Below are 450,702 nucleotides of genomic sequence, written 5' to 3' on the forward strand. Positions count from 1 at the left end.
CGGCAAGCGCGGCGGCCGCGGGGTCAGAACGCGGCCGGCTCGATGGCCGCGAAGCTGGCCACCGTGCGGTGCCCGGCCAGTTCGCCGCCCTCGCGGGCCAGGCCGCAGGTGGCCATGCCGGCCTCGTGCGCGGCGTCCAGCTCCTGCACCACGTCGGAGAGGAACAGGATCTCGCCGGCCGGTCGGCCGATGGCGGCGGCGATGCGCGCGTAACTCTCGGCCTCGCGCTTGCCGCCGCTGGTGGTGTCGAAGTAGCCGGAGAACAGCGGGGTCAGATCGCCGGCCTCGGAGCAGCCGAAGATCAGCTGCTGCGCCTGGATCGAGCCGGAGGAGTACACGTACAGTGCGTAGCCGGCGGCGTGCCACTGGCGCAGCGCCTCCACCGCATCCGGGTAGACGTGGCCCTTGAGCTGGCCGGCGCGGTAGCCCTGCTCCCAGACCATGCCCTGCAGCGCCTTGAGCGGGGTGGCCTTGCGGTCGGCGGCGATCCACTCGAGGAGGATGGCGATGACCCGCTCGACGTCGGCATCAGGCTCGCCGCTCTCGGCGCGCACCGCCTCCAGCTGCGCGGCCACCGCCGGTGCCTCGGCCTGTGCGCGGACGAAGTCCGGCAGGTGCTCGACGGCGAAGGGAAACAGCACGTCGAAGACGAAACTGACCGCGCTGGTGGTGCCCTCGATGTCGGTGAGGATGACTTTGATCGGCACCGTCAGTCCTCCAGCGGCGGGAAGGACTGGGCGATGGGATCGCCGGTGAACTTCGCCACCCAGCCTTCGGGGTTGTTGAACAGGCGGATGGCGACGAAGTGCGGCTCCTCGCCCATGTCGAACCAGTGCTTGGTACCGGCCGGCACCGAGATCAGGTCGTTCTTCTCGCACAGCACCGCGTAGACGTGATCACCGATATGCAGAGTGAACAGGCCGCGACCGGCGACGAAGAAGCGCACCTCGTCCTCGCCGTGGGTGTGCTCGTCGAGGAACTTGGCGCGCAGCTCGGCCTTCTGCGGGTGCGTGCGATCCAGGCTGACCACGTCGACGGTGACGTAGCCCTGCTCGCTCATCAGCTTGTCGATCTCGTGGCGGTAGGCGGCGATCACCTCCTCCTGGCTGGCGCCGGGAGCGATGGGCGCGCTGGCCTGCCAGCGCTCGAAGCGCACGCCGACCTCGGCCAGAGTGGCGGCGATGTCCTCGACATGGGTCAGCACCTTCAGCGGCTGCTGGGGATTGGATTCTTGGTAGACGCTCAGCCAGCTCATGGCAGCTCCTTGTTCGGCGGTTCGCTCAGCGACCCAGCACCTGGCGGGTCTTCAGTTCGCATTCGAAGAGGAATTCGAAGGCCTCGATCTGACGCAATGCATCGCTCATCTGCGGGCCCCAAGTGTAAAGGCCGTGGCCGCGGATCAGGTAGCCCACGCAGTCCGGATGCGTATCCAGCCATTGCTGCACCTGCCCGGCCAGGCGGGCGATGTCCTGGTCGTTGGCGAAGATCGGCACCACGACCTGGCCCTCGTGGGTGGTCACCCCGGCGAAGGCCTTCTGCAGCTCGTAGTCCTCGAGCAGCAGCTGGTCGCCGGGGGTGAGGCGCGACAGCACGGTGGCGTTGACCGAGTGGGTGTGCAGCACCGCGCCGATGTCGGCGCGCCAGGCGTACAGCTGGGTGTGCAGCAGGGTCTCGGCCGAGGGTTTCTTGCCCGGCTCCAGGCTGTTGCCGGCGAGGTCGGTGGCCAGCACGTCCTGCTCGGTGAGCTGGCCCTTGTGCTTGCCGGACACGGTGAGCAGCGCCTGGTCGGCGGCCAGGCGCGCCGAGTAGTTGCTGCTGGTGGCCGGCGACCAGCCGCGAGCGTAGAGGAAGCGGCCGGCCTCGATGATCTGCCGGGTGAGGAGTTCGCGCTTGTCGGTCATCGGGAAATCTCGAAGATCGGTGATTCAGGAAGCCGCCGCCGGCTCACGCAGGCGGAGGGCAATGATAGCGGCTGCCGCCAGCGCCGCCAGGCTGGCGAGGGCGAAGGTCCAGGCCGGGCCCAGGCTGGTCCAGCTGTAGCCGGCGTACAGGGCGCCGAGGGCGCCGCCGACGCCGGACAACGCGGCGTACAGCGCCTGGCCCTGGCCCTGCTGGCGGGCGGCGAAGCTGTGGCGGACGAAGTGGATGGCCGCGGCGTGGAAGCTGCCGAAGGTGGCGGCGTGCATGCACTGGGCGAGCAGCAGCACCGGCCAGTGCTCGGCCAGGTTGCCGAGCAGCAGCCAGCGCAGCACCGCCAGCAGCAGGCTGGCGAGCAGCACCTGGCGCACGGAAAAGCGCGCCAGCAGGCGCGCCATCACCAGGAACACGAGGATCTCGGCGACCACCCCGAGCGCCCACAGCCAGCCGATCAGGGTGCGGCTGTAGCCGAGGTGCTCCAGATGCAGGGTGATGAAGGTGTAGTACGGGCCGTGGCTGAGCAGCATCAGCGCCACCGCGCCGTAGAACGCCGGCACGCCGGGGCGGCGCAGCTGCTGCAGGAAGCCGCCGCGCTCGGCCTCGCCGGCGTGGCCCTGCGGCTGGGCGTTGGGAATCCACAGGCTGCTCGCCGCGATGGCCAGCATGATGGCGGTCACCGCCCAGGGATAGGCGTCCAGGCTGACCCGCTCGAACAGAGCGCCGAGGCCGACCACGGTGCAGATGAAGCCGATCGAGCCCCACAGGCGCAGCTGGCTGTAGCGCGCCGCCTGCTCGCGCAGGTGGGCCAGGGTGATGACCTCGAACTGCGGCAGCACGGCATGCCAGAAGAACGCGTGCATGGCCATCACCAGCGCCAGCCAGGCGTAATCCTGGCGGTAGAAGATGCTGGCGAAGCTGAGCAGGGTAAGCAGCGCGCCGAGGCGCACGATCAGCAGGCGCCGGCCGCTGACGTCGCCCAGCCAGCCCCACAGGTTGGGCGCCACGCAGCGCATCAGCATGGGGATGGCCACCAGCTCGCCGATGCGCGCCGCGGAAAAGCCGAGGTGGTGGAAATACAGGGCGAGGAACGGCGCCGTCGCTCCGAGCAGGGCGAAGTAGCAGAAGTAGAAACCGGACAGGCGCCAGTAGGGCAAACCGTGCTGCATCGACGGATACGGAGCGGGGAGACGGGCCGGCCCGCCTCCCTTGGCGCGTCAGAGCTGGCCGAGCACCGGGGTGCCGACCCGCACCTCGGCGTTCTGCGCGCGCTGGCGCAGCAGGTGGTCCATCAGCACGATGGCCATCATCGCCTCGGCGATCGGCGTGGCGCGGATGCCGACGCAGGGATCGTGGCGACCCTTGGTGATCACCTCCACCGGATTGCCGTCGATGTCGATGGAGCGGCCGGGGGTGGTGATGCTGGAAGTGGGTTTGAGCGCCAGGTGGGCGACGATCGGCTGGCCGCTGGAGATGCCGCCGAGGATGCCGCCAGCGTGGTTGGACAGGAAGCCGTCCGGGGTCAGCTCGTCGCGGTGCTCGGTGCCGCGCTGGGCGACGCTGGCGAAACCGGCGCCGATCTCCACGCCCTTCACCGCGTTGATGCTCATCAGCGCGTGGGCCAGCTCGGCGTCGAGGCGGTCGAAGATCGGCTCGCCGAGGCCCGGCGGCACGCCTTCGGCGACCACGGTGATCTTGGCGCCGACCGAGTCCTGGTCGCGGCGCAGCTGGTCCATGTAGGCCTCGAGCTCCGGCACCTTGTCCGGGTCGGGGCTGAAGAAGGCGTTCTCTTCCACCGAATCCCAGGTCTTGAACGGAATCTCGATCGGGCCGAGCTGGCTCATGTAGCCGCGTACCCGGATGCCGAGGCCGGCCAGGTACTTCTTGGCGATGGCGCCGGCGGCCACGCGCATGGCGGTCTCGCGCGCCGAGCTGCGGCCGCCGCCGCGGTAGTCGCGGATGCCGTACTTGTGGTGGTAGGTGTAGTCGGCGTGGGCCGGGCGGAACAGGTCCTTGATCGCCGAGTAGTCCTTGGACTTCTGGTCGGTGTTGCGGATCAGCAGGCCGATCGGGCAGCCGGTGGTCTTGCCCTCGAACACGCCGGAGAGGATCTCCACCTCGTCGGCTTCCTGGCGCTGGGTGGTGTGGCGGCTGGTGCCGGGCTTGCGGCGGTCGAGGTCGCGCTGCAGGTCGTCCAGCGACAGCTCCAGCCCGGGCGGGCAACCGTCGACGATGGCGACCAGCGCCGGACCATGGCTTTCACCGGCGGTGGTGACGGTGAACAGCTTGCCGTAAGTATTGCCAGACATGCAGGATGCTCCGCGGCGGGACTATTGAGGGCCGCAAAGTATACCCAAGCGCCCCGCCGCTGGGGAAACGCCGGTGCCCCGCCCTGCCCCGCGCCTGGAGTTCGCATGTCCCGCCTGTTCCTGCTGCTGATGTTCCTGCTGTACGCCGGCATGGCCCGCGCGGCACCGACCCACATGGTGCAGTGGCCGATGACCCTGCTGGTGCCCGGCGGCAGCCTGCACGGCACCCTGACCCTGCCCGACCGCGACGGCCCGCTGCCGGTGGTGCTGATGATCGCCGGCTCGGGGCCGACCGACCGCGACGGCAACAACCCGGAGGGGGCCCACAACGACAGCCTGCGCCTGCTGGCCCGCGAGCTGGCCGAGCGCGGCATCGCCAGCCTGCGCTACGACAAGCGCGGCGTGGCGGCCAGCCGGGCGGTGGCGCCGCGCGAGGAGGAGCTGAGCGTGGCGGCCTACGTGGCCGACGCGGCGGCCTGGGGCCAGTTGCTCAAGGCCGACCCGCGCTTCTCCCGACTGATCCTGCTCGGCCACAGCGAGGGCGCGCTGATCGCCAGCCTGGCCGCCGCGGAATCCGGCGCCGATGCGCTGGTCAGCCTGGCCGGCATCGCTCACCCGCTGGGCCAGGTGTTGCGCGAACAGTTGCAGGGCCGTCTGCCCCCCGCGCTGGCGGCGGAAACCGAGACGATCCTGCAGGCGCTGGAGCGGGGACGCACGGTGGCGCAGGTGTCGCCCAGGCTGCAGGTGCTGCTGCGCCCCAGCGTGCAACCCTACCTGATCTCGCTGCTGCGCCAGCGCCCGGCCGAGGCCTTCGCCCGCGTGCCGATCCCGGCGCTGATCGTGCAGGGCACCCGCGACTTCCAGGTCGACACCGAGGAAGCCCTGCTGCTCCAGGAGGCACGGCCGGAGGCGCAGCTGCTGCTGATCGAGGGCATGAACCACGTGCTGCGCATCGTCCCCGCCGGCGCGCCGCCGCTGGCCTCCTACAACGATCCGCGCCTGCCGCTGGCCGGCGAGCTGGTCGACGGCCTGACGCGCTTCATCAGTCCGTAGGCTGCGCCGTGCGCACCACACGACCACTTCCGATACTGCGCAGACGCACCCTAGGCTCAGGACACTGCCCGCTCGTCAGGGTGCGCCGTGCACACCATGGGTGCTTGCCGGCGGAGTGCGCGGCTTACTCGCCCTGCAGGCACGACTGGAACAGCGCCTGGTGCTGGCGGCACTGCTCGGCGCTGAGCACGAACACGCCGTGCCCGCCGCGCGCGAACTCGACCCAGGTGAACTCCACCTCGGGATAGGCCGCCTCGACGTGCACCTGGCTGTTGCCCACCTCGACCACCAGCAGGCCGTCATCGCTCAGGTGGTCGGCGGCCTCGGCGAGCATGCGCCGTACCAGGTCGAGACCGTCCTCGCCGCAGGCCAGGCCCATGGCCGGCTCGTGGTGGAATTCGGCCGGCATGTCGGCGAAATCCTCGGCGTCGACGTAGGGCGGATTGGAGACGATCAGATCGAAGCGCTGCCCCGGCAGGCCGTCGAAACCGTCGCCCTGCACGGTGTAGACGCGCTCCTCCACACCATGGCGCTCGATGTTGAGGTTGGCCACTTCCAGGGCCTCGAACGACAGGTCGGCGAGCACCACCTCGGCCTCGGGGAAGGCGTGGGCGCAGGCGATGCCGATGCAGCCGGAGCCGGTGCACAGGTCGAGGATGCGCGCCGGGGTACCCGCGAGCCAGGGCGCGAACCGGCGCTCGATCAGTTCGGCGATCGGCGAGCGCGGCACCAACACGCGCTCGTCGACGCAGTACGGCTGGCCGCAGAACCAGGCCTCGCCGAGCAGATAGGCGGCCGGCACGCGCTCGTCGATGCGGCGCTGCAACAGGGCGCGCACGGCGGTCTGCTCGTCATCCTCCAGGCGGCAGTCGAACCAGTTCTCCGGGGTATCCCACGGCAAGTGCAGGCCGCCGAGCACCAGCAGGCGCGCCTCGTCCCAGGCGTTGTCGGTGCCGTGACCGAAGAACAGCTCGGCCTCGTGGAAACGGCTGACGCCCCAGCGGATCAGGTCGCGGATGCTGTGCAGACGGCTAGGGATGGCGCTCATGGCTGGGAGTCCTCGGAGATGGGGCGGGCATTCTAGCCGAAAGCCCCATGCCATCGCTCAGCCGCAGCGCTCGCCCGCCGCTGCCGCCGTGCCGTCCAGCCGCGCCGCCTCAACCGCCGCGCGCTCCGCCAGCCAGTCGGCCACGGCGCGAAAGCGCAGGGTCTGACGCAGGTCGCGATGGCACAGCAGCCACAGTTCGCGACGCAGTTCGACTCCGGACAGCCGGTGCAGGACGGCTGCCTCGCCGACCAGACAGGGCAACAGCGCCAGCCCCAGGCCGGCCTGGCAGGCGCGCTGCAGCGAAGTCACCGCAGTGACGCGCAAGCGCACCCCGCCCGCTGGCTCCAGCTGGCGCAGCCAGCGCGCCTCGGGCAGCTGACCGAGGGCATCGTCGTAGCCCAGCCACGGCAGGCGGCGCCAGTCGTCCGGTCGAGTCGCGGCGAAGCGCTCGGCGCCGTACACCGCGTAACCGAGCTCGCCGACCTTGCGCATCACCAGCGCGGCATCCTGCTGCGGACGGGCCAGGCGCAGGGCGAGGTCGGCCTCGTGGCGGGTGAAGGACAGGTCGCGGTTGTCGCCCAGCAGTTGCAGATCGAGCTGCGGATGGCGCTCGAGCAGCGCGGGCAGCTGCGGGACCAGCCAGTGGGCGATGAGAAACTCCACCGAGGTCAGGCGCACGCTGCCGGCCACGCTCTGCGCCTCCTCGCGGGCGGCCAGCAGCATGCCCTGCACGTCGCCCTGCAGGGCCGCGGCGCGCTGCAGCAGCACCGCGCCGGCCGGGGTCGGCCGGTAGCCGCCGCTGTCGCGCAGGAACAGGCGCACCTGCAGCGCCCGTTCGGCGGCCTGCAGGCGCCGACTCACGGTGGTCGGGTTGACCGCCAGCGCCCGCGCCGCCGCGGCCAGGGTGCCGTGGCGCTCCAGCGCCAGCAGCACGGGAATGTCGTTCCAGTCGAAGGCCATCGCCGGCTCCCTGCAAAAATGCATTGTCGGACGGCAAGCCTGTCGCTTCAGCGCCGCCGCCGTCATGCCCACAATGGTCGCGTCCATCCCCTACCGGAGTACAGCATGAGCGACGCCAAGACCCTGTTCGAACTGACTGGCAGCAGCCACCCGGCCGCCGACCTGAAGCAGGCCACCCTGCTGATCATCGACGCGCAGAACGAGTACCGCAGCGGCGACCTGCGCCTGCCCGGCGTCGAGGCCGCGGCCGCACAGATCCACCGTCTGCTGCAAGCGGCGCGCGCCGCCGGCGCGCCGGTGGTGCACGTGCAGCACATCGGCGTGCCCGGCTACCTGTTCGATCCCGAAGGCCCGCGCGGCGACATCTTCGAGGAACTGACGCCGCTGCCCGGCGAGGCGGTGGTGCGCAAGCCGCTGCCCAACTCCTTCGCCCGCAGCGAGCTGGACCGCGTGCTGCGCGAGCTGGGCCGCGAGGAGCTGGTGGTGGTCGGCTTCATGACCCACATGTGCGTCAGCGCCACGGTGCGCGCCGCCAAGGATCTCGGCTACCGCAGCACGGTGGTCGCCGCCGCCTGCGCCACCCGCGACCTGCCGGGCGTCGACGGGGTGACGGTGGATGCCGCCACCCTGCACCGCGTCGAACTGGCCGCGCTGGCCGACCTGTTCGCCACCGTGGTGGATGACGCCGCGGCGCTCGGCGCCTGAGGCGCGGCAGGCTCTCCGCGCAGGCGCCGGTTCCGTTAGAATCACGCGTCTGTCGCGGAGAACCAGCATGCAAGACGACGATTTTTCCCTGTTCCACAGCGAGATGCGTGGGGTCAAGCGCATCAAGGTCGAGGAACGCGCCGACACCGGCAAACCCAAGGCCGACCGCCAGCAGGTCGCCCAGCGCCAGCAGAGCGCCATCCTCACCCAGCAGACCACCACGATCGACGGCCTGTCCGACCTGTTCGTCATCGACGTCGGCGCCGAGGACGAGCTGTACTGGGCGCGCGACGGCGTGCAGGAGGGCCAGATGCGCAAGCTCAAGGCCGGGCAGATCCCCTTCGAGGGCAGCATCGACCTGCACGGCATGAGCGTGGAGAAGGCACGCGCCACCCTGTGGGAATTCTTCGCCGAGGCCGCGCGTCTCGAGGTGCGCTGCGTGCGCGTCACCCACGGCAAGGCGGCGCGCACCGACGGCCGCCGGCCGATGGTCAAGAGCCACGTCAACACTTGGTTGCGCCAGCATCCACAGGTGCTCGGCTTCACCTCCTGCCTGGCCAAGCACGGCGGCACCGGTGCGGTCTACGTGCTGCTCAAGCGCACCATGCTCGACGGGCGCGACGAAGAATAGGCCCCGGCGCGGGCGGCGCGCCGCCCGCCGGCTTACCCGACTTCGCCGGTAGGACTTGCCAGCCGCTCTCCGGCCCCCTACGCTGCGCGCCTTGCCCCCTACACAGGAACCCCATGTCCGTGGAACAGCACTACACCGCGATCCTCAGCCTGCTCGGCGAAGACGTCGAGCGCGAAGGCCTGCGCGACACCCCCAAGCGCGCCGCCAAGGCCATGCAGTATCTCTGCCGCGGCTACCAGCAGAGCCTCGAGGAAGTCACCAACGGCGCCCTGTTCAGCTCGGACAACAGCGAAATGGTGCTGGTGAAGGACATCGAGCTGTACTCGCTGTGCGAGCACCACCTGCTGCCGTTCATCGGCAAGGCCCACGTGGCCTACATTCCCAACGGCAAGGTGCTCGGCCTGTCCAAGGTGGCGCGCATCGTCGACATGTACGCCCGCCGCCTGCAGATCCAGGAGAACCTCACCCGGCAGATCGCCGAGGCGGTCGAACAGGTGACCGGCGCCCTCGGCGTGGCGGTGGTGATCGAGGCCAAGCACATGTGCATGATGATGCGCGGGGTGGAGAAGCAGAACTCGGCGATGATCACCTCGGTGATGCTCGGCGAATTCCGCGCCAATACGGCGACCCGCGGCGAATTCCTCAGTCTGATCCGCTGAAGCGAAAACCGGCCCCTGAGGCCGGTTTTTTCGTTCAGGCCCGCCGTTCCGCCGCCGCGGCGAAGAACACCCAGGCCAGGGCGACGCTGGCAGCCAGACACAGCAGCAGGGCCGGCACCAGCAGCAGCACACTGGCGCAGGCCACACCGGCCAGCAGCAGCAACCAGGCGAACAGCCGCAGCGCCGGGTAGGGACGGCGAATGCGCCACAGCGCCAGGGCGAAGCGCAGGACGCTCAGTCCCAGGGCGACGAACAGGGCGAAACTGGCCAGCTCCAGCGCGGCGGGATAGGCCGCCGCGTATTCCTCCTGCAGGGCGGCAAAGCCGGTGGCCAGGAAGGCCAAGGCGACCTGCAGCCACAGCGCCCAATCCAGGCCGCCCTGCAGACCGAAGCGACTGGCCAGCAGAGCGCGCAGACGCAGCAGCAGGTAGGTCCACAAGGGCACCAGCAGCAGGCGCAGCAGATGGGTGAAGACCAGCGGCTGGAGCTCGGGATACAGCGCCTGCCAGAAACCGAGGACCAGCAGGACGAACAGGCCGAAGGCGAAACCGAGGGCGAGGCCGCCCAGCACCAGCAACTGGTCACGCGCCCAGTGTTCGACGAAGGACGCCGGCAGGCGCTCGTCGAGCAGCGGCGCCTGCGGCGGGCGGTAGGGATCGAACTCGCGCATCACCCTGCCCTCCCTGGTCGTCGGTGCGCGGCGCGAAGTCAGCCGCGCAGTTCGGTCACGACTGCCGCCAGTGCCGCGGCGGGGTCGGCCGCCTGGCTGATCGGCCGGCCGATCACCAGGTAGTCGGAGCCGGCTTCCAGCGCCTGGCGCGGGGTGAGGATCCGGCGCTGGTCATCCTGGGCGCTGCCGGCAGGACGGATGCCCGGGGTCACCAGTTGCAACTGCGGCTGGGCGGCCTTGAGCGCCGGCGCCTCCTGGGCGGAGCAGACCAGGCCATCGAGGCCGGCCTGCGCGGCCAAGCCGGCCAGGCGCAGCACCTGCTCCTGCGGTTCGACGTCCAGGCCGATACCGGCCAGGTCGCTGCGCTCCATGCTGGTCAGCACGGTCACGCCGATCAGCAGCGGCTTCGGTCCGCTCAGGGCGTCCAGGGTTTCACGACAGGCCGTCATCATGCGCAGGCCGCCGGAGCAGTGCACGTTGACCATCCACACGCCCAGCTCGGCGGCGGCCTTGACCGCCATCGCCGTGGTGTTGGGAATGTCGTGGAATTTCAGGTCGAGGAACACCTCGAAACCCTTGCCGGCCAGGGTCTCGACGATCTGCGGGCCACAACGGGTGAACAGCTCCTTGCCGACCTTGACCCGGCACAGTTGCGGATCGAGCTGGTCAGCCAGGGCCAGGGCGGCCTCGCGATTGGGGAAATCCAGGGCGACGATGATCGGGGTCTGGCAGGACATGGGGTTCTCTCGGTGAATCGAATCGGTGCGCATTGTAGCGCATGTGGCCCGCGAAATCGGACGAGACAGCCACCGCCGCCGGCGCTATGGTGGAGACATCGCCCCCTCTGGAGAGTGTCATGCCCTGGTTTGCCTGGTTGTTTCTGGCTCTGGCTTTCGGCCTGGTGATCGGCAGCCTGCTGCTGTTGCGCGACAGCGCGGACAAGATGCCGCTCAGCGAGGAAGAACTGCAGCGCATGCGCAAACGCGAAGCCGAACTGCAGGCCAAGGCGCGCGAAGAGGATGGCGAGGACGAATGAGCCCCGCCCTCAGCGCCGGAAGTGCAGCTGCAGCTCCGCGCCCTCGACGCTATCCCAGTAGCCCTCCCCGTCCTCTTCCGGGTGCTCGGTGGTGATCAGCCGCCCACCCAGCTCGAACGAAGACTGCTTGTCCTCCTCGGCCTTGAACAGCGGCGGCAGCAAGCCGCCCGGCGTTTCTTCGCCGGCAGCCGGCACGGCAAGCGCGGCGTCAGGCAGGGGGAAGACCTCATCGAGCGCGCCGGGCAGGCTGAGATCCAGCGGGCGCTCGACAGCCACCGGCACAGGCTCCGGCTGCGGCGTCACTGGCGCGACAGGCTGACTCGGTACCGCCGGCTTCGGCGCCGCAGGCGGACTGGCGGGCGCCGCCGGCCTGGGCTGCGCTGGCGGCTGCGCGATGACCTGCGGCGTGGATTGCGGCTCGGGCGCGGCTGGCGGTGGCGCTACCGCAGGCTCGGATGGGGCCGGAGGTGCGGCGGACTCCGGCTCCGCCGCCGGCTGCACGGCCGGCGCGGCCGGCGGCTTGCTTTCGGGCGCAGGGCGATCCGAGTCACAGGCAACCAGCGCCAGCAACGCCCCGAGACAGAGCACAGTGCGCACGCCTCTCATCACCAACCTCACAGCAGCGGCTGCCGGCAGCCGGACACACACTTCAGCCAACGACAGGCCCTACTCGCGCGGCGGGCTGAGCTGGCCCTGGTCGTCGGAAAACACGATCTCGACCCGACGATTCTCCGCCCGTCCCTGCGCCGAAGCGTTGGCCGCCAGCGGGTAGGCCTCGCCATAGCCCTGCACCTCGATGCGCGCGGCGTCGACGCCCAGCTCTACAAGCACGTCGGCCACCGTCTGCGCCCGGGCGCGCGACAGCTCGAGGTTCTCGGCAGCCGGACCGCGACTGTCGGTGTAGCCCTCGATGCGCACCTTGCGCTGCGGATTGAGGGTGAGAAACTGGTAGAGCTTGAGCACCGTGCGGTTGGCCGAACTCTTCAGCTCCGCCCGCCCGGTGTCGAACAGCACATCGCCCAGGGTCATCACCAGGCCGCGTTCGGTCGGCATGGTGGCCAGACTGTCCATCTGCTCCTCCAGCCAGCTGCTCTGCTGCTGCACGCTGAGCAGCCTGGCCTCGCGCAGGGCCGACTGCAGCCCCTCGCGCTCCTGGCGGAGCTTCTCCAGCTGGCGCTGCTGCGCGGCGAGCAGGCTGTGCTCGCGGGCGATGGCGCTGTAGCGCTGGCTCAGGTAGGCGTAATGGGCGACATCCTCGCCGCTGCCCCAGTAGCTGCTCAGACGCTCGGCGCGCGCCAGCGACTCGCCGGCGCGGACCACGTCCTTGGGCGCACTGGCCAGCACGGCATCGTCGCCCGCCACCTGCTCGTAGCTGCCACGCGCCTTGTCCAGCTCGTGCTGGGACGCTCCGTGCCCGGCACAGCCGGCCAGCGCCAGCACGCCACAAAGGCCCAACAGCGGGCGCAGGTTCGACAGATTCATGGCTGACCTCCCAGCTCGGTACGCAGCTGCTTGATGCCGCCCTTCACCTCGGCGATCTGCGCGCCGCTCTTGGCGGTCAGGGTCCGCGCCTCGGCGAGACGAGCATCCAGCTCGGCTCGCTCGGCGAGCATGCGCGCCCTGCGGTACTCCTCCCGGGTGGCGGCTTCGCGGGCAGCGGCAAGGGCCTCTTCGGCCGCGCGCAGTTCCTCCAGGGAAGCATCGGCACCGACCGCGCGAGCCTGCTGGAGGGCCTCTTCGGAAAGCTGCAACTGGGCCTGCGGGGCCGGATCGCTGGCGCAGCCGGCCAGCAGCGAAAGTGCCAGCACGGCACAGATGCGTGGAGTCATCGAATCAACATCCTGCTTCAGAGCTTGGCCGGGGGCTGCTGCGCCTTCCAGCGCTCCAGATTGAGCTGGAGCAGGGACTGCGGCAGGCCGGCGTTGCGAAATTCTGTCATCTTTTTCGCCAGCTGTCCGCGCAGCCACGGGTGGTTGCACGCCGAGTTGTGCGACAGCGCGAGGTACAGCGGCTCCGCGCTGAGCGGCGGCTGCAGGGCGACCAGTTCGATGGCCAGCCCCCGGCGCTCGACCTCCGCCAGCCCGGCGTAGCGCTCGAGCAGCAGGAAGTCCAGCTTGCCCTGCTGCAGCTGCTGCAGGGCCTGGCCGGTCTTGGCGCTGCGCTTGAGCTTGAGCGCATCGACCTGCGCCAGCAGCGGCTCGGCATAGCTGCCGGTTCCCACCGCCAGCCCGCGGTGGCTGGCCAGGTCGGCCAGCCGGGCGAACAGCGGTGCATGGTCGCGCTGCGCCCAGACATGCACCGGCACCTCGAGATAGGCCGGGTGGATGAAGTCGAACTGCTCCAGCCCGGCCGGCGTCAGGTAGCTGCCCGCCAGCAGGTCAACCCGGCCATTGAGCGCATCGTCGAGAGCCTCGGCACGCTTGCCGGTGTGGATCACCTCGACCTGTACGCCCAGCTCCTGCCCCAGCGCCTTGAGCAGGTCGGCGCTGGCGCCCATCAGCTGCTCGGGGTGCTGCGGGTCCTGCCACAGGTAGGGCGGCTGGTCCGGTGCGCCGGTGGCGACCAGGCGCTCGCACTTGCCGGCGGCCAGGGCCTGGGTCGAGACGGCAAGCAGGGTGGCCAGGGTCACGCGCGACAGGAAGGAGCGAACAGACATGGAAATCCTCGAAATCGGTTGCCGGCAGCGCCGGGGCGCAGTGCAGGCAGGGTAACTGATCCAGGGGCGGAAAAAGGCGACAAAAAACCCGCTCCGGGGAGCGGGTTTTCGGGAGCGGAGCGTCCTTACAGGGACTGTTCCAGCTCAGGCACGGCTTCGAACAGGTCGGCGACCAGGCCGTAGTCGGCGACCTGGAAGATCGGCGCCTCCTCGTCCTTGTTGATCGCCACGATCACCTTGGAGTCCTTCATGCCGGCCAGGTGCTGGATGGCACCGGAGATGCCCACGGCGATGTACAGCTCGGGGGCGACGATCTTGCCGGTCTGGCCGACCTGCAGGTCGTTGGGCACGAAGCCGGCATCGACGGCGGCGCGCGAGGCACCGACGGCGGCGCCGAGCTTGTCGGCCAGCTTGTAGAGCAGCTGGAAGTTGTCGCCGTTCTGCATGCCGCGGCCACCGGAGACCACCACGCGCGCCGAGCTCAGCTCCGGACGGTCGGACTTGGCCAGCTCCTCGCCGACGAAGGCGGAGATACCGGCGTCACCGCCAACGGCAACCGCTTCGATGGCGGCGCTGCCACCCTCGGCGGCCACGGCGTCGAAGCCGGTGCCGCGCACGGTGATCACCTTGACGGCAGCCGAGGACTGCACGGTGGCGATGGCGTTGCCGGCGTAGATCGGACGCTGGAAGGTGTCGGCGGAAACCACCTTGATGATCTCGGAGATCTGGTCGACGTCGAGCAGCGCGGCGACGCGCGGCAGCACGTTCTTGCCGGTGGTGGTGGCAGCGGCCAGCACGTGGCTGTAACCCTTGCCGAGCTCGGCTACCAGCGGGGCGACGTTTTCCGGCAGCTGGTGGGCGAAGGCGGCGTTGTCGGCGACCAGCACCTTGGCCACGCCGGCAACCTTGGCAGCGGCTTCGGCCACGGCGGCGCACCCCTGGCCGGCGACCAGCACGTGGATGTCGCCACCGATCTGTGCGGCGGCGGCCACGGTATTCAGGGTCGCGGCAGCCAGGGCGGCGTTGTTGTGTTCGGCAATGACGAGAATGGTCATCAGATCACCTTCGCTTCGTTCTTCAGTTTCTCGACCAGTTCGGCCACCGACTTTACCTTGATGCCGGCGCTGCGCGCGGCCGGCGCTTCGACCTTGAGGGTCTTCACGGTGGAGGCGGTGGACACGCCGAGAGCATCCGGAGTCAGCACGTCGAGCGGCTTCTTCTTGGCCTTCATGATGTTGGGCAGCGAGGCGTAGCGCGGCTCGTTGAGACGCAGGTCGGTGGTGACGATGGCCGGGAGCTTGAGGGCCACGGTCTGCAGGCCACCGTCGATCTCGCGGGTGACGTTGACCTTGTCGCCGGCCACCTCGACCTTGGAGGCGAAGGTGCCCTGGGCGAAGCCGGTCAGCGCGGCGAGCATCTGGCCGGTCTGGTTGTTGTCGCTGTCGATGGCCTGCTTGCCGGTGATGATCAGCTGCGGCTGCTCCTTGTCGACCACGGCCTTGAGCAACTTGGCCACGGCCAGGGAATTCAGCTCGTCATTGGACTCGACCAGGATGGCGCGATCGGCGCCGAGGGCCAGGGCGGTACGCAGTTGCTCCTGGGCAGCGGTCGGGCCGACGGAGACCGCGACGATCTCGGTGGCTACCCCCTTCTCCTTCAGACGCACCGCTTCTTCCACGGCGATCTCGCAGAACGGGTTCATCGACATCTTGACGTTGGCGAGATCGACGCCGGAATTGTCCGCCTTGACGCGGACCTTGACGTTGTAATCGACCACGCGTTTGACAGCTACCAGAATCTTCATGGATTCCTCATGTTCTCCGGTGAGTTGTTGTGGCGGCGCAGGGTGCCGCCAGGCCGGGCTGCCCGCCGGGTCGAACCGACTCTCGGCTATACCGCGACCGACATAAACGCAGTATCTTGACCGCATCCCCAAACCCGGTCAATACGACAAAACTTCCACTCCGCTGGCGCCGCCCTTTAAAATGCGCGCCTTTCAGCCAGTACCCAACAGACGCTTGTATCAGAGTTGCTGTCCAGCGTAAAAATACTGCGCTGCACAAAAACCGCCTTGCGGATTCCAACAAGCAGATTGCCAGCCTTGAGTTAGGAGATAGAGAGTGGAACGCGAATACATGGAATTCGACGTCGTCATCGTCGGAGCGGGCCCTGCCGGCCTGTCCGCCGCCTGCCGTCTGAAGCAGAAGGCCGCCGAAGCCGGCCAGGAGCTCAGCGTCTGCGTGGTGGAGAAAGGCTCCGAAGTCGGCGCCCACATCCTCTCCGGCGCGGTGTTCGAGCCACGCGCGCTCGATGAACTGTTCCCCGACTGGCAGGCCCTCGGCGCGCCGCTCAACACCCCGGTCAAGCGCGACGACATCTATCTGCTCAAGAACGACTCCGCCGCCAGCAAGATCCCCGACTTCGCCGTGCCCAGGACCATGCACAACGAAGGCAACTACATCATCTCCCTCGGCAACCTGTGCCGCTGGCTGGCCCAACAGGCCGAGAACCTCGGCGTGGAGATCTACCCGGGCTTCGCCGCCCAAGAAGCGCTGATCGACGACAAGGGCGTGGTGCGCGGCATCGTCACCGGCGATCTCGGCGTCGATCACGCAGGCAACCCCAAGGACGGCCTGTACACCCCGGGCATGGAGCTGCGCGCCAAGTACACCCTGTTCGCCGAGGGCTGCCGCGGCCATATCGGCAAGCAGCTGATCGCGAAGTACCAGTTGGACGCCAAGGCCGACGCCCAGCACTACGGCATCGGCATCAAGGAGCTGTGGGAGATCGATCCGGCCAAACACGAGCCGGGCCTGGTGGTGCACACCGCCGGCTGGCCGCTGAACGACGACAACCCGGGCGGCTCCTTCCTCTACCACCTGGAGAACAACCAGGTGGTGGTCGGCCTGATCGTCGACCTGTCCTACAGCAACCCCTACCTGTCGCCGTTCGACGAGTTCCAGCGCTACAAGCACCACCCGGTGATCAGGCAGTACCTGGAGGGCGGCAAGCGCATCGCCTACGGCGCCCGCGCCATCTGCAAGGGCGGCCTGAACTCGCTGCCCAAGATGGTCTTCCCCGGCGGCGCGCTGATCGGCTGCGACGCCGGCACCCTCAACTTCGCCAAGATCAAGGGCAGCCACACCGCGATGAAGTCCGGCATGCTGGCCGCCGAGGCGATCGTCGAGGCGCTGGCCGCCGGTCGCGAGGGCGGCGACGAGCTGAACAACTACGTCAAGGCCTTCGAGGACAGCTGGCTGTACGACGAGCTGTTCCGCAGCCGCAACTTCGGCGCGGCGATCCACAAGTTCGGCGCCATCCTCGGCGGCGCATTCAACTTCGTCGACCAGAACCTGTTCGGCGGCAAGATCCCGCTCACCCTGCACGACAATAAGCCGGACCATGCCTGCCTGAAGCCGGCCGCCCAGTCCCAGCGCATCGACTATCCCAAGCCGGACGGCAAGCTCAGCTTCGACAAGCTGTCCTCGGTGTTCCTCTCCAATACCAACCACGAGGAAGACCAGCCCTGCCACCTGAGGCTGGCCGACGCCTCGATCCCGCTGGCGAAGAACCTGCCGCTCTTTGATGAGCCGGCGCAGCGCTACTGCCCGGCCGGGGTGTACGAGATCGTCACCCAGGAAAACGGCGAGAAGAAGTTCCAGATCAACGCGCAGAACTGCGTGCACTGCAAGACCTGCGACATCAAGGACCCGGCGCAGAACATCACCTGGGTCGCTCCAGAAGGCACTGGCGGGCCGAACTACCCCAACATGTAAGCACTGACGAAAAGGCCCTGCGGGGCCTTTTCCGTTTCTGCCGCCCTACTCCGGCTGCGGCGCGATGGGGAAGTACTCGCCGCCGCTCCACACGCCGAGCCAGACCTGTCCGTCGATCTCCCGCGGCACCGCCAGCTCGACCAGCTGGTAGAACACGTTGCGATGGATCAGCGCCTCCAGGTTAGCGCGCACGTGCACGTAGGGCGACGGCTCGCCGCTCTGTGCATCCAGCACGACGCGCAGCGGGTGCTCTGCCCCGGCCACCAGCTCGTCGTCGACATTGGTGCGAAAACGCAGCGCCTGGCCCTCCCCCGCCCCCTCGACCTCCATCTCCACCGCCACGAAGGGCGCATCGTCGACGCGGATGCCCACCTTCTCGACCGGCGTGACCAGGAAGTAGTCGTCGCCATCGCGGCGCAGGATGGTCGAGAACAGCCGCACCATCGCCGGACGGCCGATCGGCGTACCGAGGTAGTGCCAGCTGCCGTCGCGGGCGATGCGCATGTCGATGTCGCCGCAGAACGGCGGATTCCATAGATGCACCGGCGGCAGACCGCCCTTGCTGGCGGGAATCTGCTGCAGCAGATCGCCGGCCTTGTCCGTATCGCTCATCGCCCCTCCTCTACGGAAAACGCCCGGTTCGTCCGGACCGAACGGTATGATGCCGCAAACCAGCATATTGCAGGAGCACGAGCATGCGCGATTGGCAAGACGAATTCCCCCAGGAGCCGGGCCTGCGCTACCTCAACCACGCGGCCGTAGCCCCCTGGCCACGGCGCGCCAGCGAAGCGGTGTGCGCCTTCGCCGAACAGAACCTGCGCATCGGCGCGCGCGACTACCCGCAGTGGCTGCAGGTGGAACAGCGCCTGCGCCAGCGCCTGACCCGGCTGCTCAACGCGCCGTCCAGCGCCGACGTGGCGCTGGTGAAGAACACCTCGGAAGCGCTGTCGTTCGTCGCCTTCGGCCTCGACTGGCGCGCCGGCGACCAAGTGGTGATCAGCGACCAGGAGTTCCCCTCCAACCGGGTGGTGTGGGAGGCGTTGCGCCCGCAGGGCGTCGAGGTCATCGAGGTGGACATCGCCGGGGCCGATCCGGAGGGCGCCCTGCTCGCCGCCTGCACGCCGCGCACCCGCCTGCTGGCGATCAGCGCGGTGCAGTACGCCAGCGGCCTGCGTCTGGACATGCAGCGTATCGGCGCCGGCTGCACGCAACGCGGCGTGCTGCTGTGCATCGACGCCATCCAGCAGCTCGGCGCCCAGCCGTTCGACGTGCAGGCCAGCGGCTGCGCCTTCGCCATGGCCGACGGCCACAAGTGGCTGCTCGGCCCGGAAGGCCTCGGGGTGTTCTACTGCCGCCGAGACCTGCGCGAGCAGCTCAGGCTGCACGAGTACGGCTGGCACATGCTGGAAGATATCGGCAACTACGACCGCCGCGACTGGCAGCCGGCGCGCAGCGCGCGGCGCTTCGAGTGCGGCAGCCCGAACATGCTCGGCGCCACGGCGCTGGAGGCCAGCCTGGCGCTGCTCGATGAGGTCGGCATGGCCCGGGTGGCGACGCTGATCGAGGCGCGCATCGCCCAGCTGCAGGCCGGCATCGTCACCCTGCCCGGCGCCCGACTGCTGAGCCCACGGGAGCCGGAGCGACGGGGCGGCATCCTGACCTTTACCCTGAACGACCGGGACAATGCCGCACTGTTCGAGAGCCTCAGGCAGAACCAGGTCGTCTGCGCCCTGCGCGGCGGCGGCATCCGCCTGTCGCCGCATTTCTATACGGCGGAAACGGTGATCGAGGAAACGCTTGAATTGCTTGCACAACTGGCCTGAAGGCCGCGCCAGACAGCCATTGATGCGGTGACGCAATCAGCAGACACGAAACTATTTCAAATCCGTTTTAAAACAGCGTGACTCGAACCTATCAGACGCGGATGGCTGGTCAATACTGTTAATCACTGATGTGCGGCACTCTCCCCCAAGTGCCCGTCAGGCGGAGCAGCGTGGAGCGCCTGTTCCGGTTTCACTCCTAATGGTCTTGACCCGGATTCATCCCCCAGAATCCGGGTTTTTTTTTGCGCGGTTCAGATTCTGGGCGGTACGGCGAGCGGAAACAGGCGATGGAAGTTGGCCGTGGTCTGCTCCGCCAGGGCCTCAATCGACACCCCGCGCAGTCCGGCGAGGAACTCCGCGACGTCGCGCACGTACTCCGGCAGGTTGGACTTGCCGCGATGCGGTACCGGCGCCAGGTAAGGCGCGTCGGTCTCCACCAGCAGGCGGTCGGCCGGCACCCGGCGGGCCACCTCGCGCAGCGCCTCGGCGTTGCGGAAGGTGACGATGCCGGACAGGGAGATGTAGTAGCCCATGTCCAGGGCCGCCTCGGCCATCGCCCAGTCTTCGGTGAAGCAGTGCAGCACGCCGGCCTGCGGCAGGTCGGCCTCGCGCAGCATGGCCAGGGTATCGGCGCGCGCCTCGCGGGTGTGCACGATGACCGGCTTGCCGGTCTGCCGGGCGGCTTCCAGGTGCAGCCGGAAACCGGCCTGTTGCAGGCTGGCGGCTTCCGGCTGGTAGTGATAGTCGAGGCCGGTTTCGCCGATGGCGACCACACGCGGATCGCCCAACTCGCCCAGCAGCCAGTCGAGCACCGGCTCGCGGCCGGGCTCGAGATCCAGCGGATGGACTCCAACCGAGCAGTACACGTCGCGGTAGCTGGCCGCCAGACGACGCACCGCCGCAGCGTTGTCGGCGCTGACGCCGATGCACAGGAACAGGCCGACACCGCGGCCACGGGCTGCCGCCAGGGCGGCATCGAGGGAACCGCCGTGGGCCTTGAGGTCCAGGCGGTCGAGATGGCAATGGGAGTCTACGAGGATCATTACATGGTCAGGGTCGGGCGTTCGGACTTGAGCGCGCCGGCCAGATAGGTCTCGATCTTGTTGCGGGTGACGCGGTCGCCGTCGTTGAACTGCACGCCGATGCCGGCCTGACGGTTGCCCTGGGCTCCCTTGGGGGTGACCCAGACCACCTTGCCGGCGACCGGAAGCTTTTCCGGCTCGTCCATCAGGCTCAGCAGCATGAACACCTCGTCGCCGAGACGATAGGTCTTGCTGGTGGGCACGAACAGGCCGCCATTGCGTACGAAGGGCATGTAGGCCGCGTACAGCTGGGCCTTGTCCTTGAGGGCGACGGTCAGGATGGCGTTACGACCGCCAAGGTTCGGGGGCATGCTCATGGAAGTACTTCCGAGGCTGAAGCAGTCATCGATTCTAGCCTGCCAGCGGCAGGCTTGCCCATCGTACCAGCAGGGCTTCGAGAAGCAGTGCGCGATTGAGATTGGCCTTGCTCAGCACTTTCTGCCGCTCGGCGAGCAGCCAGTCCTGCAGCGCCAGCAACTGTGGCAGCGGCGTGCGCTCGGCCAGGTAGCGCATCACCCGACTCATCTGCGCCGGCCCCAGGTGCGCCTCATCGCCACTCATCTGGAAGCGCAGCACCAGCAGCAGCCACTCGCAGAACCAGTCGAGGAGCAGCGGCAGCGGAATGTTCTTCCAGGCCTCGGCCAGCTCGCTGGGCCCGGCCTGCTGCTTGAGCAGCTTCTTGACGCCCTCCTCGACCAGGCTGCGCTGTTCCAGTACACCGCCCTCATGCAGGGCCAGGGCCCGCAGCGGCGAGCCGGCCGCCAGTTCGAGCAGGCGCCGGTGCAACTCGGCATCCAGGCCGGGCAGACGCGCAGCCAGCCAGGCGAGCGCCGTGGCGGGGTCGGGTTGCGGGCAGGCCTGCTGCAGGCAGCGGCTCTTGATGGTCGGCAACAGGCGACTGGGCTGGTGGCTGACCAGCAGCATCACGGTGTCGCCCGAGGGCTCTTCCAGGCTCTTCAGCAGGGCATTGGCGGCATTGAGGTTCATCGCCTCGGCCGGCTCCAGGAGGACCAGCTTGCGCCCGCCGAGCTGGGCGGTCTGCGCCACAAAATCCACCAGTTCGCGCACCTGATCGACGCGGATCGGCTTGTCGGCCTCCTCCGGCTGCAGGTCGAAATAGTCCGGATGACTGCCGGCACGCAGCAGCAGGCAGGACTTGCACTGCCCGCAGGCCCCGCCACCGTCCGGCCGGCCGCACAGCAGCAGCGCCACCAGACGTTCGGCCAGGGTGCGCTTGCCGATGCCCGCCGGGCCGTGCAGCAGATAGGCATGGGCATGCCGCTCGCGGCGACTGAGGCGCTGCCACAGATCTTCCTGCCAGGGGAAGATCTCAGCCACGGGCACGCTCCAGCAGCTCGGGCAACAGACCGTCGATCTGCGTCTGGACGGCCGCCAGCGGCTGCGCGGCATCCAGCACACGGTAACGCGCCGGCGCCTGGCGGGCACGCTCGAGATAGGTCTGCCGCACCGCCTCGAAGAAGGAGCGGGCCTCCTGCTCGAAGCGATCCAGGCGGCCGCGGGCCTGAGCGCGGGCCAGACCGACCTCCACCGGCAGGTCGAACACCAGGGTCAGGTCGGGCCGCAGCCCGCCCTGGACGAACTCCTCGAGCAGGGCAATGCGTTCGAGCGGCAGCCCGCGGCCGCCGCCCTGATAGGCGTAGGTGGCATCGGTGAAGCGGTCGCAGAGCACCACCTTGCCGGCCTCGAGCGCCGGGCGAATGACCTGGGCCAGATGCTGGGCACGCGCGGCGAATACCAGCAGCAGCTCGGTATCGGCGGACATCGGTTCATCGCTGGGCGCCAGCAGAAGCTCGCGGATCCGCTCGGCCAACGGCGTGCCGCCCGGCTCGCGGGTGAGCAGCACCTGGCAGCCGGCGCTGCGCAGGCATTCGGCCAGGTATTCGCGGTTGGTGCTCTTGCCGGCGCCTTCCGGGCCTTCGAGGGTGATGAACAGACCACTCACTGGGCATTTCCTTGTGATGCGGCAGCCGGGCTGGAACGGTAGTCCTCGCGGCGCTTGAGCTGGTATTCGCGCACGGCGCGGTTGTGTTCGTCGAGACTGCGGGTGAACACGTGCGAGCCATCGCCACGCGCCACGAAGTAGAGGCTGTCGCCGCCGGCCGGATGCAGGGCGGCGCGGATCGCCTCGCGACCGACCATGGCGATCGGCGTCGGCGGCAGGCCGGCGTTGACGTAGGTGTTGTACGGCGTCGGCTCGCGCAGGTGGGCACGCGTCAGGTTACCGTCATAGCGCTCGCCGAGGCCGTAGATCACCGTCGGGTCGGTCTGCAGCAGCATGCCGAGACGCAGACGGCGGACGAACACCCCGGCGATCTGCTCGCGCTCGCTGGCCACGCCGGTCTCCTTCTCCACCAGGGAGGCCATGACCAGAGCCTGATAGGCATCCCGGTACGGGAGGTCGGCGGCGCGCTGCTGCCATTCGCTGTCCAGTACCTCGGTCAGACGCTGGTGGGCCTGACGCAGCAGGTCGATATCGCGCATGCCGCGCACGTAGCGATAGGTGTCGGGGAAGAAGCGCCCTTCCGGGTGCTGACCGGCCAGACCGAGACGCTGCATCACCGCCGCGTCATCCAGACCGGCGAGGGTCTGCTCCAGGCGCTCCTGAGCGGACAACGCGGCACGCAGCTGGCGGAAGGTCCACCCCTCCACCAGAGTCAGGTTGTACTGCACCACCTCGCCGCTGCGCCACTGACGAAGCAGATCGAGCGCGGTCTGCCCCGGGGTCAGGCGGTATTCGCCGCTGTGCAGGCCCTTGCCGTGGTAATTGAAGCGCCAGTACAGACGCAGCCACAGCGCACCGTCGAGGACGCCATCGTCCTCCAGACGGGTCAGCAGGCCACTGGGCGTCGCCCCCGAAGGCACTTCGAGCAGACGCTCCTCGGCCAGTTCAAGGGGCTGGTTGAGGGCGACGTGCTGTTGCCAGCCGATGATGGCCAGCAACAGGCCGGCCAACATCAGCCCGCCTTCGAGGAAATACAGCAACAGGCGCTTCACGAATCAGACATCCACCAGGTCGGTGAGCATTAGCTGGAGTTTACGGGTCAGCCCGCCGACCGGCCAGACATGGGTCTCAAAGGCCACCACCGGCCAGATGCCATACTGGCTGTTGCAGAGAAATACCTCGTCCGCCGCCAGCAAGTCGGCATAATCGAGATCGACGACGCGGCAAGCGACTCCGGCAGCGACTGCCCGCTCGAGGATTTCCGCGCGCATCACCCCGGCCACCCCGCAGCGGGTCAGCGCAGGCGTCAGCAACTCGCCGTCCCTGACCAGGAACAGGTTGCTGAACACACCCTCGATCGGCCGCCCATTGTGGTCGCGCATCAGGCCCTCGGCACAGGCCGGATCCTGCCACTCGCTGCGGGCGAGCACCTGCTCCAGACGATTGAGATGCTTGAGCCCGGCCAACAGCGGTTGTTCCGCCAGGCGGGTCGCGCAGGGGAACAGACGAATGCCGTCGAGGCGATGCCGCGGCGGATAGGCAGGCACCGGGCCGCCACTGAGGATGCGCCGGCAACGGGCGTCGACTGGCGGTGCGTAACCGCGCTGACCATCGCCGCGGGTGACGATCAGCTTGGCCACCCCCTGACGGAGTTCGCCGGCGAACGCGAGCAACTCGCTGCGCACCAGGGCGAGATCGAGAGGCAGAACCAGACGGCGAGCACCCTCGGCCAGCCGCTGCATGTGCCGCTCGAGCAGGGCGATCCGGCCTTGGCGCACGGCGATGGTCTCGAACAGACCATCGCCGTAGGCCAATCCACGGTCGGAGACCGGCAGCGTGTCTGCCGGACGACCGTCGATCCACACCGGCATCAGTCGACCAGTCGGCGGAACACCAGGGTACCGTTGGTGCCACCGAAGCCGAAGGAGTTGGACACCGCCACGTCGATCGGCATGGCCTGCGCCTCGTGGGCGACGAAGTTGAGGTCGCAGCCCTCATCCGGATCGTCGAGGTTGATGGTCGGCGGCGCAACCTGATCGCGCAGGGCGAGAATGCTGAAGATCGCCTCCACCGCACCGGCGGCGCCCAGCAGGTGGCCGGTCATCGACTTGGTGGAGCTGACCGCCAGACGGTAGGCGTGCTCGCCGAACACACGCTTGACCGCCGCGGCCTCGGCCAGGTCGCCAGCCGGGGTCGAGGTGCCGTGAGCGTTGATGTACTGCACCTGCTCCGGATTGAGACCGGCATCGCGCAGCGCATTCTGCATGCAGCGCGCGGCGCCATCGCCGTTCTCCGGCGGTGCGGTCATGTGGTAGGCGTCGCCGCTCATGCCGAAGCCGACCAGCTCGGCATAGATGCGCGCGCCGCGAGCCTTGGCATGCTCGAGTTCTTCCAGCACCAGGGCGCCGGCGCCGTCGGCCAGCACGAAGCCGTCGCGACCGCGATCCCACGGACGGCTGGCGCGCGTCGGCTCGTCGTTGCGGGTGGACAGCGCGCGGGCCGCGCCGAAGCCACCGAGCCCCAGGCCGCAGGTGGCCATCTCGGCGCCGCCGGCGATCATCACGTCGGCCTCGCCGTAGGCGATGTTGCGCGCGGCCATACCGATGCTGTGGGTGCCGGTGGTGCAGGCGGTGGTGATGGCGTAGTTGGGACCCTGCGCGCCCAGATGGATCGACAGGAACCCGGAAATCATGTTGATGATCGAGCTCGGCACGAAGAACGGCGAGATGCGCCGCGGCCCCTGCTCGTGCAGCGACTTGGCGTTGTTCTCGATGTTGGTCAGGCCGCCGATGCCCGACCCCATGGCGACGCCGACACGCTCGCGGTTGGCATCGGTGACCTCCAGGCCGGCATCGCGCACCGCCTGCAGACTGGCAGCCATGCCGTACTGGATGAAGAGGTCCATCTTGCGAGCTTCCTTGGCCGGCAGGTAGTCCTCGACGTTGAAGCCCTTGACCGATCCACCGAAGCGGGTAGCGAAAGCCGAGACATCCATATGCCCGATCGGACCGATGCCACTCTGTCCGGCCAGCACACCCTGCCAACTGCTGGCCACATCCGGGCCGAGGGGTGACAGCATGCCAAGACCGGTGACCACGACGCGTCTACGCGACACAGCGCTCTCCTCTTGTTGATCCACTACAGCAGCGAAGCGTAGCCAACTGACTGCTACGTCTTCCTTTCACACAAAGAAAAACCGCACGTCTTTGCGGACGTGCGGCTTCTTCCGGCCGGAACCGACGATTACTTACTGCTGACCGTGAGCATTGATGTAATCGATGGCTTCCTGAACGGTGGTGATCTTCTCGGCCTGCTCGTCCGGAATTTCGGTCTCGAATTCTTCTTCGAGAGCCATGACCAGCTCAACGGTGTCCAGGGAGTCGGCGCCCAGGTCTTCAACGAAGGAAGCGCTGTTGGTCACTTCTTCTTCTTTGACGCCAAGCTGCTCGGCAACGATCTTCTTGACGCGTTCTTCGATGGTGCTCATATCTAATTCTCACTCCTATGGAGAGTTCCATGTAGCTGGTGGCCGGTAGTGTATAGAAAGGGTTTTCGGTTTTTCAAGCAAAACCCTTGCCGCGCTACCGGCCTACGCCATTTTTCTGTTCAAAAAACAGGTGCTAAAACAACCACATACGCCTGCAAAATGGAAGCGGCGAACATCCGAAAGATGCGCCGCCACGCCACTCTTTACATGTACATGCCGCCATTGACCGGGATGGTCGCACCGGTCACGTAGGCTCCGCCCTCACCGGCGAGGAAACCAACCACGCTGGCGATCTCCTCGGCCTGCCCCAGACGACCCAGCGGGATCTGGGTCAGCAGGTTCTGGCGATGCGCTTCCGGCAGCTCGCGGGTCATGTCGGTGTCGATGAAGCCCGGCGCCACGGCGTTGACGGTGATGTTGCGCGAGCCGACTTCACGAGCCAGGGCGCGGCTGAAGCCTTCGACGCCGGCCTTGGCCGCAGCGTAGTTGGCCTGACCGGCATTGCCCATCGAGCCGACCACCGAGCTGATGTTGATGATCCGACCCCAGCGCGCCTTGGTCATGCCCTTGAGCACGGCCTTGGACAGGCGATAGATGCTGGTCAGGTTGGTATTGATGACGTCATGCCACTCCTCGTCCTTCATCCGCAGCATCAGGTTGTCGCGGGTGATGCCGGCGTTGTTGACCAGGATGGTCGGCTGGCCGAGGTGCTGCTGGATGTGCTCCAGGGTCTGGGCCACCGACTCGTCGCTGGCGACGTCGAGGACCAGTCCGGCACCTTCGATGCCGGCCGCCTTCAGGTATTCGGCGATGCGCTCGGCGCCGGCCGCACTGGTGGCGGTGCCGATGACGATGGCGCCCTGACGGCCCAGTTCCAGGGCGATGGCCTGGCCGATACCACGGGTGGCGCCGGTGACCAGAGCCACCTTACCTTGCAGACTCATGGGTGATTCTCCTGATGATCAGGCCAGGGCCGCGCGGGCGGCGGCGAAGGCCTCGGGGGTATCCAGATTGTGGGTGTTGACGCCCTTGGCGCAGCGCTTGTTGAGACCGGACAGCACCTTGCCGGGACCGCACTCGACCAGCTCGGTCACACCCTGCTCGGCCAGGGTCACGATGCTTTCGACCCAGCGCACCGGACTGTACAGCTGCTCGAGCAGGTCGCGCTTGAGCACCGCCAGGTCGGCGGGCACCTGGGCACTGGTGTTCTGCACGATGGCGATCTGCGGAGTCTGCCAATCGATGGCCTCCACCGCCGCGGCGAATTTCTCAGCCGCCGGACGCATCAGCGCACAGTGCGACGGCACGCTGACCGGCAACGCCATGGCACGCTTGGCGCCCTTGGCCTTGCACGCCTCGATGGCGCGCTCGACTGCCGCTGCGGCGCCGGCGATCACCACCTGCCCCGGCGCGTTGAAGTTGACCGCACTGACCACCTCGCCCTGCGCCGCCTCGGCACAGGCGGCACGCACGGTGTCGTCGTCCAGACCGAGGATGGCCGCCATGCCACCCTGCCCGGCCGGCACCGCCTGCTGCATCAGTTGACCGCGCAGCTCGACCAGCTTGACTGCATCAGCAAAGGGCAGGCAGCCCGCAGCCACCAGAGCGGAGTACTCGCCCAGACTGTGACCGGCGACGAAGGCCGGCTGCGTGCCACCCTCGGCCTGCCACAGGCGCCACAGGGCGATCGAGGCAGTGAGGATGGCCGGCTGGGTCTTGTCGGTCTGATTGAGCTGCTCGGCTGGGCCTTCCTGGGTCAGCGCCCAGAGGTCATAGCCCAGAGCGGCGGAGGCTGCGGCGAAGGTCTCGCCGATCACGGCGTGCTGCGTCCCCAGCTCGGCGAGCATGCCGACAGCCTGGGAGCCCTGACCGGGGAAAACGAAAGCGAGGGAAGAAGACATGGAGCAAGTCCCTTGTGTACTTGTTCGTCAGGAGGCCGCAGCGCATTCGGCGCCGCAGCGGATTGACTGTTGGATGACAGGCGCCCTGCACGGGTCACACCCAGTCACCGGAGCAGCTGACCGAGGCGCCCATGCAGGCGCTGAGGCAGATTCTCGCCGACTTCGGCCAGTGCCCGCCCGATGGCCGCCCGAAAACCTTCGGGGCCAGCGCCGCCGTGGCTTTTTACCACAATCCCCTGCAACCCGATAAAACTCGCGCCATTGTGCCGCGCCGGCCGCAGCTCGCCACTCAGGCGCCTCAGCAGGGGCAGCGCAAGCAGGCCGACCAGGCGCGCCCGCACACCGGAGCGGAACAGCGCCTCCAGGCGCGCCGCGATCATCGACGCCAGCCCTTCGCTGGCCTTGAGCACGACATTGCCGACGAAGCCGTCGCAGACCACGACATCCGCCTCGCCGCGATAGAGGCCATCGCCCTCGACGAAGCCGATGTAGTTGAGCGCCTCCGCCTGCTGCAGCAGACTGGCCGCCAGACGCACCTGCTGGTTGCCCTTGATGTCTTCGGTACCGACATTCAGCAGCGCCACCCGCGGCCTGGGCACCCCCTGGGCTTCGGCGACCACCGCCCCCATCACGGCGAACTGGTAGAGATGCTCGGCCGTGCAATCGACATTGGCGCCGAGGTCAAGCAGGTGGCAGCGCCCGCGCGCGGTCGGCACAGCACTGATCATCGCCGGCCGGTCGATGCCCGGCAGGGTCTTCAGCACATAACGGGAGAGCGCCATCAGGGCACCGGTATTGCCGGCGCTGACGCAGGCCTGGGCCGCGCCGGAGCGCACCAGCTCGAGCGCCTGACGCATGGAGGAATCGACCTTGCAGCGCAGGGCCTGCGCTGGACGTTCGTCCATCGCGATCACTTCGCTGGCGGGGTGCACAAGCAAACGGGAACGATCGGCAGCGGGATGCTCTGCGATCAATTGCTCGATGATCTGAGCCTGGCCGACGAGAATCAGCCGCAGGGAGGGGAATTCAGCCAGACTGTCAATGCAGGCTGGAACAATGCAGCGGGGACCGAAGTCCCCACCCATTGCGTCGATCGCGATGATCGGAGCGGACAAGGATTACTCGTCAGCGCCCTTGTCGACCACCTTGCGACCACGGTAGAAGCCATCCGGGCTCACGTGGTGGCGCAGGTGGACTTCACCGGTGCTCTTCTCGACGGACAGTGCGTTGGCCTCGAGCGCATCGTGGGAACGACGCATGTCGCGAGCGGAACGAGACTTTTTGTTCTGTTGAACAGCCATTCTGATTAACTCCTAAACGTTTGGGTCACGTTTCAACTGCGCCAGTACATCGAACGGGTTGGACCGCGAAACCTCGTTGACGCTCGGTTCTGGTGCTGCTGCAAAGCCGCCCGGAGGCTGGCATGCATCGGGTTCGTGGGCCGGTACAATGGGAAGCGCAAGCAGCAACTCGTCTTCGACCAGTTCGATCAGGTCGAGCGGCTCCTCACCCACTTCCAGCGCGTCGTAGCTTTTCGGCAGGGAATCCGCCGAGGCGCCTTCCCGTAGCACGGCATAGACGAACCTGCTGTGCACCGGAAGGGTCGCCGGCTCCAGACAACGCTGGCACACCATCTGCACCTCGACCTCGAGTTCGCCGCGCATGACGATCACCCCCTGCTCGTCACGACCGAACTCGAGACGAGCATGGACGGTGCCGGCATCGCTGACCAACTGCTCGCACAGCCGCGAAAACTGGGCCATGGGCCACTCACCCTCGAGGGTGGCGCCACGATCGGCCAGTTTTCGCGGATCGACGTGAGGTGGAATCGGCCCTTTCAACATAAGCGCGCCATTCTAGGGATACCCCTTTTAACTGTCAAAGAAAATTCCGCGCGTGCAGAGGCCACGGGCGGCGCCTAGAATCGCTGGAATATCAAGGAGATCCCTTATGCTTCCCCTGCTTCTCGCCTCCAGCTCAGCCTATCGCCGCGCCCTGCTCGAACGCCTGCAACTGCCCTTTGCCTGCCAGTCGCCGGACGTCGATGAAACCGCGCTACCCGGGGAGAGCGCCGAACGCCTGGTCTGCCGCCTGGCCGAAGCCAAGGCCCGCATCCTCGCCGCACACCACCCCAACCATCTGATCATCGGCTCCGACCAGGTCGCCGCACTCGGCCCGCACATCCTCGGCAAACCGCACACCTTCGAGCGCGCCCGCGAGCAACTGCGCGCCGCCAGCGGCAACAGCGTGACCTTCCATACCGGCCTGTGCCTGCACAACTCGCAAAGCGGTCACACACAAACCGCCTGCGTGCCGTTCACCGTGCACTTCCGCCCGCTCGACGATGCGCGCATCGAACGCTACCTGCACCGCGAACAACCCTACGACTGCGCCGGCAGCTTCAAGTCGGAAGGCCTCGGCATCAGCCTGTTCCGCAGCACCTCCGGCGAGGACGCCACCAGCCTGATCGGCCTGCCCCTGATCCGCCTTGTGGACATGCTGCTCGCCGAGGGCGTGCAGATCCCCTGAATCCTCAGCGCAAGGCCGGGCCGCGCAAGCCCATCCACAGCGACAGCTGCTCGGCCACGCCGACACCGAACTTCTTGGCGAAGCGATCGATCGGCGATTCCCTCTCGGTGAAATCGACCAGATTCTCCTCACCAACCACCTCGCGCGCCACATGACTGGTGCTACCCAGACCATCGATCAAGCCGAGTTCGAGCGCCTGCTCGCCCGACCAGACCAGCCCGGAAAACAGCTCCGGATGCTCCTTGTCCTTCAGGCGGTCGCCACGACCCTGCTTGACGCTGGCGATGAACTGCTTGTGGGTGGTCTCCAGCACCGTACCCCAGAAGCGCGTTTCATCCTCCTTCTGCGGCATGAACGGATCCAGGAAGGTCTTGTGCTCGCCGGCGGTATACACGCGCCGCTCCACACCCACCTTGCCCATCACGTCGACGAAGCCGAAGCCCGAAGCGGTCACACCGATCGAACCAACCAGACTGGCCTTGTCGGCGTAGATGGCATCAGCCGCACTGGCGATGTAGTAGGCACCGGAGGCACCGAGATCGGTGATCACGGCGTACAGCTTGATCTCCGGATACTTGCTGCGCAGGCGGCGGATCTCGTCATAGATGTAGCCGGACTGCACCGGACTGCCGCCCGGACTGTTGATGCGCAGCACCACCGCACGCGTGTTCTTGTCCTCGAACGCCGAGCGCAGGCTGCCGATGATACTGTCGGCACTGGCACGCTCCTCGTCGGCGATCACGCCGCGCACCTCGATCACTGCGGTGTGCGGCTTCAGGGCCGCCGCCTTGTCCAGCTTGGCCCAGGGAGAAAACAGGAACAGCGCGACGAAGACATAGAGAAAGGCCAGACTCTTGAAGAAGATCCCCCAGCGCCGCGCACGACGCTGCTCGACCACACCGGCGAGCACCGCCTTCTCCAGCAGCTTCCAGGTCTTCTCATCCGAAGGCGCGGCAGCCTTCCACTCATCCTGTTGCATGTCGCCTCACTCCTCTCCCAACCGATTACGCACCACCATCCAGCCAGCGGACAAGCCCATCAAAACTGTCGATGGCCAGATGCGGACGATACTCCCGCAGCACCGCCAGTGGCTGCGCACCATATCCCACCGCCACCGCGGTCATGCCGGCATTGTGCGCCATCTGCAGATCGAAGGGCGAATCCCCCACCATCAGCGCGCGCTGCGCCGCCACCCCACAATGCTCGAGGATCTCGCGCAGCATGCGCGGATCGGGCTTGCTGGCGGTTTCATCGGCGCAGCGGGTGATATCGAAGAAATCCTGCCAGCCATGCCCGGCCAGCACGCGCTCCAGGCCGCGCCGACTCTTGCCAGTAGCCACCGCCAGGCGGTAGCCCTGCGCACGAAACGCCAGCAGCGACTCGCGCACGCCGTCGAACAGCGGCGACGGCGTACGCTCCAGCAGCAGATAATGATCACTGTAGACCCGCCGAAAGGTGGCGACCCGCGCTTCGTCCTCGAGATCGGGATAGAGACTGCGGATCGCCTCCGGCAAGCCAAGACCGATGATCCCGCGAATGGTGATCTCGTCCAGCTGCGGCAGCACGCACTCGTCGGCAGCCACACGCATCGACTCGACGATGCGCGCGATCGAGTCGACCAGAGTGCCATCCCAATCGAATACCAGCAGCCCGTAATCAGGCATCGAGGCGTTCCAGAGTCTGCGCCCACACTTCGTCCACCGGCGCCTCCAGCGCCAGCTGCTGGCCATCGGGCAGGGTCACGCGCAGCGCATGAGCATGCAGGAACAGACGCTTGCCGCCCAGCTCGCGGATCTCGCGAGTGAAATCGTCGTCGCCGTACTTGCTGTCGCCGGCGATCGGATGGCCGGCATGCTTGGCGTGCACACGGATCTGATGGGTACGCCCGGTGATCGGACTGGCCTCGACCAGGGTGGCGAACTCGCCGAAGCGGCGCACCACGCGAAACTCGGTCAGCGCGTCCTTGCCCTCGGCATTGACCTCGACCATCCGCTCGCCGGAGCGCAGGTTGTTCTTCAGCAGCGGCGCACTGACCTTCTTCTTCGAGGTCGGCCAGCTGCCGCGCACCAGCGCCAGGTAGCGCTTGTCGACCCCGTCGCCGCGCAGCGCCTCGTGCAGGTGACGCAGCATGCTGCGCTTCTTGGCGATCATCAGCAGACCCGAGGTATCGCGATCGAGGCGGTGCACCAGCTCGATATCCTTGGCCTCCGGGCGCAACTGACGAAACGCCTCGATGACGCCATAACTGAGGCCGCTGCCGCCATGCACGGCGATACCGGCCGGCTTGTTGAGCACGATCAGCGCCTTGTCCTCGTAGACGATGGCCGCCTCCAGACGCTGCAGCAGCCCCTGGGCCAGCGGCTCGGGCTCGTCGCGCTCGGCGACGCGCAACGGCGGCACGCGCACCACATCGCCGGCCTGCAGCTTGTATTCGGGCTTGATCCGCCCCTTGTTCACCCGCACCTCGCCCTTGCGCAGGATGCGGTAGATCAGGGTCTTGGGCACACCTTTCAACTGCGTCCGGAGGAAGTTGTCGATGCGTTGTCCGGCGAGTTCCGGCTGCACTTCGAGCAGCTGGACGCCAGTGGAGATTTGCGAGGGAGTTGTCATCCGCGAATCATAGCAATTTTTCCCAGAATTGAAGCACTTAATGATTGCTGCTATATTCCGGGCGCCGCCAAAAGCGGCTTTTACCGCATGCCAGAGCCGACAACCTGGCCGCGGACAGACGATCAATGGACGTCGAGCCGTCCGACGGGGCATGCGCCAGTGCAAGCGCATGCCTCGGAAAATCAAGCCTCGAGACATCACGTACGGATCGCCAGGCGCTCCGTGCAAATGCCAACCCGCTGCGGATTCTGCGCGCGGCACCCGATTCTCAGGAATACGTGCAGGGTGGAGATGCACAAACGACGGACTGCGTAGCACTCGACTTTCCAGACGCCCCGAGCGTCCGCAGCGTTGTTTGATTCCTCCTTCTGTTTGAGTGCTTCTGTAGCTGACAGTTTGCAGGAGACGCCAGTCGCGCCAGGCCCGAGGGCCTGCGCCGCTTGACAAGGGCAACGGCCAGACCGTTCCCGGCGCACCTGACACCGACCACGAGAGTCGTGTGTGCCAACCGTCGTTTCCGGCAGCCCGGAAACCATTGGTACTACATGAAAAGAATGCTGATCAACGCAACTCAGCCCGAAGAGTTGCGTGTTGCTCTGGTCGACGGCCAACGCCTGTTCGACCTCGACATCGAATCGGGTGCTCGCCAGCAGAAGAAGGCCAACATCTACAAGGGGCGCATCACCCGCGTCGAGCCCAGCCTCGAGGCCGCCTTCGTCGACTTCGGCGCCGAACGCCACGGCTTCCTGCCGCTCAAGGAAATCTCCCGCGAATACTTCACCAAGAGCCCCGAAGGCCGCGTCAACATCAAGGACGTGCTGCGCGAAGGCCAGGAAGTCATCGTCCAGGTCGAGAAGGAAGAGCGCGGCAACAAGGGCGCAGCCCTGACCACCTTCATCAGCCTGGCCGGCCGCTACCTGGTGCTGATGCCCAACAACCCGCGCGCCGGCGGCATCTCTCGCCGCATCGAGGGCGAGGAGCGCAACGAGCTGCGCGAAGCCCTCAACGGCCTCAACGCGCCGGCCGACATGGGCCTGATCGTGCGCACCGCCGGCCTCGGCCGCTCCAGCGAGGAGCTGCAGTGGGACCTGGACTACCTGATCCAGCTGTGGACCGCGATCAAGGAAGCTTCACAGGATCGCGCCGCACCCTTCCTGATCTACCAGGAAAGCAACGTCATCATCCGCGCCATCCGCGACTACCTGCGCCAGGACATCGGCGAGGTGCTGATCGACAGCATCGAGGCCCAGGAGGAAGCGCTAAGCTTCATCCAGCAGGTGATGCCGCAGTACGCCAGCAAGGTCAAGCTGTACCAGGACAGCGTGCCGCTGTTCAACCGCTTCCAGATCGAGAGCCAGATCGAGACCGCCTTCCAGCGTGAAGTGAAGCTGCCGTCCGGTGGCTCGATCGTCATCGACCCGACCGAGGCGCTGGTGTCCATCGACATCAACTCGGCGCGCGCCACCAAGGGCGGCGACATCGAGGAAACCGCCCTGCAGACCAACCTGGAAGCGGCCGAGGAAATCGCCCGCCAGCTGCGCCTGCGCGACATCGGCGGCCTGATCGTCATCGACTTCATCGACATGACCCCGGCGAAGAACCAGCGCGCCGTCGAGGACCGCGTCCGCGAGTGCCTGGAAGCCGACCGCGCCCGCGTCCAGGTCGGTCGCATCTCGCGCTTTGGCCTGCTGGAGATGTCCCGCCAGCGCCTGCGCCCGTCGCTGGGCGAAACCAGCGGCGTGGTCTGCCCGCGCTGCAATGGCCAGGGCATCATCCGCGATGTCGAGTCGCTGTCGCTGGCCATCCTGCGCCTGATCGAGGAAGAAGCCCTCAAGGACCGTACCGCCGAAGTGCGCGCCCAGGTACCGATCCCGGTGGCCGCCTTCCTGCTCAACGAGAAGCGCAACGCCATCACCAAGATCGAGCTGCGCACCCGTGCGCGCATCGTCATCCTGCCGAACGATCACCTCGAGACTCCGCACTTCGAAGTGCAGCGCCTGCGTGACGACAGCCCGGAAACCCTGGTCGGTCAGTCCAGCTACGAGATGACCCCGAGCGAAGTCGAGGAAGTCCAGCCGGTGGCAGCCACCCGCACCCTGGTGCGTCAGGAAGCCGCAGTGAAGACCGTGACCCACGAGCGTCCGGCTCCGCAGGTGGTAGAAGCTCCCGCCGCCCCGGCACCGATCGCCCACCCCACCCCCGAGCCGAGCCTGTTCAAGGGCCTGATCCGCTCCCTGGTGGGCCTGTTTGCCGGCAAGCAGGAAGCCAAACCTGCCACCGCCGAGCAGCCGGCCGCCAGCGAGCAGACCGAGCGCGGCGAGGAGCGCCGCAACGGTCGCCAGCAGAATCGCCGCCGCGAGGGCGAGCGCGCCGAACGCGGCGAGCGCAAGCCGCGCGAGGAGCGCAAGCCCCGCGAGGAACGCCAACCGCGCGAGGAGCGTCAGCCCCGCGAGGAGCGCAAACCGCGTGAAGAGCGTCAGCCCCGCGAGGAGCGCCAGCCGCGTGAAGAGCGTCAGCCCCGCGAGGAACGCCAGCCACGTGAAGAGCGTCAGCCCCGCGAGGAACGCCAGCCGCGTGAAGAGCGTCAGCCCCGCGAGGAACGCCAGCCGCGTGAAGAGCGTCAGCCCCGCGAGGAACGCCAGCCGCGTGAAGAGCGTCAGCCCCGCGAGGAACGCCAGCCGCGTGAAGAGCGTCAGCCCCGCGAGGAGCGCCAGCCGCGTGAAGAGCGTCAGCCCCGCGAGGAGCGCCAGCCGCAGGAAGAGCGCCCGGTCGCCGAGGCCGAGGAAAATCGCAGCGTAGAAGCCATCGAACCGGCTGAAGAGCGTCGCGAGGAACGCGCCGAGCGCAAGCCGCGCAGCGAGCGTCCGCCGCGCGAGCCCCGCACCGAGATTGCCGAGGAGCTGCCGGCAGCCGGCGAGGAAAGCGAAGGTAGCGACGAAGAAGAGCAACTGGAAGGCGCCGAGGGTGAACGCCCCCGCCGTCGTTCGCGCGGCCAACGCCGCCGCAGCAACCGCCGCGAGCGCCAGCGTGAAGCCGGCGTGGAGGAAACCTTTGCCGAGGAAGGCGCAAGCACCGAAGGCCAGACCGCGGAGCACGCGATCGTAGCCGCCGGCGCAGCAGCCGCCGCCGCCATTGCCGTCGAAGTGCAGGCCGAACAGCCCGCCGACGCAGCAGCTGCAGCCGAGGCAGGCGAAGCTGTTGCTGCAGCGGCCGTGGCCGAGCCCCAACCCGAACAGGGCGCCCTCCAGGCACCTGAAGCGGTTGAGGTCGCGGCTGTAGCCGAGAGCACCGGCGCAACCGAAGCACCGGCAACCGAGCCGACCGCACCGGCCGGCGCGCGCGCCGCCAACGACCCACGCGAGCGTCGCCGCCGCCAGGAAGCCGAGCGCCGCGCTCGTGAAGCAGCAGCCGCCGCGGCTGCCGCCGGCGAAATCACTGTCAGCGAGGAGCAGGCCAGCCCCGCCGCCAGCGAAGCGGTGGTCGCCGACGAGCCGCAGAACAGCGAGGCTCCGGCCGTCGAGGCTCAGCAAGCCGAGATCCCGAGCGAGAGCGGCGCCAGCAGCGAGGAAGCTCCCGCCGAGGCCATGACCCAGCCTGAAGCGACCACCAGCGAGGCCGAACAGGCAACCGGCGAAGCCATCAGCGAAGCCCAGCCGCGCCAGGCCGAGGAAGAGCGCAAGCCCCAGGCCTGACGGCCTGGGCTGCGCCCAGCAAAAAGGGGGAATGCCCATGGCATTCCCCCTTTTTGTTTGCCCGCGAACGGCCGCGCCGCCGCAGGCCTGGGACCGCGCAGTCAGCGAATGACCGGCTCGATCTCCAGCTCGACACCGAAGCGCGCCCGGATGTCGGCCTGGATGCGCCGGGCCAGCGCCAGCAACTCGCCACCACTGGCCTTGCCGTGATTGACCAGCACCAACGCCTGCAGCGCATGGACCCCGGCATCGCCATCGCGATGACCCTTCCACCCCGCACGCTCGATCAGCCAGCCCGCCGCCAGCTTGACCTCGCCCTCCCCCGCAGGGTAACTGACCAGGTCCGGCCATTGCCGGCGCAAGCGCTCGGCACAAGCACCACTCACCACGGGATTCTTGAAGAAACTGCCGGCATTGCCCAGCACCGCGGGATCCGGCAACCTCTCGGCACGGATGGCACAGATGATCCTGCTCACGTCCCGCGGGGTCGGCCGCTCTATCCCCTCATCCAGCAGACGCTGGCGCACCGGACCATAGCCAAGGTGCAGCTCTGCCTCGTGCGCGAGGGCGAAGCGTACCCGCAGGATCACCCAGCGGCCGCTCTCGCGCTTGAAACGGCTGTCGCGATAGGCGAAGCCGCACTCGTCGGCACGGAACTCCCGCAACTCGCCAGTCTGCCGGTCGAGGGCCAGCAGACTGTGTAGCGCATCCTTCACCTCCACGCCGTAGGCGCCGATGTTCTGCATCGGTGCAGCTCCCACGGTGCCGGGGATCAGGCTGAGGTTTTCCAGCCCGGCCAGCCCCTGCTCCAGGGTCCACTGCACGAAGGGATGCCAGGGCTCGCCGGCCTCGGCCTCGACCAGCGCCTGCCCATCCTTCTCGCCCAGCAGACGCCGCCCCTGGCTGACCATGCGCAGGACGAAGGCATCCTGGTCGGCGGTGAGCAGCAGGTTGCTGCCACCACCGATGACCAGCAGCTCGACCTGGCGCTCCTGCGCCAGGCGCAGGGCCTCGCGCACCTCGTCGACGTTGCTGGCCTCGGCATACCAGCGGGCATTAACCGCCACCCCGAAGGTGTTGTAGGGCTGCAGCGACTGCTGCTCACGGACGAACAGGGTCACAGTGCCTCCCGGATCTGCTCGATCAGCCGATCGCAGGCCAGCTCGACCATGTCGAGTACCCGCTCGAAACCGTCGGCGCCGCCATAGTAGGGGTCGGGCACTTCGTGCTCGGCCAGGCCGCCACGGCGCAGGAACAGGTCAAGCTCCGCTACGCCATCGGCGGGGCGCAAGCGCCGCAGCTCGCGCAGGTTGTCGTGATCCATGGCCAGGATCAGATCGAAACGCGCGAAGTCTTCGCCGCATACCTGACGTGCGCGCAGGTCGTGGAGCAGGTAACCGCGCTGCTCGGCGACCGCACGCGTGCGGGGATCGGGCGCCTTCCCGACGTGCCAGGCACCGGTACCGGCAGAGTCCACCAGCACACGACCGGCGAGGCCGGCCAGCTGGAGCTTGTGGCGCATCACGCCTTCGGCGGTGGGCGAACGACAGATGTTGCCCAGGCAGACGAACAGCACGCGCACGTCAGGCTCCGAGCAGCTGGCGAACGCGCTGCAGGTCGTCAGGGGTATCGACCCCGGTCGGCGGCGCCTCGAGGGCGTCGGCTACATGGATGCGCACGCCATGCCAGAGCGCGCGCAGCTGCTCGAGAGACTCGGTATCCTCCAGCCAGCACGGACCCCAGGCGACGAAGTCGTGGAGGAAACCGGCGCGGTAGGCGTAGATGCCGATGTGGCGACGGAACGGCACGCCTGCGGGCAACGTGTCGCGCTGCACGGCGAAGGCGTCGCGCGCCCAGGGCAGTGGCGCCCGGCTGAAGGTCAGCGCCAGGCCGGTGGCATCGGCGACCACCTTGACCACGTTGGGATTGAACAGCTGGGCGGGATCGCTGATCGGCTCGGCCAGGGTGGCGATTCCGGCCTCGGGATGGCCAGCCAGGTTGGCGGCCACCTGGTCGATGATCGCCGGCGGGATCAGCGGCTCGTCGCCCTGCACGTTGACCACGATGGCATCGCCGGCCAGGCCGAGCTGCCCGGCCACCTCGGCCAGGCGATCGGTACCCGAGTTGTGGGAGGCCGCAGTCAGTACCACCTCGGCACCGAACGCCTGGCAGGCCTCGACGATGCGGACATCGTCGGTGGCGACCACCACGCGGCTGGCGGCACTCTTGCGGGCCTGCTGCCAGACGTGCTGGATCATCGGCTTGCCGGCGATGTCCTGCAGCGGCTTGCCGGGCAGCCGGGTGGAAGCAAAACGGGCCGGGATGACGACGACGAAGTCCATGCTCATTTGTCCAGGCGCTCGTCGACGGTCAGGGTACGGGCCTCGCCCTCCAGCATCACCGGAATGCCGTCGCGCACCGGGAAGGCCAGAGCATCGTTCTTGCAGATCAGCTCGGCCTTGTCGTCGCTGAGCTTGAGGGGCCCCTTGCACAGCGGGCAGGCGAGAATATCGAGGAGTTTCGGGTCCATGGTCCAATCCTGGGGAGACACGTCAGGGGACCGCCGGACTCAGCGCGGTAGCAGGCGCTCGAGCTGGGCGTCGAACCAGGCCACGAAGGCCGGTGACGGCACACCATCGACCGCCAGATACCACCAGTCGTCGGCGGCAAATGCCCGGCATTTCACCGCATCCTTCTCGGTCATCAGCAGCGGCAAGGCCGGAGTGAAGCGCAGATCATCGGGACTGTAGGCCGCGTGATCGGCAAAGGCATGCGGAACCGGCCGCCAGTGTAGCGCCTCGAGGGTTGCGAAGAAACGCTGCGGATTGCCGATGCCGGCCACGGCATGCACTGCCTGACCGGGCGGGAAGGCATCCAGAGGCAGGCGCTCGCCACTGACCAGATTGACCAGCGCCGCCGGGCGCAGGTTGAAGGCGTAGCCCTGGGCGCCGTCGGCACTCGCCCCGTTCACCAGGCAAGCGTCCACCGCGGCCAGGCGCTCCAGCGGCTCGCGCAGCGGTCCGGCGGGCAGGCAGCGGCGATTGCCGAGGCCACGCGCGCCATCGATCAGCACCAGCTCCAGATCGCGGGCCAGACGATAGTGCTGCAGACCATCATCGCTGAGAATCAGATCCAGCGTTTCCTCGGCGAGCAGGGCGCGTACCGCGCGAGCGCGATCGGGATCGATCATCAGCGGCACGCCGCTGCGCTCGACGATCATCAGCGGCTCGTCGCCAGCCTCGCCGGGCGACTGCCCCGGCCTGACCCGCCACGGCAGGCTGGGAGGCGCCGCGCCATAGCCACGGCTGACCACGCCAACGCGCAGGCCACGGCGGCGGCAATGCTCGATCAGCCAGAGGATCATCGGGGTCTTGCCGGTGCCGCCGACGGTGATGTTGCCGACCACGATCACCGGCAGCGGCGCACGCCAGGCCGGCGTGCTACCGGAAAGATAGGCAGCCCGCCGACGGCCGGCGATCCGCCGGTACAGAATCTCCAGCGGACGCAACAGGGCGAGAGCCGGATGCCCCTGATACCAGGCCGTCGCGAGACGCTCGGCGAAACGCATCAGCGCTTGGCCGCCTCGGCCTCGACGGTGCTGATGCGCAGACGGGTGAAGCCCAGTTTGCCGGCTGCATCCATGGCGGTGATCACCGCCTGGTGCGGGGTTCGCGCATCGGCGCTGATCACCACCGGCAGGCTGCTGTCACCTTCGGACTCCTTCTGCAGCGCGCTGGTCAGGGTGGCCAGATCGCTCTTCACCAGGCTCTGCCCGTTGAGCGAATAACTGCCGTCGGCCGCGATCAGGATCTCCAGCTGCTTGGCCTGGGTCTCCTGCAGCGGCGTTGCACTGTCGGCCTCGGGCAGGTCGATCTTCAACTGCGTTTCGCGCGTGAAGGTGGTGGTCACCACGAAGAACAGCAGCAGGATGAACACCACGTCGATCAGCGGCGCCAGACCGATCTCGACGTTCTCCCGCGGTTTGCGTCGGAATTTCACCGCTTGCCGCCCTCGCCCAGATCGACGTCACGGTCGCCCTGCACCACTTCCACCAGACGGATGGCCTCCTGCTCCATGCCAACCACCAGCTCGTCGACGCGGCGCTGCAGATAGCGATGGAAGAACAGCGCCGGGATGCCGACGAACAGGCCGGCGGCAGTGGTGATCAGCGCCTTGGAGATGCCACCGGCGAGCGCCGGAGCATTGGCCATACCGCTCCCCATGAAGCCGCTGAAGATTTCGATCATGCCCAGCACGGTGCCGAGCAGGCCGAGCAGCGGCGCGATGGCGGCGATGGTGCCGAGGGCGTTGAGGTAGCGCTCCAGGTCGTGGATGACCCGGGCGGCGGCTTCCTCGATGCACTCCTTCATGATGTCGCGGCCGTGCTTGGAGTTGGCCAGACCGGCCGCCAGCACCTCGCCCAGCGGCGAGGACGCACGCAGCTCCTTGAGTTTCTGGCCATCCAGCTGCTTGTCCTGAATCCAGCGCCAGACCTGGCCCAGCAGGTTGGGCGGCGTGACGCGCGACGGACGCAGGGTCCACAGCCGCTCGGCACTGATCCCCAGCGCCGCGATCGAACAGAGAATGATCGGCAGCATCAGCCAGCCGCCAGCTTTGACCAGTTCCCACACAGTAACCAACCCCCAGCAAAAAAGTGGCGCAACTCTAGCACAGAGCGATGCGCCTGCCGCCCGCCGCGGTTCTCATTTTTCCCGCCAGAAACGCCTTTGCCCCCGTGCGGACTCCGCCGGCTGGCGACTGCCCAGCAGCAGGCGCAAGGCCCCCTCCTCCGCGGTGTCATGAATGCGCGCGCCGGCGGCGCGATAGCGCGCCAGCACCTGCGGATGAGGGTGACCGAAAGCGTTGTTCCAGCCGCGCGAGAACACCACCGCCCGCGGCTGAACCGCCGCGATGAAGGCCGCCGAGGACGAGCCGCGACTGCCATGGTGTGGCGCCATCAGCCACTCGGCGCGCAGATCGCCGCCACGCTGCAGCAGGTGGCGCTCAGCCGCCACACCGATGTCGCCGGTCAGCAGCAGACGCTCGCCGGCGGCCTCGACCAGGAGCATGCAGGAGGCGTCGTTGGCATCCCCCGCCTGCGACCACAGCATGGTACGAAAAGCCACGCCGTCCCAACTCCAGCGCTCGCCATTGCGGCAGGATTCGGCGCGGCGCGGCAGGCGCAGGGCCTGCGCTTCCCCGGAGAGCAGACGCACCACCGACAGGCCGGCGAGCAAGGTCGACGCGCCACCGGCATGGTCCTGATCGGCATGACTGAGCAGCAAGGTGTCCAGGCGGCGCACTCCCAGAGCCTGCAAGGCCGGCAACACCACCCTGACACCAGCGTCGAAACCACGGCTGGCGGGGCCGGCGTCATACAGCAGGGCATGCTCCCGGGTACGCACCAGTACGGCGAGCCCCTGGCCGACATCCAGCACGCGTACTTCAGCCTGCCCTTGCGCGACCGGCGGCGCGCCCGGAAACAGCAGTGGCAACAGCATCAGCAGACCTGGCAGGCGTAGCGGCAGGCCGGCCGGCGCAAGCACAAGCAGCACGCCGAGCATGCCCAGCAATACCGCCCAGCCGGACACCCCGGCCAGGGGCGCGGGCGGCGCCCAGCTGGCCATGCCAGCCAGCAGGCGGAACAACAACTCCAGCTGGCCACCCGCCAGCCACAACAGGGTTTCGCCCACGCCGGGCAGCGGCAGCAGCAGCGTCCCGAGCAAGGCCATCGGCACCACCAGCCCACCCACCCAGGGCACCGCCAGCAGATTGGCCAGCGGCCCGCTCGCGCTCACCGGCAAGCCGAGCGCGAGTAGCAGCGGCAGCAACCCCAGGGTCATCGCCCACTGCGCCTGCAGCAAGGTTCGCCAGCCAGGCGCAGTGCCCAGGCGCCCACTCAAGCACCAGGCCAGCAGCGCCACCGCGCCGAACGACAACCAGAACCCCGGCTGCAGGCTGGCCAGCGGCTCGCTCAACAGCACCAGCGTCAGGGCGACCAGCAGCGGCAGCCAGACCCCCAGCTGGCTGAAGCGCAGACGCCACAGCAGGACCACCGCCAGCATGGCGCAGGCACGCTGCACCGGCACCTCGAACCCGGCCAACAGCCCATAACCGACGGCGCCGGACAGCGCCAAGCCGCAGGCACAGGGCAACCAGGGCCAGCGCCTTGGCCACCAGCCACGGCGAAACAGCTGGAGTACCAGTGCATAGAGCAGCCCACCCAGCAGCATCACGTGCTGCCCGGAGATCACCAGCAGATGGACGGTGCCGGTAGCCTGCAGGACCTGCCAGTCGCTATCGCTGAGCCCCGAGGCATCGCCTAGCACCAGTGCGGCCAGCGCCCCCTGCCGCCCCCAGGCGTCCGTGGCGCGCAACTGGCGGCGCAGGCTGTCGCGCCAGGCCGCGGCCCCCTCGGCCGCCTGCAGACGCTCGCCGCTCTTCACCGAGCCGGTCGCACCGACCCGCCGCGCCGTGAGCCAGGCCTCGTAATCGAACAGCTGAGGGTTGACCAGTCCGCGCGGGCGCTTGAGCCGCACCGCGAGTCGCCAGAGCTCGCCAGCCGCCAAGGGTGGTGCGGCATACCAGGACAGCCGCAGGCGTTGCGGCAACGATCCGCGCCGCGACCGGACATCCTCGAGATAGAAACGGGTGGCGCCCGTCTCCGGCTCGGGCAGACCGACGACCCGCCCCTCGAGCCACAGGGTGCGCCCGTCCAGTTCGGGCGCCAGGCGATCATCCAGCGCTCCCTGCGCCGACCAGCATGCCCAGGCCAGGCCGAGCAGAAAACAGCCAAGCGGCCAGCCTCGGGTCGGCAGCGCCCCCAGTCCCAGGACCGCAAGCAGCAGCACGGCAGCAGGGGCCGGCAAGGCCGGCAGAAAGCGCAGCGCCAGCAATCCGGCGCAAAGAGCGATGAGTCCCCAGCGCATGCGTTCATCCTTGAACCCGCGGGTGTTGAAATCCTGTTACAGCTCGCGCGACAGCCTATCCGGAAAATTGTTCCGGCGGGTCCCCGCCGCAGCGAATCCGTGCATAATACGTGGGCTTACCAGCCGTCGAGTGCCCCATGCCGCGCCGAATTTTCAAGCGTTACATGCCAGACCCGGAGCGCATCAGGGGCGACAAGTCCCTTCGCTTTCTCGGCAAACTGATCCACGATCCCAACCTGTGGCATCTCAATCGCCACTCGGTTGCGCGGGCCATGGCCGTCGGCCTGTTCGCCGCCTTCATCCCACTGCCGATGCAGATGCTGCTGGCTGCCTCACTGGCCATTCCGATACGCGGCAACCTGCCGATCTCCATCGGCCTGGTCTGGCTGACCAATCCGATCACCATGCCGCCGGTGTTCTACTGCACCTACAAGCTGGGCGCCTGGCTGATGCATGTACCACCGATCACCCTGCCCGAGCACCTGAGCATGGCGTGGATCACCGACGAGCTGAGTACCCTGTGGCAACCCTTCCTGCTCGGCTCGGTCCTCACCGGCCTGGTGTGTGCCGCCCTCGGCTACAGCATGACCATGCTGTACTGGCGCTGGTGGGTTCGTCGCAGCTGGCATAAGCGCCAGCTACTGCGCCGCCAGCAGAATCCGTCCTGACCCCGCCTTTCCCTGACGGCCGGCGCAAGACGCGCCGGCCGTTCAGCGTTTACTCCGCCGCCACCAGACGACCATCCTGCAGACGCAGCACGCGATCCATCTGCCGGGCCAGGCCGATATCGTGGGTCACCACCAGGAAGGCGGTGTGCAGCGACGTGCTCAGCTCGTGCATCAGCTCCTGGATGCCACGAGCAGTGTGCTGGTCGAGGTTGCCGGTCGGCTCATCGAGCAGCACCAGCGCCGGCCGGTTGACCAGCGCGCGAGCGATGGCCACACGCTGGCGCTCGCCACCGGACAGTTCAGCCGGCTTGTGACCCAGGCGATGGCCGAGGCCGACCCGTTCGAGCAGCGCGGTGGCGCGCTGACGCGCTTCGGCGATCGGCGTGGCACCGATCAGCAGCGGCATGCACACGTTCTCCAGCGCGCTGAACTCCGGCAGCAGGTGGTGGAACTGGTAGACGAAGCCCATGGCACGGTTGCGCAGCAGGCCGCGCGCCTTTTCGCTGAGCGCCGACAGCTGCTCGCCGGCCAGCCAGACGCTGCCCTCGCTCGGCGTATCGAGACCGCCCAGCAGGTTGAGCAGCGTGGTCTTGCCCGAGCCCGAGCTGCCGACGATGGCCACCCGCTCGCCGGGCTGGAGGGCCAGCTCCACGCCGGACAGCACCTCCACCGACTGCGGCCCCTCCTCGTAGCGCTTGCCCAGGTTCTGGCACAGCAGTACGGCCTTTTCCTTACTCATAGCGCAGGGCCTCCGCAGGCTGGGTGCGCGCCGCGCGCCAGGCCGGGTACAGGGTGGCCAGGAAGCTCATCGACAGGGCTGCCGAACAGATCAGCACCACATCCTCGACGCGCAGCTGCGACGGCAGATAATTGATGAAGTAGACATCGGAGCTGAGGAACTTGTGCCCCAGCAGGCGTTCCAGCGCAGCCACCCATTCGGTGACATTGAGCGCCGCGACCACGCCGAGCACGCCACCGATCAGGGTACCGACCACGCCGATCACCGAGCCCTGAACCATGAACACCAGCATGATCTGTTGCGGGGTCATGCCCAGGGTACGCAGGATGGCGATATCGGCCTTCTTGTCGGTCACCACCATCACCAGGGTGGAAATGATGTTGAACGCGGCCACCGCGACGATCAGCAGCAGCAGCAGGGCGATCATGGTCTTCTCCATCTGGATCGCCTGGAACAGGCTGCCGTGGCTGCGCGTCCAGTCGCGTGCCGTGTAGTCGTCGCCGAGCTGACCGGCGATGCGCCAGGCCACCTCGGGCGCCTGGAACAGATCCTTCAGCTTCAGGCGCACGCCTTCGACCTGGTTCGGCTGCCAGCGCGACAGACGCGCGGCATCGCCGACATGGATCAGAGCCAGCGAGCTGTCCAGCTCGGCGCCAACCTTGAATACGCCGACCACGGTGAAACGCTTCAGACGCGGGAACACGCCGGCCGGGGTCACCGAGGCCTCGGGGAGAATGAAGGTCAGCTTGTCGCCGATCGCCACGCGGAAGCGCCGCGCGCTGATCTCGCCGATCACGATGCCGAACTCGCCGTCATGGAGGTCATCCAGACTGCCCGCGACCATGTGCTGCTCGATGATCGAGACGTTCTTCTCCGCCTCCGGCAACACGGCGTTGACCAGCACCGGCTGTACCCCGCCACTGTGGGTCAGCATGCCCTGCAGCTGGGTGAACGGCGCCACCGCTGCCACCTCGGGGTGGCTCTGTACCTTGCTCGCCAGCGCGCGCCAATCGTCGATCGGCTGGTAGCTGCTGATGGTGGCGTGCGGCACCATGCCGAGGATGCGCGTACGCAGCTCGCGATCGAAGCCGTTCATCACCGACAGCACCAGGATCATCACCAGCACGCCGAGGGCGAGCCCCACCATCGACGTCAGGGAAATGAACGAGATGAAGTGGTTGCGACGTTTGGCACGCGTGTAGCGCATGCCGATAAATACGGATAAGGGTCTGAACATGCTCGGGCTGCTTTGCAGGCGAAAGGAAGACGTCCGGTTGTCACGCCAGCGGCGTGAGGTCGGAATGAGACCGTGCTGGCGGCCGGCGGTTCGCCGGACCGCGGCAGTCTACCGCAACACCGATGGCTGCGCATCGCCGAGCGCAGCCGGGTACGCGGCATACTCCTCAAATGCCGGGCGGCATGGTAGAAGTCGGAATCCCTACTTGTTGCATGAGGAACAGCCGTGACCCTTATCTACGGCCATCGCGGCGCCCGGGGCGAGGTCCCTGAGAACACCCTGCCGAGCTTCCAGTACTGCCTGGAGCAGGGCGTAAACCGCTGCGAACTGGATCTGCACCTGTCCGCCGACGGCGAGCTGATGGTGATCCACGACCCGACCCTCAAGCGCACGACCGGTCAGCGCGGCAAGGTGGCCGAGCACCGCGCGGCGGATCTGGAGCGACTCGACGCCCGCGTCAGCGGTCCGGAGTGGCCGCAGCCCTGCCCGATCCCGCGACTGCGCACGCTGTTCGAGCACTGTCGCTTCGAGCACTGGCAACTGGAAGTGAAGAGCGCCTCGCGCACGCGCGCGGCGCAGACGGTGACGGCGATTGCCGCCCTCACCCGCGAGTTCGGCCTGACCGGCCAGGTGACGGTGACCAGCAGCTCGCGAACCGTGCTGCACGCCCTGCAGGAGCTGGCGCCCCAGCTGCAGCGCGGCCTGGTCGCCGAGCACGGCTGGCTCGATCCGCTGAAGGTGGCACAGCGTTACCAGTGCCATCTGCTCGCATTGAACTGGCCGCTGTGCAGCCCGGAACGACTGCGCAAGGCCCAACAGCAGGGCCTGCACGTGTCGGTGTGGACGGTCAACGAGCCGGCGCTGATGCGCCGACTCGCCGACCTGGGGGTGGACAGCCTGATCACAGACTTTCCCGGTTTGGCCATTGCCACGCTCGGGAATCGCTGATCGGCCAGTCTCCGACCGGCTCAGGCCACCGGTCGGAGCCGCTCAAAAAAGCCGGTTGAGGCCATCGAACGCCGCCACCCGATAGGCCTCGGCCATGGTCGGGTAGTTGAAGGTGGTGTTGATGAAATACTTGATGGTATTCGCCTCACCCTTCTGGTTCATGATCGCCTGGCCGATGTGCACGATCTCCGAGGCCTGATAACCGAAGCAGTGCACGCCGAGGATCTGCAGGGTCTCGCGGTGGAAGAGGATCTTCAGCATACCCACCGGCTCGTTGGAGATCTGCGCGCGCGCCATCGACTTGAAGAACGCCTTGCCGACCTCGTAGGGGATCTTCTCCTTGGTCAGCTCCTGCTCGTTCTTGCCGATCGAGCTGATCTCCGGGATGGTGTAGATGCCGGTGGGCACGTCGTCGATGAAGTGCCAGCTGCCGTCCTCGACGATGCTGCCGGCGGCCGAGCGCCCCTGGTCGTAGGCGGCACTGGCCAGACTCGGCCAGCCGATCACGTCACCGGCGGCGTAGATGTTCGGCACGCAGGTGCGGTAGTGCTGATCCACGGCGATCTGACCGCGGCTGTTGGCCTCGATGCCGACGTTCTCCAGCGCCAGCTTGTCGGTGTTGCCGGTACGGCCGTTACACCACAGCAGGGCGTCCGCCTTGATCTTCTTGCCGGACTTCAGGTGCAGCACTACACCGTGATCGAGCCCCTCGATGCGCTCGTACTCCTCGTTGTGGCGGATCAGCACGTTGTTGTTGCGCAGGTGGTAGCTCAGCGCATCGGAGATCTCGTCGTCGAGGAAGCTGAGCAGCTGGTCTCGGTTGTCGATCAGGTCGACCAGCACGCCGAGACCGCTGAAGATCGACGCGTACTCGCAACCGATCACCCCGGCTCCATAGATGATCATCCGTCGCGGCGTATGGCTGAGGGTGAGGATGGTGTCGCTGTCGTAGATGCGCGGGTGGCTGAAGTCGACATCGGCCGGACGGTAGGGACGCGAACCGGTGGCGATCACGACCTGCTTGGCGACCAGGCGCTCGACCACACCGTTGTTCGCCAGCACCTCGATGGTGTTGGCATCGGCGAAGCTGGCGGTACCGAAGAACAGGTCGATGCGGTTGCGCGCGTAGTAACCGGTGCGCGAGGCGACCTGCTTGGCGATGACGTTCTCCGCGCTCTTCAGCACGTCGGGGAAGGAAAACCAGCGCGGCTCGCCGATCTGACGGAACATGGGGTTGGTGTTGAACTGCAGGATCTGCCGTACCGAGTGACGCAGGGCCTTGGAGGGGATGGTGCCCAGATGGGTGCAGTTGCCACCGACCAGCTTGCGGCTATCCACCACCGCCACCTTGCGCCCGCTCTTGGCGGCGCTCATCGCCGCACCCTCACCCGCTGGACCGGAGCCCAGCACCACCACGTCATAGTTGTAGACAGCCATCGACTACTCCTTCAGGGACAAACTGCAGCCCGCCTCACGCGGGCCTCACAACCGCCGCCGGACGACGAAGGCGAGCCAACCGGCCTCGTCTACCCGGCCACGGGAAATAAAAAGGGGCAGTGTCGCCACTGCCCCGTCGGGTCATCTGCTGCGGGTCGCGTCGTAAGCCTGATCCGCGCCGGGCTTGCCGCCAGCCTCGCTGTTGGCTTCCTCGCATTTCTGGGTATCGCCCCCGCAGATCGGGCACTCGTCCTTCTCGATGCCCAGGTTGGCGATGCCGCCGCAGGAGCCGGCGATCGGCTTGCGGCCCATGATCACACCGATGGCCATGCCGAATACCACCAGCAGCATGACTGCAAAAGCCAGTAACCAGGTCATGGTCGTTCCCCTTGCGCCTCGCTCAGCGCGGTAAATGCCTTGGTCGCATGGGAGACGAAGCCGTCGCCCTCGCGGGTCACGAAAAACGCCGCAATGCCCTGGCGCTCGGCCCAGGCCTCGCCCTCCTCAGGCCCGAGGACCATCAGCAGGGTGGACAGGCCATCGGCGAGCAGCGCCTGGCGATGCACCACGGTGACCGCCGCCAGACGGTGGGCGATCGGCGCGCCCGTGCGCGGATCCAGGGTATGCGAATACCTGTGGCCATTTTCCTCGAAGTAGTTGCGATAGTCACCCGAGGTCGAAACCCCGTAGCCATCCAGCTGGAGGATCTTCTGCGCCACCCGCTGGTCGTCGCGCGGCGCCTCGATGGCGATGCGCCACGCCGAGCCGTCCGGCTTGCGTCCGCGCGCCTTCAGCTCGCCGGTGGCCTCGACCAGGTAGCTGGCCACGCCCTGCTGCTCCAGCCAGGCGGCGATACGATCCACAGCATGGCCGGCGGCGACGCTGTTGAAGTCGACCTGCACCTTGGCGTCCTTGCACAGCCGCTCGCCGTCGATGCGCAGGTGCTGGTGCCCCACGCGCTGGCGCGCTTCGGCGATCGCCTCGGCACCGGGCACCTGCTCGCCGCGCGACTTGGGACCGAAGCCCCACAGGTTGAGCAGCGGCTCGATGGTCAGGTCGAAGGCGCCGCCGCTCTGCAGCGACAAGCCCTCGCCCAGGCGCACCAGCTCGAGGACCGCTCCGGGCATGGCCATGCAGGTGCCGGCCGGGGCGCGGTTGAAGCGCTCGATCAGCGAGTCGTCACGGTAGGTGGACATCTGCTGGTCGACCTCGGCGAGGATCCCCTCGACGCCGGCCTGCAGGGTCTGGGCATCCGCCACGCCGTCGGCGCGCACATACTTGACCGAATAGGTACTGCCCATGGTCGGCCCGCCGAACGACTCCAGCGGGTCGGAAAACTGGCAGCCCGCCAGCGCTGCCGCACAGGCGACAGCGATGACGGGCCGCAGGAAGGCCGCAAGCGACATCGACTCTAGCCGCCGAAGTCGTCGAGCAGGATGTTCTCCCGCTCCACGCCCAGGTCCAGCAGCATCTTGATCACCGCGGCGTTCATCATCGGCGGGCCGCACATGTAGAACTCGCAGTCCTCGGGCGCCGGATGGTCCTTCAGGTAGTTCTCGTAGAGGACGTTGTGGATGAAGCCGGTGAGGCCGCTCCAGTTGTCCTCGGGCTGCGGATCGGACAGCGCCAGGTGCCACTTGAAGTTCGGGTTCTCGGCCTGCAGCTGGTCGTACTCCTCGACATAGAACGCCTCGCGCATCGAGCGCGCGCCGTACCAGAAGCTCATCTTGCGCGTGGACTTCAGGCGCTTGAGCTGGTCGAAGATGTGCGAACGCATCGGCGCCATGCCGGCGCCACCGCCGATGAACACCATCTCGTTGTCGGTGTCCTTGGCGAAGAACTCGCCGAAGGGTCCGTACACGGTGATCTTGTCGCCCGGCTTGAGGTTGAACACGAACGAGGACATCTTGCCCGGCGGGATGTCATCCTTGCCCGGCGGCGGCGAGGCGATACGGATGTTGAACTTGACGATGCCCTTCTCTTCCGGGTAGTTCGCCATGGAGTAGGCGCGAATGGTGGGCTCGTCCACCTTCGACACGTAACGCCACATGTTGAACTTGTCCCAGTCGCCGCGGTACTCGGGCTGGATGTCGAAGTCCTTGTAGTTGACCACGTGCGGCGGGCACTCCAGCTGCACGTAGCCACCGGCACGGAAGTCCACGCTCTCGCCTTGCGGCAGGCGCAGGGTCAGCTCCTTGATGAAGGTGGCAACGTTGGGGTTGGACTCCACCGTGCATTCCCACTTCTTCACGCCGAAGACCTCTTCCGGCACCTCGATGTGCATGTCCTGCTTGACCGGGGTCTGGCAGGACAGGCGCCAGCCGGCCTTGGCCTCGCGCTTGGTGAAGTGCGACTCCTCGGTCGGCAGCATCTCGCCGCCGCCCGACTCGACGATGCACTTGCACTGCGCGCAGGTGCCGCCGCCGCCACAGGCAGAGGACAGGAAGATGTTGTTGGCCGCCAGAGTCTGCAGCAGCTTGCCGCCGGCCGGTACGGTGATGGTGCGCTCGCCGTTGATGAGGATGTTCACGTCGCCGCTGGACACCAGCTTGGCGCGGGCCATCAGGATGATGACCACCAGCGCCAGCACGATCGCAGTGAACATGCCGATGGCGAGGAAGATTTCGTAGTTCATCTGTTCTTCCCTTCCTTAGAGCTGCACGCCGGAGAACGACATGAAGCCCAGCGACATCAGACCGATGGTGATGAAGGTGATGCCCAGGCCCTGCAGGCCGGCCGGCACGTCGCTGTACTTGAGCTTCTCGCGTACACCGGCGAGCACGGCGATCGCCAGCGCCCAGGAGAAGCCCGAGCCCAGGCCGTAGACCACGCTCTCGGAGAGGTTGTAGTCACGCTCGACCATGAACAGGGTACCGCCCATGATGGCGCAGTTCACCGTGATCAGCGGCAGGAACACGCCCAGCGCGTTGTAGAGCGAGGGCACGTACTTGTCCAGCAGCATCTCGAGGATCTGCACGATGGCGGCGATCACGCCGATGTAGCTGAGCAGGCCGAGGAAGCTGAGATCCACTTCCGGCAGGCCGGCCCAGGCCAGCGCGCCGTCCTTGAGCAGGTAGGTGTAGATCAGGTTGTTGGCCGGCACGGTGATGGTCTGCACCACCACCACGGCGATACCCAGGCCGATCGCCGTTTCCACCTTTTTGGAAATGGCGATGAAGGTGCACATGCCGAGGAAGAAGGCCAGTGCCATGTTCTCCACGAACACGGCCTTCACGAACAGGCTGATGTAGTGTTCCATCAGTAGGCCTCCTTGCTGACGTGCGGAGCCATCTTGTAGCTGGGTTTCTCGACCTGGGCGGTCTTCCAGGTACGCAGGCCCCAGATGATCAGGCCGATCAGGAAGAACGCCGAGGGCGGCAGCAGCAGCAGACCATTGGGCTGATACCAGCCACCGTCATTGACCACCGGCAGGATCTCGAAGCCGAGCAGCTTGCCGGCGCCGAACAGCTCGCGGACGATGCCCAGCACGATCAGCATGGCGCTGTAACCCAGGCCGTTGCCGATACCGTCGAAGAACGACAGCAGCGGCGGATTGGCCATGGCGAAGGCTTCGGCGCGGCCCATCACGATGCAGTTGGTGATGATCAGGCCGACGAACACCGACAGCTGCTTGGACAGGCTGTAGGCATAGGCCTTGAGCACCTGATCGACCACGATCACCAGCGAGGCGATGATCACCATCTGCACGATCATGCGGATCGAACTGGGGATCTGGCTGCGGATCAGCGAGATGAACAGGTTGGAGAAGCCGGTCACCAGGGTCAGGGCGATCGACATCACCAGTGCCGTCTTCAGGTTGGAGGTCACCGCCAGCGCCGAGCAGATGCCGAGGATCTGCAGGCCGATGGGGTTGTTGTTGAAGACCGGGTTGAGCAGGACTTCCTTGATGGTGGGTTTGGACATGATCAGGCCTCCCCGGCACGCAGGTTAGCGATGAAGGGACCGAAACCGTTCCGGCCCAGCCAGAACTGCAGCAGGTTGTGCACGCCGTTGCTGGTCAGGGTCGCGCCGGCGAGGGCGTCGACCTGGTGCACGGCCTGCGGGCTCTGCGGATCGACCCCGCCCTTGACGACGGCCACAGCCAGCTCACCCTGCTCGTTGAACAGGGTCTTGCCCGGCCACAGGCCCTTCCACTTCGGATTGTCCACCTCGCCGCCCAGACCGGGGGTCTCAGCGTGCTGGTAGAAGCCGAAACCGGCCACGGTATTGAGGTCGCCCTTGACCGCCATGAAGCCGTGCAGGGTCGACCACAGGCCATAGCCACGCACCGGTAGGATCAGGGTTTCCAGCTGACCCTCGGCGTTCTCCACCAGGTAAACGGTGGTGAAACGCTCGCGACGCTTGATCGAGGCGATGTCGTCGCTTCCCGGCAGGACATCGGAAAGCTTCGGATCCTTCGCCGCCTTGAGCGGATCGAAGGTCTTGGCGTCATAGGCGTCACTGAACTTGCCAACCTGCAGGTCGACCACGCGCGCACGGATGCGCTCGGCGAACAGCTTCTTCACCTTGGTCCCGGACATCTGGGCGTCGCCCAGGCCGGCGATGGCCAGGATGCTGCGCTGCTTGTCCAGCTGGCGGTTCTCGACCTGGGTCGGCTTCAGTGCCACGGCCGCGCCGGCGACGAACACCGAGCACACCAGGCAGACCACCAGCGCCACCAGCAGGGTGCGGGCGGTGGATTCCTTTTGACTAGACATTGCGTGCCAGCCTCCGCTTGATATTGGCCTGAACGACGAAGTGGTCGATCAGCGGTGCAAACAGGTTGGCGAACAGGACCGCCAGCATCATGCCTTCCGGGAAGGCCGGGTTGACCACGCGGATCAGCACGACCATCAGGCCGATCAGCGCACCGAACAGCCACTTGCCGGTGTTGGTCATCGACGCGGAAACCGGGTCGGTGGCCATGAACACCATGGCGAAGGCGAAACCGCCGACCACCAGGTGCCAGTACCAGGGCATGGCGAACATCGGGTTGGTGTCCGAGCCGATGACGTTGAACAGGGTGCTGGTGGCGACCATGCCGATCATCACGCCGGCGACGATGCGCCAGGCGGCGATCTTGGTCAGCAGCAGCACGCCGCCGCCGATCAGGATGGCCAGGGTGCTGGTTTCGCCGATCGAGCCGTGCATGTTGCCGAGGAAGGCGTCCATCCAGGTGATGCCCTGGCCGACGATCGCCTCGACGCCGCCGGCGGCGGCCAGGCTCAGGCTGGTGGCGCCGGCATAGCCGTCCACCGCGGTCCACACGCCGTCACCGGACATCTGCGCCGGATAGGCGAAGAACAGGAAGGCGCGACCGACCAGTGCCGGGTTGAGGAAGTTCTTGCCGGTGCCACCGAACACTTCCTTGCCGATCACCACGCCGAAGCTGATGCCCAGCGCGACCTGCCACAGCGGGATGCTCGGCGGCAGGATCAGGGCGAACAGCACGGAGGTGACGAAGAAGCCCTCGTTGACCTCGTGACGACGGATGGAAGCGAACAGCACCTCCCAGAAACCGCCGACGATGAAGGTCACCAGATACACCGGCAGGAAGTACGCCGCACCCTGGATGAAGCAGTCCCACAGGCTGGCCGGATCGAAGCCGGCCAGCGCACCGATCAGGCTGAAGCGCCAGCCGTCCTGTGCCGCCAGCAGCTCGGGGCTCTGGGCGAAGATCAGGTTGGCCTGATGGCCGATGTTCCACATGCCGAAGAACATCGCCGGGAAGGTGCACAGCCACACGGTGATCATCATGCGCTTGAGGTCGATGCCGTCGCGCACGTGGGCGGTGGTGCGGGTCACGCTACCGGGGCGATAGAAGAAGGTATCCACCGCCTCGTAGAGGGCGTACCACTTCTCGTACTTGCCGCCCTTCTCGAAGTTGTGCTCGATCTTGTCGAGAAAATCTCGCATTCCCATGGTCAACCCTCCTTCTCGATGCGGGTCAGGTTATCCCGCAGGATCGGGCCGTATTCGTACTTTCCGGCGCAGACGTAGCTGCACAGCGCCAGGTCTTCCTCGTCCAGCTCGAGGCAACCGAGCTTCTGCGCCATCTCGGTGTCACCGACGATGAGGTAGCGCAGCAACTGGGTGGCGAGGATGTCCAGCGGCATCACTTCCTCGTAGTTGCCCACCGGCACCATGGCGCGCGAACTGCCGTTGGTGGTGGTGGTGAACGGAAGCTTCCGGTCGCCCATCAGCTTGGAGACGAACACGTTGAGCACCGAATGCTTGTTCACCCCTGCGCGCAGGTAGTGCAGCATTTCGCGGTCGTCGCCTTCGCGCAGGCAGGACACCTGAAGGTGGTAGCGCCCCAGGTAGGCACAGGCGCCACGCGAAGTGCGACCACCGAACACCGAACCGGAAATCACCCGGTTGTTGCCCGGTTGCAGCTCGCCGGCGGTCAGCTCCTGCAGGCTGGCACCCAGACGGGTGCGCACCAGGCGCGGCTTGTCGACCACCGGACCGGCCAGGGCCACCACGCGTTCGGACCACAGCTGACCGGTGGTGAACAGCTTGCCGACGGCGATGACGTCCTGGTAGTTGAGGGTCCACACGCTCTTGGTCGCGCTGACCGGATCGAGGAAGTGCACGTGGGTGCCGGCCAGGCCGGCCGGATGGGGGCCGGCAAAGCTTGCGGCAGTGACCCCGGTGACGCCTTCGCCCGGCAGGCTGACGCCCTCGGCCTTGCACAGGAACACCTTGGCCAGGCGCGCCAGCACCTTGAGACCATTTTCGAAGTCGGCCGCATATTCACCGACGATCACCGCCGGATCGGCGGCCAGCGGGTTGGTGTCGATGGCGGTGACGAAGATCGAGCTGGGCACGGCGTCGACGGCCGGCACCTTGCTGTACGGGCGGGTACGCAGGGCGCTCCACAGACCGGAAGCCTGCAGGTTGTCGCGCACCTGAGCCGCATCGAGGCTGGCCAGTTGGCTGGCCGGATAGCTGGCAAAGGTGAGCTGCTCGTCGCCGTCCACGTCGATGACCACGGACTGCAGCACGCGCTGCTCACCGCGATGGATGGCGCTGATCACACCGGCAGCTGGCGCCGTATAGTTCACCCCGGGGGTCTTCTTGTCGGAGAACAGGACCTGGCCGAGTTTGACTCGATCACCGACCTGCACCTGCATCGTTGGCTTCATCCCGTGATAGTCGAAGCCTACGACCGCTACGCTGCGCACCGGCCGACCGGCCTCGATGCGCTGCGCAGGTGCGCCGGTGATGGGCAGGTCCAGACCACGTTTGATTTTTATCATACGTATTGCCCAATCACTGTGTATGAAACGGAAAGGGGCACCCGGAACTGTCCGCCCCGCGATGACTGCCCCCTCTGCCAGCCATCATCGGACGTTGTACCGGGCAAACCCCGTGCAAAAATCCGCACGATTATAAGGACCCCCTCTCCGACTGGCCACCTTGACCGCCGAATAATTGGCGGCAAACAGTAACAAGTGGATACAGGGAGCAATCGCAAGCGCTTGTCCGGAAAAGCAAAACGGGAGCCGAAGCTCCCGTTTTGTCTCAGCCCATCACTGGCTGCGGATCAGCGCGGGAAAGCCGGCGGGTTGACCCCGGCCATGTCCTCCAGCACGCGCACCACCTGGCAGCTGTAACCGAACTCGTTGTCGTACCACACGTAGAGAACGACGCGATTGTCGTTGCAGATGGTCGCTTCGGCATCGACCACACCGGCATGGCGGGAGCCGACGAAGTCGGTGGACACCACTTCCGGCGAGTTGGTGAAGTCGATCTGCTTGTGCAGCTCGGAGTGCAGCGCCATGTAGCGCAGGTAGTCGTTGATCTCCTCGCGGCTGGTGGCCTTCTCGAGGGTCAGGTTGAGGATGGCCATGGACACGTTCGGCGTCGGCACGCGGATGGCGTTGCCGGTCAGCTTGCCCTTCAGCACCGGCAGAGCCTTGGCGGCGGCGGTGGCGGCGCCGGTCTCGGTGATCACCATGTTCAGCGGTGCACTGCGGCCACGGCGATCGCCCTTGTGGAAGTTGTCGATCAGGTTCTGGTCGTTGGTATAGGAGTGCACGGTCTCCACGTGACCGTGGGCGATGCCGAACTTGTCGTAGACGGCCTTGAGCACCGGCACGATGGCGTTGGTGGTGCAGGAGGCGGCAGAGAGGATCTTGTCCTCGTCGCTGATCAGACCGTGGTTGATGCCGTGAACGATGTTCTTGATCTCGCCCTTGCCCGGCGCGGTCAGGATCACGCGGGCGGCGCCCGGGCACTTCAGGTGCTGGCCCAGGCCTTCGGCATCGCGCCACTTGCCGGTGTTGTCGACGACGATGGCGTTGTTGATGCCGTAGGCGGTGTAGTCGACGGTGGTCGGATCGTTGGAGTAGATCACCTGGATTAGGTTGCCATTGGCGAGGATGGTGTTGTTCTCCTCGTCGATGGTGATGGTGCCGTTGAACGGACCGTGCACCGAATCGCGACGCAGCAGACTGGCACGCTTGACCAGGTCGTTGGCGGCGCCCTTGCGCACGACGATGGCGCGCAGACGCAGGCCGTCGCCGCCACCGGTCTTCTCGATCAGGATGCGCGCCAGCAGGCGACCGATGCGGCCGAAGCCGTACAGCACCACGTCGGTGCCCTGGCGCTGCTCGTTGCCCTGCTTGCCGACCACTTCGGCCAGCTCCTCGCGCACGAACTGCTCGGCGCTGCGGCCGCTGCCTTCGTGCTTGAACTTGACAGCCAGACGACCGAGGTCGACGGAAGCAGCGCCCAGCTCCAGCTGGCTCAGGGCCTGCAGGATCGGGAAGGTGTCATGCACCGACAGCTCGGCGTCGTCGATCTGGCGAGCGAAGCGATGCGCCTTGAGGATGCCGATCACCGAACGGTTGATCAGGCCGCGGCCATAGATAGAAGTCACCACATTGTTGTTGCGGTAGAGCTGGCCGATCAGCGGAATCATGGCCTCAGCGAGGGCCTCGCGGTCAATCCACTCACCAAGGCACTGGTCGGTCTTCTGGGTCACGGGCGATACCTTCCACATGTAGGGGATAACAAAAAGGGCTACATTATGACGACCCCGAAGCGTTCGGGCAACGTGCCTCACTCATCACTGACAGTCGGTGCGCCGCACCGCTACAATCGCGGCTTTGTCGCCATCCCGAGCCGCCCGTGACCGTACTGCGTCTTCCGAGCCTGCCGGCAGCCGCCGGCAAACAACACTGGGGCAACCTGCCCGGCGCCGCCCAGAGCCTGGCCATCGCCGAGGCCGCCGCCGGCGCCCGCCGCTTCACCCTGCTGCTGACCGCCGACAGCCAGAGCGCCGAGCGCCTCCAGGAGGAGCTGCGCTTCTTCGCCCCGGAGCTGCCGGTGCTGCACTTCCCCGACTGGGAAACCCTGCCCTACGACGTCTTCTCGCCGCACCAGGACATCATTTCCCAGCGCATCGCGGCGCTGTACCGCCTGCCGGAGCTGAAGCACGGCGTGCTGGTGGTGCCTATCGCCACCGCCCTGCAGCGCCTGGCGCCACCGCGCTTCCTGCTCGGCTCCAGCCTGGTGCTGGATGTCGGCCAGCGGCTCGACGTCGACGACATGCGCGCACGCCTGGAGGCCGCCGGCTACCGCTGCGTGGACACCGTCTACGAACACGGCGAGTTCGCCGTGCGCGGCGCGCTGATCGACCTGTTCCCGATGGGCAGCCCCCTGCCCTACCGCATCGACCTGTTCGACGACGAGATCGAGACGCTGCGCACCTTCGACCCGGAGACCCAGCGCTCGGTGGACAAGGTCGACTCGGTGCGCCTGCTGCCGGCCCGCGAGTTCCCGCTGGAGAAGAAGGCGGTCGCCGACTTCCGCGCGCGCTTTCGCGAGCGCTTCGACGTCGACTACCGGCGCTGCCCGCTGTACCAGGACCTGTCCAGCGGTCTCACCCCGGCCGGCATCGAGTACTACCTGCCGTTGTTCTTCGAGCAGACCGCCACGCTGTTCGACTACCTCCCCGGCGAGACCCAGGTGTTCTCCCTGCCCGGCATCGAACATGCCGCCGAGCAGTTCTGGATCGACCTGCGCAGCCGCTACGAGGACCGCCGCTACGATCCCGAGCGCCCGCTGCTGCCGCCGGCCGAACTGTTCCTCGCCGTCGAGGACTGCTTCGCGCGCCTCAAGGACTGGCCTCGGGTGATCGCCGACCAGCGCGACCTGGAGCCCGGTGTCGGTCGCGAACGCTTCGCCGCCCGCGCCCTGCCCGACCTGGCGATCCAGGCCAAGGCCGGCGAGCCGCTGGCCGCGCTGCGCCGCTTCATCGAGGAATACCCGGGCCGGGTGCTGTTCTGCGCCGAGTCGGCGGGGCGCCGCGAGGTGCTGCTGGAACTGCTCGCCCGCCTCAAGCTGAAGCCCCGGGAGGTCGACAGCTGGGCGGCATTCGCCGCCGACCGCGAACGCCTGGCGATCTGCATCGCCCCGCTCGACGAGGGCCTGCTGCTCGACGAGCTGGCGCTGATCCCGGAAAGCCCGCTGTTCGGCCACCGCGTGATGCAGCGCCGGCGCCGCGACAAGACCCGCGACGCCGGCGACAACGTGATCAAGCACCTCACCGAACTGCGCGAGGGCGCGCCGGTGGTGCACATCGACCACGGCGTCGGCCGCTACCACGGCCTGGTCACGCTCGAGGTGGAAGGCCAGCCGGCCGAGTTCCTCATGCTCGAGTACGCCGACGAGGCCAAGCTCTACGTGCCGGTGGCCAGCCTGCACCTGATCGCCCGCTACACCGGCAGCGACGACGCCCTCGCCCCGCTGCACCGCCTCGGCTCCGAACAGTGGCAAAAGGCCAAACGCAAGGCCGCCGAGCAGGTGCGCGACGTCGCCGCCGAGCTGCTCGACGTCTACGCCCGCCGCGCCGCCCGCGAGGGCTTCACCTTCAGCGATCCGCACGCCGACTACGAGACCTTCGCCGCCGGCTTCCCGTTCGAGGAAACCCCGGACCAGCAGGCCGCCATCGAGGCGGTGCGCGCCGACATGCTCAGCAGCAAGCCGATGGACCGCCTGGTGTGCGGCGACGTCGGCTTCGGCAAGACCGAGGTGGCCATGCGCGCCGCCTTCATCGCCGTGCACAGTGGCAAGCAGGTGGCGGTGCTGGTACCCACCACCCTGCTCGCCCAGCAGCACTACAACAGCTTCCGCGACCGTTTCGCCGACTGGCCGGTGAAGGTCGAGGTGATGAGTCGCTTCAAGTCGGCCAAGGAAGTGCGCGACGCCGAACAGCTACTCGCCGAGGGCAAGGTCGACATCGTCATCGGCACCCACAAGCTGCTGCAGGACGACGTCCAGTTCAAGGATCTCGGATTGGTGATCATCGACGAGGAGCATCGCTTCGGCGTGCGCCAGAAGGAACAGCTCAAGGCGCTGCGCAGCGAGGTGGACATCCTCACCCTGACCGCCACGCCGATCCCGCGCACCCTGAACATGGCGGTGTCGGGCATGCGCGACCTGTCGATCATCGCCACCCCGCCGGCGCGTCGGCTGTCGGTGCGCACCTTCGTCATGGAGCAGAACAAGCCGACCATCAAGGAGGCGCTGCTGCGCGAGCTGCTGCGCGGCGGCCAGGTCTACTACCTGCACAACGAGGTGAAGACCATCGACAAGTGCGCCGCCGACCTGGCCGAACTGGTGCCGGAGGCGCGCATCGGCGTCGGCCACGGGCAGATGCGCGAGCGCGAGCTCGAGCAGGTGATGAGCGACTTCTACCACAAGCGCTTCAACGTGCTGGTGGCCTCGACCATCATCGAGACCGGCATCGACGTACCGAGCGCCAACACCATCATCATCGAGCGCGCCGACAAGTTCGGGCTGGCCCAGCTGCACCAGCTGCGCGGCCGGGTCGGACGCAGCCACCACCAGGCCTACGCCTACCTGCTCACCCCGTCGCGCAAGCAGATGACCGAGGACGCGCAGAAGCGCCTGGAGGCCATCGCCAACGCTCAGGATCTGGGCGCCGGCTTCGTGCTGGCCACCCACGACCTGGAGATCCGCGGTGCCGGCGAGCTGCTCGGCGAGGGCCAGAGCGGGCAGATCCAGGCAGTCGGCTTCACCCTGTACATGGAGATGCTCGAACGTGCGGTCAAGGCGATCCGCAAGGGCGAGCAGCCCAATCTCGAACAGCCGCTGGGCGGCGGCCCGGAGGTCAACCTGCGCCTGCCGGCGCTGATCCCTGAGGACTACCTGCCCGACGTCAACGCCCGCCTGATCCTCTACAAGCGCATCGCCTCGGCCAGCGACGAGAACGCGCTCAACGAACTGCAGGTGGAGATGATCGACCGCTTCGGCCTGCTGCCGGAGCCGGCGAAGAACCTGATGCGCCTGACCCTGCTCAAGCTGCAGGCCGAGCGACTCGGTATCAGGAAGGTCGAGGCCGGCCCGCAGGGCGGACGTATCGAGTTCGCCGCGCACACCCCGGTCGAGCCGCTGACCCTGATCAAGCTGATCCAGAGCCAGCCGAACCGCTACAAGTTCGAAGGCGCCACCCTGTTCAAGTTCCAGGTGCCGATGGAGCGCCCGGAACAACGCTTCAACACCCTGGAGGCGCTGTTCGAGCGCCTGACCCCACACGCCGCCTGAAGGAAATGCCCATGCCCCGACTGCTCCGCCCCCTGCTGCTCGCGCTGCTGCTGCTCGCTCCCGCAGCCTTCGCCGAAGCACTCTACCAGGTCGAACTGATCGTCTTCCGCCAGGCGCAACAGCCGCTCAACGCCAGCCAGCCGGCACCGGAGGACTGGGCCGCCAACGCCACCGCCATTCCCGCGCAGAACGAACGCACCCCGGCGCTGACCGACACCGTCGCCAAGCTGGAGAGCAGCCAGGGCTACCAGGTGCTGCTGCACAAGGCCTGGCAGCAGGGCGTGACCAGCAGCCCGCAGCCGGTCCGTTTCAGCACCGGCAAGGAGCGCGACGGCCACTTCCCGGTGGAGGGCACCCTCGACCTGACCCAGGGCAGCCAGCTCGAGCTGAAACTGCAGACCTGGGCCAACCAGTTCAACGCCGACGGCTTTCTCGCTGCCAGCGAGCGCCTGCAGGCCAAACGCCGCCTGCTGCCCGGCCAGCTGACCTATCTCGACCACCCGACCCTGGGCGCGCTGATCCGCGTCACGCCACTCTGAGTCGACGCCACAAACGCAAAGGGCGGCAGATCCTCGATCTGCCGCCCCTATATCCGTAGGGTGCGCCATGCGCACCACCACCAGGCAGGTGCGCATGGCGCACCCTGCTCTCATGCCTGGGCCAAGACCCGGCGCAGCACCGCCTTGACCTTGTCCATGCCCTCGGCCAGCGCCTGCTCGATCTCGGCCATGGTGATGATCCCGGTGGACTTGCCGGCCGCCGGATTGACCACCAGCGCCAGACAGGCGTAAGGCAGTTCCAGCTCGCGAGCCAGCACCGCCTCGGGCATGCCGGTCATGCCGACGATGTCGCCGCCGTCGCGCTCCAGGCGGGCGATCTCCGCCACCGTCTCCAGACGCGGCCCCTGGGTGCAGGCGTACACGCCGCGACCACTGAAATCACAACCCTCGGCGCGCAACGCGGTGGTCAGCAGCTGGCGCAGGTCTTCATCGTAGGGATGGCTGAAGTCGATGTGGGTGACGTGATCGAGCTCGCCCTCGAAGAAGGTCGAACCACGCCCCCAGGTGTAGTCGATCAGTTGGTGCGGCACGCAGAAGTGCCCGGTGCCCATGGCCGCGTGGATGCCGCCCACCGCATTGACCGCGAGGATCGCCTGCGCGCCGGCTTCCTTCAGCGCCCACAGGTTGGCGCGGTAGTTGACCTGGTGCGGCGGGATGCGGTGCGGGTGGCCGTGACGGGCGAGGAACAGCACCTCGCGGCCGCCGAACTCGCCGCGCAGCACGTCGGCCGAGGGCTTGCCCCACGGCGTTTCCAGGGTGACGGCCTCGCGAATGGTCAGCCCTTCAAGCTGGGTCAGTCCGGTACCGCCGATGATGGCTACAACGCTCATCCAGTTCTCCTCAAATCAGATCAGTCCGGCGGCGCGCAGCGCGCCCACCGCTTCGAGCCAGCGCGGCTGACTCCGGTAGTCCTGGCCCGGCCAGGACTGCGCGCGCATCCGCGCCAGACGCGCGGCCGGCTGCACGCCACGGCGCTGCAGATAATCCAGCGCCAGCTCGGCGGCGCCACGATCATTGCACACCAGCGCCATGTCACAGCCGGCATCCAGCGCCGCCGCCACCCGCGCATCGGCAGCACCGGCGACGTGGGCCCCGGCCATGCTCAGGTCGTCGCTGAAGATCACCCCCTGGTAGCCCAGTTCGCCGCGCAGGATGTCCTGCAGCCAGCGTCGCGAGAAACCGGCCGGCTGCGCGTCGACCTGCGGGTAGATGACGTGGGCCGGCATGATGCCGTCGAGCTGCGCCGCCAGGGCAACGAAAGGCTTGAGGTCGCAGGCGCGGATCTCGTCCAGAGTGCGCTCGTCGCGCGGGATGGCGATGTGCGAATCGGCCTCGGGCCAGCCGTGGCCGGGGAAGTGCTTGCCGGTGACGGCCATGCCGGCGGCGCGCATGCCGCGGATGAAGGCGCCGGCCAGCTCACCCACCCGCACCGGATCGCTGCCGAACGAGCGCGAGCCGATCACCGTGCTGCGCCCGTGATCGAGGTCGAGCACCGGCGCGAAGCTGAAGTCGAGACCGGCGGCCAGCACCTCGGTGGCCATCAGCCAGCCACAGTGCTCGGCCAGCGAGCCGGCATCCGGGGCGGCAGCCAGCGCCTGCATCGACGGCAGGCGCACGAAGCCCTGGCGCAGGCGCTGCACCCGTCCGCCCTCCTGGTCGACGGCCAGCAGCAGGTCGGGGCGCAGTGCACGGATCGCCGCGCACAGCTCGCGCACCTGCTGCGGATGCTCGATGTTGCGCGCGAACAGGATCAGGCCACCCACTTCGGGCTGGCGCAGCAGATGGCGGTCCTCGGCGCTCAGCCAGGTGCCGGCGATATCCAGCATCAGGGAACCAGACATGAAAACTCCTCAGGCGAGCGCGGCAGCCTGCCACTGCGGCTGCGGCGCCTCGTCGATGATCACGGAACAGTGCGCCGGCACCCGCTCGAACAGCTCGATCAGATCGGCATTGCGCAGGCGGATGCAGCCATGCGACAGCGCCTCGCCCATCGGCTCGCTGTCCGGGGTACCGTGCAGATAGATGTAGCGGCGGAAGGTGTCGACCGCGCCGAGGCGGTTGCGCCCCGGCTCGCAGCCGCTCAGCCAGAGAATGCGGCTGAGGATCCAGTCGCGCTGCGGGAACTGCGCCGCCAGCGCGGGCGACCAGATCTCGCCGGTCCAGCGCCGGCCGACCAGCACCGCGCCCTCGGGCAGGCCGGCGCCGATCCTGGCACGCACCTGGTGGCGCCCCCGCGGCGTGCAGCCCGACCCCTGACGCTCGCCGGGGCCGTTGCGCGCGGTGGAGACGGGCAGACGCAGACGCAACACCCCGGCGGCGAAGCCGTACAGGCACTGGTCGGCGATGGAGATGTGCAGCAGATCGAGCATGGGGGCGGTGTCAGACATGGGGCGCTAGCTTAGCCGATCGCGCGCCAGCGGTCATTCCAGACGGCTCGGGCTGCGCCCGTCGACCTCCGTGCGGGTAGCCATGCGCGGTGCCCCGGGCAATGCCGCGTCGGCACGCAGACCGGCCGCCATGAAGGGGACCAGCAGATGCAGCACCTGCTCGCTGGAGGTCTGCACCGCGAATTTGCTGTCGGCGATCCGCCCCAGCGGCTTGATGCCCGCCATGGTAAAGGCCGCGGCACCGAGCATGAAGTGCACGCGCCAGAACAGCTCCTCCGGCGGGATGGGTGGAGCCACCGCGTTCAACAGCTGCATGTAGCGACGAAACACCTTGCCGTACTTGTCATCCAGATACTGACGCACGTGGCCTTGCTCCTGGATCAGCGCGAGCCCCAGCAGGCGCATGAATACCGCGAGGTCATTGTCCAGGCGTGACTCGACGCTGCGCGCCTGTACGACCAGCAACTCGAGCAACTCCTCAAGACCGGGATCGTCCTCCCCCACCTGCTGGCGACGGGTCAACTCGGCGTCCAGAGCCTGACAGAAGGGCGTGAGAAACCGCGCGAAGACCTCGTGGATGAGCGCCTTCTTGGAGCCGAAGTGGTAGTTGACCGCGGCCAGGTTGACGCCAGCCTTGCCGGTGATCGAGCGCAGGGACGTCTCGGTGAAACCTCGCTCGGCGAACAGCTGCTCGGCTGCATCGAGAATCCGTTCGACCGTTTCCGACTGGGCCATGGTTACCCCGCTCTGAAAGCATTCATCGAATATATGAAATTCAACTTTCGTATCAAGCGAGTATGTACGCCCAGTGCGCCCCACGCCAGCGACACGGCCGACAGTAAAGAGGTTTGCCCGCCCTTCAACCCTGTATATACTTCCAGCAACTGGATAAAAAGACAGAGCCCGCCCATGCAGAAACTCACTCCCCGCCAAGGCGAGATCCTGGCCTTCATCAAGAACTGGCTGGAGCTGCACGGCTACCCGCCCACCCGCGCCGAGATCGCCCAGGAACTGGGGTTCCGCTCGCCCAACGCGGCCGAGGAGCATCTGCGCGCCCTGGCGCGCAAGGGTGCCATCGAGATGATCCCCGGCGCCTCGCGCGGCATCCGCATCCCCGACACCGAACCGAGCCTGGGAGAGAACGAGCTGCCGATCATCGGCCGGGTGGCCGCCGGCGCGCCCATCCTCGCCCAGCAACATATCGAGGACAGCTGCCGGATCAACCCGGAATTCTTCCACCCGCGCGCCGACTTCCTGCTGCGCGTGCGCGGCATGAGCATGAAGGATGTGGGGATTCTCGATGGCGACCTGCTCGCCGTGCATGCCTGCCGCGAGGCCAGCAACGGACAGATCGTGGTAGCCCGCATCGGTGAAGAAGTGACGGTGAAACGCTTCCAGCGCCGCGGCAAGCAGGTGCAGCTGCTGGCGGAGAACCCTGAGTTCGCGCCGATCGTGATCGACCTGGAGCACCCGGATCAGGAATTCGTCATCGAGGGATTGAGCGTCGGCGTGATCCGCCGTTGATCACCGGGGCTGCGGCCCCACCCCGTCCATTGCAGACGGGGCACGGGCAACACCCGTGCAGAGCAGGAGTCGCGCGGCTCAGTGCAGCACGCGCGGCTCCTCGCCGTATTCCATGTCGTAATCGCCGTCGGCCAGACTGCCGGCCATCTGCACACCCAGATTGAACATGGCCTTGGCCACCTCGATGTGCTGGCCCTGCAGGAAGGCCTTGGCATCCTCGGAAAATTCGAGCGTCACCAAGGCCTCCTCGTCATCGCCACGGCGCAGGACGATGCGGCCATCGGGTAATTCGACGATTTCCAGAAAGGATGTCGGCATGGCGTTGGGGACTCCGCGAAAAAGGCGGGCATTGTAGCAGCGACGCGCGTCACACCCTAGCACCAAGACGCCATCGGCTTACCATGCGTCGCCTGGCTGCCACCCCGCCCTTCACCACTCGCTCATGCCCTGGCGAAAACGCACGGCCAGGCGCTTGATCTGCTGCTGCCAGTCGAGCAGGGTCGCCAGCTCCAGCTCGGCCTCCTCTGCCACCGCGCCGACGTTCACCGCCGTGATCAACTCCAGGGCCGGATCGACCTTGGCCTTCTTCGCCTCCTGCGGCGGCTCGAACAGGCCGTGGTAGGCAGCCAGCAGGCGGCACAGCCAGCTCTGCCGATCCTGCGCCAGCTCGAACAGCTCGGCCAGCTCGGGACTCGGCGCCGCCGCCAGCACCTCGGCCGTCAGCAACTGCTCGACCTCGGGCACCCTGGCCTGGGACAGGCGATAGAAGCCGGCGATCTCGTGGCACAACCCCAGCAGCGCGCCATACAGATGGAACAGCGCGCTCTCGCGTGCGCCTTGCACCTGCGCCTGGGCATTCAGCGCCTGCGCCACCTCGGCAGCGCTCCAGGCATCCAGCGCCAGGGTAGCGAAATAGAGTTTCTGGTTGGTACGGGTATACAGCTCGTTGGCCATGGCGAACTCCTCGACAGAAGCTGCAGTATACCCAGCCGGCGGCAAACCGCGGCGCACCTGCGCAAACGAAACCGGCCGGGCGTCTGCACGCACCGGCCGGTCTGCTCAGCCCACCGCGGACAGGCTCAGCGCTTGTCCTCGACCTGCCACTTGCCGTCGGCATAGAAGGCGCGCCAGCCGCTGGGCTTGCCGTCCACCTCGCTCTGCACGTACTGCTCCTTGGTCTTGCGGCTGAAGCGGATCACCGCCGGGCGCCCCTCCGGGTCCTGCTGCGGGGCATCGAGCAGGTAGTGGTACTTGGCGTCCAGTTCATCCTTGTGCGGGATGAGCTCGCTGACCAACGGCGCGCGGGTCTCGCGGTTCTTGGGGAACTGGCTGGCGGCGAGGAACAGACCCGAGGCGCCATCGCGCAGCACGTAGACGTCGTCGACCTTGGCGCAGCGCAGTTCCGGCATCTTGATCGGATCGATCTTCGGCGGCGCCGCCTCGCCGTTCTTGAGCAGCTTGCGGGTGTTCTTGCAGCTCGCATTGGTGCAACCGAAGAACTTGCCGAAGCGGCCGGTCTTCAGCTGCATCTCGCTGCCGCACTTGTCGCACTCGAGGCTCGGCCCTTCGTAGCCCTTGATGCGGTACTGGCCTTCCTCGATCTCGTAGCCCGAGCAGTCCGGGTTGTTGCCGCAGATGTGCAGCTTGTGCTGCTCGTCGAGCAGGTAGGCATCCATCGCCGTGCCGCACTTGGCGCAGCGATGCTTGCCACGCAGCACGCGGGATTCGGATTCGCCCTCGTCGTCGGCGGCGATCTCGTCGCCCGGCACCAGGTTGACGGTGGACTTGCAGCGCTCCTTGGGCGGCAGGGCGTAGCCGGAGCAGCCGAGGAACACGCCGGTGGAGGCGGTGCGGATCATCATCGGCCGGCCGCACTCCTTGCACGGAATGTCGGTCAGGGTCGGCAGGTTGGCGCGCATGCCGCCTTCGCTTGCCTCGGCCACCTCCAGCTTGCCACGGAAGTCGGCGTAGAACTCGTCGAGCAGGTGCTTCCACTCGCGCTCGCCCTGGGCCACGTCGTCGAGATGCTCCTCCATGCCGGCGGTGAAGCCGTAGTCCATCAGGTTGGCGAAGCTCTCCGACAGTCGCTCGGTGACGATCTCGCCCATCTTCTCGGCATAGAAGCGGCGGTTGTGCACGGTGACGTAGCCGCGCTCCTGAATGGTGGAGATGATCGCCGCGTAGGTGGACGGACGGCCGATGCCGCGCTTCTCCAGCTCCTTGACCAGGCTGGCTTCCGAGAAACGCGCCGGCGGCTTAGTGAAGTGCTGGGTCGGGTCGAGCGCCAAGAGGCTCAACACGTCACCCTGGGCCATGTCCGGCAGCACGTCGTCCTCGCCGGACTTGCTCTGCGGCGGCAGCACGCGGGTGAAGCCGTCGAACTTGAGAATGCGGCCCTTGGCGCGCAGCTCGTAGTCGCCGGACTGCACGCTGACGCTGGTCGACAGGTACTCGGCCGGCGGCATCTGGCAGGCGACGAACTGGCGCCAGATCAGCTCGTACAGGCGCTCGGCGTCGCGCTCCATGCCGGACAGCTGGGTCGGCCGCAGGTTGACGTCGGACGGGCGGATCGCCTCGTGCGCTTCCTGGGCGCCTTCCTTGCTGCTGTAGAAATTCGGCTTGGCCGGCAGGTACTGCTTGCCGAACTCGCTCTCGATGAAGCCGCGCGCCATCTCCAGCGCATCGGCGGAGAGGTTGGTCGAGTCGGTACGCATGTAGGTGATGTAGCCGGCCTCGTAGAGACGCTGGGCCAGCATCATGGTCTTCTTCACGCCGAAGCCCAGACGGTTGCTCGCCGCCTGCTGCAGGGTCGAGGTGATGAAGGGGGCGCCGGGCTTGCTTGAGGTCGGCTTGTCCTCGCGCTTGCTCACCGAGTAGGCCGAGGACTTCAGGGCCGCGACCGCGGCCATGGCCTGCGCCTCGTTGAGCGGCTTGAACGCCTCGCCCTTGTGGCGGGCGACCTCGAACCGCACCTTGTCCTGGCGGGCGGTGGCCAGGTCGGCGTGCACTTCCCAGTATTCTTCCGGCACGAAGGCGCGGATCTCGCGCTCGCGCTCGACCACCAGCCTCACCGCCACCGACTGCACCCGGCCGGCGGACAGACCGCGGGCGATCTTGGCCCACAGCAGCGGCGAGACCATGTAGCCGACCACGCGATCGAGGAAGCGGCGCGCCTGCTGGGCGTTGACGCGGTTGATGTCCAGTTCGCCCGGCTGGGAGAAGGCTTCCTGGATCGCCTTCTTGGTGATCTCGTTGAACACCACGCGCTTGTAGCGGCTCTCGTCGCCGCCGATTGACTCGCGCAGGTGCCAGGCGATGGCCTCTCCCTCTCTATCCAAGTCGGTTGCGAGGTAGATGGTGTCGGCATCCTTGGCCAGCCGGCGCAGCTCCTCGATCACCTTCTCCTTGCCGGGCAGGATCTCGTACTGGGCCTTCCAGCCGTGCTCGGGGTCGACCCCCATGCGTGCGAACAGCTGGCGCTTGGCCTTTTCCTTCGGCGACAGGGCCGGCGCCTCGGCGGCCGCCTTGCCGCGCTTGGCCGGCTCCTTGGCGGCCGAACCGCTGGTGGGCAGGTCGCGGATATGGCCGATGCTCGACTTCACCACGTACTGGTTGCCCAGATACTTGTTGATCGTCTTGGCCTTGGCCGGGGATTCCACGATGACCAGAGATTTGCCCATGAATCGGAAAGTTCCTGAAATAAAGTCGAGATGAACGGCGAGTACGTCGGCGCAATAAATGCAATTAAATGTGACGGCGCCCAGTCAAGGCCACGCTATATATAGTGGCCCGCGCAACGAGGTCAAGCGCGCTGCTCGGCCGGCTTGACCTCAGCGTAGTGGAATTCCACGGTTTCACTGCGCACCAGCGCAAAGCGCGGCAGGATTTCGCCTTCGACCTCGACGGTTTCCACGAACATCGCCAGCGGTCGCACCCAGAGGCCGAAATCGCCATACAGGGCCTGATAGACCACCAGCTCCTCCTCGGTCTCCGAATGCCGAACCAGCCCCAGCACGCGATATTCGCGGCCCTTGTAGTGACGATAGAGTCCGGTTTGCAGCGCCATGTAACCTCCGCGTAGTGCCTGGCCAAAAGGAAAAGCCGGAGCCCGGGGGCCCCGGCTTTTCTGCATAGGCCTATCAGACGCGCTCGAACACCGTCGAGATACCTTGACCGAGGCCGATGCACATGGTCGCCAGGCCGATGCTGCCCTGACGCTGCCTCATGACATTCAGCAAGGTGCCGGATATCCGCGCCCCGGAGCAGCCGAACGGATGCCCGAGGGCGATCGCGCCGCCGTGCAGGTTGACCTTGTCGTCGAGCTTGTCGAGCAGCTTGAGATCCTTGAGCACCGGCAGCGCCTGGGCGGCGAACGCCTCGTTGAGTTCGACGAAATCGACGTCGTCCATGCTCAGCCCGGCGCGCTTGAGCGCCTTGCGGGTCGCCGGCACCGGGCCGTAGCCCATGATCGACGGGTCGACCCCGGCCACCGCCATGGCGCGCACCCGCGCCAGCGGTTGCAGGCCCAGGTCCATGGCGCGCTGGCCGCTCATCACGATCATGCACGAGGCGCCGTCGGTGATCTGCGAGGAAGTGCCGGCAGTGACGGTGCCGTTCTTCGCATCGAACACCGGCTTGAGCTCGGCCAGGCTCTCCAGGGTGGTCTCCGGACGGATGGTCTCGTCATGGTCGAACATCTTCAGAAAGCCCTGCGCATCGTGGCCCTCGCAGGGAATCAGCTCGTCCCTGAAGCGCCCCTCGACGGTCGCCTGATGGGCCAGGCGGTGCGAGCGGCAGCCGAACTCGTCCTGCGCGGCGCGACCGATGCCGTGCATGCGCCCGAGCATCTCGGCGGTCAGCCCCATCATGCCGGCGGCCTTGGCGGCATACAGCGACAGCCGCGGATTGGGATCGACGCCATGGGTCATCGGCAGGTGCCCCATGTGCTCGACACCGCCGACCACGAACAGGTCGCCGTTGCCGGACTGGATCGCCTGGGCCGCCGTGTGCAGGGCGCTCATCGACGAGCCGCACAAGCGGCTGACGGTCTGGGCGCCGCAGGTCGGCGGGATCGGCGTCATCAGCGCGGCCATGCGCGCGATGTTCCAGCCCTGCTCGAGGGTCTGGTTGACGCAGCCCCAGATCACGTCCTCGACCTCGGCCGGATCGATCTTGGGATTGCGCGCCAGCAGCTGGCTGATCAGGGTGGCCGAGAGGTTCTCGGCACGGGTGTGGCGGTGCATGCCGCCCTTGGAACGGCCCATCGGCGTGCGACCGAAGTCGACGATCACCACGTCTCGCGGATTCAGGCTCATAGCATCTCTCGCTGCAAAGGTTGCACACTCAGGCGAAGAACTGGCGGCCGCCGGCGGCCATTTCGCGCAGCCCCTGGGTGGGCTGGTACAACGGTCCGAACTCGGCGTAGCGCTCGGCCAGGGCGACGAACTCGGCCACGCCCAAGCTGTCGATGTAGCGCAGCGCACCGCCGCGGAAGGGCGGGAAGCCGATGCCGTAGACCAGGCCCATGTCCGCCTCGGCGGCGCTCTCGACGACGCCCTCCTCCAGGCAGCGCACCGTCTCCAGGCACAGCGGCAACATCATGATGTGGACGATGTCCTCGTCTGACAGCTCGCGTGGGGCCTGTACCAACGGGGCGAGCAGCGCGGCGACGCCCGGGTCGAAACTCTTCTTCGGCTTGCCGCTCCTGTCGCTCTGGTAGGCGTAGAAGCCCTTGCCGTTCTTCTGCCCCAGGCGCCCGGCCTCGAACAGCGCGTCGAGCGCACTGCGCTGGTCCTGGCGCATGCGTTCGGGGTAACCGGCCGCCATCACCGCACTGGCGTGATGGGCGGTGTCGATGCCGACCACATCGAGCAGATAGGCCGGCCCCATCGGCCAGCCGAACTTCTCCATCACCTTGTCGATGCGCTGGAAGTCGACCCCGGCCGCGACCAGGCGGGTGAAACCGCCGAAGTAGGGAAACAGCACGCGGTTGACCAGGAAACCCGGACAGTCGTTGACCACGATGGGCGTCTTGCCCATCCGGCGCGCGTAGGCCACGGTGCTGGCAACCGCCGCCGCGCTGGTCTTCTCGCCGCGGATCACCTCGACCAGCGGCATCATGTGCACCGGGTTGAAGAAGTGCATGCCGCAGAAGTTCTGCGGGCGCTTGAGCGCCTGGGCGAGCAGGCTGACCGAGATGGTCGAGGTGTTGGTGGCGAGGATGGCGTCGTCGCGCACCTGGCCTTCCACCTCGGCGAGCACCGCCTGCTTGATCTTGGGGTTCTCCACCACCGCCTCGACCACCAGGTCGACCTGGGCGAAGTCGCCGTAGGACAGGGTCGGACGGATGGCGTTGAGCGCTCCGGCCATCTCCAGCGGGGTCAGCCGGCCCTTCTCCACCCGTTTGCCGAGCAGCTTGGCCGCCTCGTCGAGGCCGAGCTGGATGGCCTCCTCGCGGATGTCCTTCATCAGGATCGGCGTGCCCTTGACCGCCGACTGGTAGGCGATGCCGCCGCCCATGATGCCGGCACCGAGCACCGCGGCCAGCCTGACCTCGCGTGCCGCCTTCTCGTGCTCCTTGGCCTTGCGCTTGAGCTCCTGATCGTTGAGGAACAGGCCGACCAGGTTGCGCGCCACCCCACCTTTGGCCAGCTTGACCAGCGCCTGCGACTCGATCTCCAGCGCCTTGTCGCGGCCGTGGGCGGCGCCCTTCTGGATGGTCTTCACCGCCTCGACCGGGGCCGGATAGTGCGGCCCGGCCTGGCCGGCCACGTAGCCCTTGGCGCTCTCGAACACCATCATCTGCTCGATCTGGCCGAGCTTGAGCCTCTCAAGCTTGGGCTGGCGACGGGCGCGGTGATCCAGTTCGCCGGCGACCGCGCGCCGGCACAGGTCGAGAGCCGCCTCGCGCAGCAGGGCGGGGTTGACCACCGCATCGACCACCCCCACCTTGAGCGCGCTGGCCGCATCGTATTCCTTGCCGCCGGCGATCCACTCGATGGCATTGTCCGCGCCGATCAGCCGCGGCAGGCGCACGGTGCCGCCCCAGCCGGGATGGATGCCGAGCTTGACCTCCGGCAGACCGACCCTGGCGCCCTCGGCCATGACCCGGAAATCCGCCGCCAGGCACATTTCCAGGCCACCGCCCAGCGCCACGCCGTTGATCGCCACCACCGTGGCCAGCGGCAGATCCTCGAAGGCGCTGAAGATGCGGTTGCTGTCGAGATTGCCGGCCAGCAGCTGTTCCTCCGGCAGGGCGAACAGGCCGAGGAACTCGCCGACATCAGCGCCGACGATGAAGGCCTCCTTGGCGCTGGTGACGATCACCCCGCGCAGCCCCGCTGCCGCCTGCAGCGCGGCGGTCGCCGCGCGCAGCTCGCCGAGGGTCAGGCGGTTGAACTTGTTGACGGACTCGCCCTCGAGGTCGAAGGTCAACTCGGCGATGCCGTCTTCGACAGCCTGCACCCTGATGGCTTTACCCTGGTAAATCATCGACAGATCTCCATGCGATGGAAGCTCGAAACCGCCCGCGGCGCCTTCCTCAAGGATAGTTGCCGGCGAACCGCCAGCAGCCACGAGCCAAGCGGTACGGGGCGTTTCATACGGGCGTTTGATTCCGTCGCCACACCCTCGGAGAATTCCCCGGCCTTGTCAATCGTCCCACCCCGGCGTTGCCAGGGCCAGCCGCTGCAGGCATAAAGGCCACCGGCAAGCTGACCGATATCAGGTCGGCAGCGAATAACTACTGCATCATTCGGAATAGAGGCCGGTGGTCGACTGGCCCATACTGGACTCATCAACTGCCACGGAGAATCAACATGAACTATCAACACCTGCTGGTGGCGGTCGACATGACCGACGACTGCCACGTCGTGATCCAGCGAGCGGTGGAAATGGCCAACTGCTGTCAGGCGCGCCTGTCGCTGGTGCATGTGGTCGAGCCGATGTCGATGGCCTTCGGTGGCGACGTGCCGATGGACCTGTCGGCCCTGCAGGAGCAGCAGATCGACCAGGCACGCAAGCAGCTGGAAGCCTTCTCCGCCAGTCATCCGGAAATCACCAAGGACAACTCTCACCTGGCCTTCGGCCAGCCGCGCCAGGAGATCCACCGCCTGGCCCAGGAGAACGGCTGCGACCTGATCGTGGTCGGCAGCCACGGCCGCCACGGCCTGGCCCTGCTGCTCGGCTCGACCTCCAACGATGTGCTGCACGCCGCGCCCTGCGACGTGTTGGCGGTACACCTGAAGAAGTCGTGAAAAAGCGCGCGCCGCGACGGGCCTTGCACCCGCGCGGCGTGACAATTGCTGTCAGTAAACGCCCAGCTCGGCGCCGCTGGTCATCACCAGCGGACGGATCTTGCTGAGCTGGGCTTCCAGCGAATAGGACACGCTGGAGGCCATGGAGAAGAAGCTGAGGAAGGCCTTGAGGTTGGAGTCGTTCTCGCAGGCGTCGTGGATACGCTGCCAGAACGCCTGGTTGACCAGTTGCAACTGCTGGTAGTGACGGATCAGCCCCTTGAGCTCCCAGTCGGCATGCCGCCCTTCGCGCATGTTGTAGTACTGGCGCATCAGGTACAGCGAGACGGTGCGCAGGATGAACTCCTGGTTGCTGGCGAACGGCAGGTGCTGCTGGGCCATCGGCCGCAGGCGGCAGAGGATCGGACAGGCGCTGGTGGCCATCAGCACGCCGAGCAGCGAGCGCAGGGCCGCCTCCACGCTGACCTCCTTGAAGTACTCGCGCTCGGGAGTGAGCACGCGCACCTTGGCCTTCTTGAACGCCGGCAGGCCACGGAATGCCTCGATCACCGGATGCAGGTCGACCGCCGCCGGGCACCAGGTGTTGATCTCCTTGTTGAGCGGACAGTTGCTGCACTGCTCGTGACTGAGGCGCGTCCAGCGCGGCACATCGCCGACCCGGGAGGGGTCGTACTGTCGCTCGAGATCGACCCGATAATTGAACTCGTGATTGTCGTCCAGGGTGATCCTGTACTCGATGCTCATTCCCTACTCCGTGTCCGTATCAGCACTTCAACCTTCCAGTTCGGCCCAGCGCTCCAGCAGGCGGTCCAGCTCCTGCTGGAGATATTCCAGACGGGCCAGCGCCGCATGGGTCTGCTCCTGGGGCCGCAGATAGAAATCGGGGTTGGCGGTCTCTTCCTGCAGGGCGGCCTGCTCGCTCTCCAACGCCTCGATCTGCGCGGGCAGCGCGTCCAGTTCGCGCTGCTCCTTGTAACTCAGCTTCCTGCGTGCCGGTGCGGCCGCGGCCACCGCGGCCTTCTCCACCGGCGCCGGCTTCTCCGCCCGCACGGGCTTGTCCACCGGCTCCTTGCCGACGCCCAACAGGCGCGGCGAACCGCCCTGGCGCAGCCAGTCCTGGTAGCCGCCGACGTACTCGCGCACCTGGCCTTCGCCCTCGAACACCAGGGTGCTGGTCACCACGTTGTCGAGGAAGGCGCGATCGTGGCTGACCATCAGCACGGTACCCGGGAAGCCGAGCAGCACCTCCTCGAGCAGTTCGAGGGTTTCCACATCCAGGTCGTTGGTCGGCTCGTCCAGCACCAGCAGGTTGGCCGGCTTGCTGAACAGCTTGGCGAGCAAGAGTCGTGCCCTCTCGCCACCGGACAGCGCCTTCACCGGCGAGCGCGCGCGCTGCGGGCTGAACAGGAAGTCGCCGAGGTAGCTGAGGACGTGGCGGTTCTGGCCGTCGATGGTAATGAACTCGCGCCCCTCGGCAATGTTCTCGATCACTGTTTTCTCAGATTCGAGCTGATTGCGCAGTTGGTCGAAGTAGGCCACTTCCAGCTTGGTACCGACCTTGATGCTGCCTTCGGTCGGCTGCAGCTCGCCGAGCAGCAGCTTGAGCAGGGTGGTCTTGCCGGTGCCGTTGGCGCCGAGCAGGCCGATGCGGTCGCCACGCTGCAGGACCATGGAGAAATCGCGGATCAGCGGCTCGCCGCCGGGATGGGCGAAACTGACGTGCTCGGCGACTATGACCTGCTTGCCCGACTTGTCGGCCGTCTCGATCTGGATGCTGGCCTTGCCCTGGCGCTCGCGACGCTCGGCGCGCTCGGCGCGCATCGCCTTGAGCGCGCGCACGCGGCCCTCGTTGCGGGTGCGGCGCGCCTTGATGCCCTGGCGAATCCACACCTCCTCCTGGGCAAGGCGCTTGTCGAACAGGGCGTTGGCCGCCTCCTCCGCCGCCAGCTGCTGCTCCTTGTGCACCAGGAAGCTGGCGTAGTCGCCGTTCCAGTCGATCAGGTGGCCGCGGTCCAACTCGAGGATGCGGGTCGCCAGGCTCTGCAGGAAGGCGCGGTCGTGGGTGATGAACAGCACCGCGCCGCCGAAGCCGAGCAGCGCCTCTTCCAGCCAGGCGATGGCTCCGATGTCGAGGTGGTTGGTCGGTTCGTCGAGCAGCAGCAGGTCCGGCTCGGCGACCAGCGCCTGGGCCAGCAGCACGCGGCGACGCCAGCCGCCGGACAGCTCGGCGAGAGTCTTGTCCGCCGGCAGCTGCAGGCGGCTCAGGGTGTTCTCCACCAGCTGCTGCAGGCGCCAGCCGTCACGGGCCTCCAGCGCCTGCTGGACGCGCGACAGCTCGGCGAGGTCGTCGTCGCCCTGGATGTGCTGGGACAGGTGGTGGTAGCGGGCGATCAGCTCGCCGACCTCGGCCAGGCCCTCGGCGACCACGTCGTAGACGCTACGCTCGTCGGCCGGCGGCAGCTCCTGCGGCAGCTCGCCGATCTTCAGCGTCGGCGCGCGCCAGATCTCGCCATCGTCCGGGCGCTGCTCGCCCTTGACCAGCTTGAGCAGGCTCGACTTGCCCGTGCCGTTGCGCCCGATGATGCACACCCGCTCGCCCCTGGAGATCTGCCACGACACCTGGTCCAGCAGCGGCGTGACACCAAAGGCGAGCGACACATCGGTGAACTTGAGCAGCGTCATGGGGCGGGGTCTCCAGCGAAAGGGCGGCGCATTCTACTCGCAATCCACCAGTACCGGGGGACAATGCTTTAACCGCGCACGGCGGCAGGCTAAGCTTGTCGGCAACTGCCTTCCCGCCCGTGCCCGCCCCAATGTCCATGCGTTTCCGCTCGCTCCTCCTGTTGGCCTCGCTCGTGGCCAGTCTCGGTCAGCTTCCGCTCGCCAGCGCTGCCTCCCTCGCCCAGCAGCGCAGCCTGTACGACGAGGCCAAGCGCGCGCTCGCCAAGAACGACCCGGCCCCCTACCTGCGCTATCGCCAGGCCCTGCGCGACTACCCGCTGGAGCCGCACCTGGCCTACGACGAACTGACCCTGCGCCTGAAGAGCGCCAGCAACCGCGAGATCGAGACCTTCCTCGCCGAGCACGGCGACCTGCCGCAGATCGGCTGGATGAAGCTGCGCTGGCTGCGTTGGCTGGCCGAGCGCGGCGAATGGCAGACCTTCATCAAGCACTACAGCCCGGAGCTGGAGTTCACCGAGCTGGACTGCCTGCTCGGCGAGTACCACTACCGCCACGGCAAGCCCGGCGACGGCGCCGTGGCCGCGCAGCGCCTGTGGCTGACCGGCAAGTCGCAGCCGGAAACCTGCGACCGCCTGTTCGACCTGTGGCGCGCGCAGGGTGGGCTGACCGAGGAAATGCGCTGGAAACGCCTCAAGCTGGCCGCCGAGGAACGCAACTACGGCCTGGCCGGCTACCTGCAGAAGACCCTGGGCGGGCTCGCCGGCCAGGGCCAGCTGTTGATCGACGTGGCGCAGAAGCCCGAGCTGCTGGTGCAGCGCCAGCGTTTCGCCGGCAGCGACCGCCACACCGCCGATGCGGTCGGCCTCGGCCTGCGCCGCCTGGCGCGGCAGAACCCGGAACAGGCACTCGGCCTGCTCGAGGAGTACAGCGCCCGCCTGCCATTCTCCCACGAGGAGAAGGTGGCCATCGCCCGGCAGATCGGCCTGTCCCTGGCGAAGAACTTCGACCCCCGCGCCCTGCGGGTGATGGCCCAGTACGATCCGGATCTGCGCGACAACACGGTCAGCGAGTGGCGCGCCCGCCTGCTGCTGCGCCTCGGCCGCTGGGCCGACGTCAATCAGCTAACCCGGCAGATGCCCGGCGACCTGGCCACCAGCAACCGCTGGCGCTACTGGCAGGCGCGCAGCCTGCAGCTGGCCCAGCCCAACAGCAAGGACCCGGTGCGCCTGTACCTGCCGGTGGCCGGCGAGCGCGACTTCTACGGTTTCCTCGCCGCCGACCGGATCAACGCCCCCTATCAGCTCAACCACCGGCCGATGGCCATCGACCCGAAGGTGATGCAGAAGGTGCGCAATACCGCCGGCATCCGTCGCGCCCTGGAATTCCATGCCCGCGGCCAGATCGCCGACGGCCGTCGCGAGTGGTACCACGTCAGCCGGCTGTTCAGTCGCGAGGAGCTGGTGGCCCAGGCGCGCCTCGGCTACGAGATGGGCTGGTACTTCCCGGCGATCCGCGCGATCAGCCAGGCGCAGTACTGGGACGACCTCGACGTGCGCTTCCCGATGGCCCACCAGCACACCCTGACCCGCGAGGCGCGCAACCGCGGCCTGCACTCGAGTTGGGTGTTCGCCATCACCCGCCAGGAGAGCGGCTTCATGGCCGACGCCCGCTCCGGAGTGGGCGCCATGGGTCTGATGCAGCTGATGCCGACCACCGCCAAGGAAACCGCGCGGCGTTATGGCATCCCCTTGCGCTCGCCGCAGCAGGCGCTCAACCCCGAGGTCAACATCCAGCTCGGCGCCGCCTACCTGAGCCAGGTCTACGGCCAGTTCGGCGGCAACCGCATCCTCGCCTCGGCCGCCTACAACGCCGGCCCCGGCCGCGTGCGCCAGTGGCTGCGCGGCAACGAGCAGATGCCGTTCGACATCTGGATCGAGACCATCCCCTTCGACGAGACCCGCCAGTACGTGCAGAACGTGCTGTCCTATTCGGTGATCTACGGCGAGAAGCTCGGCTCCCCGCAGAAGCTGGTGGAGTGGCACGAGCGCGAACTGGGGCCGCAGTAAACCCCAAACGTCGTCCGTCGATGCAAAGCCTGTAGGGGCGAATTCATTCGCCTGCGCGGCTCTGTCAGGCGAATGAATTCGCCCCTACAGGGCCACCCTCAATCCAGCAGCACCACCGGCATGCCCACCTCCAGCACGCCGCTGCCGCGCTGGATCAGGTTCTGGCCGAAGTACACGCCGTCGGCGTCGCGCCGGTAGCTGGCCAGGGTCTTGAGCGGCTCGCCGTCGGCACTGCGCTCGCCGCTGTGCGGGTCGAGGGTCGGGATGGCGCAACGCGAGCACGGCTTGACCCGCTCGAACTCCACCGCGCCAATGCGCAGCCGGCCCCAGCCGTCCTCGGCGTAGGGATCGCCGCCCTCGATCACCAGGTTGGGCCGGAAGCGCAGCATCTCCAGCGGCCGGCCGACCCGCGCCGCCAGGTCGTCGAGCGAAGCCTGGCCGATCAGCAGCAGCGGAAAGCCGTCGGCGAAGCCCACCCTGTCGCCGACCTGGGCATAGGCGGTGTCCACCTGGCGCGCACGGCTGGCCGGCACGTGCACCAGCCGGCAAGCGCGGTCGAGCGCCGCGCTCAACCAGGCCGCCGCCGCGTCACCGGCATCCGGCGCCTGCAGGCTGTCGCCCCACACCGTCACCCCACGCAGCGCCTCATCGGCCGGCGGCACCGCCACCTGTAGCTGCGCCCGCCCGGGGGCGTTGAGCTCCAGGGTCTCGGCATCCAGCCAGCGCGCGCCGAGCTGCGTCATGCCGGGGAGCTGGCGCTGGGTGAGGAAGCGCCCGCTCGCGCCATCGACCACCATCCAGCGCCGGTCACCGGCCAGACCGAGCGCGTCGATCTCCGCGCGCTGCAGCAGCTCGCCGCCGAGGGATTTGACCGGGAAACGGTAGAGCGCGGAGAGTCGCAGCATGATCGCCATCCATTCGGGAAAAGGCGCTTTATAAAGCCCCGGCGGCGGCCCCACAAGGCGCCGCCCGGTAGTGGATCAGGTTGTGGAATCGCAGCGGCGTGCTGCCGCCGTTGCGGTAGGCATGTGGCCGGTCGGCGGCGAAGCGCAGGCCCTCGCTGCAGGCGACCGTCTGCCAGTGCCCGTCGATATTGATCTCCAGGCTGCCATCGAGCGGAATCACATGTTCGGTGACGCCGACGGCATGCGGCACCGACTGGTGGCTGGCCCCCGGCTGCAGCTCGACCACCAGAAACTCGATACCCAGCGCCGGATCGTAGGGAAACAGCGTACGCACCCGAATGCCGCCGTCGTCGCTCGGCCAGTCGTCGCCCGCACTGCTGCGCAGCAGCACCCCGCCCGCCTCCGGCGCATCCTCGAGCAGCCCGGAGAAGGAGACCTGAAAGCCGGCGGCGATCTTCCACAGCGTGGCCACCGTCGGGCTCGACTCGCCGCGCTCGATCTGCCCGAGCATCGCCTTGCTCACCCCGGTGGCCTGTGCCGCCCGGTCCAGGCTCCAGCCCTGCGCCTGGCGCAGCGCGCGCAAGCGTGCGGCGATTCTCCCGTTGATATCCGTCATCAGCACTCTCTCGCCCTTGTGCGCTATAGCGTACAAGGGTAACTTGCCAGCCATGTGCGTAATAACGCACAAAGTTACCCATCCCTCAAGCCCGAGGTTCGTCCATGTCCCGTTTTCCGGCTCCCAGCCATGTCAGCGCCGGCCTGATCGCCGTGCTGGTCGGCTTCACCAGCTCGGCGGTGATCGTCTTCCAGGCCGCCGCCGCAGCCGGCGCCGACGCCGCGCAGGTCAGTTCCTGGCTGTGGGCACTGTGCCTGGGCTGCGGGCTGACCAGCATCGGCCTGTCGCTGCGCTACCGCGCGCCGGTGCTCACCGCCTGGTCGACCCCCGGCGCCGCCCTGCTGGCCGGTAGCCTGGGTGGCCTGAGCATGGCCGAAGCGATCGGTGCCTTCGTCTTCAGCGCCGCGCTGATCACCCTCTGCGGCGTCACCGGGCTGTTCGCCCGGCTGATGCAGCGCATCCCCCAGGCGCTGGCGGCGGCCATGCTCGCCGGCGTGCTGCTGCGCTTCGGTCTCGAGCTGTTCGGCGCCTTCGGGCAGCAGGCGCTGCTGGTCGGCAGCCTGTTCCTCGCCTACCTGCTCGGCAAGCGCCTGCTGCCGCGCTACGCGATCCTGTTGGTGCTGCTGCTCGGCGTCGGCCTGGCCTGGCAACTCGAGTTGCTGCACTGGCAGCAGGTCGAACTGGCCGTGGCGGTGCCGCAGTTCGTCCGCCCGGAGTTCTCCTGGGCGGCGCTGGTCGGCGTCGGCGTCCCGCTGTTCGTGGTCACCATGGCCTCGCAGAACCTGCCCGGCGTGGCGGTGCTGCGCACCTCGGGCTACGAGCGGGTGCCGGTGTCGCCGCTGATCACCTGGACCGGCCTGGCCAGCCTGCTGCTCGCGCCGTTCGGCGGCTTCGCGGTGAATCTCGCGGCGATCACCGCGGCGATCTGCGCCGGCCCCGAGGCCGGCCAGGAACCGCAGCGGCGCTACTGGGCGGCGGTGTGCGCCGGCGTCTGCTACCTGCTGATCGGTCTGTTCGGCGCCACCGTGGCCAGCCTGTTCGCCGCTTTCCCGCAGGCGCTGATTCTCGCCATCGCCGGCCTGGCGCTGCTGGTCACCCTGAGCAACAGCCTGGCCGGCGCGCTGCAGGACGTGCGCCAGCGCGAGCCGGCGCTGATCACCTTCCTGGTCACCGCCTCGGGGCTGAGCCTGCTCGGCGTCGGCGCGGCGTTCTGGGGGCTGGTCGCCGGCGGACTGGCCAGCGTGGTGCTGAATGGCAACCTGAGCCGTAGGGTGGGTTAGGCCGCAGGCCGTAACCCACCGATCGGACCATTGCGCGACCTCCCGGTCGCGCTGGTGGGTTACGCCGCTGCGCGACTAACCCACCCTCCCCGGCTGAGCCGGCCTGTTCGGGGCAGCAGACCGTCGGGGTCGCCATGCGCACCACTGCCTGGATGGTACGCACGGCGTACCCTAGCGAACCCTGCGACTGCGCCTCCTACAGCGCCAGCAACCGCTCGCGCAGCTTCTGGATCTCGTCGCGCAGCTGCGCCGCAGCCTCGAACTCGAGGTCGCGGGCCAGCTGGAACATCTTCTCCTCCAGCAGGCGGATGCGCTTGGTGATCTCGCTCGGCGAGTTGAGCGCCGCCTCGTAGCGGGCACTCTCCTCCGCCGCCTTGGCCGCCGCGCCGCGCTTGCGGCTGCGTGCGCCGGGCACCACGGCACCCTCGAGGATGTCCTGCACGTCCTTCTTCACCCCCTGCGGCACGATGCCGTGCGCCTCGTTGAAGGCGATCTGCTTGGCGCGGCGCCGCTCGGTCTCGTCGATGGCGCGCTGCATCGAGCCGGTCACGTGGTCGGCGTAGAGGATCGCCCGGCCGTTGAGGTTGCGCGCGGCGCGGCCGATGGTCTGGATCAGCGAGCGCTCGCTGCGCAGGAAGCCCTCCTTGTCGGCGTCGAGGATCGCCACCAGCGACACCTCGGGCATGTCCAGTCCCTCGCGCAGCAGGTTGATACCGACCAGCACGTCGAAGGCGCCGGTACGCAGGTCGCGGATGATCTCCACCCGCTCCACGGTGTCGATGTCCGAGTGCAGGTAGCGCACCTTGACGTCGTGGTCGCCCAGGTAGTCGGTGAGGTCCTCGGCCATCCGCTTGGTCAGGGTGGTGACCAGCACGCGCTCGCCGGCGGCCACGCACTTGCGGATCTCCGAGAGCAGGTCGTCGACCTGGGTGGTCGCCGGGCGCACCTCCAGCTGTGGGTCGACCAGGCCGGTGGGGCGCACCACCTGCTCGATCACCCGCCCGGCATGCTCGCCCTCGTAGGGGCCGGGAGTCGCGGAGACGAAGATGGTCTGCGGGCTGATCGCCTCCCACTCCTCGAAGCGCAGTGGGCGGTTGTCCAGCGCCGAGGGCAGGCGGAAGCCGTACTCGACCAGGGTTTCCTTGCGCGAGCGGTCGCCCTTGAACATGGCGCCGACCTGCGGCACGGTGACGTGCGACTCGTCGATCACCAGCAGGGCGTTGTCCGGCAGGTAATCGTAGAGGGTCGGCGGCGCCTCGCCCGGCGCGCGGCCGGACAGGTAGCGCGAGTAGTTCTCGATGCCGTTGCAGTAGCCCAGTTCGAGGATCATCTCCAGGTCGAAGCGGGTGCGCTGCTCCAGGCGCTGCGCCTCGACCAGCTTGTCGTGAGTGCGCAGGTACTCCAGACGGTCCTTGAGCTCGACCTTGATCTGCTCCACCGCCTCCAGCAGGGTCTCGCGCGGAGTGACGTAGTGGCTCTTGGGATAGAAGGTGAAGCGCGGCAGCTTGCGGATCACCTCGCCGGTCAGCGGATCGAAGGCGGCGATGCTCTCCACCTCGTCGTCGAACAGCTCGATGCGGATCGCCTCCAGCTCGGATTCGGCGGGGAAGATGTCGATCACGTCGCCGCGCACGCGGAAGGTGGCGCGGGCGAAGTCCATGTCGTTGCGGGTGTACTGCAGCTCGGCGAGGCGGCGCAGCAGCGCGCGCTGGTCGAGGTGGTCGCCACGGTCGACGTGCAGGACCATCTTCAGGTAGCTGGCGGGATCGCCGAGGCCGTAGATCGACGACACGGTGGCGACGATGATCGCGTCCGGCCGCTCGAGCAGCGCCTTGGTCGCCGACAGGCGCATCTGCTCGATGTGATCGTTGATCGAGGCGTCCTTCTCGATGTAGGTGTCCGAGGACGGCACGTAGGCTTCCGGCTGGTAGTAGTCGTAGTAGGAGACGAAGTACTCCACCGCGTTGTCCGGGAAGAAGCTCCTGAACTCGCCGTACAGCTGCGCCGCCAGGGTCTTGTTGGGCGCGAGGATCAGCGTCGGCCGCTGCACCCTGGCGATCACGTTGGCGATGCTGAAGGTCTTGCCCGAACCGGTCACGCCGAGCAGGGTCTGGTGCGACAGGCCGGCCTCCAGGCCCTCGACCATCTGGCGGATCGCCTCCGGCTGATCGCCGGCCGGCTTGAAGCGGGTGACTAGCTTGAACCTGGACATGAGAACCCTCGAAGAAGCGCAACCGTCCTCGCCAGACGGCGTGATGCACCGGACATGGCCACCGACCGCCGGGCCGGATGCCGCCCGGCCGATCCCGTGCGCCAGTTTGTCGCACGAATGGCCATTTTCGCCGCACCAGTATATCGCTCTGCCGGACAGCCCCACCTATAATGTCGCCCCGTCTGCGCAACCCCTGGCCCGGTGATGGCCGGGCGTTGCATCGCCCGTCACCTTCATACTCACAGAGCTGCCGCACATGAGTCTGTTCTCCGCCGTCGAAATGGCGCCCCGCGACCCCATCCTGGGCCTCAACGAAGCCTTCAACGCCGACACCCGCCCGGGCAAGATCAACCTGGGCGTGGGCGTGTACTTCACCGAAGAAGGTCGCATTCCGCTGCTGCGCGCCGTGATCGAGGCCGAGAAGGCCCGCCTGGAGGCCAAGGCGCCGCGCGGCTACCTGCCGATCGAGGGCATCGCCGCCTACGACAGCGCCGTGCAGAAGCTGCTGTTCGGCGAGGACTCGCCGCTGCTGGCCGAAGGCCGCGTGGTCACCACCCAGTCGCTGGGCGGCACCGGCGCGCTGAAGACCGGCGCCGACTTCCTCAAGCGCCTGCTGCCCGACGCCGTGGTGGCGATCAGCAATCCGAGCTGGGAGAACCACCGCGCGCTGTTCGAGTCCGCCGGCTTCCCGGTGCAGAACTACAGCTACTACGACGCCGCCAGCAACGGCCTGAACCTCGCCGGCATGCTCGCCGACCTGCGCGCGCTGCCGGCGCAGTCGATCATCGTGCTGCACGCCTGCTGCCACAACCCGACCGGCGTCGACCTGTCCGCCGACGACTGGAAGCAGGTGCTGGAAGTGGTCCGCGAGCGCAACCACGTGCCCTTCCTCGACATCGCCTACCAGGGCTTCGGCGACGGCATCGCCGAGGACGCCGAGGCGGTGCGCCTGTTCGCCGAATCCGGCCTGCAGTTCTTCGTCTCCAGCTCCTTCTCCAAGTCGTTCTCGCTGTACGGCGAGCGCGTCGGCGCGCTGTCCATCGTCACCGCCTCGAAGGACGAGGCCGGCCGCGTGCTGTCGCAGGTCAAGCGGGTGATCCGCACCAACTACTCCAACCCGCCGACCCACGGCGCCAGCGTGGTCGCCGCGGTGCTCAACAGCCCCGAACTGCGCGCCATGTGGGAAGAGGAACTGGGCGAGATGCGCCAGCGCATCCGCAGCCTGCGCAACGGCATGGTCGAGCAGCTGGCCGCCCTCGGCGCCAAGCGCGACTTCAGCTTCGTCGCCCGCCAGCGCGGCATGTTCTCCTACTCAGGCCTCACCGCCGATCAGGTCGAGCGTCTGAAGAACGAGTTCGGCATCTACGCCGTCAGCACCGGCCGCATCTGCGTCGCCGCGCTGAACAGCAAGAACCTCGAAGTGGTCACCCGCGCCATCGTCGAGGTGCTCTGATCCGGAAGGCGAAGTCGACACCGCAAGGGTGTTGACTTCGCCTTAGAAATCAGTAAGATACGCCTCGTTGTTCCGCGATAGCTCAGTCGGTAGAGCAAATGACTGTTAATCATTGGGTCCCTGGTTCGAGTCCAGGTCGCGGAGCCAGATTTCAAAGCCCCAGGTGAAAGCCTGGGGCTTTTTTATTGCCCGCCCTGCGCCATCCTCCACCCCGCCGCTGCCCCGCGGCAAGTTTCCCCGCCTGCACCAGCACGAATCTGGCCTAAGGTTTTAGCTACGCCCTGCCACCCGGCCAGGCGCCAGAGGGGGGACCGCAAGATGACCATTCGCACGCTCAAGCAATCCCAGGGCTACACCGGCCAGGCGCAGGACGAGCTGGAGGTGATCACCGACGGCGCCATCGTGGTCAGCTACAACACCGTGCGCGCCGACGGCGACGTGTGCTGGCGGCGCTACGATCAGGAAGACGACTGGCACGATCTGCCCTACACCTCGGCCGAGCTGCCGGCCAGCCACGAGCGCATCATCGAGTTCGTGCGCGACTACCTCGACCTCAACGAGGAGGACTGAGCCCCTCGCGCCGATCAGTCGTCCAGCGCCAAGGTACGCCACCAGTCGCGGGGAAAGCGCGCCTGCAATCCCAACTGGTTGACCCGCCACAGCTCGGCGAGCGCCTCGGTGGGCTCCACCAGTACCAGCAGCGTGCGCGCCGCCGAGGCGAACGGCGGCAGCAGCTCCGCCGGCACCCGCGCGGTGTCGTGGACCTGGCGGACCACGCGGGCGGCCTGCCAGGAGCCGTCGGGCAGTCGCAGGGCCAGCTCCTGCCCGGGCTGTGCGTAGGCCGCATGACGGGCCGGCAGATACACCCAGACCTGCTCCTGCTGACGCCGCTCGAGGGTCAGCAGCGGCAGGCCCGCCGCCACGCTCTCGCCGGCACCGACCTGGATGTCCAGCACCCGCCCCGCCTCCGGCGCCCGTACCTCGAGCCCGGCCAGCTGCTGCTCCAGCCAGCGCCGCTCCAGACGACGCTGCACGGCGGATGCCGGCTCCGGCGGATCCTGCCGCTGCTGGAACTGCAGCAACTCCAGACGACGCGCATCGCGCTCGCTCTCCAGGCGGAACAGCTCGCCCCGCGTCGCCGCCCCCAGCGCCAGCAGCCGGCGCGCCTCGCCCAGACGCTGCTCGGCATCCGCCAGGGCCTTGCCCAGCAGCTCGCGCTCGCTCGCCGGCGGGACCGCCGCCAGGCTTGCCCCAGAGTCCGCCAGCAGCGCCAGACGCTGGCGCCACTCGGGATTGTCAAGGCGCATCAGCAGCTGCCCCTCGGCCACCAGCTCGCCGGGCTCGATCAGGATCTCGCGGATCTGCGCCGCCGCGAAGGCCCGCACCTGCAGGCTGGGCACGTACAGCCGCGCCGGCGCCTCGATGCGAGCCAGGCTCAGCAACCAGTGGCCGACCAGCCACAACAGCGGGCTGGCCACCAACAGCAGCAGCAGGTACCAGCGCAGGCGGAAGGCCATGCGCTTGCCCGGCGCATACAGCACCTGCAGGCCCTGCTCTTCGGCGGGACGGGTTTCCTTGGGACTGTCGAAACGGACCTTCATGGGCGAATGCTCAACGGGGATAGTGGGACCAGGCCTGCCAGTCGATGCCGGCCAGCGCCACGGGCTGCAGCTGTGCCCGCCAGCGCTCGGCCAGATCCTGAAGTTCGGCGGCGCGGCGCCCGGCCAGGCTTTCCGTAGCCGGCAGCTGCGGCTCCACGCTCTGCGCCAGACGGAAGCGCAGCGCCGGCCAGCGCCGGGCGATGGTCGTGGCCAGCTCGGCGCTGCGCGCCGGATTGCTGGTGTAGATCATCAGGCTGACCTGGCTCACGCCCAGTTGCGGCAGGGCGCAGGGCACGCAGACCTCGCCGCTGCGCTCGACGAACCAGCGGGAATGGCTGGACAGCTCCAGCGGCCAATCGCTCGCCCGCGCAGCCAGCGCCAGGGTGTCCAGCCAGTCGCGCAGGCGTTGCTCGGGGACCGGCCAGCCCAGTTGCTCGACCTCCAGATCGAGATGCAGGGCGGCGAACGGCAGCCCGGCCAGCTCTTCCAGCAGGCGCTGCAGTGCGCCGCGCCCCACCGGCAGCAGCCAGTGCGGATCGCCGAGCAGCAGCACCGGCTGCATGCCGCGCCCACGGCTGTCCTGCAGCAGCCCGTGCAGCGCCTGGCGCAGGGCCGGCAGGCTGGCGACCTGCTCGGCGCTCAGGCCGATGTACAGACGCTGCATGCCGGCCCGCTGCAGCGCATCCAGTTCGTCACGCCGGCGTCGCGCATCGAGCAGCGCACCGCTGTCCCAGATGTACACACCCTGGCTCCAGCCAGCGGGGGCCGACGCGGCGCCCGACTGGTCCTGCCAGTGCGTCCGGCTCTCGCCCAGCAGGCTTGCCGCGGCGGGATCGTCCTCGACGAACAGCTGCAGCGCCGCCTCGCTCAGCCACAGCGCATGCCAGGCTGCGACCCTTTCCAGCAGCGCCTCGCCGTAGTCGAGATCGGCCACCTGCCGCGACAGGACGCCATCCTCGCCGTCCAGCAGGCTGCGCTGCAGGCGCTCGGCCTGGCGCAGACGCCGGCTGTCCAGACGCTCGCGCTGCCACTGCAGGTTCTCCAGTGCCTCGCGGTGCTCGCGCCAGGCTTGCAGCAGCTCCCGCCCCAGGGCATGGCGTTCGGCTTCCAGCGATGCCTGCGCCGCCCGATAGCGCGCTTCCTGCTCCTGGCGCTGCGCACGGCCGTAGTCCAGCACGTCGAAGGGCGCCGAGACGTCCAGGCTGACCGCCCAGTCACCCCCCTCTTCCGCCAGCCGGCTACGCCGCTCGAAGCCGCGCCCGAGGCTCACCGTGGATTCCAGTGCCGCATACCAGGGCAGCTCGCGCTGCTGCCCGGCCACCGCCAGCCGGCTCTGCCGCTCGGCGACTCGCGGGTGGCGCGCGAGCACCTGCTGCCACTGCGGCCAAGGCTGCGGACGGCTGGCGAGGGCGTCGGCTGTCGGGCGCGCGTCGACCGGCAGCGGCCGTCCGGCCAGCTCGCCGAGCCAGTCGCGGGCCAGGGCGCGATTGTCGTCGGCATCGGCACAGCGCCGCTCGAGGCGTCTCCAGCGCTCGCGCAGCAGCGCGGCCTCGGAGGCCAGCATCCAGCCGCTCGCGGTACGCGCCTCGAGAACCGACAGCGCCTCGCCGGCAGCCGGGCGAATGCCCCGGCACAGGGCGCGCTCCTCCTCGACCCGCCACCAGTCGGCGTAGGCGCTGCGCAGTTGCAGGCGCTGCTCGGCACGCAGCACGGCGAGGCGCAGGCGCTGCGCTTCCTCGCCGTGCAGGGCGGCCTGCACCTGGGCCAGCCGGCGATGCAGGCTGCCCAGCAGCGGGTGACGCACGCCCAGCGCCAGGCGCCGGCCACTGTAGTCGTCGCGCGCCCCCTCCTCGCCCAGCTCGCGATAGCTGCCGGCGCTGGCGCCGCCGAACAGCTGCCAACCGGCCTCGGCGCGCCGCTGCGCGGTCGCCGCCTGCAGGGCCTCCAGCTCAGCATCGCCCTGACGCAGGTCCGGCGCCCCGGCGGCCTGCGCCAGCAGCTCGGCCAGCGGCAACGGCTCGGCCCGCAGGGACAGCGCAGGCAGCAGGGTGACGAACAGCAGCAGAGTCGCGCGGATCATTCAGAACCTTTTGGCCTTCTTCAGCACCCACCAGGGCGCCATGCTGCTTTCCTCGTGGCCACGACGCAGCATCTCGTTGAGGGTGGCCACCGCGCTCCAGCAGCGCATGAGCAGCATGCACAGCGGGAAGATCAGCACCACCGGCAGCAGGCGCAGATCCTGGCGGGGCCGTTCGGAAACGGCCAGCAACAGCACCAGGTACAGCAGCAGGGTGCTGGCGAGATAGATCAGGTAGATCAGCCCGCCCAGCACCAGCAGCACAGGCCAGGGCAGCAGGAGCAGGCCGAACAGGCAGTAGCCGAGAATGATGAAGGGCAGCACCAGCTGGAAGAACAGGCCGCCGAACAGGGTCATCAGGAAGTTCGGCCAGCCCAGCAGGCGCGGCGACAGGCTGTGGCGGTGCTTGCGCACGTAGAGGAAGTACAGGTCGCCATCCCAGCGCAGGCGCTGCCGGAGCAGCTGCAGCAGGGTCACCGGCGCATCGGTGTGCCCGATCGCCCGCGGCTCGAAGGGAATGCGCAGGCCGTCGCGGGCGAAGTAGTTCTTGATGCGCAGGGTGATGTCCAGGTCTTCCGCAGTGTGGGTGTCCCAGCCGCCGATCTTGTCGAGCACGCTGCGGCGGAACGCGCCGAAGGCCCCGGAGATGTTGTTGACCAGGTTCCACTCGCCGAGGCCGACCTTGGCCAGGTGGATGGACAGCAGGTACTCGAGGGCCTGCACCGCGGTGACCCACGAGCTGCCGGCGTTGCGCACGCGCAGGCTGCCGGCCACCGCCGGCACGCGCGGATCGGCGAAGTGGCGGACCATGGCGCCGACCATGTCGTTGTCGAACGAGGTGTCGCCATCCAGGGCCATGACGATTTCCCCGGTGGCGTAGACCAGCCCGGCGTTCAGCGAGGAGACCCGGCCACCGCGCTGCCACTTGGCGATCGGCCGCAGCAGGCGGCGCGGATGGCGCAGGAGATCGACGCGGAATTCGCGGATGGCGCGCAGGGTCTCCTGGTTCACCGCAGCCCCGTCGACCACCGGAATCATCTCGATATCGCCGGGGTAGACCTGCTCGCACAGGCTTTCCAGGGTCTTGCGCACATCCCGGCCTTCGCTGTAGCAGGTGATGATGCAGGAGACCCGCGGGCGATAGCTGCCCGAGTGCGGCTGAAGGAAGCGCTGGCGGGTGAACCAGCGCAGCACCCCGAGCAGGACCAGCAGGTTGAGCGGCACCTCGAGCAGCAAAAAGGCCGGGAACAGGCTGACCAGCAGCGCCGTCGCACCCCCCTCCCTGGCAACTTCCGCATACAGGCCGAAGGCTACGGCCATGACGTCATCCATGACTCAGAGCAGTTCCCCCGCCAGTCGCGCCATCAGCAGCCGCCCGTCTTCCTGATCGAGCAGATCCTGCGGTGCAGTGAAACCCACGGTGCGCGGTTCGATGCCATGCGTGGCCAGCTCGGCGAGCTGCGCGCAGGAGCCGGCCAGGCGCTGCTGCAGGCTGGCCAGCCCTTCCTCGCCGGTGTGCGGCAGCAGCAACCAGAGCTGGTCTTCGCTGCTGCGGGTGCAACGGTCGGTCTCGCGCACCATCTCCACCAGACGCTCGACCAGGCTGTCGACCAGCGCATGCGCCTGGCGCTCGCCGAGCACTTCCAGGGTTCCGGTCAGATTGACCAGACGCAGGCCGAGCAGCGAGAAGGCCGGGCCGCCATAGCGGCGCACCAGCTCGATCTGCCAGCTGAGCAGTTCGGCGAACTCCTTGGTGCCGCGCAGGTTGAGCCGGGAGAAGGCCGCATCCACGTCGCTCTCCTGCAAGCCCTGGCGACAACGCAGACGTCCGGCCTCGGCCAGGCGATGATACCGGACCTCGCGCACCCGCAGCTTTTCCGGGGCGTGCACCTGGCCGCAGTCCAGGCAGCGTGCCTCCACCGCCGCGTCGATGAAGAATGCCTGACAACTGCGGCAGCTGTAGTTCTCCAGCGGACGATCGTAGTCGCTGCCGATGTGACGCAGCCGCGTCAGGCAATTGGGGCAGAGCAACTGGCCGTCCTTGAGGAACTGCTCCTGCGGCCCGACGTTGCCGCAGGTGAAGCAGTGCAGCGACGGCTGCCGCGCGATGTCCAGCGCCCGGCACTCGGGGCAGACATCCACGTAGTTGAGCCGCCCGGAACCGCAGCCGGTGCACAGGCGCAGGCGATCGACCAGCTCGCCGCTCTCCAGCCAGCCGCGTTGCACCATCATCTGCAACCAGACCGCGACGTTGACCTCGTCGTGATCGGCCAGGACCTCGATCAGCGGATAGCGGTAGTGCTGGGGCACCGAGGTGTCACGCAGCACGCGGATCTCCGCCTGCGGGCGCAGCCACAGCCAGGCCAGCACCCGGCTGTCGAAGTGCTCCGGCGCGATGCCACGGTTGAACAGCGCCAGGCGCTCCTGCCACTGCCGCCACGGCAGGATCAACGCCGCGGTGCCCGATGGTGGCAGACCGTCGCCCAGGGCACGGCACCAGTCATCCTGATCGCGGCAGCAGTAGATCGGGATGAAGCGGTAGGCCTCCAGGCGGCGCAGACGGAAAAGCAACGGCCCGGCCTCGGCTGCAGGGCAGTCGAGCAGCAGCACGTCCCAGTGGTCGCAGGCCAGCAGCTCGTCCAGGTCGCTGAAGTACTCGAAGTCCGGATAACGCTGCTCCAGCAGGCCCGGCGCGGCCAGCACGGCACCCCGCGGCGTGTCGCTGCGCTGGCTGGATTGGGACTTCGCTTGAGTGATGAATGTCACGGCTGGCTCGGCTTGAAAGAGTGGTTCGTCGAACGGCGGGTGGAACGGATGTCGGCGCCCGGCCGTCGCGAGTTCCGCGTGGCTTCCGGCGAGTGCGTCAACGAACTGCTCTCGCCATGGAGCGAATTCGCCATATTTTCGTCGAAACACGTCATAAAACCAACAACAATCCTCTTGCGCCAGATTTCCGTCCAGGGCTTGTGCGACGGCAGATCGTTACCGACTGCGGCGAGCCGGCGGGCAACACCCTCGCCGCGCAGTCAGGCCTCAGCGCCAGCCCGCCCGCGCGAGCAACGCCGGCAGCACCGCCCCCGCCGCACCGACCAGGGCGCATTCGCGCGCGGCGGTCGGCGGCATGGCCTGCGGGTTGATGTGGACGACCGTAGCTCCGGCCTGCAGGGCCAGACCGGGAATCCGCGCCGCCGGCCAGACCACGCCCGAGGTGCCGACCGACAGCAGCAGGTCGCACGCCTCGGCAGCGGCACAGGCCTGGCGCAGCGCCTGCTCCGGCAGCTCCTCGCCGAACCACACCACGCCCGGGCGCACCCACCCGCCACAGTGCGGGCAGCGCGGTGGCTCGAGGCGCCGGCCCTCGGCCGGCTCGGCGGGAGCATCGCTCAGCCCGGCGAACGGCCGCGCACAGTCGAAGCAGCGCGGCGCGTGCAGGCTGCCGTGCAGATGGATGACCGCCGTGCTGCCGGCGCGCTCGTGCAGGTCGTCGACGTTCTGGGTCACCAGGGTCAGCTTCGGCACATGGCGGGCCAGCGCGGCGATGGCGACATGCGCCGGATTGGGCTGCGCCGCCAGCACCCGCGCCCGCCGCCACTCGTACCAGCCCCAGACCAGCGCCGGATCGCGGCGGAACGCCTCGGGCGTGACCAGCTCGGCCGGATCGAAGCGCTGCCACAGGCCGGTCAGCGCATCGCGGAAGGTCGGGATGCCGCTTTCCGCCGACACCCCGGCGCCGGTGAAGACCATCAGGTGCCGGGCCCCGCGCAGGGCCTCGGCGACGCTTGGCAGATCGTTCATGGGGACTGGTTCTCCAGGGCGATGGCCGGCGGCCGACGGCTCAGCCGAACAGACGGGCGAAGAAGCCCTTCGGCCGCGGCCGCAGCGTGCCGGCCAGGGCGACCTTGACGGTTTCGGCGTAGTCGGCGTCGTCACGCTTGATGTGGTTGATCAGCCAGGCGCGCAGCGTGGTGAGCAACTGGCGAGAGACATCCTCGCCCAGGTCGAAGCGGTACTGGAAGTCCGCGATCTTGCGATTGAACAGTTCGTGAACCTTCTTGTGCGCATGATGGAAGGGATAGCCGGCCTGCTCCTGCAGATCCTCCTCGAAGGCGAAGTGCGACATGGTGTACTCCACCAGTTGTTCGAGGACTTCGCCGACCTCCGCGCGGTTCTGGTTGTCGATGGCCTGATGCAGGTCGTTGATGTACTCGACGATGCGCAGGTGCTGGTTGTCGATGACCTCGATGCCAAGTTCCAGGTCACTGGTCCATTTCATGTAGCTCATAGGTCCGTCCATGGTGCTAGGTATGCACGACATTCTGACACCCAATGGCGAACAAGACCGGAACCAGTGCCGGAAAGTCAGAAAACCGTCCGACCCGTCCTGCGGGATTCCGCCCCGGCACTCCGGAACGGAACCCCGCCACCGTCAGCGATCGCTCAGTGCCTCGACCAGGCCGCTGCGCCGCTCCACCTGGCGGCTCACCGCCTCGTCGAACACCCCGCCGCGGCTCTCGATCAGGCTGAACCAGTGCCGGGCGCGGGTGATACCGGTGTAGACCAGCTCCTTGGTCAGCACCGGATTGAGCGTGTCGGGCAGGATCAGCGCGGTATGGGCGAACTCCGAGCCCTGCGACTTGTGCACGGTCATGGCGAACACCGTCTCTACCGCGCTGAGGCGGCTGGGCAGGATGTAGCGCAGCCCGCCGCTGCCGTCGTTGCGCGGGAACACCACGCGCAGCACGCTGCGCGCCGCCTCGCCCGGCCGCTCGGCCGGCTCGGGCAGGCGCAGGGCGATGCCGATGTCGCCGTTCATCAGCCCCAGGCTGTAGTCGTTGCGGGTCACCAGCACCGGGCGGCCCTCGTACCAGCCCTGGTCGCCCTCCAGCAGCCCGCGCCGCTGCAGGGCGCCGGCGATGCGCGGGTTGAGCCCCTCCACGCCCCACGGCCCCTTGCGCACGGCGCAGAGCAGCTGGAACTCGTCGAAGGCGACCAGCACGCGCCGGGCCCAATCCGTCCACGCGGCGGAGTCCGGCGCGCACTCGGCCTCCGGGCGGGTGTCGCGCAACACCGTCAGGTAGTGGGCGTAGCCCTGCGGTCGACCGCACGCCGCGGCCGGCAGGCCGTCGAGCAGCAGGCGCTCCAGCGCCGCATCCTGCTCGCCGCGCAGGCGCAGCACGTGCAGATCGGCGCCGCCCTCGGCGAGGATGCTCCGCGCCAGCGCCGGATCGCGGGCGTTGACCGCGCGCGCCAGGCGACCGATGCCCGAACCGCTGCCGAAGCGCCGCGAGTGGCGCAGCATCACGGTGCGCTGGGCCAGCGGCTGGCGTTCGGCATCGCCTTGGCGCAGCGCCGGATCGGCAAGCGTCTCGCCGCCGATCTCCTCCAGCCATGCACGGGTCTCGGCGCTGTAGAAGCCGCCCTCGGCGTCGCGGCACAGGTCACCGAGCAAGGCGCCGGCCTCCACCGAGGCCAGCTGGTCCTTGTCGCCGAGCAGGACCAGCCGGGCATGGCGCGGCAGGGCGGCGAGCAGACAGGCCATCATCTCCAGATCGATCATCGACGCCTCGTCGACCACCAGCACGTCAAGCGGCAGCGGGTTGCCGGCGTGGTGGCGGAAGTGGCGGCTGTCCGGCAGGCTGCCGAGCAGACGGTGCAGCGTGGTGACTTCGCTGGGGATCTGCTCGCGCACCTGGTCCGCCACCGGCAGCGAGGCGACCTGCGCGCCGATCGACTCGGTGAGGCGCGCGGCAGCCTTGCCGGTGGGCGCGGCGAGGCGGATGCGCAGCGGCTGGCCGGCATCCAGCGCCGGCTCCTGCAGCAGCGCCAGCAGGCGCACCACCGTGGTGGTCTTGCCGGTGCCGGGGCCGCCGGTGATCAGGCTGAAGCTGCCGCGCGCGGCCAGCGCGCAGGCCAGCTTCTGCCAGTCGGTGAGGCGCTCGCCGTCCCGCACCAGCGCTTCGGGGAACAGCCGGGCCAGGCGCGCCGGCAGCTCGGCCGGCAACGCCGGCGCGTCCTGCAGGCGCGCGCCTATGGCTGCCGCCACCGCGCGCTCGTAGTTCCAGTAGCGACGCAGGTACAGGCGTTCGCCCTGCAGCACCAGCGGCGCCTCCTCCGCCACACCATCGACCGCCACCAGGCGGCTGCCGCGCAGGGCCGCCAGCCAGTCGGCGAGCGTCACCCCGGCGAGGATGGCGGAAGGCAGCTGGGTGGCGCGGGCGGCGTCCTCGCCCTCGGGCGGCAGGGACAGGGCGAAGTCCGGACTGGCCAGGGTCGCCGCCAGGTCCAGGCAGACGTGACCATGGCCGAGCTGGTGGCTGGCCAGCGCGGCGGCGAGCAGCGCCAGCGGCGGGCTGGCGCCGTCCAGTTCGTGGAAGAAGCCGACCAGCGCACGGTCCAGGGCGCGCAGCCAGCCGCGCTCGACCCAGGCGTCGAGCAGCGCCAGCAGGCCGGCGACGTCGCCCAGCTCGGCGGTCGGGTCAGGCGCGCCCATCGGCAGGCTCAGTTGTTCGCTCATGCCATCTCCTCCACGGATTCACCCTTGAACAGCGCATCCAGCGCCTCGATCAGCGCACGCGGCGGGCGGGCATGGTGGATGCCCTGCCCCGGCGCCTGGCTGCCGCGCAGGAACAGGTAGAGCGCACCGCCGACATGCGTGTCGTAGTCGTAGTCCGGCAGGCGCAGCTGGAGCTGGCGGTGCAGCGCCAGCAGGTAGAGCACGTACTGCAGGTCGTAGCGGTGCTCGGCCACCGCGCTCGCCATCGCCTCGGCGGTGTAGGCGGCGTCGCTCTCGCCCAGCCAGTTGGACTTGTAGTCGACCACGTAGTAGCGGCCAGCGTGTTCGAACACCAGGTCGATGAAGCCCTTGAACATGCCGTTGAGACGATCCCGCGCCAGCGCCGGACGCGCCAGGCCGGGCAGCACGTGGCGCTGCACCAGGGCATCCAGGCGCAGCACATCGACCTTGCGCGCCTCGAACCAGAACTCCAGCTCCGGCTGGTAGGCCTGCAGGTCGGCCAGCGCCGGTGCGCCCTCCTCACCCAGCACCAGCGGCGTGGTCAGCAGCGCCTGCAGCCAGTCGCCGAGCGGGACGATCCACTCGGTCAGGCCGCGCAACTGGCAGCGCCGGGCGATCTGGTCGCGCAGCCGCGCGGAGTCGCCGGCGAATTCGGCGAAGCCCTCGCGACCGGCCAGCTCCAGCAGGCCGTGCAGGAAGGTGCCGGGGTTGGGGCCGCGCGGGAAGCGGTGCAGGCTCGGCACATCGCTCGCGCGCAGCGGCACGACGACATTCTCGCGCTCGTCGTCGGCGGCCTTCTGCGCCGCCGGGCTGTCCGGCGCGGCGTCGTCAAAGCGGTTGACCGCGACCTCCTGGCTGTCGGCAGTGCGCAGCGCGCTGTAGGAGGCGATCCACCAGTGCTCGGCGGCCTTGCGCGCCGGGGTGCGCCACTGCGGCTCGGCCTCGCTGGCGGCCTGGGCGTCGTAGCGGTCATCCGTGGCTTCGGGCGCCGGCAGCACGACGCTGTCCCCGGGACTGGCCAGCGGCTGCAGCCACTGCGCCAGGGTCGCGCTGCCCTCCAGCGGCGCACCGCCGCCGAGCAGGTAGCCCAGTGCCGAGCGGTGCAGCCCGGAACTCTTGCTGCGGCCATCGCGGAGATCGGCGACGCCCAGCCAGCAGGCGTGACGGGCGCGGGTCAGCGCCACGTAGAGCAGGCGCAGCTCCTCGCCCAGACGCTCGCGGTCGGCGCGCTCGGCAACCTCGTCGTCGGCCTTGAGCACCAGCCGGCGCCGCTCGCCGTCGTGAACCGGCAGCGGCCGGGAACGGTCGACCGGGCGGAAGCCGCAGATGAACGGCAGGAACACCAGCGGGTATTCGAGGCCCTTGGACTTGTGGATGGTCACCACCCGCACCAGCGCGGCGTCGCTCTCCAGACGCAGGATCTGCTCGTCGGCGGCCTGGATCTCGCCGGCCTGCAGCTCGGCCAGATAGCGGATCAGCGCCTGCTCGCCGTCCAGCTCGGCGGCGGCCTGCTGCAGCAGCTCGGCCAGGTGCAGCAGGTTGGTCAGCGCGCGTTCGCCGTCGCCGCGGCTCATCAGCCGCTGCGGCAGGTCGAAGTCGTGCAGCAGCTGATGCAGCATCGGCAGCACGCCCTGGCGCTGCCAGCGCTGACGGTAGCCGCGGAACTGCATGACGCGCCGCTCCCAGATGCGCTCGTCCTGGTTGAGCTGCTCCAGCTCGACCAGCGCCAGGCCCAGGGTGCGACTGGCCAGCGCGGCGCGCAGCGGGCGGTCGACATCCGGCTCGGCGCAGGCGCGCAGCCACAACAGCAGGTCCCTGGCCTCCTGGCTGGCGAACACCGAGTCCTTGTCCGACAGGTAGACGCTGCGCACCCCGCGCGCGCCGAGCTGGCGGCGGATCGCCTCGGCCTCGCGACCATTGCGCACCAGCACGGCGATATCGCTGGGCCGCAGCGGCGCGAGCTGGCCGTCTCTGGCGAAACCGGCGCGGTGCTGTTGGCCCAGGCCGAGCAGGCGGGCGATCTCGGTCGCGGCGCGGGCGGCCATCTCGCTCTGGTAGGCGCCGGCGGACAGCGGCTCCTCGCTGGCCAGTTGCCAGAGGCTCAGCGCTGGCGGCGTCTCGCCCGCCACCTGCCAGCGCTCCTGGCGACCGCTGGCGAGCACCTCGACGAACGGCAGTTCGTCCTGGAACAGGAAGGCGCCCTGCCCGCCCGGGCGGCGCTCGGCCAGCGCGAACACCCGGTTGACCGCGGCTACCAGCGCCTGGTTGGAGCGGAAGTTGGTGTCCAGGTTCTCGTGGCGGCCCGCGGTGGCGCGGCGGGCACGCAGGTAGGTGTGGATGTCGGCGCCGCGGAAGGCGTAGATCGCCTGCTTGGGATCGCCGATCAGGAAAAGGCCGCTGTCGGGGCTGTTCGTCTCGATCCGGTAGATGGCGTCGAAGATGCGGTACTGCAGGGGGTCGGTGTCCTGGAATTCGTCGATCAGCGCCACCGGGAACTGGGCGCGGATCACCCCGGCCAGTTGCGCGCCGTTGTCGCCCTGCAGGGCGGCATCCAGGCGGCTGAGCATGTCGTCGAAGCCCATCTCGGCGCGGCGCCGCTTCTCCTGCTCGAAGCGCTGGCGCACCCAGGCCGCGGCATGGCGCAGCGCCGGCTCGGCGGGGCCGGCCAGGGCCTGCAGGCGGCCCGGCAGCAGGAGCATGGCATCCAGCGCCGGATGCTGCGGCGGGCTGCCCTTCTTCCAGACCTCGGCCAGGCCGTCCGGGGTCAGCCGGGTGAAGCCGGTGCCGAGGTCCAGGGCCGCCTCGTCGCCGGCCGCCCACTCGCGCAGCTTGTTGAACCACGGCTGGTAGTAGCGCGCCTGGATCTTGCGTCCATCCACCGCCTTGTCCGCCACGGCGCCATCCAGCAGCGCCTCCAGCGCGTCGGCCCAGGCCGCCCAGGGCGCCTTGAGCGCGGCCAGCTCGCCAGCCTGCTCGGCCAGCACGCGCTCCAGCAGCGCGCCCAGCGGCTCACCCGAGACGGCATCCGCCTCGCCGAGCAACGGGCGCAACTGCTCCCGGAGCAGCCTGTCCGGGTGCTGCCAGTGGCCCATCACCCAGTCCAGCGCCGCGCCGGCCAGCGGGTAGCACTGCTGGCGCCAGTAGTCGCGCACCACCTCGGCCATCAGCTCGCCATGGTCGGTCTCCAGGGTCTGGGTGAACAGGCTGCCGCTGGCGAAGGCATGCTCGCGCAGCATGCGCTGGCACCAGCCGTGGATGGTCGACACCGCCGCCTCGTCCATCCACTGGGCGGCGATGTCCAGCCGATGGGCGCAGGCCGGCCACTGCTCGGGCGCGAAGTCGTCGCGCAGCTGCTGCAGCAGGTCGTCGCCCGCCTCCTCGCCACGGAACACCCGGGCCGCCTCGACCAGGCGCGCGCGGATGCGGTCGCGCAGCTCGCGGGTGGCGGCGTCGGTGAAGGTCACCACGAGGATTTCCGGCGGCAGCAGTTCGCGCCCGAAGCCGTCCGCGCCACCGTGACCGAGCACCAGGCGCAGGTACAGGGCGGAGATGGTGAAGGTCTTGCCGGTGCCGGCGCTGGCCTCGATCAGCCGACTGCCGTGCAACGGAAAACGCAGCGCCAGCGGGCGTTGCGGGTTCATCTGGCTCATGCGCGGGCCTCCTCCCCGAGTACGTCGATCGGCGCCTGGAGCAGCGACTGATAGAGGTCGTGGCTCAACTGGTAGAACTCGCCGTCGGCGACCAGCGCGGCGAAATCCGGGTACTGGCGGGCCAGGCTGGCGCTGCGGCCGACCTCCCCCCGGTGGCTGAAGTCGTCGCCTTCGTAGGCCTTGCGGGCGGCCTCGGCGGCCTTGGTCTCGTCCTCGCCGCTCAGCCAGGCAATCGCGGTCTCCAGCGCCACCGGCAGCGGCGCATTCAGCCCATCCCGCCAGCCCTCCAGCCAGCGGCCGAGGATCTGCCGCGCCGGCTCCTGCCCGAGCGGCGGGAAGCCGAGGCCGACATCCTCGCCGACCAGCAGGGTGGTCAGCGGCAGGCCGCAGGCCGCGGCAGCGACATGCGCCACCCAGGGGCGCAGCAGGCGATGCCACTTCCAGCTCTTGCCCTTGCTCAGATCGCCGGGCTGCAGCTCGATGCGCGCCAGCTCGGCACCGTCGCCGCGCGTGCGCAGGCCGCCCAGCCAGCCGTCCAGCACCACGCCGGCATGGGCGAACTGCAGGGGTCGGGGCGACTCCAGCCGCTCGGGCCACAGCGCGCAGAGCGCCTCGAACTGCTGCATCTGCAGCGGCAGCGGCGCCAGCACCTGCTCGCGCAGGCGCTCGCCGAAGCCGGCCAGCGGCAGGCGGCCGCTACGCTGCAGGCGCAGGGCGGTGGCCTGCAGCGCCGGCTCGACCTGCGCGGCACCCGCCTCCAGCGCCAGACTGGCGGCGCCGAGCAGCTCCTGGCGCAACTGGTGCAGCTGCAGGCCATCGAGGGCGAACGGCTCGTCGTCGAGCTGCGCCTGCGCCTCCTCGTCGAGGTGCACCTTGAGGCGCTGGGTGAAGAAGTGCCTGACCGGATCGCGCAGGAAGCCCTGCAGAGTCTCCAGCGCCAGCGGCGCGTCAGCCTGGAACGGCGGCAGCGCCTGCCCGGCCGGCGTAGCGCCGGCCGCACGGTGCAGCTCGGCCCACTCGCGGGCGTAGCTGAACAGCGCCGGATCGCTCCCGGCGAAGTACACGCGGCTGAACGGCTGCAGCGGGTGCTCGGTGGTCAGGGCGTGCAGCAGGTCGCCGCCGCCAGCCAGGGTCCAGCCGCTGGCCAGGTGGTCGCGCAGCTGGCCGACCAGCACCGAGGCCGGCCGCTCGCTGTTGTCGCGGATGCTGCGCCCCACCCAGCTGATGTACAGCTGTTCGCGGGCGGCGAGCAGCGCCTCGAGCAGCAGATAGCGGTCGTCCTCGCGACGCGAGCGGTCGCCGGGACGGTAGTCGCCGGCCATCAGGTCGAAGTCCAGCGGCGTCACGCTGCGCGGGTATTCGCCGTCGTGCATGCCGAGCAGGCAGACCATGCGGAACGGGATCGCGCGCATCGGCATCAGGGTGCAGAAGTTCACCGCGCCGGCGAGGAAGCGCTGGCTCAGGCGGCCCTGGTCCAGCGCGCCGAGCCAGGCCTCGCGCACCACGGTGAGCGGCAGCGCCTCGACCAGCTCGACCGAGCCGCACAGCTCCAGCCAGCCCTCCAGGGCCTCGACCAGCTGGCCGAGCAGGGTCTCGTCGCGCTCGTTCTGCGCCTGGAAGAAGTCACCGAGCATGCCGTGCAGGGTGGCGCCCCACTCGGCCGGGCAGGCCGGGCGCGACAGGCGCCGGTGCAGAGTGTCCAGCGCATCCAGCAGCCTGACCAGCGGGCCGATCAGCGCGGCATCCAGGCCGCCGATCTCGTCATACGGCTCGATGCCGGCGCAGGCCGCACCGCTGCCCACCGCATAGCCGAGCAGCATGCGACGCAGGCCGAAGCGCCAGGTGTTCTGCTCCAGGCCGTCCGGCAGGCCGAGGGCGGCGCGGCGCTCGGCGTCCAGGCCCCAGCGGATGCCGGCGCCCTCGATCCAGCGGTGCAGGGTCGGCAGCTCGCTCTCGTCGATGCCGAAGCGCGCACGCAGCGTCGGCACGTCGAGCAGGTCGAGCACCTCGCTGACGGTGAGGCGGCCCTCGGGCAGCCTGAGCAGGTGCTCGACGGCGATCAGCAGCGGCTCGCAGCCGCGCTGGCCCTGGTCGGCCAGGGTGAAGGGAACGAAGCGCGGATCGTCCTGGGCGTACTGGCCGAACACCGCCTGGATGTGCGGCGCGTAGGCGTTGACGTCGGGAACCATGACGATGATCTCGCGCGGGCGCAGCGTCAGGTCGGCGGAAAAGCGCGCCAGCAGCTGGTCGTGGAGAATCTCCACTTCGCGCTGGGCGCTGTGGGCGACGTGGAAGCGCAGCGAGCGGTCGCTCGCCGGATCGAGCGGCGGCCAGGTGGCGCGGGTCTCGGCGAGCGGGCGCAGCTCGAGGATGTCGTCCTGCAGCTGGCCGAGCAGGTGCGCGGGCGCAGGGCGCTCCTCGTCGTCGAACAGGTCGATGCGCTGGCCGAAGGCGGCGAAGCGCTGGCGGTAGTGCTCGGGGTCGTCGTGCCGGTCGAGCAGGTTGATGTAGTCGCGGCCCTGCTTGCCCCAGGAAGCCAGCAGCGGATGGGCGTGCTGGTGCAGCGCCTCGACGGACAACTCCGCCGCCATGCCGATCTTGCGCTGCTGGCGGCGGTACTGGTGGCGCAGCAGGTCCTGGTCGGGAACGATGTCGCCCCAGTGGTGCCGGCAGGGGTTGTGCACGCAGAGCAGCACCTGGCTGAAGCGCGCCAGGGCGGCCAGCGCCTCCAGCGTCTGCGCCGGCAGCGAGGAGATGCCGAACACGATGACCCGCCGCGGCAGGCCGCGCGGCCTGGCCTCCACGCCGCGCAGGCGCTCGACGAAGCGCGGGTGCACCCCGGCGCGGCTCTCGGCCAGCTGCTCGCCGCCGACATCCGCCAGCAGCGCGCGCCACAGCGCCGGCTGCCAGCGCGCCGCCTCGTCCAGGGGCCTCGCGCCATGGCGCGAGGTGTTCAGCTGATCGCGCCCGGCGGCCCAGTCGGCCAGCCAGTCGGCGCGGTACACCTGGTACTGGTCGAACAGGTCGGCCAGGCGCTCGGCCAGTTGGTGGCGCTTGCGCAGGTCGCTGTCGTCGGCGAGGAAATGGCGCAGCGGCGCGAAGGCCTCGCCTTCCAGCAGGCCGGGCAGCAGGCGCATCAGCCGCCAGGTCAGCGGCGCCTTGTCCAGCGGCGACTCGCGGGGAATGCTGTCGCCCAGCACCGCCCGGTAGCTCTGCCAGAGGAAGCGCGCCGGCAGCTCGACCTGGATCGCCGCGGCGATGCCGCAGCTGTCCTGGCCGGCCAGCGCCAGCTTCAGCCACTGGGCGATGCCGTTGCTCTGCACCAGCACCACCTCGTTCTCCAGCGGCGCCAGCGGATGGCGCTGCATCCACGCCACCGCCAGCGCGCGCAGCTCCTCCAGGCGGTTGCCGTGCACCACCATCAATCCGGGTGTCAGCTCGTTGTCCCGCATGTCCTGCTCCCTTCACCGACAGAACGCGCATTGTGCCACCCGGGTGCGACAATGGGTGTCGCGGGAGAACGGCCGGCTGCTACCCTGCGGCGATGAAACAGCCGATCTGCGGATATCATCGCGACGAGGAAGACCACTGGGTCGCCGAGCTGGCCTGCGGGCACAACCAGCACGTGCGCCACAACCCGCCGTGGGTCTGCCGGCCGTGGGTGACCAGCATCGCGGGACGCACGCGGATGCTCGGCCACGCGCTGGAGTGCCGCAAGTGCGACGAGGGCGCGCCGCCCGACCGGCCACTGCCCCAGACGCTGTGAGCCAAGCCGCCGTCTAGACTTGCCGGCAGGGTTCCCGCACGGATGGCCGCCCATGCCCAGAGCACACCTGTTCACCGACGCCTTCCAGCCGCGCCAGATCGCCGAGCGCGTGGCGCAGCTGGGCGTGGCCAAGGCGCGCGCCGACGCCCTCACCCTGCTGGTGCTGGCGCTGCTCGCCGGCGCCTACATCTCCCTCGGCGCACTGTTCTTCACCGTGGTGGTGACCGGCAGCAAACTGGGCTTCGGCGTCACCCGCCTGCTCGGCGGGCTGAGTTTCTCGCTCGGTCTGGTGCTGGTGGTGATCGCCGGCGCCGAGCTGTTCACCGGCAACAACCTGCTGGCGATGGCCTGGGCCAGCCGGCTGATCGGCACCCGCGCGCTGCTGCGCAACTGGCTGCTGGTCTATTTGGGCAACGTGCTCGGCTGCCTGGGCACCGTGGCCCTGGTGCTGTGGGCGGATACCGCCAGCCTCGGCGGCGGCGCGCTGGGCGAGACGGCACTGCAGATCGCCCGCGCCAAGGCCGAGCTGTCCTGGGGTGCGGCCTTCGCCCGCGGCATCCTGTGCAACGTCCTGGTGTGCCTGGCGGTATGGCTGGCGATGGGCGGCCACAGCGTGACCGACCGGATCCTCGCCATTCTCCTGCCGATCAGTGCCTTCGTCGCCCTCGGCTTCGAGCACTCGATCGCCAACTGGTTCTTCCTGCCGCTGGGCCTGGCGCTGGACGCACAGGGCACGCTGTCGACCCTGGATGCGGCGCGCAACCTGGCGGCGAGCACCGCCGGCAACCTGCTCGGCGGCAGCCTGCTGGTAGCCGGGGTGTACTGGCTGGCCTACCTGCGCCACGGGCGGCAGGACGCCTGAAGCGCCCCGCCCGGAGACCTCAGCCCTCCGAATCCTTGCGCGCAGCGAGGATCGCCGCGACCCGCTGCGGCTTGCAGTTGAGGTAGGCGGAAGAGCGCATCCACTGGCGGTCGGGATACCAGGAGAACATGAACTGGCCGCCCTTGAGGCTGTCTACCACCATACGGGCCACTTCCGGACGCACCGCCGGGCAGCCGTGGCTGCGGCCGAGGCGGCCGTGGCGCCGGATCCAGGTCGGGTGCACGTACTCGGCCGGATGGATAACGATGGCCCGCTCGCGCGCACGATCGTTGATGCCGGGCTCGAGGCCGTCCATGCGCAGCGAGTAGCCGTGCTGGCCGACGTAGGTTTCCGAGGTGCGGAACAGACCGATGCTCGACTGGTGGCTGCCCTCGCGGTTGGAGAAGCGGGTGGCGAAGTTGTCGCCGGAACCCTGACCGTGGGCGACCAGCTCGCGCAGCAGCAGGGTCTGGCGCTCGAGGTCGAAGATCCACAGGCGACGCTCGGTGGAGGGCAGCGAGAAGTCGATCACCGCCAGGCGGTCGGCCGGCGCGGAGCCGTTGTTGACCGCGCACTGCATGGCCGCCAGGGCATGGCGCAGCACCTCGCGATCGAGGGTGGGCGCGGCCTTGGCCAGGCTGTCGAGCAGCGACGGCGCGCCGGGAGTATTCGCCAGCAGCGGAGAAGAGAAGGCCGCGAGACCTGCGGCCAGCCAGAGCGAGCGGAGCAGTCTGGTCATGGGAAAGGGGTCCTCTGTTGTCCTGGCCAAGCCTGGCAAGCCCGCGCCCACATTCATGTGCGCCGCGTCGCCACGCTGCAGCTGTCCTCGACGCCCTGTCGTTGATTCTGCCGTCCTGCATATGATCGGGCACGCACAACCGGATCCCTGCCATGCCATTGCCCGCAAAGTCGGGCATTCTAGCAAGCATTGGGTGCACGGGAGTTGAGCGCTTGTCTAAAAAACATACACCCTGGTTGGCGATCCTGCTGCTGGCCAGCCCGCTTTCCTTCGCCGCCACGCCGGATGCCGGGGCGAGGACGGCCATCGATCTGCAGCTGGAGCAGGCGCAGCTGACCTGCGCCACACCGGCGCTGCCCCTGTCGCCCGCCGAGCGCGAGACCCTGCGCGGCTTCTACCGGCAGAGCAACTTCGCCCCCATCTGGGACGCGCGCGGACGCCTCGAGCAACTGCAGGAACAGCTCGCGCAGCTGGCCGACGACGGCCTCGACCCGGACAGCTACCGGCTCGCCGACCTGCGCCGCCTGAGCCACTCGCGCGAGCAGCGCCAGACGCCCTGCGCCGACGTGCTGGCCAGTCACATCTACCTGCAGGCGCTGCAGCACCTCGGCTGGGGCCGGCTCGATGCGAGCAGCGTGGAACCGATCTGGCACTCGCCGCACACCCCGCCGCCGGTCCGCCCGCTCGCCCCGCCAGCCTTCGCGCTCGCCGCCGTGGACGACCTGCCGGCCGCCTTCGCCCAGGCCCGTCCGCAGCTCAGGCCCTACCGCGAACTGCGCCACGCCTGGGCAGAAGCCCGCCGCCAGCCGCTGCCGCACTGGGAGACGATCGACGCCGGTCCGCTGCTGCGCCCCGGCAGGCGCGATGTCCGCGTTCCCGCGCTGGCCCGCCGCCTGGCCGCCGAGGGCTACCTGAGCGCAGCCGCCGTCGCGGACCGCGCGCAACTGCAGGAGTCCGACCGTTACGACCCGCTGCTGGAGGAGGCGGTGGTGGCCTTCCAGCGCCTTCATCACATCCAGGACGACGGCATCGTCGGCCCCTCCACCCTGCACGAGCTCAACGTCAGCCCGGCGGCACGCCGCGACCAGCTGCGCGTCAATCTCGAGCGCCTGCGCTGGCTGGCCCGCGAGGCCGAGCCGAGCATGGTGCTGGTGGACGTGGCCGGCGCCACGGTGAGCTACTACCACGACGGCCAGCGCCTGTGGCAGGCACGCACCCAGGTCGGCCGCGCCGAGCGCCCGACGCCGCTGCTCAAGTCGCGCATCACCCACCTGACCCTCAATCCGACCTGGACGGTGCCGCCGACCATCTTCCGCCAGGACAAGCTGCCGGAGATCCGCCGCGACATCGGCTATCTGGCGGAAAACCACATGCGCGTGCTCGACCACTCCGGCCAGGAGCTGGATCCCCGCCAGGTCGACTGGTACAACCCGCATGGCATCCTGCTGCGCCAGGATGCCGGCCCGAAGAGCGCGCTGGGCGTGGTCGCCATCCGCTTCCCCAACCCCTTCGCGGTGTACCTGCACGACACGCCCAACCAGCAGCTGTTCGACAAGCTGCCGCGGGTGTTCAGCTCCGGCTGCGTGCGGGTCGAGCAGGTCCACCAGTTGCTCGACTTCCTGCTCGCCGACGCCACGCCGGCCGAACGCGAGCGCATCGCCGCCATCCAGGCCAGCGGCGAGACCAAAAACGTCAACCTGCCGCGACCGGTGACCGTCCTGGTGGCCTACTGGACGGTGGAGGTCGACGCCGACGGACGTCTGCACTATCGCCCCGACCTCTACCAGCGCGACGCCTCGCTGCTGGCCGCCCTGGAGCGGGCCGAGCGTCTCTGAGCGCCCTGCCCTACGCTGAACACAGACCTCTCAACCGGAGCCGGGAGATCCCCATGGACCTTGAAGACTACCTGCGCGCCCTGCCCAAGGCCGAACTGCACCTGCACATCGAGGGCACCCTGGAGCCGGAGCTGATGTTCGCCCTGGCCGCGCGCAACGGCGTCGCCCTGCCCTGGGCCAGCGTCGAGGAGACCCGCGCGGCCTACGCCTTCAGCGACCTGCAGAGCTTCCTCGACCTCTACTACGCCGGCGCCGCGGCCCTGCTCCACGAGCAGGACTTCTACGATCTGGCGATGGCCTACTTCGCCCGCGCCGCCGCCGACGGCGTGGTGCACGCCGAACTGTTCTTCGACCCGCAGACCCACACCGCGCGCGGCGTGCCCTTCGCCACCGTGCTCGACGGCCTGGAGCGCGCCTGCCGCGAGGCACGGCAGCGCTACGGGATCAGCTCGCGGCTGATCCTCTGCTTCCTGCGCCACCTCAGCGAGGCGGACGGCTTCGCCACCCTCGAGCAGGCCCTGCCGCACCTGTCGCGCATCCACGGCGTCGGCCTCGACTCCTCCGAGCGCGGCCATCCGCCGAGCAAGTTCGCCCGCCTGTTCGAACGCTGCCGCGAGCTGGGTCTGCACCTCGTCGCCCACGCCGGCGAGGAAGGCCCGCCGGCCTACATCGTCGAGGCGTTGGACCTGCTCGGGGTCGAGCGCATCGACCACGGTGTGCGCGCCGCCGAGGATCCGGCACTGCTCGCGCGCCTGGCCCGTGAGCAGGTGCCGCTGACCGTCTGCCCGCTGTCCAACGTCAGGCTGTGCGTGTTCGCCCGCCTCGCCGAGCACAACCTGAAGACGCTGCTCGACGCCGGCCTCAAGGTGACGATCAACTCCGACGACCCGGCCTACTTCGGCGGCTACGTGCTGGAGAACTACCGGCAGACCGCCGAGGCGCTGGGCCTGAGCCGCGCCGAGCTGGCGCGCATCGCCCGCAACAGCCTGGAGGCCGCCTTCGTCGACGACGCCGAGCGGGCCCCCTGGCTGGCGCGCCTGGAGGCGCTGACCGCCTGACCGCGCCCGCCGGCGGATCTATGCTGTAACGGCCCACTCCCCCCGCGAGGTGCCGTCATGCACAGCAAGCCCGCCGGCGAACGCTTCCGCCTGTATTCGCCGCTCCAGCTGGAGGCGGTGATCGAGACCATGGCCCGGCAGGCGGCGGCGCTGTTCGATGCGCGTCAGGAGGTGCTGCTGGTCGGCATCCTGCGCCGTGGCGAGCCGCTGGCGCAGCGCCTGCAGGACGCCCTGGCGGAACGCCATGGCCGGCCGCGCTGGCCGCTCTACCCGCTGCGGCTGAAGCGCTACGCCGACGACCTCAGCCTGCTGCACGCCGAGACCGCGCTGACCGAGAACCCCGAGCTGGCCGCCCGCGACCTGTCGCGCTGCAGCCTGCTGGTGGTCGACGACGTGCTCTACGAGGGGCACTCGCTGCTGCGCGCCTGCGCCTGGCTGGCCGGCCTGGGCGCCGCGGAAGTGCGCTCGGCGGTGCTGGTCGACCGCTGCGTCACCCGACAGCCGGTGCGCGCCGACATCACCGGCGTGCGCCTGCAGGTCGCGCCCACCGACATCATCGAGTGCAACGTGCCGCCCTATGAGGAGGAGTTCTGCGTCGAACTCCTGCGCAGGGCACTGAATTGAGGCAGAACTATTTGCCCTGCACCAGAGCAGACCATCTGCTACTGGCAAGGACGCTTCACGGGCGTATAATGTGTCACTTCGCAGGAGAGTGAGCGCGACGGTGATCCCGGGCGCTCCGCCGAAGGCGCAAACTCCCATAATCGCTCAGGCTCAGGAACTGCGAAGTCACGATTGACGCCATCTGGAGAGAGGCTGCCGCGAGCAGTCCACCGAAGGGGCAAGCAGCCACCGGCTGTGCAAACTCTCAGGTAAGCAGGACAGAGGGAGAGGCGATTCGGACTGAGGAGTCCTCTCTTGCTGATCTACATCTATCTCATCGCAATCACCGCCGAAGCCATGTCCGGAGCCCTCGCGGCCGGCCGTCGCAACATGGACATGTTCGGCGTGGCGATGATCGCCTTCATCACCGCCCTCGGCGGCGGTACCGTCCGCGACATGCTGCTCGGCAACTTCCCGGTCGGCTGGACTCAGCACCCCTCCTACATCTACCTGACCATCGGCGCCGGCCTGTTCACCATGCTGGTCGCGCGCTTCATGCACCATCTCTACAAGGTGTTCCTGATCCTCGACGCCATGGGCCTGATCGCCTTCACCGTGATCGGCTGCAACGTGGCCCTGCAGCTCGACTACTCGCCGCCGGTCATCGTCATGGCCGGCATGATCACCGGCATCTTCGGCGGCATCCTGCGCGACATCCTCTGCCAGCGCGTGCCGGTGGTGCTGCGCCACGAGCTGTACGCCAGCGTGTCGATGCTGGTGGCCATGCTCTACCTGACCCTGCACGACATGGGCGTCGACCAGGACATCACCCTGCTCGCCTCGTTCGGCTTCGGCCTGGCCCTGCGCCTGGCGGCGATCCGCTGGTCGTGGTCGCTGCCGGTGTTCTCCTACCAGCCGGGCCGCTGGGAATAACCCGGACTAGGCCGTCCGCTCCCAGGCCAGACGCAGCAGCTCCTGCACCTCGCGGTCGCTGGTCTGGCCGAAGTCGCGGTACCACTCGCCGATCGACGACAGCCAGTCCGGCACCAGCGGGCAGACGATCTCGTCGACCAGCGGCCTGAGGATGGCGAGGGCCTCGTGGGAGGCCACCGGCGCGATCAGCGCGATGCGCGCCGGCCCCCGCTGGCGCACCGCCTGTACCGCCGCGCGCATGGTCGAGCCGGTGGCCAGGCCGTCGTCGACCAGCAGCACCTGCCGATCGCGCAGCTCCGGCTGCGGCCGCTCGCCGCGATAGAGGCGGTCGCGGCGCTCCAGCTCGCGCTGCTCGCGCGCCGTCACCGCCTCCAGCGCCGCCGGGTCGATCCGGCTGAAGCGCAGCGCTTCCTCGTTGATCACCCGCACCCCGCCACTGGCGATGGCGCCCATGGCGTACTCCTCGTGCCCCGGCATGCCGAGCTTGCGCACCAGCAGCAGGTCGAGCGGCAAGGCCAGCTCGCGGGCGATCTCCCAGGCCACCGGCACGCCGCCGCGCGGCAGGGCCAGGACGATGGCGTCGGGTCGGTTGCGGTATGCCTCGAGCAGTCCGGCCAGGGTCTGGCCGGCCGCCACCCGGTCGGGAATCGGCACCTCGATCTGCGCTTTGTGCTTCATGGCGAACTCCTGCCGAAGGGCATGCACGAAGGGCTCGTCCTGCAAGCCTATACCCGCGGGGCGGACCTGCAAGAGCAGCCGTCGAGGACGAATCGCTATCTGAACCGGCGAACCAACAGCAAATGCGACTAAGGCTGGCGGAACAGGCTTGACCATAATCAACCCGTCCCCCGCAGGGCTTTTCAAGACTGCAAGGGACATGCAACGGCCATGGGAGATCCATGGCCGGCCGAAGAACCTTTCAGCGGGAGTCGGTTATGGACAAGCACCAGCAGGGCCACAAAGAGACGCTGAACCAGCCTCAGCACCATGATCGCGACAAGGCCCACCAACACCTGGCGGGCAGCGCCCACTGCACCGGCTGCGACGCCTACTTCAACGCCGGACGCTGGTCATGGCAGCGCACGGCCGGCAGCCAGCCCGAAGACACCACCTGCCCGGCCTGCCAGCGCATCGCCGCCAACGACGCCGCCGGCAACGTGGTCCTGTCGGGGGCTTTCCTGCAGGCGCACCGCGAGGAAATCCTCAACCTGATCCGCAATACCGAGGAGATGGAGCGCAAGGAGCACGCCCTGGAGCGGTTGATCGGCATCAGCGAGGAAGACGGCAAGGTGATGGTCGGCACCACGGGCATCCACCTGGCCAACCGCATCGGCCACGCCCTGGAAGCGGCCTACGACGGCAGCGTGAAGTACACCTACACCGAGAACGAAACCCACCTGGACGTGACCTGGGAACGCAACTGAAGGAGCGGCCGGGCGGGTGTCAGGGCATGTGCGCCAGACGCTCCCCGGCCAGCACGCGGCGGGCGTCCAGATAGCGCTGTTGCCAGTAGCTGTCGTTGAGGCTGTCGAGCCGCACCGTACCGCCGCTGCTCGGCGCATGGACGAAGCGGTCCTCGCCGACATAGATGCCGGCATGACTGACCTGCCGGCCACCGTTGGTGGCGAAGAACACCAGATCCCCCGAGCGCAGTTGCTGACGCGGCACCTGCGGCGCCGGCAGCGCGCTCATCTCGCGCGTGCTGCGCGGCAGCTGCAGTCCGGCGGCGTCGCGGTAGACGTAGCCGATCAGCCCGCTGCAGTCGAAGCCACTGTCCGGAGTATTGCCGCCCCAGCGATAGGGCGTGCCGACCAGACCGATGGCGCGGAACAGCACATCCTCGGCCTGCGGCGACGGTGCGGGAACGGAAACACTGGGAGGGGGAAGCGGCGCCCGGGAAGAACAGGCGCCAAGAAAGAGTGCAGCGAGGATGCAGGCGAGACGAGCCGGGGCGGTCATGGTGGGCAAATCCCTGCGCTAAATACTCTGACCCTAGCTGCGCTGGTCGCCGTTATGCAAGCTGCATGACGACAAAGCGCCGCTTATAGCGGCGCCCTGCTCAGTCGATGACCCGCTTGGCCATCAGGTAGTGGTTGTTCCAGTAGTCGGTGGACAGCTTGTCCACCCTCACCCCGCCGCTGCGGGTGCTGGACGAGTGGATGAACTCGCCATCGCCGATATAGATGCCGGCGTGGTTCACCCGACCGCGGCTGGCGAAGAAGATCAGATCGCCCGGCTGCAGATCGTGGCGGGCCACCTTGGGCGCCGGCAGCTTGACCATCTCGCGGGTCGAGCGCGGCAGCTTGATGCCGGCCTCCTCGCGGAACAGGTAGCCGATGAAGCCGCTGCAGTCGAAGCCGGTGCTGGTCGAGGTGCCGCCGAAGCGGTAGGGGGTGCCGATCAGCGAGAAGCCGCGCACGAGGATGGCGCTGAGCGCCGGCAGCTCGTAGGGCTTGTCGTCCAGCAGCTGTTCTTCGATGCTGGATTCCTGCGCCTTGGCGGCGGCCTCGGCATCCAGTTCGAAGGACAGGCTTTGCTGCGAGCCATCGTAGGCACTGTGCTGCTGGGAGGTGCTGGCACAGGCGGTCAACAGGAGGGCCAGGGTAATTGGCACGAGGGGTGCGAAGCGTTTGAGCATGGGCACGACCGTGTCGTTGTAAAGTTTTTGAAATTCGATGGTGGGCGACTATGCCGGCTATCAAGTCAATTTGCAAATTTTATCGTGCGGGATGTGACTTTGTAGGCTAGCAGCGCCGTCTGGCCGTTTCCGCTGCTCTCGGCAGCCCTGAAACCCGCGAAATAGAAGGCTTGCGCTCATCGACCGTAGAACACCGTGCGTAGCACGGCACAGCCTACGGGGCGCAGATGACGCTCTGGTTGCAGCCCGCCCGGCTGCGACCGAGCGCCGCAGCGGAGGGCATGCGGCGGCGCCCCGCTCAGTGATTGACGGTAAAGGCCAGCATCGCCGACAGCTGGCACAGCGGGCGACCGCTCTGCGCCTGCCAGGTATTGAAGGCCGCCTGTACGGCGGCGAGATCGCGCTGGCTGCTCGGCGCCTTGTCGACGATGCCCTGGGCCTTGAGCGCGGCGACCACGTCGTCGGTGGGGATGAAGGTGTCCTTGCCGGCCATGCGCAGGAAGCGCGGCGCGGACAGGCCGCCCAGCTGGCAGCCGTGCTTGCCGATCTGACGCCACAGCCCGACGATGTCGTCCACCGGCCAGGCGGCCAGCCAGGCGCCGAAGCTGCCGTGCTCGCGGGCCACGTCGAGGACGAACTGGGCATTGCGCGGCACGCTCTTGAGTTTGGCCAGGTGGCGAATCAGGCGCTCGTCCTGCATCAGCCGCTCGAGGTGTTCGGCGCCCATCAGCACCACCTTGTGCGGATCGAAGGCAAAGAACGCCGCCTCGAAGGCCGGCCACTTGGCGTCCACCAGGCTGTGCTTGAGGCCGGTGCGGAACACCCGCAGGCTGAGCAGCGACAGGTAGCGGTCGTCAGTGATCGCGCGCAGCTCGTCGGCGCTCTTCGGCACCGGCAGGCGCGCCTCCAGCTCGGCGGCCGAGCCGAAACGGTTCAGACAGTATTCGTGGAGCCATTGGTAGTCGCGCATCTGCCCGTCCTGGCATGAGTGGGTGCCGGCCCGCCGCCAACCGGGCCGGCCAATTGAGGGCAACAGGTTGCCCGGCAAGGGCGGCGCAAGGCAAGCGGAGTCGGTTTCACTCTGTAGGGGCGAATTCATTCGCCGGCGCGGCCTCGTCAGGCGAATAAATTCGCCCCTACAGCGAATCGCCCTCGGCTGTCGCCGGACGCCGCGATCTGCAACACTGCCCCGCCCCCTCCCGGACACCCCCCGCTGCCATGACCCCGGCCGTGCAAACCTTTCTCGACTGCTGCCAGCGCATCCTGCACGGCGACGCCGCCCTGATCGAGCAGCTGCGCGCCGCGGGCTTCGCCTGCACGCCGGCGAGCTGGACCTTCAGCCTGCCGGCCCTGCATGCCTTTCTCGCTCCGCGGCTGGCGACCGGCGAAACATTGGAGTACCGCGCCTTCGTCCGCCAGCTGTTCGCCAGCCGGATCAACCTGGAGCTACACGAGCGCGGCGCGGAAATCGCCATCGCCGACAACCGCGGCAAGGTCAGTGCGAGTCTGTACTGCCTGCGTCGCCGGCCCGCCTGAACAGGTGGCGGGTGTCCTGGTGGTAGAGCGCCGAGTCGGCGAAGCCCTCGGCGCCGAGCACCCGGCCGACCAGGATCAGCGCCGTGCGGCGAAAGCCCTTGGCGCGCACCCGCTGCTCGATATCGGCGAGGGTGCCGCTGACCCAGTCCTGATCCGGCCAGCTGGCGCGGTGCACCACGGCGATCGGGCAGTCGCTGCCGTAGTGCGGCAACAGCTCGGCGACGATCCGGCCGAGATGCTGGACACCCAGATGGATGGCCATGGTGGCGCGGTGGCGCGCCAAGTCCCCCAACTGCTCGCCCTCGGGCATGTTCGATTTGCTGGCGTATCGGGTGAGGATCACCGTCTGCGCTACCTCCGGCAGGGTCAGCTCGCTTTCCAGCAGGGCCGCGCAGGCCGAGGTGGCGGTGACGCCGGGCACGATCTCGAAGGCGATGCCCAGCGCGCGCAGCTGACGGATCTGCTCGCCGATGGCGCCGTACAGGGACGGATCGCCGGAGTGCACGCGGGCCACGTCCTGGCCGCGCGCGTCGGCGGCGCTGATCAGCGCGATGATCTCGTCCAGATGCAGTTCGGCGGTGTTGACCACCAGCTCGGCGCTATGCCCCTGCAGCACCGCCTCGGGGACCAGCGAGCCGGCGTAGAGGATCACCGGGCAACTGCGCAGCAGACGCTGACCCTTGACGGTGATCAGCTCGGGGTCGCCGGGGCCGGCGCCGATGAAATAGACAGTCATGGAGACTCCAGGAATCAGACTATGGCGATCGCCAGTGTGGCGCGGGCACTGCTGCTCCTGGCGCAGAGCAGCCTGGCCCGGCCCCCCGTGAGGGCCTCGGCCTGGGCCAGGGCGCTGGCCTCGGCCACCCCGGCGCTGCCGGTGATGCGCAGGGACAGGACGGAGTGCCGGCTCAGGCGCTCGTGGTAGCGGGCGAGCCGTGCAGCCGGCAGCAGCGCCAGCGGCAGGCCCAGGTGCTCGGCCAGCTCGCGCAGGCCGGCTTCGTCGGCCTTGTGCGCGCTGCTGGCCAGGCAGTCCAGGTCAGCCGCCTGCAGGCCCTGCTGGCGCAAGGTCTGCTCCAGCAGCTCCAGCAGCTCGCCCATCGAACAGCCGCGCCGACAGCCGAGGCCGACGACGTGCCGCACGCTCATGCGCTGCGCGCGCGGCTGTGGAACCAGGCCGCGGCCAGGCCCAGGGCGGACCAGAACAGCGCGTTGGTCAGCAGCGAGGCGACGACGAACTCCTGCGCCAGGGCGGCCGGCGCCAGGCTCACGTGCACCTCCGGCTGCGGCGCGCCGACCAGGTGTGGCAGCGCCAGCAAGGGCACGCCGGCGAGGCGCCACGTCCAGTCGCGACCGAAGGCCAGCAGGCCCAGGCCGACGGCGGTCGCCGTGGCGGTACCGAGCCACCAGTACTGGCGCAGCAGCAGATCGGCAGCCTCGGTGCCCGGCAATTCCGGCGGCAGGCCGGCGGACGGCGCCAGCGAGAAGGTGGCGAAACCGCCGAGCCCCCACAGCAGCCCCTGCCAGCTGCGCCCCGGCGCGCGCAGGGTGAACAGGCCCGCCAGCATCAGGGCGAAGCCAACCGCCACCACCAGATTGCTCAGCCCGGTGGACAGCAGGCGCTGCCAGCCGTCCTCGGGCGCCCAGGCCTCTGCCCCGTGCTCGTGGCCGGCGGCATGCGCGTGGTCGTGAGCAGCCTCAGCAGCGGCAGGCTCGTGTCCGGCGCTCGCGCCGGTTTCGTAGGTTTCCGCCTGCAGGATCAGCGGGCTGACCCACAGGCTTTGCAGCAGGGTCAGCACGATGGCGGCGAACAGGCCGGCGAAACCGGCCGTTTGGGCGATGCGTTTGATCATCGACAGAACTTCTCGAGGCTGGGGCGCGATGGCACAGAGCCACCACATGCGCCTGTAGGGGCGAATTCATTCGCCAAAATCCCCCGCGAAGGCGAATGAATTCGCCCCTACCGAGCGGGAGCATGGCTCAGTGGCAGGGAAACGCCGCGCTGTGCCGGGTGTCGTGGGCAGCGTTGTGCACCACTTCGAGGTGCGAGAAGCCGGCGACGAAGATCAGCGCCGCGCCGAGCAGGCAGCTGCCGACGGCGAGGAGCAGGCGTTGCGAGAGAGGGAGGGTGACGGAGGCGGAAGACGATAGTGCGCTGCTGGACATGAGCTGACCTTCTGATGAGGTGAAAAACGGCGCAGAAGGAACGCAGCACGAGCAGGCCCACAGGGCCAGATCCGGCGCGCACCCGCCCGCCGCGGGTTGCCAAACGAGGATTCAGGCCGGTCTCCGGGCTTGCGACGCCTTTGCAGGAACCGGGTCGGCCTTCCCATGCACGAGGCACAGTGGCGTGGATGACCCTTCGATCGCTTACCGTTGCGGGGGCAGCGCCGGACTCGTCTCGTCAGAGACCCACCGGCTTCCCGTTTCACCTCGCGCACGGCGGCGCGAGACACCTGAAACAGCTTTTTCTAGAACAGCACGCAGCCCCCGCCAGCGTCAACCGCGACGGTTGGCCGACCGGGAATACAGGGGAGAATTCACTCGCCTGCGCGCGGCCTTTAGACGAATGAAGCGGTTATGCCTGCGTGAGGCCGTAGGATGGGCTTCAGCCCACCAAAGGGCAGCGTGGGCTAAAGCCCACCCTACGAGGCTGCCCACCCCAGCAAGATGCCTTGGCAAAAGTTTCCGGGCTCATAGCCGATGAATGCGCCTCTACGCGCCGCGAACCGGGCGCCCTACTGTTCATGCGCCTACCCCACCGCCACGGTTGACCTGCCCGCAGCCACTGCGTAGCCTTCGCGCCTTCGAGGTTCTCCGGCCCCCTCTGGCCGGAGCTAAGAGGGAACACGGTGAAGCCGTGGCTGCCCCCGCAACTGTGAACGGTCAACGCCCCTTCGATGGACCACTGCCTGCCGGCGGGAAGGTGAAGGGGATGCGCGATGCGCCAGCCGTGAGCCAGGAGACCTGCCTCGCAAGAACTTCAACTGTCCGGGCGGGGTGATCCGGTGGTGCTTGGCCTGCGCGTGCTCGACTGCGCGGCCCGCCCCTGCCCGTCCGTCACTCCCACCGACGCTCCGGGGCCCTCGATGAAATCCCTCGCCAAACTTCCCGTCACCATCGTCACCGGCTTCCTCGGCGCCGGCAAAACCACCCTGCTGCGCCACATGCTCGGCCATGCCGAAGGCCGGCGCATCGCGGTGATCGTCAACGAGTTCGGCGAACTGGGCATCGACGGCGAAATCCTCAAGCAATGCGCGATCGGCTGCTCGGAAGAGGAAGCCAGCGGTCGGGTCTTCGAGCTGGCCAACGGCTGCCTGTGCTGCACCGTGCAGGAAGAATTCTTCCCGGTGATGCGCGAGCTGGTCGCCCGCCGCGGCGAGCTCGACCACATCCTCATCGAGACCTCCGGCCTGGCCCTGCCCAAGCCGCTGGTGCAGGCCTTCAACTGGCCGGAAATCCGTAACGCCTGCACCGTCGACGCGGTGATCACCGTGGTCGACAGCCCGGCCGTGGCCGCCGGCACCTTCGCCGCCTTCCCCGAGCAGGTCGACGCCCAGCGCAAGCAGGACCCCAACCTCGACCACGAGTCGCCGCTGCACGAGCTGTTCGCCGACCAGCTGGCCAGCGCCGACCTGGTCATCCTCAACAAGGCCGACCTGCTCGACGCCGAGGCGCTGGCCGCGGTGCGCATGGAAGTCGCCGAGGAGCTGCCGCCGGCGGTCAAGGTCGTCGAGGCCCACGGCGGCGAGCTGCCGCTGGACGTGCTGCTCGGCCTCAACTGCGAGACCGAGCTGCACATCGACGGCCGCCGCACCCACCACGACGAGGAGGACGAGGACCACGACCACGAGGAGTTCGACTCCTTCGCCGTGGAGCTGCCCGCGGCCGACGAGACGCGCCTGCTGCAAGCGCTGAAGGACGCGGTCGCCAGCCACGGCATCCTGCGCATCAAGGGCTTCGCCGCCATCCCCGGCAAGCCGATGCGCCTGCTGCTGCAGGGCGTTGGCCAGCGCTTCGACAAGCACTTCGACCGCGCCTGGCAGGCCGACGAGGCGCGCCTCACCCGCCTGGTGGTGATCGGCCAGGCGCTGGACCAGGCGGCCATCGCCGCCGAACTGCAGGCGGCGCTGGCCGGCTGATCTCCCATGCACCTGCTGCGCACCCAGCCCGGCGTCCCGTTGCCGGCCGACAGCATCGCCGACCTCGGCCAGACGCCGGCCGAGCTGGCGATCCTCTGCACCGGCGACTCGCACCTGTCGTTGCTGGCCGCGGTCGCCCGCGAGCTGCCCGAGGACTACCCGAGCCTGCGCCTGGCCAGCCCGGCGCAGCTGCCCAACCACGCCTCGGTGGACTTCTACGTCGAGCAGGTGCTGCAGCACGCCAAGGTCATCCTGATTTCCGTGCATGGCGGCGTCAGCTACTGGCGCTACGGCATCGAGCGGCTGGTCGAGCTGGCCGCGCGCGGCGCCAAGCTGATCCTGGTGCCCGGCGACGACAGCCCCGATCCCGAGCTGAGCGGCCTGGGCAACGTCGCCGCGGCCGAGTCCGAGCGGCTCTGGCAGTACCTGCGCCAGGGCGGTGTCAACAACGCCCGCGCCTTCTTCCACTGCATCGCCAGCCTGTACCTGCAGCGCGACTACCCCTGGCGGGAGCCGCGCGCCCTGCCCCGCGTCGGCATCCATCACCCGCGCCACAGCGACGCCGCGCTCGATCACTGGCGCGCCGACTGGCAGGCGGACCGGCCGGTGGCGGCGCTGCTGTTCTACCGCACCCACGTGCAGGCGGCGAACACCGCCTTCGTCGACGCCTTTTGCGAACGCCTGCAGATGCAGGGCCTCAACCCGCTGCCGATCGCCGTGGCCAGCCTCAAGGAAGCGGCGTGCCTCGCCCGGGTCGAGGACTGGCTGGACCAGGCCGGCGCCAGCGTGATCCTCAACACCACCGGCTTTGCCATGAGCAACCCGGAAGCGCCGGGGCTGCGCCCCTTCCGCCGCGACGTGCCCGTCCTGCAGGCCCTCTGCGCCCTGGATAGCGAACAACAGTGGCAGGCCAGCGCCCAGGGCCTCGGCACGCGCGACCTGGCCATGCACGTCGCCCTGCCCGAGCTGGACGGCCGCCTGATCACCCGGCCGATCAGCTTCAAGGGCCTGGCCTGGCGCAGCGAGCGCAGCCAGAGCGACGTGGTCTGCTACCACGCCCACCTGCCGGGCATGGACTTCATCGCCGAGCTGGCGCGCCGCTGGTGCGAACTGGCGCGCCGGCCCAACGCCGCCAAGCGCGTCGCCCTGGTGCTGGCCAACTACCCGACCCGCGACGGACGCATCGGCAACGGCGTCGGCCTGGACACCCCGGCCGCCGCGCTGAACATCCTGCGCGCCCTCGAGCAGCAGGGTTACCCGGTCGAAGACCTGCCGGACAGCGGGACCGCGCTGATCCACCAGTTGCTCGGCGGGGTGACCAACGACCTGGACAACCTCGACCTGCGTCCCTGCGCGCAGAGCCTGGCGCTGGCCGACTACCAGCAGTTCTTCGATGAACTGCCGGCTGCCAACCGAGAAGCCGTGCTGCAGCGCTGGGGCGGCCCGCAGCAGGATCCGATGTTCCGCAGCGGCCGGCTGATGATCGCCGGCCTGCGCTTCGGCCAGACCTTCGTCGGCATCCAGCCGGCGCGCGGCTATCAACTCGACGCCGCCGCGGTCTACCACGACCCTGACCTGGTGCCGCCGCACGGCTACCTGGCCTTCTACTTCTGGCTACGCCGCACCTTCGCCGCCGACGCGGTGATCCACGTCGGCAAGCATGGCAACCTGGAGTGGCTGCCGGGCAAGAGCGTCGGCCTGTCCGAACAGTGCTGGCCCGGCGCGCTGCTCGGCCCGCTGCCAAACATCTACCCGTTCATCGTCAACGACCCCGGCGAAGGCGCCCAGGCCAAGCGGCGCACCCAGGCGGTGATCGTCGACCACCTGATGCCGCCGCTGACCCGCGCCGAGAGCTACGGCCCGCTGCGCGACCTGGAGCGCCTGGCCGACGAATACTACGAGGCCAGCCAGCTCGACCCGCGCCGCGCCGTGGAACTGCGCGGCGAGATCCTGCGCAAGGTGCGCGAGACCAGCCTCGACCGCGAGCTGGGCCTGCAGCTCAACGACGATGCGGACAGCTGGCTGCCGCAGCTGGACGCCTACCTGTGCGACCTCAAGGAATCGCAGATCCGCGACGGCCTGCACGTATTCGGCGAATCGCCGGCCGGCGCGCTGCGCCGCGACACCCTGCTGGCGCTGCTGCGCCTGCCCCGCGGCGACGGCCAGGGCGCCAACGCCAGCCTGCTGCGCGCGCTGGCCCGTGACCTGGCGTTGGACTTCGACCCGCTCGACTGCGCCATGGCCGAGCCTTGGACCGGCCCGCGCCCCGCCGCCCTGCTCGCGCTGAGCGAGGGTCCCTGGCGCACGGCCGGCGACACCCGCGAGCGCCTGGAACTGCTGGCCCTGCAGCTGATCGGCGGCCGCGAGGGCGCCGCCGTCGGCCCGGCCAGCGCGCTGGTTCTCGACGAGTTGCATGAGCGCATCGCCCCGCTGCTGGACGCCTGCGGTCCGGCGGAGATGGGCGGGCTGCTCGCCGCCCTCGCCGGCCGCTTCGTGCCCGCCGGGCCGAGCGGCGCGCCCAGCCGCGGGCGCCTCGACGTGCTGCCGACCGGGCGCAACTTCTATTCGGTGGACGTGCGCAACCTGCCCACCCCCACCGCCTGGCGCATCGCCGTGCTGGCCAGCGAGCGCCTGCTCGAACGCCACCTGCAGGACCACGGCGACCACCTGCGCCAGCTCGGCCTGTCGGTATGGGGCACGGCGACCATGCGCACCGGCGGCGACGACATCGCCCAGGCGCTCGCCCTGCTCGGCGTGCGCCCGGTGTGGCAGGCCGGCAGCCAGCGCGTCGAGCGCTTCGAGGTGCTGCCTTTGGAGCAGCTCGGCCGCCCGCGGGTGGACGTCACCCTGCGCGTCTCCGGCTTCTTCCGCGACGCCTTCGCCAACCTGATCCGCCTGTTCGACGACGCCGTGCAGGCGGTCGCCGACCTCGACGAGCCGGAGGAGCTGAATCCGCTGTCGGCACGGGTCTGGCGCGAGGCGCTGCGCCTGGAGGATAGCGGCCTGGGCGAGGCCGAGGCACGCCGCCAGGCCGGCTGGCGCGTGTTCGGCGCCAAGCCCGGCGCCTACGGGGCCGGGGTGCAGAACGCCATCGAGGAACGCCTGTGGCAGACCCGCGCCGACCTGGCCGAGGTCTACCTGAACTGGGGCGGCTACGCCTACGGCAAGGGCGCCGAAGGCACCCCGGCACGCGCGCAGTTCGCCGAACGGCTGGAGCAGCTGCAGGCGGTGCTGCACAACCAAGACAACCGCGAGCACGACCTGCTCGACTCCAACGACTACTACCAGTTCCAGGGCGGCATGCTGGCGGCGGTGGAAACCCTGCGCGGCGCCCGGGTCGCCAGCTACCACGGCGACAACAGCCAGCCGGACGCCCCGCGCATCCGCAGCCTGCAGCAGGAGCTGAGCCGCGTGGTGCGCGCCCGCGCCGCCAATCCCAAGTGGATCGAGGGCATGAAGCGCCACGGCTACAAGGGCGCCTTCGAGCTGGCGGCGACCGTCGACTACCTGTTCGCCTTCGACGCCACCAGCGAACTGGTCGAGGATCACCAGTACGCCCTGCTGGCCGACGCCTACCTGCTCGACAGGGACACCCGCGACTTCATCCAGCGGCACAACCCCGGCGCCCTGCAGGACATCCTCGAACGCCTGCTGGAAGCCCAGCAACGCGGCCTCTGGGAGCACCCCGGCGAGTACCGCGCGGCGCTGGAGAACCTGCTGCTGGATGCGGAGGAAGGCTGATGGCCGGCTCAGCCAGCGGCGCGCAAGCGCTGCGCCGCCTCGCGCAAAATTGCCTCGGTGCCGCTCCAGCCCAGGCAGCCGTCGGTGATCGACACGCCGTAGCGCAGCTCGGCGGACAGCGGCTGGCAGCCGTCTTCCAGGTGGCTCTCCAGCATCACCCCGCGCAAGGTGCCGTCGCCGGCCAGGCGCTGGTCGAGCACGCTGGCCAGCACCGCCGGCTGGCGCAGCGGGTCCTTGCCGCTGTTGGCGTGGCTGCAGTCGACCATGATCCGCGCGGCGATGCCCTGCTTGGCCAGCCCCGCGCGTGCCACGGCGACGCTGGCGGCATCGAAGTTCGGCCCGCCGTGACCACCGCGCAGCACCAGATGGGTATCCGGGTTGCCGTCGGTCTGCACCAGCGCCGGCCGGCCCAGGCCGTCCACGCCGAAGTGCTGGTGCGCGTGCGCCGCCGAGCGCATGGCATCGCAGGCGATGCTCAGGCTGCCGTCGGTGCCGTTCTTGAAGCCCACCGGCAGATCCAGGCCGCTGATCAGCTCGCGGTGCACCTGCGATTCGCTGGTGCGCGCGCCGATGGCGGCCCAGCCCAGCAGGTCGTCGAAGTAACCGGCGACCAGCGGCTGCAGCAGTTCGGTGGCCAGCGGCAGGCCGCGTTCGAGCATGGCCAGCATCAGCCGGCGCGACAGCGCCAGGCCCTCCGCCATGTCGCCGCTGCCGTCCAGCTGCGGGTCGTACACCAGGCCCTTCCAGCCGATGGTGGTGCGCGGTTTCTCGACGTAGGCGCGCATCACCAGCAGCAGCTGGTCGCCGACCTGCGGCGCCAGCGCGGCCAGGCGGTCGGCGTATTCGAGGGCGGAAACGGGATCGTGCAGGGAACAGGGGCCGACGACGACCAGCAGGCGCGGATCGCGGCCGTCGAGCACGGCGCGGATGGCCTCGCGCTGGGCCTGCACCTGGGCGGCGAGAGCGGCGGGCAGCGGCAGCTGCTGGCGCAGATCGGTGGGGCTCGGCAGCGGGGTTTCGCGGCGGCGAGTGGTGAGCGGCGGCACGGGCTGTGCGCGCAGAGCGGTAACGGAAGCATTCATGGCGGTGGTCCTCGCCCGGCGTGGCCTCATGCCACGCGCGGCGCGCTATCTGAGTGTTCGACTGGAATCTCGGTGGTGCGCGGCAGCGCTGCTAAATCGCCAGGCGTAGGTGCGGTAATAGGTGCGGTAATGAGCAGTCATGTTGCGATCCTCTGTGTGCAGCGTGCTGGCCTTATGGGCCGGAAAAACAAAAACCCCGGTCGGGTGGCCGACCGGGGTTTCGTGAAACTGGCTGGTGGCGACCCTTTGCTCTGGGGCGCCTGTGGGGTATCAGGCGCGCCGTTGGCTAAACCAATACCCGTAAAAGAAATAACCGGCCGCCGCGACCTGCGCGCGCACGCCGGCCACGCCGACAGCGGCGGAGCGAACGAGGCGGTTCAGGGAAGGACGAGGCGACATGGATATCTCCGAAACTATGGCTGCCACGCTAACCGATCCCCCCGTGCCCTTTCAACCTTTGATCCGAGATAACGCCATGCAGCCCCATTTCCCCCTGGCCGCCGTGGTGGCCGCCGACGACCTCAAACTGGCGCTGTGCCTGGCCGCCATCGATCCGGCCCTGGGCGGCGTGCTGATCGAAGGGCCGCGCGGCATGGCCAAGTCGACCCTGGCGCGCGGCGTGGCCGACCTGCTCGACGGCGGGCGCTTCGTCACCCTGCCGCTGGGCGCCAGCGAGGAACGCATCGTCGGCACCCTCGACCTCGACGCCGCGCTCGGCGAGGGCCGCGCGCGCTTCTCCCCCGGCGTGCTGGCCAACGCCCACGGCGGGGTGCTCTACGTCGACGAGGTCAACCTGCTGCCCGACCACCTGGTCGACCTGCTGCTCGACGTGGCCGCCAGCGGCATCAACCACGTCGAGCGCGATGGCCTGTCGCACAGCCACCCGGCGCGCTTCGTGCTGATCGGCACCATGAACCCCGAGGAAGGCGAGCTGCGCCCGCAGTTGCTCGACCGCTTCGGCCTCAAGGTGCAGCTCGGCGGTACGCCCGAGCCCGCGCAGCGCGCCGAGATCGTCCGGCGCCGCCTGGCCTTCGACGAGGCGCCGCAGGCCTTCCTCGCCCGATGGCAGCGCGAGCAGGACGCCCTGCGCCAGCGCTGCGCCGAGGCGCGCCGACGCCTGAGCGAAATCCCGCTGGACGACGCCAGCCTGGACGCCATCGCCCAGCGCTGCTTCGCCGCCGCCGTGGACGGCCTGCGCGCCGACCTGGTCTGGCTGCGCGGCGCCCGCGCCCACGCCGCCTGGCGCGGCGCGAGCCGGATCGAGGCGCAGGATATCGACGCCCTGGAGCCCTTCGTCCTCGCCCATCGCCGCCGCGGGCAAACGCCACCCGCCGCCAGCCAGCCACCGGCACCGAACCAGTCGGAACAACAGCCCTCCCAACAGGAGCGGGGCGAAGGCCAGTGGGGCGCGCTGCCGCCGCAGGCCGTGGCGGTCGGCGAGCGCCGCGCGCCGCCGGCCTGGCCAAAAAAGCCCTGAGCATCCGCCCGCGCCCGGCCACAGGCGCGGATGCCCTACCCCTCCCCGGCCAGGCCCCAGGCGGACGCAGCGGCGCCCGCGGCAACGGCGCGCCCACGCGCATCGACTGGCCGGCGACCCTCGCCCACGGCCGCCCGCGCCGCCACGCCGATCTGCGCTGGCACGCCCGTCAGCTGCGCCCCGGCGAGCTGTGGCTGGTGATCGTCGACGCCTCGGCCAGCACCCGCCGCCACGGCGCGCTGGCCCAGGCCAAGGGCCTGCTCGCGGAGCTGTTCGCCAGCGCCTACCGCCAGCGCGCGCGCCTGGCCGTGCTCGAAGCCGGCGGCGCCCAGCCGCGCTGGCTGTGGCAGGGACGGAAGGCTTCCAGCGAATTGCACAGCTGGCTGCAGCAACTCGGCGCCGGCGGCGGCACCCCGATCATCGAAGCCCTGCAACTGGCCACGCTCTGGCTGGTGCGCCGCCAGCGCTACAAGCCGGGCGAACGCCAGCGCCTGCTGCTGCTCACCGACGGCCGCCTGCGCGACTGGCCGCGCCTGGCCGCGCTGCCCTGCCCCGGCCTGCTGCTGGACATCGAGCGCGCGCCCATCCGCCTCGGCCGCGCCCGTCAGTTGGCCGCCGAGCTGGGCGCCGACTACCACCATATCGACGAACTGGCGCCGAGTCCCCGCGCGCCCACCTGGAACAGACCATGAAAGAACTGCTGCTGGTCGGCATCGGCGCCGGCGACCCGGACTACATCACCCAACAGGCGATCAACGCCCTGCGCCGCGCCGACGTGATCTTCCTGATGGACAAGGGCCCGGCCAAACACAAGCTCAACGCCCTGCGCCGTGAAATCTGCGCGCGCTTTCTGGATGGCCACAGCCCGCGCTTCGCCGAAGGCCAGCAGCCGGAGCGCGAACGCGACGCCGCCGACTACCGCGCCAGCGTGGACGACCTGAACCGCGACAAGCAGGCGGTGTTCGAGCAACTGATCGACGAGCAGATGAGCGATGGCGAAGTCGCCGCCTTCATGGTCTGGGGCGACCCCTCGCTGTACGACAGCAGCATCCGCATCATCGAGGCCATCGCCGCCGCGCGCAGCGACCTCAGCTTTGATGTGATCCCCGGCATCACCAGCCTGCAGGCCCTCACCGCCCGCCACCGCGTGCCGCTCAACAGCATCGGCCGCGCCGTGGAAATCACCACCGGCCGCCTGCTCGCCGAAGGCTGGCCGCAGGGCGTGGACAGCGTGGCGGTGATGCTCGATGCCAAGGACACCTACCTGCGTTTCGTCGGCCAGCGCCTGCATATCTATTGGGGGGCTTATGTGGGGACGGCGGACGAGATCCTGATCGCCGGGCCGCTGGACGAGGTGGCGGAACGCATCGCCGCGACCCGTGCGCGGGCGCGCGAGCGCAACGGCTGGATCATGGACAGCTACTTGTTGCGCAATAGCGGGACGGCGCGGGAGTGAGGCTGTCCGCCCGGGATTTCTATCAGGCCGCGCAGGCTTGATCGTTCCCTTTGATCGTTCCCACGCTTTGCGTCACAGAAGCGGACGCGGAGCGTCCGGTGATGAGCTCCCACGCAGAGCGTGGGAGCGATCACAACATCGGCCAGGCCTTCCAGGTCACCCCGGCGCGGCGCCTGGCCGAAGTCTTCCCCGCGGGCCTGAACAGCGTGCTGGTGATGCTCGACGCCAAGGACAGCTACCAGCGCTTCGCCGACCAGGACATGCACATCTACTGGGGCGCCTACGTCGGCACTCCCGACGAGGTGCTGGTGGCCGGCAAACTCGGCGAAGTCGCCGACGACATCCAGCGCCTGCGCGCCGAACTGCGCGAGCGGCATGGGTGGATCATGGATAGCTATTTGTTGCGGAGGAATGGGGAGGGGCGGAACTAAGGTGGCGAACCGCTGTGGCAAGATCGCCGTGAAATAGCGCAGCTTACGCCGGCATCACACTGCCACCAGCGGTTTATAAAAATCAAAAAAGTGAACCCATCGGTGCGCTTTCAGAGGTTTTTTCAAACCGCAGCCTGTCCAGACAAATGGCACAGCCCGGACTGCACTCAGTTTTTGCCGTCGCCCATAATCAAATGCACACTATCAGTCGTGACCATAGATCCCCCCGAACTATGAGCCCACCGAGAAACGCAAACAGCATGGACACAAGACCTGCGAGCAGCGCCGAAAAACCAAAGTAACGTGCGGTTGAATCGTCTTGGAAGCGATGCCAATTTGTCGCCAATTTGAGCGCCAACCAAGCAACCATAGTTGTCGCCACATCAGAAACTGCGAAGGCGACCAGAACCGTAAAAAAGAGCCGCTCAGTCATGCCGGTTAGCCATGGAGGAGCACTCAAAAAACCAAACCCATTCGGTGCGCTCGATTTTTCTCCCAGCTTCATTATTTTCCGTAGGAATTCAAGAAAAAGGCGAGTGACAACCCCACCTATAACAAGGGAAAATATTAGACTAACAACCCAATGCCTAGCGTCCATAGCCCTATCCATTCCATTCAAATTTACATATCAAAATAACTGGCGCGCAAAGCGTAGCCTTTATGACTCCAGCGAGCAGTGTTGAGCGCATCTTTATATACCTACAACCGAAGCCGAGAATAAACACCCTCAACCATACATTGATTTCCATCTATGTGCAGGGTTCCATAACCTCCTGCCATTATGGTGAGCACTGCTTCTGTTCCTAGCGCCAAACTGATGCAAGTATTTGTTTTTACATAAAGGCCTTGGCCAAAAATTTCGTACCAGTCATCATCTTCACGACTGACGGTGACCACAAAGTTACCAGGCACTTGCTCTGATTTGCCATACACAGCCTTGACTTGGCATGTAGCGCCAGCCTCAGTGAATATTATTTCACCAACCATACCTTTCATTTTTAAAATAGACGATTCGCCATAAACATATTCGTAACAGTACTTAGTATGAATGAATATGTCCTTGATGTCTATTTTGTATAGATTGCTGCCTTTTCTTGTTACACTAATTTCATAGTTTTCCGCCGTGGCCGCAGATGAAAATGCTAGCAAAGCCATGATTAATCTGTACGAGATGTATTTCACTGCAGGCTGCTCCTTGACATATAGCGTAGAGGTTAGAGGCGACCAGCGCGCGAAGCGCGGAGGGAACCCAAAAGCGCAGCTCTTGGGCCGCCCTCTCAACCGCCTGTTAGGAGTAACAGTCATTATCTAGCTAAGCAACTTATCAATGCTGAGTTTGGCTTCGGCCAAGGCCGCAGCAATCGCCACCTCTCTCGTATCAAAAACACCGGGAAGCGTCCCTTGGGTTATAGCACGGCACGAACTGTTGGGCTCGACTCTCCAAGCCGAAAAGGAAGCAACAAATGGTCCACTGATAACACCTGAAGCATGGCAAAATATGGTGTGTCCGCGGTGATCGTTTACAAGATCATTCATGGCTCGCTCAATTTGACGTGGTTTACTTGAAAACAAGATAAAGAACCATTAAACCAACGACCAGCCAAATCACTTTTTTCATTGATCCATCTTCCCGAGATCTTCCAAGCTGGAACGACAGCTCTTCATCGGTCGGCGGTGCCTTGCTCTTAAAGAAAGGTGTATTCGAGCCGTCAACGTATGCCTCATAGAAAACGTCCTTTGCAGTGCTTTCTGCTGCAAATGTCCTTTTGAACAATTCGTCAGGATCGAAGTCTCCGCAGTCATCAACGGTAGGAGAACCACACTCGTAGACGGTGATCTTTGTGCCAGAAATCTCGGGCATGCTGTAGAGAACTTTTACGGGCTCCATACTAACTCCTAACACTGGCGTTTGGCGGCGCCGAGTGAGCGAGGCGGACGAGGGAAGCCCGAGCGCAACGAGGACCATCCGCTGGAGCGCCTGGTAGGGCTTCATTGTTTCAATCTGGTTGCTTTACCCACGAAGGCGCCGACTAAGTCTGGAGCTCCGGGGATCAGACTGCTGGTTCCAATTCTGCTTTTGGTAAATAAGACTTTGCCGTTTACGCGGTCGATCTGGTAGACCTCAAAGAGCTCGATGTCCTTGTTTGCACCCCAACCCGCTAGAGTCGATTTCCCAAAGCGCGTCAGCTGCGTGTCATCACCAGAAACACTTCCTTTGTCTTCATCAAAGCAGAGCACCATCGGATTGGAGAACCCGTCGGATTGAAAGGCATACCCGTTAGTTGACGGCGCGATTTGACCTTTCAGATCTGTCAAGGCCCAGCACTCTTTTGCATAGATGGCTTGCGGCACAAGCACTCCGCACACGACCAAGGCTGCTATTCGGTAGACCATTGAATTTCTCCCTATGAAGCCCAACGCTTGGCTAAGTGGGGGCTTTAGCCCGTCCCAGTGAGCGAGGCGAACGATTTGAACCGTTTGTCAGGACTTTTTGATTGATGTGCGACATGGGGATTTTTCCTCACCACCGTCAGTCGAGAAGCCACATTCATATTCGAGATATTCGACATCTGTATCAACTTCCCGACCACTAATGTAACCATATATCGTATGAGTGCCGCGCGACACCAAGGGAGCCTTACATTTTGGGCAGACTAGTTCACTATCCTCAATAAGCTCATTCAGCACAGTGAGTTGTTTTTGTAGCCGATGAAGCTGATTTTCTTTTTCACGAACCTCAACCTGGTGACTATCTCAATCCTCTTTGAGTCGCAACATCTCTGCCTTGGCTATTTCAACTCTGGCAGAAAGCGCGGTTATTAATACATCTGGCGACTGGGACTCTGCGTCCTTTAGTTTGCGATTAAGGGGCTCAATCTCTTGCTTGAGAAGATCGACTAAAGAATCTTTCTGAGCAACGAGGACTTTATAAGGAACAAAGAGAGCGATGATGAACGCGATTGCTGAGCCAATTTGCGTATAGAAGATAATGTCGATGCTCATCGTATTTTCCATAGCCCTAACTATTATTAGGCACCAGACGGTGTATAATACCCCAAACCGAGATTGGCGGATAAAACTCCAGGACATCCGCAAAAAAACCGCTTTGCAATGCAGATTTCGCGCAAGCGGCAGAGGTAAAAAGCTGTTATACACCATGACGGAAAGTCCTTTTTTCCAGTATTCGCCATGTTTTGAGGGTAGTCCGGGGTACGAGCAAAGACAAACCAGACAGCAACCATGATCTCGGGGCTTGAAGTGCAAAGGCGAGCTGCTGCTTTCTGGCCGGGCTCCAGCCAATAGCGCGTCAGCCACACTACCACTCCACAACCGGCCAGCCCCCTCGCCGCTCCCTGGCAAGGACAAGGACCGGCCTTTTAGCCCTCCTGCGGATACCACCTCGGCGTATACACCCACTCCCCGTCCCCGGCGCGGGGGAAGCGGCGGGTCTGGCTGGAGCCGATGATCACCAGGGTGCGCATGTCCACTTGCTCCGGTGTGAGTTCGCCCAGGGTCAGCACGCGCAGGCTTTCGGCCGGGCGGCCGATGTCGCGGCCGAGTACCACCAGGGTGTGCGGTGTGCGGTGCTGGCGGACGATGTCCAGGGCGCGGCCAAGTTGCCAGGGGCGCGACTTGGAGATCGGGTTGTAGAAGGCCATGGCGAGGTCGGCGGCGGCGGCGTGGTCGAGGCGTTTTTCGATCACCGTCCAGGGCTTGAGGTTGTCCGACAGCGACAGCAGGCAGAAGTCGTGGCCCAGCGGCGCGCCGGCTTTGGCGGCGGTGGCCAGGGCGGCGGAGATGCCGGGCAGCACTTCCAGCTCCACGCCGTGCCAGCGCGGGTCGCTCGAGGCTTCCAGCGCCTCCAGCACCGCGGCGGCCATGGCGAACACGCCGGGGTCGCCGGAGGAAACCATGACCACCCGCCGTCCCTGCGCGGCCAGTTCGAAGGCATGGGCGGCGCGCTGCAGTTCCTCGCGGTTGTCGCTGCCGTGCAGCACCTGTCCGGCGCGGAAGGGGCCGGCCATGTTGACGTAGGTGTCGTAGCCGAGCACGTCCTCGGCCGTATCCAGCGCGTGGCGCACGGCCGGGGCCATCAGCTCGGCCGCGCCGGGGCCGAGGCCGGCCACGCTGAGCCGGCCGCGCGGCTGGCCGAGGCTCGCCGCCGCCTGCGGGCTGGCCGCCAGGTGCAGGCTGAGGCCGGGCTCTTCGTGCACGGCGACGGGCAGCGCGGCGTCGGCAGCAACGAAGCGCAGCGGCACGCCCAGTTCGGCCGCCGCGGCGGCCAGCTGCGGACTGGCGATGTCGGCCGGGTCGGCCAGTACGGCGGCGAGCGCCGCCTCGGCCAAGTCCGCGTGCTGCAACGCAGCGCGCACGGCTGCAGGCAGGTCGTCTTGCTCTGCGCTACAGCGGGCCAGCACCAGGCGCGGGTGGATCAGCAGCTCGTCGGCGCAGCCCTGACGCTGCGGGCTGACGCGGATGCACCGCTCGGCCTGCTCGTCCAGCGGCAGGCGCGCCGCGTCCAGCCAGGGCGCCTCGCCGTCGACGCGCACCGGCTGGCCGCCGAGCAGGTCGCTGACCAGCCGCTTGCCCTGCTCCAGGTCGGCCAGCACGTAGCCGGGCGGCGGGTTGAGCACGCAGGTGCCGAAGCGCAGTTCGCCGCTGGTGGTGATCGCCGGCGCCACCGCGAGGAGCGCGGCGATCTCGCGGGCCAGCAGGTTCACCCCGGCCAGGCCACCGAGCAGCGGCACCACGGCGCTGCCGTCCTCGGCCACTGCCAGCACCGGCGGTTCGGCGCCCTTCTCGGCCAGCAGCGGCGCCAGGCTGCGGATGACGATGCCGGCGGCGCACAGGGCGATGATCGGCCGGCCGGCCTGGTACAGCGCACGCAGGGTCTCACCGAAGTCGTCATAGGGCTGCTCGACGTCGTCGACCCGCGCGCGCAGGCCGTGGATCGCGGCCTGCGGATAGAGGCCCTGCAAGCGCCGCGCGGTGGCCAGGGCGGAGGGGCCGAGGATGACGATGGCCGGCGGCCGTTGACGGTCGAGTTCAGCCACGCCACTTCTCCCCGGGCACCAGGATCATCGAGAAGTACGGCGAGGACATCGGCTCCACCTCGTCCAGCGGCACGATGCGCTGGTTGTCCATGGTCGCCCGCTCGACGTAGTGGGCACGCTGGTCGAGGCCGAGCTGCTGCAGCACCCGGCGCACCTTGTCGAAGTTGCGGCCGAGCTTCATCACCACGGCGGCCTCGGCGCCCTGCAGGCGGCGCTTCAATTCCTCCTCGGGCAGCACGCCGGAGAGCACCGAGAGGCTCTGGTTGCGGTACACCAGCGGGGTGCCGAGCACCGAGGCGCAGCCGAGCATGGAGCACACGCCGGGGACCACCTCGACCTCGTAGTGCGCGGCCAGGCGGTCGTGCAGGTACATGTAGGAGCCGTAGAAGAACGGGTCGCCCTCGCAGATCACCGCCACGTCGCGGCCGGCGTCCAGGTGCGCGGCGATCTGCACCGCGCAGGTGTCATAGAAGTCGGCGATCACATCCTCGTAGGACAGCGGCGGCGCCAGCTTCTCGGTGGTCACCGGGTAGACCAGCGGCAGGCGCTGCTGGGCGTCGGTGAGGTGCTCCTCGATGATGCCGAAGGCGTTGCCGCCCTGGCCCTTGCTGGCCTTGGCCTTGGCCACGAAGTAGCCGACCACCGGCGCCGACTGCAGCAAGCGCAGGGCCTTGAGGGTGATCAGTTCGGGGTCGCCGGGGCCGACGCCGAGGCCGAGCAAACGTCCCTTGCGCATTATTCCACCTCCGTGGCCAGAGCGTTGACCGCCGCGGCGGCCATGGCGCTGCCGCCACGGCGGCCGCGCACGATGACGTAGGGCACGCCGCGGCTGTCGGCGGCGAGCATCTCCTTCGACTCGGCGGCGCCGATGAAGCCCACCGGCATGCCGAGGATCAGCGCCGGCTTCGGCGCGCCGGCGTCGAGCATTTCCAGCAGGTAGAACAGCGCGGTCGGCGCGTTGCCGATTACCACCACGCTACCCGCCAGCCGCTCGCGCCAGCGCTCCAGCGCCACCGCCGAGCGGGTGTTGCCCAGTTCGCGGGCCAGTTCCGCCACGCCGGCGTCGTGCAGGGTGCAGATCACCTCGTTGCCCGCCGGCAGGCGCGCGCGGGTGATGCCCTCGGCGACCATCCGCGCATCGCAGAGGATCGGCGCACCGGCGGCCAGCGCGGCGCGGCCGGCGGCGCCGGCGCCCGTTGAGAAGCGCAGATCCTGCACCACGTCGACCATGCCGCAGGCGTGGATCAGGCGGACGGCGAGCTTTTCCAGGTCGGCCGGGATGGCCGACAGGTCCGCCTCGGCGCGAATGGTGGCGAACGACTGGCGGTAGATTTCCTGCCCGTCGCGGATGTAGTCGATCATGCGGAGATTCCTGATGCGGACGGCGCGGCGAGCCAGGCGCCGGCCTCGTCGATGCTGAGGGACGGCGCCAGCAGGCGGCCGAAACCGCGCTGGCCGGCGACGCGCCGGTAAAGCTGATACTCCCCGCCGGGCTGGGCCAGCAGGGTGAAGGGGGCGACATGAGCGGCGGCGCAGGAGCGCGGACAGCCGCTGAGGTGCACCTGCGGGCGCACGCCGGCGCTGCGCAGCCGCTCGGCCAGGCGCCGGGCATCGGCCTTGGTGTCGGCCAGGCCCCGGGCGCAGGCCGCGGCGCCGGTGCAGGCCACCAGCTGGCCGAGCGGCTCGGCCGCATCGGTCAGCAGGCCCAGCGCCGCCAGCTCGTGCCGCACGCTGGCGGCGTATTGCGCCGGGATGTCCGGCAGCAGTACGCCCTGCCAGGGGGTCAGGCGCAGGCCGGCGGCGCCGTACCGATCGGCCAGCGCGGCCAGCCCGGCCAGCTGCGCGGCGTCGAGGCGCCCGAGCGGGGCGGCGGCGACGATCATCTGCCGGCCGGCCTGGCGCTGGGCATGGACGCCGAGCGGTACGCCTGCGGCCACAGCGGGACGCCGCCAGCCCAGCACGACCTCGTCGCGGCGCAGGGGGAACGGCAGGCGCGCCTGCAGACGTTGCAGAAACTCGCTGACCGGCAGTGCGGCCAGCAGCTGGCGCATGCGGCTGTGTTCGCCACCGGCCAGGTCGAGGAAGAGGCGCAGCACGGTACTCACCAAGGCTACGGCCTGCGCCGGTTCGACGGCGGCTAGCGGCGCGTCGCCCGGGCAGCCGGCCAGACCGAAGGTCAGCAGCGGCGCGTCGCCGGGCATGGCGCTCAGCCAGAGGTCGTGGGGGTGTTCGAGCATGGCCAGGGCTTCGCCGCCATCGAGTTGCAGGGCGAACTTGGCCGACAGGGCGTGGAATGCGGGAGTGTCCTGCAGCAGGTCGAGCAGTTGCCCGGCCAGCGGCCGCACGTCGAGCAGCGCGGCGGGATCGAGACCGGCGGCGGGGCTGAGCAGCAGGTTGCGCACGTCGTCGGCGGCGGGCGTGCGCGGACCGAGGCCGGCGGCCAGCAGCGCGGCGATCAGCTCGTCCTGGCGCTCGGCACGCACGCCTCGGATCTGCAGGTTGCTACGGTTGGTCAGCTCCAGCACGCCGCTGGCGCAGGCCGCAGCGGCGGCGGCGATGGCGCGCGCCTGGGCGCTGGACAGCTGGCCGCCGGCCAGCTTGACCCGGCAGATGCCGCCGTCCAGCGCGGCGACGATGCGCAGCAGGCCGGGGCACGCGGAAGGGCGTGGCCCGGATGGATCCGGGAAGGGGGAAGGGTCGCGCACGAGGGTCACCTGAAACGAAGACGCGGCGACCGGACCAGACGAATCCCGCCCACGGCAGGACTCTACGGCATCGGTACACCCCGCCCGATGTTGGCACTCGCGACCAGCGTCGTCGGCAGGTCTCCTGGCTGGCAGGTCGGCATCGGTCGCGGCCTTCCCGGTTTCCCAGTGGCATTCGGGCGACAGACTCGCTGCGTACAGTTGCGGGGGCAGCCACGGTGGTCCGTGTTCCCTCTTAGGCCGATGGGCAAGCCCATCAGGCACCGACGAAGGCGCTATTATGCCCGCTTTGCGCGGCGCCGCGACATGCCCCCGTCGGGCCGCATGACAACAGGCAGGACGGATTCATGACGCAGTGGCTGACGGTGGTGGGAATCGGTGAGGACGGCTATGCCGGGCTGGGCGAGGCGGCGCGTCGGGCGCTGCTGGCGGCCGAGCGGATCGTCGGCGCGCGGCGCCAGCTCGAACTGCTGCCGGCGGAGATCCGCGCCACGCGGCACAGCTGGCCGAGCCCGTTCAGCCTGGCGCCGGTGCTGGAGCGGCGCGGCACGCCACTGTGCGTGCTGGCCAGCGGCGATCCCATGCTGTTCGGCGTCGGCGCCAGCCTGGCGCGCCAGGTGGCGGCGGACGAGCTGCGGGTGCTGCCGGCGCCCTCCTCCTGCTCGCTGGCCGCCGCGCGCCTCGGCTGGCCGCTGCAGGAGACCACCGTGCTGTCGGTGGTGGCGCGGCCGCTGGCGGCGCTCAACCTGCACATCCATGCCGGCCAGCGCCTGCTGATCCTGTGCAACGACGGACGCAGCCCGGCGGCCATCGCCGCCCTGCTGCGCGAGCGCGGCTTCGGCCCCAGCCGGCTGAGCGTGCTGGAGCACCTGGGCGGCGCGCAGGAGCGACGCCTCGACGGCCTGGCGGAAAGCTGGGCGGTGGACGAGGTCGCCGACCTCAACCTGCTGGCGGTGGAATGCGTCGCCGGCGTGGACGCCCGGCGCCTGCCGCTGACCTGCGGCCTGCCGGACGACGCCTACCGCCACGACGGCCAACTGACCAAGCGCGACGTGCGCGCCATCACCCTCGCCCGCCTGGCACCGATGCCGGGCGAACTGCTGTGGGACGTCGGCGCCGGTTGCGGCTCGATCGGCATCGAGTGGCTGCGCGCCCACCCCAGCTGTCGGGCCATCGCCATCGAGGCGGACGCCGGACGCCAGCTGCTGATCGCCCACAACCGCGACGCCCTCGGCGTGCCCGGCCTGCAGCTGGTGGCCGGCGCCGCGCCCGAGGCGCTGGACGGACTGGAGGCGCCAGATGCGATCTTCATCGGCGGCGGGGTTACCGTCCCCGGCGTGCTGGAACAGTGCTGGCAGGCGCTCAAGCCCGGCGGCCGGCTGATCGCCAATGCGGTGACCCTGCAGAGCGAGGCGACCCTGGTGGCCTGGCGCGAACGACACGGCGGCGAGCTGACCCGCATCGCCGTGGCCCAAGCGCAGCCGCTCGGCGGCTTCGACACCTGGCGCAGCGCCCTGCCGATCACCCTGCTGCAGGTGCGCAAGCCGTGAGCCGGCGCATCCTGCTGCTCGGCGGCGTCGGCGACGCCCTGGCCATCGCCCGGCGCCTCGGTCCGGAACACGTCTACAGCCTGGCCGGGCTGGGCAAGGTGCCGCAGGACCTAGCCTGCCAGGTGCGGGTCGGCGGCTTCGGCGGTGCCGAGGGCCTGGCGCGTTTCATCGCCGAGGCAGGCATCGACCTGCTGCTCGACGTCACCCATCCCTACGCGGCGCGGATCAGCGCCAACGCGGCCCAGGCCGCGCAGCTCGCCGGCATTCCCTGCTGGGCGCTGCGCCGTCCCGGCTGGCAGGCCGGCGCGGGCGACGACTGGCGCGAGGTGGCCGACTGGCGCGCGCTGAGCGTGGCGCTGGAGTCCTTCCACCGGCCGTTCTTCACCCTCGGCCGCGAACCGCTGGCGCACCTCGACGCCATTCCCGCCGGGCAGTTCTGGACCGTGCGGGTGCTCGACGCGCATCCGGGCAACGCCCGCGCACGGGTGATCGCCACCCGCGGCCCGTTCGACCTGGAGGCCGAGCGCGCGCTGTTCGCGGCGGAAGGTTTCGATGTGCTGGTGAGCAAGAACAGCGGCGGCGCGGCCACCGAGGCCAAGCTGCAGGTGGCCCGCGAACGCGGCCTGCCGGTGCTGATCCTCGCGCGCCCGACGCTGCCGGCGGTGGAGCGCGAGTTCGCCGGCGTCGAGGCGCTATGGCAGGCCTTGCAGCCGCTGCTCGCGTAGAGCTGGCCGGCGGTGCGCAGGGAGCACCCTACGAGAGCGGCACGGCGGCGATCAGGTGCTGACCGCCCGTAGGGTGCGCTGTGCGCACCGATGCATTTGGCGTGCGCGGAGGTGCGCAGGGCGTCGGCTCAGAGGCTCATCACGTCGATGAAGCGCGGCGTGGCGTCGTTGTCGATTCTCAGGCTCTGGAAGTCGAACAGGTTGCGGTCGGCCAGTTGCGAGGGCACCACGTTCTGCAGGGCGCGGAACATGATCTCGGTACGGCCCGGCGACTTGCGCTCCCACTCCTGGAGCATCTCCTTGACCACCTGACGCTGCAGGTTCTCCTGCGAGCCGCACAGGTTGCACGGGATGATCGGGAATTCCTTGAGCTTGGCGTAGGCCTCGATGTCCGCCTCGCTGCAGTAGGCCAGCGGGCGGATCACCACGTTGCGGCCGTCGTCGGAGAGCAGCTTGGGCGGCATGGCCTTGAGGGTGCCGCCGTAGAACATGTTGAGGAAGAAGGTCTCGACGATGTCGTCGCGATGGTGGCCGAGGGCCATCTTGGTCGCGCCGATCTGGTCGGCGAAGGTGTACAGGGTGCCGCGGCGCAGGCGCGAGCACAGCGAGCAGGTGGTCTTGCCCTCGGGGATCTTCTCCTTGACCACCGAGTAGGTGTCCTTCTCGATGATGTGGTACTCGACACCGATCGACTTGAGGTACTCGGGCAGCACGTGCTCGGGGAAGCCCGGCTGCTTCTGGTCCATGTTCACCGCCACGATCTCGAACTTGATCGGCGCGACCTTCTGCAGGTAGAGCAGCACGTCGAGCATGGTGTAGCTGTCCTTGCCGCCGGACAGGCAGACCATGACCTTGTCGCCGTCCTCGATCATGTTGAAGTCGGTGACGGCTTCGCCGGCCAGGCGACGCAGGCGTTTCTGCAGCTTGTTCTGGTTGACCGAAAGGGTGCCCATGGTGGTGTGGAATCCGGGGATCTGCGAAAAGGGAGTACGAAAACCTGCCATTTTACGCGCAAACGCCCGCGCGCCCCAGCCCCATCGTCGCCACGCCGCCCGCCCCGCGCTGAGAGGCGGTTCACGCGCGGAACCGCCGCTACACAGGTGCCGCCGGGGCCCGTGCTAGCCTTGCCGGCATGAACACGCCCTTCGATCCCGCCGCCGACCTCACCGAGCAGCTGCTCGCCCTGCTGCGCCAGGCGCCCGCCGGCCTCGGCGAGCACCAGCTCATCCGCCAGCTCAGGGATGGGCATTGCACCCATATCCCCAACCTGCCGCTGAGCGACAAGCTGGTGCTGTTCCGCACCCACTTCCTGCTGTTCAACGCCCTCTACCGCCTGCGCGACCGCCTCTGGCAGGAGGGCAGCGCGCACCTGGAGATCGCGCCCCTGCTGATCCGCCTGGGCCCCTGGCGGGAGGGCGAGCAGGCGCTGACCGGGCACGATCCGCTGCGCGACTACTATCTGGACGAAACCCGCTTGCGCGACACCAGCGAAGCCGACGTCGCCCAGCTGCTGCAGAGCTTCTGGACGCGCATGCACGGCGGCGAGGAGCGCGCGGCGGCGCTCGAGCTGTTCGGCCTCGACGCGCACGCCGACTACCCGGCGATCCGTCTGCGCTACCGCCAGCTGGTCAGCCAGCACCACCCCGATCGCGGCGGCAGCACCACCCGCCTGCAGTCGATCAACAAGGCCATGGAAATTCTCGATCGCTATTACAAGCCGGCCTGAGGGACCAAATCGCTCTACTGCACAGCGGGCATCCAGGCCTGCGGCGCCTATACTGCGTCATAAGGTCGCAGATAGCGGTCTGGCACCGGAGGGCACTGGGCCACGTGCCTCCGGCGCCTCGTTGGGGTCGATTCGCATATAACGAAGAAGAGGTGTCCTATCATGATTCACCACGTCTGGGGGCTCTTCACCCATCCTGATCAAGAATGGCAAGAGATTCGTGGCGACAAAGAAACCATCAGTCACATGTATCTGAGCCATGTACTCATCCTGGCGGCCATTCCTGTCGTATCCGCCTATATCGGTACCACCCAGGTCGGCTGGTCGATCGCCGGCGGCGAAGCGGTACGCCTGACCCAGGCGAGCGCGCTGCAGATGACCGTGCTGTCCTACCTGGCCATGCTGGCCGGCGTCGCCGTGATGGGCGCGTTCATCCACTGGATGTCGCGCACCTACGATGCCAGCCCCAGCCTGACCGACTCGATCGTGTTTGCCGCCTACTGCGCCACGCCCCTGTTCATCGGCGGCCTGGCGGCGCTCTACCCCAATCTGTGGCTGGCCATGGCGGTGGGGACGGTGGCGGTGTGCTACACGGCTTATCTGCTGTACGTCGGCATCCCCGCCTTCATGAACATTCCCAAGGACGAGGGCTTCATGTTCTCCAGCTCGGTGCTGGCGGTGGGTCTGGTGGTGCTGGTGGCGATGATGGCCATCTCGGTGGTGCTGTGGGGCTTCGGTGTCGGCCCCGTGTACGCCAGCTAGACGAACAGATGGCGTAGGTCCGGTCGAGCGTAAAACAATCTCGGACCAACATAACTGGGCCGCCTGCGGGCGGCCCTGCTGTTTGTGGCGCACGCACTTGGCATAATCGCGCCACACCCCCTGCCCCGTCCGATCATGCCCGAACAGCTGCTCGCCCGCGTCGAGGCCTGCTACCAGCAGGCCGAAGCCTTCTTCGCCCGCCGCTTCCCGCGCCCCGAGGTCAGCCTGCGCCTGCGCGGTCTCAAGGCCGGCGTCGCCCACCTCACGGAGAATCGCCTGCGCTTCAACGCCCAGCTGTATCGGGAGAATCGCGAGCACTTCCTGCGTCAGACGGTGGCCCACGAGGTGGCCCATCTGGTCGCCCACCAGCTGTTCGGCGCCGGCATCCGCCCGCATGGCGAGGAGTGGCAACGGATCATGGGCAAGGTCTACGGCCTGCCGGCCGAGCGCTGCCATACCTATGAAGTGAAACGCCGGCAGCGGCACTATCTGTACCACTGCCGGTGTCCGGATGGAGAATTTCCCTTCACCCCGCAGCGCCATGCGCTGGTGCTGCGGGGGCGCCGTTACCTGTGCCGACGCTGCAGGGCGACGCTGGTGTTCAGCGGCGAGATGCGTCAGCCGTGAGCACCGGCTCGGCCACCAGCGGCAGCTCCACCGCCGTGCGGCTCGGGCTGGCCAGCTCGCGCTGCAGCTGCTCGTTGTCCAGCTGACCGCACCAGCGGGCCACCACCACGCTGGCCACGCCGTTGCCGATAGCCCCGCGCCAATCACCAAAACCCGATAACCCCCTTGTATTTCAGCCATTTGCGGACGAATCGCGGCGTTCGGCGCGGTACGCTCCGGCGGAATCCCGCCGCCCGGGCGGCGGGATTCTCGCCAGTCCTCGCAGCGTCCGCCCGGGACGCCCATTTCACAGGGGATGAGCCAGCGGCTAGGCTTGGACTCTGTTCGCCCACCGGAGACCTGCCATGCGTACCCTCCTGCTCGGCGTGCTGCTGGCCTGCAGCAGCCTCGGCCATGCCGCGATCCAGACCCGGGAAATCTCCTACCAGAGCGCCGACGGCACGCGCCTGCTCGGCTACCACACCTGGGATGACACCGTGCAGGGGCCGCGTCCCGGCGTGGTGGTGGTACACGAGTGGTGGGGGCTGAACGACTACGCCAAGCGTCGCGCCCGCGACCTCGCCGCCCTCGGCTACAGCGCCCTGGCCATCGACATGTACGGCGGGGGCCGCAACACCGAACACCCGGAAGACGCCAAGGCCTTCATGCAGGCGGCCACCGCCAGCGCCGAGGTGTCGCGCCAGCGCTTCCTCGCCGGCCTCGATCTGCTCCGCCAGCAGCCACAGACCGACCCGGCGCGGCTGGCCGCCATCGGCTACTGCTTCGGCGGCCGGGTGGTACTGGACATGGCCCGCCAGGGCGTGCCGCTGGCCGGGGTGATGAGCTTCCACGGCGCGCTCGCCACCACCACCCCGGCCACCCCGGGCTCGGTGAAGGCGCGCGTGGTGGTGGCCCACGGCGAGGCCGACAGTTTCATCAGCGAACAGACGGTCGCCGACTTCAAGCAGGAGATGCAGCGCGCCGGAGCGAACTACCGCTTCATCAGCTATCCGGGCGCCAAGCACAGCTTCACCAACCCGGACGCCGGCAGTCACGCCGCCCACGGCCTGGACGTGGCCTACGACAAGGAGGCCGACCAGCGCTCCTGGGCCGACATGCAGGCGTTCTTCAAGGAGCTGTTCCCTCAGCCCTGAGCAGCCTCGGCACCGCCACAGGGCGCGCCATCCAGCCTGGGCTGGTGGGCGAGGAATTCCTGCGCCGAAGCCTGCCACGACTGGCGCTGCGCCTCGCCCAGGCAGGCGCGGCGGTCCAGCGTCAGCGCGGCCAGACAGGCGCGCTGCAGGTCCTCGTCCATCACCCCGCTGACGCCCTGGCGCAGCACGTCCAGCGGGCCGGCGACCGGAAAGGCCGCCACCGGCGTACCGCAGGCCAGCGCCTCGAGCATCACCAGCCCCAGGGTGTCGGTGCGCGAGGGGAACACCAGCACGCTGGCGCGACGGTAGGCCGCGGCCAGCTGCTCGGCCGGCAGGTAGCCGTGGAAACGCACCTGCGGATAGCGGCGCTGCAGCTCCTCGCGCAGCGGGCCGTCGCCGACCACCTCCCGGGTGCCCGGCAGATCGAGGTCGAGGAACGCCTCGAGGTTCTTCTCCGGCGCCAGCCGCCCGGCATAGAGGAACAGCGGTTCGCCCTCCCCCCTTTGCAGACGCGGCTGGAACTGGCGCAGGTCGACGCCCTTGCGCCACAGCGCCAGATGGGCGAAGCCGCGGCTGCCGAACTCGTCCAGCAGGCGTTCGGTGCTGACCAGCACCGCGCGGCTCGGCCGGTGGAAGGCGCGCAGCCAGGCGTAGCCCCAGTCCAGCGGCAGCCACGGCCAGCGCCCGCTCACGTACTCGGGGAAGCGGGTGTGGATCGCCGTGGAGAACGCCAGCCCCTCGCGCCGCAGCCAGCGCCGCGCCGCCCAGCCGAGCGGTCCCTCGGTGGCCAGGTGCACGGCATCCGGGGCGAAGGCGCGGATCTGCGCCGCCACCTTCCAGACATTCCAGGCCAGCGGAATGGCGGCGTAGCCCGGGCACGGCAGGGTACGGAAGTCCTGCGGCGACAACACGCCGACCGTGTGCCCCAGGCGCTCCAGCTCCTCGATCAGCGCGCGCAGGCTGGTGACCACGCCGTTGACCTGCGGCGCCCAGGCGTCGGTGACGATCAGCAGCCTCATGCGCGCACCTCCGCCTCGGCCGCGGGCAGCCGGTCGCACTGCCGATCGGCGGCCAACCGATACAGCTCGATGCGCCCGTCGACGTGCTCGATCAGCGCCGTGCACGACTCCACCCAGTCGCCGCAGTTGAGGTACTCGATGGCGCCGATGCGACGGATCTCGGCATGGTGGATGTGCCCGCAGACCACGCCATGGAAGCCGCGGCGGGTGCACTCGTGGGCCAGGGCGTCCTCGAACTCGCTGATGTAGCTGACCGCGCCCTTGACCTTGTGCTTGAGCCAGGCCGACAGCGACCAGTAGCCGTAGCCCCAGCGCTGTCGCCAGTGGTTGAGCCAGCGGTTGAGGGTCAGGGTGACCTCGTAGGCCGAGTCGCCGAGGAACGCCAGCCAGCGGTGGTAGCGGGTGATCACGTCGAACTGGTCGCCGTGCAGCACCAGCAGGCGGCGGCCGTCGGCGGTCAGGTGCTCGGCCTCGTCGACCAGGCGGATATTGCCGAGCACCAGCTCGGCGTAGCGGCGCAGGCATTCGTCGTGGTTGCCGGTGACGTAGATCACCTCGGTGCCGCGCCGGCTCATGTCGATCAGCCGGCGGATCACGTTGGTGTGGCTCTGCGGCCAGTACACGCCGCTGCGCAGCTTCCAGCCGTCGATGATGTCGCCGACCAGGTACACCCGGTCGGGCCGGTAGCGCTTGAGGAAGGCATCCAGGCGCTCGGCCTGGCAGTCGCGGGTCCCCAGGTGCACGTCGGAGATCCACAGGGTGCGCACGTACTGCTTGCGCTTGGGAGTAAACGGCTGGGCACTGGTCATCGACGGCCTCCGGCGGATTTGCCTCGATGCTGCGGCCATGGCGTTTAACCGGCATGACAGGACGGCGGCAGGGCGATGACAGGCGATGCCCGGCGGGTAAACTGGCGGCCTGTCCGAGGAACCCGCCATGTCCACCATCCTGACCCTGCGCCACTACCGCGACGAACTGCTGGCGCACAGCCACGCCTACGGGCAGCTGGTGTTCGGCCTGTCCGGCTGCCTGGAACTGGCGGTGGGCGGCCGGACCGCGCGGATCGAGCGGCAGGACCTCACCGTGGTGCCTCCCGAGGAACACCATGCCTGCGCCAGCCACCACGGCAGCCACTGTCTGGTGCTCGACGTGCCGGACGAGGACTGGCTGCGCGACAGCCTCGGCGCGCACTTCGACGCCGGGCGCCGCCTGCTGGAGCGGCCCGGGCGGGTCGAACTGGCCCCGGTGCAGAGCCAGCTGGTCGGCTGGATCGCCAGCGCGCCGCTGACCGATGCGCTGATCGCCGAGCAGTCCGCCCGCCTGCTGCTGGCCAGCCTCGCGGTGCCGGCGACGCCGCTCGCAGCGAGCGAGCTGCCGCTGGCGGCGCTCGACGCGCACATCGACCGCCAGCTCGCCCACCCGCTGCAGGTGGCCGACCTGGCGCGGCTCAGCGGCCTGTCGGTGGCGCACTTCCACAGCCGCTTCCTCGCCGCCACCGGGCAGACGCCGATGGACTACGTGCGCCGCCGGCGTCTGCGCCAGGGCCGCCAGCTGCTGCTGGAGAGCACGCTCGGCGTCGGCGAGATCGCCGCGCGGGTCGGCTACAGCTCGCAGAGCGCCTTCACCGCCGCCCTCGCCCGCGAGTTCGGCGTCACCCCGCGCGAGCTGCGCCGCCGGGGCGAGTAGCGCGACAAAGGCCGCGAGGCGCGCGACAGACACGGGCGCGTGCGCCATCTAGACTGCGCGCAACCTCCAGAAAAGACCTCGCCCATGCGCTTCGCCATCCGCTTCCGGCGCCCGGACCTCGGGACACGCCCGTCATGACTCCGCGCAACGCCCTGCTCGCCGTGCATCTCGGCGCCCTGCTGTTCGGCCTGACCGGCGTGCTCGGCAAACTGGCAGCCGCCACGCCGCTGCTGATCACCGGCGGCCGCGCCGCCTTCGCCGTGCTCGCCCTCGGCCTGTGCGCCGCCCTGCTGCGCAACGGCGGCCATACCCGCCCCGGCCCGCGCCAGCTGGGGCTGCTGATCCTCGGTGGCGTGCTGCTCGGCGCGCACTGGCTGACCTTCTTCCAGGCGGTCAAGGTCGGCGGCGTGGCCATCGCCACCCTCGGCTTCGCCAGCTTCCCGGCCTTCACCCTGCTGCTGGAGGGGCTGCTGTTCCGCGAGCGTCTGCACGCCGGCGAATACGGCGTGGTCGCGCTGGTCTGCCTCGGTCTGCTGCTGGTCACCCCGCAGTTCGAGCTGGCCGGCCAGGCCACCCAGGGCCTGCTGTGGGCGGTGCTGTCCGGCCTGCTGTTCGCCCTGCTGTCGCTGACCAACCGGCTCAGCGCCCGCGGCATCAGCCCGGTGCAGGCGGCGCTGTGGCAGAACCTGACCATCGCCCTGTGCCTGCTGCCGTGGGTCGCGCCGCAGCTGCCCACGCTGGCCGCGCTCGACTGGCTGTGGCTGGCCCTGCTCGGCGTGCTCTGCACCGGCCTGGCCCACAGCCTGTTCGTCTCCAGCCTGCGCGTGCTCAAGGCGCGTACCGCCGCGGTGGTGTTCGCCATGGAGCCGGTCTACGGGATCTGCTTCGCCTGGCTGCTGTTCGCCGAGGTGCCCGGCCTGCGTACCCTCGGCGGCGGCGCGCTGATCGTGCTGGCCACCTTCCTGAGCGCGCGCCTGGGACGCTGAGCGCTCAGTGCGTGGCGCGCTCCGCGCCGAGCGGCCCGGCCGGCAGGCAGGGCGCCCCGTCCAGGCGCGGCTGACGGGCGAGGAACTCCAGCGCCGAATGGCGCCACGACTGGCGCCGCGCCTCGGCCGCGCACAGGCGGCGATCCAGGTGCAGCGCCTGCAGGGCGGCGCTGCGCAGATTCTCGTCCATCACCCCGCTGACGCCCTGACGCAGCACGTCCAGCGGCCCGCTGACCGGAAAGGCCGCCACCGGCGTACCGCAGGCCATGGCCTCGAGCATCACCAGGCCGAGGGTGTCGGTGCGCGAGGGGAACACCAGCACGCTGGCGCCCCGGTAGGCCTCGACCAGCGCCTCGCCGCGCAGGTAGCCGAGAAAGCGCACCTGCCGATAGCCGCGCTCCAGCTCGTCGCGCAGCGGGCCGTCGCCGACCACCTGCTTCTCGCCCGGCAGATCGAGGTCGAGGAACTCCTCGAGGGTCTTCTCCGGCGCCAGGCGGCCGACATACAGGAACACCGGCGCGCCCTGCAGCGGCTCGAGGCGCGGCCGGAAGCGGCGGATGTCGACGCCCTTGCGCCACAGCGCCAGGCGGGCGAACCCCTGCCCGGCGAACTCGGCCTGCATGCGCACGGTGCTGACCAGCACGGCGTCGCTGCTGCGGTGGAAGGCGCGCATCCAGGCATAACCGAGGCCGAGCGGAATCACCGGCCAGCGGGCATGCACGAACTCGGGGAAGCGCGTGTGCATGGCGGTGGAGAAGGCCAGGCCGCGACTGCGCAGCCAGTGCCGCGCCGCCCAGCCGAGCGGCCCCTCGGTGGCCAGGTGCACGGCATCCGGGGCGAATTCGGCGATCTTCTCCGCGACATGCCAGACGTCCCACACCACGGCGATTTCCGGGTAGCCCGGACAGGGCAGCGTGTGGAACTCCAGCGGCGACAGCACGCGCACATCGTGGCCGAGCGCCTCCAGCTCGTCGACCAGCGCGCGCAGGCAGGTGACCACGCCGCTGACCCGCGGCTCCCAGGTGTCGCTGACGATCAGCAGCCGCATGCCGACGGCTCGCAGCGCACGCCGCGGTGCGCCCACACGACAACGGACCATGGCCAGCAGCCGGCAGGCGCCAAGCGCGCCGCCGCGCAACATGGGTGACACATCATCGACAGCCTCCAGCGCGATTGACTCGGACGTCGGCAGTGATGAAGGCGACATGACAATCCATCGGCGGTGACGCGCCGAACCGGTACTACAGCCCTGACCGGCCTCCAATTCGCAGCATAGCAAAGGCCTTGCCGGACGCCGGCCGGAGCAACCGGCGGCTCACGGGGTGGGCGGGCGGTCGCTGTGGCCCAGATCGCGCTGCGGATCGATGCGGTCGCGCACCCGCTGCTTGAGCACCTTGGCCTCGGGGAAGCCGCCGTCGGCCTTGCGCTCCCAGATCTCCACGCCGTCGCAGGTGATGCGGAACACGCCGCCGGTGCCCGGCTCCAGGCTGACCCGACCGAGATCGTCGGCGAAGGTGGACAGCAGCTCCTGGGCCAGCCAGGCGGCACGCAGCAGCCACTGGCACTGGGTGCAGTAGGTGATCACGACTTCGGGTTTGCCTGTGTGCATGGCGGGGTCCTGAACGGCAACGAGCGGGACGCCATGATAGCGCCCCGCCCGCCGCCTCAGCGATTGTCGCGCAGGCGCCAGGCCGGCACGATCGCCAGGGCGAACAGCACGGCCAGCAGCCAGAAGCTCTGCTCGAAGGCCAGTGCATTGCCCAGGGCATCGCCGCCTTCGGCCTCGTGGCGCCACTCGAGGAAGAAGGTCAGCAGGTTGATGCCCAGCGCGCCACCGAGCTGGCGCATGAAGGTGGTGGCGCCGGTGGCGCGCGACAGCTCCTCGGCGGGCAGGTCCTGCACCGCCGCCGTGCTCACGCCGGGCATGATGCCCCCCACGCCGATGCGGCCGAGCGAAGCCCAGGCGCAGATGGCCCAGAACCCGCCGTCGTCGCCCAGCAGCCCCTGGCCGGCGGCGGACAGGGCCAGCAGCGCCAGACCGCCGACCTGCAGCCAGCGCGCCGCCACGCGGTCGCTCAGCCAGCCGCCGAGGAACACCGCCACGCCCAGCACCAGGCCGGTGGGCAGCAGGACCAGGCCGGCATCGGAGGCGCTGTAGTGCTGCACGGTCTGCGCATACAGCGGCACCAGGTAGGTGACGCCGAACAGGCCGAGGCCCAGCGCCATCGCCACCCAGCTGGTGCGCCGGAAGCTGGCGTTGCGCCACAGGCGCAGCGGCAGCAGCGGCGCCTCGTGCCGGCTGCAGCGCCAGAGGAAGGCCGCCAGGCTGGCCAGGCCGATGCCGCCCGGCAGCCAGCTCACCATGGCCAGCCAGCCGAAGCGCTGCGCCTCGGCCAGCCCGCCGAGGATGCCGAACAGCGCCAGGTTGAGCAGGGCGAAGCCCGGCAGGTCGAGACGCGGTGGGGTCAGCGAACGGAAGCTCGGCAGCAGCAGGGCTCCGCCGATCACGCTGACGATGCAGATCGGCGCCGGCAGCCAGAAGATCGAGCTCCAGCCGAAGTGATCGACCAGGTAGCCGGCCAGGCTCGGCCCCAGCGCCGGAGCCATCATCGCGCCGAGACCGAACAGGCCGAGCGCCAGGCCGCGGCCCCGATCGGGGAAGGCACGGAAGATCAGCACGATGGCCAGCGGCTGGACGATGCCGGCGCAGAAGCCCTGGACGATGCGCAGGGCGATCAACTGCCAGATCGACGCCGCCAGCGGCGCGATCAGCGAGGTGGCGAGGAACAGGGCGAAGGTGCCGAGCAGGGTGTGCCGGGCACCGAAGCGCGCCTGCGCCCAGGAGGACAGCAGCAGACCCGAGGTCATGGCGGCGAGGAAGCCGGTGATCAGCCACTGGGCCAGCGGTCGGCCGATGGCGAAGTCGGCCATGATCGCCGGCAGGGCGACGTTGATGCTGGTGGACGCCAGCACCAGGGTCATGGTGGAGAGGATCAGCAGGGCCAGCAGCCAGCCCGGATAGCGGCCGCCGAAGCGCGCGCGCAGAGCGTCGAGGTCATGCCCCATCAGAGCCGCTCCAGATTGGCCAGCATCCGTCCGAGCACCCGCTGGAAGACCTCCAGCTCGCCCTGCTCGATGTCGACGAGGATCTCCATGCGCAACTGCTCGGCGATCGCCTCGATGTCGGCGATGACGCCGGCGGTCTGCGGCAGCAGCTCGATGCGCTTGGCGCGGCGATCCTCCGCCACCGTCACCCGGCGCACCAGCTGCTGGGCCTCGAGGCCGTCGAGCAGACGCGCCAGGGTCGGGCACTCGACGCCGACCAGCTGCGCCAGCTCGCTCTGGGTCGGCGGCTCGGCGCGGCGGGCCAGGTGCAGCAGCACCAGCCAGCGCGCCTGCGACAGCCCCAGGTGGCTGAGCCGGCGATCCAGCTCGGCGCGCCAGGTGCGGGCCAGCTGGGCGACTTCGGCGCCCAGGCGGTGATCGGTATGGGCCATGGCTGGACTCTCCAGAAAAATTAATAAGCTAATTATTAGCGCGCTAATTATTAGCCTGCAATTATTTTCTGCCGCGCATGATGGAAGGTCAGCCAAGGGGGAATGCGCCGCCGGCCCATGCCGGCGCCAGGCGGCGCGCTGGAACTCAGGCGCCCAGCTCGGTCTCCAGCGCCGCACGCACGCAGTGCAGCACGCCGAGCGGCACGCGGCCGTCGAACAGCTCGGCCACCGCTGCCACCGGCGGCAGCTCGCCGTCGCCGTCGAGGAAGGCGTCCTGGATCTCGCCGAACAGCTCCTCCGGCAGGTCGATGGCCTGCTCGAGGCTGAGCTGCTGGCGGGCGATGGCTTCGGCCAGCAGGCTGTAGACGTTCTTCTCGCTGCAGTCGAGCTGGCGGGCGATCTGCGTCGGGGTCATGCCCGAGCGGGCCAGGCTGACCAGCTCGTGGCGCAGGTCGGTGACCACTGGCGGCGCGGCCGGCGCCTCGGGGCTGTCGGTGAGCACGTCGAGGAAGGCCTGGCCGTAGCGCTCCAGCTTGCGCGCGCCGACACCGCTGACCTGCGCCATGTCGGACAGCGACTGCGGCTGGCTGCGCAGCATCTCCAGCAGGGTGGCGTCGGGGAAGATCACGTAGGGCGGCACGCCGTGCTCCTCGGCCAGCTTGCGCCGCAGGGTGCGCAGCGCCTCCCACAGCGGCCGCTCGTCGCCGCGCACCAGCTGGCTGGCCTGACTCGGCCCGCCGCTGGTGCGCTGGGTGCGCTGCGGCTTGAGGTCGCGACGTAGCTCGAGGCTGACCTCGCCGCGCAGCAGCGGCCGGCAGCTGTCGGTCAGACGCAGGCCGCCGAAGCCGTCGAGGTCGACGTCGGCCAGGCCGCGCGCCACCAGCTGGCGGAACAGGGTGCGCCAGTCGGCCTCGGCCAGGTGCTTGCCGACGCCGAACACCGACAGATGCTGGTGGCCGAGCGCGCGGATCTTGTCGGTCTCGCGGCCGAGCAGCAGGTCGACCAGGTGACCGACGCCGTAGCGCTGGCCGCTGCGGTAGATCGCCGACAGCGCCTGGCGCGCCGCCTCGGTGGCGTCCCAGGTTTCCACGCCGTCCACGCAGTTGTCGCAGTGGCCGCAGGGCTGCGGCATGTCCTCGTCGAAATAGGCCAGCAGCGCCTGGCGCCGGCAGCGCGACTCCTCGCACAGGGCGAGCATGGCTTCCAGCTTGTGGCGCTCGACGCGCTTGTGCTGCTCGTCGCCCTCGGAGTTCTGCAGCATCTGGCGCAGGAACAGCACGTCCTGCAGGCCGTAGGCCATCCACACCTCCGACGGCAGGCCATCGCGGCCGGCGCGCCCGGTCTCCTGGTAGTAGGCCTCCAGCGACTTGGGCAGGTCGAGGTGAGCGACGAAGCGCACGTTGGGCTTGTCGATGCCCATGCCGAAGGCGATGGTCGCCACCATGATCAGCCCTTCCTCGTTGATGAAGCGCTTCTGGTTGAACGCCCGCAGCTCGCTGGACAGGCCGGCGTGGTACGGCAGCGCCGGGTAGCCCTGCTCGACCAGGAAGGCGGCCACCTCCTCCACTTTCTTGCGCGACATGCAGTAGACGATGCCGGCGTCGCCCTTGCGCCCGGCGAGGAACTGCTGCAGCTGCTTGCGCGGCTGATCCTTGGGCACGATGCGGTAGAAGATGTTCGGCCGGTCGAAACTGGAGAGGAAGCGCTCGGCGTTCTCCAGGTGCAAGCGCTGGACGATCTCCTCGCGGGTGCGCTTGTCCGCGGTGGCGGTAAGGGCGATGCGCGGCACCCGCGGGAACAGCTCGGCGAGTTGGCCGAGCTGCAGGTATTCGGGGCGGAAGTCGTGGCCCCACTGCGACACGCAGTGCGCCTCGTCGATGGCGAACAGGGCGATCGGCAGGTTCTGCAGGAAGGCCAGCATGCGCGGCTGGACCAGACGCTCGGGGGCGAGATAGAGCAGCTTGATCTCGCCGCGGCGCAGGCGCTCGGCGATCTCGCGCTGCTCGTCCGCGGTCTGCGTCGAGTTCAGCGCCACCGCCGCCACACCCAGCTCGTCGAGGGTGGCGACCTGGTCGTCCATCAGCGCGATCAGCGGCGAGACCACCACGGCCACGCCGTCGCGCAGCAGCGCCGGCACCTGGTAGCACAGCGACTTGCCGCCGCCGGTGGGCATCAGCACCAGGGCGTCGCCGCCCTCGCTCACGCGCTGGATGATCCGCGCCTGATTGCCGCGGAAGGCGTCGTAACCGAACACGTCTTTGAGGGTGCGCAGGGCGGAATCGAGCATGGGGCCTCCGGATGAAGCCGGGCATTATACGCCAGCCGCGGGTGGCCACCGTGCGCTGTTCGCCTAGCGGCACTACCCCGGCTCGTCTACAATCCGGCTCGCATACGTCCTGAGGTAGTATCCCGATGTCCTTCGCCGAGCAACTGTCCCGCCTGCAAGCCTTTCTCGATGCCGATGACCTGCACGAGGAAGCCCTGGACTACGTGGCTGCCCACGGTTACCTGACCGCCCTGTCCATCTGCCCGGTGCAGGTACCCGAGCGCGAGTGGATCGATGCCCTGTTCGCCGAGCCGCCGCACTATCGCAGCGAGGCCGAGAAGGCCGAGATCGAGGAGTCCCTGATCCAGCTCAAGGCGCACATCGGCCACCAGCTGGCCAGCGACGAGGACATGGAGCTGCCCTGCGACCTCGACCTCGGCGACGAGCCGGACGACTCCGACCTGCGCGGCTGGTGCATCGGCTTCATGGAAGGCGTGTTCCTGCGCGAGAGCGTGTGGTTCGAGGATGCCGAGGAAGAGGTCAGCGAGCTGCTGCTGCCGATCATGGTCGGCTCGGGCCTGTTCGACGAGCAGCCGGAGTTCGACGAAATCGCCCGCGACCGCGATCTGGTCGACGACATGGTCGAGCAGATCCCCGAGCTGCTCACCGCGCTGTTCCTGCTCTGCCAGGCGCCCGAAGAGAAGCCCTCGCTGCTCAAGCCGCGCCAGCACTGAGCCCGCGCCTATGGCGCCACGCGAACCCGAAGAGATCCGCCGTCCCTGGCTGCGCCTGTTGCTGGTCGGGGTCGGCTGTCTGAGCGTGGCGCTCGGCGTGCTCGGCATCTTCCTGCCGGTGCTGCCGACCACCCCCTTCCTCCTCCTCGCCGCTGCCTGCTTCCTGCGCAGCTCGCGACGCCTCTATCACTGGCTGGTCGGCCATCCGCGCCTCGGCCCCTGGGTGTGCGACTACCTCGAAGGCCAGGGCATCCCGCTCAAGGGCAAGGTCTGGGCCATCGGCCTGATGTGGGCCAGCATCCTGCTGTCCTGCTACCTGGTGCCGCTGCTCTATGCCCGCCTGTTCATGCTGACCAGCGCGGTATTCGTCACCATCTACATACTCCGCCAGAAAACCCTGTACCGTCAGTGACTTCCGCCGGGCGGCAAGCGCCCGGGTTTGTGCCTAGACTCAACGGGAATGCAGCGAGGCATCGCGATGGAGCAGCGGCAAGGGAATCCCATGCAGGCGCGCAGGGGCCGGCGGCTCATGGTCGTCGCCTGCCTGCTCGCCAGCCTGCTGCTGGGCTTGCAGGTACAGGCACGCTGGGATTTCTCGCGGATCATTCGCCTCGCCGAGCAGCGCTACGGCGACCTCGGCTCCGGCAAGGTGCGCCTGCAGGAGTGGGCCGCGCTGATCGAGCAGGGCGGCAAGATGAGCGAGGAGCAGCAGCTGCGCGCGGTGAACGCCTTCTTCAACCGTTCCCTGCTGTTCATCGACGATGAGCGCAACTGGCGGCAGGTCGACTACTGGGCGACCCCGGTGGAGGCGCTGGTCAAGGGCGCCGGCGACTGCGAGGACTATGCCATCGCCAAGTACCTCACCCTGCGTCGCCTCGGCGTCGACAACGAGCGCCTGCGCATCACCTACGTCAAGGCGCTGGAGCTGAACCAGGCCCACATGGTGCTGACCTGGTACGCCACACCGACCAGCGACCCGCTGGTGCTGGACAACCTGACCATCGATATCCGCCCCGCCTCGCAACGCCGCGACCTGCTGCCGGTGTACGCCTTCAATGCCGAAGGCCTCTGGCTGCCAGGCCCCGGCGGCGGCCGGCGCTCGGGCGACAGCAAGAACCTGTCGCGCTGGCAGGACCTGCTGAAAAAGATGCGTGCCGAAGGCTTCGCCCCGACCGAGGGCTAGGAGGGCTCCATGTCACTGCTCAAGCAACTGTTCCTGGCCATCTGCCTGTTCCTGCTGCTGGCCTTCACCGGCAGCTTCGTCACCAGCCTGGAAGCCTCGCGCACGCAGATGATCGCCCAGCTGCGCTCGCACGCCCAGGATGCCGCCACCGCGCTGGGCCTGTCGCTCACCCCGCACATCGACGATCCGGCGATGGTGGAGCTGATGGTCAGCTCGATCTTCGACAGCGGCTACTTCTCCAGCATCCGCGTGCTACAGGTCGAGGGCGACAAGGTGCTGGCCGAGCGCCGGATGAGCCCGGACAACGGCAAGGTGCCCGGCTGGTTCTCCCGCCTGGTCGACCTCCATCCCGAAGGCGGCGAGGCGCTGGTGATGCGCGGCTGGGAGCAGGCCGCGCGGGTCGAGGTGGTCAGCCACCCGCAGTTCGCCCTCGCCCGCCTGTGGGACAGTGCGCTGGGCAGCCTGACCTGGCTGCTGCTCTGCGGCCTGCTCAGCGCCGCCCTCGGCGGCTGGCTGCTGCGCGTGCAGCTGCGTCCGCTGGACAGCATGGTGCAGCAGGCCGAAGCCATCAGCCGCCGCGAGTTCCACAGCCTGCCGCAGGTGCCGCGCACCCCGGAGCTGCGCCGGGTGGTGCTGGCGATGAACCAGATGGTGGAGAAGCTGCGCAGCCTGTTCGCCGAGGAAGCCAGGCGCAGTGAAACGCTGCGCAGCGAAGCCTATCAGGACAGCCTCACCGGCCTGGCCAACCGCCGCCAGTTCGATATCCGCCTGAACGCCCAGCTGGTCGCCAGCGAACAGCACACTTCGGGCTATCTGCTGCTGCTGCGCATCAACGACCTGATCGGCCTCAACCAGCGCCTCGGCGCCGCACGCAGCGACGAGCTGATCCAGGCCATCGCCGGCCTGCTGCACCGTCAGGTCGCCCAACATGGCCACGCCGACTGGCTGGCCGCACGCATCCGCGGCGGCGACTTCGCCCTGCTCGCCCCCGGACTGTCCGCCGGCGAAGCCGACGCACTCGCCGCCAGCCTCGGCGAGGAATGCGAAAACCTGCGCAGCACCGACGCCAGCGACTGTGTGCCGGTGGCCTGCATCGGCCTGACCCTGTTCCAGCCCGGCGAAAGCGAACAGCAGCTGCTGACACGCGCCGACCAGGCCCTGGCCCAGGCCGAACAGCGGCCGGACAAGCCCTGGGAGCGCCTCGACAGCTACGAAGCCGGCAACGGCCGCGACCATCACGAATGGCATCAGTGGCTGGACCAGGCCCTGCTGCAGGGCAAGCTGCAGCTGTACTTCCAGCCGGTGGCGCGCAGCACCGACCATGCGGCGATCCTCCAGCACAAGGTGCTCGCCCGCCTGCTCGACCCGCAGGGCCAGGCCATCCCCGCCGGGCTGTTCCTGCCCTGGATCGCCCGCCTCGGCTGGTCGGCGCGTCTCGACCAGCTGATGCTCGAGCACGCCCTCGAGCACGTCCGCCAGTATCGCCAGCCGCTGGCCCTCAGCCTGTCCGGCGCCACGCTGCAGGACCAGGTCAGCATGGCGATGATCCTGCACACCCTGCGCGAGCATCCGCTGGCCGCCGAACTGCTCACCTTGGAACTGGACGAGCGCAGCCTGCCGCCCGCCGAGCAACTGCAGCCGCTGTGCCAGTCGATTCGCGAGACGGGTTTCCGCATCGCCCTGCAGCACTTCGGCGGCCGCTTCAGCCTGATCGGCAACCTTACCCACCTCGGTCTGGCCTACTTGAAGATCGACGGCAGCTACATCCGCGGGCTGGACCGGGAAGCCGACAAGCGCGTGTTCATCGAGGCCATCCGCCGCACCACGCACAGCATCGACCTGCCGCTGATCGCCGAGATGGTCGAGCAGGAAGGAGAAGCCCGCGCCCTGCGCGAGCTGGGCATCCACGGCGTGATGGGCCGCCTGATCGGCCCCCCGGCGCCCTGGCAACAGGGCTGAACCCCGACGGCCCACCGGGAGAATGGCGAGCCGGCCTCAGATCAGGTGATGCTCGTCCTCGTCGCCGAGCAGACCGCTCAGCCCGCCGAGCCCGGCGCGCACCTCCGCGCGCTCCTGCAACTTGCGCTGCGCCGCCACCGGCAGGTCGGTGTAGCGGATCACCCCGCGCTCGACCAACACGGATACCAGATCCTCCAGCACGCGGATCAGCTCGAGGTCGGAATCCTTCAGCCTGCTCAGGCGACTGCGCACCTCCTCGCGAGCGAGCCAGGCGTGCAACTCCTCGCTTCCCACGGCCAGCTGCTCGGTCATCCCCTCGAAAGGCTGCTGCTCGACCCGCAACAGGTGGCCCTGGGCATCTCTCTGCACGTAAACCATGATTTCCACTCCATGAAAAAGCCCGCCACCAGTCATGGTGGCGGGCTGGCTGGTTCAGCTCAGATTAGACGGTGTCGACCTTTAGCGTGCCGTCGCCGAGCATGCCGGTGATGACATCAGCCTCGCTGCTGCCGTAGCCACCGGGTGCGGCACTCAGCAGGTTGACGTCCTGGAGGACGATGGTCTGGTCGACAGGGATCGCCCCGACTCCAGCCCCAGCGGCCGGATCAAAGTTCCCACTGGAACTCACCCTGATGACCGTGTCGACAGCCGCGGTACCGCCGAGATTTGCCGTGCTGATGTCGATGTACCCCAAGAGGTTACCGATATCCCCGGAATGTCCATGCTCTCCGCTGAGAAGGTCGGCGAGATCCAGGCGATCCCCTCCCATCGAGAAGCCCTTGCTGAAGTCTGTGATGGTGTCGATGGCACCTGCTGCGACATCATCGGCTTGCCAGACGAAGGTATCCTTGCCTGCACCGCCAGTCAGCGTGTCATTGCCCTGGCCGCCGAACAGGATGTCATCGCCAGGATCACCGATCAGAGTGTCATTGCCACCGTAACCGAACATATAATCCTGGCCATCGGTCCCGGTGAGGGTCTCCCCGCTTTCGGTTCCCCAGATGCTCTTGGTATCCGGATAGACCGTCATGTCGATATTGCTAGTGACCGCATCCCCATCCCCATCGAATCCCGTTACTGGTAGCTCGAAGCTTACCGGCTGGATATCGGTCGATTGACCGAAAGAGAACTCAGCCAGTTTGAAGCTGGTGGTTGTACCATCCACAGATACTGTACCGTTGACGGACTCGATCCCCTCGATCTCCAGCGCATTGAAGTCTTCAGGATTACCCTGTGCATCGACGCTGTGTATTTCGAAAGTCCAGTCGTTCCCGATGTTGTAGAGAATCACCCCATTACCGTCTTGGGCAACGTGATTGGCGTTGCTCTGGACATTGCCTGCCGCATCGTAAATGACGATCTCGCTGGCCAAGAGGGCCAACGGGATCTGGCTGATCGTACCGAGCCCTCCCCCGACCATGGTGCTAGTCGCATTGGTTGCACTACCAGTCACTTCGTAGATGCGCAGCCTGAAATCGGCATCCTTGCCGCCACCAGAGATGGAAATCTTCTGTTTGAACGCATAAATGTCGCTCTGGTATCCACTGAAACTGTAGCTTTTGTTGTTCGGCGAATCGACCACGCTGAGATTGGTCACTAGGTCGTAACGGATCACTTCGGTATTGGATATCTCGTTTCCTTGCCCTACCCCGAGTTCGGTGGAGTTACTGTTAACGGTTCCGGCACTCCCACCCAGCGGCAGGATCTCCGAAGAAACCAGCACGTCATCACTGCCGTCGAGATCAGGGTTCTGAGTTGTCCCGATGTTCAATCCCTTGAAAGGAACGTTGCCGCCACCGATCCCGGAAAGATCCTTGACGACGGTAATCAACTCATTGGAAATGAAGGTACCTTCGAACATGGTGATGGATACATCACCACCGGGGTTGATTTGTGCCGAGAATGCCACGTCCCCATCAGCGGTCTTCGCAACAATGTGCTGATTGTCACCTTGGTAGAAGAGATAAAGCAGCTCGTTGTTCAGGAACAGGTCGTTATCGTCAACATCCTGGAAGACCTGACCGTCCGTGATGGTGAACTCGATAGAACCAACACCATCCGATCCAGCTGCTCCGGCGAAGTTGAGCGACTTGGTAACAGTCGTAGGGAGAGGGTTCTCTATCCCCAGCACTACATGGACATCGTCTGGGGTGAAGGGACTCGGGCCGTCGTCGTCGAAGCTGAACGCCGAGGTCGTGTTATTGGCCAGCACGATCGTATCGGAGGCCACTATCTGGTCGCCATCGCCGTCGACACGGGTGACCTGGACCTGCAGCGACAGTGTGCTGCCCGGCGCCAGCAGCAGCTGCACCGCCTCGTCGTACAGACTGTCGTTGCCGTTATCCAGCGCCTCGTACAGGGTGGTCTGCAACTGCAGCGAGCCACCGACATTGACGATCTCGATCTTGAAAACGGTCTGGTTGGTGGCGTCCTTGCCTTCCAGCACGCCGGCACCCGTGGCGAATAGGGTGATCGCCCCGCCATTGGTGGCCACCAGGTTGGTGGCCAACCCACCAGCCGGGACGCCGGTGAAGCTCACCACCGTGCTGAGCGAGCCCGCGCCATCCGAGCCGTAGCTGCCGCTGATGTTGAACAGCCCCAGCAGTCCGCCACTCAGCGCCGTGGTCGCCCGCGCCAGCGCGCCGGGCACATCGTCGTTGACGTAGCTGTCGGCCGCTTCGCCAGCGGCGTAGTGGTCGGCGTGGCCGGTGGTTTCGTCCAGCGAGACCGTCACTGCCGCCGTACCGCCGGCATTGGCCGTCACGGTCTGGGTCGGGCCATCGTCGTCGAAGCTGAAGGCCGAAGTCGTGTTATTGGCCAGCACCACCCTGTCGGAAGCCACGATGGTGTCGCCATCGCCGTCGACACGGGTTACCTGCAGTTGCAGCGACAGCGTGCTGCCCGGCTCCAGCAACAGGCTCACCGCCTCGTCGTACAGACTGTCGTTGCCGTTGTCCAGCGCCTCGTACAGGGTGGTCTGCAGTTGCAGCGCGCCACCGACGTTGACGATCTCGATCTTGAAAACGGTCTGGTTGGTGGCGTCCTTGCCTTCCAGCACGCCGGCACCCGTGGCGAATAGGGTGATCGCCCCGCCATTGGTGGCCACCAGGTTGGTGGCCACCCCGCCGGCCGGCACACCCTGGAAGGTCACCGCCGTGCTCAGCGAGCCCGCACCGTCCGAACCGTAGCTGCCGCTGACGGTGAACAGCCCCAGCAGTCCACCGTTCAGCGCCGTGGTCGCCCGCGCCAGCGCGCCGGGCACATCGTCATTGACGTAGCTGTCGGCCGCTTCGCCAGCGGCGTAGTGGTCGCTGGGGCCGGTGGTTTCGTCCAGAGAAACCGTCACTGCCACCGTACCGCCGGCATTGGCCGTCACGGTCTGGGTCGGGCCATCGTCGTCGAAGCTGAAGGCCGAAGTCGTGTTATTGGCCAGCACCACCCTGTCGGAAGCCACGATGGTGTCGCCATCGCCGTCGGTACGGGTTACCTGCAGTTGCAGCGACAGCGTGCTGCCCGGCTCCAGCAGCAGGCTCACCGCCTCGTCGAACAGCCCGTCGGTGCCGTTGTCCAGCGCCTCGTACAGGGTGGTCTGCAGTTGCAGCGCGCCACCGACGTTGACGATCGCGATGGTGAACACCGTGTCGCCATCGGCGTCCACACCGCTCAGTTGAGTCGGGCTGCTGGCGATCAGGGTGATCGCACCGCCATCGGTGGCCACCAGGTTGGTGGCCACCCCGCCGGCCGGCACACCCTGGAAGGTCACCGCCGTGCTCAGCGAGCCCGCACCGTCCGAACCGTAGCTGCCGCTGACGGTGAACAGCCCCAGCAGTCCGCCACTCAGCGTCGTGGTCGCCCGCGCCAGCGCGCCGGGCACATCGTCATTGACGTAGCTGTCGGCCGCTTCGCCAGCGGCGTAGTGGTCGCTGGGGCCGGTGGTTTCGTCCAGAGAAACCGTCACTGCCACCGTACCGCCGGCATTGGCCGTCACGGTCTGGGTCGGGCCATCGTCGTCGAAGCTGAAGGCCGAAGTCGTGTTATTGGCCAGCACCACCCTGTCGGAAGCCACGATGGTGTCGCCATCGCCGTCGGTACGGGTTACCTGCAGTTGCAGCGACAGCGTGCTGCCCGGCTCCAGCAGCAGACTCACCGCCTCGTCGTACAGACTGTCGGTGCCGTTATCCAGCGCCTCGTACAGGGTGGTCTGCAACTGCAGCGAGCCACCGACATTGACGATCTCGATCTTGAAAACGGTCTGGTTGGTGGCGTCTTTGCCTTCCAGCACGCCGGCACCCGTGGCGAATAGGGTGATCGCCCCGCCATTGGTGGCCACCAGGTTGGTGGCCAACCCACCAGCCGGGACGCCGGTGAAGCTCACCACCGTGCTGAGCGAGCCCGCGCCATCCGAGCCGTAGCTACCGCTGATGTTGAACAGCCCCAGCAGTCCGCCACTCAGCGTCGTGGTCGCCCGCGCCAGCGCGCCGGGCACATCGTCGTTGACGTAGCTGTCGGCCGCTTCGCCAGCGGCGTAGTGGTCGACGGGGCCGGTGGTTTCGTCCAGCGAGACCGTCACTGCCGCCGTACCGCCGGCATTGGCCGTCACGGTCTGGGTCGGGCCATCGTCGTCGAAGCTGAAGGCCGAAGTCGTGTTATTGGCCAGCACCACCCTGTCGGAAGCCACGATGGTGTCGCCATCGCCGTCGGTACGGGTTACCTGCAGTTGCAGCGACAGCGTGCTGCCCGGCTCCAGCAACAGGCTCACCGCCTCGTCGAACAGCCCGTCGGTGCCGTTGTCCAGCGCCTCGTACAGGGTGGTCTGCAGTTGCAGCGCGCCACCGACGTTGACGATCGCGATGGTGAACACCGTGTCGCCATCGGCGTCCACACCGCTCAGTTGGGTCGGGCTGCTGGCGATCAGGGTGATCGCACCGCCATCGGTGGCCACCAGGTTGGTGGCCAACCCACCAGCCGGGACGCCGGTGAAGCTCACCACCGTGCTCAGCGAGCCCGCACCGTCCGAACCGTAGCTGCCGCTGACGGTGAACAGCCCCAGCAGTCCACCGCTCAGCGCCGTGGTCGCCCGCGCCAGCGCGCCGGGCACATCGTCATTGACGTAGCTGTCGGCCGCTTCGCCAGCGGCGTAGTGGTCGCTGGGGCCGGTGGTTTCGTCCAGCGAGACCGTCACTGCCGCCGTACCGCCGGCATTGGCCGTCACGGTCTGGGTCGGGCCATCGTCGTCGAAGCTGAAGGCCGAAGTCGTGTTATTGGTCAGCACCACCCTGTCGGAAGCCACGATGGTGTCGCCATCGCCGTCGGTACGGGTTACCTGCAGTTGCAGCGACAGCGTGCTGCCCGGCTCCAGCAGCAGGCTCACCGCCTCGTCGAACAGCCCGTCGGTGCCGTTGTCCAGCGCCTCGTACAGGGTGGTCTGCAGTTGCAGCGCGCCACCGACGTTGACGATCGCGATGGTGAACACCGTGTCGCCATCGGCGTCCACACCGCTCAGTTGAGTCGGGCTGCTGGCGATCAGGGTGATCGCACCGCCATCGGTGGCCACCAGGTTGGTGGCCACCCCGCCGGCCGGCACACCCTGGAAGGTCACCGCCGTGCTCAGCGAGCCCGCACCGTCCGAACCGTAGCTGCCGCTGACGGTGAACAGCCCCAGCAGTCCACCGTTCAGCGCCGTGGTCGCCCGCGCCAGCGCGCCGGGCACATCGTCATTGACGTAGCTGTCGGCCGCTTCGCCAGCGGCGTAGTGGTCGCTGGGGCCGGTGGTTTCGTCCAGAGAAACCGTCACTGCCACCGTACCGCCGGCATTGGCCGTCACGGTCTGGGTCGGGCCATCGTCGTCGAAGCTGAAGGCCGAAGTCGTGTTATTGGCCAGCACCACCCTGTCGGAAGCCACGATGGTGTCGCCATCGCCGTCGGTACGGGTTACCTGCAGTTGCAGCGACAGCGTGCTGCCCGGCTCCAGCAGCAGGCTCACCGCCTCGTCGAACAGCCCGTCGGTGCCGTTGTCCAGCGCCTCGTACAGGGTGGTCTGCAGTTGCAGCGCGCCACCGACGTTGACGATCGCGATGGTGAATACCGTGTCGCCATCGGCGTCCACACCGCTCAGTTGAGTCGGGCTGCTGGCGATCAGGGTGATCGCACCGCCATCGGTGGCCACCAGGTTGGTGGCCAGTCCGCCGGCAGGTACCCCCTGGAAGCTCACCTCCGTGATCAGCGCGCCCACTCCATCCGAGCCGTAACTGCCGCTGACGTTGAACAGGCCGAGCAGTCCACCGCTCAGCGTCGTGGTCGCCCGCGCCAGCGCGCCGGGCACATCGTCATTGACGTAGCTGTCGGCCGCTTCGCCAGCGGCGTAGTGGTCGCTGGGGCCGGTGGTTTCGTCCAGCGAGACCGTCACTGCCGCCGTACCGCCCGCATTGGCCGTCACGGTCTGGGTCGGGCCATCGTCGTCGAAGGTGATCGTCAACGTTCCCTGGGCCTTGCTGTCGTCCGCATCGGCTACCGTGTAGTAGATGAGATCGACCGTAGCGTCGTTCTCGGTGTTGTCGCCAACCTGCCCGTCAAGAGAGGGGTGCAGCACGTTATCGTGCAGGGTGACCGTGAACTCGCCAGTGGTGGGGTCGTCAACCTCAACAGTGAACAGCACGCCGCGCGGCCCTATGGCGGTCAGCGTATTGTTGGCGGCATTCCAGCTGTACGTTACCGTCTCGGTGCCAACCGTCGCCGTCTTGCCATCCATTGCGGCGAAGCTGATCGAGCCGGGGCCATCGGGGCCGAAGTCGTGGACGAGAACGCCACTGAAGGTGGCCTCATTCAGATCCGGGTCCGGAGTCACCACAAGGTCATCCTGCGTGCTCGCAGGGTTACCGCCCAGGAGTCCGTCGTCGTCAACAGCTGCAAAGGTCTGCCCGGCGGTCGGCACATTGGCATCGGTGATGCTGAAACTGGCGTTTTTGGTTACGGCATCGCCGTCGCCGTCAGTCACCGTGAACGTCAGGTTGTCGACCACTGCTACGTCGCTGATCACGCTAGCATCGGCGGTGAAACTGTAACTTCCATCCGCCTTGACCTTGATCAGACCGTGACCGGTATCGATCTGCTGGGAGTAGCCATCCTGGCCGAAGCTGAGTGCCTGCCCATTGACATGAGTGACGCTCGCTCCGTCGGCCCCCGCGACGAAGTCGAAGCTCCCGACAACAGTGGTTCCCTCGAGCAGGCTGCGCTGCCCTTCGTCAGAAGCACTGGGCATGTCGTCGTCGAAGGTAATGCTCAGAGTCCCGCGGGCGACGCTATTGTCGGCATCCGACACGGTGTAATAGACCAGATCCGCGATAGCATCATTCTCGGTATTGTCACCGGCCACGCCGTTCAGAGGCGCGTGCAACACGTTCTGCAACAGCGTGACGGTATAGGCTCCGGTCAACGGGTTGACCGCAACGGTGAACAGCTGCAGGCCATCGCGACCACCACCCTCGACAATAGCGGTCAAGGTGCTGGTGTCGTCATCCCAGGAATAGCGGACTGTTTCGCTGCCTATAGCCTGCGTCTCGCCTTGCATGCTGGCGAAGCTGATGGTACCGGGACCATCCCCGCCGAAGTCGTGCGGCAACGTGCCGCTGAAGGTGGCTTCGTCGAGGTCAGGATCCGGCGCGACGAGCAGATCCCCCAGCGTACTGACCGGATTACCGCCCGAGAGCCCATCGTCATCCACTGCCGCAGCAGTCTTCCCTGCGCTCGGTGCATTGGCATCCAGGATACCGATGGAGAAGTTTTCCGTCACGGCGTCACCATCGCCATCAGTAACCGTGAAGGTGATGTTGTCGGTCACAATTTCTGGATTCAGGACACTGGCATCTGCAGTGAAGCTGTAGCTGCCATCGGCTTTGACCTTGATCAGCCCATGACCGGTATCGATCGCCTGCGAGTAGCCATCCTGGCCAAAGATCAGTGCCTGACCATTGATATGGGTGACATTTGCGCCATCGGCGCCGGCCACGAAATCGAAGACGCCGCTGAAGCTGTCTCCTTCATCGAGGACACGCAGTGGCTCTTCCGTAGCGGAGGGCATGTCGTCGTCGAAAGTGATGCTTAGGGTGCCCTGGGCAGTGCTGTCGTCCGCATCGGATACCGCGTAGTAGATGAGATCGGCGGTCGCCTCGTTCTCCGAATTGTCCCCGAGCTGCCCATCCAGCGACTCGTGCAGCACATTCTGCAGCAACGTGACGGTGTAGCTACCAGTGAGAGGATCGACTACCACAGTGAAAAGTGCACCACGGGGACCAGTTGCCGTCAGGGTATTGCTGTCGGCATTCCAGCTGTAGGTGACGGTTTCGGTACCCACGGTACCGATCTTGCCGTCCATCGCAATGAAGGTGATTGCGCCGGGACCATCAGCACCGAAGTCGTGCGGCAGCGTGCCACTGAATGTCGCCTCGTTGCCATCTGGGTCCGGCGAAACCACCATATCGCCCGCCGAGCTAGCAGCATTACCGCCTTCCAGGCCATCCTCATCTACCGCCGCCCTCGCATCGCCGGCCGTTGGTGCATTGGCATCGGTGATGCTGAAGCTTGCATCTTGTGTCACTGCATCGCCATCACCATCGGTAACGGTGAAGGTGAGGTTATCGACTACCGGTTCTCGACTGATCACGCTGGCATCGGCTGTGAAGCTGTAGATGCCATCCGCCTTGACCTTGATCAGCCCGTTTCCGGTATCGATTACCTGCGAGAAACCATCCGCACCAAAGACCAATTGAATACCGTTGATGTGGGTGACCGTTGCCCCGTCGGCACCTGCCGTGAAGTCGAATACGCCCGTGATGGTGGCGCCTTCGGCAAGGCCTTGCTGCGGTTCAGCGAATACCAGTGGGACATCATCGGCAATAACGATATCCAGCGAGGCTGAAGCGCTCGAACCATCCGTATCCGTCACGACTACAGGAAAGCTCTCCCCTGCCAGATCGCTTCCCGGTGCATGATCCACGGGGGCCTGCAGGGTGTAGGTGTAGGAAACCGTGCCGCCGGTCTCGGTGCCGCTATAGCCATTGATGACGAGCTCCCCGGCGGGAGTATCGATTACCAGGGGATAGGTTGAAGCATTGGCCAATTCAGCATAAGTGAGGGTGATGCCGGCGATGCTAACCGTGGCGATGCCATCCAGGGCCGTGATGGTGAAGCTTCCATTCTGGGTCAGGGGATCCGACCTATCCGTGCCGTTGGGCAGGTCATCCTCATCGAGTCGGACTTCGCCCCCCACAACTCCCAGCCCGTCAATGATCACACCATTGTCCGGCAACTCATCCGCATCGACCGGAAACTCGGTCGGCGACAACGGTGCGAACGGCAGCGGCCCGGTGGGATAACCGATGTTCGGATCGACGCGATCCGCGGTTTCGCCGAGCAGTACGAAGGAGATGCCGCCCCCGCCAGCACCAGCGCCACCCGCCCCGCCGGCTCCCGGGCCGGCGGCGGTGGCCGGCAGGCCGGTGGTCGGGTCGATGCCGGCGGCAATGGCTTTCTGAATCTGCTCAACGTCGGTGAGAAGGGCGCTGCTGGGGGCCTCCGCCGAGCTGGAGGGCTCGATCCTGGCCCTGGCCTCCTCGCCGGCCAGCAGCTGGTCATCCAGGGTCAGGATGCTTTCGCGCCCGACCGTCAGCTCCTCACCATTGACCAGGCGAATGGCCACCGCGCCGTCGGCACCGGTGAGCAACTGCTCGCCGGCGTAGACGCGATCGCCCTGCTCCAGCAGACGTTTGCTGCCATCAGCCGCTACCGCATGAACCTCGCCGACAATCGTTTTGACGACACCGATCAACCTAGCCATGACTCATCCTCCAGTAGCCGCTCCAAGCGGCCAGCGTGCATCGCCGAGTCAGGCAGAGGAGGTGTCGGAAGCCAGCCAATCAGGTGAAGAGTGCAGATGCATGCGGTTGCTCGGGCCACTCACCGCAGACCAAATGACAGAAAATCGTCATTCCAGTGACCATGAATCCACAACGACCGGCTTCCCCCTGGCTGTGCTCTCCTTTCCCTTCTGCCCGATCTACATGAATCCTCAAAAAACCCGCTGAATACGCGCACATACGCGGATTTTTCCCTCCTTAAAAAATGGCCAGTATTCGTAAGAACACATAAGACTGTTTCGACATAGGTGTTATGAAGAACTCTTCTGAGCATTTCCACAGGGATGTTCTTACATGTCTTTAGAACCGGGACGAGCTCAAGGCGCAGGATATGCCACTTTTTTGGCGCCTGACCAACCCGCTAAAAATGGACAGTGGAAAGGAGATACCCATGCGCCTCTCACCCCTGTGGGTCGGTATTCTGATGGCGGCAGGATTCAACCAGGCTTCGGCCATGAGTCTTTCGGAAGCGATTCAGAGCACGATCGACAATCACCCCGAAATTCACTCCGGTACCAACAGCCGCCTATCCGCTGACGAAGAGCTGAAGATCGCCAAGGGGGGCTACCTACCCACAGTGGACATGCTCGCCAGCTATGGGCGCGAGCAGACCGACAGCCCCAGCACCCGCATCGTCGGCGACCACAACAAGGAAACCCTGAATGCCCGCACGGCCGAGCTGCGGCTGCGCCAGATGGTGTTCGACGGCTTCTATACCCCCAACGAGGTGGCTCGCAACGAAGCGGTGGTGAACTCCAAAGCCTATCGCCTGCTGGGTGCATCGGAGAGCCTGGCACTACGCACCGTCGAGGTTTACCTGGATGTCCTCAAGCGCCGCGAGATGGTGGCCCTGGCCGAGAATAACCTGCAGGCCCACCGGCGCATCCACGACCAGATCAGCCTGCGCGCCCAGCGCGGCGTCGGCAGCACCGCCGACCGCGACCAGTCGGAAGCCCGTCTGGCCCTGGCCGAGAACAACCTCTACACCGAGCAGGTGAATCTGGCCGACGCCGAGGCGAACTTCTTCAGCGCCGTGGGCCGCATGCCCGACCAGCTGGAGACGCCCTCCTCGATCAAGCCGCAAATGCCTGACAGCGTCGCCACCGCCCGCGACACGCTGATGGACAACAACCCCCTGCTCAAGTCGGCCCAGGCCGACGTCAACGCGGCCGAGAAACAGTACGAGGCCGCCAAGTCCAAGTTCTACCCGCGCTTCGATGTCGAGCTGTCGGGCACCGCCGACGACGACATCCAGGGCGACGAGGGCCACTACAACACCTGGTATGCCGGCGTGGTGATGAACTACAACCTGTTCAACGGCATGCGCGACAAGTCGCTGCTGCAGGCCAACGCCCACAAGATCAACGAGTCGATGGACATCCGCAACAACGCGCTGCGGGTGCTCAACGAGAACCTGATGCTGTCGTGGAACGCCATGGAAAACGCCCGCCTGCAAACGCCCAGGGCCCGCGACTACGCGGACTATAGCGCCCGGGTTCGCGAGGCGTATCAGCAGCAGTTCTCCCTGGGCCAGCGCACCCTGCTCGACCTGCTGGACAGCGAGAACGAACTCTTCACAGCCAACCGGCGCTACACCGAAGTGCGCTACACCGAAGAATTCTCGATGTACCGGGTGATGGCCACCCTGGGCAACCTGCTGCGCACCCACAACATCGTGGCGCCGACCGAGGCCGTGGCCCTGACCGAGGTGAAGAGCGAGGCACGCCTGCCGGCCATGAAGTGAACCAGGGGACACGTGGATCCTGCAGGCACAGCCGGCTCGCAGAGGCCGGTGGCGACCCGGGGGAAAAGGTCGCCAGCCTGCAGGTTTCGCGCTTCATGGAAGATCTCGACAACTTGAATTAATGACTCACTTGCGGGATGGGGGATGTCGTCATGACAACCATGGAACAGGTGGGCAATGCGGTCGATCCGCGGCAACTTCACGATGACCCGCTGCTCGATGGCCTGCTGATCCTCGGCAGGCTGCATGGGCGGACGGTCAGCCGGGCCAGCCTCAGCGCCGGCCTGCCCCTCGCCAACCAGCTGCTCAGTCCTGACCTGCTGCCTCGCGCGGCGGCTCGCGCCGGTCTGCAGGCCCGTCTGCTGCGCCGCCCGCTGGATGCCATTTCCGCCCTCAACCTGCCGGTACTCCTGCTGCTCAAGGATGGTCGCAGCGCGGTGCTGCGCCAATGGGACGAGCAAGGCCGCGCGCTGATCCTGCCTTCGGAGGCCGCCGGAGGCGAGCAATGGGTCGAGCGCGAGCAGCTGGCCAGCGAGTATTCCGGCCAGGCCCTGTTCGCCCGCCCGCGCCATGAACTGGAGGAGCTGCGCACACCACTGGTGCCACGGGTACAGTCCTGGTTTCGCGACACCCTCAAGCTGTCGCGCGGCCTGTATACCGACGCCATCCTCGCCAGCCTGCTGATCAACCTGCTCGGTCTGATGGTGCCGCTGTTCGTCATGCAGACCTACGACCGGGTGGTGCCCAATCAGGCGCTCTCCACCCTGTGGGTGCTGACCATCGGCCTGCTGCTCGGCACCCTGTTCGAGCTGCTGCTGCGCGTGCTGCGTTTCCGTCTGCTGGACGTGGCCGGCAAGAAAACCGACGTGGTGCTCTCCGCCACCCTGTTCGAGCGCATCACCGGGATGATGATGAAGGCGCGCCCCGCCTCCGTCGGCGGTTTCGCCCAGAGCATCCACGACTTCCAGGGCCTGCGCGAATTCCTCACCGCGGTGACCCTGACCAGCCTTATCGACCTGCCCTTCGCGCTGCTGATGATGCTGGTAATCGGCCTGCTCGGCGGCTGGCTGGTGGTGATTCCGTTGCTGGCCTTCCCGATCACCGCCCTGTTCGCCCTGATCATCCAGCAGCGCCTGCGCGACACCGTGCAGCGCAGCCTGGCGCTGGGCGCCGAACGCCAGGCCCTGCTGATCGAGACCCTCAGCGGTCTGGAAACCCTGAAGAGCTGCGGGGCCGAGAGCGAGCGCCAGCACCAGTGGGAAAGCACCCACGGCGCCTTGACCCGCCTCGACGCCCACGCCCGCACGCTCTCGGCCATCGCCATGAACGGCACCCTGTTCCTGCAACAGCTGGCGGGGGTGGCGATGATCGTGGCCGGCGTCTATTCCATCATCGCCGGCAGCCTGAGCGTCGGCGCGCTGGTCGCCTGCTACATGCTCAACGGCCGGATCATGGCACCGCTCGGGCAGATCGCCAGCCTGATCACCCGCCATCAGCAAGCCCAGTTGACCATGAAGAGCACCGACGCGCTGATGGCCCTGCCGCAGGAGCGCGACAACCAGCAGCGCCCCCTGGAGCATGCCCGCCTGAAAGGCGCCATCGAGCTGCGCCAGGTGGCCTTCAGCTATCCGGGGCAGAGCGGCCCGGCCCTGCAGGGCGTCAACCTGCGCGTCGCCCCCGGCGAGAAGATCGGCATCATCGGCCGCAGCGGCTCGGGCAAGAGCACCCTGGCGCGCCTGCTGATGGGCTTCTACGCGCCGAACGAAGGTCAGATCCTGTTCGACGGGCTCGACCAGCGGCAGATCGACGTAGCCGACCTGCGCCACCAGATCGGCTACGTCGCCCACGACCTGCCGCTGCTCTCCGGCACCCTGCGCAGCAACCTGACCCTGGGAGCTCGCTACGTCAGCGACGAGCGCCTGCTCGAAGTCGCCGACCTGACCGGGGTCAGCGACCTGGCCCGCCAGCATCCGCAGGGCTTCGAGCGACCGGTGGGCGAGCGCGGTCAGCTGCTCTCGGGCGGACAGCGCCAAGCCGTGCTGCTGGCGCGCGCGCTGATGCTCGACCCGCCGATCCTGGTGCTGGACGAACCCACCAGCTCGATGGACAACAGCAGCGAGGAAGTGCTGCGCAATCGCCTGCGCGACTGGAACCGCAACAAGACACTGCTGCTGATCACCCACCGTACCGCCATGCTCAGCCTGGTGGATCGCCTGATCGTGCTCGATGGCGGCAAGATCGTCGCCGACGGCCCGAAGGAAGCCGTGATCGAGGCCCTGCGCAAGGGCCGCGTCGGCCCCGCATCGGTTTGAGGAGGCAATCATGGGCGCTCTGCAGAATGCCGGCGACTACCTGAACATGCGGCGTGACAAGCACGATATCGAGTTCATGCCCGAGGTGCAGGGCGCGCTGGTGGAGGACTCCACCCGCCTGACCCGGCTGACCGTATGGCTGATCGCCCTGCTGCTGCTCACCGCGCTGGTCTGGGCGCACTTCGCCGTGCTCGACGAGGTGACCACCGGCGAAGGCAAGGCGATTCCCTCGAGCAAGCTGCAGACCATCCAGAACCTGGAGGGCGGCATAGTCGCGGAGATCTTCGTCCGTGAAGGCCAGGTGGTGAACAAGGGCGACATGCTGCTGCGCCTGGACGATACCCGCTTCGTCTCCAACAAAAGCGAGAGCGAAGCCGACCGCCTCGCCCTGCTCGCCCGGGTCGAACGCCTCAGCGCCGAGGCGGAGGGCCGCGAACTGCGGTTGCCGGAGGAGATCGCCAGCGCAGCTCCGGGGCTGGCCGCCGACGAGCTGGCGCTGTATCGCTCGCGCCAGCAGGGCCTGACCAGCGAGGTCAACATCCTGAATGAGCAGCTGCGGCAGAAGACCCAGGAGCTGGCGGAGTTCCGAGCCAAGGCCCAGCAGTACCGCTCCAGCCTCGGCCTGATCCAGAGTGAGCTGAACATGTCCGAGCCGCTGGTGAAGAGTGGCGCCATCTCCCAGGTGGAAATCCTCCGCCTGCGCCGCAGCGCGGTGGAAACCCGCGGCGCGCTGGAGGCCACCACCCTGGCGATCCCGCGCGCCGAAGCCGGGGTCAAGGAGGTGGAACGCAAGATCGAGGAGGCCAGGCTGCGGTTTCGCACCGAGGCCCTGAAGGAGCTCAACGAGGTGCGCACCGAACTGAGCAAGATCACCGCCTCCAGCCTCGCCATCGAGGACCGGGTCAGCCGCACCTCGGTGGTCTCGCCGGTACATGGCATCGTCAAGCAGCTCAAGGTCAACACCATCGGTGGGGTGGTACAGCCGGGCAGCGATCTGGTCGAAGTCGTGCCGCTGGAGGACAGCCTGCTGATCGAGGCGCGCATCCGCCCGCAGGATATCGCCTTCCTGCACCCCGGCCAGCAGGCGATGGTCAAGTTCACCGCCTACGACTACACCATCTACGGCGGCCTCAAGGCCAAGCTCGAACTGATCAGCGCCGACACCATCACCGACGAGGAAGGCAACAGCTTCTACCTGATCCAGGTGCGCACCGAGAAGAGCCACCTGGGCAGCGAGGAGAAGCCGCTGCTGATCATTCCCGGCATGGTGGCCAACGTCGACATCATCACCGGCCACAAGAGCGTGCTGGACTACCTGCTCAAGCCGGTGCTCAAGGCGCGCACCGAAGCCCTGCGCGAGCGCTGAATCGCCGCCACCGGAAGCCGACACGTTGCGCAGTTCGGGGGCCGCTGGCCCCCGAGTTCATTCCGGGCGGCCTTCGCCCAGGTGATTGCGCCGGTAGGTGTCCTCGCCCATCGCCGCGATCTGCCCGTCGATCAGCGCCTCGAACGGTCGCAGCAGCGCATCGAAGCGCCCCGCCCCTTCCAGCGTGTTGAGGCAGTGGACGATGGCCTCCAGAGTGGACAACGCGCCCGGACCGGGCGCCTTGCGCAGTCGATAGCGACTGGCCCGCGCCTCCTCCAGGGTCAGCCGCGGCAACCGGGCAAGCCAGGGATTGCAGTGCAGGATGCGCCGTGCCTTGCGCCAGGTGCCGTCGGGCACGATCAGCCAGCGCTCGCCCTGCGGGCCGGCATCGGCCGCCGCCAGCTGCTCGACGCTGCACGCCTGCTCACCGGGAAACAGCAGCCAGACCTCGCGGCCGGCCAGCTCCATCTCCAGCTCGGGGAAATGCTCGCCCACGCGCAGGTCGGCATTGGCCAGGCCAAGGGCCGCCAGGCGGGCGGTGTTCAGCGCATGGCGCGTCTCGTCCGGGTGCTGGAGGATCAGCACCCGGGTGCGGTTTTCGAGATGAGGGATCAGCGGACACAGGCAATGCGTCAGCGGTCGCGCACAGCGCGGGCAACGGGCTCGGGACATGGTGCTGATTGTCGCACGGTGACCACCGGAAAATCGCCTAGCAGCCTTCGCGAACCTGCCCGCGCGCCGACGCCGAAGTGCCCAGCACCCGCCGCCACCAGCCATCGGCGCTGACCAGGCTGATGCCGAGCAGCACCAGCAGCCCGCCGGCGACGAAGAAGACATCGAGGCGCTCGTCCAGCAGCAGCACGCCGAAGGCCACGCCGAACAGCGGCGTGAGGAACGAGCACACGCCGATCTGCGCGGCGAGGTAGCGACGCAGCAGCCAGAACCAGGCCAGATAGCTGGCGAAGGACACCAGCACGCCCTGGAACAGCAGGCTGCCCCATACCGGCGCCGTGAAGCTCGCCCCGGCGGCCTGGCCGGTCAGCCAGGCCAGTGGCAGCAGCAGCACGGCCGAGCCGGCCAGCTGGTAGAGCAGGGTTTTCGAGGCCGACGCCTCGGCTAGTCGCGAGCAGCGCACGGCGACCGTGGTCATGCCCCAGCACAGCCCGGCCAGCAGGGCCCACAGATCGCCCAGCAGCACCTGCACGGACAACCGCTGGCGCAGCGCGCCGGCGCCGAAGGCCAGCAAGATGCCGGCAAAAGCCAGCAGGATGCCGCCCCACTGCAGGCGGCGCAGACGCTCGCCGGGCGACAGCAGATGCAGCCCCAGGGCAGAGAAGATCGGTGCGGTATACAGCAGCACCACCACATGGGAAGCACTGGCGTACCGCAGCGCTTCGGCCGCGGACATGAACTCGAGGGTGAACAGCACGGCGACCAGCGCCCCGGCACGCCAGGTGCCGTCGCCCGGACTGAACGGCTGGCGACGGCAGAGCATGAACAGCCCCACCAGCAGCGCAGCGATCGCCGAGCGCAGAGCGACCTGCAGCAGTGGCGACATGTCCGGCGCCGCCAGCTTGATCGCCACCTGCTGCATGCCCCACAGGGAACAGAGCAGCACCATCAACTGCAGGGCGAAGGCATCCATACCGCGGCGACTGGCAGACATGGGCAACTCCTCAGGCATGAGCGCGCCCCGGCACGGAGGCGGCGGGATCGCGAGGAAGGTTCTTCTGCTTGGCTACGCCCCGATGATGCGGCGCCGGGCGCTGACGCCGGTTACCCGCCTGCGACCAGGCGAATGCCTGTTCGCGTCATTTCGCGGCCATGTCGGAGGGTCGAGGAGGGAGTACGGCGGGGCGGCCCGAGGGCAGGCCGCCGGGAAGGGACTTCAGTTGGCGGCGAGGAAGCGCATGCCCTCCTCCAGGCCGGCCGGGGTCAGCGGGTACATGCGCTCCTGCACCAGTTCGCGTACCAGGGCGTTGGAGCTGCTGTACTTCCAGGCGTCCTGCGGATAGGGGTTGATCCAGATGAGCTTCCTGTAGGTGTCCATGAAGCGCTGCATCCAGACGAAGCCCGGCTCCTCGTTCCAGTGCTCGACGCTGCCGCCGGCGTGGGTGATCTCGTAGGGCCCCATCGAGGCATCGCCGACGAACACCACCTTGTAGTCCGGGCCGTACTTGTGCAGCAGGTCCCAGGTGGCGATCCGCTCGCTGTGGCGGCGCTGGTTGTCCTTCCACACCGACTCGTAGACGAAGTTGTGGAAGTAGAAGTGCTCGAGATGCTTGAACTCGGTGCGGCAGGCGGAGAACAGCTCCTCGCAGACCTTGACGTGGGTGTCCATGGAGCCGCCGATGTCGAGCAGCAGCAGGAGCTTGACCGCGTTGCGCCGCTCGGGACGCATGCGGATGTTGAGCAGGCCGGCGTCGCGCGCGGTGTGCTCGATGGTGCCGTCGAGATCGAACTCCTCGGCCGCGCCCTCGCGGGCGAACTTGCGCAGCCGGCGCAGGGCGAGCTGGATGTTGCGCGAACCGAGCTCCATCTGGTCGTCGAGGTTGCGGTACTGGCGCTGCTCCCAGACCTTGGCCGCCCGCCCCTGACGCTCGCCGGCGTCGCCGACGCGGATGCCCTCGGGATGGTAGCCGCCGGAACCGAACGGGCTGCTGCCGCCGGTACCGATCCACTTGTTGCCGCCGGCATGCCGCTCCTTCTGCTCCTCCAGACGCTGCTTGAACGCCTCGAGCAGCGCATCGAGGCCACCCAGGCTCTTGAGCTGCGCCTTGTCCTCCTCGCTGAGGAAGCGCTCGAACTCCTTGCGCAGCCAGTCCTCGGGGATCAGCGCCTGCAGCGCCGCATCGAGGTTCTGCAGCCCCTGGAAGTAGGCGGCGAAGGCGCGGTCGAACTTGTCGAAATGGCGCTCGTCCTTGACCAGCACGGTACGCGCCAGGAAGTAGAAGGCGTCCATGTCGGCGAACACCACCTGGCGCTCGAGCGCTTCGAGCAGGTCGAGCAGTTCGCGCAGCGACACCGGCACCTTGGCCGCACGCAGTTCGTTGAACAGATTGAGCAGCATCGTCAGGTTCCGTGCAGAATCAGGCCGGTTGCAGCTGCGCGCTGGGCATCGAGGCCTCTGCGGCGGCGACCGCGGAATCAGCCGGGCTGGCAGCCACGGTCCAGAAGCCATCCTCGAGCGTGCCCAGGTGGTCGGCGAACTGCTCGCGGATGCGCAGGATCTGCGGCAGTGCCTGCTTGAACGGCCCGATCAGCCCCGGATCGAAATGGAGGCCGACCTGGGACTCGATGTGGTTGAGGGTTTCCTCCAGCGTCCAGGGCTTCTTGTAAGGGCGGGTGCTGGTCAGGGCGTCGAACACGTCGGCCAGCGCGACGATACGCGCCATCAGGGGGATCTCCTGGCCTTTCAGGCCCTGCGGATAGCCGCTGCCGTCCCACTTCTCGTGGTGGCACAGCGCGATGGTGCGTGCCGCCTGCAGCAGTTCGTCGCTGTGCTGGCCGATGATTTCCGCCCCGATCTCCGGGTGACGGCGCATGATCGCCCACTCATCGGCATCCAGTCGGCCCGGCTTGAGCAGGACGCAGTCGGGGATGCCGATCTTGCCGACATCGTGCATGGGGGCGGCATTGAACAGGATGTCCAGGCTCTTTTCCCCCAGTCCGAAGGCAGCGCCGATCAGCCGGCAGTAGTGGCTGATGCGGATGATGTGATTGCCCGTCTCGTTGTCGCGGAACTCCGCTGCACGACCCAGGCGGCGGATGATTTGCTGCCGCGTGTTGAACAGCTCGGCCGTGCGCTCGCTGACCTGACGCGCCAGCTCGCGGTTCTGGTCATACAGCGCCAGATGGGTGCGCACCCGGGCCAGCACGATCGCCGGGCTGATCGGCTTGGCGATGTAGTCCACCGCGCCCAGCTCGAGGCCGCGCTGCTCGTCCTCCACCTCGTTCATGGCGGTGACGAAGATCACCGGAATGTCGCGGGTATCCGGATTGCTCTTGAGCTGCTGGCACACATGGTAGCCGTCCATGCCGGGCATCATGATGTCGAGCAGGATCAGGTCCGGTGGGGTGGCCGAAGCGGCGATCTTCAGCGCCTTCTCGCCGCTGAGGGCGATCCGGATGCGGTAGTGGGGCGACAGCACTTCGTTGAGGATGTCGATGTTTTCGGCAACGTCATCCACCAGCAGGATGGTGCTCTGGGCCTGATCTGAGCTCATATCTGTTCCCTGATGTGGTGTCGTACATCCAAGACTACGCGCCTGCACAGGCACGGGCCAGCGTCGGATCGCGCTGCAGCAGTTCCAGCGCCGCTTCGAACTCGTAGCGACCGATCAGACGCTGCAGCTGCGCCGCAGTCTCCTGCAGGCCCAGCCCGGCCAGCGGATCGAGCAGCTGCTCGAGACACTTGCCGGCCTCCCCGTCGTCGTCGCGCAGCAAACCCGCCAGGCGCTGCAGGCCTGCGCCGAGCCCGGCAAGATCGACCTCGGCCGCCGGCGCCGCCGGGGCCGACAGCGGCGAAGCGGCGCGCGCCAGTGCCGCACCGATGCGCTCGATTTGTGCCTGCAGCTCGCACTGCAGGTCGGCCAGGCGCTGCCCGCAGTCCACTGCGTCCGGCTGACGCAAGTGCGCCTCCAGCTCGGCGGCAATGCTCGCCAGCAGCTGGGCGCCGATATTGCCCGCCAGCCCCCTGAGGGTGTGCGCGGCGCGCAGCGCCAACTCCCGGTCGCCGGCCTGCAGGGCCTGGCCGATGCACACGGCGGCGTCGCCCTGGGTTTCGCAGAAACGTTCGAGCAACTTGCGCAGCAGCGCCCGGTTGCCTCCCAGGCGCTGCAGGGCGGCCTCCTGCTGCAACCCGGCAACCGCCGGCAATTCGCAGTCCTCCACCGGCGCCACTGGCGCCGCCTGCTGCTGCGCCTGGCCAACCTTGACCCAGCGGTGCAGGGTGAGGAACAGCTGGGTCACATCAATGGGCTTGGCGATATGGTCGTTCATGCCGGCAGCCAGGCATTTCTCCCGGTCACCGGCCATCGCATTGGCCGTCATCGCCAGCACCGGCAGATCGGCCAGGGCCGGCTGCCGGCGAATGCGCCGGGTCGCCTCGAAGCCATCCAGCACCGGCATCTGGCAATCCATCAGCACGCCATCGTAACTGTGCTCGGCAAGCATGCTCAGCGCCTCGGCGCCGTTGCCGGCAACCGTCACGCGAATTCCGGCGCGGCTGAGGATCTCCGTGGCCAGCTCCTGGTTGACCAGGTTGTCCTCCACCAGCAGCAACGACGCCCCGCGCAGGGCCTTCTGCGCCTCGCGATACTCGGCATGCAGCTCCAGCTTGCGCGGGCGCGCCGTGCTTTCCTTGCCGAAGGCGTTGAGGATGCTGTCAAGCAGCGTCGAGGGGGTAACCGGCTTGACCAGCACCCCCTCGACCCGATTATTGCCGAGCCGGGCGAGCAGCTCGTCGCGGCTGTAGGCCGTGACCATGACGAACAGCGGCGTGGCGCCGATCCGGCTGTCGTTGCGGATGGTGCGGATCGCCTGCACGCCGTCCATCCCCGGCATCATCCAGTCCATGATCACCAGCCGGAACGGTCGCCCGGCGAGATGGGCCTGCTCCAGTTGCGCGATGGCGTCCCTGGCATCGCCCGCCGTGGCCACCTCGAACTTCAGCGCCCGTAGCATGCCCTGGAAGATTTCCCGGGCGCTGGCATTGTCGTCGACCACCAGGACGGGCATGCCGAGCAGGTCGTCGCCGTTGACCAGCAATTCGCGCTGAATGTCCTGCAGGCGGAACGGCACGCGGAAGTGGAAGGTGCTGCCCAGGCCCGGCCGGGACCGCACGCCGATCTCGCCGCCCATCAGGTCGACCAGACGCTTGCAGATGGTGAGGCCCAGCCCGGTACCACCGTACTTGCGCGAGGTGGAGGAGTCGGCCTGGGTGAAGGCTTGGAACAGCTTGCCGCACTGTTCCTCGTTTAGACCGATACCGGTATCGCGCACCTCGAAACGCAACCAGCAAGCAGCCTCGCTGTCGTCGGCTTGCTCGCGTCGGATGGCGATGGTGATTTCGCCGCGCTCGGTGAACTTGATCGCATTGCTCAGCAGGTTGCTCAGCACCTGCCCGAGGCGCATGGGGTCGCCCAGCAGTCCGGTGGGCACATCGGTACCGATGTCGAACAGCAGCTCCAGGCCCTTCTCCTGGGCCTTGACCATCGCCTGATCGGTGAGGCTGCCGAGCACATCCTCGAGGAAGAACTCGACCTCCTCGAAATGCATCTTGCCGGCTTCGATCTTGGAGAAGTCGAGGATGTCGTTGATGATGCCCAGCAGGTTCTGCGCCGCCACATGGATCTTCTCCAGATAGCCGCGCTGGCGCGGCGGCGGATCGCTGTCCAGGGCCAGGTGGGCCATGCCGATGACCACGTTCATCGGCGTGCGGATTTCGTGGCTCATGTTGGCGAGAAAGTCGGACTTGAGCCGGGTCGCCTCCTCCGCCAGCTCCTTGGCTCGCGCCTGGGCCTGCTCGGCCTCCTTCTGCGCCGAGATGTCGATCAGCGAGCCGACCAGCCCGGCTACCTGGCCATCGCTGCTTCGGTAGCTGGCCAGGTTGTAGATCAGCGGATGCATGCACTGATCGGCCAGCGGCAGATAAACCTCCGCCGAAAAGACCCCGCCCTCGCGCAGGATGCGCTCGTTGGCCTGCTGAAAGAACAGACGATCTGAGGCCGGCAACTTGAAGAAATCCTGCACGGACTTGCCGATCAGCGCCTCGCGGTCGATCCGGAAGACGTCGACGAAGGCCTGATTGAAGCCCAGGTAGCGCCCCTCGACGTCCTTGAAGAACACCGGATAAGGCAGGGTGTCGAGCAGCACGCGCTGGAACTCCAGCTGGTCGGCGATGGCCTGCTCGAACTGCTTGCGCTGACTAAGGTCGCGCAGGGTCGCGCAGGCACAGGGCTTGCGCCCGGGCAGCGGCGGCAAGCGGGTCAGGCCGAGCTCGACCGGGAACTCGCGGCCGCTGCGGTCCACCCCGCGGAAGTCGCCACGCATGCTGCCCATAGGCCGGCTGCCATCCTCGCCCATGAAGCGCGCCCGCATCTGCGCATGCTGCAGGCGCACATTCTCCGGCACCAGAGCGTCGACGCAGGTGCCGATCAGCGTACCGGGCTGATGGCCGAACAGCTCGTGGGCCTTGGGATTGGCGATCAGGATCCGTCCGTCGGTATCGACGATGAGCATGCCGTCCGGGGAGAACTCGATGATCTGCCGATACCAGGCTTCGGCCTGGCTGCTCTGTACACGCTGGGCATCCAGCTCGACCAGGGTGTTCTGGAAGCTGCGCAAGGCACGGCTGAGATCGCCGATTTCCGACGGCTCGTCGGCATGCGGATAACTGAGATCACGCCGGCCGGCCAGCAACGCGCGGGTCTTGCCGGTCAGTGCAGTCAGCGGCTGCAGGACGCGGCGATGGTAGAAACGGCGCAGCACCAGCGCGACCAGCAGCAGACTCAGCAGCATCAGCACCTGGGTCAGCCCCACGGCCAGGTTAACCCGGTAGTCGAGCGCCTCGATCCTGGCCTCGTAGCCCGCGTGGACCAGTACGTCCAGCTGCCGCAGGGGGTCCTGGAGCGCCTCCTTCGCCGCCCGATGGTCGGCGCCGAACAGCAGCCCGATCGCCTGCTGGCGATCCCCGGCATTGACGAAGGCGAGCGCGCCCAGCTCCAGGGCGAGCAGGTCATCCGCGCTGCGCATGGCCTCCAGCATCAGCGCTTTCTGCCGGTCGTCCAGCGCCAGGGCGAAGAATCGTTCGGCTGCCTTGTCCCGCGAGCGCAGCCTGTCCCGCTCGGTGATGAAGGCCTGCTGGTATCGCTCCTCGCCGCTCACCACATAACTCAGCGCGGCCAGGGTCAGTGCCTGGGAGCCCAGTTGCAGCTCGTTGAGAGCATCGCTGGCATGGTGCTGGGCGCCGACGGTATTGCGACGCTCGATGGCCAGCAGCGCGGTCAGCATGATGCTGACGCAGGCCAGGGAAAGCAGGCCGACCACCAGGAAGGTGACCCGGTTGCTGAAATTGCCAAGCTTCATGAGATAGATGCTCCCTATCCTGGGATGGCGGCCGCGCCTGGCACGGTACGAATGTGCGAATGCGCCCTCAGCGCCCGGCGCGTCGACTCATGAACGCCAGCCGCTCGAGCAGCATCACGTCCTGTTCGTTCTTCACCAGCGCGCCGGCCAGCGGCGGGATGGCCTTGCTCGGGTCGCGCTCGCGCAGCACCGCCTCGCCGATCTGGTCGGCCATCAGCAGCTTGAGCCAGTCGACCAGCTCGGAGGTGGACGGCTTCTTCTTCAGCCCCGGCACCTTGCGGATGTCGAAGAAGATCTCCAGCGCCTCCTGCACCAGCTCCTGGCGGATGCCCGGGAAGTGCACGTCGACGATGCGCTGCAGGGTGGCGCGGTCGGGGAAGGCGATGTAGTGGAAGAAGCAGCGGCGCAGGAAGGCGTCGGGCAGCTCCTTCTCGTTGTTGGAAGTGATGATGATGATCGGCCGCTGCGCCGCCCTGATGGTTTCGCCGGTCTCGTAGACGAAGAACTCCATGCGGTCGAGTTCCTGCAGCAGGTCGTTGGGGAACTCGATGTCGGCCTTGTCGATCTCGTCGATCAGCAGCACCACCCGCTCGCCGGCCTCGAAGGCCTCCCACAGCTTGCCCTTGCGGATGTAGTTGCGCACGTCGTGAACCTTGTCGACGCCCAGCTGCGAGTCGCGCAGGCGGCTGACCGCGTCGTACTCGTAGAGGCCCTGGTGGGCCTTGGTGGTCGACTTGATGTGCCAGGTGATCAGCCGGGTGCCCAGCGCCTCGGCCAGCTGCTCGGCGAGCAGGGTCTTGCCGGTGCCCGGCTCGCCCTTGACCAGCAGCGGGCGCTGCAGGGTGATGGCGGCGTTGACCGCGAGCTTGAGATCGTCGGTGGCGACGTAGGAAGCGGTACCCTCGAACTTCATCGGAAGCAATCCTTGGACGAACTGGCGGAGCCGGCCCTGCCGGCGACAGATGTCCGACTATAGCGCGGCACCCGAGCCGGCGGAATCGCCGGTGCTGGACGCTCCCACGCCGACGGCATAGGCTGTCGCGGTTCAGCTTTTCATCGGAGGAGAAGGCCCGACATGAGCCGCATCTACGCAGACAACGCCCAAGCCATCGGCAACACGCCGCTGATCCGCATCAACCGTCTCGGCCCGCAGGGCGTGACCATCCTGGCCAAGAACGAGGGCCGCAACCCGGCCTACTCGGTCAAGTGCCGGATCGGCGCCAGCATGATATGGGACGCCGAACAGAGCGGCCGACTCAAGCCGGGCATGACCATCGTCGAGCCTACCTCCGGCAATACCGGCATCGGCCTCGCCTTCGTCGCTGCGGCCAAGGGCTACAAGCTGATCCTGACCATGCCGGCTTCGATGAGCCTGGAGCGGCGCAAGGTGCTCAAGGCGCTCGGCGCCGAACTGGTGCTCACCGAGCCGGCCAAGGGCATGAAGGGCGCCATCGACAAGGCCGGCGAGCTCGCCGCCTCCGATCCGCAGCAGTACCTGCTGCTGCAGCAGTTCGAGAACCCGGCCAACCCGGCGATCCACGAGCAGACCACCGGCCCGGAAATCTGGAACGACACCGACGGAGCCATCGACGTGCTGGTCGCCGGCGTCGGCACCGGCGGCACCATCACCGGCGTGTCGCGCTACATCAAGAACACCATGGGCAAGCCGATCCTCTCGGTGGCGGTGGAGCCGGCCGGCTCGCCTGTGATCAGCCAGACCCTGGCCGGCCAGGAGGTCAAGCCCAGCCCGCACAAGATCCAGGGCATCGGTGCCGGCTTCGTGCCGAAGAACCTCGACCTGTCGCTGGTCGACCGTGTGGAGACGGTCAATGACGACGAGGCCAAGGAAATGGCCCTGCGCCTGATGCGCGAGGAAGGCATCCTCTGCGGCATCTCCTGCGGCGCCGCCATGGCCGCCGCGGTGCGCATCGCCCAGGAGCCGGCGATGCAGGGCAAGACCATCGTGGTGATCCTCCCCGACTCCGGCGAGCGCTACCTGTCGAGCATGCTGTTCGACGGCCTGTTCGGCGAGCAGGAGTTGCAGCAGTAAATCCGGGAGTGCCGGCGGCGGACGCCGGCACTTCCCCCGCAGCCACGCGACTGGCTGTCCCGCCCCCAAACGTCAGCATCCATCGGCCTGCCGGTGCCAGCGCAAGCCGGCTCGTTCCCGCCCGCCGAAGTCGCTTCGCAAGGCGCCGGAAATGGCGGCCATGAGCGCAAATGAATTTTTCCGGACTCGACAAAAAATTGTTTGCCATGCCGAAGAGGAACGGGCAAAGTGAAGTCGTTGGTCAAGGCGGAATACGTCAGCTGTAAACGCACTGAATCAGTACGTCAGTCCGTCATTCTCGATGTCTTGATTCCACACCCATGGACTTCGGTCCAGCAACAAATCAACACCAAGGAATTGCACGAAATGGCAACTGGCACTGTTAAGTGGTTCAACGACACCAAAGGCTTCGGTTTCATCAAGCCGGACGATGGTGGTGACGACCTGTTCGCCCACTTCTCGGAAATTCGCGTTCAGGGCTTCAAGACCCTGGCCGAGAACCAGAAAGTGTCCTTCGAAGTGACCACTGGTCCGAAGGGCAAGCAAGCCTCCAACATCCAGGTCATCGGCTGATCGCTGATCTGAATGTAAAAACCCGGCTCGCGAGCCGGGTTTTTTATTTCCGCACCATATGAACGTTCACGTTCAATCGGCCAGCCGACCGCGCGCCAGCAATTCGCCGCTGCGCCACAGCTTCCACTCCCCCGCCTGGTAGCGACTCCACGCCTCATTGGCGGTCAGCGGTTCGGTGGCGATCACCGTCACCACGTCATCCGGTGTGGTTTCCGCCTGGAAGTCCACCACCACGTCGGCATCCTTGAGCTGCGCCGGTCCGAAGGGCGCGCGCCGGGTGATATGCGCCAGCTTGCTCGAGCAGAAGCTGAACAACCAGTCGCCGTCGCTGAGCAGGGCGTTGAACACGCCGAGCCGACGATATTCGCCGCAGGCCGCCACCAGGGTCGGCAGCAGTTGCTCGACCTCCACCGGCTCCGGAAAGGCCAGACGCACACGATTGAGCAGGTCGCAGAAGGCCGCCTCGCTGTCGGTATCGCCCACCGGGCGATAGAAGCCCGGCGCCGGGGCGAAACCGGCGAGCTGGCCGTTGTGGGCGAAGCACCAGTTGCGCCCCCACAGCTCACGCACGAACGGGTGGGTATTGGCCAATCCGACGCGGCCGACATTGGCCTGGCGGATATGGCCGATCACCACTTCGCTCTTGATCGGATAGCGCTGGACCAGCCGCGCCACCTCGGACTCGCTGCTCGCCTGCGGATCCTGGAACAGGCGCAGGCCACGCCCCTCGTAGAAGGCGATCCCCCAGCCGTCGCGGTGCGGGCCGGTGCGGCCGCCACGCTGCATCAGACCGGTGAAGCTGAAGACGATGTCGGTCGGAACATTGGCACTCATGCCCAGCAATTCGCACATGACGACTCCTCGCGGACGACCGCTTCAGGCCCGCGGCTCGATACGCCCGTCGCCGAGCACCCGGTTCTCCAGCAATTCACTCATGGTCGGCTCGCGCTCGGCATCGGCCAGCGCCCGGCGCTGCCTGAGCCGGCGCTCCAGCGGCCAACGCAGGGCGACGAACAGAAAATACAGGACGAACGCGACCATGCCGAAGGTGGCCAGATCGGTCACCGCGCGCCAGACATTGCTGCCGACCTTGAACAGCAGATCGAGTGCGGTGATGGCTATCGCCGGGGCATACAGGTCGCGCGTCGGGTCGACCAGGGTCGGGGTGAACAGCAGCACGGCGATCACCACGCGCAGCGGCTCACGCAGCCAGCGCCACAGGCAGCCAGAGATGCGCCAACCGACCAGCAGACAGCCGAGCGCGGCAACGGCATAGGCGGACCAGGCGAGGAGGTAATCTTGTTCGGTCATCGGTGCATGGCAACGGCAGAATGAGGGCGCTTATGATAGCGGCTTTTCCCCGAAGCCGCGCACAAGGTCAGCCGATGCCCACCACCCCGCCCATTGCCCGTCGCCAGGACGGTGCCGATCCCTACGCCTGGCTGGAGCAGCGCGACAGCGCCGAGGTGCTCGATTACCTGCACGCCGAAAACGCCTGGCTGGAGGCGCAACTGGCGCCCCAGACCGAGCTGCGCGAGCAACTGTTCGAGGAAATCCGCGCGCGCATCCGCGAGACCGACCTGTCGCTGCCCACCCCCTGGGGACCCTGGCTGTACTACCAGCGCACCACGGCCGGCGAGGAGTACCCACGCCACTACCGCTGCCCGCGCCCGAGCGACGGCTCGCTGGTCGTCGATGCAAGCGCCGAGCAGCTGCTGCTCGACCCCAACGCCCTCGCCGGCGACGGCTACCTGGCGATCGGCGCCTTCAGCATCAGCCCGGACCACAGCCGCCTGGCCTACAGTCTGGATACCCAGGGCGACGAGATCTACCAGCTGTACGTCAAGGATCTCGCCAGCGGCGACATCACCGCCCTGCCCTTCGCCGACTGCGACGGCAGCATGACCTGGGCCAACGACAGCCGCACGCTGTTCTTCGGCGAGCTGGACGACACCCACCGCCCCCACAAGCTGTACCGCCACCGTCTCGGCGAGGACGGCGCCGAGCTGGTGTTCGAGGAGCGCGACGGACGCTTCTTCCTCGGCTGTCACCGCGCGAGCTCCGAGCGCCAGCTGATCCTGCTGCTGGCCAGCAAGACCACCAGTGAGGCCTGGGTGCTCGACGCCGAGCAACCGCACGGCGAGTTCCACTGCCTGGCTCCGCGCGAGGAGGGTCACGAGTACTATCCCGACCACGGCCAGGTCGACGACCAGTGGTGCTGGGTGATCCGCAGCAACCAGAGCGGCATCAACTTCGCCCTCTACCGCGCCGAGGAAAGCACGCCGACCCGCGCGCACTGGCAGGAGCTGGTGGCCCACCGCAGCGAGCTGATGCTCGAGGAGGTCAGCCTGAACGCCGGCGCCCTCACCCTCGGCCTGCGCGACAACGGCCTGCCGGTGATCGAGGTACTGCCACGCGGCGCGGCGCCCTACCGGGTGCAGCTGCCGGACGCGGCCTACAGCCTGCACGTCTACGACCACCTGGAGTTCGACAGCCCGGTGATCCGCCTGCGCTACGAGGCGCTCAACCGTCCGGCGCAGATCCGCCAGCTGGAGCTGGCCACGGGCGCGCAGACGGTGCTCAAGCAGACCCCGGTGGAAGGCCCGTTCGACGCCGACGCCTACGAGAGCCGGCGCATCTGGGCCACCGCCCCCGACGGCACCCGGGTGCCGCTCAGCCTGGTCGGCCGGCGCGAGGTGCTCGCTAGCGGTCGCCCGGCGCCGCTGTACCTGTATGGATACGGCGCCTATGGCGAGAGCCTCGATCCGTGGTTCTCCCACGCCCGGCTGTCCCTGCTGGAACGCGGCTTCCTGTTCGCCATCGCCCACGTGCGCGGCGGCGGCGAGCTGGGCGAGGCCTGGTATCAGGCGGGCAAGCTCGCGCACAAGCAGAACACCTTCGGCGACTTCATCGCCTGCGCCGAACAGTTGATCGCCGACGGCCATACCACGCCCGGACAGCTGGCGATCAGCGGCGGCAGCGCCGGTGGCCTGTTGATCGGCGCGGTACTCAACCAGCGCCCCGAACTGTTCGCCGCCGCCATCGCCGAGGTGCCCTTCGTCGACATCCTCAATACCATGCAGAATCCCGAGCTGCCGCTGACGGTGACCGAATACGACGAGTGGGGCGATCCGGGCGAGCCGGAGGTGTATGCGCGGATCCGGGCCTACGCCCCCTATGAGAACGTGACCGCCCAGGCCTATCCGGCGATCCTCGCCGTGGCCGGCTATCACGACAGCCGTGTGCAGTACTGGGAGGCAGCCAAGTGGGTGGCCAGGCTGCGGGCAAGCAAGACCGACGACCGCCTGCTGCTGCTGAAGACCGAGTTCGATGCCGGCCACGGCGGCATGAGCGGCCGCTATCAGGCACTCAAGGACGCGGCGCTGGAGTACGCCTTCCTGCTCAAGGTGCTGGGCCTGGCCTGAGCAAGCACCATCGCGGGACTGGCGCGCCTTCCGGCGCGCCACGCCGCGAGCGGCCGGACGATCACATCATGTGGTTCTTGCGGAACTGCTGGATGGTCGCCTCCGGACGGCCCTCCTCCTTCTGCAGACCGTAGATCACCGTCATTCCCTCCGGACCGCCGCCGATGTCGGTGTAGCGGAAGATCGGCTCACCCAGCTTGAGGGTGTCCAGCATGTCGCCGTAGCGCTTGAACACGAAGATCTTGCCCTCCTGACGCACCTCGCCATAAAACGGCGCAGCCGGCGGCTGGGCGACCTTGAGGAAGCGATAGGCGGAGATCTTCTCCAGCGGCTTGCCTGCGTCCTCGGCGCGCAGGGCGAGAATCAGCTCCTGCCCTGCCGGATCCTTCTCCTCGAGGGTGCGCATGAGCGGAGCCTTGCCGGTGGCGAGGAAATCCTTGAACACCTGATAGTCGTCGAAGACGAACACCTGGGTATCGGTGCGCACCTGATACCAGTCCTCATTGTTGAGCGGCTCCTGCTTGGCGACCGGCACCGGGGCGGCGCAGGCGGTGAGGGCAGCAGCCAGAACGGCGAGGGACAGCGGCTTGAGAAGGGACATGACAACTCCTGTTGGCGATTATGCTGGGCAGGCACGTTGCCGCAACTCCATGACCGGAGGATGACCGGTCGATGGCAAGCGGATGACAGTGCGCCACAGCGGCCTCTTCATGCCGCAGGAACGAAAAAGGGCGCCCGCAGGCGCCCTCTTCCCGGCTCGACCCGATAGCGATCAGGACAGCTCGCGCGCCATGACCTCGGCGCTGTGCGCGACACCATAGCGGCGCCGCGAATAGACATACAGCCCCAGGCCGATACCCATCCAGGCGACGAACAGCGCCCACTCCACCGGCACCAGCGCCGACGGACTGAACGGCATGTACATGGCCGCCATGACCAGGCTGAGCAGAACCGCGACCACACCGATCAGCATGCCGGAACGCACCTTGAACGGGCGCGGCATGTTCGGCTCGCGCACGCGCAGCACCACGAAGGACAGGGCGACGAACAGGTAGGCGATGACGATGGCCAGGCTGCCGGCGTCGACGAACCACACCAGCGCCTTGCGTCCCAGCAGCGGCGCGGCGGTGCTGAGCATGCCGATCAGCAGGATGGCGTTGGTCGGCGTCTTGTAGCGCGGATGCAGCTTGGCCAGGAAGGCCGGCAGCATGCCGGCGTGCGCCAGCGCGTAGATGGCCCGGCTGCCGCCGATGTAGAAGGCGTTCCAGCTGGTGACGATACCGGCGACACCGGCGAGGATCATCAGCTTGGCCGCCCAGGGGGCACCATAGATGGACTGCATGGCCTGCGGCACGGTCAGCACGTCGGCGCTGATGGCACTGGCCGGAATCGCCAGGCTGACACCGAGGATGATCAGCGAGTAGAACGCCACGGCCATCAGCACCGAGAAGATCAGCATCTTGCCGATCTCGCGCGGTGGCAGGTTGACCTCCTCGGCCGCCTGCGGGATCACGTCGAAACCGACGAACATGAACGGCACCATCATCAGCACGGTGATGATCCCGGCACTGCCGCTGACCAGCAGCGGGTCCATGTTGCCGGTCTCACCCTCGAACAGTGCCCCGGTGATGAACATCACGCCGACGGCGAGGATCAGCACGGTCACCACCTTCTGGATCAGCGACGCGGTCTGCACCCCGAAATAGTTGACCGCCGTCATCATGATCGAGCCGAGCATGCCGACCGCCACCCACGACGCCATCACATCCCAGCCGGCCACGGTCCACAGGTAGCCCACCTGATACCCCGGGATCAGGTTGTCGATCACGGTCGGCAGGGCCACCGCCTCGAAAGCCACCACCGAGACGTAGCCCAGCACGATGGCCCAGGTACACACGAAGGACGCGAAGTGGCCGAGCGCACGGTAGCTGTAGACGTGTTCGCCGCCCGACTGCGGCATGGCAGCCGCCAGCTCGGCGTAGGTCAGGCCGATCAGCACGATGGCCAGACCGCCGAGGAGGAAGGCGAGGATCGAGCCCAGACTGCCGGCGGACTGGATCCAGCTGCCGGTCAGGACGATCCAGCCCCAGCCGATCATCGCACCGAACGACAGGGCCAGGACCTCTTTGCGCCCTAGCACGCGGGCAAAGCTGGTTTGGGAAGATGGGACGCTCATTGTTTTTGGTTACCTCTACCGATAGGCGTTGCATTAATCGAACGTCAAATTAAATGCACGAAGCGTTCCACATCCCAAACATGGCTGTAAAAAAATTCATTACACCCCAAGAGACGGCCAAACTGCGCACTGCCGCCCCATGAACATGGAAAAACCACCAAAAACAGCTACATAAAACCATGCAGCGGGCGCACCCGCCTGTTACCGGCAGTGACATGGCCGTGCGAAATTCCTACACACACGAACGAAATTTCACACAAACAGAAACACGGCCGCACAAAACCGTTCGATTAATCGCACAAATTTTGTGCGCAAACACAAAAAAGGCCCTGTGCCGGAGCACAGAGCCTGTTTGAAATGCTCAACAAACAGACGTTCAGCGAAGCAGGCGGGTATCCAGCACGGTCGACGGGCCGGCCAGGACATTCTCGCTGATCTGCACGAAATCCTCGGTGCTGGCCTTCTTCAGGCGCATCAGTCCGCGAGTCACATCGTCCAGCGAGCGCTCGCCTGCAGAAGCCTTGCGGATCTCGGCATCCAGGTCCTGCAACAGCAGCACGGCCCGCGCCGTCACGGCACCCGAAGCCCGTTCGCCACGCAGGCTGGTGACCTTGCGGCTCCAGCGGGCGAGCTGTTCGCGGATCTTCTCGTAGCGCTCCTCACTCAGGCCGCCGGCACGCCGCATCAGCTCGATGGCGTAGTACTCGGCCAACCCTTCGGTGATCCAGTCGCTGCGATCGGTGTCACTGATTCGACTGAACACGTGGACCAGCTCGTGCACCAGTGAACTGGTGCCGTTCTCGCTGACCAGCGGCCGGTCGCTGTGCATGAACAGCGAATTTCCCGCGGACAGTCCGCCACGCCACATCGGCTCGCCAGCCCCGACGATCAGCAGCTTCCCGGGCTCGCGCGGAAACACCGCCTGTGCATGCGGCCAGACGAAGGTCAGCAGGGTGAGGATGTCCATCCGCCGCAGTCGCTCGCCCACCGGCGCAGCCACCGCCACTTCGGTCTTGCCCAGGGTGGTGCGCCGCACGCCCAGCTTGCCGGCGAGGATCCAGCCGGTGGGGCGGTCGAACAGCCGCTCGGGATTGTCGATGCGGAAACGGTTCTTGCCGATACGCGGCCAGCCGGTTTCGACGCTCTTCCAGCCTTCGGGCAACTCGAACTGCAGGCGGCTGACCAGCACGACCCCATCGTCCAGACTGACCCGGGCAGACGGCACCAGATCATCGCCGCGCAGGAGCGCCCAGTCCGGAGTCATGCGCGCATCGAAGCGACCATTGTCACGCGCATGACTGATCTTCACCCGATAGCTCAACCGCGCCTTGCCGGCCTGTGGCCGCCAGACGCCACGCCCGGGAGCGTCCTGCTGCCACTCGCCCTCGGCCTTGAAGTCGCTGTAGGCGCCCTCGTCCCCGAGGAGGAAGTCGAAGAACCTGACCGCCTCGCCCTGCTCCAGGGTCAGGCTGACCTCGGCCTGGTCGCGGTCCGGCAGAAAGCGCACCTGATAGTCCAGATCGACCCGCTGCGCCGCCGCCAGCGGCGCCGCCAGAGCGAAGAGCAGCACTGCCCAGCAGGCTTTCAAACCTTGCAACATCTCAGAATCTCCTTATGCCGGGAAATTTGATTCCGCGCACCCAGGCAGGTTCAACCGGCACGAAAAATCAGATGGTCCTCCCAATCGTCCTCGGCGACGCTGGTTTCGCTGAGCATGCGTCCGGCCTGGGAAATGCGTGCCTCATGCACCGCCTGCGGGTCACCACAGACCAGATGGTGCCAGGGCAGCAGATCCTTGCGCTCGGCGACCAGCCGGTAGGCGCAGGTCGGCGGCAGCCAGCGGAACTGGTCGGCCTGCTCCGGGGTGAGCTGGACACAGTCGGGAACATGACGCTTGCGCTCGGCATAGTTGCTGCAGCGGCAGGTCTGCAGATCGAGGAGTTTGCAGGCGATGCGCGTGTAATAGACGCTACCGTCCTCATCGTCCTCGAGCTTCTGCAGGCAGCACAGGCCACAGCCATCGCAGAGCGACTCCCACTCCTCGCGATCGAGCTGGTCGAGTGTCTTGCGGATCCAGAAGGGTTCGGTTTTGGCGGCCATGGCGGGTCTCCGGACAGGGGGCGGCAGTCTAGCCGCAGGTCCGCATGGGGCCAAGTGTGGAGGCGACCGGCTGGTGCCTCACCAAGGCGCGGCGGATCAGTGGTACTGATCCGCCGCCGCCAGCTTACTTGCCCATTCGGGCACGCTGTTCCTTCAGTTGCTTGAGCATCGCCTCGACATGCAGGATGCGCTGATCCAGTTGCTCGGCCGTGAGCGAGCCAGCCATCGGCCCCATACCCGGCCCCATCGTGCCCATCCCAGGCCCCATGCCCTGGTCGTGCATCATCCCCGGCCCCATGCCAGCCCCCATCATGCCCATCGGGCAGGTGCCCATGGCCATGTGGTTTTCCTGCATCAGCTGCCAGTGCTGCTCCATCAGCTTCTGGCGCTCTTCCGGGGTGTTTGCCGCGCCCATGGCCAGGCATTGCTGCTGCATGAGTCCGCAGCGCTGCTGCCAGTCACCTGCCGCCGCGGTACCCGGCGCCGATGGCGCCGGCGGCTGCTGCGCACAAGCCACCAGCCCTACCACCAGCCCGCCCGCCAGCAACGAGCGCACGAATCTGCCGTAAGTGTTCATCCGCAACCCCTCTTGATCCCAACCAGGAGCCTCGAGCATAAGCAGGAAAACACGCGGCGCTTTGATTCCAGTCAGCTTGCCTGCCGGCAACCCGCCTCGCGCCGGCGGCGCGCAGGCAGTCGGCCAGCCTCAGACCGGGTCGTTGCGCCGCAGCAGTTCCTCGGGCAGATGCTCGATGTACTCCTCCTCGGGCGGCGGCATCTGCAGGTGATAGCCCTGCGTCTCGATGTTCTCCAGCACCTTGGCGGCATCCTCGCGGGCCAGCTTGCGTTCGGGGGTGAGCAGCATGTCGAACACGTGCTGCGGCGCGCCGAAGGCGCTGAGCAGGCCTTCCGGCACACGCCCCAGCGCCTCGCGCTTGTCGACGTAGAGATACATCTCGCGCTTGCGCGGACTCTTGTAGATGGAGCAGATACGTTTCATCGTTGACCTCAAGCCAGGGTGTCGAGCAGGGCCTGTCCCATCAGGGTACGGCGCCAGCCACGCAGGGAATCCGGAAGGACGTAGGGGCCGTCGGGGTAGCCGGTTTTCAACAGGGCCTCGAGCACCTTCTTGCGCAGCATCAGCTCGGGGACGATCTGCAGGCGCTCGGCTTCGCGCTGCCCCACCGCACGCAGCTTCTTCAGCAGCGGCGATACCTCGAGCGGCAGCGGCTCGGCAAGCTGCTGCGGCCACTGCTCGGCGGGCAGGGCCGCGGCCTCGGCGATCAGGCGCAGGATGATTTCGCCATCCTGACGCACGGTACGCGGATGCATGTCCTCGATGCGCGCAAGGCTCGCGGCGTCTCGCGGCTGGGTGCGTGCCAGCGGCCACAGCGAGCGTTCCCGCAGGATGCGGTTGCGCGGCTGGTCGCGCCGGCGGGCCTGCTCCTCGCGCCAGGCACAGAGCGCACGCAGCACGGCCAGTTGCTGGGGATTGAGCCGCCAGGCCAGCTTGACCTCGCGCCAGGCCTCCTGCGGATCGACCTCGACGCCCTGGGCAGCCACCAGCTCCGCGCCATCCTCCAGCAACCAGGCGCGCTTCTCCTCGCCCAGCCGAGCCTCCAGCTCGCGGTATACCTCGCACAGATGCTGCACATCTTCAGCCGCGTAGCGCACCTGCATATCGCTGAGCGGGCGCACCAGCCAGTCGGAACGGGTTTCGTCCTTCGGCAGCTCGATGCCGAGCAGCTCCTTGACCAGCCGGGAGTAGCCCATCGAAAAGCCGATGTTGAGATAACCGGCCGCCATCTGGGTATCGTACAGCGGCTGCGGCAGGCTGCCGGTCAGGCGACGGAATACTTCCAGATCCTCGCTGCAGGAGTGCAGCACCTTGACCACGCCCCGGTCCTCCAGCAGGGCCGCGAACGGCGCCCAGTCCCGAATGCGCAGCGGATCGATCAGCCACACCGACTCGCCGTCGCCGACCTGAACCAGAGCCGCAATCGGGTAGAAGGTATCGACCCGCATGAATTCGGTATCCAGGGCGACGAACGGCCTGGTCCGCCACTCGCGGCAGCAAGCCGCCAGGGTCGCGTCGTCCAGTATCCAGCGGATATCGATAGCGGGCACGGGGATCTCCTGTAAAAGCGCACAGTATACCGCGACACAGCGCGTCATCGCGCGCACCTGCGCCCTGCGCAGCAGGTTCGGCACAGGTTAAGCTGTGTCGGTTCGCGGGCCGGATGCCCGTCTCAACTCTACGCCCGGAGTCGCTTCAGATGTCGCTCGCCAACCTGATCAGCCCGCATGACCTGGCCCAGCTCCTCGACCAGCCCGACCTGGTCATCCTCGATTGCCGCTTCGCCCTGGAAGACACCGCTTATGGCAACCGCGCCTATGTTGCCGGCCACCTGCCCGGCGCCCGTTTTGCCGATCTCGAGCGCGACCTGTCCGCGCCGGTAATTCCGGGCCAGACCGGGCGCCACCCACTGCCGAGCGCGGCGGATCTGGCACAGCGACTACGCGAGTGGGGTGTGAACGACGACAGCCGGATCGTGCTGTACGACGATGGCCCCGGGGCCTTTGCAGCGCGGGCCTGGTGGCTGCTGATATGGCTGGGCAAGCACGAGGGCATCTACCTGCTGGATGGCGGGCTAAATGCCTGGCAGTCCGCTGGACTGCCATTGCAGCAGGAGGCGCCGGAGCCGATCGCGGGCAACTTCCGGGGAACCCCGAACGACGGGCTGGTCGCCGAGGCGGCGGAGCTGATGCAGCGCCTGGCGGATCCGCAGCTGACCCTGCTGGATGCCCGCGGCCTGCCGCGCTTTCGTGGCGAGATCGAGCCGATCGACCCGGTAGCGGGCCACATACCGGGAGCGCACTGCGCGCCCTTCATCGACAACCTGGGCGACGACGGCCGCTTCCTGCCGGCTGCACGCCTGCAGCAGCGCTTTGCCCGGCTGATCGGCAATCGTCCACCGCAGCACATCGTCGCCTACTGCGGATCCGGCGTGACAGCCTGCCACAACCTGTTCGCTCTGTGCCTGGCAGGGTATCCCCTGGCGCGCCTGTATGCCGGCTCGTGGAGCGAATGGATTACCGATCCGCACCGACCGGTGGTGAAGGAGTGCTGAAGATAGGGGACGCCGGCACAAAGTTGCAGCGTGATGGAAAGGGCGACTTGGCGGGAAGCGCGGAATGGGTTGTGGAAATAAAGAAAGGCGGGTTTCCCCGCCTATTCTTTATCCCTCATCACCGTCCTGGTGAACCGCATCCTGCAGTGTCCTAACCGGCTTCCATGCCGGCTGCGATCATCCGTGAGCGCAAGTTGATGATACTTCACCCCACGTTACCTGCAAGCAGCCACAGACCGCCACCAGCCAGCTGAGCAGCCGCCTCAACAAACACAAAATCCCTTTAAAAACATACACTTAAAAATAGACATAGACTATGAATGGGTATAATCCGCCGCCGCTTTTCGCCTCCGACTTACACGCCCTGTAAGCCCAAGCCTACATGAACACCAGCCAAACGCCCCGAATGTGTCAACCCAGCTGAACAGCAATCACCTCCGCATGTTCATATCTGCAACGGACGCGTCCCCGGAGATGCAGCCCACGGCCAAAGACACCTTGCCGGCAGATATCGCCCCGTCCCCCAGCTCCTCCCCCAGAAAAGCAAAACCCCGAACGAGTCGGGGTATTTGCGGGGAACTGCATTCCATGCCTGGGCAGCCTGATCCGCCGCGCTTGCTATACGGGGTTGCTCCCTACCTCACCGGCGACCTCACTGAAACAGCGCGTCACTCGACAGGCCATTGCTCTCCAGGATCTCGCGCAGGCGCTTGAGCGCCTCGACCTGGATCTGCCGCACGCGTTCGCGGGTCAAACCGATCTCCCGCCCTACTTCCTCCAGCGTGCTGCTTTCATGGCCACGCAGGCCGAAGCGACGGATCACCACCTCCCGCTGCTTTTCGGTGAGATCGGAGAGCCACATGTCGATGCTCTGGCCGAGATCCTCGTCCTGCAGCAGTTCGCAGGGATCGGTCGGATGGTCGTCGGTCAGGGTATCGAGCAGTGTCTTGTCCGAATCGGGTCCGAGGGCCACATCGACCGACGTCACGCGCTCATTCAAGCCGAGCATCCGCTTTACCTCGGTGACCGGCTTCTCGAGCAGCAGGGCGACCTCTTCGGCCGTCGGCTCATGGTCGAGCTTCTGGGTCAGCTCGCGCGCGGCGCGCAGATAGACGTTGAGTTCCTTGACGACATGGATCGGCAGACGGATGGTGCGCGTCTGGTTCATGATCGCCCGCTCGATGGTCTGGCGGATCCACCAGGTCGCATAGGTAGAGAAACGGAAGCCGCGCTCGGGGTCGAACTTCTCGACGGCGCGGATCAGACCGAGGTTGCCCTCCTCGATCAGGTCGAGCAGGGTCAACCCGCGATTGACATAGCGGCGAGCGATCTTCACCACCAGGCGCAGGTTGCTTTCGATCATCCGCTTGCGCCCGGCAGCCTCACCGCGACGGGCCATGCGCGCGAAGTGGACCTCCTCTTCCGGGCTGAGCAACGGAGAGAAGCCGATTTCATTGAGATAAAGCTGGGTGGCATCCAGCGCACGGTTGTAGTCGACGAACTTGTGCTGCCGACCAGCTCCCGACTTCACCGCCCCCTTCAAAACCTCGCCACTGCCTTCTTCAGTGTCCGGTCCATCGGACTCGAGCAATTCCGGAATGACGCCTGGCTCCAGAAGCAGTACTTCGTCGTCAGCGTCAAACTCTGGCGTAATTTTTGTAATGGCCATTCTTCTGTCCCTTTGCTGAGTTCGACAACGCTCCCGTCCACCCCTCACGGTGCAGTTGGGTCCGTTGACTTACGCTATCGGCAAAAGGTGACAGGTCAGCGACGCGGCAGATATTGCAATGGATCCACAGGCTTGCCTTGACGACGAATCTCGAAATGCAGTTTGACTCGGTCCGTCCCCGTCGATCCCATTTCGGCAATCTTCTCCCCGGCCTTGACCCGCTGCCCCTCCCGAACCAGCAACCTGTGGTTATGACCATAGGCGCTCACGTAAGTGTCGTTATGCTTGATGATAACGAGCTCGCCGTATCCCCTGAGTCCACTTCCCGCGTACACCACATTCCCAGTCGACGCGGCGTAAACAGGCTGTCCCAAGTCGCCACCTATATCAATGCCTTTATTCAAACTACTGTTTGAGGAATACAGGCTGATCAATTGGCCGTTGGCTGGCCAGCCCCAGCCACTGGGAGAAACTTTCGGCGGAGCACTGCTGGCGGAGGTGCTCGAGGTGGCTGGCGCCGCCGTGGCCGGGCTGGCGACCGGCGGGGCAGCCACCACCGGCTGGGCCGGGGGAACCGCGACCGGGGCAGGACTCGTGACGGCCGTAGCCTGCGGAGTCTTGCCAGCCGTGCCGCTGCCGAAGCGGATCACCTGCCCCACACGCAGGGTATAGGGCGCCTCGATGCCATTGTGTCGGGCGAGGGACTGCCAGTCCCAGCCGTGCCGGGTGGCGATGGCGTAGAGGGTGTCACCGCGACGGACGCGATACTGCCCCTCGGTCACCGCCGGACGAGAAGCCGCAGCCACAGGGCGGGGATCGACGCTCTGACTGGTGCCGCTGGATGTGGCGCAACCGGCCAGAGCCCCCAGCATGAGACTCGCGCAGATCCCGGCACACAACCGCAGCGGTCGGCTCGACGGATTCCGGGACATGCCCTCTTCCAGCGGATCGAAATGGATTGTCATGCTCATCGCTGCAACTCAGTTCCCACTCTGCGAAGCATCCGGCCGGCGCCGGGCCAACCATTCCAGCCCCAGCACCAGCATCACGCCACCCAAGGCCAGCAGCAGGGCCAATATCACCTGGGGATCCTGCCCACTCATTTCAGCGTAGCGAGTCGGCAACAGATTGGCTTGCAATAGCGGCTGCAGCTCGCCGTGCCGGTCGGCCTGCCAGGTCAGGGTTTCCTTCCATGGCCACACCTTGTTCAGCGAGCCGAGCATCAGACCGGTCAGGAAGGTCAGCGTCAGGTTGCGCATGTGACTCAGCATCCAGCTGAGCAGACGGGCAAAGCTGAGCAGACCGCAGGCACAGCCAGCGGCGAACACCAGCAGCACCGCCAGATCCAGGGTTTTGACGGCATCGAGGACGAAGCTGTACAGACCCATCAGCACCAGCAGGAAGCTGCCGGAAATCCCCGGCAGGATCATCGCGCAGATGGCGATGGCCCCGGCGAAGAACAGACTCAGCGGGTCATGCCCCCACTGCATGGGCGCCGCCACGGTAATCCACCAGGCGAACAGCGCCCCCAGCACGAAACTCAGCCAGCCGGACCAGTGCCAGCGCTGGATCTCGCGGGCGACCAGCCAGCTCGACACCACGATCAGGCCGAAGAAGAACGACCAGATGGCGATCGGCTGGTGCTCCAGCAGCCAGGTGATCACCCGTGCCAGGCTGAACACGCTGCCGAGGATGCCGGAGAACAACACCAGCAGGAAGTTGGCGTTGGCGGTGCGCCAGGCCAGACGAACGTTGCCCCGCAGCAACTCGCGCAGCGCTGCCGGCACTGCGGCGATGGAGCGCAGCAGCTCGTCGTAGATGCCGCTGATGAAAGCGATGGTGCCTCCGGAAACGCCCGGCACCACATCGGCTGCGCCCATGGCTACGCCCTTGGCGAACAGCAGAAAAGAATTACGCATCGGTCCATTCCGAAAAATCAGGGGGTACAGCTCAGAACACCGTACCACTCAACAGCGGTACGAAGCGCACGGAATCGAGGATCTGCCGGGTGAAACCGACGCCCTCGCGGATGATCAGCATCAGCTGCTGCTCGTCGCCGCTGCCGACCGGGATCACCAGGCGGCCACCGGGGGCCAGTTGATCGAGCAGGGCCTGCGGCACCTGGGCGGCCGCGGCGGTGACGATGATGCCGTTGTAGGGCGCCAGCGCCGGCCAGCCTTCCCAGCCGTCCCCCCAACGGAAGACCACATTGCGCAGATTGAGTTCAAGCAGCCGCTCCTTGGCTCGATCCTGCAGGGGCTGGATGCGCTCGACGGAGAACACCCGTTCGACCAGTTGGGCGAGCACCGCGGTCTGGTAACCGGAGCCGGTGCCGATCTCCATCACCTTGTCCAGCGGACCGCCGGCGAGCAGCAGCTCGGTCATCCGCGCGACCATGAACGGCTGGGAGATGGTCTGGTTGTGGCCGATCGGCAGCGCGGTGTCCTCGTAGGCACGATGCGCCAGCGCCTCGTCGACGAACAGGTGGCGCGGCGTTCGCCGGATGACCTCGAGCACCTGGGCGTTGCTCAGCCCCTCCTCGTAGAGACGCTGGATCAGACGCTCGCGGGTGCGCTGGGAAGTCATGCCGATCCCTCGGCGCTGCAGATCGTCCGTCCTCACAACAGGCTCTCCAGAATGCTCAGACCGCGGAAGGCTTCGTGGAAGGTGCGATCCAGCTGCAGCGGGGTGATCGACACGTAGCCCTGCATCACCGCGTGGAAGTCGGTACCCGGGCCGCCATCCTCGGCATCGCCGGCCACCGAGATCCAGTAGCCTTCCTTGCCGCGCGGATTGACCACCTTGACCGGCGCAGCGGCGCGCGCGCGATGGCCGAGACGGGTCAGCTGCACGCCACGGATGCGCTCCAGCGGCAGGTTGGGGATGTTGACGTTGAGCACCGTGCGCGGTGGCAGATCGAGCTGCTCGTGCGCCTCGACCAGCCGGCGGGCGATGTGCGCGGCGGCCGGCAGGTTGTCCGGCTGGCGCGACAGCAGGGAGAAGGCGAAGGCCGGCTTGTCGAGGAAGCGCCCCTCGAGGGCCGCCGCCACGGTGCCGGAATACAGCACGTCGTCGCCGAGGTTGGCACCGAGGTTGATCCCCGAGACCACCATGTCCGGGGTGTGCTCGAGCAGGCCGTTGAGGCCCAGGTGCACGCAGTCGGTCGGCGTGCCGTTGACGCTGATGAAGCCGTTGGCGAGGCGCTGCGGATGCAGCGGGCGATCCAGGGTCAGCGAGCTGCTCGCTCCGCTGCGATCGGCGTCCGGTGCGATCACCACGCACTCTGCGTAGTCGGCCAGCGCCTCGTGCAACGCAACTATCCCGGGGGCGTACACGCCGTCGTCGTTGGCGATCAATAAGCGCATGGGGTTTCCGTAGTTCCACTCGGCAGCAGCCGGACGAGCTCGCGTACCACCACGGTAGCGAAACAGCCGGCCGGCAGGACGAATTCAAGTTGCAGGGTATCGGTGCCGAGATAATGCCACGCCAGCCCGGCGATGGGGAGGCGCAGGATACGCCGCTCCTGCTCGAGATCCGCATTTGCCAGCCAGTTCACCAGCGACGCCTCGGACGCTTGCACGCCATTTTCCAGCGCCAGCGGCGCCCCGCCGCTGCGCAGCTCGCCGCGCCCGAACAGCGGGCCGGTGGGATGCAGGTCGAGCGCCGCCAGGCGCGGATCGGCGCACTCGGCCTCACCGGCGAGGAAGTGGCTGCGGCTGTCGGTGAACGCCAGCAGGTCACCCGGCAGGGCGCGATTCCAGCTGCCTTCGGCCACGCGCAGCGCCAGCGTCCGGTTGAACAGGTAGCTGCGCGCCGCCGAGAGCACCCGCGAGCGACGGTTGCGCTGTTCCGGCAGGCTGCCCTGCCCAGCCCAGTGGCGCGCCTCGTGCAGGTTGCCGCCGTCGAAGCCGAAGCGCTGCAGACCGAAGTAGTTGGGCACGCCGCCCTCAGCGATCTGGCGCAGGCGCTGCTCCAGCGCCGCGCAGTCGGCCTGCAGGGCGGTCAGGCGGATGATGAAACCGTTGGCAGCATGGGCGCCGCGCTGCAGCTTGCGCGAGTGACGGATGCGCTCGAGGATGCGCAGGTCGTCGCCCTCGGCAGCGGCCAGATCCGGGTCGGACTTGCCGGGCAGGTGCAGGCTGAACCACTGGCGGGTCAGTGCCTGACGATCCTTGAGCCCCGCGTAGCTGATCGCCTTGAGCGGCACGCCGGCAGCGCGAGCGATCCGCCGGGAGGCCTCCTCGGTGTTGAGATTGCGCTTCTCCACCCACAGCCACAGGTGCTCGCCACTACCGGACAGCGGAATGTCGAGCACCTCGTTGACCTGGAAGTCCTCGGCCGTGTGTTTGAGCACGGCACTACCGCACGGCTCGCCCCAGGCGGTCGGCCCGAGCAGGGCCAGCTCGTCGAGCAGCTCGCTCATCGCGGCAGCAACAGGGCGACCGCATGCACGGCGATGCCCTCCTCGCGGCCGGTGAAACCGAGCTTCTCGGTGGTGGTGGCCTTGACGTTGACCGCCTCGACCTCGACCTGCAGGTCGGCGGCGATGTGACCGCGCATGGCCTCGATGTGCGGCGCCATCTTCGGCGCCTGGGCGACTATGGTGGCGTCGACGTTGCCGACCCGCCAACCCTTGTTCTGCACCAGACCGACCACGTGGCGCAGCAGGACACGGCTGTCGGCGCCCTTGAACTGCGGGTCGGTGTCCGGAAAGTGGCGACCGATGTCACCAAGTGCCGCGGCGCCGAGCAGCGCGTCGCTCAGCGCGTGCAGCAGCACGTCGCCGTCGGAGTGGGCAACCAGCCCGAACTTGTGGGGAATGCGCACACCGCCGAGGGTGATGAACTCGCCCTCGCCGAAGCGGTGCACGTCGTAGCCGTGGCCGATACGCATGGAAAAACGCCCTGAAGGAAATCAGGGCGCGATTCTACAGGACTGGCCGGCCGCTGGGCGCGTCAGCCATTCAGCGCCGCCGCATGATGGCGCAGATGATCGTCGATGAAGCTGGCGATGAAGTAGTAACTGTGGTCGTAGCCCGGCTGCAGGCGCAGGGTCAGCGGATGACCGACCGCCGCGGCGGTGGCGCGCAGCACTTCCGGCTTGAGCTGCACGTCGAGGAAGCTGTCGGCCTCGCCCTGGTCGACCAGGATCGGCAGGCGCTCGTCCGCCGCGATCAGCAGCGCGCAGGTATCCCACTCGCGCCAGGCGTCGCGATCCTCGCCGAGGTAGCGCGCGAAGGCCTTCTCGCCCCACGGGCAATTGCTCGGATTGGAGATCGGCGCGAAGGCCGACAGCGACAGATAGCGCCCGGGGTTGCGCAGGGCGCAGACCAGCGCGCCATGCCCGCCCATCGAGTGGCCGCTGATGCCGCGCCGGTCGCTGACCGGAAAGTTCGCCTCGATCAAGGCCGGTAGCTCGAGCACCACGTAGTCGTGCATCCGGTAGTGCTGCGCCCACGGCTCCCGGGTGGCATTCAGGTAGAAGCCGGCGCCGAGGCCGAAGTCCCAGGCGCCGTCCGGATCACCCGGCACGTCCGGGCCGCGCGGGCTGGTGTCCGGCGCGACGATGACCAGCCCCAGTTCGGCGGCCAGGCGCTGGGCGCCGGCCTTCTGCATGAAATTCTCGTCGGTGCAGGTCAGCCCGCTCAACCAGTACAGCACCGGCAGGCTGGCGCCCTGCTCCGCCTGTGGCGGCAGGTAGACGGCGAACACCATGTCGCACTTGAGGGTGGCCGAGTGGTGACGGTAACGGTGGTGCCAGCCGCCGAAGCTTTTCTGGCTGGAGAGCAGTTCGAGGCTCATGGGTAAATCCTTGCACGATGTCCGGAAACGGCGCGCCCACGACAGGCGCGTGGGCGCGTTCATCGACTCCATAGGGTGCACCATGCGCACCCTACGAGAGACCCGCGAGGCCGGAGAGCCTCGCGGGTCAGCTTCAGAAGTGGATGACGGTACGGATGCTCTTGCCCTCATGCATCAGCTCGAAGGCCTTGTTGATGTCCTCCAGGCCCATGGTGTGGGTGATGAAGGTATCCAGCGGGATCTCGCCCTTCTGCGACTTCTCCACGTAGCTCGGCAGCTCGCTGCGGCCCTTGACGCCACCGAAGGCGCTGCCGCGCCAGACGCGGCCGGTGACCAGCTGGAACGGACGGGTGCTGATCTCGGCACCGGCCGGGGCCACGCCGATGATGGTCGATTCGCCCCAGCCCTTGTGGCAGCACTCCAGCGCCGCGCGCATCAGCTGCACGTTGCCGATGCACTCGAAGCTGTAGTCCACACCGCCGTCGGTCATCTCGACGATCACTTCCTGGATCGGCTTGTCGTGTTCCTTCGGGTTGACGAAGTCGGTGAGGCCCAGCTCGCGGGCCACGGCCTCCTTGGCCGGGTTGATGTCGATACCGATGATCCGGCTGGCCTTGGCCATCTTGGCGCCGATGATCGCGGCGAGACCGATGCCGCCGAGGCCGAAGATCGCCACGGTCGAGCCTTCGGTGACCTTGGCGGTGTTGAGCACCGCGCCGATGCCGGTGGTCACCCCGCAGCCGAGCAGGCAGACCTTCTCCAGCGGCGCCTCCTTGGGGATCACCGCCACCGAGACCTCCGGCAGCACGGTGTACTCGGAGAAGGTCGAGCAGCCCATGTAGTGGTAGACCGGCTGGCCGTTGTAGCTGAAGCGGCTGGTGCCGTCGGGCATCAGGCCCTTGCCCTGGGTGGCACGCACCGAACTGCACAGGTTGGTCTTGCCGGACTTGCAGAACTTGCACTCGCCACACTCGGCGGTATACAGCGGGATCACGTGGTCGCCGACCTTGACCGAGGTGACCCCCTCGCCCACCGCCTCGACGATGCCGCCGCCCTCGTGGCCGAGGATGCAGGGGAACACGCCCTCGCTGTCCTGGCCGGACAGGGTGTAGGCGTCGGTATGGCACACGCCGCTGGCGACGATGCGCACCAGCACCTCGCCCTTCTGCGGCGGCGCGACGTCCACCTCGACGATCTGCAGCGGCTGGTTGGGGGCGAAGGCTACGGCGGCACGCGACTTGATCATGCGCAACTCCTTGGAACGCTGACGGAACGGGCACGGCAACGACGACCGTCACCATGCCCAGGATGACGAAAAGTGTAGATCAGCTCAGAATGGCCAGTAATCGGCCGCCAGGCAAAACATTATTGCCACACAGGGACAATCACGTGATCTCCAAGGAGTCGCCATGAACCGCTGGGAAGGCCTCGACGAGTTCGTCGCCGTGGCCGAATGCGGCCAGTTCACCGCCGCCGCCGAGCGCCTCGGCGTATCCTCCTCGCACGTCAGCCGGCAGATCGCCCGTCTGGAGGACTGCCTGCAGACTCGCCTGCTGTATCGCAGCACACGCCGGGTCAGTCTGACCGAGGCCGGACAGACCTTCCTGCAACACTGCCGCAACCTGATCGACGCCCGCGACGAGGCCTGGCGCGCGGTCAGCGACCTGTCCGCCGAGCCCAAGGGGCTGCTGCGCATGACCTGCGCGGTGGCCTACGGCGAACGCTTCGTGGTGCCGCTGGTCAACGAGTTCATGGCCCTGCATCCGCAGCTGAGCGTCGACATCCAGCTGACCAACCGTCCCCTCGACCTGCTCCACGAGGGCCTCGACCTGGCCATCCGCCTCGGCCGCCTGAGCGAGGAGCGCCTGGTCGCCACCCGCCTGGCGCCGCGCGAGATGTACCTGTGCGCCGCGCCCGCCTACCTTGCGCGCGCCGGCGCGCCACGCAGCCTGAGCGAACTGATCCGGCACAACTGTCTGGTCGGCAGCAGCGATCTGTGGAGTTTCGCCGAGGATGGCGGGGAAACCCAGCTGCGCGTGCAGGGCAACTGGCGCTGCAACAGCGGCACGGCGGTGCTCGACGCCGCCCTGCGCGGCTTCGGCCTGTGCCAGCTGCCGGACTACTACGTGCTGGAACATCTGCAGAGCGGCGCGCTGGTCGCCCTGCTGGATGACCAGCGCCCGCCGAACACCGCGGTGTGGGCGCTGCATCCGCCGCAGCGCAACCTGTCGCCCAAGGTGCGCCAGCTGGTCGACTACCTGCGCCAACGCCTCGGCGAACTGCCGGAGTACCGCAGCGCCGGCTGAACGACCTACTGCGCCTGGCGCACCTGCTGCTCCAGCTCGGCACGCAGCGCCGGATCGAGGCGCAGCTGGCGGGCCAGCTCGTCGAGGTAGGCGCGCTCCATGAAGTTCTGCTCGTCGACCACCAGCAGGCTGGCGAGGAACATCTCGGCGGCCATCTCCGGGGTCAGCGCGGCGCGCGCCACCGCCGCCGGGTCGAGCGGCTGGTGCAGCTCATTGTCGATCCACCGCAGAAGCTGCGGATCGCCACTCAGACGGGCCATCTCGGCGTCGATCAGCTCGCGCTCACGCGCGTCGATATGCCCGTCGGCCTTGGCTGCGGCGATCAGCGCGCGCAGGATCGCGTGGCTGTGCTGCTCGGCCTGCGGTGGCGGCAGGCGGTCGATGGTCTGCGCTGCGCTCGCCGGCTGGCCGCCGCCCTGCTGACTCTGCCAGTTGCTGTAGGCCTTCCAGGCCATCACCCCGAGCGCGGCCAGGCCGCCGTAGGTCAGCGCCTTGCCACCGTACTTGCGCGCCTTCTTGTTGCCCAGCAGCAGGCCGATGGCGCCGGCGGCCAGCGCCCCGCCGGTGGCGCCGGAGAGCAGGCTGCCCAGGCCGTTGTCCTTGCCGGCCGGGCGCTCCTCGCTGCGCGATTTCGATTGGTTGCCGGCGTTGCCGAGCAGGCCGGGAGCGGCCTTGAGCAACTGGTCGAGCAGACTGCGGGTGTCCATGTTCAGCCTCCTGTGAAAAGCTGTCGATCATGCCGGGCACCCCGGCGGATCGACAGCCGTGACGCCGGGAAAACTGCAAGCGGATGTGACTACCTCAGTCGAGATCCGCACCCAGGTCGCGGATCGGCGTGTCGCGCTGGGCGGCGCGCACGTACTGCGCCGGCCAGGGCAGACGGTGGCCGAGCACCTCGGCGGCGTGCAACGGCCAGTAGGGATCGCGCAGCAGCTCGCGGGCCAGCAGCACCAGGTCGGCCTGCTCGCTGCGCAGCACATGCTCGGCCTGCGCCGGCTCGGTGATCAGGCCGACCGCACCGGTGGGAATGCCGGCCTCGCGGCGCACCCGCTCGGCGAAGCGCGACTGGTAGCCCGGCCCCACCGGGATCTGCGCATTGGGCGCCAAGCCGCCGGAGGACACGTCGATCAGGTCGACGCCGCGCGCCTTGAGCAACGCGCTCAGCTCGACCGTCTCCAGCTCGCTCCAGCCACCGTCCAGCCAGTCGGTGGCCGACAGGCGCACCAGCAGCGGCAGCTCGGCCGGCCATACCGCGCGTACCGCATCGACGACCTCAAGCAGCAGGCGGATACGATTGGCGAAGCTGCCGCCGTACTCGTCGTCGCGCTGGTTGCTCAGCGGCGAGAGGAACTGGTGCAGCAGGTAGCCGTGCGCGGCATGCACCTCGGCCACCTTGAAGCCGGCCTTGAGCGCACGCTCGGCGGCACGGGCGAAATCCTGCACCACGCCAGCGATCTGCTCGCGGCTCAGGGCCTGCGGGGTGTGATGGTTGGCATCGAAGGGAATCGCCGACGGCGCCAGCGGCGTCCAGCCGCCCTGCTCCAGCGGCACCGAGCCGGCCTTGCCCTCCCACGGCCGCCAGGTGCCGGCCTTGCGCCCGGCGTGGGCCAGCTGGATGCCGGCCACCGAGCCCTGGCTGTCGATGAAACGGGTGATACGGCGCAGCGGCTCGATCTGCGCGTCGCTCCACAGGCCCAGGCAGTGCGGGCTGATCCGCCCCTCGGGGGTAACCCCGGTCGCCTCGACGATGATCAGCCCGGCGCCACCGGTGGCGCGACTGCCGAGGTGGACCAGATGCCAGTCGTTGGCAAGCCCCTCGCGGGCGCTGTACTGGCACATCGGCGACACCACGATGCGGTTGGGCAGGGTCAGTTGCCGCAGGGTCAGCGGCTGGAACAGCTGGATCATGGCGGGGCTCCGCAGGTAGTCCGTTATCCTGCGGATATTGCGCCGCCGGCGCGGAGAATCAAGGGGCATGCTGCATGGCACCGGGCCGGCCTCCCGCGCGGCCGTGCGGGAGCCAGAGGCCTGTCTCAGCGCGGCTCGATATGCGCGACCATGAGCTGCACGCTCTCCTGGCCGCGGTACTCGTTGACGTCCAGCCTGTAGGCCACCTCGGCCCAGCGCACGTTGGGGTTGGGCCACAGTTCGCGGTCGATGTTGAAGGCGATGGCATCGAGCTGGGCGCGGCCACACTCGCTCTTCAGCACCAGCTTGAGATGGCGCTCGCCGACGATGCGCTGCTGGACGATCTCGAACACGCCATGGAACAGCGGCTCGGGGAAGTGCTGACCCCAGGGGCCGGCGTGGCGCAGCTGCTGGGCGAGGTCGAGACGGAACTCCTCGGCGGACAGCGCGCCGTCGGTGAGCAGCCGCCCGGTGAGATCGTCCTCGACCAGCTGGCGGCGCACCTCGGCGTCGAAGGCGGCGGCGAAGGCCGGAAAATTCTCCGCCGGCAGCGACAGGCCGGCGGCCATGGCGTGGCCGCCGAACTTGCTGATCAGCCCCGGATGACGCGCCGCCACCGCGTCCAGCGCATCGCGGATGTGGAAACCGGGGATCGAGCGCGCCGAGCCCTTGAGCACGCCGTCGCCGGCATCGGCGAAGGCGATGGTCGGCCGGTGGTAGCGCTCCTTGAGCCGCGAGGCGAGGATGCCGATCACCCCCTGGTGCCAGTCGGCGTCGAACAGGCACAAGCCGAACGGCAGCTCGTCCTCCTTGAGCTCCTTGAGCTGGGCCAGCGCTTCGCGCTGCATGCCCTGCTCGATGGCCTTGCGGTCGTGGTTGAGCTGATCGAGCTGCCGGGCCATGTCGCGGGCCAGCGCCTCGTCCTCGCAGAGCAGGCACTCGATGCCGAGGCTCATGTCGTCCAGCCGGCCGGCGGCGTTGAGGCGCGGGCCGAGGATGAAGCCCAGGTCCGTCGAGGTGATACGCCGGTGGTCGCGGCCGGCCACCTCGAGCAGCGCGCGCAGCCCCGGCCGCGCCCGCCCGGCGCGGATCCGCGCCAGCCCCTGGTGGACCAGGATGCGGTTGTTGGCGTCCAGCGGCACCACGTCGGCGACGCTGCCGAGCGCCACCAGGTCGAGCAACTCGGCGAGGTTGGGCTCGGCGATACCTGCGCGGGCGAACCAGTCCAGCTCGCGCAGCCGCGCGCGCAGGGCGAGCAGCACGTAAAAGATCACCCCGACCCCGGCCAGCGCCTTGCTCGGGAAGCCGCAACCCGGCTGGTTGGGATTGACGATGGCGTCGGCCGCCGGCAGCTCGGGGCCGGGCAAGTGGTGGTCGGTGACCAGCACCGCGAGGCCCGCCGCCTTGGCCGCCGCCACGCCGTCGAGGCTGGAGATGCCGTTGTCCACGGTGATCAGCAGCTCCGGGCGCTTGTCCAGCGCCACGGCGACGATCTCCGGGGTCAGGCCGTAGCCGTACTCGAAGCGGTTGGGCACCAGGTAGTCGACGTGCGCGGCGCCGAGCATGCGCAGCGCCAGCACGCCGACCGAACTGGCCGTGGCGCCGTCGGCGTCGAAATCGCCGACGATCAGGATGCGCTGGCGCTGCTCCAGCGCGCTCACCAGCAACGCGACGGCGGCGTCGATGCCCTGCAGCTCGCGATACGGAATCAGCCGCGCCAGCGCCTTGTCCAGCTCGGCGGCGGACTGCACGCCGCGGGCGGCGTACAGGCGGGTCAGCAGCGGCGGCAGGTCACCCAGATCGGGCAGGACGGACGGCAGGGAGCGGGGAACGATGCGCATCGGGTCGGTCGGCTCGGGAACGAAGCCGGCAAGCATACAGCAATGCGCCAAGCGCTGCGGTCGGGATCGGGCCGCGCAACGTTTGCTGGTAACTTATGCCCATCCTCAGCTTCCGCGACAAGGAACCGCCATGAGCCGCCTGCTCCTCAACTGCGACATCGGCGAAAGCTTCGGCGCCTGGACCATGGGCCTCGACGCCGAAGTCATGCCGCACATCGACTGCGCCAACATCGCCTGCGGCTTCCACGCCGGCGATCCCTCGACCATGCGCCGCACCGTGGCGCTGGCGGCGCAGCACGGGGTACGCATCGGCGCCCACCCCGCCTACCCCGACCTGGTCGGCTTCGGCCGCCGCTCGCTGGCCTGCAGCGCGCAGGAAGTCGAGGACATGCTGCTCTACCAGATCGGCGCACTGGACGGCATCTGCCGCGCCGAGGGCAGCCGGGTCGGCTACGTCAAGCCGCACGGCGCGCTGTACAACGACATGATGCGCCAGCCCGAACTGCTGCGCGCGGTGCTGCGCGCGGTGCGCCTGTACGATCCTTCCCTGCCGCTGATGCTGATGTCGGTGCGCGACAACCGCGCCGCCGAGGCGCTGGCCGCCGAGGCGGGCGTCACCCTGTGGTTCGAGACCTTCGCCGACCGCGGCTACGACGGCGACGGCTTCCTGCTGCCGCGCAGCCAGCCCGGCGCGGTGCATCACGACAGCGCGCAGGTGATCGCCCAGGCGCTGGCATTGGCCGGCGGCCAGCCGCTGACCGCCAGCGACGGCAGCGCCCTGCTGCTGCGCGCCGACAGCCTGTGCGTACACGGCGACAACGCCGGCTCGGTGGCCGCGGTACGGCGCATCCGCGCGGCGCTGGACGGGCTGCCGGCATGAACCTGCGCATCGAGGTCGTCGCGGTCGACTGCCTGATGCTGCGCCTGTTCGACGCCATCGACGAGGCGCACATGCCCTGGCTGCTGGCCGCCACCCAGCGGCTGCGCGCGGCCTTCGGCGCGGCGCTGGTCGACCTGGTGCCGTCCTACACCACCCTGATGCTGCACTACGATCTCGAACGGCTCGACGACGGCCAGGCCCGCGCACTGATCCACCAGGCGCTGCACGATCTCGAGCCGGCCAGCAGCGAAGGCACCGCCCTGCACCGCCTGCCGGTGTGGTACGACGCCGCGGTCGGCCCGGAGCTGGCGCTGCTCGCCGAGCGCAGCGGGCTGGGCGTCGCCGGGCTGATCGAGCGGCACAGCCGCCACGAATACCGGGTATTCGCCCTGGGATTCGCCCCGGGCTTCGCCTATCTGGGGCTGGTCGAGCCACAGCTGGCCGCGCCGCGCCTGGCCACCCCGCGCCAGCGGGTGCCCGCCGGCAGCCTGGGCATCGCCGACCGGCAGACCGCCGTATATCCCGCCGTCTCCCCCGGCGGCTGGAACCTGATCGGGCGCATGCCGATCCCGCTGTTCGACCGCGCGCAGGGCCGCAGCCTGCTGCAACCGGGCGACCGGGTGCGCTTCAAGCCGGTCGAGCGCGCCGAATTCCTCCGCCTCGGCGGCGACGACACGCCCTTCGCGGTGCAGCCATGAGCCTTGTGATCGAACGCCAGGGCCTGCTGGCCAGCCTGCAGGACGCCGGCCGCTTCGGCGTGCGCCACCTCGGCGTCGGCCAGGGCGGCGGCGCCGACTGGATCGCCCTGCGCTGGGCCAACTGGCTGCTCGGCAATCCGCCGGACGCCGCGGTGATCGAGATCACCCTCGGCGGCTTCAGCCTGGTCGCCGAGCAGGACGTCTGCCTGGCCCTGTGCGGCGCCGACCTGGACGCGCGCCTCGACGACGCGCCGCTGGCGCCCTGGCGCAGCTTCGTCGTGCGCCGCGGCCAGCGCCTCAGCCTCAACCAGGCGCGCCTGGGCGTGCGCGCCTACCTGGCCGCGCCCGGCGGCTTCGTCGCGCCGCCGGTGCTGGGCAGCTGCGCCACCGTGACCCGCGAGGGACTCGGCGGCCTGCACGGCGACGGCCGGCCGCTGGCGGGCGGCGAGCGCCTGCACTGGCACGGCGGCTCGCCGGCGCCGCGGGCGCTACCGGCCGCGCTGATTCCCGACCTGAGCAGCCACGCGCCGCTGGCCGTGGTGCTCGGCGCGCAGATCGGCGACTTCGCCGGGCAGAGCCTGTTCGACGCCTTCAACCGCGAGTGGACGGTGGACAACCGCGCCGACCGCATGGGCGTGCGCCTGCTCGGCCCGCGCCTGGAGTGCCGGCGCGGCGAGATGATCTCCGAGGGCATCCCGCTGGGTGCCATCCAGGTGCCGGCCGACGGCCAGCCCATCGTCCTGCTCAACGACCGCCAGACCATCGGCGGCTACCCGCGCCTCGGCGCGCTGACGCCGCAGGCGCTGGCCCGGCTAGCGCAGTGCCCGCCCGGCGCGACGCTGCGGCTGGCGCCGCTGGGCCTGGAAGCGGCGCAGCGCCAGCAGCGGACACTGCTGGCGCACTGGCGCTGACGATGCAGGCGCCAGCGCCTGGCCGCACCGCCCGCCAGCGCGGGGATGTCAGCCGCGCTCGCCGAGCAGCCACTCCACCGGCAGCTCATGCTGGCCGCGCTCGTCGGTGACGAACAGGGTGCCCTCGCTGATCATCACGCTCCAGGACAGCGAGCGCGGCAGGTCGCGGGCCAGCTCGGCCAGCGGCTCCTGCGGCAGCGCGGCGATGTTGAGGTTCTTCAGGCTCTTCACCGCGCCCACCACCTTGTCCTGCCAGACGCGCAGGCCGCCATAGGCCAGCACGCTGACCCGCTCGGCGCGCCGCGAGCACCAGGTCATGCGGTCGGCGTCCGGCTGGCCGACCTCGATCCAGTGCAGCACGCGGTCGTCGAGACTCTTCTCCCACAGCGCCGGCTCGTCGACGTCGGACAGGCCACGGCCGAAGGCGACCTGCTCGTCGTACCACAGTGCGTAGGCCAGCAGGCGCACGACCAGGCGCTCCTCGGTTTCCGAGGGATGCTTGGCGACGGTGAAGCGCAGGTTCTGGTAGACGCCGCGATCGAGGTCGGTGAGGTTGAGTTCGACTTTGTAGGGGGTGGACTGCAGGGCCATGAACCGCTTCCTGGCTGGAGGAAAAAAGGCAGCCAGTGTACTCCGAATCGGCCCGGCCGGCCCGCGCGCCGGCCGTCAGTCGCGATACAGTTCGACCCGGTCGCGCCCGCCGGCCTTGGCCCGGTACAGCGCCTGGTCGGCGCGCCCCAGCAGGATGGCCAGGTCGTAGCCGGACTGCTCGGTCGCGGCCAGACCGATGCTGACGCTCATGCTGACCGGCTCGGTGGACTGCAGAGTCAACTCGCTGCACTCGCGGCGAATGCGCTCGGCCACCTGCGCCGCCACCGAAGCGTCGGCATCGGCCAGCAGGCAGGCAAACTCCTCGCCGCCGATCCGCCCGCAGACGTCCTGCTGGCGCACGCTGCGCGCCAGCACCTGACCGAAAGCGACCAGCGCGGCATCTCCCAGAGCATGGCCGTGGCTGTCGTTGAGACGCTTGAAGTGGTCGAGATCGCAGAGCAGCAGCGCCGCCGGCCGGCCCGCGCGCTGGCAACCGCTCAGCAACACCTGCGCGCCCTCCATGAAGGCGCGGCGGTTGCCGATCTCGGTGAGCGGATCGCGATTGGCCACGGCCCGGTAGCGCACCTCGGCGCGCTCGTGGACCATCGCCAGGGTGATGAAGGCGATGCCGGTGGCGAACAGCAGGGTTTCCAGTAGGCGCCAGGCGATGAAGCCCGCGCCCTCACCGCTCAAGCGCCAGACGATGCTCTCGCCGCCGCCGACGAGCAGGAGGGCGGCGAGGAACAGCGCATGCAGCAGCAGCAGGGTCACCGCCGGCGCGATGGCCACCTCCAGGCGGTGACGGGCTCGCCACAGCTCCCAGACCGACAGGCCGGTGTAGAGGATCGCCAACAGGGTGCCCACCGTCACGCGCAGGGGCAACGAGGTCATGAACTGCGGCCACAGGCACAGCAGCCCCCACAGCAGGGCCCCGCCGGCCACTCCTGGCCACCAGGGTGGCCGGGTGGCGAAAACGCGCATGGCGGTCCAACCCAGCCCCGCCGCCAGCAGCAGAAGCATATTGGCAAGGACGATGGGCAGGGCTTCCGCGCCCAGGCCACGCAGGCCGTGCGTCGCCGTGCCGAGGGCCGCCAGCAGGAGCATTCCGGCCAGGAAGCCCAGCGTCGTCTCGTGCTCGCTCCGCCACCAGGCATGCAGCATCAGCCCACCCAGCAAGGCAAGCGCGCAGATGTCCAACAGCAGCAGGGTCGGATAGTGCAGGAGCATGGACATTCACCCTGGTGTGCGCAGGCAGACACAACGGCCCCGAGTCAGTCAGCCTGTGCCGCCACGCGCGCCCCTCGCAATAATGTGCAGCCAGTCACACTCTAGGCGTGTCCGGGGTAGTGGCGCCAGTCCCGAACGGCCGGCCTGCCGAGCGGGAGGCTCGCTGCCGCAGCCGGTCCCGGATGTACAATCGCCCGTCGTCCCCTCTCCAGCCCCTCCCGGAGCCGCCATGACCAGCCCTTCCAAACCCCTTGCCGGCCTCAAGGTCATCGAACTCGGCACCCTGATCGCCGGCCCCTTCGCCTCGCGCATCTGCGCCGAGTTCGGTGCCGAGGTGATCAAGATCGAGTCGCCCGACGGCGGCGATCCGCTGCGCAAGTGGCGCAAGCTGTACGAGGGCACCTCGCTGTGGTGGTTCGTGCAGGCGCGCAACAAGCAGTCGCTGACCCTCAACCTCAAGCATCCCGAGGCGCAGGCCATCCTCAAGCAGCTGGTGCGCGAGGCCGACATCCTGATCGAGAACTTCCGCCCCGGCGTGCTGGAAAAGCTCGGCCTCGGCTGGGAGGTGCTCCATGCGCTCAACCCGAAGCTGGTCATGGTGCGCCTGTCCGGCTTCGGTCAGACCGGACCGATGAAGGATCAGCCGGGCTTCGGCGCGGTGGGCGAGTCGATGGGCGGGTTGCGCTACATCACCGGCTTCGAGGACCGGCCGCCGGTGCGCACCGGCATCTCCATCGGCGACTCGATCGCCGCGCTGTGGGGCGTGATCGGCGCGCTGATGGCGCTGCGCCATCGCGAGGTCAACGGCGGCCAGGGCCAGGTGGTCGACGTCGCGCTGTACGAGGCGGTGTTCGCCATGATGGAGAGCCTGGTCCCGGAGTTCGACGTGTTCGGCTTCATCCGCGAGCGCACCGGCAACATCATGCCCGGCATCACGCCCTCCTCGATCCATACCAGCGCCGACGGCAAGCATGTGCAGATCGGCGCCAACGGCGACGCCATCTTCAAACGCTTCATGCTGGCCATCGGCCGCGACGATCTGGCCAACGATCCACAGCTGGCCGACAACGCCGGCCGCGATGCGCGGCGCGACGAGCTGTACGGGGTGATCGACCGCTGGGTACAGTCGCTGCCGCTGAGCGAGGTGCTGGCGCTGCTGCAGCAGGCCGAGGTGCCGGCCAGCCGCATCTACAGCGTCGAGGACATGTTCGGCGATCCGCAGTTCCTCGCCCGCGACATGCTGCAGAGCGCGCGCCTGCCGGACGGCCGGGAGTTCCGCATCCCCGGCATCGTGCCCAAGCTGTCGGAAACTCCGGGCAGCACCGAGTGGCTGGGCCCACAGCTGGGGGAACATACGGCGGCGATTCTCCGGCAGCTGGGCTATGACGCCGAGCGCATCGCTACGCTACGCAATCTGGGCGCCATCTGAGGCGCTCAGGCGGCTGACGGCGTCGGGCCGGCGCGAGAGCGGCTCAGCCGTTGCTGCGCCGGCGCAGTACCGACCAGCCGTGGCAGGTCGGACACTGCCAGTGCAGCTGGCGGGCCTGGAACCCGCACTGGCGGCAGCAGTACGCCGGGGTGTTGCCGATCAGCGCGCTGACCGCCTCGTGCAGGCTGGCGACCTCGGGGCCGGCGGCCTGTTCCGCCTGCCATTCGAGCAGGCGCTGGATGATGCGCAGCGACGGCTGGCGAGCCAGGCGCTGGCGCAGGAAGTCGATGCCGCTGGCGATGCCGTGCCGCTCGCGGATCACCAGGGCCAGCGCCAGCACCAGCGGGTCGCCACGGCTGTCGCCGGCCTGCTCGAGGGCGTCGCGCAGGAAGCGCTCGAGCCGCTCACGGGCAGGGCTGCAGGCGGTGTAGTCGAGCAGTTGCGGCAGCGCCTCGGGGAAGAACGCGGCATCCTGGCCGGCAACCTGCAGCAGGTGGTCGATCGCCGCGTCGCTCTGGTACGCCTGCCAGGCCAGACGGGCAAGGTTCAGGTTGGCGCGCACGCAGGCCGGATCGACCTGCAGGGCCAGACCGAGCTGCTCGCGCGCCGGCTCGAGCATGTCGCGGCGCAGCAGGCGCTCGGCCAGTTCGCAGTGATAGTGGCCGCAGGCCACGCGTATGGCCGGGTCGCTGGTCACCAGCCGGCCGGCGACCTCGATCGCCCGCTCCCATTCGCGCTCCTGCTCGTAGATGCGCAGCAGGCCGCGCTGCGCCTGGCTGGCGACCGCGGACTCGCCCTCGGCCAAGCCCTGCAGGAGGGATTCGGCCCGCGACAGCTCGCCGGCGGCCAGGAAGTCATGGGCCAGTTCGAGCTGGACCCGCTCGCGCTGCGCAAGCGCCAGCTCCGGGCGGGCAAGCAGGCTCTGGTGCACCCGGGCCGCCATCTCCAGCTCACCGCGCTGGCGAAACTGGCGGCCGACACCGAGGTGGGCTTCGAAGGTTTCCTCGTTGACCTCGAGAACCTCGACCAGGCGCTGCAAGGCCTGGTCGGACTGGGCATCGAGTAGATGGTTGTAGCTGACGATGGCGGCACTGCGCCGACGCAGTGCCGGCAACTGCTCACGGCGTCCCATCCACCAGCCGATGCCGATGGCGGCGGTGAACAGACCGAGCCAGAGCAGCTCGGACATGTGTCAGCGCCCCGTTTCGGCGAGCTTCTGGCGCAGGCTGTCGAGCTCCTGGCGGCAGCGACCGAGCTCGCTGCGGTTGCGCGCCAGGGCGAACTTGAGACGGGCGCGCAGGTAGAGGCTGAGCAGCACGCCGGCCAGGCCGCCGGCGATGAACGCCAGGGCGACGAAGAAGGCCACCGGCAGCTCGGGACTTTGCAGGGTCATGAACTGCAGACGGGCGTGACTCTGGTTTTCGAGAATGAACACCAGGGTGAGCGCGGCGACCAGCAGCGCAGCCGCAATCACCAGGACGCGTTTGATCCAGAGCATGTCGACTCCTCGGACACAGAACCACTCGGGTACTCGACGAGCGCGACTCAGTGCAGCTCGTTGACGCGGTCGCGCAGTTCCTTGCCCGGCTTGAAATGGGGGACGAATTTACCATCAAGCCGCACCGACTCGCCGGTTTTCGGATTGCGTCCGACGCGTGGCGCCCGGTAGTGCAGGGAGAAACTGCCGAAGCCACGGATCTCGATACGATCCCCCGCAGCCAGGGCATGCGCCATCTGCTCGAGCATGGTCTTGATGGCCAGCTCGACGTCCTTGGACGAGAGTTGGCCCTGATGGGTAACGATACGTTCGATCAACTCCGACTTGGTCATGGTTTTCCCTTGTCTTTCAAGCGGCTAGATCACTCTTGTGTGGTTTTAGCATGCTCCGCAGGGTTTGACCAGCCCGACGCTATTGACACTTGTGTGTCATTGTGAAAGTCCGCGCTTGCAGTGCTCCCGGCTTGTCGCTGGCAGCCGCGGCGATTACCGTGGCAGACCTTCTGCCAGGAGAGTCTGCATGCGTATCGCCCCCCTGATCGCCCTGGGCCTACTTCCCGTCATAGCCGGCTGCCAGTGGCTGTCCGCCAAACCGGAAGAGCCCAAACCCACCCCGGTTCGCCTGCAGGGCGAGCTGAGTCGTGCCGGCGAGATGCTGCTGATGGTGCCCTGCGGGGAGGAGCGGCGCCTGCTGCTGATCGATGCCGCCCAGCTCGGCCTGGAAGCGACCGCGCCGCAGCTGCAGGCCGGTTCGAGCAAGCCGCTGTTCGCCGATCTCGGCGGCGAGCTGGATGGCAACGCGGACGGCCTCTATGCGGTCGACAGGCTGTACCGCCTGCAGGCCGAGGGACCGGGCTGCGACGATCCGCAGTTCAAGCGGCAGATCGTGCGCGCCAGCGGCCACGAGCCGGAGTGGTCGGTGAGCGTCTCGGCGCGCGGCATGATGCTCGAGCGGCCCGGTAGCGCACCTCTCGCCCTGCCCTACGTCGAGGAAAGCCTGCCGGATGGCAGCCTGAGCTTCTCCAGCGAGGCCAACGACCAACGCATCGAACTGTGGCTGACGCCGGCGCGCTGCGAAGACAGCATGAGCGGCACGCTCAGCCACCTGCAGGCGCGCCTGGTGCTCAACGGTGCGGCGCCGCAGACCGGTTGCGCCGCCCTCGGTGGCGCACGCAACTGATCGCCATCACTCCTTCCAGCGCCGACCGCGGGTTTTCCCCCACGGCCGGATATCCTGCTGGGACGCCGCCTTGGCCAGCACATGCGCGCTCACCGGCGCGGAGATGAACAGGAACAGGGTGATCAGCAGCTCGTGCAGGCCGAGCCCCTCACCGCGCGCGTTGAAGAAGAGCAGCGAGCCGACGAGGATGCCGCCCACCCCCAGGGTGGTGGCCTTGGTGGGGCCGTGCAGGCGGGTATAGAAATCCGGCAGCCGGTACAGCCCCAGCGAGCCCAGCAGGGCGAACAGGCTGCCGAACAGCAGGAACACAGCGATCACCGCCTCGATCCAGATACTCACGGCCGTGCCCTCACTCGATGATGTCGCCACGCAGCAGGTACTTGCCCAGCGCCACCGTGCCGACGAAGCCCATCACCGCGATCAGCAGCGCGGCCTCGAAGAATAGCGCGCTGCCCAGCCAGATGCCGAAGAGCACCAGCAGGGCGATGGCATTGATATACAGGGTGTCCAGCGCGAGGATGCGATCCGGCAGATCCGGCCCCTTGAGCAGCCGCGCCAGGTTGAGCAACATCGCCAGACTGATCAGCAGCAGGCACAGGGGCACCACGAAACCTAGCATGCGAAGATCTCCTTCAACGGCCTCTCGTAGCGGCTCTTGATCTCGGCGATCAGCGCCTGTTCGTCGGTACAGTGCAGCACGTGCACGACCAGACGGCGACGATCCGGGCTGAGGTGCGCCGCCACCGTGCCGGGTGCCAGGGAAATCGCGCTGGCCAGCAGGAAGATCGCCAGCTCGTGGTCGAGCTGGATCGGCACCTCGATGAACGCCGGCTGCAGGCGCTCGACCGGCCCGAGGACCAGCCGCGCCACCAGCAGGTTGGCCAGCACCACGTCGTGGAAGATGCGCAGGATGAACCACAGCAGCCGCAGCGGCTGGCGCACCCGCCATGCCCCGACCTCCAGCCCGCCGGTGAGCAGCGGAATGGCCACGCCGAGCATGGCCCCCAGCACGGCATGGCCGACGCTGAACTCGTTGACCAGCAGCAGCCAGACCAGTAGCAGGCCGAGGCTGAGCAGCGGATGCGGCAGCAGCTTGCGCAACGGGCTCACTGGGCACCCCCGGCGACGATCTGCAGGTAGGGTGCCAGCGCCAGCAACTGGTCGGCGGTGGCCGCGACGAAGGCCAGTACCGGCTGCGCCGCCAGCACCAGCAGCGGACTGCCCGATAGCAGGCCGATGCAGGCCAGCACGGCCAGCGGATCGAGTTCGGCGCTGTCCAGCTGATGCACACCGACCCGCCAGAACAGCATGCTGCCAGCGCGAGCGAGCGCCAGCAGCACCAGCAGGCCGCCCACCAGCAGGACCGGCCACAGCGCCAAAGCGGCAGCGCCACTCACCGCCTTGAGCAACAGCAGCTTGGCGAGGAAGCCGGACAACGGCGGCAGGCCGGCGACCGCGATGGCGGCGAGGAAGAACAGCCCGCCGAGCAGGCGCGGGCTCATCAGTGCCGGGCCCTGCACCAGCAGACCGGCCTTGTCGCCACGCTGGCGGGCGATCAGGTCGGCGAGGAGGAACAGCGCCCCGCAGACCCAGGTGCTGTGGACCAGGTAGAACAGCACCGCCGCGATGGCCTGCGGCGTGGCCACGGCCACGCCGGCCAGCAGGGTGCCCACCGAGACCACCACCAGGTAGGCGAGCAGGCCCTGCAGGGTCGGCGCCGCCAGCGCACCGATGGCGCCCACCGCCAGGGTCAGCAGGGCCAGCGGCCACAGCCAGCCCTGGGCCAGATGGGCCAGACCGCCGGCCGCGCTGCCGAAGATCAGCGTGAAGACCCGCAGGATGGCGTACAGACCGACCTTGGTCATGACCGCGAACAGCGCCGCCACCGGCGCACTGGCCGCCGCATAGGCCTGCGGCAGCCAGAAGTGCAGCGGCAGCAGGGCGGCCTTGAGGGCGAACACCACCAGCAGCAGCAGGCCGGCGGCCTTGAGCAGCGCCGCCTGCCCGGCATCCGCCGCCGCCACGCGCACGGCCAGGTCGACCATGTTCAGGGTGCCGGCGACGCCGTACAGCACCCCGGCCGCGATCAGGAACAGAGCCGAACCGAGCAGGTTGAGCAGCACGTAATGCAGGGTGCTGCGCAGCCGCGCCGCGCCGCCGCCGTGCGCCAGCAGCGCGTAGGAGGCGATCAGCAGCACCTCGAAGAACACGAACAGGTTGAACAGGTCGCCGGTCAGGAAGGCGCCGTTGATCCCCATCAGCTGGAACTGGAACAGCGCATGGAAGCCACTGCCGCGGACATCCTCACCGCGCACGGCATACAGCAGGGCGAACGCGGCCAGCACCGCGGTGACCAGCAGCATCAGGGCGCTGAGGCGATCAAGCAGGAGAATGATGCCGAATGGCGGCGGCCAGTTGCCCAGGGCATAGGTGCGCAGCACGCCGTCGTCGCTGAGCAGCAGCAGGCCCGCGGCCACCGGCAGCAGCGCCCAGGTGGCCAGCAGGCCGAGGCCGCGCTGCAGCGCCAGGCTACTCCGCCCCAGCGCCAGCAGCAGGCAGCCGGCGAACAGCGGCAGGAGGATCGGCAGGATCAGGGCATGGCTCATCGACGCCCCTCCTCGTCGGCACCGGCCGGCGGCTGGCCGTCGACGTGGTCGCTGCCGAGGGTGGCGACACCGCGCAGGGCCAGGGCGATCACGAATGCGGTCATTGCGAAGCCGATGACGATGGCGGTGAGCACCAGCGCCTGCGGCAACGGATCGGCATGGCTGGCGGCGGCGCCCAGCACCGCCGGCTTGCCGGTGTGCAGGCGGCCCATGGCGAACAGCAGCAGGTTGACCGCGTAGGAGATCAGGGTCAGACCCAGCACCACCGGGAAGGTGCGGGCGCGCAACAGCAGGTAGATGCCACTACTGGTGAGGATGCCGATGGCCACGGCGAGCAGGATTTCCATCTCAGGGTTCCTCGCGGCGGCTGAGCGGGCGGCCGATGCGGCCGAGCCCGCCCAGGATCAGCAGGGTCGAGCCGACCACGGTCAGGTAGACACCCAGATCGAACAGCATGGCCGTCGCCAGCTCGATCTCGCCGATCAGCGGGATGTGGAAGTGGCCGAACGACGAGGTCAGGAACGGATAGCCGAACAGCCAGCTGCCCAGACCGGTGAGCCCGGCGAGCAGCACGCCGGCACCGGCGATGCGCGGGTAGTCGAGCGGCAGATGCGCCTGACTCCATCTCTGCCCGCGGGCCACGTAGAGCAGGATCAGGGTGACGGCGGTGACCAGACCGGCGATGAAGCCGCCCCCCGGCAGGTTGTGCCCACGCAGGAAGATGAACACCGCCACCAGCAGGGCCAGCGGCAGCGCCAGCCTGGTCAGCGTGGCCAGCAGCAGCGGATGCACCTCGACGGACCAGGCGTGCCCGGCGGCGTCACGAGGCCGGGCGGGCAGATGCAGGCCGGCGAGCAGGGCGTGTACCCCGATGGCGGTGATCGCCAGCACGCTGATCTCGCCCAGGGTATCGAAGCCGCGGAAGTCCACCAGGATCACGTTGACGACGTTGCGCCCGCCGCCGCCGGACAGGCTGTTGTCCAGGTAGAAGCCGGCGATGCTCTGGTACGGACGACTCAGCACGGCATAGGCCAGCAGGCCGATCAGCGTGCCGCCAGCCGCGGCCAGGCCCAGGTCGCGCAGCTGGCGCAGGCTGGAGGACTCGCGCGGCGTCTGCTGCGGCAGGAAGTTCAGGGCCAGGGCGAGCAACAGCAGGCTCACCACTTCGACGGCCAGCTGGGTCAGGGCCAGGTCCGGCGCCGAAAAACGCGCGAACATCAGCGCCACCAGCAGGCCGACCACGCCGAGGATCAGCAGCGCCAGCAGGCGCTGGCGATGCACCAGCATGGTCAGCAGGGCACACAGGGCCATGAGCACCAGCCCCAGCGCGGTGACCGGATCCACCGGGGTCAGCGCCACGCTGCCGCCCAGGCTGGCCAGCGGCGCCAGCGCCCAGGCCACGCCCACCAGACTCGCGCCCAGCAACAGCACCAGGTAGCGCTGCAGCGAACCATTCTCCAGACTGGCGGTGAAATGCCTCGCCCAGGCCACCAGACGCCTTGTCGCGCGCTCGAATAGCGTCCGCGCATTCAGCGCCGGCAACCCGGCATACCACTGGAACAGCGGGCGGCGGCAGGCGTAGACCAGCACACCGCCCGCCAGGGCCACGCCGCTCATCAGCAGCGGCAGGTTGAAGCCATGCCAGATCGCCAGGCTGTACGGCGGCACCGCACCGGCCAGGCTGGCCGAGGCGGCCGCCGCCAGCAGGGGGGCGACGCTCCAGGCCGGCAAGGTCCCCACCAGCAGGCAGCAGAACACCAGGATCTCGACCGGCAGCTTCATGTAGCGTGGCGGCTCGTGGGGCGGAAACTTGGGCAGGTCGATCGGCTCGCCGTTGAAGAACACGTCGTGGATGAAGCGCAGCGAATAGGCCACGGAAAACACCCCGGCGAGAATCGCCGCCAGCGGCAACAGCCAGCTGAAGCTGCCCAGCAGGTGCTGGTGCAGGGTCTCGCTGAAGAACATTTCCTTGCTGAGGAAGCCATTGAGCAGGGGCACCCCGGCCATCGCCGAGGACGCCACCATGGCCAGCACCGCGGTGTGCGGCAGGTACTTCCACATCCCGTTGATCAGGCGCATGTCGCGACTGCCGGTCTCGTGATCGATGATCCCGGCAGCCATGAACAGCGAAGCCTTGAAGGTCGCATGGTTGATGATGTGGAAGATCGCCGCCACGTTCGCCAGTCCGGAGCCGAAGCCGAACAGCATGGTGATCAGCCCCAGGTGGCTGATGGTCGAATAGGCCAGCAGCCCCTTGAGGTCATGCTGGAACAGCGCGGTCACCGCCCCTACCAGCAGGGTCGCCAGCCCGGTCAGACTGACCAGATAGAACCACAGTTCGGTGCCGGACAGTGCGGGATACAGGCGCGCCAGCAGGAACACTCCGGCCTTGACCATGGTCGCCGAGTGCAGGTAGGCCGAAACCGGCGTGGGCGCGGCCATGGCCTGCGGCAGCCAGAAGTGGAAGGGGAACTGCGCCGACTTGGTGAACACGCCCAGCAGCACCAGCAGCATGATCGGCGTATACAGGTCGTGGTTGCGCAGTTGCTCCCCCGCAGCCAGCACGGCGGTCAGCTCGAAGCTGCCGACCACCTGGCCGATCAGCAGAATGCCGGCGAGCAGGGCCAGCCCGCCGCCGGCGGTCACCACCAGCGACATGCGCGCGCCCTGGCGAGCATCCGAGCGCTGTCCCCAGAAGCCGATCAGCAGGAAGGAGGCCAGGCTGGTCAACTCCCAGAACACCAGCAGCAACAGCAGGTTCTCGGCCAGCACCACGCCGAGCATGGCGCTCATGAACAGCAGCAGATAGGCGAAGAAGCGCCCGGCCGGCTCCTCCTTGCCCAGGTAGTAGCGGGCATAGAGAATCACCAGCAGGCCGACGCCCAGAATCAGCAGGGCGAAGAGAAAGCCCAGACCATCGAGACGCAGGCTGAGGTGCAGCCCCAGTTCGGCCAACCATGGCTGATATAGGTAGATCGGCTCACCGGCGAACACCTGCGCGCGCTGCTCGAGCAGCAACAGCAGAGCCAGCAGGGGCGCCAGGGCGGCCGAAGCCGCACAGAGCGAGCGGCCATGGCGCCCGGTCAGCAAAGGCAGCAATGCTCCCAGCAGAGGCAGCGCAATCAGCAGCGCCAGCGTCATCGCATCCCCCGATTCCTGTTCGCCTGAGCCACTCCGGGCGGAGGGCTACCGAAAGCGGGCGATCAACCCGCCCGGCGACCGACAGCGGACGCTGCATGCGGCGCCACGCGACGATCGCCAGAGAACACTGGAACTGAGCATAGCGCCTGACGGCGACAAGGCTGGCAGTGATACCGGTTCGAGCGTCAGTAGTGGCAACGCTCATGCCGGCAGCACATGGCCAGCGGATCGCGCCGAGGCTCGGCGCGCCTGGCACTGCAGACGTCCGCGAGCGCGACGTCTGGCAGTACCTCACGGGGAGTCGCTCAGTGCGCCACGCGACTGTTGCCGTTGACGGTCAGGATACGCACGCGCTCGCCGACGCGGAAAATCTCGCCCTCCGAGACCTCCTGGACGTAGGCACGCATGGTGCCGTCATCCTCGCGGACGGTGATCTCGACGCCCTGGGTGCGGGTCAGGCCCTCCTCGGTGGCCGCGCCCAGCAGGCCACCGGCCACGGCGCCGATGACCGCCGCCACGGCACTGCCGCGACCGCTGCCGACCGTGCTGCCGCCGATACCGCCGACCACCGCGCCGGCACCGGCGCCGATGGGGGTCTTGGTACCCTCGATGCGCACCGGGCGCAGGGCCGTGATGGTGCCCATGCGCACGATCTGCGCGGCCCGTGCTTCCTCGCGGGTGTAGACATCGCCGCCAAGATTGGAGGCACAGCCGCCAACGGCCAGCGCCGCGACGGTCAGGCTCAGAAACACCATTGATTTACGCATGTCAGTTCTCCGTCAGCATGCCAAAGCTTGAGTGCCGATGGTCGCTCTTTGCCGGAGTCGCCTGATCGGCTAGGGTGAGGGCCTTTTGCAAGGAACCCGTCATGGATTACTTCATCATCTTCATCACCACGGTGGCCGGCCTGTACTTCCACTGGTGGCTGTACCGGCGCATCCAGCGCTGGACCGACCGCGATCTGGCGCTTTCCTTCGGCGGGGACGATTCCGCCAAGCGCGACTACATGCTGTCCCGCCTGCAGGAAGCGCAGCGCCAGGGCGTCAAGCGCAAGGAGCTTGAAGCCTGGCTGAAGCAGGCCGCCACGCAATACCAGCCGGCCTGATACTGGATGTGACCGCGGCGGCCCGTGGCTGTTCCGTCAGGGCGCCAGGCGCTCGCGCAGCCAGCCATCCCCCTGCAGTCGATAGTTCAGGCGGTCGTGCAGCCGGCTCGGCCGCCCCTGCCAGAACTCCATGCGCTGCGGAATCAGGCGATAGCCGCCCCAGTGCTCCGGGCAATGCGGGGCACTGTCCATGAAGCGTTGCTCGGTCTCGGCGAGCAGACGCTCCAGCTCGCCGCGCCCTTCAATCACCTGGCTCTGCGGCGATGCCCAGGCACCCAGGCGACTGCCCAGCGGGCGCACCTTGAAGTAGGCATCCGACTCCTCCGCAGTCACCCTTTCCACCAGCCCTTCGATGCGCACCTGACGCTCGAGGGTCGGCCAGAAGAAGGTCATCGCCGCCCGCGGATTGGCCAGCAGCTGTTCGCCCTTGGCGCTGTCGTAGTTGGTGAAGAAGGTGAAACCACGGTCATCGAGGGCCTTGAGCAGCAGCACGCGACAGTGCGGCTGCCCCGCGGGATCGACCGTGGCCAGGGTCATGGCATTGGCCTCGACCGGCGGCTGCTCGGTCTTCACCGCCTCGGCGAACCAGCGGTGGAACAGCTCGAACGGCTCGAGCGGGGCATGCTCCTCGGACAACCCGTCCCGGGCATAGTCACGGCGCATGTCGGCAAGCGAATGGGTCATGGCAGAACTCCTTGTGGATCTTCACTCAGCTTAACCAGTCACAGGGCATGCCACACCGATCTGCGGCAAAAACCACGCGATCGAGGCGGGCCGGCGGGACAGACAGACGCTGGGTACAGTCGCCTGTCCACCGGCTCTCGCCTCCGGCGTCAGCCTGCAATCAAGGGCTGTTCTGCGCCACCAGGGTGGAAAGGCTGTCGCGCAGGGTCAGGATGACCTCGACACGGCGGTTCTGGGCGCGGCCATTGGCGTTGTCGTTGCTCACCAGCGGCTTGTCCGCGCCGACGCCACGCAGCATCAGGCGATCATTCTTCAGGCCGCTCATGCGGAAGATCGAGGCCACCGACTGGGCGCGCTCCAGGCTGAGCTTGCGATTGCCTTCCGGATTGCCGCTGCTGTCGGCATGACCGAGGATCAGCACGGCATTCTGCGGGTCGGCGGCCACCATCTTGGCCACCCGGCTAAGTGGTCCGAGGGTGATCGGCATCAGCATGCTCGGGCGGTCCGGATTGAACGAGGAGTCGACCGGCGCCACCACCACCAGGATCTCGCCTCGGCGCTCGACCTGAAACTTGCTGCCGGCGACGGCTTCTTTCAGGCGTTTTTCGTTGTCATCCAGCCAGGCCGGGGTGACCTTGCGGGGCTCGACCTTCTTGGCGACCGGAGCGGCCTGAGCGGCCGTCTTCTTGCCGCCGAACGACCACCAGGAGCTTTCCTTTTCCTTGACGGCCTTCTGCTCGGCGACCTTGGTCTCGGACTTGGCGGCTGCCTGGGCGGGCTTGGCGCCCTTGTCATCCGCCGCCAGGCGCTCTTCCTTCTTGCTGCCGAACGACCACCAGGAGTTTTCCTTTTCCTTGACGGCCTTCTGCTCGGCGACCTTGACCTCGGGCTTGGCAGCCGCCTGGGCAGGCTTGGCGTCCTTGCCGGCAGCAGCCACGCTGGCGCCAGTCGCCTTGCCCTGCTGCCCGGCAGCCGGCTCCGACTTCTGGACCTGGGCTGCCGGCTTGTCCTTGGCGACGGGCGAGTCCTTGGCTAGCGGATCGGCCGGATCCGACTTGCCGGCGCAACCGGCCAGGGCAACGCAAACGAACAGAGCTGCAGGTTTGATGAGCGACATGATCAATTCCAGTTGAACAAAGCGAAAATCGGCCCGGGTCGGCGACCAGGAGCCACAAACGGAGCATGCCGGCGCCCGACAGGCCGCCGGCTGCTGAAAGCCGGCGGCATTGCTACAAGCATAGGCAGGCATGGGAAATCGACAGCGATGGTGCCGCAACGGCCCGAGCATGGCCAGCACTGCGGCCCGCCACAGGCCGCGCCGCAGACGCGCGGTCGATGCCCGGCAAGACGACTTCGGCAAAGTGAGACAGCCGCCGGGGCAAGAGGTTGCCGGGCCACCCGGGCCGGCGGCAGCTCCTCGCCGGTCAGCGGTCCCAGCGCTGCCGCAGCCACTCCAGATCCTCCGGACGGGTGATCTTCAGGTTGTCGGCACGCCCTTCCACCAGGCGCGGCGCCTGCCCGGCCCACTCCACGGCGGAGGCTTCATCGGTGATGGTCGCGTGCGACACCAGGGCATCGGCCAGGCTGCGATGCAACTGACCGAGACGGAACATCTGCGGGGTATAGGCCTGCCAGATCACGCTGCGGTCGATGGTCTCGCGCACCCGGCCGTCCCTGTCGGCACGCTTGAGGGTGTCGCGGGCCGGCACCGCGAGCAGTCCCCCCACAGGATCGTCGGCCAGCTCGCCGAGCAGCAGGTTGAGATCGGCGCGGCTGAGGTTCGGCCGGGCGGCATCGTGGACCAGCACCCAGTCGTCCTCGTGGGCGCCGAGGGTCAGCAGGTGCAGCAGGCCGTTCAACACCGAATCGGCACGCTCGCAGCCACCCGCCGCACGAGCGACGCGCGGGTCGCCGGAGCAGGCCAGGGTCGGCCAGTAGGGGTCGTCTTCGGCCAGGCACACCACCAGCCCCTTGAGGGTGGGATGACCGAGAAAACAGTCGAGGGTATGTTCGATCACCGTGCGCTCGCCGAGACGCAGGTACTGCTTGGGACGGTCGGCACGCATGCGCGCGCCCACCCCAGCGGCCGGAATGACGGCCCAGAATGCGGGGAGAGGAGTCAGGCTCATTGGCTCAGCTGATACAGGGTTTCGCCTTCCTTGACCATGCCCAGCTCATGGCGGGCACGTTCCTCGACGGTTTCCATACCGCGCTTGAGTTCGGCCACTTCGGCCTCGAGAATGCGGTTGCGCTCCTGCAGCTGCTCGTTCTCGCTCTTCTGCTCGGCTATCCGCTCCAGCAACTGGCGACTCTGGGTGATGCTGCCGTCGCCGTACCACAGACGATACTGCAGGCCGCCGAGGACCAGCAGGAGAACTAGGAACAGCCAGTGGGCCTTTTGCATCCTGGTCTGCCCTCCAAGTGCGATTGGCGTTGCCGGCCGGCTGCGCGCAGGCAGCCCGGCCGGTAACTACAGCTTAGCCGCGGAACTCGGCGCGGCCCTTGTACGGAGCCTTGGCGCCCAGTTGCTCTTCGATACGCAGCAGCTGGTTGTACTTGGACACGCGGTCGGAACGGCACAGCGAGCCGGTCTTGATCTGGCCGGCAGCGGTACCCACGGCCAGGTCGGCGATGGTGCTGTCCTCGGTCTCGCCGGAGCGGTGCGAGATCACCGCGGTGAAGCCGGCGGCCTTGGCCATCTGGATGGCTTCCAGGGTCTCGGTCAGCGAGCCGATCTGGTTGAACTTGATCAGGATCGAGTTGCCGATCGACTCCTCGATGCCGCGCTTGAGGATCTTGGTGTTGGTCACGAACAGGTCGTCGCCGACCAGTTGCACCTTCTCGCCGATCTTGTCGGTCAGCACCTTCCAGCCAGCCCAGTCGGACTCGTCCATGCCGTCCTCGATGGAGATGATCGGGTAGCGCTGGGTCAGGCCGGCCAGGTAGTCGGCGAAACCTTCGGCGTCGAACACCTTGCCCTCGCCTTCCAGATCGTACTTGCCGTCCTTGAAGAACTCGGAGGAAGCGCAGTCCAGGGCCAGGGTGACGTCCTCGCCCAGCTTGTAGCCGGCGTTGGCCACGGCTTCGGCGATGGCGGCCAGGGCGTCCTCATTGGAGGCCAGGTTGGGGGCGAAGCCACCCTCGTCACCCACGGCGGTGTTCAGGCCACGGGCCTTCAGCACGGCTTTCAGGTGATGGAAGATCTCGGCGCCCATGCGCAGGGCGTCGGCGAAGCTCTTGGCGCCGACCGGCTGGACCATGAACTCCTGGATGTCGACGTTGTTGTCGGCATGCTCGCCGCCGTTGATGATGTTCATCATCGGCACCGGCATGGAGTAGACGCCCGGAGTGCCGTTCAGGTCGGCGATGTGTGCGTACAGCGGCACGCCCTTGGCCTGGGCGGCAGCCTTGGCGGCAGCCAGCGACACGGCGAGGATGGCGTTGGCGCCCAGCTTGGCCTTGTTCTCGGTGCCGTCCAGCTCGATCATCGCCTGGTCCAGCGCCTTCTGCTCGGCCGGATCCTTGCCCAGCAGCAGATCGCGGATCGGGCCGTTGATGTTGGCCACGGCCTTCAGCACGCCCTTGCCCAGGTAACGGCTCTTGTCGCCATCACGCAGTTCCAGCGCTTCGCGCGAACCGGTGGAGGCACCGGACGGCGCGCAGGCGCTACCGATGATGCCGTTATCAAGAATCACATCGGCTTCAACGGTCGGGTTACCGCGGGAATCCAGGACCTCACGGCCTTTGATGTCGACGATTTTTGCCATTGCTGGTAGCACTCCAGAGGGTTGACGTACAGGTGACCGCGGCCGGGCTTGCGCCCGCTCCGCCATCACTGGAAGAAACGAGACCGGCGCCCGCTCGGGGCGCCGCTACTTTACCGGAACGGCTCTGCCTCAGGCAGTCGCGATCGGCGGGAAACTCTTGACCAGGTCATCCAGTGCCTTGAGCTGGGCAAGGAACGGCTCAAGCTTGTCCAGGCGCAGCGCGCACGGGCCGTCGCACTTGGCCTGGTCCGGATCCGGATGGGCCTCGAGGAACAGGCCGGCCAGCCCCTGACTCATGCCGGCCTTGGCCAGATCGGTGACCTGGGCGCGGCGGCCGCCGGCGGAGTCGGTGCGCCCGCCCGGCATCTGCAGGGCGTGGGTCACGTCGAAGAACACCGGGTAGTCGAACGACTTCATGATGCCGAAGCCGAGCATGTCGACGACCAGGTTGTTGTAGCCGAACGAGGAGCCCCGCTCGCAGAGGATCAACTGGTCGTTGCCCGCTTCCTCGCACTTGTTGAGGATGTGCTTCATCTCCTGCGGGGCGAGGAACTGGGCCTTCTTGATGTTGATCACCGCGCCGGTTTTGGCCATCGCCACCACCAGGTCGGTCTGCCGCGACAGGAAGGCCGGCAGCTGGATGATGTCGCACACCTCGGCCACCGGCGCCGCCTGGTAGGGCTCGTGCACGTCGGTGATCACCGGCACGCCGAAGGTCTTCTTCACCTCTTCGAAGATCTTCATGCCCTCCTCCAGGCCCGGACCGCGGAAGGAGGTGATCGACGAGCGGTTGGCCTTGTCAAAGCTGGCCTTGAACACGTAGGGGATGCCGAGCTTCTCGGTGACCCGCACGTACTCCTCGCAGACCTTCAGGGCCAGATCGCGCGATTCCAGCACGTTCATGCCGCCGAACAGCACGAACGGCAGCTCGTTGCCGATCTGGATGTCGCCGACGCGGATGATCTTCTGCGCCATAGCTCAGGCCTTCTTGTTCAGTGCGTGCTGCTGGAGCGCGGCATTGACGAAACCACTGAACAGCGGATGGCCGTCGCGCGGGGTGGAGGTGAACTCCGGGTGGAACTGGCAGGCGACGAACCACGGATGATTCGGCGCCTCGACCACTTCCACCAGCGCGCCGTCGCCGGAGCGACCGCTGACACGCAGACCGGCTTCCTGCAACTGCGGCAGGAGGTTGTTGTTGACCTCGTAGCGGTGACGATGACGCTCTACGATCACGTCCTTGCCGTAGCAGGCATGCACCAGCGATTCGCGCTCGAGCTGGCACTCCTGACCACCCAGGCGCATAGTACCGCCCAGGTCGGAGCCTTCGCTGCGCTGCTCGACGGCGCCGGTGGCGTCCTGCCACTCGGTGATCAGGCCGACCACCGGATGAGTGGAGGAATGATCGAACTCGGTGGAGTTGGCGTCCTTCCAGCCCAGCACGTTGCGGGCGTACTCGATCACCGCCACCTGCATGCCCAGGCAGATGCCCAGGTAGGGAATCTTGTTCTCGCGGGCATACTGCACCGCGGTGATCTTGCCTTCCACGCCGCGCAGACCGAAGCCGCCCGGCACCAGGATGGCATCGACCCCCTCGAGCAGACCGGTGCCCTGGTTCTCGATGTCTTCCGAATCGATGTAGCGCAGGTTGACCTTGGTGCGGCTCTGGATGCCAGCGTGGCCCATCGCCTCGATCAGCGACTTGTAGGCGTCCAGCAGCTCCATGTACTTGCCGACCATGGCGATGGTGACTTCGTGCTCGGGGTTGAGCTTGGCGTCGACCACGCGATCCCATTCCGAGAGGTCGGCAGGACCGCAGTCGAGGCCGAAACGCTCGACGACGATCTCGTCCAGCCCCTGGGCGTGCAGCACCGCCGGAATCTTGTAGATGGTGTCGACGTCTTCCAGACTGATCACCGCACGCTCTTCGACGTTGGTGAACAGGGCGATCTTGCGCCGCGAGGACAGATCGACCGGGTGGTCGGAGCGGCAGATCAGCACGTCCGGCTGCAGACCGATGGAGCGCAGCTCCTTCACCGAGTGCTGGGTCGGCTTGGTCTTGGTCTCGCCGGCGGTGGCGATGTACGGCACCAGGGTCAGGTGCATCAGCATGGCGCGCTTGGCGCCGACTTCGACGCGCAGCTGGCGGATCGCCTCGAGGAACGGCTGCGACTCGATGTCGCCGACGGTACCGCCGATCTCCACCAGGGCCACGTCGGCATCGCCGGCGCCCTTGATGATGCGACGCTTGATCTCGTCGGTGATGTGCGGGATCACCTGCACGGTGGCGCCCAGGTAGTCGCCACGGCGCTCCTTGCGCAGCACGTCCATGTAGACGCGGCCGGTGGTGAAGTTGTTGTTCTGGGTCATGGTGGTGCGGATGAACCGCTCGTAATGGCCCAGATCGAGGTCGGTTTCCGCGCCGTCATGGGTGACGAACACCTCACCATGCTGGAAGGGGCTCATGGTCCCCGGATCGACGTTGATGTAGGGGTCGAGCTTGAGCATGGTGACCTTCAGTCCCCGCGCCTCCAGGATTGCCGCCAAGGAAGCCGAGGCGATGCCTTTCCCCAAAGAAGAAACAACACCACCCGTGACGAAGATGTAGCGCGTCATGAATAACCCTAGAAGTCTGCGTTGAGGCGGTCGGCACCGCCGGAGAATGCGAAGGGAGGCAGAAAGCCTCTTGAAGACGGGAGCATAGTTTACGCGAAAGGCCCTTTCAGCTCAAACCCGCGCCGCCCGTCGGCCCCTCCCAGCACAGCTGCAACGGCGTCCCGCTCAGCCGCAACTGCGGCAGATTGGCCACGGCGAGCAGCCGCTCGCCGGCGTAGAGCAGCGGCAGACGGCCACGCACGAAGGACGGCACCCCGTTCTCCTGCAGCACACGCTTGAGGTCCCGGTGCCCGCGCCCGGCCAGCGCGAGCACTTCACCGCCCAGGCGATAGCGGATCTGCAACTCCCGGACGGGCGACACGCCCTCCAGCCAGACCCGGCCGTTGCCGGGCAGCGTCAGCGGCCGCAGCGGATCGCTCCACACCAGCGCCCCGGGTGCCGGCGCCCGCAGCCAGTCGCCACTCAGCCACCACAGCCGCCCGCCGGCACGGCGCAGCTCGCCTCCCGCCAGACGCCAGCGCGGCGCAGCGTCCTCACCAGCGTCGCGCAGCGCCTCCCAGCCCGCCCAGTGTTCGCGTTCGGGCGGCAAGGACAGGCCGCGCAGCCAGTGGCGCAGGGCATTGCGCTGACGCGCCACGCTCAGCGCCCGCAAGGGCGCCAGCGCCAGGGACGGCAGCGCCAACCAGGACGGATCGGCCGACGTGCTCGCCGCCACCAGATCCAGCTCGGCCAGCTCGCCGAGCAGGCCATCGGCCTCGGCCAACTGCTCGGCATCGCGCGCCAGCACCGCGACGGCAGCAGGCCAGTGCCGGACCAGACGCGGCAGGATCTCGTGACGGAGGAAGTTGCGCGACAGACGAGTGTCCCGATTGCTCGGATCCTCGATCCAGGTCAGTTGCTCGCGGCGCGCCCAGACCTCCAGCTCGCCACGCGAGACGCCGAGCAGCGGGCGCAGCAGATGCCCGGCACCCAGCGACCGACTGGCCGGCATGGCGGCCAGCCCGCGCACACCGGCGCCGCGCAGCAGGCGCAGCAGCAGGGTCTCGGCCTGATCGTCCTGGTGCTGGGCGGCCAGCAGTGCCTCGCCCTCGCCCAGCATGGCAGAGAACGCCGCGTAGCGCGCCTCGCGCGCCGCGCGCTCGAGACTGGCCCGACCATCGACCCGCACCTGCCTGACCTGCAGGGGAATCCCCAGAGCCTCGCACTGGGCGCGGCACAGCTCAACCCAGCTGTCGGCGACCGACTGCAGACCGTGATGGATGTGGATGGCACTTAGCGGCGGCAGCCGATGCCGAGTGCGCAGGCGCGCGAGCAGATGGAGGAGCACGGTGGAGTCGAGACCACCGGAGAAGGCGATTCGCCAAGCCGGCGCCTGGCGCCAGGCGTCGAGGGCTTGCAGCAGGCGGGATTCGAGGGACATGGCGACAGGCCTCCGCGACAGGGCTGTCCGGGCGGTATCCGGAGCCGCGCACGAGTGCGCTCCCCGGATACGCAACACCCCAGCGCAGAAGCTCCCGCGCCGCAGCGCGGGAGTCGGCGAGGCGTCAGACCGCGCCGTAGCTCATCAGGCGCTCGTAGCGACGCGCCAGCAGAGCCTTGGTGTCATGCTTGCCCAGCTCGTCGAGCTGCTTGAGCAGCGACTGACGGAGGGTGGCGGCCATGGCGGCGTGGTCGCTGTGGGCGCCGCCCAGCGGCTCGGCGATCACGGTATCGACGATACCCAGCTCCTTCAGGCGCTCGGCGGTGATACCCATCGCCTCGGCGGCTTCCGGCGCTTTCTCGGCGGTGCGCCAGAGGATCGAGGCGCAGCCTTCCGGCGAGATCACCGCGTAGGTGGAGTACTGCAGCATGTTCAGCTGGTCGCACACGCCAATGGCCAGCGCGCCGCCCGAACCGCCCTCGCCGATCACGGTAGCGATGATCGGCGTCTTCAGGCGCGCCATGACGCGCAGGTTCCAGGCGATCGCCTCGCTCTGGCCGCGCTCTTCGGCGTCGATGCCCGGGTAAGCGCCGGGGGTGTCGATGAAGGTCAGGATCGGCAGCTGGAAGCGTTCGGCCATTTCCATCAGGCGACAGGCCTTGCGATAGCCCTCAGGGCGCGGCATGCCGAAGTTGCGGCGCACCTTCTCGCGCACTTCGCGGCCCTTCTGGTGGCCGATGATCATCACCGGACGGTCGTCGAGACGCGCCACACCACCGACGATGGCGGCGTCGTCGGCGAAGTGGCGATCGCCGTGCAACTCGTCGAATTCGGTGAAGATGTGCTGGATGTAGTCCAGGGTGTACGGACGGCGCGGATGACGCGCCAGACGCGCGATCTGCCAGCTGGTCAGATTGCTGAAGATGCTCTGGGTCAGCGTCTTGGTCTTGTCCTGCAGGCGGGCAATCTCTTCGCTGATGTTCAGTTCGTTGTCATTGCCCACCATGCGCAGGCCTTCGATCTTGGCTTGCAGGTCGGCGATCGGCTGTTCGAAATCCAGATAATTCGGGTTCATGCAGGGATCCGTGGTGAGCGGGTTACTGTACGGCTCAGGGAACAAACGCCCGACTTTACGGGATCAGGCGTCGCGGGTCGAGCCTGCGCAATCACAAGGCCATGCCTTGGACCACGCTTTTAGCGATATTGCAGGAAGACGTTGTCGCGTCCGAACTGGTCACGCAAAGTCTGGATAAGGTTGTCGGTCGGGTCGATTCGCCATTGGTCGCCGAACTGCAGCAGGGCGCGCGCGTCCTGGCCGCGGTAGTCGAGGGTGATCGGGCAGGCGCCGCGGTGCTGGCCGCACAGATCGGCCAGCCAGCGCAACCGCTCGCCCGCCAGCTGACCGCCGTCGACGCGCATGCGCAGGCTCTCGGCCAGGCCGGTGCGCGCCTCCTCGAGACTCATCACCCTTTTCGCACGCAGGCGCAGGCCACCGGAGAAGTCATCCATGCTCACCTCGCCCTCGATCACCACTAGGGCGTCGGTCTGCAGCAGCGACTGCGCGGCGGCGAAGGCCTCGGCGAACAGCGAGGCCTCGATGCGCCCGGAGCGGTCATCGAGGGTGACGAAGCCCATCTTGTCGCCGCGCTTGTTCTTCATCACCCGCAGGTTGACGATCAGCCCGGCCACCGTCTGCGTCTCGCGCGCCGGGCGCAGGTCGACGATGCGCTGGCGGGCGAAGCGGCGCACCTCACCTTCGTACTCGTCGATCGGGTGGCCGGTCAGGTACAGGCCGAGGGTCTCCTTCTCGCCGCGCAGGCGCTCCTTGAGGGTCAGCTCGCGTACCTTGCGGTAGTTGGCGTAGACGTCCGCCTCCAGCTCGGCGAACAGCCCGCCGAACAGGTCCATGTGCCCGCTGTCGGCGCTGCGCGCGGTCTGCTCGGCGGCCTGTACCGCCTCCTCCATGGCCGCCAGCAGCACCGCGCGGTTGAGGTCGAGGCTGGCCTGGTAGGCCTTGGGTTCGTCGTGATAGTGCGGACCGAGGCGATCCAGCGCACCGCTGCGGATCAGCGCCTCGAGGGTACGCTTGTTGATGCGCTTGAGATCAACCCGCGCACAGAAGTCGAACAGATCCTTGAACGGCTCCGCGGCGCGCGCCTCGACGATGGCTTCGACCGGTCCTTCGCCGACGCCCTTGACCGCGCCGAGGCCGTAGACGATACGGCCGTCCTCGTTGACGGTGAACTTGAACTCGGAGACGTTGACGTCGGGGGCGTCGATGCGCAGCTTCATGCTGCGGCATTCCTCGATGAGGATGACCACCTTGTCGGTGTTGTGCATGTCCGCCGACAGCACCGCGGCCATGAACGGCGAGGGATAGTGGGTCTTCAGCCAGGCGGTCTGGTAGGAGACCAGGCCGTAGGCGGCCGAGTGCGACTTGTTGAAGCCGTAGCCGGCGAACTTCTCAACCAGATCGAAGATGTTGCCCGCCAGATCCCCACTGATGCCATTGCCGGCGCAGCCCTCGATGAAGCCGCCGCGCTGCTTGGCCATCTCCTCGGGCTTCTTCTTGCCCATGGCGCGGCGCAGCATGTCGGCGCCACCCAGGGTGTAGCCGGCCATCACCTGGGCGATCTGCATCACCTGCTCCTGGTACAGGATGATGCCGTAGGTGGGCTTGAGCACCGGCTCGAGGCCGGCGTACTGGTAGTCGGGGTGCGGGTAGGAGACCTCGGCGCGGCCGTGCTTGCGGTTGATGAAGTCGTCGACCATGCCCGACTGCAGCGGGCCGGGGCGGAACAGCGCCACCAGGGCGATGAGGTCTTCCAGACAGTCCGGCTTGAGCTTCTTGATCAGCTCCTTCATGCCGCGCGATTCGAGCTGGAACACCGCGGTGGTTTCGGCGCGCTGCAGCAGCTGGTAGGTCGGCTTATCGTCGAGCGGAATGAAGTCGATGTTGACCGGCGGCAGGCTCTTCTTCACCTGCTCGCGGTTGATGGTCTCCATCGCCCACTTGATGATGGTCAGGGTGCGCAGGCCGAGGAAGTCGAACTTGACCAGACCGGCAGCCTCGACGTCGTCCTTGTCGAACTGGGTCACCAGGCCACCGCCCTCCTCGTCGCAGGCGATCGGCGCAAAGTCGGTGAGCTTGGTCGGCGCGATCACCACGCCGCCGGCGTGCTTGCCGGTGCCGCGGGTGATGCCCTCGAGCTTGAGGGCCATGTCCCAGATCTCGCGGGCGTCCTCGTCGGCGGCGAGGAAGTCGCGCAGCGGCTCCTCCATCTCGTAGGCCTTGTCGAGGGTCATGCCGACCTCGAAGGGGATCATCTTCGACAGGCGGTCGGCCAGGCCGTAGGACTTGCCCTGCACCCGCGCCACGTCGCGCACCACCGCCTTGGCCGCCATCGAGCCGAAGGTGATGATCTGGCTCACCGCGTTGCGGCCGTACTTGTCGGCCACATAGTCGATCACCCGGTCGCGGCCGTCCATGCAGAAGTCGACGTCGAAGTCGGGCATGGAGATCCGCTCGGGGTTCAAGAAACGCTCGAACAGCAGATCGTAGGCCAGCGGATCGAGGTCGGTGATCTTCAGCACGTAGGCGACCAGGCTACCCGCACCCGAGCCGCGCCCCGGCCCCACCGGCACGCCGTTGTTCTTCGCCCACTGGATGAAGTCGGCAACGATCAGGAAGTAGCCGGGGAAGCCCATCTGGCTGATGGTGCCCAGCTCGAACTCCAGACGATCCACGTAGACCTGGCGCTTGGCCTCGTAGTCCGGGGTGTCCTTGGGCAGCAGCACCTCGAGGCGCTCCTCCAGCCCTTCGTAGGAGGCGTGGCGCAGGTAGTCGTCGATGCCCATGCCGTTGGGCGTCGGAAAGTCGGGCAGGAAGTACTTGCCGAGGCGCACGTCGATATTGCAGCGCCGGGCGATCTCGACCGTATTCTCCAGCGCCTCGGGCAGGTCGCTGAACAGCTCGGCCATCTCCGCCGGGGTCTTCAGGTATTGCTGGTCGGAATAGTTGCGCGGCCGCCGCGGGTCGTCGAGGGTGCGGCCCTCGCCGATGCACACGCGGGTCTCGTGGGCCTCGAAGTCGTCGGGCTTGAGGAAGCGCACGTCGTTGGTGGCCACCAGCGGCGCGTCGCAGCGGCTGGCCAGCTCGACCGCGGCGTGCAGGTATTCCTCGTCATTGACCCGGCTGGTGCGCTGCACCTCAAGGTAGAAACGCTCGGGGAATACCGCCTGCCACTCGCGCAGCAACGCCTCGGCCTCATCGGCATGACCGTTGAGCAGGGCCAGACCGACCTCGCCTTCCTTGGCCCCGGACAGGGCGATCAGCCCCGCGGCGGCTTCCTTCACCCAGTCGCGCTGGATGATCACCAGGCCGTTGAGCTGCCCCTCGGTCCAGCCGCGCGAGACCAGTTCGGTCAGGTTGCGATAACCCTGCTCGTCCATCGCCAGCAGGGTCAGGCGCGACAGCGGCGCATCCTCCCCGCGGCCGGCCAGCCACAGGTCGGCGCCGCAGATCGGCTTGATGCCGCCGCCCATGGCGGTCTTGTAGAACTTGACCAGCGCGCACATGTTGCTCATGTCGGTTACCGCCACCGCCGGCATGCCGGCTCCGGCGACCGCCTTGACCAGCGGTTTGACCCGTACCAGGCCGTCAACCAGGGAGTATTCGGTGTGCACACGCAGGTGGACGAAGGTGGCGGTCATGGCAATTCCGTGGACGCAGAAACAACTGTGCCCGGAATTGTACCGGGCCTTGGCGGGAGGTGCATGGCGAAGCGCGCGCTCAGTCGTCGAGCAGCGCACGCACCGGGGCGAAGGAGCGCCGATGGATGGGCGTCGGCCCAAGCCGCCTTAGCGCCTCGAGGTGCGCCGGGGTCGGATAGCCCTTGTGGCCGGCCAGGCCGTAGCCTGGGTAGATCAGCTCCAGCTCGGCCATCTCGCGGTCGCGAGTGACCTTGGCGAGGATCGAAGCGGCGGCAATCGCCGGCACCTTGGCGTCGCCGCCGATCACCGGCGCACTGGGCACCGTGAGCTTCGGGCAGCGATTGCCGTCGATCAGCGCCAGACGCGGCTGCACCGCCAGCCCCTCGACGGCGCGCTGCATGGCGAGGAAGGTCGCCTGGAGGATGTTCAGGCGGTCGATCTCCTCGACCTCGGCGCGACCGATGCACCAGGCCAGGGCCTTGTCGCGAATCTCGTCGAACAGCCGCTCACGGCGCGCCTCGGAGAGCTTCTTGGAGTCGTTGAGCCCGTCGATCGGCCGCAGTGGATCGAGGATCACCGCCGCGGTGACCACCGGGCCGCACAGCGGACCGCGGCCGACCTCGTCGACGCCGGCGACCAGCTCCTCGACCAGGGTGAAGTCCAGACCGAGCTGCATCAGACGCACCCCACCAGCTGCAGTACCGCCTCGGCGGCGCGTTCGGAAGCACCACGACGCAGCTCGCGATGGATGGCATCGAAGCTTTCGGTCTGCGCGCTGCCGTCATCCAGCAGCGGCGACAGGGTCGCGGCCAGCGCCTCCGGCGTCGCGGCGTCCTGGATCAGCTCGGGCACCAGCAGACGCCCGGCCAGCAGGTTGGGCAGCGAAATGTACGGACTCTTCACCAGGCGCCTGAGGATGCGGTAGGTGAGCGGCGCCACCCGGTAGGCCACCACCATCGGTCGCTTGAACAGCAGCGCCTCGAGGGTCGCGGTGCCGGAGGCGATCAGCACAGCATCGCAGGCGGCCAAGGCCTCGTGGGAGCGACCGTCGAGCAGGGCCAACGACAGGTCGCGTCCGGCGAGCATGGCCTCCAGCTGGGCACGCCGCTCGCCGCTGGCGCACGGCAGCACGAAGCGCAGCCCAGGACGCAGCGCCCGCAGACGCTCGGCGGCATCGAGGAACAGGCTGCCGAGGCGCTCCACCTCGCCGCCGCGACTGCCCGGCAGCAGCGCCACCACCCCGCCCTGCGCCGGCAGACCGAGGGCAGCGCGTGCAGCGCTGCGCTCGGCGTCGAGGGGAATGGCGTCGGCCAGCGGATGGCCGACGAAGCACACCGGCACCCGCTGCGCCTCGTAGAACTGCGCTTCGAAGGGGAACAGGGTCAGCATCAGGTCGCAGGCGCGCTGGATCTTCAGCACGCGCTTCTGCCGCCAGGCCCACACCGAGGGACTGACATAGTGCACGGTGCGGATACCGGCCTGGCGCAGCTTCAGCTCGACGCCAAGGTTGAAGTCCGGTGCATCGATGCCGATGAACACGTCCGGCCGTTCGGCGATCAGGCTGCGGATCAGCCGGCGACGACGCTTGAGCAGCTCCGGCAGACGGCCGAGCACCTCGACCAGCCCCATCACCGCCAGGCGCTCCATGGGGAAGTACGAATCCAGGCCTTCGGCCTGCATACGCGGCCCACCGACACCGATGAAGCGGACATCGGGGTGGCGGGCTTTGATGGCCTGCATCAGGCCGGCGCCGAGGATATCGCCGGACGCCTCGCCGGCGACCAGCGCGACTTTCAGTGAACGCGCCATGGGCTCAGCGGGTGATGCCGCGGGTCGAGCTGCGTACCGATTCGCAGAACAGCGCCACTTCCGGGTATTGCGCCTCATCGGCTGCGAGCTCGGCGAGCGCCTCCTCCACGGTCAGCCCCTTGCGGTAGACGACCTTGTAGGCGCGGCGCAGCACCTGCATCACCTCGTCGCTGAAACCACGACGGCGCATGCCCTCGAAGTTCATGCTGCGCGCCTCGGCCGGGCTACCGAACACGGTGACGAAGGCCGGCACGTCCTTGCCGATCGCCGTGCCCATGCCGGAGAAGCTGTGCGCGCCGATGCGGCAGAACTGGTGAACCAGGGTGAAACCGGAAAGGATCGCCCAGTCGCCGACATGCACGTGGCCGGCCAGCGCGGTGTTGTTGACCAGGATGCAGTGGTCGCCGATCACGCTGTCGTGACCGACATGCACGTAGGCCATCAGCAGGTTGTGGTTGCCGATGGTGGTCTCGTGACGATCCTGCACGGTGCCGCGGTGGATGGTGACCCCTTCGCGGATCACGTTGTGGTCACCGATCACCAGGCGGGTCGGCTCGCCCTTGTACTTCAGATCGGGCGTGTCCTCACCTACCGAGGAGAACTGGTAGATGCGGTTGTGCCGGCCGATCACCGTCGGGCCCTTGACGATCACGTGCGGGCCGATGACGGTACCCTCGCCGATTTCCACGTTCGGCCCGATGATCGACCAAGGGCCGACTTCAACATTGTCGGCCAGCCTGGCACTCGGATCGATGATGGCGCGAGGGTCGATCAAACTCATTTCTTCTGTTCCGCGCAGATGATTTCACCCGAGCAGACCGCCTTGCCATCGACGCTGGCCTGGCACTCGAATTTCCACAGGCCGCGCTTGCTGCTCAGCACCCGAGCCTCGAGGATCAACTGGTCACCCGGGGTCACCGGCGAGCGGAAGCGCAGGTTGTCGGAGCCGACATACAGGTACAGGGTATCGGCGGCCGCCTTGGCGCCCATCATGCTGAAACCGAGCAGACCGGCGGCCTGCGCCATGGCCTCGATGATCAGCACGCCCGGCATGATCGGATGTCCCGGGAAGTGGCCATTGAAGAACGGTTCGTTGATGGTGACGTTCTTGTAGGCGCGGATGCGCTTTTCCTCGAGATCCATCTCCACCACCCGGTCCACCAGCAGGAACGGGTAGCGGTGCGGCAGGAATTCGCGAATCTCGTTGATATCCATCATGGTGTGGGAGCCTTGGTCAAAAAAGGGAACACGGGGATGCGTGCCTCAGGCATCAGATGAGTCATCCCCGCTCCGGGTCACGGCAGCCAGCTGTTTTTCCAGCTGCTGCAGGCGCTTGGCCATGTCGTCGAGGTGGCGCAGTCGTGCGGCGCTCTTCTTCCATTCGGCCGCCGGCTGCATGGCGGTACCCGAGGAATAGGCCCCCGGCTCGGTGATCGAGCGGGTGACCATGGTCATGCCGGTGACGAACACGTGGTCGCACACCTCTATGTGTCCGACCATGCCGACGCCGCCGGCGATCATGCAGTGCTTGCCGATCTTGGTGCTGCCGGAAATGCCGCAGCAGCCGGCCATGGCGGTGTGATCGCCGACCTGCACGTTGTGGGCGATCATGATCTGGTTGTCGAGCTTGACGCCATTGCCGATCACGGTATCGCTCAACGCGCCGCGATCGATGGTGGTATTGGCGCCGATCTCGACGTCGTCGCCGACGGTGACACCGCCGATCTGGGCGATCTTGATCCACACACCCTTGTCGTTGGCGAAGCCGAAGCCCTCGCCGCCGAGCACGGCGCCGGACTGGATCACCACTCGCTTGCCGATGCGCACGTCGTGATAGAGGGTGACGCGCGGGGCCAGCCAGCCATCCTCGCCGATCACGCTGCGCGCACCGATCACGCAGTGGGCACCGAGGGTGACCCGCGCGCCGATCACGGCGCCGGACTCGATCACCACACCGGGACCAACCGCAGCGCTTGGGTCGACCACGGCATCGGCGGCGACGATGGCGCTCGGATGGATGCCGGGAGCGGCGAGCGGCTTGCGATCGAACAGGTGCGACAGCTCGGCGAAGGCCAGGTAGGGATTGGCCAGCACCAGCGCCACCCCGGCAAAGCCTTCGGCATCTGCGGGGGTGAGCAGCACGGCAGCGGCCCGACTCGTGGCGAGGTGCTTGCGGTACTGGGCGTTGGCCAGGAAGGTCAGTTGCTGCGGGCCGGCGTCCTGCAGGGCCGCCAGGCCGCTGACCGGCAGATCCGCGGGCCCGCGCAGTTCGGCGCCGACTCGTGCGGCCAGCTCGCCCAAAGTGTAGACGGGAGCACTCATGGCATCAGCGCAGCTTGTTCATGCGCTCGATGACCTGCTTGGTGATGTCGAACTGCGGTTTGACATCCACCACGGCGCCACGCTCGAGCACCAGGTCATAGCTGCCCTGCTTGATCACTTCCTCGACCGCCTTGTCCAGCTTCGGCTTGAGCTGCTTGAGCATGTCGCGGTCGGCGATGGCCTTGGCCTCGTTCAGTTCCTTGGACTGGAACTGGAAGTCGCGCGCTTTCTGCTTGAACTCCAGCTCGAGACGCTCGCGCTCGCTGGTCTGCAGCTTCTCGCCTTCCTTCATCAGGCGCTCCTGGATGCGCTTGGCGTCGCTTTCCAGGGTCTTCAGGCGGTCAAGCTGGGGACCGAACTTCTTCTCGGCATCCACAGCGTACTTCTTCGCCGCATCCGACTCGAGCAGGGCCATCTGATAGTTGAGGACCGCCACCTTCATCTCGGCGAAGGCAGGCATGCTCAGCAGAGCAGCGGCCATCAGTACAACTTGAGTCAACTTGCGCACAATGAACTCCTGCAACGAATTGCCTGGATGATGAGCCCCGGAGGGCTTAGAAAGTCTGTCCCAGAGAGAACTGGAATACCTGGGTATCGGAGTTCTCCGGTTCCTTGACCGGCATGCCGAGGCTGAAGCTCAGCGGGCCGAGTGCGGTCAGCCAGGTCAGGCCGACACCCACCGAACTGGCCATGTCGCTCAGACTGAGGTCGCAACCGACCTCGCCGCGCTCCTCCTGGGCACTGCTGCAGTTGGTGTCGAACACGTTGCCCACGTCCCAGAACAGCACGGTGCGCAGGGATCGCTGATCCTTGACGAACGGCAGGGGGAACAGCAGCTCGGCGCCGCCCTGCACCAGCACGTTGCCACCGAAAGCCTGCGGATCCTTGTCTGGGTCAGCTTCGTTCGGGGTACTGCGCGGGCCGAGGCTGCTATCCTCGAAGCCACGCACCGAGTTGAAGCCGCCGGCGTAGTAGTGCTCGTAGAACGGCAGCTCGCTGGTCGAGCCGTAGCTGTCGGCGTAGCCCAGACGGCCATGGAAACGCAGCGCGTAGTCCTTCTTCCACAGCGGGGCGAAGATCTGCCCGCTGTAGTCGATGCGATAGAACGACAGGTCGCTGCCTGGCAGGGTGATTTCACCCTGCAGGCTCTGCGAGTGGCCGCGGTTGGCGAACACGCCGCGGTTCAGGGTCGACTCCGACCAGCCGATCGAGCCCTTGAAGTTGGTGTAGCTGTCACCTTCCTGCTCGATGAAGTCGAAGATTTCCTTGACCGTGTAGTCGCCGGGGCTGATGTCGTCCTGCTGGGCCGAGAGGCCGTAGGTCAGGCGCGAGGTCTCGCTGATCGGATAGCCGAGGTTGATCCCGGCTCCCAGGCTGTCCACCGAGTAGGTCGACACGTCGACGTCGTAGTCGTCGTAGTCGGTGGTGCGGTAGAACATGTTGTAGCCGAGGCTGACGCCGTCCTCGGTCCAGTAGGGGTCGACGAAGCCGAAGTTGTAGCGGGTCTGGTACTCGCTGCGGTTCAGGCCGATGTTGACCTTGTTGCCGGTGCCGAGGAAGTTGCTCTGGCTGATCGAGCCGCCGAGGATCAGGCCGGCGCTCTGGGCGAAACCGACGCTGGCGGTGATCGAGCCGGAGGGTTGCTCCTCGACGCTGTAGTTGACGTCGATCTGGTCGTCGGCACCGGGCACCGCCGGGGTCTCGACGTTGACTTCCTTGAAGTAGCCGAGACGCTCGAGACGGGTCTTCGACTGGTCGATCAGGTAGGTCGAGGCCCAGCCGCCTTCCATCTGGCGCATCTCGCGACGCAGCACCTCGTCCTCGGTCTTGGTGTTGCCGCGGAAGTTGATGCGGTTGACGTAGGCGCGCTTGCCGGGATCGACAGCGAAGGTCACCGATACGGTGTTGTCGTCGTCATGCTGCTCGGGGATGCCGTTGACGTTGGCGAAGGTGTAGCCCTCGTTGCCCAGACGGCGAGTGATCAGCTCGGAAGTGCTGGTCATCACCTTGCGCGAGAACACCTGGCCTTCCTTGACCAGCAGCAGCTTGCGCACTTCCTCTTCCGGGACGCGCAGATCGCCGGCCAGCCTGACCTCGCGAATGGTGTACTTCTCGCCCTCGTCGATATTGACGGTGACGTAAACGTGCTTCTTGTCCGGGGTGATGGACACCTGGGTCGAGGTGATGTCCATGTTGATGTAGCCGCGATCCAGGTAATAGGAACGCAGGCGCTCGAGGTCACCGGACAGCTTCTCGCGGGAATACTTGTCGTCGTTGCGGATGAACGACAGCCAGTTGGTGGTACGCAGCTCGAACAGGCCGGCCAGCTCCTCGCTGGAGAACACCTTGTTGCCGACGATGTTGATGTGCTGGATGGCGGCGACCGAACCTTCGTTGATCTCGATCTTCAGGGCCACACGGTTGCGCGGCTGCGACTCCACCTTGGTCTCGATGGTCGCCGAGTAACGGCCCTGGGCCACGTACTGGCGCTGCAGCTCGTTGCGCACGCCTTCGAGGGTGGCCTGCTGGAAGATCTCGCCTTCGGCGAGGCCGGACTGCTTCAGGCCCTTGAGCAGGTCATCGGTGGCGATGGCCTTGTTGCCCTCGATCTCGATGGCCGAAATGGACGGTCGCTCGACCACGTCGACCACCAGCACGTTGCCTTCGCGCCCCAGCCGGATGTCTTGGAAGAAGCCGGTCTTGAACAGGGAGCGGGTGGCGTCCACCAGACGATTCTCGTCGACCGCATCGCCCACATTCAGCGGCAGGGCACCGAACACGCTGCCGGCGGAGACCCGTTGCAGGCCATTGACGCGGATATCGGTGATGGTGAAGGACTCGGCGTGAACCTCGGCGGTCATCAGCGCGGCAATTACCGCCGGTAGCAGCAAGCGTTTCATGAAGTCCTTTCTATCTTTTCAGACTGACTAAAAAGGAACTGCCGCTTCAGGCGGCAGCTCCGCAATACGTGGCAAGTTAGAGCCGGCTGATGTCATTGAACAGCGCGAGCAGCATCAGACCGATGACCAGGCTGATGCCGATCTGTACCCCCAGCGCCTGCACTCGCTCCGACAGCGGCCGGCCACGGGCCCACTCGACCAGATAGAACAGCAGGTGCCCGCCATCGAGAACCGGGATCGGCAACAGGTTGAGCACGCCCAGGCTAATGCTCAGATAGGCAAGGAAATTCAGGAAATCCCCCACCCCGGACTGGGCCGAAGCGCCCGCCACTTTAGCAATCGTTATCGGGCCGCTCAAGTTTTTTACCGAGAGCTCCCCGAACAGCATCTTGCCGATCGAGTCGAGGGTCATCAGGCTCATCGACCAGGTGCGCCGCAGGCTCTCGCCCACCGCATCCAGCGGCCCGTAGCTCACTTCGCGCAGCATTTCTGCTGGCCATTCGCCACCCGTGACGCCGGCTCCGAGGTAGCCGCTGCGCGCCTGACCCTCGCCACGCGCGGCCAGGGCCAGGCTGAGCTCGAAGGGCGCCCCGTCGCGCTCGACCATGAAGCTGACCCGCTGCCCCGGACGCTCGCGCACGACGTCGACCACCTGCTGCCAGTCGTCCAGCGCCAGCCCCTCGACACTCAGCAGGCGGTCGCCGAGCTGCAGCCCGGCTGCCTGGGCCGGTCCCTGCGGATCCAGATGGGCAAGCACCGGGGCGATCTGCGGCCGCCACGGGCGAATGCCGAGTGCAGCGAGCGGATCCGGGTCCTCGACACCCCGCAACCAGGCATCGAGCGCGAGAATACGCTCGCTTTCCACGCTCGAGCCCGGCTCGAGCAGGCGCAGACGCAGGCTACCGCTTTCGCCAAGGCGACCGATCAGTTGCAGGTTGACCTCGCTCCAGCCGCGGGTCGGCTCGCCGTCGACGGCCAGCACCTCAGCACCGGGCAGCACACCGGCCTGCTCGGCGAGACTACCGGACTCCACGCTGCCGACCACCGGGCGGACCTGCTGACCACCGAGCATGGCCAGGACCCAGAAGAACAGCATGGCGAGGAGGAAGTTGGCGAGCGGGCCGGCCGCCACTATGGCGAAGCGCTGGCGGACGCTCTTGCGGTTGAAGGCCTGCTCCAGCATGGCCGGTGGAACGTCACCCTCGCGCTCGTCGAGCATCTTCACGTAGCCGCCGAGCGGTACCGCGGCGACGACGAACTCGGTGCCATGCCGGTCGTGCCAGCGCAGCAGCGGTGCACCGAAACCCACCGAAAAGCGCAACACCTTGACGCCGCAACGGCGGGCCACCCAGAAGTGGCCGAATTCGTGAAAAGTAACCAGCACGCCCAGGGCGACCAGGGTGCCGACGATCATGTACAGCGCGTTCATCAGGATACCTCCGGACTCAACGTCCGTTACGGCCCAGCCAGTCCCGCGCGACTTCCCGCGCCTCGGCGTCGGCCTGCAGTACCGCGTCCAGCTCCCGGACAGCGGCCACGGGAATGCGATTCAGCACCACATCGATCATTCGGGCAATGTCATCGAAGCGGATGCGCTCGTCAAGGAATGCAGCCACCGCCACCTCGTTGGCCGCGTTGAGCAGCGCCGGCGCCGTACCGCCCGCCTCGGCGGCCTGGCGCGCCAGTTTGAGGCAGGGAAAGCGCCGCTCGTCCGGCGCCTCGAAATCGAGGCGGGCGATGGCGAACAGGTCCAGCGGTGCTACCCCGGAGTCGATGCGTCGCGGCCAGGCCAAAGCATGGGCGATCGGTGTACGCATGTCCGGATTTCCCAGCTGGGCCAGCACCGAGCCGTCGACATAATCGACCAGCGAGTGGATCACGCTCTGCGGATGGATCACCACCTCGACCTGGGCCGGAGAGGCATCGAACAGCCAGCAGGCCTCGATCAGCTCCAGCCCCTTGTTCATCATGCTCGCCGAATCGACCGAGATCTTGCGCCCCATCGCCCAGTTGGGATGCGCGCAGGCCTGTTGCGGGGTCGCCTCGGCGATGCGCTCCAGCGGCCAGCTGCGGAACGGCCCACCGGAGGCGGTGAGCAGGATGCGGCGCACGCCGACCTGGCCGAGGCCTCGCGCATAGTCGCCGGGCATGCACTGGAAGATGGCATTGTGCTCGCTGTCGATCGGCAGCAGTTCGGCGCCATGCGTCTGCACCGCCTGCATGAACAGCGCGCCGGACATCACCAGCGCCTCCTTGTTGGCCAGCAGCACGCGCTTGCCCGCCTGCACTGCCGCCAGGGTCGGCTGCAGGCCGGCGGCACCGACGATGGCCGCCATCACCGCATCCACCTCCGGATGGGCGGCCACTTCGCAGAGGCCGGCCTCGCCAGCCAGCACCTCGGTTGCCAGCCCGGCAATGCCCAGGCTGGCACGCAGGGAGACCGCCGCGTCGTCGTCCGGCACCACCGCATAACGCGGGCGATGCAGCAGGCACAGACGCTCGAGTTCGGCCAGCCGGCTGAAGCCGGTCAGGGCGAACACGCGGTAGTCGTGCGGGTGACGGGCGATCACATCGAGAGTGGAGAGACCGATGGATCCGGTCGCCCCGAGAACGGTTATCTGCTTCACAGGCTACCCCAGCCGTGCAGCCAGAGCAGCACGGCGAACATCGGCACTGCCGCGGTCAGGCTGTCGATGCGATCGAGCACACCGCCGTGGCCGGGCAGCAGATTGCTGCTGTCCTTGATCCCCGACTGGCGCTTGAACATGCTCTCGGTCAGATCGCCGACCACCGAGATCAGCACCACCAGCGCCGCACCGAGCAGCGCCATCATCAGCTCACGCGCCGCCCAGTCGCGGTACAGGCCGACCAGCAGGGTGACCAGCAGGCTGCCGGCCAGACCACCGTAGAGGCCTTCCCAGCTCTTGCCGGGGCTCACCTGCACGGCCAGCTTGCGTCGCCCGAAGCGCTTGCCGCTGAAATAGGCACCGATGTCGGCCACCCAGACCAGCACCATCACCGCGAGGATCAGGCTGTTGCCCTGCGGCCAGTGCTTGAGCAGCTGCAGGCCCTGCCAGGCCGGCACCAGGATCAGCAGGCCGATCGTCATGCGCGCCAATCGACTGCACCACAGGCGCTGGCTGCCCGGATAGCCGAGCACCAGACCGATGGCGGCCAGCCACCAGAGGATCGCCAGGGCCATCACCGGCCCTGCCAGCTGCGGCAGCTGATAGAGCACCAGCAGCAGGAACGCCACGCCGAGGGCATAGCCGACGCGCTGGCGCGGCGCATCGAAGCCGACCAGATGCGCCCACTCCCAGGCACCGAGCGTGACGACCAGACCGATGAACAGGGCAAACCAGCCACCCTGCAGCAGAAAGAAGCCGCCCAGGGCAATGGGCAGCAGCCACAAGGCAGTGATGATGCGCTGTCTCAGCATGTGGGCTTCCGTTGTTCCGCAGCGATCTGCTCGCTGGTCTTGCCGAAACGGCGCTGACGCCGGGAGAAGTCGATCAGCGCGGCGCGCAGCGCCTCGTGCTTGAAGTCCGGCCAGAGCAGCTCGGAAAAATACAGCTCGGCGTAGGCGACCTGCCAGAGCAGGAAGTTGCTGATGCGTTGCTCGCCACCGGTGCGGATGCACAGATCGACCGGCGGCTGCTCGCCGGTCGCCAGGCAACGCTGCAGCAGATCGGGCGTGATCTCGTCGACAGCCAGATGACCGGCGGCGACTTCGCGCGCCAGGCGCTGCGCGGCCTGGGTGATGTCCCACTGGCCGCCATAGTTGGCCGCCACCTGCAGCAGCATGCGCTCTCCGCCGGAGGTCTGCGCCTCGGCTTCCGCCATGGCCGCCTGCAGCTCGGGATGAAAGCGCGCGCGATCGCCCAGGATGCGCAGACGGATACCGTTGGCGACGAGCTTCTTCACCTCGCGGCGCAACGCCATGAGGAACAGCTCCATCAGCGCGCCGACTTCATCCTCCGGGCGCCGCCAGTTCTCGCTGGAGAAGGCGAACAGGGTCAGTACCTCGACCCCCTCTTCCGCACACACCTCGATCACCGCGCGCACCGCGTCGACGCCGGCCTTGTGGCCGGCGACGCCGGGCATGAACCGCTTCTTCGCCCAGCGGTTGTTGCCATCCATGATGATGGCAACATGGCGCGGGACGGAAGCGCCTTGCGTTGTCTTGTCCATGACAGTCATCCGGCCGTCAGACGGCCATCAGATCGGCTTCCTTGGCCTCGAGGGCCTTCTCGATCTCGCCGACGTACTTGTCGGTCAGCTTCTGCACCTCGTCGGCGGCGCGACGCTCGTCGTCCTCGCTGATTTCCTTCTCCTTGACCAGATCCTTGAGCTGGGCCAGGGCATCGCGACGGATATTGCGTACCGCCACGCGAGCGTTCTCGGCCTCGGCGCGCGCCTGCTTGGTGTAGCCCTTGCGGGTTTCCTCGGTCAGGGCCGGCATCGGCACGCGGATGGTGGTGCCGGCGGTGGCCGGGTTGAGGCCCAGGTCGGAGGTCATGATGGCCTTCTCGACGGCCTGGATCAGGCTCTTGTCGAACACGGTCAGCGCCAGGGTGCGCGAATCCTCGGCCACCACGTTGGCCACCTGGCGCAGCGGGGTGTCGACACCGTAGTAGGACACCATGACGCCGTCCAGGATGCTCGGATGGGCGCGACCAGTGCGGATCTTGGCGAAGGCGTGATCCAGCGACTCCACGGACTTCTTCATGCGCTCCTGCGCGTCTTTCTTGATCTCGTTGATCATTCTCAACCCTCCTCGACCAGGGTGCCTTCGGCGCCCCCGACAACAATGTTAAGCAAGGCTCCGGGCTTGTTCATGTTGAACACCCGCAGCGGCATCTTGTGATCGCGGCACAGGCAGATGGCGGTCAGATCCATCACGCCCAGCTTGCGATCGAGCACCTCGTCATAGGTCAGGCGCTCGAATTTTTCGGCATTGGGATCCTTGAACGGATCGGCAGTGTACACGCCATCGACCTTGGTGGCCTTCAGCACCAGGTCGGCATCGATCTCGATGGCGCGCAGGCAGGCGGCGGAATCGGTGGTGAAGAACGGATTGCCGGTACCCGCCGAGAAGATAACCACCTCGCCGGCGTTCAGATGACGCATCGCCTTGCGCCGGTCATAGTGGTCGGTGACCCCGACCATGGAGATGGCGGACATCACCAGCGCCGGAATGCTCGAGCGCTCCAGGGCGTCGCGCATGGCCAGCGAGTTCATCACCGTGGCCAGCATGCCCATGTGGTCGCCGGTCACCCGATCCATGCCCGCCGCGCTCAGCGCCGCGCCGCGGAACAGGTTGCCGCCGCCGATGACCAACCCCACCTGGACGCCGATCCCAACCAGCTGGCCGATCTCCAGGGCCATGCGATCGAGCACCTTGGGATCGATCCCGAAGTCCTCGCTGCCCATCAGCGCTTCCCCGCTGAGCTTGAGCAGAATACGTTTGTAGCGGGCTTGGCGACCACTGAGTTGGGCCATACGAATCTCCTGGCAGTGTGATGTTGCGAAAAGCCGGCGCTCTCCGCGCTCCGGCGCGGATTTGACCGCACCGGAAAAAATCCGTGCCCCCATGGCACTAAAAAAACGGCAATCCCTGCGCACTTCCGACAGGCACGGCCTGTCGAGCCGCAAAGAAAAGGCTGCGCGCGCTAGCGGGCAGCCTTTTCTTCGACGGCGTCAGACCACCTTACTGCTGGCTGGCAGCGACCTGGGCAGCCACTTCGGCAGCGAAGTCGACCTCGGCCTTCTCGATGCCCTCGCCCACTTCGTAGCGCACGAAGGAAACGACTTCGGCACCGGCCTTCTTGGCCAGCTCACCGACCTTGACTTCCGGATCCTTGACGAACGGCTGCTCGACCAGGCTGGCTTCGGCGAGGAACTTGCTGATGCGGCCCTTGACCATGTTCTCGACGATGTTTTCCGGCTTGCCGGCGATCTTGTCGGCGTTCAGGGCCAGGAAGATTTCCTTTTCCTTGGCGATGGCTTCTTCGGAAACCTGGGCCGGGGAGAGGAACTGCGGGTTGCTGGCAGCCACGTGCATGGCGATGTCGCGAGCCAGCTCCGGGGTGCCGCCACTCAGGGTCACCAGCACGCCGATACGGTGGCCGTGCAGGTAGGCGCCGACCACGTCGCCCTCGACGCGGGTCAGGCGACGGATGTTGACGTTCTCGCCGCACTTGGCGACCAGAGCTTCACGAGCGGCCTCACGGGAGGCGACCAGCGGAGCGACTTCGGTCAGGCCGTTGGCGAAGGCCTCTTCCAGGCTCTCGGCGACGAAGGCCTTGAAGTCGTCCTGCAGGGCCAGGAAGTCGGTCTGCGAGTTGACTTCGACGATCACGGCCGACTTGTTGTCAGCAGCGACCTTGACGGCGATGGAGCCTTCGGCGGCGATGTTGCCAGCCTTCTTGGCGGCCTTGATGGCGCCGGAGGCGCGCATGTCGTCGATGGCCTTCTCGATGTCGCCATCGGCGGCAACCAGAGCCTTCTTGCACTCCATCATGCCTTGGCCGGTACGCTCGCGCAGTTCTTTAACCAGGGCTGCAGTGATCTCTGCCATGTTCGGAATCCTCTAGAGTTGCTCTAAAACTGTTTACCCGGCGAACCGGATAGCAATTCGGAAGTGGCAAAAAGGGGGCCTAGCCCCCTTTTTGCGCACCGGATAACGCTGGACGGCGCGCGTGCGCTCAGCCTTCAGCGGCTTCGGACGGAGCTTCCTCGACGAACTCGTCGCCGGCGCCGGCCTTGGACTTGCCGCTCAGCACGGCATCGGCCATGGAGCCCAGGTACAGCTGAACGGCGCGGATGGCGTCGTCGTTACCCGGGATGATGTAGTCCACGCCTTCCGGGCTGCTGTTGGTATCGACGACGCCGATGACCGGGATGCCCAGCTTGTTGGCTTCGGTGATGGCAATGCGCTCGTGGTCGACGTCGATCACGAACAGCGCGTCCGGCAGGCCGCCCATCTCCTTGATACCGCCCAGGCTGCGCTCCAGCTTCTCCAGGTCGCGCGAACGCATCAGCGCTTCCTTCTTGGTCAGCTTCTCGAAGGTGCCGTCCTGGGACTGGACTTCCAGCTCGCGCAGGCGCTTGATCGAGGCGCGGATGGTCTTGTAGTTGGTCAGCATGCCGCCGAGCCAGCGGTGATCGACGAACGGCATACCAGCGCGGGTAGCCTCTTCGCGAACGATCTTGCCAGCGGAGCGCTTGGTGCCGACGAACAGGATCTTGTTCTTGCCAGCTGCCAGCTTCTCAACGAAGGCCAGGGCCTCGTTGAACATCGGCAGGGTCTTTTCCAGGTTGATAATGTGGATCTTGTTGCGCGCGCCGAAAATGTACTTGCCCATCTTCGGGTTCCAGTAACGGGTCTGGTGACCGAAGTGGCAGCCGGCCTTGAGCATATCGCGCATGTTGACTTGGGACATTTCTCTTCCTCAGATAAGTCGGGTTGGGCCTCCACGCACCCCAATATCCAACCCTCGCGGGCACCCAGGATAGTTGTGTCGATGCGTGTGTGGTTTCGATGCCTTTCCGGGACCACCCCGAAAAGCGCCGCGCTTTATACCATACCTGCGCGCCGGACGAAACCCGGGCGACGCCGCAGCGACCGCCCGCAGGCGCGTCCGCCTCTGTTAGAATGCCAACCTTTCCTGTTTACCAGAGCGGGCGCCCCGCACCAGAGAGAACTGATGACCGTCACCATCAAGACCCCCGAGGAAATCGAGAAAATGCGCGTGGCCGGCCGCCTGGCCGCCGACGTGCTGGAAATGATCGAGCCCCACGTCAAGGCCGGGGTCACCACCGACGAACTCAACCGCCTGTGCCACGACTACATCGTCGACGTGCAGCAGGCCATACCGGCGCCGCTCAACTACAAGGGCTTCCCCAAGTCGATCTGCACCTCGCTCAACCACGTGGTCTGCCACGGCATCCCCAATGACAAGCCGCTGAAGGATGGCGACATCCTCAACATCGACATCACCGTGATCAAGGACGGCTACTTCGGCGACACCAGCAAGATGTTCATGGTCGGCAAGGTGCCCGAGTGGGCCACCCGCCTGTGCCAGGTCACCCAGGAATGCCTGTACAAGGGCATCTCGGTGGTGCGTCCCGGCGCGCGCCTGGGCGACATCGGCGAGATCATCCAGAAGCACGCCGAGAAGAACGGCTACTCGGTGGTCCGCGAGTACTGCGGCCACGGCATTGGCAACGTGTTCCACGAGGAGCCGCAGGTGCTGCACTACGGCCGCGCCGGCACCGGCCTGGAGCTGAAGGCGGGGATGACCTTCACCATCGAGCCGATGATCAACCAGGGCCGCCACGAGACCCGCCTGCTCGGCGATGGCTGGACCGCCATCACCAAGGATCGCAAGCTGTCCGCCCAGTACGAGCACACCATCCTGGTGACCGACAGCGGCTGCGAGATCCTGACCCTGCGCAGCGACGACACCATCGCCCGCTGCCTGCCCTGATCAGCACCACCAGCGACAGGAGAACGCCCGATGCACCCGACGGATGTGGACAACGAACTGTTCGACCGCGGCCAGTTCCAGGCTGAGCTGGCGCTGAAGAGCAGCCCGATACCCGCCTTCAAGAAGGCCATCCGCCGGGCGGGCGAAGTACTAGACGAGCGCTTCTCCGCCACCTGCGACATCCGCAACCTGATCACCGGGCGCGCCTGGTTCGTCGACCAGATCCTGCGCGAGGCCTGGGCACGCTTCGACTGGGGCAGCCAGGACAACGTGGCCCTGGTCGCGGTCGGCGGCTACGGCCGCGGCGAGCTGCACCCGCACTCGGACATCGACATCCTGATCCTCCTCGACGGCGCCCAGCACGAAGCCCTGCGCGAGCCGATCGAGGGCTTCCTCACCCTGCTGTGGGACATCGGCCTGGAGATCGGCCAGAGCGTGCGCTCGATAGAGGAGTGCGCCAGCGAGGCGCGCGCCGACCTGACGGTGATCACCAACCTGATGGAAAGCCGCACCATCGCCGGGCCGGACGAGCTGCGCCAGCGCATGCGCGCCGCCACCGGTACCCAGTACATGTGGCCGGCGCGCGAGTTCTTCCTCGCCAAGCGCGCCGAGCAGCGCGCCCGCCACGCCAAGTACAACGACACCGAGTACAACCTCGAGCCCAACGTCAAGGGTTCGCCCGGCGGCCTGCGCGACCTGCAACACATCCTCTGGGTCATCTGCCGGCAGTACGGCACCCTCAGCCTGGAAACCCTGGTCACCCGCGGCCTGCTGACCGACAACGAATACAACCTGCTGACCTCCAGCCAGACCTTCCTGTGGAAGGTGCGCTACGCCCTGCACATGATCGCCGGGCGCGCCGAGGACCGTCTGCTGTTCGACCACCAGCGCCGCCTGGCCGGCCTGCTCGGCTTCGAGGCCAGCGACACCAAGCTCGCGGTCGAGCAGTTCATGCAGAAGTACTACCGGGTGGTGATGGCCGCCGCCGAGCTGAGCGACCTGGTCAACCAGACCCTCGAGGAGCTGCTCCTCGAGCAGCCCGACCCCGCCCCGCCGCGCCAGCTCAACGCGCGCTTCCAGGTGCGCGACGGCTTCATCGAGGCGATCCACCCGAACGTGTTCAAGCGCAGCCCCAGCGCCATCCTCGAGGTCTTCGTGCTGATGGCCCAGCACCCGGAGATCCGCGGCGTGCGCTCGGACACCATCCGCCTGCTGCGCGACCACCGCCACCTGATCGACGACAAGTTCCGCCACGATATCCGCAACACCAGCCTGTTCGTCGAGCTGTTCAAGTCGCACGAGGGCATCCACCGCAACCTGCGGCGGATGAACCGCTACGGCATCCTCGGCCGCTACCTGCCGGAGTTCGGCCACATCGTCGGCCAGATGCAGCACGACCTGTTCCACATCTATACAGTCGACGCGCATACACTCAACCTGATCAAGAACCTGCGCAAGCTCAACCGCCCGGACATGGCCGAGAAGTTCCCGCTGGCCAGCGAGCTGATGGCCAAGCTGCCCAAGCCCGAGCTGGTGTATTTCGCCGGGCTCTACCACGACATCGCCAAGGGCCGCGGCGGCGACCACTCCGAACTGGGCGCCCGGGACGCGCTGGACTTCTGCGCGCGCCACCACCTGCCACCGTGGGACAGCCGGCTGATCGCTTGGCTGGTGCGCAACCACCTGCTGATGTCGACCACCGCGCAGCGCAAGGACCTCTCCGATCCGCAGGTGATCCACGACTTCGCCCGCGCCGTCGGCGATCAGGTCCACCTCGACTACCTGTACGTGCTGACCGTGGCCGACATCAACGCCACCAACCCGACGCTGTGGAACTCGTGGCGCGCCTCGCTGCTGCGCCAGCTGTACGCCGAGACCAAGCGCGCCCTGCGCCGCGGCCTGGAAAACCCGCTCGACCGCGAGGAGCGCATCCGCGAGAACCAGCATGCCGCCCTCGACCTGCTGCGCAGCCGCGGCCAGGTCGACGGCGACGCCGCCGAGCAGCTGTGGGCGCAACTGGGCGACGACTACTTCCTGCGCCACAGCCCCGAGGACATCGCCTGGCACACCGAGGCGATCCTCCAGCACCCCCATGACGGCGCGCCGCTGGTGCTGATCAAGGAAACCACCCAGCGCGAGTTCGAGGGCGGCACGCAGATCTTCATCTACGCGCCCGACCAGCACGACTTCTTCGCGGTGACCGTGGCGGCGATGGACCAGCTCAACCTGAACATCCAGGACGCGCGCATCCTCACCTCGACCAGCCAGTTCACCCTCGACACCTACGTGGTGCTGGACGCCGACGGCGGCTCGATCGGCGACGATCCGCAGCGCATCCGCGAGATTCGCCAGGGCCTGATCGACGCGCTGAAGAACCCGCAGGACTACAGCAGCATCATCAAGCGGCGCGTGCCGCGCCAGCTGAAAAGCTTCGGCTTCGCCCCGCAGGTGACCATCCACACCGACGCCCAGCGCCCGCTCAGCATCATCGAGGTGATCGCCCCGGATCGCCCCGGCCTGCTGGCCCGCATCGGCCAGATCTTCCTCGACTTCAACCTGTCGGTGCTCAACGCCAAGATCGCCACCCTGGGCGAGCGCGTGGAAGACGTATTCTTCGTCACCGACGAACACAACCAGCCGCTGGCCGACCCGGAGCTCTGCGCCCGCCTGCAGGAATCCCTGGCCCGCCAGCTCTCCGACACCCCGGACAGCCTGATCACGCCGTCCCGCATCCGCTTCTGAACAGGATCTCTTGATGAACCGAGCCCTCGACCTTCTGCAGCCCTATCCGTTCGAAAAGCTGCGCGCGCTGCTGGCCGGCGCCCAGCCGCCGGCTGACAAGAAGCCGATCGCCCTGTCCATCGGCGAGCCCAAGCACCGCTCGCCGGATTTCGTCGCCCAGGCGCTGGCCGACAACCTCGACCAGCTCGCCGTGTATCCGACCACCATCGGCCTGTCGGCGCTGCGCGAGAGCATTGCCCGCTGGTGCGAGCGCCGCTTCGGTGTGCCGGGCGGCTGGCTCGATCCGGCCCGCCACGTGCTGCCGGTCAACGGTACCCGCGAGGCGCTGTTCGCCTTCACCCAGGCCGTGGTGAACCGCGAACCGGACGCCCTGGTGGTCAGCCCCAATCCGTTCTACCAGATCTACGAAGGCGCCACCCTGCTCGCCGGCGCCCAGCCGCACTACCTGCCGTGCCTGGCCGAGAACGGCTTCAACCCGGACTTCGACGCCGTGCCGACCGAGGTCTGGCAACGCTGCCAGATCCTGTTCATCTGCTCGCCGGGCAACCCCACCGGCGCGCTGGTGCCGCTGGACACCCTGAAGCAGCTGATCGCCCTGGCCGATGAGCACGACTTCGTGATCGCCGCCGACGAGTGCTACAGCGAGCTGTACTTCGACGAGGACAACCCGCCGCCCGGCCTGCTGAGCGCCTGCGCCGAACTGGGCCGCAGCGACTTCAAACGCTGCGTGGTGTTCCACAGCCTGTCCAAGCGCTCCAACCTGCCGGGCCTGCGCTCGGGCTTCGTCGCCGGCGATGCCGAGATCCTCAAGCCGTTCCTGCTCTACCGCACCTACCACGGCTGCGCCATGCCGGTGCAGACCCAGCTGGCCAGCATCGCCGCGTGGAACGACGAGGCGCACGTGCGCGCCAACCGCGACCTCTATCGCGAGAAGTTCGCCGCGGTGCTGGAAGTGCTGCAGGGCGTGCTCGACGTGCAGCGCCCGGACGGCGGCTTCTACCTGTGGGCGAAGACCCCGGTGGCCGACACCACCTTCACCCGCGAGCTGTTCGAACGCGAGCACGTCACCGTGGTGCCCGGCTCCTACCTGTCGCGCGAAGTGGACGGCGTCAATCCGGGCGCGGGCCGCGTGCGCATGGCCTTGGTCGCGCCGCTGGCCGAGTGCGTCGAGGCCGCCCAGCGCATCCGCGCTTACCTGGAGAAGCGCCAGGGATGATGGACAACCCGCTCAACGTGATGACCGCCCTGGTCGCCTTCGGCATGCTGCTGCTCGGCGTCGGCTACAACCGCCGCGACAGCGACGCCGGCGTGGCGCTCATGGCGGGCGGCGTGCTGGTCATGCTGTCCTCGCTGTTCTATCGCCTGTACCTGGCCTTCGCCTGACCCCCGGAGCCCCTGATGACTGCAATCTGCCTGTACGGCATCAAAGCGTGTGACACCATGAAGAAGGCCCGCACCTGGCTCGACGAGCAGGGGGTCGCCTACCGGTTCCACGACTACAAGGTCGCCGGCATCGACCGCGCCAGCCTGGAGAAGTGGTGCGCCGAGCACGGCTGGGACAAGGTGCTCAACCGCGCCGGCACCACCTTCCGCAAGCTCGCCGACGAGCAGAAGGCCGATCTCGACCAGGCCCGCGCCATCGAGCTGATGCTCGCGCAGCCGTCGATGATCAAGCGCCCGGTGCTCGACCTCGGCGACCGTACCCTGCTCGGCTTCAAGCCGGAACTCTACGCCGCCGCGCTCGCCTGAGCCGGCCGCCCGCAACTCTCGAAAGGAAACATCCGCATGTCGCAGAACCTCTACAGCATCGCCTTCGGCGTCGGCACCCAGAACCGCCAGGGCGCCTGGCTGGAAGTCTTCTTCGCCCAGCCGCTGCTCGCCCCGACCGCCGAACTGGTCGCCGCCACCGCCGCCATCCTCGGCTACGCAGGCGGCAACCAGACCATCGCCATGACCAACCACCAGGCCCACGACCTGGCCGGCGCCCTCAAGCAGATCGACGCCGCCCAGGCCGCCCTGCTCACCCGCCTGGCCGAGAGCCGCAAGCCGCTGGTCGCCGTGCTGCTCGCCGAGGACGCCGCCCCCGCCACCACTCCGGAGGCGTACCTCAAGCTGCACCTGCTGTCCCATCGCCTGGTCAAGCCGCACGGCACCAGCCTGGCCGGCATCTTCGCCCTGCTGCCCAACGTGGCCTGGACCAACGAGGGCGCCATCGACCTCGGCGAACTGGCCGAGCGCCAGCTGGAAGCCCGCATCAAGGGCGAGCTGCTGGAAGTGTTCTCGGTGGACAAGTTCCCGAAGATGACCGACTACGTGGTGCCGAGCGGCGTGCGCATCGCCGATACCGCCCGCGTGCGCCTGGGCGCCTACATCGGCGAAGGCACCACCATCATGCACGAGGGCTTCGTCAACTTTAACGCCGGTACCGCCGGCCCGGGCATGATCGAAGGCCGCGTCTCCGCCGGCGTGTTCGTCGGCAAGGGCTCGGACCTCGGCGGCGGCTGCTCGACCATGGGCACCCTGTCCGGCGGCGGCAACATCGTGATCAGCGTCGGCGAAGGCTGCCTGATCGGCGCCAACGCCGGCATCGGCATCCCGCTGGGCGACCGCTGCACCGTGGAGTCCGGCCTGTACATCACTGCCGGCACCAAGGTCGCCGTGCTCGACGAGCGGAACAACCTGGTGGAAGTGGTCAAGGCGCGCGACATCGCCGGCCAGAACGACCTGCTGCTGCGCCGCAACTCGCAGACCGGCGCGGTCGAGTGCAAGACCAACAAGACCGCGATCGAGCTGAACGAGATGCTCCACGCGCACAACTGAGCGGCGTCCGTAGGGTGGACAACGGCGCAGCCTTGTCCACCACGACGCGCTGCGGTGGACAAGCGCTGCGCGCGTTGTCCACCCTACCGCTAACCGCCCTACCGGGACCGCCCCTGACAGGAGCCACCATGTCCCTGCCCTCTCCCTGGCGCGCCGACTTCCCGGCCTTCGCCGCCTTCATCGCCGGCGCCCAGACCTACCTGGACAGCGCCGCCACCGCGCAGAAGCCGCAGATCGTGCTGGATGCCCTGCTCGACTACTACGTCGGCGGCGCCGCCAACGTGCATCGCGCCCAGCATGCTCCGGGTGAACGCGCGACCCTGGCCTTCGAGGGCGCCCGACAGAAGGTCGCGCAGTGGCTGAACGCGGACAGCCCCGACGAGATCGTCTTCACCCGCGGCACCACCGAGGGCCTCAACCTGCTGGCCTACGGTCTCGAGCACCTGCTGCGCGCGGGCGACGAGATCGCCGTCAGCGCCCTCGAGCACCACGCCAATCTGCTGCCCTGGCAGCAGCTGGCGCAGCGCCGCGGCCTCAAGCTGGTGATCCTGCCGCTGGATGCTGCCGGCGACGTCGACCTGGAGCAGGCCAGCGCGCTGATCGGCCCGCGCACCCGCCTGCTGGCGGTCAGCCAGCTGTCCAACGTGCTCGGCCGCTGGCAGCCACTGGCGCAACTGCTGGCCCTGGCCCGCGCCCAGGATGCGCTGACCGTGGTCGACGGCGCCCAGGGCGTGGTCCATGGCCGCCACGACATGCAGGCGCTGGGCTGCGACTTCTACCTGTTCTCCGGACACAAGCTGTACGCCCCGGACGGCATCGGCGTGCTCTATGGGCGCCGCCGCGCCCTCGCCCGCCTGCAGCACTGGCAGTTCGGTGGCGAGATGGTGCAATACGCCGACTACCAGGAGGCCCACTTCCGTCCGCCGCCCCTGGGGTTCGAGGCCGGCACGCCACCGATCGCCGCCGCCATCGGCCTGGGCGCCGCGCTGGACTACCTGGGCGCGCAGGACGACGAGGCCATCGCCGGCCACGAGAGCGCCCTGCACCAGCGCCTGCTCAAGGGGCTGCGCAGCTTCGACGGCCTGCACCTGCTGAGCGAACCGCACACCGCACTGGCCAGCTTCGTGGTCGAAGGCGTGCACAACGCCGACCTCTCCCATCTGCTCAGCGAGCAGGGCATCGCCGTGCGCGCCGGCCAGCACTGCGCGATGCCGCTGCTGCGCCGCCTCGGCATGCCGGGAGCGGTGCGCGTGTCACTCGGGCTGTACAGCGACGGCGACGATCTGGAGCGTTTCTTCGCCGCCCTCAATCACGCCCTGGAGCTGCTGCGATGAGCCTGCCGGCCGCCGCCCGCGAGGCCCTGGACGCCTTCGCCAACTGCCCTGGCTGGGAGCAACGCGCACGCCTGCTGATGCAGTGGGGCGAGCGCCTGGAGCCGCTGACGGAAGAAGAGCGCTGCGAGAGCAACCGCGTCCATGGCTGCGAGAGCACGGTGTGGCTGGTGCCCGGCCACGCCGGCGCGCACCTGCAGTTTCGCGCCGGCAGCGACGCCCGCCTGCTGCGCGGCCTGCTCGCCCTGCTGCTGCTGCGGGTCAACGGCCTGAGCGCCGCCGAACTGGCCGAGGTGGACGTGGCCGACTGGTTCGCCCAGCTCGGCCTGGGGCGCCAGCTGTCGCCTTCGCGCAGCAACGGACTGAATGCGGTGCTCGCGCGGATCCGCGAGCTGGCCGCCGGAATCTCCCTGTAGGGGCGAATTCATTCGCCTGACGGGACCGCGCTGGCGAATGAATTCGCCCCTACCGGAGAGATTGCCCACCATCGGGCGCACGGGGCGTCGGTAGCTGATCGTTGCGCGAGTCCTCTACCCTACGACCGGCCTGTCCGGTTACTCGGCCGACGCCGCCCTGCGCTCCGCCGGGCGCCGCGCGCCGGCTACCAGCTTGTCGACCAGCCGCGCCGCGGCGACCATGCCGAAGCTGGCGGTGACCATCATCACCGCACCGAAGCCGCCGGCGCAGTCCAGGCGTACCCCCTCGCCGACGAAGCCCTTGGCCTGGCAGACGCTGCCGTCCGGCTTGGGGTAGCGCAGCTGCTCGCTGGAAAACACGCAGGGCACGCTGTAGGTCCGCCCCGGCGTGCGCGAGAAGCCGTAGTCGCGGCGCAGGGTCGAGCGCACCTTGGCCGCCAGCGGGTCGTTGAAGGTCTTGTTGAGGTCGGCGACCTGGATCTGGGTCGGATCGATCTGCCCGCCGGCGCCGCCGGTGGTGACGATCTGGATCTTGCGCCGCTTGCACCAGGCGATCAGCGCCGCCTTGGCCGCCACGCTGTCGATGCAGTCGATCACTCCGTCGAGCTGCTCGGTGATGCACTCGGCCATGGTCTCGCGAGTGACGAAGTCGGCCACCGCATGCACCGTGCAGTCGGGGTTGATGGCGCGGATGCGCTCGGCCATCGCCTCGACCTTGGCGCGACCGATATTGCCGGCATGGGCATGGATCTGCCGGTTGGTGTTGGTCACGCAGACGTCGTCGAGGTCGAACAGCGAGATCTCGCCGACACCGCTGCGCGCCAGCGCCTCGGCGGCCCAGGAACCGACGCCGCCGATGCCGACCACCGCCACATGGGCCGCGGCCAGGCGCTCGAGTCCCTGGCGACCATAAAGGCGGGCAATGCCGCCAAAACGCTGCTCGTCGATCTGCATGACACCCCCGGAAAAATGCGTGGCGCATTATAGATTCGCCGCCGACGCACGCCCAGCGAACCCGCGGCTGCGGTGACTGTCAGATTGGCAGTACGGACAGCCGTGGCGCCCCTGTACAGCCTTCTGGCCACAGAGTAGGATGCGCGCGCGTCGGCGGCCGCCGGCATTCTCCCCTGTTCCTCTTCCTGGAACCCTGCATACATGTCTGCTCGCAAATTGGGTCTCAACCTGGTCATGGTCGTGGCCGTGGCTTCCCTGTTCACCGGCCTGTGGGCCTGGTTCAACCAACCCGTGGAGGCTCCGGACTGGCCCGACCAGATCTCCGGCTTCTCCTACGCCCCGTTCCGCCTGCACCAGAACCCGCAGGAAGGCGTCTACCCCAGCGAAGACGAGGTGCGCGCCGACCTCGAACTGCTGAGCAGCCACACCGACAACATCCGCACCTACTCGGTCGACGGCATTCAGGCCGAAATCCCGCGCCTGGCGGAGGAAGCAGGCCTGCGCGTGACCCTGGGGATCTGGCTGACCAACGACGAGGCGGCCAACGAGTCGCAGATCGAGCGTGGCATCGCGATCGCCAAGCGCGAGCGCAGCGTCGTGCGGGTCGTCGTCGGCAACGAAGCCCTGTTCCGCGAGGAGGTCACGCCCGAGCAACTGATCGGCTATCTGGATCGCGTGCGCGGTGCGCTCAAGGTACCGGTGACCACCGCCGAGCAGTGGCACATCTGGCAGAAGTATCCGGAGCTGGCCAGGCACGTCGACCTGATCGCCGCCCACGTCCTGCCCTACTGGGAGTTCGTGCCGCGCGAGGACTCGGTCGACTTCGTCCTCGACCGTGCCCGCGAACTGAAGAAGATGTTCCCGAAGAAGCCGCTGCTGCTGGGCGAAGTCGGCTGGCCGAGCAACGGCCGTACCCGTGGCGGCGCCGAAGCCAACCAGGCCGACCAGGCCATCTACCTGCGCACCCTGGTCAACAAGCTGAACGCCAAGGGCTACAACTACTTCGTCATCGAAGCCTTCGACCAGCCGTGGAAGGCCAGCGACGAAGGCTCGGTCGGCGCCTACTGGGGCGTCTACAACGCCGACCGCCAGCCCAAGTTCCCGTTCGCCGGGCCGGTGGTGGAAATTCCGCAATGGCGCCTGCTGGCCACCGCCTCCGGGGTACTGGCCCTGCTCGCCCTGGCCCTGCTGCTGATCGACGGCAGCGCCATGCGCCAGCGCGGACGCACCTTCCTGACCGTGGTCGCGTTCCTCGCCGCCACCATGCTGGTGTGGATCGCCTACGACTACAGTCAGCAGTACAGCAACTGGTTCAGTACCCTGGTCGGTGTCCTGCTGGCCATCGGCGCCCTCGGCGTGATGATCGTGCTGCTCACCGAGGCCCATGAGCTGGCCGAGGCGGTCTGGCTGCAGAAGCGCCGCCGTCCGTTCCCGCCGGTGACCGGCGACAGCGCCTACCGGCCCAAGGTGTCGATCCACGTGCCCTGCTACAACGAGCCGCCGGAGATGGTCAAGCAGACCCTCAACGCCCTGGCGCGCCTCGACTATCCGGACTTCGAAGTCCTGGTGATCGACAACAACACCAAGGATCCGGCGGTCTGGCAGCCCGTGGAGGCCCACTGCGCCACCCTCGGCCCGCGCTTCCGCTTCTTCCACGTCGCGCCGCTGGCCGGCTTCAAGGGCGGCGCCCTCAACTACGCCCTGGAGCGCACCGCGCCGGATGCCGAGGTGGTCGCGGTGATCGACTCCGACTACTGCGTCGGCCCCGACTGGCTCAAGCACATGGTGCCGCACTTCGCCGATCCGAAGATCGCCATCGTGCAGTCGCCGCAGGACTACCGCGACGAGCACGAGTCGCTGTTCAAGAAGCTCTGCTATGCCGAGTACAAGGGCTTCTTCCACATCGGCATGGTGACCCGTAACGAGCGTGACGCCATCATCCAGCACGGCACCATGACCATGACCCGCAAGTCGGTGCTCGACGAGCTGAAGTGGGCCGAGTGGTGCATCACCGAGGACGCCGAGCTGGGCCTGCGGGTGTTCGAGAAGGGCCTGTCCGCCGCCTACTATGAGAACAGCTACGGCAAGGGCGTGATGCCCGACACCTTCATCGACTTCAAGAAGCAGCGCTTCCGCTGGGCCTACGGCGCCATCCAGATCATGAAGCGCCACCTGGGCAGCCTGCTGCTGGGCCGGGACAGCGAACTGACCCGTGGCCAGCGCTACCACTTCGTGGCCGGCTGGCTGCCGTGGATCGCCGACGGCCTGAACATCTTCTTCACCATCGGCGCCCTGCTGTGGTCGGCGGCGATGATCATCGTGCCGCACCGGGTCGACCCGCCGCTGATGATCTTCGCCATCCCGCCGCTGGCGCTGTTCGTGTTCAAGCTGGGCAAGATCCTGTTCCTCTACCGCCGCGCCGTCGGCGTGCGCATGCGCGACGCCTTCGCCGCTGCCATGGCTGGCCTGGCGCTGTCGCACACCATCGCCAAGGCGGTGCTGTACGGCTTCTTCACCAGCAGCATCCCGTTCTTCCGCACACCGAAGATGCGCAGCAGCCACGGCCTGATGGTCGCCCTGGCGGAAGCCCGCGAGGAGGTGTTCGTCATGCTGCTGCTGTGGGGCGCCGCCATCGGCATCAGCGTGACCCAGCCGCTGCCCGGCATGGACGTGTTCTTCTGGGTCACCGTCCTGCTGGTCCAGTCGCTGCCCTACCTGGCCGCGCTGGTGATGGCTCTGCTGTCGTCGCTGCCCAAGCCCGAGGCGCGGGCGGACGAGGTGCCGGCCTGATATGTCTACCACCCTCATCAGGGCAGGCAAAAATGCTGCCGCCTTGATGAGGGACTGAGCGCAGATCTCCCCTGCAAAAAAAGAAAGGCTGCCATTCGGCAGCCTTTCTCGTCTCACGGGGAGCAGCTTATATCAGACCACCACGAAGTCGATTGCCTCGAGGCTGGGCACGCCGACGGTGGCGATCTGCACTGCTTCGCCAACACCGTTGCCGTCCGCGTCGTAGGAGAGAGTACCGGTGGCGTCATCGAAAATCAGGAAATCGTCAGAGTCGAGCGCGGCATCCCCCATCACGAGGTTACCTTCGGCAACCTGGACGGGATTCCCCATCAGATCCGAGAAAGCGGTGAAGACAGTCGAGTCCAGGGCCAGCAGATCGCTATCCCAGGTGAAATCCTCGACGCTATCGACACCATCGAGAGTGTCGAAGACGAAGATATCGTCGCCAGCACCACCGATCAGGATGTCGTCACCCTCGGCACCGACCAGGATGTCATCGCCAGCCAGTCCCTCCAACACGTTGTCACCGCTGTTACCGATCAGGAGGTTGTCAGCAGCATTACCGGTCGCATCGATATCGAGACCATTGTCGGCAAGGGTAAGGTTTTCGACAGCCTGCAGCTTCTCGAGGCTGTAGGAGAAAGTCGAAACCACGGTATCGTCGGTCCCTTCGCCAGCCTTCTCCTTGACCTTGTCCTTGGCATTATCGACATAGTAGGTGTCGTTGCCGGCACCGCCGGTCATATTGTCCGCGCCACTCCCCCCGTTGAGGAGATCGTCGCCAGCACCACCGATGAGGTTGTCCTTGCCGTCCTCGCCGAAGAGCCAGTCATCCCCCGCTCCGCCGGTCACCTTGTCGTTGCCTGCCCCGGCGTAGACATCATCGTCGCCAGCGCCGGAGGAGATGTTGTCGTTGCCCGCACCAGCGTCGATCAAGTCGAACCCGGCCCCCGCAACGATCTTGTCGTTGCCGGCACCAGCGTAGATGTCGTTGTCGCCATCGCCGGCAGAGATGTTGTCGTTGCCGGCACCGCCATCCAGCCAGTCATCGCCTGAGCCAGCGATCAGCTTGTCGTTGCCCGCCCCGCCGATGAGCCAGTCATCGCCACCATTGCCGACCAGGTGGTCATTGCCCTTGCCACCGTCGAGAATGTTGCCGTAGGTGTCACCCGTCAACTTGTCGCTACCCTTGGAACCGATCACGTCCTCGATGTTGAGCAGGGTATCGCTGCCCTGGCCAGTGGCAGTGCCGGCCGCCAGATTGACCTTGACCGCCTTCGAGCTGCCCGAGTAGTCGATCACGTCATAGCCGAGACCGCCGTCGATCAAGTCGTTGCCATTGCCACCGACCAGGTGATCATCGAAATCCGTGCCGATCAGTTGCAGACCCTGGGTGCCACCTTTCTTGCTCTTTGCCATGAGAACCTCCATTGGGGGTTGAGCTGGTTTGATCTTCCGCAGGCTACGCAAGCCATGATTTCTTTGATCCCAACCAGCTCTCACAAGTTCGATCGCCCGCGCTCGAAATATCGCAAATGCTCACCGCATCACAGGCCCCGGGGTCTTGCACGTCGTTGATGGAGCATCCCTCTGGCACGATCAGTCCGGCCGTTTTGCATTAAGATAGCCGTCCGTTTTTCTGCCGCTGTTCCGGAGCCTGCATGACCACCCTCTCCCCCACCCTCGAACTGGCCTGCGAGCTGATTCGCCGCGCCTCCGTCACTCCGCTGGACGAGGGTTGCCAGCAGCTGATGATGGAGCGCCTGGCCGCCTGCGGCTTCGCCGTGGAGCCGATCAACATCGAGAACGTGGAGAACTTCTGGGCCCGTCGCGGCGGCGAGGGTCCGGTGCTGTGCTTCGCCGGGCACACCGACGTGGTGCCGACCGGCCCGCTGGAGGCCTGGCAGCATCCGCCGTTCGAGGCGCTGATCGACGCCGACGGCATGCTCTGTGGCCGTGGCGCCGCCGACATGAAAGGCAGCCTGGCGGCCATGCTGGTCGCCGTCGAGCGCTTCGTCGCCGACTACCCGCAGCATAGCGGCGCCATCGCCTTCCTGATCACCAGCGACGAGGAAGGCCCGGCCGTGCACGGTACCCAGGCGGTGGTCGAGCGCCTGGCGGCGCGCGGCGAGCGCCTGGACTGGTGCATCGTCGGCGAACCGTCGAGCACCTCGCAGGTCGGCGACATCGTCAAGAACGGCCGCCGCGGCTCGCTCAACGGCAAGCTGCGCATCCAGGGCGTGCAGGGCCACGTCGCCTACCCGCACCTGGCGCAGAACCCCATCCACCTGGTCGCTCCGGCGCTGGCCGAGCTGGCCGCCGAGCACTGGGACGCCGGCAACGCGTTCTTCCCGCCGACCAGCTTCCAGATCTCCAACCTCCACTCCGGCACCGGCGCCACCAACGTCATTCCCGGCGAGCTGACGGCGCTGTTCAACTTCCGCTTCTCCACCGAGTCGACCGTCGAAGGTCTGCAGCAGCGCGTCGAGGCGATCCTCGACAAGCACGGCCTCAAGTGGCAGATCGAGTGGTCGCTGTCCGGCCTGCCGTTCCTCACCGAGCCGGGCGCGCTGCTCGATGCGGTCGCCGCCAGCATCAAGGCGGTCACCGGCCGCGACACCGTCGCCTCCACCACCGGCGGCACTTCGGACGGACGCTTCATCGCCACCCTCGGCACCCAGGTGGTCGAGCTCGGCCCGGTCAACGCCACCATCCACCAGATCAACGAGCGGGTGCTGGCCAGCGATCTGGACCTGCTTACCGAGATCTACTACCAGACCCTGGTCCGCCTGCTGGCCGAATAACCCATGCTCATCTGCCCGATCTGCAGCTCTGCGCTGCACAGCGTCGACAACGGTGTGCAGTGCGCGCACAACCACCGCTTCGACCGTGCCCGCCAGGGCTACCTGAACCTCTTGCCGGTGCAACACAAGAAGAGCCTCGACCCGGGCGACAACGCCGCCATGGTCGAGGCGCGCCGGCGCTTTCTCGGTGCCGGCCACTACGCGCCGCTGGCCGCGCGTCTGGCCGCGCTGGCCGTGGCGCACCAGCCGGCGCGCTGGGTCGACATCGGCTGCGGCGAGGGCTACTACAGCGCGCAGCTGGCCGAGGCCCTGCCCGCTGCCGACGGCTACGCCCTGGACATCTCCCGCGAGGCGGTCAAGCGCGCCTGCAAGCGCGCGCCGCAGCTGACCTGGATGGTCGCCAGCATGGCCCGCGTGCCACTGGCCAGCGCCTCCTGCGGCCTGCTCGCCAGCGTGTTCAGCCCGATCGACTGGAATGAGGCTGCGCGCCTGTTGCGCCCTGGCGGCGGCATCCTGCGCCTGGGTCCGGCGCGCATGCACCTCTACGAGCTGCGCCAGAAGCTCTACGACGAGGTGCGCGACTACATCGACGACAAGCATCTGGCCGACCTGCCGGACAGCCTGAAGCTGGCGGACACCCAGAGCCTGGAGTTCCGCCTGGTGCTGGACAGCTTCGACACCCGCAGCGACCTGCTGGCGATGACCCCGCACGGCTGGCGGGTCAACGCCGAACGCCGCGAGCGCATCCTCGCCGAACCCTTCACGGTCACCGTGTCGGTGCGCTACGACTGGATCGAGCGTCAGTAACCGGCCACGCTATCCTTTTCGCCCTTCCCATCTCCGCATCAGGAATGCCCGACATGCGCCAACCGGATATCGAGATCTACCTCAAGGACGCCGAGCTGCCGGCGGTAACCGCCTGGCTGGAGCAGGCCCTGGGCTCCTGCAGCACATGGCAGGTCCGCGGCCAGACCCACAAGTGTCGGGCGGCCGGTATCCCCGTCACCTGGCTGCCCAGGGCGGTGGGCAAGTGGCACAGCCTGCTGCTGGAAAGCGACCAGACGCCCTGGGACGACGACCTCGCCTGCGCCCGGGCTGCCTGCGCCGCGCTCGGCGTGGAGGTGCGCTGCGCCCCGGGCAGCTGGAGCGAGGAGCAGGGCGAGGAGGATGCCGACCGCTGGCTGAAGGTCACCAGCGAGGGCGTCAGCGAGATCCAGTGGCGCACCGGCTGATCCGCCGCGCCCCGTTGTTCCCACCCCACGAGAGTCACACCGCCCTGCCCCCCCCTGAGGCAGGGCTTTCCTGTTCGACGAGGCAAACCCGACGATGCGCGGCAAGGTCGTTTCCTGGAACGATGACCGAGGCTTCGGCTTCATCCAGCCCGAGGACCGCTCGGGCGAGGTGTTCTTCCACATTTCCGCGGTGCGCAATGCCGCACGCCGGCCGCAGCAAGGCGACGCGGTGCAGTTCGACACCACACGTGACAAGTCCGGTCGGCTGAAGGCTGCCTGGGTCAGTCTCGAGAACGTCGCGCCAGGCGCCCCTTCTGCTTCGCGTCGGCGCGCCGCGAACGCGCGCCCGCGCCACAACCCGCTCGGCCTGCTCAAGACCGCCGCGCTGCTGGTGCTGCTGTTCGCCGGCTGGCTGCTGAGCCAGGGACCGCTCAGCAATCTGTTGCGCTCGCCTGCCGGACAGGACGCCCCGGCCCAGGTGCAGGGCGCGGACCCGATCCAGCGCGAGATCGACAAGACCCTGGCGCTGATCCGCCAGGGCGGTCCGTTCCCGCACAGCCAGGACGGCACCGTGTTCCAGAACCGCGAACGCCAGCTGCCCGCCCAGCCCCGCGGCTATTACCGCGAATACACCGTGCGCACCCCGGGTCTGTCCCATCGCGGCCCGCGGCGCATCGTCACCGGCGGCAATCCGCCGGTGATCTTCTACTACACCGAAGATCACTACCGCTCGTTCCGCGTGCTGGAGCCGACCCGATGACCCTGCTGCAACTCGCCGCCGCCTGCCTGGCCGATCCCTCGCGCAACGCGGTCTATCGCAGCGAGCGGCTGGACGCGGCGGACTGCCGCGTCCCCGGACTGTGCTGGAAGAGCCTGGGCGCGCTGGCGCGCATCGACCGCGCCAGCCTGCTGGCCGCCCTCGGCGAAGCCCTGGCGTTTCCCGACTACTACGGGCAGAACTGGGACGCCGCCTGGGACTGCCTGACCGAGCTCGACTGGCCCGCCGGGGAGATGCTCGCCATATACCTGCCGCTGGATGCCCACCAGGCGATCGTCGAAACCGACCTGGAAGTCTTTCTCGAGCTGCTGGAGGACGCCTGCCGGCACTGGGCCGAGCGTGGCCGGGCGCTGTGCCTGCTGGTGGCAAGCCCGCAGCCGGTGCCAGTCTGCTTGGCGCGGCTGGCGAGCCTGGAACGGCTCGCCTGAGCCACCAATGAAAAAGCCCGTCACGAGGACGGGCTTTTCCGGAATCGCCAGCTCGAGGCTCAGAGCTTGGAAACGTCTTCCGCCTGCAGGCCCTTCTGACCCTGAGCTACGGCGAACTCCACGCGCTGCCCCTCGACCAGGGTACGGTGGCCGTCACCACGGATGGCACGATAGTGCACGAATACATCCGGGCCGCTCTCGCGCTGAATGAACCCATAGCCCTTGGCGTCGTTGAACCACTTGACGGTTCCGGTTTCACGTTCGGCCATTACAACCTCTCTCCAGACTCGCTGAAAAAACACTCCCCCATGGGAGTCGCTCGGGACGGTACGTTACAAAACGTTCTTCTTGTTATATCCGACCTCCGCCGCCGCGAGGCGTCTGGAGCGGGTATTTCGAATGGCGTTCTTGACGACCGCTGGCCCGAGTATAAACAAAGAGACCGTGCTGAAAAGCCCCCCGTGCGTTGACCTGCGGCAAAGGTCGCCGTAGATCAAGCCTCCGGCGCCAGCAGGTCTTTCATCCGCCGGGCCAGGGCACGGTACTGCTGCTCCTCGAGTCGATAGGCCCAGTCCGGCTGACCGATCAGCAGGCCGTCGAGCCCCTTGCTCTGCCCGAACACCAGCCAGTGCTGGCCGCCCTGCAGGTAGAAGGCGCCCTGCAACTCGCCGCCGGCGAAGGTCGACAGACGGAAAGTCAGCTCCGGTCGCCCCTCGAAGGCGACCTGCGCCAGCGGCGCGGCGTCGGCGAAATCCAGGCTGGCGAACAGCGTGGCCATGCCGTTGGCCACCGGCTCGTAGGCCAGCCTGCGCCCCTTGGGCAGCTGGCGCAGGGCCAGGTTGAACTGCTCGGGTGTGTCGCGCCAGACATTGAGCTGCTCGCCGTCGGCGTGGCGCACCTCGACCTCGCGCACGTCGGCGAAGGGAATCGCGCTGATGCGCCGGTCCAGCCAGGCCAGCTCGTTGTCCACCAGCTCCAGCGGCTGATCGACCAGCCACACCTGGTCGTCGCCCGGCAGACGCACCAGCTGGCCGCCCTGGCGCGAGGCCTGGCCGATCAGCAGCTCGAGCGGCGCCGCACCGATGCCCTCCAGCACAACCCGCGTCGCCGCCCCTTCGCCGCGCTCGGCCAAGCCGAGCTGGGCATGGTTGGCGGAGTTGCGGGTCTTGGCCTCGACCTTGCGGGCGTCGGCCAGCGCGCGCAGCAGGCGGTTGACCTCCCCGGCCGCCGCCGGATGGTCGGCCTTGGCCGGCACCACCCAGCCGCCATTGCGGCGTTCGATGCGGATCGCCGGCAGCTCGCCGTGGCGAATCTGCATGGCCTGCACCCGTTCGAGCTGACCGGCCAGCGTCGGCAGCAGCAAGGGCCGCTCGGCCTGACGCGGCGGCTCGACGCCACGCTGCAGCCAGGCGAACAGCGCGCCCAGGCCGAGCACGGCAAGCAGCAGGATCCACAGAGACTTGCGTTGCATGAGTACCTCCCCCAAGCCATTCGGTGCGCATGGCGCCCCCTACCCGATCGGTGCAGCTGCTTCGGTGCGCGCGGCGCACCCTACGGCGCGGCAGGCGCTCGCCAGGCAGAGTGCGCCGCGCGCACCGGCAACAGTTCGCTCAGTACGCGCGCCGCCGGCGCAGCAGCCATAGGCCGACCACGCCGAGGGTCAGCAGCAACGGCACCAGGGCGATGTTGACGAACTTCAGGCTGCGCCCCAGCGCCTCGATGTCGGCGTTGAGCTGGTAGCGCACCTCGCGCAGCTCCTTGCGGATCTTCACCTTCTCCTGGAGGAACTGCTGCACGGTGGCCTGCTGCTCCGGAGTCAGCTCCAGCATCTGGTCGGGGCTGTCGCCCTGCTGCAGTTCGGCCAGGCGCTGCTCGGTCTGCGCCAGCTGCTGCTTGAGCACCTCCTCCTTCTCGCGGAAGCGCGCCTCGGCCTGGCGCTGCAGGTCCTCGACCACGGTGAACGGCCGGCTGAAGCGGCCACGCGAGCGCACACTGATCAGCGCATCGCTGCCGGCCAGGTTGTCCAGCGCGTTGATCGCGAAGCCGGCGTTGTCGGCGAACGGCTGCGGGATGCGCTGGCCGAAGAACTCCTGCACCTGCACCCACATGCGGTCGGCGAGCAGGTCGGTATCGGCGACCACGATGACGTTGATGCTGTCCGCCTGCTGGAGGCCGTCCTTCTGCCCCTCGATGCCCCGCGGATAGGCCGACTGCGCAGGCCCGGAGATACGCGCGGCCAGCACGTATCGCTCGCCGGTCGGCTCGAGGTCGCGCAGCAGCTCCTGCGGGTCGCGCAGGCCGGCCAGGCGCTGGGCGTCCATCGGCATGGCGTACTCGGAGCTGTGCAGCAGCGGCGTGAAGCGGGTCTTGGCGCCCTCCAGCGGTTCGAGGATGCCGGCGCTGGCCACGGTCAGGTTCTCCAGCGCGGCGGTGGTGATGTCGTCCTGGTCGATGGCCGCCTTCGGCAGGCTCAGCCAGGCCGGATGGCGCACCGGGCGCTGCTCCTCGCCCTGGCCGATACCCACGGCCATCGCATAGCTGCCGTCGGCCAGCATCTCGCCCGGGCGCAGGCGCAGGCCCCAGGCCTTGAACAGCGGCTCCAGGTCGGAAGCGTTGCCGGCGCCGCCCATCAGCCCGGCGTTGTCGCTCTCGCTGAACGGATCGACGAAGGCCAGCAGCTTGCCGCCGCGCAGCACGAACTGGTCGATGGCGTACAGGGTCGGCTGCGGCAGTTCCCTGGGATGGACCAGCAGCAGCACCGACACCTCGTCGGGGATGCGATCGACCCCGGCCTGCAGGCTCTTGATGGTGAACTGCTGACGGATCTGCTCCATGACCATCCAGGGCGCGCCGGCCTGGCCGGTCAGCGGGTTGAAGCCGCCCTCCAGCTGCAGCCCGGAGAGCACGCCGACCACCGGGCGCTGCGGCTTGGCCAGGGTCTGCACCAGGCGGCTGATCTCGTACTCGAGGAACTCTTCCTGGTCGAGCGGGAAGAACGGGATGGTCTGCACATCGTCCAGCGCGTTGGTGCCGGCCAGACCGAAGTACAGCTTGTCGCCGCCCTGCTGCAGCGGCACGGCGTGCAGGCCGAACTCGGCGGCGCGATCCTCGTCCTCGGAGAACGGCTCGGGATCGATCACCTGCAGGCGGATCTTGCCGGCGGCGGCGCGCTCGTAGGCACGCAGCATCTCCTCGACGCGCCTGGCGTAGTTGCGCACCGGCACCAGGTCGCGGGTGACGTTGTCGGAGTAGAAGAAGTACAGGTTCACCGGCTCGTCCAGCTCGGCGAGGATGCGCTCGGTCCCCGCACTGATGGTGTAGAGCTTCTGCTCGGTGAGGTCGAGACGGGCGTTGGGCAGACCGAGGCTGGCGACCATGTTGAAGGCCAGGAAGGCCACGGCGATCAGCACCAGCCCGGCACCGGAATACAGGATGCGTTTCATCGCGGGCTCCTCAGTCGGCTTTCTTCAGATCGACCACCACCGCGGTGGCGGCCAGCCAGGCCAGGATCAGGCTGGCGAAGTACAGCAGGTCGCGCAGGTCGAGCACGCCCTTGCTGATCGCATCGAAGCGGGTCAGGAAGCTCAGCGAGGCCACCGCGTCGACCAGCGCCTGCGGCGCCCAGCCGCTGAAGGCATCCAGCACCAGCGGGAAGCCGCTGACGATGAACAGGAAGCACACGCAGGCGGTGAGGATGAAGGCGATCACCTGGTTCTTCGCCAGCGCCGACAGGCACGAGCCGATCGCCAGGTAGCCACCGGCCAGCAGCCAGCTGCCGATGTAGCCGGTGAGGATGGCGCCGTTGTCCGGCTCGCCGAGGTAGTTGACGGTGATCACCATCGGGAAGGTCAGCAGCAGGGCGATGCCGGCGAACACCCAGGCGGCGAGGAACTTGCCGCCCACCGCCTCGCTGCGGGTGATCGGCAGGGTCATCAGCAGCTCGATGGTGCCGCTCTTGCGCTCCTCGGCCCACAGGCGCATGGCCAGCGCCGGCACCAGGAACAGGTACAGCCACGGATGGAAGGTGAAGAACGCCGACAGGTCGGCCTGGGCGCGCTCGAAGAAGCTGCCCAGATATAAGGTGAACACCCCGGACAGCACCAGGAAGATCACGATGAACACGTAGGCGAGCGGCGTGGCGAAGTAGCTCGCCAGCTCGCGCTTGAACACCACCGGCAACTGCCTCATGCCGCTTCTCCTCGGGTCAGGGTGCGGAATACCTCGTCGAGGCGTCCGCGCTCCACGTCCATTTCCTTGATGTTCCAGCCACGCGCCGCGACCAGCGCGCTGACCTGCGGGAAGATCACCTGGCCGGGCGCAGCCAGCACGGTCAGGCTGTGCTCGCGGGCGTTGCGCTCCACGCCGGCCACCCCCGGCAGGGCGGTCAGCGCCGCCTCGTCGAGCGGCGCATCGCCAACCAGGGTCACCGCCTGGTGGTAGCGCGAACGGCTTTCCAGCTCGAACGGCGTGCCGTCGGCGAGCAGCCGGCCGCCGGCGATCACCAGCGCGCGGGTGCACACCGCGGTGACCTCCTCGAGGATGTGCGTGGAGATGATGATGATCTTGTCGCTGGCCAGGTTCTGGATCAGCTGACGCACCTGATGCTTCTGGTTGGGATCGAGACCGTCGGTGGGCTCGTCGAGGATCAGCACGCGCGGATCGTGGAGGATCGCCTGGGCCAGGCCGACACGGCGCTTGAAGCCCTTGGACAGGGTCTCGATCGACTGGCCGAGCACCTTCTCCAGCTCGACCTGCGCCACCGCCCGGGCCACCCGCTCGCGCTTCTCGGCGCCGCGGAAGCCGCGCACCTCGGCGATGAACTCGAGGAAGCCGCGCACCGTCATGTCGCCGTAGCAGGGCGCGCCCTCGGGCAGGTAGCCGATCAGTTGCTGGGCCTTGAGGGTGTCCCTCTGGATGTCGAAGCCGAAGATCCGCGCACTGCCCGACGTCGGCGCGAGGAAGCCAGTGAGCATCTTCATGGTGGTCGACTTGCCGGCGCCGTTGGGGCCGAGGAAACCCAGCACTTCGCCGGGCTGGACGCGGAAGGACAGTGCGTCCACCGCGGTGTGCTGTGCAAAGCGTTTGGTGAGTTTTTCTATTTCGATCATGGTTGCTCCATAACCTGCTGGAGCCTCCGTGCCAGACGGCCGCGGAGGCCTCTCGGGTGCGGGTGAACTCTAGGTAGAGCGGACGGGCATTGCAAGAGGGGCGCACCTGGCCATGACCTGGGCGCCACCAGCCGGCGCGCGGCACGCGGGCGCGGCGAGGCCGTCGGCTTCAGTCCTCGTGCAGGGTCAGGCGCTCGTCGACCCGCAGCCGCTGCAGCGCCGCATGCCCCACCTCCACCTGCAGCAGCGCCGCGCGCGGCAGGCCGCGGGCGCGCGCCAGCAGCAGGCGCATCACCCCGCCGTGGGTGACCAGCAGCAGATGCCGGCCAGCGAACTGACGGTACAGACCGGCGACGGCGCCGAGCACGCGCGCCTCGAAATCGACCAGCGTCTCGCCTTCCGGCGGGGTGAAGGCGTAGGGATCGTTCCAGAAGCGGCTCAGCGCCTCCGACTCGGTCGCCCAGAGTTCGGCGGCGCTGCGCCCCTCCCAGGCGCCGAAGTCCAGCTCGCGCAGACCGCGTTCCAGGCGCAGGGGCAGACCGTGGCGGCTGGCCAGCTCGTCGGCGAAGGCGGCGCAGCGCTGCAGCGGCGAGCTGACGACCCCCTGCCAGGGCGCCGCGTCTCCCACCGCCGCGCGCATCTGCGCCCAGCCGTGGCCGGTCAGCGCATCGTCGATGCGCCCGCGGAAGCCGCCGCCCCGTTCGGTTTCGCCGTGACGCAGGAGGTCGAGGATCATGGCTGGCGATCGCTGACCCGGGCCTCGGCGAAGGTCGCCATGCCGGCGTGCAGGTTGCAGGCCAGCCGCAGCAGCGGTATCGCCAACGCCGCACCGCTGCCCTCGCCCAGGCGCAGGCCGAGGTCGAGCAGCGGCTCGGCCTTGAGCGCCTGCAGCACCAGGGCATGGCCCGGCTCGGCGCTGCGATGGCCGAACAGCAGCCACGGCCGGCAACCGGGATTGAGGCGCACCGCGCACAACGCGGCGACCGTGGTGATGAAGCCGTCGACCAGCACCGGCAGGCCGTACTGGCCGCAGGCGACGAAGGCACCGGCCAGCGCGGCGATCTCGAAACCGCCGAGGCGGCGCAGCGCCTCGAGGGGCTCGTGGCAGTCGTGCTGGTGCAGCAGCAGCGCGCTGTCGATCACCCGCTGCTTGCGCGCCACCCCGGCCGCGTCCAGGCCAGTGCCGGCACCGGTCAGCGCCAGCGCCGGCAGGTCGAGCAGCGCGCAGCCCAGCGCCGCCGCCGCGGTGGTGTTGCCGATGCCCATCTCGCCGCCGATGTACAGCCCGGCGTGCACCTGCCGCGCCCGTTCGACGCTGGCGCGCCCGGCGGCCAGCGCCGCCAGGCACTGCTCCATGGTCATCGCCGGGCCATGGGCGAAGTTGGCGGTGCCCGGACCGAGAGCGTAGCTGTGCACTCCGCCGAGCGGCTCGCCGCCGCCGGCGGTGCCGAGGTCGATCACCTCGAGACGGGCGTGCAGCTGGTGGGCCAGCACGCTGATCGCCGCGCCGCCGGCGACGAAGTTGTGCAGCATCTGCCGGGTCACCGCCTGCGGATAGGCGGACACGCCCTCCTCGACCACGCCGTGATCGCCGGCGAACACGGCGATCCACGGCTGCTCCAGCTGCGGGCACTCGCGGCCCTGCAGGGCGGCCAGGTCGATGGCCAGCTGTTCGAGACGCCCCAGCGCACCGGTCGGCTTGGTCAGCCGCGCCTGGCGCAGCTCGGCCTTCTGCCGGGCCACGTGGTCGGTGGGCTGGCAGGCGGCCTGCCACCATGGTTCGTTCATAGCGACTCCCCTTTGAGGATCATCGGCAGTCCCGCCACGCAGAAGGTCACCCGCTGCGCGCGCGCGGCGAGGGCCTGGTGCAGCCAGCCGGCCTCGTCAACGTAGCGGCGGGTCAGCTCACCGAGCGGCACCACGCCGAGGCCGGTCTCGTTGCTGACCAGGATGATGCGTCCCGGCAGCCCGGCGATGCCGTCGAGCAGCGCGTCGCGCTCGCGGGCGAGCGCGGAACTGTCATCAAGCAATAGCAGATTGGTCAGCCACAGGGTCAGGCAGTCGACCAGCAAGCAGCGGTTTTCCGCCGCACGGTCGCGCAGCGCCTGCATCAGCCGGATCGGCTCCTCCTGCAGCGCCCAGTCGGGTGGACGCCGGGACTGGTGATGGGCGATGCGCGCGGCCATTTCGCCGTCGCCGGGCTGGGCGGTGGCGATGTAGGTCACCGCCAGGCCGGACTCCAGCGCCAGGCGCTCGGCCAGGCGGCTCTTGCCGGAGCGGGCACCGCCGAGGATCAGTTCAAGCATTCGGGGTTCTCTGTCGATTCAAGGCAGGGCGCGCCGCGCGCACCGCCGGTGTATTGGTGGTGCGCGCGGCGCACCCTACGCCAAGCCGCACAGTGCGCGCAGTCGCGCGGTATCCAGATGCGCCTCGACCAGGTCGGCCAGGCGCTCGATATCGCGCTCGCGCAGGGCGTGGTAATCGGGCGTTGCCACCTCGCGCAGGCCGGCCCAGCGCAGCAGCGCGCTGCAGGCCGCCGGCGTCTCGAACAGGCCGTGCAGGTAGGTGCCGAGCACCTGGCCATCCAGGCTGATCGCACCGTCGCAGCGGCCGGCGTCGAGGCGCACGGCCGGGCGCTCCAGCCCGGCACCGCGACTGACGCCGGCGTGGATCTCGTAGCCGCTCACCTCGGCGTCTTCCAGGGCCAGGCGGCCACGCACGTTGCGCAGCTGCTTCTCCGCCTCCAGGACCGTGTCGATTTCCAGCAGGCCGAGGCCCCGACTGGTCCCCGGCGCCCCCTCCAGACCGAGCGGATCGGCGATCTCGCCGCCGAGCATCTGCAGCCCGCCGCAGATGCCGAGCACCCTGCCGCCATAGCGCAGGTGGCGGCGGATGGCCGCCTCCCAGCCCTGTGCGCGGAGGAAGGCGAGGTCGCTGCGCACGCTCTTCGAGCCGGGCAGCACGATCAGGTCGGCCGGCGGGATGGCCTGGCCGGGGCCGACGAAGGTCAGCTCCACCTGCGGATGCAGACGCAGCGGGTCGAAGTCGGTGTGGTTGCTGATCCGCGGCAGCACCGGCACCGCCACCTGCAGGCGCTCACCGCTGCCGGCCACCTGGCGCTGGTCGATGGCATCCTCGGCCTCCAGGTGCAGGTCGTGCAGGTAGGGCAGCACGCCGAGCACCGGCTTGCCGGTGCGCTGCTCCAGCCAGTCGAGGCCGGGCTGCAGCAGGGCGAGATCGCCGCGGAAGCGGTTGATCACGAAGCCCTGCACGCGCGCCTGCTCGGACGGCGACAGCAGCTCGAGGGTGCCGACCAGATGAGCGAACACCCCTCCCTTGTCGATGTCGGCGATCAGCAGCACCGGGCAGTCGACCGCCTCGGCGAAGCCCATGTTGGCGATGTCGCGGTCGCGCAGGTTGATCTCCGCCGGCGAGCCGGCGCCCTCGACCATCACCACCGCGTACTGCGCGTCGAGGCGTCGGTGCGACTCGAGCACCGCCTGCATGGCCACGCGCTTGTAGTCGTGATAGGCGGCCGCGCTCATGCTGGTGACGGCACGGCCGTGGATGATCACCTGGGCGCCGATGTCGCTGCTCGGCTTGAGCAGCACCGGGTTCATGTCGGTGTGCGGGGCCAGATTGGCGGCCTGGGCCTGCACCGCCTGGGCGCGGCCGATCTCGCCGCCGTCGGCGGTGACCGCGCTGTTGAGCGCCATGTTCTGCGGCTTGAACGGCGCCACGGCGACACCCTGGCGCGCCAGCCAGCGGCACAGCGCGGTCACCAGGGTGCTCTTGCCGGCGTCTGAGGTGGTGCCCTGCACCATCAGGGTGGTCATGGGGATTCCTTCTGATAGTCGACCAGGGCGCGGGCCAGGCGGTGCCAGCCGGCCTCGTCGGCGGGCAGGCCGAAGCGCAGGCTGGCCGGCTCGCTGAACAGGCGCACGAGGATGCCGCGGCGGGCGAGGAAGTCGTGCAGCGCGGCGGCCTGCAGCAGCGGCAGCCACTGGAACAGGGCGCAGCCGCCGGCCGGCGGCAACCCGTGCGCACGCAACAGTTCGGCCAGGCGCTGGCCGGCCGCCTGCAGAGCCTCGCCACGCTGACGGCGCGCCGTCGCGCTGGCGCTGTCCAGCGCCGCCAGGCCCAGCGCGCGTGCCGGGCCGCCGACGCTCCAGGGGCCGAGACGCTCGCGCAGGCTGGCGAGCAGGCCGGCCTCGGCCAGCACGAAGCCCAGGCGCACGCCGGCCAGGCCGAAGAACTTGCCGAACGAGCGCAGCACGATCAGCCCCGGCCGGTGGGCATGGGCCGCCAGGCTGTGCTCGGGGGTACAGTCGATGAACGCCTCGTCGACCAGCAGATGACCGCCGCGCGCGGCCAGGCGGGCATGCCAGACGAGCAGCTGGGCCGGGGCGAAGCGCGCGCCGGTGGGATTGTTGGGGTTGACCAGCACCAGGGCATCGAGCGAATCGATCTGCGCCTCGATCGCTTCGGCCGACAGACGCAGCAGGCGATGACCGGCACGCCGCCAGGCGTGGGCGTGCTCGGCGTAGCTCGGACACAGCAGGCCGACCCGGCCGGCGGGCAGCAATGCCGGCAACGCCTGGATCGCCGCCTGACTGCCGGCCACCGCCAGCGCATGACGGGCGCCGTAGGCCACGCCCGCGGCCTGTTCCAGACCGTCGTCGTCCTCGGGCAGACGCGCCCAGGCCGCGAGCGGGATGGCCGGCAGCGGCCAGGGCTCGGGGGCGATGCCGGTGGACAGGTCCAGCCAGTCGGCCTGGGGAATGCCGTAGCGCTGCGCGGCGGCGCGCAGGCGGCCTCCGTGTTCAAGCATGCAGCCAGCCTCCCAGCAGGATCAGCGCCAGCCACAGCACCACGCCGCGGCGCAGCAGGCTGAGCGCGCCAGCGATGCTCTCGGCGTCGGCCGGGACGCCCTCGCCGAGCACCGGGCGCTGATGCGGCTCGCCGTGGTAGACCGCGGCGCCGCCCAGCTCGACCCCCAGCGCGCCGGCACCGGCGGCCATCACCGGGCCGGCGTTGGGGCTGTCCCACTGCGGCGCCTGGCGGCGCCAGCAGGCCAGCGCGCGGCGGGTCTGGCCGAGCAGCGCGTAGGTCAGCGCGGTGAGGCGCGCCGGCACGAAGTTGAGCAGATCGTCGATGCGCGCCGCCGCCCAGCCGAAGCGCTCGAAACGCGGCGTGCGGTAGCCCCACATGGCGTCGAGGGTGTTGCTCAGCCGGTAGAGCACCACGCCCGGAGCGCCGGCCACGGCGAACCAGAACAGCGCGGCGAACACCGCGTCGCTGCCGTTCTCCAGCACCGACTCGGTGGCGGCGCGGGCCACGCCGCTCGCATCCAGCGCCGAGGTGTCGCGGCTGACCACCCGCGCCACGCCCTCGCGCGCCGCCGACAGGTCGCCACGGCGCAGGGCGTCGAGCACCGGCAGCGCATGCTCGTGCAGGCTGCGCAGGCCGAGCGCGGCGTACAGGGCGAGGATCTCCAGCAGGCCGCCGAGCAGCGGCAGCTGCGCCAGCAGCCAGGTCAGGAAGGTCAGCGGCAGCACCGCCAGGCACCAGGCGCTGACGCCGTGGCTGCGCCAGCCACCGCCATGGGCGTTGAAGCGCGCCTCGAGGCGCTCGGCCAGACGGCCGAAGGCCACCAGCGGATGCCAGCGGTGCGGCTCGCCGAGAGCGACATCCAGCGCCACCCCGGCGAGCAGGGACAGGCCCAGGCTCACGGCTGCGCCCCCCAGCGGTTCTCGAACAGCATGTCGACCAGCGGCCGTGCCTCGGCCCAGCCCTCCTCGACCAGCATCGGCCGCGGGTAGAACTCGGCGACCGGGCCGAGGCAGAGCAGCGCCAGCGGTTCGGCGCCCTCCGGCAGGCCGAGCAGCTCGGCCAGGGCGATGGGGTCGAACAACGACACCCAGCCCATGCCGAGACCCTCGGCACGGGCGGCCAGCCAGAGGTTCTGGATCGCGCAGGACAGCGAGGCCAGATCCATCTGCGGCAGGGTGCGCCGGCCGAAGATGAAGCGCTCGCGGCCGTCCATCAGGCAGGCCACCAGCAGCTCGGCGCTGTCCTCGACGCCCTCGACCTTGAGCCGCATGAACTCCTCGCCGCGCTCGCCGAGCGCCTCGGCGGTGCGCAGCCGCTCGGCCTCGACCAGCGCGCGGATCCGCCGGCGCAGCGCGCGGTCGCTGATGCGGATGAACCGCCACGGCTGCATCAGGCCGACGCTGGGCGCGTGGTGCGCGGCGTCGAGCAGGCGGGCGAGCAGCTCGGGCGCCACGCTGCCGCCACTGAAGTGGCGCATGTCGCGGCGCTCGGCGATGGCGCGGTACACCGCGGCGCGCTCCACCGCGCTGAAGGCGTGGGCATTGGCGGCAGGCTCAGGGGGGATCTGGTCGGTCATGGGCAGATGGGGCAGGCGCGGGACCTGCGGGGTCTCCGGGAGTCACGGGCGCAACAGCGCGGCGGCGGCGCGCGGCGCCGAGGGCAGGTAGAAGTGGATGTAGCTGGCGGTCAGCCGGCCACTGCGGTACAGCGGCTCGCGCACGCGCCGGTAGTTGGGGCATTCGCCGTGGGCGATGGGCTCCAGCGTGCACTCCATGCTGGAGTGGTGGTAGCTGTGCCCGCGCAGACGCTCGCCGTCCAGCTCGACCTCCTGCATGGCCAGGGTCACCCGCCTGGGCTGCATCTGCGCTTCACCCGGCAGCAGGCCAAGCAGCTCGCCGCGCTGGCCGTCAAGGCCGGTCAGGCCGTCGAGCAGGTAAAGCATGCCGCCGCACTCGGCGAGGATCGGCTTGCCGGCGGCGTGGTGGGCGCGGATCGCCACGTGCATCGCCACGTTGCCGGCCAGTTGCTCCAGGTGCAGCTCCGGATAGCCCCCCGGCAGGTACAGGCTGTCGACCGCCGGCAACTGGCGGTCTTCGAGCGGCGAGAAGAATACCAGCTCGGCCCCCAGCGCGCGCAGCAGGTCGAGGTTGGCCGGGTAGACGAAGGCGAAGGCGGCATCGCGGGCCACGCCGATGCGCACGCCGCGCAGCAACGGCGAGTGGCTGACCGGCTCCGGCGCGGCGAACTCGACCGGCGCCGGCAGATCGAGCCCGGCGCTGGCCGCCAGGGCGCTGGCCGCGGCATCCAGGCGGGCGTCGAGGTCGGCCAGCTCGGCGGCCTGCACCAGCCCCAGGTGGCGGCTGGGCAGTTCGATGGCGGCATCGCGCGGCAAGGCGCCGTACCAGGCGAGATGCGCCGGCAGGCAGTCGCGCAGGATCTCGCCGTGGCGGGCGCTGCCGACCCGGTTGGCCAGCACGCCGGCGAACGGCAGGTCGCGCTGGTAGCTGGCCAGACCGTGGGCGATGGCGGCGAAGGTCTGCGCCATGGCCGAGCCGTCGATCACCGCCAGCACCGGCACGCCGAAGCGTCGCGCCAGGTCGGCGGCCGAGGGCGTACCGTCGAACAGCCCCATCACCCCCTCGATGAGGATCAGGTCGGCCTCCCCCGCCGCCTGCCACAGGCGGCGACGGCACTCCTCCTCGCCGACCAGCCACAGGTCCAGCGCATCCACCGGCGCGCCGCAAGCACGGGCGAGAATCATCGGGTCGAGAAAGTCCGGCCCGCACTTGAACACCCGCACGCGGCGGCCCTGGTTGACATGGTGGCGGGCCAGGGCGGCGGTGACGGTAGTCTTGCCTTGCCCCGAGGCGGAAGCGGCGATCAGCAGGGCGGGGCACTGGCGGGAATTGTTCATGGGTGACTCCATACGGACACGGACAGGCACGCATTCAGTTGCGCGCGGATTGCCTTGACTGACCCGCTGGTCGGGAAAAAATTCGCCCCTGCTGCCGCGACAAGCGTGCGCATCAGAATTCCACCCCTCGCTGCGCCTTCACCCCGGCCCGGAAGGCGTGCTTGACCAGACCGATCTCGCTGACCGTGTCGGCTGCCTCGATCAGCCCCGCCGGCGCACCGCGCCCGGTGACCACCACGTGCTGCAGCGGCGGCCGCGCGGCGATGTCGGCCAGCACGCGGTCCAGCTGCAGGTAGCCGTACTTGAGGGCGATGTTCAGCTCGTCGAGCACCACCAGGGCGATCTGCGGATCCTGCAGCAGCTCGCGGGCCACCGCCCAGGCCTGTTCGGCCCTGTCCATGTCGCGCTGGCGGTCCTGGGTCTCCCAGGTGAAGCCCTCGCCCATCACGTGATAGCGCACCTCGTCGGGGAAGCGACGGAAGAAGGCTTCCTCGCCGGTACTCGCCGCGCCCTTGATGAACTGCACCACTCCGGCCCTGAGGCCATGGCCGAGGGTGCGCGCCAGCATGCCGAAGGCGGCGCTGCTCTTGCCCTTGCCGTTGCCGGTGTTGACCAGCAACAGGCCGCGCTCGTCGCTCGCCTCGGCGATCTTCGCGTCGACCACCGCCTTCTTGCGCTGCATGCGCGCCTTGTGCCGCGCGTCGCGCTCCAGCTCCGCGCTGCTCATCGGCTCGCCTCCGCGCCACGGCCCTGCGCCCTGAACTGACCGGCGGCCAGCAGGAGGCAGACGCCGCTCGAGCCGAGCAGGCAGGCCAACTGCAGTTCGAGCTGGCGGTCGACCGCCCGGGAAAGGGGAATTGCACCGCACAGCGGGATCGCTGCCGGCGCCAGAAGGGCTTTGCTCATCGCTCACTCTCTGCATCGCGCTCACCCGCGCGGCCAGGATTGCGGGAGGCATGCAGAGGACGTGACGACGAGCGGACGACAACCACAGGGAGAGGCCGCCCACCCGACGGGTAGCGCCCTCCGCGATACCGTGGATGCGACAGGCCGGTCTCCGGGCTCGCGAGTGGAACCCTGGGGGTTCCCGAAGCCGCGCCTTCCCATGTCCTTACCGGACACAGTGGCTGGCTGCTGGCGAAAAGCGTTCGCGCTTCTCGTCAGCGGCCGAGCGGTTTCTCCACTCGCCTACCGTTGCGGGGGCAGCGCCGGATTGGCATATAAACTGCAGGGATATATGCGCACCGGCTTCCCTGTTTCACCCTCCCGAGCCGTGACTGGGGGGCACCTGAAGCAGGGCGGGAAGGTTAGAGGGTGAGAAAGGGAACGTCAAATAAACGTCGCCGATAATGGCAGAAAAATATCGGCAACATCTTCACAACCCCAGCGTCCTGCAATAAAGTCCATGCCGTGGCCATGGTTTTTCCCGGAACCGTGATGCCAGACAGGTTCCGTGCAGTCGACGGCCGAGATCTTCCGAACCATCCCGCAGAGGCGCAGCAAAGTCTGCGGACCTGAAGCTGAGACCTACGCCTGGGGACGGGATCGCCGCGGTCCTGCCCGCAGGTCTATAGCGAAGTTCATACAGAGGAAAATCCACATGGGGTTTGTCATATCCTGGTCAGCCGAATTCGCCACCGGCATCGACATCATCGATGAACAGCACAAGCGGATTTTTGAGTATTTGTCCGAAATCGACCACGCGATCAAGGCCAAGTCGACCAGCGAAGTCGAGTATGTGCTCAAGGCCCTGCTGGATTATGCGGTGTCCCACAACACCTTCGAGGAAAGCCTGATGGAGAAGGCCGGCTATCCCATGCTGGAAGCCCACCACCAGGTGCATGAAGCCTTCAAGAATCGCGCCCAGGACTACGTCAAGCGCCTGGCTGCCGGCGAGGACCACTTCCGCCTGGCCCGCGAGGTGCGTACCGATATCGGCCTGTGGCTGACCAACCACATCAAGCGCGACGACAAGCACTATGTGCCCTTCGTCAAGAAGAGCCTTGACGGCGGTTTCGTTTCCCGGATGCTAGGCAAGTTCTTCGGCTGAGCCGTCGCCGGCGCGGGATGCGCCTGTCAGCGAGCCGAATACGGCGCACCCAGCCGGTGCGCCAGCAAAAACAAGGCACCGCGAGAGTGCCGGGGTGATTCCCTTGAAAACAAACAGAACAACAAGAGAGAACAATCCGATGAACTTTACCTGCCGTAGGTCTATTCCCGCCGTCTCCGCCGTATCCTCCCCGGGAGACACCCCGCAAGAAATCGCTTTGCGTTGCAGTTGAGCTACTGATTGTCATACAGCCAGCACAGCTGGCGCTCAGCGCCTGAGCATTCGCACGTCTTGCGCCCCGGAACGGGGCAGGTTCGCAATGCAACTCCAGCGCCACGCCAGTCTGATTCAACCGTTCAAGGAACAAGGAATCGACGCATGAGCTATGTCATCACCTGGACTGCCGAGTTCGAAACAGGCATCGACATCATCGACGACCAACACAGGCGCATCTTCGAGTATCTGGAAGAGATCGACCACGCCATCAAGACCCAGAATGTCGAGGAAGTCGAGCACGTGATCAAGTCGCTGATCGACTATGCGATCTCCCACAACACCTTCGAGGAGAGTCTGATGGAGCGGGCGGGTTATCCGATGCTGGAGGCGCACCATCAGGTCCACGAAGCCTTCAAGGCCCGCGCCCACTCCTATCACGAGCGCCTCAACAGCGGCGAGGACACCTTCCGCGTGGCCCGCGAAGTGCGCACCGATATCGGCCTGTGGCTGACCAACCACATCAAGCGCGACGACAAGCACTATGTCTCGTTCGTCAAGCGCAACATCGAGGGCGGCTTCATCTCGCGCATGCTGGGCAAGTTCTTCGGCTGAGCGCCCGGCAAGACCAGGGCCGGCATACGGCCGGCTCCTGGCACGCACTTCCGATCAGTTGACGCTCAGTCGCGCGCGGTTCTTCTCCAGCGTGGCGGCGCCGATCCCCTTCACTTCCAGCAACTCATCCACCGAGGTGAATGCACCATTCGCCTGACGGTATTCGACGATAGCGCGCGCCTTGGCCTCGCCGATGCCGTCGAGCTCACGTGCCAGGGTTTCGGCATCGGCGCTGTTCAGATCGACTCTTGCTGGCGATACCGCGGCCGGCGCTGTTACTGCCGCCGGCTGGGAGGCGCTGGCGGGTTCGGCGGCGGCAGCAGTCAGGGAAAAACCGGAAAGCAGGGCAAACAGCACTGCACAAAGACGCAGTTTCGGCATGATCGACAATTCCTTGTGTCGGTTGACGGGGCCGCCGCAACTTCCGGGCGGCCAGACGAAACTAAATCAGGGCCGCGCAAAGTCAATCGCAAGTCCATGTAAAAAACATGGAAATACTCATATATTGATCCAGTCGACATTTGCGCGCCGCAGCCGGCTGCTGGCAGAATCCGCCGCGCAACTCTGCAACCATCACCACAGTCCGCATCACCGTTTATGCACAACCCGAAAGACTTGCTGCGCGCACAACTGGCCCAGGCGGTCGAACAATTCCAGAGCGAACAACAGGGCGAAATCACCCTTTACGCAGCGCAACTGGCGCCAGAAAAGCGCCCATGGCGCAAGAAGAGCAGCGTGCAAGACGAAGTGTTCGCCCGGGAACTCGACAACCTGCGCCAGCATAACGCCGAAACACGAGACTGATCCGGCCATGAGTCCCAACCACGAACAGGTCCGCGCCGGCCAGGCGGTCTACAGCCGGCGCACACTGCCCCTATACGACTTCGTGGTACTGGGCGTCTCCAACCGCTTCGTCTGGAAGTGCCCGACGCCGCGCCTGGTCACGCACTACGACCGCCACGTGTCGGCCAACCACTTGGACGTCGGAGTCGGCACCGGCTACTTCCTCGATCGCTGCCGCTTTCCGCTCGCGCGGCCGCGCGTGGCGCTGATGGATCTCAATCCGGCCTCGCTGGACCATGCGGCGCGACGCATCGCCCGCTACCGGCCGGACACCTGGCGGTGCAACGTGCTGGAGCCCATCGATCTCCCCGCCGCGTCCTTCGACTCCATCGGCATCAACTACCTGCTGCACTGCCTGCCGGGCAGCATCGCCGACAAGGCCGTGGTGTTCGATCACCTCAAGCCGTTGCTGAAACCGGGCGCCTGCCTGTTCGGCGCCACCCTGCTGCACGGTGGCGTGCCGCGCAGCGCCGCCGCCCGCGGCCTGATGGCGCTGTACAACCGCAAGGGCATCTTCGCCAACCGCGCGGACGACCTGGATGGCCTGCGCCAGGCGCTGGAACGCCGCTTCAGTGACGTCCGCCTGGAGGTGGTCGGCTGCGCCGCGCTGTTCGTCGCCCGGGTTTGATCGCTCTGCGGAGCCACCGCACGCGTCGTTCCGCCTGAGCTACGCTGATCTGCACGGCAACGCGCAACAACTCATGGCACCACGACGGCGCCCTCTCGATGCACCGGACCTGCAACGGCCTTGCCGCGACAGGCCGGACACGCCCCTACCGCGATCCCGGCCATACCTGGTTACCGGAAGCAGCGGAGGTTCGCGTCCATGCTCACTCGACGTACCTTTCTCAAGTACACCGGCGGCACCACTCTCACCCTGTTCGCGCTGAACAAGCTCGGCGTGTCCGTCGCCCTCGCCCAGATCCCCGGCGGCAGCCTCGATCCCCTGGCGATCCCCAAGTACCAGACACCGCTGCTGATCCCACCGGTGATGCCCAAGGCCGGGCGCATCACCCAGCGCGGCGGCAAGCAGGTGGACTACTACGAGATCTCGATGAAGCAGTTCGCCCAGCAGATTCTCCCTGCCGGCCTGCCGGCGACCACGGTGTGGGGTTACGGCGCGGTGACCTCGCTAAACAAGCAGGGCCTGCTGCTGCACAACGCGCCGTCGCTGACCATCGAAGCCAGCTGGAACACGCCGGTACGGGTGAAGTGGATCAACAACCTCAAGGACAGCGCCGGCAACTACCTGCCGCACCTGCTGCCGGTGGACCCCACGTTGCACTGGGCCAACCCGCCCGGTGGTGAAAGCGGCCGCGACACCCGACCGAACTTCGCCAGTACCCCCACACCCTACACCGGGCCGGTACCGATGATCACCCACGTGCACGGCGCGGTGGGTGTGGGTGACGAGAGCGATGGCTACGCCGAAGCCTGGTACCTGCCGGAGGCGAACGACATCCCGGCCGGCTACGCCAGCCAGGGCACCTGGTACGCGTTTTTCGCCAGCAAGGCGCAGGCTGCCTTTGGCGTCAACTGGGGCCCGGGATTCGCCACCTTCCAGTACCCAAACCTCAACCGCGCCTCGACTATCTGGTACCACGACCACACCCTGGGCATGACCCGCCTCAACGTGTACGCCGGCCCGGCGGGTTTCTACCTCCTCCGCGGCGGACCGGCAGGCGACAAGGCGGTGCTCGACAGCCGCTACGGCAGCATCGCCGTGCTGCCCGGGCCCGCGCCCAGGGAAGGCGACCGCTTCCCGCCGAACAAGACCTACCGCGAGATCCCCATTGCCATCCAGGACCGCTCGTTCAACGCCGATGGTTCGCTGTTCTATCCGGACAGCAGGTCCTTCTTCGACGACGTAGAGGGTCCGTACATCCCCACCACCGACATCTCGCCGATGTGGAACCCGGAATTCTTCGGCAACACCATCATGGTCAACGGCAATACCTGGCCCTTCCACACCGTCGAGCAGGCCCGTTACCGCCTGCGCCTGCTCAACGGCTGTCTGTCGCGCTTCCTGATCCTCGACTTCAGCCAGATTCCCGGCGTCGAGGTGTGGCAGATCGGTAACGAGGGCGGCTTCCTCGTCGCGCCGGTGAACCTCAGCGCCGACCATGGCAACCGCCTGCTGATGGCGCCGGCCGAACGCGCCGACCTGATCGTCGACTTCAGCAATGTGCCGGTCGGTAACTACATCCTCGGTAACCTCGGTCCGGACGAGCCGTTCGGCGGCGGCCAGCCCGACCTGGACTTCCCGCCGGCCGATCCGGCCTCCACTGGTCAGGTCATGGAGTTTCGTGTGGTGCTGGCGCTGGCTCCAGACCCGAGCACGCCGCCGGCGTTCCTGCAGCTACCGGCCCTCGCTCCGCTGCCGGAGGCAAGCGTCACCCGCCACCTGGCGCTGGTCGAGATGATGTCGGAGTTCTTCGAGGATGCGCCGGCGGAAGCGCGCCTGGGCCCCCTCGACGGTGATCCCAACACCGATCCGGTGGTGTGGAACGGGCTGATGTGGGAGGAGCCGGTGACCGAAAATCCGGCAACGGGGAGCACCGAAGTCTGGGAGCTCTACAACACCACAGGTGACGCCCACCCGATCCATATCCACGAGATCGTATTCGAGGTCATCAACCGCCAGGACATCCTGGTCGACGAGGAGAACCACACCGTGCAGGTGCTACCCGGCTCCGCGCCCGCACCGGCCGAACCGTGGGAAATCGGCCTCAAGGACACCGTGATCGCCTTCCCCGGCCAGGTCACCCGGCTGCGCATGCGGTTCCCCACCCCCGGGCAGTTCGTCTGGCACTGCCACCTGGTCGAGCACGAGGACAACGAGATGATGCGTCCCTTCCGCATCGGCCCGCTGCAACCAGGCCAGCCGGAATAGCGCAGGCAGCCGCGCTCAGGCGGCCGGCGCGCCGCGCCGCCTGTAGCGCACCTGTGGGTGGCTGCCGACACGGCGGACCTCGAACAGGTCGATGGCGGCGAACAGGTCGAACAGACGCGAATAGCCGTAGTTGCGCGGCTCGAAGGAGGCCTGGTTGGCGATCCGCGAGCCGACCAGGCTGAGCGGTGCCCAGCCCTCGTCGTCGGCGGCGTAGATCACCGCGTTGCGCAGCAGGTTCATCAGCTTGCTGTCGCCCTTGAGTTCGGGTCCGCTGCGCCGGCCGACCAGCGCCACCGCCGGCGGCACGCAGACCGTCCCCTGCGCCTCGGCCTCCGCCGGAGTGGCGCTGGTACCGAGCGGCTGGATCGTCACCTCCACCGGCATGTCGTCGAGGTAGACGAAGCGCGAGCAGGCGTTGACGTAGGGCTCGGGCGACTTGCGCTCGCCGAAGCCGATCACCTGCTTGCCCTCGGCGCGCAGGCGGGTGACCAGCGGGGTGAAGTCGCAGTCGGAGGACACCAGGCAGAACACCTCGACCGGCTTGCCGTGCAGCACGTCCATGGCGTCGATGGCCATGGCCATGTCGGTGGCGTTCTTGCCCTTGACCAGATCGAACTGCTGGATAGGCTGGATGGCGTGCTCGTGCAGCACCTGCACCCAGGACTCCAGACGCGGACTCTTCCAGTTGCCGTAGGCACGGCGAATGGAAACCACGCCGAGTACCGCCAGTTCGGCGAGGATCGCCTCGATCTTGCGGCTCGGCGAGTTGTCGGCATCGATGAACAGCGCTACCCGAACATTAGACACGGGCATGTCCTCCAGGCTGGATGGATAAATCCAGCCTAGCCCTTGCAGGGAAGCCCTACATGGATATCTTGCCCAGCCGGCCCCTCATTTATGCGGGAACTGCACTGCGCCGCTTGCTACGCACTTGCGGATGATTGCCCACACGCTTGATCTCGAATAAATCGATGGCAGCAAAAAGGTCGACTAGCTTTGCATAGCCATAATTGCGCGAGTCGAAGGACGCTTGGTTCCCAATCCGGCTGCCTACTACACTCAAAGGGGCCCAACCATCTTCATGCTCAGCATATGCCACAGCATGCCTCAATAGATTCATGAGTTTGGTATCGCCTTTGAGCTCTTTTCCCGTTTTTTTGGCTGGCGCAGCAGGACCGCCAACATCCCCTGTTGGAATCAATGATTTTTCCAAATGGGCGATGAGTAGTTCCGTCTGCTCAGAGCTAAGGACCGGCTCATCCAGATAAAGAAATCGGGAGCATGCATTGACGAAAGGCTCAGGCGCTTTTCGCTCCCCGAAACCAATCACCTGCTTGCCTTCGGCACGCAGACGGGTAACCAATGGCGTGAAATCACAGTCCGAAGAGACCAAGCAAAACACTTCAACTGGCTTGTTGAATAGGACGTCCATGGCGTCAACGGCCATGGCCATGTCGGTGGCATTCTTGCCCTTGACTAGATCGAATTGCTGGATCGGCTGGATAGCGTGCTCATGGAGCACTCTTACCCACGATTCGAGATTCGGACTCTTCCAGTTTCCGTAGGCCCGGCGAATTGAAACAGCCCCGATAACGGCAAGTTCAGCAAGAATGTCTCCAACCTTCCGACTCGGCGCATTATCTGCATCGATAAACAGTGCAACTCTGAGATTTTGAGCGGTCATTAAACCTCCTTGTCATTTTTCGAAGCCTAGCCCTTGAGTGCCTTCTTCGGATAGATGTCGTAGCGGCTCGACTTGCCTTCCAGCTGGTGGGAAGGCTTCGGGCCGTCGATACACGGCGCCTTGCGCGGGCGCTTGACCACCACGCGGTGGCTGGCCAGCGCCAGCGCCGCCTCGAGCAGCGCCGGGGCGTCGAGGTCGTCACCGACCAGCGGGCGGAACAGGCGCATCTCCTTCTTCACCAACGCGCTCTTGTCGCGGTGCGGAAACATCGGGTCGAGGTAGATCACCTGCGGCGGCTCGCCCTGCCAGGCGCGCATCAGCTCCACCGCGTTGCCGGTCAGCAGCTGCATGCGCGCGACGATCGGCGCCACCTCGGGATCGCGCGCGGCACGCGCCAGGCCGTCCTCGAGCAGCGCGGCGACCAGCGGCTGGCGCTCGATCAGGGTGACCGGGCAGCTCAGCGTGGCGAGCACGAAGGCGTCGCGACCCAGGCCGGCGGTGGCATCTAGGATGCGCGGCCGCACGCCGCTCTGGACGCCCACCGCCTTGGCGATCATCTGTCCGCTGCCGCCGCCGAACAGGCGGCGGTGGGCGGCCGCGCCTTCGACGAAGTCGACGCGCACCGGCCCCGGCGCCTCCGGGCCGAGGTCGACCAGCTGCAGGCCGGCGTCACCGAGCTGCAGGGCGAACTCGGCCGCGCCCGCCTCGCCCAGCCCCAGGCGCTCGGCCCACTGATGGGCGGCGGCGGCATGGGCGGGACTCAGGGCTTCGACGCGGACGCGAACGGGAGAAGCGGACATCGGGACTTCCGGGCTGGGAGGAGAGGGGGCGCCATTCTGCCAAAGAATGCGCCCGTCCGCCCTATCGCGCCGCGCTCCGGCGACCGAGCAGCACCCAGGCCACTCCGCCGAGCAGCAGCGCCGAGGCCAGCAGCAGGCGCGCGCTGAACGGCTCGCCAAGCAGAATGACGGCGAGCAGCGCGGTGATCAGCGGCACGCTGAGCTGCACGGTGGCGGCCTGGGTGGCGCGCAGCGCCGGCAGCACCGTGTACCACAGCGCGTAGCCGACCCCGGAGGCCAGGGCGCCGGAAAGCAGCGCATAGAGCACGCCGGCGGCGTCCAGATGCGCCCAGGGCAGGCCGCCGAGGCCGAGCAGCACGGCCAGCGGCAGGCAGCGGATGAAATTGCCGGCGGTATGCGCGGTGGCCTCGCCGACGCCGCGCCCGCGCAGCGAGTAGACGCCCCAGGCCACCCCGGCCAGCAGCATGGCCAGCGCCGGCAGCAGCGCCGGCGCGCTGGCACCGGGCAACAGCAGCACGGCGAGGCCGGCGCCGGCCAGCAGCAGCCCGCACACCTGCCCCGCCGACAGCCGCTCGCCGCGCCACAGACCCCAGAGGATCATGCTGGCCTGCACCGCGCCGAACAGCAGCAGGGCGCCGGTGGCGGCAGACAGCTGCAGGTACGCCCAGGAGAAACCCGCCGCGTAGAGGAACAGCGCCAGCGCCGAGGGCAGATTGCCAGCCAGTAGCGCCGCCGTTGCGCGGCGTTGCAGGCGGACGATCAGCCATAGCGCCAGGGCGCCGCCGAACAGGCGGATGGCGGTGAAGCTGGCGGCGTCGATATGGCCGTCGCGCAGGGCGATACGGCACAGCAGGGAGTTGGCGGCGAAGGCCAGCATGGCCAGGGTGGTGAGCAGCGCGAGGCGCGGCAGGGGCATGGCAGACGTTCCGGTCCGTGGTGGTGCGCCGAGGGTAGCGCGAAAGACGAGCTTACGTGCAGCGACTTCGGCACGCCTGGCGTCGGCAGGGTGCGCCAGGCGCACCATCGCCCGGCACCGTGAGACATCGGTGCGCGCGGCGCCCTCTAAAGCAGACCGAGCTGTTCGCTGCCGCTGCTCTCCGCCAGTGCCGGCAGCCCGGGCAGGCGCGCCATCAGCTGGGCGTGGAAGCGTCGCGCCAGCTCGGGGGCGCGGTGATTGTCGGGGGTGTGCAGGAACACGTGCGGCCGGCGCCCCTCCTCGATCCAGCCGGCGACCTTGTCCAGCCAGGGCGCGAGAAACGCATCGTTGGCCTCCAGCGCGGGGTGGCCGATAAAGCGCACCTGGGGAAAGCCGGTAAAGGCCGCCGGGCGTGGCGGCACGCGCGGTTTCTTGCTCTGCGCGTGGAGCACCGCCGGATCGCGTGCGGTGCAGCTGAACAGCGCCCGCGAATCGAGGCCGATGCGCTCCACGCCGCGGTCACGCAGCAGACGGTTGAGCAGCTTCTCCTCGTCGCCACGGGCGAAGAACGCCGGATGACGCACCTCCACGGCCAGACCATGGGGCGCAGCCAGCTCCTCGACGAAGGCCGCCAGCTCGGCGAGACGCGGCGGCCCGAAACTGGCCGGCAGCTGCAGCCATAGCGGCGCCACCCGCGCGCCGAGCGGTGTCAGCAGGTCGAGGAAGTCGCGGGCGGCGGCGAGATTGCCGCGCAGATCGCCCTCGTGGCTGACGTCGCGCGGCAGCTTGGCGCAGAAGTGGAAGCCTTCCGGCATCGCCTGCGCCCAGCGCGCCAGGGTGGCCGGCGCGGGGCGAGCGTAGAAGGTGGTGTTGCCCTCCACCGTGTTGAACACCCGGCAGTAGGCGGGCAGGAACTCGCGGCTGTTCAGCCCGGCGGCATACAGGCCACCGCGCCAGGCCGGCTCGTTCCACGACGGGCAGCCGAGGAAGTACGGCAGCCCCACGCTTCAGCCCTTCTTCGGCGTGGCCACGTTGTCGCGCAGGTAGACCGGCTGCGCCTGCTCGGCGTCCAGCGCCTCTCCGCGCGCCCAGGCAGCGCGCGCCAAGGTCAGCAGATCCTCGGCATGCGGCAGCAGGCCGGCGTCCATCCGGTGCACCGCGACCGGCATGCGCGCGGCGTAGCCCCAGCCGGTGCCGGCGCCGAACCAGTCGCCGTCGGCATCGCGCGGCAGCGCGGCGCGCTCCGGCGGCAGCACCGCCTCGACCCCGGCCAGGCGCATCTCGCCCTCTGCCAGGCGGTAGCAGCCCCAGTAGACCTCGTCCATGCGCGCATCGATCGCCGCAGCCACCTGGCTGACGCCCTGCTCGCGATGGGCGCGCTGGGCGAGCACCGCGAGATTGGAGATCGGCAGCACCGGCCGGCCGAGGGCGAAGGCCAGGCCCTGGACCACGCCGACGGCGATGCGCACGCCGGTGAAGGCGCCCGGACCGCGGCCGAAGGCGATGGCGTCCAGCGCGGCGAGGGTGATGCCGGCCTCGGCGAGCAGTTCCTGCACCATCGGCAGCACGCGCTGGGCATGCAGGCGCGGGATCACCTCGTAGCGGCTGAGCACGCGGCCCTCGTGCAGCAGGGCGACGGAACAGGCTTCGGTGGCGGTATCCAGGGCCAGCAGGGTGGTCATGACGGGTATCCGGTGTGGTGACGAACGAGGGTGGGCATTGTAAATGCAAACGGCCCGCACAGGGCGGGCCGTTGCTGACGCGGAGAGCGGATCAGCTCAGCGCGGCGAGCACCTTGGCGGTGATCTCGTCGACGCTGCCGACACCCTCGACGCGGGAGTACTTCGGCTTGCCGGCGGTCTGCGCCAGGTCCTGGTAGAAGCCGACCAGCGGCAGGGTCTGGGCGTGGTACACGTCCAGGCGCTTGCGCACGGTTTCTTCCTGGTCGTCCTCGCGCTGGATCAGATCTTCGCCGGTATCGTCGTCCTTGCCTGCCACCTTCGGCGGGTTGTACTGGACGTGGTAGGTGCGACCGGAGGCCGGGTGCACGCGGCGACCGGACATGCGGTTGATGATCTCCTGGTCTTCCACGGCGATTTCCAGCACGTGGTCGATCTCGACGCCGGCATCGCGCAGGGCTTCGGCCTGCGGGATGGTGCGCGGGAAGCCGTCGAACAGGAAGCCGTTGACGCAGTCGGCAGCGACGATGCGCTCCTTGATCAGGCCGATGATGATCTCGTCGGACACCAGGCCACCGCTGGCCATCACTTCCTTGACCTGCAGGCCCAGCGGGCTTTCGGCCTTGACCGCGGCGCGCAGCATGTCACCGGTGGAGATCTGCGGAATACCGAACTTCTCGGTGATGAAGCGAGCCTGAGTACCTTTGCCGGCACCCGGTGCCCCCAGCAGAATCACGCGCATCGATTTGTTGCTCCTGGAACAGTATGAAAATAATCCCGGATACGCCTTGGCAGGCCGGGGGAATTCAGTGGTCCATCCATGGCCGCAGGCGGCAGTTCGTCGCCACTCGGCGGCTCACCTGTGGGTGAAGCACCGCCGGGGCAGGCTGTCGCGCTGCATGTGTCACGTCTTCATCCGGCCCTCGTGGGGCCGGACCGGAAATTCGCAGGCCGCCCGTAGCACAAAACGGGACGGTGAAAAAGCAGACCAAAATACACAGCTACCCTGCCTGACACAAGATGGGGGATCCACCATGATTGATGGTTCACCCCGTGTTGCGCAGCCCCGCGGCGATGCCGGCGACCGTCACCAGCAGCGCCCGCTCCAGCTGGCTGCCCTCCTGCTCGGCCAGCCGCCGCGAGCGGGCGAGAAGCTCGACCTGCAGCAGATGCAGAGGGTCGAGGTAGGTGTCGCGCACGTTGATCGACTCGCGCAGCACCGGGTCGCTTTCCAGCAGTTGCGCCTGCCCGGTCAGGGCCAGCACCATGCGCACCGCCTGCGACAACAGGTCGCGCAGCTGCTCACCCAATCCGCGCAGCTCCTCCCCCACCAGGCGCTGGTCGTACAGACGGGCGATGCCGGCGTCGGCCTTGACCAGCACCATCTCCAGCATGTCGATGCGGGTGCGGAAGAACGGCCAGTGCGCGCGCATCTCGTGCAGCAGCACCGCCTCGCCGCGCTCGACGGCGCGGGCCAGGGCGGTTTCCCAGCCCAGCCAGGCCGGCAGCATCAGGCGCATCTGCGTCCAGGCGAAGATCCACGGGATCGCCCGCAGGCTGTCCACCCCGCCGCTGCGCCGGCGCGGTGGCCGGCTGCCCAGCGGCAGACGACCGAGCTCCTGCTCGGGCGTGGCCTGACGGAAGTAGTCGACAAACTGCGGATGCTCGCGCACCACGTCGCGGTAGGCGGCCACGCCGTCGGCGGCCAGGCGCACCATCAGCGCCCGCCACGCCGCGGTCGGCGCCGGCGGCGGCAGCAGGGTAGCCTCCAGCACCGCGGCCAGGTAGAGATTGAGGTTCTGCTCGGCCACCCCGGGCAGGCCGAACTTGAAGCGGATCATCTCGCCCTGCTCGGTGACGCGGAAGCGTCCGGTCACCGAGCCTGGCGGCTGCGAGAGGATGGCGGCGTGGGCCGGGCCGCCGCCGCGGCCGACGGTGCCACCGCGACCGTGGAACAGCAGCAGCTCGACGCCATGCCGCGCGCACACCTCGACCAGGGTCTCCTGGGCACGGTACTGCGCCCAGGCCGCCGCCACGGTGCCGGCGTCCTTGGCCGAGTCGGAGTAGCCGATCATCACCTCCTGCGGCCCGGCCAGGCTGGCGCGGTACACCGGCAGCGCCAGCAGGCAGTCGATCACCGCGCCGGCGTGCTCGAGGTCGTCCAGCGTCTCGAACAGCGGCACCACACGGATCGCCCGCTGCAGGCCGGCCTCCTTGAGCAGCAGCTGCACGGCGAGCACGTCGCTCGGCGCGCCGGCCATGGAGATCACGTAGGAACCGAGCGCCGCCACCGGCGCCGCGGCCGCTACACGGCAGGTCGCCAGCACCTCGGCGGTGTCGGCCGAGGGCCGATAGTGCTGCGGCAACAGCGGGCGCGGGCTGGTCAGCTCGCGCTGCAGGAAGTCGAGGCGTTGCCCCTCGTCCCACTGCGCGTAGTGGCCGAGGCCCAGGTAAGCGGTGATCTCGTCGAGCGCGGCGGCGTGGCGGCCGGCGTCCTGGCGGATGTCCAGGCGCACCAGGTACAGGCCGAAGCAGTGAGCACGGCGCAGACAGTCGAGCAGCGGCCCGTCGGCGATGCTGCCCATGCCGCAGCTGGTCAGCGAATCATGGCAGAGCAGCAGCGGCTCGATCAGCTCGGCGTTGTCGTGCAGCACCAGGGCATCCGCCGCGCGACCGTCGCGCTGGGCGGCCACCGCCCAGTCGCGGGTGGCGACCAGCCGCGTGCGCAACTGGCGCAGCAGGGCGCGGTAAGGCTCCGGCGCCTCGCCGACCCGCTCACGCAGCGACGGGCTGGCCCGGTGCATGGACAGCTCGGTGATCAGCGCCTCGACGTCGCGCAGGTGCAGTTCGGCGGCCAGCTGGCGGGCCTGCAGCAGCACCTGGGCGGTGATCTCGGCGGTGACGTTGGGATTGCCGTCGCGATCGCCGCCCATCCACGAGGCGAAGCGCAGCGGCGCGGCGTCCAGCGGCAGGCGCGTGCCGCAGCAGCCGGCCAGCAGCTCGTCGACGCCGCGCAGGAAGTCCGGCAGCGCCCGCCACAGCGAGTGCTCGACCACCGCGAAGCCCCAGCGCGCCTCGTCCTGCGGGGTCGGCCGGCGGCGACGGATCTCGTCGGTATGCCAGACCTCGGCGAGCAGGCGACACAGCTCGCGGCGGCTGGCCGCCTTTTCGCGTGCCGACAGGTCGGCATGGTCGCGCGCCGCCAGGCAGGCGGTGATCTCGTCGTACTTCTGGATCAGGGTGCGCCGGGTCACCTCGGTGGGGTGGGCGGTGAGCACCAGCTCGATGTCCAGCGCGGCGATCTGCCGGGCCAGCTCCGCCGGCGCGTGGCCGGCCGCCTGCAGACGCACCAGCAGATCGCCGAGCACGCGCTCTTCGAACGGCAGCGCCTCGTGCGGCCGGCGGCGGCGGATGCGGTGGTACTGTTCGGCGATGTTGGCCAGATTGAGGAACTGGTTGAAGGCGCGCGCCACCGGCAGCAGTTCGTCCTCGGCGAGGGCGTCGAGGGTCTCGGCGAGCTGGCGCGCGCCCTCCTCGGAGCCGCGCCGCGCCGCCTTGGCGCCCTTGCGGATGCGCTCGATCTTGGCGAGGAACTCGGCGCCGCGTTCGGCGCGGAAGGTATCGCCCAGCAACTCGCCGAGCAGGTGCACGTCCTCGCGCAAGCGCGGATCTATCTCAGCCATGGCGACTCTCCTTCTGCTTGGCCGTTGCCACCGGTGCGGCAAGATCTTACCGGCAGTCTAGGCTTTTTATTGGACACCCCTGTGACGGAACCCCATGGGCGGCAGCCCAAGGCCGGGAGGCACGCATGAAAATCCGCGATCTGGTGAAGGAGTGGGAAGTCAGCGCCAAGGGTCGGCTGAGCAAGACCACCTACCACATCCCCCTCGACCTGGAGTCGGCCGCCCGCCTGGCGGCGCTCTGCGAAATGTATCCCAGGCGCCACCCCGAGGAGATCCTCGGCGAACTGGTCGGTGCCGCCCTGCAGGAACTGGAAGCCAGCTTCCCCTACGTCAAGGGCCAGAAGGTGGTTGCCACCGACGAGCAGGGCGACCCGGTATACGAGGACGCCGGCCTGACCCCGCGCTTCCTTGCCCTGTCGCGCAAGCACATGGAGGTATTGAGCCAGAGCGACGATAACGACGACTTCAGCTGACGAGTGCTGACGGCTCGGTACGCACGGCGGCCCGGACGCAGGCCCTGTTCGTACCGCGCGGCACGTTGAGAAAGAGTCCCTTGCGGGATTGTCGCCGGGCCGGACATGGCCGCCCCGGCCAGTGGTCGTGGCCGACGCTTTCGACACCGCACAGGCTGCCAGCGCGGGCACGTCAGGGCACAATGGCAACGTCCCGGCACGCCGGTCGGCCAGCGCCGGCCGCCGGCAACTCGACGCCACAGCGCGGGTCTGATATTGCCCGCCCCCACGGAAGGTGACCGCATGTCGCTCGTTCCCCGTCTCCTCGTCCTCCTCGCCGGCCTCTGGCTCGCCGGCGCACAGGCGGCTGCCCGCGAGGTCAGCGCGCAGGATTACGGCTTCCCGCTGGCCAACCCCTTCGAGGCGACCATCGCCGGCACCCCGGCGCCGCTGCGCCCGCCACTGCCGGACAGCGAGGACATCGACCAGGCCGACTACAGCCTGCGCCTGCGACCGCGCCGCGAACTGCCGGACAACTTCTGGGCGGTGAAGACCTTCAAGTATCGCCTGGCCCGCCAGGCCGGCCCGGCGCCACTGGTGTTCATCATCTCCGGTACGGGTGCGCACTACACCAACGGCAAGACCGAGGACCTCAAGCGCCTGTTCTATGGCGCCGGCTACCATGTGGTGCAGCTATCCTCGCCGAGCAGCCAGGACTTCATGGCCGCGGCCTCGCGCTACGCCACGCCGGGCATCTCCGACCTCGACGCCATCGACCTGTACCGGGTGATGCGCAGGATCCGCGAGCAGCAGCAGGATCTGCCGGTGACCGCCTGGCACCTCACCGGCTACAGCCTGGGCGGCCTGCACGCGGCCTTCGTCAGCCATCTCGACGAACGCGAGGGCGCCTTCGGCTTCCGCCGCGTGCTGCTGATCAACCCGCCGGTCAACCTGGTCACCTCGGTCAGCAACCTCGACCGCCTGGTGCAGACCGAGGTCGAGGGCATCAGCAACAGCCGTACCTTCTACGACCTGATCCTCGCCAAGCTGACCCGCTACTTCGAGGAGCACGGCTCGGCGCAGATCGACGATGCGCTGCTCTACGACTTCCAGCGCTCGAAGCAGCGCCTGTCCGACGAGGAAATGGCCATGCTGATCGGCGCGGTGTTCCGCTTCGCCGCCGCCGACATCGCCTTCACCTCGGACCTGATCAACAAGCGCGGCGCCATCGTGCCGCCGACCTACCCGATGGACGAGGGCACCAGTCTGACGCCGTTCTTCAGGCGCGCCCTGCTCTGCGACTTCCAGTGCTACCTGCGCGAACAGGTGCTGCCCTTCTGGCGCAGGCAGACCGACGGTGGCAGCGTGCTGCAGCTGATCGACCAGATCAGCCTGTACTCGCTGCGCGGCTACCTGGCCGCCAGCGCCAAGATCGCCGTGCTGCACAACCGCGACGACATGATCCTCGGCCCCGGCGATCTCGGTTTCCTGCGCCAGACCTTCGGCGAGCGGCTGACGCTGTTTCCGCACGGCGGCCACTGCGGCAACCTGCTCTACCGCGTCAACACCGAGGCCATGCTGGAGTTCTTCCGTGACTGAACGCATCCCGCCCATGCTGCTGGCCACCCTGCTCGCCTTCGCCAGCCACGGCGCCGCCGCGCAGACCGCTGTCCCCGATGCCGACGGCTTCACCCGGCCAATGGAGCGGCTGCGCTTCAATCCGCAGCTCAACCAGCGCGAATTCGAACGCGCCACCCTGGTCGCCCTGGTCAACAACGACCCGTGGGAGGAGTGGAACCGCCGCGTCTACCACTTCAACCAGCGCTTCGACGAGTGGGTCTACCTGCCGGTGGTCGACGCCTACCGCTTCGTCACCCCGCGTGCGGTGCGCAGTGGGGTCAGCCACTTCTTCGCCAACCTCGGCGAGATCCCCAGCCTGGCCAACCACCTGCTGCAGCTGCAGGGGCGCGACGCCCTGCACACCACCGCGCGCCTGCTGCTCAACACCACCCTCGGCCTCGGCGGCCTGTGGGATCCGGCCAGCCGCATGGGCCTCGCGCGGCGCAGCGAGGACTTCGGTCAGACCCTCGGCTACTGGGGCGTCGAGGAAGGTCCCTACCTGGTGCTGCCGCTGCTGGGGCCGTCCAACCTGCGCGACACCGGCGGCCTGGCGTTCGACACCGCCCTCGGCAACACCTTCGACCCCGCCGGCGCAACCGGCCTGAGCGCACAGGCCACGCCCTACTACGGCCTGATGGCCGTCGATCGCCGCTACATCAACGCCTTCCGCTACGGTCAGCTCAACTCGCCGTTCGAGTACGAGAAGGTGCGCTACGTGTATACCGAGGCGCGGCGCCTGCAGATCGCCGAGTGATGCCGGCGCATCCCATCGATTCGACTGATGGATAAGGTGCAAAATCAGCACCCATCCATCCGCCGACTTGAACCAGAATGGCTGCAACCCCGACCCGAGGAGCTGCGCCATGAGCTATCCCCACTACCGCGACGTGCTTGACCTGCACCAGGGCCGCGCCACTTCCGACGGCGACGGCGTGCGTCTGACCCGCATCATCGGCGGTGCGGGCCTGGAGCGCTTCGATCCGTTCCTGATGCTGGATGCCTTCGACTCCTTCGATACCCGAGACTACATCGGCGGCTTCCCGGCCCACCCGCATCGCGGCTTCGAGACGGTGACCGTGATGCTCGAGGGCCGCATGCGTCACGAGGACCACCTGGGCAATCGCGGCCTGCTGGAGGCCGGCGGGGTGCAGTGGATGACCGCCGCGCGCGGTATCGTGCACAGCGAGATGCCCGAGCAGGAACACGGCCGCCTGTTCGGCTTCCAGCTGTGGCTGAACCTGCCGGCGACGGCGAAGATGGGCCCGGCCAGCTACCGCGACTTCACTCCCGGCGAGATTCCGCAGCTGACCACGTGCCGCGGTGTGGGCGTACGGGTGATCGCCGGCAGCTTCCGCGAGGGCGAACGGGAGCTCGCCGGTGCCGTGCAGCGCCCGCACAGCGAGCCGCAGCTGTTCGACCTGACCTTCCCCCCCGGCGCCTGCCTGATGCCGGATCTGCCGCGCGGGCACAACGTGCTGGTGCATGTGTTCGACGGCGAGCTGACCGTGCGCGGCCAGCGCGATCAGAGTGTGCGCGCCGGTCAGCTGGCGCGCCTGGGCGAAGGCGACAGCCTGCACCTGACCAGCCCCACCGGCGCGCGCGCCCTGCTGATCGCCGGCCGGCCGCTGGGTGAGCCGATCGTGCAGTACGGGCCGTTCGTGATGAACAGTCGCGAGGAGATCGAGCAGGCGCTGGCCGACTTCCGCAGCGGCAGCTTCGCCTGACGGCTCAGCCGGTCGCCAGGCTGCCCTGCAGGGTCGGCAGGCCGAGGAAGCGCTCAAGTTCGGCGCGGCGGTTCATCGCGTCCTGGTAACCGAGCTCGATCAGTTCGTTGCAGTAACCGGCCTCGAACAGCAGGTAGCTGAGCACGGTGGCGCCGCTGGCGCGGGTCGCACCGGGACCGCTGAGGAACAGGCGCAGCGCCCGCGGCAGCAGCTGGCGGTGACGACTGGCGATCTCCTCCAGCGGCCGGCTCGGCGCGATCACCAGCACGTCCACCGGCTGCAGGTAGCTGCCGCGCTGCTCCGGCGCCAGCAGCCGGCTGACCTGATTGAGGCGCTCGAGCAGCTCGATGTCCGCCTCCAGGCTGTCGATGAAGGTGCTGTTGAGCAGATGGCCGCCCATCTGCGCCAGACTCGGCGGGCAGTGCGACGGCGCTGGCTCGCTGGCTACGCAATGATTGGCGCCCGACAGCGGGTTGCCGCTGACGCCGATCACCAGGACGCGCCGCGCGCCGAGGTGCAGGGCCGGACTGATCGGCGCATGCTGGCGCACCGCGCCGTCGCCGAAGAACTCACGGCCCACCCGCACCGGCGGGAACAACAGGGGAATCGCCGCACTGGCCAGCAGGTGCTCGTGGCCCAGCTGTGCCGGCACGCCCAGCCGGCGATGCCGACGCCAGGGCGCGATCGGCGTGGCGGACTGATAGAAGGTCACCGCCTGCCCCGAGCTGTAGCCGAAGGCGGTCACCGCCACGGCGCGCAGCTGGCCGCTGGCCAGGGCGGCGGGGAGCCCGCCGAGGTCGATCTCGGCGCGCAGCAGCTGGCCGAGCGGACGGTTGTCGAGCAGCGCCGCCGGCACTTCGCGGCCCAGACCGAGCAGGCTGTTGGCGACGAAGCTGGCGGCCTGGCGCGCCACGCCGGGCAGGTCGCTGCGGTAGATGCGATCGGTGCTGAAGCCGCGCCAGATGCGGGTCAGCTGGTCGATGCTGGCGCGCATGCGCTGCGCGCCGCAGGCCAGCGCCACCGCGTTGATGGCGCCGGCCGAGGTGCCGACGATCACCGGGAAGGGATTGTCGGCGTCCTCCTCCATAAGGTCGCGGATGGCGCTCAGCACACCGACCTGATAGGCCGCCCGCGCCCCGCCCCCGGAGAGGATCAGGGCCGTGTCGGCCAGCGCCGGCGCCGCGCCATCTGCCATGCTCAGCCCTCCTGGCGATACAGGTTCCCGGCGCCCTCCGGGCGCGTCTTGAAGCGGCGGTGCGCCCACAGGTACTGCTCGGGACATTCGCGCACCACCTGCTCGACCCACTGGTTGATGCGCAGGCAGTCGGCCTCCTCGCTCTCGCCGGGGAAGTCCGTCAGCGGCGGATGCACCACCAGGCGATAGCCGGAGCCGTCGGCCAGACGCTGCTGGGTGAAGGGCACCACCCGCGCCTTGCCGAGGCGGGCGAACTTGCTGGTGGCGGTGACGGTGGCGGCGGGGATGCCGAACAGCGGCACGAAGATGCTCTGCTTGCGCCCGTAGTCCTGATCCGGCGCGTACCAGATGGCGCGCCCGGCGCGCAGCACCTTGAGCATGGCACGCACGTCCTCGCGCTCGATGGCGGTGGCATCGCGGTTGTGCCGCTCGCGACCGCGGCGCTGGATGAAGTCGAACAGCGGATTCTTGTGCTCGCGGTACATGCCGTCGATGGTGTGGCGCTGGCCGAGCAGCGCGGCGCCGATCTCCAGGGTGGTGAAATGCAGCGACATGAGGATCACCCCCTGCCCCTCGCGCTGCGCTGCCTGCAGCTGCTCGAGCCCCTCGATGTGCGCCAGGCGCGCCAGGCGCGCGCGCGGCCACCACCAGCTCATCGCCATCTCGAAGAAGGCGATGCCGCTGGAGGCGAAGTTCTCGCGCAGCAGACGCGCCCGTTCGGCGGCGGACAGCTCGGGAAAGCACAGCTCGAGGTTGCGCGCGGCGATCTGCCGGCGCGACCTGGCGCCCAGCAGCATCAGCGCGCCCAGGCCGCGGCCCAGCCTCAGCAGCAGCGGATACGGCAGCTGTACCACCAGCCACAGCAGCCCGAGCCCCAGCCACAAAGGCCAGAAGCGCGGATGGAGAAAGGCGGCACGGAAGCGGGGACGATCCATCAATACATCCAGTCGGTTGGGCGGACGAGGAAAACGAGCGGAACATTCTACCCATCACATGCCGACGAATCAGCCATGGGTGCAACTTGCGAGCATCAAGGCTTGTCGTTATAAGTCCATCGCATATCCCTGGCTGCAATCGACATGACTCACGCTGATCCGACCGACCAAGAACCCGTGTTCCGGCTCAAGGGCAACATGCTCGCCGTCACCGTGCTGGAGCTCGCCCGCAACGATCTCTCGCGCCTGGACCGGCAACTGGGCGAGAAGGTCGCCCAGGCGCCCAACTTCTTCACCGGCACCCCGGTGGTGCTCGGCCTCGAGCACCTGGCCGAGGACGACGCCGCGCTGGACCTCGGCGCGCTGCTGGACATCTGCCAGCGTCACGGCCTGATCGCCTTGGGCGCTCGCGCCAGCCGCCCGCTCGACATTGCGGCAGCCGAGGAACTGGGGCTGCCGCTGCTGCCGCCAGCCAGCGGTCGCGAGCGACCGCCGAGCGAACCGGCGGCGCAGTCGGAGCCCGCCAGCACGCCGGCGAGCGATGCGCCGGCACAGGTCGAAGGCACGGAGCAGAGCGCTGAACAGGAACAGGCGCCCAGCGAGCCCGAGTGCCGGCCGACCATGGTCATCACCCGTCCTGTACGTGGCGGCCAACAGGTCTATGCTCGTGGGGGGGATCTTGTAGTGCTGTCGGCAGTCAGTCCGGGGGCGGAACTTATCGCCGATGGCAATATCCACGTGTATGGCCTGTTGCGCGGGCGAGTCATGGCGGGCGCCAAGGGCGACACCAACGCCCGGATCTTCTGCCAGCAACTCACCGCCGAACTGCTGTCCATCGCCGGCCAATACAAGGTTGCCGAAGACTTGCGGCGCAGTCCGCAATGGGGGAAACCGGTGCATGTCAGCCTGTCGGGCGGTGTGTTGAACATCACCCGCCTTTAACGGATACTCGCGCCAATTTCAGGGACCTGAACCTATTTCATCTGGGGTAAACACCTTGGCCAAAATCATTGTTGTCACTTCCGGCAAGGGTGGCGTGGGCAAAACGACCTCCAGCGCTGCCATCGGCACCGGCCTCGCCCTGCGTGGGCACAAGACCGTGATCGTCGACTTCGACGTCGGCCTGCGCAACCTCGACCTGATCATGGGTTGCGAGCGGCGCGTGGTATACGACTTCATCAACGTGATCCACAAAGAGGCGACCCTGGGTCAGGCGCTGATCAAGGACAAGCGCCTGGAGAACCTCTACGTGCTGGCCGCCAGTCAGACCCGCGACAAGGAAGCGCTGACCAAGGACGGCGTGGAGCGGGTCCTGGAAGAGCTGAAGAAGGACTTCGAGTACATCATCTGCGACTCGCCGGCCGGCATCGAAACCGGTGCGCACCTGGCGATGTACTTCGCCGACATCGCCATCGTGGTGACCAACCCGGAAGTCTCCTCGGTACGCGACTCCGACCGCATCCTCGGCCTGCTGGCCAGCAAGTCGCAGCGCGCGGAAAAAGGCGAGGAGCCGATCAAGGAGCACCTGCTGCTGACCCGCTACAACCCCGAGCGGGTGTCCAAGGGTGAGATGCTCAGCGTCGACGACGTCGAGGAGATCCTCTCCATCGGTCTGATCGGCGTGATTCCGGAATCCCAGGCGGTGCTCAAGGCCTCCAACCAGGGCATCCCGGTGATCCTCGACGAACAGAGCGATGCCGGCCAGGCCTACGGCGACGCGGTCGATCGCCTGCTGGGCAAGGACGTGCCGCACCGCTTCCTCGAAGTGCAGAAGAAGGGACTGCTGCAACGTCTGTTCGGAGGTCGTGAATGAGCCTCTTCGACTTCCTCCTCTCGCGCAAGAAGACCACCTCTGCCTCGATCGCCAAGGAACGCCTGCAGATCATCGTCGCCCATGAGCGCGGGAGTCGCGGCCAGCCCGACTATCTGCCGGCCCTGCAGGAGGAGTTGATCGCGGTGATCCGCAAGTACGTGCACATCGAACAGGACCAGGTGCAGGTCGCGCTGGAAAACCAGGGCACCTGCTCGATCCTCGAGCTGAACGTCACCCTGCCCGAACGCTGATCGGGCCCGGAAGCACCATGCGGCGGCCTGCGGGCCGCCGCTGTCATTTGTGGAACCGCCATGCCGCTGTCGAACATCGAAATCGTCCATCAGGATGCCGCCCTGCTGGTCATCAACAAGCCGACCCTGCTGCTCTCGGTCCCCGGCCGCGCCGAGGACAACCGCGACTGTCTGGTCACCCGCCTGCAGGACAACGGCTATCCCGAGGCGCGCATCGTCCACCGCCTGGACTGGGAAACCTCCGGCCTGATCGTGCTGGCGCGCGACGCCGACAGCCACCGCGAGCTGTCGCGCCAGTTCCACGATCGCGAGACCGAGAAGGCCTACACCGCGCTGTGCTGGGGCCAGCCGGAAACCGACAGCGGGCGCATCGAGCTGCCGCTGCGCTACGACCCGCCGAACAAGCCGCGGCACATTGTCGACCACGAGCAGGGCAAGCACGCCCTGACCTTCTGGCGCGTGGTCGAGCGCCGCGGCGACTGGTGCCGGGTCGAGCTGACGCCGATCACCGGCCGCTCGCACCAGTTGCGCGTGCACATGCTGGCCATCGGCCACCCGCTGCTCGGCGACCGCCTGTATGCCCACGAGCAGGCGCTGGCCGCCTTCGATCGACTGTGCCTGCACGCCAGCCTGCTGTGCCTGACCCATCCGCACAGCGGCGAGCGCCTGCGCTTCGAGAGTCCGGCGCCGTTCTGAGGGCGCCCGCCCGGCGATTGCGGCACTTGGACGGGCGATTCCGGTAAACTTCGCGCATCACCGCCTCCGGAGCTGTCATGCGCGAAGAACTCAACCAGGGCCTGATCGACTTCCTGCAGGCCTCGCCGACCCCCTTCCACGCCACCGCCAGCCTGGCGCGCCGCCTCGAGGCCGCCGGCTACCGTCGTCTCGACGAGCGCGAGCCGTGGCAGGCCCAGCCCGGCGGGCGCTACTACGTCACCCGCAACGACTCCTCGCTGATCGCCGTGCGCCTCGGCCGCCGCGCCCCGCAGGACAGCGGCCTGCGTCTGGTCGGCGCGCATACCGACAGCCCCTGCCTGCGCGTCAAGCCGCAGCCGGAGCTGGTGCGCAACGGTTTCTGGCAACTGGGCGTCGAGGTCTACGGCGGCGCCCTGCTCGCCCCCTGGTTCGACCGCGACCTGTCGCTGGCCGGCCGCGTCACCTTCAGCCGCAACGGCCGCCTGGAAAGCCGTCTGATCGACTTTCGCGCGCCCATCGCGGTGATCCCCAACCTGGCCATCCACCTCAACCGCGAAGCCAACAAGGGCTGGGAGATCAACCGCCAGATCGAGCTGCCGCCGCTGCTCGCCCAACTGCCGGTGGACGCCAACCGCGACTTCCGCGCCCTGCTGGCCGAACAGCTGGCACGCGAGCACGGCATCCATGCCGAGCGCGTGCTGGACTTCGAGCTGAGCTTCTACGACACCCAGGCCGCCGCTGTGATCGGCCTGGAGCAGGACTTCATCGCCGGCGCACGCCTGGACAACCTGCTGTCCTGCTACGCCGGCCTGGAGGCGCTGCTGACCTCCGGCGAGGACGAGAACTGCGTGCTGGTGTGCACCGACCACGAGGAGATCGGCTCCTGCTCGGCCTGCGGCGCCGACGGCCCGTTCCTCGAGCAGACCCTGCGCCGCCTGCTCGGCGACGGCGAGGACTTCGTCCGCGCCATCCAGCAGTCGCTGCTGGTCTCCGCCGACAACGCCCACGCGGTGCACCCTAACTACGCCGACAAGCACGACGGCAACCACGGCCCGCGGCTCAATGGCGGCCCGGTGATCAAGAGCAACAGCAACCAGCGCTACGCCAGCAACAGCGAGACCGCCGGCTTCTTCCGCCACCTGTGCGCGCAGCACGAGGTGCCGGTGCAGTGCTTCGTGACCCGCAGCGACCTCGGCTGCGGCTCGACCATCGGCCCGATCACCGCCAGCCAGCTGGGCGTGCGCACCGTCGACATCGGCCTGCCGACCTTCGCCATGCACTCGATCCGCGAGCTGGCCGGCAGCCATGACCTCGCCCATCTGGTGCGGGTGCTCGGCGCCTTCTACCGCAGCGCCGAGCTGGTCTGAGGAGCGGACCTTGGCCCTGGCGATCTTCGATCTCGACGACACCCTGATCGGCGGCAACAGCCCCAGCCTGTGGACGGCGCACCTGGCCGACCTCGGCTGGGTCGACCGCGAATACTTCCTGGCCCGCGAGCAGGCGCTGGTGGCGCAGTACGCGGCGCTGCAGATCGGCCTGGAGGAGTACTTCGCCTTCAGCGTGCAGCCGCTGGTCGGCCGTTCGCGCGCGGAGGTCGACCACGTCGCCGCCGCCTTCGTCGAGGAGGTCATCGAGCCGCTGATCCACTCCGACGCCATGCGCACCGTCGCCGACCATCGCGGCGAAGGCGATCGCATCCTGATCGTCTCGGCCTCGCCGAGCTTCCTGGTCGAGGCGATCGCCGCGCGCTTGGGCATCGACGAGCTGCTGGCCACCGAGCTGGAGCTGCAGCACGACCACTACAGCGGCGCCCTGAGCGGCATCCCCTGCGCTCGTGAGGGCAAGATCCGCCGCCTGGAGCTGTGGCGTGCGGCGCAGGGCGAAAGCCTGGCCGGTGCCCACTTCTATTCCGACTCGTGCAACGACCTGCCGCTGCTCCGTCACGTCGAGCATCCGCACGCGGTCAACCCGGACGCGGCGCTGCGCGAACATGCCGAGCGCCACGGCTGGGACATCCTGCACTGGAACTGACGGCGCCCGACGCACCCGGGCGCCGTGCCACTCAGTCTAGGTCCGGATCGATCACCAGCACCACCTTGCCCTGCACCTGGTTGCTGGCCAGATCGGCGAAGGCGGCTTCGGCCTCGGCGATCGGGTAGCGGCGCTCCAGCTGCGGCTTCAGGCGCCCCTCGGCGAACAGCGGCCATACCTGCTGCTCCAGCTCGGCGAGCAGTAGGGCCTTGGAATCGGCATCGCGGCTGCGCAAGGTCGAGCCGATCATCTGGATGCGTTTGCCAAGCAGCAGGGCCAGGTCCAGCTCGGCCTTGCGCCCGCCCATCAGGCCGATGATCACCCAGCGACCGTCCTGGGCGAGCAGCTTGAGGTTGTGGCCGGCATAGCTGGCGCCGACCGGATCGAGGATCACATCGAAGGGGCCGAAGTCGCGCAGCCCGTCGAGACCGTCGCCGCGCAGCACACCGCCCTGGGCGCCCAGGCTCTCGCAGTAGGCCAGGCGCTCGGCCGAACCGACGCTGACCCACACCGGGTTGCCGAACGCCTTGCACAGTTGGATGCCGGCCGACCCCACGCCGCTGGCCCCGGCGTGCAGCAACACCTTCTCGCCCGGCTGCAGGCGGGCGAGCTGGAACAGGTTGAGCCAGGCGGTTGCGTAGACTTCCGGCAGCGCGGCGGCCTCCTGCAGGCTCAGGCCCTCGGGTACCGGCAGGGCGTGACAGCCATCGACCACCACTTCCTCGGCCATGCCACCACCGGCCAGCAGCGCGCAGACCCGGTCGCCGACCCGCCAGCGGCTGCCCGGGCCGACCTCGCTGACCACCCCGGCGCACTCCAGACCGAGCACCTCGGTGACACCCGGCGGCGGCGGATACAGGCCATTGCGCTGCAGCAGATCGGCGCGATTCAGACCGGCGGCGGCCACGCGGATGCGGATCTGGCCGACATCGCACGCCGGATTCGGCTGCGGGCCCCATTCAAGCTGTCCGTCGATACCTTGCAATGCGTTCACGCTACCTCCATATTGTCAAAAGCCCGACGCCCTTTGGCCGCCGGAATCCGCCCGGATTGTGACCCGGAATCTGTCCCCGCGTCAGCCTCCCCTTCCCTCCGGGCGCTTGCTCATGATGGCACCATGGAACCAGGTGCCCTTTACGCTGCCTAACGGGCGTAACCTTCTGCGACGCATACAAGCCATGAAACGCATCCTGCCCTGCACCGCCCTCGCCCTTGCCCTGGCTGTCAGCGCCCTGCCGCTGTCGGCCCTGGCCGTGTCCAGCAACCCCTGGGACGAGCTGCAGCCCGACCGCGAGCAGACCATCGCCAGTCTCAACGTGGTCGAACTGCTCAAGCGGCACCACTACAACAAGCCGCCACTGGACGATGCGCGTTCGTCGCAGATCTTCGACGACTACCTGAAAAGCCTCGACCCGGCGCGCAGCTTCTTCACCGCCGGCGACATCCGCGACTTCGAAGCCTGGCGCAATCGCCTGGACGACTACCTGAAGAGCGGCGAGCTGCAGCCGGGCTTCGTCATCTACAAGCGTTACCTGGAGCGCGCCCAGGAGCGCTACACCTACGCCCTCGGCCTGCTGGAGCAGGGCGTCGACAAGTTCGACTTCAGCGTCGACGAGAGCCTGCAGACCGACCGCGAGAAGGCCCCGTGGGAGGCCGACAGCAAGGCGCTCGACGAACTGTGGCGCAAGCGGGTGAAGGACGAGGTGCTGCGCCTGAAGATCGCCGGCAAGGAGCCCAAGGCCATCCAGGACCTGCTCACCAAGCGCTACGGCAACCAGCTCAAGCGCCTGGCTCAGACTCGCAGCGAGGACATCTTCCAAGCCTACATCAACGCCTTCGCGCAGACCTACGACCCGCACACCAACTACCTGTCGCCGGAAAACGCGGAAAACTTCGACATCAACATGAGTCTGTCGCTGGAAGGCATCGGCGCGGTGCTGCAGAGCGACAACGAGCACGTCAAGATCGTCCGCCTGGTCCCCGCCGGCCCGGCGGAGAAGAGCAAGCTGCTGCAACCGGCCGACCGCATCATCGGCGTCGCCCAGGGCGACAAGGAAATGGTCGACGTGATCGGCTGGCGCCTGGACGAGGTGGTCAAGCTGATCCGCGGACCGAAGGGCTCGGTGGTGCGCCTGGAGGTCATCCCAGCCAGCAACGGCCCCAACGACCAGACCAGCAAGGTGGTGTCGATCACCCGCGAGGCGGTCAAGCTCGAGGAGCAGGCCGCGCAGAAATCGGTGCTCAAGCTCAAGCACGAGGGCCGCGACTACAAGCTCGGGGTGATCGAGATCCCCGCCTTCTACCTCGACTTCAAGGCCTACCGCAGCGGCGATCCGGATTACAAGAGTACCACCCGCGACGTGCGCCGCCTGCTCAACGAACTGAAGCAGGAGCAGGTCGACGGCATCGTCATCGACCTGCGCGACAACGGCGGTGGCTCGCTGCAGGAAGCCACCGAGCTGACCGGCCTGTTCATCGACAAGGGCCCCACCGTGCTGGTGCGCAACAGCGACGGCCGCGTCGACGTGCTGGCCGACGAGGACAGCGGCACCTACTACAACGGCCCGCTGGCCGTGCTGGTCAACCGCCTGTCGGCCTCCGCCTCGGAGATCTTCGCCGGTGCCATGCAGGACTACCACCGCGCCCTGATTCTCGGCGGGCAGACCTTCGGCAAGGGCACCGTGCAGACCATCCAGCCGCTCAACCATGGCGAACTGAAGCTGACCCTGGCCAAGTTCTACCGGGTTTCCGGACAGAGCACCCAGCACCAGGGCGTGCTGCCGGACATCCCCTACCCGGCGATGGTGGACGTGAAGCAAATCGGCGAAAGCTCGCTGCCTGCGGCCATGCCCTGGGACCGCATAGCCCCTGCGATCCAGCCCGAAGGCGATCCGTTCCGCCCGTTCCTCAGCGAGCTGCAGGCCCGTCACGAAGCGCGCACCGCGCGCGATCCGGACTTCGTGTTCACCCGCCAGCGCCTGGCCCTCGGCCAGCAGCTGATGCAGGACACCGTGGTCAGCCTCAACGAGAAGAAACGCCGCGCTCAGCACAGCAGCATCGAGAGCCGCCAGTTGTCCCTGGAGAACGCTCGGCGCAGCGCCAAGGGCGAGGCCCTGCTCAAGGAACTCAAGGACGAAGAGGAAGAACTGGCCGCCCGCGAAGATGAAAAGCTGCCGCCGGAGAAGGACGCCTACCTCGCCGAGTCGGGACGCATCCTGCTGGACTACCTCAATCTCAATTCGGCGATCGCCCGCCACTAATTGGCATCGAAGCCGGCCGTCGTCATCAGGCAGTCACAATTTAGTCGTGAAATCTGCACGCCCCGACAGAAGTCGGGGCGTTCTTCATAGACTGCCGAGCACTGCATGACCACCATCGAACAGTTGAGCGAACTGCAACGGATCCTTGCCGACAACCAGCTCAACACCCTGTTCCAGCCGATCTTCTCGCTCACCGCTCGGCGCATCCAGGGCTACGAGGCACTCAGTCGCGGCCCGTCCAACAGCCCGCTGCACTCCCCTCTGGCGCTGTTCTCCGTAGCCCGCCGCGCCGGCCGGCTCAACGAGCTGGAAATGGCCTGCCGCACCCGCGCCTGCGCGCGCTTCAGCCAGTATGCACGGCACAGCATGCTCTACCTCAACGTCTCCCCGGAGTCGCTGGTCGAGCCTGGCCACCAGTCCGGACTCACCCTGCGCCTGCTCAGGTCGTTCGGTCTGGAGCCCTCGCAGGTGGTGATCGAGCTGACCGAACAGACGCCCATCGAGGACTTCGACCTGCTCGACCGGGCCCTGCACCACTATCGCGCCATGGGCTTCTCGATCGCCCTCGACGACCTGGGGGCCGGCTATTCCAGCCTGCGCCTGTGGTCGGAGCTGCGCCCGGACATCGTCAAGATCGACCGCCACTTCATCGACGGCATCCACCTCGACCCGCTCAAGCGCGAGTTCGTCGGCTCCATCCTGCAGGTCGCCAGGACGGCGCGGGCGCGGGTGATCGCCGAGGGCGTCGAGCAGCCCGGCGAACTGCAGCAGCTGGCGCGGATGGGCGTGGATCTGGTGCAGGGCTACCTGCTCGGCCGCCCCCAGGAGCGGCCGGCCGAGCACATCCTGCCGGGCTGGCAGGCCAGCGCCTGAGTCCTACAACCCCAGCGCTCGGGCCCGCGCCTGCAGCCGCTCGGCGGCTGCGGGATCGGCCGGCACGCCGGGGGCGCCTTCGCGCAGCAGCTCGGCCAGCCGCAACGCCGCCAGCGGGTGCCCGGCGTCGGCCGCCTGTTGCCACCAGCGCAGCGCCTCGGCCGCGTCAGGCGCCCGCTGCGGGCCACCCTTGAAGGCCTGCACGCCGAGCTGGAAGGCCGCCTTGGCCTGCCCCTGCGCCGCCGCCAGACGCAGCAGGCGCAGCCCCTCCTCGCGCGCGCCCAGCCCCTGGCCACGGAACAGCAGCAGATGGCCGTAGAAGTCCTGAGCCCGCGCATCGCCCAGGCCAGCCATGCGCGCGAACTGACCCTCCATCCAGCGCCAGGCGCGTGGCTGCCTGACCAGGGCATCGCTGCGCAGCAGCAGACGCGCCGCCATGTAGCCTGCACGCGCCCGCAGGCGCCAGTAGAGCATCTTCATGCGTCGGACCTGATGAACTCGAAGGCGAACACGCGCGCCACCTCGGCCGCGTGCCAGGCCGCCGCCGCAGCGCCATCCGGCGCACCGCTGAAACAGCCGAGGCGGCTGGCATGCTCGAAGAAGCCTGGGCGCGGCAGGCGGCTGGCCCCCTGGCTGATGACCAGGGCGCTGCGCAGCGGCTGTCCGGCGCGCGCGTCGAGCATCGCCAGATGCTCGAGGGCGGCGGTCAGGGTGGCCATGGCCGGCGCCGGCAACTGCAACCGCTCGATCAGCGAGCGGTAGGTCAGCAGGTGGCGCTGACGCTGCGCCTCGGCCAGGGCATCCAGCAGGCCCTGCCAGTGCAGGCGGCTGATGCGCAGGGTCAACCCGGTTGCCCCGCGACCGCTGCGGCGAACACGCGGGCCAACGCGTGCTGGATGGCCTGATCGGGCTGGCGTTCGCCACTCTCGATCATGGCCAGATAGTGGGGGCTGATGCCGACGGAGCGCGCCAGTTGCTCCTGACTCAGGTTGCGGGCCTCACGCAGCTCGCGCAACCGCTCCAGCACGAAGGGTTGCGACTGCGGTTGCGTCTCGACCTGCCTGGAAGCCAACGGCTCGCGTCCCGCCGCCCGCAGCAGCTCCTGAAACTCCGCCCAGGGCAGCACGGCGTATTCCGCCTGGCCGTCACGCTCGATTACCTGTACGTTCATGCTTTCATCACTCATGGCGAATACTGTTTTAATTCTAACAGCCCCAAGCAAACCGGCTGCCGCCACCGACAGTGACCCGCATCACAGGCCATCCGGCGCGACCGCCTGTCGCAGCAGGCCTCCCGAAACGGGCGAAAACCCCGGCGAGGCCCATGGTTACTGGGCTTGGTGGCGTTACCCACAAAAGCTGTGGATAACCTTGTGAACAATAACTGGAAGACTCCCCTCAACCCCCATGAACCGAGGCTTCCAGACAGATCGGGTATTTTTTGTTCAACGTAAAAATACCTTAAAAATCAGTCTCTTAAAAATTCTGTCAGGCACGCGCAGAGCCTCTTGACAGCAGGCCGACTGCCCTCTAGCGACAGCTCGCCCGCCCCATGACGCGCGACTTTCGACCCTGGTTTCGGCTCCCTTCGTCAAGGGTGTTATCCACAGAAACACAAACGCCCCGACAAGCGGGGCGTCTGCGATCACGAACCAGTGGCTGGGTTACTGGGCCTTTTCCTGGATGCCCAGCAGCTCCAGCTCGAACACCAGCACCGAGTTGGCCGGAATCATCGGGCTCGGGCTCTGCGCGCCGTAGGCCAGCTCGCTGGGAATGTACAGCTTGTACTTCTCACCGACGTGCATGAGCTGCAGACCCTCGACCCAGCCCGGGATCACGCCGCCGACCGGCAGGTCGATCGGCGCGCCGCGCTGGATGGAGCTATCGAATACGGTACCGTCGATCAGCTTGCCCTCGTAGTGGACGCTGACCACGTCGTCGGCCTTGGGCTGGGCACCATCGGCCTTCTTCAGCACTTCGTACTGCAGGCCGGAGGCGGTGGTGGTCACGCCTTCGCGCTTGCCGTTGTCCTCGAGGAACTTCTTGCCGGCCTTGGCGTTTTCGTCGGCAAGGGCGGTCATGCGCTCTTCCGCGCGCTTCTGCAGGAAACCGAAGGCCTCCATGAGCTGGTCGTCGGTCAGACGCTGCTCCTTCTTCGCCAGGGCGTCCTCGATACCCAGGGCCACGGCCTTGGAATCGAGGTCGTCCATGCCTTCCTGAGCCAGGCTGCGCCCCATGTTCAGACCGATGCCATAGGAAGCCTTCTGCGCGGGGGTCTTGAGCTCCAGCTCCTTCTCCGCGGCCTGCTTGTCGCAGCCAGCGAGAACCAGACCGACCAGAGCCACCGCAGCGGCCAACCGATGATGTTTCATGCTTGTTCCTTAGTGATGGGTGCCACAGCGGCATACTCGGAGAACCGCGAGCTTAGCAGGCTGCCGATGCCACTGCCACGATTAGGAATATTGGAAAGCAGAAACGACGAAAAGTTCAAAGCGCACAATTCGCCTTGAACTTGATATGAAATAAAGTCTTGATTTGTCACTTTGGGGAGGGAAAGTGGCGCAGCGGACGGGACTCGAACCCGCGACCCCCGGCGTGACAGGCCGGTATTCTAACCGACTGAACTACCGCTGCGCGTAACCTCGAGAGTGGTGGGTGATGACGGGATCGAACCGCCGACCCTCTGCTTGTAAGGCAGATGCTCTCCCAGCTGAGCTAATCACCCATTCAGTTGCATTCGCATGTTTGCGTTTGCTCTCGAAGTGATGCGCATTCTAGGGATGCCCCTCCCCCTTGGCAAGTCTTTTTTCAAAAAAAATTTCGAGGCAAACCAAACACTTGGCGCAATCGTCTGTGGCCGGCGAAGGCGCCAGCAGGAATAATGCCCTCTTTGCCCGAGGAGAACTTCGTCGCCATGTGGTTCCGCAACCTGCTCGTTTATCGCCTGACCCAGGACCTGCAACTGGACGCCGAGAAGCTCGAGGCCGCGCTGGCCGGCAAGCCGGCACGCCCCTGCGCCAGCCAGGAGCTGTTCACCTACGGCTTCGTCGCCCCGTTGGGCAAGGGTGGCGATGCGCCGCTGGTGCATGCCAGCCAGGACTTCTTCCTGGTCGCCGCACGCAAGGAGGAGCGCATCCTCCCCGGCAGCGTGGTGCGCGACGCGCTGCAGGAGAAGATCGACGAGATCGAGACCCAGCAGATGCGCAAGGTCTACAAGAAGGAGCGCGACCAGCTCAAGGACGAGATCGTGCAGGCCTTCCTGCCGCGCGCCTTCATCCGCCGCTCGACGACCCGCGCGGCCATCGCCCCGCAGCAGGGGCTGATCCTGGTCGACGCGGCCAGCCCGAAGAAGGCCGAGGACTTGCTGTCCACCCTGCGCGAAGTCCTCGGCTCGCTACCGGTGCGTCCGCTGTCGGTGAAGATCGCCCCCACTGCCACCTTCACCGCCTGGATGAAGGACCAGCACGCCAGCAACGGCCTGGTGCTGCTCGACGAGTGCGAGTTGCGCGACACCCACGAGGATGGCGGCATCGTGCGCTGCAAGCGCCAGGACCTGGGCAGCGACGAGGTGCAGAACCACCTGGCCGCCGGCAAGCTGGTGACCAAACTGAGCCTGGCCTGGTCGGACAAGCTGTCGCTGCTGATCGACGACAAGCTCGCCCTCAAGCGCCTGCGCTTCGAGGACCTGCTGCAGGAACAGGCCGAACAGGACGGCGGCGACGATGCCCTGGCCCAGCAGGACGCCAGCTTCACCCTGATGATGCTGACCTTCGCCGAGTTCCTGCCGCAGCTGATCGAGGCCCTCGGCGGCGAGGAGATTCCCCAGGGCATCTGACGCCTGTCGGGATAGCCGGCGGCGACCTTGCACCATGGCGGTGCACAGGCATAATGTCGGGCCTGTGAGGACGACCTCACCACTCGTCGAGTGAGCCCCCGGGGACGGCCCCTCCATCTGCATCCGGAGGAAGGTCCCTTGTCCTGGCTCATCCTGCTGCTCGCCGGCCTGTTCGAGGTCGGCTGGGCCATCGGCCTGAAATACAGCGACGGCTTCAGCCGTCCGCTGCCCACCGTCCTGACCATCGCCGCCATGCTCACCAGCATCGCCCTGCTCGGCCTGGCGATGAAGTCGCTACCGCTGGGCACCGCCTATGCGGTGTGGACCGGCATCGGCGCGCTCGGCACGCTGATCGCCGGCGCCCTGCTGTTCGGCGAAGTGCTGACACCGCTGCGCCTGCTCAGCATCCTGCTGATCGCAAGCGGCCTGGCCGGTCTCAAGCTGGCCGGCTGAAACGCCAGGCACCAAAAAGGCGACCCTCGGGTCGCCTTTTCTTTGGCCGCCGCTTACTTGCCGCGCCGGAAACCGGGGCGCTGGCCCTCGCCCGCGGGCTGCGGACGACGCTTGGCCGGCTGCGGTGCCGCCGGCTTGCGCGAGGGACGCTCGCTCAGGTTCGGCGCGCTGCGCTCGTCGCGCGGCTTGGCCGGACGCTTGCCGCGCACGTCGGCCGGGCGCTCGGCGATCACCGAGCCCTGCTGCTCGCGGCCGCGGCCTTCGCCACGCCCCGGACGACCTTCGGCGCGTTCGCCACGCGGCGCGCGGCCACGCTCGGGCACCGGCTTGGCCGACTTGCGCTGCAGGCGGTCGAGCTTCTCGCGCAGCTTGCCCTTCATGCCCGGCAGGGCGACCGGCTTGAGGCCGACCTCGGCGGCGAGGATGTCCACCTCGCCCTGCTCCATCTCGCGCCAGCGACCCACCGACAGGTCAGCAGTGAGAAACACCGGCCCGAAGCGCACGCGCTTCAAGCGGCTGACCACCAGCCCCTGGGACTCCCACAGGCGGCGCACCTCGCGGTTGCGGCCTTCCATCACCACGCAGTGGAACCAGCGGTTGAAGCCGTCGCCCTGGGGCGCTTCCTTGATATCGGTGAAGCGCGCCGGACCGTCCTCGAGCATCACGCCGTTCTTCAGCGTCTCGATCATCTCCTCGGTGACCTCGCCACGCACGCGCACGGCGTACTCGCGGTCCATCTCGTAGGAGGGATGCATCAGGCGGTTGGCCAGCTCGCCGTCGGTGGTGAACAGCAGCAGGCCGGTGGTGTTGATGTCGAGACGGCCGATGTTGATCCAGCGGCCGCTCTTCGGGCGCGGCAGGCGGTCGAACACGGTCGGCCGGCCTTCCGGGTCGGAGCGGGTGCACACCTCGCCTTCGGGCTTGTTGTAGATCAGCACGCGGCGCACCACCTCGTCCTCCTCGCGGCGCAGCAGGCGGCCGTCGAGGGCGATGGCGTCGCTCGGGCCGACGCGCTGGCCGAGGGTGGCCTCCACGCCGTTGACCTTGACGCGTCCCTGGGTGATCCACTCCTCGACGTCGCGCCGAGAGCCGACGCCCATGCGCGCCAGCACCTTCTGCAGTTTTTCGCCGACGGGGCGGTGTTCTTCGTGAATATGGGCTTCGGTCATGCTGGGCACCTCCCGGTGGAACCGGACGCTATGAAGTGAATCGATGAATCAAGGGGCGCGCATCATACGCCCATCCCCGCCCGCGCGCACCGGGCAGACGGCCGCAGGGCCCGATCATTCAGGGCGCCCGGCGCTTTCGACGACATCCGCGGCGCTCGGCTCGTCCACCGCGTCGGCCAGCTCCAGCGCCAGCGGCAGGTCGTCGAAGTCGCTCTTCAGGCCCTGCTCCATGGCATCCAGCTCGGCCAGCAGGGTACGGAAGTTGGTCTCGCTGCGCGGCTCCGCGACATCCTCTTCGTCCTCGGCCAGGGCCAGGTCGGCGCGCGCCTGCAGATCGGCGGGGACCTCGGGGTCGAGATCCTCGACCGGCAGCTGCGGCTCCAGCTCGCGCAGCGCAGCCAGCGGCGGCAGCTCGTCGAGGCTCTGGAGGTCGAAGTGATCGAGAAAGGCACGGGTGGTGGCGAACATCGCCGGCCGCCCCGGCACCTCGCGGTAGCCGACCACACGGATCCAGTCGCGCTCCTGCAGGGTCCTGATGATGTTGCTGTTGACCGCCACGCCGCGCACCTCCTCGATCTCGCCGCGGGTGATCGGCTGGCGGTAGGCGATCAGCGCCAGGGTTTCCAGCAGGGCGCGCGAATAGCGCTGCGGGCGCTCCTCCCACAACCGGCTCACCCATGGCGAGAAGCGTTCGCGCACCTGCAGGCGGTAGCCCGAGGCCACCTCGCTCAGCTCGAAGCCACGCCCCAGGCAGGAGCCGCCCAGCACGCCCAGCGCCTCGCGCAACAGCTTCGGCGACGGCCGCTCGTGCTCATCGAACAGCTCGGCCAGGCGCTCCAGCGCCAGCGGCTTGCCAGCCGCCAGCAGGATGGCTTCGAGCACCGTCGCCAGCTGGCGCGGATCGGCAAGATTCATCGATCGACTTCCTCGACAAACGGACTATCTTCCTGCGCCTCGCCGCGCAGACGGACGTGGATGGGGGTGAACGGCTCGTTCTGCACCAGCTCGATCAGCGCCTCCTTGACCAGCTCGAGGATGGCCATGAAGGTCACCACCACACCCAGCTTGCCCTCCTCGGCGGCGAACAGCTCGATGAAGGGCACGAAGGCGCCGCCCTGCAGGCGCTCGAGCACGTCGCTCATGCGCTCGCGGGTGGACAGCAGCTCGCGGGTGACCTGATGGCTCTCGAACAGCTCGGCGCGGCGCATCACCTCGGCCATCGCCAGCAGCACCTCGTCGAGGCTCACCTCCGGCAGCAGGGTGCGCGCCCGCGCTTCCGGCGCCGGCAGCAATGCCACCTGCAGGTCGCGACCGACTCGCGGCAGCGCGTCCAGCTCCTCGGCGGCCTGCTTGAAGCGCTCGTATTCCTGCAGGCGACGGATCAGCTCGGCACGCGGATCGTCCTCCTCGGCCTCGGCCTCGCTGGAGCGCGGCAGCAGCATGCGCGACTTGATCTCGGCGAGCATCGCCGCCATCACCAGGTACTCGGCGGCCAGCTCCAGGCGCACCGCCTTCATCAGCTCGACGTAGCCCATGTACTGGCGGGTGATCTCCGCCACCGGGATGTCGAGGATGTCGATGTTCTGCTTGCGGATCAGGTACAGCAGCAGGTCGAGCGGCCCCTCGAAGGCCTCGAGGAACACCTCCAGGGCATCCGGCGGAATGTACAGATCCTGCGGCAGCTCGGTGAAGGCTTCGCCATAGACCAGCGCCAGCGGCAGCTGCTCCGGGATGCCCGCCGAGTCCGCGACGCCCTGCTCGTGCTGCACGTCGCTCACCGCGTACCGTCCGCCATCAGGCCGGCTCCATGAAGGGCTCGGGGTCGCCGCAGCCGACGCGCAGCACCTCCGGCTCGCCACCGACCAGGCTGATCACCGTGGAGGCCTCGAGACTGCCGTAGCCGCCGTCGATGATCAGGTCGACCAGCTTCTCCAGACGATCGCGGATCTCGTAGGGATCGCTCATCGGATGCTCGTCGCCGGGCAGGATCAGGCTGACGCTCATCAGCGGCTCGCCCAGCTCGGCCAGCAGCGCCTGGGCGATCGGGTTGTCCGGTACGCGCAGGCCGATGGTGCGGCGCTTGGGATGCAGCAGCATGCGCGGCACCTCGCGGGTAGCGTCAAGGATGAAGGTGTACGGCCCGGGGGTGTGCGCCTTGAGCAGGCGGAAGGCGCTGGTGTCGACCTTGGCGTACTCGCCGAGCTGCGACAGGTCGCGACACACCAGGGTGAAGTTGTGCTTGTCGTCCAGACGGCGCAACAGGCGGATGCGATCGACCGCCGCCTTGTTGCCGAGCTGGCAACCCAGCGCGTAGGAGGAGTCGGTCGGATAGACCGCCACCCCACCCTGGCGAATGATGTCCACGGCCTGCTTGACCAGCCGCAGCTGCGGGTTTTCCGCATGAATCTGAAAGAATTGGCCCATGGCTGTTCCTTAAGCGGTCGGGTGTTCCATCCTGGTCAGCCGGCGCCAGAGCACCGGCAGGTCGGCGGGCGGCGCCCGGTAGCTGCCCAGTTCGGACCACTGCCGCGGTCCGTGAAAGTCGCTGCCGGCGCTGGCCAGCAGGCCGAACTCGCGCACGGTGTTGGCCAGCATGCCGACCTGGCTGTCGACCTGCGCGCCGTTGGAAACCTCCAGCGCGTGACCGCCACCCTCGACGAAGGCCGCCACCAGCTTGCGCCGCTTGGTTCGAGTAAAGTCGTAATGGCACGGATGAGCCAGGCTGATCCACGCTCCGGCGGCACGCAGCGTCTCCAGAACGCTCTCCATCTCCGGCCAGTGCTGCTTGACATCACCCAGCTTGCCGGCGCCCAGCCAGCGCTGGAAGGCCTGCGAATGATCCTTGACGTAGCCGGCGCGGGTCATGAACTCGGCGAAGTGCGGACGCGACGGAGCATTGCCGCTCTCGCCGCGCTCCTGCTGGACCTCGCGGGCGCCCTCGAAGCAGCCGGGCATGCCCTTGGCGGCCAGGCGCCGGCCGATCTCCTCGGCGCGCGCCCAGCGCCCCTGATGCAGCTCGTCGATCGCACGCTGCAGGGCCGGCGCATCGCTGGCGAAGCCGTAGCCCAGCACATGGATGGTGGCGCCCGCCCAGGTGCAGGACAGCTCGATCCCGCTGATCAGCTCGATGCCCACGCGCTCGGCGGCGACCCGGGCCTCGGCCAGACCGTCGAGGGTGTCGTGATCGGTGATGGCGAGCACGCCCACGCCCCGTTCGTGCGCCCGCTCCACCACTCCGGTGGGCGTCAGCAGGCCGTCGGAGGCGGTGGTGTGACAGTGCAGATCAACGTACATGGGCGATGCTTTTCCCTCATTGGTGGTCTGTTATTATGCGCGCTCCCCCGGCCTGCTGGCGCGCGCAGTGAAACAATTCATCGATTTCATCCCGCTGATCCTGTTCTTCATCGTCTACAAGATGGCGCCGCGCACCTTCGAGCTTACCGGCTACAGCCTGACCCTCGGCGGCGTGTTCAGCGCCACCGCCGTGCTGATCGGCGCCTCGCTGCTGATCTACGGCCTGCTCTTCGCCACCCGGCGACGCCTCGAGAAAGGCCAGTGGATCACCCTGCTCGCCTGCCTGCTGTTCGGCGGCATGACCCTCGCCTTCCACAGCGAGACCTTCCTGAAATGGAAAGCGCCGGTGGTCAACTGGCTGTTCGCCGCGGGCTTCGCCGCCAGCCACTTCATCGGCGACCGACCGCTGATCCAGCGCATCATGGGCCATGCGGTGCAGCTGCCGGCGCCCCTGTGGGGCCGCCTCAACCTGGCCTGGGTGCTGTTCTTCGTATTCTGCGGCCTGGCCAACCTCTACGTGGCCTTCACCTTCCACGAGTTCTGGGTCGACTTCAAAGTATTCGGCAGCCTCGGCCTGACCCTGCTGTTCATGCTCGGCCAGGGCGTGTTCCTCGCCCGCCACATACAAGACGCCACCGCCGACCAACCCGCCTGCAAGGACTGACATGCTCTACGCCATCATCGCCAGCGACGCCCCCAACACCCTCGACGCCCGCCTGGCCAACCGCCCGGCCCACCTCGAACGCCTCAACGCCCTCAAGGACGCCGGCCGCCTGGTCCTCGCCGGTCCGCACCCGGCCATCGACAGCAACGACCCGGGGCCGGCCGGCTTCACCGGCAGCCTGATCGTCGCCGAGTTCGACTCGCTGGAAGCGGCGCGCGCCTGGGCCGACGCCGATCCGTTCTGCGCCGCCGGGGTGTATGCCGAGGTGGTGGTCAAGCCGTTCCGCCAGACCCTGCCCTGACCAGCCCCGCGAGCCAGTGATGAGCGACCTGCTGCTGATCGACGACGACCGCGAGCTCACCGACCTGCTGGCCACCTGGCTCGGCCATGAGGGCTTTCGCGTGCGCGCCTGCCACGACGGCGGCAGCGCCCGCGCTGCCCTGGCCGAACAGACGCCGGACGCCGTGGTGCTCGACGTGATGCTCCCCGACGGCAGCGGCCTGGAACTGCTCAAGCGCCTGCGCAGCGAGCATCCCGAGTTGCCGGTGCTGATGCTCTCGGCGCGCGGCGAGCCGCTCGACCGCATCCTCGGCCTCGAGCTCGGCGCCGACGACTACCTGGCCAAGCCATGCGATCCGCGCGAGCTGACCGCCCGCCTGCGCGCCGTGCTGCGCCGCGTGCAGCCGGGCGGCAGCGGCAGCCAGGCCGGCGCCAACACCCGCCTGGAGCTGGGCGATCTCGGCTACAGCCCGAGCCGTGGCGTGGCCATGCTCGGCGAGCAGGAGATCGCCCTGACCGTCTCCGAGAGCCACATCCTCGAAGCCCTGCTCAAGCAACCCGGCGAACCGCTGGACAAGCAGGCCCTCGCCCAGCTCGCCCTCGGCCGCAAGCTGACCCTCTACGACCGCAGCCTGGACATGCACGTCAGCAACCTGCGCAAGAAGCTCGGCCCGCACGCCGACGGCCGTCCGCGCATCCTCGCCAGCCGCGGGCGCGGCTACTATTACGCCCCCTGAGGCGCTTTACCCGACCTTTACCTTCCCCTGACTGCGGTTGACCTTGCGCGCCATAGACTGAACTCATCCGGCGACCCAGCCGCTATAGAGAAGGAAACACGTCATGCGCAAGACCCTCACCGCCCTGCTCCTCGCCGCTGCCCTGCCCGCCCTGGCCATCGCCGCCCCCGGCATGGGCGACGGTGCCGCCCATCACAAGCGCGGCGACGGCTACCACGGCCACATGATGCGCGACCTCGACCTCAGCCGCGAACAGCGCCAGAAGGTCGGCGCAGCCATGCGCGAGAACATGCAGACCCAGCGCGAGATCACCCAGCGCTACCTGGACAAGCTGCCGGCTGCCGACAAGGCCGCCATGGCCAAGGAGCAGGAGGCCAGCCGCGCCGAGCAGCAGAAGGCGATCCGCGATACCCTGAGCCCCGAGCAGCAGAAGAAGTTCGACGAGATGCAGGCCGAGATGGACAAACGCCGCGCCGAACGCGAAGAGTTCGAAACCTGGAAAGCCGAACGCGACAAGAAGGCGGCCCAGTAATCCCGACAGGGGCGCCCCGGCGGCGCCCCTTCCTCATTTACCAGCCCGCGAGCCACCGTCCAGCATGCGCACCCTGTTCTGGCGAATCTTCGCCACCTTCTGGCTGGCCATCGCCCTGGCGGCCGGCCTGTCGATGCTGCTGGGCCACGTCCTCAACCAGGACACCTGGATTCTCGCCCGCCACCCCGGGGTCCGCGACCTGGCCGCCAGCTGGACCGCACGCTACGAAACCCAGGGCCCAGCGGCAGCACAGGAGTTTCTCGAGCGCCACAAGCACAGGCGCCACGTCGACGTGCAGGTGCTCGACGAAACCGGCCAACTGGTGGTGCCCGGCACATTCCCCCCGCGCGCGGCCGCCTTCGAGGCCCGGCGCGGCGAGCGACGCCTGCCCTGGCGGCGGCTGACCGAGGACTACACCAGCGAACGCAGCGGCCAGACCTACCTGTTCATCTACCGAATCCCCCACGGCGAGCTGGCCGAATGGCATCGCGACAGCCTGCTCTGGCCGCTCAGCGCGCTGGCCATCGCCCTGCTGGTCCTGACCCTGTCCAGCATCCTGCTCACCCTGTCGATCACCCGCCCGCTCAACCGCCTGCGCAGCGCGGTGCACGACCTCGGCCAGACCGCCTACCAGCAGAACAGCCTGGCCCGCCTGGCCAGCCGCCGCGACGAGCTGGGCACCCTCGCGCGCGACTTCAACCGCATGGGCTCGCGCCTGCAGGACCTGATCAGCAGCCAGCGCCAGCTGCTGCGCGACGTCTCCCACGAACTGCGCTCGCCGCTGGCTCGCCTGCGCGTGGCGCTGGCGCTGGCCGAGCGCGCCGACGCCGCCGAGCGCACGCGCCTGTGGCCGCGCCTGGTGCAGGAGTGCGACCGCCTGGAGGCGTTGATCAGCGAGATCCTGGTGCTGGCGCGCGTGGATGCCGAGAGCAGCAAGCCGCAGCCGGTGGACCTGCCGGCCCTGCTCGGCAAGCTGCGCGAGGACGCGCGGCTGCTGGCGCCGCAGCAGGAGATCCGCCTTGAACTGGCGCCGGGACTGCAGCTGTCGGGCTGGCCGGAACTCGTCGAGCGCGCCCTCGACAACCTGCTGCGCAACGCCCTGCGCTTCAATCCGCCCGGCCAGCCGCTGCAAGTCAGCGCGCGCCGTGACGGCGAGCGCGTGCTGCTGGAAGTCCGCGATCACGGCCCCGGGGTGGCCGCCGAACATCTGGCGCAGCTGGGCGAGCCGTTCTTCCGCGCCCCCGGCCAGGCCAGCCCCGGGCACGGCCTCGGCCTGGCCATCGCCCGCCGCGCCGCCCAGCGTCATGGCGGCCAGCTGGTGCTGGCCAACCACCCGGACGGCGGCTTCGTCGCCCGCCTGGAACTGCCGTCAGTCGGCGACGGCGAGGTCTGACGACCAGCTGGCAACGAACTCGGTCAGCTCCAGCGGCTGCGGCTTGCGCAGCTCGCCCTGCGGCGTGCCCAGATAGAGGAAGCCGACGATGCGCTCGTGGGCGGCCAGCCCGAGGCCGGCCTGTACAGTGGCGTCGTGGGACAGCTCGCCGGTACGCCAGATCGCACCGATGCCCTGTGCATGCGCCGCCAGCAGGATGCCGTGCGCGGCGCAGCCGGCAGCCAGCAGCTGCTCGCCCTCGGGAACCTTGGGATGCGGCTTGAGGGTGGCGATCACCACCACCAGCAGCGGCGCACGCAGCGGCATGCCGCGCGCCTTGTCCAGCACCGCGGCCGGGGCCTGCGGATCGCGCGCCAGCTGGGCGCGCGCGAACAGCTCGCCGAGCTCCTCGCGGGCCGCGCCCTCCACCGTGAGGAAGCGCCATGGCCGCAGCTGGCCATGATCCGGCGCACGCAGCGCAGCACGGAACAGCAGCTCGCGCTGCTCCGGCGTCGGCGCCGGTTCGCCCAGACGGGCCACCGAGACACGGTTGATCAGAGCGTCGAGAGCTTCCATAGGTGCTTCATCCTGTCGGCTGGCAAAGCCGGCATTCTAGCAGGGCTCTCAGGCGGCGCGGTCGGGCGACAGATCGGGTTGCAGCGGCGGGGTCAACGGCGGCAGACCGCAGGCGACACGCGCTGCGTCACAGTCGGGGTTGCGCTCCCCCTCCAGCCACGAAGCGGTGAAACTGCGGCAGGTCGAGGAGCGCTGCGCGTAGGCGCTGCAGCGCACGCCGCGGCCGACCTCGCCGAGCAGGCAGATGCAGCGCACCGGCTTGCTGGTGGTGCCGCGCATGGCGACATGGTGGGTACTGATCCGTTCGACCAGCTCGTCGGGAACGACGCCACCGGCGGAGCGGCATTCGCCCCAGTAGAAAGACACACGAAAGTGCGCGCAGCAGGCGCCACACGTCAGGCAAATATTATTGTCGGACATAGGTGCGAGACTGAAGGAAAAACCGGCACTGCCGGCGGAAGCGGGCCGGATTCTAGCCAGTCGCCGAGCGCCCCGGAAGATTCTCCCGAGCGATTATTCGCCGCGTTTACAGCCCCCGCCCCCGCGATGCAGAATGCCGCCCTTCCAAGCCGCGAGCCCCCTCTGCCATGGCCCTGCCGACCTTGCGCCTGATCGCCTTTCTTCTGGGCATCTTCCTGATCACCCTGGCTGTCAGCATGATCATCCCGATCCTCACCCTGCTGACCATGGGCGGCGAGGATCGGCTGTCGGACTTCCTCTGGCCGACCCTGATCACCTTCGGTTGCGGCCTGGCCATGGTTCTTCCCGGTCATCCCAAGCACGTGCAGCTGCGCCCGCGCGACATGTACATGCTGACCACCTCCAGCTGGGTGGTGGTGTGCACCTTCGCCGCCCTGCCGATGGTGTTCATCCAGCACATCAGCTACACCGACGCCTTCTTCGAGACCATGTCGGGCATCACCACCACCGGCTCGACGGTGCTCAGCGGCCTCGACCAGGCCTCGCCGGCGCTGCTGATCTGGCGCTCCATGCTGCAGTGGCTGGGCGGCCTGGGCTTCATCGGCATGGCGGTGGCGATCCTGCCGCTGCTGCGCGTCGGTGGCATGCGCCTGTTCCAGACCGAGTCCTCCGACTGGTCGGAGAAGGTCATGCCGCGTTCGCACATGGTGGCCAAGTACATCCTGGCGGTCTATCTGGGCCTGTCGCTGCTCTGCGGCCTCGGCTACTGGCTGAGCGGCATGAGCGCGTTCGAGGCGATCAACCATGCCATGGCCACCATCTCCACCGGCGGCTACTCCACCTCCGACAGCTCCCTGGCGCACTGGGAGCAGCCGGCGGTGCACTGGGTCGCCGTGGTGTTCATGATGCTCGGCAGCCTGCCGTTCACCCTCTACGTGGCCTTCCTGCGCGGCCATCGCAAGGCGATCATCCGCGACCAGCAGGTGCGCGGCTTCGTCGGCTTCCTGCTGATCACCTGGCTGGTGTTCGGCACCTGGCTGTGGCTCAACTCCGAGCACGCCTGGCTCGATGCCGTGCGCATCGTCGCGGTCAACGTCACCTCGGTGGTCACCACCACCGGCTTCGCCCTCGGCGACTACACCCTGTGGGGCGGCTTCGCGGTGCTGCTGTTCTTCTACCTGACCTTCATCGGCGGCTGCTCCGGCTCCACCGCCGGCGGCCTGAAGATCTTCCGCTTCCAGGTGGCCTACGTGATGCTCAAGGCCAACCTGCAGCAGATGATCCACCCGCGTGCGGTGATCAAGCAGCAGTACAACAACCACCCGATCGACGAAGAAATCGTCCGCTCGCTGATCACCCTGTCCTTCTTCTTCACCATCACCATCGGCGTGATCGCCCTCGGCCTCGCCCTGCTCGGCCTGGACTGGATCACCGCGCTGACCGGCGCCGCCACCGCGGTGTGCAACGTCGGCCCCGGACTCGGCCCGATCATCGGCCCGGCCGGCAACTTCGCCAGCCTGCCGGACAGCGCCAAGTGGCTGCTGTCGGTCGGCATGCTGCTCGGCCGCCTGGAGATCATCACCGTCCTGGTCCTGCTGACCCCGGCGTTCTGGCGCCACTGACCCCGCGACAACCTGCCACACCCGCCGGTGGCCGGCTTTGCGCCCCACCGACGGCTCGGATAAGATCCAGCGTCCGCCACCGCCAGCCCGGTGGCCCGTACCACCCGCAGCACCCGTGGCCGGCCACGGGGCGGTCACCAGTTCAGGGAAGTCGACGACCCGATGAAACTCACCAGCCGCGAGCGCCCGGTCGCACGACTGCCCGATCCCCGCCGGCGCGAATACCACTCGCGCATCCTCGGCTATCTGGCTGCCGCGGCGAGCATCGCCGCCGGCACCTACAGCCAGCACTTCGGCTACGACATCCTGTGGATGGTGCCCTACGCGCTGCTCTACCCGCACCTGGCCCATCATCTGAGCCAGCGCTTCAAGATCACCCACCCGCAGCGCACCGACCTGGCCCTGCTGCTGATCGACGCCCTGCACGCCGGCATCGGCATGACCCTGCTCGGCTACTCGCTGGTGCCGAGCCTGATGTTCATCCTCACCCTGAGCTTCAGTTCGCTGATGCTCGGCGGGTTGCGCCTGCTCACCATCATCCTGCTCGCCGCACTGTGCGGCGCCGTGCTCAGCTTCGTGGCGGTCACCCCGCCGCTCAACCTCGCCACGCCGGCGCTGACGGCGTCGGTCAGCATCGTGTTCACCCTGCTCTACCTGTGCATCGCCGCCTTCCTCGTCCACCAGCAGAGCCTGCGTCTGGCCCAGGCGCGCGAGGAGATCAAGGCGGAGCAGGAAAAGGCCGCCAGCCTGGCGCGCAACCTCGCCAAGTACCTGTCGCCGCAGGTGTGGGAGTCGATCTTCAGCGGCAAGAAGAGCGTGCGCCTGGAAACCCAGCGCAAGAAGCTCACCGTGTTCTTCTCCGACATCAAGGGCTTCACCGAACTGTCCGAGGAGCTGGAGGCCGAGGCGCTGACCGACGTCCTCAACACCTACCTCAACGACATGTCGAAGATTGCCCTCAAGTACGGCGGCACCATCGACAAGTTCATCGGCGACGCGGTGATGATCTTCTTCGGCGACCCGACCACCCAGGGCGCCAAGAAGGACGCCGTGGCCGCGGTGTCGATGGCCATCGCCATGCGCAAGCACATGAAGGTGCTGCGCCAGCAGTGGCGCAGCCAGGGCATCACCAAGCCGCTGGAAATCCGCATGGGCATCAACACCGGCTACTGCACCGTCGGCAACTTCGGCGCCGACACACGCATGGACTACACCATCATCGGCCGCGAGGTGAACCTCGCCAGCCGCCTGGAGAGCGCCTCCGACTCCGGCGAGATCCTCATCTCCCACGAGACCTACTCGCTGGTCAAGGACGTGATCATGTGCCGCGACAAGGGCCAGATCAGCGTCAAGGGCTTCTCGCGTCCGGTGCAGATCTACCAGGTGGTCGACTTCCGCCGCGACCTCGGCGCCAGCTCCAGCTACCTCGAACACGAACTGCCGGGCTTCTCCATGTACCTGGATACCAACGGCATCCAGAACTACGACAAGGAACGGGTCATCCTCGCCCTGCAGCAGGCCGCCGAGAAGCTGCGCGACAAGGTCATCTACTGACCGCCCGTTGGCGCATACTGTCGGCATGAGCGCGCCACCGTTCCACACGCCCCCGTTCTGCAGCGCACCCGCGGCCGCCTGGCCGCTGCCGCTGCCCCTGCCCGGCCTGATCCTGCACAGCTGCCGCTTCGACCCCGCGCAGCTCGCCGACGACGACTTCGCCCGCTGCGGTCTGATCCCGCCGCCCGCCATCGCCGGCGCGGCCGCCAAGCGGCGCAGCGAGTTCCTCGCCGGGCGCCTGTGCGCCGCCAGCGCCCTGCTCGACCTGCATGGCCGCCCCGCCTACCCCGCACGGGGCGCCGACAACGCCCCCTGCTGGCCCGCAGGGAGCCTGGGCAGCATCACCCACAGCCATGGCTGGGCCGCCGCCCTGGTCGGCGCACAGAGCGCCTGGCGCGGCCTCGGCCTGGATGCCGAGCCCCTCATCCCCGCCAGCCGCGCTGAACGCCTGGCCGGCGAGATCCTCACCGCCGACGAACTGGCGCAGTTCCTCCACCTCCCCACGGAAGAGCGCGGCCGCTACCTCACCCTGTGCTTCTCGCTCAAGGAAAGCCTGTTCAAGGCGCTCTATCCGCTGGTGCAGCGGCGCTTCTGGTTCCAGGCCGCGGCACTGGTCGAACAGGACGGCAACGGCCGGGTTCGCCTGCAACTGCGCGAGGAACTGGGTGGCGAATGGACCCCCGGCACCTGCCTGGAAGGCCAGTTCGCCCGCCACGAAGAACGCCTGCTGAGCCTGGTCGCCATCCCCGCGCACTGAGCCGCCACGCACAATCCGCGCGCGTTTTTCAAGCCTGCCAAGACACAACATATTGTGTTAGTTTGCGCGCCCTTCGCAGCCAGGAGCCCCTTCGGGAGCACCGCCGGGCAGGCGACGAACGGTAAAAACGCCCCAGGATTGCGGCTCGCGCCAGGGTAGCCACAAAGACGCACAGGCCACCCACAAATTACCCACAAGATTATCCACAGCAGTCATTTGCATCCTGAAAAGGAGCGCACTATCTTGTAGTGCATTGCCAATGACGCACTAGATATTGGGTTTTTGCGACAGCGGACACACTACCTCGGGGCGACCGCTCACAGGTCGACGCCCGCACCGCCGACAGGGTAGTCGAGACGCGACAGCCTGCTCGCCGCGGGAGTTGCGCGGTGTTTGAATCCCACGCCGATGCCTGCATCGCCTGGGAGCTGCGGGTGGCACGACGCCATACATGCCACCCCTACATATTGTGTTTGGCCAGCATGCGGCACACGCCCCGCTGACCAAGGGCCATGCCGGCGCCCGAGCCGCCCGCCCTGTTCTTTTTGCTACCCCCGGACGCGCCCAGGCGCGACGGTCGCTCTTTTGGAACGGCGGGCACCTTGGGTGCTCATACTGAATCAACGAGATCGTGGAGACTCCGATGCACACCGACACCACTCGCGAGAACCAGGCCGTCGACGCCAGCCAGGATCTGGCCGCCACTGCCCCTGGCCAGCTGCGCGTGATCAAGCGTAACGGCACCGTCGTGCCCTACACCGACGACAAGATCACCGTGGCCATCACCAAGGCCTTCCTCGCCGTGGAAGGCAGCGCCGCTGCCGACTCGTCGCGCATCCACGACACCGTGGCGCGCCTGACCGAGCAGGTCAGCGCCACCTTCAAGCGCCGCATGCCGTCCGGCGGCACCATCCACATCGAGGAGATCCAGGACCAGGTCGAACTGGCCCTGATGCGCGCCGGCGAGCACAAGGTCGCCCGCGACTACGTGATCTACCGCGAAGCCCGCGCCCAGGAGCGCAAGCGCGCCGCCGCCGCCGGCGAAGTGGCCCAGCCGCACCCGAGCATCCGCGTCACCCTGGCCAACGGCGAGAAGACCCCGCTCGACCTCGGCCGCCTGCAGACCATCATCGCCGAGGCCTGCGAAGGCCTGGCCGAAGTGGACGGCGCGCTGATCCAGCGCGAGACCCTGAAGAACCTCTACGACGGCGTGTCCGAGAAGGACGTCAACACCGCCCTGGTGATGACCGCGCGCACCCTGGTCGAGCGCGAACCGAACTACAGCTACGTCACCGCCCGCCTGCTCATGGACACCCTGCGCGCCGAAGCGCTGGGCTTCCTCGGCATCGCCGAGCGCGCCACCCACCACGAGATGGCCGACTTCTACGGCAAGGCGCTGGCCGTCTACGTCGACAAGGGCGTCGAGTTCGAGCTGCTCGATCCCAAGCTGAAGGAATTCGACCTGGCCAAGCTGGGCGCCGCGCTGGATCACGAGCGCGACCAGCAGTTCACCTACCTCGGCCTGCAGACCCTCTACGACCGCTACTTCCTGCACAAGAACGACATCCGCTTCGAGCTGCCGCAGGTGTTCTTCATGCGCGTGGCCATGGGCCTGGCCATCGAGGAGCAGGACCGCGAGGCGCGCGCCATCGAGTTCTACAACCTGCTGTCGTCGTTCGACTACATGGCGTCCACCCCGACCCTGTTCAACGCCGGCACCCTGCGTCCGCAGCTGTCCAGCTGCTACCTGACCACCGTTCCGGACGACCTGTCGGGCATCTACAACGCCATCCACGACAACGCCATGCTGTCGAAATTCGCCGGCGGCCTGGGCAACGACTGGACCCCGGTGCGCGCGCTGGGCTCCTACATCAAGGGCACCAACGGCAAGAGCCAGGGCGTCGTGCCCTTCCTCAAGGTGGTCAACGACACCGCCGTGGCGGTCAACCAGGGCGGCAAGCGCAAGGGCGCGGTGTGCGCCTACCTGGAAACCTGGCACCTGGACATCGAGGAATTCCTCGAGCTGCGCAAGAACACCGGTGACGACCGCCGCCGCACCCACGACATGAACACCGCGAACTGGATTCCCGACCTGTTCATGAAGCGCGTGTTCGAGGACGGCGACTGGACCCTGTTCTCTCCGTCCGACGTGCCGGACCTGCACGACCTGACCGGCAAGGCCTTCGAGGAGCGCTACGAGTACTACGAAGCCCTGACCCAGTACGGCAAGCTCAAGCTGCACAAGACCATCAAGGCCAAGGACCTGTGGCGCAAGATGCTGTCGATGCTGTTCGAGACCGGCCACCCGTGGCTGACCTTCAAGGACCCGTGCAACCTGCGCAGCCCGCAGCAGCACGTCGGTGTCGTGCACAGCTCCAACCTGTGCACCGAGATCACCCTCAACACCAACGCCGACGAGATCGCGGTGTGCAACCTGGGTTCGATCAACCTGGTCAACCACATCGTCGATGGCAAGCTGGACACCGCCAAGCTCGAGCGCACCGTGAAGACCGCCGTGCGCATGCTGGATAACGTCATCGACATCAACTACTACAGCGTGCAGCAGGCACAGAACGCCAACTTCAAGCACCGTCCGGTGGGCCTGGGCATCATGGGCTTCCAGGACGCCCTGTACCTGCAGCACATCGCCTACGGTTCCGAAGACGCCATCGCCTTCGCCGACCAGTCGATGGAAGCCATCAGCTACTTCGCCATCCAGGCCTCCTGCGACCTGGCCGACGAGCGCGGCGCCTACTCCAGCTTCGACGGCTCGCTGTGGAGCCAGGGCATCCTGCCGATCGACTCGCTGGACATCCTCGCCGAGCAGCGTGGCGCCAAGTACATCGAGGTCGACCGCTCCAGCACCCTGGACTGGGCGCCGATCCGCGCCCGTGTGCAGAAGGGCATGCGCAACTCGAACATCATGGCCATCGCGCCGACCGCGACCATCTCCAACATCGTTGGCGTGTCGCAGTCGATCGAGCCGACCTACCAGAACCTGTACGTGAAGTCGAACCTGTCCGGCGAGTTCACCGTGATCAACCCCTACCTGGTCCACGACCTCAAGGCCCGCGGCCTGTGGGACCCGGTGATGGTCAACGACCTCAAGTACTACGACGGCTCCGTGCAGCAGATCGAACGCATCCCGGCCGACCTCAAGGCGATGTACGCCACCGCCTTCGAAGTCGAGACCAAGTGGATCGTCGAGGCCGCCAGCCGCCGCCAGAAGTGGATCGACCAGGCCCAGTCGCTCAACCTGTACATCGCCGGCGCCTCGGGCAAGAAGCTCGACGTGACCTACCGCATGGCCTGGTTCCGCGGCCTGAAGACCACCTACTACCTCCGCGCGCTGGCCGCCACCAGCACCGAGAAGTCGACCATCACCACCGGCAAGCTCAACGCGGTCAGCTCGGCCATCGACGAAACCCTGCCGAGCGCCGAGCCGAAGCCGGCCCCGGTGCCGCAGGCGTGCTCGATCGACAACCCGGACTGCGAAGCCTGCCAGTAAAGGCTGCGCGCCCCTCTCCCGCCCGCGGGAGAGGGGCCGGAGCGAGGGCAAGCGCTGGCCAATCCCTGTAGGGGCGAATTCATTCGCCAACCTACCCCCGCCAAGGCGAATGAATTCGCCCCTACGGAGCGGGAAATTGGCCTCATGCGCAGCCCCCGCCCGCGACTCCTTTTTGCCTTGCGTGCCGCACGCAACGCTTTAGAATCAAGATTTACTGTCTATCCATACAGGCCGCAGGCTGCGGCCCGCTCAACCAGGCAGGAGAAGCATCATGCTGAGCTGGGATGAATTCGATACCGAGGAAACCGTAGCCGCCAAGCCGGCCGCTGCCGCCAGCGAGACCGCTGCGCCGATGACCCTCGACAAGCTGGACAGCGCCGGCGACGCCGCCGCCCACGACGCCCGCGCCGTCACCGCCGACGACTCCGCCGCCGTGGCCCGCGCCAAGGCCGCGCTCAACGAGCTGGACATCCGCGAAGGCCTGGAAGACCTCGAAGGCGCCGCCGCCCGCGTGCGCGTCGACGAGAAGCGCATGATCAACTGCCGCGCCGACCTCAACCAGCTCGTGCCGTTCAAGTACGACTGGGCCTGGCAGAAGTACCTCGACGGCTGCGCCAACCACTGGATGCCGCAAGAGGTCAACATGAACGCGGACATCGCCCTGTGGAAGAGCCAGGACGGCCTCACCGAGGACGAGCGCCGCATCGTCATGCGCAACCTCGGCTTCTTCTCCACCGCCGACTCGCTGGTCGCCAACAACCTGGCCCTGGCCGTCTACCGCCTGATCACCAACCCCGAGTGCCGCCAGTACATCCTGCGCCAGGCATTCGAGGAAGCGATCCACACCCACGCCTACCAGTACTGCATCGAGTCGCTGGGCATGGACGAGGGCGAGATCTTCAACATGTACCACGAGATCCCGAGCGTCGCGAAGAAGGCGTCCTGGGGCCTCAAGTACACCCGCTCGATCTCCGACCCGCAGTTCAACACCGGCACCGTCGAGACCGACAAGCAGTTCCTCAAGAACCTGATCGCCTACTACTGCGTACTGGAAGGCATCTTCTTCTACTGCGGCTTCACCCAGATCCTCTCCATGGGCCGCCGCAACAAGATGACCGGCACCGCCGAGCAGTTCCAGTACATCCTGCGCGACGAGTCCATGCACCTGAACTTCGGCATCGACATGATCAACCAGATCAAGATCGAGAACCCGCACCTGTGGGACGCCGAGATGAAGGACGAGGCGACCCAGATGATCCTGCAGGGCACCCAGCTGGAAATCGAATACGCCCGCGACACCATGCCCCGCGGCGTGCTGGGCATGAACGCGGCGATGATGGAGGACTACCTCAAGTTCATAGCCAACCGCCGCCTGACCCAGATCGGCCTGCCGGAACAGTACCCGGGCACCACCAACCCGTTCCCGTGGATGAGCGAGATCATGGACCTGAAGAAGGAGAAGAACTTCTTCGAGACTCGCGTCACCGAGTACCAGACCGGTGGGGCGTTGGCCTGGGATTGATTCCGGGCGGCCGGTGTTTCTCACCCAGATCCGAAACATTCGCAGAACCTTGAAAAAACCGCACCAGTTCGGTGCAGCTCTGTAACCCACCACCTCACTGTAGATTATTTTTTACAGATGCCGTCGGCGTAGTTTTTCAACACATGCTGAAACCTTTTCACCAAGTGTCGAAACGGATGCAGCGGCTCGGTGCAACGCCGCTGTCCTAGGGGTAGCGGCGTTAGCCCCGGCAAGAGTCGCTCTAACAGTAAAGGTAAGACTGTTGGGCTCCAGAGACTCGGGGCACAGGAGTAACGAGAAGGAAGGGAAAAGGGAATCGCAAGGATGCGCTGGCTATCGAGAGATTGCCAACAAGAGAAGTAAAAGCTCCCCCACACAACCGCTGCAACGGTTGCTGGGGGGACTTTACCGTGCTGGTGGTGGAAGCCTACCAACACGGGCCGCGACTGAGATTTGACGTCAATCGCTTTGGCATTTGGGGAAATGCGCTGGGTGATTATGGTCAAGGATCGGGCGGTGTCAACGGCTTCTCGGATGAGAGGTACACGCGATGAGCGGAACCCCCACTCCACCGCCCGGCTTCAAGGCTGTGTTCTGCATGTCCTTCAAGCACTGGCGGAGCGGTAAAGAGGTGCGTCGCAAAGATGGACGCCCCTTCTGTTTCTTCGTGAAGCAATAGCCCGCTCAGGAGCGGCGCAAGCCGCTCCTGACTCATAGTCACCAGAAGGAATTGTGCATGACCAGTGGAAGCTTTCAAATTCTCGCGCTGTCCGGCGGGGGATATCGCGGACTTTATACTGCAACTATCTTGGCTGAGCTTGAGCGCGAGCTGGGTGGACCTATAGCCCGCCATTTCGACCTCATTGCCGGCACCTCTATCGGAGGGATCCTAGCCCTTGCCATTGCCAACGAGATTCCTGCCAGCAACCTGGTGAAAATGTTCGTTAAGAAGGGCACGGACATCTTCAAGCCCCGGACCCGCCTTCCCCTTTTCAAGTCAACTTTCAGCAGTGACGAACTGAAGAAGGTCATCTCGGCAACGGATATGCTGGGGGAGCGCTTGCTGGGCGAATGCCTGCACCCCGTCATCATTCCTGCCATCAACTACTCAACAGGAAAACCTGTTCTTTTCAAGACACCTCACAACGAGAGCTTCAGATTCGACCATCTCCACAAGATGGTCGATGTCGGGCTTGCAACCAGCGCCGCCCCCACCTATTTTCCCCGCCATTTCTTTCAGCACAACCAGTACGTCGATGGTGGGCTCTTCGCGAACGCGCCAGGCCTGCTGGCTGTTCATGAGGCCGAAACGTTCCTTGGCGCGGACGTCTCCCAGTTAAAGCTGCTCTCCATCGGCACGATGTCCTCCAAGTTTACAGTGAATCCCAAGAGCAACAGGGACGGCGGTGCTATCGACTGGGGCAGCGGGAACCCAGCCAAGGCGGCCCAACGGCTCTTTGGTCTGTCGATCTCGGTCCAGGAATCCTTGTGTGACTTCATGCTGATGCACCGGCTGGGTGATCGGTACACGCACATCGATGAAGACCTGACAGACGACCGTTCGAAGGCCGTCGCACTCGACAAGGCCGACAAGAATGCACAGGAGGTGCTGCGAGGGGCAGGTCTGGAGAAAGCCAAAAGCTGCCTTGGCGATCCAAAATTCATGAGCCTGTTTGCTCACCAAGCAGCAGAACCGAAGTTCTACTACGGCGCACACGCCCAGCCTCAGGAGGAGTGCCATGCTTAACCTGACCAAGCTCTTCTATGCCTCCTACGCGGACACCGAGCACCTGCACGGCGCGCTCATGCCTGAGGAGGAGCAAAAGGCATTTCTGCGGTCCTGCAGGACGAAGATTAAGGACTACCTGAAGCCTGCCATTGCTGAGGCCACGGTCAGCGTGCTGGGCATGCGGAAACAGGTGCAGCCCCGATTCCGCACTCAAGGGTCTTGGGCTTACAACACCTGCATCCAACCTGCTCATAAGTTCGACCAAGAGATGGACCTTGACTACGGTGTCTATCTCCCGGTTGATGTCTGGCAGGAGAACGGCCCGCCGGCAGAGATGGCAAAAGCCTACTTTGATCTGGTCGAGTCTCTGCTACAGATACTCTGCGTCCAGGAAAAATGGACGCTGGTCACGGGTGATGACGCGAAAGACACCTGCATCCGCATCGATGTCGCAAGCTGGGCACACATCGATATTCCTCTGTATGCAGCTCCGGCCGACGATTTTGAGAAGGTGGTGGAAAAGACCGCCATGCTCAAAGCGCAAGCTGGCGCTATGAACTCGCTGAATTACCGCATGGGTTTGGATTCGGCGGAGTTGCTCTATGCCAAGGCCCAAACCTGGGATGATCTCGATCAGATCATGATGGCATCGAGAACGGGGAAATGGATCGCCTCCGATCCTGAAACCGTCGCGAAGTGGTTCCGAGATCAAATCGCACGCTTTGGCGAGCTGGGCGAGCAATTCCTCCGGGTCTGCCGCTATGTGAAGGCATGGCGGGACTTCAATTGGAAGACTGGGGGACCCACTTCTGTCTCGTTGATGATTGCCATAGCGCAGGGCTTCGAAGGCAAGAAAGGACGGGACGACATTGCCTTGGAGCAGGCTGCCACCGTCGTTGCCCAAGCTGTGCGGGACGACATCTACGAACATGGCATAGATAACGGCACAGAAGACTTCAACATACTCACTCAGGATAAACGCATCGAAGCCGGGCTGGCTGCGGATCGCCTTGTAAGCAACCTGCGCAGCTCTAGAAGCGCCGCTTCCCACCAGGGTCTGAGCGTCTTAAACACCCTGCGTACTGTGCTCGGGGAGCGGATCCCATTCTCTCCGGAGCTGATCCAGGAGGAAAGCCCTGCGAACATCGTGCGTAACTCAGCGCCGACCATCGTCGCAGCGCCCTATGTCCCTAACACATCTGCGGGCTGACATGGACGCCAAAAGGGTTGGAGAGGTTCTCCGGTTAATGCACGATCTGAAGTTTCGTGCATTGCCCACCAAAGGCGGCTGTCGGCGCTTTGTCGGAGAACTCTCCTGCAAACCAGGGGATGTCCCCATTGAACTCAGCATTTCCGATTGGGACTTCATTGAGTACCCCAAGATCAGTATCTTGGGGCAGCCGGAATTCCTACCGAAGGGGATGGCCCACCATGTCACCGATGGCTCATTTTGCTATTTCGCCAAAGGTGACGTCGTTCTCGACCGCTATGACCCGGCTGGCTCCATCCTACTTTGCTTGAATCAGGCCACCGGGCTGCTGAATGACCTGATTACCAACCCGACAAGAAACCTGAGGGACATCCAGTCGGAATTTCTGGCGTACTGGACCGCCTCAAGCAAGGGCACCGTCCTGCGTGTTGGCGTCGGCAATATAACCGACTCAGCCCAATCCGCCCACATCTTCTCATTTGCACCAGGGGAAAGACTCAAGAGGGTTATTTCCACCGATGCTGACTCCACATCCAAGATGGCTGAGGCGTGGGGAGAGCAAGCCAACGAGGAAAGCAATAGCCACTGCTGGGTCTTTCGTAGCAGCATCCAACCACCGGTCACTAGCGCCCTCCCCTGGACAATCAAAAAAACACTGCAGTGGCTTAAGGAATGGGATCCCGCTCTTTACAAGAGATACCAGGCAGCCCTAGAAGCCGACTCGAAGCTCCTAGACATTGGCTATGCCTAATTCTTGATTGACTGCCCAGCCGGCTGGGTGGGATTCGGCTTCGCTATCAACGCAACGATGCGAAAGAAGCTGGCCTTGTCACGTAGAGGAAAATACCGCGGTCGCGCACTTTTTCAGTTTCTGCACATGTATGGCGGAGGCGAAAAAATCAGCCGGCTGCATGTACAGGATCTCAGCCACAGTTTCATCGCCTCAAGAAACCTAACATCATCGCTGGGAACCGCTTTGTCTGGGCGAAAAGTGGCGCTGATTGGCTGCGGCGCCATAGGCGGCTATTTGACACAGGCGCTATCACGCTTGGGAGCCGGCCACGAAGGCGGAAGACTAGAGCTTTTCGACCCGCAGATCCTCATGCCTGAAAACCTAGGCAGGCATGCACTCGGCTTTAAGTATCTTTTCAAAAACAAAGCTGAGGCTCTTAAAGACGAGGCCAACCTGCAACTGCCTGGCATCAACGTCGAGGCGCATGCTCTCGAGATGCGCTCGCCAAACACCTTGAAGGACTTTGATCTCATTGTGAACGCGACGGGCGAGGAAACCGTTGCCGAGATGCTAAACGAAGCCCAAATCAATGCAGGTACCAGCTTTCCACCGATCCTCCATGTCTGGATCAAAGGTAATGGAGAAACCGTCCAAGCTCTGTGGACTGATAGCCAGGAATTTGGGTGCTTCAGATGCCTTAGACTTAACGCGGAGGAGGACCGTATGCAGGAGCGATTTCCTGTTCTCAAAGGGGATATTGAGAAGTCATACAGGGCCTGTCAACATTATACACCGTACGCAGTCTCTGCCCCTATTTCTGCGGTGGCACTGGCAACTGATCTGGTCGTCGATTGGTTGAGGACTGACGATCCAAGCCCAAGATTCAGAACCAGATCTGTCGAAACAGCCGACGTCTACAAGGTTAAAAATCAAAACATAAGGCCCCTAGATGGCTGTCCTGCATGTGTAAAGAAATAGTTTTTTCATGGCCAGATGGATCCGAGTGGTATGTCTTGATCGAGAAGTCCGTCTGGGAGTTTCTATTCTCGCATGCCCAGACAACATCCAATGCGACTGAAGCTGGAGGCATTCTGTTGGGCCACAGAGCCGGCCACCATATCCACGTAACCTCTGCAACTGGCCCTCTCCCAAATGACAGGAGAGCAAGACTTAGCTTTGATCGCTTGGATGCTGGGCATCAGCAAATTGCATACGATGCCTGGACTGATAGCGGGGGCACCATTGACTATGTAGGAGACTGGCACACCCACCCACAACAGATGCCGAATCCCTCACCAAAAGATTACTCAGAATGGGAAAAGCTGACAGAATTACTGCCGACCTCTCACCTATTCGCCATTGTAGGTTCTTCAGGAAATAATTTCTGGCTTGGATGTGGAACGGCCTTGCCAAAAATTCTCACGCTGACCAAGATATAAACTAAAAGCCTGTCTGGTCGGTGGAATGGACCTCCTGAAGACTACCGACTGCAGATAACGGCAGACGGCGTTGATCTTAGCCTCCGGACGCATCATGACGGGGCTCAACTGTAACCACCAAAGCCCACCACTTAGTGTTTTCGCCTAACCTTTGCAACCCCCAAAGACAGATTGAACGTTCGAGCTTTTCCAGCTCTCAGCGACCCGCGCTGGCCGATGTTGGTTCATCTAACTGATTTGAGTCCTAAGACTCAAAACCCCAGTCAAATCAAGGCTTTTCGCGCTTTCGGCGCTCACCTCTGATTTGTTGGAAGTCTCACAGCTACGGATTCAGTATAGGAACCTTTCCACTCTCGCCGAGAGCTTTCGATAACAATTTTATAGCTGCCGATTGAAGAGCAGCATGCAGGGCAACCGCCCCTCAGGCCCACATGCTGGATTTGAACCCAAAACCACCATGCAGAGATCAGCTCCCTGCTCCTCCCCCCAGAAGATTCATCAGTCTTGAACTGTATCGATTCGGGTCGGTAGCAGGCTCTCGTGACCGACAGCAGTCGCCCCAAAGCGACCGGTCATAACGGACAGCAACCGTCCAGAGCGGGACATTTGCCCCGATCACCTAGTGGTCTAGAGCTTGACCTCGGATAACAGCTACCTCTGGGAGATAACCCAGGCGTTGGTTGCTAACAATAGAGTCCAAAGCCGCTTCGATACCGATCCCTCCGCGAGCCCCCCTGCTTACCACTGTCGTGCCTCTGCCAGCTCATCCTTGATCTCAGGTATTAGAAACGCAAAGAGGCGGCTGTACTGCAGGTCCTGTCGATAGGCCTCGTCCTTGTTCTGCAGGCTCTCCCGGATAATCCTTCGCCTCTTTGCCCAGGTTCCTTTCGTGTCCTGCTCCGCTAGTAGGTCGTCCTGTTTGAATGACTTGAGCGTCCAACCGAATGGAAGCAGGTAGGCTTTGTAGTAATCGAATGCAGTGTTAGTAACATTGATCAGACTCTGCAGTCGGTAGCCTACAGGGCGGCCATATCGGGCACTAAGGACGATCGAGACAGCCCCATGAAACCTGCCACTGTTGAACGATGTCGGCAGATGAGCCCCCGGGACTGCAATGCTCATACGGCTCCGAAGTTCCTGCCAGGCAACATCAGCCTCCAGAGTATCTGTTGCTCCGTGCTCTAGCCAAAAGTCATAGAAGGCTTTGCGGAGTATATTTAGATCCAGAGATTCCTCCAGCTCTGTGCGTCGCGCCTCGTAGTCGTAGAAGTACACGAGCTGATGATCTGTTTTCACGGTCAACTGGTCGAGGAAAACCTCTTTTCTCACCCACTCGTCGATGACCGTTCGCCCCCTCAGGTGAGGGATGGCATGCCAGCAATCCAACGCCATGCGCCGGGCTTCTCGTGAACGCTCCAAGGACGCCTCATTTACGATGAAGACGTTGCGGTTGTTCAGATAGTAGATGTCTTCTTCCGATGTTCGGGTTTGAGTCGGATCGAAGCTTTGGAAAACCCATATTATTGCGCCTCCGTTTTCCCGGTAAAACTCGCGTCTACCGACAATTTCGGTGAGGAAAGTCGTCGATAGCTGCACCTCGAACGCTAGGCGTTGACCCGCATGCGCAACTTGAACGTCCGGCTTGCGCCACGTAGCTCGCTCTGCAAGTGGCATACCCCGCCAGACCCTTTCGACCAGAGGTTCCGAGCATTGGTCGTCGGCTATTAGGCTATCTCTGATGATGCCTTTGAGCCGTAGATGCGCCAGGCTTTCCTTTGCTGCGTTGTACTTCATGCAGTTGATTTGGTTGGCACTGAAAACACCGCGAGTTGAAATCGGGCAGTCTCGCTTACCTTCTTCATCCGGGTGATGGCGAAAATAGAAACACCGTTGCTGAGTGCGCACGAGCATAACGGCGGCGCCGCAAATTCGGCATACGAGCCAAGGGACCTCAGCGTTACGAGCGTAGCGCCCGGCAAGCTCGTTTCTGTCTCGGATGACCAAGGCCAATTCACGACTCAGAAAGGCTTGTGGATCTACCGTCTCGCCCCTATCTAGGTCGAGAATGTCCGTGAGGAGCATTTGGTCTGTGGGTTTCGCCAATTCGTGCGTGAACATCTGTACTGATTCCATCCATTTATTTCATTGACGCTCCTAGGTGGTCCACATATCGCCCCACTATTCGAAGTGGTCGGTGCGTCCAACTACCTAGTAAAGGTTCCGTCGCGCCCGTGCTCAGCTTGGCCCTCAATGGCCAAGGGTAACCGTCCGGGCATCCCGTCTGGTTTGACCCCGCCAAGCTAAGAGATGGTGTCCACCTATTTATCGTGGACACCATCTCAAGGCTTTCAAGCGGGAAATCATGCAGCGACGTTCTTATTCCAAGGCCTTCAAGGCGCAAGTCGTGCAGGAGTGCAGCCTGCCTGGCAACTCGGTTGCCAGCGTGGCTCTGAGCCACGGCATCAACACCAACGTGGTTCATCGATGGCGAAGACTGGCGGCGGCCTGCCCATCGTCGACCGAAACACTGCCCGCATTTCTCCCGGTGATGCTGGAGCCGCCCGCTCAATCGGTGGTTTCCAATCAGGCAGAGATCCGCATTGAGATTCCCCATCGCCGCACGACCGTGACCATGCACTGGCCGGCGGCAGATGCCGAAGGCTGTGCCCGGTTCATGCGTGAGCTTTTGCAATGATCCGCATTGATCGCATCTGGCTGGCCACCGAACCTCTGGACATGCGCGCCGGAACGGAAACGGCTCTGGCCAGGGTGGTGGCGGTCTTCGGTGCGGCGCAGCCGCACTGCGCATATCTGTTCGCCAACAAGCGGGCCAACCGCATGAAGGTGCTGGTGCATGACGGCTTCGGCGTCTGGCTGGCCTCGCGCCGGCTGAATCAGGGCCGTTTTGTCTGGCCGGGCAACTGGCAGGGCACACAGATGGAGTTGAATCCCGAGCAACTTCAGGCGCTGGTGGTCGGACTGCCGTGGCAGCGGGTCGGTGCCGGAGCCGAAATCCGCCTTCTGTAGTGAGTCCTGCGGTGGTGCTTGCTGCGCAATTGACCGAACGACCTATCGTCGGTCGCCGTCGAGGCCGGCACAATCACGGCCATGGCTTCTTCTGCTTTCGACCACCTCACTCCCGAGCAACTGCGCGTACTGGCGGCGCAGTTGACGGAGCGTGTCGCCAGCCTCGACCAGCAAGTCCAGTATCACCGGACGCGCAACGAGCAGCTGGCTCACGAGATTGCCATCCTCAAACGCCACAAGTTTGCCCGGCGCAGCGAGCAGCTCAGCCCTGACCAGATCAGCCTGCTGGACGATCTGCTCGACACCGACATCGCGGCCATCGAGGCCGAACTCAAGGCGCTGAATCCCGCGCCGGCACCCGCCGAACCCCGCCAGCAACCCAAGCGCACCGCCTTGCCGGCGCAGTTTCCGCGCACCCTGATCCATCACGAGCCGGATACCACGCAGTGTGCCTGCGGCTGTCAGCTCAAGCGCATCGGCGAGGATGTCAGCGAAAAGCTCGACTACACCCCGGGCGTCTTCACGGTGGAGCGGCATATCCGCGGCAAATGGGTCTGCGCGCAGTGCGAAACGCTGATCCAGGCACCGGTACCGCCCCAGGTGATCGACAAGGGCATCCCGACCGCCGGCCTGCTGGCCCAGGTCATGGTGGCCAAGTACGCCGACCATCTGCCGCTGTACCGCCAGGAAAAGATCTTCGGCCGCGCTGGCCTGGCCATCCCGCGCTCGACCCTGGCGCAGTGGGTCGGCGGCTGTGGCGTACAGCTGCAACCGCTGGTCGATGCGCTGCGGGACATCGTGCTGGAACAGCGCATCGTCCATGCCGACGAAACCCCGGTGCAGATGCTGGCTCCGGGGATGATAAAGACCCAGCGCGCCTATGTCTGGGCCTACGTTCCCAGCCCGTTCGCTGATCTGCGTGCGGCGGTCTACGACTTCAGCCCCAGCCGTGCCGGCGAGCATGCCCGCGCCTTCCTGGGCGACTGGAAAGGCCAACTGGTCTGCGACGACTTCGCCGGCTACAAGGCCTGCTTCGAGCAGGGCGTGACCGAAATCGGCTGCATGGCCCATGCCCGCCGCAAGTTCTACGACCTGCATGTCGCCAACAAGAGCCAACTGGCCGAACAGGCCCTGCGCCACATCGGTCAGCTATACGACATCGAGCGCGAGGTACGCGATCTGCTGCCCGATGAGCGACAGCGAATACGCCAGGAAAAAGCCAAGCCCATCGCCGCCGCCCTGCACACCTGGATGCTCGCCCAGCGCCAGTTGGTGCACGAAGGCACGGCCATCGCCAAGGCGCTCGACTACAGCCTCAAGCGCTGGACGGCCCTGGTGCGCTATCTCGATGACGGCATGGTGGCCATCGACAACAACTGGTGCGAAAACCAGATCCGCCCGTGGGCCATCGGCCGCTCGAACTGGCTGTTCGCCGGCTCGCTACGCAGCGGCAAGCGTGCGGCTGCGCTGATGACGCTGATCCAGTCGGCGCGACTGAACGGGCATGATCCGTATGCCTACCTGAAGGACGTGCTGACTCGGCTACCGACGCAGAAGGCCAGTGAACTCAGCGAGCTGCTGCCGCACAACTGGATCCCCACCAGCAAGGTGTGATGCCCGCTCGCTTACGGCCAAGGTATCGGTCTCACTGACAAGACGTACAAGCATAAACAGCGCACGGAGGAGCTCCCGTTACAGCTTGGAAATCGCCTTCGCCATGAAGAACAGCGTCATGCTCAGGGAACTGGCGTAATCCGGACTCCGGCTTTGCTAAGAAGGTTATACAGGGTCGCAATTTTCGTTCGTGCACCGCGTCGTGCGCAGTAAGTGAATATCACGCGCTGTTTGGCGCGGGTGAAGGCCACGAAGAATCCTGCTGTCGCCTCAATCTCATCCTGCGAGAAGCTCCACCAGGCGCCGTCATCCAGGCCAACGAAGATGACCGTGTGGTATTCCAGTCCTTTGCTCTTATGGATGGTCATCAAAGGGATAGCATTGACGCCTTCGTACATATCGAGTGCAGAGGACCAATCGGTGCTTTGGATCGATGACGCCAAGAGATGTGTCGCGGATGCGTCGAGTACCTTTTCAAGCCAAGCGCCCTGTGCGTATGCCGGATGAGTGCTGACCAGTCGCTCACGCCCCACGAACGCAAGTACATCGTCCACGAGTGACCGTGCCGCTGCCTTGGTTGTTGGTGGTTTTGAATGGTTTGCCCCCAGCGTGATCGCGTAGGCGTCCAATTCATGTGCAAGTTTGGCCTGTGCGGCCTCGTCCTCAGAAGTGACACCACGTAACGACGAGAGTAATGCTTGACTGTCCGACCAATAGCGGCCTGCTCGCGTTGTCATCGCAAGGCGAAGGAGCGAGATGAGAAGCGTCGACACTTCCTCCGCCAACAACTCTTGCAGCATGATCGTGCCAGCCAGACCGGCCTCGTTGCGCAGAGACAAGCCTTTGGCTGCGAAGGCTGGCTCCAGAACGGCGGCGTAGTCTCCAGCCTTCTGGCGAACGAGGAGAACGAAATCGCGGGGGCTCAAGTTCTTGGCTGTCATGTCCGACGCAACGTAGGTAGCCAAACGTTGCGCCTCAATATTCGGCGTCGGGAAATCGAGGATCGAGCAGCTCTCCCCGTCCATCGTACCTTCGGCCTGGGAAACGGGCGCTACGGCTCTTGCGTCCAAGGCCTGGGCAAGCACGTGTTGGATGCGCACCAGTTCTGGAGAGGAGCGGTAGTTGTTGTAGAGGGGAGTCCGCGTGCCCCCAAAATCTGCGTCGAACTCAGAGAACGGATCATCCATGGCCATCGCCCAGCGCATGATCTGCTGTTTGTTGTCGCCGACGGCGGTTATCACTGTGTCCGTGCCTCGAAAGATGGTGCGAACCAGGTCGTACTGGACCTGCGTCGTATCTTGGAACTCGTCCATGAAGAGGTGCGAGTAGGTCAGACGAAGCGCCTCACGTGCCATCGGATTGACCCGCAATAGGAGCTCAGCAAGTCGCCCGATCATCGGGAACGACAATACGGTTTTCGTGCCGCCGTGGAGGGACCTTTGCCAGAAGCGGTTCGCCGCCCATTGGGCAACGTTCGAATCTGGCCAGCCATCTAAGGGCAGCGGCGCCCCCAGCAGGTGGCGTCGTTCGAAGGTCTTTGGCCCTATCGCATAAAGGTCGGCTTCGGTGCCGACCGATACTGGGGGTCTTCCGACATCCTCATACAGAAAGTCTTTGTAGTCACGCTCATAGTGGGTGGTGATTTCGTAGTCGGGCCGCGGCCTCCAACGCTCGGGCAGAGCCTGACCGAATCGATCGACAAGTCCCTTCGCAAAAGCGTCGAATGTCATGGAGTCGAAGCGCCCGGCATGGTTGCGATGACAGCGCTGACGCACGCGTGCGGCCAGATTGGAGGCGGCATCGCGCTTGAAACTGATCGCGAGGATACGCCTTGGCGCTGGAGCGATATCGGTCTGCAGCAGATAAGCGGCGCGTTGCGCAAGCAACTCTGTCTTGCCCGCACCGGGGCCAGCAATGACGGATCGGTTCTCCGCCGAGCGGACCACCTTTAGCGCATTCGTTTCGAGCGACTTAACGCCCACAGGTTTCCAGTCCTCTGGTCGAACCCGTCGCGCCAACAATGCCATGGCTAGTCCCGCCTCAACGATGTGGCGATGTGCTGAAGCACTTCGGCGAGCACCGCCGGCATCTTCTGCGCGAGGTCCTCCATATCGATGCGGGACAGGGCTGCGAGGTGCGTGGCCGGCTTGCTGTTCGTGAGGAAGTGGTAGCGATAGGCCGGAAGCAGTGCCGGATACTCTTCATACGGGCCCGTATAGACTGTGAGCCCTGGTCCTGCGGTTCCCAGCACGACCTCAGCGGCCTTGTCAGCAGCCATTCGCGGGCCGCCACCCTTTGGAATTATCGCGGCGTAGGCTTCGGGAAAAGCTTGGAGCATGGCGAGATCCAGGTCCAGCGGCGCAGAAAAAAAGACTCCGTTCGGCTTCAGATTTTTGTTGATCCAAGCCAGCAGATTGGCGTGATCATCTGCGTTGTCCCAAGCGTGCATGCCTACTAGATCTGCCTTGGTCAGCATACCTGTGGTGATCGTCAGCAGCTTGTCTTGGGGTGTGCCAAATTCGATAAGTTTCTCGATCGTGGTCTTCACACGACCGAAGCCACCGCCATCGCGGCCTAGATCGAGATCCAGGAGGGTGGCGTGTGGAATGCCAAGGTGCTTTAGCAGGCGCCAGAAATACTGCACATGGCGCCCACCGAGCGGGACGATCGCGACAAAAGCAGGATCAATCAGGAGATCGAGTGCCTCAGCGAGGCGCGGCAGGACGATCCTTTCGGAGTCCCCCTCCACGAGTAGGACGAAGCGCGCGAAGTAGAGCTCGGGATAGGCCAGCATCGCGCCACGCACGAACTTGCTAGCCTCGACATCGCCTACCGGCAACTTAATCTTCTTGACCGTAGAGACGCGCGTCTTCGGATCGCAGCGGCAATAGCGGACCTCACGCGGCTCGACGCGGCTGAGCACCGCCGGCGAATGACTGGTGACGAGAGCCTGAGCACCGCCGTCATCGGTTAGCGATCTGACTTGGCGGATGATCCGCGCCAGGAAGTAAGGAGAGAGATGGTTTTCCGGCTCCTCCAGAGCAAAGAGTGTGAGCGCGGGAATGCGAAAGGTATCGTCGCGGAATCCCTCGACCGTGCCTGCGACGACCTCGCGCTCCAGGTCGAAGACCGCGGCAGCCAGTGCAAAATAGAAAAGCGATTGCTGGCCATCACTCAGCGCGTCTATACCGCGCTCCTGCCCGTCGGGGCCCTGTTCGAATATGACTGCGATCTTGTTGACGACTTCCTCGAACCGGCGGCTCACTAGGCTGAATCTGGGGTTAGTGTCGACGACGTCGTCATGAAGGGCCGACCAACGAGCCTGCAAGGCTTTAGTAATTGCGGCGATCGCCGATTCACCTTCGAAAGCCGCGGCCAAATTATCTGTGGCTTCCTGGACCACCTCCTCGGTATCGGAAGACCACTCGATGGCGCGTAGCAGGCGAGCGGCCAGCGCACCTGTAGTCGCCCGGGTCTGGGCGGCCGCATCCCGGCTGGCGGGCGTGTAATAGAGCTGGATCAGGCCGCGGTCGGCCGCAGAGACAGGGTGGCACTTGTCCTGCGCTGGCGCAGCATCGAGGGTATCGACCCAGAAGAGCTCCTGAGACACTTCGCCCTCAAGCGTACCGTCATCTTCCCATTGTGCCTCGAGGCGAAGACGGCAGACTGGCGGTTTACCTTCACGTTCGATCAGCATGTGTCGGAACGACGGTGCGATCGTCTCCGGCGTCGCGGTGCCATCGGTTAACTCCGGCAAGCCGATCAGCACATCGATGTACAGATTCTTAGGCTCGCGATCATCGGGATCGTCGTCTAGCCCCAGGTGGAAATCTGAACTGAGGACCGTGCGCTGCGCCCGCGTCACGCCGAATAGCTTCGATAAGGCGTGCAGAAGCGCGGTTTTTCCCGCTGCGTTCGGCCCGACGATAGTCGTGATCTTCGACGAAATCGGCACAGTGATTGGATCGAGGCCAAAACAGCGGAAGCCAGACAGAACGACAGATTCGATACGCACAGGGTCCATCCTCGATGCAGCAACGGACACAAATCCGTCTCTTCTTCGCTCAGGGTAGCGTAGGAGATAGGAGGACCACCATCGTTAAGGAAGTACTCGCTGCTGGTTTGGCGCCCTCCAGAAGCAAGGGCCAATGACATCTAGTGGCCGGTTTCTGCCGGCCACACCGGCGGCCTTGGGTCGGTAGCTGCCTCTCGCTACTGGCAGCCGCCGCCCCCAGACGGCCGGTCAGTGTGCCCTTAACCGCAGGTTGTTCAGCTCCTTTAGCCCCATCACCCAGTGGCATCACAGAAGCCCGAGGCTGGCAAAATACGCCAATACCTCCTTTCACGCGAAATTTTTGGAAGGTATAATCCCGCCAACCGAAACAAGAGCACTCATCTATGACCGGCACCCGCAAACCCTCCATCGCCGATTTGCTGATCCAAAACGTCCCGCGAAACCTTGTCATGGGTGTCGAGGATGCCTGTGAGGCGGGCGCGCTCCGTGCCCACCTGGCCACTAAGGACATGGACGACAAGCATCGAAAGAATGCGTTGGGTCAAATGCGGGCTTTTCACATGAATGAAATGTTCGATGAAGCCCTGCAGGCCGCAGACGCCGTTCATACCCCACTCCGGGGGAACAGCGTGGTGGTTGGCAAGGCGGGAATCTTCAAATTCAGTCGCGTCAACATGTCTTCTGCCATGTGGAACAATTGCAGGCGCAGCGCTATTCGCCGTCAGCTTTCAGAGGCGAACCAGTCGATGACCCAGCTGGTACAACCGTCGCTGTTTGCTCAGGAACCCATCACCACAGGCACATTCTTCTTCGTAGCCTGCTTCAGTGGCTCGCTGACTAACCAGCCGGAAAAACCACTGGAAATTCACATTGCGGTACCCGATGCCCAAATGACTGGCTGGCTCTTCCGCGAGCCCCTTTACCGGTTCTTGGCTCGCTACGACGAAGCACCGCAACAACAGATCGACTTGGCGAAGCCGAAGCTCAAAACGGGTCTACTCGAAACGGGACAGCACACAGAATCATGAGTCGTGGAATCAAAGGGTTTGAGCCGGGGCGGCTGATACAGGCGCTCGCGGCTCGCGGCCTTTCTCAAGTCGCCTTGGCCAGCATGGTTGGCGTATCGCCTGCCACCATCAGCAAGTGGAAAAGCGGTCAGCAATCCCCCGAAGCCGAGACCCTCGTCAACCTTTCCCAGGTCATCAATGTGACCCCGGAATGGTTTACCCGGCCTTTGCCAGAAAAGTGCTCGCTACCCCTCTTCCGAAGCAATGCGTCGGCGCATGCCAATGCCCGAGCGATGCTCGAAGCGCGTCTCGAGTGGACTCAGGACATCGCGCTGGCCCTGAGTGAATTCGTGGATTTCCCAGAAATAAACCTACCCAAACGTGCCTTCACGGATCCGGAACAGATCACCAACGCCGATATAGAGGACGCAGCAGACGAATGTCGAGATCTCTGGAATCTTGGCCGGCGTGCGATACCTGACCTTGCCATGGCGGTCGAAGGCGCAGGCGTAATTCTGGTGCGGGAGGAAACAGGCGCTGCGAGCATTGAAGGTCTGTCGGCGTGGAGCCCGGCCTTGAACCGTCCTATCGTCCTGCTTTCGGCTGATAAACAAAACGGCTTTCGCAGCCGCTTCGACTTGGCCCATGAGCTCGGTCACCTGATCTTGCACAAGGGCATCGATCGCTCGACCGATCCCGCTCGACACAAGCTCATGGAGGACCAAGCACACCGATTCGCAGGCGCTTTTCTGCTTCCTGCCGAGACTTTCGCTGCGGACGTGAAAAGCCCAGTCACCCTGGACAGCCTCCTGCTTTTGAAGCAACGGTGGGGTGTTTCCGTGGCTGCCATGGTGATGCGGCTTTGGGCTTTGAAAGTGATCGATGACGATGCCAAAGGGTTGCTCTTCAAACGTCGCTCCGCCAGGTGGGGTGTCAAGGCTGAGCCCGGCGACGATGGCCGCGCTCCAGAGCAAACTCGTCTGCTCAAGCGCACTATCGAGCTGTTGGCATCCTCGGGGGTCATGCCGGTCGACGCCGTGAGCGCCTACATCGGCCTGGCTGCCAATGACATTGAGATGTTGACGGGTTTGCCGGAGCACTATCTCAGCGGGGGGGCTGCAGTGGTTCACCTAGCCAAGCTGAAAAGTAGCGGTGGTTTGGCCTCTAAGCCCGCAAACGAACCCGGGGTCGTTCTTCCTTTCACCCGGAGCCGGTAATCTTGCCGGCTGGGTTGTGGTGCGTTTAGCGGTGAAGGCTCCTCGATTGCCGCCCAACGTCTGAAATGTGACTCAATAGTTGCCGGAGAGCGTGCTTGCCTCTCTCCGGAGTTTGCTACCCCAACCCCCAAGGCTTGCCTGCTCTTTCCGCGCCCCCTTCATCGCCGGATTTCGCTTGCCGAGCCAACAAATCCGCACCGCTGCGCCTCGCTTAACACGCTCGAAACGCTCGAGAAACGCGACAGGAATTCGTAAAAAGATGCCCTAGAAACAGGATCGCATCCGCCGAAATCGCCTTGCCATACCAAATCCAGAGCGAAAACACAACAAAAATCCAAGACAAACAAATAACCAATGCGCTCGCCGCTTGCCAACGCGTAAGCTACATTAGGATGGCAGACCGACACCGGCGATCCAGGCCGCAGCCCAAAGCCGTGATCGAAGCCGCTCATTGAGAGCGTAGTGATACCGAACGGCGAAGCCGTTCGCCGCGTCGCAAGCAGCGAAAGCCCTCTGTCGCTCGGGTCATCGTTGATCTTTCGAAAGAGAAGCTGAGGCCGTATACTCGACCACCTTTCGCCCAGTGCAAAGCCGTCGTTAACGTTGTGGGAAGCAACGAGCAGTCCAAAAGCGTTAACGAGAGCATGCAAGGAACAGGAATCCAAAGGGGATAGAGATGAGTGTTGAGCTCTTGTACGAGAAAGCCCGTCAGCAGCTAGGGGCCACACACGAAGAGCGCCTGCGAAAAGCTCGTGCTCGTACCGTGGTGCTGAACAAGCGCCTGGCCAATCAGTTCAAGGCCCAAGCAGTCACTACCGAGATGCTCGCTAAAACCTGCAGCCTCTGAACCCTCTCTATTCCTGAAGCAGCCGACACCGGCTGCTTTTTTTTGCACAATAAAAAATGACCCCCTACCTCGTCACGAAATTCCAGGACACCACGCTCAGCGCCTTGATCCGGGAGTGCTTTGGCTACGACTTCCTGGACATCTTCGACAAGGATCAGGTCAAGTACATCTACAACTACCTGAATTCGCTCGGCGCGGTGAGCATCCTGCTCGAACCTCGCTATACCGATCATGACTTCCTGGAGGACTACTCCCGGTACTACGTGAAGCGGTTCCAGAACGATGGCCAGGTATGTGGCCGACTGCATTTCTTCAGCTGTCCAGTCGATCACAACTCGTTGGACAACCTGATGCTTGGCAGCGACAGCAGTCTGACCCGCGAGCATCTCCAAGAACACTACCTGGGCTTCGTTGTCATCAAACCCCTGAGCAAAACGTTCATCGGCAAAACCTGCCTGCGCGTGGGCGGCGATCAAGGAGAGGGCCCGGGCACCAAGAAGAAAATCTCCAAACGCTATGACGTGAACCTGTTCGGCGTAGAACTCCATGTGGCATCCATCGCCTTCCAAGAGCAAGACAAAGTGGTAGCCGCATGCGCCACCACGGCCATCTGGACAGCGCTGCATGCCCTGCCCGACCGAGACGTCAAACAAATCCCGTCGTGCAGTGAGATCACTATCGCAGCGCTGAACTACGTGGACGGCTCAAGCAACGGCTTTCCGAACAAGGAGCTGAGCCACAAACAGATTCAACGCTCGCTGGATGTCGAAGGGCTTCGCTACCACTCCACCACCCTCACCAAGCAAACTTGCGACTGGTTTCAAAGCCTGGTCAGCGCACATACCGACAGCGGCTTACCCCTGATCCTGGCCGGCACCGTCTATGGGCCACCCTCCATAGAAATGGACGATGAGGAGCTGGAGGCTGAGATCCGTGCACTGATGGCCGAAGAAGGCCTGATTGCTCTGGAGGGTGAACAGCCAGACGCTCCGGCTGCTGCGACCGGCCAAGCTGCCCAGGTGGGTGAAGATGACCTGACATCGTTGTGCCTGAAAGGCGGGCATGCCATCACCGTCGTCGGCTATGACTTCCGAGAGGGTAGTCAGTGGCTGTACGTCCATGATGATCGGCTGGGGCCTTACGCTCGTGCTGAGCTGATCGACGCCCAGTCGTTTCTGGATGCCCAGGCGGCAAACGGCTGCCCAGCTTCTGCGAGCATTCAGGCGTCATTGAGGCCTCGCTGGGCCTTGGCCTTCAGCCATCGAAATGAAGATGGCACGTGGCTACCACCGCACGAGATCCTGGTGCCCGACCTCAGCATCGTTCCCGCTGACAAGAAAGCACGTTTGCCCTTCCAGTATGCCTACGGGACGGCCATCTCTATCGCAGATCAGATTGAGGTCTGGATGGACGCCATCTGCAACAACTCCGAGCTCACTCGGGAGCCACTCGAATTTTCGATCAAGCTCTCCTCCATTGCCCAGATCCGCAAGAGCGTACTGGGACGGCCCGTAGGGTACGCACCAGGAGATGAGCTACCCGCCGGTGAGGCCACCCCAGTGGCGACTGAGGCCATGATCGAACGCTGGGAAAGTGAAAAGCTGAGCTTCCTGACCAGCCCCATGGCGAGGCTGCAATGGGATATCGATCTTTACTGGGGTGATCGCAAGGTCTTCAAAGTGCTGCTGGATGCCACGGACATCCCGCTGGGTGATGCCATCTCGGCGATCTGATCTTGCCCAGCAGCCGTGGACACGGGTTTAAGCACTCATCCGAGCCTCGAAGGCTTCCGGGCTGATGTGTCCCAGCGTGCTGTGACGCCGCTGGCGGTTGTAGTCGACTTCGATGTATTCAAACACGGTTTCACGTATCTGGGCGCGGGTGCTGAAACGCTCACCGTGAATGCACTCGACCTTCAGGCTGTGGAAGAAGCTCTCCGCACAGGCGTTGTCGTAGCAGTTGCCCTTGGCGCTCATGCTGCATCGCAGGTGATGGGTGCGGATCAGCTCCTGATAGACCAACGAACAGTACTGGCTGCCCCGGTCGCTATGCACGATCACGTCCTTGGGCTGCTTGCGCCGCCATAGAGCCATCCGCAGAGCATCGCAGGCCAGATCAGCCGTCATGCGCTCGCTCATGGCCCAGCCGATCACCATCCGTGAGTACAGGTCGATGATCACCGCCAGGTAGAGCCAGCCTTCCTCCGTGTACAGGTAGGTGATGTCGCCCACCCATTTCTGGTTCGGCGCAGCTGCCGTGAAGTCCTGTTTGAGCAGGTTCTCCGCCACCGGCAGCGAGTGCCGGGAATTGGTAGTGGCCTTGAACTTCCTGGCCGCTCTGGCTCGTAGCCCCTGACGCTGCATCGAAGCGGCGACAGTTTTTCGATTGCAGGGCAGTCCCGTTTCCCGAAGATCGAGACAGAGTCGTGGCGCCCCGCTGCGGCCCTTGCGTGCGCCGTATGCCTGAGCCACCTGTCGATCCAGTTTGGCTTGCCGCTGGTGACGCTCCGACGGTTTGCGCGAGCACCATGCGTAGTAGCCGCTACGGGCTACGCCCAGCACTCTGCACATGGACTTCACCGGAAACTGCAGGGCATGCGTGCGCATGAAGGCGTACTTCACTTGAGGCTCTTGGCAAAGTACGCGGCGGCTTTTTTTACAATGGCCAGCTCCTCAGCTTGCTCGGCCAAGAGCCGCTTGAGTCGGGCGTTTTCGTCAGCCAGCGACTGCTCCCGCTCGCTGCTGGTCTGGTTCTGCTGCTGCTTGCTCCGCCAGCCATAGAGCTGGGAAGCATGGAGGCCAAGCTGTTCGGCAGCCTTGCTGACGCCAATCCGCTCGGCCAAGGCCAGTGCTTCGTCCTTGTAGGCTTGAGAGTGGCGGGTACGGGTTTGTTTCATCGAGCTTGCTTGCCTTGCCATGGTTCACCTCGTTGCAGTTTATCGCTTAACGGGGTGTCCACTGGGGCCGGGCAAGATCAATCTATATCTATGACCTGCTATACGCCGAGCTTTTCCTGCGAGCACTCAAAGACCAGAAAACCAATGCCAGCTACGTCGACGAGGAGCATTTCTTCAGCTCGTTCCTCAAGACCCTGGCTCGCAGGGATGAAGACTACGAAAGTCACCTCAACAAGACCTACGGGGCCCTGCGGGCACCGAAATACGTCGATAAAACCGAGATCTCGGACAAGGGCGAGGGCGCTAACAATACAACGATCCATCGCTTCGATCCGCGTCAGGACGACCAATCACTGACGGTCCACTTCCAAGGCGTGATCGAAAGTGCGCAGACCAGGAACCTGATCTGGGCGATCGGTCGCGAAGGCAGCCTCTACGTAGCCGAAGATTTGAAGGAGCCCAAACAGGGCCATCCGAGCATGACGGGGCTGCAGGCCGCACGTATCGCAGGCGAGATGTGGTGGCGCACAGATGAACGAGGCAACTACTGGGGCGTGAACCATGGCTCAGGCCGGTACAGCTTCGATTACTCCGACCCGTCCGGACTCCTTCAGAACGCCATTACCAAAATCGGATCGTTCTTCCCTGGGGATCGCTTCAAGTCTGAGGAGGTGCGCCGAAAGGCGCTGGTCGAGGTCAAGGTCGAGCAGGCTGAAGAAGCCGCAGCTGAGCAGGCGCAGTGATTGTGTCCCAGGAAATGGTGTAACTGCGCCTGTCTATGTAGGCATCTTGACCGTAACAGTCTTCTTTTGGTCGACTTCAGACACCGACTCGTCCTACTGTGACGAACCCACATCCATGCTCAGGAAGGCTCGCCTGACCGACTGCAAATGACCGAGAGTGGGCCCCTGCTAATGCCTGACGGACGATCCAACCCACGGTGTTTGTTGACGGCGACTATCGAAGACTGGGGCGGCGACGGAAAGCGCCTAGTCCTGCCGGTGTAGTGGTCTACTGATCCCGGACACCGATTTAGGCGAAAATCATCGCCATTAGAGAGGTGTTCGATGAACAGACAGCGACGTACATTCTCAGCCGAGTTCAAGCGCGAAGCCGCGACTCTGGTTCTGGATCAGGGATATACCGTGGTGGAGGCCTGCCTGTCTTTGGGGTTGGTGGAGTCGGCACTGCGTCGATGGATCAAACAGCTTCAGGATGAGCGCAACGGCATCACCCCGCAGGGCAAGGCGCTGACTCCCGAGCAGCAGAAGATCCAGGAGCTGGAAGCCAGGATCAACCGGCTGGAGCGGGAGAAAGCGATCCTAAAAAATCTATGGTCACCCCCGTTTTTGCAATACTGATCAGCGATGGGTGTTTGGCTTGCCTAAATCTATCCGGCGTCAATATGGGGCTTGCCCCGCGCCACGATGAGAGTCGCGCCTGACGATCCTGAAAAGGCTAACGGCTTCAAAAGCCGATTTTTGTGCCAGGTTCTTCGCCAGGCCAGTGGGCCGTTCACGTCATCGGTTGTTCAGCTATCGCAAAACCTGGAAGGGCGTTTCGTGGTACTGCAACAACAGCGGGGTCAGGCGGCGCAGCCGTCTGGCCCCGCTTCATAACGGGTGTGCTTCGCCGCGATGGCCCAGGCGATACGCGCCAGCTTGTTGGCCAGGGCGCAGGCCACCACGTTCGAATGACGCCGCACGAGCAAGGCGCGCACCCAGTCCGCCAGCGCTCCGCGCTGATGCTCCAGACGCTGCAGATATACCCGCGCGCACTGCACCAGCAATCGGCGCAGGTTTTTGTCCCCGCGCTTGCTGATGCCCAGCAGGTTGGCTCGGCCACCGGTGCTGTATTGCCTTGGCACCAGGCCGACGGACGCCGCGAAGTCTCGACTGCAGCCATACTGCTTGCCGTCGCCCAGTTCTGCAATCAGCACGCTGGTGGTGATCGGGCCAACACAGGGCAGGCTCAGCAGGCGGCTGCCCAGGTCATCCGCCTCGACTTGGGCGACGACCTCCTTGTCCAGCGCCTTGATCTGTTCATCCAGGTAACTGAAATGAGCATGCAGACGCTGCAGCAGGACGACTAGTCGTACCGGTAGCTCATGTTCCGCGAGGACATTGGACAGGCGCCGGATCACCGCCATGCTGCGTGGCAGACTGATACCGAACTCCAGCAGGAAGCCATGCAGTTGGTTGATGGTCTTGGTGCGGTCGCGGATCAGCGATTCGCGCATGCGGTGCAGCACCGACAGGGTCTGCTGGGCTTCGTTCCTGGGCGTCACGAAGCGCATCGAGGGGCGGGAGGCGGCTTCGCAGATGGCCTGTGCATCGATGAAGTCGTTCTTGTTGCCCCGCACGAAGGGGCGGACGAACTGCGGCGAGATCAGTCTGACCACATGCCCCAGCGCCTGGATTTCCCGCGCCAGACAATGGGATCCGGCGCAGGCTTCCATTGCCACCGTACACGGCGGCTGTTGTGCCAGCAGCCTGATCAGTTGTGGGCGGGTGGTCTTCTTGCGAAACAGCTCGCGGCCGGAGCCATCCTGGGCATGCAGGTGGAAACTATGTTTGCCTAGGTCGATGCCGATCAATGCAGTGTTGCTCATGGCGATGGCCTCCGGAATTGAAACACCCTGCGAAAGGCTAGCCTTCGCAGGGTGTCGGGGGTGACCATCTCATTAGGCTACCGCTCTCTTGATGGCGGACGAACTCGAACGTACGCGCTGATAGACCAATTGAGTGAGCAGGAGCCTGTGGAAATGGTCTGTTCAGCGTTCGATGTACCCCGCTCTTGCTACTACGACTACCGCGTCCGGCGTTATCGAGCCGATGCTCGTCGTGTAGCCTTGCGTAGTCAGGTAAACCAGCTTTTCAGTGACAGCCGAGGAGCTGTGGGCAGCCGCAGGATCGTGGGCATGATGCGTGAGCACGGTGTGGTGATTGGCCGTTTTCGGGTACGACGTCTGATGCGTGAGCTGGGCCTCGTCAGCAAGCAGCCCGGCTCCCATGCCTACAGGCAAGCCACCGTCGAGCGTCCCGACATTCCGAATCTGCTGAATCGCGAGTTCACTGTCGAACGCCCCAACCAAGTCTGGTGTGGCGACATCACCTACGTCTGGGCACATGGCCGCTGGCATTACCTGGCGGTCGTTCTGGACCTGCATGTACGTCGCGTGGTGGGTTGGGCATTTTCCAACAGGCCGGATGCTGAGTTGGCGGCCCGAGCCCTCGACATGGCGTACGAGCAGCGTGGCAGGCCGCAACAGGTGATGTTCCATTCCGATCAAGGCAGCCAATATGCCAGCCGCCTGTTCCAGCAGCGGCTATGGCGTTATCGCATGCGGCAGAGCATGAGCAGGCGCGGAAACTGCTGGGACAATGCGACGATGGAGCGGCTATTTCGCAGCCTGAAGACCGAGTGGATACCCTCCACGGGTTACATGACGGCCCAAGAGGCGCAGCGGGATATCAGCCATTACCTGATGCATCGATACAACTGGCTCAGGCCGCATCAGGCCAATGACGGGCTGCCGCCCGCCGTTGCCGAGAAAAAACTTAACCCACTGTCCGGGATGGCTTGACCACTACACAGAACCCTCACACACGCACAGCAACACAATTAACGCGTGCTTTTTTGAGCACCACAAAAACCTTAAAACTATCCGTTCAATTTACGTTCAAACAGCTTTGCCTCGTCAAGAAGCCACTCCCTGAAGGCATCTAAAGGACCACTGTGCCGCAGGTTACTCGGATATACGAGATAGTACGGATACACAGCTGGGATGGACAACTCGTGCGCCCGCACAACCCCACTTGCCCAGACAGAATCAGAGATAAAGAACTCCGGGACCAACGCTACACCCAATCCTGCCTCTGCCGCTCGAATTACCATTGAGTGAAGCTCAAACCCAACGCTCTGCAAAGGAACTGCATCTTCTTTAATCTTGGCAGCATCAAACCACTGCCCCCATGACTCAGGCCGAGTAGTACAGTATAAAAGTGGAAATTTAAGAACGTCGACAGGCTCATTTATGCTATTTCCGACCAGTTCACGCCTTGCGATTACAATCATTTTTTCGCCAAACAAAAAATCGGAAGTAGCACGTGGCCAGACAGGCTTTCCGTGGTGAATGGCAGCCTCAAAGTGCTCTTCTTCAAACGAAAATGGGTTCGTCCTCACACCCATATTTACTTTCATGCCTGGGTGTTTGGCGTAGAAACTAGGAAGCCGCGGTATTAACCATTCCGTGGCGAAAGTTGGCAGAACCGCCAGCTCCAGACTCCCCTCACCAGCACCGTGGGCGGCAATAGACAAAGTGTCTTGCTCGATCTTTCGGAGTGCGGCTCGCACTTGCTCGCTGTAAAGCCGCCCGGGCTTGGTCAGCACTACCCGCTGCTTAACACGCACGAATAGTCGGATATTGAGATTGGCCTCAAGCCCGTTTACCTGTCGTGACACCGCGCTTTCAGTCAACGACAGCTCCCGCGCCGCAAGCGTAAAACTCTCGTGGCGCGCGGCAGCTTCGAACGCAATCAGTGCGGACATCGGTGGAATTCGCGTGCGCTGCATAGGTTGTTCCCAAAACTCATCAAGTAGCAATTTTTAATCGCTTTACGGAAGGAGTGTAGATCGAAAAATATTGCCATGCCACCACAGGCAGTCATGTACCAATCAGCGTAACCCTAACACCCCAGAGAGTAGTGCAAATGAGTTTTCCGCAAGAAGTCCTTGTGAGACAGCCTTCATGCCCCAACGGTATCGCTGCGGCAAAGCGCATTCGCACTAGACGGTGCTAGGCGGCCGTCGCAGATGCTGTCTCTGAGTGATCGAGCCAGGGTCTTGCACCGCCCGTAGGGGGGCGGTGCAAACTGCAAGTTCTGGCGTCGCAAAGCAATAGCCTCCTGCCTGTCCAACAAAACCAATATGGCCATTGGCCCCTACTGGAGATATCTGTTGATGCAAAACGACAAGCCCCTCACCGGCGGGCAGGCCCTGGTTCGCCTGTTAGCCAATTACGGTGTCGACACAGTGTTCGGAATTCCCGGCGTGCACACGCTGGAGCTCTATCGCGGCCTACCTGGCAGTGGGGTCCGGCACGTATTGACTCGTCACGAGCAGGGCGCTGCCTTTATGGCAGACGGTTACGCACGCGTCAGCGGAAAACCTGGGGTGTGCTTCGTCATCACCGGCCCTGGGGTGACCAATGCCGCCACGGCCATCGGTCAAGCCTACGCCGACTCGGTCCCCATGCTGGTCATTTCAAGCATCAACCACACCGCCAGCCTTGGAAAAGGGTGGGGATGCCTGCATGAGACGCAAGACCAGCGAGCCATGACCGCACCGATCACTGCCTTTTCCGCAGTTGCACTGACGCCAGAAGATCTTCCCGAACTCGTCGCCAGAGCTTACGCAGTGTTTGAAAGCGAACGTCCACGCCCCGTGCATATCTCGGTGCCACTGGACGTGCTCGCAATGCCAATCGCTCGTGACTGGACCTGCGAAGTGGCCCGGCGCGCCGAGCGTGGACAGCCCAGCGCTTCCGCACTGCGCGAGGCCGCCGAAAAGCTTAAGGCTGCACGTAGGCCGATGATCATCGCTGGTGGTGGTGCGTTGCACGCATCGGAGGCATTGACCGCGCTCAGCGAGCGCCTCGCTGCACCGCTTTTTACAACAGTCGCAGGGAAAGGCATCGGTACATCTGAATCGCCACTCGCCGCGGGTGCAACGTTGTGCGTTCAGGCTGGTTGGGACATGGTCGCTGAAGCCGACGTAGTGCTGGCGATAGGTACCGAGATGGCGGACACCGACTGGTGCCGTGATCGCCTTCCGGTCACCGGCGAGGTAATCCGCGTCGATATCGACTCGCGCAAATTCAATGACTTTTACCCAAGCGCAGTGGCTCTTCTGGGGGACTCGAAAGCAACCGCTGAAGCATTGCTCGCGGCATTGCCCCCCACCAAGCTCGAAGCTAGAGGCGCAACCAATCGAGTTGCACAATTGTGGCAGCAACTTGAAGCTGAGCTCGCGCCGTTGCAGCGAATCCACAAGGGAATCATTCAGCGCATTGTCGCCGCAGTGCCGGACGAGGCGTTCATCGCCAGTGACATGACCCAGTTGGCCTACACAGCGAACTATCTGTACCCGAGCAAGGCTCCCCGTCGCTGGCTTCACCCCAATGGCTACGGCACCTTGGGATATGGTGTGCCGGCCGGTATCGGCGCGAAGTTCGGCGCCCCCGACCGTCCAGGTTTGGTCTTGGTCGGCGACGGCGGTTTTCTCTACACAGCCCAGGACCTCTCCACTGCAACTGAAGAGCTGAGTAGCCCGTTAGTTGTGCTGCTGTGGAACAACGATGCGCTGGGGCAGATTCGCGACGACATGCTTGCTCGGGATATCGAGCCAATCGGCGTGCTGCCGCGCAACCCGGACTTCGCTCTACTCGCCCAGGCATACGGTTGTGCCCTCCGCCAGCCGCAGAACCTCGATGAGCTGGAAACCTTCTTGCGCGCCGGCTTTGCTCATCCCGGTGTGACCCTGATCGAACTGAGGCACGCCTGTGCGTGTTGAGGTGGTAGTCGCCCTTCCCTCGACAAATGCCGCGGGGAGGGCAAAAAAAGGCGGTCACCCGGCGATCCATAAAGGGCTTTCAATCGCACCTTTCGTCCGTGCTCTGCTCGCCTTACCCCTAGCCCGGTTCCCTGGCAAGGCCACGCGCATAAGGCGCTGACGCTGTCATCAAACGACGGCCATTGCCAAGTAGCGTCGCCCGGCCTGCTATCAAGTTCCTAGGAGATACCAAATGCGCTATTCACATCTAACCCAACGTATCGCTGGCGATGGAGCCGCCGCGTGGACTATTCACTATCGTGCTCAAGAGCGTATCGAAAAAGGGGATGACATCCTTCTCCTGTCCCAAGGTGACCCAGACTTCGATACTCCTGCCCCCATCGTACAGGCGGCCATCGACAGCCTGTTGGCTGGTAACACTCATTACCCTGAAGTTCGTGGACAGAGAAAGTTTCGCGAAGCGATTGCGCGCCGTCACACGTCTCGTAGTGGCCATGTAGTCGATGCGAACAACGTCGTAGTCCTGGCTGGGGCGCAGTGCGCTCTCTACTGTGTAACGCAGTGCGTACTTAACCCCGGGGATGAGGTAATCGTCGCTGAGCCGATGTACGTCACCTATGAAGCGGTGTTTGGTGCTTGTGGCGCCAAGGTGATTCCAGTTTCGGTGCGTTCAGAGAATGGTTTTCGGGTGCAGGCAGAGGACGTTGCAGCACTGATCACCCCACGCACCCGCGCGATAGCGCTGAACAGTCCGCACAACCCTTCCGGTGCGAGCTTGCCTCGAGCGACTTGGGAGGCGATAGCCGAACTGTGCATCCGTCATGACCTATGGGTGATCTCCGACGAGGTCTATAGCGAGCTGCTTTACGATGGCGAGCACATAAGCCCTGCCAGCCTGCCGGGCATGGCCGAGCGCACAGCGACCATCAATAGCCTTTCGAAGTCTCATGCCATGACTGGTTGGCGGGTTGGTTGGGTCGTTGGGCCGTTGGAGCTTTGCGAGCACCTGGAGAATCTTGCTCTGTGCATGCTCTATGGTTCGCCAGATTTCGTACAAGACGCAGCCTGCACGGCGCTGGAGGCAAACCTGCCGGAAGTAGAGGCAATGCGTGATGCCTATCGTCAACGCCGTGACCTAGTCATCGATTGCCTGAAGGATTGTGCTGGCATTCGAACTGTCCGGCCGGATGGGGGGATGTTCGTCATGGTCGACATCCGTGCCACTGGTCTATCGGCGCAAGAACTCTCCAACCTTTTGCTGGATCACCACGGTGTGTCCGTACTGGCCGGCGAGGCCTTCGGCCCCAGCGCCGCCGGACATATCCGGCTGGGCCTGGTACTTGGCGAAGAGCACCTGCGCGAGGCCTGCCGGCGCATTGCCGTGTGCGCCGCGGACCTGTTGAAGGAGAAGCGCTATGCATGACCGTCTGCAGCTTTACATCGACGGCGCCTGGGTGGCACCGCAGGGGCAGGGTCTGGCCGAGGTACAGAACCCGGCGTCCGAGGAAGTCATTGGTCGCGTGCCACTGGGTGGCGAAGCCGACGTGAACCGCGCGGTAGATGCCGCTCGGCGAGCTTTCCCCGTTTGGTCGCGGACGCCTTCCAGTGTGCGCGCCGGCTACATCCGTGCCTTGGCCAATAAGCTCAGGGCACATGCCGATGAGATGGCCGCGCTGATCACCGCAGAGTTAGGCATGCCGGTCCAGTGGTGCCGGTTGGTCCAAGTGGACGGGCCCATTGAGGGGTTGGAGAGTTTCATCGACCAAGCCGCGCATATGGACAAGGTGCGCGAGGTTGGCAACTCGCTGGTGGTGAAGGAGCCGGTTGGTGTCTGCGCCTTCATCAATCCCTGGAATTACCCCCTGCATCAACTGATCGGTAAGCTCGCCCCGGCCCTGGCCGCCGGCTGTACAGTGGTGGTCAAGCCGAGCCAGGACACCCCGCTGCACGCATTCTTGCTTGCTGACATGATCCACTCCATCGGCCTGCCGGCGGGTGTATTCAACTTGGTCAGTGGCCCAGGCTCGAAAGTCGGCGAAGCCTTGGCACGGCATCCCGAGGTGGACATGGTGTCCTTCACCGGCTCGACCGGTGCCGGCATCAAGGTGTCGGAAGCTGCAGCGCAGTCGGTGAAGCGAGTGTGCTTGGAGCTGGGCGGCAAGTCGCCTTTCTTGATCACTGCGGATGCCGACTTGGCCGCTGCCGTACGCTTCGGTGTGCGGGAGGTGATGATCAACTCCGGGCAGACCTGCACAGCGTTGACTCGCATGCTGCTGCCAGCCAGCCGCTATGTCGAAGCGCTGGAAATCGCGCGCGCTGAGGCTGAAGCACTGAAGCTGGGCGACCCGCTTAATGCAGAGAGCTTCCTCGGCCCAATGTGCTCAGCTGGCCAGCGCCGTACTGTCCTGGACTACATTCGGGTGGGCCAGGAAGAGGGCGCACGCATGATCTGCGGTGGTGCTGAACGACCATTCGGCCTCGATCGTGGCCACTACGTGCAGCCAACCCTTTTCGCCGACGTGAACAACCAGATGCGCATAGCCCGCGAGGAAATCTTCGGACCGGTGCTCTGCATGATCCCCTATGCCGATGAGGCCGAAGCGTTGCGCATTGCAAACGACTCGCCGTTCGGCCTGTCCAGTGCCGTCTGGGCCAGCGACCGGGAACAGGGGCTGCATCTCGCTCGACAGATACGTGCCGGCCAATGTTTCGTGAATGGCGGTGCCTTCAATTACCGGGCGCCTTTCGGCGGCTACAAGCAGTCCGGTAACGGTCGCGAGTGGGGCGAAGAAGGTCTGGCCGAGTTCGTGGAACACAAGGCTATCCAGCTCTGAGACTACGGGAATGCTCTGCGCAATCTTTCGTGATTGCTGGGCGTAAGCATCGGGGCAAGGGCTGCCTCATCTAAGAAGTGGAGTACTTGGTTCAAGTCGGGAACCGAGCGTTTGCCGGCACGGCTAACCCTCATGCCGGCTTTTTGGGGTTCTTCATGGCTCCCCGAAGATCCGTGAAGAACCTTTTTTTAACGTCAACAGCAGAAAACGGCCGGGCGATTACCTCTTCCTTCAGCGTTGGCTATGAGAAGCGTCGCCCCACTAGAACAACCCCAACAAAAAGAGGCAACACAGATGAAACGACTCACCCGTTTAGCACTGGTTTCCTTGGCATTCTGCGGCGTCGTCTCGACCGCTCAGGCTGAAACCCTGCGCATCGCCATGGATGGGACCTACCCGCCCTTCAACTACGTGGACTCGAACAACCAGTTGCACGGTTTCGATGTGGATATCTCCAACGCCTTGTGCGCGAAGATGAAGGTCGAATGCCAACTGGTGGTCCAGGATTGGGACGGCATCGTTCCCGCGCTGCTGGCCAAGAAATACGATGCCGTGGTCGCTTCCATGGCGATTACCGAGGAGCGCCAGAAGAAGGTGGCCTTCACTGACCGCTACTACCGTACCCGTCTTGCCGTGGCGGTGGCCAAGGGTTCCGAGCTGAAGGACACCCGCCCCGAGAGCTTTAAGGGACTGGTGATTGGCGCCCAGTCGTCCACCACCCAGGGCATGTACGCCGAGGATGTGTTAGGCGCCGCCGGTGCTGAGGTGAAACTCTACCCTAACCAGGATGAGGCACAAGCCGATCTGAATACCGGCCGCTTGGATGCCGTAGTCAACGACAAGTTTCCTCTGATCCATTGGCTGGCCAAGGACGGAAAGGACTGCTGCACCCTGCTCGGCGACCTTCAAGGATCCGATGACGACGTGGCCATTGCTGTGCGCCAGGAAGACAACGCCCTGCGTGAGCGCCTGAACAAGGCCTTGGCGGAGATGGTCAAGGATGGCACCTACAAGCAGATCGCCAGCCGCTACTTCTCTTTCGACATCTACTGATCAAATGCCGCGTGCCCGACCCCGGCCGGGCGCCTCGCGACCTCGATACGAGGCATGAATAATGTTCGAGCAGTTGGCTCTCCTTTCCCTGGGTGAAGGCGGTTGGGGCATGGCCCTGTTGGCCGGCGCCCTGGTCACCCTGTCCCTAGCGCTGGCCTGCGTTCCATTGGGGCTTTCGCTGGGGCTGATCGTCGCACTCGGTGCCCGCTCGCCCCGCCGCTGGCAGCGCGCCTTGTCTTCGCTCTTCGCCACGGTCTTCCGTGGCCTGCCGGAACTGCTGACGCTGTTGATCGTCTACTACGGTTGCCAGATCGGCTTGCAGAAGCTGCTGGCCCATTTCGGCCATCACACCGAAGTCACCTTCAATGCCTTCCTCGCCGCCATGGTCGCCTTCAGCCTGGTGTTCGCCGCCTTTTCCAGCCAGGTCTGGCTGGGGGCCTTCAAGGTGGTGGGCAAGGGGCAGTACGACGCGGCCCAGGTGCTGAGTCTTTCGCATGCCACCACCTTTTTCAAAGTGATCTTGCCGCAGCTGACCCGGGTTGCCCTGCCCGGTCTGTCGAACAACTGGCTGAGCCTGCTCAAGGACACGTCTCTGGTGTCCACCATCTCCCTGGTGGACATGATGCGCCAGACGACTCTGGCGGTGGGCGCCACCAAGGAACCGATGCTGTTCTACGGCTGCGCCTGCCTGATCTATCTCTTCTTCTCTGCCCTTTCCGGCCGCGTCTTCAGCTACGCCGAGAAGCGCTTCAGCATTGGCCACAGGAGTCAACGCGCATGAGCGAATTCCTGCATTTCTTCGTCGATCCCCACCTGCTCGAACGCTACGGTCCAGGTCTCCTCAATGGCCTGTGGGTGACCGCCCAACTGGTGGCAGTCTCCTTCACCCTCGGTCTCATGCTGGGGCTGTTGCTGACCCTAGCGCGCAACTCCGGCAGTCGCCTTCTGCGTGGCGTGAGCGGCGGCTACATCTACCTGCTCCGGGGAACGCCGCTGCTGGCCCAGTTGTTCCTGCTTTACTACGGTGTCGGCTCGTTCCGCGAGTTCTGGCAGGACGTGGGGCTCTGGTGGTTCTTTCGAGACGCCTGGTACTGCGCACTGCTGGCCTTCACTTTGAACACCGCCGCCTACCAGGCAGAGATCTTCCGCGGCAGTCTGCTCGCCATCGCCCCCGGTCAGTACGAGGCTTGCTCGGCGCTCGGGCTATCCCGTGCCACCACCTTCTTCAGGGTGGTGCTGCCGCAATCGATGCTGGTGGCCATCCCGCCGCTGGGCAACGAGCTGATCCTGATGATCAAGGCCAGCGCTATTGCCTCCCTGGTGACCATCCACGACTTGATGGGCGTGGCCAAGGCGGGCTTCTCCCGCACATTCGACTTTCAGCTCTACTTCTGGGCCGCAGTCCTCTATCTGGTGCTGGTCGAACTGATTCGGCGCGGTCTGCTACTGGCCGAGGGGCGCCTGGGCCGCCACCTGCACTAGTCATCACAAAAACGAAGCACCGTCAGGGTGCCAACCGAAGGACCCTTCCATGGACTGCGACATCCTTGTCTTGGGCGCCGGCATCGTCGGCGTCTCCACCGCCCTGCACCTGCAGGCGCGTGGTCGTGACGTCTGCTTGATCGACCGCGCCGAGCCGGGCTCGGGCACCAGCCACGGCAATGCCGGCCTGATCGAGCGCGCCAGTGTGGTGCCTTATGCCTTCCCACGCAGCTTCACGGCGCTGCTGCGCTATGGCCTAAACCGCCAGCCTGATGTGCGCTACAGCCCGGCGTACTTGCCGAAGATCGCTCCTTGGCTCGCGTCCTATTGGCACCACTCATCCGCGCACCGGCTGGAAGAGGCGTCCCGGGCCATGTTACCGCTGGTAGAGCGCTGCGTGGAGGAACACGACCATTGGGTGGCCGAAGCCGGACTTGGCCACCTGATCCGCGCGCGGGGCTGGATGGACGTCTACCGTAGCCGCGCGGCCCTCGACCAGGCGGCTGCTGAGGCGCGAGCGCTCAGCCGCTTCGGCCTGCGCTTCGATGTGCTGGAGGCGGCCACCCTGCGCCAGCGCGAACCGCGGCTCGGCTCGGTTGCCGCCGGTTGCATCCACTGGCACGACCCCAAGACGGTGCTCGACCCCGGCGCCCTGGTGCGCGGCTATGCCGAGCTCTTCGTGCGTCGGGGCGGCCGCCTGCTCCAGGGGGACGCCACCCGCCTGCGCCAACAGAATGGCGGTTGGAGCGTGGACGCTGGCGGCGGCGAGCTGCGGGCCCGCGAGGCGGTGGTGGCCCTGGGACCGCAAGCGGGAGAGCTGTTCCGCCGCCTGGGCTACCGCATCCCCCTGGCCATCAAACGCGGCTACCACATGCACTACGCGCCGGCCGAAGGCGCCGAGCTGGGCCATTCCGTCTGTGATGCCCAGGGCGGCTACGTGCTGGCGCCGATGGCGCGGGGCATTCGCCTGACCACCGGCATTGAGTTCGCCCACCCTGACGATCCGACCAACGAGATCCAGCTGCGCCGCGCCGAGCGCCTGGCCCGCGAGCTGTTCCCTTTGGGCCTGCGCCTGGACGCCGAGCCCTGGCTGGGGCGCCGTCCCTGCCTGCCGGATATGCGCCCGGTGATAGGCCCGGCACCGGATCATCCGGGCCTCTGGTTCAACTTCGGTCACGCCCACCACGGCTTGACCCTGGGCCCGGTCAGCGGCCGCCTGCTGGCGGAGATGATGACTGGCGCCCGCCCCTTTACCGACCCGACTCCCTATGGCGCCCAGCGATTCCGCTGAGCGCCCGGGCCCACCGACTTGCCGATACGCAGCAAAGAGGACAAGAAAATGTTATCGAGCATGAAAGCCACCCCCGCCCAACCGCCCCACCTGACCGCCGCGCCACAGACGCCCGCGGTGGTGATTGAGGGCCTCGAGAAAAACTACGGTGACTTCACCGTGCTCAAGGGCATCGACCTAGTGGTCCGGCCGGGTGAGCGCATTGTCCTTTGCGGGCCCTCGGGCTCCGGCAAGTCCACCCTGATCCGCTGCATCAATCGGCTGGAGAGTGCCAGTGGCGGGCGTATTCTCGTCAACGGCTGCGACCTGATGGCCGAGCCCCAGCGCAGCGTCGACGTGCTGCGGGAGGTGGGCATGGTGTTCCAGCACTTCAACCTGTTCCCGCACATGAGCGTGCTGGATAACTGCACCCTGGCGCCCATGTCGGTGCGCGGCCTCACCCGCGCCCAGGCGGAGGAGCGTGCCCGCGAGTACCTGCGCAAGGTCGGCATCGAAAACCATGCGCACAAGTACCCGAGCCAGCTTTCTGGCGGCCAGCAGCAGCGCGTGGCCATCGCCCGGGCGCTGTGCATGGAGCCGAAGATCATGCTGTTCGATGAGCCCACCTCGGCGCTGGACCCGGAAATGGTCGGCGAGGTGCTGGACGTCATGGTGAAGCTGGCGGGTAGCGGAATGACCATGCTCTGTGTGACCCACGAGATGGGTTTTGCCCGTCAGGTGGCGGAGCGGGTGTTATTCCTGGAGGGTGGGCGCATCGTCGAGGATAGTCCGCCCGAGACCTTCTTCAACGCGCCAAAGAGCGAGCGGGCGAAGGCGTTCCTCGCGCAGATCCTGCACTGATCGGCACATCAGTGGATGTTTGGCTGAGTGTGCCGTGGGGGCGAGTTAAATCTATGAGGGCGCATAGCGCCCTCTTTCGATCTTACGAGCCTGAAAGGCCCGGTTAACTGTGTAAACCCGGTACGTTATTCTGTGTAAGCGCAACGAGGCTGATCGCCGGGATGCAGTCGAGACTGGCATGCGGCCTGTTCCAGTTGTAGTGATGCAGCCAGACAGGCAAGTGAGCTCGGAGCTTTCATAGCGGCGAGCGTAGGCCCTCTCACGCAAGCTCGTTTGAATGAAGCGCTCGGCCTTGCCGTTGGTGCGTGGCGTATAGGGTTTGGGTTCTACCCCATTTTCACGGACGGTTTGAAAAGGGTTGAAAACTTCCGATCCTGCCGGGCGACTCTACGATGCATTCTCGGGTTATGAAACCGCTCGATGTAGTCGAATAGATCCGCTCGTGCTTCATCACGAGTCCGATACGATTGATGGGCAACCCGCTCCCGCTTAAGCAGGCCGAAGAAGCCTTCGCAGGCCGCGTTATCGCCGCAATGACCAACGGCGCTCATGCTGCAAACCAGCGTGTTGCGATTCAGAAAACGTTGGTAATCAGCACTGGTGAACTGGCTGCCTTTATCGGAGTGCAGAATCACTGACCAGTCGCCCTGGCGCTGCCAGATCGCCATTTCTACCGCTCGGATTACCATTTGCCGATCCTGGCGATGATGCATCGACCAACCAATCACCAACTTGCTGTACAGATCGAGCACCACGCACAGGAACAGCTTGCCTTCCAGAGTGGCAATCTCCGTGATGTCCGTGCCCCATCTGCGCTCCGGCTCCAGGGCGGTGAAGTCTCGCTCTAGCAAGTTGCTCACGCCGGCTGGACGGCTGGTGGCTGGTCGACCAAAGCCACGCTTCTTCCGGCGCGGCCAGCCTTGAATTCGCTCTGCCGCCATCAGGCGGGCAACCCGGTTCAGGCTGATGGTTTTGCCCTCCTCGAGCAGATCCTCGTGCATACGTGGTGCTCCGATTACACCACGGCTGTCCTCATGGATCTCACGAATACGCTTCACCAGACGCGCATTCTCTTGGGCACGCGGGCTTGGCTCGCGATCCTGCCAGGCGTAATAACCACTGGCGGACACTTTCAGGCAGCGGCACATCAATCGCACAGGGTACTCGTTGCGGCAGCGCCGGATCACCGCGTACCGCTCGATGACTCCTTGGCAAAGTACGCTGCCGCGTCTCTTAAAAAATCACGTTCCTTGGTCACTTGGGCCAACTCACGCTTGAGACGGGCAAGCTCCTCGTCTCGCGGGCTTCCCGTGCCGGGAAAGGCCTTTTCTCCGCCTGGCTGTGTCTCTCGAACCCAGCGCGTGAGCAGGTTCGGAGCAACACCAATCTACAGGGCCACCTGACGGCAACTGGCACCTGAACGACGAACCACTCCGATGGCTTCCCGCTTGAATTCGGGGCTGTATTTCTTGCGCTTGGACATGAACACTCCTTCAGCTCGGCGTGAGCTTACTCGAAAATGTCCGTGCTAACGGGGTAGAACCCGGCCGGCTCCAGCTCGGCCAATCGGTGAAAACCTGCTTGCTTGAGATGGCGGGCGACAGTGCTAACGGCCAGCCCGAGCATCTGGGCGATCTGTCGGTAGGTCTTGCGGGATCTGCGCAGCTCAATCAATTGTTCGATCATGGCGCCTGCAGTGGCATGAGGGCATGAGTGCGGGCGTGATGAGCAATCCAGCAGGCCCGACTCGCCCCCTCACGAAAGCGTCTGAGCCACTTGTAGGCCGTGCGGACACTCACGCCAGCGGCTTGTGCAGCATCCTCGACACACAGGCCATTGAGCATGCATAAATGAGCAGGGCTCGACCTCGCAGGGTAAGACGGGCATGTTTATGCAGGCTCATCCGGGGCTTCTGGAAAGCTGTATTGGTCGCGCTTCCAGAGTTCCGGGAATGCCCCCGAATGAACAACCTACTGAGAGATCACAGTTAGCGAACGAATTCGCCCCACACACGCTTGCTACCGACTTCGCAGGGTCGGCCGGGAAGAAGGCGGTGCTGAGCGAGCATTCGGCCTCAATTGCGGCCACGACGTGTAGCCACGCTCAGATTACGTTGGATCAACTTCTGCGCGGTCATACCGCGCTTGGTGTTCTGGTTCGCGGCGTCCTTGCGCGGGCCAGCCCCGCAGACGAGTCATCCGGCCATCCGCGACCAAGAAAGTCAGCACATGCTACTCGGGTTGCCGCGGCGGTACCTAGAACTCCCGCAGACTGTTCACCTTCGGGATTGGAACCGCGCGCCCGGATCGCGATGCCTTAGCGGTAGCTGTTGAGGATTTCGTCGACGAAGCCCTCGGTGCGCATCTCGTCTAGCGCGCCCTGCAGCTTCTGCACGATCTCGTCCGGCACATCGCGGTTCAACGCCAGGTAGAGCTCAGCCTGCTTGAAGCGCAGCACGGTCTTCAACCCCTCTACGCCATCCTGCTTGGCCAGGTAGCTGCCGGCCGGGTCGCCGGTGGCCCAGAGGTCAATCTGGCCCTTTTCCAGCTTCGTCGCGTTTTCCTGGTCACGTAGGGTGGTGACCGGTTCCAGTTTCTGTTGGACCAGATACTCGGCGGTGGCGTCGCCCTTGTAGGCGCCTACCTTGTACTTGCGCGCGTCGTCTAAGTTCGAGAGGGCAATCGAACTGTCGGCGCGGGCCAGCATCACCCAGTCGTCCACGCCGATGGGACCAACCCACTTGAACGACTGCTCGCGCTCGGGCAATCGCGCGGTGACAAACACTCCGTAACCTGGCTTCTCTAGCGCCAGCTTGTAGATACGATCCCAGGGGAAGCGCAGGGTCAGGCTGTACTTGACTCCGGCGCGCTTGAACATCTCGCGGACGATGTCGACGGCGATACCATCGATGTTGTCTTCCTGGGCGAAGTTCTTCCCGTTGATCGCCATATTGTAGGGCGGGTAGTTCTCCGTCAGCAGGACGACACTGTAGTTCTCATCAACCCCGGCACGGGCGAGTCCGGCGACTAGCAACAGGGTGCCGGCCAGGGCCAGCGGCAAGCATTTCGGCATGAACGACTTCCTTGCACAGAAGAAAGGACAGAGGCTGGGCGATACACCGCACTTGCGGGGCGCAGCTCAGCGCCCCGGGGTCGGAACTCCGCCAGACAGTTGACACGGGGCAATGAGCAGCTGACTTAGCAGTTCCTCACCACGACAGAACGGACGTTCAAGTAGGCCTCTAAGGCCTCAGGACCACCTTCGGAGCCATATCCGGAATCCTTGATGCCCCCAAAGGGCATTTCTGGACTGGTAGATGCGGGCATATTCAACCACAGCATCCCAACTTCGACTCGACGCGAGATCAAGTCCGCGTTCCTCAAGGAGCTGGTAAATGCATAGCCTGCCAGCCCGAATGACAGCCGATTCGCCTCCGAGATTGCATCATTCAGATCAGTAAAGGTGCGGATTGGTGCGATGGGGCCGAAAGGCTCTTCATTGAAAATCTTGGCATCCAGCGGCACATTCATTAGTACCGTAGGTGCCCAGAAGTTTCCTTCCTCACCGATTCGCGACCCACCTGCCAGGATCTGCGCGCCTTTTGCTTCGGCGTCCTGTAGGAACTCTGCCATCGCAGCCACTCGACGATAGTTCGCCAAGGGCCCCATCTCGGTTCCTTCATCCAGGCCGTTACCTACATTCAGGTTCTGCGCGCGCTTGCTCAGCGCAGTCGCGAAGGTATCTGCGACACTTTCGTGGACGAGGAACCTCGTTGGCGAGATGCAGACCTGGCCCGCATTACGGAATTTGGCCATTGCCGCCGATTCGACCGCCAGATCGATGTCTGCATCCTCGCAAATGATGACCGGCGCGTGGCCGCCCAACTCCATTGTCGAGCGTTTCATGTGGGTGCCTGCCAAAGCAGCAAGGTGCTTACCTACTGGCGTCGACCCGGTGAAGGTGACTTTGCGGATAGCCGGGTGTGCAATCAAGTAGCTCGAGATCTCCCCCGGATCGCCATAGACGAGGCCGAGAACACCTGGAGGAAGGCCTGCATCGGCAAAGGCTGCCACCAAGGCCGCAGGGGCGGCGGGGGTTTCTTCTGCTGCTTTGGCGATTACGGAGCAGCCAGCTGCCAATGCTGCACTCACCTTCAGTACCAGCTGGTTGATGGGGAAGTTCCAGGGAGTAAACGCGGCAACCGGCCCGACCGGATCTCTGACTACAGTTTGGCGAATCGCCGGGTCAGTTCGAGACGGGACAATACGTCCATATACACGGAACCCCTCCTCAGCGAACCATTCGATGATGTTCGCACCGGCAAGCACTTCGCCCCTCGCTTCACGTACGGGTTTACCTTGCTCTTGAGTCAGAACTTGAGCGATGGCTTCCGCACGTTCTCGCAGCAGGCCCGCTGCGCGACGCATGATTTGGCTACGGGCTGCTGCCGTCATATCGCGCCACATTCGAAAGCCTTCGAGCGTCGCGACAACGGATCTCTCAAGATCAGACTTCGTGGCACAGGCTACACGTCCGATCTCCTTTCCTGTGGCTGGATTGAGAACGGCCAAGGTCCGGCCATCCGCCGCATCCTGCCACTTTCCGTTTATGAAGAGTTGGGTGTTTGGATAGGTCATTGAATTGTGCTCCCGGATAGTAGAGACACTGAGGGTGAGCCCGCAGTGGTATGTCACTCAGAAATGAATTCGGCCTGCAGAAGGCAAGCCGAAACAGGTCATAAGAAGCTTCATATCATAAGCTCAATCAGGAAGGGGCCATTTCGGTTAAAGCTGCTCTTCATGAGGTCTGCACACTCGTCAAGAGTCGTGGCACGCGCCGCCTCAACCCCCATGCCATTGGCAAGCTGGACCCAGTTGAGGAAAGGGTTACCCAGGTCCAGCATGCTCATTGCAGTGTCACCGGGAACCGCGCCGACGTTTTTGTATTCGCCGATCAGGATGTTGTACTTGCTGTTGTTAAGAATGATGGTCGTAACGGGCAGCTGGTCGCGAGCTTGGGTCCAGAGAGACTGCAGGGAGTACATGGCAGAACCGTCTGCCTGCAGGTTAATCACTCGACGTTGCTTACCGGCACCGATTGCGGCACCTGTCGCCACCGGCATTCCGTCACCGATTGCACCGCCGGCCAGGTGCAACCAGTCGTGTGCGGGAGCCGCGTGGGTGAATTTGTAGAAACCGCGACCGTACGAGATGCTTTCGTCAGAGATGATGGAGTTCTCAGGCATCAGCGCTGCCAATGTTTGAGCCAGACCTTCCGGAGTGGGGGTGCCACTGACAGTCTCCGGACGAGGGCCTGGATCGGAATTTTCAACCTCGGGAGCGCTCAGTGCGTCAACCAGCGCCTTCAGAGCACCCACAGCATCCTGATCGGGTCGCGAGAGCACATGCAGTTGCGTGGTAGGTGAATACTGCCTAGATGGAAGCTCCGGATACCCAAAGAAACCAACCGGCGGCTTGGCGTTCACCAGAATGATGTGCTCGAAAGGCTGGAGAGCCGAGATGGCAGCATCCATGTCGTAGGGAACGCGGTCCAGTTGCATCCGACCACGGCCCCGCGCCACATGAGCGCTCACATAGTCGGCCATGACTTTGGCACCGGTTGCACTTGCGATGCGCCAGGCAAGAGCTTGCGCCGCGCTCAGAACCCCGTGGCCGGCAAGGAGAATCAGCACGTTCTGGTTGTTCCGCAAGATACGAGCCGCATTTTCAACTACATGCCCATCAATAGCGGGAGGTGCAGGCGGTGTAATAGGTGCGGCAACCACGCCGCCCCCTTCCCATGAGACGTCGGCAGGCAGGATAAGCGTCGCAATCTGGCCGGGATAAGTCTTCGCCGCACGGACTGCGAGAGCTGCATCGTGCCCCAAGCCAGCCGGACTGGTGCTCGTTTGCACCCACTGGGACACGGTTCGGGCCATGCCATCCGTATCTGCGGTTAGCGGTGCATCGAATGGGCGATGGTACGTGGCTTGGTCGCCCACGATGTTCACGATACCGCTACGCGCCCGCCGAGCGTTGTGGAGATTTCCCAAGCCATTTGCCAGGCCGGGGCCACAATGAAGGAGCGTACAGGCCGGCTTGCGAGCGATACGGAAGTAGCCATCCGCCATTCCGGTCACAATGTTTTCCTGCAAACCCAACACACATTTCATTCCAGGAATTTGGTCTAGCGCGGCGACAAAGTGCATTTCACTAGTCCCGGGATTTGCAAAGCAAGTATCCACACCCGAAGCCAGAAGTGTCTCAACCAAACTCTTAGCACCATTCATCTTTAAATACTCCGAGATTCTTTCTTAATGCTTAATCGCATATATCCCATCTATGGATGGCACACAAACATTTGTGCGCTACTTGGTTCACCACCGTGCCTAGTGACTCCGAGCAGTTGCATGAACCGCAACAAGTGCTTCTCCCAGCCTACGAACTCCTTCGAAAATTTCGTCCTGAGTTGGCGCGGAAAACGACAGTCGTAGAGTTGAGTAATCAGGGTCTACTGCATGGAACCCTGTTCCTGGTACGAAAATGACTTTGCGAGGAATCGCTTCGTGTAGCAGGCCTGCAGCTTTGTACCCACCGGTCAGTTTGGCCCAAATGAACATGCCGCCCTGTGGCTCGTGAAAAGTAATTGCATCGCCCACCAAATCTTTTAGCCCTTGACTCAGTGCTCGACACTTTTCCCCATAACCCTGACGGATCTTTTCCAGATGGGCTTCAAGCTTGCCGCTGGCGAGGTACTCGGCAGCGATACCCTGTGTCCAAGGTGAACTCCCCACATCAGCACTCTGTTTAGCGACATAGATACGCCGAGCTATTTCAGTTGGCGCAATCGCCCAGCCGACACGGATACCTGGCGCAACGATCTTTGAAAGGCTTGCGAGGTATACGATCCAATCGGAGGCACCAGGCACTTGCTTTGCCAACGCCAGTAATGAAGAAACGGGTTCGCCAGAGAAGCGCAGTTCACTGTAGGGGTCGTCTTCGACGATCACAAACCTGTATTGGACAGCGAGCTCGAGCAGACGGAGGCGCCGCGCCAACGACAAAGTAGCGCCCGATGGATTACCAAAAGTCGGAACTGTGTATAGCAGTTTCGGGAGGTCAGCATCTGCCTCTGCGTTCGCGAGAAGCCGCTCAAGCGCGGCTATATCTAATCCATCGGCGTCAATTGGAACAGGCGTCATTCGCGCCTGATAGGTATGTAGGGCCTGGATGTTGGTCGTATAGGTAGGTTGCTCGACAAGTACGCGGTCACCAGCACTAACAAGCACGCGCATTAGAAGATCGAATGCTTGCTGTGAGCCTGTCGTAACAATAACGTTCTCTGGCTGGGCGCTTGCGCCTCTACTCCGCATGATCCGGATAATCTGAGCCTTCAGCTCAGGGCTTCCATCTGTCCCACCATATTGCAGACAGGTGCGGCTATTCTGAAACGCTTTTACAGAAGCCTCTCTCAGACCTTCCACATCGAACATTTCGGGATCTGGGTAGCCACCCGCGAAAGAAATCATCCCCGGTTCACTGAGATACTTAAAAAGGTCCCGAATAGGGGAACTCATAGGAGTAACGAAGGCAGGGGAAAAGCTGTACATAGGCGATCCGTTCAGGCCGAAAGCAGAGGCCAATGGCGATATTGGTATTGTTTGAGGGGCAGGACGCTTGCTTAGCGACACCAGAAACTACAGTTCGCACCACTCCCACTGAAAGCGACCCTGACCTCTAGTACGACCTCTCCGCGACAGCATCACCGTTGGCTGCCAAGCACCACCCAGTAAGGATCGGCCCTGTTGCAGCGAGGCCGTCATGTGACATGAAAACTGCCGCCACCTAGACTTTTATCGAAAAACTCATCTTATGCTGATCCCTTGCTGCGTCAGAGCTACGCGGACTAGTGCCTTTCAACCTGCAGTGATAAGGGCATGCTTTCCGATCCGCACGCCTTGAGTAAAGCGATTTAAAATTGCTACTTGATGAGTTTTAAGAATAGCCACTACGGCCCACTCGAAATCCCCCGATGCCCATCCGGTAAAAAAGCCCCGCTAGTGCGGGGCAAAAGATGGTGACAGAGAGCGTGACTCCAGCTCCTTTCAAGAGCGATCAGCTCGTAAGCAAGAGACTTCCGTCACCACCCGCACGGAATCGAATTCCTTACTTGCCGCCTTGGTTGAACCAACGTTCGGTGTCCTCAAACGCTTTACCAAAGATATCTGCTATCTCCTGGATTTCTTGTTTCGTCGAAATCAAAGGTGGGCAGAAAGCGATCGAATCACCGATAGGCCGCGTAATCATGCCATGCGCCTGAGCACGAGCCGCCAAGTAGCGGCCCAGCCGTCCTACGGTTTCGAATGGGGCCTTAGTCTTACGATCTGCGACCAGTTCTACTGCAGCAATCAAGCCACAGCCACGCACCTCACCTACCATTGGGTGATCCGCGAAGCCCGCCAATTTAGCTTGTAGCACCTCACCCATTTCTGCAGCGTGCTCAACGAGGTTTTGCTCTTGGATAATCTTAATGTTTTCCAATGCAACAGCGCTTGCAACCGGATGGCCACTGCCCGTGAATCCGTGTCCCAGAGTGCCCAAAGCGCTACTCTGATCGGCAATCCCTTCAAATACCTTCTCGTTAATCAGGATTGCAGCGATCGGTTGATACGAGGAAGACATCTGCTTGGAGATAACCATAACATCAGGCCGGATCCCAAATGTCTCGCAGCCAAACATCTTTCCTGTACGACCGAAGCCACAGATAACCTCATCTGCAACGATCAAAATGTCATATTTTCGGCAAACAGCCTGCATCTTCTCCCAATAGGTGCGCGGAGGAACAATAACACCACCCGCGCCCATAAGCGGCTCGCCGTAGAAGGCAGCGATAGTTTCCGGTCCTTCTCGGAGAATGACACTCTCCAGTTCAGAAGCCATACGATCTGCAAACTGCTCTTCAGTTTCACCTGGCTGGCCATTACGATAAAAATGCGGGCAGCTAACATGATGGAAACCGGGCAGCGGCACGTCAAAGCCACGCTGATTAACCGGAAGCCCTGTCAGACTGGCGCTAACAGCCGTGATGCCGTGATATGCATTCAGTCGGCTGATGAACTTTTTCTTCTCAGGCTTACCAAGAGCATTGTTTCGATACCAGAGCATTTTCACAACGGTATCATTCGCTTCAGAGCCAGAGTTTGTGAAGAACACCTTACTCATTGGCACAGGAGCGATCTCTATCAGCTTCTCCGCAAGCTCGATACTCGGGCCATGGCCCTTATGGGTAAAGATATGATAGAAGGGCAGCTTACGCATTTGCTGTTCGGCAGCCTTAACCAAGCGCTCATTGCTGAAACCCAGCGCAACACTCCACAGGCCAGACATAGCCTCGATATAACGCTTACCCTCGACATCAAAGACATAAACACCTTCGCCGCGATCAATGATCAGCGGACCCACGTCCTGGTGCAGACGTGCATCGGTGTATGGATGGAGATGGTGCTTGACATCCTTTTCAGCAAGCGAAAGATTTGATTGGCTCATTGCTAATTACTCCACATTCAAGGCTTTGACGAGTCAAATACAAAAACTGACAAATCAAAAATTAAATTCGTTCGATCGATCGTATTAAATCTCAAGGGACATTGAAGAACCCCCCTTAACCAAGCCGACTTAACCCATACGATTATAGCGAAGCATCAAACAACACCTCGCCAAGGCGATCTAAAGGCAATCTTCAATGCCACACCCAAATCTCACAACCCCAATACAAGACTTCTTCAAACCAGCAAACCGATAAGTTTCAGACACAATAATCCCGACATTAACCACAACAACTTAGGACTCCAAGGCTTTGCCAAACACAAAACAACACCCCGGCTCGCGTAATTATCCGTGCATCACGCCAATGTCAACGAGAGGGATCTGAGAAAAGCTAGGGTTTCGCATTGCGATGATTGACCAAATTAAAACGAGGAGATCGGATGAATGCCCCGCGGCACCACCGAGCCGCGTCTTATCAGCAGCTCGGCGGGACATCTCGTGAAGTTGCTATTACCTGGCAACCCAAGCGTTGAAGCGCCCTTCCAAGTCCTCGCCATAGTCAACCCAGAAGGCGAAGTCCAGCGGCACCGCCTGCTCCAGGTTCTCCGGGGAGGTATTCAGACGTTCCTGTAGAGCTGGATCGAGAAGCGCAGTGGTTTTCAGGTTGGTAGAGCCGTAGCCCATTTTCGTGGTGAAGATCTTCTGCTGCTCAGGGCGTAGCGATAAGGCTATGAAGTCCTCCGCCGCTTGCTTGTCCGGACTGCCTTTGGGGATTGCCCAATAGTCGATGGCATAGATACTGCCATTCCACACCATCTTCATTGGCGCACCTTCACCCTGAGCAGCAAACACCCGCCCATTGTACGCCGCACTCATCACCACATCGCCACTGGCGAGGAACTGCAAGGGTTGCGCGCCGGATTCCCACCACTGAATTGACGACTTGATTTGGTCCAGCTTGCGGAAGGCACGATCTATGCCTGCGGGAGTGGACAGCACCTTGTACAAGTCTTCCTTTGGCACGCCATCAGCCAACAAGGCGATCTCTAGGTTGTACTTGGCCCCCTTGCGCAGCGCACGCTTGCCAGGGAATTTCTGCGTGTCCCAGAAATCTGCCCAACCGGTCGGTGCGGTGGGTAGCCGCTTGGCGTCGTAGGCCATAACCATCGACCAGACCAGCAGGCCAGCGCCGCAGTCAGAGAAGGTTCCTTGGATGAAGTCGCCGGAGTTGCCCAGACGCTTCTGATCCAATTGCTCAAACAGCCCCTCATCGCAGCCACGGAGCACCTCTGAGCCTTCGACTTGGACCACATCCCAGGAGACGTTGCCGACCTCGACCATGGCCTTGATCATGCCCATCTCACCGTTGTATTCACCGGCAATCACTTTGTTGCCGGAAGCCTTCTCAAAAGGCGTGTAGTAGGCTTCGGTCTGAATTTGCTTGGCGGTGCCACCAAACGAAATTACGGTCACGTCAGCCGCTAGGGCACAAGAACTCAGGCCCATCATAAGGGTCGCCAGTAGCGTTTTTTTCATGTCTACCTCTAGATGTTGTTGTTGGCAGATTGCAATTTGCCCCAGCCCATTCGGGTCAGGACATAGAAAACGGCTCAGCCTAGGCTCTGGACGAAAAGTCCTGAGGCGGCTTTCAAACCCCTCAGGAACGGTCAGAAAACATCCAATTCTTGAGGATTCTGATGCCTTTACGGAGCGGTTTTCGCTTCGCTGTCTAGCTGCTACTGACTTTTCGTACAGAACCTAGGTGTGGAGCTGAGCCGAGCGCGTATGCTCGAGGCAGGAGGACACGCCATGAGCCCAGGGGCTTTGGCGGTTCGAAACTAGATGGCTAGCGCGCCTCGGATACGCTGAATCATTGCCATGGGCGGAATGAGACCTTGAAGCGCGCGACAGCTCGCTCGGAAACCAAGTGGAGTAGCAGTCATTTCGGCGAAAGCGTGAGAAGAGCCGATCCAAGGTGATTTGGTCATGGTGGGCCGGCCGATCTTTAGCGAAAATGTAAGCTGTGTCGCGCATGACAGATCCTCGTTCCAGGCTTTCGGTAAGACGCTGCACGACTTGGATAATGCTGTCACTTCTTATGGTGCGCCATGTACACCGACGATGGACTGCTGGCAGAGCTGTCATGTCGTCAAGCCTGTACAGTTCCGACCCTCAGCCGACGGAGGTCTCTATGTTGTTAATACTTGATCCCACCTCGGGCACTCCTTTGGTCTCTCAGATAGTGGAGGGTGTCGCGCAGGCCATCCAAGAGCAGCGCTTACGTCCGGGGGCCAAGCTGCCTTCCATCCGCAAGTTCGCCGAGAGCCACGGCGTTAGCCACTTCACCGTTGCCGAGGCCTACGATCGCCTAGTGGCCCGCGGCTGCCTGAACACTGTGCCCAATGCCGGCTATTACGTGCGAGGCCAGGTCGCTGAGGATGCGCGCTACGAGGAGGATGCTCCGGAGTTTGACTTCGATGCCCACCTGCTGCTGCACAAGGCGTTCCAGCCGCTTGGAATGGAACTGCGCCCCGGCATTGGCCTTCTGCCCGATCACTGGATAGACAGTGAGGGTCTGTTGCGCGGCCTGCGGAGCCTGGCGCGCGAGAATCCCATTCAGTACGGCAACTACGGCCAGAGCAAAGGCAACCAGCGCCTTCGCGGCAAGCTTGCCGACCGCCTGGCTGACGCAGGTGTTGCCGCCGGTCCCGAACAACTACTGCTGACCAGCGGTGCCAGCCAGGCGCTTGATCTGACAGTTCGGTACCTGGTGCAACGCGGCGATCCGGTGTTGGTGGATGAGCCCGGATACCAGCACCTCTTCCTCAACCTGCGCCTGCAAGGTGCCCGGCTGCTGGGTGTTCCTCGCACCGTGGATGGCCTGGATCTAGAGCGCTTGGAGCAACTGGCAAGCGAGCACCGGCCGAAGGTCTATTTCACTCAGGCACGACTGCATAGCCCTACCGGTACTAGCCTGTCGCTTGCTGCTAGCCATCGCTTGCTGCAATTGGCGGAGAAATACGATTTCCTGATTGTCGAGAATGACATTTACGCTGACCTCGATCCCTCCGGCCAGTTGGTGCTGGCTAATCTTGATCAGTTGGCACGGGTGATCTACATCAGCAGCCTGTCCAAGGTGATTGCCCCTGCGCTGCGGGTTGGCTTCATAGCAGCGCACCCGGAGCTGATTGAGGAGTTGGTGCCGCTGAAGATCGTTAGCGGTTTGACCAGTTCGGAGCTCACCGAGACCCTGGCTCTGGACATTCTGCTCCAGGGCCGCCAACGCAAGCACGTGCGCCAACTGCGCGAACAGCTCAGCGAGGCTCACGAAAGCGTGGCGCGGCGCCTTGAGGCGGCCGGTCTGGAGCTTTTCCACGAACCGCATGCCGGCATGTTCCTCTGGGCCCGCCACAGGGCAGTGGCTGACGCGACCCAACTCGCCCGGCAAGCCAAGGAAGCGAAGATCCTTCTGTTCCCTGGCCAGCTGTTTATGCCAGACGGCCGCAATGTACCTTGGATGCGCTTCAATGTTGGCCACTCATTGGACGCGCGACTCTACGAATTCCTGGCTCGACAGAACTGACACCAACAATGGATAGCCGCGTAGACCAAGGGACCTCGCGCTGCAGGCCACTGCTCCGGATCGCACCGGCGGATGTGCATGAGCAAAGACGCCCTCTCGTTCTCCGGCATAGCAGCGAGGCATGCTCTCCCAACCGGACTCTGAGCCAGCCGCGAATCGCTACCAATTTGCCGAAGCGTGATGACGCGCCCTTGTCCTTGCACCACATCCAAACAGACCATCTGAAAGTGGTCCCGAGCAGCTGCCCTAGCTTAAGGTTCCGACACCAACTGCGAAGTTGGCGCCAGAGACTAACGCAACCTTTCGTGGCACATAGCCCTTACGCGGACTCCCTCGTGGGTTGCAGCGCTACCTTGTTGGCAGAAAGGAAATCTCGCACGGTCGTAGGCTTCCGGCCCGTCAACTCTTCGACGGCCTGAGTCACAGTGGCATGGAAGCCAACGGCCGTGGCCCGATCGAACTCGACCAGCGCACCAATTAACGTACGCGGCAGGCCAGTTCCAGCCATGACATCACGCAGTGCAGCCTCCGTGATTTCCTCATGCACCAACTGCTTACCCGTCAGCTCTGACACGAACGCGGCAATATCTTCTGCGGTCACGGCTGCCGGGCCGGTGACCTCGATAATCCGGTTAGCGGTGTCGCCCGAAGCTAGTACCGCCGCATCGGCCCGGGCGCAATCTTCTCGCGTAACCCAGTGACGCCCTCGGTTGGCCGTCGCCGTGGTCAATACGCCACTGGCGATTGCCTGCGTCAGCATCCACAGCAAGTTTTCGGCATAAAGCCCATGGCGCATGAAGGTCCAACTCATCGAGCTTGCGACGATGGCCTGCTCAGTCCAGAAATGATCGTCTTCCACGGCACTCTCGCTGCTCGGTTGCGGCGACGGCAACGATGTGTAGACGATGTGTTTGACTCCAGCTTTCTCGGCCGCGGCGATAGCAGCCTTGTGTTGGGCCAGCCGCCGACCGGGCACGTGGATGGCATCGGTGCTAATCAGCAACATGCGGTCGATACCAGCAAAAGCTGACGACAGGAATTCCGGGTGGTCGAAGTCGGCAGCGCGGACTTCGACCCCCTTAGCGGCAAGGTCAGCCAACTTGGACGGATCGCGCGTGGTGGCAACGATGGGGCCGGCGTTTACTTCCAGCAGTGACTCGACTACGCGACGACCAAGATTGCCGGAAGCGCCGGTTACCAAGAGACGTTGGGACATGGTGGATCTGCCTTGACGTTTGGGTTGATGGGGGGATTGGCGTGTTGCTCACACCCCTGCCGTTGAACACCAGCAGCCCTACCTTTACGAGCCACAAGGTGACGTGAAGACCATAGGAACACCGCGAGATGGTGGGTGCTTAGGACAACCCCAATCCAAGAGTAGAAGAGGGACTTAGTTCTCTTTTGTTCGTTAGGATAATATTGGCACTGTCGCGCTACCCACAAGAAGGCACATCCATGTCACCGAGAAACATCCAGATGCCGGACGAATGCCTTTTCGTACGCGAAATCCTCGACCGGGTCGGTGACAAGTGGAGTCTATGCATCGTGGGCGCCCTGCGAGCGGGACCCAAACGCTTCAATGAGCTCAAGCGCGCCGTCGAGGGCATTTCTCAGCGCATGCTGACTCTCACACTTCGTGGACTGGAGCGCGACGGATTGATCAAGCGCAAGATGTTCCCAACGATCCCACCGCGAGTGGATTACGAACTGACTGACCTTGGTCAGACCCTGTTGGAACCGGTGCTCGCCCTCGTTGCCTGGGCGGAACAGAACAAGGCGGTCATTCAGGGCGCGCGATCGGACTATGACGCAATGAGCGGGACGTCGTCGCCACCGGCTCCACTACCTTTGCAGGCGCACTCTGACTCGCGAGTCCAACCTCGCTAAAACGGAACGTTTTCTTCTCACAGCGCTGCTGCCGGCCTAGAGTGGATCCTTGTTGATAGAAGGATTGTTGCCTGGCACATAAAATGTCCCGGAACTCGACGGCTTGCACCTAGCGTTGCGCCACATCGACACGTAGCTCGGCGAGCCTCAGTGCTGGAGTCATCGTGAAATAAAAAACCCGCTCCGAGGAGCGGGTCTTCTGTATGGCGGGCCAGGAAAGCGCTGTTACAGCAGCTTTTCCAGTTCCGGTACGATCTCGAATAGGTCACCCACCAGGCCGTAGTCGGCCACCTGGAAGATCGGGGCTTCTTCGTCCTTGTTGATGGCGACGATGACCTTGGAGTCCTTCATGCCCGCCAGGTGCTGGATGGCACCGGAGATACCGACGGCGATGTACAGCTGCGGCGCGACGATCTTGCCGGTCTGGCCGACCTGCAAGTCGTTTGGCACGAAGCCGGCGTCGACAGCGGCACGGGACGCGCCCACGGCAGCACCCAGCTTGTCGGCCAGGGCGTACAGGTGCTTGAAGTTGTCGCCGTTCTGCATGCCACGGCCGCCGGAAACGACGATCTTGGCAGCGGTCAGTTCCGGACGGTCGGACTTGGCCAGTTCCTCGCCGACGAAGGCGGACTTGCCGGCGTCGCTGGCGGTGCCCACGGCTTCGATGGCAGCGGAACCGCCTTCGGCGACAGCGGCGTCGAAACCGGTGGAACGTACTGTGATCACCTTCACGGCAGCCGAGGACTGCACGGTGGCGATGGCGTTACCGGCGTAGATCGGACGCTTGAAGGTATCGGCGCTCTCGACGGCGATGATCTCGGAGATCTGGTCGACGTCCAGCAGGGCCGCCACGCGCGGCAGGTAGTTCTTGCCGTTGGTAGTAGCGGGCGCCAGCACGTGGCTGTAGCCCTTGCCCAGCTCGGCAATCAGCGGTGCGACGTTTTCCGGCAGCTGGTGGGCGTAGGCGGCGTTGTCGGCTACCAGCACCTTGGACACGCCAGCGATCTTGGCAGCGGCTTCGGCGGCGGTGCCAACACCCTGACCTGCAACCAGCACGTGGATGTCGCCACCGATCTTCTGAGCGGCGGTCACGGTGTTGAGGGTGGCGGCTGCCAGAGCGGCATTGGTGTGTTCAGCGATTACAAGGACGGCCATCTCAGATCACCTTCGCTTCGTTCTTCAGTTTCTCGACCAGCTCGGCCACGGACTTGACCTTGATGCCAGCCTGACGGGCAGCCGGTGCTTCGACTTTCAGGGTCTTGACGGTGGAAGCGGTGGAAACGCCCAGGGCGTCCGGGGTCACGACGTCCAGCGGCTTCTTCTTGGCCTTCATGATGTTCGGCAGCGACGCGTAGCGCGGCTCATTCAGGCGCAGGTCGGTGGTGACGATCGCCGGCAGGGCCAGCGCGACGGTCTGCAGGCCGCCGTCGATCTCACGGGTGACGTTGACCTTGTCGCCAGCCACTTCAACCTTGGAGGCGAAGGTGCCTTGGGCGTAGCCGGTCAGGGCGCCCAGCATCTGGCCGGTCTGGTTGTTGTCGCTGTCGATGGCCTGTTTGCCGAGGATGACCAGTTGCGGCTGCTCCTTGTCGACCACGGCTTTCAGCGCCTTGGCCACGGCCAGGGAGTTCAGCTCGTCGGCGGACTCGACCAGGATGGCGCGATCGGCGCCCAGGGCCAGGGCAGTACGCAGCTGCTCTTGAGCAGTGTTCGGGCCGATGGTGACGACGACGATTTCACTCGCTACGCCTTTTTCTTTCAGACGGACGGCTTCTTCCACGGCAATTTCGCAGAACGGGTTCATCGACATCTTCACGTTGGCGAGGTCGACGCCGGAGTTGTCCGCCTTGACGCGGACTTTGACGTTGTAGTCGACCACTCGTTTAACGGCTACGAGGACTTTCATAAGAGTCTCCAAAAACAATATGAGCGGAGCGCACCTGGAGGGTGCTCTAGCGATATGGGGAAGTCAGAGCTCGCCGAGCTGTTCAATCACCCCAGCCGCCTTGAGCTCACTCAGACGGGCATCGTTGAGACCAAGCTGCCGCTTCAGTACTTCGTCGGTGTGCTCACCAAGACGTGGCGCTGGGCGCACGTACTGGACGGGCGTATCGGACAGCTTCACGGGACTGCCAACCATCCTGAATTCGGGATTCAGCGCATGGGGGATATCGACCAGCATTTCACGAGCCACTACCTGTGGTTCGGCCAGTGCCCGACCGATATCGTTGATGACGCCTACCGGTACCTTGACCGAGTGAATTTTGGCTACCCAGCTGTCGGCAGTATCACTAACGAAGTGTTCGGCAAGCATGCTGACGATCGCCTCACGGTTTCGTACTCGATCGGCATTTTTCGCAAAACGCGGATCGCTCGGCAGGTCGGGGAGACCGATGACATTGCACAAGGCAACGAACTGGCTGTCGTTACCGCAGGCGATGATGAAGTCCCGGTCCTGGGCGGAAAATACTTGGTAAGGGACAATGTTGACGTGCGCATTGCCTTGACGCCCGGGGGAACGCTCGGTGCTCAGGTAGTTCTGGCTCTGGTTGCCCAGTGCTGCGACCTGCACGTCCAGCAGCGCCATGTCACAGTGCTGCCCACGGCCAGTCTTCTGACGCGCGAGCAGCGCCGCCTGAATCGCGATGGTGGAGTACAGGCCGGTCATCAAATCAGCCACGGCAACCCCGACCTTCTGAGGCCCCGCGCCCGGTACCCCATCTTTCTCGCCGGTGATGCTCATCAGTCCACCCATGCCCTGGATGATGAAGTCATAGCCAGGCTCTTCCGAACGCGGGCCGGTCTGACCAAAACCGGTGATCGAGCAGTACACCAGCCGCGGATTGAGCTTCGACAGACTGTCGTAGTCGAGTCCGTACTTCGCCAGTGAACCAACCTTATAGTTCTCGATCAGTACATCGCACTCACAAACCATCGCACGAACCAGATCTTGCCCTTCAGGCGTGGCGAGATTCAGTGCTACCGAAAGCTTGTTGCGGTTCGCGGACTGGTAGTAGGACGCCTCGGAGCTGTCCGAACCGTCAGCGTTCTTCATGTAGGGAGGCCCCCACCCTCGAGTGTCGTCCCCCACGCCAGGCCGTTCGATCTTGATGACTTCCGCTCCCAGGTCAGCCAGGAGCTGGCCACACCAGGGGCCAGCCAAAACTCGACTCAGGTCCAGTACGCGGTATCCGGTTAATGCACCCATTAATTACACCCTCGCTACTGCGCGCTTACACACGCGCGATCACCATTGCCAGCCCCTGGCCGACACCGATGCACAGACTCACAACCGCATAGCGCCCACCACTGCGTTGCAACTCTCGTGCTGCGCCAAGGGCAAGTCGCGCGCCGGAAGCCCCCAGTGGGTGCCCCACTGCAATTGCACCACCATTGGGATTTACACGAGCATCGTCGAAGGCAACGCCGAGTCCGCGCAGGCAACCCAGTACCTGGGAGGCGAAGGCCTCGTTGATCTCAATGATGTCCATGTCTGCCAGGCTCAGTCCGGCGCGCTGAAGCGCCTTGTTGATCGCCTCAACCGGTCCAACGCCCATGATGCGCGGCTCTACACCGACCGCGGCTGCGGAGAGAATGCGGGCCATTGGCTTAAGGCCGAAGCGCTCACCTGCTGCGGCAGAACCGATCAGCAAAGCTGCTGCACCATCGTTCACACCAGATGCATTGCCTGCGGTGACAACCCCACCCGCGAACAACGGCCGCAGGCGTACCAGGGCCGCCTGGTCGGACTCGGGACGAGGATGCTCGTCATGCTCGACGACTCTGGGCGGCGTCTTACGGCCCGTGGGCACACTGACAGGCATAATCTCGTCGGCGAAGAAACCAAAACTGCGAGCCGCTTCGTAGCGGGCCTGGGAAGCTGCAGCGAAACGGTCGGCCTCCTCGCGGCTGATGCCATATTCATGAGCCACGTTATCGCCAGTCTGCGGCATGCTGTCGTTGCCAAAAGCCTCGATGATTCGCGGGTTGGGAAAGCGCGCCCCGATCGTACTGTCGAACGCCGTGAAATCACGGCTGTAGGCCGCTTCGGCCTTGGCAATCACAAACGGCGCGCGAGACATGCTTTCCACGCCACCGGCGACAAACAGATCGCCCTCACCGCAGGTCACCGCCCGCGCAGCATCGATTACCGCCGCCAAGCCGCTGGCGCACAGACGGTTAACCGTCTGCCCCGGCACAGTCACCGGCAGGCCGGCCAGCAAGGCGGCATGACGGGCAATGTTTCGGCTGTCTTCACCGGCCTGGTTGGTGTTGCCGAGGATCACATCCTCAACGGCATCACCCGGCACGCCATTTCGGGCCAGCAGTTCACGAATCACAAGAGCAGCGAGATCGTCCGGACGAACCGGAGCAAGTGCACCGCCATGGCGGCCAAAGGGGGTACGCAGGCCGGCATACAGAAATGCATTGAGCATCAAATGTTCCCAGGTCAGTTGAATGAAGGTTTAGGCCAGTTCCGGCTCGGGTTGGCGCAGGGAAAGACCCAGCTCGGCGCGGCGCCGCAGCCAGGGGCCCGGGCGATAGCGCGGATCGCCGGTCAGGTAGGAGATGCGCGCGAGAATCTCAAGCAGGCGCTTCGCGCCCAACTCATCGCCCCAAGCAAGTGGCCCCCTCGGATAACCCAGACCACGACGCACTCCCTCGTCCAGATCGTCTACAGTAGAGATCCGTTGCTGAGCGATGTCCCCTGCCAAGTTAACGATCATGGCCATCACGCGCTGGGCGACGAAACCAACGCTGTCGTTGATAACCGTCACGCCGACGCCGTCCCCAGCCAACAATGCATGAGCAGCTTCACGCACGGCCGGTGCAGTGACGGGCGTCTGCATCAGACAGCGGTGGCGCTGTAGGTCCAGCAGCATGTCGATGCATATGGTGCGTGCCGGATCGGTGCCAAAGCGCAGACATGCACTGCTGGCATCATGGCCATAAGGCGCCAACAGACAGAGTGCTTCCTCGGAGGGGTGCTCGCCCCACTCCAAACGCCCGCCCAATTTCTGCACCAACGCGCCCAGGGTGACGCCATCTTGCTCATTCTCTGTCCCGAGCCAAATCGGTGGTAGAACCTGCACCGTCGGCACCAGCTGCGGGGCGGGAGCATCGATCATCTGTCCATCACGGTAGCGGTAGAAGCCGCGCCCAGCCTTGCGCCCCACGTACCCTGCCTCAAGCATGAGGCGTGTCAGCGCAGCCGGTCGATAGCGGGGATCCTGAAAGAACTGGTTGTAGATCGACTCGATTACCGGATGCGAGACATCCAAGGCCGTGAGATCGAAGAGTTCCAGCGGCCCCATACGGAAGCCCATACCTTCGCGCAGGATACGATCTATATCGGCTGGCTCAGCCACGCCCTCTTTGAGGATCTGCAGCGCCTCCGTACTGTAGGCGCGGCCAGCGTGGTTGATGATGAACCCGGGAGTATCCTTGGCACGAATGCCACGATGCCCAATTCGTGCTGCCAGCGCCTGCAAGCAGTCTCCCACAGCCGGGTCAGTGGCCAAGCCATCGATCACTTCGACGACTTTCATCAGCGGCACAGGGTTGAAGAAGTGGAAACCTGCCACCCGCTCGGGATGTCGACAGCCACAAGCAATGCTAGTAACCGACAGCGACGATGTATTAGTTGCTAAAATACAATCGGAAGTAACCACTGCTTCCAACTCAGCAAGCAGTTTCTGCTTTACATCCAACCTTTCAATGATGGCTTCCACCACCAGTTGGGCACCGCTCAGTTGATCCAGGGCCGTCGCGACCTGTAGTCGCCCCAGCGCTGCCCCCGCTTCGGAGGCAGGGATCTTGCCCTTCTCCACCAGCTTGTCGAAGGTCTTCTTTAGGTTTTCGCAGGCGGCCTGTGCGGCGCCCTCTCGGGCATCAAAAAGTCGAACCTGAATGCCAGCCTGCACGGCGATCTGGGCAATGCCGGTGCCCATGACACCGGTGCCGACGATGGCCATACGCTCGATACTGCGTGTCATGTCACTCCCCCTTGAAGATGGCTTCACGTTTTTCCAGGAAGGCGGCTGCGCCTTCCTTTTGGTCTTGCGAGTCAAACAGCAGCTGGAAAGCCTTGCGCTCCAACATCAGCGCACTGTCCAACGGCAGATCAGCGCCGCACAGCAGCACCTCTTTGATCTGTGCTACTGCCAACGGCGGTAGTGCTGCAATCTCCGATGCAAGCTCAAGCGCTCGCGGCAATGTCCGATCATCGCTTACAACTTCACTGACCATGCCGATGGCCAACGCTTCAGGGGCCTTAACTAAGCAGCCGGTCAGGGCGATTCGCATCGCCTGGAATTTGCCTACCGCGCGAATCAAGCGCTGGGTGCCACCGGCTCCAGGCATAAGACCCAGCTTCACCTCAGGCTGGCCGAATCGGGCCGACTCACCAGCAACGATGAGATCGCAATGCATGGCAAGTTCGCAGCCTCCGCCCAAGGCGAAGCCGTTCACTGCTGCGATGACTGGCTTCGGGCAGCGGCTGATCGCCTCCCACAAGTACTCGGCATGACGGAGGTACATCTCGATCGGGGTAGCCTGGGCGAACTCGCGAATGTCAGCTCCGGCGACGAAGCAACTCTCGCCACCGGTCAGGACGATTGCCCTTACTCGCGAGTCGCTGGCAAGAGCACGGAAATGCTCGGCCAGCTGCTGACGCACGTGGGTGTTGAGCGCGTTACGCGCCTCAGGACGGTCAATGCGGACAATCGCCACGCCCTTCTTTTGAATCTGAACATGGACGAGGGTGTCCTCTTGGGAACTCATGCTGCCTCCAACCAAGTTTCGCCAGGCGAAACACGATTTCGTATTTATGATTATCATAGTGACAGGTCGACATGAATGTAAACGCCAAGTGTCTGGCAAAATATAAAAACCAATATAAATCAGTATGTTAGATGAGTATTCAAATGAGCGATTGGCGCAAGCCGCAGAAAATGCTAGAATTTCGCCTAGCGAAACTCAATTTTATTTTCTTGATTTATTGAAAAGGAGGGTTCTACCATGCGTCGTAACAGGGCGGATCGGGATGACGGCGGGCAATCCAGTCATGAGAGCGAACTCGCCCTCCTGGAGAAGGGCCTGCTTGACCCCATCACGGCGATGAACGAGGAGGAAAACAGTGGTCAGTTCGTCACTGCGCTAGCCCGTGGTCTTGAACTGATGCGTTGCTTCAGCCCACGCGAAAACGTTCTCGGTAATCAGGAATTGGCTCGTATGACCGGCCTACCCAAGCCGACCGTGACGCGGCTGACCAACACGCTGATGCGCTTGGGCTGCCTGAAGCGAGAGCTACACTCGGGCAAGTATCAGCTGGATGTAGGCGTGCTCGGATTTGGCTACGCGATGCTCTCCAACCTGTCGATCAGGACTGTCGCGCATCCACTGATGGAGCAGCTGGCAAACCATGCACAGGCTGCCGTTGCCATGGCAGCCCGTGACAGATTGCAGATGGTTTACCTGGATGTAGTACAGGGCCAGGGAAACATGACCATGCGCAGGCAGATCGGAACCTACCTGCCGCTAGCGCAGAGCTCAGTAGGCCGAGCATGCCTGGCCGCAATGCCGGAGAACGAGCAGGAATTCCTGCTTGAACATATCCGTCAGCGCGAAATTGAACAGTGGCCGGCCCTGCGCAAAGGGCTGGAGCGCGCGTTCAGGGATTACGCCGATTACGGTTATTGCCTGTCGATCGGCGAGTGGCACCGCGACGTCAACTCTGTCGCTGTGCCCTTGGTACATCCGCAGTATGGGCTGCTGGCCTTCAATTGCGGCGGACCGAGCTTCCAGCTACCACGCGAGAAGCTCGAAGACGATATCGGGCCTCGCCTGATCAACATGGTTAACAACATTGGCGCCGCCGCTCGCTGACCCTACAGGGTGACGGTGCCCAGCCACACCGGCCCGATTTGGGGCCTTGAGGAGAGCACATGATCCGTGACCCCGAAACCCTGCAGATCCTGCTGGACTCGATCCGCCAGTTCGTCGACCAAGAACTGATCCCTCGCGAAAGCGAAGTGGCGGAAACCGACGCCATGCCCCAAGACATCGTCGATCAAATGCGGGAAATGGGTCTGTTCGGCCTGACCATCCCCGAAGAGTTCGGCGGCCTTGGCGTCACTATGGAAGAGGAGGTGAACATTGCCTTCGAGCTTGGACGCACCTCTCCTGCCTTCCGCTCCTACATCGGCACCAACAATGGGATCGGCTCGATCGGCATCCTGGTCGACGGTACCGAAGAACAGAAGCGCCACTTCCTGCCGAAGCTGGCCAGCGGCGAACTGCTTAGCTCCTTCTGCCTCACCGAGCCGGACGCTGGTTCAGACGCTGCCTCACTGAAGACCACTGCAGTACGCGACGGCGACAGCTACGTACTCAACGGCACCAAACGCTTCATCACCAATGCGCCGCACGCGGGCATCTACACTGTGATGGCGCGCACCAACCCTGAGATCAAGGGCGCCGGCGGCATCAGCGCATTCATTGTCGAGCGTGGCACCCCGGGCATCTCATTGGGCAAGCCCGACCACAAGATGGGCCAGAAAGGCGCGCATACAAGCGATGTAATTTTCGACAACGTCCGTGTTCCAGCCACCCACCTGATTGGCGGAGTCGAAGGAGTGGGCTTCAAAACGGCAATGAAGGTGCTCGACAAAGGCCGCCTACATATCGCCGCACTCAGCGTCGGCGCTGCCGAGAGGATGCTGGACGACGCGCTGCGATACGCCATGGAGCGTAAGCAGTTCGGGAAACCGATTGCCGAATTCCAACTCATCCAAGCCATGCTTGCTGATAGCAAAGCAGAAATCTACGCCGCTCGTTGCATGGTTTTGGATGCTGCGCGCAAGCGTGATGCTGGCCAGAACGTCAGCACCGAAGCTTCGTGCGCCAAGATGTTTGCCACCGAAATGTGCGGACGGGTTGCTGACCGTTGCGTACAGATCCATGGCGGCGCCGGCTATGTCAGCGAGTACGCAATCGAGCGCTTCTACCGCGATGTGCGACTGTTCCGGATCTATGAGGGCACCACTCAAATTCAGCAACTGGTCATCGCGCGCAACATGATCCGCGAGAGCCAGCACTGAGGAACTCTGCGTCCACGAATCACACATTGTATGCCGCCGCTCTGCGGCGGCCCTCCCCTACTCCGATCTTATTACCGAGCAAGTGTCGTTCTTGGAGTACGAACTCGGCATCGACATCACGGTCACCTGCCGAGGCCGCTTCGTTGTACCAAACCTCAACGACTTGAAATCAGGAGGAACTAGTGTGGTGAATCACAAGTCAGCGTCATAATTTTTTACTAAGAACGGATGCTGCCCTCTTCACGGAGTCCAGAATCTCTTCTGCCCCCTTGTGCCGGCGGAAAGGCCGGGGATCTTGGTTGTAGGTCGCCAAGAAATGCTCGATGGATGACTCCAGATCCTTCACGCTGGTATGCGCCTGACGCTTTATCCATTTCTCACTCAGCGTCGAGAAGAAGTGTTCCACCAGATTCAGCCAAGACGCCGAGGTGGGCGTGAAATGCACCTGGTATCGGGATGAGCGGCCAGCCATCCCCGTACCTTGTCGGTTTTGTGGGTGGCGTAGTTATCCATGATCAAGCGAACCGTCATATCACCGGGCAAGGAGGCGTCGACTTCCTTGAGAAAGGCGAGAAACTCCGTGCTGCGATGGCAGCGCTTGAGACGTCCAATCACCTCGCCCGTCGCCACGTCCAGCGCCGCGAAGAGGGAGGTCGTGCCATGGCGCTGAAAATCTTGAGTGCGCGTGGCGGGATGGCCCGGTGCCAACGGAAGACAGGGTTGTGTCCGGTTCAGCGCCTGGATTTGACTCTTCTCGTCGACACAGAGCACCAGAGCCTTGTCCGGCGGATTCAGGTAAAGTCCGACGATGTCCTGGACCTTGTCGACGAACGCCGGGTCGGTCGAGAGTTTAAAGGTCCGCTCCAGGTGAGGCTTGAGCCCGAATGCCCGCCAGATGCGGTGAGATCCCGATGGCTTTGTTCATGCTACGTGAGCTCCAGTGGCTGGCGTCATGGGGTTTGGTCTGGGGGGTTCTACCCCGTTAGCACGGACACTTTCGAGTAAGCTCACGCCGAGCTGAAGGAGGGCGAAGCGGCGTGCCGTTTGTTGTTGGAGGCCCTGTCAATGATGGGATCCTGAGACTCGGAGAGCCATAATTTTTGGGCAAATAGTCTGTAACGCCATGCTAGCCTGCGGACTCTAAAGGACTCACAACGCGCGCCGAAAAGCCCAACTTCAGTTTCGGTCCGAGGCCGTCTCGGGTGCAGAGCACCATCTCAAACTGCGCAAGGGCAGCCGTTCGTAAGATATCGGTAGAGCATCGCACGGACGCGACGCGTGAAGGTCTGCTGACTCCGCCGCTGACCCACTTACATCCGGCCGTCACCGCAGCCTTCCGTCTAAAGCACACATCGACAGACGTGCTTGCGATGACCGCTTCTGGCCGATTCTGTTGAAAAAGTCACATGCGATCCGCCCAGCGGAAAATTTCCGTGCGCAGCTTGAAATAAATGCGTTTTCCAGAGCCGCGCCACGTCAGATTTCACGTAGCAACGCGTGGTCCGAGCATTTGTTGCCGCCAAATACCCTCGACATGTCCGAAGGGACTTTTTCAACAGAATCGGCCGATTTCTGCCGGTCCCCACCGGCAGCTTCGGGTCGATAACAGCCTATTCTGACCAACAGCAGTTGACCCAGACTCGCCCAGCCCCGTGTAGCTGAACGTGCCGCGCTGATTGGTCAGGTAGCTGACCCACATTTCAGACCGAATCAGTCTAGTACTAGCACCGCCTCCATTTCGACTTGAGCCCCCAATGGCAATGCGGAAACACCAATGGCCGCCCGAGCCGGATATGGCTGCTGAAAGTAGCTCCCCATGATTTCATTGACCTTGGAGAAATGACTGAGGTCGGTGAGATAAATGTTGAGCTTAACAATGTCCTGCAACGAGCCCCCTGCGGCTTTGGCAACTGCCAGCAGATTCTCAAAGACCTGTATGGTTTGCGCCTCAAATCCTTCAACCAGCTTCATGGTATCCGGATTCAGGGGAATTTGCCCAGACATGTAGACAGTACTGCCGGCACGTACAGCCTGGGAATAGGTTCCGATTGCGGCCGGAGCTTGGGGACTGGAAATGATGCTCTTGCTCATAATAACTCCTGATGGATGTTAAAATTAGTGATCGCCACTGACAAAGCGAGCACGAAGATCTGACAGATGGGCAAACTCGCTTGCGCCGTTTGAATTCCGAACTGGCCTCTGGATAATTAATCAATAATGAATATATTCAGGGGATACCCGTTTGAGATTGCAGAGAATCTGGTATGGAATGGTGCCAGCCCGCTGAGCCACCTCGTTGACTGGCACTTGCTTCCCCCACAACTCCACCCGGCTACCTAGACCCACGCCGGGAAAATCGGTCAGGTCGACCGTGAGCATATCCATTGATACCCGCCCAATAAGCCTGCTTCTATGGCCATTGACCTGCACGGGTGTCCCACTCGGAGCATGCCGTGGATAGCCATCGGCATAGCCCATAGCAACAACTCCAACTCGGGTTGGCCGCTCACTGACGAACTGTGCGCCGTAACCTACAGGCTCACCGGGGGGGAGCTCCCGTACGGCTATGACCTTGGATGTCAGGCTCATGACCGGTCTGAGTCGAGCCGCCAGTGGATGCGGTTGCTCGAAAGGGCTTGCGCCGTAGAGCATCAGACCTGGACGTATCCAGTCAGTAGGCTGCTGCTCCGGGATAAGGTGCGGCCAACCGATGATGCCCGGGGAATTACGCAGGCTGACCTCCGCCTGTAACTCCCCGCGCGCTTCTCGAAACACGGCAACCTGATCGGCAGTTTTGGAGCAATCGAGCTCGTCCGCCTGAGCAAAATGAGTCATTAGCACGATCTTAGCGACTTGGCCGCTGGCCATGAGGCGCTGCCAGGCTTCTCGGTACTCAGCTGGGTGCAAACCGACACGGTGCATTCCGGAGTCCAGCTTGAGCCAAACGACAAGGGGCTGGGACAGGTTGGACCGTTCGATGGCTTCGACTTGCCAGGCTGAGTGAACTACACACCAGAGCTGGTGCCGGACGATCAGATCTAGCTCGTCTAGCTCGAAGAACCCCTCGAGCAGCAGGATCGGCGCACTGATGCCGGCTGCGCGCAACTCCAGCGCCTCCTCGATACAGGCGACGGCAAAACCGTCAGCTTCGTCGGCAAGCGCTTGGGCACAGCGAACAGCTCCGTGCCCATAGGCGTCAGCCTTGACTACTGCAAGAGCTCTGGCCCCTGTGGTTTCACGGGCTAACCGGTAGTTGTGTCGGAGAGCTTCAAGGTCGATTAGGGCACGGGCGGGGCGCATGGCAAAGACTCTTATTTTGCAGGTAGAGGCCCCACCTTGGGGGCCATTCAACAGATGAAATGGATCTTTAGCGTGCCGACGCCAGGTGCTAAGCGACGCTGCTGATGTAACGCGATATGTCGAGACCCCGTGGGCTGATCTGCGGACGCTTGTTCGCCATCAGGTCGGCGAGCAGACGACCGGAGCCGCAGGCCATGGTCCAGCCAAGGGTGCCATGCCCGGTGTTGAGGAACAGGTTGCGGTAGCGGGTGGCCCCCACAATCGGTGTGCCGTCCGGGGTCGCCGGACGCAGGCCGGTCCAGAACTCGGCGCGCGCCAGGTCGCCGCCCTGCGGGTAGAGGTCGGCGGTGATCATTTCCAGGGTTTCGCGGCGGCGCGGGTTGAGCGACAGATCATGGCCGGCGATCTCGGCCATACCGCCCACCCGAATCCTGTCGTCGAAGCGGGTGATCGCCACCTTGTAGGTCTCGTCGAGGATGGTCGAGGTTGGCGCCATGGCCGCGTCAGTGATCGGCACGGTCAGCGAGTAGCCCTTCAGCGGGTACACCGGCGCCTTGATGCCGAGCGGCTTGAGCAGCTGCGGCGAGTAGCTGCCGAGGGTCAGCACATAGTGGTCGGCACGCTCCAACTGGCCGTCGATCCACACGCCAGTGACGCGCTCGCCGTCGTTCTCCAGGCGCTCGATGTTCTGCCCGAAGCGGAACTCGACCCCCAGCTCGCGGGCCATCTCGGCCAGGCGCCTGGTGAACAGGAAGCAGTCGCCGGTCTGGTCGTTGGGCAGGCGCAGGGCGCCGGCCAGCTTATCAGCCACCGCGCCCAAGGCCGGCTCGACGCGGGTGATGCCGGCGCGGTCGAGCAGCTCGTAGGGCACCCCGGCTTGTTCGAGCACGGCGATGTCCTTGGCTGCGGCGTCGACCTGCGCCTGGGTGCGGAACAGCTGGGTGGTGCCGAGCTGGCGGCCCTCGTAGGCGATGCCGGTCTCGGCCCGCAGCTCGTCGAGGCAGTCGCGGCTGTACTCGGCCAAGCGCACCATGCGCTCCTTGTTCACCGCGTAGCGGGCAGAGGTGCAGTTACGCAGCATCTGCGCCATCCACAGGTACTGGTCGAGGTTGCCGGTGAGCTTGATGGCCAGCGGCGCATGGCGCTGCACCAGCCACTTCATGGCCTTCAGCGGGATGCCAGGGGCGGCCCACGGCGAGGCGTAGCCGGGAGAGACCTGGCCGGCGTTGGCGTAGCTGGTTTCCAGCGCCGCACCGTCCTGCCGGTCGATGACCACCACCTCGAACCCGATGCGCGCCAAGTAATGCGCGCTGGCGATGCCAACCACACCGCTGCCAAGAACAAGCACCCGCATCTTCCTTAACCCCCGTCACACCCGAATGAATGATTGTGTTATTGGACGCGGAGTGTAGGAGGACCATGGCAGTGATATTCACTGTTTGAGTAGCTTTTTCTGGCGATAAATCTGGAAAATAACGCTTATTTTGGAGGCAGATACCCTGCCATCCCCAGTTAAGACATCACCCTCAGCCTGTCCAGATCAGCCTCAAGATCATGTCTACCCCGCAATAGCAGAGGTTTCCCTCCACCAATTACCAACAACAGCTAAGGATGGCCTGAAAAACCTTCCCTATCTGGAGAAATAGACCCCAGCCCTTTTGCCCACCCTTTGCTTGAAGCAACCGTCCTTTACCGATGCCGAGTACGCCGGCAAGGGCAAACAGACTCGCCGTGAGCGTTTCCTGATCGAGATGGATCAGGTCGTGCCGTGGCAGGCGCTGATGGCGCTGATCGAGCCCTCATTATCCGAGAGGCGAGCCTACCCGCTGGGAGCCATGCTGCGCGTGCACCTCATGCAGAACTGGTTCGGCTACAGGGCGAATTCCACTCCATCCGGCAGCTACAGCGATCCCGCGGAGAACGCCCTCTACGAGGTGATGATCCTGCGCCACTTCGCAGGTTGCCCCTGGATCGGATCCCGGGCGAAACCAACATCCTCAACTTCCGTCGCCTGCCGAATGACGCGGAGGCCGCGATGAAGGCGCAGATCCGCGTCGATGAGAACTCAGGATTGATGCTCAGCGTGATCGGCACAGCGGCCAACGTGGCCAATGTCACCCAGGTCGACACGCTGCTGTACGGTGCGGAGTCATATGCCTGTGCCGACACGGCTACAGCGGGGTGGAAAGCGAGACGACATCGGCAGCTACGGCATGTAGCATCGGTTAACGCCCCTGAGTGGCACACTTTCTGATCACATGGATGCACCATGCCCATAGCCTCCACCATCTGGCAACAGGTGAAATACCTGCCCAAAGGGCGACCGTTCAGCTCTCGACGTTTTGCAGCGCTGGGGTCACACTCGGCGGTCGGCAAGGCGATAGCCCAGCTGGTGAGCACTGGCGAGCTGGAGCGGATCACTCGCGGGATCTACATGCGGCCGAAGATCAGTCCGTATGTCGGCAGTGTCCGCCCCAGTGCCTTGGCTGTGATCCGGGTGATCGCCAAGCGGAATCACGAAACGATCCAGGTGCATGGTGCTGAGGCGGTCAGGGCATTTCATCTAAGCACCCAGATGCAAACGCAGCCGGTGCTGTATACGAGCGGCTCAAGTCGAGAGATTCGAGTCGGTGCCCTGACGATACGGCTCCAGCATGTTTCCCCAGAAAAGTTGCAGCATGCCGGAACCAAGGTGGGACTGGCCCTTGTAGCGCTCTTCTACATAGGCAGAAAAGGCGTGAATCCGACTTCAGTAAAGAGGATCAAGAGCGAGCTGACGCTGGTCGAACTCAATCAGTTGGCAGCCTGCAAAATGCCTGCATGGATGAGCAAGGCCCTGGCTGGCCCTCCGCCAGCCTGACCCCATGCACCAATGGCCAGGCAGAGCAATATAGCCAGATGAGATTGATGCAAGGAGAACGGAATGACGATGCCCCGTGAACGCACCCGCTCGATCATTCAAACCCGTGAGTTTCTGGTAGATTTGTCTCGCGACAAGACGCTGCCTGAGGCCCTACGCATTGAGGCGCGTCGCCTGTTGCGTCATTACCCAACCGCCGATGAGGTGCTGCTGGCCGGCAAGGTAGAGGAACAGCGCGAAGATGGCCTGCCGTGGGTTTTCCTGAGCTCCAAAATCGACTAGTCCTGTAACTCCGACACTGGAGGCAAGAGGGAAGCTGGATCACCGCTCAGCATGCTGGCGATGCGATACAGCTTCCGACGGTGCTGTTCACCTCGCCACGTTCTATGCGCCCATATAGCTTCGGGCGTTGCTGTAGGCCAGCGCGAGTGCGGGCAGGCTCTTGGGTCAGGTTCGGGGAGCACCTACTCTGCCGTAGAGCCAAGCTATCAGCCCAGCTTTTCGCAGCACTAACGGCGCTGTTGTTGGCATGCTTCTGAAGGTCGAGCAGCTCTCAGCCCCTGCCGGGGTGAGGCTGCTCGACGCGTGGCGGCGTTGGCTCAGGCCACTCGCCAGCCCTCCACCACTTCAGCACCAAACTCAGCCCTCCAGGCCTTGAGCTGGCCATGGTTTGCACCCTTGGTCTCGATACGCTTGCCGGTAGCTGGCTGCACATACACCTTCACCTGGCGGGGGCGGCGCTGCTTCACTGCAGCCGGGGCAAGCGGCTCCAGCTCGACCGGCGGCGGATTGAGGATGGCTACCACCTTCGCCAGATCCATGCCGTAGTCCGCCATCAGCGCCTTAAACTTGTCTTCGAACTCCATTTCGCGCTGGAGGCTGGCGTCGGCCTGCAGCTGTTCAAGCAAGGCCATCTGCTTCTGCAGCTCACGCTCGGCACGACGAAATTCGGCTAGTTTGGACATGTTCACTCCTTTGGTTTCGTAACAGAATCAAATTGGATACGGCCTGCTACTCGCCGGTTCGCAGGTAATCATAGAGGTTGGTCCGGCTGATGCCGAACTCAGGAGCCAGGGCGGCCTTCGGCTCATGCGCCTCGGCGCGATAGCGCCAAGATCAGCGATTCTCATCCCCCTGACCATTCAGTTGCGTTCAGCTCGACCACGCCCACATGTAGAGGTGCATCTGAAGGGGCGTGTCAGGCAGAGCGCTCGCTTTGACCAAGCTCCATGCGGATGCGGGAAAACAGGTCGTCGATGGTGAGAGTTTCGTCCTGTAGCAGGTAACAGCGGGCCAGGATCGTCAGAGGATGAACCTCCATGGCAAATGCAATCTCATGGACCTTCTCCACCGTAGGACTCTTGAGCCCACGCTCAAGCGTGCTGAGGTAGGTTCGGCTGCTGACGTCCGAGAAAGCCTCTTGTGAGAGCCCTTTGCTCAGCCTCTGTAGCCTCAGGGCGATACCGAATGCCTGTTTCAGTTCCATTTGCTGCTCTCGCAAAAGGAACGATAAGGCCCCATTGAACACTATAGGGCTACAATCTATAGTGTTCATTTTGTGAGGCGAAGGCCATGTTTGTGACATACCGCCAGGCAGAAATGCCTCTGGGAAGGCTGTTTGGGGATGAAAACTCTCTCCATTGGCGCTATGTGGAGCTATCTCTCAGGAGCCCCTGGTTCTACACCACCATCGGGTATGTAGCCGGTGACGAGAGCTTCACCAAGACGTTGCTGATTCCATCCCCGCCAGAGCTCGAGCAGCTGCTCAGCGAGCAGCACGATCGCATGTGGGTTGAAGAGGTGATGCTAGTCAGCCCCGGCTACATGAATGGCAGTGATGGCTGGAAAATGGAGCGTCTACAGGAGCTGCGTGTGGATATCGACGATAGAGATGGGTACTCAAATTACGTCCACGTGATCGAGGGTGGTCATTGCTATATCGAAGGGACATGCTCTGATCTGTCTCGGCTGCGAACTGAGCGCGCTATTTTCTCAGCGACCGAAGCCACGCAGCTGATAAGGAGCTGAGTCCTGTCACGAGTGCGCTCGACTAACGGCCGGAGCCGTTGGAGCTGAGAACAGCGCTCCGCCGTCGCCTCCCCCTGCGGAAACATCTATTACGGAAGGAATGCAGCCATGCCGATCAACCTGCCGATCGAAGACTGGGACGGCGAACCCGCCGTGCGCCTCCCCGACGAAGTCCTGCAGCGGCTCGATCTCCAAGTTGGAGACTCGCTGTATTTGGTCGAGGCTTGGGTCGGTGACGGACCGCGCCTCGTCCTGTCAAAGACGCCCGAGATTCCAGATCGCGTCGACGCCCTGGTCGCCCAGTGGGAGCGCGAACTCGCCGAGGAGCAGGCAGAGTCTGCGCCTCCAGGTTCGTCCAAGGATGAATGAGCTGATTCCAACCACCGAGGATTCCTCGGTCGTTGCCTCGACGAGACGCCAAGGGAGCGCCGCTGAGCCATTTGGAAGGCGTAGGTTCAAGACCAGCCCATGCTGAACGAAGTCATCCCCCTGGTTCTGCGCGCCGGAGCGCTGATCGCCGCCGAGGCCAATCGTCCAGGAGGGCCGCGCGGGGAAGGAGACAAGGCCGACATTGACGTCGAAGTCGAGATCCTGCTTCGCGAGGGACTGCTACGCCTGCAGGCCGGTGACTTCTGGGGCGAGGAGACGGGGAGCGCACTGACGGGGGCACGCTATTGCTGGGTGGTGGATCCGAACGATGGCACTTCTGATTTTTTGGCAGGCCGGCAGGGCTCGGCCATCTCCATAGGGTTGCTTAGGGACTCAGAGCCGGTGCTGGGCGTTGTCTATGCGCCGATTTCTCCGCGTGGGCCGGACTGCATCAGCTGGGAGCCTGGCATGACTGGCCTTCGGCGTAATGGCATACAAATTTTCCCCGACTTGTCTGCACGGCAGCTTGACGCCGCTACGGTGGTCTTCGTAAGCACAGCAGCCAACCAAAAGCCGGAGCTGAATGCCGAGCTTTGTTCACCAGCAGGCTTCAGTCCGATGCCCAGCATTGCTTATCGCCTCGCCCGGGTGGCTGCCGGCGACGGCATTGCGGGGGTTTCGCTCTACCCCGTGTCTCCGCACGACGTAGTCGCCGGCCACGCCCTCCTCAAGGCAGCTGGCGGCGAGCTGCTTGACCAGGACGGCCATCCGATTCGTTACGACGACCTGAGCAAACCGCTGTGTCGAAGCTGTTTCGGTGGCAATCTGGCGGTCAGTCAATGCCTGGCCACACGCCCTTGGCGCCAGCGACTTTCGATCCCGTCCTGAGCACCCCATTTCCCCAAAAATGGGAAAGCGGGCGTGCGTGTACTTTGGCCAGCATCCGCCCGCAGCTGAGGACGGCGTGGCTTTCAAATCTCTGCTGCCGGGCTGGCAGTGCAGCTACATTCAGCTTGAGGGGCTGTAATTACTCAGTGACACTTAAAATCCCGGGACACAACCCCGCATGAGGTAGGCATGAAGCACAAGAAAGGCTCTGACAAGCACGCCATGATCGTCAAATTCACGGAAGAGGCCCTACGGTTGGGCGGCGGTGTTTCGGACAACCAACGCCACTTCATAAAGGTAGCTATTGCCCATGGCAAAACAATGGAGCCTGCGGGTCGCCTCGCCGGGGGCCAATAGAGAGTGCAGCCTTGCCTGACCAGTCCAAGCAAGAAGCCGTCACCGTTAGCGCCCAGGCCTACCAAGTACTCCTCGATGAGCTGGAGGATCTCCGCATCGAGCGTTAGTCCGTCACCATCAGTTTGACACCGCTCGGCCCGCTGTACGCGTCTATCCTGCAGCTACTCCTGAGTCCAGTCGCCTCTGGCTTCCCTTCGCCCGTCAAGGACCCCATCGAGGCCCCGGCCCCAGAAGAGCGGCATATCAAGCTCCCGGCCGCCACCTAGCAGCAGTGCTGAAGATACCTATCCGCCGCTCAGGCGTCCCGCCTGTGAAAAAACGTGCACTGGACACCCGACGAGGCTTGATACCGATCGGATCGGCCCTGCCCCGCTCAAAGCTCCCATTCACCAAACGGCGCATCAGCATCGATGTAGCGAGCTGCGGACTGCACATCGCGCCAACCGACGTACGCCATCAGCTCCTTGCTGCTCCATCGGTTGCGGCTGGCCCAGGTGGCAAAACCGCGGCGCAGCGAGTGACCGGAGTAACCCGCTCCGTCCACCCCACTGCGCAGCAAAGCCTGGCGCAACACGCGCGACACGCTGTTGGGGTTGAGGCCGTGCGCCGCCAGATGGCCCCAGCGATCAATCGCGCGAAATACCGGCCCCTGCTTAACGCCACTGAGTCTGCGCCACTGCTCATATGCGGCCACCGGGCACAGGCGCTTGAGCGCCGGCACGCGCAACGTGCGGCCGCGGTTGGCGCGATCGCCCTTGCTGCTCGGCAGAAAGATTTCCAGCCCCTGCCCTGGGCGCAACCGAAGGTGCTCGACCTGTAGCCGACACAATTCGTCAGCGCGAAACGCCCGCCAGAAGCCGAGCAGGATCAGCGCTTGGTCACGTGCGGCACGTAGGTATATCGCCGGCTGCTCGCTGTTTAGCTCCTCGGTCAGCATGGCAATGCAGGTTTCCAGTTCCTGCAATGCCAGCGCCTCGGCCTGCTGCACTGGCTGCGGGTGCAGCGCCTGAATGCCGCGCAGGGTGTCGCGCACCCGCGCAGCCTTGGTCGGATCGGCGAAGCCGTGCTGACGGTGCCATTGCGCCAGTGCCGCCAGATGCGTGCGCAGCGTGCTGCCCGATAGTCGAGCGCCGTAGGCGGCGAGGTAGCGCACCACGCTTTCACTGGATGCTGGCAGCAGCCCACCCCACTCCCCTTCGAAGTGCTCGATAGCCTGCGCATAACGCCGTTGCGTGCTGGCACGCCGCGCGGCCTGAAGATAGCGCTCGGCTAAGTCGTTCACGCTGCCTCCTCGCGTACCGCGATTCAAGGCCAAATCACAGCGAAGAACCCATCACGTTCGAGAAACTGGGCTTCTTGAACGTCAGTTCATCCGAAAATCCTGCCGTCAGGTTAACTCTGTACAGGTGTAATTCCATACTGTGTAAACCAGTACGAAATCGTCGGAGTAAGCCCATGGCTCGCGGCGGCATCAACAAGGTCCTCGTCCGGCGCGCCCGTGACGCCCTCCTCGCCCGCGGAGAGCGACCGAGCATCGATGCGGTGCGTACCGAACTGGGCAACACCGGCTCGAAAAGCACTATCCAGCGTTACCTGAAAGAGCTCGCGGCAGAGCAGAGGCCACAGCCCAGCGGCGCCAGTTTGGACGAGGAGTTGCTCGCCTATATCAGCAGTCTAGCCGAGCGCTTGATAGCCCACGCCCAGGCGGCGGTCGCTCACGAGCGTGAACAGTTGGCGCAGCAAGAGGCCCGCGCTGCGCAGCAACGACAGGTCGAGCAGGCCCGCCTGGAACAGCTGCAGGAGACTCATACCCTGCTTAACAACGAGCGACGCGATGGCCTCGCCCGGGAGCAGGCATTGAACTCCCGCCTGCACGAGGTCGATGCTGAACGTCAGCGTCTGGCCGAGAATGAACGTGGCTTACAGCGCCTCCTTGAGGAACGGGCGGCGCATATCCAGTCCTTGGAGGACAAGCATCGGCATGCCTGGGAAGCGCTGAACCATTATCGCCAGCAACATCTGGCGCAACGTGAGCAGGAAACCCGCCGCACCGAGGAGCAGTTGCACCAGCTGCAGCAAGAACTGCGGCGGCTGCAAGGTCAGCTGCTGGCCAAGCAGGAGGAGCTCGGCCAGGTGTATCGTGAACTGGAGCGTTTGAATGCCACGCTGAAGGCTCGTAGCCTCGATTTACGTACGCAGGGCGAACAGCTGCAGCAGACGCAACGCTACGCGAATCAGCTGGAAAGTGACCTGCAGCAGCAACAGGAGCGCCTTCACGCCGTGCAGATCGATGCGTCCGTGGCCCGAGAAAAAAGCCAGCGGTATGTGCTCAAGCATCGCCAGGACCGCCGCGACCTGCGTAGCCAGACGCAACAACTGGCGGCACTGCATACGCTAATCCGCCAGCTACGGGCAGAGCGCGAGAGTGCCGTTGAACCGCCGCCAGACGCTGGTTAGGCCGAGGAGCGGCGGCAAGCGGTGCGCAGCCCGCGCCAATCGAACTCCAGCTGAAAATCCTGATCGCACTTCAGGGCCTTCTCCACGCACGTTGCCAGACGCCACGGTATGAGTAATGCTGACTCGCTGTCCCCAGCCTGGCAAAGGCGCGTCAGGTGTAGCGAGTTGCGTTTGTGGACCAGATGCCACAGCCACATCAGGCAGCGATCATCCCAGCCATCGACCCAACGCTGTACAATCAGGAAATGTCCCAAGCGCCTAAACAAGGCCCTGTCCTTCATATAGCCCCATCTATAGGCAGGCCAGTTGTCCGGCGTCTCCTGAGGCGCTGCTTGGAATAGCAGAGTGAGCAAATCGTATAGCACCAGTGCTGCTGGGTGGCCATAGGGCGGCAGGCTGGTCAGGGCACAGTAGGCTAGGAAATTCTTCCTCACCCAACACCGAAGCAGCCCGAACTGCGGCGACCGGCTACGCAGAATGATCAGCAGGTTGCCCAAGCGCTGCCAGGTTGGACACCCGCACAGAGCCTCCATGGCTGACGGCGAACACATCGGCAAGGGCTTTCCGTTCAGACGCCAGGTTGGCAGGCACTCATCGAATACCTGACTGGGGATGCGAGGATCCAGCACCGTCCATAGGATGTTGTCATGCATTCCCTGCAGAACTGGGCACAACGGATACAGTCGCTCCCACGTGCTGTTGTGCCACTTCACACCACGAAACAGCGCATACCATCGCTTGCGATACTCCGCCGGGATCGGTTCACCGGCCCTTACGGTGGGATCATTGCGAGCCTGCCAGGCTGCTAGCTCATAGCTGCGCACTGCACAGCCAACCGCCTTGGCCGCTTCAGCTGCGAGGATCCACTGCTGGGCAGTGCTTATGGTTGCTGGCAGTTCAATTGTCGTGGACATGACACCTCACCACTCATGTACCTGCAACTACCGCAGTGTAGCGCTCATTGTGTCAACACCTGGACAAGGTTGGGCAAGATCACTCAGGGGGTTATCACGCATGCGGAAGAAATTTGCGAAGCCTGATCAAAAAGTGATGCAGTAAGTCATTGATCCTGCAGAAATAATTTTCCTCCATGAAAAAAAATCGTGAACCCGCTTAGAGCATAACGGGTCTCGGAGCCACGGCGACAGGCGCGCATAATGTGTCTACAGATCGCTATGCGATGGCGAACCAGGTCATTGGCAGAGGGATAAGGTCATGAACAAGTGGCCCTTCAAAAAGCCTCTCAGCTGACCACCTAGCCTATGGCCGTGGGTGCCGTTGGCCTAAATGACGAAACCAGCTCTAGTGCTCTGCGGGTTGGGATACCCCCTGTCGGTCAAGTCGGAGTGCGGAGCTCCTGTTTAGGCAGCTCGAACTCCGGAACGGAAGCGAGCACACGGGCATGTATTGAATGAGGAGGTCGAAGAATGCTCAACCTCACAGAACTCAAACGAGTGCTACAGTCAAAACTGGATGTCGTGGAGCCCCGGCCGTTGGCTTCGGGAACTCATATTAAGTCCACGACCGTCTTTCCTTCACGAAAGAACGACGCATCGCTGACTTGTGAAAGTCTGATCCAGGTCCACGCTTGCCTGTACCTCGAGCAAGATCAGGAAACTGCAGCCTATGTTACCCGCCCCTTTGTTCTATATAGCGAAAAAACAAAAATTCGCTTCATACCTGATGTTCTCGCCGTGAATCGCGAAGGCTTTTACAGAATTTATCTCTTGGTGCGACCCGATGCCCCTGCATCCCCTATCCCGCACCGTGTTGAAATTCTCAAATCAGTATTGGACACAATACCAGTACAAATCTTACTACTGGACATTAACCGGCTTGTGTCACGCGCCAAGATGCACAACCTACGATATATGTACCACCAAGCTTACGGGGGAAGTCCTGAAGGAGGCGCCACAGTCGTGCATTTACTAAAGAGCAAGTTTGATAGCCAGGCGACGATCGCAGCGCTCATAGCTCAAGGCGCACACGCCGCCGACGTGTCGTTTGCTCTTTTTCACCACCTGATTGAGGCCAACCTAGAAAAGCCGCTTACCCCTAGGACTGTCTGCCGAGTCTAAATATGCGTGAGCCACTGAAGATATCCCCAGGGGAGCGATACTCCTATCTCGGGGAAACTTTTCAAGTTATGGAAGTGAAGGACAGTAGAGTTCAACTACGTTCGATCAGGCCAAGCGGGCGAATCATGAACCCGACCCTCGAACGACTGAGCCGTGCCCATCTCAAAGGCGACCTGATCAAGACGCAGGAGGCCCCATTTCCGTGCGATCCGACCAAAATCATGAGCGCACTCTCAGAAAAGCACCGGCAGGTACTTAAAAGACGAATAACCTACGTGAAGGCCTTAATCGACCAGCTTGGACCTCATTTACCGAAAAAAAAAGCAGAGTCAATTGCATCTAAAGTAGCGACTCAAATCGGCGACGCAAAACCACCTTGCTACACCGTCCTTTACGAATGGGTGAAAGCCTATAAGCAGCGCGCTGGAAACATCATTTCCCTCATACCATCGACTCACCGAACACGAGGCTACCGACTGCTCAATCAGCCTGAAGAGGTTCAGAAAATAGTTCGTTATCACATCGATACGGATTACTTAACCTGCCCCCCGCTAAGCAAGGCAGAAGTCATTGACAACATTCAAGGTGCGATCTACAGGATCAATGAAAACCGTGAAGCTCTTTACAAACTAACCTCTCCTTCGCCCAGCACACTATACCGTATTCTTGCTGAGCTAGATTTCTACACCGTAGAAAAAGCTCAGCGAGGCCCGCGAATCGCCAAGACCCATCAGAAGTGGAGCAAAAAGTACCAGAGAAATTTACGGATATTGGAAATTGTTGAGGGTGATAGTCATGAGTTGGATATTGATGTAGTGGATTCCGAAGGTCAAGTGCTGGGCCGCCCTTGGCTCACCAAGCTCGTAGAAATACGTACGGCCTGCGTCGTCGGGTGGGACATCTCGCTAAATCCACCCTCTATCGATAAAACGATTCGTGCAATCAAAGCATCCCTACACTGCGATAACACCTATGGGGGACTTGCAATTTCATATGTCTTTGATAATGGCCAAGAATTCACGACACAGAGATTAAAAGACATCATGAAGGAGTTTGGCGCCGAGGTCAAGTTCTGCAGAATTGGTAATGCAGATGACAAACCCCACGTAGAGTCATCTTTTAAAACCTGGACGAAAGATATTGCACAGCATTTGCCTGGCACCACCTTTTCCAATCCAGAAGCACGCGGTGACTACGACTCAGAGTCGAACGCTCAGATGACGCTGGAGGATGTAAAGTCAGTGTATTCCGACTGGCTGGAAAACTACTACCATAAGCATTTTCACCACGGCTTGGGTATGGCACCTGAAGAAGCATGGCGTGAATGTGTTACTGACGAAATAGCCATAAAAAAATATTCCTTAGAGGACATCGACCGTTATTTCCTAAATTTAGGTCATGCCACCCCAAACGCAAAGGGGCACCTTACAATCAACAAGGTTAGTTGGACATCAGGAGCAGTTCCCTTCCTGGCAAAGCTTGAGCCAAAGCCTGAGTTCTTATGCGTACTATATGACACTAGCGATCTTGGAAGGGCCTGGGCATATCATCCAGCTTACCCTGAAAACATACAACCGCTGGAGCCAGTAGATGCGACTTACCAAGTAGGCATGACAATGAGCCTACACCAAATCATTTGCGACCGACTCACCGAGAAAAAAAAGGAACTTTGCTATTTCTCTGCACGTCAAGAACGCGCTCGGATACTCAACACCTGGCGCGGCCCAAAGAATAAAAAGCATCGCAAAAATAGTGCAAAAGCACGTGAGCTCTATAAGGAGCCTAGCCAATCATCAGAAATTACGCACCCCATAATTGAGATGAGATCTTCGCACCTCCACCCAACCCAAAGAGGTGACGGAAATTCTGCACCCTATAGCGTCATAGAGGTTGATGATGAATTCGACTGAGCAAGATGCCGTTCTGAAACAGTTCAGCCGTCAGATAGTTATGTATCCGACATTTGATCGCGCCAATGCGCAACTGCAGCGCGCAATACGAGCAACTGAGTTACGTGGAGAGCCCAGTTGCGCATTGCTATACGGCCCATCAGGCAGCGGGAAGTCTAAGCTCTGCAAAATATTTCGAAACTCGTTTGATGCCGCAGACCATTCGATCGAAGTTGATGGAAAATACCGAAATCGCCCCGCATTTTATTGCACAGTGCCGACGCCTGTTACCGTAAAAAGCTTTTTGAAATCTATTCTAGCTCGCCTTGGACACCCCAACGCGGCAGGAGACGCCGCAGATATGAATTATGAACTCATCCAATCGATCACTACAGCCAAAACCAAAGTTATGATTTTTGATGAGTTCCAGCGTTTAACAAAGCGCGAGGCTGAAAAATCACGACAACTAACCATCGACTGGCTCGTGGCGCTACTGAACGAAATACACATACCGATTATTATCTGCGGCACACCGGAATGCTTAACACTCTTGGATGACGCACCATTAGCACGCCGCTACCCCTACCTCGCAAACCTAGACTACTTGTCCTTTAGCGAACGGGAGAATTCTGAATTTGTACAAACCTTAAGAGGTTTAGATGATGCAATATACAACATTGCCGTACTTGAATCGGGAGTACACTTTCACGACATGTCAATCTGCGCCCCCCTATATGCGGCCACTCGTGGAAACCTGGAATATTTGCGACATGTACTCTATTTCGCCATAGAGCGCTGCCTGACTCGTGGCTATCGAGCACTGCAACGTCAAGACCTCATTGAAGCCTGTCAGTGCATCAGGCTGCCACTCAACTTATCCCTCTGGCAAAACCCTTTTGAGATCAGTCACAACAACTGCATGAAGTTTATAATCGACCATGAAACCAAAACAATCGAGATCGCTGCTCAAAAGGAAGCTGCTATTCGTTCCTTTTCCACTTGACGCAGAGAGCCCCTGCAGTATATTCAAGCGGGCGGCTCGTAAAAACGGCTGCCGGAATGCAGGGCTATTATCCAACCATTTCCCGTCATTTAATCGCGATGCCTCGTGCCTTTCGCGTGATTGCGCTATTGCCGACTTTTTCGCATCGCAGGCTGGCGATAGCTCTCATCAAGTCCTGTGCGGATTTTATGCTCCAACGGGCGCCAGGATGAACCGCCCAGACCTGATCATCCAGGGCCTCAAGGTCAAATCAAAAATAATTCGCTACAAATCAGCGGCGTTTTGCTCCGATTGCTATCAGGAGGGACATGAACTTTTCATCAAAGACTTATCAATCGCGGCCGCCTGCCCTGTTCACAAAAAGAGGTATCTTACGACCTGCCCCCAATGCAAAAAGAAGCTTGGCTGGTTCGAACCGCTCTATCAAGAGTGCAGCTGCAATCACGTACTTGAGTCTGAAAACTGTTCAGAATTTGACGTTGAGCCCGAGCAGTATCTTATGACCTTGTGGTCAGTGCAAAATCAAGCCGAACTAGACAAATTATTAGTGATTTTAAAACAGTTGGGCTTCAACTTCAGAGCGCCGACTTCTCCTTATAACCGAGGCACCCTTCGCGCAGCTATTTCTGTCATACAACAGCACTGGGAAGATCTATCGCTTTACATTCGGCAACTATTAGACTATCACACCGGAGTCAGCCCAGAGCTGACCAAGGCTAAGCTTGCATGCGTTGACGGGCTCGACAGCATAACAATAGACCAAGCTTACATCGTCGCATGCAAAATTCCGAGCAAACCAGCAACTGAGCAAATCGATTTTTTATTATCCCCCACCCAGGTCATGAATCACTTTGGCATTTCCCAACATCAGTTCACCTACCTCCAAAAAAACCCGGAATTCCCGAAGCGACCAACCAGGCAATATTGGTATCGCCCTCACGACATTGAAACCATTGCAAAATTATGTACCTGGGGAATAAGCACCACATGGGGACGCCTACCCGCGAGCAAGGAGGCGACGCTGACTGCAAATGAAGCAGCTGCTTCGCTCGACATTTCCCGCCATCAGCTAAATCTTATACTAACGAACAAATTATTAGATTCGCGCATAGGTCCAAATGGCGTCATTTCAATAAAGGAAAATGACCTTGAAAATTTCAAATCAAAATTCACCCCGATCAAACTTCTAGCGTCCCAGATGGGTATCACACCATCACAGGTACGAGCCCGCCTACTAAAAAACTACCCAAGCGCTCCAATATTTGAATCACACACACTAGACCTCTTACTGACCTATAACTCCCGGGCTACTACTATAAAGAATGAAGCTATTAAAAAGCGTGGTTTTCAGCGGTGCCGCGAGAGCGCGCTGGCTTCTTGGGCCACCCGTAAGAATGAAATGCCACGAATCGAAGCATCAGCTGCAAGCGATTATACATCAGCCAGAACAGCTGCGTGCCATCTAGGCATCCATAAAACGATCATCTGCGAATTAGTTCGGAATAATATATTTCACGATGTTGGTGCTGGACCCGCTGGTGAGTACATGATCCCCACAGACCAAGTAGATAAATTCTGGAAAAAATACATATCACTTACTGAGACAGCAGCACTGCTGCAGCACAGCAAATTCTCGACATCATCGGTATTACTTTTAGACAATGTACGCCCCATCACGGGCCCTATAACTCATAACGGAAGTACTCATTTTTACCTTAGATCAGACATAATCAGCTACCTGGAAAGAAAAAAACAGCCAGAGACAAGCACGAAACACAACAACTGGATGAACCTCGATGAGGCCGCCGCTCAACTGAAAATGTCGAAACACTCATTAAGAAACATACTATATTCAGAATTATTTAGGGGCCAACTTCAATACTTTCATGGCCGACTTTACGTCAACCGAAAGTTCATTATCGATTTCAACGAAGCTTATATCCTACCAACCGAAGCCTCTAAAATCCTAAACACTCCCCGAAGGGAGGTAACGAAGGCACTAAATCAGATGGGGATACTTCCACTTACAGGACCGACTGTAGATGGGCGATCGACTCATGTTTTTGTTCGATCTGATCTCATAGAGAGGCAGACACAAAGCACACACAACATCAGAACACCAGCAAATACAAACTTCAGCACGACACCTCAAGCTAGAGAAACCAACAAACGACTGCTAATTAACATACCGCCTCACAATGAACCTCCAACTAGGTACATCAATATCAAATGCCTCCTTAAGAAATTCAAACTATCCCCTAAAGCATTCACGCAAATATTTGTGAGAGATGGATTTATTAAAGTCCTCAAATTCAGCCATGAAACCTTCCTGACTCGTACCGCAGCCGGGGAGGTTTCTAGGATTCTTGAAAACTACGTAACGTGCACACAAGCTGATGCAATGTTCGACCGCCATGGGCATACCCGTAATTTGATCAAGCTAGGAAAGCTTTCACCTGACCAGCCCATCCCACCACACCTTTCAAAAGTCACATTAATTAGCAAAGCCAAAATAACTGAAGCCATCGCCTCCTCTCAACAACCCAAAAATCAACCTTAACCACCCTTGCTCACCTGGCTGTGAGAACTCGGCCGACGACTTTTCAGTTCTGCCCCACATACGATAGACGCTGTTGCTCTCATCAATACAACAGCCCAGCCAACCCCATACTTTTTATAACAAAACCGTATCTGCGCACACATTAGAAACCACCTTTTCACCTGTCGAATATTTTTTACGCAGGTTTCGTCGCCTAGTGACTAGCCACGCGAAAAATTCGTAAACCCTGACAAATTTATTCATATTTTTTGATGCGAAATTCGATAAGCCATTGAATTTATTTATATCAAATTTCGCGGCTCCCTGAGAAACACCGGCGGCAACAGCCGAAAGACTGAACGCTTTACCTGAAATGGATATTTGGGGCAGCGAGTAAGGACCAGAGCCCCGCCTAGTGCGGGGTTTTTTTGTGGAGCACAAAACAGAATGGAAAAAGAATATTACGTCGAAGAAGTATTTGTACCTGGAGGAATGCCAAAACTCACATACATCTCCAGAGCAAAGCTTACACTTGAGCAAGACCTTAAAAAAGTCGCTAGAAATCTATGCAAGCTCGTAACACTAACCGGCTCCACAAAGTCAGGAAAAACCGTCCTCACAAATAAAATATTCCCTCGAACAAACCCCACAAACATCTGGATAGATGGTGGCTCAATAGGAGAAGAAAATGACTTTTGGCAATTTATTCTCGCAGAACTAGACGCACACACCTCCATTGAAGAATCAACATCAAAAGAGTCAAACAGCAGCATTTCAGGCGATGCCACTGGAGAGATAGGCATCCCTCTCATCGCAAAAGGAACGGGGAAAATTGGAGCCACAACCGGAAGCAAAAGCAGTACAGCTGAAAAATTCAGCCGGACGCTATCCCCTCGCGCAGCCGCAATACTCGCAATAAGAAAGCACACCCCAATAATAATTATAGATGACTTCCATTACCTTAAGCGGGACTTTCAAGGCGATATCGTAAGGGCACTTAAACCCCTAATCTTTGAAGGGCTTGCCGTAGTAGCAATTGCAATCCCCCACAGACGATATGACGCTGTCAAGGTTGAGAAGGAGATGACTCAACGTATTCAGCCGATACCCGTCCCATCTTGGTCAAAAGAAGAGTTGATGGAAATCTCATCCATTGGTTTTCCTTTGCTGAACGTAGAAGTCATAGACACCGTCAGCGAGCGCATGGCTGAGGAGTCTTATGGAAGCCCTCACCTAATGCAGGAATTCTGCTCGGAACTAGCAAGACAGAACTCAATTGAAAAAACCCTCCCGCAAAAAATAACCATCAACAGTATAAGCGATGATGTATTCAGGAAAATAGCCAACAACACCGGAAAGGTTATATTCGAGAAGCTAGCAAAAGGCCCACGCCAAAGGTCGGACAGAAAGCCTAGACCTCTGGCCGCCGGAGGAAAAGCAGACATATACAAAGTTGTCTTGCTAGCACTAGCAAAAATCTCCCCCGGCATGCAACGAGTAAACTACGAAGTCTTGCGCGCCGCGATCAAGGAAACATTATTAACCGAAATTCCCCAAGCACACGAAGTCTCTCGAGTTTTAGAAAAAATGTCAGAAATCGCCTCTAATGATGAAGCATCAACCCCAGTGATAGACTGGATAAAAGCAGATCAAGAGCTATACATTACTGACCCTTTCTTTGCATTTTTTCTCAAGTGGGGAACTATCGACGATTGAGCGAGGTAGCCTGGATCTCCCCCGGTGGAGAATCGCTTCGCGAGTTTTCCACCCTACACCGGGCGACACTCCGCGCGGGAGAAGGAAACGCCTGGCACGTTGGCCCCGGCGCGGTGCAATAGGTGCGGCTGGCGTAGGGTGGACAACGGCGCAGCCTTGTCCACCAGACGGAGCCACGGGCAACGCCACAGGTTCACGGAGGAACCATGTCCAACTACCGCCGCGCCCGCGTGCCAGGGGCGAGCTATTTCTTCACGGTGAACCTGCGCGACCGGCGCAGCGACCTGCTGGTACGGGAAATCGATCTGCTGCGCGCCACCGTGCGGGCGACTCGCGCGCGGCATCCCTTCCATATCGATGCCTGGGTGGTACTGCCGGAACACATGTACTGCATCTGGACGCTGCCGGCTGGCGACTGCGATTTCGCCGGGCGCTGGCAGATCATCAAGGCCGCCTTCTCCCGCCGCCTGCCGGGGCTCGGCATGCCCAATGCCACGCAGGCAGCCCGCGGCGAGCGCGGCATCTGGCAGCAAGGTAGCCTAGAAGTTCTTGGTGGAAAATCGCTTCGCGAGTTTTCCACCCTACGCCGGGCGACACTCGGCGCGGAAGAAGGAAACGCCTCGCACATTGGCCCCGGCGCGGCGCAATAGGTGCGGCTGGCGTAGGGTGGACAACGGCGCAGTCTTGTCCACCGGACGGGGCCACGGGCAACGACCAGAGGTTCAGCGAGGTAGCCTGTACCTCGCCTGGTGAAAAATCGCTTCGCGAGTTTTCCACCCTACGCCGGGCGACACTCCGAGCGGGAGAAGGAAACGCCTCGCACGTTGGCCCCGGCGCGGCCCAATAAGTGCGGCTGGCGTAGGATGGACAACGGCGCAGCCTTGTCCACCAAGCGGCGCCACGGGCAACGACCACAGGTTCACGGAGGAACCATGTCCAACTACCGCCGCGCCCGCGTGCCAGGGGCGAGCTATTTCTTCACGGTGAACCTGCGCGACCGGCGCAGCGACCTGCTGGTACGGGAAATCGACCTGCTGCGCGCCACCGTGCGGGCGACCCGCACGCGGCATCCCTTCCATATCGATGCCTGGGTGGTACTACCGGAACACATGCACTGCATCTGGACGCTGCCGGCCGGCGACCGCGATTTCGCCAGGCGCTGGCAGATCATCAAGGCCGCCCTCTCCCGCCGCCTGCCGGAGCACGGCACGCCGAGTGCTGTGCAAGCCGCCCGTGGCGAGCGCGGCATCTGGCAGCGGCGCTACTGGGAACACCTGATCCGCGACGATCTAGATTACCAGCGGCACTTCGACTACCTGCACTACAACCCGGTGAAACACGGCCATGTCGCGCGGGTGGCCGACTGGCCGTGGTCGAGCTTCCACCGCGCGGTGCGCGCGGGGATCTATACGCCGGACTGGGCGGGCGATAAGCACGATGGCATGGCGGGGAATTGGGGCGAGTGAGGCGGGAATCGGCGCGGTCATGGTGGAAAATCGCTGCGCGAGTTTTCCACCCTACGTTCGCCGGGCCCACTGTCAGCCAGCTAGGGCGGGTCATTTGCCCCGCGCGGAACGGGCGTCCGATAGGCGCTGCCGGTGGGGCTGACATGTTGTGCGTCGATGTTGCGGCGTGGGTTTGCGCATTGTCCGGCGGGTCACGCCTGCGACTAACCCGCCCTGCGTGAATCCAAGCTGGTGCCTGACAGCAGGTCTACCATCAACACACAAGGACGCCAGCCACAACCTGAACCTGCGAAGGTACGCCATGAGCCAGAAGATCGACCTGACGATCCAGCAAGACTACCTGAATCCCTTTTCCTCGCCAGACAACCCCAGACTGTGTCCCGAGCTGGTGGAGTACCTGTCAGACAGTGCCTGGTATCACTCCGAACTGGAGCTGCAAATCAGCTGCCCGCAAGACGAGCGCGAGCGCCTGCAGCGGGCCATCGGCAATACCTTTACGGAAAAGAGCGAGCAGCTCAGAGGTAATATCAGAGCCCAGCGGCGGGGCGGGGTGGTGCTGGCGGTGCTGGCAATATCCCTGGTGCTGGCGGCCACGGCGCTGGGTATCGAGGGCACCATCCCCGTGGGGGTCGTCACCGTCACCGCGTGGATGATGATCTGGCGCACCGCGGAGATATTCCTGCTGAATATCCGCCACGGTCGACGGGAGCTGCGCAAGCACCAGCGCATCATCAACGCGCCCAAGCACTTCGTCTGAGGCCATACGCTTGTAGCAAGGTAGCCTGGACCTCCGCGGTGGAAAATCGCTTCGCGAGTTTTCCATCTTACGCCGGGCGACACTCCGCACGGGAAAAGGAAACGCCTCGCACGTTGGCTCCGGCGCGGCGCAGTAGGTGCGGCTGGCGTAGGGTGGACAACGGCGCAGCCTTGTCCACCGGACGGTGCCACGGGCAATCATCACTGGTTCACGGAGGAACCATGTCCAACTACCGCCGCGCCCGCGTGCCGGGGGCGAGCTATTTCTTCACGGTGAACCTGCGCGACCGGCGCAGCGACCTGCTGGTGCGGGAAATCGACCTGCTGCGCGCCACCGTGCGAGCAACCCGCGCGCGGCATCCCTTCCATATCGATGCCTGGGTGGTGCCACCGGAGCACATGCACTGCATCTGGACGCTGCCGGCCGGCGACCGCGACTTCGCCAGGCGCTGGCAGATCATCAAGGCCGCCTTCTCCCGCCGCCTGCCGCAGCACGGCACGCCGAATAGCGCGCAGGCCGCCCGTGGCGAGCGCGGGGAACACCTGATCCGCGACGACCTCGATTGCCAGCGCCACTTCGATTACCTGCACTACAACCCGGTGAAACACAGCCATGTCGCGCGAGTGGTGGACTGGCCGTGGTCGAGCTTCCACCGCGCGGTGCGCGCGGGGATCTATACGCCGGACTGGGCGGGCGATGGAGGCGACGTTCGGGCGGGGCATTGGGGCGAGTGAGGCGGGAGTCGCGCGGTCATGGTGAAAAAACGCTGCGCAAGATTTCCACGGGGTGGTCATCCACCCTGCATCGGGCGAAGCTGCTGGCGATGGCAAGCGCCGTGTAGCAGCACGCAGGCGCACCGGACTCCCCTCGCATAGACTGACCCTGTCACAACGCAAGCGAATCGTAGGAGGCATGAATGGGTATGGGCATGTATGGCTACGGCGAATGGCACGGCTTGGGGATGCTGGTCGTGGCGATCGTCTTCATCGTCCCCTTGTGGAAGATCCTGACCAAGGCGGGCTTCAACGGGGCATGGTCCCTGCTGATGTTTATCCCGCTGGTCAACATCATCGCCCTGTGGGTGTTTGCCTTCAGCGAATGGCCGAAGGGGCGCCGCGACTGAGGTAAAAGGGAACGGATTTGATCGTTCCCATGCGGGAACCAGGGGACGATCAGTGTGAGGCCGGATATGACGCGATCAGGGCGGCGGCGATGAGCGCCGGACGCCTCAGCGCTTCACACAGGCAAACAAGGCATTCCCCGAGCTGCCGTCCCAGGGAATCAGCTTCTGGTAATCGTGCTCGAGCACATGCACCTCGAAGTACGGCTGCAGCAGCGCCTGCAGCTCGTCGAAGTCCACCGCGACCATCGGGTGTTCGTCGTGCCACACCTGGGTCTCGCCCGCCACGCGGCGCTCGATGCGCAGTCTGAGCGATTGCCGCTCGCCCTCGCCGGGGTAGTGCCAGCCGGAGCTGAAGCTGAACAGGCCATCCGCATGCTGGGCGCTGTGGCTCACGAAAGAGCCGTTGTCGATCCGCCGCCTGTCGACTGCGTTGAAGCAGAACAGCCCCTCGCTGGCCAGGGCGTGGTGCGCGCTGGCGATGCAGGCCTGCAGCCGGTCGAGTGCACCGCTGTAGTGGATCGAGTAGAGGAAGCAGGTGATCAGGTCCTGCGGCTCGCTGGCGGTGAAGGCGCACATGTCCTGGCGGGAGAACTGCGCCTCCGGGCAGCGCAGGGCGGCGCGGTCGAGCATCGGCTGGTTGATGTCGAGGCCGCTGCTGGCGTAGCCGGCGTCGATGAAGTGGCGGACATGCGGCCCGGTGCCACAGGCCAGATCGAGATGCCGGCGCCCGCCATTGCCGAACAGTTGCTGCAGCCGGTGCACGCAGTGGCTCTGCGCCGGGTAGTCGATGTCGGCGCACATCAGGTCGTAATAGCCGGACAGATCGTTGTAGAGGGTATTGCCGGCCATGAGATCCGATGTTCCAAGCAGGGCGTGAGGGGCGCGCATCATAGCCCAACCCGGGCCTGGGGGCATTGGCAGCACGCCGGGCGGCGGGTCAGCCTTGCCTGCCGGTCGAGGTGACCGGGAGCCGCGCACGATCGGTCGGTGCCGCCCGGTGGAGGATCGCTGCGCGAGTCCTCCACCCTACGGAACAGGCCCGCCGCTCAGACGCAGTTGCCGGCGCAGCCGCCGCGGGCGCAGGCCGGGGGCTCGGGGTTCTTCAAGGCGCGGCTGCTGACCACGCCGGCGGCGCTCATCAGCTTGGTCACCGGGGCGTCGTCCGGGATCGACGGGTCTGCGGCCAGGCTGCTGGCGGCGCGCAATTCGCCCCAGGTCTTCGGGCTCAGCGCCATCGGATGCTGGACTTCGTACACCTGACCGTTGGCTTCGCAGCGGTAATCGTAGGTCGGCATGGGGACTCCTCTCGCGGTTGATGCGTGCATCGACAATCTGCGGCAGCCGGCGACCACCGCGATGCCCCTTCCCGTCGGGGCAATGCAGGATTGTACGCCGCGGCAGGAGCATGGCCCAGCCAGCCACCAGGAGCTCCCGGCAACGCACCCAAGCCGCGGCCTGCCGGCGACCGACTTGCGGAGGTCAGGCCACCGTTCTGCTGCCGCGAGCGGCCAGTGCCTTGCGCGCGGTATCGACGAAGGGCATGACGATCAGGCTGTAGAGGGTGAGGTAGCGATGCGGGTCGCGCTCGGCGGTGCCGAACTCGAGCGGTTCCGGCTTGCTGGTGGTGGTGTAGAGGGTGCCGAACATCCAGTCCCAGAGCGACAGGTTGGTGCCGAAGTTCTTGTGGAAGTGGTGCGGCGCGGCGCTGTGGTGGATCTGGTGCTGCGCCGGGCTGTTGATGACATGCTCCAGCACCGGACCGAACGACAGCCAGACATGGCTGTGACGCAGGTTGGCGGCCAGACTGTTGAAGATGAACACCAGCCAGGTCACGCCGAACAGGGTGTAGCGGCTGACCTCGCCGCCGCACAGATACCAGAACACGCCGGCATAGGCGCCGAGCAGCACGGTGCTGAGCAGGCTGTCGGCGATCTTCTCGACGAAGTGCACGCGGCTGGCGGTCAGCGGCACCAGCACCGGCGCGGCATGGTGCACCTTGTGGAATTCCCACAGCCAGCGGGAATGGAAGGCGCGGTGAGCCCAGTAGCTGGCGAAGTCGTTGATCAGGAACACCCCCAGGCCGAACAGCAGGCTCAGGCCCAGATTCTGTCCCAGCTGTGGCCGGGCGCCCCACAGGTTGGTGAAGAAGGCGATGTAGTCGGCCGAGTGCAGGATGTACGGGTCGACCAGGCCGATGATGGGCAGCACCAGCAGCACCTTGAGCAGGGCGCGCACGAAGTAGTAGCGGTAATCGAGCAGGGCCGAGGGATGCAGGTACACGCGGCGGCCGCCGATGAACTGCCAGAAGGAGCGCGCGTCGGTCAGCTGCTGGCGTCTCTGCCGACGGTACAGCAGGTAGGCCACACCGTAGGAGATGCCGAGGAAGAACGCACCGATGCGCCCGTTGAGGTCGAACAGCCCCTTGAACTGTTTGATGACTGCCGCCAGCAGCCAGCTCAGCTGCTCGTAGGCGAGCGACAACTCTTCCACGGCGTGCCTCCCCCCTGATGAAAAAGCGCCCGCCATGATAGGCAAGACGATATCGTTTGCAAATGAGAATGTATCCACGCAAAACACCAGGCGCAGCACCCGGGCGATCGGAAGGCCGACGCCGACTTGCCAACGCCCGGAACTTGCCCTATCCAGAAAGGTCTCTGCCGCACCGCCGCTCCGGCGGCAGCCCCGACGGACGGCTCTTCAGGCCTCTCAGCAAGGACTCCTCATGCCCCAACGCCCACTGCCCCTCATCGCACTCGCCTGCAGCCTGCCGCTGGCGGCCTGCGCCGCCACGCCCGAAGCGCTCAAGCCCTTCCCGGCCGCCGCCGAAGGCTATCAGCGTCATGTGATCGACCTGCCGGCCCAGTCGAACGAAGCCGACTACAAGGTCGAGCTGATCGCCGGCAAAACCATGGAGGTGGACTGCAACTCGCGCCGTCTGGGTGGCCAGTGGCAGGAGAAGACCGTGCAGGGCTGGGGCTACGGCTACTACGAGCTGGGGCAGGTCGGCCCGGCGGTCAGTACCCTGATGGCCTGCCCCGAGAACAGCCGCACGCAGGCCTTCGTGCCGGTGGGCGGCGAGCCGATGCTGGTGCGCTACAACAGCCGGTTGCCGCTGGTGATCTACGCCCCTGCCGACCTGGAGGTGCGCTACCGCATCTGGTCGGCAGGGAAAGACAGCAGCCCCGCCCCACAGCGGTGAGCAGCGCGCACGGAGCTGCCCGCTGGCAGGCGCCAGCAGGAATGGGTAGCCGCGTCGGAGCAGACGCAAGGACAAGCGCCACGCGGGTCTGACCGGCCGGAAGAACGGGCCGAGGGGGATGGGGAGCAGAAACGAGGCCGCCCATCGCTCTGGCGGCCATGCGGGAAGTCGGTAGCGGAGCGCTGCGGCGACAGGCTCCATCCGCCGCCAGAGACGGCAGGTCAGCCCTGCTTCAGCACCACCAGCACGAAGCCGCAGACGATGCCGGCCAGGGCGATCAGCCAGCCGATCCGGTAGCCACGGTTCTTGTTCGCCTGGCGAACGGGATCCACGGGTTTCTTCTTTTTCACAAGTCCACCTGCCTTTCGATCGGAACGAAGCGCATGCCCCTCCCGGAGGGGGCTGCGCGCAAGGCGGTCTTTGTAGGGCGCACGGGCCCGCTTGTCCAGCCCGGCAGCCCGCATATCCGCCCGGCTGCTTTATGATGGCGCGCCTCCCTCTGCACAGGACCCTGCCCATGGCCAAATGGCTGGCAAAAACCGAACCTGCCGAATGCGGCATCGACGACTTCGCCAGGGCCCCGCAAACGCCCATCCGCTGGGACGGGGTACGCAACTACCAGGCACGCAACTTCCTCAAGACCATGGCCGCAGGCGACGAGGTGTTCGTCTACCACTCGAGCTGCAAGGACATCGGCATCGCCGGAGTGGTGCGGGTGGCGCGCACGGCCTATACCGACCCGACCCAGTTCGATCCCGAGTCGCCCTACTTCGACGCCAGGAGCACGCCGGACAACCCGCGCTGGCAGGCGGTGGACATGGTGTTCGCGCGCAAGCTGCCGCGGCTGATCTCCCTCGACCGCCTGAAGGCCCTCCCCGGCCTGGAGAACCTGCCGCTGGTGCAACGCGGCAGCCGGCTGTCGGTGATGCCGGTCAGCGAGGAGGAGTGGCGGATCATCCTCGGCGAGCAGCACTGATCGGATGCGCAGCAGGGGCCGCTCCAGCGTTGCCGCTGCCGTCCCGGATTTCGACCTTCGCCCTGCGCGGGCGACGGAGCAACGCCCCCAGCCATGAGCGGCGGCACGCCAGGTCCGCCGCCTCGGCCAGGATGGCGCCTCGGCCCTGCTACATCAGCGCGTCGATCAGCAACGCATTGCTGTAGACCAGGCTGCCGTCGCTGGCACGATGGCCAACCAGGTGGAACTGCCCACGCTGGTCTTCCTTGCGCAGGTAGACCCGCAGGTGGCAATCGGCCAATGGCCCGCACGCGGGCGGTGTGGTCAACTCCAGGGTGTCGAGGTCGACGTCGACCAGCACCTCGGACTCGCCGCTGGCCTGCAGGCGCTCCTCGGCCTGCTCCAGGTGCAGACGGTCTTCGCCGCCGATGTAGAAGTGGATCAACCCCATGGGTACCGATTTCTCGGTGGGCTTGGACTTGCACCAACTCTCGATCTCGAAGCTGCTCATGGCGAATTCTCCCGAGTCGCGTGAAAGGTCTGGGCGATGCTCGCCGCTCAGGATGGTCGCGTGTGCGCCATCCTCCCGGCCGCTCGTCCACCTCCGCAGCGCGAAGCCACTGCGCGGCGCCAGCTCCGCCCGCCCCGGGGGCGGAACCACGCCGGCCAGTCGATCCCCGCATCGCTATTGGGATCGACCGCGCAGGGCCCGCCCAGTTCCCGAAACGGCGGGGCCGGCAGACTGGCGCGGCGCCCGCGGCGGTGCACTGATCGCCCTGGCCCGCCCCGGCAAACCTGCGCCTGCTCCAGTGCGACCGCCGCTGACCGGGTTGACGATCGGCACAGAAGAACGCGGATCGCCCCCGACGAGCGGCAGAGGCCCGCCCGGCAGCCAGGACTGCCGCGTCTGCGGACCGGGTAGCGCGATCCACAGCGGGAGCGTTCCGCAGCATCCCCTCCCCGACCAGCCTCGTTTTGGGGCATGTCGCGCACATTAGGGGCAAGCGCTCGGCGCTCCCCGGGCGCCGCGCCCTCCCCCTCCGGCCCCTCTGGAACGCGGCTCGCAGCTGGCTTGGCGCTTGCATTCGTCCCCTTCGCGCCATGTGGCGCCAGGAGAAGCGAACGATGGGATGGCTCAGGGCAGTGATAGTACCGCTGGCGGCGATGTCCTCGCTGGCGCAGGCGCAGGACGTGCTGAAGGTCTACAACTGGGTCGATTACATCGACCCGGCAGTGGTCGCCGACTTCGAGCGCGCAAGCGGCATCAAGGTCGATTACCGGCAATTCACCACCTCGGGGGAAATGCTGGCAGCTCTGGATCGCGGCGAACGCTTCGACGTCATCGTCCCGACCAGCGACTCGGTGCTCGCCAAGCTGCTGCAGGAGCAGCGCCTGCAGCCGCTGCAGACGGAGCAGCTGACCCATTACGCCAGCCTCAGCCCTGACCTGCCGATCAAGCTCTCGGCGTTCCAGCAGGCCCATCGCTACGTGGTGCCCTACATGTGGGGGACGGTCGGGCTCTTCGTCAACACCGCGCTGGTGGCGCCCTTGTACGGAGGCGAACCGCCGAACAGCTGGAGCCTGCTGTTCGAGCCGGCCATGACGAAACAGCTGTCGGCCTGCGGCGTCAGCCTGCTGAATGCTCAGGAGGAGGTGTTTTCCATCTGGACCTCCTACAAAGGCCACAGCCTCGGCAGCAGCGGCCCGCGCCGGATCGCCGCCGCAGCACCGCAGATCCGCAACCCCGGCGTGCACGTCGGCCCGGCGGAGTTCTCCGCCTACACCGAGCAGATGCGCACCGGCAAGGTCTGCGCCGGCATGGCCTGGAGCGGTCTGGTCAATGCCGCCAACAGCGATGGCAAGCTGCGCTACAGCATTCCCGAGGAAGGCAGCCTGCTCTTCATCGACAGTCTGGCGATCCCGGCGAATGCGCCATCGCCAGCGCTGGCCCAGCGCTTCATCGACTTCATGCTGGCGCCGGAAAATGCCGCGCGCAACGCTCGCGCTATCGGCTTCACACCGAGCCTTGACCTGAACCGCGAGGAGTATCGTCGCCTGCTGCCCAAACTCAGCGTGCCCAGCAAGGATGAGCTGCGTCGCCTGCACTTCCTCGAACCGATCTCGGAAAAGCAGAAAGCGGCGATCGAGGAAGGCTGGCAGCAGTACATCGCCAAGGACTGAAGCCGCTGTCGGGCGGTCGACGGCAGGGGAACGGGGAGACAGCCGGCGGACAACACGCGGGCTCTGGAAGGCGCAAAGCACAAGGGGGAGCCATTGGCTCCCCCTTCAGTCGGTCATGCTTTGTTCTTGTTGTGCTGACGAGCTTGTTGTTGTTTTTGGCAGCCCGTCCGGACCCAGGGTCCGGTGGTAGTCCCAAGGCGGGACCTCAAGAGCAAGCATATTCTTTTGGACGCTGACGTTGCCGCCACCCTTGCGGGTCTTACCGGTGCTGGCCGCTGCCTCGGGGCAGTTTTATCGTTCTCGGTCCGGTCGCGGGGAGAACCCCTTGGGGCAACTCCTCTCCAAAAGAATCGGTTTGCTGCGCCTCCATCCTGTTGTTCTTGTTGTTATGGAGTCGTTACGTCTTGTTTTTGTTGTGTGGGTTCAGCGTTATTGTTTTTGTTGTGCCGCAGATAAAGCAGGCAGCGTGCCAACTTTAAAAAATCCTTTAAAAACAATGATTTAGCAAAAACTCCAGCAGATCGCCTGGCGCCAGAAACGACCAATCCGTTACCCACGAACCCAGCAGGCGTTACGCCGGAGCGGCGTGGTAACACCTCCCGCTGGCGCTCCGTGCCTCCCCCTCCTCGGCTGCCGGGCCTGCAAGGCGCGGCAGGCAGCGGACCGCAGCGCCCAGGCAAGTCCGGCGCGCTGAATTCACGGCGCACCGAACAGCGCGGTCCAGTAGATACCGGCATCGCTCTTCGGATCGATCGCGTAGGCCGCGCCCAGCTCGCGGAACCGCGGGTTCATCAGGTTGGCGCAGTGTCCCGGGCTGGCCAGCCAGCCCTCGACCACCTTGCCGGCGCTTTCCATCCCGGCGGCGATGTTCTCGCCGATCAACCCGCCGCTGTAGCCGGCCAGCTCGGCCCGGTCGCTGGGAATGCGGCCGTCGCGGTCCTTGTGGGCGAAGAAGTTGCCGTTGGCCATGGTCCGGCTATGGGTCTCCGCCGCCGCCCCCAACGTGGCACTCCAGGCCAGCGGCGCTGCCGCGGCGTAGGGCTGGCCGCCACACTGGCGCGACTGGGCGCGGGCGGCGTTGATCCGTTCGAGCAGCTTCTGCCCTTCCACCTGCCAGTCGCCCAGGTGCGCGTCCAGCAGCGGCCGCGCCAGCACGATGCGCCAGTCGCGCCCGGACTGGCTGACACCGATGTCGACGAACTGCGGGTCCAGCAACACCTGGCAGAAGCTCTCCTGCAGCATCTTCATGGCCGTCTGCGCGTCACGCGGTCCGGACAGGCTGATGGCCTGGGCATTGACCATCGGATAGGCGGCGCGGGTCAGCGCCTCCTGCAAATCGCCGACCATGCCGGCAGGCTGCTTCAGACGCGGATCGGCCGCCAGCGGCGGCATCTCCTCGGACGCCTGGCCGGCGCAGTGCTGCGCCTGGCTGCGGTAGGCGTTGATCGCCCCCAGCAGCTGCCCCTCTTCGCTCGCCCCCGCGATAGCGGCGAACCCCAGTCCCAGCGACAGCGCGGCGAGCCGCGCGACGGATGAAGCGATATGCATGAAAGTCTCCCCGGAGTCGATTGCCCCCATGATGCGCGATTGGCGGCTTCAGATCATGTCCGCATTCGCGTCCCGGATCGCTGACGGCACCTGGGAAAGCCCACGCCCCGACTATCACACAAGCGCCGCAAAGCCGTCCCGCCCCGCTACAATGCACGGTTCGTTTGTAGCGCTCGCGAGCCCGCCCCATGTCTCTACCCAAGCACCACCTGGAACTGCTCAGCCCCGCGCGGGATGTCACCATCGCCAAGGAAGCCATCCTGCATGGCGCCGACGCCGTGTACATCGGCGGCCCCAGCTTCGGTGCCCGGCACAATGCCGAGAACAGCGTCGCGGATATCGCCGAGCTGGTGAAGTTCGCCCAGCTGTTCCATGCGCGGGTGTTCGTCACCCTCAACACCATCCTGCACGACGACGAGCTGGAAGCGGCACGCACGCTGATCCACGAGCTGTACGACGCCGGCGTCGATGCGCTGATCGTGCAGGACATGGGCATCATGGAGCTGGACATTCCGCCCATCGAGATCCACGCCAGCACCCAGACCGACATCCGCACCCTGGAGAAGGCCAAGTTCCTTTCCGACGTCGGCTTCTCCCAGCTGGTGCTGGCCCGCGAGCTGAACTTGCAGGAAATCCGCCAGATCAGCGACAGCGTGGATGCCGCAGTGGAGTTCTTCATCCACGGCGCGCTGTGCGTGGCCTTCTCCGGGCAGTGCTATATCTCTCACGCGCAGACCGGGCGCAGCGCCAACCGCGGCGACTGCTCGCAGGCCTGCCGTCTGCCCTACACCCTCAAGGACGAGAGTGGCGCGGTGGTGGCCTTCGAGAAGCACCTGCTGTCGATGAAGGACAACAACCAGAGCGCCAACCTGCGCGCACTGATCGACGCCGGCGTGCGCTCGTTCAAGATCGAGGGGCGCTACAAGGATGTCAGCTACGTCAAGAACATCACCGCCTACTACCGCCAGCGTCTCGACGAGATCCTCGAGGAGCGCGGCGATCTGCAGCGCGCCTCCAGCGGTCGCACCGAGCACTTCTTCGTGCCCGACCCGGAGCGCACCTTCCACCGCGGCAGCACCGACTACTTCGTCAACGACCGCCTGGTCGACATCGGCGCCTTCGACTCGCCGAAGTTCACCGGCCTGCCGGTCGGCGAGGTGCTCAAGGTCGGCAAGCGCGACCTGGTCGCCAACACCACCGACCCGCTCGCCAACGGCGACGGCCTCAACGTGCTGGTCAAGCGCGAGGTGGTCGGCTTCCGCGCCAGCGTGGTCGAGCTGCTCAAGCAGTTCGAGGAGGACGGCCAACCGCGCTGGCAGTACCGCGTCGAGCCCAACGAGATGCCGGAAGAACTCAAGCGCCTGCGTCCGAACCATCCGCTCAACCGCAACCTCGACCACAACTGGCAGCAGGCGCTGCTGAAGACCTCCGCCGAGCGGCGCGTCGGCGTCGACTGGCAGGCCGAACTGAGCGCCGAGCGCATCACCCTGACCGCCACCAGCGAGGAAGGCGTCAGCGCCTCGGCGACCCTCGCCGGCACCTTCGGCGCGGCCAACAAGCCGGAGCAGGCCCGCGAGCAGCTGCACGACCTGCTGTGCCAGCTGGGCACCACCATCTACCACGCCGATACCGTGGCGATCGATGCGCCGCAGATGCCGTTCGTGCCCAACTCGCAGCTCAAGGCCCTGCGCCGCGAGGTGATCGAGGCGCTCACGGCTGCGCGCCTGGCGATGCATCCGCGCGGCAGCCGCAAGCCGGTCAGCGTGCCACCGCCGGTGTACCCTGAGTCGCACCTGAGCTTCCTCGCCAACGTCTACAACGAGAAGGCACGCGCCTTCTACCACCGCTTCGGCGTGCAGCTGATCGACGCGGCGTACGAAGCCCACGAGGAGACCGGCGAAGTGCCGGTGATGATCACCAAGCACTGCCTGCGCTTCTCCTTCAACCTATGCCCGAAGCAGGCCAAGGGCTACACCGGCGTGCGCAACAAGGTCGCGCCGATGCAACTGGTGCACGGCGACGAGGTGCTGACCCTGAAGTTCGACTGCAAGCCGTGCGAGATGCACGTGATCGGCAAGATCAAGGGCCACATCCTCAACCTGCCGCAGCCGGGCAGCCAGGCAAGCATCGTCGCCGAGATCAGCCCGGAAGACCTGATGAAGACCATCAAGAGGCAGCCGCTGCACTGATGCAGCCCCCGACTGAGCCAGTAACGCAGAATACGAGGGGCCGCATGATGCGGCCCCTCGTCTTTCAGGCTGTGGCTAATCAGGCAATGTCAGTGGTCGAAAACTCCCCGGCGGTATTCACCCCGGTCAGCACGATCAGGGTGTCGCCGGTGTCGAATGTGCCGCTGCCGTTCTCGTCGATCGCCAGCCAGCCGTTTTCCGAACCGGCGGCATTCCAGGCCATGTAGGCATCCTTGCCGCTCACATTGCCGAACTCCGCATTGACGGCCGCGACGAAGGCATCGAAGCCAGCCAGCCCCGAACCGTCGGCAATGGTGACGTTGTTCGCCGCCAGCGAGGTGGTGATCACATCGTCCGCCGAACTGAAGTCGGCGATGGTGTCCGCCGTTGCCAGGGTGATACCGGTGTCGCCGGATGAGAACACGAAGGTGTCGTTGTCGTTGCCGCCATAGAGCAGGTCGACACCGGCACCGCCATGGATCTCGTCATTGCCGCCCTGGCCGAACACGGTGTCGTTGCCCGAGCCGGCATAGATGATGTCGATGTTCTGCCGGCCATAGATCACGTCATCGCCCGTGCCGAAGTCGAAGCCACTGCCGGGCAGGTTTTCCGATGCTGCATTGGTGCCCGTGACGATGCTGAAGGTTTCGCTGTAGACCGCCAGCGTATCTCCAGCCCCCTGGGCTACCTTGACGGTCACCTCGTAGATGCTCCCACCAGCCAGCCCGCCTGCCGCTGTGGTGCTGAGCAGGCCCGCGGAGCTGACCGAAAACAGCGCAGAAGCATCGGTAGCTATCGTCGCAGAGCCCAGCGTCCCCACCTTGGCGCTGTCGAGGCTGAAGGTGTAGGCCCCACCGTTGTCGGGATCGGCACCGGCGGGCACGCTGAGCGTGCCGATAGCGGTGCTGGCGCCCGGTGTGCCGTTGCCATTGGCGAACGACGACACGGCCAGCAAGGCGATGTCCCGCGCCGCATCGTTGTCACCGGTGATGTTGATGGTGACGGTCTGGCTGGCCGAAGTTACCCCATCGGCCGTGGCGGTCACCTGGTAAACCAGGCTCGGATCGCTGCCCCACTGCAATGCCTCGATGGCTCCGTCGTTGGCGACGAACTTGTAGGCCCCGCTGCCGCTGTTCAGGTACAGGGTGCCGTAGGCACTGCTGGTGTTCTGCAGGTCGTAACCGGACTCCAGCGAAGCGCTGCTGCCGGCCAAGGCGAAGGTGAAACTGGTGTCGCCGTCGCGGCTGGTCACGCTCAGGGTGCCGGTCTTGTCGTCGAAGTTGTCGTCAGCGGCCGTGTCGGTGTAGTACTCGACTACTGGCGTCACGTCCGGCGCATCCTGAGCACCGGTCAGGTTGATCGTCAGCGTGACGGTATCGGTCGCATTCGAGCCGTCGGTCACTGACAGCGTGAAGCCTTCGCTGGCGTTCGCCTCGAGCGCCTCGATAGCCGCATCGAGGGGGGCGTACTCATAGGCGCCGGCGCTGCTCAGGTACAGCGTGCCGTATGTACCGACCAGCCGTTGCTGATAGGTATTCGCGCCGACGTTAAAGTTGCCGACTTCCACACCCGTGGCCTCGATCGCGTAGGTCACCGTATCGCCGGCATCGCGGTCTACCGTCGACAGACTGCCGGTCACGCTGGCGAATGTGTCGTCGCCAGCGGTATCGGTATAGGGCTGGACCGTCAGCGTGGCCGAGAGTTCGGGCGTATCGTTGACGCCATTCAGGCTGATGGTGAGGGTCCGGGGGGTGCTGTCGGCCGTGCCGTCGGTGGCGTTGACCACGAAGTCCACCGTCTGGGTGGTCTTAAGCGCTTCCACCGCCGTGTCGTCGGCGACGAACTTGTAGGCACCGCTCGCGGTGTTCAGGTAGAAGGTGCCGTAGTCCGTGCTCTTCTGCACGTCGAAGTCTGTATCGCCCGTGGCAGTGGAGCCCGCCAGCTCGAAGGTCACAGTATCGCCGTCGAGGTCGCTGCCGGTCAGCGTGCCGGTCACGTCGTCATAGTCGTCATCGCCGGCCGTGTCGTTCACCGTGCCGCCGCTCACCGCATTCAAGGTCGGCGTATCGTTGACACCATTCAGCGCAATGCTGATGGTCTGCGGCTCGCTATCGGCCACACCGTCGGTGGCGTTGACCACGAAGTCCACCGTCTGGGTGGTCTTAAACGCTTCCACCGCCGTGTCGTCGGCGACGAACTTGTAGGCACCGCTCATGGTGTTCAGGTAGAAGGTGCCGTAGTCCGTGCTCTTCTGCACGTCGAAGTCTGTATCCCCCGTGGCAGTGGAGCCCGCCAGTTCGAAGGTCACAGTATCGCCGTCGGGATCGCTGCCGGTCAGCGTACCGGTCACGTCGGGATAGTCGTCATCGCCGGCCGTGTCGTTCACCGTGCCAGCGCTCACAACCCCCAGAGTCGGCGCCCGGTTGACGCTTTCAGCCAGCACTTCCGAGCCGCACGTATCCACGAACTTGCCCTCGCCCGAACTGGTGCTCGTGGCGCGGACACCGATGATGAGGTCGGTCGGATCATCATTATTCAGCAGGCTTTTGATTGCCTCAGGCAGATCGAGCGTCGCCAGAGTGAAGGTCATCGACTCTCCGGCCGTGAGGAAGCTTTCCTTGCTCTCCCCCGCAGAACCAAGCCCCGTACTGGACACCTTGTAGTAGTCGTCCCAGGTTATGCCGGTGCCATTCAGATTGAGGCTGCTGTCGGACTTGCTCAGCGTGACCGTTCCCTCGACATTCTTGTCGCCATCGGAAAACCACAACGCATTGAGGTCCATGTAGCCCGACTGGCAGGTCACGGTGAAGGTCTGGTTGACGCTGTCGTAGACGACCTTGAACTGCAAACCCGATTCGACCGAACCGAAATCCCACTGATATTCGCTCATGATCACTCCCTCAAATCAAAGCCGGAACACCTCGAAAAACGTTTCCCTTGCTCGCAGCAAATCAATCCCTGGGGCGGGCGCTTTCGGACTCTGGGGACGAGCCTTTCAGGCAGGCCCTCGGCGTGAACAGCCTCATGGCCGAGGGAGCCGGATCAATCCGGGACCGGGACGTCAAAAAAACATCAAAACCAAGAATACCGGTGCACATTCAAGCCTCCACTCCCTGCAACCATTGCGATCCCTACCTTCCTGATACTCCAACCACGCTCAGATCCGACCGCGAACAGCGGCGAGCCGCCGCGTTACAAGCCATCGAAATACGCTTCATGTATCCGACAACTACCCACGCACCATCGATTTTCATCGCATTTACACTTGAGGCCGGATTTGTACATCCGATGAAACAATAGCCCAGCGCCATCACCCATCCAGCGCATCGCCGAATATTTGACAGCCAGCATGATCAAACCTGACGAACGGTATGAGCGAACATCCTCGATATGACTGGCGGGATTAACGCAAGACAGGAAACTGCTGTTTGGGTGAATTGCACGACAAGCCAGGGACAGCAGATGCGGCGCGATGGAGGCTACCGGTCGAGAACCCGGACAGACTGATGACAAACGACGCCTCTGCGCTGCCGCACTAGACTGGAAGTGTTGCCAGCCGAGGCGCCTGAGATGCTTCGGTCGCAGATCCACTGTCCCGGAGGCCGCCGCCATGAGCAAGAGTCACGAAACCCACAAGGAAGCGAAGAAGAAGCCGCAGAAGAACGCCCAGGAAAAACGCCAGGCCAAGCGCATCAAGAAGTCCGGCAGCACCCTGCTGGGCAGCCACGCCGCGCCCTGATGGTCGACGGGCCCGGCACCACGCGCCGGGTCGTCGCCCACTTCTCAGGGCAATCGCGCTTGGTCGTAGGGTGCGCCATGCGCACCAGCCGGAGTGCGTCAGGGCATGTATACGCGCCCCTGCACCACGCTGCGCACGACCGCTCGTTGCGCCGTTTGCCTTCGCGCACCCTGCCTGCGGAGCTTTTTGGCGGGCACATGGCGCGATTGCCCTGCACCACTTATCCCGCCGCTTGCGTGATCGCCGCATTCCGGTAGGCTGGGGCGCTCGATCACAGGAGGAATCCCCCATGGCCCGAGCCACTGCCCGTCACATCCTGGTTTCCAGCGAAGCCAAGTGCCTTGAACTGAAAGCCGCCATCGAAGCCGGTGCCGACTTCGCCCAGGTCGCCCGCGACAACTCCACCTGCCCATCCGGCCGCGACGGCGGCAACCTCGGCTCGTTCGGTCGCGGCCAGATGGTCAAGGAGTTCGACACCGTGGTGTTCAGCGCGCCGCTCAACGTGGTGCAGGGTCCGGTGAAGACCCAGTTCGGCTACCACCTGCTGGAAGTCACCAGCCGCCAGGACTGATCCGGCGCACGGTCGACACCAACGCAAAGGGGCTGCCATATGGCAGCCCCTTTGCGTTCTGGGCGTCTTTCTGCACCGACCCTCAGCCCTGCAGCTGACGGGCGATGCGCTCGGCGGTGGCGCTCAGGCGCGCCTCCACCTGGCGCAGCCGCTCCTCCTGCTCGAGCAGCGGCACGCACAGGTTCAGTGCCGCCAGCACCAGCAGCTCGTGACTACCGGCCAGGGGGAAGCGCTGCTGGTTCTCGTCGACGCGCTTTTGCAACAGGGCGATGGCCTGCTCCAGCACCATCTCCTCGCCAGGCGAGGCCTTGATGGAGAAGTCGCGGCCCAGGATCTTCAGCGCGCGAACGACGTGCTCGGTCATGCGGCGCTGCTGCTGACGCCGGCGCGCTGTACCAGCGCCTGCAGGCGGGCCAGGGTGGCGCTCTGCTGCTCTTCCTGCTCGAGAGCAGTCATCTGCAGGTTCTCGTTCTCTTCCCGGGCCTGGCGCAGCTGCTCCTCGAGCTGCCTGCAGTTGTCGCTCAGCACCTGGTTCTGTTTCAGCAGGTCGGCCACGAGGCTTTCAAGTTGCGCGAGGGTTGCTTCAAGCATGGGTAATCATCCGGCGTTCGTGAAAAGCCGGTGAGGATAAATAAACGTGACCGCCGCCACAACCGCGCCAGTCCGCGGATTGGCAGGTGCCGGCCGGCCGACGAGTCGCTAAAATCGACCTCTTCCCGTTCCCGGCCCGGCCCGGGACTCAACAGTCGCAGCGAGAGGACCGATATGGGCGCCCAGTGGAAAGCCAAACCGAAAGAAGCCGCCGCCAACGCCAAGGGCAAGATCTTCGGCAAGCTGGTGAAGGAAATCATGATTGCCGCACGTAATGGCGCCGATCCGGACATGAACCCCAAGCTGCGCCTCGCCGTGCACCAGGCCAAGAAGGCGTCGATGCCCAAGGACACCCTCGAGCGCGCGATCAAGAAGGGCGCGGGTCTCTCCGGCGAGGTGGTCAACTACGAGCGCACCATCTATGAAGGCTTCGCTCCGCATCGCGTGCCGGTGATCGTCGAGTGCCTGACCGACAACGTCAACCGCACCGTGGCGGAAGTCCGCGTGCTGTTCCGCAAGGGTCAGCTGGGCACCTCCGGTTCGGTGAGCTGGGACTTCGACTACCTGGGCATGATCGAGGCGACCCCGGAAGGCGACGCCGACCCGGAACTGGCCGCCATCGAGGCCGGCGCCCAGGACTTCGAGCCGGCCGAGGAAGGTGCCACCCTGTTCTACACCGAGCCGACCGATCTCGATGCGGTGTGCAAGGCGCTGCCGGAATTCGGCTTCACCGTGCAGTCGGCCAACCTCGGCTACAAGGCGAAGAATCCGGTGAGCCTGTCCGGCGCCGAACTGGAGGAGGTCGAGGCCTTCCTCGAGGCGCTCGACAACCACGACGACGTGCAGAACGTCTACGTCGGCCTGGCCGGCTGAGTTCCGCCCCGCCCTGCCGAGGCCGCGTCGACGCCCGCCGTCGCCGCGGCCTCGTCGTTTCCGGCAGCCCTATTCCTGGCCGAGAATGTCGTCCGCCCAGCTCAGCGCCGCGGCCACCGCGGGAAAGCCGAGGGTGCTGGTCAGCGCCAGCAGCGCATGGTGGATCTCCGCGGGACTGGCACCCGCCTGCCGCGCCCGCCGTACATGACTGTGCACCGCCCCTTCGGCGCGCATCGCCGCGGCGGCGCCGAGCTGGATGAGGTGGAGCGTGCGCTCGTCCAGCGGCCCGGCATGGCGCGCCGCGCTGCCGAGCGCATCCACGGCGGCGAAGTAGTCCGGGTAGCGTTGTTGGATGCGCGCGTAGGTGTCCTGTGCGGGCTTGCGGGGCATGACGGACTCCTCAGCTGGCCGACCGCGACCCTTACAGTGTCGCCCCGAAGCAGCACTCCCGCCAGAATGCCGAGCGACTCGCACTGGCACGATCCCTGCTGGCCACCTGTCGACGCCGCACCGCAAGTTCGCGCGTGCCGGCCCAGGCAGCGGCGCCCAGCGCGCCCCTCCACTCTCGCCCAGCCCGCAGGAGCAGACCAGCATGACCCAGAGCGTAGACATGGCCATTTTCGACATGGCCGACGAATTCATCGCCGTAGCCAACCGCCTGCTCGAAGAAGAGCGCAAGGATCTCGGCAAGATCAGCGCGGCGATCCGCTATGCCGCCGCCCGCTTCAGTGCCCACGAGGTAGCCTGTCGCTCGGCCGACCTGGCGGCCGACAAGGACAAGGCGCGCATCTGGTACACCGAGCAGTTCGAGAAGATGGTGACGGAAAACCTCGACCAGCACCTCGAGATGTCGCAAAGCTGACAAGGCGCGGCCGGGCCGGGCTCAGTAGCGGCCCATCTCGATGGTCCGCTCGCCGAGCAGACGCGACTGCTCGCCGGCGGCGCTGGCCTTGTACACCGCCTTCACCGTGGCGTAGTAGCTATGCCCGCGACCGCCAGAGCAGGGCGGCAGATAGGCGCCGCCATCGCCTCGCAGCCAGCCCTGATGCTTCCGCTCGACGAACATGCCGGCCGGCAGGTCGAGACTTTCACCGGCAACCGAGGGGACGGTCACGCTCGACTGCCCCGGCGTCAGCCAGAGGCCGAGCTTGCCGTGGCCGCCGTGATCCATCAGGAAATAGCTGCGGTCGCTGAACTCGACGAGCAGTGCATTGGCGCCTGCCGGGATGCCGCTGACGCGCAGCAGCGGCGTCGATCCGTTGCCGCCGGCCCAGCGGCAACGCTGTGCGGCGGGGACCGTGCGGCCATCCCACTGCGGATCGGCGAAGGCCACCTGCAGGGTGGCGGGACGCTCTACCGGCGCATAGCCGGACGAGGCGCAACCGCCGAGCAGTGCCAGGAGGGCCAGCACCGACAGCATCGATTTGTTCATGGGCATTCCTCACGCGTTCGCCCCGCTGCGGCCGCCATGCCGCTGCGCCACGGGGCACACCGGGCAGCGGACGGCACGTTTTACCACTTTTGCAGATGTTCCTGCAGCGGCTGGCGAGATGGGCGCGCAAGGTGCGCGGTAGCGCGGGAGGGGATTGCCGGGTTTCCCGCGCAGGGCGCGGGAAACCTCAGGCCGGCTGGATCAGACGAAGTCCTCGTCGTCACCGCCGCCGAAGAAGTCGCCGAACAGGCCGCCGTCGGCCTCCTCCTCGACCGGAGCCTGCTCGGCCACCTGGGGCTGCTCCGCCTGCTCGGGCGCCTGGGCGGCGACCTCCTGCGCGGCCTCGTCGCCCTGGAACATGTCCATCAGCAGGTTGCCCAGCACCATGCCGCCGGCCACGCCGGCCGCGGTCTGCAGGGCGCCGGAGAGGAAGCCGCCGCCCTGCGCCGGCATGCCGCGCTGGCCGAAGCCGGCCTGCTGCCCGAAGCCCGGCTGCTGGCCGAAGCCGTTGCGGTTGCCGAATGCCGGCTCCTGCCAGCCCGAGCGCGCCGGCTGCTGGGCGACCGGGACGCTGGCCGGCTGCTGCGGCTGGCTGCGACCGCCGCCGAACAGCCCGGCGAGGAAGCCGCCGCTGCTCTGCTGCGGTGCGCTCTGGGCGCGCCTGAGGGTGTCGATCTGCGCTTCCAGCTCCTTGACGCGCGCGTCCAGCTGCTGGATGGCGTTTTCCTGCACGATGATCGCCTGGGCCATGTAGTACGGGGCTGCCGGCTGGCGGGCGACGTGCTCGTTGATCAGCGCCTCGGCCTGAGCCTCGCGCGGAGCGGATTGCCCCTCCACGTCGCGCAGGCGGGAAAACAGGCCATCGATCAGGTTCTTCTCTTCAGCGTGCATGCTTGTCTCTTCTGTGGTTGCCGCAAGATGAAGCGCATCTTCGGAACCCGCCCGGGCGATGTCAAAACCGAGCTTTTGCAAAACTTTGCGCGGCCGTGCCGCGTGGCAGAGCGCTTCTCTGCAGGCGGCCTGCGACATCGCGCCCGCCCGCCTTTGGTCAGCCGTCGACCAAGAACCTTCCAAAACCTTATATAATTCAGGCTCTTTAGTATTTTTCGAACATGAGGTTTCGCCATGAGCACCCTGCCGCCCTGTCCCAAATGCGGTTCCGAATACACCTACGAGGACGGCGCGCTGCTGGTCTGCCCGGAGTGCGCCCACGAGTGGTCGGCCGACGCCGCCGCCGAAGCGCCGGCGGAAGGCGAGAAGGTGATCCGCGACTCGGTGGGCAACGTCCTCGCCGACGGCGACACCGTCAGCGTGATCAAGGACCTCAAGGTCAAGGGCTCCTCGCTGGTGGTCAAGGTCGGCACCAAGGTCAAGGGCATCCGTCTGTGCGACGGCGACCACGACATCGACTGCAAGATCGACGGCATCGGTGCGATGAAGCTGAAGTCCGAGTTCGTCAAGAAAGTCTGATCCCCCCCGGGGCTGACATCGGCGTGACACCGGAATGGGTTTTGCTTTGCCGTTCGGCAATCGGCTACAGACCCGGGGTCACGCCATGCTCTTTCGCTCGCGCACTGCCCGCCCTATCAACCTCGCCCTGCAGGGTGGCGGGGCGCACGGCGCCTTCACCTGGGGCGTGCTGGATGCCCTGCTGGAGGATGGCCGCCTCGACTTCGAGGGGGTCAGCGGCACCAGCGCCGGGGCGATGAATGCCGTGGTGCTGGCCCACGGCCTGCTGCAGAACGGCCGCGACGGCGCCCGAGAGGCGCTGGCGAGCTTCTGGCAGGCGGTGGCCGGCAGTGCGCCGCTGATCAGCGCCGGTGCCGATCCCGCGAGCGGCAGCCTGCCGCCCGGCGCGCAGATGATGCTGTACTGGATGCAGCAGCTGTCGCCGCAGCAGTTCAATCCGCTGGACATCAACCCACTGCGCGAGATCGTCAGCACGCAGATCGACTTCGAGCGTCTGCGCGCGGCTTGCCCGCTCGAGCTGTTCATCGCCGCCACCCACGCCAACAGCGGTCGCCTGCGTCTGTTCCGTAATCATGAGCTGAGTGCCGACAGCGTGCTCGCCTCGGCCTGCCTGCCGACCCTGCACCATGCCGTGGAGATCGCCGGCGAGCCCTACTGGGACGGCGCCTACGCGGCCAACCCGGCGGTGTTCCCGCTGCTCTACCAGTGCACCTGCCGCGACATCCTGCTGGTCCTGCTCAGCACCGCCAGCCACGGCGCCTCGCCAAGCCGGCCGCAGGATATCCGCCGCCGCTCGCTGGAGCTGGCGTTCAAGTCCACCTTCCTGCGCGAGATGCACGGTCTGGTCCACGCCCGCCGCTACGCCGGCAACTCGCTGCTGCCGCTGGGCCGCCTGGAGCGTCGCCTGCGCCAGGCCAGGTTCCACCTGATCGACGCCGGCGAACTGCTGAGCGGACTCGCCGCGGAATCCCGCCTGACCACCTGCCTGCCGTTCCTGCAAATGCTCCGCGGCCAGGGCCGCGCCCATGCCCGCGCCTGGCTGGCCGAACACTATCCCGCCGTGGGCCGCGGCTCGTCGGTGGATATCCAGCAGCTGTTCTGAGACCAGGTGACGGCGAGAACGGCCCCGCCGCAGACCGGGCGGGGCGCTGGGGGTCAGACTTCCAGGGCGTCGCCGACTTCGGCCAGCTTGCGGCGCGACAGGGCGAGGTTGGCCCGGGACTTGTCCAGCACGTAGTAGGCGAACAGGTCCTGTGCCCTGGCCAGCGGGCGGATCAGGTGGTACTGCTTGCCCAGGGTGATGAGGATGTCGTCGATGGTGTCGTCGAGACCGAGCATCTGCATGGTCTTGAGCTTGCTGCGCATCACCTCGGTGTTGCCACCGGCGGCCAGTTCCAGATCGATGCCGCCGCCGGCCGCACCGAGCAGCATGCCGCTGCCGTAGTCGACCACCGCGGCGGCCAGCGCGCCGTCGACGCTCATCAGTTGATCCAGGCTTTCTTTGATAGCTGTCATTGCTTCACTCACAGGTTGCCGGCCGGGCGCTCGCCCAGCTCGTTCAGGGATTCGCTCAGCCGCCGCGCGGCATGCTTGACCGCCCACTGGGCATAGCCGTAGTTGGCCTCCTCGCCGGTCACCACCAGCAGCACCATCGGCGTGATGGGGTTGGCGATCTGACGGCACAGCACCAGCCCCTCGGCCGCCTCGATCACCGTGCCTTCCAGGCCGGCCAGCACCAGCTCCTGGACGATGCGCTGGCTCAGCGCGCCGAGCGCTGCGCCCATGGCGGTGATGCGCCGGCTGTCCTTGGCCTCGAGGTTGAGGCTGGCGAGCGGGAAGCCGTCGCTGGAGGCGACGATGGCCACCCGTACCCCACGGGTGGTGGTGGCCAGCTCGACCAGCTGCTGCTGGCACAGCTGCTTGAGCTGCGACGGCTGGGATGCGGACGGATTGGCGGGGATGCTCGTGTTCATGACCAGGCATTGACCTCGGCGTTGGCAATCAGGGTTTCGATCAGCAGCAGCACGTCGTCCTTGCGCCGCACATCGGCGGCGAACAGCGGCAGGGCCAGGCCGCGCGCGGCCAGGGCCTCGCGATAGGGACGCAAGGCCGCTGCGGGCGCGGCGCCGGCGCGGCCGACCGCCACCACCAGGGCGCCGCGCCCGCCCAGCTGCGGAAAGGCGTCCAGATAGTCGAGCAGATCGCGGCAGGCCTGCGGACGCTGGTGATCGAGCAGCAGCACGGCGCCCAGCGCGCCCTCGGCGAGGATCGACCACATGAAGTCGAAGCGGTCCTGGCCAGGGATGCCGTACAGGACGACCATATCGTCGTCGAGCTGGATCTCGCCGTAGTCCATGGCCACCGTGGTGGTCGGCTTGTCGCACTGCGCGGTGTCGGTGTTCAGCACGTCGGTGGCGACGGGCGCGACGTCGCTGACCGCGGCGATGGCGGTGGTCTTGCCCGCGCCCATCGGGCCGATGAAGAGGATCTTGGCCGGCATTAGCGTTTCCTTGCGAAGGTGATTCCCAGACGCTCGCGCAGGCGCTGCAGGAGGTTGCCGGTGGCGGCCGGCGGAGCCTGCGGCACGGGCGGCGCCTCGGCCTGATGTACGCTCAGGCCGAGCCGGCACAGCTCGCAGGCGAACAGGAAGCCCCTGACCGTGCCCTCGTCCACTGCCGCCAGCTCGCAACCGCTGGCGATGCTCGCCGGTTGGCGGGCGTACAGCGCGGCCAGGCGCAGCAGCGGCGGCGACACCTGCCACTCGCCGAAGTGCGGCCAGGCGGCGATGCGGAACAGCAGGCGCCGAGCGTCCCAGTCGCGCTCGCGGCAGGCCCCGCTGCGCAGCGCCAGGGCCCAGATCACGCCACTCAGCGAGGTGTCGAACGACAGCGACGCCGTCGGCGCACCGGGCTTCAGCGCCGCCTCGACCGCGATGGGCGCGCCGTGCAGCAGGTCGAGCAGATGATCGAGGTCGTTCACCGTGGCCGCCAGGCGGTCCTCGTCCGGCAGCAGGTGGATGCACTGGCCGGCCAGCTCGAGCCAACCCTCCTGACGCAGCACCGCCAGCTGTTCCGCCACGCCGATGGCGCTGCGGCGGCCCACGCCCAGACGCTGCTCCGCCTCGAGCAGCAGCTCGAGCAGGGCGAACATGCGCAGCGGCCAGTCGAGGCCGAGGTCTCCCGCGCGCCGCGCACCGTTGCCGGCATGCGCCAGCAGCCCCTGCCCCACGGCGGCGCGTGCCGCATCGCGCACGATGATCAGATCCGCTTCGTACGCTTCGCCCACATACAGCCAGGGCGCCGCGGTACGCCCGACCAGCACCTTCAGCTGACGAGCCAGAAGGCCCTGCTCGTGATGGTTGAAGCCTATCGATGCGAGTCGCATGGCGACGAATGCCCCGGTGTTTCCTGCTGTGGTGCGGGGATATTATGTTTTTCTATAAAATTATACAAACACAAAAAACAAATACAGGTATTGCACAGGTTTTGCGTACAGCCGAGCCACCGGACGCATTCCCCCGCGATTCGGGCCGACAGCCCGGTATACTGTGCCCCTTGCAACCAGGCATCACGCCGCAACGCCACACACCACTGCCGGATCTGCCATGACCTCGATCCCCAACACCCCCGAGACCGACCGCACCGAATCGCAGGAGCCGCAACAGGCCACCACCACCAGCGAAGCCGCTACGGGCAGCACCTTCACCTTCAATCCGTTCGCGCCGGCGACCTACGCGCCGAAGCAAGGCGACGGACAGCCCTGGCACCAGCGCAACAACAAGAGCAACCACGACAAACGCCCGCACACCCCGCCGCGCGGCACGCGCCGCTCGATGGGCAAGCGCTGAGGCACATTTTCGGAAGCTCCACGCGCCGCCCTCTCCGATAGTTCGGGGGACTCCTCACCCCGAGCTGCCGCGTGCTCGTGTGGGACGCGACAGACCGCCCCGTGCGGGCTTTTTCAGGCCCGGAGAGTTTCAATCCGCGCGCCCGCGTGGGGCGCGACGCGCGCAGGTGGCCATCGTCGGCGTAGTAGATCGGCCTCGCTAATACATCGCGACCAGAAGCCGCTGAGGTTGTGCCTGAGCGGCTCGGGCTTGCCGATACCGCTGAACGGGTTGCGCTGGGCGTAACGGATCAACAGGCTGATGCGCTTGGGGCCAGCCTTGTCGTTCTGCTGGAACACTGGTAATCGTCCCACGCCTCTGGCGTGAAGAGGACGTTCAGGCCCGATCACTCCTCGTCGATCAGTTGCTGCGCCCGGACCTTGCCGGCACGCAGGTTGTTGATCGACTTGATCAGGCGCTCGGCGTTGGCGGGCGAGCGCAGCAGATAGGCGGTCTCCTCGAGCGCGTTGCAGTCGGCCAGGGACATCATCACCACTGGCCCGCCCTTCTGCCGGGTGACCAGGATGGGAGTGCGGTCGCTGTTCACGCGGTCCATGGTTTCCGCCGGATGCTGGCGGGCAGCGGTGTAGTTGATGGTCTGCATGACTGTCGCCTCACGAGAAGGAAGAGGTACAGAAATACGTACACACCAAGCAACCTACTCGGCTGCGTGCTGCACGACTACACGACAACCGGTTACAAACACCCCCCCACCACCCGCGCCAGCCGCTGCACCCGCGGGTCCATCAGCACGTACGGCCCCAGGGTGTTGGTGACGAAGCCGAAGGCCAGTTCCCGTTCGGGATCGGCGAAGCCGATCGAGCCACCGGCGCCGGGGTGACCGAAGGCGTGGCGGCCGAGACCGTAGGTGGCGTTGGCCACGTTCGGCTGCTCCAGCATCAGGCCGAGGCCCAGTCGGGTCTCGGTCAGCAGCGTGCGGTCGTCGCCCTGGCTGTGCTCGCGGGTCATCTCGGCGAGCAGGGCGCTGTCGAGCAGGCTGCCATCCAGCAATCCGGCATAGAAGCCGGCCAGGCTGCGCGCGTTGCCGTGACCGTTGGCCGCCGGCTGCGCCATGCGCCGCCACTCGGGCTTGTTGGTACTGGTCATGATCGACGGCGGGTTGGTGAAGGCGCGAGTGGTCATCGCCTGCGGCTCGCGCAGCATGGCGTTGAGCACGCGCTGGGCGGCGGCGTCGCCGAGGTTGCCCTTGCCGCGGGCGATGTGGGCGACGCGGTGGAACTCGCTGTCGGCCAGGCCGATGTGGAAGTCCAGGCCCAGCGGCTTGGCGGTGCGCTCGACGATCACCTCGCCGGGATTGCGCCCGCAGGCGCGGCGGATCAGTTCGCCGATCAGCCAGCCGTAGGTGATCGGTGCGTAGCCGTGGCCGTCGCCCGGCGTCCACCACGGCTCCTCGGCGGCCAGCGCGGCGGTCATGGTGTCCCAGTCGTACAACGCTTCCGGCGGCAGCGGTCGGCGGATCGCCGGCAAGCCGGCGCGGTGGCTGAGCAGTTGGCGCAGGGTGATGTGCTGCTTGCCGGCGGCGGCGAACTCGGGCCACAGGCGGGCGACCGGCGCATCCAGCTCCAGCTTGCCCTCGCCGACCAGTTGCAGGGCGGCGGCAGCGGTGAAGGCCTTGGTGCAGGAGTACAGGTTGAGGATGGTGTCGCTGTGCCAGGGCTCCTGGCCGTCCTTGTCGGCCATGCCGGCCCACAGGTCGAGCACGGCCTCGCCGCCGACCTGCACGCACAGCGCGGCGCCGCGCTCCTGCGGGTCGTTGAACAGCTCGGCGAAGGCGTCCTTCACCGCCTCGAACTGCAGGTCGAAATAGCCGTGGATGTGCATGAGGGGCTCCTGTCCGGATTGACGGCCGCGAGTGGGCGAGGCTGGTGCGCATGGCGCACCCTACCACCGCCGTAGGGTGCGCTGCGCGCACCAGCGAGATGAGCTCAGTCGATCTGCCGGCGGAACGGCGGCAGGGTGTTGAGGATGGCCTTGCCGTAGCGCTGGGTGACCACCCGGCGATCCAGCAGGCTCACCGTGCCGCTGTCCTGCTCGGTGCGCAGCAGGCGGCCGCAGGCCTGGATCAGGCGCAGCGAGGCGTCGGGCACGGCGATCTCCATGAACGGATTGCCGCCGCGCGCCTCGATCCATTCGGACAGCGCCGCCTCGACCGGATCGTCCGGCACGGCGAAGGGGATCTTGGCGATCACCACGTGCTCGCAGTAGGCGCCAGGCAGGTCGACGCCCTCGGCGAAACTGGCGAGGCCGAACAGCACGCTGGGCTCGCCGTCGTCGACCCGTGCCTTGTGCTTGTTCAGCGTCTCCTGCTTGGACAGGTTGCCCTGGATCAGCACCCGCTTGCGCCAGTCGCGCTCGAGACCGTCGAACACATCCTGCATCTGCTTGCGCGAGGAGAACAGCACCAGGCTGCCGCGCTCGCCCTCGAGCATGGCCGGCAGCTCGCGGATGATCGCCGCGGTGTGCGCGGCGGCGTCGCGCGGGTCGGCCTTGAGGTCGGGCACGTGCAGCAGGCCGGCCTCGGCGTAGCGGAACGGGCTGGGTACCACGGCGGTGGCGGCATTCTTCGGCAGGCCCGAGCGCATGCGGTAGCGGTCGAAGCTGCCCAGCGCGGTGAGGGTGGCCGACGTCACCAGGGCGCCGTAGGCGACGTTCCACAGGTTGCGGCGCAGGGTCTCGGCGGCGAGGATCGGGCTGGCGTTGACCTCGATGTCGTGATAGCTGCCGCTCTCGGCCAAGGTCAGCCAGCGCGCCATCGGCGGGCTGTCCTCGGGGTCCTCGGCAGTGAAGGCGCCCCACAGCTCCCAGTTGCTCTGCGCCCGCGCCAGCAGGCTGCCGAACAGCGGATACCACTCCTCGGCCTGGTAGCTGGTCACCCCGGCGGCGCCGTCGCCGTCCATCGCCTCCTTGAGCATGTCGGCCAGACGGGTGAACACGTCGGTCAGGCGGTTGAAGCCCTTCTTCAGCTCGATGCCCATCTCGCGCAGGTGCTCGGGCACCACGCCGCCGACGAAGCGGTGGCGCGGGCGGTCGCGGCCTTCCATGTCCTCGCCTGGGCGGAACTCGCCGAGCTCCTCGCAGGCGCTGTAGACGAACTGCTGCTGGGTGCGGATCTCGCGCGCCAGCTCCGGCACACCCTCGATCAGGCGGCCGAACTCGCCGGGCAGCGGGTTCTGCGCCAGCAGGCGGGTGAGGTTCTTGGCGATCTGCTCCAGCCAGTCGGCGGTGGAACGCAGCCGGGTGAAGTGGGCGAAGTGGCCGATGGCCTTGTCCGGCAGGTGGTGGCCCTCGTCGAACACGTAGAGGGTCTCGCTCGGCGCCGGCAGGATGGCGCCGCCGCCGAGGGCCAGGTCGGCCAGCACCAGGTCGTGGTTGGTGACGATGACGTCGACCTTGGTCATGCCCTCGCGCGCCTTGTAGAAAGCGCACTGCTGGAAGTTCGGGCAGTGGCGGCCGGTGCACTGGGTGTGGTCGGTGGTCAGCCGCGCCCACTGCGCGTCCTCGATGGCCTCGGGCCAGGCGTCGCGGTCGCCGTCCCAGCGCCCGCCGGCCAGGCGCTCGATCATCTTGTTGAACAGCTTCTGGCTGTCCTCGTCGACGTCGATGCGAAAGCCCTCCTCCTCGAACAGCTGGGCGGTGGCGCCCTGGGCCGCGCCCTCCTGCAGCAGCAGGTCGAGCTTGGACAGGCACAGGTAGCGGCCGCGCCCCTTGGCCAGGGCGAAGCTGAAGCTGAGCCCGCTGTTGCGCGCGAGATCGGGCAGATCCTTGAAGACGATCTGCTCCTGCAGGGCGACGGTGGCGGTGGCGATCACCAGGCGCTTGCCGGCGGCCTTGGCGGCCGGGATCGCGGCCAGGGTGTAGGCCACCGTCTTGCCGGTACCGGTGCCCGCCTCGACCGCCACCACGGCGGGTTCGCCGAGACGCTTGCCCTCGTCGTCGACCGGAATGGCGCCGAGGCCCTTGGCCACTTCGGCGATCATCAGGCGCTGGCCGTAGCGCGGCTTGAGCGTCTTGGCTTCGAGGAAACGCGAATAGGCCCCCTGGATCTGGGACTTGAGTTCGGTGCTGAGCATGGGGGCGCGCTGGATATACGTTCAGTGATCGGGACGGCGGCCATGATAGCGCGTCCGCCGTGCCGACGCAGAGCGGATGTCCGAACGGCTCAGGCTGCGGTGGTTTCCGTGCGGCTCTGCGCACTCTCCACGACGTCGACCGGGACGCCCCCGACAGCCTCCGCGGCATCCGCGACGACCTCTGTCTCGTTGCTGGCGTCCGGCTCACGGGTCGCCTGCTCCAGCCGCTCGTCCGGCACCGCGGGCGCGGGCAAGGCATCCAGGTAGAAGGCGCCGAACAGCAGCAGGAGCAGTCGGTCACGGGTCGGGCTGGCGCTGGCCTTGAGGCGACCATGACACAGGCCGAGCTGCAGCAGGTGCAAACCGAACACGGCGGCGCCGGCCAGGTTGAGCAGCAACGCGAAAGGCGCGGCGAAGGGCGCGATCAGGTTGGCCAGCACGGCCAGCCAGAACGGCAGCGCCAGCAGGCGGCCGAGGGTCGTCAGCAGTTTCATCGTCATCGGGTGTCCGCGATAAATCAGCGCGCACCATAGCGGCAGGCAACGGGGCTGCCAAGGGCGGGCCGACGTGTCGAATGCGCCGAGGGGCCGCCTGGCCCCTCGGCGCGAGGTCGCTCACGCTCAGCGATCGACGTAGATCTCTACCCGGCGGTTCTGCGCGCGGCCTTCCCTAGTGCCGTTGTCCGCCACCGGCTTGCTCTCGCCGAAGCCTTCGGAGGACAGCTTGTCGGCCGGCACGCCCTTGCTGATCAGGTAGTCGACCACGCTGGCAGCGCGGCGCTGGGACAGGCCCTGGTTGTAGGCGTCGGTACCGGTGCTGTCGGTGTGACCGTCGACCTTGATCGCCACCACGTCGGCGCCCTTGAGCTTGTCGACCACGGTGTCGAGGGTGTCCATGGCGGCGGGGGTCAGCTTGGCGGAGTCGAAGGCGAACAGCACCTCGCCCAGGTCGCTGAGCACGATGACCTCGTCCTTGGGCGGCTCGGGAGCGGGCGCCGGTTCGGCGTACTGCTTGATCGGGCAACCGTTGTGCTGCACCGGCGTGCCGGCCGGGGTGCCCTGGCAGCGGTCGCGCCGGTCGAACACCCCGTCGCCGTCCTCGTCGCCATCCTGCGCATAGCACAGCAGGCCGCCGATGACGGCGCCGGCCGCAGCGCCGCCCGCGGCCGCCGTGGAGCTTTCCGTGGCGCCGACGCCACCACCGACCAAACCGCCGATCAGACTGCACCAAGGCCAATTCTTCTGGTTGAGCGGAGCATCACCGGTACTGCTGGTGGACGCACAACCAGCCAGAAAACTACTGACCAGAAGAAGGGGTAACGCTGCTTTCGAGAATGAGTTTCCCATCTTGCCTTTCTCCTTTGTATCGGCCTTGAAATACCGATTAGCAGCAAGTAAAGACGGGGCGTCACATCTCCGCCAGCTGGCGTCGGGCGCGCCGTTGCGGCTAGGCTAGCCGCCTTATTTTTGACAGGCCCGCCCCACCATGACCCTTTCCTCATGCCCCTGCGGAAGCACCCTCGCCCTGGCCGAATGCTGCGGTCGCTACCACGCCGGCGCCGTACCGGAAACCGCCGAGGCGCTGATGCGCTCGCGCTACAGCGCCTACGTGCTCGGCCTGATCGACTATCTGCTGGCCACCACCCTGCCCGCCCAGCAGGCAGGACTGGATCGCGCGGCGATGGCGGCGTGGAGTGCGCAGAGCCAGTGGCTGGGGCTGACGGTGGAGGAGCACCGGCCGCAGGGCGGCACGCCGGAACGCGCGCAGGTGACCTTCGTGGCGCGCTGGCAGGATGCGGGCGGCGAACACGCCCACCGCGAATGCTCGGATTTCGTCCGGTTGAACGGGCGCTGGTACTTCATCGACCCGACCGTGACGCTCAAGGCCGGGCGCAACGACCCCTGTCCGTGCGGAAGCGGGCAGAAATTCAAGAAGTGCTGCGCGGCACTGCTCTGAGCGCCGGCGCCGCGCAGCGGCGGACCGTCAGTCCAGCAGCCTGAGGTGCGAGGTGTCCGGCGGCGGCCCCGCCGGTGCGGCCTTGGCCTGGCCCATGTCGCTGCCCAGCGGAGCCACGCTGAACTGGCTCAGATCCACTGCCGGGGCGGACGCGGCGGGACTGGCGTCCTGCAGGTCGACGCCGACCGGCGCCAGGCCGAAATCCGGCGCGCTGACGTCGCGGAAGGCCGCCATGTACTCATCGCGCGGCGCCACCCTGAGCGCGGGAAACTCCCCCGCGGGACTCGCCGGCGCCGCGACAGCCGGCCGGACCGCCGCATCCGGGGCAGGAGTGGCAACGGCAGCCGGCGCCGGGGCCGTCTGGAGCTGGCCGACCGGACAGACCTCCACCCGGGCGCCGGCACGCTCGAGGGTCAGGCGGTACTTTTCCGCGCTCTCGGCGTCCAGGTTGCTCTTGATCACGATGCGCCGGCCGGAGAACAGCGCGGCGATGCGCTGCGGATCGGCCTGAAACAGCCGCGCCAGATTGGCCTTGACCTGCGCCACCTCGGCGCCCGGCATCAGTTCGCCGGCGAAGGCCACTTCAAGAAGATTGCTCAACCGTCACACTCCTGTCCTTTTTCCTGCGCACTATGGCGCTGGTTTTTTTACTGCAACATTACCGCAACAACCCATTGCAGACCGTTCGTCGCTTGTTACACTCGGGCCATCCAGCGGAGTCATGGCATGTCATTCCCGGCACACACAACAAGAATTCTCAGCCTTCTCATGCTCCTCCTGGCCGGTTCCAGCCTGAGCGGCTGCGCCACCTGGCTGGGCGGAGGTTTCCAGGATCCCGACGTGCAACTGGTCAAGGTCGAGGTGATCCGCGCGCGCCTGCTCGAGCAGGAGTTCAAGCTGCGCTTTCGCGTCGACAACCCCAACGACGTCAGTCTGCCTGTGCGCGGCCTCGATTACACCGTATTCCTCAACGATGTGAAGCTGGCAAGCGGCGAATCCGCCACCTGGTTCACCGTTCCGGCCAATGGCCGCGAGGAATTCACCGTACCGGTCAACACCAACCTCTGGCGACACATGAAATACATCGTCAAACTGTTGGAGAAGCCCGACAAGCCGATCCAGTACCGCCTGGAAGGCGAGGTGAAGACCGGGCTGATGTTCGGCCGCCGCATCAAGCTCAAGCGCAACGGCCAGATTGTTCCCGGCGAATACATTCCGGAGTGATTGATGAATCAGCAAGCCCACGTTCATGGCCCCGACTGCAACCACGACCATGATCATGACCACCACGAGCCCCACGTCCACGGCCCGCACTGCAACCACGGCCACCACGAGCCGGTGCGCAACCCGCTGAAGGACATCGGCCGCAACGATCCCTGCCCGTGCGGCAGCAACAAGAAGTACAAGAAGTGCCACGGCGCCTGAGCCACTCATGAGTGCCCTGTCCATCGGGCTGTTGCTGGCCGGCCTGCTCGTGGTGCTGGTGCTGGGCGGCTACGCCCTGCACCTGTGGCGCCGCGTGTGGGCCCAGCAGAAGGCCTATGCCGCCGCCGAAAGCGAGCGCCAGCAGCGTCTCCACGGCGACCTGCGCATCCTCGCCGGCAGCCTGCTCGACGAGCAGTTGCCGCTGATCGAGGGCGCCATCCGCATCAAGGTACTGCTCGACAACTACGACATCGCCCTCAGCAGCGACGAGCACTGCCGGGTGTTCCACCAGTTGTTCGACGCCACCTCCGGCATCCCCACCCATGCGGCCTGGAAGCAGCTTTCCAGCGCCGAGCGACGTGCGCACGAGCGCCACTTCAGCGAGCTGGAGCTGCAGCACAAGGCCGCCGCCCGCAAGGGCGCCCGCTGGCTGCTCGACGAGGGACTGCAGCAGCCACTGGCCAAGGCCGGCTGAGCGCCCCGCCCCGCGCCCGTCAGCTCTTGTCAGGCGCGGGCGCGCCCCCTAACGTAGCGCCTTTTTCCGGCATGGCCCGCGTCGCCGTGCTGAACTGGTCCTGCCTGCCCGTCACCGGAGCTCCGCCATGTCGTCGCGTTCGTATCGTCCCCTCGCCCTGCTGGCAGGCGCCGCCGCCCTGACTTCGCTGGTCAGCCTGAGCGGCTGCCAGACCTGGCTGGACAGCCGCTACCAGGGCAGCCTGCCGCCGGCCTCCGGGGTGCAGCCGCTCAAGGGCCTGGCCGAACCGGTGTCGGTGCGGCGCAACGCGATGGGCATGCCGCTGATCGAGAGCCGCACCTTCCATGACGCGCTGTTCGCCATGGGCTACGTGCACGCCAGCGATCGCATCAGCCAGATGGTCGGCCTGCGCCTGATGGCCCAGGGCCGCCTGGCGGAGATGACCGGTCCCGGCGTACTGGAGATCGACCGCTTCATGCGCGCGGTCAACCTGCGACAGAGCGCCGACATCGCCTGGAAGAACGCCTCGCCGCGCATGCGCCAGTTCTTCGAGGTGTACGCCCGGGGCGTCAACGCCTGGCTGTTCCGCCACCGCGACAACCTGCCGATGGATCTGGCCGCCTCCGGCTACCGCCCGGAGTACTGGAAGCCCGAAGACTCGGCGCTGCTGTTCTGCCTGCTCAACTTCGCCCTGTCGGTCAACCTGCAGGAGGAGATCGCCAGCCTGGGCCTGGCGCAGAAGGTCGGCGCCGACAAGCTGGCCTGGCTGCTGCCGACCTACCCGGACGAACCGCTGCCGTTCGACGAGGCCGACAAGCTCAAGGGCCTCCGCCTCGGCGGACAGCTGCCGGGCCTCGCCGCGCTGGCTGGCGCCAGCGACCAGCTGGCCAGCCTCGGACTGCACGGCATCGCCGCCTCCAACAACTGGGCGATCGCCCCGCAACGCAGCCGCAGCGGCAAGACCCTGCTGGCCAACGACCCGCACCTGCCGCTGGCCCAGCCCTCGCTGTGGAGCTTCGTGCACATCCGCGCGCCCCGCTACCAGGCCGCCGGGGTCTCGGTGGCCGGCATCCCGGCGGTGGTCGCCGGCTTCAACGGCAAGCTGGCCTGGGGCATGACCATGGTCATGGGCGATACCCAGGACCTGTTCCTCGAGCAGGTGCGCCGCCAGGGCAATCGCTTGGAATACCTTGCCGATGGTCGCTGGCAGCCGCTGCGCGAGCGTCAGGAGACCTTCTTCATCAAGGGCCAGCGCCCGCTGCGCGAGACCATCTACGAGACCCGCAATGGCCCGCTGCTCAACAGCGTGCTCGGCGAGCGCAAGGACCCGCGCCAGCCGATCGCCCTGACCAGCGGCTACGGCCTGGCGCTGAAGAGCGGCCTGTTCGAGGGCGACCAGACCCTGGACGCCTTCTTCGACCTGTCGCGCGCGCAGTCGGTCGAGGAAGCCCACGAGCCGGTGCGCAACATCCGCGCCCTCGGCTTCAACCTGCTCTACGCCGACGCCGGGCACATCGCCTGGCAGGTCACCGGCCGCTACCCCAACCGCAAGGGCGGCCGCGGCCTGCTGCCCTCACCCGGCTGGGACAGCCAGTACGGCTGGGACGGCTACGCCGACCCCATGCTGCACCCCTACGACCAGGATCCGCCACAGGGCTGGCTGGGCACCGCCAACCAGCGCACCGTGCCGGGCGGCTATGGCGTGCAGCTGTCCAACTCCTGGTACTACCCGGAGCGCGCCGAGCGCATCGCCGAGCTGGCCGGCGCCGGCAACCGCCACGACGCGCGCAGCATGATCGCCATGCAGTACGACCAGCAGACGCCGTTCGCCGCCAAGCTCAAGGCGATGTTCCAGGATCCGGGCATGGCCCAGCCGCTGCGCCAGGCCATCGACGCCCTGCCGGCCGGCGAACGCGACAAGGCGCGCGAGGCCCTCGAGCGCCTGCTGGCCTTCGACGGCCGCCTGAGCGCACAGTCGGCGGATGCCGCTCTGTACTCCATGTTCCTCCAGGAGAGCGCGCGGCAGACCTTCCTCGACGAGCTCGGCCCGGAAGACAGCCCGGCCTGGCAGGGTCTGGTGGAGATCGCCAAGCTGAGCTACTCGGCGCAGGCCGACCACCTGCTCGGCCGCCAGGACAGTCCGTTCTGGGACGACGTGCGCACCCCCCAGGCCGAGGACAAGCCAGCGATTCTCGCCCGCAGCCTGGCCGGCTCGGTGACCCGTCTGGAGAGCGAACTGGGCAGCAGTCGCAGCGCCTGGCAATGGGGCAAGCTGCACCGTTACCAGTGGAACAGCGACGCCACCCGCATGGCCCCGTACATGGGCGCCAGCCAGCGGACCAGCCTGGCGACCATCAAGGACTACCTGGACCGCGGCCCCTACCCGGCCGGCGGCGACCACAGCACCCTCAACGTCTCCGCCTGGCTGTGGGGCAAGGACTTCGACACCTGGCTGGTACCGTCCATGCGCATGGTGGTCGACTTCGGCCAGGAGGAGCCGCTTCAGGCGGTCAACAGCTCCGGCCAGTCCGGCAATCCGGCCAGCCCGCACTACGCCGACGGCATCGACGCCTGGCTCAAGGGACGCTACACGCCCCTGCCGCTGCAGAGCCACAACCTCAACCGCGCCTACGGCGGCAAGCGCCTGCTGCTGACGCCGGGGCGCTGAACACTGGGGCGCATGGCGCACCCTGCGGCAACCACCCGTAGGGCGCCCTGCGCACCCGAGAACCTAACGGCCGAAGCCCGTGGGGCGCACGGCGCAAGCGTCGTAACCCTCCCGGCGCCGCAGGGTGCGCAGCGCGGCTAGGCTGTAGGAGTGTTCCATCCGCGCCGGAGGTCAGCGCATGCCCAGCGAGCGCCAGTCCTGCCTCGACCGCTACCGCCACAACCTGCAGGGCGAGACCGATAGTGCCGCGCTCTACCGCGCCCTCGCCGAGTGCGAGAGCCGTCCCGAGCTGGGCGAGCTGTACCGGCGCCTGGCGGGCATCGAGGAGCGCCATATCCGCTTCTGGCAGCAGCAGTTCCGCCAGCTCGGCGTCAGCCCGCCCGAGCTGCGCCCCGCCTGGCGCACCCGCCTGCTGATCCGCATCGCCCGCCTGCTCGGCCCGGACTGGGTGGTCGGCGCCGCCGCCTCGCTGGAACAGATCGACCGCTGCCAGTACGACGAACAACCGGAAGCCTGCAATACCGGCATGCCCGGCCAGGAACGTTCGCACGCGCGCCTGCTCGGCGAGCTGGCGCGCGGCCGGCGCAACACCTGGAACGGCCGCCTGTTCGCCAGCCTGGAGGGTCGCCACGGCGCCGGCGGCGGCAACGCCCTGCGCGCCGCGGTGCTCGGTGCCAACGACGGCCTGGTGTCCAACTTCAGCCTGGTGATGGGCATGGCCGGCGCCGCCTTTTCCGCCGACACCCTGCTGCTCACCGGCCTGGCCGGCCTGCTCGCCGGCGCCTGTTCGATGGCCCTCGGCGAATGGCTGTCGGTGCAGAACGCCCGCGAGCTGTACGAGCAGCAGATCGCCACCGAACGCGACGAACTGGAAGCGGTGCCCGACGAGGAGGTCGAGGAGCTGGTGCTGATCTACCGCGCCAAGGGCCTGGACGAGGCGCGGGCGCGCAGCATGGCCGAGAGCATCATGGCCGACAAGGAGCATGCGCTGGATACCCTGGTGCGCGAGGAGCTGGGCATCGACCCCAACGATCTCGGCGGCTCGGCGTGGCTGGCGGCGCTCACCTCCTTCGTGGTGTTCAGCCTCGGCGCGCTGATCCCGGTGCTGCCGTTCCTGCTGCTCGACGGCCAGGCCGCGGTGCTCGCCTGCGCGCTGTTCAGCACCGCCGGGCTGTTCCTGATCGGCGCCCTGGTCACCCTGTTCACCGGCCGCGGCCTGCTCGCCTCCGGCCTGCGCCAGGTGGCCTTCGGCCTCGGTGCGGCGGCGATCACCTATGGGCTCGGGCACTGGCTGGGCATCGGCCTGACCGCTTGAGTTCGCGGCTCAGCGCAGTTGCCCGAGTGGCTGGAACATGCGCCGGTACTGGCTGGGACCGAGACCGGTGCGGCGGCGGAACAGGCGGCGGAAGAACGAGGCATCCTCGTAGCCGACCGCCAGGCTGATCGCCTCCACCGCCAGCTCGCCCTCCTCCAGCAGGCGCTTGGCCTGTTCGATGCGGATGTCCTGCAGGCGCTCGATCGGCGCCACCCCGGTGGCCGCCTTGAAGCGCCGCTTGAGGCTGCGCTCGGGAATGCCGGCGTGAGCCACCGCCTGCGCCAGCGCGTCGGCGGCGGCGTAGTGCGCTTCCAGCCAGTCCTCGCAGGCACGCACCCGGCCGTCGGCGTGCGGGCTGCGCCGCACCAGCGCGGCGAACGGCAGCTGGCCCTCGGCGTGCCACTTGAGCAGGTAGACCTTGGCGATGCGCAGCGCCTCGGCCGGCCCGGCGTGACGGGCGATGATGTGCAGGGCCAGGTCGTGCCAGGAGGTACTGCCGCCGGCGGTGACGATGCGCCCGGCCGGATCGGCGAAGGCCAGGTTGGGCTCGGCCTGGAACTGCACGCGCGGGTACTGGCGGCGGAACAGTTCCTGGTAGCCCCAGTGCGAGGTGGCCGCGCAGCCGTCGAGCAGGCCGCTCTCGGCCAGCAGGATCGAGCCGGAGCACGCCGAGTACAGGCAGGCGCCGGCCTGGAAGCGCTCGCGCAGCCAGTCCATCAGACCCGGATAACGCCCGGCCAGCGACTCCTGCGGCCCCAGCCAGATCTCCGGGACGATCACGATGTCCGCCTCCGGCCGCTCGTCCAGCGCCAGCGCCGGGCACACCGGGATGCCGTTGCCGCAGGTGAAGGGCTCGCGCCCGGGCGCCAGGATGCGCACGCGAAAGCGCGGCGTGGCCGGCGCCGCGCCGGTCAGCTCCTGCCACAGGCTGCCGGCGGACGCCAGCACGTCGACCATGCCGTACAGCGCGGAGCCGGCGGTTTCCGGCAGGGCGACGATGAGTACCTCGAGCGGCTGCGCTGCCGACATGGACGCACCTCGCGAAAGTGGCAAGAACGAACCGTTTTCGACCTGAATCCCGCTTATTGGCCGTCCCGTCAAGCCCTAACTTGGACTCCAGAGCGACGACATCCCGCCGCCGCCCCAAGAGGTAGACGACCATGAACAGCCAGGCCACCGCCACCCAGGCAACCCGCACCGTCAACGGCGTCGACGTCGGCGCCCTGTTCGATACCATAGCCGCCGTCAAGCAGGATCCGGGTCTGGCCGAGTTCCAGTTTCGCGCCAGCAACCGCTGGATCGACGGCGGCCTCAACCGCTCGACCATCCAGGGCTTCCACGGCTGCCGCCAGGAAGACAGCACGCGCAACCAGCCCTTCGTGCTGGACGCCGACGAGCCGCCGGTGCTGCTCGGCCAGGACCGCGGCGCCAACCCGGTGGAGTACGTGCTGCACGCCCTGGCCGCCTGCCTGACCACCACCATGGTCTATCACGCCGCCGCCCGCGGCATCGAGATCCGCGGCGTGCAGTCCAGTCTGGAAGGCGACCTGGACCTGCGTGGCTTCCTCGGCCTCGACCCGAGCGTGCGCAAGGGCTACCGCTGCGTGCGGGTGCGCATGCAGGTCGACTCCGACGCCGCACCGAGCACCCTGCGCGAACTGGCGCAGTACTCGCCGGTGTTCGACATCGTGTCCAACTCGCTGCCGGTGGAGGTGGTGGTCGAGACCCGCCACACCTGAGCCACCCGCGCCGACCGGCAGCACGCCAGGCGGCGCACCACTGGCTAGGCTTTCCCTGACGCGCCGTTTCCTGCGGCGCGTCGGGAGACCTCATGAAAGAAGCTGCCCCCCGACCGGGCGACGACGAACGCCTGGCCCTGCTGCGCCGCCACGCCGAGCCGCTGCCGCCTGTTGAGAGTGACGCGTTCGCCGCGCTGTTCGACCGCTACGCCGACGCCCGGGTGGTGCTGATCGGCGAGGCCAGCCACGGCACCAGCGAGTTCTACCGCTGCCGCGCAGCCATCACCCGCCGGCTGATCGAAAGGCACGGCTTCACCGTAGTCGCCGTCGAGGCCGACTGGCCGGATGCCGCGCAGATCGACCGCCAGGTCCGCCAGCAGGAACCGCCCACCTGGACCCGCCAGGCCTTCCAGCGCTTTCCCACCTGGATGTGGCGCAACCGCGAGGTCCTCGAGTTCTGCAGCTGGCTGACGCAACACAACGCGGCACTGCCCATGGCGCGCCGGGTGGAGTTCCGCGGCCTGGACGTGTACAGCCTGGGCGCCTCGATCAGCGCCGTGCTCGACTATCTGGAGCGCACCGACGCCGCGGCGGCGCAGGCGGCGCGCCAGCGCTACGGCTGCCTGAAGCCCTGGGAGAACGCGCCGGCGCTGTACGGGCGCAACGTCCTGCACGGCCAGCAGTCCTGCGAGGAAGCGGTGGTCGCGCAGCTGCGCGCCCTGCTCGAGCAGCGCCTCGCCCACCTGGCCGGCGACGGCGAGGCATTCTTCGACGCCACGCAGAACGCCCGCGTGGTGCAGGCCGCCGAGCAGTACTACCGGGCCATGTACCACGGCTCGATCGTCTCGTGGAACCTGCGCGACCAGCACATGTTCGACACCCTGCAGCGCCTGCTGGAGCACCGCGGGCCGGCGGCGAAAGCGGTGGTCTGGGCGCACAACTCGCACATCGGCAACGCCAGCGCCACCGCCATGGGCTGGGCCGGCGAGTTCAACATCGGCGAGCTGTGCCGCAACGCCTGGGGCCGCGCGGCGGTGCTGATCGGCATGGGTACCGACCGTGGCACGGTGGCGGCCGCCGACGACTGGGACGCGCCGATGCACGTGCAGCAGGTGCGCGCCTCGCGCCAAGACAGCTGGGAGCAGGTGTTCCTCCAGGTCGGCCTGCCCGCCTCGCTCACCGACTGGCGTGACGGCGACGCCCGACGTAGCGACAGCCGCAGCGAGCTGCGCGCCGCCCTCGCCGACACCCGCCTGGAGCGCGCCATCGGGGTGATCTACCGGCCGGAGAGCGAGCGGCAGAGCCACTACTTCGAGGCGGTGCTGGCCGAGCAGTTCGACGCCTGGATCTGGCTGGAAGAAACCTGCGCGGTCACCCCGCTGGATGACAGCACGCCGTGCAGCGGCGAGGAAGACACCTATCCTTTCGGAGAGTAGGGGGAAACGGCGCGGCTTCCTCCTGCCGTGCCGGGTCGCGTGCTCGCCCGAGCCTCCCACCCCCTGCGACCGCCGCGCCAAGGAATCGCCATGTCGAACGATGCTTCCCAGGCCTGGGCCGGCCCGCTGCTCACCGTACTGATCCGCGGCGGACTGGTCGTCGTGCTGACGCTGTTCTGCTTCCGTGTCACCCGCCCCTTCCTCGATTTGCTGCTGTGGTCGCTGATCCTCTCGGTCACCCTCTACCCGCTGCACTGCCGCCTGCTGGCGGCGATGGGCAACCGCGACGGCCGCACCGCCACCCTGCTGGTGGCGCTGTGCATCGCCGTGCTGCTGATCCCGGTCTACCTGCTCGGCGCCTCGCTGGCCGAGTCGGTGCAGAGCACCGTGCTGGCGCTGAAGAACGGCGCCATCCACATTCCGCCGCCGGACGCCTCGGTGGCCAGCTGGCCGCTGGTCGGCGAGCGCCTGTATGCCGTGTGGCAACAGGCGGCGGTCAACCTGGCCGGCGTGGTCGAGCAACTGATACCCAAAGTCAGGGAGCATGCCCTGAGCATCCTGGGCGCACTCGCCGGGATGGGTGCGGCCTTCCTGATCTTCATCGGCTCGCTGATCATCGCCGGGATCATCATGGCCTTCGGCCGCGAGGGCCATCGGAGCGCCCGGCGCATCGCGGGGCGCATCGTCAGCAACCAGCAGGGCGACCGGGTGGTCAGCCTGTGTACCGCCACCATCCGCGCCGTCGCCCTCGGGGTGATCGGCATCGCCTTCATCCAGATGCTGCTGATCGGCGTGGCCTTCGTGATGATGGGCATTCCCGGGGCCGGCCTGCTGGCCCTGGCGATCCTCCTGCTGGGCATCATGCAGGTGCCGGTGACCATCCTCACCGTGCCGGTGATCGCCTTCGTCATCGTCACCCAAGGCGCCAACCTGGAAACCATCGTGTTCGCCGCCTGGACCCTGGTCGCCGGCCTGTCCGACAACGTGCTCAAGCCGCTGCTGCTGGCCCGCGGGCTGGAGGTGCCGATGCCGGTGGTGCTGATCGGCGCCCTCGGCGGCATGGTCGACAGCGGGGTGATCGGCCTGTTCGTCGGTCCGGTGATCCTCGCCGTCGCCTACCGGCTGTTCTGGGAATGGGTGGACAACCCGGGCTACCGCGAGGCGCTGGCCGAACCGCGGGCATGAAAAAGCCGGGCACCAGGCCCGGCTTCTCGGTACGCGGCGCAGGCCTCAGGCCTTGGGCAGGGTCACCCCGGTCTGCCCCTGGTACTTGCCGCCACGGTCCTTGTAGGACACTTCGCATTCCTCGTCGGACTGCAGGAACAGCATCTGCGCCACGCCCTCGTTGGCGTAGATCTTCGCCGGCAGGGTGGTGGTGTTGGAGAACTCCAGGGTCACGTGGCCTTCCCACTCGGGCTCGA

425 protein-coding genes, 3 tRNA genes, 8 pseudogenes and 6 riboswitches (1 of these 442 running past the window's edge) are annotated in these 450,702 nt (G+C 66.0%); of the genes and pseudogenes, 168 read left to right on the plus strand and 268 right to left on the minus strand.

What is annotated here, in order from left to right; genetic code table 11:
• Positions 1-23: 23 nt before the first annotated feature.
• Genes mtnC through aroC form a run of 5 tightly spaced genes read right to left on the minus strand, consistent with a single transcriptional unit; the run spans position 24 to position 4,223 of the window.
• A complete protein-coding gene (mtnC, locus tag BLT78_RS09110) occupies positions 24-707 on the minus strand; it encodes an acireductone synthase (RefSeq protein WP_090348672.1) in 684 nt (227 codons plus the stop codon).
• 2 nt (positions 708-709) lie between these two features.
• Entirely contained in the window at positions 710-1,255 is a 546-nt protein-coding gene (locus tag BLT78_RS09115; RefSeq protein ID WP_090348673.1) for a 1,2-dihydroxy-3-keto-5-methylthiopentene dioxygenase, read from the minus strand.
• 25 nt (positions 1,256-1,280) lie between these two features.
• The gene (locus tag BLT78_RS09120) at positions 1,281-1,901 is read right to left on the minus strand and encodes a methylthioribulose 1-phosphate dehydratase (RefSeq protein ID WP_090348674.1); all 621 of its coding nucleotides are present in this window, start codon (positions 1,899-1,901) and stop codon (positions 1,281-1,283) included.
• Positions 1,902-1,925: 24 nt separating this feature from the next.
• Entirely contained in the window at positions 1,926-3,083 is a 1,158-nt protein-coding gene (locus tag BLT78_RS09125; RefSeq protein WP_090348675.1) for an MFS transporter, read from the minus strand.
• A gap of 48 nt (positions 3,084-3,131) precedes the next feature.
• Positions 3,132-4,223 carry a chorismate synthase gene (gene aroC / locus BLT78_RS09130; RefSeq protein WP_090348676.1) on the minus strand — a complete coding sequence of 364 codons (1,092 nt, stop codon included), beginning with the start codon at positions 4,221-4,223 and terminating at the stop codon, positions 3,132-3,134.
• Positions 4,224-4,328: 105 nt separating this feature from the next.
• On the opposite strand from aroC, the gene BLT78_RS09135 reads away from it, so the two are divergent.
• Positions 4,329-5,276, plus strand: a complete 948-nt coding sequence (locus BLT78_RS09135; protein ID WP_090348677.1) for an alpha/beta hydrolase family protein — start codon at positions 4,329-4,331, stop codon at positions 5,274-5,276.
• A gap of 124 nt (positions 5,277-5,400) precedes the next feature.
• Here BLT78_RS09135 and prmB read toward each other — a convergent pair whose 3' ends face one another.
• Positions 5,401-6,324, minus strand: a complete 924-nt coding sequence (gene prmB / locus BLT78_RS09140; RefSeq protein ID WP_090348678.1) for a 50S ribosomal protein L3 N(5)-glutamine methyltransferase — start codon at positions 6,322-6,324, stop codon at positions 5,401-5,403.
• Positions 6,325-6,381: 57 nt separating this feature from the next.
• A complete protein-coding gene (locus BLT78_RS09145) occupies positions 6,382-7,284 on the minus strand; it encodes a LysR family transcriptional regulator (RefSeq protein WP_090348679.1) in 903 nt (300 codons plus the stop codon).
• A 105-nt stretch (positions 7,285-7,389) separates the two neighbouring features.
• On the opposite strand from BLT78_RS09145, the gene BLT78_RS09150 reads away from it, so the two are divergent.
• The 3 genes from BLT78_RS09150 to folE all read left to right on the plus strand — a co-directional run bounded on the left by BLT78_RS09150 (position 7,390) and on the right by folE (position 9,279).
• Positions 7,390-7,989: a cysteine hydrolase family protein gene (locus BLT78_RS09150; protein ID WP_090348680.1), complete on the plus strand. Its 600-nt coding sequence runs from the start codon at positions 7,390-7,392 to the stop codon at positions 7,987-7,989.
• A gap of 67 nt (positions 7,990-8,056) precedes the next feature.
• Positions 8,057-8,620, plus strand: coding sequence for a Smr/MutS family protein (locus BLT78_RS09155; RefSeq protein ID WP_090348681.1), 564 nt, complete (start codon positions 8,057-8,059; stop codon positions 8,618-8,620).
• A gap of 113 nt (positions 8,621-8,733) precedes the next feature.
• Positions 8,734-9,279 (plus strand): GTP cyclohydrolase I FolE, encoded by a 546-nt coding sequence (gene folE, locus BLT78_RS09160; RefSeq protein ID WP_090348682.1) that lies wholly within the window; start codon positions 8,734-8,736, stop codon positions 9,277-9,279.
• A 34-nt stretch (positions 9,280-9,313) separates the two neighbouring features.
• Here folE and BLT78_RS09165 read toward each other — a convergent pair whose 3' ends face one another.
• Positions 9,314-9,949 carry a hypothetical protein gene (locus BLT78_RS09165; protein ID WP_090348683.1) on the minus strand — a complete coding sequence of 212 codons (636 nt, stop codon included), beginning with the start codon at positions 9,947-9,949 and terminating at the stop codon, positions 9,314-9,316.
• Between the two features lie 38 nt (positions 9,950-9,987).
• Positions 9,988-10,686 (minus strand): orotidine-5'-phosphate decarboxylase, encoded by a 699-nt coding sequence (gene pyrF, locus BLT78_RS09170; RefSeq protein ID WP_090348684.1) that lies wholly within the window; start codon positions 10,684-10,686, stop codon positions 9,988-9,990.
• 119 nt (positions 10,687-10,805) lie between these two features.
• On the opposite strand from pyrF, the gene BLT78_RS09175 reads away from it, so the two are divergent.
• A complete protein-coding gene (locus BLT78_RS09175; RefSeq protein WP_090348685.1) occupies positions 10,806-10,985 on the plus strand; it encodes a DUF2897 family protein in 180 nt (59 codons plus the stop codon).
• 9 nt (positions 10,986-10,994) lie between these two features.
• Here the strand turns inward: BLT78_RS09175 and BLT78_RS21715 are convergent, their stop codons facing one another.
• From BLT78_RS21715 to BLT78_RS09205, 6 genes are all read right to left on the minus strand, one after another.
• Positions 10,995-11,261 (minus strand): hypothetical protein, encoded by a 267-nt coding sequence (locus BLT78_RS21715; RefSeq protein ID WP_231975847.1) that lies wholly within the window; start codon positions 11,259-11,261, stop codon positions 10,995-10,997.
• Between the two features lie 390 nt (positions 11,262-11,651).
• Positions 11,652-12,467: an OmpA family protein gene (locus BLT78_RS09185; protein WP_090348686.1), complete on the minus strand. Its 816-nt coding sequence runs from the start codon at positions 12,465-12,467 to the stop codon at positions 11,652-11,654.
• Positions 12,464-12,814 (minus strand): DUF4398 domain-containing protein, encoded by a 351-nt coding sequence (locus BLT78_RS09190; RefSeq protein WP_090348687.1) that lies wholly within the window; start codon positions 12,812-12,814, stop codon positions 12,464-12,466. The genes BLT78_RS09185 and BLT78_RS09190 overlap by 4 nt, the downstream gene beginning before the upstream one ends.
• A 17-nt stretch (positions 12,815-12,831) precedes the next feature.
• Entirely contained in the window at positions 12,832-13,641 is an 810-nt protein-coding gene (locus BLT78_RS09195; protein ID WP_090348688.1) for a substrate-binding periplasmic protein, read from the minus strand.
• A 125-nt stretch (positions 13,642-13,766) separates the two neighbouring features.
• Entirely contained in the window at positions 13,767-14,696 is a 930-nt protein-coding gene (locus BLT78_RS09200; protein ID WP_090348689.1) for an electron transfer flavoprotein subunit alpha/FixB family protein, read from the minus strand.
• Entirely contained in the window at positions 14,696-15,445 is a 750-nt protein-coding gene (locus BLT78_RS09205; RefSeq protein ID WP_090348690.1) for an electron transfer flavoprotein subunit beta/FixA family protein, read from the minus strand. The genes BLT78_RS09200 and BLT78_RS09205 overlap by 1 nt, the downstream gene beginning before the upstream one ends.
• A 316-nt stretch (positions 15,446-15,761) precedes the next feature.
• Here BLT78_RS09205 and BLT78_RS09210 point away from each other — a divergent pair, with 316 nt between their 5' ends.
• Positions 15,762-17,417: an electron transfer flavoprotein-ubiquinone oxidoreductase gene (locus tag BLT78_RS09210; RefSeq protein WP_090348691.1), complete on the plus strand. Its 1,656-nt coding sequence runs from the start codon at positions 15,762-15,764 to the stop codon at positions 17,415-17,417.
• Positions 17,418-17,462: 45 nt separating this feature from the next.
• Here BLT78_RS09210 and BLT78_RS09215 read toward each other — a convergent pair whose 3' ends face one another.
• Positions 17,463-18,029 carry a DUF1285 domain-containing protein gene (locus BLT78_RS09215; RefSeq protein ID WP_090348692.1) on the minus strand — a complete coding sequence of 189 codons (567 nt, stop codon included), beginning with the start codon at positions 18,027-18,029 and terminating at the stop codon, positions 17,463-17,465.
• Between the two features lie 83 nt (positions 18,030-18,112).
• Here BLT78_RS09215 and BLT78_RS09220 point away from each other — a divergent pair, with 83 nt between their 5' ends.
• Positions 18,113-19,240, plus strand: coding sequence for an aminotransferase class V-fold PLP-dependent enzyme (locus BLT78_RS09220; RefSeq protein ID WP_090348693.1), 1,128 nt, complete (start codon positions 18,113-18,115; stop codon positions 19,238-19,240).
• Between the two features lie 251 nt (positions 19,241-19,491).
• On the opposite strand, the gene BLT78_RS09225 is transcribed toward BLT78_RS09220, so the two are convergent.
• The 13 genes from BLT78_RS09225 to BLT78_RS09285 form a co-directional block, all read right to left on the minus strand.
• On the minus strand, positions 19,492-20,280 hold the full coding sequence (locus BLT78_RS09225) for a TatD family hydrolase (RefSeq protein ID WP_090352231.1): 789 nt from the start codon (positions 20,278-20,280) through the stop codon (positions 19,492-19,494).
• Positions 20,281-20,282: 2 nt separating this feature from the next.
• Positions 20,283-20,639, minus strand: a complete 357-nt coding sequence (locus tag BLT78_RS09230) for a PilZ domain-containing protein (protein ID WP_090348694.1) — start codon at positions 20,637-20,639, stop codon at positions 20,283-20,285.
• Positions 20,640-20,673: 34 nt separating this feature from the next.
• A complete protein-coding gene (locus tag BLT78_RS09235; protein WP_090348695.1) occupies positions 20,674-21,660 on the minus strand; it encodes a DNA polymerase III subunit delta' in 987 nt (328 codons plus the stop codon).
• Positions 21,653-22,285: a dTMP kinase gene (gene tmk / locus BLT78_RS09240; protein WP_090348696.1), complete on the minus strand. Its 633-nt coding sequence runs from the start codon at positions 22,283-22,285 to the stop codon at positions 21,653-21,655. The genes BLT78_RS09235 and tmk overlap by 8 nt, the downstream gene beginning before the upstream one ends.
• Positions 22,282-23,298, minus strand: a complete 1,017-nt coding sequence (gene mltG, locus BLT78_RS09245; RefSeq protein WP_090352233.1) for an endolytic transglycosylase MltG — start codon at positions 23,296-23,298, stop codon at positions 22,282-22,284. The genes tmk and mltG overlap by 4 nt, the downstream gene beginning before the upstream one ends.
• 42 nt (positions 23,299-23,340) lie before the next feature.
• Complete coding sequence (gene pabC, locus BLT78_RS09250; RefSeq protein ID WP_090348697.1) at positions 23,341-24,156, minus strand: aminodeoxychorismate lyase; 816 nt, start codon at positions 24,154-24,156, stop codon at positions 23,341-23,343.
• Complete coding sequence (gene fabF, locus BLT78_RS09255) at positions 24,156-25,400, minus strand: beta-ketoacyl-ACP synthase II (protein WP_090348698.1); 1,245 nt, start codon at positions 25,398-25,400, stop codon at positions 24,156-24,158. Before fabF ends, pabC begins: the two co-directional genes overlap by 1 nt.
• Positions 25,401-25,532: 132 nt before the next feature.
• Positions 25,533-25,772: an acyl carrier protein gene (acpP, locus tag BLT78_RS09260; RefSeq protein ID WP_090348699.1), complete on the minus strand. Its 240-nt coding sequence runs from the start codon at positions 25,770-25,772 to the stop codon at positions 25,533-25,535.
• Positions 25,773-25,975: 203 nt separating this feature from the next.
• A complete protein-coding gene (gene fabG / locus BLT78_RS09265) occupies positions 25,976-26,716 on the minus strand; it encodes a 3-oxoacyl-ACP reductase FabG (RefSeq protein ID WP_090348700.1) in 741 nt (246 codons plus the stop codon).
• Positions 26,717-26,734: 18 nt separating this feature from the next.
• A complete protein-coding gene (gene fabD, locus BLT78_RS09270; RefSeq protein ID WP_090348701.1) occupies positions 26,735-27,673 on the minus strand; it encodes an ACP S-malonyltransferase in 939 nt (312 codons plus the stop codon).
• A 104-nt stretch (positions 27,674-27,777) separates the two neighbouring features.
• A complete protein-coding gene (gene plsX / locus BLT78_RS09275) occupies positions 27,778-28,788 on the minus strand; it encodes a phosphate acyltransferase PlsX (RefSeq protein ID WP_090348702.1) in 1,011 nt (336 codons plus the stop codon).
• A gap of 3 nt (positions 28,789-28,791) precedes the next feature.
• Positions 28,792-28,974 (minus strand): 50S ribosomal protein L32, encoded by a 183-nt coding sequence (gene rpmF, locus BLT78_RS09280; RefSeq protein ID WP_037043129.1) that lies wholly within the window; start codon positions 28,972-28,974, stop codon positions 28,792-28,794.
• 12 nt (positions 28,975-28,986) lie between these two features.
• Entirely contained in the window at positions 28,987-29,517 is a 531-nt protein-coding gene (locus BLT78_RS09285) for a YceD family protein (RefSeq protein ID WP_090348703.1), read from the minus strand.
• Positions 29,518-29,623: 106 nt separating this feature from the next.
• On the opposite strand from BLT78_RS09285, the gene BLT78_RS09290 reads away from it, so the two are divergent.
• Entirely contained in the window at positions 29,624-30,202 is a 579-nt protein-coding gene (locus BLT78_RS09290) for a Maf family protein (RefSeq protein WP_090348704.1), read from the plus strand.
• Positions 30,203-30,206: 4 nt separating this feature from the next.
• Here BLT78_RS09290 and BLT78_RS09295 read toward each other — a convergent pair whose 3' ends face one another.
• The 3 genes from BLT78_RS09295 to rluC are packed head-to-tail and all read right to left on the minus strand — an operon-like array spanning position 30,207 to position 32,812.
• Positions 30,207-31,181, minus strand: a complete 975-nt coding sequence (locus BLT78_RS09295) for a S49 family peptidase (protein ID WP_090348705.1) — start codon at positions 31,179-31,181, stop codon at positions 30,207-30,209.
• Positions 31,182-31,206: 25 nt separating this feature from the next.
• On the minus strand, positions 31,207-31,866 hold the full coding sequence (locus BLT78_RS09300) for an HAD-IA family hydrolase (protein WP_090348706.1): 660 nt from the start codon (positions 31,864-31,866) through the stop codon (positions 31,207-31,209).
• Positions 31,859-32,812: a 23S rRNA pseudouridine(955/2504/2580) synthase RluC gene (gene rluC / locus BLT78_RS09305; protein ID WP_090348707.1), complete on the minus strand. Its 954-nt coding sequence runs from the start codon at positions 32,810-32,812 to the stop codon at positions 31,859-31,861. Before rluC ends, BLT78_RS09300 begins: the two co-directional genes overlap by 8 nt.
• A gap of 545 nt (positions 32,813-33,357) precedes the next feature.
• Here rluC and rne point away from each other — a divergent pair.
• Complete coding sequence (gene rne, locus BLT78_RS09310; protein ID WP_197673157.1) at positions 33,358-36,504, plus strand: ribonuclease E; 3,147 nt, start codon at positions 33,358-33,360, stop codon at positions 36,502-36,504.
• 101 nt (positions 36,505-36,605) lie between these two features.
• Here the strand turns inward: rne and murB are convergent, their stop codons facing one another.
• From murB to BLT78_RS09350, 8 genes are all read right to left on the minus strand, one after another.
• A complete protein-coding gene (gene murB / locus BLT78_RS09315) occupies positions 36,606-37,625 on the minus strand; it encodes a UDP-N-acetylmuramate dehydrogenase (protein ID WP_090348709.1) in 1,020 nt (339 codons plus the stop codon).
• A complete protein-coding gene (locus tag BLT78_RS09320) occupies positions 37,622-38,086 on the minus strand; it encodes a low molecular weight protein-tyrosine-phosphatase (RefSeq protein ID WP_090348710.1) in 465 nt (154 codons plus the stop codon). The genes murB and BLT78_RS09320 overlap by 4 nt, the downstream gene beginning before the upstream one ends.
• Position 38,087: 1 nt before the next feature.
• The gene (kdsB, locus tag BLT78_RS09325; protein WP_090348711.1) at positions 38,088-38,852 is read right to left on the minus strand and encodes a 3-deoxy-manno-octulosonate cytidylyltransferase; all 765 of its coding nucleotides are present in this window, start codon (positions 38,850-38,852) and stop codon (positions 38,088-38,090) included.
• Positions 38,849-39,034, minus strand: coding sequence for a Trm112 family protein (locus BLT78_RS09330; RefSeq protein WP_090348712.1), 186 nt, complete (start codon positions 39,032-39,034; stop codon positions 38,849-38,851). The genes kdsB and BLT78_RS09330 overlap by 4 nt, the downstream gene beginning before the upstream one ends.
• Before the next feature lie 39 nt (positions 39,035-39,073).
• Positions 39,074-40,072, minus strand: coding sequence for a tetraacyldisaccharide 4'-kinase (gene lpxK / locus BLT78_RS09335; protein WP_090348713.1), 999 nt, complete (start codon positions 40,070-40,072; stop codon positions 39,074-39,076).
• Positions 40,072-40,503: an ExbD/TolR family protein gene (locus BLT78_RS09340; protein ID WP_090348714.1), complete on the minus strand. Its 432-nt coding sequence runs from the start codon at positions 40,501-40,503 to the stop codon at positions 40,072-40,074. The genes lpxK and BLT78_RS09340 overlap by 1 nt, the downstream gene beginning before the upstream one ends.
• On the minus strand, positions 40,500-41,135 hold the full coding sequence (locus BLT78_RS09345) for a MotA/TolQ/ExbB proton channel family protein (protein ID WP_090348715.1): 636 nt from the start codon (positions 41,133-41,135) through the stop codon (positions 40,500-40,502). The genes BLT78_RS09340 and BLT78_RS09345 overlap by 4 nt, the downstream gene beginning before the upstream one ends.
• 72 nt (positions 41,136-41,207) lie before the next feature.
• Complete coding sequence (locus BLT78_RS09350) at positions 41,208-43,433, minus strand: DNA internalization-related competence protein ComEC/Rec2 (RefSeq protein ID WP_090348716.1); 2,226 nt, start codon at positions 43,431-43,433, stop codon at positions 41,208-41,210.
• Between the two features lie 137 nt (positions 43,434-43,570).
• On the opposite strand from BLT78_RS09350, the gene BLT78_RS09355 reads away from it, so the two are divergent.
• Complete coding sequence (locus BLT78_RS09355; protein ID WP_090348717.1) at positions 43,571-44,101, plus strand: DUF2062 domain-containing protein; 531 nt, start codon at positions 43,571-43,573, stop codon at positions 44,099-44,101.
• A 49-nt stretch (positions 44,102-44,150) separates the two neighbouring features.
• Here the strand turns inward: BLT78_RS09355 and lolD are convergent, their stop codons facing one another.
• Both lolD and BLT78_RS09365 read right to left on the minus strand, forming a co-directional pair.
• Positions 44,151-44,840 (minus strand): lipoprotein-releasing ABC transporter ATP-binding protein LolD, encoded by a 690-nt coding sequence (gene lolD / locus BLT78_RS09360; RefSeq protein WP_090348718.1) that lies wholly within the window; start codon positions 44,838-44,840, stop codon positions 44,151-44,153.
• On the minus strand, positions 44,833-46,077 hold the full coding sequence (locus BLT78_RS09365; protein WP_090348719.1) for a lipoprotein-releasing ABC transporter permease subunit: 1,245 nt from the start codon (positions 46,075-46,077) through the stop codon (positions 44,833-44,835). The genes lolD and BLT78_RS09365 overlap by 8 nt, the downstream gene beginning before the upstream one ends.
• A 225-nt stretch (positions 46,078-46,302) precedes the next feature.
• Between BLT78_RS09365 and BLT78_RS09370 the strand changes: the two genes are divergently transcribed.
• On the plus strand, positions 46,303-47,025 hold the full coding sequence (locus BLT78_RS09370) for a glycerophosphodiester phosphodiesterase (RefSeq protein ID WP_090348720.1): 723 nt from the start codon (positions 46,303-46,305) through the stop codon (positions 47,023-47,025).
• A gap of 42 nt (positions 47,026-47,067) precedes the next feature.
• Here BLT78_RS09370 and sthA read toward each other — a convergent pair whose 3' ends face one another.
• From sthA to BLT78_RS09420, 10 genes are all read right to left on the minus strand, one after another.
• Positions 47,068-48,462 carry a Si-specific NAD(P)(+) transhydrogenase gene (sthA, locus tag BLT78_RS09375; RefSeq protein ID WP_090348721.1) on the minus strand — a complete coding sequence of 465 codons (1,395 nt, stop codon included), beginning with the start codon at positions 48,460-48,462 and terminating at the stop codon, positions 47,068-47,070.
• Positions 48,463-48,603: 141 nt separating this feature from the next.
• Positions 48,604-48,840, minus strand: coding sequence for a (Na+)-NQR maturation NqrM (gene nqrM, locus BLT78_RS09380; RefSeq protein WP_090348722.1), 237 nt, complete (start codon positions 48,838-48,840; stop codon positions 48,604-48,606).
• The gene (locus tag BLT78_RS09385; protein WP_090348723.1) at positions 48,837-49,868 is read right to left on the minus strand and encodes an FAD:protein FMN transferase; all 1,032 of its coding nucleotides are present in this window, start codon (positions 49,866-49,868) and stop codon (positions 48,837-48,839) included. Before BLT78_RS09385 ends, nqrM begins: the two co-directional genes overlap by 4 nt.
• Positions 49,869-49,873: 5 nt before the next feature.
• Entirely contained in the window at positions 49,874-51,097 is a 1,224-nt protein-coding gene (nqrF, locus tag BLT78_RS09390; RefSeq protein WP_090348724.1) for an NADH:ubiquinone reductase (Na(+)-transporting) subunit F, read from the minus strand.
• A gap of 15 nt (positions 51,098-51,112) precedes the next feature.
• The gene (gene nqrE, locus BLT78_RS09395; protein WP_090348725.1) at positions 51,113-51,721 is read right to left on the minus strand and encodes an NADH:ubiquinone reductase (Na(+)-transporting) subunit E; all 609 of its coding nucleotides are present in this window, start codon (positions 51,719-51,721) and stop codon (positions 51,113-51,115) included.
• Positions 51,721-52,386 (minus strand): NADH:ubiquinone reductase (Na(+)-transporting) subunit D, encoded by a 666-nt coding sequence (locus BLT78_RS09400; RefSeq protein WP_090348726.1) that lies wholly within the window; start codon positions 52,384-52,386, stop codon positions 51,721-51,723. Before BLT78_RS09400 ends, nqrE begins: the two co-directional genes overlap by 1 nt.
• 2 nt (positions 52,387-52,388) lie before the next feature.
• The gene (locus BLT78_RS09405; RefSeq protein WP_090348727.1) at positions 52,389-53,180 is read right to left on the minus strand and encodes a Na(+)-translocating NADH-quinone reductase subunit C; all 792 of its coding nucleotides are present in this window, start codon (positions 53,178-53,180) and stop codon (positions 52,389-52,391) included.
• The gene (locus tag BLT78_RS09410; protein ID WP_090348728.1) at positions 53,173-54,384 is read right to left on the minus strand and encodes an NADH:ubiquinone reductase (Na(+)-transporting) subunit B; all 1,212 of its coding nucleotides are present in this window, start codon (positions 54,382-54,384) and stop codon (positions 53,173-53,175) included. Before BLT78_RS09410 ends, BLT78_RS09405 begins: the two co-directional genes overlap by 8 nt.
• 2 nt (positions 54,385-54,386) lie before the next feature.
• Complete coding sequence (locus BLT78_RS09415; protein ID WP_090348729.1) at positions 54,387-55,724, minus strand: Na(+)-translocating NADH-quinone reductase subunit A; 1,338 nt, start codon at positions 55,722-55,724, stop codon at positions 54,387-54,389.
• A gap of 287 nt (positions 55,725-56,011) precedes the next feature.
• Positions 56,012-57,472 (minus strand): glyceraldehyde-3-phosphate dehydrogenase, encoded by a 1,461-nt coding sequence (locus BLT78_RS09420; RefSeq protein WP_090348730.1) that lies wholly within the window; start codon positions 57,470-57,472, stop codon positions 56,012-56,014.
• A gap of 128 nt (positions 57,473-57,600) precedes the next feature.
• On the opposite strand from BLT78_RS09420, the gene mfd reads away from it, so the two are divergent.
• Both mfd and BLT78_RS09430 read left to right on the plus strand, forming a co-directional pair.
• Positions 57,601-61,041 (plus strand): transcription-repair coupling factor, encoded by a 3,441-nt coding sequence (mfd, locus tag BLT78_RS09425; protein ID WP_090348731.1) that lies wholly within the window; start codon positions 57,601-57,603, stop codon positions 61,039-61,041.
• 11 nt (positions 61,042-61,052) lie between these two features.
• Positions 61,053-61,580 (plus strand): CsiV family protein, encoded by a 528-nt coding sequence (locus BLT78_RS09430; protein ID WP_090348732.1) that lies wholly within the window; start codon positions 61,053-61,055, stop codon positions 61,578-61,580.
• Positions 61,581-61,690: 110 nt separating this feature from the next.
• On the opposite strand, the gene BLT78_RS09435 is transcribed toward BLT78_RS09430, so the two are convergent.
• The 4 genes from BLT78_RS09435 to BLT78_RS09450 are packed head-to-tail and all read right to left on the minus strand — an operon-like array spanning position 61,691 to position 64,723.
• Positions 61,691-62,431: an S-methyl-5'-thioinosine phosphorylase gene (locus BLT78_RS09435; protein ID WP_090348733.1), complete on the minus strand. Its 741-nt coding sequence runs from the start codon at positions 62,429-62,431 to the stop codon at positions 61,691-61,693.
• 15 nt (positions 62,432-62,446) lie between these two features.
• Entirely contained in the window at positions 62,447-63,442 is a 996-nt protein-coding gene (gene nagZ, locus BLT78_RS09440; protein WP_090348734.1) for a beta-N-acetylhexosaminidase, read from the minus strand.
• Positions 63,443-63,451: 9 nt separating this feature from the next.
• The gene (locus tag BLT78_RS09445) at positions 63,452-63,988 is read right to left on the minus strand and encodes a L,D-transpeptidase (RefSeq protein WP_090348735.1); all 537 of its coding nucleotides are present in this window, start codon (positions 63,986-63,988) and stop codon (positions 63,452-63,454) included.
• A 33-nt stretch (positions 63,989-64,021) separates the two neighbouring features.
• A complete protein-coding gene (locus tag BLT78_RS09450) occupies positions 64,022-64,723 on the minus strand; it encodes a TetR/AcrR family transcriptional regulator (RefSeq protein WP_090348736.1) in 702 nt (233 codons plus the stop codon).
• 174 nt (positions 64,724-64,897) lie between these two features.
• On the opposite strand from BLT78_RS09450, the gene lexA reads away from it, so the two are divergent.
• Complete coding sequence (gene lexA / locus BLT78_RS09455; protein WP_090348737.1) at positions 64,898-65,512, plus strand: transcriptional repressor LexA; 615 nt, start codon at positions 64,898-64,900, stop codon at positions 65,510-65,512.
• A 78-nt stretch (positions 65,513-65,590) separates the two neighbouring features.
• Here lexA and BLT78_RS09460 read toward each other — a convergent pair whose 3' ends face one another.
• The 6 genes from BLT78_RS09460 to fadB all read right to left on the minus strand — a co-directional run bounded on the left by BLT78_RS09460 (position 65,591) and on the right by fadB (position 73,003).
• A complete protein-coding gene (locus tag BLT78_RS09460) occupies positions 65,591-65,830 on the minus strand; it encodes a hypothetical protein (RefSeq protein WP_090348738.1) in 240 nt (79 codons plus the stop codon).
• A gap of 111 nt (positions 65,831-65,941) precedes the next feature.
• Complete coding sequence (locus BLT78_RS09465) at positions 65,942-66,466, minus strand: DUF6586 family protein (RefSeq protein WP_090348739.1); 525 nt, start codon at positions 66,464-66,466, stop codon at positions 65,942-65,944.
• A 125-nt stretch (positions 66,467-66,591) separates the two neighbouring features.
• Entirely contained in the window at positions 66,592-69,192 is a 2,601-nt protein-coding gene (gene topA / locus BLT78_RS09470) for a type I DNA topoisomerase (protein ID WP_090348740.1), read from the minus strand.
• A gap of 122 nt (positions 69,193-69,314) precedes the next feature.
• Positions 69,315-69,578, minus strand: a complete 264-nt coding sequence (locus tag BLT78_RS09475) for a DUF1653 domain-containing protein (RefSeq protein WP_090348741.1) — start codon at positions 69,576-69,578, stop codon at positions 69,315-69,317.
• A gap of 73 nt (positions 69,579-69,651) precedes the next feature.
• Positions 69,652-70,827 carry an acetyl-CoA C-acyltransferase FadA gene (gene fadA, locus BLT78_RS09480; RefSeq protein WP_090348742.1) on the minus strand — a complete coding sequence of 392 codons (1,176 nt, stop codon included), beginning with the start codon at positions 70,825-70,827 and terminating at the stop codon, positions 69,652-69,654.
• Between the two features lie 28 nt (positions 70,828-70,855).
• Positions 70,856-73,003 carry a fatty acid oxidation complex subunit alpha FadB gene (gene fadB, locus BLT78_RS09485; RefSeq protein WP_090348743.1) on the minus strand — a complete coding sequence of 716 codons (2,148 nt, stop codon included), beginning with the start codon at positions 73,001-73,003 and terminating at the stop codon, positions 70,856-70,858.
• Between the two features lie 326 nt (positions 73,004-73,329).
• Between fadB and BLT78_RS09490 the strand changes: the two genes are divergently transcribed.
• Positions 73,330-73,767 (plus strand): universal stress protein, encoded by a 438-nt coding sequence (locus BLT78_RS09490; protein WP_090348744.1) that lies wholly within the window; start codon positions 73,330-73,332, stop codon positions 73,765-73,767.
• Between the two features lie 51 nt (positions 73,768-73,818).
• On the opposite strand, the gene BLT78_RS09495 is transcribed toward BLT78_RS09490, so the two are convergent.
• Positions 73,819-74,511 carry a DUF6901 family protein gene (locus tag BLT78_RS09495; protein WP_090348745.1) on the minus strand — a complete coding sequence of 231 codons (693 nt, stop codon included), beginning with the start codon at positions 74,509-74,511 and terminating at the stop codon, positions 73,819-73,821.
• A 27-nt stretch (positions 74,512-74,538) separates the two neighbouring features.
• A complete protein-coding gene (locus tag BLT78_RS09500; RefSeq protein WP_090348746.1) occupies positions 74,539-76,449 on the minus strand; it encodes an ATP-binding cassette domain-containing protein in 1,911 nt (636 codons plus the stop codon).
• A 137-nt stretch (positions 76,450-76,586) separates the two neighbouring features.
• Here BLT78_RS09500 and BLT78_RS09505 point away from each other — a divergent pair, with 137 nt between their 5' ends.
• Positions 76,587-78,515, plus strand: coding sequence for a transglycosylase SLT domain-containing protein (locus BLT78_RS09505; protein WP_090352234.1), 1,929 nt, complete (start codon positions 76,587-76,589; stop codon positions 78,513-78,515).
• Between the two features lie 98 nt (positions 78,516-78,613).
• Here the strand turns inward: BLT78_RS09505 and BLT78_RS09510 are convergent, their stop codons facing one another.
• Complete coding sequence (locus BLT78_RS09510; protein WP_090348747.1) at positions 78,614-79,420, minus strand: MOSC domain-containing protein; 807 nt, start codon at positions 79,418-79,420, stop codon at positions 78,614-78,616.
• 28 nt (positions 79,421-79,448) lie between these two features.
• Positions 79,449-80,036: a helix-turn-helix domain-containing protein gene (locus tag BLT78_RS09515; RefSeq protein ID WP_090348748.1), complete on the minus strand. Its 588-nt coding sequence runs from the start codon at positions 80,034-80,036 to the stop codon at positions 79,449-79,451.
• Positions 80,037-80,140: 104 nt separating this feature from the next.
• On the opposite strand from BLT78_RS09515, the gene BLT78_RS09520 reads away from it, so the two are divergent.
• A complete protein-coding gene (locus BLT78_RS09520) occupies positions 80,141-81,316 on the plus strand; it encodes a benzoate/H(+) symporter BenE family transporter (protein ID WP_090348749.1) in 1,176 nt (391 codons plus the stop codon).
• Positions 81,317-81,512: 196 nt separating this feature from the next.
• Here the strand turns inward: BLT78_RS09520 and uvrB are convergent, their stop codons facing one another.
• The gene (gene uvrB / locus BLT78_RS09525) at positions 81,513-83,528 is read right to left on the minus strand and encodes an excinuclease ABC subunit UvrB (RefSeq protein WP_090348750.1); all 2,016 of its coding nucleotides are present in this window, start codon (positions 83,526-83,528) and stop codon (positions 81,513-81,515) included.
• A gap of 256 nt (positions 83,529-83,784) precedes the next feature.
• Here uvrB and BLT78_RS09530 point away from each other — a divergent pair, with 256 nt between their 5' ends.
• The 3 genes from BLT78_RS09530 to BLT78_RS09540 all read left to right on the plus strand — a co-directional run bounded on the left by BLT78_RS09530 (position 83,785) and on the right by BLT78_RS09540 (position 85,551).
• Positions 83,785-84,981, plus strand: a complete 1,197-nt coding sequence (locus tag BLT78_RS09530; RefSeq protein WP_090348751.1) for an amino acid aminotransferase — start codon at positions 83,785-83,787, stop codon at positions 84,979-84,981.
• Between the two features lie 71 nt (positions 84,982-85,052).
• A tRNA-Asn gene (locus tag BLT78_RS09535) sits at positions 85,053-85,128 on the plus strand.
• 171 nt (positions 85,129-85,299) lie between these two features.
• Positions 85,300-85,551, plus strand: coding sequence for a hypothetical protein (locus tag BLT78_RS09540; RefSeq protein WP_090348752.1), 252 nt, complete (start codon positions 85,300-85,302; stop codon positions 85,549-85,551).
• A gap of 14 nt (positions 85,552-85,565) precedes the next feature.
• Here BLT78_RS09540 and BLT78_RS09545 read toward each other — a convergent pair whose 3' ends face one another.
• The 9 genes from BLT78_RS09545 to recC form a co-directional block, all read right to left on the minus strand.
• Entirely contained in the window at positions 85,566-86,582 is a 1,017-nt protein-coding gene (locus tag BLT78_RS09545) for an efflux RND transporter periplasmic adaptor subunit (protein WP_090348753.1), read from the minus strand.
• Between the two features lie 10 nt (positions 86,583-86,592).
• Positions 86,593-88,662 (minus strand): TolC family protein, encoded by a 2,070-nt coding sequence (locus BLT78_RS09550; protein WP_090348754.1) that lies wholly within the window; start codon positions 88,660-88,662, stop codon positions 86,593-86,595.
• A complete protein-coding gene (locus BLT78_RS09555; RefSeq protein WP_231975759.1) occupies positions 88,663-89,979 on the minus strand; it encodes a glycosyltransferase family 2 protein in 1,317 nt (438 codons plus the stop codon). It abuts the gene before it with no gap.
• Positions 89,980-89,994: 15 nt separating this feature from the next.
• Positions 89,995-91,425: a TackOD1 domain-containing metal-binding protein gene (locus BLT78_RS09560; RefSeq protein WP_331715150.1), complete on the minus strand. Its 1,431-nt coding sequence runs from the start codon at positions 91,423-91,425 to the stop codon at positions 89,995-89,997.
• 267 nt (positions 91,426-91,692) lie between these two features.
• Positions 91,693-92,454, minus strand: a complete 762-nt coding sequence (locus BLT78_RS09565) for an SIR2 family NAD-dependent protein deacylase (RefSeq protein WP_090348756.1) — start codon at positions 92,452-92,454, stop codon at positions 91,693-91,695.
• A gap of 40 nt (positions 92,455-92,494) precedes the next feature.
• Complete coding sequence (locus BLT78_RS09570) at positions 92,495-92,941, minus strand: bacteriohemerythrin (RefSeq protein ID WP_090348757.1); 447 nt, start codon at positions 92,939-92,941, stop codon at positions 92,495-92,497.
• A gap of 144 nt (positions 92,942-93,085) precedes the next feature.
• The gene (gene recD / locus BLT78_RS09575) at positions 93,086-95,173 is read right to left on the minus strand and encodes an exodeoxyribonuclease V subunit alpha (protein WP_090348758.1); all 2,088 of its coding nucleotides are present in this window, start codon (positions 95,171-95,173) and stop codon (positions 93,086-93,088) included.
• On the minus strand, positions 95,170-98,814 hold the full coding sequence (gene recB, locus BLT78_RS09580; protein ID WP_090352238.1) for an exodeoxyribonuclease V subunit beta: 3,645 nt from the start codon (positions 98,812-98,814) through the stop codon (positions 95,170-95,172). The genes recD and recB overlap by 4 nt, the downstream gene beginning before the upstream one ends.
• Before the next feature lie 5 nt (positions 98,815-98,819).
• Positions 98,820-102,275, minus strand: coding sequence for an exodeoxyribonuclease V subunit gamma (gene recC / locus BLT78_RS09585; protein WP_090348759.1), 3,456 nt, complete (start codon positions 102,273-102,275; stop codon positions 98,820-98,822).
• A 92-nt stretch (positions 102,276-102,367) separates the two neighbouring features.
• Here recC and BLT78_RS09590 point away from each other — a divergent pair, with 92 nt between their 5' ends.
• Both BLT78_RS09590 and BLT78_RS09595 read left to right on the plus strand, forming a co-directional pair.
• Complete coding sequence (locus BLT78_RS09590) at positions 102,368-102,589, plus strand: DUF3565 domain-containing protein (protein WP_090348760.1); 222 nt, start codon at positions 102,368-102,370, stop codon at positions 102,587-102,589.
• Between the two features lie 52 nt (positions 102,590-102,641).
• Positions 102,642-103,451 carry a formate/nitrite transporter family protein gene (locus BLT78_RS09595; protein ID WP_090348761.1) on the plus strand — a complete coding sequence of 270 codons (810 nt, stop codon included), beginning with the start codon at positions 102,642-102,644 and terminating at the stop codon, positions 103,449-103,451.
• A gap of 19 nt (positions 103,452-103,470) precedes the next feature.
• On the opposite strand, the gene BLT78_RS09600 is transcribed toward BLT78_RS09595, so the two are convergent.
• The gene (locus BLT78_RS09600; protein ID WP_090348762.1) at positions 103,471-104,190 is read right to left on the minus strand and encodes a murein L,D-transpeptidase catalytic domain family protein; all 720 of its coding nucleotides are present in this window, start codon (positions 104,188-104,190) and stop codon (positions 103,471-103,473) included.
• A 212-nt stretch (positions 104,191-104,402) separates the two neighbouring features.
• Here BLT78_RS09600 and BLT78_RS09605 point away from each other — a divergent pair, with 212 nt between their 5' ends.
• The 4 genes from BLT78_RS09605 to BLT78_RS09620 all read left to right on the plus strand — a co-directional run bounded on the left by BLT78_RS09605 (position 104,403) and on the right by BLT78_RS09620 (position 108,619).
• Positions 104,403-106,025, plus strand: coding sequence for a L,D-transpeptidase family protein (locus BLT78_RS09605; RefSeq protein ID WP_231975761.1), 1,623 nt, complete (start codon positions 104,403-104,405; stop codon positions 106,023-106,025).
• 53 nt (positions 106,026-106,078) lie between these two features.
• The gene (locus BLT78_RS09610; RefSeq protein ID WP_090348764.1) at positions 106,079-107,083 is read left to right on the plus strand and encodes an adenosine deaminase; all 1,005 of its coding nucleotides are present in this window, start codon (positions 106,079-106,081) and stop codon (positions 107,081-107,083) included.
• A gap of 57 nt (positions 107,084-107,140) precedes the next feature.
• Complete coding sequence (locus BLT78_RS09615; protein WP_090348765.1) at positions 107,141-107,707, plus strand: phosphoribosyltransferase family protein; 567 nt, start codon at positions 107,141-107,143, stop codon at positions 107,705-107,707.
• A 71-nt stretch (positions 107,708-107,778) separates the two neighbouring features.
• A riboswitch (glycine riboswitch) is annotated at positions 107,779-107,877 on the plus strand.
• Position 107,878: 1 nt separating this feature from the next.
• A riboswitch (glycine riboswitch) is annotated at positions 107,879-107,978 on the plus strand.
• A 23-nt stretch (positions 107,979-108,001) separates the two neighbouring features.
• On the plus strand, positions 108,002-108,619 hold the full coding sequence (locus BLT78_RS09620; RefSeq protein WP_090348766.1) for a trimeric intracellular cation channel family protein: 618 nt from the start codon (positions 108,002-108,004) through the stop codon (positions 108,617-108,619).
• Between the two features lie 6 nt (positions 108,620-108,625).
• On the opposite strand, the gene BLT78_RS09625 is transcribed toward BLT78_RS09620, so the two are convergent.
• A complete protein-coding gene (locus tag BLT78_RS09625; protein ID WP_090348767.1) occupies positions 108,626-109,297 on the minus strand; it encodes a phosphoribosyltransferase in 672 nt (223 codons plus the stop codon).
• Positions 109,298-109,554: 257 nt separating this feature from the next.
• Here BLT78_RS09625 and BLT78_RS09630 point away from each other — a divergent pair, with 257 nt between their 5' ends.
• Positions 109,555-110,043, plus strand: a complete 489-nt coding sequence (locus BLT78_RS09630; RefSeq protein WP_090348768.1) for a BCAM0308 family protein — start codon at positions 109,555-109,557, stop codon at positions 110,041-110,043.
• Positions 110,044-110,062: 19 nt separating this feature from the next.
• Here the strand turns inward: BLT78_RS09630 and BLT78_RS09635 are convergent, their stop codons facing one another.
• From BLT78_RS09635 to BLT78_RS09645, 3 genes are all read right to left on the minus strand, one after another.
• Positions 110,063-110,578 (minus strand): C40 family peptidase, encoded by a 516-nt coding sequence (locus tag BLT78_RS09635; protein WP_090348769.1) that lies wholly within the window; start codon positions 110,576-110,578, stop codon positions 110,063-110,065.
• 100 nt (positions 110,579-110,678) lie between these two features.
• Positions 110,679-111,257, minus strand: coding sequence for a C40 family peptidase (locus BLT78_RS09640; RefSeq protein WP_090348770.1), 579 nt, complete (start codon positions 111,255-111,257; stop codon positions 110,679-110,681).
• Between the two features lie 298 nt (positions 111,258-111,555).
• Positions 111,556-112,227, minus strand: coding sequence for a DNA-3-methyladenine glycosylase I (locus BLT78_RS09645; RefSeq protein WP_090348771.1), 672 nt, complete (start codon positions 112,225-112,227; stop codon positions 111,556-111,558).
• Positions 112,228-112,487: 260 nt separating this feature from the next.
• Between BLT78_RS09645 and BLT78_RS09650 the strand changes: the two genes are divergently transcribed.
• Positions 112,488-112,793: a hypothetical protein gene (locus BLT78_RS09650; protein WP_157719518.1), complete on the plus strand. Its 306-nt coding sequence runs from the start codon at positions 112,488-112,490 to the stop codon at positions 112,791-112,793.
• On the opposite strand, the gene cobM is transcribed toward BLT78_RS09650, so the two are convergent.
• From cobM to BLT78_RS09670, 4 genes are all read right to left on the minus strand, one after another.
• Positions 112,753-113,529: a precorrin-4 C(11)-methyltransferase gene (cobM, locus tag BLT78_RS09655; protein WP_090348773.1), complete on the minus strand. Its 777-nt coding sequence runs from the start codon at positions 113,527-113,529 to the stop codon at positions 112,753-112,755. The genes BLT78_RS09650 and cobM overlap by 41 nt on opposite strands.
• A gap of 14 nt (positions 113,530-113,543) precedes the next feature.
• Positions 113,544-113,939: a cobalamin biosynthesis protein gene (locus BLT78_RS09660; protein WP_231975763.1), complete on the minus strand. Its 396-nt coding sequence runs from the start codon at positions 113,937-113,939 to the stop codon at positions 113,544-113,546.
• Positions 113,936-114,643: a CbtA family protein gene (locus BLT78_RS09665; protein ID WP_090348774.1), complete on the minus strand. Its 708-nt coding sequence runs from the start codon at positions 114,641-114,643 to the stop codon at positions 113,936-113,938. Before BLT78_RS09665 ends, BLT78_RS09660 begins: the two co-directional genes overlap by 4 nt.
• Before the next feature lie 127 nt (positions 114,644-114,770).
• On the minus strand, positions 114,771-114,956 hold the full coding sequence (locus BLT78_RS09670; RefSeq protein WP_090348775.1) for a CbtB domain-containing protein: 186 nt from the start codon (positions 114,954-114,956) through the stop codon (positions 114,771-114,773).
• Positions 114,957-115,053: 97 nt separating this feature from the next.
• Positions 115,054-115,265: riboswitch (cobalamin riboswitch) on the minus strand.
• A 318-nt stretch (positions 115,266-115,583) separates the two neighbouring features.
• Positions 115,584-115,779, plus strand: a riboswitch (cobalamin riboswitch).
• A gap of 100 nt (positions 115,780-115,879) precedes the next feature.
• Here BLT78_RS09670 and cobW point away from each other — a divergent pair.
• Together cobW and cobN are read left to right on the plus strand one after the other, a co-directional pair.
• Positions 115,880-116,932: a cobalamin biosynthesis protein CobW gene (gene cobW / locus BLT78_RS09675; protein ID WP_090348776.1), complete on the plus strand. Its 1,053-nt coding sequence runs from the start codon at positions 115,880-115,882 to the stop codon at positions 116,930-116,932.
• Positions 116,933-116,938: 6 nt separating this feature from the next.
• The gene (cobN, locus tag BLT78_RS09680; protein WP_090348777.1) at positions 116,939-120,673 is read left to right on the plus strand and encodes a cobaltochelatase subunit CobN; all 3,735 of its coding nucleotides are present in this window, start codon (positions 116,939-116,941) and stop codon (positions 120,671-120,673) included.
• An 8-nt stretch (positions 120,674-120,681) separates the two neighbouring features.
• Here cobN and BLT78_RS09685 read toward each other — a convergent pair whose 3' ends face one another.
• Positions 120,682-121,755: a 3-deoxy-7-phosphoheptulonate synthase gene (locus BLT78_RS09685; RefSeq protein ID WP_090348778.1), complete on the minus strand. Its 1,074-nt coding sequence runs from the start codon at positions 121,753-121,755 to the stop codon at positions 120,682-120,684.
• A gap of 475 nt (positions 121,756-122,230) precedes the next feature.
• On the opposite strand from BLT78_RS09685, the gene BLT78_RS09690 reads away from it, so the two are divergent.
• The 4 genes from BLT78_RS09690 to BLT78_RS09705 all read left to right on the plus strand — a co-directional run bounded on the left by BLT78_RS09690 (position 122,231) and on the right by BLT78_RS09705 (position 125,119).
• Positions 122,231-123,232 (plus strand): ATP-binding protein, encoded by a 1,002-nt coding sequence (locus BLT78_RS09690; RefSeq protein WP_090348779.1) that lies wholly within the window; start codon positions 122,231-122,233, stop codon positions 123,230-123,232.
• Positions 123,214-123,924, plus strand: coding sequence for a vWA domain-containing protein (locus BLT78_RS09695; protein WP_408003112.1), 711 nt, complete (start codon positions 123,214-123,216; stop codon positions 123,922-123,924). Before BLT78_RS09690 ends, BLT78_RS09695 begins: the two co-directional genes overlap by 19 nt.
• Positions 123,921-124,688, plus strand: coding sequence for a precorrin-6A synthase (deacetylating) (gene cobF, locus BLT78_RS09700; RefSeq protein ID WP_090348781.1), 768 nt, complete (start codon positions 123,921-123,923; stop codon positions 124,686-124,688). Before BLT78_RS09695 ends, cobF begins: the two co-directional genes overlap by 4 nt.
• Positions 124,689-124,789: 101 nt before the next feature.
• A complete protein-coding gene (locus tag BLT78_RS09705; protein ID WP_197673158.1) occupies positions 124,790-125,119 on the plus strand; it encodes an SAM-dependent methyltransferase in 330 nt (109 codons plus the stop codon).
• Positions 125,120-125,309: 190 nt separating this feature from the next.
• Here BLT78_RS09705 and BLT78_RS21385 read toward each other — a convergent pair whose 3' ends face one another.
• From BLT78_RS21385 to cobG, 9 genes are all read right to left on the minus strand, one after another.
• Positions 125,310-125,624 carry a hypothetical protein gene (locus tag BLT78_RS21385; protein ID WP_157719519.1) on the minus strand — a complete coding sequence of 105 codons (315 nt, stop codon included), beginning with the start codon at positions 125,622-125,624 and terminating at the stop codon, positions 125,310-125,312.
• Between the two features lie 194 nt (positions 125,625-125,818).
• Positions 125,819-126,301, minus strand: coding sequence for a hypothetical protein (locus BLT78_RS21390; RefSeq protein ID WP_157719520.1), 483 nt, complete (start codon positions 126,299-126,301; stop codon positions 125,819-125,821).
• Between the two features lie 376 nt (positions 126,302-126,677).
• On the minus strand, positions 126,678-127,112 hold the full coding sequence (locus BLT78_RS09710) for a hypothetical protein (protein WP_090348782.1): 435 nt from the start codon (positions 127,110-127,112) through the stop codon (positions 126,678-126,680).
• Complete coding sequence (locus BLT78_RS21395; protein ID WP_157719521.1) at positions 127,109-127,471, minus strand: hypothetical protein; 363 nt, start codon at positions 127,469-127,471, stop codon at positions 127,109-127,111. The genes BLT78_RS09710 and BLT78_RS21395 overlap by 4 nt, the downstream gene beginning before the upstream one ends.
• A gap of 402 nt (positions 127,472-127,873) precedes the next feature.
• Complete coding sequence (locus BLT78_RS09715; RefSeq protein WP_090348783.1) at positions 127,874-128,122, minus strand: hypothetical protein; 249 nt, start codon at positions 128,120-128,122, stop codon at positions 127,874-127,876.
• Positions 128,123-128,496: 374 nt separating this feature from the next.
• A complete protein-coding gene (gene cobJ / locus BLT78_RS09720; protein ID WP_090348784.1) occupies positions 128,497-130,173 on the minus strand; it encodes a precorrin-3B C(17)-methyltransferase in 1,677 nt (558 codons plus the stop codon).
• Positions 130,166-130,909 (minus strand): precorrin-2 C(20)-methyltransferase, encoded by a 744-nt coding sequence (locus tag BLT78_RS09725; protein WP_090348785.1) that lies wholly within the window; start codon positions 130,907-130,909, stop codon positions 130,166-130,168. Before BLT78_RS09725 ends, cobJ begins: the two co-directional genes overlap by 8 nt.
• Positions 130,909-131,535 carry a precorrin-8X methylmutase gene (locus tag BLT78_RS09730; RefSeq protein WP_090348786.1) on the minus strand — a complete coding sequence of 209 codons (627 nt, stop codon included), beginning with the start codon at positions 131,533-131,535 and terminating at the stop codon, positions 130,909-130,911. Before BLT78_RS09730 ends, BLT78_RS09725 begins: the two co-directional genes overlap by 1 nt.
• Positions 131,532-132,878 (minus strand): precorrin-3B synthase, encoded by a 1,347-nt coding sequence (gene cobG / locus BLT78_RS09735; RefSeq protein ID WP_408003100.1) that lies wholly within the window; start codon positions 132,876-132,878, stop codon positions 131,532-131,534. Before cobG ends, BLT78_RS09730 begins: the two co-directional genes overlap by 4 nt.
• Before the next feature lie 97 nt (positions 132,879-132,975).
• A riboswitch (cobalamin riboswitch) is annotated at positions 132,976-133,161 on the minus strand.
• A gap of 64 nt (positions 133,162-133,225) precedes the next feature.
• Between cobG and cbiE the strand changes: the two genes are divergently transcribed.
• Both cbiE and BLT78_RS21535 read left to right on the plus strand, forming a co-directional pair.
• Positions 133,226-134,428, plus strand: coding sequence for a precorrin-6y C5,15-methyltransferase (decarboxylating) subunit CbiE (gene cbiE / locus BLT78_RS09740; protein ID WP_090348788.1), 1,203 nt, complete (start codon positions 133,226-133,228; stop codon positions 134,426-134,428).
• Positions 134,425-135,153 carry a cobalt-precorrin-6A reductase gene (locus tag BLT78_RS21535; RefSeq protein ID WP_172830779.1) on the plus strand — a complete coding sequence of 243 codons (729 nt, stop codon included), beginning with the start codon at positions 134,425-134,427 and terminating at the stop codon, positions 135,151-135,153. Before cbiE ends, BLT78_RS21535 begins: the two co-directional genes overlap by 4 nt.
• Before the next feature lie 128 nt (positions 135,154-135,281).
• On the opposite strand, the gene ttcA is transcribed toward BLT78_RS21535, so the two are convergent.
• Positions 135,282-136,106 (minus strand): tRNA 2-thiocytidine(32) synthetase TtcA, encoded by an 825-nt coding sequence (gene ttcA, locus BLT78_RS09750; protein ID WP_090348789.1) that lies wholly within the window; start codon positions 136,104-136,106, stop codon positions 135,282-135,284.
• A gap of 179 nt (positions 136,107-136,285) precedes the next feature.
• Between ttcA and BLT78_RS09755 the strand changes: the two genes are divergently transcribed.
• The 3 genes from BLT78_RS09755 to BLT78_RS09765 all read left to right on the plus strand — a co-directional run bounded on the left by BLT78_RS09755 (position 136,286) and on the right by BLT78_RS09765 (position 138,268).
• Positions 136,286-136,879: a DNA-J related domain-containing protein gene (locus BLT78_RS09755; protein ID WP_090348790.1), complete on the plus strand. Its 594-nt coding sequence runs from the start codon at positions 136,286-136,288 to the stop codon at positions 136,877-136,879.
• A gap of 162 nt (positions 136,880-137,041) precedes the next feature.
• The gene (locus BLT78_RS09760; protein ID WP_090348791.1) at positions 137,042-137,641 is read left to right on the plus strand and encodes a Yip1 family protein; all 600 of its coding nucleotides are present in this window, start codon (positions 137,042-137,044) and stop codon (positions 137,639-137,641) included.
• Between the two features lie 135 nt (positions 137,642-137,776).
• Positions 137,777-138,268, plus strand: a complete 492-nt coding sequence (locus tag BLT78_RS09765) for a SprT family zinc-dependent metalloprotease (RefSeq protein ID WP_090348792.1) — start codon at positions 137,777-137,779, stop codon at positions 138,266-138,268.
• Here BLT78_RS09765 and BLT78_RS21400 read toward each other — a convergent pair.
• Positions 138,243-138,386, minus strand: a complete 144-nt coding sequence (locus BLT78_RS21400) for a hypothetical protein (protein WP_157719522.1) — start codon at positions 138,384-138,386, stop codon at positions 138,243-138,245. The genes BLT78_RS09765 and BLT78_RS21400 overlap by 26 nt on opposite strands.
• Positions 138,387-138,612: 226 nt before the next feature.
• Between BLT78_RS21400 and BLT78_RS09770 the strand changes: the two genes are divergently transcribed.
• Positions 138,613-139,401, plus strand: a complete 789-nt coding sequence (locus BLT78_RS09770; RefSeq protein WP_090348793.1) for a dienelactone hydrolase family protein — start codon at positions 138,613-138,615, stop codon at positions 139,399-139,401.
• On the opposite strand, the gene BLT78_RS09775 is transcribed toward BLT78_RS09770, so the two are convergent.
• Both BLT78_RS09775 and BLT78_RS09780 read right to left on the minus strand, forming a co-directional pair.
• On the minus strand, positions 139,392-140,420 hold the full coding sequence (locus BLT78_RS09775) for a glycosyltransferase family 4 protein (RefSeq protein ID WP_090348794.1): 1,029 nt from the start codon (positions 140,418-140,420) through the stop codon (positions 139,392-139,394). The two genes, BLT78_RS09770 and BLT78_RS09775, sit on opposite strands and share 10 nt — an antisense overlap.
• Entirely contained in the window at positions 140,417-141,229 is an 813-nt protein-coding gene (locus tag BLT78_RS09780; RefSeq protein ID WP_090348795.1) for a UDP-2,3-diacylglucosamine diphosphatase, read from the minus strand. The genes BLT78_RS09775 and BLT78_RS09780 overlap by 4 nt, the downstream gene beginning before the upstream one ends.
• Positions 141,230-141,356: 127 nt before the next feature.
• Here BLT78_RS09780 and BLT78_RS09785 point away from each other — a divergent pair, with 127 nt between their 5' ends.
• Both BLT78_RS09785 and BLT78_RS09790 read left to right on the plus strand, forming a co-directional pair.
• Positions 141,357-142,106 carry a helix-turn-helix transcriptional regulator gene (locus BLT78_RS09785; protein WP_090348796.1) on the plus strand — a complete coding sequence of 250 codons (750 nt, stop codon included), beginning with the start codon at positions 141,357-141,359 and terminating at the stop codon, positions 142,104-142,106.
• Between the two features lie 134 nt (positions 142,107-142,240).
• The gene (locus tag BLT78_RS09790; RefSeq protein ID WP_090348797.1) at positions 142,241-143,092 is read left to right on the plus strand and encodes a DMT family transporter; all 852 of its coding nucleotides are present in this window, start codon (positions 142,241-142,243) and stop codon (positions 143,090-143,092) included.
• A 4-nt stretch (positions 143,093-143,096) separates the two neighbouring features.
• On the opposite strand, the gene BLT78_RS09795 is transcribed toward BLT78_RS09790, so the two are convergent.
• The 5 genes from BLT78_RS09795 to recQ all read right to left on the minus strand — a co-directional run bounded on the left by BLT78_RS09795 (position 143,097) and on the right by recQ (position 148,876).
• Complete coding sequence (locus BLT78_RS09795) at positions 143,097-144,140, minus strand: glycosyltransferase family 4 protein (protein WP_090352243.1); 1,044 nt, start codon at positions 144,138-144,140, stop codon at positions 143,097-143,099.
• Between the two features lie 267 nt (positions 144,141-144,407).
• On the minus strand, positions 144,408-144,701 hold the full coding sequence (locus tag BLT78_RS09800) for a SelT/SelW/SelH family protein (RefSeq protein WP_090348798.1): 294 nt from the start codon (positions 144,699-144,701) through the stop codon (positions 144,408-144,410).
• Between the two features lie 56 nt (positions 144,702-144,757).
• The gene (locus tag BLT78_RS09805; RefSeq protein WP_090348799.1) at positions 144,758-146,158 is read right to left on the minus strand and encodes a DHA2 family efflux MFS transporter permease subunit; all 1,401 of its coding nucleotides are present in this window, start codon (positions 146,156-146,158) and stop codon (positions 144,758-144,760) included.
• Positions 146,158-146,589 (minus strand): MarR family transcriptional regulator, encoded by a 432-nt coding sequence (locus BLT78_RS09810; protein ID WP_090348800.1) that lies wholly within the window; start codon positions 146,587-146,589, stop codon positions 146,158-146,160. Before BLT78_RS09810 ends, BLT78_RS09805 begins: the two co-directional genes overlap by 1 nt.
• 145 nt (positions 146,590-146,734) lie before the next feature.
• Positions 146,735-148,876, minus strand: coding sequence for a DNA helicase RecQ (gene recQ, locus BLT78_RS09815; RefSeq protein ID WP_090348801.1), 2,142 nt, complete (start codon positions 148,874-148,876; stop codon positions 146,735-146,737).
• A gap of 125 nt (positions 148,877-149,001) precedes the next feature.
• On the opposite strand from recQ, the gene BLT78_RS09820 reads away from it, so the two are divergent.
• The 4 genes from BLT78_RS09820 (at position 149,002) to lapD (ending at position 152,731) form a co-directional block, all read left to right on the plus strand.
• The gene (locus tag BLT78_RS09820; RefSeq protein WP_090348802.1) at positions 149,002-149,589 is read left to right on the plus strand and encodes a UPF0149 family protein; all 588 of its coding nucleotides are present in this window, start codon (positions 149,002-149,004) and stop codon (positions 149,587-149,589) included.
• Positions 149,590-149,599: 10 nt separating this feature from the next.
• The gene (locus tag BLT78_RS09825; RefSeq protein WP_090348803.1) at positions 149,600-150,001 is read left to right on the plus strand and encodes a YbaN family protein; all 402 of its coding nucleotides are present in this window, start codon (positions 149,600-149,602) and stop codon (positions 149,999-150,001) included.
• Positions 150,002-150,118: 117 nt separating this feature from the next.
• Positions 150,119-150,772, plus strand: a complete 654-nt coding sequence (lapG, locus tag BLT78_RS09830; RefSeq protein WP_231975765.1) for a cysteine protease LapG — start codon at positions 150,119-150,121, stop codon at positions 150,770-150,772.
• A 9-nt stretch (positions 150,773-150,781) separates the two neighbouring features.
• Complete coding sequence (gene lapD / locus BLT78_RS09835) at positions 150,782-152,731, plus strand: cyclic di-GMP receptor LapD (protein WP_090348805.1); 1,950 nt, start codon at positions 150,782-150,784, stop codon at positions 152,729-152,731.
• 36 nt (positions 152,732-152,767) lie between these two features.
• On the opposite strand, the gene BLT78_RS09840 is transcribed toward lapD, so the two are convergent.
• Together BLT78_RS09840 and BLT78_RS09845 are read right to left on the minus strand one after the other, a co-directional pair.
• Complete coding sequence (locus BLT78_RS09840) at positions 152,768-153,109, minus strand: tryptophan synthase subunit beta (protein ID WP_090348806.1); 342 nt, start codon at positions 153,107-153,109, stop codon at positions 152,768-152,770.
• Between the two features lie 64 nt (positions 153,110-153,173).
• Positions 153,174-162,563, minus strand: coding sequence for a retention module-containing protein (locus BLT78_RS09845; RefSeq protein ID WP_157719523.1), 9,390 nt, complete (start codon positions 162,561-162,563; stop codon positions 153,174-153,176).
• A 470-nt stretch (positions 162,564-163,033) separates the two neighbouring features.
• Between BLT78_RS09845 and BLT78_RS09850 the strand changes: the two genes are divergently transcribed.
• From BLT78_RS09850 to BLT78_RS09860, 3 genes are all read left to right on the plus strand, one after another.
• A complete protein-coding gene (locus BLT78_RS09850; RefSeq protein ID WP_090348808.1) occupies positions 163,034-164,386 on the plus strand; it encodes a TolC family outer membrane protein in 1,353 nt (450 codons plus the stop codon).
• A gap of 152 nt (positions 164,387-164,538) precedes the next feature.
• The gene (locus BLT78_RS09855; protein WP_090348809.1) at positions 164,539-166,698 is read left to right on the plus strand and encodes a type I secretion system permease/ATPase; all 2,160 of its coding nucleotides are present in this window, start codon (positions 164,539-164,541) and stop codon (positions 166,696-166,698) included.
• Between the two features lie 10 nt (positions 166,699-166,708).
• Positions 166,709-168,064 (plus strand): HlyD family type I secretion periplasmic adaptor subunit, encoded by a 1,356-nt coding sequence (locus tag BLT78_RS09860; RefSeq protein ID WP_090348810.1) that lies wholly within the window; start codon positions 166,709-166,711, stop codon positions 168,062-168,064.
• Between the two features lie 57 nt (positions 168,065-168,121).
• Here the strand turns inward: BLT78_RS09860 and BLT78_RS09865 are convergent, their stop codons facing one another.
• The 6 genes from BLT78_RS09865 to BLT78_RS09895 form a co-directional block, all read right to left on the minus strand.
• A complete protein-coding gene (locus BLT78_RS09865; protein WP_090348811.1) occupies positions 168,122-168,736 on the minus strand; it encodes a tRNA-uridine aminocarboxypropyltransferase in 615 nt (204 codons plus the stop codon).
• 37 nt (positions 168,737-168,773) lie between these two features.
• Positions 168,774-169,730 carry a DMT family transporter gene (locus tag BLT78_RS09870; protein WP_090348812.1) on the minus strand — a complete coding sequence of 319 codons (957 nt, stop codon included), beginning with the start codon at positions 169,728-169,730 and terminating at the stop codon, positions 168,774-168,776.
• Between the two features lie 222 nt (positions 169,731-169,952).
• On the minus strand, positions 169,953-171,134 hold the full coding sequence (locus tag BLT78_RS09875) for a vWA domain-containing protein (RefSeq protein WP_090348813.1): 1,182 nt from the start codon (positions 171,132-171,134) through the stop codon (positions 169,953-169,955).
• 19 nt (positions 171,135-171,153) lie between these two features.
• Positions 171,154-172,290: a response regulator gene (locus BLT78_RS09880; RefSeq protein WP_090352245.1), complete on the minus strand. Its 1,137-nt coding sequence runs from the start codon at positions 172,288-172,290 to the stop codon at positions 171,154-171,156.
• Between the two features lie 34 nt (positions 172,291-172,324).
• A complete protein-coding gene (locus BLT78_RS09885) occupies positions 172,325-176,152 on the minus strand; it encodes a PAS domain-containing hybrid sensor histidine kinase/response regulator (protein WP_172830780.1) in 3,828 nt (1,275 codons plus the stop codon).
• Between the two features lie 67 nt (positions 176,153-176,219).
• Complete coding sequence (locus tag BLT78_RS09895; RefSeq protein WP_090348814.1) at positions 176,220-177,065, minus strand: AAA family ATPase; 846 nt, start codon at positions 177,063-177,065, stop codon at positions 176,220-176,222.
• 162 nt (positions 177,066-177,227) lie between these two features.
• Here BLT78_RS09895 and cysK point away from each other — a divergent pair, with 162 nt between their 5' ends.
• Together cysK and BLT78_RS09905 are read left to right on the plus strand one after the other, a co-directional pair.
• Positions 177,228-178,202: a cysteine synthase A gene (cysK, locus tag BLT78_RS09900; RefSeq protein ID WP_090348815.1), complete on the plus strand. Its 975-nt coding sequence runs from the start codon at positions 177,228-177,230 to the stop codon at positions 178,200-178,202.
• Positions 178,203-178,568: 366 nt separating this feature from the next.
• Positions 178,569-178,775 (plus strand): cold-shock protein, encoded by a 207-nt coding sequence (locus tag BLT78_RS09905; protein ID WP_090348816.1) that lies wholly within the window; start codon positions 178,569-178,571, stop codon positions 178,773-178,775.
• Positions 178,776-178,847: 72 nt separating this feature from the next.
• Here the strand turns inward: BLT78_RS09905 and BLT78_RS09910 are convergent, their stop codons facing one another.
• Together BLT78_RS09910 and BLT78_RS09915 are read right to left on the minus strand one after the other, a co-directional pair.
• Positions 178,848-179,627, minus strand: a complete 780-nt coding sequence (locus BLT78_RS09910) for a class II glutamine amidotransferase (protein WP_090348817.1) — start codon at positions 179,625-179,627, stop codon at positions 178,848-178,850.
• A gap of 24 nt (positions 179,628-179,651) precedes the next feature.
• On the minus strand, positions 179,652-180,086 hold the full coding sequence (locus tag BLT78_RS09915; protein WP_090348818.1) for an MFS transporter: 435 nt from the start codon (positions 180,084-180,086) through the stop codon (positions 179,652-179,654).
• A gap of 74 nt (positions 180,087-180,160) precedes the next feature.
• Here BLT78_RS09915 and BLT78_RS09920 point away from each other — a divergent pair, with 74 nt between their 5' ends.
• Positions 180,161-182,200, plus strand: a complete 2,040-nt coding sequence (locus BLT78_RS09920; RefSeq protein ID WP_090348819.1) for a S9 family peptidase — start codon at positions 180,161-180,163, stop codon at positions 182,198-182,200.
• Positions 182,201-182,261: 61 nt separating this feature from the next.
• On the opposite strand, the gene BLT78_RS09925 is transcribed toward BLT78_RS09920, so the two are convergent.
• From BLT78_RS09925 to rnd, 7 genes are all read right to left on the minus strand, one after another.
• Positions 182,262-182,801 (minus strand): hypothetical protein, encoded by a 540-nt coding sequence (locus BLT78_RS09925; protein ID WP_090348820.1) that lies wholly within the window; start codon positions 182,799-182,801, stop codon positions 182,262-182,264.
• A gap of 171 nt (positions 182,802-182,972) precedes the next feature.
• Positions 182,973-184,340 carry an APC family permease gene (locus BLT78_RS09930; RefSeq protein ID WP_231975767.1) on the minus strand — a complete coding sequence of 456 codons (1,368 nt, stop codon included), beginning with the start codon at positions 184,338-184,340 and terminating at the stop codon, positions 182,973-182,975.
• A 412-nt stretch (positions 184,341-184,752) separates the two neighbouring features.
• Positions 184,753-185,976 carry a M61 metallopeptidase family protein gene (locus tag BLT78_RS09935; RefSeq protein ID WP_090348822.1) on the minus strand — a complete coding sequence of 408 codons (1,224 nt, stop codon included), beginning with the start codon at positions 185,974-185,976 and terminating at the stop codon, positions 184,753-184,755.
• Positions 185,977-186,026: 50 nt separating this feature from the next.
• Entirely contained in the window at positions 186,027-186,476 is a 450-nt protein-coding gene (locus BLT78_RS09940) for a YcgN family cysteine cluster protein (RefSeq protein WP_090348823.1), read from the minus strand.
• A 124-nt stretch (positions 186,477-186,600) separates the two neighbouring features.
• Positions 186,601-187,053 (minus strand): hypothetical protein, encoded by a 453-nt coding sequence (locus BLT78_RS09945; RefSeq protein WP_090352246.1) that lies wholly within the window; start codon positions 187,051-187,053, stop codon positions 186,601-186,603.
• 129 nt (positions 187,054-187,182) lie between these two features.
• The gene (locus BLT78_RS09950; protein WP_090348824.1) at positions 187,183-187,476 is read right to left on the minus strand and encodes a YcgL domain-containing protein; all 294 of its coding nucleotides are present in this window, start codon (positions 187,474-187,476) and stop codon (positions 187,183-187,185) included.
• A gap of 8 nt (positions 187,477-187,484) precedes the next feature.
• Positions 187,485-188,651: a ribonuclease D gene (gene rnd / locus BLT78_RS09955; protein WP_090348825.1), complete on the minus strand. Its 1,167-nt coding sequence runs from the start codon at positions 188,649-188,651 to the stop codon at positions 187,485-187,487.
• A gap of 101 nt (positions 188,652-188,752) precedes the next feature.
• Between rnd and BLT78_RS09960 the strand changes: the two genes are divergently transcribed.
• Positions 188,753-189,607, plus strand: coding sequence for a sulfurtransferase (locus tag BLT78_RS09960; protein ID WP_090348826.1), 855 nt, complete (start codon positions 188,753-188,755; stop codon positions 189,605-189,607).
• A 652-nt stretch (positions 189,608-190,259) separates the two neighbouring features.
• Here BLT78_RS09960 and rpoS read toward each other — a convergent pair.
• The 9 genes from rpoS to BLT78_RS10005 all read right to left on the minus strand — a co-directional run bounded on the left by rpoS (position 190,260) and on the right by BLT78_RS10005 (position 198,323).
• Positions 190,260-191,276: an RNA polymerase sigma factor RpoS gene (rpoS, locus tag BLT78_RS09965; protein WP_090348827.1), complete on the minus strand. Its 1,017-nt coding sequence runs from the start codon at positions 191,274-191,276 to the stop codon at positions 190,260-190,262.
• Positions 191,277-191,371: 95 nt separating this feature from the next.
• Positions 191,372-192,208: a peptidoglycan DD-metalloendopeptidase family protein gene (locus tag BLT78_RS09970; RefSeq protein WP_408003113.1), complete on the minus strand. Its 837-nt coding sequence runs from the start codon at positions 192,206-192,208 to the stop codon at positions 191,372-191,374.
• Positions 192,209-192,256: 48 nt separating this feature from the next.
• Entirely contained in the window at positions 192,257-193,195 is a 939-nt protein-coding gene (locus tag BLT78_RS09975) for a DUF368 domain-containing protein (RefSeq protein ID WP_090348828.1), read from the minus strand.
• A gap of 31 nt (positions 193,196-193,226) precedes the next feature.
• Positions 193,227-193,862 carry a protein-L-isoaspartate(D-aspartate) O-methyltransferase gene (locus tag BLT78_RS09980; RefSeq protein WP_090348829.1) on the minus strand — a complete coding sequence of 212 codons (636 nt, stop codon included), beginning with the start codon at positions 193,860-193,862 and terminating at the stop codon, positions 193,227-193,229.
• 32 nt (positions 193,863-193,894) lie between these two features.
• Positions 193,895-194,641, minus strand: a complete 747-nt coding sequence (gene surE / locus BLT78_RS09985) for a 5'/3'-nucleotidase SurE (RefSeq protein ID WP_090348830.1) — start codon at positions 194,639-194,641, stop codon at positions 193,895-193,897.
• Entirely contained in the window at positions 194,629-195,699 is a 1,071-nt protein-coding gene (truD, locus tag BLT78_RS09990) for a tRNA pseudouridine(13) synthase TruD (protein WP_090348831.1), read from the minus strand. The genes surE and truD overlap by 13 nt, the downstream gene beginning before the upstream one ends.
• Positions 195,696-196,169 (minus strand): 2-C-methyl-D-erythritol 2,4-cyclodiphosphate synthase, encoded by a 474-nt coding sequence (gene ispF / locus BLT78_RS09995; RefSeq protein WP_090348832.1) that lies wholly within the window; start codon positions 196,167-196,169, stop codon positions 195,696-195,698. The genes truD and ispF overlap by 4 nt, the downstream gene beginning before the upstream one ends.
• A gap of 62 nt (positions 196,170-196,231) precedes the next feature.
• Positions 196,232-197,077 carry an S-formylglutathione hydrolase gene (gene fghA / locus BLT78_RS10000; RefSeq protein WP_090348833.1) on the minus strand — a complete coding sequence of 282 codons (846 nt, stop codon included), beginning with the start codon at positions 197,075-197,077 and terminating at the stop codon, positions 196,232-196,234.
• Between the two features lie 133 nt (positions 197,078-197,210).
• Positions 197,211-198,323, minus strand: a complete 1,113-nt coding sequence (locus BLT78_RS10005; protein ID WP_090348834.1) for an S-(hydroxymethyl)glutathione dehydrogenase/class III alcohol dehydrogenase — start codon at positions 198,321-198,323, stop codon at positions 197,211-197,213.
• A gap of 163 nt (positions 198,324-198,486) precedes the next feature.
• On the opposite strand from BLT78_RS10005, the gene BLT78_RS10010 reads away from it, so the two are divergent.
• Entirely contained in the window at positions 198,487-199,383 is an 897-nt protein-coding gene (locus BLT78_RS10010) for a LysR family transcriptional regulator (protein ID WP_090348835.1), read from the plus strand.
• A 5-nt stretch (positions 199,384-199,388) separates the two neighbouring features.
• Here BLT78_RS10010 and BLT78_RS10015 read toward each other — a convergent pair whose 3' ends face one another.
• The 3 genes from BLT78_RS10015 to recJ form a co-directional block, all read right to left on the minus strand.
• Positions 199,389-200,090, minus strand: a complete 702-nt coding sequence (locus BLT78_RS10015; protein WP_090348836.1) for a tellurite resistance TerB family protein — start codon at positions 200,088-200,090, stop codon at positions 199,389-199,391.
• A 94-nt stretch (positions 200,091-200,184) separates the two neighbouring features.
• Positions 200,185-201,291 (minus strand): NADH:flavin oxidoreductase/NADH oxidase, encoded by a 1,107-nt coding sequence (locus tag BLT78_RS10020; RefSeq protein WP_090348837.1) that lies wholly within the window; start codon positions 201,289-201,291, stop codon positions 200,185-200,187.
• A 125-nt stretch (positions 201,292-201,416) separates the two neighbouring features.
• Entirely contained in the window at positions 201,417-203,132 is a 1,716-nt protein-coding gene (gene recJ / locus BLT78_RS10025; RefSeq protein WP_090352249.1) for a single-stranded-DNA-specific exonuclease RecJ, read from the minus strand.
• Between the two features lie 130 nt (positions 203,133-203,262).
• Here recJ and BLT78_RS10030 point away from each other — a divergent pair, with 130 nt between their 5' ends.
• The 3 genes from BLT78_RS10030 to BLT78_RS10040 are packed head-to-tail and all read left to right on the plus strand — an operon-like array spanning position 203,263 to position 205,621.
• Entirely contained in the window at positions 203,263-204,012 is a 750-nt protein-coding gene (locus BLT78_RS10030; RefSeq protein ID WP_090348838.1) for a 5-oxoprolinase subunit PxpA, read from the plus strand.
• Entirely contained in the window at positions 204,009-204,710 is a 702-nt protein-coding gene (locus tag BLT78_RS10035; protein ID WP_090348839.1) for a 5-oxoprolinase subunit B family protein, read from the plus strand. The genes BLT78_RS10030 and BLT78_RS10035 overlap by 4 nt, the downstream gene beginning before the upstream one ends.
• A complete protein-coding gene (locus tag BLT78_RS10040) occupies positions 204,707-205,621 on the plus strand; it encodes a 5-oxoprolinase subunit C family protein (protein ID WP_090348840.1) in 915 nt (304 codons plus the stop codon). The genes BLT78_RS10035 and BLT78_RS10040 overlap by 4 nt, the downstream gene beginning before the upstream one ends.
• Positions 205,622-205,669: 48 nt before the next feature.
• Here the strand turns inward: BLT78_RS10040 and BLT78_RS10045 are convergent, their stop codons facing one another.
• Both BLT78_RS10045 and BLT78_RS10050 read right to left on the minus strand, forming a co-directional pair.
• On the minus strand, positions 205,670-206,212 hold the full coding sequence (locus tag BLT78_RS10045; protein ID WP_090348841.1) for a YaeQ family protein: 543 nt from the start codon (positions 206,210-206,212) through the stop codon (positions 205,670-205,672).
• A 75-nt stretch (positions 206,213-206,287) separates the two neighbouring features.
• Complete coding sequence (locus BLT78_RS10050) at positions 206,288-207,439, minus strand: GGDEF domain-containing protein (protein ID WP_090348842.1); 1,152 nt, start codon at positions 207,437-207,439, stop codon at positions 206,288-206,290.
• 229 nt (positions 207,440-207,668) lie between these two features.
• Between BLT78_RS10050 and BLT78_RS10055 the strand changes: the two genes are divergently transcribed.
• On the plus strand, positions 207,669-208,868 hold the full coding sequence (locus BLT78_RS10055) for a CaiB/BaiF CoA transferase family protein (RefSeq protein WP_090348843.1): 1,200 nt from the start codon (positions 207,669-207,671) through the stop codon (positions 208,866-208,868).
• A gap of 43 nt (positions 208,869-208,911) precedes the next feature.
• Here the strand turns inward: BLT78_RS10055 and BLT78_RS10060 are convergent, their stop codons facing one another.
• From BLT78_RS10060 to ihfB, 3 genes are read right to left on the minus strand one after another with little or no spacing between them, the layout of a single operon-like run.
• A complete protein-coding gene (locus BLT78_RS10060) occupies positions 208,912-210,057 on the minus strand; it encodes a hypothetical protein (RefSeq protein WP_090348844.1) in 1,146 nt (381 codons plus the stop codon).
• A 3-nt stretch (positions 210,058-210,060) separates the two neighbouring features.
• A complete protein-coding gene (locus BLT78_RS10065) occupies positions 210,061-210,366 on the minus strand; it encodes a lipopolysaccharide assembly protein LapA domain-containing protein (protein ID WP_090348845.1) in 306 nt (101 codons plus the stop codon).
• A 47-nt stretch (positions 210,367-210,413) separates the two neighbouring features.
• Positions 210,414-210,698, minus strand: a complete 285-nt coding sequence (gene ihfB / locus BLT78_RS10070; protein WP_090348846.1) for an integration host factor subunit beta — start codon at positions 210,696-210,698, stop codon at positions 210,414-210,416.
• Between the two features lie 187 nt (positions 210,699-210,885).
• Between ihfB and BLT78_RS10075 the strand changes: the two genes are divergently transcribed.
• The gene (locus tag BLT78_RS10075) at positions 210,886-211,545 is read left to right on the plus strand and encodes a COG3650 family protein (RefSeq protein WP_090348847.1); all 660 of its coding nucleotides are present in this window, start codon (positions 210,886-210,888) and stop codon (positions 211,543-211,545) included.
• A gap of 6 nt (positions 211,546-211,551) precedes the next feature.
• On the opposite strand, the gene BLT78_RS10080 is transcribed toward BLT78_RS10075, so the two are convergent.
• The 7 genes from BLT78_RS10080 to BLT78_RS10110 all read right to left on the minus strand — a co-directional run bounded on the left by BLT78_RS10080 (position 211,552) and on the right by BLT78_RS10110 (position 218,059).
• Positions 211,552-211,884, minus strand: a complete 333-nt coding sequence (locus BLT78_RS10080; protein ID WP_090348848.1) for a Na+/H+ antiporter subunit G — start codon at positions 211,882-211,884, stop codon at positions 211,552-211,554.
• A gap of 10 nt (positions 211,885-211,894) precedes the next feature.
• Positions 211,895-212,164, minus strand: a complete 270-nt coding sequence (locus BLT78_RS10085) for a K+/H+ antiporter subunit F (RefSeq protein ID WP_090348849.1) — start codon at positions 212,162-212,164, stop codon at positions 211,895-211,897.
• Positions 212,158-212,655, minus strand: coding sequence for a Na+/H+ antiporter subunit E (locus tag BLT78_RS10090; protein WP_231975769.1), 498 nt, complete (start codon positions 212,653-212,655; stop codon positions 212,158-212,160). Before BLT78_RS10090 ends, BLT78_RS10085 begins: the two co-directional genes overlap by 7 nt.
• The gene (locus BLT78_RS10095) at positions 212,652-214,151 is read right to left on the minus strand and encodes a monovalent cation/H+ antiporter subunit D (RefSeq protein ID WP_090348851.1); all 1,500 of its coding nucleotides are present in this window, start codon (positions 214,149-214,151) and stop codon (positions 212,652-212,654) included. Before BLT78_RS10095 ends, BLT78_RS10090 begins: the two co-directional genes overlap by 4 nt.
• The gene (locus BLT78_RS10100; protein WP_090348852.1) at positions 214,148-214,498 is read right to left on the minus strand and encodes a Na+/H+ antiporter subunit C; all 351 of its coding nucleotides are present in this window, start codon (positions 214,496-214,498) and stop codon (positions 214,148-214,150) included. The genes BLT78_RS10095 and BLT78_RS10100 overlap by 4 nt, the downstream gene beginning before the upstream one ends.
• A 1-nt stretch (position 214,499) precedes the next feature.
• Positions 214,500-217,292, minus strand: a complete 2,793-nt coding sequence (locus tag BLT78_RS10105; protein WP_090348853.1) for a monovalent cation/H+ antiporter subunit A — start codon at positions 217,290-217,292, stop codon at positions 214,500-214,502.
• Positions 217,293-217,597: 305 nt separating this feature from the next.
• On the minus strand, positions 217,598-218,059 hold the full coding sequence (locus tag BLT78_RS10110; RefSeq protein WP_090348854.1) for an outer membrane lipoprotein: 462 nt from the start codon (positions 218,057-218,059) through the stop codon (positions 217,598-217,600).
• 101 nt (positions 218,060-218,160) lie between these two features.
• On the opposite strand from BLT78_RS10110, the gene BLT78_RS10115 reads away from it, so the two are divergent.
• The gene (locus tag BLT78_RS10115; RefSeq protein ID WP_090348855.1) at positions 218,161-218,397 is read left to right on the plus strand and encodes a hypothetical protein; all 237 of its coding nucleotides are present in this window, start codon (positions 218,161-218,163) and stop codon (positions 218,395-218,397) included.
• A gap of 36 nt (positions 218,398-218,433) precedes the next feature.
• On the opposite strand, the gene pdxH is transcribed toward BLT78_RS10115, so the two are convergent.
• From pdxH to rpsB, 25 genes are all read right to left on the minus strand, one after another.
• Positions 218,434-219,081: a pyridoxamine 5'-phosphate oxidase gene (gene pdxH / locus BLT78_RS10120; protein WP_090348856.1), complete on the minus strand. Its 648-nt coding sequence runs from the start codon at positions 219,079-219,081 to the stop codon at positions 218,434-218,436.
• A 160-nt stretch (positions 219,082-219,241) separates the two neighbouring features.
• Positions 219,242-220,198, minus strand: coding sequence for an OmpA family protein (locus BLT78_RS10125; protein ID WP_090348857.1), 957 nt, complete (start codon positions 220,196-220,198; stop codon positions 219,242-219,244).
• 307 nt (positions 220,199-220,505) lie between these two features.
• Positions 220,506-221,210: a 2-C-methyl-D-erythritol 4-phosphate cytidylyltransferase gene (gene ispD, locus BLT78_RS10130; RefSeq protein ID WP_090348858.1), complete on the minus strand. Its 705-nt coding sequence runs from the start codon at positions 221,208-221,210 to the stop codon at positions 220,506-220,508.
• A complete protein-coding gene (gene ftsB / locus BLT78_RS10135; protein ID WP_090348859.1) occupies positions 221,207-221,485 on the minus strand; it encodes a cell division protein FtsB in 279 nt (92 codons plus the stop codon). Before ftsB ends, ispD begins: the two co-directional genes overlap by 4 nt.
• Positions 221,486-221,558: 73 nt before the next feature.
• Positions 221,559-222,848: a phosphopyruvate hydratase gene (eno, locus tag BLT78_RS10140; RefSeq protein WP_090348860.1), complete on the minus strand. Its 1,290-nt coding sequence runs from the start codon at positions 222,846-222,848 to the stop codon at positions 221,559-221,561.
• Positions 222,849-222,977: 129 nt separating this feature from the next.
• Positions 222,978-223,823 carry a 3-deoxy-8-phosphooctulonate synthase gene (gene kdsA, locus BLT78_RS10145; RefSeq protein ID WP_090348861.1) on the minus strand — a complete coding sequence of 282 codons (846 nt, stop codon included), beginning with the start codon at positions 223,821-223,823 and terminating at the stop codon, positions 222,978-222,980.
• Positions 223,824-223,826: 3 nt separating this feature from the next.
• Positions 223,827-225,464 carry a CTP synthase gene (locus tag BLT78_RS10150; protein WP_090348862.1) on the minus strand — a complete coding sequence of 546 codons (1,638 nt, stop codon included), beginning with the start codon at positions 225,462-225,464 and terminating at the stop codon, positions 223,827-223,829.
• 106 nt (positions 225,465-225,570) lie between these two features.
• Positions 225,571-226,884, minus strand: a complete 1,314-nt coding sequence (gene tilS / locus BLT78_RS10155) for a tRNA lysidine(34) synthetase TilS (RefSeq protein WP_090348863.1) — start codon at positions 226,882-226,884, stop codon at positions 225,571-225,573.
• Between the two features lie 124 nt (positions 226,885-227,008).
• Positions 227,009-227,959, minus strand: coding sequence for an acetyl-CoA carboxylase carboxyl transferase subunit alpha (accA, locus tag BLT78_RS10160; protein ID WP_090348864.1), 951 nt, complete (start codon positions 227,957-227,959; stop codon positions 227,009-227,011).
• A gap of 119 nt (positions 227,960-228,078) precedes the next feature.
• On the minus strand, positions 228,079-231,597 hold the full coding sequence (gene dnaE, locus BLT78_RS10165) for a DNA polymerase III subunit alpha (RefSeq protein ID WP_090348865.1): 3,519 nt from the start codon (positions 231,595-231,597) through the stop codon (positions 228,079-228,081).
• A gap of 79 nt (positions 231,598-231,676) precedes the next feature.
• Complete coding sequence (gene rnhB / locus BLT78_RS10170; protein ID WP_090348866.1) at positions 231,677-232,273, minus strand: ribonuclease HII; 597 nt, start codon at positions 232,271-232,273, stop codon at positions 231,677-231,679.
• The gene (lpxB, locus tag BLT78_RS10175; protein ID WP_090348867.1) at positions 232,273-233,406 is read right to left on the minus strand and encodes a lipid-A-disaccharide synthase; all 1,134 of its coding nucleotides are present in this window, start codon (positions 233,404-233,406) and stop codon (positions 232,273-232,275) included. Before lpxB ends, rnhB begins: the two co-directional genes overlap by 1 nt.
• Before the next feature lie 4 nt (positions 233,407-233,410).
• On the minus strand, positions 233,411-234,187 hold the full coding sequence (gene lpxA / locus BLT78_RS10180) for an acyl-ACP--UDP-N-acetylglucosamine O-acyltransferase (protein ID WP_090348868.1): 777 nt from the start codon (positions 234,185-234,187) through the stop codon (positions 233,411-233,413).
• Complete coding sequence (gene fabZ, locus BLT78_RS10185) at positions 234,184-234,624, minus strand: 3-hydroxyacyl-ACP dehydratase FabZ (RefSeq protein ID WP_090348869.1); 441 nt, start codon at positions 234,622-234,624, stop codon at positions 234,184-234,186. Before fabZ ends, lpxA begins: the two co-directional genes overlap by 4 nt.
• 45 nt (positions 234,625-234,669) lie before the next feature.
• Positions 234,670-235,728 carry a UDP-3-O-(3-hydroxymyristoyl)glucosamine N-acyltransferase gene (gene lpxD / locus BLT78_RS10190; RefSeq protein WP_090348870.1) on the minus strand — a complete coding sequence of 353 codons (1,059 nt, stop codon included), beginning with the start codon at positions 235,726-235,728 and terminating at the stop codon, positions 234,670-234,672.
• A 4-nt stretch (positions 235,729-235,732) separates the two neighbouring features.
• Positions 235,733-236,236, minus strand: coding sequence for an OmpH family outer membrane protein (locus tag BLT78_RS10195; RefSeq protein ID WP_090348871.1), 504 nt, complete (start codon positions 236,234-236,236; stop codon positions 235,733-235,735).
• Between the two features lie 46 nt (positions 236,237-236,282).
• The gene (gene bamA / locus BLT78_RS10200) at positions 236,283-238,628 is read right to left on the minus strand and encodes an outer membrane protein assembly factor BamA (protein ID WP_090348872.1); all 2,346 of its coding nucleotides are present in this window, start codon (positions 238,626-238,628) and stop codon (positions 236,283-236,285) included.
• Positions 238,629-238,704: 76 nt separating this feature from the next.
• Positions 238,705-240,057, minus strand: a complete 1,353-nt coding sequence (rseP, locus tag BLT78_RS10205) for a sigma E protease regulator RseP (protein WP_090348873.1) — start codon at positions 240,055-240,057, stop codon at positions 238,705-238,707.
• A 16-nt stretch (positions 240,058-240,073) separates the two neighbouring features.
• Positions 240,074-241,255: a 1-deoxy-D-xylulose-5-phosphate reductoisomerase gene (gene ispC / locus BLT78_RS10210; protein WP_090348874.1), complete on the minus strand. Its 1,182-nt coding sequence runs from the start codon at positions 241,253-241,255 to the stop codon at positions 240,074-240,076.
• Positions 241,252-242,067 carry a phosphatidate cytidylyltransferase gene (locus tag BLT78_RS10215; RefSeq protein WP_090348875.1) on the minus strand — a complete coding sequence of 272 codons (816 nt, stop codon included), beginning with the start codon at positions 242,065-242,067 and terminating at the stop codon, positions 241,252-241,254. Before BLT78_RS10215 ends, ispC begins: the two co-directional genes overlap by 4 nt.
• Positions 242,061-242,819, minus strand: coding sequence for a polyprenyl diphosphate synthase (gene uppS, locus BLT78_RS10220; protein WP_090348876.1), 759 nt, complete (start codon positions 242,817-242,819; stop codon positions 242,061-242,063). Before uppS ends, BLT78_RS10215 begins: the two co-directional genes overlap by 7 nt.
• A 16-nt stretch (positions 242,820-242,835) precedes the next feature.
• Entirely contained in the window at positions 242,836-243,393 is a 558-nt protein-coding gene (gene frr / locus BLT78_RS10225; protein WP_090348877.1) for a ribosome recycling factor, read from the minus strand.
• A 2-nt stretch (positions 243,394-243,395) separates the two neighbouring features.
• Positions 243,396-244,130 carry a UMP kinase gene (gene pyrH, locus BLT78_RS10230; RefSeq protein ID WP_090348878.1) on the minus strand — a complete coding sequence of 245 codons (735 nt, stop codon included), beginning with the start codon at positions 244,128-244,130 and terminating at the stop codon, positions 243,396-243,398.
• 208 nt (positions 244,131-244,338) lie between these two features.
• Entirely contained in the window at positions 244,339-245,208 is an 870-nt protein-coding gene (gene tsf, locus BLT78_RS10235) for a translation elongation factor Ts (protein WP_090348879.1), read from the minus strand.
• 127 nt (positions 245,209-245,335) lie between these two features.
• The gene (rpsB, locus tag BLT78_RS10240) at positions 245,336-246,073 is read right to left on the minus strand and encodes a 30S ribosomal protein S2 (protein ID WP_090348880.1); all 738 of its coding nucleotides are present in this window, start codon (positions 246,071-246,073) and stop codon (positions 245,336-245,338) included.
• Positions 246,074-246,337: 264 nt separating this feature from the next.
• Between rpsB and map the strand changes: the two genes are divergently transcribed.
• From map to BLT78_RS10275, 8 genes are all read left to right on the plus strand, one after another.
• Positions 246,338-247,120, plus strand: coding sequence for a type I methionyl aminopeptidase (gene map, locus BLT78_RS10245; protein ID WP_090348881.1), 783 nt, complete (start codon positions 246,338-246,340; stop codon positions 247,118-247,120).
• Positions 247,121-247,150: 30 nt separating this feature from the next.
• Positions 247,151-249,862: a [protein-PII] uridylyltransferase gene (locus tag BLT78_RS10250; RefSeq protein ID WP_090348882.1), complete on the plus strand. Its 2,712-nt coding sequence runs from the start codon at positions 247,151-247,153 to the stop codon at positions 249,860-249,862.
• A 13-nt stretch (positions 249,863-249,875) separates the two neighbouring features.
• On the plus strand, positions 249,876-251,078 hold the full coding sequence (dapC, locus tag BLT78_RS10255) for a succinyldiaminopimelate transaminase (RefSeq protein ID WP_090348883.1): 1,203 nt from the start codon (positions 249,876-249,878) through the stop codon (positions 251,076-251,078).
• Positions 251,075-251,245, plus strand: a complete 171-nt coding sequence (locus BLT78_RS21405) for a hypothetical protein (RefSeq protein ID WP_157719524.1) — start codon at positions 251,075-251,077, stop codon at positions 251,243-251,245. The genes dapC and BLT78_RS21405 overlap by 4 nt, the downstream gene beginning before the upstream one ends.
• Positions 251,246-251,260: 15 nt before the next feature.
• Entirely contained in the window at positions 251,261-251,611 is a 351-nt protein-coding gene (locus tag BLT78_RS10260) for an ArsC family reductase (RefSeq protein ID WP_090348884.1), read from the plus strand.
• Between the two features lie 36 nt (positions 251,612-251,647).
• Entirely contained in the window at positions 251,648-252,682 is a 1,035-nt protein-coding gene (dapD, locus tag BLT78_RS10265) for a 2,3,4,5-tetrahydropyridine-2,6-dicarboxylate N-succinyltransferase (protein ID WP_090348885.1), read from the plus strand.
• 128 nt (positions 252,683-252,810) lie between these two features.
• Positions 252,811-254,016, plus strand: a complete 1,206-nt coding sequence (locus BLT78_RS10270; protein ID WP_090348886.1) for an aminotransferase class V-fold PLP-dependent enzyme — start codon at positions 252,811-252,813, stop codon at positions 254,014-254,016.
• The gene (locus BLT78_RS10275) at positions 254,013-254,429 is read left to right on the plus strand and encodes a SufE family protein (RefSeq protein ID WP_090348887.1); all 417 of its coding nucleotides are present in this window, start codon (positions 254,013-254,015) and stop codon (positions 254,427-254,429) included. The genes BLT78_RS10270 and BLT78_RS10275 overlap by 4 nt, the downstream gene beginning before the upstream one ends.
• Before the next feature lie 138 nt (positions 254,430-254,567).
• Here BLT78_RS10275 and tcdA read toward each other — a convergent pair whose 3' ends face one another.
• Positions 254,568-255,383, minus strand: coding sequence for a tRNA cyclic N6-threonylcarbamoyladenosine(37) synthase TcdA (tcdA, locus tag BLT78_RS10280; RefSeq protein ID WP_090348888.1), 816 nt, complete (start codon positions 255,381-255,383; stop codon positions 254,568-254,570).
• A 201-nt stretch (positions 255,384-255,584) separates the two neighbouring features.
• Here tcdA and BLT78_RS10285 point away from each other — a divergent pair, with 201 nt between their 5' ends.
• On the plus strand, positions 255,585-258,173 hold the full coding sequence (locus tag BLT78_RS10285; RefSeq protein ID WP_090348889.1) for a glycosyltransferase: 2,589 nt from the start codon (positions 255,585-255,587) through the stop codon (positions 258,171-258,173).
• Positions 258,174-258,305: 132 nt separating this feature from the next.
• On the opposite strand, the gene BLT78_RS10290 is transcribed toward BLT78_RS10285, so the two are convergent.
• Complete coding sequence (locus tag BLT78_RS10290) at positions 258,306-259,592, minus strand: calcium-binding protein (protein ID WP_172830781.1); 1,287 nt, start codon at positions 259,590-259,592, stop codon at positions 258,306-258,308.
• 242 nt (positions 259,593-259,834) lie between these two features.
• Between BLT78_RS10290 and dapE the strand changes: the two genes are divergently transcribed.
• The 5 genes from dapE (at position 259,835) to BLT78_RS10315 (ending at position 263,415) form a co-directional block, all read left to right on the plus strand.
• Positions 259,835-260,977, plus strand: a complete 1,143-nt coding sequence (gene dapE / locus BLT78_RS10295; protein ID WP_090348891.1) for a succinyl-diaminopimelate desuccinylase — start codon at positions 259,835-259,837, stop codon at positions 260,975-260,977.
• A 3-nt stretch (positions 260,978-260,980) separates the two neighbouring features.
• Positions 260,981-261,784, plus strand: a complete 804-nt coding sequence (locus tag BLT78_RS10300; RefSeq protein WP_090348892.1) for a putative RNA methyltransferase — start codon at positions 260,981-260,983, stop codon at positions 261,782-261,784.
• Positions 261,785-261,837: 53 nt separating this feature from the next.
• Complete coding sequence (locus BLT78_RS10305) at positions 261,838-262,209, plus strand: hypothetical protein (protein ID WP_090348893.1); 372 nt, start codon at positions 261,838-261,840, stop codon at positions 262,207-262,209.
• Between the two features lie 94 nt (positions 262,210-262,303).
• Positions 262,304-262,969 carry a ribonuclease domain-containing protein gene (locus BLT78_RS10310; RefSeq protein WP_090348894.1) on the plus strand — a complete coding sequence of 222 codons (666 nt, stop codon included), beginning with the start codon at positions 262,304-262,306 and terminating at the stop codon, positions 262,967-262,969.
• On the plus strand, positions 262,966-263,415 hold the full coding sequence (locus tag BLT78_RS10315; RefSeq protein ID WP_090348895.1) for a barstar family protein: 450 nt from the start codon (positions 262,966-262,968) through the stop codon (positions 263,413-263,415). The genes BLT78_RS10310 and BLT78_RS10315 overlap by 4 nt, the downstream gene beginning before the upstream one ends.
• A gap of 59 nt (positions 263,416-263,474) precedes the next feature.
• Here BLT78_RS10315 and BLT78_RS10320 read toward each other — a convergent pair whose 3' ends face one another.
• The 15 genes from BLT78_RS10320 to BLT78_RS10390 form a co-directional block, all read right to left on the minus strand.
• Positions 263,475-263,684: a cold-shock protein gene (locus BLT78_RS10320; protein WP_090348896.1), complete on the minus strand. Its 210-nt coding sequence runs from the start codon at positions 263,682-263,684 to the stop codon at positions 263,475-263,477.
• A gap of 224 nt (positions 263,685-263,908) precedes the next feature.
• Positions 263,909-264,886 (minus strand): DUF4340 domain-containing protein, encoded by a 978-nt coding sequence (locus BLT78_RS10325; RefSeq protein ID WP_090348897.1) that lies wholly within the window; start codon positions 264,884-264,886, stop codon positions 263,909-263,911.
• 139 nt (positions 264,887-265,025) lie between these two features.
• Positions 265,026-266,858, minus strand: coding sequence for a GldG family protein (locus tag BLT78_RS10330; protein WP_090348898.1), 1,833 nt, complete (start codon positions 266,856-266,858; stop codon positions 265,026-265,028).
• A 10-nt stretch (positions 266,859-266,868) separates the two neighbouring features.
• Complete coding sequence (locus tag BLT78_RS10335; protein ID WP_090348899.1) at positions 266,869-267,603, minus strand: ABC transporter permease; 735 nt, start codon at positions 267,601-267,603, stop codon at positions 266,869-266,871.
• A complete protein-coding gene (locus BLT78_RS10340) occupies positions 267,600-268,523 on the minus strand; it encodes an ABC transporter ATP-binding protein (protein WP_090348900.1) in 924 nt (307 codons plus the stop codon). Before BLT78_RS10340 ends, BLT78_RS10335 begins: the two co-directional genes overlap by 4 nt.
• Before the next feature lie 169 nt (positions 268,524-268,692).
• The gene (cobC, locus tag BLT78_RS10345; protein ID WP_090348901.1) at positions 268,693-269,259 is read right to left on the minus strand and encodes an alpha-ribazole phosphatase family protein; all 567 of its coding nucleotides are present in this window, start codon (positions 269,257-269,259) and stop codon (positions 268,693-268,695) included.
• Positions 269,256-270,311, minus strand: coding sequence for a nicotinate-nucleotide--dimethylbenzimidazole phosphoribosyltransferase (gene cobT / locus BLT78_RS10350; protein WP_090348902.1), 1,056 nt, complete (start codon positions 270,309-270,311; stop codon positions 269,256-269,258). Before cobT ends, cobC begins: the two co-directional genes overlap by 4 nt.
• Positions 270,308-270,829: a bifunctional adenosylcobinamide kinase/adenosylcobinamide-phosphate guanylyltransferase gene (gene cobU / locus BLT78_RS10355; protein ID WP_090348903.1), complete on the minus strand. Its 522-nt coding sequence runs from the start codon at positions 270,827-270,829 to the stop codon at positions 270,308-270,310. The genes cobT and cobU overlap by 4 nt, the downstream gene beginning before the upstream one ends.
• Positions 270,830-270,904: 75 nt before the next feature.
• Entirely contained in the window at positions 270,905-272,359 is a 1,455-nt protein-coding gene (locus BLT78_RS10360; protein WP_090348904.1) for a cobyric acid synthase, read from the minus strand.
• A complete protein-coding gene (gene cobD / locus BLT78_RS10365; protein WP_090348905.1) occupies positions 272,356-273,354 on the minus strand; it encodes a threonine-phosphate decarboxylase CobD in 999 nt (332 codons plus the stop codon). Before cobD ends, BLT78_RS10360 begins: the two co-directional genes overlap by 4 nt.
• A complete protein-coding gene (gene cbiB, locus BLT78_RS10370; RefSeq protein WP_090348906.1) occupies positions 273,347-274,255 on the minus strand; it encodes an adenosylcobinamide-phosphate synthase CbiB in 909 nt (302 codons plus the stop codon). Before cbiB ends, cobD begins: the two co-directional genes overlap by 8 nt.
• Positions 274,252-274,932, minus strand: coding sequence for a 5,6-dimethylbenzimidazole synthase (gene bluB / locus BLT78_RS10375; RefSeq protein WP_090348907.1), 681 nt, complete (start codon positions 274,930-274,932; stop codon positions 274,252-274,254). Before bluB ends, cbiB begins: the two co-directional genes overlap by 4 nt.
• Before the next feature lie 42 nt (positions 274,933-274,974).
• Positions 274,975-276,270, minus strand: coding sequence for a cobyrinate a,c-diamide synthase (locus tag BLT78_RS10380; protein WP_090348908.1), 1,296 nt, complete (start codon positions 276,268-276,270; stop codon positions 274,975-274,977).
• A 112-nt stretch (positions 276,271-276,382) separates the two neighbouring features.
• On the minus strand, positions 276,383-276,997 hold the full coding sequence (cobO, locus tag BLT78_RS10385) for a cob(I)yrinic acid a,c-diamide adenosyltransferase (RefSeq protein ID WP_090348909.1): 615 nt from the start codon (positions 276,995-276,997) through the stop codon (positions 276,383-276,385).
• Positions 276,994-277,176, minus strand: coding sequence for a hypothetical protein (locus tag BLT78_RS10390; RefSeq protein ID WP_090348910.1), 183 nt, complete (start codon positions 277,174-277,176; stop codon positions 276,994-276,996). Before BLT78_RS10390 ends, cobO begins: the two co-directional genes overlap by 4 nt.
• A 125-nt stretch (positions 277,177-277,301) precedes the next feature.
• Positions 277,302-277,577: riboswitch (cobalamin riboswitch) on the minus strand.
• Between the two features lie 293 nt (positions 277,578-277,870).
• On the opposite strand from BLT78_RS10390, the gene BLT78_RS10395 reads away from it, so the two are divergent.
• Positions 277,871-278,320, plus strand: coding sequence for a bacteriohemerythrin (locus BLT78_RS10395; RefSeq protein WP_090348911.1), 450 nt, complete (start codon positions 277,871-277,873; stop codon positions 278,318-278,320).
• Between the two features lie 378 nt (positions 278,321-278,698).
• Positions 278,699-279,148 carry a bacteriohemerythrin gene (locus BLT78_RS10400; RefSeq protein ID WP_090348912.1) on the plus strand — a complete coding sequence of 150 codons (450 nt, stop codon included), beginning with the start codon at positions 278,699-278,701 and terminating at the stop codon, positions 279,146-279,148.
• Between the two features lie 54 nt (positions 279,149-279,202).
• Here the strand turns inward: BLT78_RS10400 and BLT78_RS10405 are convergent, their stop codons facing one another.
• Complete coding sequence (locus BLT78_RS10405; RefSeq protein ID WP_090348913.1) at positions 279,203-279,529, minus strand: ComEA family DNA-binding protein; 327 nt, start codon at positions 279,527-279,529, stop codon at positions 279,203-279,205.
• A 216-nt stretch (positions 279,530-279,745) separates the two neighbouring features.
• On the opposite strand from BLT78_RS10405, the gene BLT78_RS10410 reads away from it, so the two are divergent.
• The 3 genes from BLT78_RS10410 (at position 279,746) to BLT78_RS10420 (ending at position 282,884) form a co-directional block, all read left to right on the plus strand.
• The gene (locus tag BLT78_RS10410) at positions 279,746-279,952 is read left to right on the plus strand and encodes a hypothetical protein (RefSeq protein ID WP_090348914.1); all 207 of its coding nucleotides are present in this window, start codon (positions 279,746-279,748) and stop codon (positions 279,950-279,952) included.
• Positions 279,953-279,959: 7 nt separating this feature from the next.
• On the plus strand, positions 279,960-280,619 hold the full coding sequence (locus BLT78_RS10415) for a class I SAM-dependent methyltransferase (protein WP_090348915.1): 660 nt from the start codon (positions 279,960-279,962) through the stop codon (positions 280,617-280,619).
• Positions 280,620-280,817: 198 nt separating this feature from the next.
• Entirely contained in the window at positions 280,818-282,884 is a 2,067-nt protein-coding gene (locus BLT78_RS10420; protein ID WP_090348916.1) for a multicopper oxidase family protein, read from the plus strand.
• A gap of 15 nt (positions 282,885-282,899) precedes the next feature.
• Here BLT78_RS10420 and BLT78_RS10425 read toward each other — a convergent pair whose 3' ends face one another.
• From BLT78_RS10425 to ppc, 8 genes are all read right to left on the minus strand, one after another.
• Entirely contained in the window at positions 282,900-283,691 is a 792-nt protein-coding gene (locus BLT78_RS10425) for an NYN domain-containing protein (RefSeq protein ID WP_197673113.1), read from the minus strand.
• A gap of 88 nt (positions 283,692-283,779) precedes the next feature.
• Positions 283,780-284,568, minus strand: a complete 789-nt coding sequence (locus tag BLT78_RS10430) for an NYN domain-containing protein (RefSeq protein WP_090348918.1) — start codon at positions 284,566-284,568, stop codon at positions 283,780-283,782.
• Between the two features lie 26 nt (positions 284,569-284,594).
• Entirely contained in the window at positions 284,595-285,368 is a 774-nt protein-coding gene (locus BLT78_RS10435) for a class I SAM-dependent methyltransferase (protein ID WP_090348919.1), read from the minus strand.
• A gap of 61 nt (positions 285,369-285,429) precedes the next feature.
• Entirely contained in the window at positions 285,430-286,284 is an 855-nt protein-coding gene (locus BLT78_RS10440; RefSeq protein WP_090348920.1) for a DMT family transporter, read from the minus strand.
• 146 nt (positions 286,285-286,430) lie between these two features.
• Positions 286,431-287,288: a DUF72 domain-containing protein gene (locus BLT78_RS10445; protein WP_090348921.1), complete on the minus strand. Its 858-nt coding sequence runs from the start codon at positions 287,286-287,288 to the stop codon at positions 286,431-286,433.
• 3 nt (positions 287,289-287,291) lie between these two features.
• Complete coding sequence (gene tsaB / locus BLT78_RS10450; RefSeq protein WP_090348922.1) at positions 287,292-287,966, minus strand: tRNA (adenosine(37)-N6)-threonylcarbamoyltransferase complex dimerization subunit type 1 TsaB; 675 nt, start codon at positions 287,964-287,966, stop codon at positions 287,292-287,294.
• Positions 287,967-288,057: 91 nt separating this feature from the next.
• Positions 288,058-288,705: an adenylate kinase gene (adk, locus tag BLT78_RS10455; RefSeq protein WP_090348923.1), complete on the minus strand. Its 648-nt coding sequence runs from the start codon at positions 288,703-288,705 to the stop codon at positions 288,058-288,060.
• Between the two features lie 304 nt (positions 288,706-289,009).
• Entirely contained in the window at positions 289,010-291,646 is a 2,637-nt protein-coding gene (gene ppc, locus BLT78_RS10460; RefSeq protein WP_090348924.1) for a phosphoenolpyruvate carboxylase, read from the minus strand.
• Between the two features lie 125 nt (positions 291,647-291,771).
• Between ppc and BLT78_RS10465 the strand changes: the two genes are divergently transcribed.
• The 4 genes from BLT78_RS10465 to BLT78_RS10480 all read left to right on the plus strand — a co-directional run bounded on the left by BLT78_RS10465 (position 291,772) and on the right by BLT78_RS10480 (position 295,442).
• Entirely contained in the window at positions 291,772-292,119 is a 348-nt protein-coding gene (locus tag BLT78_RS10465; protein WP_090348925.1) for a pilin assembly protein, read from the plus strand.
• A 282-nt stretch (positions 292,120-292,401) separates the two neighbouring features.
• The gene (locus tag BLT78_RS10470; protein WP_090348926.1) at positions 292,402-293,697 is read left to right on the plus strand and encodes an alpha/beta fold hydrolase; all 1,296 of its coding nucleotides are present in this window, start codon (positions 292,402-292,404) and stop codon (positions 293,695-293,697) included.
• Positions 293,698-293,710: 13 nt separating this feature from the next.
• Positions 293,711-294,472, plus strand: coding sequence for an MlaA family lipoprotein (locus BLT78_RS10475; RefSeq protein WP_090348927.1), 762 nt, complete (start codon positions 293,711-293,713; stop codon positions 294,470-294,472).
• Positions 294,473-294,581: 109 nt separating this feature from the next.
• Positions 294,582-295,442 (plus strand): pirin family protein, encoded by an 861-nt coding sequence (locus BLT78_RS10480; RefSeq protein WP_090348928.1) that lies wholly within the window; start codon positions 294,582-294,584, stop codon positions 295,440-295,442.
• Between the two features lie 4 nt (positions 295,443-295,446).
• Here BLT78_RS10480 and BLT78_RS10485 read toward each other — a convergent pair whose 3' ends face one another.
• Together BLT78_RS10485 and BLT78_RS10490 are read right to left on the minus strand one after the other, a co-directional pair.
• The gene (locus BLT78_RS10485; RefSeq protein WP_090348929.1) at positions 295,447-296,637 is read right to left on the minus strand and encodes a patatin-like phospholipase family protein; all 1,191 of its coding nucleotides are present in this window, start codon (positions 296,635-296,637) and stop codon (positions 295,447-295,449) included.
• Between the two features lie 2 nt (positions 296,638-296,639).
• Positions 296,640-297,572, minus strand: coding sequence for a lipid A biosynthesis lauroyl acyltransferase (locus BLT78_RS10490; RefSeq protein ID WP_090348930.1), 933 nt, complete (start codon positions 297,570-297,572; stop codon positions 296,640-296,642).
• A gap of 144 nt (positions 297,573-297,716) precedes the next feature.
• Between BLT78_RS10490 and minC the strand changes: the two genes are divergently transcribed.
• From minC to BLT78_RS10520, 6 genes are all read left to right on the plus strand, one after another.
• Positions 297,717-298,514 carry a septum site-determining protein MinC gene (gene minC, locus BLT78_RS10495; RefSeq protein WP_090348931.1) on the plus strand — a complete coding sequence of 266 codons (798 nt, stop codon included), beginning with the start codon at positions 297,717-297,719 and terminating at the stop codon, positions 298,512-298,514.
• 55 nt (positions 298,515-298,569) lie between these two features.
• A complete protein-coding gene (gene minD / locus BLT78_RS10500) occupies positions 298,570-299,385 on the plus strand; it encodes a septum site-determining protein MinD (RefSeq protein WP_090348932.1) in 816 nt (271 codons plus the stop codon).
• Complete coding sequence (gene minE, locus BLT78_RS10505) at positions 299,382-299,636, plus strand: cell division topological specificity factor MinE (protein ID WP_090348933.1); 255 nt, start codon at positions 299,382-299,384, stop codon at positions 299,634-299,636. Before minD ends, minE begins: the two co-directional genes overlap by 4 nt.
• Positions 299,637-299,696: 60 nt before the next feature.
• Entirely contained in the window at positions 299,697-300,332 is a 636-nt protein-coding gene (locus BLT78_RS10510) for an RluA family pseudouridine synthase (protein WP_090348934.1), read from the plus strand.
• 77 nt (positions 300,333-300,409) lie between these two features.
• Positions 300,410-301,699, plus strand: coding sequence for a M18 family aminopeptidase (locus BLT78_RS10515; RefSeq protein ID WP_090348935.1), 1,290 nt, complete (start codon positions 300,410-300,412; stop codon positions 301,697-301,699).
• A 10-nt stretch (positions 301,700-301,709) separates the two neighbouring features.
• A complete protein-coding gene (locus BLT78_RS10520; RefSeq protein WP_090348936.1) occupies positions 301,710-302,363 on the plus strand; it encodes an HAD family hydrolase in 654 nt (217 codons plus the stop codon).
• A gap of 31 nt (positions 302,364-302,394) precedes the next feature.
• Here the strand turns inward: BLT78_RS10520 and BLT78_RS10525 are convergent, their stop codons facing one another.
• Positions 302,395-303,357 carry an NAD(P)H-quinone oxidoreductase gene (locus BLT78_RS10525; RefSeq protein ID WP_090348937.1) on the minus strand — a complete coding sequence of 321 codons (963 nt, stop codon included), beginning with the start codon at positions 303,355-303,357 and terminating at the stop codon, positions 302,395-302,397.
• A gap of 184 nt (positions 303,358-303,541) precedes the next feature.
• Between BLT78_RS10525 and BLT78_RS10530 the strand changes: the two genes are divergently transcribed.
• Together BLT78_RS10530 and BLT78_RS10535 are read left to right on the plus strand one after the other, a co-directional pair.
• Complete coding sequence (locus tag BLT78_RS10530) at positions 303,542-305,623, plus strand: carboxy terminal-processing peptidase (RefSeq protein WP_090348938.1); 2,082 nt, start codon at positions 303,542-303,544, stop codon at positions 305,621-305,623.
• A 105-nt stretch (positions 305,624-305,728) separates the two neighbouring features.
• Positions 305,729-306,493: pseudogene (locus BLT78_RS10535) on the plus strand (EAL domain-containing protein); the annotation flags it as partial.
• Between the two features lie 6 nt (positions 306,494-306,499).
• Here the strand turns inward: BLT78_RS10535 and BLT78_RS10540 are convergent.
• The 6 genes from BLT78_RS10540 to BLT78_RS10565 all read right to left on the minus strand — a co-directional run bounded on the left by BLT78_RS10540 (position 306,500) and on the right by BLT78_RS10565 (position 309,220).
• Positions 306,500-306,976 carry an SEL1-like repeat protein gene (locus tag BLT78_RS10540; RefSeq protein ID WP_090348940.1) on the minus strand — a complete coding sequence of 159 codons (477 nt, stop codon included), beginning with the start codon at positions 306,974-306,976 and terminating at the stop codon, positions 306,500-306,502.
• Positions 306,973-307,341, minus strand: coding sequence for a hypothetical protein (locus tag BLT78_RS10545; RefSeq protein ID WP_090348941.1), 369 nt, complete (start codon positions 307,339-307,341; stop codon positions 306,973-306,975). Before BLT78_RS10545 ends, BLT78_RS10540 begins: the two co-directional genes overlap by 4 nt.
• Positions 307,338-307,667 (minus strand): helix-turn-helix transcriptional regulator, encoded by a 330-nt coding sequence (locus BLT78_RS10550; protein WP_090348942.1) that lies wholly within the window; start codon positions 307,665-307,667, stop codon positions 307,338-307,340. Before BLT78_RS10550 ends, BLT78_RS10545 begins: the two co-directional genes overlap by 4 nt.
• A 492-nt stretch (positions 307,668-308,159) precedes the next feature.
• Positions 308,160-308,867 (minus strand): FKBP-type peptidyl-prolyl cis-trans isomerase, encoded by a 708-nt coding sequence (locus tag BLT78_RS10555; RefSeq protein ID WP_090348943.1) that lies wholly within the window; start codon positions 308,865-308,867, stop codon positions 308,160-308,162.
• A gap of 185 nt (positions 308,868-309,052) precedes the next feature.
• Positions 309,053-309,129 (minus strand) — tRNA-Asp (locus tag BLT78_RS10560).
• 15 nt (positions 309,130-309,144) lie between these two features.
• A tRNA-Val gene (locus BLT78_RS10565) sits at positions 309,145-309,220 on the minus strand.
• A gap of 189 nt (positions 309,221-309,409) precedes the next feature.
• On the opposite strand from BLT78_RS10565, the gene rdgC reads away from it, so the two are divergent.
• On the plus strand, positions 309,410-310,330 hold the full coding sequence (gene rdgC, locus BLT78_RS10570; RefSeq protein WP_090352251.1) for a recombination-associated protein RdgC: 921 nt from the start codon (positions 309,410-309,412) through the stop codon (positions 310,328-310,330).
• Between the two features lie 138 nt (positions 310,331-310,468).
• Complete coding sequence (gene sugE / locus BLT78_RS10575) at positions 310,469-310,783, plus strand: quaternary ammonium compound efflux SMR transporter SugE (protein WP_090348944.1); 315 nt, start codon at positions 310,469-310,471, stop codon at positions 310,781-310,783.
• Positions 310,784-310,836: 53 nt separating this feature from the next.
• Here sugE and rluB read toward each other — a convergent pair whose 3' ends face one another.
• From rluB to BLT78_RS10600, 5 genes are all read right to left on the minus strand, one after another.
• Positions 310,837-311,952 (minus strand): 23S rRNA pseudouridine(2605) synthase RluB, encoded by a 1,116-nt coding sequence (gene rluB, locus BLT78_RS10580; protein WP_090348945.1) that lies wholly within the window; start codon positions 311,950-311,952, stop codon positions 310,837-310,839.
• Positions 311,953-312,066: 114 nt separating this feature from the next.
• Positions 312,067-312,867 (minus strand): SMC-Scp complex subunit ScpB, encoded by an 801-nt coding sequence (gene scpB, locus BLT78_RS10585; RefSeq protein ID WP_090348946.1) that lies wholly within the window; start codon positions 312,865-312,867, stop codon positions 312,067-312,069.
• Positions 312,864-313,601, minus strand: a complete 738-nt coding sequence (locus BLT78_RS10590; protein ID WP_172830827.1) for a segregation and condensation protein A — start codon at positions 313,599-313,601, stop codon at positions 312,864-312,866. The genes scpB and BLT78_RS10590 overlap by 4 nt, the downstream gene beginning before the upstream one ends.
• A gap of 145 nt (positions 313,602-313,746) precedes the next feature.
• Positions 313,747-314,376, minus strand: a complete 630-nt coding sequence (locus BLT78_RS10595) for an L-threonylcarbamoyladenylate synthase (protein WP_090348947.1) — start codon at positions 314,374-314,376, stop codon at positions 313,747-313,749.
• A gap of 9 nt (positions 314,377-314,385) precedes the next feature.
• Positions 314,386-315,246 (minus strand): PHP domain-containing protein, encoded by an 861-nt coding sequence (locus BLT78_RS10600; RefSeq protein WP_090348948.1) that lies wholly within the window; start codon positions 315,244-315,246, stop codon positions 314,386-314,388.
• A gap of 67 nt (positions 315,247-315,313) precedes the next feature.
• On the opposite strand from BLT78_RS10600, the gene BLT78_RS10605 reads away from it, so the two are divergent.
• The 5 genes from BLT78_RS10605 (at position 315,314) to BLT78_RS10625 (ending at position 318,851) form a co-directional block, all read left to right on the plus strand.
• Positions 315,314-315,910: a septation protein A gene (locus BLT78_RS10605; RefSeq protein WP_090348949.1), complete on the plus strand. Its 597-nt coding sequence runs from the start codon at positions 315,314-315,316 to the stop codon at positions 315,908-315,910.
• A gap of 1 nt (position 315,911) precedes the next feature.
• Entirely contained in the window at positions 315,912-316,211 is a 300-nt protein-coding gene (locus BLT78_RS10610) for a YciI family protein (protein ID WP_090348950.1), read from the plus strand.
• A 19-nt stretch (positions 316,212-316,230) separates the two neighbouring features.
• On the plus strand, positions 316,231-316,926 hold the full coding sequence (locus BLT78_RS10615; protein ID WP_090348951.1) for a response regulator transcription factor: 696 nt from the start codon (positions 316,231-316,233) through the stop codon (positions 316,924-316,926).
• Between the two features lie 103 nt (positions 316,927-317,029).
• A complete protein-coding gene (locus BLT78_RS10620; RefSeq protein ID WP_090348952.1) occupies positions 317,030-317,458 on the plus strand; it encodes an LTXXQ domain protein in 429 nt (142 codons plus the stop codon).
• 64 nt (positions 317,459-317,522) lie between these two features.
• Positions 317,523-318,851 carry a HAMP domain-containing sensor histidine kinase gene (locus BLT78_RS10625; protein ID WP_090348953.1) on the plus strand — a complete coding sequence of 443 codons (1,329 nt, stop codon included), beginning with the start codon at positions 317,523-317,525 and terminating at the stop codon, positions 318,849-318,851.
• On the opposite strand, the gene BLT78_RS10630 is transcribed toward BLT78_RS10625, so the two are convergent.
• Both BLT78_RS10630 and BLT78_RS10635 read right to left on the minus strand, forming a co-directional pair.
• Complete coding sequence (locus BLT78_RS10630) at positions 318,828-319,406, minus strand: nitroreductase family protein (RefSeq protein WP_090348954.1); 579 nt, start codon at positions 319,404-319,406, stop codon at positions 318,828-318,830. The two genes, BLT78_RS10625 and BLT78_RS10630, sit on opposite strands and share 24 nt — an antisense overlap.
• Before the next feature lie 48 nt (positions 319,407-319,454).
• Complete coding sequence (locus BLT78_RS10635; protein ID WP_090348955.1) at positions 319,455-319,826, minus strand: YkgJ family cysteine cluster protein; 372 nt, start codon at positions 319,824-319,826, stop codon at positions 319,455-319,457.
• A 167-nt stretch (positions 319,827-319,993) separates the two neighbouring features.
• On the opposite strand from BLT78_RS10635, the gene BLT78_RS10640 reads away from it, so the two are divergent.
• The 10 genes from BLT78_RS10640 to BLT78_RS10685 all read left to right on the plus strand — a co-directional run bounded on the left by BLT78_RS10640 (position 319,994) and on the right by BLT78_RS10685 (position 333,900).
• The gene (locus BLT78_RS10640) at positions 319,994-321,448 is read left to right on the plus strand and encodes a TrkH family potassium uptake protein (RefSeq protein WP_090348956.1); all 1,455 of its coding nucleotides are present in this window, start codon (positions 319,994-319,996) and stop codon (positions 321,446-321,448) included.
• A gap of 162 nt (positions 321,449-321,610) precedes the next feature.
• Positions 321,611-323,002, plus strand: coding sequence for an adenylate/guanylate cyclase domain-containing protein (locus BLT78_RS10645; RefSeq protein WP_090348957.1), 1,392 nt, complete (start codon positions 321,611-321,613; stop codon positions 323,000-323,002).
• Between the two features lie 25 nt (positions 323,003-323,027).
• Positions 323,028-323,759, plus strand: coding sequence for a 4'-phosphopantetheinyl transferase family protein (locus BLT78_RS10650; protein ID WP_090348958.1), 732 nt, complete (start codon positions 323,028-323,030; stop codon positions 323,757-323,759).
• Between the two features lie 643 nt (positions 323,760-324,402).
• The gene (locus BLT78_RS10655; protein ID WP_090348959.1) at positions 324,403-327,267 is read left to right on the plus strand and encodes a ribonucleoside-diphosphate reductase subunit alpha; all 2,865 of its coding nucleotides are present in this window, start codon (positions 324,403-324,405) and stop codon (positions 327,265-327,267) included.
• A gap of 271 nt (positions 327,268-327,538) precedes the next feature.
• Positions 327,539-328,789 carry a ribonucleotide-diphosphate reductase subunit beta gene (locus tag BLT78_RS10660; RefSeq protein WP_090348960.1) on the plus strand — a complete coding sequence of 417 codons (1,251 nt, stop codon included), beginning with the start codon at positions 327,539-327,541 and terminating at the stop codon, positions 328,787-328,789.
• A 736-nt stretch (positions 328,790-329,525) separates the two neighbouring features.
• A complete protein-coding gene (locus tag BLT78_RS10665) occupies positions 329,526-330,536 on the plus strand; it encodes a CBASS cGAMP-activated phospholipase (RefSeq protein ID WP_090348961.1) in 1,011 nt (336 codons plus the stop codon).
• The gene (locus BLT78_RS10670; protein ID WP_090348962.1) at positions 330,529-331,728 is read left to right on the plus strand and encodes a CBASS cGAMP synthase; all 1,200 of its coding nucleotides are present in this window, start codon (positions 330,529-330,531) and stop codon (positions 331,726-331,728) included. Before BLT78_RS10665 ends, BLT78_RS10670 begins: the two co-directional genes overlap by 8 nt.
• A 37-nt stretch (positions 331,729-331,765) precedes the next feature.
• A complete protein-coding gene (locus tag BLT78_RS10675; protein ID WP_090348963.1) occupies positions 331,766-332,479 on the plus strand; it encodes an E2/UBC family protein in 714 nt (237 codons plus the stop codon).
• Between the two features lie 57 nt (positions 332,480-332,536).
• A complete protein-coding gene (locus BLT78_RS10680; RefSeq protein ID WP_157719526.1) occupies positions 332,537-333,439 on the plus strand; it encodes a ThiF family adenylyltransferase in 903 nt (300 codons plus the stop codon).
• Between the two features lie 35 nt (positions 333,440-333,474).
• Positions 333,475-333,900, plus strand: a complete 426-nt coding sequence (locus BLT78_RS10685; RefSeq protein ID WP_157719527.1) for a Mov34/MPN/PAD-1 family protein — start codon at positions 333,475-333,477, stop codon at positions 333,898-333,900.
• A gap of 738 nt (positions 333,901-334,638) precedes the next feature.
• Here BLT78_RS10685 and BLT78_RS10690 read toward each other — a convergent pair.
• Positions 334,639-336,018 carry a DUF6035 family protein gene (locus tag BLT78_RS10690; protein WP_090348966.1) on the minus strand — a complete coding sequence of 460 codons (1,380 nt, stop codon included), beginning with the start codon at positions 336,016-336,018 and terminating at the stop codon, positions 334,639-334,641.
• Positions 336,019-336,262: 244 nt separating this feature from the next.
• Here BLT78_RS10690 and tnpA point away from each other — a divergent pair, with 244 nt between their 5' ends.
• From tnpA to tnpC, 3 genes are all read left to right on the plus strand, one after another.
• Positions 336,263-336,595, plus strand: a complete 333-nt coding sequence (gene tnpA / locus BLT78_RS10695; protein ID WP_090347483.1) for an IS66-like element accessory protein TnpA — start codon at positions 336,263-336,265, stop codon at positions 336,593-336,595.
• Positions 336,592-336,927 (plus strand): IS66 family insertion sequence element accessory protein TnpB, encoded by a 336-nt coding sequence (tnpB, locus tag BLT78_RS10700; protein ID WP_157719462.1) that lies wholly within the window; start codon positions 336,592-336,594, stop codon positions 336,925-336,927. Before tnpA ends, tnpB begins: the two co-directional genes overlap by 4 nt.
• Before the next feature lie 81 nt (positions 336,928-337,008).
• Positions 337,009-338,541: an IS66 family transposase gene (tnpC, locus tag BLT78_RS10705; protein ID WP_090347484.1), complete on the plus strand. Its 1,533-nt coding sequence runs from the start codon at positions 337,009-337,011 to the stop codon at positions 338,539-338,541.
• A gap of 122 nt (positions 338,542-338,663) precedes the next feature.
• Here the strand turns inward: tnpC and BLT78_RS10710 are convergent, their stop codons facing one another.
• The gene (locus tag BLT78_RS10710; protein ID WP_090348967.1) at positions 338,664-340,568 is read right to left on the minus strand and encodes a UvrD-helicase domain-containing protein; all 1,905 of its coding nucleotides are present in this window, start codon (positions 340,566-340,568) and stop codon (positions 338,664-338,666) included.
• 2 nt (positions 340,569-340,570) lie between these two features.
• Positions 340,571-342,556 carry an ATP-dependent nuclease gene (locus tag BLT78_RS10715; RefSeq protein WP_090352255.1) on the minus strand — a complete coding sequence of 662 codons (1,986 nt, stop codon included), beginning with the start codon at positions 342,554-342,556 and terminating at the stop codon, positions 340,571-340,573.
• A 383-nt stretch (positions 342,557-342,939) separates the two neighbouring features.
• Between BLT78_RS10715 and BLT78_RS10720 the strand changes: the two genes are divergently transcribed.
• Positions 342,940-343,584: a hypothetical protein gene (locus BLT78_RS10720; RefSeq protein WP_090348968.1), complete on the plus strand. Its 645-nt coding sequence runs from the start codon at positions 342,940-342,942 to the stop codon at positions 343,582-343,584.
• Positions 343,581-344,780 carry an XRE family transcriptional regulator gene (locus tag BLT78_RS10725; RefSeq protein ID WP_090348969.1) on the plus strand — a complete coding sequence of 400 codons (1,200 nt, stop codon included), beginning with the start codon at positions 343,581-343,583 and terminating at the stop codon, positions 344,778-344,780. Before BLT78_RS10720 ends, BLT78_RS10725 begins: the two co-directional genes overlap by 4 nt.
• 158 nt (positions 344,781-344,938) lie before the next feature.
• Here the strand turns inward: BLT78_RS10725 and BLT78_RS21410 are convergent, their stop codons facing one another.
• Positions 344,939-345,430 (minus strand): hypothetical protein, encoded by a 492-nt coding sequence (locus tag BLT78_RS21410; protein WP_157719528.1) that lies wholly within the window; start codon positions 345,428-345,430, stop codon positions 344,939-344,941.
• A gap of 26 nt (positions 345,431-345,456) precedes the next feature.
• Between BLT78_RS21410 and BLT78_RS21415 the strand changes: the two genes are divergently transcribed.
• Together BLT78_RS21415 and BLT78_RS10730 are read left to right on the plus strand one after the other, a co-directional pair.
• A complete protein-coding gene (locus tag BLT78_RS21415) occupies positions 345,457-345,627 on the plus strand; it encodes a hypothetical protein (RefSeq protein WP_157719529.1) in 171 nt (56 codons plus the stop codon).
• A gap of 56 nt (positions 345,628-345,683) precedes the next feature.
• A complete protein-coding gene (locus tag BLT78_RS10730) occupies positions 345,684-347,360 on the plus strand; it encodes a hypothetical protein (RefSeq protein ID WP_090348970.1) in 1,677 nt (558 codons plus the stop codon).
• A gap of 27 nt (positions 347,361-347,387) precedes the next feature.
• Here the strand turns inward: BLT78_RS10730 and BLT78_RS10735 are convergent.
• A protein-coding gene (locus BLT78_RS10735; protein ID WP_090348971.1) for an IS3 family transposase occupies positions 347,388-348,544 on the minus strand; the annotation gives its coding sequence in 2 pieces (ribosomal slippage) (positions 347,388-348,277 and positions 348,277-348,544; 1,158 coding nt in all).
• A 353-nt stretch (positions 348,545-348,897) separates the two neighbouring features.
• Between BLT78_RS10735 and BLT78_RS10745 the strand changes: the two genes are divergently transcribed.
• Positions 348,898-349,266 (plus strand): hypothetical protein, encoded by a 369-nt coding sequence (locus BLT78_RS10745; RefSeq protein WP_090348973.1) that lies wholly within the window; start codon positions 348,898-348,900, stop codon positions 349,264-349,266.
• A gap of 324 nt (positions 349,267-349,590) precedes the next feature.
• A pseudogene (locus BLT78_RS10750) lies at positions 349,591-349,851 on the plus strand (transposase); the annotation flags it as partial.
• A gap of 257 nt (positions 349,852-350,108) precedes the next feature.
• On the opposite strand, the gene BLT78_RS10755 reads toward BLT78_RS10750, so the two are convergent.
• Entirely contained in the window at positions 350,109-351,134 is a 1,026-nt protein-coding gene (locus BLT78_RS10755; protein ID WP_090348974.1) for an IS110 family RNA-guided transposase, read from the minus strand.
• A gap of 75 nt (positions 351,135-351,209) precedes the next feature.
• Between BLT78_RS10755 and BLT78_RS10760 the strand changes: the two are divergent.
• Positions 351,210-352,109, plus strand: a pseudogene (locus tag BLT78_RS10760) (IS3 family transposase); the annotation flags it as partial.
• A gap of 77 nt (positions 352,110-352,186) precedes the next feature.
• Here BLT78_RS10760 and BLT78_RS10765 read toward each other — a convergent pair.
• A complete protein-coding gene (locus tag BLT78_RS10765; protein ID WP_197673114.1) occupies positions 352,187-353,074 on the minus strand; it encodes a LysR substrate-binding domain-containing protein in 888 nt (295 codons plus the stop codon).
• A 378-nt stretch (positions 353,075-353,452) separates the two neighbouring features.
• Between BLT78_RS10765 and BLT78_RS10770 the strand changes: the two genes are divergently transcribed.
• From BLT78_RS10770 to BLT78_RS10805, 8 genes are all read left to right on the plus strand, one after another.
• Complete coding sequence (locus BLT78_RS10770; RefSeq protein ID WP_408003082.1) at positions 353,453-355,096, plus strand: 5-guanidino-2-oxopentanoate decarboxylase; 1,644 nt, start codon at positions 353,453-353,455, stop codon at positions 355,094-355,096.
• A 232-nt stretch (positions 355,097-355,328) separates the two neighbouring features.
• Positions 355,329-356,519, plus strand: coding sequence for a pyridoxal phosphate-dependent aminotransferase (locus BLT78_RS10775; protein ID WP_090348977.1), 1,191 nt, complete (start codon positions 355,329-355,331; stop codon positions 356,517-356,519).
• Entirely contained in the window at positions 356,512-357,930 is a 1,419-nt protein-coding gene (locus BLT78_RS10780) for an aldehyde dehydrogenase family protein (RefSeq protein ID WP_090348978.1), read from the plus strand. The genes BLT78_RS10775 and BLT78_RS10780 overlap by 8 nt, the downstream gene beginning before the upstream one ends.
• Positions 357,931-358,224: 294 nt before the next feature.
• A complete protein-coding gene (locus tag BLT78_RS10785; RefSeq protein WP_090348979.1) occupies positions 358,225-358,983 on the plus strand; it encodes a transporter substrate-binding domain-containing protein in 759 nt (252 codons plus the stop codon).
• Positions 358,984-359,044: 61 nt separating this feature from the next.
• Positions 359,045-359,764 (plus strand): ABC transporter permease, encoded by a 720-nt coding sequence (locus BLT78_RS10790; RefSeq protein WP_090348980.1) that lies wholly within the window; start codon positions 359,045-359,047, stop codon positions 359,762-359,764.
• The gene (locus BLT78_RS10795; RefSeq protein WP_090348981.1) at positions 359,761-360,465 is read left to right on the plus strand and encodes an ABC transporter permease; all 705 of its coding nucleotides are present in this window, start codon (positions 359,761-359,763) and stop codon (positions 360,463-360,465) included. Before BLT78_RS10790 ends, BLT78_RS10795 begins: the two co-directional genes overlap by 4 nt.
• 49 nt (positions 360,466-360,514) lie before the next feature.
• A complete protein-coding gene (locus BLT78_RS10800) occupies positions 360,515-361,756 on the plus strand; it encodes an FAD-dependent oxidoreductase (protein WP_090348982.1) in 1,242 nt (413 codons plus the stop codon).
• 60 nt (positions 361,757-361,816) lie between these two features.
• A complete protein-coding gene (locus tag BLT78_RS10805) occupies positions 361,817-362,596 on the plus strand; it encodes an amino acid ABC transporter ATP-binding protein (protein WP_090348983.1) in 780 nt (259 codons plus the stop codon).
• Positions 362,597-362,699: 103 nt separating this feature from the next.
• Here the strand turns inward: BLT78_RS10805 and BLT78_RS10810 are convergent.
• The 10 genes and pseudogenes from BLT78_RS10810 to BLT78_RS10850 all read right to left on the minus strand — a co-directional run.
• Positions 362,700-362,926: pseudogene (locus BLT78_RS10810) on the minus strand (integrase core domain-containing protein); the annotation flags it as partial.
• A pseudogene (locus BLT78_RS10815) lies at positions 362,923-364,079 on the minus strand (IS3 family transposase). The pseudogenes BLT78_RS10810 and BLT78_RS10815, both read right to left, overlap by 4 nt.
• 26 nt (positions 364,080-364,105) lie before the next feature.
• On the minus strand, positions 364,106-364,282 hold the full coding sequence (locus tag BLT78_RS21420; protein ID WP_157719530.1) for a winged helix-turn-helix transcriptional regulator: 177 nt from the start codon (positions 364,280-364,282) through the stop codon (positions 364,106-364,108).
• Positions 364,279-364,440 (minus strand): helix-turn-helix domain-containing protein, encoded by a 162-nt coding sequence (locus tag BLT78_RS21980; RefSeq protein ID WP_090348984.1) that lies wholly within the window; start codon positions 364,438-364,440, stop codon positions 364,279-364,281. The genes BLT78_RS21420 and BLT78_RS21980 overlap by 4 nt, the downstream gene beginning before the upstream one ends.
• 472 nt (positions 364,441-364,912) lie before the next feature.
• Positions 364,913-365,668 (minus strand): substrate-binding periplasmic protein, encoded by a 756-nt coding sequence (locus tag BLT78_RS10825; RefSeq protein ID WP_090348985.1) that lies wholly within the window; start codon positions 365,666-365,668, stop codon positions 364,913-364,915.
• Positions 365,669-365,793: 125 nt separating this feature from the next.
• Positions 365,794-367,233, minus strand: a complete 1,440-nt coding sequence (locus tag BLT78_RS10830; protein WP_090348986.1) for an NAD-dependent succinate-semialdehyde dehydrogenase — start codon at positions 367,231-367,233, stop codon at positions 365,794-365,796.
• A gap of 110 nt (positions 367,234-367,343) precedes the next feature.
• Positions 367,344-368,885: an acetolactate synthase large subunit gene (locus tag BLT78_RS10835; RefSeq protein ID WP_090348987.1), complete on the minus strand. Its 1,542-nt coding sequence runs from the start codon at positions 368,883-368,885 to the stop codon at positions 367,344-367,346.
• A gap of 99 nt (positions 368,886-368,984) precedes the next feature.
• A complete protein-coding gene (locus BLT78_RS10840; RefSeq protein WP_090348988.1) occupies positions 368,985-370,205 on the minus strand; it encodes an aminotransferase-like domain-containing protein in 1,221 nt (406 codons plus the stop codon).
• A 556-nt stretch (positions 370,206-370,761) separates the two neighbouring features.
• Positions 370,762-372,141, minus strand: coding sequence for an aspartate aminotransferase family protein (locus BLT78_RS10845; RefSeq protein WP_090348989.1), 1,380 nt, complete (start codon positions 372,139-372,141; stop codon positions 370,762-370,764).
• Between the two features lie 510 nt (positions 372,142-372,651).
• Positions 372,652-373,677, minus strand: a complete 1,026-nt coding sequence (locus tag BLT78_RS10850) for an ABC transporter substrate-binding protein (RefSeq protein ID WP_090348990.1) — start codon at positions 373,675-373,677, stop codon at positions 372,652-372,654.
• A 607-nt stretch (positions 373,678-374,284) separates the two neighbouring features.
• Here BLT78_RS10850 and BLT78_RS10855 point away from each other — a divergent pair.
• The gene (locus BLT78_RS10855) at positions 374,285-375,724 is read left to right on the plus strand and encodes an aminotransferase-like domain-containing protein (RefSeq protein ID WP_231975615.1); all 1,440 of its coding nucleotides are present in this window, start codon (positions 374,285-374,287) and stop codon (positions 375,722-375,724) included.
• 319 nt (positions 375,725-376,043) lie between these two features.
• On the opposite strand, the gene BLT78_RS10860 is transcribed toward BLT78_RS10855, so the two are convergent.
• Positions 376,044-376,940 carry an SDR family oxidoreductase gene (locus BLT78_RS10860; RefSeq protein ID WP_090348991.1) on the minus strand — a complete coding sequence of 299 codons (897 nt, stop codon included), beginning with the start codon at positions 376,938-376,940 and terminating at the stop codon, positions 376,044-376,046.
• A 239-nt stretch (positions 376,941-377,179) separates the two neighbouring features.
• On the opposite strand from BLT78_RS10860, the gene BLT78_RS10865 reads away from it, so the two are divergent.
• Entirely contained in the window at positions 377,180-377,611 is a 432-nt protein-coding gene (locus BLT78_RS10865; RefSeq protein WP_090348992.1) for a winged helix-turn-helix transcriptional regulator, read from the plus strand.
• A 225-nt stretch (positions 377,612-377,836) separates the two neighbouring features.
• Here BLT78_RS10865 and BLT78_RS10870 read toward each other — a convergent pair whose 3' ends face one another.
• The 6 genes from BLT78_RS10870 to BLT78_RS10895 all read right to left on the minus strand — a co-directional run bounded on the left by BLT78_RS10870 (position 377,837) and on the right by BLT78_RS10895 (position 384,394).
• Positions 377,837-378,766: an electron transfer flavoprotein subunit alpha/FixB family protein gene (locus BLT78_RS10870; protein ID WP_090348993.1), complete on the minus strand. Its 930-nt coding sequence runs from the start codon at positions 378,764-378,766 to the stop codon at positions 377,837-377,839.
• 1 nt (position 378,767) lies between these two features.
• Positions 378,768-379,517: an electron transfer flavoprotein subunit beta/FixA family protein gene (locus BLT78_RS10875; protein ID WP_090348994.1), complete on the minus strand. Its 750-nt coding sequence runs from the start codon at positions 379,515-379,517 to the stop codon at positions 378,768-378,770.
• Positions 379,518-379,580: 63 nt separating this feature from the next.
• A complete protein-coding gene (locus tag BLT78_RS10880) occupies positions 379,581-380,819 on the minus strand; it encodes a CaiB/BaiF CoA transferase family protein (RefSeq protein WP_090348995.1) in 1,239 nt (412 codons plus the stop codon).
• Between the two features lie 25 nt (positions 380,820-380,844).
• On the minus strand, positions 380,845-382,047 hold the full coding sequence (locus BLT78_RS10885; protein ID WP_090348996.1) for a 3-oxoadipyl-CoA thiolase: 1,203 nt from the start codon (positions 382,045-382,047) through the stop codon (positions 380,845-380,847).
• 30 nt (positions 382,048-382,077) lie between these two features.
• Positions 382,078-383,607, minus strand: coding sequence for a 3-hydroxyacyl-CoA dehydrogenase (locus BLT78_RS10890; protein WP_090348997.1), 1,530 nt, complete (start codon positions 383,605-383,607; stop codon positions 382,078-382,080).
• Between the two features lies 1 nt (position 383,608).
• Entirely contained in the window at positions 383,609-384,394 is a 786-nt protein-coding gene (locus tag BLT78_RS10895) for an enoyl-CoA hydratase (protein ID WP_090348998.1), read from the minus strand.
• Between the two features lie 237 nt (positions 384,395-384,631).
• Between BLT78_RS10895 and BLT78_RS10900 the strand changes: the two genes are divergently transcribed.
• Entirely contained in the window at positions 384,632-385,498 is an 867-nt protein-coding gene (locus tag BLT78_RS10900) for an IclR family transcriptional regulator (RefSeq protein WP_090348999.1), read from the plus strand.
• A gap of 59 nt (positions 385,499-385,557) precedes the next feature.
• Entirely contained in the window at positions 385,558-386,712 is a 1,155-nt protein-coding gene (locus BLT78_RS10905) for an acyl-CoA dehydrogenase family protein (RefSeq protein WP_090349000.1), read from the plus strand.
• Between the two features lie 205 nt (positions 386,713-386,917).
• Here BLT78_RS10905 and BLT78_RS10910 read toward each other — a convergent pair.
• The 4 genes and pseudogenes from BLT78_RS10910 to dadA form a co-directional block, all read right to left on the minus strand.
• Positions 386,918-387,673, minus strand: a pseudogene (locus tag BLT78_RS10910) (IS630 family transposase); the annotation flags it as partial.
• Between the two features lie 749 nt (positions 387,674-388,422).
• Entirely contained in the window at positions 388,423-388,803 is a 381-nt protein-coding gene (locus BLT78_RS10915; protein ID WP_090349001.1) for a RidA family protein, read from the minus strand.
• Between the two features lie 120 nt (positions 388,804-388,923).
• The gene (gene alr, locus BLT78_RS10920) at positions 388,924-390,012 is read right to left on the minus strand and encodes an alanine racemase (RefSeq protein WP_090349002.1); all 1,089 of its coding nucleotides are present in this window, start codon (positions 390,010-390,012) and stop codon (positions 388,924-388,926) included.
• Positions 390,013-390,100: 88 nt separating this feature from the next.
• Entirely contained in the window at positions 390,101-391,366 is a 1,266-nt protein-coding gene (dadA, locus tag BLT78_RS10925; RefSeq protein WP_090349003.1) for a D-amino acid dehydrogenase, read from the minus strand.
• Positions 391,367-391,685: 319 nt separating this feature from the next.
• Between dadA and BLT78_RS10930 the strand changes: the two are divergent.
• The 3 genes and pseudogenes from BLT78_RS10930 to BLT78_RS10940 all read left to right on the plus strand — a co-directional run.
• Positions 391,686-392,230 (plus strand): annotated as a pseudogene (locus tag BLT78_RS10930) (transposase); the annotation flags it as partial.
• A 51-nt stretch (positions 392,231-392,281) separates the two neighbouring features.
• Positions 392,282-392,872, plus strand: coding sequence for a DUF6088 family protein (locus BLT78_RS10935; RefSeq protein ID WP_090349004.1), 591 nt, complete (start codon positions 392,282-392,284; stop codon positions 392,870-392,872).
• Positions 392,873-392,935: 63 nt separating this feature from the next.
• A complete protein-coding gene (locus BLT78_RS10940; protein ID WP_090349005.1) occupies positions 392,936-393,154 on the plus strand; it encodes a BPSL0761 family protein in 219 nt (72 codons plus the stop codon).
• Between the two features lie 317 nt (positions 393,155-393,471).
• Here the strand turns inward: BLT78_RS10940 and BLT78_RS10945 are convergent, their stop codons facing one another.
• Positions 393,472-393,837 carry a histone-like nucleoid-structuring protein, MvaT/MvaU family gene (locus tag BLT78_RS10945; RefSeq protein ID WP_090349006.1) on the minus strand — a complete coding sequence of 122 codons (366 nt, stop codon included), beginning with the start codon at positions 393,835-393,837 and terminating at the stop codon, positions 393,472-393,474.
• 233 nt (positions 393,838-394,070) lie between these two features.
• Positions 394,071-394,358 (minus strand): helix-turn-helix domain-containing protein, encoded by a 288-nt coding sequence (locus BLT78_RS10950; protein ID WP_090349007.1) that lies wholly within the window; start codon positions 394,356-394,358, stop codon positions 394,071-394,073.
• Positions 394,359-394,444: 86 nt separating this feature from the next.
• Here BLT78_RS10950 and BLT78_RS10955 point away from each other — a divergent pair, with 86 nt between their 5' ends.
• The 4 genes from BLT78_RS10955 to BLT78_RS21540 all read left to right on the plus strand — a co-directional run bounded on the left by BLT78_RS10955 (position 394,445) and on the right by BLT78_RS21540 (position 396,514).
• The gene (locus tag BLT78_RS10955; RefSeq protein ID WP_090349008.1) at positions 394,445-394,900 is read left to right on the plus strand and encodes a hypothetical protein; all 456 of its coding nucleotides are present in this window, start codon (positions 394,445-394,447) and stop codon (positions 394,898-394,900) included.
• A gap of 108 nt (positions 394,901-395,008) precedes the next feature.
• Positions 395,009-395,269 carry an AbrB/MazE/SpoVT family DNA-binding domain-containing protein gene (locus BLT78_RS10960; RefSeq protein ID WP_090349009.1) on the plus strand — a complete coding sequence of 87 codons (261 nt, stop codon included), beginning with the start codon at positions 395,009-395,011 and terminating at the stop codon, positions 395,267-395,269.
• A gap of 99 nt (positions 395,270-395,368) precedes the next feature.
• A complete protein-coding gene (locus BLT78_RS10965) occupies positions 395,369-396,157 on the plus strand; it encodes an inositol monophosphatase family protein (RefSeq protein ID WP_090349010.1) in 789 nt (262 codons plus the stop codon).
• A gap of 189 nt (positions 396,158-396,346) precedes the next feature.
• Positions 396,347-396,514, plus strand: coding sequence for a hypothetical protein (locus BLT78_RS21540; protein WP_172830782.1), 168 nt, complete (start codon positions 396,347-396,349; stop codon positions 396,512-396,514).
• Positions 396,515-396,887: 373 nt separating this feature from the next.
• On the opposite strand, the gene BLT78_RS10970 is transcribed toward BLT78_RS21540, so the two are convergent.
• Positions 396,888-397,796, minus strand: coding sequence for a site-specific integrase (locus BLT78_RS10970; RefSeq protein ID WP_090349011.1), 909 nt, complete (start codon positions 397,794-397,796; stop codon positions 396,888-396,890).
• A gap of 173 nt (positions 397,797-397,969) precedes the next feature.
• Here BLT78_RS10970 and BLT78_RS10975 point away from each other — a divergent pair, with 173 nt between their 5' ends.
• Positions 397,970-398,971 carry a DNA-binding protein gene (locus BLT78_RS10975; RefSeq protein ID WP_090349012.1) on the plus strand — a complete coding sequence of 334 codons (1,002 nt, stop codon included), beginning with the start codon at positions 397,970-397,972 and terminating at the stop codon, positions 398,969-398,971.
• Here BLT78_RS10975 and BLT78_RS21430 read toward each other — a convergent pair.
• A complete protein-coding gene (locus tag BLT78_RS21430) occupies positions 398,968-399,885 on the minus strand; it encodes a hypothetical protein (protein WP_157719531.1) in 918 nt (305 codons plus the stop codon). The two genes, BLT78_RS10975 and BLT78_RS21430, sit on opposite strands and share 4 nt — an antisense overlap.
• A gap of 513 nt (positions 399,886-400,398) precedes the next feature.
• On the opposite strand from BLT78_RS21430, the gene BLT78_RS21435 reads away from it, so the two are divergent.
• From BLT78_RS21435 to BLT78_RS11020, 10 genes are all read left to right on the plus strand, one after another.
• Positions 400,399-401,049: a hypothetical protein gene (locus tag BLT78_RS21435; RefSeq protein WP_157719532.1), complete on the plus strand. Its 651-nt coding sequence runs from the start codon at positions 400,399-400,401 to the stop codon at positions 401,047-401,049.
• 125 nt (positions 401,050-401,174) lie between these two features.
• Positions 401,175-402,959 (plus strand): DDE-type integrase/transposase/recombinase, encoded by a 1,785-nt coding sequence (locus BLT78_RS10985; RefSeq protein WP_157719533.1) that lies wholly within the window; start codon positions 401,175-401,177, stop codon positions 402,957-402,959.
• Positions 402,946-403,941 (plus strand): TniB family NTP-binding protein, encoded by a 996-nt coding sequence (locus tag BLT78_RS10990; RefSeq protein ID WP_157719534.1) that lies wholly within the window; start codon positions 402,946-402,948, stop codon positions 403,939-403,941. The genes BLT78_RS10985 and BLT78_RS10990 overlap by 14 nt, the downstream gene beginning before the upstream one ends.
• Positions 403,877-406,501, plus strand: a complete 2,625-nt coding sequence (locus BLT78_RS21440) for a hypothetical protein (RefSeq protein WP_157719535.1) — start codon at positions 403,877-403,879, stop codon at positions 406,499-406,501. Before BLT78_RS10990 ends, BLT78_RS21440 begins: the two co-directional genes overlap by 65 nt.
• Positions 406,502-406,927: 426 nt before the next feature.
• Positions 406,928-408,196 carry an ATP-binding protein gene (locus BLT78_RS10995; RefSeq protein ID WP_090349016.1) on the plus strand — a complete coding sequence of 423 codons (1,269 nt, stop codon included), beginning with the start codon at positions 406,928-406,930 and terminating at the stop codon, positions 408,194-408,196.
• Between the two features lie 206 nt (positions 408,197-408,402).
• The gene (locus tag BLT78_RS11000; protein WP_231975616.1) at positions 408,403-408,846 is read left to right on the plus strand and encodes an REP-associated tyrosine transposase; all 444 of its coding nucleotides are present in this window, start codon (positions 408,403-408,405) and stop codon (positions 408,844-408,846) included.
• Positions 408,847-409,128: 282 nt separating this feature from the next.
• A complete protein-coding gene (locus BLT78_RS11005; protein WP_090349017.1) occupies positions 409,129-409,662 on the plus strand; it encodes an REP-associated tyrosine transposase in 534 nt (177 codons plus the stop codon).
• A gap of 301 nt (positions 409,663-409,963) precedes the next feature.
• Positions 409,964-410,419, plus strand: a complete 456-nt coding sequence (locus tag BLT78_RS11010) for a hypothetical protein (protein ID WP_090349018.1) — start codon at positions 409,964-409,966, stop codon at positions 410,417-410,419.
• A gap of 221 nt (positions 410,420-410,640) precedes the next feature.
• Entirely contained in the window at positions 410,641-411,153 is a 513-nt protein-coding gene (locus BLT78_RS11015) for an REP-associated tyrosine transposase (RefSeq protein WP_090349019.1), read from the plus strand.
• Positions 411,154-411,335: 182 nt separating this feature from the next.
• Positions 411,336-411,542, plus strand: a complete 207-nt coding sequence (locus tag BLT78_RS11020) for a DUF805 domain-containing protein (protein WP_197673115.1) — start codon at positions 411,336-411,338, stop codon at positions 411,540-411,542.
• A 105-nt stretch (positions 411,543-411,647) separates the two neighbouring features.
• Here the strand turns inward: BLT78_RS11020 and BLT78_RS11025 are convergent, their stop codons facing one another.
• From BLT78_RS11025 to BLT78_RS11035, 3 genes are all read right to left on the minus strand, one after another.
• Positions 411,648-412,391 carry a class I SAM-dependent DNA methyltransferase gene (locus BLT78_RS11025; protein ID WP_090349020.1) on the minus strand — a complete coding sequence of 248 codons (744 nt, stop codon included), beginning with the start codon at positions 412,389-412,391 and terminating at the stop codon, positions 411,648-411,650.
• A 197-nt stretch (positions 412,392-412,588) separates the two neighbouring features.
• Positions 412,589-412,837 carry an FmdB family zinc ribbon protein gene (locus tag BLT78_RS11030; RefSeq protein WP_090349021.1) on the minus strand — a complete coding sequence of 83 codons (249 nt, stop codon included), beginning with the start codon at positions 412,835-412,837 and terminating at the stop codon, positions 412,589-412,591.
• 184 nt (positions 412,838-413,021) lie between these two features.
• Positions 413,022-414,032: a sterol desaturase family protein gene (locus BLT78_RS11035; protein ID WP_172830783.1), complete on the minus strand. Its 1,011-nt coding sequence runs from the start codon at positions 414,030-414,032 to the stop codon at positions 413,022-413,024.
• A gap of 232 nt (positions 414,033-414,264) precedes the next feature.
• Between BLT78_RS11035 and eco the strand changes: the two genes are divergently transcribed.
• Together eco and BLT78_RS11045 are read left to right on the plus strand one after the other, a co-directional pair.
• The gene (eco, locus tag BLT78_RS11040; protein WP_090349023.1) at positions 414,265-414,741 is read left to right on the plus strand and encodes a serine protease inhibitor ecotin; all 477 of its coding nucleotides are present in this window, start codon (positions 414,265-414,267) and stop codon (positions 414,739-414,741) included.
• 517 nt (positions 414,742-415,258) lie between these two features.
• Positions 415,259-415,717 (plus strand): EVE domain-containing protein, encoded by a 459-nt coding sequence (locus BLT78_RS11045; protein WP_090349024.1) that lies wholly within the window; start codon positions 415,259-415,261, stop codon positions 415,715-415,717.
• A 148-nt stretch (positions 415,718-415,865) separates the two neighbouring features.
• On the opposite strand, the gene BLT78_RS11050 is transcribed toward BLT78_RS11045, so the two are convergent.
• Complete coding sequence (locus BLT78_RS11050; protein WP_090349025.1) at positions 415,866-416,207, minus strand: hypothetical protein; 342 nt, start codon at positions 416,205-416,207, stop codon at positions 415,866-415,868.
• A gap of 614 nt (positions 416,208-416,821) precedes the next feature.
• Between BLT78_RS11050 and BLT78_RS11055 the strand changes: the two genes are divergently transcribed.
• Positions 416,822-417,877: an extracellular solute-binding protein gene (locus BLT78_RS11055; RefSeq protein ID WP_157719536.1), complete on the plus strand. Its 1,056-nt coding sequence runs from the start codon at positions 416,822-416,824 to the stop codon at positions 417,875-417,877.
• A 696-nt stretch (positions 417,878-418,573) separates the two neighbouring features.
• Here the strand turns inward: BLT78_RS11055 and BLT78_RS11060 are convergent.
• Entirely contained in the window at positions 418,574-419,425 is an 852-nt protein-coding gene (locus BLT78_RS11060; RefSeq protein WP_090349027.1) for a CAP domain-containing protein, read from the minus strand.
• A 188-nt stretch (positions 419,426-419,613) separates the two neighbouring features.
• Between BLT78_RS11060 and BLT78_RS11065 the strand changes: the two genes are divergently transcribed.
• Positions 419,614-421,614 carry a peptidase U32 family protein gene (locus BLT78_RS11065; protein ID WP_090349028.1) on the plus strand — a complete coding sequence of 667 codons (2,001 nt, stop codon included), beginning with the start codon at positions 419,614-419,616 and terminating at the stop codon, positions 421,612-421,614.
• A 79-nt stretch (positions 421,615-421,693) separates the two neighbouring features.
• Here BLT78_RS11065 and BLT78_RS11070 read toward each other — a convergent pair whose 3' ends face one another.
• A complete protein-coding gene (locus BLT78_RS11070; protein ID WP_090349029.1) occupies positions 421,694-424,504 on the minus strand; it encodes a beta strand repeat-containing protein in 2,811 nt (936 codons plus the stop codon).
• 720 nt (positions 424,505-425,224) lie between these two features.
• On the opposite strand from BLT78_RS11070, the gene BLT78_RS21815 reads away from it, so the two are divergent.
• Positions 425,225-425,353 (plus strand): hypothetical protein, encoded by a 129-nt coding sequence (locus tag BLT78_RS21815; RefSeq protein ID WP_269458053.1) that lies wholly within the window; start codon positions 425,225-425,227, stop codon positions 425,351-425,353.
• A 289-nt stretch (positions 425,354-425,642) separates the two neighbouring features.
• Positions 425,643-425,924, plus strand: coding sequence for a peptidylprolyl isomerase (locus BLT78_RS11075; protein ID WP_090349030.1), 282 nt, complete (start codon positions 425,643-425,645; stop codon positions 425,922-425,924).
• A gap of 82 nt (positions 425,925-426,006) precedes the next feature.
• Here BLT78_RS11075 and BLT78_RS11080 read toward each other — a convergent pair whose 3' ends face one another.
• A complete protein-coding gene (locus tag BLT78_RS11080; RefSeq protein ID WP_090349031.1) occupies positions 426,007-426,288 on the minus strand; it encodes a cell division protein ZapA in 282 nt (93 codons plus the stop codon).
• Positions 426,285-426,515, minus strand: a complete 231-nt coding sequence (locus BLT78_RS11085) for a hypothetical protein (RefSeq protein ID WP_090349032.1) — start codon at positions 426,513-426,515, stop codon at positions 426,285-426,287. The genes BLT78_RS11080 and BLT78_RS11085 overlap by 4 nt, the downstream gene beginning before the upstream one ends.
• Before the next feature lie 174 nt (positions 426,516-426,689).
• On the opposite strand from BLT78_RS11085, the gene BLT78_RS11090 reads away from it, so the two are divergent.
• Positions 426,690-427,388: a YebC/PmpR family DNA-binding transcriptional regulator gene (locus tag BLT78_RS11090; protein WP_090349033.1), complete on the plus strand. Its 699-nt coding sequence runs from the start codon at positions 426,690-426,692 to the stop codon at positions 427,386-427,388.
• Positions 427,389-427,457: 69 nt separating this feature from the next.
• Here BLT78_RS11090 and BLT78_RS11095 read toward each other — a convergent pair whose 3' ends face one another.
• Positions 427,458-427,778 (minus strand): carboxymuconolactone decarboxylase family protein, encoded by a 321-nt coding sequence (locus tag BLT78_RS11095; RefSeq protein ID WP_090349034.1) that lies wholly within the window; start codon positions 427,776-427,778, stop codon positions 427,458-427,460.
• Between the two features lie 202 nt (positions 427,779-427,980).
• Here BLT78_RS11095 and BLT78_RS11100 point away from each other — a divergent pair, with 202 nt between their 5' ends.
• On the plus strand, positions 427,981-428,250 hold the full coding sequence (locus tag BLT78_RS11100; RefSeq protein WP_231975617.1) for a DUF3144 domain-containing protein: 270 nt from the start codon (positions 427,981-427,983) through the stop codon (positions 428,248-428,250).
• Between the two features lie 21 nt (positions 428,251-428,271).
• Here the strand turns inward: BLT78_RS11100 and BLT78_RS11105 are convergent, their stop codons facing one another.
• Positions 428,272-428,820, minus strand: a complete 549-nt coding sequence (locus BLT78_RS11105) for a hypothetical protein (protein ID WP_090349035.1) — start codon at positions 428,818-428,820, stop codon at positions 428,272-428,274.
• Positions 428,821-429,021: 201 nt separating this feature from the next.
• Positions 429,022-429,711 carry a DUF2076 domain-containing protein gene (locus BLT78_RS11110; RefSeq protein WP_090349036.1) on the minus strand — a complete coding sequence of 230 codons (690 nt, stop codon included), beginning with the start codon at positions 429,709-429,711 and terminating at the stop codon, positions 429,022-429,024.
• A gap of 234 nt (positions 429,712-429,945) precedes the next feature.
• Here BLT78_RS11110 and BLT78_RS11115 point away from each other — a divergent pair, with 234 nt between their 5' ends.
• Together BLT78_RS11115 and BLT78_RS11120 are read left to right on the plus strand one after the other, a co-directional pair.
• Entirely contained in the window at positions 429,946-430,290 is a 345-nt protein-coding gene (locus BLT78_RS11115) for a zinc ribbon domain-containing protein YjdM (RefSeq protein ID WP_090349037.1), read from the plus strand.
• Positions 430,291-430,375: 85 nt separating this feature from the next.
• Positions 430,376-431,392, plus strand: a complete 1,017-nt coding sequence (locus tag BLT78_RS11120; protein WP_090349038.1) for a patatin-like phospholipase family protein — start codon at positions 430,376-430,378, stop codon at positions 431,390-431,392.
• A gap of 53 nt (positions 431,393-431,445) precedes the next feature.
• On the opposite strand, the gene BLT78_RS11125 is transcribed toward BLT78_RS11120, so the two are convergent.
• The 4 genes from BLT78_RS11125 to BLT78_RS11140 are packed head-to-tail and all read right to left on the minus strand — an operon-like array spanning position 431,446 to position 433,674.
• Positions 431,446-431,805 carry a hypothetical protein gene (locus BLT78_RS11125; protein WP_090349039.1) on the minus strand — a complete coding sequence of 120 codons (360 nt, stop codon included), beginning with the start codon at positions 431,803-431,805 and terminating at the stop codon, positions 431,446-431,448.
• 8 nt (positions 431,806-431,813) lie between these two features.
• The gene (locus BLT78_RS11130; RefSeq protein WP_090349040.1) at positions 431,814-432,263 is read right to left on the minus strand and encodes a roadblock/LC7 domain-containing protein; all 450 of its coding nucleotides are present in this window, start codon (positions 432,261-432,263) and stop codon (positions 431,814-431,816) included.
• Complete coding sequence (locus BLT78_RS11135) at positions 432,260-432,790, minus strand: GTP-binding protein (RefSeq protein WP_090349041.1); 531 nt, start codon at positions 432,788-432,790, stop codon at positions 432,260-432,262. The genes BLT78_RS11130 and BLT78_RS11135 overlap by 4 nt, the downstream gene beginning before the upstream one ends.
• Complete coding sequence (locus BLT78_RS11140; protein ID WP_090349042.1) at positions 432,790-433,674, minus strand: hypothetical protein; 885 nt, start codon at positions 433,672-433,674, stop codon at positions 432,790-432,792. The genes BLT78_RS11135 and BLT78_RS11140 overlap by 1 nt, the downstream gene beginning before the upstream one ends.
• Positions 433,675-433,894: 220 nt before the next feature.
• On the opposite strand from BLT78_RS11140, the gene BLT78_RS11145 reads away from it, so the two are divergent.
• Positions 433,895-434,137 carry a hypothetical protein gene (locus BLT78_RS11145; protein ID WP_090349043.1) on the plus strand — a complete coding sequence of 81 codons (243 nt, stop codon included), beginning with the start codon at positions 433,895-433,897 and terminating at the stop codon, positions 434,135-434,137.
• 113 nt (positions 434,138-434,250) lie between these two features.
• Here the strand turns inward: BLT78_RS11145 and BLT78_RS11150 are convergent.
• The 6 genes and pseudogenes from BLT78_RS11150 to BLT78_RS11175 all read right to left on the minus strand — a co-directional run bounded on the left by BLT78_RS11150 (position 434,251) and on the right by BLT78_RS11175 (position 439,613).
• Positions 434,251-434,516, minus strand: a pseudogene (locus BLT78_RS11150) (Txe/YoeB family addiction module toxin).
• Between the two features lie 6 nt (positions 434,517-434,522).
• Positions 434,523-434,780: a type II toxin-antitoxin system Phd/YefM family antitoxin gene (locus tag BLT78_RS11155; protein WP_090349044.1), complete on the minus strand. Its 258-nt coding sequence runs from the start codon at positions 434,778-434,780 to the stop codon at positions 434,523-434,525.
• Positions 434,781-434,872: 92 nt separating this feature from the next.
• A complete protein-coding gene (locus tag BLT78_RS11160; RefSeq protein WP_090349045.1) occupies positions 434,873-436,018 on the minus strand; it encodes a serine hydrolase domain-containing protein in 1,146 nt (381 codons plus the stop codon).
• 104 nt (positions 436,019-436,122) lie between these two features.
• Positions 436,123-438,267, minus strand: a complete 2,145-nt coding sequence (gene dinG, locus BLT78_RS11165) for an ATP-dependent DNA helicase DinG (protein WP_090349046.1) — start codon at positions 438,265-438,267, stop codon at positions 436,123-436,125.
• 89 nt (positions 438,268-438,356) lie between these two features.
• Positions 438,357-438,767, minus strand: a complete 411-nt coding sequence (locus tag BLT78_RS21870; RefSeq protein WP_331715123.1) for a DUF1145 domain-containing protein — start codon at positions 438,765-438,767, stop codon at positions 438,357-438,359.
• Positions 438,768-438,887: 120 nt separating this feature from the next.
• Positions 438,888-439,613: an OmpA family protein gene (locus BLT78_RS11175; protein ID WP_090349048.1), complete on the minus strand. Its 726-nt coding sequence runs from the start codon at positions 439,611-439,613 to the stop codon at positions 438,888-438,890.
• Between the two features lie 139 nt (positions 439,614-439,752).
• Between BLT78_RS11175 and BLT78_RS11180 the strand changes: the two genes are divergently transcribed.
• The gene (locus tag BLT78_RS11180; protein WP_090349049.1) at positions 439,753-440,223 is read left to right on the plus strand and encodes a YchJ family protein; all 471 of its coding nucleotides are present in this window, start codon (positions 439,753-439,755) and stop codon (positions 440,221-440,223) included.
• Between the two features lie 27 nt (positions 440,224-440,250).
• On the opposite strand, the gene BLT78_RS11185 is transcribed toward BLT78_RS11180, so the two are convergent.
• Positions 440,251-440,784 (minus strand): hypothetical protein, encoded by a 534-nt coding sequence (locus tag BLT78_RS11185; protein WP_090352262.1) that lies wholly within the window; start codon positions 440,782-440,784, stop codon positions 440,251-440,253.
• A 165-nt stretch (positions 440,785-440,949) separates the two neighbouring features.
• Here BLT78_RS11185 and BLT78_RS11190 point away from each other — a divergent pair, with 165 nt between their 5' ends.
• From BLT78_RS11190 to BLT78_RS11210, 5 genes are all read left to right on the plus strand, one after another.
• Positions 440,950-441,447, plus strand: a complete 498-nt coding sequence (locus BLT78_RS11190) for an LEA type 2 family protein (RefSeq protein WP_090349050.1) — start codon at positions 440,950-440,952, stop codon at positions 441,445-441,447.
• A 3-nt stretch (positions 441,448-441,450) separates the two neighbouring features.
• On the plus strand, positions 441,451-441,648 hold the full coding sequence (locus tag BLT78_RS11195) for an SEC-C metal-binding domain-containing protein (protein ID WP_090349051.1): 198 nt from the start codon (positions 441,451-441,453) through the stop codon (positions 441,646-441,648).
• A 7-nt stretch (positions 441,649-441,655) separates the two neighbouring features.
• On the plus strand, positions 441,656-442,123 hold the full coding sequence (locus BLT78_RS11200) for a DUF2489 domain-containing protein (RefSeq protein ID WP_090349052.1): 468 nt from the start codon (positions 441,656-441,658) through the stop codon (positions 442,121-442,123).
• A gap of 127 nt (positions 442,124-442,250) precedes the next feature.
• Entirely contained in the window at positions 442,251-444,791 is a 2,541-nt protein-coding gene (locus tag BLT78_RS11205; protein ID WP_090349053.1) for a penicillin acylase family protein, read from the plus strand.
• Between the two features lie 178 nt (positions 444,792-444,969).
• Positions 444,970-446,106, plus strand: coding sequence for a VIT1/CCC1 transporter family protein (locus BLT78_RS11210; RefSeq protein WP_090349054.1), 1,137 nt, complete (start codon positions 444,970-444,972; stop codon positions 446,104-446,106).
• Positions 446,107-446,115: 9 nt separating this feature from the next.
• Here the strand turns inward: BLT78_RS11210 and BLT78_RS11215 are convergent, their stop codons facing one another.
• Complete coding sequence (locus BLT78_RS11215) at positions 446,116-447,135, minus strand: GlxA family transcriptional regulator (RefSeq protein ID WP_090349055.1); 1,020 nt, start codon at positions 447,133-447,135, stop codon at positions 446,116-446,118.
• A 131-nt stretch (positions 447,136-447,266) separates the two neighbouring features.
• On the opposite strand from BLT78_RS11215, the gene BLT78_RS11220 reads away from it, so the two are divergent.
• From BLT78_RS11220 to BLT78_RS11230, 3 genes are all read left to right on the plus strand, one after another.
• Positions 447,267-447,845 carry an OsmC family protein gene (locus BLT78_RS11220; protein ID WP_090349056.1) on the plus strand — a complete coding sequence of 193 codons (579 nt, stop codon included), beginning with the start codon at positions 447,267-447,269 and terminating at the stop codon, positions 447,843-447,845.
• Between the two features lie 92 nt (positions 447,846-447,937).
• A complete protein-coding gene (locus tag BLT78_RS11225; protein WP_172830784.1) occupies positions 447,938-449,281 on the plus strand; it encodes an erythromycin esterase family protein in 1,344 nt (447 codons plus the stop codon).
• Between the two features lie 90 nt (positions 449,282-449,371).
• Positions 449,372-450,466 carry an AI-2E family transporter gene (locus tag BLT78_RS11230; protein WP_172830785.1) on the plus strand — a complete coding sequence of 365 codons (1,095 nt, stop codon included), beginning with the start codon at positions 449,372-449,374 and terminating at the stop codon, positions 450,464-450,466.
• Positions 450,467-450,511: 45 nt separating this feature from the next.
• On the opposite strand, the gene dcd is transcribed toward BLT78_RS11230, so the two are convergent.
• Positions 450,512-450,702, minus strand: the end of a protein-coding gene (dcd, locus tag BLT78_RS11235; RefSeq protein WP_090349057.1) for a dCTP deaminase. It continues 376 nt past the right edge of the window; only the last 191 of its 567 coding nucleotides appear in the window; its start codon lies off the right edge, out of view; the stop codon is at positions 450,512-450,514.

Origin of the sequence: Pseudomonas oryzae, from assembly GCF_900104805.1 — a bacterium.
Taxonomy (GTDB): Bacteria; Pseudomonadota; Gammaproteobacteria; order Pseudomonadales; family Pseudomonadaceae; genus Geopseudomonas; species Geopseudomonas oryzae.

Bases quoted from the DNA above. Each gene is read 5' to 3' on its own strand.
- BLT78_RS09115 (WP_090348673.1), bottom strand. From the start codon at position 1,255: ATGAGCTGGCTGAGCGTCTACCAAGAATCCAATCCCCAGCAGCCGCTG.
- BLT78_RS09120 (WP_090348674.1), bottom strand. From the start codon at position 1,901: ATGACCGACAAGCGCGAACTCCTCACCCGGCAGATCATCGAGGCCGGC.
- BLT78_RS09125 (WP_090348675.1), bottom strand. From the start codon at position 3,083: ATGCAGCACGGTTTGCCCTACTGGCGCCTGTCCGGTTTCTACTTCTGC.
- aroC (WP_090348676.1), bottom strand. From the start codon at position 4,223: ATGTCTGGCAATACTTACGGCAAGCTGTTCACCGTCACCACCGCCGGT.
- BLT78_RS09135 (WP_090348677.1), top strand. From the start codon at position 4,329: ATGTCCCGCCTGTTCCTGCTGCTGATGTTCCTGCTGTACGCCGGCATG.
- prmB (WP_090348678.1), bottom strand. From the start codon at position 6,324: ATGAGCGCCATCCCTAGCCGTCTGCACAGCATCCGCGACCTGATCCGC.
- BLT78_RS09145 (WP_090348679.1), bottom strand. From the start codon at position 7,284: ATGGCCTTCGACTGGAACGACATTCCCGTGCTGCTGGCGCTGGAGCGC.
- BLT78_RS09150 (WP_090348680.1), top strand. From the start codon at position 7,390: ATGAGCGACGCCAAGACCCTGTTCGAACTGACTGGCAGCAGCCACCCG.
- BLT78_RS09155 (WP_090348681.1), top strand. From the start codon at position 8,057: ATGCAAGACGACGATTTTTCCCTGTTCCACAGCGAGATGCGTGGGGTC.
- folE (WP_090348682.1), top strand. From the start codon at position 8,734: ATGTCCGTGGAACAGCACTACACCGCGATCCTCAGCCTGCTCGGCGAA.
- BLT78_RS09165 (WP_090348683.1), bottom strand. From the start codon at position 9,949: ATGCGCGAGTTCGATCCCTACCGCCCGCCGCAGGCGCCGCTGCTCGAC.
- pyrF (WP_090348684.1), bottom strand. From the start codon at position 10,686: ATGTCCTGCCAGACCCCGATCATCGTCGCCCTGGATTTCCCCAATCGC.
- BLT78_RS09175 (WP_090348685.1), top strand. From the start codon at position 10,806: ATGCCCTGGTTTGCCTGGTTGTTTCTGGCTCTGGCTTTCGGCCTGGTG.
- BLT78_RS09185 (WP_090348686.1), bottom strand. From the start codon at position 12,467: ATGAATCTGTCGAACCTGCGCCCGCTGTTGGGCCTTTGTGGCGTGCTG.
- BLT78_RS09190 (WP_090348687.1), bottom strand. From the start codon at position 12,814: ATGACTCCACGCATCTGTGCCGTGCTGGCACTTTCGCTGCTGGCCGGC.
- BLT78_RS09195 (WP_090348688.1), bottom strand. From the start codon at position 13,641: ATGTCTGTTCGCTCCTTCCTGTCGCGCGTGACCCTGGCCACCCTGCTT.
- BLT78_RS09200 (WP_090348689.1), bottom strand. From the start codon at position 14,696: ATGACCATTCTCGTCATTGCCGAACACAACAACGCCGCCCTGGCTGCC.
- BLT78_RS09205 (WP_090348690.1), bottom strand. From the start codon at position 15,445: ATGAAGATTCTGGTAGCTGTCAAACGCGTGGTCGATTACAACGTCAAG.
- BLT78_RS09215 (WP_090348692.1), bottom strand. From the start codon at position 18,029: ATGAGCGATACGGACAAGGCCGGCGATCTGCTGCAGCAGATTCCCGCC.
- BLT78_RS09220 (WP_090348693.1), top strand. From the start codon at position 18,113: ATGCGCGATTGGCAAGACGAATTCCCCCAGGAGCCGGGCCTGCGCTAC.
- BLT78_RS09230 (WP_090348694.1), bottom strand. From the start codon at position 20,639: ATGAGCATGCCCCCGAACCTTGGCGGTCGTAACGCCATCCTGACCGTC.
- mltG (WP_090352233.1), bottom strand. From the start codon at position 23,298: ATGTTGGCCGGCCTGTTGCTGGCCATCATCGGCTGGCAACAGCACGTC.
- pabC (WP_090348697.1), bottom strand. From the start codon at position 24,156: ATGCCGGTGTGGATCGACGGTCGTCCGGCAGACACGCTGCCGGTCTCC.
- acpP (WP_090348699.1), bottom strand. From the start codon at position 25,772: ATGAGCACCATCGAAGAACGCGTCAAGAAGATCGTTGCCGAGCAGCTT.
- fabG (WP_090348700.1), bottom strand. From the start codon at position 26,716: ATGAGTCTGCAAGGTAAGGTGGCTCTGGTCACCGGCGCCACCCGTGGT.
- fabD (WP_090348701.1), bottom strand. From the start codon at position 27,673: ATGTCTTCTTCCCTCGCTTTCGTTTTCCCCGGTCAGGGCTCCCAGGCT.
- rpmF (WP_037043129.1), bottom strand. From the start codon at position 28,974: ATGGCTGTTCAACAGAACAAAAAGTCTCGTTCCGCTCGCGACATGCGT.
- BLT78_RS09285 (WP_090348703.1), bottom strand. From the start codon at position 29,517: ATGTTGAAAGGGCCGATTCCACCTCACGTCGATCCGCGAAAACTGGCC.
- BLT78_RS09290 (WP_090348704.1), top strand. From the start codon at position 29,624: ATGCTTCCCCTGCTTCTCGCCTCCAGCTCAGCCTATCGCCGCGCCCTG.
- BLT78_RS09295 (WP_090348705.1), bottom strand. From the start codon at position 31,181: ATGCAACAGGATGAGTGGAAGGCTGCCGCGCCTTCGGATGAGAAGACC.
- BLT78_RS09300 (WP_090348706.1), bottom strand. From the start codon at position 31,866: ATGCCTGATTACGGGCTGCTGGTATTCGATTGGGATGGCACTCTGGTC.
- rluC (WP_090348707.1), bottom strand. From the start codon at position 32,812: ATGACAACTCCCTCGCAAATCTCCACTGGCGTCCAGCTGCTCGAAGTG.
- rne (WP_197673157.1), top strand. From the start codon at position 33,358: ATGAAAAGAATGCTGATCAACGCAACTCAGCCCGAAGAGTTGCGTGTT.
- kdsB (WP_090348711.1), bottom strand. From the start codon at position 38,852: ATGAGCATGGACTTCGTCGTCGTCATCCCGGCCCGTTTTGCTTCCACC.
- BLT78_RS09330 (WP_090348712.1), bottom strand. From the start codon at position 39,034: ATGGACCCGAAACTCCTCGATATTCTCGCCTGCCCGCTGTGCAAGGGG.
- lpxK (WP_090348713.1), bottom strand. From the start codon at position 40,072: ATGCGTTTCGCCGAGCGTCTCGCGACGGCCTGGTATCAGGGGCATCCG.
- BLT78_RS09350 (WP_090348716.1), bottom strand. From the start codon at position 43,433: ATGCGCTGGGGACTCATCGCTCTTTGCGCCGGATTGCTGGCGCTGCGC.
- BLT78_RS09355 (WP_090348717.1), top strand. From the start codon at position 43,571: ATGCCGCGCCGAATTTTCAAGCGTTACATGCCAGACCCGGAGCGCATC.
- lolD (WP_090348718.1), bottom strand. From the start codon at position 44,840: ATGAGTAAGGAAAAGGCCGTACTGCTGTGCCAGAACCTGGGCAAGCGC.
- BLT78_RS09365 (WP_090348719.1), bottom strand. From the start codon at position 46,077: ATGTTCAGACCCTTATCCGTATTTATCGGCATGCGCTACACGCGTGCC.
- sthA (WP_090348721.1), bottom strand. From the start codon at position 48,462: ATGGCTGTCTACAACTATGACGTGGTGGTGCTGGGCTCCGGTCCAGCG.
- nqrM (WP_090348722.1), bottom strand. From the start codon at position 48,840: ATGACCTGGTTACTGGCTTTTGCAGTCATGCTGCTGGTGGTATTCGGC.
- BLT78_RS09385 (WP_090348723.1), bottom strand. From the start codon at position 49,868: ATGTCGCTTGCGGCCTTCCTGCGGCCCGTCATCGCTGTCGCCTGTGCG.
- nqrF (WP_090348724.1), bottom strand. From the start codon at position 51,097: ATGAACTACGAAATCTTCCTCGCCATCGGCATGTTCACTGCGATCGTG.
- nqrE (WP_090348725.1), bottom strand. From the start codon at position 51,721: ATGGAACACTACATCAGCCTGTTCGTGAAGGCCGTGTTCGTGGAGAAC.
- BLT78_RS09400 (WP_090348726.1), bottom strand. From the start codon at position 52,386: ATGTCCAAACCCACCATCAAGGAAGTCCTGCTCAACCCGGTCTTCAAC.
- BLT78_RS09405 (WP_090348727.1), bottom strand. From the start codon at position 53,180: ATGTCTAGTCAAAAGGAATCCACCGCCCGCACCCTGCTGGTGGCGCTG.
- BLT78_RS09410 (WP_090348728.1), bottom strand. From the start codon at position 54,384: ATGGGAATGCGAGATTTTCTCGACAAGATCGAGCACAACTTCGAGAAG.
- BLT78_RS09415 (WP_090348729.1), bottom strand. From the start codon at position 55,724: ATGATAAAAATCAAACGTGGTCTGGACCTGCCCATCACCGGCGCACCT.
- BLT78_RS09420 (WP_090348730.1), bottom strand. From the start codon at position 57,472: ATGTGGAAGGTATCGCCCGTGACCCAGAAGACCGACCAGTGCCTTGGT.
- BLT78_RS09430 (WP_090348732.1), top strand. From the start codon at position 61,053: ATGCCCCGACTGCTCCGCCCCCTGCTGCTCGCGCTGCTGCTGCTCGCT.
- BLT78_RS09435 (WP_090348733.1), bottom strand. From the start codon at position 62,431: ATGAGCGTTGTAGCCATCATCGGCGGTACCGGACTGACCCAGCTTGAA.
- nagZ (WP_090348734.1), bottom strand. From the start codon at position 63,442: ATGTCTGGTTCCCTGATGCTGGATATCGCCGGCACCTGGCTGAGCGCC.
- BLT78_RS09445 (WP_090348735.1), bottom strand. From the start codon at position 63,988: ATGTCTGACACCGCCCCCATGCTCGATCTGCTGCACATCTCCATCGCC.
- BLT78_RS09450 (WP_090348736.1), bottom strand. From the start codon at position 64,723: ATGGCCCAGTCGGAAACGGTCGAACGGATTCTCGATGCAGCCGAGCAG.
- lexA (WP_090348737.1), top strand. From the start codon at position 64,898: ATGCAGAAACTCACTCCCCGCCAAGGCGAGATCCTGGCCTTCATCAAG.
- BLT78_RS09460 (WP_090348738.1), bottom strand. From the start codon at position 65,830: ATGCCGACATCCTTTCTGGAAATCGTCGAATTACCCGATGGCCGCATC.
- BLT78_RS09465 (WP_090348739.1), bottom strand. From the start codon at position 66,466: ATGGCCAACGAGCTGTATACCCGTACCAACCAGAAACTCTATTTCGCT.
- topA (WP_090348740.1), bottom strand. From the start codon at position 69,192: ATGGGCAAATCTCTGGTCATCGTGGAATCCCCGGCCAAGGCCAAGACG.
- BLT78_RS09475 (WP_090348741.1), bottom strand. From the start codon at position 69,578: ATGGCGCTGCAAACCGGACTCTATCGTCACTACAAGGGCCGCGAATAT.
- fadA (WP_090348742.1), bottom strand. From the start codon at position 70,827: ATGAGCCTGAATCCGCGAGACGTGGTGATCGTCGACTTCGGTCGCACG.
- fadB (WP_090348743.1), bottom strand. From the start codon at position 73,003: ATGATTTACCAGGGTAAAGCCATCAGGGTGCAGGCTGTCGAAGACGGC.
- BLT78_RS09490 (WP_090348744.1), top strand. From the start codon at position 73,330: ATGAACTATCAACACCTGCTGGTGGCGGTCGACATGACCGACGACTGC.
- BLT78_RS09495 (WP_090348745.1), bottom strand. From the start codon at position 74,511: ATGAGCATCGAGTACAGGATCACCCTGGACGACAATCACGAGTTCAAT.
- BLT78_RS09500 (WP_090348746.1), bottom strand. From the start codon at position 76,449: ATGACGCTGCTCAAGTTCACCGATGTGTCGCTCGCCTTTGGTGTCACG.
- BLT78_RS09505 (WP_090352234.1), top strand. From the start codon at position 76,587: ATGCGTTTCCGCTCGCTCCTCCTGTTGGCCTCGCTCGTGGCCAGTCTC.
- BLT78_RS09510 (WP_090348747.1), bottom strand. From the start codon at position 79,420: ATGCTGCGACTCTCCGCGCTCTACCGTTTCCCGGTCAAATCCCTCGGC.
- BLT78_RS09515 (WP_090348748.1), bottom strand. From the start codon at position 80,036: ATGACGGATATCAACGGGAGAATCGCCGCACGCTTGCGCGCGCTGCGC.
- BLT78_RS09520 (WP_090348749.1), top strand. From the start codon at position 80,141: ATGTCCCGTTTTCCGGCTCCCAGCCATGTCAGCGCCGGCCTGATCGCC.
- uvrB (WP_090348750.1), bottom strand. From the start codon at position 83,528: ATGTCCAGGTTCAAGCTAGTCACCCGCTTCAAGCCGGCCGGCGATCAG.
- BLT78_RS09530 (WP_090348751.1), top strand. From the start codon at position 83,785: ATGAGTCTGTTCTCCGCCGTCGAAATGGCGCCCCGCGACCCCATCCTG.
- BLT78_RS09540 (WP_090348752.1), top strand. From the start codon at position 85,300: ATGACCATTCGCACGCTCAAGCAATCCCAGGGCTACACCGGCCAGGCG.
- BLT78_RS09545 (WP_090348753.1), bottom strand. From the start codon at position 86,582: ATGAAGGTCCGTTTCGACAGTCCCAAGGAAACCCGTCCCGCCGAAGAG.
- BLT78_RS09550 (WP_090348754.1), bottom strand. From the start codon at position 88,662: ATGATCCGCGCGACTCTGCTGCTGTTCGTCACCCTGCTGCCTGCGCTG.
- BLT78_RS09555 (WP_231975759.1), bottom strand. From the start codon at position 89,979: ATGGCCGTAGCCTTCGGCCTGTATGCGGAAGTTGCCAGGGAGGGGGGT.
- BLT78_RS09565 (WP_090348756.1), bottom strand. From the start codon at position 92,454: ATGAACGATCTGCCAAGCGTCGCCGAGGCCCTGCGCGGGGCCCGGCAC.
- BLT78_RS09570 (WP_090348757.1), bottom strand. From the start codon at position 92,941: ATGAGCTACATGAAATGGACCAGTGACCTGGAACTTGGCATCGAGGTC.
- recD (WP_090348758.1), bottom strand. From the start codon at position 95,173: ATGAGCGAACAACTGAGCCTGCCGATGGGCGCGCCTGACCCGACCGCC.
- recB (WP_090352238.1), bottom strand. From the start codon at position 98,814: ATGAACCCGCAACGCCCGCTGGCGCTGCGTTTTCCGTTGCACGGCAGT.
- recC (WP_090348759.1), bottom strand. From the start codon at position 102,275: ATGCGGGACAACGAGCTGACACCCGGATTGATGGTGGTGCACGGCAAC.
- BLT78_RS09590 (WP_090348760.1), top strand. From the start codon at position 102,368: ATGAAACAGCCGATCTGCGGATATCATCGCGACGAGGAAGACCACTGG.
- BLT78_RS09595 (WP_090348761.1), top strand. From the start codon at position 102,642: ATGCCCAGAGCACACCTGTTCACCGACGCCTTCCAGCCGCGCCAGATC.
- BLT78_RS09600 (WP_090348762.1), bottom strand. From the start codon at position 104,190: ATGACCAGACTGCTCCGCTCGCTCTGGCTGGCCGCAGGTCTCGCGGCC.
- BLT78_RS09610 (WP_090348764.1), top strand. From the start codon at position 106,079: ATGGACCTTGAAGACTACCTGCGCGCCCTGCCCAAGGCCGAACTGCAC.
- BLT78_RS09615 (WP_090348765.1), top strand. From the start codon at position 107,141: ATGCACAGCAAGCCCGCCGGCGAACGCTTCCGCCTGTATTCGCCGCTC.
- BLT78_RS09625 (WP_090348767.1), bottom strand. From the start codon at position 109,297: ATGAAGCACAAAGCGCAGATCGAGGTGCCGATTCCCGACCGGGTGGCG.
- BLT78_RS09630 (WP_090348768.1), top strand. From the start codon at position 109,555: ATGGACAAGCACCAGCAGGGCCACAAAGAGACGCTGAACCAGCCTCAG.
- BLT78_RS09635 (WP_090348769.1), bottom strand. From the start codon at position 110,578: ATGACCGCCCCGGCTCGTCTCGCCTGCATCCTCGCTGCACTCTTTCTT.
- BLT78_RS09640 (WP_090348770.1), bottom strand. From the start codon at position 111,257: ATGCTCAAACGCTTCGCACCCCTCGTGCCAATTACCCTGGCCCTCCTG.
- BLT78_RS09645 (WP_090348771.1), bottom strand. From the start codon at position 112,227: ATGCGCGACTACCAATGGCTCCACGAATACTGTCTGAACCGTTTCGGC.
- cobM (WP_090348773.1), bottom strand. From the start codon at position 113,529: ATGACTGTCTATTTCATCGGCGCCGGCCCCGGCGACCCCGAGCTGATC.
- BLT78_RS09660 (WP_231975763.1), bottom strand. From the start codon at position 113,939: ATGAGCGTGCGGCACGTCGTCGGCCTCGGCTGTCGGCGCGGCTGTTCG.
- BLT78_RS09665 (WP_090348774.1), bottom strand. From the start codon at position 114,643: ATGATCAAACGCATCGCCCAAACGGCCGGTTTCGCCGGCCTGTTCGCC.
- BLT78_RS09670 (WP_090348775.1), bottom strand. From the start codon at position 114,956: ATGTCCAGCAGCGCACTATCGTCTTCCGCCTCCGTCACCCTCCCTCTC.
- cobW (WP_090348776.1), top strand. From the start codon at position 115,880: ATGAAATCCCTCGCCAAACTTCCCGTCACCATCGTCACCGGCTTCCTC.
- cobN (WP_090348777.1), top strand. From the start codon at position 116,939: ATGCACCTGCTGCGCACCCAGCCCGGCGTCCCGTTGCCGGCCGACAGC.
- BLT78_RS09685 (WP_090348778.1), bottom strand. From the start codon at position 121,755: ATGAATGCTTCCGTTACCGCTCTGCGCGCACAGCCCGTGCCGCCGCTC.
- BLT78_RS09690 (WP_090348779.1), top strand. From the start codon at position 122,231: ATGCAGCCCCATTTCCCCCTGGCCGCCGTGGTGGCCGCCGACGACCTC.
- cobF (WP_090348781.1), top strand. From the start codon at position 123,921: ATGAAAGAACTGCTGCTGGTCGGCATCGGCGCCGGCGACCCGGACTAC.
- BLT78_RS09705 (WP_197673158.1), top strand. From the start codon at position 124,790: ATGAGCTCCCACGCAGAGCGTGGGAGCGATCACAACATCGGCCAGGCC.
- BLT78_RS21385 (WP_157719519.1), bottom strand. From the start codon at position 125,624: ATGAAGCTGGGAGAAAAATCGAGCGCACCGAATGGGTTTGGTTTTTTG.
- BLT78_RS09710 (WP_090348782.1), bottom strand. From the start codon at position 127,112: ATGAAGCCCTACCAGGCGCTCCAGCGGATGGTCCTCGTTGCGCTCGGG.
- BLT78_RS09715 (WP_090348783.1), bottom strand. From the start codon at position 128,122: ATGAGCATCGACATTATCTTCTATACGCAAATTGGCTCAGCAATCGCG.
- BLT78_RS09725 (WP_090348785.1), bottom strand. From the start codon at position 130,909: ATGCGCAAGGGACGTTTGCTCGGCCTCGGCGTCGGCCCCGGCGACCCC.
- BLT78_RS09730 (WP_090348786.1), bottom strand. From the start codon at position 131,535: ATGATCGACTACATCCGCGACGGGCAGGAAATCTACCGCCAGTCGTTC.
- cbiE (WP_090348788.1), top strand. From the start codon at position 133,226: ATGACGCAGTGGCTGACGGTGGTGGGAATCGGTGAGGACGGCTATGCC.
- ttcA (WP_090348789.1), bottom strand. From the start codon at position 136,106: ATGGGCACCCTTTCGGTCAACCAGAACAAGCTGCAGAAACGCCTGCGT.
- BLT78_RS09755 (WP_090348790.1), top strand. From the start codon at position 136,286: ATGAACACGCCCTTCGATCCCGCCGCCGACCTCACCGAGCAGCTGCTC.
- BLT78_RS09760 (WP_090348791.1), top strand. From the start codon at position 137,042: ATGATTCACCACGTCTGGGGGCTCTTCACCCATCCTGATCAAGAATGG.
- BLT78_RS09765 (WP_090348792.1), top strand. From the start codon at position 137,777: ATGCCCGAACAGCTGCTCGCCCGCGTCGAGGCCTGCTACCAGCAGGCC.
- BLT78_RS09770 (WP_090348793.1), top strand. From the start codon at position 138,613: ATGCGTACCCTCCTGCTCGGCGTGCTGCTGGCCTGCAGCAGCCTCGGC.
- BLT78_RS09775 (WP_090348794.1), bottom strand. From the start codon at position 140,420: ATGAGGCTGCTGATCGTCACCGACGCCTGGGCGCCGCAGGTCAACGGC.
- BLT78_RS09780 (WP_090348795.1), bottom strand. From the start codon at position 141,229: ATGACCAGTGCCCAGCCGTTTACTCCCAAGCGCAAGCAGTACGTGCGC.
- BLT78_RS09785 (WP_090348796.1), top strand. From the start codon at position 141,357: ATGTCCACCATCCTGACCCTGCGCCACTACCGCGACGAACTGCTGGCG.
- BLT78_RS09790 (WP_090348797.1), top strand. From the start codon at position 142,241: ATGACTCCGCGCAACGCCCTGCTCGCCGTGCATCTCGGCGCCCTGCTG.
- BLT78_RS09795 (WP_090352243.1), bottom strand. From the start codon at position 144,140: ATGCGGCTGCTGATCGTCAGCGACACCTGGGAGCCGCGGGTCAGCGGC.
- BLT78_RS09800 (WP_090348798.1), bottom strand. From the start codon at position 144,701: ATGCACACAGGCAAACCCGAAGTCGTGATCACCTACTGCACCCAGTGC.
- BLT78_RS09805 (WP_090348799.1), bottom strand. From the start codon at position 146,158: ATGGGGCATGACCTCGACGCTCTGCGCGCGCGCTTCGGCGGCCGCTAT.
- BLT78_RS09810 (WP_090348800.1), bottom strand. From the start codon at position 146,589: ATGGCCCATACCGATCACCGCCTGGGCGCCGAAGTCGCCCAGCTGGCC.
- recQ (WP_090348801.1), bottom strand. From the start codon at position 148,876: ATGCTCGATTCCGCCCTGCGCACCCTCAAAGACGTGTTCGGTTACGAC.
- BLT78_RS09820 (WP_090348802.1), top strand. From the start codon at position 149,002: ATGTCCTTCGCCGAGCAACTGTCCCGCCTGCAAGCCTTTCTCGATGCC.
- BLT78_RS09825 (WP_090348803.1), top strand. From the start codon at position 149,600: ATGGCGCCACGCGAACCCGAAGAGATCCGCCGTCCCTGGCTGCGCCTG.
- lapG (WP_231975765.1), top strand. From the start codon at position 150,119: ATGGTCGTCGCCTGCCTGCTCGCCAGCCTGCTGCTGGGCTTGCAGGTA.
- lapD (WP_090348805.1), top strand. From the start codon at position 150,782: ATGTCACTGCTCAAGCAACTGTTCCTGGCCATCTGCCTGTTCCTGCTG.
- BLT78_RS09840 (WP_090348806.1), bottom strand. From the start codon at position 153,109: ATGGTTTACGTGCAGAGAGATGCCCAGGGCCACCTGTTGCGGGTCGAG.
- BLT78_RS09845 (WP_157719523.1), bottom strand. From the start codon at position 162,563: ATGGCTAGGTTGATCGGTGTCGTCAAAACGATTGTCGGCGAGGTTCAT.
- BLT78_RS09850 (WP_090348808.1), top strand. From the start codon at position 163,034: ATGCGCCTCTCACCCCTGTGGGTCGGTATTCTGATGGCGGCAGGATTC.
- BLT78_RS09855 (WP_090348809.1), top strand. From the start codon at position 164,539: ATGACAACCATGGAACAGGTGGGCAATGCGGTCGATCCGCGGCAACTT.
- BLT78_RS09860 (WP_090348810.1), top strand. From the start codon at position 166,709: ATGGGCGCTCTGCAGAATGCCGGCGACTACCTGAACATGCGGCGTGAC.
- BLT78_RS09865 (WP_090348811.1), bottom strand. From the start codon at position 168,736: ATGTCCCGAGCCCGTTGCCCGCGCTGTGCGCGACCGCTGACGCATTGC.
- BLT78_RS09870 (WP_090348812.1), bottom strand. From the start codon at position 169,730: ATGTCTGCCAGTCGCCGCGGTATGGATGCCTTCGCCCTGCAGTTGATG.
- BLT78_RS09875 (WP_090348813.1), bottom strand. From the start codon at position 171,134: ATGCTGCTCAATCTGTTCAACGAACTGCGTGCGGCCAAGGTGCCGGTG.
- BLT78_RS09880 (WP_090352245.1), bottom strand. From the start codon at position 172,290: ATGAGCTCAGATCAGGCCCAGAGCACCATCCTGCTGGTGGATGACGTT.
- BLT78_RS09885 (WP_172830780.1), bottom strand. From the start codon at position 176,152: ATGAAGCTTGGCAATTTCAGCAACCGGGTCACCTTCCTGGTGGTCGGC.
- BLT78_RS09895 (WP_090348814.1), bottom strand. From the start codon at position 177,065: ATGAAGTTCGAGGGTACCGCTTCCTACGTCGCCACCGACGATCTCAAG.
- cysK (WP_090348815.1), top strand. From the start codon at position 177,228: ATGAGCCGCATCTACGCAGACAACGCCCAAGCCATCGGCAACACGCCG.
- BLT78_RS09905 (WP_090348816.1), top strand. From the start codon at position 178,569: ATGGCAACTGGCACTGTTAAGTGGTTCAACGACACCAAAGGCTTCGGT.
- BLT78_RS09910 (WP_090348817.1), bottom strand. From the start codon at position 179,627: ATGTGCGAATTGCTGGGCATGAGTGCCAATGTTCCGACCGACATCGTC.
- BLT78_RS09915 (WP_090348818.1), bottom strand. From the start codon at position 180,086: ATGACCGAACAAGATTACCTCCTCGCCTGGTCCGCCTATGCCGTTGCC.
- BLT78_RS09920 (WP_090348819.1), top strand. From the start codon at position 180,161: ATGCCCACCACCCCGCCCATTGCCCGTCGCCAGGACGGTGCCGATCCC.
- BLT78_RS09925 (WP_090348820.1), bottom strand. From the start codon at position 182,801: ATGTCCCTTCTCAAGCCGCTGTCCCTCGCCGTTCTGGCTGCTGCCCTC.
- BLT78_RS09935 (WP_090348822.1), bottom strand. From the start codon at position 185,976: ATGTTGCAAGGTTTGAAAGCCTGCTGGGCAGTGCTGCTCTTCGCTCTG.
- BLT78_RS09940 (WP_090348823.1), bottom strand. From the start codon at position 186,476: ATGGCCGCCAAAACCGAACCCTTCTGGATCCGCAAGACACTCGACCAG.
- BLT78_RS09945 (WP_090352246.1), bottom strand. From the start codon at position 187,053: ATGAACACTTACGGCAGATTCGTGCGCTCGTTGCTGGCGGGCGGGCTG.
- BLT78_RS09950 (WP_090348824.1), bottom strand. From the start codon at position 187,476: ATGAAACGTATCTGCTCCATCTACAAGAGTCCGCGCAAGCGCGAGATG.
- rnd (WP_090348825.1), bottom strand. From the start codon at position 188,651: ATGACGCGCTGTGTCGCGGTATACTGTGCGCTTTTACAGGAGATCCCC.
- BLT78_RS09960 (WP_090348826.1), top strand. From the start codon at position 188,753: ATGTCGCTCGCCAACCTGATCAGCCCGCATGACCTGGCCCAGCTCCTC.
- rpoS (WP_090348827.1), bottom strand. From the start codon at position 191,276: ATGGCCATTACAAAAATTACGCCAGAGTTTGACGCTGACGACGAAGTA.
- BLT78_RS09970 (WP_408003113.1), bottom strand. From the start codon at position 192,208: ATGTCCCGGAATCCGTCGAGCCGACCGCTGCGGTTGTGTGCCGGGATC.
- BLT78_RS09975 (WP_090348828.1), bottom strand. From the start codon at position 193,195: ATGCGTAATTCTTTTCTGCTGTTCGCCAAGGGCGTAGCCATGGGCGCA.
- BLT78_RS09980 (WP_090348829.1), bottom strand. From the start codon at position 193,862: ATGACTTCCCAGCGCACCCGCGAGCGTCTGATCCAGCGTCTCTACGAG.
- surE (WP_090348830.1), bottom strand. From the start codon at position 194,641: ATGCGCTTATTGATCGCCAACGACGACGGCGTGTACGCCCCCGGGATA.
- truD (WP_090348831.1), bottom strand. From the start codon at position 195,699: ATGAGCGAGCTGCTCGACGAGCTGGCCCTGCTCGGGCCGACCGCCTGG.
- ispF (WP_090348832.1), bottom strand. From the start codon at position 196,169: ATGCGTATCGGCCACGGCTACGACGTGCACCGCTTCGGCGAGGGCGAG.
- fghA (WP_090348833.1), bottom strand. From the start codon at position 197,077: ATGAGCCTCGAACTGCTCTCCAGCCAGAAAAGCTTCGGCGGCTGGCAC.
- BLT78_RS10005 (WP_090348834.1), bottom strand. From the start codon at position 198,323: ATGATCAAGTCGCGTGCCGCCGTAGCCTTCGCCCCCAACCAGCCGCTG.
- BLT78_RS10010 (WP_090348835.1), top strand. From the start codon at position 198,487: ATGAACCGCTGGGAAGGCCTCGACGAGTTCGTCGCCGTGGCCGAATGC.
- BLT78_RS10015 (WP_090348836.1), bottom strand. From the start codon at position 200,090: ATGGACACCCGCAGTCTGCTCGACCAGTTGCTCAAGGCCGCTCCCGGC.
- BLT78_RS10020 (WP_090348837.1), bottom strand. From the start codon at position 201,291: ATGATCCAGCTGTTCCAGCCGCTGACCCTGCGGCAACTGACCCTGCCC.
- recJ (WP_090352249.1), bottom strand. From the start codon at position 203,132: ATGCGCATCGTTCCCCGCTCCCTGCCGTCCGTCCTGCCCGATCTGGGT.
- BLT78_RS10030 (WP_090348838.1), top strand. From the start codon at position 203,263: ATGAGCCGCCTGCTCCTCAACTGCGACATCGGCGAAAGCTTCGGCGCC.
- BLT78_RS10035 (WP_090348839.1), top strand. From the start codon at position 204,009: ATGAACCTGCGCATCGAGGTCGTCGCGGTCGACTGCCTGATGCTGCGC.
- BLT78_RS10040 (WP_090348840.1), top strand. From the start codon at position 204,707: ATGAGCCTTGTGATCGAACGCCAGGGCCTGCTGGCCAGCCTGCAGGAC.
- BLT78_RS10045 (WP_090348841.1), bottom strand. From the start codon at position 206,212: ATGGCCCTGCAGTCCACCCCCTACAAAGTCGAACTCAACCTCACCGAC.
- BLT78_RS10050 (WP_090348842.1), bottom strand. From the start codon at position 207,439: ATGCTCCTGCACTATCCGACCCTGCTGCTGTTGGACATCTGCGCGCTT.
- BLT78_RS10055 (WP_090348843.1), top strand. From the start codon at position 207,669: ATGACCAGCCCTTCCAAACCCCTTGCCGGCCTCAAGGTCATCGAACTC.
- BLT78_RS10060 (WP_090348844.1), bottom strand. From the start codon at position 210,057: ATGTCCGAGCTGCTCTGGCTCGGTCTGTTCACCGCCGCCATCGGCATC.
- BLT78_RS10065 (WP_090348845.1), bottom strand. From the start codon at position 210,366: ATGCTCTGGATCAAACGCGTCCTGGTGATTGCGGCTGCGCTGCTGGTC.
- ihfB (WP_090348846.1), bottom strand. From the start codon at position 210,698: ATGACCAAGTCGGAGTTGATCGAACGTATCGTTACCCATCAGGGCCAA.
- BLT78_RS10075 (WP_090348847.1), top strand. From the start codon at position 210,886: ATGCGTATCGCCCCCCTGATCGCCCTGGGCCTACTTCCCGTCATAGCC.
- BLT78_RS10085 (WP_090348849.1), bottom strand. From the start codon at position 212,164: ATGCTAGGTTTCGTGGTGCCCCTGTGCCTGCTGCTGATCAGTCTGGCG.
- BLT78_RS10095 (WP_090348851.1), bottom strand. From the start codon at position 214,151: ATGAGCCATGCCCTGATCCTGCCGATCCTCCTGCCGCTGTTCGCCGGC.
- BLT78_RS10100 (WP_090348852.1), bottom strand. From the start codon at position 214,498: ATGGAAATCCTGCTCGCCGTGGCCATCGGCATCCTCACCAGTAGTGGC.
- BLT78_RS10105 (WP_090348853.1), bottom strand. From the start codon at position 217,292: ATGACGCTGGCGCTGCTGATTGCGCTGCCTCTGCTGGGAGCATTGCTG.
- BLT78_RS10110 (WP_090348854.1), bottom strand. From the start codon at position 218,059: ATGCGTAAATCAATGGTGTTTCTGAGCCTGACCGTCGCGGCGCTGGCC.
- BLT78_RS10115 (WP_090348855.1), top strand. From the start codon at position 218,161: ATGGATTACTTCATCATCTTCATCACCACGGTGGCCGGCCTGTACTTC.
- pdxH (WP_090348856.1), bottom strand. From the start codon at position 219,081: ATGACCCATTCGCTTGCCGACATGCGCCGTGACTATGCCCGGGACGGG.
- BLT78_RS10125 (WP_090348857.1), bottom strand. From the start codon at position 220,198: ATGTCGCTCATCAAACCTGCAGCTCTGTTCGTTTGCGTTGCCCTGGCC.
- ispD (WP_090348858.1), bottom strand. From the start codon at position 221,210: ATGAGCCTGACTCCTCTCCCCGCATTCTGGGCCGTCATTCCGGCCGCT.
- ftsB (WP_090348859.1), bottom strand. From the start codon at position 221,485: ATGCAAAAGGCCCACTGGCTGTTCCTAGTTCTCCTGCTGGTCCTCGGC.
- eno (WP_090348860.1), bottom strand. From the start codon at position 222,848: ATGGCAAAAATCGTCGACATCAAAGGCCGTGAGGTCCTGGATTCCCGC.
- kdsA (WP_090348861.1), bottom strand. From the start codon at position 223,823: ATGGCGCAGAAGATCATCCGCGTCGGCGACATCCAGATCGGCAACGAG.
- BLT78_RS10150 (WP_090348862.1), bottom strand. From the start codon at position 225,464: ATGACGCGCTACATCTTCGTCACGGGTGGTGTTGTTTCTTCTTTGGGG.
- tilS (WP_090348863.1), bottom strand. From the start codon at position 226,884: ATGTCCCTCGAATCCCGCCTGCTGCAAGCCCTCGACGCCTGGCGCCAG.
- accA (WP_090348864.1), bottom strand. From the start codon at position 227,959: ATGAACCCGAATTATCTGGATTTCGAACAGCCGATCGCCGACCTGCAA.
- dnaE (WP_090348865.1), bottom strand. From the start codon at position 231,597: ATGACCGCCACCTTCGTCCACCTGCGTGTGCACACCGAATACTCCCTG.
- rnhB (WP_090348866.1), bottom strand. From the start codon at position 232,273: ATGCAGCTCGGTCTGGACTTCACCCTGGTCGAGGAGCTGGTCGCCGGC.
- lpxB (WP_090348867.1), bottom strand. From the start codon at position 233,406: ATGGCGCGTTCACTGAAAGTCGCGCTGGTCGCCGGCGAGGCGTCCGGC.
- lpxA (WP_090348868.1), bottom strand. From the start codon at position 234,187: ATGAGTTTGATCGACCCTCGCGCCATCATCGATCCGAGTGCCAGGCTG.
- fabZ (WP_090348869.1), bottom strand. From the start codon at position 234,624: ATGATGGATATCAACGAGATTCGCGAATTCCTGCCGCACCGCTACCCG.
- lpxD (WP_090348870.1), bottom strand. From the start codon at position 235,728: ATGAGTGCTCCCGTCTACACTTTGGGCGAGCTGGCCGCACGAGTCGGC.
- bamA (WP_090348872.1), bottom strand. From the start codon at position 238,628: ATGAAACGCTTGCTGCTACCGGCGGTAATTGCCGCGCTGATGACCGCC.
- rseP (WP_090348873.1), bottom strand. From the start codon at position 240,057: ATGAACGCGCTGTACATGATCGTCGGCACCCTGGTCGCCCTGGGCGTG.
- BLT78_RS10215 (WP_090348875.1), bottom strand. From the start codon at position 242,067: ATGCTGAGACAGCGCATCATCACTGCCTTGTGGCTGCTGCCCATTGCC.
- uppS (WP_090348876.1), bottom strand. From the start codon at position 242,819: ATGGACAAGACAACGCAAGGCGCTTCCGTCCCGCGCCATGTTGCCATC.
- frr (WP_090348877.1), bottom strand. From the start codon at position 243,393: ATGATCAACGAGATCAAGAAAGACGCGCAGGAGCGCATGAAGAAGTCC.
- pyrH (WP_090348878.1), bottom strand. From the start codon at position 244,130: ATGGCCCAACTCAGTGGTCGCCAAGCCCGCTACAAACGTATTCTGCTC.
- tsf (WP_090348879.1), bottom strand. From the start codon at position 245,208: ATGGCAGAGATCACTGCAGCCCTGGTTAAAGAACTGCGCGAGCGTACC.
- rpsB (WP_090348880.1), bottom strand. From the start codon at position 246,073: ATGTCCCAAGTCAACATGCGCGATATGCTCAAGGCCGGCTGCCACTTC.
- map (WP_090348881.1), top strand. From the start codon at position 246,338: ATGACCGTCACCATCAAGACCCCCGAGGAAATCGAGAAAATGCGCGTG.
- BLT78_RS10250 (WP_090348882.1), top strand. From the start codon at position 247,151: ATGCACCCGACGGATGTGGACAACGAACTGTTCGACCGCGGCCAGTTC.
- dapC (WP_090348883.1), top strand. From the start codon at position 249,876: ATGAACCGAGCCCTCGACCTTCTGCAGCCCTATCCGTTCGAAAAGCTG.
- BLT78_RS21405 (WP_157719524.1), top strand. From the start codon at position 251,075: ATGATGGACAACCCGCTCAACGTGATGACCGCCCTGGTCGCCTTCGGC.
- BLT78_RS10260 (WP_090348884.1), top strand. From the start codon at position 251,261: ATGACTGCAATCTGCCTGTACGGCATCAAAGCGTGTGACACCATGAAG.
- dapD (WP_090348885.1), top strand. From the start codon at position 251,648: ATGTCGCAGAACCTCTACAGCATCGCCTTCGGCGTCGGCACCCAGAAC.
- BLT78_RS10270 (WP_090348886.1), top strand. From the start codon at position 252,811: ATGTCCCTGCCCTCTCCCTGGCGCGCCGACTTCCCGGCCTTCGCCGCC.
- BLT78_RS10275 (WP_090348887.1), top strand. From the start codon at position 254,013: ATGAGCCTGCCGGCCGCCGCCCGCGAGGCCCTGGACGCCTTCGCCAAC.
- tcdA (WP_090348888.1), bottom strand. From the start codon at position 255,383: ATGCAGATCGACGAGCAGCGTTTTGGCGGCATTGCCCGCCTTTATGGT.
- BLT78_RS10285 (WP_090348889.1), top strand. From the start codon at position 255,585: ATGTCTGCTCGCAAATTGGGTCTCAACCTGGTCATGGTCGTGGCCGTG.
- BLT78_RS10290 (WP_172830781.1), bottom strand. From the start codon at position 259,592: ATGGCAAAGAGCAAGAAAGGTGGCACCCAGGGTCTGCAACTGATCGGC.
- dapE (WP_090348891.1), top strand. From the start codon at position 259,835: ATGACCACCCTCTCCCCCACCCTCGAACTGGCCTGCGAGCTGATTCGC.
- BLT78_RS10300 (WP_090348892.1), top strand. From the start codon at position 260,981: ATGCTCATCTGCCCGATCTGCAGCTCTGCGCTGCACAGCGTCGACAAC.
- BLT78_RS10305 (WP_090348893.1), top strand. From the start codon at position 261,838: ATGCGCCAACCGGATATCGAGATCTACCTCAAGGACGCCGAGCTGCCG.
- BLT78_RS10310 (WP_090348894.1), top strand. From the start codon at position 262,304: ATGCGCGGCAAGGTCGTTTCCTGGAACGATGACCGAGGCTTCGGCTTC.
- BLT78_RS10315 (WP_090348895.1), top strand. From the start codon at position 262,966: ATGACCCTGCTGCAACTCGCCGCCGCCTGCCTGGCCGATCCCTCGCGC.
- BLT78_RS10320 (WP_090348896.1), bottom strand. From the start codon at position 263,684: ATGGCCGAACGTGAAACCGGAACCGTCAAGTGGTTCAACGACGCCAAG.
- BLT78_RS10325 (WP_090348897.1), bottom strand. From the start codon at position 264,886: ATGCAACGCAAGTCTCTGTGGATCCTGCTGCTTGCCGTGCTCGGCCTG.
- BLT78_RS10330 (WP_090348898.1), bottom strand. From the start codon at position 266,858: ATGAAACGCATCCTGTATTCCGGTGCCGGGCTGGTGCTGATCGCCGTG.
- BLT78_RS10335 (WP_090348899.1), bottom strand. From the start codon at position 267,603: ATGAGGCAGTTGCCGGTGGTGTTCAAGCGCGAGCTGGCGAGCTACTTC.
- BLT78_RS10340 (WP_090348900.1), bottom strand. From the start codon at position 268,523: ATGATCGAAATAGAAAAACTCACCAAACGCTTTGCACAGCACACCGCG.
- cobC (WP_090348901.1), bottom strand. From the start codon at position 269,259: ATGATCCTCGACCTCCTGCGTCACGGCGAAACCGAACGGGGCGGCGGC.
- cobT (WP_090348902.1), bottom strand. From the start codon at position 270,311: ATGAACGAACCATGGTGGCAGGCCGCCTGCCAGCCCACCGACCACGTG.
- cobU (WP_090348903.1), bottom strand. From the start codon at position 270,829: ATGCTTGAACTGATCCTCGGCGGTGCCCGCTCCGGCAAGAGCCGCCTG.
- BLT78_RS10360 (WP_090348904.1), bottom strand. From the start codon at position 272,359: ATGACCACCCTGATGGTGCAGGGCACCACCTCAGACGCCGGCAAGAGC.
- cobD (WP_090348905.1), bottom strand. From the start codon at position 273,354: ATGCTTGAACACGGAGGCCGCCTGCGCGCCGCCGCGCAGCGCTACGGC.
- bluB (WP_090348907.1), bottom strand. From the start codon at position 274,932: ATGACCGACCAGATCCCCCCTGAGCCTGCCGCCAATGCCCACGCCTTC.
- BLT78_RS10380 (WP_090348908.1), bottom strand. From the start codon at position 276,270: ATGAACAATTCCCGCCAGTGCCCCGCCCTGCTGATCGCCGCTTCCGCC.
- cobO (WP_090348909.1), bottom strand. From the start codon at position 276,997: ATGAGCAGCGCGGAGCTGGAGCGCGACGCGCGGCACAAGGCGCGCATG.
- BLT78_RS10390 (WP_090348910.1), bottom strand. From the start codon at position 277,176: ATGAGCAAAGCCCTTCTGGCGCCGGCAGCGATCCCGCTGTGCGGTGCA.
- BLT78_RS10395 (WP_090348911.1), top strand. From the start codon at position 277,871: ATGGGGTTTGTCATATCCTGGTCAGCCGAATTCGCCACCGGCATCGAC.
- BLT78_RS10400 (WP_090348912.1), top strand. From the start codon at position 278,699: ATGAGCTATGTCATCACCTGGACTGCCGAGTTCGAAACAGGCATCGAC.
- BLT78_RS10405 (WP_090348913.1), bottom strand. From the start codon at position 279,529: ATGCCGAAACTGCGTCTTTGTGCAGTGCTGTTTGCCCTGCTTTCCGGT.
- BLT78_RS10410 (WP_090348914.1), top strand. From the start codon at position 279,746: ATGCACAACCCGAAAGACTTGCTGCGCGCACAACTGGCCCAGGCGGTC.
- BLT78_RS10415 (WP_090348915.1), top strand. From the start codon at position 279,960: ATGAGTCCCAACCACGAACAGGTCCGCGCCGGCCAGGCGGTCTACAGC.
- BLT78_RS10420 (WP_090348916.1), top strand. From the start codon at position 280,818: ATGCTCACTCGACGTACCTTTCTCAAGTACACCGGCGGCACCACTCTC.
- BLT78_RS10430 (WP_090348918.1), bottom strand. From the start codon at position 284,568: ATGACCGCTCAAAATCTCAGAGTTGCACTGTTTATCGATGCAGATAAT.
- BLT78_RS10435 (WP_090348919.1), bottom strand. From the start codon at position 285,368: ATGTCCGCTTCTCCCGTTCGCGTCCGCGTCGAAGCCCTGAGTCCCGCC.
- BLT78_RS10440 (WP_090348920.1), bottom strand. From the start codon at position 286,284: ATGCCCCTGCCGCGCCTCGCGCTGCTCACCACCCTGGCCATGCTGGCC.
- tsaB (WP_090348922.1), bottom strand. From the start codon at position 287,966: ATGACCACCCTGCTGGCCCTGGATACCGCCACCGAAGCCTGTTCCGTC.
- adk (WP_090348923.1), bottom strand. From the start codon at position 288,705: ATGCGCGTGATTCTGCTGGGGGCACCGGGTGCCGGCAAAGGTACTCAG.
- ppc (WP_090348924.1), bottom strand. From the start codon at position 291,646: ATGGCTGAGATAGATCCGCGCTTGCGCGAGGACGTGCACCTGCTCGGC.
- BLT78_RS10465 (WP_090348925.1), top strand. From the start codon at position 291,772: ATGAAAATCCGCGATCTGGTGAAGGAGTGGGAAGTCAGCGCCAAGGGT.
- BLT78_RS10470 (WP_090348926.1), top strand. From the start codon at position 292,402: ATGTCGCTCGTTCCCCGTCTCCTCGTCCTCCTCGCCGGCCTCTGGCTC.
- BLT78_RS10475 (WP_090348927.1), top strand. From the start codon at position 293,711: ATGCTGCTGGCCACCCTGCTCGCCTTCGCCAGCCACGGCGCCGCCGCG.
- BLT78_RS10480 (WP_090348928.1), top strand. From the start codon at position 294,582: ATGAGCTATCCCCACTACCGCGACGTGCTTGACCTGCACCAGGGCCGC.
- BLT78_RS10485 (WP_090348929.1), bottom strand. From the start codon at position 296,637: ATGGCAGATGGCGCGGCGCCGGCGCTGGCCGACACGGCCCTGATCCTC.
- BLT78_RS10490 (WP_090348930.1), bottom strand. From the start codon at position 297,572: ATGGATCGTCCCCGCTTCCGTGCCGCCTTTCTCCATCCGCGCTTCTGG.
- minC (WP_090348931.1), top strand. From the start codon at position 297,717: ATGACTCACGCTGATCCGACCGACCAAGAACCCGTGTTCCGGCTCAAG.
- minE (WP_090348933.1), top strand. From the start codon at position 299,382: ATGAGCCTCTTCGACTTCCTCCTCTCGCGCAAGAAGACCACCTCTGCC.
- BLT78_RS10510 (WP_090348934.1), top strand. From the start codon at position 299,697: ATGCCGCTGTCGAACATCGAAATCGTCCATCAGGATGCCGCCCTGCTG.
- BLT78_RS10515 (WP_090348935.1), top strand. From the start codon at position 300,410: ATGCGCGAAGAACTCAACCAGGGCCTGATCGACTTCCTGCAGGCCTCG.
- BLT78_RS10530 (WP_090348938.1), top strand. From the start codon at position 303,542: ATGAAACGCATCCTGCCCTGCACCGCCCTCGCCCTTGCCCTGGCTGTC.
- BLT78_RS10540 (WP_090348940.1), bottom strand. From the start codon at position 306,976: ATGAAGATGCTCTACTGGCGCCTGCGGGCGCGTGCAGGCTACATGGCG.
- BLT78_RS10550 (WP_090348942.1), bottom strand. From the start codon at position 307,667: ATGAACGTACAGGTAATCGAGCGTGACGGCCAGGCGGAATACGCCGTG.
- BLT78_RS10555 (WP_090348943.1), bottom strand. From the start codon at position 308,867: ATGAAACATCATCGGTTGGCCGCTGCGGTGGCTCTGGTCGGTCTGGTT.
- rdgC (WP_090352251.1), top strand. From the start codon at position 309,410: ATGTGGTTCCGCAACCTGCTCGTTTATCGCCTGACCCAGGACCTGCAA.
- rluB (WP_090348945.1), bottom strand. From the start codon at position 311,952: ATGACCGAAGCCCATATTCACGAAGAACACCGCCCCGTCGGCGAAAAA.
- scpB (WP_090348946.1), bottom strand. From the start codon at position 312,867: ATGAATCTTGCCGATCCGCGCCAGCTGGCGACGGTGCTCGAAGCCATC.
- BLT78_RS10595 (WP_090348947.1), bottom strand. From the start codon at position 314,376: ATGGGCCAATTCTTTCAGATTCATGCGGAAAACCCGCAGCTGCGGCTG.
- BLT78_RS10600 (WP_090348948.1), bottom strand. From the start codon at position 315,246: ATGTACGTTGATCTGCACTGTCACACCACCGCCTCCGACGGCCTGCTG.
- BLT78_RS10610 (WP_090348950.1), top strand. From the start codon at position 315,912: ATGCTCTACGCCATCATCGCCAGCGACGCCCCCAACACCCTCGACGCC.
- BLT78_RS10615 (WP_090348951.1), top strand. From the start codon at position 316,231: ATGAGCGACCTGCTGCTGATCGACGACGACCGCGAGCTCACCGACCTG.
- BLT78_RS10620 (WP_090348952.1), top strand. From the start codon at position 317,030: ATGCGCAAGACCCTCACCGCCCTGCTCCTCGCCGCTGCCCTGCCCGCC.
- BLT78_RS10625 (WP_090348953.1), top strand. From the start codon at position 317,523: ATGCGCACCCTGTTCTGGCGAATCTTCGCCACCTTCTGGCTGGCCATC.
- BLT78_RS10630 (WP_090348954.1), bottom strand. From the start codon at position 319,406: ATGGAAGCTCTCGACGCTCTGATCAACCGTGTCTCGGTGGCCCGTCTG.
- BLT78_RS10635 (WP_090348955.1), bottom strand. From the start codon at position 319,826: ATGTCCGACAATAATATTTGCCTGACGTGTGGCGCCTGCTGCGCGCAC.
- BLT78_RS10640 (WP_090348956.1), top strand. From the start codon at position 319,994: ATGGCCCTGCCGACCTTGCGCCTGATCGCCTTTCTTCTGGGCATCTTC.
- BLT78_RS10645 (WP_090348957.1), top strand. From the start codon at position 321,611: ATGAAACTCACCAGCCGCGAGCGCCCGGTCGCACGACTGCCCGATCCC.
- BLT78_RS10650 (WP_090348958.1), top strand. From the start codon at position 323,028: ATGAGCGCGCCACCGTTCCACACGCCCCCGTTCTGCAGCGCACCCGCG.
- BLT78_RS10655 (WP_090348959.1), top strand. From the start codon at position 324,403: ATGCACACCGACACCACTCGCGAGAACCAGGCCGTCGACGCCAGCCAG.
- BLT78_RS10660 (WP_090348960.1), top strand. From the start codon at position 327,539: ATGCTGAGCTGGGATGAATTCGATACCGAGGAAACCGTAGCCGCCAAG.
- BLT78_RS10665 (WP_090348961.1), top strand. From the start codon at position 329,526: ATGACCAGTGGAAGCTTTCAAATTCTCGCGCTGTCCGGCGGGGGATAT.
- BLT78_RS10670 (WP_090348962.1), top strand. From the start codon at position 330,529: ATGCTTAACCTGACCAAGCTCTTCTATGCCTCCTACGCGGACACCGAG.
- BLT78_RS10675 (WP_090348963.1), top strand. From the start codon at position 331,766: ATGCACGATCTGAAGTTTCGTGCATTGCCCACCAAAGGCGGCTGTCGG.
- BLT78_RS10680 (WP_157719526.1), top strand. From the start codon at position 332,537: ATGCGAAAGAAGCTGGCCTTGTCACGTAGAGGAAAATACCGCGGTCGC.
- BLT78_RS10690 (WP_090348966.1), bottom strand. From the start codon at position 336,018: ATGTTCACGCACGAATTGGCGAAACCCACAGACCAAATGCTCCTCACG.
- tnpA (WP_090347483.1), top strand. From the start codon at position 336,263: ATGCAGCGACGTTCTTATTCCAAGGCCTTCAAGGCGCAAGTCGTGCAG.
- tnpB (WP_157719462.1), top strand. From the start codon at position 336,592: ATGATCCGCATTGATCGCATCTGGCTGGCCACCGAACCTCTGGACATG.
- tnpC (WP_090347484.1), top strand. From the start codon at position 337,009: ATGGCTTCTTCTGCTTTCGACCACCTCACTCCCGAGCAACTGCGCGTA.
- BLT78_RS10710 (WP_090348967.1), bottom strand. From the start codon at position 340,568: ATGGCATTGTTGGCGCGACGGGTTCGACCAGAGGACTGGAAACCTGTG.
- BLT78_RS10720 (WP_090348968.1), top strand. From the start codon at position 342,940: ATGACCGGCACCCGCAAACCCTCCATCGCCGATTTGCTGATCCAAAAC.
- BLT78_RS10725 (WP_090348969.1), top strand. From the start codon at position 343,581: ATGAGTCGTGGAATCAAAGGGTTTGAGCCGGGGCGGCTGATACAGGCG.
- BLT78_RS21415 (WP_157719529.1), top strand. From the start codon at position 345,457: ATGAGTGTTGAGCTCTTGTACGAGAAAGCCCGTCAGCAGCTAGGGGCC.
- BLT78_RS10730 (WP_090348970.1), top strand. From the start codon at position 345,684: ATGACCCCCTACCTCGTCACGAAATTCCAGGACACCACGCTCAGCGCC.
- BLT78_RS10755 (WP_090348974.1), bottom strand. From the start codon at position 351,134: ATGAGCAACACTGCATTGATCGGCATCGACCTAGGCAAACATAGTTTC.
- BLT78_RS10765 (WP_197673114.1), bottom strand. From the start codon at position 353,074: ATGTCCGCACTGATTGCGTTCGAAGCTGCCGCGCGCCACGAGAGTTTT.
- BLT78_RS10770 (WP_408003082.1), top strand. From the start codon at position 353,453: ATGGCCATTGGCCCCTACTGGAGATATCTGTTGATGCAAAACGACAAG.
- BLT78_RS10775 (WP_090348977.1), top strand. From the start codon at position 355,329: ATGCGCTATTCACATCTAACCCAACGTATCGCTGGCGATGGAGCCGCC.
- BLT78_RS10780 (WP_090348978.1), top strand. From the start codon at position 356,512: ATGCATGACCGTCTGCAGCTTTACATCGACGGCGCCTGGGTGGCACCG.
- BLT78_RS10785 (WP_090348979.1), top strand. From the start codon at position 358,225: ATGAAACGACTCACCCGTTTAGCACTGGTTTCCTTGGCATTCTGCGGC.
- BLT78_RS10790 (WP_090348980.1), top strand. From the start codon at position 359,045: ATGTTCGAGCAGTTGGCTCTCCTTTCCCTGGGTGAAGGCGGTTGGGGC.
- BLT78_RS10795 (WP_090348981.1), top strand. From the start codon at position 359,761: ATGAGCGAATTCCTGCATTTCTTCGTCGATCCCCACCTGCTCGAACGC.
- BLT78_RS10800 (WP_090348982.1), top strand. From the start codon at position 360,515: ATGGACTGCGACATCCTTGTCTTGGGCGCCGGCATCGTCGGCGTCTCC.
- BLT78_RS10805 (WP_090348983.1), top strand. From the start codon at position 361,817: ATGAAAGCCACCCCCGCCCAACCGCCCCACCTGACCGCCGCGCCACAG.
- BLT78_RS21420 (WP_157719530.1), bottom strand. From the start codon at position 364,282: ATGATCGAACAATTGATTGAGCTGCGCAGATCCCGCAAGACCTACCGA.
- BLT78_RS21980 (WP_090348984.1), bottom strand. From the start codon at position 364,440: ATGCTCAATGGCCTGTGTGTCGAGGATGCTGCACAAGCCGCTGGCGTG.
- BLT78_RS10825 (WP_090348985.1), bottom strand. From the start codon at position 365,668: ATGCCGAAATGCTTGCCGCTGGCCCTGGCCGGCACCCTGTTGCTAGTC.
- BLT78_RS10830 (WP_090348986.1), bottom strand. From the start codon at position 367,233: ATGACCTATCCAAACACCCAACTCTTCATAAACGGAAAGTGGCAGGAT.
- BLT78_RS10835 (WP_090348987.1), bottom strand. From the start codon at position 368,885: ATGAATGGTGCTAAGAGTTTGGTTGAGACACTTCTGGCTTCGGGTGTG.
- BLT78_RS10840 (WP_090348988.1), bottom strand. From the start codon at position 370,205: ATGTACAGCTTTTCCCCTGCCTTCGTTACTCCTATGAGTTCCCCTATT.
- BLT78_RS10845 (WP_090348989.1), bottom strand. From the start codon at position 372,141: ATGAGCCAATCAAATCTTTCGCTTGCTGAAAAGGATGTCAAGCACCAT.
- BLT78_RS10850 (WP_090348990.1), bottom strand. From the start codon at position 373,677: ATGAAAAAAACGCTACTGGCGACCCTTATGATGGGCCTGAGTTCTTGT.
- BLT78_RS10855 (WP_231975615.1), top strand. From the start codon at position 374,285: ATGTCGTCAAGCCTGTACAGTTCCGACCCTCAGCCGACGGAGGTCTCT.
- BLT78_RS10860 (WP_090348991.1), bottom strand. From the start codon at position 376,940: ATGTCCCAACGTCTCTTGGTAACCGGCGCTTCCGGCAATCTTGGTCGT.
- BLT78_RS10865 (WP_090348992.1), top strand. From the start codon at position 377,180: ATGTCACCGAGAAACATCCAGATGCCGGACGAATGCCTTTTCGTACGC.
- BLT78_RS10870 (WP_090348993.1), bottom strand. From the start codon at position 378,766: ATGGCCGTCCTTGTAATCGCTGAACACACCAATGCCGCTCTGGCAGCC.
- BLT78_RS10875 (WP_090348994.1), bottom strand. From the start codon at position 379,517: ATGAAAGTCCTCGTAGCCGTTAAACGAGTGGTCGACTACAACGTCAAA.
- BLT78_RS10880 (WP_090348995.1), bottom strand. From the start codon at position 380,819: ATGGGTGCATTAACCGGATACCGCGTACTGGACCTGAGTCGAGTTTTG.
- BLT78_RS10885 (WP_090348996.1), bottom strand. From the start codon at position 382,047: ATGCTCAATGCATTTCTGTATGCCGGCCTGCGTACCCCCTTTGGCCGC.
- BLT78_RS10890 (WP_090348997.1), bottom strand. From the start codon at position 383,607: ATGACACGCAGTATCGAGCGTATGGCCATCGTCGGCACCGGTGTCATG.
- BLT78_RS10895 (WP_090348998.1), bottom strand. From the start codon at position 384,394: ATGAGTTCCCAAGAGGACACCCTCGTCCATGTTCAGATTCAAAAGAAG.
- BLT78_RS10900 (WP_090348999.1), top strand. From the start codon at position 384,632: ATGCGTCGTAACAGGGCGGATCGGGATGACGGCGGGCAATCCAGTCAT.
- BLT78_RS10905 (WP_090349000.1), top strand. From the start codon at position 385,558: ATGATCCGTGACCCCGAAACCCTGCAGATCCTGCTGGACTCGATCCGC.
- BLT78_RS10915 (WP_090349001.1), bottom strand. From the start codon at position 388,803: ATGAGCAAGAGCATCATTTCCAGTCCCCAAGCTCCGGCCGCAATCGGA.
- alr (WP_090349002.1), bottom strand. From the start codon at position 390,012: ATGCGCCCCGCCCGTGCCCTAATCGACCTTGAAGCTCTCCGACACAAC.
- dadA (WP_090349003.1), bottom strand. From the start codon at position 391,366: ATGCGGGTGCTTGTTCTTGGCAGCGGTGTGGTTGGCATCGCCAGCGCG.
- BLT78_RS10935 (WP_090349004.1), top strand. From the start codon at position 392,282: ATGCCCATAGCCTCCACCATCTGGCAACAGGTGAAATACCTGCCCAAA.
- BLT78_RS10940 (WP_090349005.1), top strand. From the start codon at position 392,936: ATGACGATGCCCCGTGAACGCACCCGCTCGATCATTCAAACCCGTGAG.
- BLT78_RS10945 (WP_090349006.1), bottom strand. From the start codon at position 393,837: ATGTCCAAACTAGCCGAATTTCGTCGTGCCGAGCGTGAGCTGCAGAAG.
- BLT78_RS10950 (WP_090349007.1), bottom strand. From the start codon at position 394,358: ATGGAACTGAAACAGGCATTCGGTATCGCCCTGAGGCTACAGAGGCTG.
- BLT78_RS10955 (WP_090349008.1), top strand. From the start codon at position 394,445: ATGTTTGTGACATACCGCCAGGCAGAAATGCCTCTGGGAAGGCTGTTT.
- BLT78_RS10960 (WP_090349009.1), top strand. From the start codon at position 395,009: ATGCCGATCAACCTGCCGATCGAAGACTGGGACGGCGAACCCGCCGTG.
- BLT78_RS10965 (WP_090349010.1), top strand. From the start codon at position 395,369: ATGCTGAACGAAGTCATCCCCCTGGTTCTGCGCGCCGGAGCGCTGATC.
- BLT78_RS21540 (WP_172830782.1), top strand. From the start codon at position 396,347: ATGAAGCACAAGAAAGGCTCTGACAAGCACGCCATGATCGTCAAATTC.
- BLT78_RS10975 (WP_090349012.1), top strand. From the start codon at position 397,970: ATGGCTCGCGGCGGCATCAACAAGGTCCTCGTCCGGCGCGCCCGTGAC.
- BLT78_RS21430 (WP_157719531.1), bottom strand. From the start codon at position 399,885: ATGTCCACGACAATTGAACTGCCAGCAACCATAAGCACTGCCCAGCAG.
- BLT78_RS21435 (WP_157719532.1), top strand. From the start codon at position 400,399: ATGCTCAACCTCACAGAACTCAAACGAGTGCTACAGTCAAAACTGGAT.
- BLT78_RS10985 (WP_157719533.1), top strand. From the start codon at position 401,175: ATGAACCCGACCCTCGAACGACTGAGCCGTGCCCATCTCAAAGGCGAC.
- BLT78_RS10990 (WP_157719534.1), top strand. From the start codon at position 402,946: ATGAATTCGACTGAGCAAGATGCCGTTCTGAAACAGTTCAGCCGTCAG.
- BLT78_RS21440 (WP_157719535.1), top strand. From the start codon at position 403,877: ATGAAACCAAAACAATCGAGATCGCTGCTCAAAAGGAAGCTGCTATTC.
- BLT78_RS10995 (WP_090349016.1), top strand. From the start codon at position 406,928: ATGGAAAAAGAATATTACGTCGAAGAAGTATTTGTACCTGGAGGAATG.
- BLT78_RS11000 (WP_231975616.1), top strand. From the start codon at position 408,403: ATGTCCAACTACCGCCGCGCCCGCGTGCCAGGGGCGAGCTATTTCTTC.
- BLT78_RS11005 (WP_090349017.1), top strand. From the start codon at position 409,129: ATGTCCAACTACCGCCGCGCCCGCGTGCCAGGGGCGAGCTATTTCTTC.
- BLT78_RS11010 (WP_090349018.1), top strand. From the start codon at position 409,964: ATGAGCCAGAAGATCGACCTGACGATCCAGCAAGACTACCTGAATCCC.
- BLT78_RS11015 (WP_090349019.1), top strand. From the start codon at position 410,641: ATGTCCAACTACCGCCGCGCCCGCGTGCCGGGGGCGAGCTATTTCTTC.
- BLT78_RS11020 (WP_197673115.1), top strand. From the start codon at position 411,336: ATGGGTATGGGCATGTATGGCTACGGCGAATGGCACGGCTTGGGGATG.
- BLT78_RS11025 (WP_090349020.1), bottom strand. From the start codon at position 412,391: ATGGCCGGCAATACCCTCTACAACGATCTGTCCGGCTATTACGACCTG.
- BLT78_RS11030 (WP_090349021.1), bottom strand. From the start codon at position 412,837: ATGCCGACCTACGATTACCGCTGCGAAGCCAACGGTCAGGTGTACGAA.
- eco (WP_090349023.1), top strand. From the start codon at position 414,265: ATGCCCCAACGCCCACTGCCCCTCATCGCACTCGCCTGCAGCCTGCCG.
- BLT78_RS11045 (WP_090349024.1), top strand. From the start codon at position 415,259: ATGGCCAAATGGCTGGCAAAAACCGAACCTGCCGAATGCGGCATCGAC.
- BLT78_RS11050 (WP_090349025.1), bottom strand. From the start codon at position 416,207: ATGAGCAGCTTCGAGATCGAGAGTTGGTGCAAGTCCAAGCCCACCGAG.
- BLT78_RS11055 (WP_157719536.1), top strand. From the start codon at position 416,822: ATGGGATGGCTCAGGGCAGTGATAGTACCGCTGGCGGCGATGTCCTCG.
- BLT78_RS11060 (WP_090349027.1), bottom strand. From the start codon at position 419,425: ATGCATATCGCTTCATCCGTCGCGCGGCTCGCCGCGCTGTCGCTGGGA.
- BLT78_RS11065 (WP_090349028.1), top strand. From the start codon at position 419,614: ATGTCTCTACCCAAGCACCACCTGGAACTGCTCAGCCCCGCGCGGGAT.
- BLT78_RS11070 (WP_090349029.1), bottom strand. From the start codon at position 424,504: ATGAGCGAATATCAGTGGGATTTCGGTTCGGTCGAATCGGGTTTGCAG.
- BLT78_RS21815 (WP_269458053.1), top strand. From the start codon at position 425,225: ATGAGCAAGAGTCACGAAACCCACAAGGAAGCGAAGAAGAAGCCGCAG.
- BLT78_RS11075 (WP_090349030.1), top strand. From the start codon at position 425,643: ATGGCCCGAGCCACTGCCCGTCACATCCTGGTTTCCAGCGAAGCCAAG.
- BLT78_RS11080 (WP_090349031.1), bottom strand. From the start codon at position 426,288: ATGACCGAGCACGTCGTTCGCGCGCTGAAGATCCTGGGCCGCGACTTC.
- BLT78_RS11085 (WP_090349032.1), bottom strand. From the start codon at position 426,515: ATGCTTGAAGCAACCCTCGCGCAACTTGAAAGCCTCGTGGCCGACCTG.
- BLT78_RS11090 (WP_090349033.1), top strand. From the start codon at position 426,690: ATGGGCGCCCAGTGGAAAGCCAAACCGAAAGAAGCCGCCGCCAACGCC.
- BLT78_RS11095 (WP_090349034.1), bottom strand. From the start codon at position 427,778: ATGCCCCGCAAGCCCGCACAGGACACCTACGCGCGCATCCAACAACGC.
- BLT78_RS11100 (WP_231975617.1), top strand. From the start codon at position 427,981: ATGACCCAGAGCGTAGACATGGCCATTTTCGACATGGCCGACGAATTC.
- BLT78_RS11105 (WP_090349035.1), bottom strand. From the start codon at position 428,820: ATGAACAAATCGATGCTGTCGGTGCTGGCCCTCCTGGCACTGCTCGGC.
- BLT78_RS11110 (WP_090349036.1), bottom strand. From the start codon at position 429,711: ATGCACGCTGAAGAGAAGAACCTGATCGATGGCCTGTTTTCCCGCCTG.
- BLT78_RS11115 (WP_090349037.1), top strand. From the start codon at position 429,946: ATGAGCACCCTGCCGCCCTGTCCCAAATGCGGTTCCGAATACACCTAC.
- BLT78_RS11120 (WP_090349038.1), top strand. From the start codon at position 430,376: ATGCTCTTTCGCTCGCGCACTGCCCGCCCTATCAACCTCGCCCTGCAG.
- BLT78_RS11125 (WP_090349039.1), bottom strand. From the start codon at position 431,805: ATGACAGCTATCAAAGAAAGCCTGGATCAACTGATGAGCGTCGACGGC.
- BLT78_RS11130 (WP_090349040.1), bottom strand. From the start codon at position 432,263: ATGAACACGAGCATCCCCGCCAATCCGTCCGCATCCCAGCCGTCGCAG.
- BLT78_RS11135 (WP_090349041.1), bottom strand. From the start codon at position 432,790: ATGCCGGCCAAGATCCTCTTCATCGGCCCGATGGGCGCGGGCAAGACC.
- BLT78_RS11140 (WP_090349042.1), bottom strand. From the start codon at position 433,674: ATGCGACTCGCATCGATAGGCTTCAACCATCACGAGCAGGGCCTTCTG.
- BLT78_RS11145 (WP_090349043.1), top strand. From the start codon at position 433,895: ATGACCTCGATCCCCAACACCCCCGAGACCGACCGCACCGAATCGCAG.
- BLT78_RS11155 (WP_090349044.1), bottom strand. From the start codon at position 434,780: ATGCAGACCATCAACTACACCGCTGCCCGCCAGCATCCGGCGGAAACC.
- BLT78_RS11160 (WP_090349045.1), bottom strand. From the start codon at position 436,018: ATGCACATCCACGGCTATTTCGACCTGCAGTTCGAGGCGGTGAAGGAC.
- dinG (WP_090349046.1), bottom strand. From the start codon at position 438,267: ATGCTCAGCACCGAACTCAAGTCCCAGATCCAGGGGGCCTATTCGCGT.
- BLT78_RS21870 (WP_331715123.1), bottom strand. From the start codon at position 438,767: ATGACGATGAAACTGCTGACGACCCTCGGCCGCCTGCTGGCGCTGCCG.
- BLT78_RS11175 (WP_090349048.1), bottom strand. From the start codon at position 439,613: ATGGGAAACTCATTCTCGAAAGCAGCGTTACCCCTTCTTCTGGTCAGT.
- BLT78_RS11180 (WP_090349049.1), top strand. From the start codon at position 439,753: ATGACCCTTTCCTCATGCCCCTGCGGAAGCACCCTCGCCCTGGCCGAA.
- BLT78_RS11185 (WP_090352262.1), bottom strand. From the start codon at position 440,784: ATGCCGGGCGCCGAGGTGGCGCAGGTCAAGGCCAATCTGGCGCGGCTG.
- BLT78_RS11190 (WP_090349050.1), top strand. From the start codon at position 440,950: ATGTCATTCCCGGCACACACAACAAGAATTCTCAGCCTTCTCATGCTC.
- BLT78_RS11195 (WP_090349051.1), top strand. From the start codon at position 441,451: ATGAATCAGCAAGCCCACGTTCATGGCCCCGACTGCAACCACGACCAT.
- BLT78_RS11200 (WP_090349052.1), top strand. From the start codon at position 441,656: ATGAGTGCCCTGTCCATCGGGCTGTTGCTGGCCGGCCTGCTCGTGGTG.
- BLT78_RS11205 (WP_090349053.1), top strand. From the start codon at position 442,251: ATGTCGTCGCGTTCGTATCGTCCCCTCGCCCTGCTGGCAGGCGCCGCC.
- BLT78_RS11210 (WP_090349054.1), top strand. From the start codon at position 444,970: ATGCCCAGCGAGCGCCAGTCCTGCCTCGACCGCTACCGCCACAACCTG.
- BLT78_RS11215 (WP_090349055.1), bottom strand. From the start codon at position 447,135: ATGTCGGCAGCGCAGCCGCTCGAGGTACTCATCGTCGCCCTGCCGGAA.
- BLT78_RS11220 (WP_090349056.1), top strand. From the start codon at position 447,267: ATGAACAGCCAGGCCACCGCCACCCAGGCAACCCGCACCGTCAACGGC.
- BLT78_RS11225 (WP_172830784.1), top strand. From the start codon at position 447,938: ATGAAAGAAGCTGCCCCCCGACCGGGCGACGACGAACGCCTGGCCCTG.
- BLT78_RS11230 (WP_172830785.1), top strand. From the start codon at position 449,372: ATGTCGAACGATGCTTCCCAGGCCTGGGCCGGCCCGCTGCTCACCGTA.